Here is a 456151-nt window from a genome sequence, read left to right on the forward strand (position 1 = left end):
GGGATCGCCGGCTCGCCGCTTCCCATACTCGGCTTCAATCGCGACGTCGCGTGGACGCATACGGTGACGGCGGCGCGGCATTCGACGCTGTTCCAGCTGACGATCGACCCATCGGACCCCACCGCCTATCTGGTCGACGGCAAGTCCGAGAAAATGGTGGCGCGGACGATCAGCGTGCCGATGGGCGGCGGCGGCGCCCCCGCGACGCGCACCCTCTGGTCGACGCGCTATGGCCCGATTGTCGTCTTGCCCGCGTCGGGCCTCGCGTGGACTGCCTCGACCGCCTTTGCGGTGCGCGAGGGCAACAAGGGCAACCAGCGCGCGCTGGGCACATGGGTGCGCATCGCGCGGGCGCGCAATGTCGGCGAGGTGCGGGCTGCGGTCGAGGAAACGCTGGGCATCCCCTGGGTCAACACGATTGCCGCCGACCGCAACGGCGATGTGCTGCATGCCGATGTGACGGTGGTTCCCAACCTGTCGGCGGAGAAGATGAAGGCGTGCGCGACGCCGCTGTCGGCGCTGGCCGCCGAGCGCGCGACGCTGCTCGATGGTGCGCGATCGTCGTGCGACTGGGATGCCGCGCCGGGGACGCCCGTTCCCGGAATGATGCCCGCCGCGTCGCAGGCGGTCTATGCGCGGCGCGACTATGTCGCGAACAGCAACGACAGTTACTGGATCAGCAACGCCAAGGCGCCGCATACGCCGCTGTCGCCCATATTGGGCCGCGCGGAGAGCATCTTGTCGCTGCGCACGCGGTCGAACTTCATCGAACTCGATCGCATGTTGAACGGCGAGGGCGGCAAGCCGGGGGTCAAGGTCGACCATGCCGCGGCGAAGGAGCTGACCTTTGCCAACAAGAGCCTCGCCGCCGAGCTGGCAATGGACCGGCTGCTGGACCTCTGCCGCGGCAAGCCCGAGGTCGCGCGCGGATGCAAGGCGCTGGAGGGATGGGATCGCCGGTTCGACGTCGACAGCCGCGGCGCCTATCTGTTCACACTCTTCTGGAAAGCCGCGAGCCGCATTCCGGACCTGTGGGCGGTGCCGTTCGACGTCGCCGACTCCGTTCATACGCCGCGCGACATGGTGACGACCGGCGAGACGGCGACCAAGCTGTTGGCCGCGCTCAGCGCCGCGACGGCAGAGCTCGACGAGCAGGGGATCGCGCTCGACGCGCGCTGGGGCGATGTGCAGTTCGCGCCGCGCGGCAAGGAACGGATCGCGGTGCATGGCGGCGAGGGCGGTGCGGGCGTGCTCAACTTCCAGGCGTCGAACCCCGTTCCGGGCGGCATCACGCCCTATCACGGGTCGAGCTATGTCCAGATCGTCGGCTTCGACAACGCCGGCCCCGTCGCCGATGCGGTGCTCAGCTATTCACAGTCGCCCGACCCAGCCTCGCCGCATTTCGCCGATCAGACGCATCTCTATTCGCAAAAGAAATGGCATCGCCTGCCCTTCGCCAAGGCGGAAATCGCCGCCGACGCTGCCGGCAGGCCGGTGCGGATCAAGGAATGACGGCGCCGTAGCGCGCGCCCATTTTCTCCTACCCGTGTCAATTCGGGGGCGAGCCGAAGGCAGGGGCCCGATGGTGGCGGATCGATGGATGCTGCGGCACGTTGCTTGGCCAAGGGTGGATTTCCCCTGGACGGAGACTGACATGGCCATGCTACGGAAACTCGCAATATCGTTCGCCGCGGCGTCTTTGGTCGCCGCGCCTGTTGTTGCATCGGCGGCGCCCGCTGCGCGCGCAGCGTCGGACGCGGGCGGTCAAAACGAACTCGAGGGCAGTTCGAGCTGGATCATCGGGCTTGTCGGCCTGCTGGTCGGCATCGGCGCGATCATCCTCGTCGCTGACAAGGATGATGATTCGCCCGTCAGCCCGTAAAGAGGCTTGTGACGGCGGCGGCCGCACATTCCCTCGGGCGTGTGCGGCCGCCATGCGTCCGCCGCTTGCCGCGAAATGAACGGCAACCCGGTTTTGCGACAATTTGCGACAATTTTCCGTCGATCCGGCACGTGGCTGGGACAAACCGCGCCTAGAACGGCTTCATCGGGTTCCGGCTCATTCCCGGAAGGCCCATGAAGGAGTTCGTTACGTGAACAAGAAAATCTCGCTCTTTACGCTCGCCGCCGCATTGGTGGCGGTGCCCGTTCTCGCCGCACCCGGCGCCGACAGCAATCCCGTGCAGACCCGCGCCGACGCGCAGGCCCGGGCCACGCAGATGTTTGCAAAAATGGATGCGAACAAGGATGGCAAGCTCGACGCCACCGACCGCGCCGCACAGCGTGCCGAGCGGCAGGCCAAGCGGTTCGCCAGCCTCGACGCTGACGGCAATGGCAGCATCAGCAAGGCCGAATGGGACAAGCATGGCGCCGATCGTGCCGCCAAGCGCGCCGAACGCGGTGAAAAGCGTGCCGAAGCCGGTGAAGCCGGCGAAGGCAAGCGTCACCACGGCATGCGTGGCGGTCATGGCAAGCGCGGCGGCCATCACGGCATGATGATGGGCAAGGCCGATACCGACGGCGACAAGGCGATCAGCCAGGCCGAGTTCCAGACCGCGGCGCTCGCGCGCTTCGACGCCGCCGACGCGAACAAGGATGGTCAGGTCACCGTCGAAGAACGTCAGGCCCAGCGCGGCGCATGGCGCGCCAAGCGTGGTGCGGCTCCGGCTGCTCCCGCGAACCAGTAAGCATTTGGCAGGGGCTCGGCGGCAAAGCGTAGGCCTTCCTCCCCTCCCGGCATTGCCTTTGTTGCCGGTCCCTGTCAGCTATCGCCCACCGGCTCCCGCGGCCGGTGGGCGAACCAGCATTTTTTCGACGGAAACCTGATGACCGACAGCGACACCCCGCGCATCCTGCTGATCGACGACGAGCCGTCGATCCGCGAGCCGCTGGGCGAATATCTCATCGCGCAGGGTTTTGCGGTGACCGACGTCGCGAGCGCCGCCGAGGCGCGATCGGTGCTGCGTGCGCAGGGCGTCGACCTGGTCGTCAGCGACATTATGATGCCGGGCGAGGACGGCCTGTCGCTGACCCGCCATTTGCGTGAGACGAGCAGTATCCCCGTCATCCTGCTGACCGCGCGCGCCGAGGATACCGAGCGGATCATCGGGCTGGAGATCGGCGCCGACGATTATGTCGTCAAACCCTTCAACCCGCGCGAGCTGGTCGCGCGCATCCGCACTGTCCTGCGCCGGACGCAACAGGGCGGGCGCGCGCTCGATCCGGGCGGGACCTATTATGCCTTTGGCGACTGGGTGCTACGCGAAGTCGAACGCGTGCTGGTCGATGGCGAAGGCAATGAGGTCGCGCTGTCGTCGGGTGAATATCATCTGCTTCACGCGCTGGTCCGCCACCCGCGGCAGGTGATGAGCCGCGACCGGCTGCTCGACATGGTGCGCGGGCGCGAGGCCGATATCTTCGACCGCGCGATCGACAATCTGGTCAGCCGGCTGCGTAAGAAGATCGAGGTCGACGCCGCGCATCCACAGATCGTCAAGACGGTGTGGGGCGGGGGCTATACGCTGGCGTGCGAGGTCAAGCGGATGGGCCCGGCGGCGTGAAACTGCGGTTGTGGCCCAAAAGCCTCGTCGGCCAGCTCGTTTTTGCGGTCGCGGTGATGCTGTTCGTGGCGCAGGCGATCAACTTTGTGCTGCTGTCGCGCGGGATGCGGCAGCAGACGCTGGCGCACGGCGGCGGCATGGCCGTCGCGCGGATCATCGATGCGATCGAGCGCGACCGGCGTGGTGACTTCAGGCCGCCCCGCAACGAACGCGAGCGGCACGAGGCGCGCGAGCGTGCGCAGAAACTGGTGATCTCCGATCATCTCCCCCCGATGCCCATCGGCGCCGTCCGCGTGCCCGACCTTGCCGCCTATGTTGAAGGCTTGCTCGGCGAGACCAATATTCCTGCCGCAATGGTCGACGCGTGGGCGCTTCCGCCGCGCGAGCAACAGCGGTTACGGCGGTCCGCCTTTCCCGACCGTGTCGTCATCGTCGTCGCGAAGGTCGACGGGCGCTATTTTTCGGTGCGCACGCGGATCGCGGCGGGGGGCAACCGGCTGCAGGGCTTCCTCGTCTGGCAGACGCTGTCGCTTTATCTGCTTTTGCTCGTTCCGATCATGCTGATCGCATATCGCGCCGCGCGGCCGCTGCGCGACCTGACGCGCGCGGCGCGCGCCAATCCGGCGCTGCGCGATGCCGAACCGCTTGAGGAAGAGGGGCCGTCGGACGTGCGCGACCTGATCGCCGCCTTCAACGCCTATCGCGGCCGTATTTCGGCGATGCTGTCGGACAAGGACCGGATGCTCGGCGCCGTCGGGCACGATCTGCGGACCCCGCTCGCCAGCCTCCGCGTACGTGTCGAGCAGGTCGAGGACGAGACGCTGCGCGACAAGATGATCGCGAGCATCGAGGAAATGACCGCGATGCTGAGCGACATTTTGGCGCTGGCGCGGTCGGGCGCGGGAACCGAGGCGCGCGAGCGCATCCCGCTGCGCGAATTGATCGGCGAACTCGCGGCCGATTATCAGGAGCGCGGCAAGGAGGTCGCGATCGGCGATATGGCCGACGCCGCCGTGCTGGCGCGGCCGATGCTGCTCAAGCGCGCGCTGCGCAATCTTGCCGACAACGCGATCGCTTATGGCGTGCGGGCGCGACTGTCGGTTGTGACCGACGGAGCGGTGGCGCGGATTATCGTGTCGGACGACGGCCCCGGGCTGACCGGCGAACAGATCAAGACGCTGATCGAACCCTTTGCGCGCGGCGAACAATCGCGCAACCGCGCGACCGGCGGAGCCGGGCTGGGCCTGTCGATCGCGCGCGATATCGCCGAAGGCGAGGGTGGGGCGCTGGCGCTGTCGAACCGTGCCGGGGGCGGGCTCGATGCGGTGATTACACTGCCGGTTCAGGCGTAGTATGACGGATCCGCCGGTCGATGGCGGGAAGGTTCGCTATGGGGTGGAGCCGATATCCCCACCTTCGTCATTCCCGCGAAAGCGGGAACGCAGTTGCGACGTCAGCTCGCTGGTCCCCGCTTTCGCGGGGATGACGAAGTAAGGTGCGGGGCGGCAACTTTGGTCGTCAAGCGTAGATCGCGATCGCCTGGCTGCCGCTGAGGATCGGCTCACCGGCGCGGTTCCACAGCATCATGTCCTGCACCGACAGACCATGCCGCGCGTAGGCGGTTTTGGCTGAGAGCAGCCACCAGCCGTCGTCGGTCGTCGGCGTGCCGGTCAGCATATTGACCGTCCAGTTCATCGAGCTGATCGGCCCGAATTCGCTGAACAGCGCCATCGCGGCGGGGGGTAGGGCGTCGCCCATCGCGAGCAGCGCAACGGCGGGATGGCATGCCGGCTCCTCGACGAAGCGGACCCAGGTCAGATATTCGCCGACCTCGCTTTTCCAGCCGAAGCGCGGGCCGGTGGTCGGGCGCATGTCGAAATGGCGCGTGAAGGGCGGGCGTGCATGATGCTCGGGCACCGGCGCCAGCGTCTCGGGATCGGGCGCGTCGGGCACCGACAGGCGATCATGGTCGAGGTGGCTCTTGCGGTCGCCCGAAAAGGCAAAGACCGCGGCGGTGCCGAAGCCTTGGTCGCTCGACACGCCGGCGTCGATGAACAGCGACGATTTCGACTGGCGCAGCACGCGCGCTTCGACGGTGCAATCGCCGCCCACCGGACCGACGAAGCTGATCTGCGCATAGCGCAGCGGGGTTTCGGTGGGATGGAGCACCATCGTGCCCGCGAGCGCGACCGCCGAACTGATCCCGCCATAGGCGGTGCGACCCTGCATCCATCCTTCGTCGATATGCGCTTTGGCCACGCCCTCTTCGGTGCGCAGCGTCGAAAGCAGCGCGTCGAGCGCGCTGGGAGAGGTCGTCATGGGTCTCTTATTCCTCGATCTGGAAAGTCAGTCCGGCATTGGCGGTCAGCCGCTCGATCAGCGCGTCGCCGAGCAGCGCGCCCGGGGTCCAGACGCCGCCTTTGCCCTTGTTCGCGAGCAGCGCGATGCCCGTTTCGGCGAGCATCTTCGACGTCGAGCCATAGCCGGGGTCGCGGTCGCCCTGGACGCTCGCGCGCACCGTGGTGCCGTCGGGATATTCGCCGATGAAGAGGATGTCGTAAAAACCGTTCTCGCGCTCTTCCTTGCTCGGGCCTTCGCCGGGCTTGAGCGTCGATTCGCCAAAGGGATTCGCCTTCGCCATCGCTTCGGCCATCGCTTTCCCCGCGTCGCCGATCGTCGTCATCACCATCTCATCGTACACAAGGTCTTCGCCCCACGGATGGCCGAGCAGGAAATTGGTGCGGTGGACGTTCTTGGTGTTGATCGGCGCCATCACGAAGGGGGCGGTCCAGGTGCCCGTCGCGCTGTCATATTCGGGGATCAGCCCGGTCGGCTGCGATGGGCCCTCGAAGCCGGGAGTCAGCGCGAAACTCGACCGCAGTAGCAGCGCGAGCGAGGGCTTTTTCGCGATGGCTTTGAGCGTTTCGGTGAGGCTGGCGATCGTGCCGCCCGACGCGCCGCCCGCCATCTTGCGGACGCGGCCCTTGACGCGCGGAGCGGGTTTGCCGTGGCGCTTGACGGCTTCGGCCTGCAGGAAATGGACGCCGAGGTCGAACGGGATGCTGTCGAAACCGCAGCTGAAGGTGATGCGCGCGCTCGATGCCTTCGCCGCGTCCTGATGCGCGTCGATCATATCGCGCATCCAGCCGGGTTCGCCGCAAAGGTCGGCGTAGGCGGTGCCCGCCTTGACGCAGGCAGCGACGAGTTCGCCCCCGTAAAGCTGGTACGGGCCGACCGTGGTCAGGATGACCTCGGCGCGCGCCGCCATCGCATCGAGGCTGGCGGGATCGCTCGCGTCGGCGACCACCAGCGGGGTGTCCTTGGGCGCGCCGATGAGGTCGCGGACCTCGGCAAGCTTTTCGGCGCTGCGCCCCGCCATCGCCCATTTCGGCGCGTCCTTGCGGCCCGCATAATGGGCGCTGAGATATTCGGCGACTAGGCGGCCGGTAAAGCCGGTTGCGCCATAGACGATGATGTCGAACTCGCGGGTCCCCGCCATGGCCATTCTCCCTTTACGTAAACGTTAAGTGGAGGCTAGCGCAGGCGGGGAAGCTTGCCAAGCGCGAAGGTCTAGCGGCGCCAGAAGGGGCGTTTTTCCACCGCCACGGGCGTGCCGATCGCCTCCGCTCGGCCCTCGGCGCGTGCGACGCGGAGTTCGGCGTCGGTGGCGTGTTCCTGCGCGCGATGCGTGGCCAACTCGGCGCGGCGACGCTGGCGCAGCGCATCGTAGCTCCAGCGCGTGTGGCCATAGCCGAAGAGGCAGAGCAGACCGCCCGCGATCGCCAGATTCTTCATCGCCGCCATCGCCTGCACCGGGTCGGTGAACTCGCGGTGAAAGAAGAGGATCGTGGCGAGGACGAAGCCCGCGAGCAGGATCGACACCAGCCGCACGGCGATGCCGAGCGCGATGCAGATGCCCGCGATCAGCTCGAAGAGGCCGACCGGGATGGCGAGCCCGCCGGGCAGGCCGGAGGTCGCGATCATCGCGGTGGTGTCGGACACATGGATCAGCTTGTTGACCCCCGACACGATGAAAATCAACGCGATGAACAGGCGGCCGATGAATACGGCGATCATGGACATGGATCATATCCTCCAAACAGGCCCCGTCCGCTTGTGCAGACAGGACGCGCGGGAGGCGATCGGGTTCCGGCCTAGCGCGGGGTAAAGACCAGCTCGGCGACCTCGCAGTCGCTGCAATCGAAGGCGCGGAGGGTGGCGGTGCCGGGCCCGGCGGGCAGGTCGACGTCGGCGAGTTTGACGATCTGCCATGCCGTGCTTGCGGGGATGGCGACGCCGCGTTCGTCGAGGCCGATGCGACCGCCCTTTGCCGAGCGCGCGCGCGCGGCGACGGTCCAGCGTCCCGCCTTGGCGACATCGGCGCTGTAACGCATATACTCGCCGGTGACGAAATCGCTGACATAGGGCGTGCCATCGGCCGCGCGCGCGATATCGACCCCGTCGTTACGGTACGTCGTGCCGTTGTTCCACGGCGTCCGCTCGCCGCCGGTCGCGACATGATAATTGGCGTCGACTGTATCCTGATAGGCGACACCCGGCGGGCCGAGGTCATAATCGGCGGCGGCGACGGTCAGCGGCGTGCTGTCCAGCGTGCGGGCGACGAAGGAACGGTAGCTCGCGTCGCGCGGCTGGCGGAACATCGCGTCGATCACGTCGGGTTTGGGGATGTTCTTGTCGAAGCGCGTGTTTTCGGCGAGCTGCATCATCGCGGCGAACGCCTCGTCGGCGCCGGGTTTCGGGCCCTTGCCCGTCATCCATGCGACGATCTTCATCCACCCGTCGCCGGCGACGATTTCGAGCGGCTGGTTGAAGCCGATCTTCTTGAGCGGCCAGAAATTCCAGCCGATGCCGTCGCCTTCGACCAGCGCGATCGCGTCGCGATACCAGCCGTTGCTGTTCTCGCCCGACTCGCCAAGCCAGATGGGGCGGTTATAGCTGGTGCGCAGCGCCTTGATCTCGGCGATGCTCGCTTCGTCGTTGCGGTTCCAGTATTTGTGGAAGCTCAGCACCATATTGGCGTCCCACGCGGGCGGCAGGCCCTTGTAATTATTGCCCCAGCAATTGCCCTCGATGATCACGATATGTTTGGTGTCGACCTTGCGGATCGCTGCGGTGATCCGCTGCTGCAGGCCCCAGACCGCCTTATTCTCGGTCTCGTCGCAGCCATTGCCCTTGCCGGGGGTCGCAAAGCTCCAATTGGGCTCGTTGATGAGGTCATAGGCGCCGATCCACGGCTCGTCCTTGTAGCGTGCCGCGAGCTTGCTCCACAGCGCGACGGTCTTGCGCTGGTTCTCCTCGCTCTGCCACAGCGACGGCTTGGCGGGGTCGCGGTCGGAGATGGCGAGGTCGTTGCCCTGACCGCCGGGCGCGGCGTGGAGGTCGAGGATCAGCCAGATGCCGTTCGCCTTGCTCCACGCGAGCAGGCGGTCGATGCGCTGGAAACCCTCCTCGTGCCACGTGTCTTCACCGGCTTTGGGTTCCTTGTCGGCGGGCAGGGTGAGCTGGTCGAAATGGATCGGCAGCCGCACCGAGTTGAAGCCCCATTTCGCCATCGCGGCGATGTCGGCCTCGGTCGTGTGGTTGTCGATCCACGCGCGGTAGAATTGAGCCGTACGTTCCTCGCCGACAAGTTCGACGAGCTTCGCGCGGATTTTATGCTGCTGCCCGACCTCGCCGAGCTTCAGCATATAACCTTCCTGCAGCATCCAGCCGCCGAGCCCCATGCCGCGCAGGATGACGGGTTTGCCCGATCCGTCGACGATCTCGGTCCCCTCGACCTTCAGAAAGCCTTCGGCGTGCGCGGTGGTGGAGGAAAGCAGCGCGGCGAGCGCGTATGCGACGGTGCGGACGTTCATGGCCTCATCCCCATGTTCTGATTTATGGGAACGTTATCAATTTTCGCTGTCAGGGCAAGCGCGTTAGCGTCAGTCGCGGTATCACAGCTTGGGCAGCGTGACGCCCTTTTGCCCCATATATTTGCCCGCGCGATCGGCGTAGCTCGTCTCGCACGGCTCATTGCCCTGCAGGAACAGGAACTGGCACGCGCCTTCGTTCGCGTAGATTTTGGCGGGCAGGGGGGTGGTGTTCGAAAATTCGAGCGTCACATGGCCTTCCCAGCCGGGCTCGAGCGGGGTGACGTTCACGATGATGCCGCAGCGCGCATAGGTCGACTTGCCGAGGCAGATGACGAGGATATCGCGCGGGATGCGGAAATATTCGACCGTGCGCGCCAAGGCAAAGCTGTTCGGCGGGATGATGCAGACGTCGGTTTCGCGGTCGACGAAATTCTTGGGGTCGAATTCCTTGGGGTCGACCGTGGTCGAATCAATGTTGGTGAAAATCTTGAACTCGGGCGCGACGCGCGCGTCATAGCCGTAGGAGGAGAGGCCGTAGCTGATGCAGCCGTCGCGGCGCTGCGCCTCCACGAAAGGTTCGATCATGCCCTGCGTCTGGGCGGCTTCGCGAATCCAGCGGTCGGAAAGAATGGCCATGGTGTCTCTTGTCGGTCCTGTGGGGGTTGCGCAAGCGGTCAGTCGATGAGGCCGAGGTCCTTGGGACCAAAGGCCGCGGGCAGCAGCTCGCTGAGCCGGTAGCTCATCACCGCGCTGCCGTCGCCCGAGGCGCAATGGACGAGGATATCGGTCTTCGACCGCTCGGCGGCTTCGTTGAGGATCTGGCGGCAGCGGCCACACGGATTGACCGGGTCGGTGCCGATGAGCGCATCGCCGTCGGGGCGCCCGCCGACGATCGCGACCTCGGCGAGCTCGCCGATCCAACCTTCGTTCGCGATCTTCGCCACCGCTGCGGTTTCGGCGCAGAGCGTAAGGCCATAGCTCGCGTTCTCGACATTCGCGCCGGTGACGACATCGCCATTCTTCAGGAGCAGCGCAGCGCCGACGTGGAAGCCCGAATAGGGCGCATAGGCGCGGCTCGCGGCGTCGCGCGCGGCGTCGATCAGGGCATCGCGGTCCTCACTCATCGCATCTCTCCTTGCGGGCGCAGCGCATTCCAGCCGACGGTGCCCTCGGCGCCCGACAGGCGGACATAATCATTCGCCTGCCACATCGCCCAGGGGTGCGCGCCATAATCGGGTTCGAAAAAGTCGCGGCGCAGCCAGGTCGTGCGCGCGATGCCCTGCGTCACCTTGTAGTCGCTCTCGAACGCCGGGCCGGGGGCGATGACGCTCTGCTTGCCCATATGCGCCTCGATCTGCGCCAGAAAGGTCGCGAGTTCGGACAAGAGCAGCGCGCGCGTCGGGCGGTCCGGGCAGCGGTCGTCATAGTCGAGCCAGACGACCGCGGGGAGGGCGTCGGCGCGGCGCGGGACGTGGCGGATGAAATTGGCGGCCTGATCGGTCGCGAGTTGGCAGAGGCTGTAGCGGTGGATCGCGCCCGCCTGCACGCCGGCTTCGCGCGCGCCGGTCATGTTGCGCGCGAACTTCGGGTCAACGGCGGCCGAACCGTCGGTTCCCACGATATAGGCGAAATCGGCGCCCGCGGCCTTGATCGACCCCCAACGGACATCGCCATTGCCCGCGTCGATCGTCACGCCCTGCGTCGGATAGAGCGTGCGGTCGGGGGTCCAGCGCGCGGCCCACCACAAGGCGAGGCCGGCGGCGAGGAGCAGGAGCACGATCGCGGCGCCGATCCGGCGCAGCAGGCGCGCGGTCGCGGCGCGCCACGCGGCCAGCGTTCCGTTCGCCTTTCCGCCCCTGATTGCCCCCGTCGCCATCCCTAACCCTTGATGTGCAGCACGCAGATCAGCGTGAACAATCGTCGCGCCGTGTCGAAATCGACCGCGATCTTGCCGTCGAGCCGGTCCATCAGCATTTCGGCGGCCTCGTTGTGCAGGCCGCGCCGCGCCATGTCGACGGTCTCGATTTGCTGCGCGGTCGAGGTCTTGATCGCCTGATAATAAGAGTCGCAAATCGCGAAATAGTCGCGGATCGGGCGGCGGAAACGGCCGAGGCCTAGGATGATCGCCTCGAGCGGCGAGCCATCTTCGCGTGAAATTTCAAAGATCAACCGGCCATCCTCTACACGCAGCATCAAGCGGTAGGGGCCGGCATAGCCATCCGCATGCCCGCGCTGCGGCACGAACTTGTTATCTTCGATCAGGTCGAAGATCGCGACGCGGCGTTCCTGCTCGACATCGGGATTGCGCCAGACGATCGACCCTTCGTCGAGTTCGACCGAAATGATCCGTTGTTTCGAGGGGTCTGCGTGGTTCATGCTGTCCGTGCTTCTACTTGGCCGGAGGCGAAGGGCAAGCCGACTTATTCACAGCATTCCACAGTTATGATAGGCTGGGCGACATCGCCGGTTGCGCCGCCTCGGGCACCGGCCCATGAAGATTGCGATGCCCGAACTAGCCCTTATCCCGACCGCCGTCGCCAGTGGTGACGCGCGCCAAATGCCGCGTAATATCGAGGCCGAGGCCGCGTTTCTCGGCGCGATTCTGATCGACAACCGAGTCGTCGAGGACCTGCCCGTCGCGCTCAACCCCGAACATTTCTTCGAACCGCTGCACGGCCGCATCTTCCAGCAGACGATGGCGCTGATCGAGCGTAACAGCATCGCGACCCCGGTGACGCTGAAGCCCTATTTCGAGGCTGACGAGGCGATGAAGGCGGTTGGCGGCGTGGGTTACCTCGCACAGCTCACCGGCAGCGGCGCGGGCCTGATCGGCGCGCGCGACTTCGCGCGGCAGATTTTCGACCTCGCGCTGCTCCGCGAACTCGCGGGCGTTGGGCGCACGCTCGTCGACAATGCGCTCGACACCAGCGAACGCGTCGATCCGCAGGCGCAGATCGAGGAAGCCGAAACGGCGCTCTACCGCGTCGCGGGCGGCGAGGCCGAGATGGGGTCGGTCAAGAATTTCAGCCAGGCGAGCCTCGTGGCGCTGCAGGCGGCCGAGCGCGCGCTCAATTCGGGCGGCCATCTGTCGGGGATCACCACCGGCATCGCCAGCATGAACGCCAAGATCGGCGGCATGCACAATAGTGACTTGATGATCCTCGCGGGGCGTCCGGGCATGGGCAAGACCTCGCTCGCCACGAATATCGCGTATAACGCCGCCGAGCGTTTCCGCCGCGACGAGGACGATGGCATCCCGCCTGAGAAGAATATGGGCGCGAAGGTAGCCTTCTTCAGCCTCGAAATGTCCGCCGACCAGCTCGCGACGCGTGTGCTTGCCGAGCAATCGGGGGTGTCGGGCGAGGCGCTGCGCATGGGCAAGATCAGCAAGGAGCAGTTCCAGCAACTCTCCCGCGCCGCACAGCAGCTCCAGACCTTGCCGCTATTCATCGACGATACGCCGGGCCTGACGATCGCGGGCTTGCGCACTCGTGCGCGGCGCCTGCAGCGGCGCCACGGCATCGGCTTCATCATCGTCGACTATCTCCAGCTGCTCCAGGGCTCGTCGAAGAGCGGCGACAATCGTGTGCAGGAAATTTCGGAAATTTCGCGTGGTTTGAAGACGCTGGCGAAGGAACTTCATGTTCCGGTAATGGCGCTGTCGCAGCTCAGTCGTCAGGTCGAAAGCCGCGAGGACAAGCGTCCGCAGCTCTCCGACCTTCGCGAATCGGGCTCGATCGAGCAGGACGCCGACATGGTGCTCTTCGTGTTCCGCGAGGATTATTATGTCGCGGCGAAGGAGCCCAAGCGCCCGGTCGAGGGCGACGATGTCAAGATCCACGCGCAGCATGAGGAATGGGCGGCCGAAATGGAGCGCGTCTTCGGTCTTGCCGAAGTGATCGTTGCGAAATCCCGCCACGGCTCGACCGGCAAGATCCGCATGCACTTCGAGGCGAAGACGACGAAGTTCAGCGACCTCGCCGACGACAGCATGGCGTTCGAGGATTATGAATAATTAGCTGTGCCCCTGCGAAGGCAGGGGCCCATCACGAGCTCTCTCGGCCAGAAGCTGTGCTTTGCGGCATGGACCGGAGATGGGCCCCTGCCTTCGCAGGGGCACACGCACTGTTATGTCAGAACGCCGGGTCGTTCGCGGGATCGTCGCCGAGCGGCGTGACTTCGGTGTGGATGCCGCATTCGGTCTTGTCCCAGCCGCGCCAGCGGCCCGAGCGCGGGTCTTCGCCCGGCTTGACCTTTGACGTGCACGGCGAGCAGCCGATCGAGGGATAACCTTCGGCCTCGAGCGGGTGGCGCGGCAGGTCGTGCGCCTCGAAATAAGCGTCGAGCTGTTCGCGCGTCCAGTTGGCGAGCGGGTTGAATTTCAGGCGGCCGGTGCTGCCGTCGAGCTCGAAACGCGCCAGCCCCTGCCGCGTCGACGACTGGAAACCCTTGCGGCCGGTGATCGAGGTGTCGAAATCGGTCAGCGCCTTTTCGAGCGGCTTGACCTTGCGGATTTCGCAGCAGCCGTCGGGGTCGTACGACCAGCGCAGCTCGGTCGCGTCCTTCGCGGCGAGATCGTCGGCGTCGGGCGTCAGGTTGACGATGTTGAGCCCCAGCTTCGTTGCGAGTTCGTCGCGATAGGCGAGCGTTTCGGGGAAATGCTTGCCGGTATCGAGGAACAGCACGGGCATGCCGGGCGCGGCCCGCGTCACGAGGTGGAGCAGCACCGCGCTTTCGGCGCCGAAGCTCGAGACGATCCCGGTCTCACCGAGCAGCCCCGCGCCGATCACGCTCGTCACCACTTCGGCGGCATCCTGGCCGCGGAAGAGGTTGTTGAGGCGGATGACGTCGGCCTGCGTGAAGCGCGGCGCCACGTCGATCCGGTCGCGGGTGCGGTCTTCGCTGCCTTTGCGCGGAGAGGTCTTCACGTCAGCCATGCCTCAGCTTCCAGATCGGCACCGCACCGTCTGCGGCGCCCTGATAATGTTCGGGCCAGCGCGCCAGCGCCGCCTCGACATCGGCCGGATTGAGCGCCTTTTCGGGCGCGAACGTGTCGAAGCCGCAGCGCTTCATATAGGCGATCTGGTCGACGAGCACGTCGCCCTGTGCGCGCAGCTCGCCCGCATAGCCCGCTTCGCGGAGGATACGCGCCGACGAATAGCCGCGGCCGTCGCGAAACTTCGGGAAGGCGACCTCGATCAGCGCGAGCCGGTCGAGATGCGGGATCAGCGCGCGCGCGTCCTCATCGGGTTCGAGCCGTACCGCGGTCGCGTTCGACTGCGACAGGAAGGCATCGAGGGTGACCGCGGGCTCTTCGCCGTCGGAATGGATATGCTCAACCATAGATCGCCTCCTTGAAGGGGGCCATGCCGACGCGGCGGAAGGTGTCGACGAAGCGCTCGCCCTCGGTGCGTTCGGCGAGATATTTGTCGGTGACGCGTTCGATCGCATCGACGACGCCGTCCTCGTCGAAACCGGGACCGGTGATCGTGCCGAGGCTGACGTCCTCCGCGCCCGAGCCGCCGAGCGACAGCTGGTAGTTTTCGGTGCCTTTGCGGTCGACGCCGAGGATGCCGATGTGGCCGGCGTGGTGATGCCCGCACGCGTTGATGCAGCCCGAAATCTTGAGCTTGAGCTCGCCCAGTTCCTTCTGGCGGCCGAGGTCCGAAAAGCGCGTCGCGATCTTCTGCGCGACCGGGATCGAGCGCGCGTTGGCGAGGCTGCAATAATCGAGCCCGGGGCAGGCGATGATGTCGCTGATCAGATCGAGGTTCGGCGTCGCGAGCCCTGCGGCGTCGAGCGCCTGCCACACCGCGTAGAGATCGGCCTTGCGGACGTGCGGCAGCACGATGTTCTGCGCGTGGGTGACGCGCAGCTCGTCATGGCTGTATTGTTCGGCAAGGTCGGCCATCAGATCGATCTGCGCCGACGAGGCGTCGCCGGGGATGCCGCCGATGGGCTTCAGGCTGATGTTGACGATCGCATGGCCCGAAACCTTGTGCGCGGCGACATTCTGGTCGACCCAGACCGCGAAGTCGGGATCGCTGCGGTCGATCGCATCGGGTGCCGAGGCGTCGAGGGGCGGCGGCGCGAACTGCGCCGCGATGCGGTCGAATTCGGCCTTCGGCGGGTCGATGCCGAGCGACTTCACATGGACGAACTCTTCCTCGACCTGGCGGCGATATTCGTCGGCGCCGAGTTCGTGGATCAGGATCTTGATGCGCGCCTTGTAGATATTGTCGCGGCGGCCGTAGCGGTTGTAGACGCGCAGGCATGCCTCGGCATAGCTCAGCATGTCGTCGAGCGGCACGAAATCCTTGATCAGCGGCGCGATCATCGGGGTGCGGCCCATGCCGCCGCCGACGTAGAAAGCGGCGCCTTGCTGCCCGTCCTTCTCGACGATCTGGATGCCGATGTCGTGGAGGCGCATCGCGGCGCGATCCTCGTTGGCCGCGATCACCGCGATTTTAAACTTGCGCGGCAAATAGCTGAATTCGGGGTGGAAGCTCGACCATTGGCGGAGCAGTTCGGCCCACGGGCGCGGGTCGGTGATTTCGTCGGCGGCGGCGCCGGCCCACTGGTCCGAGCTGATGTTGCGGATGCAATTGCCGCTCGTCTGGATCGCGTGCATTTCGACCGATGCCAGATCTTCGAGGATCGCGGGCGCATCCTCCAGCTTGATCCAGTTATACTGGATATTCTGGCGCGTGGTGAAATGGCCGTAATCGCGGTCATACTTGCGCGCGATGTGCGCGAGCATGCGCATCTGGCGGCTGTCGAGCGTGCCATAGGGCACCGCGACGCGCAGCATATAGGCGTGAAGCTGGAGATAGAGGCCGTTCATCAGCCGGAGCGGCTTGAACTGGTCCTCGGTGATTTCGCCCGCGAGACGGCGGCGGACCTGGTCGCTGAACTCGGCGACACGCGCATCGACCATCGCATGGTCATATTCGTCATATTTATACATGTCAGATCACCCAGTCGCCGGCCGCGGGATCGGCGGGTTTCAATGTCAGGTCGGGGCGCACGGTCGGCCCCAATGCGCGAATGCGGTCCTTGATATGCGCGGGGCGCGGGCCGTCGGCGGTTTGTTCGCCGTTGATGATATAGGGGGCGTTGACGCGGCGCGCGCCTTCCTCGGCGGCAAGGATCGCCTCGCCAGCCTCGCCGACGTCGGCGGCATCCTCGATGTGCAGCGACCAGTCGGCGCCGGTCCACCAGGTGACAAATCCTGTTTTCAGGTCATTGCCTGTGAGCAGCTTCATGTGAAATCCCTTATTTGAGCGGCGACGCCCGGCGCACCGAGGCAGTCGAGCGCATCGGCGCGCGCCGCGACCTTGCCGACGATAATCAGCGCGGGGCTTTTAACTTTCTCGCGTGCGACAAGGTCGCCGAGATCGGTGAGCAGCGAGCGCAGGACGCGCGCGTCGGCGGTGGTGCCGCGCTCGATGACCGCGACGGGCAGATCGGGCGAAACGCCGTCGGCGATCAGCTTGTCGGCGATCGCGCTCGCAGTCGCGAGGCCCATGTAGATGACGAGCGTGCGGCCGTGCCCCGCGAGGCCCGACCAGTCCTGCTCGGTCAGATCCTTGCACTGGCCGGCGACGAAGCTGACCGCGCTCGCATCCTCGCGGTGGGTGAGGGGGAGGCCCGCCTGTGCGGCACAGCCCGCCGCGGCGGTGATGCCGGGGACGACCTCGCACGCGACGCCGGCTTCACGCGCGGCGTCGAGTTCCTCGCCGCCGCGGCCGAAAATGAAGGGGTCGCCGCCCTTGAGGCGCACGACCTGCTTGCCGGCGAGCGTTTCGCGGACGAGCAGTTCGTTGATCAGCTCCTGCTTCATCGTGTGACGGCTGCGTTGCTTCGCGACGCTGATCCGCTCGATATGCGGCGGAATCAGGGCTAGCACGCCTTCGCCGACGAGCCCGTCATGGACGACGAGATCGGCGCTTTCGAGCAGCCGCGCGGCACGCAGCGTCAGCAGGTCGGGGTCACCGGGACCGGCGCCGACGAGCCAGAGCTTGCCAACAGGAGGGAGAGTCTTTTCCATGCACCGTAGATGGTCGTCCGGCTCCCGCATGGCAAAGCAGGCTTTTTTGACACCGGTGAAGGTAAAATTTGAGTGTGCCTTCTTCGTCACCTCGGACTTGATCCGGGGGCCGTGCTTTCATCGCCGCAATGGATGCCGGATCAAGTCCGGCATGACGAAAGAGCCTAGTTATAGTTCTTGAGCACCAGCTGCGAGCCTTCGGGGTCGCGCAGCCCGACGCCGATCGAGGCGCGCATCGCATCGCTTTCGGCCGACGCTACCGGATAGGCGCAATAGTCGGCAGCGTAGAAGGCGCTGGGCCGATGATTGCCCGACAGGCCTATCCCGCCGAAGGGCGCCGCCGATGAGGCGCCGTTGGTCGGCCGGTTCCAGTTGATCACGCCCGCGCGCGCATTCGCCCAGAACTGGTCGTAAAGCTGTGGTGTGCCGCCGATCAGCGACGCCGACAGGCCGAAGGCGGTATTGTTCGCTTCGGCGATCGCGGCCTCGAAGCTGTCGACGCGGATGACTTGCAGCAACGGGCCGAACAGTTCGATATCGGGGCGTTCGGGCATCGCGGTGACGTCGATGATGCCGGGGGTCAGGAAGGGGCGGCCCGCGATCGGGCGCGTCATGTGGCGGATCACCTTGCCGCCGTTCGACATCAGGATCAGGAAGCTTTCGGTCAGGCCGTCGGCGGCTTCATTGTCGATCACCGGGCCCATATAGGGCGCGGGGTCGGCGTGCGGATGATCGACGATCAGCCGGTTGGCGAGCGCCCTGACCTCTTCGAGCAGTGCGTCGGCGAGGCTGTCGCGGACGATCAGCCGCCGCGCGTTGCTGCACCGCTGCCCGGCGCTGAGGAAGGCGGACTGGACGACGATGATCGCGGCGGTGCGGATGTCGGCGGTGTCCCACACGACGATCGGGTTGTTGCCGCCCATTTCGAGCGCGAGCATCTTGCCCGGCTGGCCCGCGAACTGGCGGTTGAGCGCGAGGCCCGTGCGCGCCGAGCCGGTGAAGAGCAGCCCGTCGATGCCCGCATGCCCCGCGAGCGCCTTGCCCGTTTCGGGGCCGCCGACGATCAGGCGAAGCACCTCGTGCGGCACCCCCGCGCTGTGGAACAGTTCGACAAGCTTAGCGCCCACCGCGGGGGTCTTTTCCGACGGTTTGAACAGCACCGAATTGCCCGCGATCAGCGCCGGGACGATATGCCCGTTTGGCAGATGCGCGGGAAAATTATACGGGCCGAGCACCGCGAGCGCGCCGTGCGGCTTGTGACGCACCGCGTTGCGCAGTCCCATCGCGCCCTCGATACGGCGATTGGGGGTGCGCTCGGCATAGGCTTTGACCGAAATATCGACCTTGTTACAGACCGATTCGACCTCGGTGCGCGCTTCCCAGAGCGGCTTTCCGGTTTCGCGCGCGATCAGGTCGGCGAACGCCTCGCCCTCGGCCTTCACGCGGTCGACGAAGCGGCGCAGCGTTTCGGTGCGGAAGGACACGGGTTTCGCGGCCCATTCGGGCCAGGCGCGGCGCGCGATCGCAACCTCGTCGTCGATATTGCTGACCGGACCGCGCCAAAGTTCTTCGCCGGTTGCGGGTTCGAAGGAAAGCAGGGTCTCGCTCATGGTCGCTCGGCTCTTATCGGTGAAAGCGGATGGCGGCAACCTGTGGCGGCGTATGCGACGGATTGCTTGCACCGCGCGGCGTGGTTGGCAATAGACGCTTGCATGAGTCCCGGCCGGCGGGACGGGCAAATGTCGAACAAAGGGGACGTGCCATATTGGCCCAGCAGGACAGCCGCCGCGACTGGTCGGACCATTATTGGTGGTCGTCCGACGGCGTTCGGCTGCACGCGCGCGTCTATGCCGGGCCCGAGGGCAGCGAAAGCGCGCCGCCGATCCTGTGCATGCCAGGCCTTGCACGCAATGCCCGCGATTTCGAGGATCTCGCGCCGCATGTCGCGCAATATCGCAAGGTCATCGTGATCGAATTCCGCGGGCGCGGCGAAAGCGCCTTTGCCAAGGATCCGATGACTTATGTCCCGCTGACCTATGTGCAGGACGTCGTCGCGATGCTGGACGAGCTGGCGATCGGGCGTTTCGCGGCGATCGGCACCTCGCTCGGCGGGCTGGTCGCGATGCTGCTCGCGGCGGCGCTGCCGGGGCGGATCGTCGGCGCGGTGCTGAACGACGTCGGCCCAGAACTCCAGACCGCGGGGCTGGAGCGAATCCGCGACTATATCGGCGCGGGCGGCAGCCAGCCGACGTGGATGCACGCGGCGCGCGCCTTCGCCGAACTCAATGGCGCGGTCTATCCGGGGTATGAAATCCACGACTGGCTGCGGCTGACCAAGCGAACGCACCGGCTGACCGCCGAAGGCCGCATCGTCACCGACTATGACAAGCAGATCGCGGCGCCGCTGCGCGCACCCGGCGGCGGCGATGCCGCGATGGACCTGTGGCCGGTGTACCGCGCGCTGGGCGATGTTCCGTTGCTGATCCTGCGTGGCGAGCTGTCGGACATCCTCGCACGCTCGGCCGGCGAGAAGATGGTCGCCGAACTCCCGCGCGCGCGGCTGGTCGAGGTGCCCGGGGTCGGGCATGCGCCGACGATGGACGAGCCCGCGGCGCGGGCCGCGATCGATGCCTGGGCGGCGGAATTGCCCGCCGCGTGACCGGCAACCGTCCCGTTCGCCTGCTGCATCTCCATTCGAGCTTCTCGCTGGGCGGAAAGGAGGCGCGCGCCGTCCGCTTGATGAATTTGATGGGACTGGGCGCGCGTCATACCATCCTGTCGGCGGTGCCAGAGGCGATGGGCGCGCGCGATGCGATCGATCCGGACATCGATGTCGCATTTCCGACCGATGCGCCGCCGCTGTTCGGCAAGCCCGGACCCGCCCGCTACCGCGACTTGGCGCTCTACATGCAACAGTTCGACCTCGTGCTCAGCTATAATTGGGGGGCGATGGACGGCGTGATGGCGCATCGCATTTTTGCGCCTTTTCGCGGGCTTCCGCCGCTGATCCATCACGAGGACGGCTTCAACGAGGATGAGAGCGTCCGGCGCAACTGGAAGCGGAACGGCTTTCGCAGGCTGGCGCTGCCGACCGCCGAGGCATTGGTCGTGCCCTCGGCGCTGCTCGAGCGGATCGCCGCGGACGAGTGGGGCGCACGGCGGCGCACGCGGCTGATCCGCAACGGGATCGACACCGCGGCCTATGAAGCCAGACCGTCGGTCGCAATTCCGGGGCTGGAACGGCGCGAGGGGGAGGTGGTGATCGGCACCGTCGCGGGGCTGCGCAAGGTCAAGGATCTGCCGCGGCTTGTCCGCGCTGTCGCGACGCTGCCCGCCAATGTCCGGCTGGTCATTGTCGGTGAGGGTCCTGAACGCGCGGCGATTGTCGCCGAAGCGGCGGCTTGCGGGATCGGCGAGCGGCTGGTGATGCCGGGCTTCATGGCCGAACCCGCGCGCTGGATCGGCCATTTCGACATGCTGGCGCTGTCGTCGCAAAGCGAACAGGCTCCGATTGCGGTGATCGAGGCGATGGCGGCGGGGCTGCCGGTGGTCAGCCCCGATGTCGGCGATGTTGCGGCGATGGTGTCTGACGAAAACCGCCATTTCATTGCCGCGGATGAGGCCGGGTTCCGCGTGGCGATGGCCGAACTCGCGGGCGACGCGCCGCTCCGGGCGCAGGCTGGCGCGGTGAACCGGCGCATCGCTGCCGAACGCTTCGACGAAACAACCATGGTCGCCGCCTATGAAAATCTCTATGGTCGGGCGCTTGCAGGGCGCCGCCTTTTCTCCGGGGATTAGGCGGCGCGCCCATTGACTTTCACGGCCGGGTTCCGCTTACGGAAACGGCCAAGGGGGCCGGTACGCGGGACGCGACCGGTGGAGAGAAAGAGATTTAGAATGTTCAAAGGTTTGAAGCCCATCCTTTACGGCGGACGTGAAGTCTGGCCGCTGGTCGAGGGTGGAAAAGGTGTTTCGGCGACCAACCATATGTCGAGCGGCGCATGGGCCGCTGCCGGCGGGATCGGCACCGTGTCGGCGGTCAACGCCGACAGCTATGACGCCGAAGGCAAGATCATTCCGCAGGTTTACAACGCGCTGACCCGGCGCGAGCGTCACGAAGAGCTGATCCAGTACGGCATCGAAGGCGCTGTGGCGCAGGTGGAACGCGCGTATGAGTTGTCGGGCGGCAACGGCGCGATCAACATCAATGTGCTTTGGGAAATGGGCGGCGCGCAGCAGATCCTCGAGGGCGTGCTTGCACGGACCAAGGGCAAGATCGCCGGCGTCACCTGCGGCGCGGGCATGCCGTACAAGCTCAGCGAAATCGCCGAGCGGCACAATGTCATGTATCTGCCGATCATCAGCTCGGCGCGCGCCTTTCGCGCGCTATGGAAGCGCGCTTATCACAAGGTTCCGCATCTTTTGGGCGCGGTGGTCTATGAAGACCCCTGGCTCGCGGGCGGCCACAATGGCCTGTCGAACGCCGAAGATCCGTTGGTGCCGCAGGATCCCTATCCGCGCGTCAAGGCGCTGCGCGATGTGATGCGCGCCGAGGGGATCGCGGACAGCGTGCCGATCGTGATGGCGGGCGGCGTCTGGTATTTGCGCGACTGGGACGACTGGATCGACAATCCTGAACTCGGCCAGATCGTCTTCCAGTTCGGCACCCGGCCGCTGCTGACCGAGGAAAGCCCGATCCCGCAGCAGTGGAAGGACCGCCTCCGCACGCTCGACGACGGCGACGTGCTGCTCCACCGCTTCTCGCCGACGGGCTTTTATTCGAGCGCGGTGCGCACGCCCTTCCTGCGCGACCTCGAAGCGCGCTCGGAGCGCCAGATCCCTTACTCGAAGCAGGAAGCCGGCGATCATATCGTCCAGCTCGACGTCGGGGTGAAGGGCAAGAATTTCTGGGTCACCCCGCACGATCGTGCAAGGGCGCGCGATTGGGCGGCCGAGGGCTATACCGAGGCGCTGAAGACACCCGACAACACCGTCGTCTTCGTCACCGAAGAATCGAAGGCGATGATCCGCAAGGATCAGACCGATTGCATGGGCTGCCTGTCGCACTGCGGCTTTTCGTCGTGGAAGGACCATGACGATTACACCACGGGCTACCTCGCCGATCCGCGCAGCTTCTGCATCCAGAAGACGCTGCAGGACATCGCACACGGCGGCGATCCCGAGCAAAATCTGATGTTTGCGGGCCACGCCGCATTCAATTTCAAGACCGATCCCTTTTACTCGAACAACTTCACCCCGACGGTGAAGCAGCTCGTCGATCGGATTTTGACGGGGGATTAATCGCTTTTGGGGGTGGCGCTCAGGCCCACCCCTCCAGCACCTGATCGGGCGGACGGTGGCCGTCGCACCAGGCGCGGATGTTGGCGATGACCTTTTCGCCCGAGGCTTCGCGGCCCTCGATCGTCGCCGAGCCGAGGTGCGGGAGCAGCACGACATTCTGGAGCGCGAGTAGCGCGGGGTCGACCGCGGGTTCGTGCGTATAGACGTCGAGCCCGGCGCCCGCGATGCGCCCGGTTTGGAGCGCCGCGACCAGCGCCTTTTCGTCGACGATCTCGCCGCGCGCGGTGTTGATCAGGTACGCGGTGGGCTTCATCGCGCCGATCCGCGCGGCGTTGACCATCTCGTGCGTTTCGGCGGTGTGCGGGCAGTGGATTGTCACGACGTCGCTGATCCGCAGCAACGTATCGACGCTGGCGTGATAGCTCGCGCCCAATTCCTCCTCGATCGCTTCGGGCAGGCGGCGGCGGTTGTGATAATGGATTGACAGACCGAACGCGCGCGCGCGGCGCGCGACCGCGAGGCCGATGCGGCCCATGCCGATGATGCCGAGCAATTTGCCGCCGACGCGGTGGCCGAGCATCGCGCTCGGCGCCCAGCCCGCCCATTGGCCCGACCGCATCAGTTTCTCGCCCTCGGCGAGCCGGCGCGGGACGCTGAGGATCAGCGCCATCGTCATGTCGGCGGTGTCCTCGGTAAAGACGCCCGGCGTGTTCGAGACCATGATGCCCTTGGCGCGCGCGGCGGCAAGATCGATATGGTCGACCCCGGCGCCGAAATTAGCGATCAGTTTCAGCCGGTCGCCTGCGGCGTTGATGATATCGGCGTCGATCTCGTCGGTAACGGTCGGTACGAAGACGTCGCAGTCGGCAACCGCGGCCTTCAATTCGTCCCGCGTAAAAGCCTCGTCGCGCGCCGACAGCGACACGTCGAACAATTCGGCCATGCGGCCTTCGACATGCGGCATCAACTGGCGGGTGACGATAACGCGTGGGCGTTTCGGACGGGATGAATCGGGCATGGCCGCCGATAGAGCGCGCCGATGCGAAGGGGTCAAGCGGAAGTCGTGCGGATTAGGGTTCGGATCCAATAGATGTGCGTTCGAGGCGTCAAAATGGCGAAGATATCGGACGGAAATGCCCGCCGGGAACAGTGGTTCTGTTTCCAAGGGCGTTTTCGTTCGAGATCGAAGCCATTTCGACGTCCCTTCGGGATTTGATCAATTTTGTCCATTGCGTCGTTGGCAAGTCTCGAAATATCGACATATTCCATCGCCTTGCCGCCTCGCACTGAACAAAATTGCTTCAAACCTCGATCGCGCATCTATTGGGTCCGAACCCTAACTGTGGACGGTGGACCGTTTGCGACGCGCGACCGGTTGATAATGCCCGCCGATTTTGACAAGGGTCGGTTATGACCAGCCGTAAATTTGCGATGATATTACTCAGCCTTGCCGTGGTGGGACCGGCGTCGGCGCAATCCGATCCTGTCCCGCTACCCTATTGGGCGTCGATCAGCGTCGACGAGGCTCGGATGCGCAAGGGGCCGTCGCCTGACGTTCCGGTAATCTGGGAGTATCGGCGCAAGGACCTGCCGGTCAAAGTCGTCGCGCGCTTTGAAACCTGGCGCAAGATCGAGGATCCCGACGGAACGCAGGGCTGGATGGCGGCGCGTTTGCTCAGCCGCACGCGCACCGCGATCGTGACCGGCGAAATCCGCCCGCTTCGCGAAGACGCCAGCGTTTCGGCGGGGGTCGCCTATCGCGCCGAGCCCGGCGTCGTCGGCCGGATCACCGATTGCAAGGACGGCTGGTGCCTGTTCGACGTCAAGGGCCGCAAGGGCTGGATCCAGACCGACCATATCTGGGGCGACTGATCGTCACAGAAAAAGGGCCGGACGGTTTCCCGCCCGGCCCCTTCATTCGTTAAAGCTTAGCGCCGCCAATTGAAGTGGTTGCGATACACCTTCACCACCCGGCCGTTGCGCTCGTTGACGAGCAGCAGGTCGTTATAGTGACGCACATAGATCAGGTTGCGACCGGCGCGCGGCACACCCCAGCGGCTGTCCCAGCTCGGACGATAGCTGGGCGCGTAATAGTTCGAGCGCAGGGTCGAACCGACCCGGAACTGCTGATAGCGGAAGGGTGCGCGATAGTTCGAATAGCGGCGATCCTGGCGCCAGTCGCGCTGGCTTTCGCGCAGGTCCTGACGGGCGTCGCGATACTCGCGGCGTTCCTCGCGCACATCGTCGCGGTCACCGTAACGCTGGGCATGACGCAGCTCGCGCTGCTCTTCGCGGACGTCGCGGCGATCTTCGCGGATCTCGCGCGTCTGCGCCTGCGCCATTGCGGGAACCATCATCGCGGCGATCAGGCCGGCGGTGAGAAATTTGCTCTTCATTGTGCCATTCCTTTTCAGTCGGTCAGGGGGAGGGGATCTGCCCGATGACAAGCATGGAATAGACGAGCCCGTTTGAACGGAGCCGGAATGCGCCGTTTATTTTCAGGACATTAGTGTCGCAAATTGTCGCGACCAATACGACGAAACGGCGCCGTCTTGCGACGGCGCCGTGCAACTTTTCGCGATGGTCGGTTTTAGACCAGCTCGACCGCGACCGCGGTCGCTTCGCCGCCGCCGATGCACAGGCTGGCGATGCCGCGCGTCTTCCCGTGACGCTGGAGCGCCGCGATCAGCGTCGTGATGATGCGCGTGCCGCTGGCACCGATCGGGTGGCCGAGCGCAGTCGCGCCGCCGTGGACGTTGATCTTTTCGTGCGGGATGCCGAGGTCGTGCATCGCGAACATCGCGACGCAGGCAAAGGCTTCGTTGACTTCGAACAGGTCGACGTCGCCGATCGACCAGCCGGTCTTGGCGAGCAGCTTGTTGATCGCGCCGACGGGGGCGACGGTGAAGTCCTTCGGCTCCTGCGCGTGCGCGGCGTGCGCGACGAGGCGGGCGACGGGCTTCGCGCCCTTGGCGTCGGCGACCGACTGGCGGGTGAGAACGACCGCGGCGGCGCCGTCCGAAATCGACGAACTGGTGGCGGCGGTGATCGTGCCGTCCTTGGCAAAGGCGGGCTTCAGGGTCGGGATTTTGTCGGGCATGCCCTTGCCGGGGGCTTCGTCGGTATCGACGATGACATCGCCCTTGCGGCCCGAAATCGTGACCGGCGTGATTTCGTTGGCGAAGGCGCCGTCGGCGATCGCGGCCTTGGCCCGGCTCAGCGATTCGATCGAATAATCGTCCTGCGCCTGACGCGAGAGCTGGTACGCATCGGCGGTGTCCTGCGCAAAGGTGCCCATCGCGCGGCCGGCTTCGTAGGCGTCTTCCAGGCCGTCGAGGAACATGTGGTCATAAGCGGTGTCGTGACCGATGCGCGCGCCCGAACGATGCTTCTTGAGCAGATAGGGGGCGTTGGTCATCGATTCCATGCCGCCCGCGACGATCAGGTCGACGCTGCCCGCGGCGAGCGCTTCGGCGCCCATGATCACGGTCTGCATGCCCGAACCGCACACTTTGTTGACGGTCGTGGCCTGCACCGACTTGGGCAGGCCCGCCTTAATCGCAGCCTGGCGCGCCGGCGCCTGGCCAAGCCCGGCGGGAAGCACGCAGCCCATGTAAATGCGCTCGATATCGTCGCCCGACACGCCCGCGCGCTCGACCGCTGCCTTCACCGCGGTCGCGCCGAGGTCGGTCGCGCTCGCGTCCGACAGGCTGCCCTGCATGCTGCCCATCGGGGTGCGGGCGTAGGAGAGGAAAACGACGGGATCGGTGGCGGTCATGGCGAAAGACTCCGTAGGGGAAAGATACGTCGGCGGCCCGATTAGCGACTTTGCTGCACTTGCGAAAGGGGGCAGCGCCGGCATCAACATTTGGTAGTCGTCATGCGATCAAAAAATTTCGCCTCCGGTCGATCATTCGGACGGAAGCAGCACCTTGTAGAGCGTAGGCTGGCCGGGTGTGCGCTGCTCGACCTTGAGCACCGCCTGGCTGTCCTTGGCAACCCAGAATCGGCCGGTTGCGCCGCGACCATAGTCGAGCGTCACGACCCAGCACTCAACCTGACGCCCACCGAACGCGACCGGTTCGGCGCCGGTGACGCTGATGCCATAGGCTTGCGGCGCCCCGCCGCCGGGGTGATAGAAGGGGATGCGCGCCGCATAGCCCTCGCGCCAGGGCAGCGTGGTCATCATCTCGATGTCGGTCTCGAAGTTGAACGTCCCTGTCAGCGTGGCGACGTCGAGCGCGGCAAGGCGGTTGTCGGTGACGGCCGCGTCCCCGCGCACATGCCCGGGCGTGAACAATACGCCGGCAACGGCGGTCGTGGTGGCGTCGATGAACCGGGTCCGATGCGAGAGCGGGCGGAAGGTTTCATTCTCGAACCAGCTATCGAGCCGCCGTTCGGATTGGCCGATACCCTCCCAGATCTGCGTGATGTGGAGCCGCCGTTCGCCGGTCACCGGGTCGGGATCGAACGCGATCGTCCGGCTCCAGAGGTCGACGATCGTCCGCCGGTCACCGCGCACGGCGTAGCGAAGATAGCGCGAGGTTCCCGGGCGCAGCCGATCGAAGCGGGGCAGGGTCTGGCCTACCGCGAGCAATTCGTCCGATGCCGTTGCGGCCGGATTCTGGGCCAGGACGATAGGGACGGGAGCCAGCCCTGTCAGAAGAAAGCCGAGCAGGATGACGGGAGTTCGCATGACATTGCCCCTATGAAGGATCGCGCGACGCTAGGGCGGGATCGTGTCCGGGCAATTTTCCCTCGACGAAACACAGGCCTGCTTCGGTCAACGTCGCCAGCGCCTGCCGAATTGCGGTGATAGTTTGCTTTGCCCCAATTTACCGCTGCCTGAAAAACCGCTGTCCTACAAAACCCCGCCACACTAGCCTCCGCATGTCCCGAAAAGGAGCTTTGCCAAGGCGCGATTCCAGTGTGAAGTTGCGCAGTTTTCCGCCACTTCGCCAAGTCGACGCGGACGCTCGCGGCGGGTTTCAACTTGCAACCTGCCCTCTGCCATGGTGAAACGGGCGAAAGGGTAGTGGGAGAAAGATAATGGCGACGGTCGCAAGCGAAATTGATGGTGAAACCCAGCGCATGCACGAGGTGCTCGCAGCGCAGAAGGCGAGCTTTACCGCGGCGATGCCCGAAAGCCTGAGCGTCCGCACCGACCGCATCGACCGCGCGATCGCGCTGCTCGTCGATAATAAGGAAGAATTCGCCAAGGCGGTGAGCGAGGATTTCGGTCATCGCAGCCGCGAACAGACGCTGATGACCGACATCATGCCCTCGGTCAGCGCATTGAAGCATGCGAAGAAACATATGGCGAGCTGGTCGAAGGGCGAGAAGCGCAAACCGACTTTCCCGCTCGGCCTGCTCGGCGCGAAGGCTGAGGTCGTCTATCAGCCGAAGGGCGTCGTCGGCATCGTGGCGCCATGGAATTTCCCGGTCGGCATGGTGTTCGTACCGATGGCGGGGGTGCTCGCGGCGGGCAATCGCGCGATGATCAAGCCGTCGGAGTTCACCGAAAATGTCTCGGCGCTGATGGCGCGGCTGGTGCCCGATTATTTCGACGAAAGCGAAATGGCGGTCTTCACCGGCGATGCCGACGTCGGGGTCGCTTTCTCGAAACTCGCCTTCGACCATATGATTTTCACCGGCGCGACCAGCGTCGGGCGCCACATCATGCGCGCTGCGGCGGATAATCTGGTGCCCGTGACGCTCGAGCTTGGCGGCAAGTCGCCGACCTTCATCGGGCGCAGCGCGAACAAGGATCTGGTCGGCCAGCGCGTCGCGCTCGGCAAGATGATGAACGCGGGGCAGATCTGCCTCGCGCCCGATTATCTGCTCGTTGCCGAGGATCAGGAAGGCGATGTGATCGACAGCGTCACCAAGGGCGCGACCGCACTGTATCCGACGCTGCTCTCCAACGACGATTACACGTCGGTGGTGAACACGCGCAATTACGACCGGCTGCAAAGCTATCTGGCCGATGCGCGCGAAAAGGGCGCCGAGGTGATCGAGGTCAATCCCGGGGCTGAGGATTTCGCGAGCTCGAACGGCCACAAGATGCCGCTCCATATCGTGCGCAACCCGACCGACGACATGAAGGTGATGCAGGAGGAAATCTTCGGTCCGATCCTGCCGGTGAAGACGTACAAGCATATCGATGACGCGATCGATTATGTGAACGCGAACGACCGCCCGCTCGGCCTCTATTATTTCGGCCAGGACAAGAGTGAGGAGGACCGCGTGCTGACGCGGACGATCTCGGGCGGGGTGACCGTCAACGACGTCCTGTTCCACAATGCGATGGAGGATCTGCCGTTCGGCGGGGTCGGGCCGTCGGGCATGGGCAATTATCACGGCGTCGACGGTTTCCGCACCTTCAGCCACGCGCGCGCCGTCTATCGTCAGCCGAAGCTCGATGTCGCGGGGCTCGCGGGCTTCAAGCCGCCCTATGGCAAGGCGACCGCGAAGACGCTCGCGAAAGAGCTCAAGAAATAGCTTGGCAAAATGGCCCGTCCCGGCTTATCGGGGCGGCCTTCCTGTCCATGGTCTTGACCATGGCCCGGATATATCTCGCGCCTGACATAGTCAGGCGAGGGGGCCCCTGTGGTGAAATTGGTAGACGCGCCGCACTCAAAATGCGGTTCCGCAAGGAGTGCTGGTTCGAGTCCGGCCAGGGGCACCATTCCCGGTCAAAACCGGGCACCACCCGCCGGGATGGCGGTCGCCCCGAACGCTCGTAAGCCACTGAGTAAGCCGAACTCTGTCTTGGGATGCCGCCGACCTGATCGTCAAGATCGGACCGGGCATTCGCACGCTGGTCGATGCCGCAACCGTCCAATAGGATAAAGTTGCGCGACGGAAAGAGTCAGTCTGCGATTGTCCTCATTGCCTCGAACCGATCGAGATTCTACTAGGCGGGCACGGAGACCCGATGCGCGACGAATGGCAAGGCAAGAATTTCTGGACGCGCGTTCTCCGCAAGATTTCGCGGCGGCGGGGCCGCGAGGATGCGGAGGATGCGCTTCAATCGGCGTATGAGCGCCTGCTGAGCCAGCCGCCCGCGCAGAAGGTCGAGAATGTCGAAGCGTTCCTCGTCCACGTCGCGGGCAATATCGCGATCGACGCGCACCGGCGCAAAAACTTTCAGTCCGACCGGCCTTTCGAAGAGATTTTCGACAATATCCCCGATTCGGCGCCGTTGCAGGATGAGGTAATCGAGGCGCGCGTTCGTCTCCGTCATGTGGAGCAGGGGCTTCAGCAACTGACTCCACGCACGCGAGAGGTTTTTCTGATGCACCGCCTGGACGGCTTTAAATATCGCGAGATCGCCGAACGGCTGGAGATCAGCCAGAGCGCGGTCGAGAAGCATATCGCCAAGGCCGTGCTGTTCCTGGCCGAGTGGACGCGCGACCGATGAGCGCCGACGCTTTTTCTCCGTCGGATGCCGATACCGAGGCGGCGGTATGGCTGGCGCGGCTCCATGCCGACACGCGCGACCCCGCCGACGATCAGGCGTTCCGACGCTGGATCGAGGCAAGTTCCGCCAATGCGGAGGCATTCCGGCACGCCACCGCGATCTGGGATGCGGTGGGCGGGGTGTCGCCCGCGCGCTTTCGGACCGGCGATGCGCAGGATCGCCGGCTCAGCCGCCGCGCCGTGCTTGCCGGTGGGGGAGCGCTGGCGTTTGCGGGAATAGGGCTAGGGGGCTGGCAGCAGGCGCAGGCGGGGGTTTACCAGACCGATCTGGGCGAACAGAAGCATGTCGCGCTCGAGGACGGATCGCTCGTCTTCCTCGACACCGATACGAAGCTGAAGCTGAATTTCAACAGCAAGCGGCGCGAGGTGACGCTCCACCGCGGCCGCGCCAATTTCCGCGTTGCGCACGATCCGGTGCGCCCCTTCATCGTCGATGCGGGCGGCCAGCGCGTGATCGCGCCGCGCGCCGTGTTCGACGTGCGGCGCGATGCGGAGCGGGTGTCGGTGGTCGTGATCGACGGTTCGGCGGCGGTCCAGAGCGGCAGCGGCAGCATGACCCCCGCGGGTGGGCAGTTGCGCGCGGGCGAGAGGCTGGTGATCGGTCCTAGCCAGCCGGGACAGATCGACATGCCCGACATGGCGCAGCAACTCGCGTGGCAGAACGGCCAGATGGTTGCCGACAACCAGAGCCTTGGCGCGATGGTCGCCGAGATGAATCGCTATTCGCGCGCCAAGCTGGTCATCGCCGATCCGCGCGCGGCGAGCCTGCGGGTCAGCGGCGTGTACCGGGTTGGCGATAATGCGGCCTTTGCGCGCTCGGTGAGCCAGCTCCTGCCCGTCGGCGTGCGCGCCAATGACGGCGATCTGGAAATTTTTTCGCTGCCCGCACAATCGGTTGCGCCCAATTCAATTTGATGGGTGAGGTAAATCGGCGGCTCGTTCGTCCCCCTTTCAAGAGGATCGGCATCACGCCGTTCCCAAATTGGGGGGAATCGATGGCACGGACGGTAGCACGCAGTCTTCAGGTAGCGCTGGCAACGGGGGCGGCGATCGTCGCGCTCATAGCGGCGCCCGCAACCGCGCAGGCGCGCGCCAATATCCGGGTTCCCAGCCAGTCGCTCGAACAGTCGTTGAAGCAGGTCGCGGCGCAGTCGCGCACCAATATCCTGTTCACCCCCGATGCGGTCGCGGGCCTGCGCGGCCGTTCGGTCGATGGCGTGATGACCGCCGAGGGCGCGGTGCGCAAATTGGTCGCGGGCACCGCGCTCGAAGTCGTTTCGGATGGCAATGGCGGCTTGATCGTGCGTCGTCGCGGCGCCGCGAAGCGGACTCCGGCGATGACCGGCGGCAGCCGTTTCGCACCCGCGTCGGCGGTCCCCGCCGCGAGCGCCGAGGCCGAACCGAGCGACGGCGACGTCATCATCGTCACCGCGAACAAGCGCGAGGAGGATGTGCGCAAGGTCGCGGGTTCGGTGACCGCGGTGACGGGCAAGCAGCTCGATGAACAGGGCGCGCAAAGCTATGCCGACTATCTGACCAAGCTGCCCGGCGTTCAGTTCAACGCGGCGATCCCCGGCTATTCCTCGATCTCGATCCGCGGCGTTTCGTCGACGACGTCGATCGACGTCGGGCAGGGCACGACGGGCATCTATATCAACGAAGTGCCGCTGACCGAGCCCTTCAACAGCGCGGGCATCCCCGATGTCGACACGTTCGACGTCGATCGGGTCGAGGTGCTGCGCGGGCCGCAGGGGACGTTGTTCGGATCGGCGACGCTGGGCGGCGCGATCAACTATGTCGCGGCGCGCGCGCGGCTCGACCGGGTCGAGGGGCGCGTCGAAGCCGGCGCGTCGATCACCGACAGCTCGGATGATCTCAGCTGGTCGGGCAAGGCGATGATCAACCTGCCGATCGTAACCGACAAGCTCGCGGTCCGCGCGGTTGGCACCTTTCGGCGCAGCGCGGGCTATCTCGACAATATCGGGGTTTCGAAGAAGGATTCGAATGCGATGGACAGCTATGGCGGCCGCGTGTCGGTCGAGTGGCAGCCCGTCGAAGGCGTCGATATTTCGGCGCTCAGCCTCTACTTCAAGGGCAAATATGACGACGCCTTTGTCGCGCTTCCCGGGCTCGGCGATCTGAAGCGCAACACGGTGATGCTCGAACCCTTCCGCTCGACCGCCGAGGTGCACAGCCTGCGCGGCGATTTCGACCTGGGTTTTGCGACGCTGACCGTGAACGGTGCGCATATGGTCAAGAAGACCCGGAACGTCACCGACTTCACGCTCAATTTTCGCGGGCTGTTCGGCAATATTCCGACGCAGATCCCGCTCATTGCCGAACGTCGTGCCAATGGCGACCTGATCGAGGCGCGGTTGACGTCCGAAAGCGGCGGCGATTTCGAGTGGCTGGTCGGCGCGAGCCACAACAACATCAAGATCGCCCTGCCGAGCTATTCGGAGTTCGATGGCGCCGCGGCGCTGGTCGAAACGCTCTACGCCGGTCGTTTCGGGGCGGGTGTCGGTGCTTTGGCGGCACCGGGCGGTCGCTTCACCGACTATAATCTGCGCGTCAACGGCACCGAAAAGGCGCTGTTCGGCGAAGCAACCTGGCGCTTTGCCCCCGCGTTGAAGCTGGCCGCGGGCGGGCGCTATTTCGACACCAAGGTCAAAAACCAATCGCGCCAGACGGGCCTGCTCAACCTGCTCTCGACGGGTGGGCAGCTTGTTAGTGCACCCGCGCCGGTGACGCAACAGGCGGACGGCTTCAATCCCAAGGTGTCGCTGACGTTCGAGCCGAATGACGATCTGCTCGTCTATGGCCTCGTCTCAAAGGGTTTCCGTTTTGGCGGCCCCAATGCGATCCCGACCAATCCGCTTTTCCCGTCGCCCGCCGATTTCGGTTCGGACAAGCTGGTCAATTACGAGCTCGGCCTCCGCGCATCGTCGCCCGACAAGAATTTTCTGCTCGACGCGACCGTCTATTATATCGACTGGAAGGACATCCAGCTGCTCATCGTGCGCGGCGACAACCTCGCCTATGCCGACAATGTCGGGCGGGCGCGCAACATCGGCGCCGATGTCGCGCTGACGTGGCGGCCGAGCCGCGCGATCACGCTCAACTCGACATTGGGCTATCTCGACGCCGAACTGCGCGACAATGTGCGGGCAGGGGGCGTCAACGTCCCGGCGGGTGCGCGACTGCCCGGTGCGTCGCGCTGGCGCGTTTCGAACAGCGTGACCTGGCGCGGCGCGAGCGATCTCGAGCCGATGGCGATCCTGTCGCATCGCTATGTTTCAGAGGCGCCGAGCAACCTTGCGGGCACGCTGACGCAGGGCGGCTATAGCATATTCGATCTGCGCGGAAGCGTTCGCTACCATGGCGCCCGGGTCGAAGCGTTCGTCGAGAATATCGGGAACAAGCGCGGCGTGACCGTCCAGGAAACCGGACGCGCGGGTCTGCGCGAATATTATGTCCGTCCGCGCACCGCGGGTGTCCGGCTGACCTACGACTTCTGATTCCGTTTCCGAGCGGGGCGGGGGCGCGTGCCCCCGTCCTTTCACCCAGAAGGATAGCCCATGCCGAAACAAATGCTTGCTCCCGTCCTGATCGCGCTCGTCGCGATAGCGCTTCCCACGGTCGCGTCCGCCAAGACGCCCGATGCCAACGCTGCCTATCTTCAAAAGAACGCCAAAAAGAAGGGCGTCGTCGCGCTGCCCGGACTGCAATATGAAATATTGAAATCGGGTCCCGCCGATGGCGTCCCGCCCAAGCTTTCGGACGATGTGACCGTCCATTATGAAGGAAAGCTGGTCGACGGCACGATCTTCGATTCCTCTTTTGCCAAGGGCGAGCCGGTGACCTTTCCACTGCGCCCGCTGATTCCCGGATGGGGCACCGCGCTGCGCCTGATGCGGCCGGGCGACGAGTGGATCATCAGCGTCCCCGCCGAAATGGCTTATGGCGCGGCGGGTGTTGGCCCGATTCCGGGGGGCAGCGTGCTGATCTTTCGCATCCAGCTGATCAGCCACAAGCCGACGCAGAAACCCGCGCCGTCCCCCGCAAACTGACCGACAAGCGAGAAGCCATGACCCGTCTTCGCCCGTATCGCGCCTCGATTGCCGCAATCACCGCGGCGCTGATCGCCGCCGCTTCGCCCGCGCACGCCGACGAGCTGGAGTGGCTCGAAAAGCATGATGACCCCAAGGCATTGGGCTGGGCACGCGAGAAGACGGCCGAGGCCAAGGCGGCGTTGATGGCGCTGCCCGGTTATCAGGGCATCCTCACCGAGTTGCAGACGGTGCTCAAGGCGAATGCCCCGATCGCCGACATGGCGTTGATGGGGCCGCGCGCGGTTCGGCTGTTCCGCGACGCCGCCCATCCCAAGGGGCTGCTCCAGATTGCCGATCGCGGCAAGGAGGGGAGCCTCGGCGCGTGGCGCACGGTGCTCGACGTCGCGGCCTATGGCAAGGCGGCGGGCAAGCCCTATGCGCTCAATTGGGGTTATGGTTCGTCCTGCCTGCCGCCCGCTTATGACCGCTGCCTGCTCGGCTTTTCGGATGGCGGATCGGACGAACTCGCGTTGCGCGAATTCGACATGAAGACGGGCGATTTCGTTGCAGGCGGCTTTTCCACGCCCGCGGCGCGCGCGCAATTCGCCTGGCTCGACCGGGACAATGTGGTGATCGCGCACACGATCGGCGCCAGCCCCAAAACCGCGGCGGGCTGGGGTGCGGCGGCGCGATTGTGGAAGCGCGGGACGGATGTCGCGAGCGCGCCGGTGATCTTCACCCCGCCCGCGACCGACGCGACGCTGCAATTCGCGCGGGCTGGCAGCGCGGTGCGCGCGATTATGACGCGCGTGATCGATTATTCGACCTTCGAGATCCATTCGGTCGACGCGGCGGGCAAGGTGACCAAGCTGCCGATTCCCGCAAAGCTCAAGCCCTTCGGGCCGCTGGGCGGGACCGATCGTCATGCGCTGTTCCAGCTTACCGAGCCTGCCACGATCAACGGGCGCAGCTATCCGGGCGAAAGCGTGATGGCATATGATTTCGCGGCCGACGTTAAGGATGCCGATCGAATCCAGCTCGTTTATGCACCCGCCGAAGGTGAGGTGATCTCGTTCTTCGGCGGCTATGCGTCGAGCAAGTCGCGCGTGTTCCTGCCCGTCCAGAAATCGCTCAAGACCATAATCAAGGCGGCGTCGTTCGGCGCGCAGGGATGGAGCGTCACGCCCGTCGTCGCCGGCGAGGCGGGGATCGACCTGGGTGTCGCGAGCGCCAATGCCGCCGACGAGGATATCATCATCCGCCGCACCGGCTTTCTCGTTCCCACTTCGCTTGAGTTCCGTCCGGCAAAAGGTGCATCGCGCATCCTTGAACAGGGCCAGCATGCCTTTGACGAGAGCCGCTACACCGTTGAGGTGAAGTCGGCGCGGTCGAAGGATGGAACCCCCGTCGACTATTATCTTGTGCGCCCCAACACCCCCGCGCGGCCGGGTGCGGTGCCGACGCTCATCACCGGCTATGGCGCGTTCGGGATCACGCTGACGCCGTCCTATCTGGGGCGCGCGTTCGGCGGGCAGGCGCTCAAGCTATGGTTCGATCGCGGCGGGGCGCTCGCACTTCCCGCGATCCGCGGCGGCGGCGAGCGGGGTCAGGCATGGCACCAGGCCGCGATTCGCGAGAAGCGGCAGGTGTCCTATGACGATTTCATCGCGGTGACCGAGGATCTGGTGAAATCGGGCTTCACCCAGCCCAAACATATCGGTGTGTTCGGGAGTTCGAATGGCGGCCTGCTCTCGGCAGTCGTCGCAACGCAGCGCCCCGATCTCTATGCCGCCGCGATCAGCGACGTACCGCTGGCCGACATGCTGCGCTATCCGAAGATCGCGATGGGCGCGGCGTGGATGGACGAATATGGCGACCCGTCAAAGCCCGAGGTGGCCGAAAAGCTCCGCGCCTATTCGCCCGTCCATAATGTGAAGCCCGGCGTCACCTATCCGCCCTTCCTGGTCACCGTATCGACCACCGACAATCGCGTCGGGCCCGGGCACGCGCGCAAGCTCGCCGCGCGGCTCATGGAAACCCCGGGACAGACATGGCTGCTGGAAGATGAAGAGGGCGGGCATGGCGTCAGCGATCCGCTCGCGCGGCCCGACATCATGGCGATGCGGATGACGTTCCTGATCGACTATCTGATGGGCGACGACATTCCATCAGAGCGAGAGAAGTAAGCCTGTGGCCGCTTTTCCGCGAAGGGGCGGTCGCCCGCGGCACGCTTCGCGCCGGTCGTGACTGACGAGGTCGAACAACTGCGCGCCGCTGCCTGAATTTCAGGTTCGCGCCGACAGCCATCGGCTCGCCGCGAGCGCCAGAAAGCCGACGACCAGTCCCCAAAAGGCCGATCCGAGCCCGAACAGCGTCAGCCCCGATCCGGTGGCGAGGAAGGTCAGGATCGCGGGGTCGCGGTCGGACTTTGCCGCCATCATCGCCTCCATCGCGCCGAGCAGCGCGGGGATCAGCGCGACGCCGGTCAGCGCCGCGATGACCGTGGGCGGCAGCGCGAGGAAGAGGCGCACGAGCAGCGGCGAGAAGATGGCGAGCAGCAGATAGAAGCCCGCATAGAGCATACCGACGCTCCACCGTTTCGCGCGGTCGGGGTGCGCCTCCTCGGCGGTGCAGATCGCCGCGGTGATAGCCGCGAGGTTGAGGCCGTGCGCGCCGAAGGGCGCCGCCGCGAGCCAGGCGAGCGCGCTCCCGACGATCAGCGGACGCGGTGGCGGTGCATAACCCGCGCCGCGCAGCACGACGAGGCCGGGCAGGTTCTGCGACACCAGGGTCACGAGGAACAGCGGCACGCCGACGCTGAGGATCGCGCGCGCGTCGAAGGCGGGAACCACGGGCAAAAGTGTGCCGAGGGTCGCGCCGGGCGGCAGCGGCCCGATATCGCCGCGCAGCAGCGTCAGCGCCATGCCCGCCGCGAGCGCGAGGAGCAGCGCGTAGAGCGGCAGCCGCTGGCGCGCGGCGACGAAGACCGCGACGAGCAAGGCGATAAGTAGCGGGTCGGTGGCGCCGAGCCCGAACAGCTTGAGGCAGAAGGGCAGGAGCACACCCGCGAGCATCGCCGAGGCGATCGACGCCGGGATGCGTTCGGCGAGCCGTCCGAGCAGGGGCACGATGCCGAGCAGGATCATCATCAGCGCCGCCGACAGGAAGATGCCCACCGCGACGGGCCACGACAAGCCGGGTGCGGCCGCAGCGAGCAGCGCCGCGCCGGGGGTCGACCAGGCGAGCACCACGGGCATGCGCAGCCGCCACGACAACGCCGCACCGGCGAGTGCGATGCCGAGGCATAGCGCGGTGACCGCCGACCCCGTCTGGGCGCCCGACGCGCCGAGGTTGCGCATCGCCTGGACGACGAGCGCGATCGTCCCGCCAAAGCCGACGAGCGCGGCGATCAGCGCCGAGGACCAGGCAGGGACGGGGGGCAGGCTACGCAGCATCGTTTCGCTTCTCTGGCTTGTCGGGGGGTGGTTCAGGCCGATGCCGGCGCGGCATTGTCGCGGTCGGGGGCGAGCTGGCGGCTATAGAGCCAGCCGATGCCGATCAGGCTGAACCCGAGCGCGACGAACGAGCCGATCCGTGCGAGCCCTTCGAGCCCCGAGGCGTCGAAGAGGAAGACCTTGCCCGCCGCGCCGATCATCAGCACCAGCGACGCGATACGCCAGTCGTGACGCTTGGCCCGGATGCCCCACAGGAGGAAGCCGAGCGCGAGCGCGAGGATGAGGATCGACCGCAGGATATTTTCCGCCTCGGTGACGCCCGGCTGCGCGAGCAGCGCGCCGTGGAACAGTTGGCGAAGCGTCGCCCATGCAAAGCCCAGGGCGAGCAGCATCGTTACAATCTGGATCGCGCGGTCGAGCTGTGCCGGTGCCTTGGCGAACAGCGCCGGCATCCGCGTCAGCCCGAGCCACGGCAGCAGGAAGAGCGGGATGAGCAGGTTGACGAGCGGCCAGCTTCCCACCGCCTGCATGGACCACAAGGGATTGTGCAGGATGAGGCCATAGAAAAGTGCGTGTGCGGTGCCCGCGACAATCAGCGGGCGGGCGAGGCCGGTCAGCCCGCGCGCCATCGCGAACCAGCCCGCGCCGATCAACAACGCTTCCCAGATCAGCCGCTGAAGGATGCCCGTCGTGACGAAGTTCCCGCCCGCTATCGCAGCGAAGCCGAGGCGATAGAGCGAATGGACGGCGATGCCGCCGACTATGGCGGCGAGGCTGAGCGCGGCGATCCGCAGCCAGCGCGGGAGCGCATCGCGGACCATCCAGACGGGTATCGCGAACAGCAATGCGGGAAGCAGCAGCCGCAGCAGCAACGGTTCGATCGTGAGCAGCGTGTCATCGAATGACATCGGCATACCGACGAGCGACAGCAATGCTTTTGTCGACCAGATGGCAATCGGGAGCGCCGCCCACGCAAGGCTGAGTACGGCAAGGCTGGCCGCCGCGCCGTCGACGCGGCTGAAGGCAACTCGCTGCGTGGCAAGCAGCACCGCCGCCCCGCCCAGTGCCGGAACGAGCATCAGCGCGTTCGCCGGGAGGAGCTGCGCGAAGGCGCCGTAGGCGAACAATGCCGCGCCAATCTGGCCGAGCCGGCGCACGATAGCGCCTTCGCCACGAACCGCGAACAGGAGCGCAGTGACAGCAAGGCCGGCCCAGCGGACAAGCGCCACGGTGTCTGCGCCATTTGCACCCTCGACCAGCCGCGACAGCTCGACCAAGGCGCGCGATGTCTCGACCAGCGCGATCAGTGCGGCGCCGACGAAGCCCGCCGCGACGCGTTCAATGCGCGGGTCGAGAGCGACCTTGCCGAAGAAGAGCAGCGCGACTGCTACCGCAGCGATACCAAGCGGTGCCAGCCACGCGGGAGTGACGAGGAGAATGGCGAGCGCGAGCAGCGCGCCCGCCGTCGCTGCGAGCCATGCGACGCGGCCGTCGCTCGTCCGCCCCTCAACCTTCCAGCCGCGCGCGATGCCGGCCGCGGCGAGCAGCGCGCCGCCAAGAGCAATCAAGGCGAGCGCGCTGTCGGCGATGCCCCAGAAGTGCCATTTCGTCAGCGGTGCGGCGGCGAGTGCGATCACACAAAGCTCGTGTGCCGGACTTAGCTTTTTTGGGGCGACCCACAGCCGCACAAGAAGCGGCAGGGCGTGGATGATCAGCAGCGACAGTCCGATCAGACCGAACCAGAAGGGCGTCGGATCGGGCCAGGCAGCCAGCAATGCCAGCGAGAGCAGCAGGCTGATCGTCGGAACGATCGCGAAGCCGCGCTCGCGCCAGGCGAGCCATTGCCCTGCCGCGGCGATCAGCGCGAACAGGCCCCAGTGGAGCGGCGCGAAGCCGCCATAACCGACGAGCAGCGCCAGCTGGAGCGCGCCGACGATCGCCGAGGCGGCGCGTAGCAGCGTCGAGCGCGGTCCGTCGAATGCCATCATCGGCAGCGCGATCGCGAGGAGCAGGACAAAGCCGCCGATCGAGAGCGCCCCGACGATATCGAGCGCGGCGCTCGCCAGGACCATCCACAGTCCCCAGCCGATCCCGCCGACCAACGCCGCGAGCGCGAGCCACGGCCAGCGCCGCGCGCGCGCCACCCCCGCGAGCCCGGCGATCGTCAGCGCGAGATAGACCGCGAGCAGCGGCACATTGGGTTCGACCGCCCCGACCATCGCGGGCGCCGCCAGCCCGCCCGCGAGGCCGAGCAGCGCGCTCGGCGGACCGAAGCGGAGCGACAGGCCGAGCGCCGCGGCGGTGACGAGCGCGAGCGCGAGGAAGGCGAGCAGCGGCCCGATCAGCTGATAGACGTTCGCCGCGACCATGATCGCGGCGTAGAGTGTCGCGATGCCCGCGCCCGAGAGCGCTTGGGGCACGCGGACGTCGCGCAATTTTTCCTCGTTACGCCAGGCATATTCGGCGCCGCCGATCAGCCCGAGGCCGAACAAGAGTCCCGCGACGATCTGCACGCCGGGCGTGAAGATGCGCGCAAAGAAACCGGCGTCGATCGCATAGCGAACGATCAACACGCCAGCGATCGCGAGCGTGAGCCCGCCGGCCCAGATCGGCAGCGTCTTCCCAAACAGATTCTCGAACCGCGACGCGAGACTGACCGGCGGTCCGGCCGGAACGGGTGCCTTCGGCGGTTTCAGTGCAGGCGCCGCCGCGACGGCGGGCGAGGGCGGCGTTTCAATGGTGCTCTCGACGGGATCGGCTGAGAGCGCGGGAAGCGGTGTTGCATCGGCAGCGACTACGGGCTGGTCCTGCACCGGAACGGCGGCGTCCCGCACGGCCGCCGCGATCTCGGCGGCCGCCTCGTCGGCCACCGGCGGTGCGGCCCCGCGCTGCAGCGCGCCGATCCGTTTGGCCGCTTCCAGCAGCGTCGTCTCCGCCCGCTTCAACCGGCCGCGGGTGTCCATCAACAGGATGAACAGGATGATGATGGCCAGAAACGCGAGGAAGTCGAACACGTTGATCCCTTCAGCATGCATTCCTAGCAGGCAGCTGGAGCAATTTCGAATTGTTTGGCAGGATAAAAACCTGGCGCAATAACATTAGGCCCGGCGGCCCATCGGGTATAATAGACCGGTAGAGGAAAATCCCTGGGGAGGGCGAATGATGCGGTTGATTGCTCTGGCCCTGTTCGCGGCGCTGTTGCCGGCTGAAAGCTCGGCATTTCAGAAGCGCGAAAGCCTTGCGGGCGGCAATTCCTATTACAGCCAATGCGTCGCGGGTCCGAAGGACTATAGCGCTTGCATCGGATATTTCATGGGCATCGCCGATGCGCCCGTGATGAACACGGGGAAAACGCCTGAAGAGGCCGTGTACTGCCCGCAGGCGGGCGCGTCATATGAGCAGTATCGCGACGTGTTTCACAAATTCCTTCGCGACAATCCGCAGACCCGGCAATTGTCCACGCACCATCTGTTTCTGATGGCGATGAACGCCTCCTTCCCGTGCAAGAGTTCGCCCTATCTCTCGGTCGATCCGAACACCGGTGGCGTATATATCTCGGTGCCCAAACCGCGATAGGATGGTGCGTTGTATTTTCTCCCGACACCCCGTTCCTGACTGGATGTGCAGGGCAGAACAAATCAAGCCCTTTGGAACGGTACGAAGTTCGGCGAGCCGCTGGTGCCAGTTCTCCGGTTCCCTGCCGGTAACCGGATTGTGCGCGGCAGCTATGATCTGCAGGCGGGTAACGACCAAGCCGACGTTGTTCAGGAACAGGGCTTCGAAGCGCGCGCTGACAGATTTCTGATCATAGGCCGTATTATCGGAACCGTAGATCTTTTCGGTAGGAATCACGCGCCCGATCTCCCGCGCGGCGCCGGAGCCGGCAATCGGGAAGGGACTAACGCTTCAGTCCGGCCATACCCCGCCATACAAGCGGATGCGGTCCAACGCCATTCGCCATGGGAGTGAACAGTGTGGCCACCAGCGTGAGCTTTACGGCCGTGGTTCGTCGGTTATCCTCAAAGGCGTTATCGGGCCACTTATGAAGAAGCCCGGAGATTGGCGGCCGAAACCGGCCGTCGTGGGAAGGGAGGAATTATGGCATTTCGGAAAGCCGCGTTCGCGGCGGTCATGGTCACGACTGCGTTGAACTCGTCGTTGGCATTCGCGCAGGAGGCGGATGACAAGGGTGCGGGACTTGGCGAAGGCGAGATCGTCGTTACCGCTCAGCGCCGTGAAGAACGGCTGGTCGATGTGCCGATCTCCGTCTCCGCTGTGAGCAGCGCGGCGATCGACCGGGCACAGGTCCGCAACGTGTCAGATATCGCGACGATCGTACCGAACATCCAGATCAACGAGACGATCGGCAACAGCTTCGGGCCGCTGATCACGATCCGCGGCCTGTCGCCTTCGGCCGACACCAGCCTCGCTCGCGACCAGCCCGTGGGCCTCTATATCGACGGTGTGCCGATCGGGAAATCGACCGGCGCGGCCTTCGACACCGTCGATCTGGAACGCGTCGAGGTGCTGCGCGGACCCCAGGGCACTTTGTACGGCAAGAACACGATCGGCGGCGCGGTCAATCTGATAACGCGCAAGCCGAGCGGTGAATTCGGCGGCCAATATCTGGCGGGCGCCGGGAGCTGGGGCCAGTTCAACCAGCGCATTTCGGTCGACCTGCCCGAAGTGGCGGGTTTCAGCGCCAAGGTGGGCCTGATCACCAAGCTCGACGGCGGCTATTATCGCAACAGCGTGCGCAAGGATAATTTCGGCGAAGAAGAGTTGTGGGCGGCGCGCGCCGACCTGTTGTGGCGTCCGTCGGGCAGCTTCAGCGCGCTCTACAGCTACGATATTTCGGACAGCAAAGGTACGCCGAACCAGCTTGCCACCACCGCGGTCACCGGATCGGGCGCGACCGCGTTCGTCAACGCGCTGCTCCGGCCCTATGTGGTGAGCGGACGGACGCGCGAGATCGGTGCGCAAAGCGCGCTGCGCAGCGACTATCGCACCAACGGGCACGCGCTCACCCTTGAATGGGAGCCGGGGATCGGTGACCTCACGCTCAAGTCGATCACCGCGCGGCGGACCGCGATTACCCGGTCGGCGAGCGATTTCGACGGCAGCCCCCTCGATCTGCTGCGCATCATCCTCGACAATAATTACAAGCAGTTCACGCAGGAATTTCAGGCGATCGGAACCGTCGGCGATTTCAAATATACGCTCGGCGCCTTCTATCTCGACGACGAATATGATGTGTTCAACCCGCGCTGGAACTTCCAGTTCGGTGGCAACGCCTTCGACATCAGCGAACGCGGCGGCCGTTCGAAATCCTATGCCGGCTATGGCCAGCTTGCGTGGACGCCGCGCGCGCTCGACGAGAAGCTGACGGCGTCGGTCGGGCTTCGCTACACGCGCGAATCGAAACACGCCTATGAGCTGCTGCTGTCCAATTCGGCCTATCGCGTCAATCCGGCGGCGCCCGGTTCGGGCGTGTTCCAGCGCGACGCGAACGGCAACCCGATCACCCGCAGCGGCGGCCCGGCGGCGGGTGCGCGGCCGGGTGCGGGCGGGATCGGCTATACCGACCTCAGTCCGCTCGAAAATTCGGGGGTGTGGAAGCGGTTCAATCCCGAGTTCAACATCCTCTATAAATTCCAGCCCGACTTTTCGGTCTATGGGCGCGTGGCGACGGGCTTCAAGAGCGGGGGCATCAACGATACCGCTGCGACCAACGCGGCCTTTATGACCTCCTATAATCCGGAAAAGCTGACGTCGTACGAATTGGGCATGAAATATGGCGGCTTCGGCAACCTGCTCAATCTGAACGCCGCGGTCTATCACTCGATCTATAAGGATTTTCAGGCCGGGGTGCTCGTCCCCGCGCTGGTGACCACCAACATCATCAACGCGGGCAAGGCGAAGTTCACCGGCGTCGAGGTCGAGGGAGTGCTGCGCCCCGTCGAAGGGCTGAGCTTCAACTTCGGCGGCGGCTATGTCGATGCGCGCTACACCGACTTCATCCTGCCCGACGGCACTGACGTCACCAAAACCTATGTGCTCTCGCGCGTGCCCAAGTGGAATTATCAGATCGGCGGGCTTTATCGCCACGATGCCGGTGTTGGGCGACTGGAGGCGAGCCTCAACTACAGCTGGCGCAGCAGCCAGTTCTCGTCGATTACGCCGGACACGCTGGCGAAGATGCCGTCCTATGGCTTGCTCGACGGGCGCATCGCGCTCACCCAGATCGAACTTGGCGGCGGCACGACGCTTGAGGTTGCGGCGTGGGGCAAGAATCTGACCGACAAGGAATATCTGGTCAGCGCAATCAACCTCGGTGTCCTCACGCTCGGTCAATTTGGCGATCCGCGCAGTTTCGGCGGCGAAGTTCGTATCCGCTTCTGACCGCTGCGTAGCCGAAATGTCTATGGTATTGGACCCGCCGCGCACCGGGTCGCGGTGGGTCCTGCCCTTTTTGGGGGCAGTGACCTTCCTCACCGCGATCGGCAATATCGGGCTGGTGTCGGTGATGCCGACGATCGGCCGGTTGTTGCACATCCCGGATTTTCTGGTCGCGGGCATTTTTTCGCTCTCGGCGCTGACCTGGGCGATCAGCGCGCCCTTCTGGGTGTCGCGGATCGAGCGCAAGGGGCCGAATCCCTATATTCGCGCGGGGCTCGTGGGCTTCGTCGTATCGATGGGCGGCTGCGCACTGTCGGTCGAACTGGGCCTGCTGGGACTGCTCACACCTTTCGCCGCTTTCCTGCTCTTTTCGATCTTGCGGTCGACCTATGGCCTGCTTGGTTCGGCGGCGGCTACCGCAACGCAGGCGCTGATCGCGGCGCAGACGGCCGGCGCCGCCCGGACGCGCGCGATCACGACGCTGGCCGGGGCGCTCAGCCTCGGCACCATCGTCGGGCCCGCGATCGCGCCCGCGATGATTGTCGAGCCGCTGGGGCCGCTCGGGCCGATGCTGGGCTTTGCGATATTCGGCGTCATCGCGCTGGGGGGAGCCTATATATTCCTTCCTCGCACGTCGCGCGGTGTAGCGCCGGTCGCCGGCGGCGCGCCGCAAATATCGCTCGTGCAGGTCTGGCGCCAACAGGGGATAGGCCATTATCTGAGCTTTGGGCTGCTGCTTTGCTCGGCGCAGGCGATCAATCTTTATACGATCGGCTTCGTGATCATCGACCGCATGGCCGACGACCCGATGGCGGCGCAGCGGATGATCGGCATCGCGATGACCGCCGCCGCGGTGGCGGCGCTGCTCGGTCAATGGGGTTTCGTCCGGCTGTTCTCGCCGTCGCCGCTATCGATGATGCGCATCGGCACCGGCTTTGCCTTTGCCGGAAATCTTCTGGCCATATCCCATGGCGGGGTAAATGCCGCCGCCCTGGGCTTTATTCTCGCGAGCTTCGGCTATGGTCTCGCGCGCCCGGGGTTCAGCGCGGCGGCGTCGCTCGCGGGATCGACCGAGGATCAGGTCGCAATCGCTTCTGCCATCACCTTCATCGCCGGGGCGTCGATCACCTTGCCGCCCGTCCTCGCCTCCGCCGCCTATCAATGGTGGCGTCCGGCGCCGTTTGCGATCGCCGCGGCGATCGGCGGCGCCTTGCTGCTGAGCCATCTGCTGCCCGTGCTGGCCCGGCATATTGTCCACAACGAGCGATAGATCGTTCGCCCCGACCCGCTTTATCCGGCGGATGAAGAGCATAATGTCTGACCATGGCGTGCACGGCCAGTTAGCCCGCGCACAGAAACAGAAACTGGAGAGAGAGTGTGGATCGTTATCTTGTCATTTCGTCGGACGGTCATGTCGGTCTGCCCCCCGAAAAATATCGGGGCTATCTGGAATCGAAATATCATCAGCAGTTCGACGAGACGGTTCAGCTCGAGATCAAGGCGCGCGAAGAGCATGAAAAACGCTTCCTGATCGACGACTTCAACAACAAGTGGCGTTCGCGCGTCGGCGACGGGCTGGAGGGCGCGTGGGACGGTACGATCCGCAACCGCGTGCTCGACGGCGACGGCGTCGCTGCCGAGGTTCTGTTCCCCGACGGGATCACCGAACGCAACGCGCCGCCCTTTGGCGCCGACATCGGCCTCCGGCCTTCGGCTTCGCGGGCCGAACTGCAGTGGGCCGGCGCGCGCGCGCACAATCGCTGGCTGGCCGAATTCTGCCAGGACGATCCGCACCGCCGCATCGGACTGGCCGTCATCCCGGCGCTCTACGACATCGACGAGACCGCGAAAGAGATTGAATGGGCGAAGCGCCACGGGCTGAAAGGCGTGTTTTTCCCCGCGCTGACCGACGGCTACGACCTCTACAATCACACCAAATATCACCGTATCTGGGCGATGCTCCAGGAAATGAACATGCCGCTTCATTTCCACTCGGGCGCCGCGCCCGCCTATGACACGACGCAGCCCGGCTGGATCGGCACGTTCCTGTGCGAGTTCGCTTTCTGGATGACGCGGCCCTTGTGGGCGATGACCTTCGGCGGGGTGTTCGAGGAATATCCGAAGCTCAAAGTCTGCTTCACCGAGGCGGGGGGCGAATTCTGGTTCCCGTGGGTGATGCAGCTGATGGACGTCCGCGCATCGGCCAAGCATACGAGCGGGAAACTGGGTGATTATTATGCCAATATGAGCATGAAGCCGAGCGAGTATTTCGCGCGCAACATCTGGGTCGGCTGTTCGGCGCTGCCCGACGAGGAAACGACGCAGGCCTATTATGATATCGGCGTCGATCGCATCCTGTGGGGCACCGACTATCCGCATCCCGAGGGCACCTGGCCGCACACGTTCGAAAAAATGTCGGCGAGCCTCGGCGGTTTGCCCGACGACGATATCCAGGCGATGCTCGGCATCAACGCGCTCGACGTCTATGATGTCGATGCCGACGCGCTGTGGAAAATCGCGGGCGAAATCGGGCCGCGCCGCGAACTCTTCGTCAAGCAGGCGGCCGAATAGACCGGCCGCAGGGGGCGTTCCGGGAAATTCGCCGGCGTCGCGGTGCTTGCACGGGCCACCGGCCCGCACTACGCACCGCTCCTGCCCGGCGGGTTTCCCAGAACGATCATAACGCGTTCAATTGGCCAGGGCAGGCTCTAAGGTGGGTTGATGTCAAGCTGGCGCGGGATCGAGGAATTTCTGGCGGTTGTCGATCAGGGCAGCTTCACGGCTGCGGGCGACCAGCTCGGCCTTTCCAAATCCTATATCAGCAAAACGGTTCACGAACTGGAAGAGCGGCTGGGCGTGCAGCTGCTCGTCCGGACGACGCGCCGCCTTTCGCTGACCGGCGCGGGCGAAAGCTTCCACCGCGAATGCGCGCAGCTGCAACAACGGCTGAGCGAGGTCGAAAAGCAGGTCGGACTCTATAGCACCCAGCCGGTGGGCCGGCTGCGCATCGGGCTCAGCGATATCTTCGGTTCGGATTACATGTCGGCGCTGCTGGCCGAATTCAGCGCCGAACATCCCGGGATTATGATCGAGCCCATCGCCTATCTGAACGAAAACGAGATTGTTCAGGAAAGCTTCGACATCGTCATCCGTTATGGCGCGTTGCCGAATTCGAACTTGCGCGCGCGCACCTTTGGTTATCTCTCCTACTGCCTGTGCGCGGCACCCGAATATGTCGCAGCCCGCGGCTGGCCCAAAACGCCCGAAGATCTGCTGGAACATGACTGTCTGACCGACCGCACCGCGTCGATCAATTTTAACGACGGCATCTGCATCCGGGTCCAGCCCCGGTGGGCCAGCAACAGCGGCATTGCCCTGCGCAGCGCCGCGCGAAAGGGGCTTGGCATCGCCAGCCTGCCGGTCAGCGTCGTCCGCCAGGATCTGACCGAGGGGCGAATGCTCGCGCTTGAGGAGGAATGGTCCTTCTATGACCGGGAATGCTGGGTCGTCTATTCGCCGGGCATCATGTCGGTCGCGACGCGCGCCTTCATCGACTATCTGGTGCGCAAGACGGGGCGCACGAAAATCCGTCCCTCGATGGCGGCATCGCTCGCCGCGCGATATTAGAGAGCATAGCCGCTACCTCCATCATCGGGGCGGAGGTGAGAGCGTCCCCGCCCGTGCCGGAAGAGGACGAGGCTCAATATTGCCAATATCCAGGCTCCGACACCTCCATAGATCATGACGGGGCCGAAGCCGGCGATGAGGCCATGCTGCACAACCGCTTCCGGCAGGTTGCCGATGACCGCCTGACCGGTCGCGAGTGCTTCGGCATTGCCGGCGGCGATCGCTTCCGCGGTAACGCGCAGCTCAGCGAGCTCGACGTCCTTCGGCGTGGCGCGTTGCAGCGCGGCGGCGATCCCTTCGACGAGCAATAGGCCCATGACGGCGATGTTCACCGCCAGCGTGATCAGCCGCGCGCTCATGTCGATACCCGACGCCATGCCGGCCCGGCTCGGGGGAACCGACCCCGTCGTGGTATTGGTCACCGGCGTATTGGTGATCCCGATCCCGATGCCCGCAAGAAGCATGCCGGGCAACATCGTCAGCCAGTCCGGCTCTGCCGCAATGCTCCCGAGCTTCATTGCTACGAAGCCAAGTCCGATCGTGGTCAGGCCGAAAGGAATGACGGCACCCGGTCCGTATCGGAGCGACATGCGCTCGCCCACGGGGGGAAAGATCAGCGCCGGCAATGTGTAGGCGAGCAGGCACAGGCCGGTGCCGAGCGTGTCGTACCCGAGGCCAAGCTGAAGATAGATCGGCAGATAGATCATGAAGGGCCAATAGCTGACGTTCATCGCGATGCAGCCAAGGATGGCGCCCGAAAAGCTGCGGTTTCGAAAGACCGAGAAATCGAACATCGGATGCGTTTGGCGCCGCTCGGCAAACAGGAATGCGGCGAAACACAGAGCCGTGGCGGCAGCGATGGCGATCGAAGCGGGAAGGCCAAGCGTGGCCCCCTGCGTGATGACATAGACCAGACCGAATACCGCCAGCGAGAGCGTCAGGATTCCCGTCACGTCGAGGCCGCTGGCGTCCGGATCGCGCGATTCGGTTATCGCGCCGGCGGCAATCGCCAGCGTCAGGATCGCGATAGGAAGATGGACAAGAAATATCCATTCCCAGCCCGCCAACGCGATAATCGCGCTCCCGACGATCGGACCGAAACCGAGGCCGATTCCCGAGACAACGCCCCAGGTTGCGAAAGCGCGGCCGCGGTCGCGTGCGTCCTGAAACTGGTGCGAGAGGAGCGCGATCGAGCAGATCAGCATGGCCCCACCGGCAAGACCCTGAAGCAGCCGGCCCGCGATGAGCAGTGCCATGCTGTCGGCAAGGCCGCAAAGCGCGGAGGTGGCACCAAAGGCAGTCACGCTGATCAGGAAGACGCGCTTGCGGCCAAAGCGATCGGCCAGCGTTCCGGTCGCCATCAGCACGGTCGTGCACGCGAGCGTATAGGCGTTCATAACCCACTGCAGTTCCTGGAAGTCGCCGTGCAGAACTTCTTCGAGGCGCGGCAGGACCACCGGAACACTTGTAATCTCGAGGCCGAACATCAGTGCGCCAAGGCACATCGCGAGCAGGGCCAGCGCGTTTTTGCGGGCAGGATGGAGAGACATAGGCGGCACCTTTCGAGTGTCCGGGCCTGTCTGCCCGGATGGTGCGCTATCTGGGGAGAAGCAAGTGATGACGGAAATGATTTTATTTTCTGGAATTCATAACCAATCATAATTAATTGACCGTCATGGACATCGATCCGGTACTTCTGCGCGCGTTCGTGGCGGTCAGCGAGGCGGGCGGCTTCACGCGGGCCGCCCGGCGGTTGAATCTCACACAGCCGGCGGTGAGCCACCAGATCCGGCGCCTCGAGGAACAGCTCGGCCGGTCGCTGATCCGTCGCACGACGCGCCGGTTGACCCTGACCGACGACGGCGAAGACCTTCTGCTGCACGCGCGCGATATCCTCGCCGGCCTCGACGCGCTCGCGCAACGCTTCCGCCCCTCCTCGGTAACGGGAGTCGTGCGCTTTGGCGCCCCGGAAGCTTTCATGGGCGAGCGATTGCCGGCGCTGCTCTGCCAGTTCTCGCGCGCCTTTCCCGCGGTGCGGCTCGATGTTCATGTCAGCACCTATCTCGACCTCAGCACGATGATCGCGGCCGAGGAACTGGACCTTGCCGTCGTGCTTTCCACCGCCGGGGCCGAGAATGGCGGCATCCCTTTGCGGCGGGCGGAGTTCGGGTGGGTCGCGGCCGACAATTTCCTGTTGCCCGAGGGCGCGTCGCTGCCACTTGCCTTCCACCCCCCGAATTGCGTCAACCGGCTGGTGGGGGTCGCCGCGCTGGATGCGACACCGATCGACTGGCACATCGCTTTCACCTCGCCGAGCGAACAGGGCCTCCGCGCGGCGGTACGATCGGGGCTGGCGGTCGCGGTGCTGATGCGCAGCGATCTGGAACCCGGCCTACGCCTGCTCGATGGCCACTATGGCCTCCCGGCCTTGCCCAGCGCCGATTTCATGCTGATCCGCAGCGGCGGCGTGGCATCCCCGGCGGCGCGCGCCTTTGGCGAGATGCTCGTCGCCATAGAGGCGCCGACGATGCCGGCGGGCACAGGACTTTGAGCGACCGCGAAGTGGTGTGCTGGCGCCCGCCCGGCCTCATTGTTCGTCACCACGCACAAACTGTACGCCATTTGGGTCTTACCTCTGGCGTGGCAATCGATACACTCGCCCGACAAGAGCCGCCCGAAAAGGACGGCCATCCGGGAGACTGACGTGCCAAAGGTTGAACGCTTTCCGATGCCTATTCCGTATGGCTGGTTCGGGGTCGGCTATGGTGCCGAACTGCAGGTGGGCGATGTGCGTCCGGTCCATTATTTCGGGCGCGACCTCGTGCTCTTCCGAAACGAGAATGGTGAGGCGGGGCTGCTCGATGCCTATTGCCCGCATCTCGGCGCGCACATGGGGCACGGCGGGCAGGTCGAGGGCGACAGCCTGCGCTGTCCCTTCCATCACTGGGCATTCCGCCCCGACGGCTTCTGCAGCAAGATTCCCTATGCCAAGGCCTTCCCGCCGCGCGCGAAGCGCGAGCCGCTGGCGAAATCCTATCCGGTGGTCGAAAAGAGCGGCGTCATCTGGGCCTGGTATCACCCCGACGGCATCGCGCCGACGTTCGATGTCATCGATTATCCCGAATTCACCAACCCCGAATGGGCCGAGCCGATCAAGCGCGAATGGCGCTTTGCCAGCAACCCACAGGAAATTGCCGAAAATGGCGTCGATGTCGCGCATTTTGCCTATGTCCACGCGATGGACGCGGTGCCGGAGGGGGAAACCGATTATGATGGCGTGCGGCGGCACAGTGTCGCGCGCGGGCATCGTACCATCGACCTGCCGTCGGGTGAGCGCAAGCAATTGCCCTATTCGGTCGACACGCTCCAGAACGGGGCAGGGCAGAAGTTCACGCGCCTGAGCGGGCTCGTCGAGCTGTCGCTTCTGGTCATCGCTACGCCGGTCGAAGCCGACGACGTCGAACTGCGCTTCTGCTTCACGCACCCGAAGGTCGCGCCGGGCTCGCCCGAGGAAAAGGCGATCGAGGCGGCGATCGAAAATACCTGCGGGCAAAAGGGCGTCGAGGGCGATATTCCGATCTGGCACAACAAGATCCACCGCGCCCGGCCCTATCTGTGCGACGGCGACGGTCCGATCCTGCGCTTCCGCCGCTATTTCGAGCAATTTTATAGCGACGGGCCCGACGGAAGTCGCCTGGTCGAGGCCGCCGAATAAGCCCTCCGCGCGCGCGGAAAATCATCACTGCCACACATCTGCGCCTGCGGGCGCCATAGGGAGAATTGCGATGTCCAGATTGCGTTATGTTCAGGGTCCCGTCGAAACCCGTGCGCCAGGCATGTTGCGCAACACCGTCTACGGGATTCGCGCGACATATGAGACCGATCCCGAAATCATCGCGGCGCTGCTGCCGCAGCCGCTCGTCGCGACCGCAAAGCCCGAAATCTGGCTGCAGATGGTGCATGTGGCGATGCATGTCACCGAAACCGATACGGTCGAGATTGGCGCGCTGACCGTCGGCGTCAATTGCACGCATGAAGGCGCGCCGGGGGCCTATTGCTTCCACATGGCGATGGAGGGCGAAACCGTCGTCACCTCGGGTCGCGAGCGTTTCGGCGAGCCGAAGAAGATCGCCGAGACGCATTTCGAGCGCAATGGCGACCATCTGCGCGCGACCTGCTCGCGCCACGGCATCGCCTATTTCGAAATCGAAGGCACGATCGGCGAAGCGATCGACCAGCCGCTGAAATTCGAAGAGCATCTTTTCTGCTACAAGGGCATGCCGTCGATCGACACGCCGGGCCAGTTCGACGGCGACGTTTTCCTCACCCGCCTCAACTGGGAACGCAATTACGATTCCCGCCGGGCGATGACGGGGACGATCACCTTGCGCGATTCGGCCTTTGATCCGCTCGCCGACATCCCCGTGCGCCGCATCGTCGACATGCAATATGTCGAAGGCGGGACCGCGACCGGCGGCACGCTGCTGCGCAAGGTGCCGGGCGAATGGATCGCGCCGCACTGGGTCGGGCGGCACGACGATCCGCGCAATGTCGGCATCGAAGCCGGCGAGCGGAAGGCCGCCTGATGGACGATTTTACCGGCCGGGTGGCGGTCGTAACGGGTGGCGCAAGCGGGGTTGGCAAATGTCTGTGCGCCGACCTCGCCCGCGCCGGCGCGCATGTGGTGATTGCCGATATCGATCCGGCGCGGCTTGAAGCCGTGCGCGAAGAGATTGACGCGCTGGGTTCGGGGCAGGTGCTTGCGATCGCCTGCGACGTCACCAAGGAAGCGTCGGTGCGGGCGCTGGCGGATCAGGTCTTTGGCCAGTTCGAGACGGTGCATATCCTGTTCAACAATGCCGGCGTCGGCTTGGGCGAGGCGCAGCGCAAGCTGTGGACGCTTCCGCTGAGCGACTGGCGTTGGGGGATCGACGTCAATGTGCTCGGCGTCGTCCACGGGATCGCGGCCTTTGTGCCGCGGATGATCGAGGCGGGGCAGGAGGGCGTGGTCGTCAACACCAGCTCGACCAACGGCGGGCTGCGTTCGCTTCCCAACACGCCGATCTATGCCGCCACCAAGGCGGCGGTGACCAGCATCTCCGAAGTGTTGCACCAGCAATTGCTGCGTGAAGGCGGCAAGCTGCGCGCCGCCACGCTCTTCCCGGGGCCGCACACGGTCAACACCGCGATCATGGCGTCGGGCGAAGTCCGCCCGGCGGATTATGTCGAGAATGAAGCCCAGACCAAAGTCGCCTATCGCACGATGGAGGATCTGGTACGGACGACCGGGCTCAAGCTCAAGCTGACCGAACCCGCCGAAGTATCCGCCTTCGCACTCGACGGCATCCGGGCGGGGCGGTTTTGGCTGCTGCCCGAGAGCGAGGAGAATGATGTGCTGATCGCCGCGCGAACCGAACAGATTTTGGCGCGGCGGGACCCGCCGTCGGCATGGTGACCGCCGCGGTGACCGAAGAGCCGGCGGTAGGCGCTGCGCCCTCTCGCGGCGTCTACCGCTGGCTGGTCGTCGCGATCCTGTTCGTTGGCTATTGCTTCAGCGCGATCGATGCCCGCGTGCTGACGCTGATGGTCGAACCGATCCAGCGCGACCTGAACCTCAGCGATTTCGAAATCAGCCTGCTTCAGGGCTTTGCCTTTTCCTTGCTCTACAGCATCGCCGCGCTGCCGATCGGCCGCTTTGTCGATCGCACCAAAAGGCGCGCGACGCTGATCGTCTGGGGGGTGCTGTTCTGGTCGGCGATGACCGCCGCCTGCGGCTTTACCAGCAGCTTCATCGGGCTCTTCCTCGCGCGCGTCGGCGTCGGGGTGGGCGAGGCGACGCTTAGCCCGACCGCCTATTCGCTGATCAGCGATTACTTCGAGCGGCGACGACGGGCGCTGGCGATCAGCTTCTATGCGATCGGCTATCCGATCGGAGGCGGCCTGGCGTTGTTGATCGGCGGCTGGCTGCTCGCGCGTTTCACCAAGGCAGGCGGCACAACATTGCCATGGCTCGGCAGTTTCGAACCGTGGCAGATGGTGTTCTTGTGCGTTGCGGCGCCCGGATTGATCGTCGCCGCACTGATGATGACGATCCGCGAGCCGGCGCGGCAGGAGCTGGCGGCGAACCTGTCGGTGCAAAGCAGCCTGCGCGAAGGGTTCGACTATATTTCCGAGCGCTGGGCGCTGTTCGGTTCGCTGATCGGTTCGCTCGCCCTGATCGCACTTCTGGCGATCGGCACCGCGCTGTGGTTCCCGACATTCCTGATCCGCAGCTATGGCATGAGCCCGGCCGAGGTGGGGATGTCCTACGGCATGATCATGCTGACCTGCGGCACCATCGGCACGCTCTCCGGCGGCTGGCTCGCTGGACGGTTGATGCAGGGTGGCCGGGCGGACGCCAATATGCGCGTCGTGCTGATCGCCACCGTGCTGAAAGGCGTTCCGCTGATCGTCGCGCCGCTGATGCCGACCGCCTTTCTGTCGCTGACGATGATGGCGATCGGCACGCTGATCGGTCAGGCGTCGCAAGGCGTGATGCTGACCGCGATCCAGGATGTGACGCCCAATCAGCTGCGCGGCCAGGTCACCGCGATCTCGCTCTTGTGCGTCAATCTGGTGGGGATGGGGCTGGGCGCCAGCGTCATCGCCGCGATCACCGATTTCGGTTTCGGCGACCAGGCGGCGCTGGGCTATTCTATCGCGATTGCCGGTGCGGTCGTGCTGCCGCTGATCGTGGCCCTGCTCCTTGTCGCCCTGCCGCACTATCGCCGCGCGGTCGAAGGCTGACGCGCGCCACCGGGGCCGTCAGCCGAGAACAGCGACGCTGCGCAGGATAAGGCGGACGAGATCGGCCTGCCGGCTGACTCCCGTCTTGCTGAGGATCGTCTTGCAATAGCTGCGCACGGTATTTTCGGTGAGCTCCAGCCTTGCCGCCGCTTCGGCGAGGCTGAGCCCGGTCGCGAGCAGCGCCGCGAGATGCGCTTCGGACGGCGTGAGGTCGAAGATCTGGCTGACCAGTCTTTCGAGCGGCTGGTTATTGTCAAGCCCCGAGACATAGACCACCGCGGCCGGCCCCGCCTCGTTGCTGTAGCGCGAGGGCGTCTCGATCGAGCGCACGAGTACCCCGAAATGCCGGTCGATATCCGCCTCGATACGTAGTCCTTCGGCGAAGCTGCCGCCATCGCGGCGCGCCGCGACAGCCTTGCCGACCAGTTGCTGGAGCTGCGCGTTGCCCGTCTTGCTCGCGAGCACGAGCCGGTCGTCGGCGGCGCGCAGCGCGGTGCTCGACTTGATCAGCGCGCGGCCGGCGCTGTTGGTGCGCAGGATGCGCCCTGCACCATCGAGGATGAAGGTGCAGAGCGTCAGCCGGTCGAGCGTGTCGATCATCACCTGCAGCTCGGTCTCGTCGCGGCGGATGCGCGAGAAGAGGGCGAGTGACTGTTCGAGATGCGGGCGGAGCGCGAGCAGCACCGCCTTGTCGTCGTCGGTGAAATCCTCTTCGCCCGGGCCATTGGTCAGGCCGACATTGCCCTCCCATCCGCCGGGTTCGGAAATATACATGCCAAGCTGATATTCGATGCCATAGGGCTGCAATATCTCGCGATAGAAGCGATTGCCGCGAAGATCTTCGGGCGAGATCACTTCGCTCAGCCGGAAGATGTCGCCGGCTTTGGTCAGCGCGTTGCGCAAGGGGTCGAGGTCGCCGAGCTCGGCATGGACCGCATGAATCCGCCGCGCCTCGCGCTCGTCGATCACCGGAGGCGGCCCCCAGATGATCAGCGGCGGCGTGCCCTGCCGGCTGAGCCGCAAGGTGATCGCCGCGCTCGCGCAGCGCATCCGCCGGCTCAGCGCTTCGAGGAAGCCCAGCCACGGCGTCGCTTCGAGCGGCCCGCGGTAAAGCAGGGTCACCAGTTCATCGACTTCGGCCAGAGGTTTTCCGATCCGCATTCCGGCTTCGCTTCCTGTTCGCGTCCCGCCACCCGGTAAGCTGGGGAGTCGGTCTCGATCCCGCAATGACCTGTCCGGACCCGAGCGGCAAGAGGCGGTGCGCAAATCGCGCGCCCCCCGAATAGGGGTTGTCGCAGCAGCACCCGCGCGTAACGCAGCGGGGAGCAAATCGATCGGGCAATGGACGGCCTGTCCATGGATGCTCGGCGCAGGAGACGATCTGCCGTGGCCGAAGCCAAGTTCACGATACCCCATAAAATCTTCGCCGCGGCGCGCGCGCAGGGCGATGCCGTCGCGATCCGGGGCGAGGACGGGACCGAGGTTCGTTATCGCGATCTCGAACCGCTGGTGCGCGCCGCAGCAAAGGGCTTTGTCGCGGCAGGAATCGTGGCGGGGGACCGGGTCGCGATCTGGGCGCCCAATGCGATTGGCTGGATCATCGCCGCAATCGGCGCGCAGGCGGCGGGCGCCGCGATCGTGCCGCTTAACACGCGGCTGAAGGGACGCGAGGCGGGTTATATCCTGCGCACCAGCGGTGCCAAGCTGCTGTTCACCGTCTCCGATTTTCTCGGCACCGCCTATCCCGAACTGATCGCGGACGAGGATCTGCCCGATCTGCGCGGGATCGTCCTGATGGACGGCGACAAGGGTGGCATGGCGTGGCAGACCTTCCTCGATCGCGGCGCGGCGCTTTCCGATGCCGCGGTCGCCGCGCGGATGGATGCGCTGGGCGAGGCTCAGGTCTGCGACATCCTCTTCACCTCGGGCACCACAGGCAATCCAAAGGGCGCCGTGACGACGCATGGGCAAAATGTCCGCCTGTACCTCGCTTATGGCGAGACGCTGACCTATGGGCCGGGCGACAATTTCCTGATCATCAACCCGTTTTTCCACAGCTTCGGCTACAAGGCCGGCTGGCTGGTCGCGCTGATGCGCGGGGTGACCGTGCTGCCCCACGCCGTGTTCCAGACCGACAGCGTGCTCGAACGGATCGAGCGCGAACGGGTGACGCTGCTCCCCGGCCCGCCGACGATCTTCCAGAGCCTGCTCGCGGGTCCTTATCGCGACCATGATATTTCGTCGCTGCGCGTGTCGATCACCGGCGCCGCGTCGGTGCCGGTCACCCTGATCGAGGAAATGCGCGGCAAGCTCGGTATCGATGTCGTGCTCACCGCCTATGGCCTCACCGAAACCTGCGGCGTCGTGACGATGTGTAGCGTCGGCGACGACGCTGTGACGATTGCCAACACCGCGGGCCGCCCGCTCGCCGGGATCGAGGTCAAGCTTGCCAACGAGACTGGCGAGATAGTGGCGCCGGGCGAGGCGGGCGAACTGCTCGTGCGCGGGCCCAATGTGATGCAGGGCTATTTCAACGATCCGGCGGCGACCGCGGCGGCGGTCGATAGCGAAGGCTGGCTGCGCACCGGCGACATTGCGGTGCAGGACGCACGCGGCAATGTGAAGATCACCGACCGCGCCAAGGACATCTTCATCGTCGGCGGCTTCAACGCCTATCCGGCCGAAATCGAAGGACTGCTCGCCGCCAATCCTGCGGTCATGCAGTCGGCGGTGATCGGCGTGCCCGACGAACGGCTGGGCGAAGTGCCTAAGGCCTATGTCGTCCTGCGCCCCGGCGCGGGCGCCACCCCCGAAGAGATCGTCGCCTGGTGCCGCGAAAATATGGCGAATTACAAGGTGCCGCGTCAGGTGGTAATCCTTGACGCGCTGCCGATGAACGCTGCGGGCAAGGTGCAGAAGTTCCTTCTGCGCGATCCGAGGGCGTAGCCATCGTCCGATGCGACAGGGCGACGGCTAGCGATCCATTGCGGCCCTTTTCTCGCCAGCTACCCACCCGCCCGTTCAGCTGACTACCGATCCCGCTGAGCCTGAGGCTGCGACTGGTAGGTTGAGGGCCGCTTCTGCGCTACCGCCGGGAAGGTGCGGCCGCCGTGGTAGGTAACGGTTCCGCACATCCGGTCGCCCTTGGCCGAGAGCGTGCCGTCGAACAGCACGTCGCCTTCGCGGGAGGCGACCGCCATGTGGAAGCTGTTGCCGGTCAAGGTGATTTTGCGCAGTATGACGGGTGCCGTCATCCACAGCGACAGCGATCCGCCATAAGCGTCCTCGACGAAGCCGATCGACAAAAGTCCGAAATTGGGCGTTGTCCCGACATGCATCAGGAAATCCCAGTTTCCGTGGAGGTTCGGAGCCACGCTGCCCGCCGTAGCGGCTCCCGCGCCGCACTCAAAACGCATATTTACGGCCTCGCTTGCTGCCGCTGGAACAGCTGCAGATGCCAATGCCAAGCCAGCGATAATCCGTTTCATTGCTTTCTCCATGTCAACATTTCGTGCTGGCTGGTTGGCGGGTCGCGATGTCTGTCGACAATGGGGGAAATCGTGAATAGCTTCCGCAATTTCGTGACTGGTGGGCCGATGCAGTTGGCGATGCGTGAATGGCGAATGATGGGGAAGTGGCGGGGGCCGCTCAGCGCGGTGGCTTTTGGCGCGGTGCTTGGAGTGACGGGGCCATTCGGATCGCAAACCGCCCTCGGCCCAGAGGTGCGATATCCTTTCTGGATGGTCATCGCACTCGTCGGCTTTGGAGCCGCTGCTGCCGCGGAGCGAGTCCTTTCGTCCAGTTCGCCGGGCACGAGAACGGCAACACGGATCATCGCAGTAGCAGCCGCATCCGCGGTGCCCATGACCTTCTTCGTGGCGTGGGCCATGGGGGTGGTCCGACCGGGCAGAATGTTCAGTCCCGTTCAACTGCTCGCGTTATTTCCCTACGTGGCGCTCGTCCAGCTGCTGATCGCCCGCGTCATATCGCCGGACGATCCGATGACTGTGGCCGCACCCGTGGAAAAGCCAGCCGCGCCCCCCGAATACCCGCGCGAGTTCGTGTCGAAGCTTCCGGCGGCTTTACGCCGGGACATTCTCGCACTGGAAGCCGAGGATCATTATGTGCGCGTGCACACGCTCCACGGCTCGGCACTGATCCTGATGCGGCTGGCGGACGCGGCGGCGATCATCGATCCCCGGCTGGGCCTTCGCGTGCATCGTAGCTGGTGGGTGGCCAAAGACGGCGTTCGCGCGTTGGAAAGAGCGCCCGGACGAGCAATCGCCCGGCTGGTTGATGACACGGCCGTTCCGATCAGCAGGACATATTTGCCGGCCGCGCGGACAGTTTTGACCGATTAACTACCTCAAGCCGGCGTGCTTTTCCGGGCCGAATCGTCAATTTTCGACGACATTGCGGACCTCTGTCAAAGGCGCAGAAGCTATCCTTCCGGATAAAACCGGCTGATCGTGTCGACGACGCAGGCGGGCTTCTCGGCCCCCTCGATTTCCACCGTCACCCGGACCACCGCCTGGATGCCGCCCTTCGCTTCTTCGGCCTTGACGAGCTCGCCACACCCACGGATGCGGCTGCCCGACCGGACGGGGCTCAGAAAACGCAGATTGTCGGTGCCGACATTGACCCCCATCGAAACGCTACGCACCTCGACCAGTTCGGGGAGGAAGCGGTTGACGAGGCTCATCGTCAGATAACCGTGCGCGATCGTGCCGCCGAAGGGACCGTCCTTCGCGCGCTCGGGATCGACGTGAATCCACTGATGATCGTCGGTGGCCTTGGCGAACAGGTCGATGCGGTCCTGCTCGATCGCGAGCCAGTCGGTCGGGCCGAAGTTTTCGCCCACCGCATCGAGCAGCGCTGCGGGGGTCTCGAAGATGCGCGCGCTCATGCCTGCTGGCTCGACACCGCGAGAACTTCACCTGTCATGTAGGAGGAAAGCCCGCTGGCTAGGAAGATCATCACGTTCGCGATCTCCCACGGCTCGGCATAGCGGCCAAAAGCCTCCTTCTCGGTCAACTCCTCGAGCAGCCCTGGCGGGGTCACCTTGGAGAGCGAAGCGTGCATCGCGAGGCTCGGCGAGACCGCGTTGATGCGGACGCCGTGCTCGGCGGCTTCGAGCGCCGAACAGCGCGTGAAGGCCATGACGCCGGCTTTCGCCGCGGCATAATGCGCCTGCAGCTTTTGCGCGCGCCAGCCGAGCACCGAGGCGTTGTTGACGATCGCGCCCTTCTGGCGCTCGTACATGTGCGGCAGGATCGCGCGTGTCATGCGGAAGACGCTGGTCAAGGTCACGTCGAGCACCTTGTGCCACTGGTCGTCGGTCATTTCGACGACCGAAGCCGCGCCGCCGAGCCCGGCATTGTTGATGAGGACATCGATATGGCCCATGCCCGCGATCGCCGCGGCGACCAGCGCCTGCACCTGCTCCTCGTTGGTGACGTCGCAGACGAGTGTGCCGGGTCGTGCGAAGCCCAATCCCTCGATCCGGTCGGCGGTCTCGCCGAGCCGGCGTTCGTGCATGTCCGAGAGGAAGAGCGTTGCGCCTTCCTCCGCGGCGCGCTGCGCGACCGCGCCGCCGATGCCGCTGCCCGCGGCGGCGGTGATCAGCACGGTCTTGCCCTTCAGAAGGCCGGTCGGGGTCGGATATTCGGGGGCGGGTCGTGCCACGCTTCGTTCCTTTACTTGAGGTCGCCGCGCGGTTCGCGGGGTAGCCCCAGCGCGCGCTCGGCGATGATGTTGCGCTGAATTTCGTTCGTGCCGCCATAGATCGTGTCGGCACGGCTATAGAGGAACAGGTTGGGCAGCGCGGGGAAGGCGTATTCGTGCCCCGCGACGGTCTCGCCCGCCTGTCCCAGCACGTCCATTGCAAGCTCGCCGAGATCGCGGCGCCATGTCGCCCACTGAATCTTGTAGGTGAGCGCCGACGGGTTGAGCTTGCCGTCCTCGGCATCGGTGAGCATGCGCAGCGCGCCATAGCGCATCAGCTTCAGGCCGATCTCGGCCTTGGCGATGCGCTGGCGGATGAGCGGGTTTTTCGCCTCACCATTGGCGCGCGCCGCGGCGATCACCGCGTCGAGTTCGTTGCGAAAGCCCATTTGCTGCGCAAGCGTCGAGACGCCGCGCTCAAAGCCGAGCAGCCCCATCGCGACCGTCCAGCCATCGCCGGGCGCGCCGAGGATGTTGGCGGCGTCGGTGTGCGCGCCGTCGAAAAACGTCTCGTTGAACTCGGCCTCGCCGGTGATCTGATGGATCGGACGGACAGTGACGCCGCTTTGGTCGACGGGGACGAGCAGGAAAGAGAGTCCCTTGGGGCCCTTCGATCCCTCCTCGGTGCGCGCGATCACGAAAATCCAGTCGGAAAATTGCGCGAGGCTGGTCCAGACCTTCTGCCCCTCGATCACCCAGTCGTCGCCGTCGCGCCATGCGCGGGTGCGGACATTGGCAAGGTCGGAGCCGGCGCCGGGCTCCGAATAGCCCTGGCACCAGATTTCTTCGCCGCGTGCGATCGCGGGGAGAAAGCGCGCCTTTTGCTCCTCAGTGCCGAAGGCGAGGATGGTCGGGCCGGCGAGTTCGATGCCGATATGGTTGAGCCGGGGCGGGGCGCCCGCGCGCGCATATTCCTCGGCGAAGATGACCTGCTGCGCGAGCGTCGCATCGCGCCCGCCATAGACCTTGGGCCAGCCGACGCAACTCCAGCCCGCTTCACCCAGCCGGCGCTCCCAGGCGCGGCGGCGTTCGGGCATTTCGGTCAGGCTGGTGAGCCCGCGCACGTCGGTGAAGGGGCCTTCCAGCTCGGCCTTGAGCCATGCGGCGGCTTCGGCGCGGAAGGCTTCTTCCTCAGGGGAAAATCCGAGCTTCATGCTGCTTCGTCCAATCCGGCAAGCCCCGCCACCTGTTCGCGGTGCCAGTCGGGGGTGCCGAGCAGGCTCGCGTTGCTGCGCGCGCGCTTGAAATAGAGATGCGCGTCATGCTCCCAGGTGAAACCGATGCCGCCGTGGAGCTGGATCATCTCGCCCGCGCAGTGGCTATAGGTATCGCAAGCGAACGCCTTGGCGGCGTGGACCGCGAACGGTGCTTCGTCCGACCCTTCGTCGATCGCGCAGGCGGCCCAATAGACCGCCGAGCGCGTCTGCTCGATCGCGACCATCATGTCCGCCATCCGGTGCTTGACTGCCTGGAAACTGCCGATCGACCGGCCAAACTGGATGCGTTCCTGCGTATAGGCGACCGTCCGGTCGAGACACGCCTGCGCCCCGCCCAACGCATCGGCGGCGATGGCGAGCCACCCGGTGGTGAGGGCGGCGTGGACGGCGGCGCGCGGATCGGCGAGCGTTTCGACGGCGACCCCGCCGAAATCGAGCCGGGCATAGGGACGCGTCTGGTCCATGCTGGTAAGCGGGGTGATGCCGAGCCCGAGGGCGCCGCGCTCGACGATCGCGACGCCATTGTCGGCCGCGACCACGAACAGGCCTGCGCTGGCACCGTGCGGCACGAGGAGCGCGGCGCCGGTTAGCGTCCCGTCGCTGAGCGTCGCGCCCGGCGTTCCACCCATATTCACCGCGGCGAAGCTTGCCACGAGATCGCCCGACGCGAGGCGGGGTAGGAGCCGCGCCTTCTGCTCGTCGGTGCCGCCCGCAAGGATCGCGGGGGCGGCAAGCCCAAGGCTGGCGAGCAGCGGCAGCGCCGCGGTGTGCCGCCCCCCTTCCTCGGCCAGGATCGCAAGCTCGACCATGCCGAGCCCGACGCCGCCGAGTGCCTCGGGAATCGCGACGCCGGCGAGTCCGAGTTCGCCGGTGAAAGCCTGCCACAGCGGCTTGTCGACACCCGTGTCGGCCATCGCCGCACGCGTGCGTTCGCTCGTCGCATTCTCCGCAAAGAATGTCTTCGCCGTCTCGGCAATCATCGCCTGTTCGTCGGTGAAGGCGAAATGCATCTCAGCTGCCCCAGACCTTGCGCGGTTCGCTGCGGACAGCGAGCAGCTTGTCGACCGCATCGCCGACATCAGCGGGTGCCCATTTTTCCTGCTTGTCGACCGTCGGGCCGAGTTTCCAGCCATCCTCGATCGTGATGCGTCCGCCTTCCAGTTCGAAAACGCAGCCCGTCACATGCTTCGATTGTTCGGAGCCGAGCCATACGACCGTGGGCGCGATATTGTCGGGGTCCTGTACGTCGAAGCCGGTTTCGACCGCGGCCATCTTGTCGGCAAACGCGCCCTCGGTCATCCGCGTGCGCGCCGCGGGGGCGAGCGCATTGGCGGTGATCCCATAGCGGCCAAGCTCGGCCGCCTGCACCAAAGTCAGCGCGGCGATGCCGCCCTTGGCAGTCGAATAGGCCGCCTGTGCGATCGAGCCCTGGAGCCCCGCGCCGCTGGTGGTATTGATGATGCGGCCATCGACGGGGTTGCCCGCTTTCTGCTGCGCGCGCCAATAATCGACCGCGTGGCGGCTGACACAGAAGTGGCCGCGCAGATGGACATGCATCGTTGCGTCCCACTCTTCGGGGGTCGCGGAGACGAACATGCGATCGCGCACGATACCGGCATTATTGACGACGACGTGCAAGTCGCCGAACGCCGCGACCGCGGCGTCGACGATGCGCTTGGCGGCATCCCAGTCGGTGATGTCCTCATAATTGGCGATGGCGTTGCCGCCCGCCGCCTTGATCTCGGCGACCACACCGTCGGCCGCCGACGTGTCGCGGCCTTCGCCCGCAAGGCTGGTGCCGATGTCATTGACGACGACATTGGCGCCTTCGGCGGCGAAGGCGAGCGCATAGGAGCGCCCGAGCCCGCGCGCCGCGCCGGTGATGATGACGGTCCGTCCTTCGCAAAGTGTCATTACAGCCTCTCGATTATCGTGACATTGGCCTGACCGCCGCCTTCGCACATGGTCTGCAGACCATAGCGACCGCCGGTACGCTCAAGCGCATTGAGCATCGTCGTCATCAGTCGCGCGCCGGTCGCGCCGAGCGGGTGGCCGAGCGCGATCGCGCCGCCGTGGACATTGACCTTTTCATGCGGGATGCCGAGTTCCTTCATCCACGCCATCGGCACGCTGGCGAAGGCTTCATTGCATTCGAACAGGTCGATGTCGGCGACGGTCATCCCCGCCTTTGCCAGCGCATATTGCGTCGCGGGGATCGGCGCGGTGAGCATCCACACCGGATCGTCGGCGCGCACCGACAGATGGTGGATGCGCGCGCGCGGGGTCAGTCCATGGTCCTTCACCGCCGCCTCCGACGCGATCAGCATTGCGGCGGCGCCGTCGCAATTCTGGCTGGAGATGCCCGCGGTGATCTTGCCGCCCTCCTGAATCAGCCGCAGTTCGGCCAGCCCTTCGCGCGTCGTTCCGGGGCGGATCGTCTCGTCCTGCGCCAGCCCTTCGAGTGGCGCGATTTCATTGGCGAACCAGCCGGCATCGGTCGCGGCCTGCGCGCGCTGGTGCGATGCGAAGGCGAATTCCTCCATCTCGGCGCGGCTGAGGCCCCATTTGTCGGCGATCATTTCGGCCGAGTTGATCTGGTTGAGCAGCCCGTCGCCATAGCGCGCGATCCAGCCGGGCGAGGTGTTGAACGGGTTGGTGAAACCATGGGGTTCACCCGCATACATCGCCGCACTGATCGGGATGGCATTCATCGCCTGCGATCCACCCGCGACGACCAGATCCTGCGTCCCGCTCATCACGCCCTGCGCCGCGAAATGCAGCGCCTGCTGCGACGATCCGCACTGGCGGTCGACCGTTGTGCCGGGGACATGCTGCGGCATCCCGGCGACGAGCCAGACGGTGCGCCCGATGTCGCCCGCCTGCGGCCCGATTGTGTCGCAGCAGCCCCAGACGACATCGTCGACCGCCCCCGCGTCGATCCCGGTGCGCGCGATCAGTGCCTTGATCGGATGCGCGCCAAGATCGGCGGGATGGACGGCGGCAAGGCTGCCCTTCTTGCGTCCGATCGGCGTGCGTACCGCATCGATGATATAAGCTTCGGCCATCAGATTTCCTTATGCGAATGTTTGGTCGGGGCCGATCGCCAGCCCCCCGCCGATCACGGCGTCGTCGATGCGTTTGAGATGAAATGCGCGGCTGCCCCACGCCCCCGCGAGCGCCCAGCTGCGCTTCATCCAGAAATGCAGGTCGACCTCATAGGTGTAGCCCATCGCGCCATGGACCTGGATCGCGGTTTCGGCCATCTGGATCGCGGCGTCGGTCGCGGCGATCTTGGCGTGGCTGATATGGACGGGTGCGCTGGGCAGGCCATCGGCGAGTGCCTGCGCCGCGCGCCAGAGAACCGGCTTGGCGAATTCGATGGCGACCGCCGCGGTGGCGAGTTGGTGCTTCACCGCCTGAAACGCACCGATTGGCTGGCCGAATTGGGTGCGGATTTTAGCATAGGCCGCCGACTGGTCGAGCATCGCCTCGGCCAGCCCGACAAGCTGCGCCGCGGCCATCAGCGCGCCGAGATCAGCTAGCAGCTGGTCCGAAGACGGCGCGCCGACAGGCCGGGTCAGATTGCGCAACGGGTCGATGCTGTCGAGCGCTGCGCCTTCGCCATCGCTGACCCACGGGTTGATCGCATGCGCGATTGACGGCTTCGCGGTTCCCGCGACGATTGCGGCCATTTGTGCGGTCTCACCCTGCGCCAACAGCCACGGCACTGCGACAAAGGCGGTGTCGACGAGCGGCTCGGCAACACAGGCGCGTCCGCATTCGCGCGCGATCAAAGTCGCATCGACAAGGCCAAGGCCGAGCCCGCCATGCTCCTCGGGAACCAGCAGGCCGGTTAGCCCCATGTCGACGAGACCCTGCCAGATCGCGGGATCGCGATTGTCGCCCGCATCGAGCCGGCGCAGCACGTCGGGCCCATGTGTTCCCGCGAGATAGTCGCGGACGGTTTCGGCCAGCGCGAGCTGGTCTTCGTTCAGCAGAAATTCCATCAGCCCGCTCCCACTCTGGGCAAATCGAGCAATCGTTCGGCGGTGATATTGCGCTGGATTTCGTTCGACCCGGCATAGATCGGACCCGATAGCGAGAAGATATAACCCTCCAGCCACTGGTTCATGCGGCCGTCGTCGAAACGGCGGAGCTCGGCGGCGGCGCCCAGCAATTGCATCGCGGTGCGGTGCATCGCGCGGTCGAGTTCGGACCAGAAAATCTTGTTGAGGCTCGCCTCGGCCCCGATCGACCCACCCGCCATGATCTTCGCGGCGACGGCATAGGTGTTATAGGCATAGGCCTGCGCCTGCATCCACGCGGTCATCACCGCCTCGCGCGCCGATGGCGCGGCTTCGGCTTCGTGCTCGCGATAAAGCTCGACCAGCCGCTTCGCGGTCGCCTGAAACCGGCCGGGCGAGCGCAGCATCAGCCCGCGTTCGAACCCCGCGGTCGCCATCGCGACCTTCCAGCCCTCGCCTTCGCCCGCGATGCGGTTTTCGACGGGCACGCGCACCTCGTCGAAGAAGAGCTCGGCAAAGCCGGTGTCGCCGTGCAGCTGGCGGATCGGGCGGCGGGTGATGCCGGGGCTATTCAGGTCGAACAGGATGAAGCTCAGCCCCTTGTGGCGCTTGCTGCCCTCTTCGGTGCGGAAAATGCCGAAGCCCCAGTCGGCGAAGGCGGCGCGGCTCGACCAGGTTTTCTGGCCGCTGATCACATAATGATCGCCGTCGCGCACCGCCTTGCTGGTGATCGCCGCCATGTCCGACCCGGCGCCGGGTTCGGACCAGGCCTGCGCCCACATCGTCTCACCCTTCGCCATCGGGGTCAGGAAGCGCGCCTTTTGTTCGGGCGTGCCGAATTCCATGATCGTCGGACCGAGCAGGAAAATGCCATTCTGGTTGGCGCGATTGGGGCCGCCAGCGCGGAAATATTCTTCCTCGAAGATCAGCCACTGGATCAGGTCGAGCCCGCGCCCGCCATAAGCCTCGGGCCAGGTGACCATGCCCCAGTTTCCGCTCGCGAGCGTGCGTTCCCACACGACATGCTGGTCAAAGCCTTCGCGGCATTCGAGCGTGACCAGCGGCTCCTTGGGTACATGCGCGTCCATCCACGCGCGCACCTCGGCGCGGAAAGCCCGTTGTTCAGTTGTGTAGGCGAGATCCATCAGAATTTGGCCGCCTTGCCCGTTTCGACAAAGGCATCGCGCGATTTCTGACTGTCTTCGTGCATATACATTTCCAGCGTGAAACCCTGTTCCCAGCGGTATCCGCGGTCGACGTCGCGTTCCTCGAGGCCGTTCAGCGCCTCCTTGGCGATGACGAGCGCCTTGCGCGATTTCGAAGCGATGACCGCGCAAAAGGCGCGGGCTTCGGATTCGAGGTCGGCGCGCGGCACGACCTTCTCGATCGCGCCCAGCCGCCAGGCTTCCTCGGCGGGGATCGTGCCGCCGGTGAAAAAGGCCGCGCGCACCTTGTGCAGCGGCAACATGCGTGAAAGGTGCGAAGCCCCGCCCATCGCGCCGCGATCGACCTCGGGCAGCGAGAAATAGGCGTCGTCGGCGGCGATGATGCTGTCGCTGGCGCCGCAAATGCCGATACCGCCGCCGATCACGAACTTGTGCACGGCGCTGATCACCGGCACCTCGGCGCTACGGATCGCCTTGAAGGTCAGGTAATTGCCGCGATTGAGGAGGGTGATGCGTTCGGGATGCGCCTGCATCTCCTTGATATCGACCCCGCCGCAAAAACCCTTGCCCTCGGCGCGGATCAGCACGCAATTTACATCGGGATTGCTCGCCGCCGCGGTGACGATCGCGGGGATCGCCATCCAGGTTTCGCTGTCGAAGGCGTTGACCGGCGGGACGTCGAAGACGATTTCGGCGATCCGGTCCTTGATGGTGCAATGTATCGGCATGGGTTCAGTCCAGTCCTCGCAGCGCGGCCAGGCGGGCGCGCGCATCCTTTTCGATCGAAGTCAGAAGATCGGCGCAGCTCGGCAGGTCGCCGAGGCGCCCGCCGACAAGCCCGGTCGCGAGCAGGCCGTTTTCGGTGTCGCCGTCCACGACCGCTTTCTGGATCAGCATCGGCGCCGCCGCGGCCATCATCGCCTGCGGCAGCGACAGATTGCCGTGGCTGGTCATGCCGCGCGCGGCGCGCAGCAGTTCGCCAAAGCTGGCGCCGGTCTGACGCTTCATAGCCAGCCCCGCCTCGATCGCGCGTTTCCACATGGCGAGCTTGCCCGACGCCTCGATGCGTCGCATCGCGGGGGTCAGGATCATCCGCTGCGGAATGCCGTCGATCTTGGTCGACACGATGATGTCGCCGGTGCCCGCGCGGACATAGGCCGATTTCGAACGGTCGGGGATAGGGCTGTCGCTGGTCATCAGGAAGCGCGTTCCCATCGCGATGCCCGCTGCGCCATAGGCCAGCGCCGCCGCGAGCCCGCGTCCGTCGGCAAAGCCGCCCGCCGCGACGACCGGCACCTCGACCGCATCGAGCACCTGCGGCAGCAGCACGGTCGTCGCGACCGCGCCGGTATGCCCGCCGCCTTCGCCGCCCTGCACGGTGATCATCTCACACCCCAGCTGGACCATCTTCTCTGCATGTTTGACTGCGCCGACGGTGGGGATGCAGAGGATCCCGGCGTCCTTGAACCGGCCGATCATTTTCGCGTCGGGACCGCGCCCGAAACTGACCGCGCCGACGCGATCGCTGTTCGCGACGATCAGATCGACGATCGCCGCCGCGCCAGGCTGGAAACTGTGAAAATTGACGCCGAAGCGGTGCGGGGTGAGGTCGCGCAGCCGCGCGATCGCGTTGGCGAGTTCGGCGGGGGTCATCACCGCACCCGCGAGAAAGCCGAACGCCCCGGCATTGCTCGATGCCGCGACCAGCTCAGGCGTCGCGATCCAGCCCATCGCGGTCTGGATCACGGGCAGGCGGCATCCGAGTGCCTGGGTCAGCGGGGTGGTCAGCGCGTCGGTCACAATATCAGCCTTCGCCCGCGGCCTTCTTGTTCGCCTTGGCCATCGCCGCGCCGTCGAGCCCGCCGAGCGAATTTCCGCTGACCAGATCGTTCTGCGCATGCGCGAAATGATGCATGTGGAACACCGCATCCATCGCCGTGCGCTTGCCGCGCAGATCCTCGACATGGTTGAGCGCCTGCTTGGTCAGCCAATTGCCAAGCCGCGGGCGGGTCGCGAGTTCGTGCGCCATTGCCGACACCTTGTCCTTGAGTTCGGCGCGCGGGACCATTTCATTGACCATGCCGAATTGATAGGCGCGCGCCGCGGGCATGCGTTCGCCGAGCAGCAAAAAGCCCTTGGCGATACGCGGCGGCAGTTCGAAGCCATGCGCGAAATATTCGACCCCCGGGATTCCCATGCGGTTGACGGGGTCCTGGAAGAAGGCATCGTCGCTGGCGACGATCAGGTCGCACACCCATGCCAGCATCAGCCCGCCGGCGATGCACGCGCCCTGCACCATCGCGATCGTCGGCTTGGGAATGTCGCGCCAGCGGCGGCACATCCCCAGGTAAACTTCTTGCTCGCGGGTATAGAGCAGCTCGGCGCCGGGCCGGGTCGTGTGATCGCCGAACATCAATTTGCGGTCGAAGGGCACCAGATGGTCGCGCCCCGGCGTGCCGATGTCGTGCCCGGCGCTGAAATGCTTGCCGTCGCCGCCGAGCACGATGACCTTGATTGCATCATCGTCGGTCGCGCGCTGGAAGGCGGCGTCGAGCGCATAGGTCATCTGGCTGTTCTGCGCGTTGTTGAACTGCGGCCGGTCCATGATGATCCACGCGACGGGGCCGTCGACTTCATAGCGGACGGGGGTGTCGGTTTCATACACCGGCTGTTGCGGCTGGCGCGGGACGATCTCGGTCATGCTCAGTTCCTCTTGCCTGCAGGATTGTCCTTGAGCACGCTCGCCCGCAGATTGTGCGGGTCGAGCCGCGCGATGATCGCGAGTTGCTCGGCGGTCGGGGCGGGGGTGGTCTTGATCTCGGCGGCGGCTTCGAGCGCGAAGCCGGTCGCGTCCTGCACCTGCTCGAAGGTCACGCCGGGGTGCAGCATCACGACGCGGATCGCATTGTCTGTGCCGCCGAAATCCATGACGCAGAGGCCGGTGACGATCAGCCGCAGGTCGACACGGCTGAAATTGACGCCGGGGGTGCGGCGCGCCGGGTTATAGCCGACGCTCGACACCATATCGACCTCGCCCTCGACGAAGACGCGCTTCGAATGCGCCGGCACGAACATCGAATTGATGTGGCAGATGCTGTTGCCTGGAAAGCCGCGCGCGCCGAGCATCTGCACCTTCGGCTGATCGTAAGTGCCGCCGAGGTAGGAGATGTTCGTTTGTCCGAAGCGGTCGATCTGGCTCGGCGTCACCATCGCGTGGCGCTTGCCGGACCAGACCGCGGCGTCGAAAAAGCGCGAAAAGGGCAGGTAGCCCGCGGCCTTTCGATCGTCGTAGCCGCGCGGGCCGAGCGGCACGGGGTCTTCGACCAGCCAGGCTTCGCCGTCGGTCATCATCAGTTCGGGGGTGTGCGTCAGCTTGGCGAGGCCGGCGGCGAGGCGCGGCGCGGGGCCGATGCCGGTCGCGACGAGTTCGCCATTGGCGCGCCACGCCTCGGAGGCGGCGACGATGAGCTGTTCGCAAAGGGTGAAGTCGGGTGCGGTGGTCATGGCGTCCGCCTCAGAAAATGGGAAGGGGGAGGGCGGAAATGGCGTCCTTGCCGCCGACGCGGCCCAGATAGCCCGCCTCATCGGCGCCGATGGTTTCGGCGAGATAGGCGTCCCAGCCGCCGTCCTCGCGCGCGCTATCGGCATAGGATTTGAGGTGCTTCATATCCCAGCCGTAGGAAGGCGGCATAGAGGTCGGATGCGCGCCGAGCGGGGCCTCGACGACGCCGTGGATGAAGCAGCGCTCGACGATGTTGGCGCGTGCATCCTCGGGATAGCTGTGGTCCATCCGCTCGACGACCTCTTCGGCCGAGACGAAGGTGCGGTCCGCGGCGCGCGCGAACCATTCGTCATAATAGGTATCGGGGCCGAGCGCCTGGATATTGCCGAGCTTGTCGGCGCGGTGGACATGGAGCAGCGCCGCGTCGAGCTTGAGCGCGGGCATGGCGAGCAGCACCTCGCCGTCGTCATACGGGGACTGGACGGTCTTGAAGCCGCCATGCGTCATCACGTCTGTGCCAAGCCCGACATGGGTGGGCAGGAAGGGCAAGCGGAACGCCGCGGCCTTCAAGCCCCATTGCAGCATGCCTTCGTCAAGTTCGAGAATGTCGAGCCCGCCGGCTTCGCGGGCCTTGCGGAAGTAAGGCTCGAGTGGGATCGCGTCCATCGAGACGAAGCCGAAGATGACCTTCTTCACCTTGCCCGCGGCGCACAGCATGCCGACCTCGGGACCGCCATAGGCGACGATCGTCAGGTCGGTCAGGTCCGAACGCAGGATCGCGCGAACCAGCGCCATGGGCTTGCGGCGCGGGCCCCAGCCTCCAATCCCGATCGTCATCCCGCTCTTCAGCGAGGCGACGAACTGCTCGATGGTCAGTTGCTTGTTCAATCCACTCTCCAGCCCATAGGCGTCGGGCACGAGGGCGCCCGCGATGTTGCAAGATGGATAGGCGCGCTGGCCGTTCGCCCGATACCACCATATGGAGAGAGACTTTCACGCCGCCCGATAGAAGAGAGGCGGGCGAGAAATGGAGATCGAAATGGCGGACGAGAAACAGCGCGTGGCGCTCGTGACCGGCGGCAGCCGCGGTATCGGCAGCGCGATCGCCGAGCGGCTATTGGAAGACGGCATGCGCGTCGTGATCTGCGGCCGCAACGCCCCCGAGGACCTGCCGCGCCACCTTGACGCGGCGGCGGAGTTCGAGGCGTGCGATGTGCGTTCGGCGGACGAGGTTCAGGCGATGGTCGACCGCATTTTCGAACGCCACGGCCGGCTCGACCTCGCCGTGAACAATGCCGGGGGCTCCCCCGAAGCCGATGCGGCCTCCGCGTCGCCGCGTTTTTCGGAGCGCGTCCTCGCGCTCAACCTGCTTGCCCCGCTGCATGTCGCGCAGGCCGTCAACCGCGTCATGCAGGCGCAAGAGGAGGGTGGCAGTATCGTCAATATCGCCAGCGTCTCGGGTACGCGGCCGTCGCCGGGAACGGCGGTTTATGGTGCGGCCAAGGCGGGGCTGCTGAGCCTTACCGAATCGCTTGCGATGGAGTGGGGGCCGAAGGTGCGTGTCAATGCGGTCGTCGTGGGGCTGGTCGCCACCGAGGCTGCGGCCGATCATTATGGCGGCGAGGCGGGGATGAAACGGATCGATGCGATGCTGCCGCTCGGCCGGATGGCGCGCGGGCCGGACATCGCCGGGGTCGTGAGCTTCCTGGCGTCGCCGGACGCGGCCTATATCAGCGGTGCAAAAATCGCTGCGCATGGCGGCGGCGAGCGGCCGGTCTTTCTGAGCCTGGCCCAGATGGGCTGACGTCGCGGCGGAGGAGCCGCACATGGTCAGCGGGCTTCGAAAACATTCTGTGCGCGGTGCAGGACAATGGCGACTTGGCGAGGGCGCCGGACGGTTGCGATAGTGATGCCGTCTTCCACTGCTATATCGGAGTGCCGTCATGCCCGCAGACACCGTCAATCGCCAATGGCTGCTCGCGCGGCGCCCCCAGGGGCAGGTCAGCGTCGATGATTTCGCGCGGCATGACGCGCCCTTGCCGCGGGCCGATCTGGCCGCGGGCGAGATCCTCGTCCGCAACGTCATGTTCGGCTTCGATCCCGCGCAGCGCGGGTGGATGGACGATGTCCCAAGCTATCTTCCCCCCATCAGGATCGATGAGCCCGTGCGCGGCAGCGCGGTCGCGCGCGTGATCGCGTCGGGCAATCCGGCATATCCGGAGGGCTCGATGGTGCGGGGGTTGTTCGGATGGCAGGATTATGCCGTTGCGGCGCGGGCGGGCGACCCCGACCCGGTGCCCATCCCGGACGGGACGGCGCCCGAAGAGGCGTTGGGTATATTCGGCGCGGCGAGCCTGACGGCCTATGTCGGCATGTACGACGTCGGCCGGCTCCGCGCGGGGGATTGCGTCCTCGTTTCCGGCGCGGCGGGTGCGGTCGGATCGGTTGCGATTCAGATCGCGCGGCTCGCCGGCGCGCGCGTGATCGGGATCGCTGGAGGCGTCGAAAAATGCCGCTGGTTGATCGAGGATTATGGCGCCGACGCCGCGATCGATTATCGCGCGGAGGATGTGCGGGCGCGGCTCGGAAAGCTCGCGCCCGAGGGAATCGACCTGTTCTTCGACAATGTGGGCGGCACCACGCTCGAAGCGGGAATCGCGCATATCGCGCGCTTTGGCCGGATCGTGCTGTGCGGTGCCATTTCGGGCTATAACGACACGCACGCCGCTGCAGGGCCGCGCAACCTGGTCCGGCTGATTCCGCAGCGCGCCGAGATGCGCGGCTTTATCCTGCTCGACCATCTGGATCGTGTGCCCTCTGCTATGGTGGAACTCAGGCAATGGGTCCGCAGCAACCGGATCCGCTATCGTACCGACATTCAGCATGGTTTCGACGTCATCCCACAAACATTCTTGCGGCTGTTCAACGGCTCAAATCGGGGCAAGCAATTGCTGCGGATCGACGGGGTGGACTAGGCTGGGACTACCGGCGCGGGCCTCCGCAGCGGTTTGGAAATCGCGGACGCTATTGATGATTGGGCGCGTGTCTCGCATTCTTGGGGCATGAACAAGAAATCTAGCCAGAGCGCCAAAGGGCTGCGCCAATTCCTGGATATCGAGCAGCAGCAGGAGTGGCTGGAGGGCAGGGCGGAACTGGCCGACGCGGAAGAGCGGCAGGATTCGATCGAGCAGCGGTTAAAATATGCGCACCGCTTCCAGAAGCTGCTTCGTCGACCGCAGGCGACCGAGCTGTTTGAGATTCTTGAGCTATACGGCCGGACCTGCATTCCCTTACCTCGCGCGACGGAGCGCACTTACTGGTCGGTTTCCTGCCTGCCATCGACGTCGGACAAGCCATTGGTCCGCGTCAACGCGAGTTGGATGGAGCTGTTCACGCTGTACGCCGACGGCGACGATCTCCGCGCACGGCTCATTCTTCACCTGTCGGATTTCACGACCGATGGATCGCTCACACAGGAGACGATCGACCAGGTGTTTCTCGAGGGGAGCGTGCGGGCACCTGAGGACTTGCGCTATTCGGTTCCGAGCGGTCCGGATATTTTCATCGTCAAGATACGAGGCTCCGCTTCCATCCGCGACTTTCTCTCGGTCCCTCGCGCGCTGCGCGCTGTTCGGCGATTCAATATGACCCACATGAACCGCGGCAGGAATGCCTATCAGGCTAGCCATTCCTATGGCGTCGCGGATTACATGCTGGGGGAGGGCTCTTCCTGACGTTCACGACCGCCGATGCGAACAAGAAACTTGATTGTTGGTTTCGCGCTGCCATCCTCGCGCGCGAGGGGAGGCTGGCGTGCAACCTGCCGGTGAAAAGGAAGAGATGCTACAGGAACAGGCGCGCATGTCGCGCCTGCACAACCGTTTTCGCCTTGCGCTCGAGCGCTATTTTTCGCGCCGGATCGGCCGCCGCCCCGATGTCGACGATCTGGTCCAGGAAGTGTTCGAGCGGTTGATGCGCTGCGACGCTGATGAGAGCGACGAACGTGTCGACGGCTATGTCTTCGCAACCGCGAGCAGCGTGCTGACCGATCGCCATCGGCGCGCCCGTGCCCGCAATGAGCATCTCCACCAGCCATTCTGCCCCGAAACCCACGCGGGTATTGAGTTTTCGCCTGAGCATGTCCTCGCCAATCGCGAACAGCTTGCGCGTGTATCGGCGATACTGCACGAGCTGCCCGAGCGGACCCGCGCGGTGTTCGTGCTCCGGCGTATCGAAGGGATGCGCTATCTGGACATTGCCAGCCGGCTGGGGATTTCGGTAAGCGCGACGGAAAAGCATATGCAGCGCGCGATGGTGTATATCACGCGCCGGATGGACGAAGCATGACAGGCCCGGTGAAAACCTCCGCGACCCTCGGCATGTCGCCTGCAGAGGCGGCGGCCTATTGGCATGTGCGCCGTGACGGTCGCGACCTGACGGACGCCGAGCAGGCGGAATTCGACGACTGGGTCGACCAGTCGCCCGCCCATGCACGGCAGTTCGCGCGCATGTCGGAGCTCGAAACCTTCTGCGAACAACATGCGGATGATCCGCTGCTTTTGGCGCTGCGGCAGGAAGCGCTGGCGGTGCCTCCCGTGCGCCGGCACTGGTTCTGGCGGGTTGGCGCCGGCGGGCTGATCGCGGCGTCGCTGGCGCTGGGCGTATTCTTGCTGCGCCCCGACGCTCCGGTCGAGGATGCGCCCGTTTCGGTGGCCGCGTCGGCCGGGGTCGTGCACACGACCCGCAAGGGCGAATTGCGGACGGTCCGCCTGTCCGACGGCAGCACGGTCACGCTCAACACCGATTCCGAGCTGCGGGTCAAATTCACCGGGCAGCGCCGCACGGTGCAGCTTGTCCATGGGCAGGCGCTGTTCGGGGTCGCGCATGAGACCGCGCGCCCGTTCGTCGTGGAGGCGGCCGATCGCACCGTGACGGCGCTCGGCACGGTGTTCGAAGTGCGGCTCGATCCCGGGCGCATGGAGGTGACGTTGGTCGACGGCAAGGTCGCGGTGAACCGACCGCGCTCCGGCCATAGCGAGCAACCGGCGGCGACCGTGCTGCGACCGGGCGAGGAGCTGGTCGTCGAACTTGGCATGGCGCAGCGCGTCGAGAAGGTCGACGTCGGCGTCAAGCTGCGCTGGCGCGACGGTTTTGTCGAATTCGCCGACGCACCGCTGGGTGAAGCCGTGGCGGAGATCAACCGATACAGCGTCCAGCAGGTCACCATCGCCGATGAGCAGCTGGCGCGCCAGCATATCAGCGGTGTCTTCAGGACCGGTGATCCCGCGCGTTTCGCCGCGATGGTCGGCGAACTGATCCCGGTGGAGGCGCGAAAGCGCGCCGACGGCGTCGAACTGCTGCCCGCAACGGCACGTCCCTAAAAAAATCCTCCTGACCCGATGCGGGTTTTTCGCGCCGCTGCGTAATACGCATCGGGAGCGGGAAAAATGCTCCGAAAAAATGGGATCAGGAGGGGGATGATATGCGTCAAGAAGGTCGGGCACGCGGTCGCGTCAAGCTCGCAGGGTTGCTGACGATTGCGTCGGTCGCATGGCTCGCGCCGCAGTCTGTGCAGGCGCAGACGCAGGCGCCCGTGGAGCTCAACATCGCCAGCCAGGATCTGGCGTCGGCGATCCGGCAGGTGGGACGCCGCACCCGCGCCGAGATCATCTTCAGCCCGTCGATTGTCGGGTCGCGCCGCGCACCCGCGCTGATCGGATCGTTCACCACCGAACAGGCGCTGGCCCGATTGCTCGAGGGCACCGGACTGGCCGCGCGCCGAACCGCGCAGGGCGGCTATGTTATCGAACGCCGGCAAATTTCGGATGCGTCGGCTTCGGTCCATGCCGCGGAGTTCGCCGATGATTCGGAGATCATCGTCACGGCGACGAAGCGCGCCGAACCCGTGCGCAAGATATCGGGTTCGGTTTCGGCGCAAACGGGGGAGCAGCTCGAAAAACTGGGCGCGCAGGGGCTGGCCGACTATCTGACGCGAACGCCGGGCGTGGTCTTCAACGCGGGGCGTCCGGGCGCTAGCTCGATCGCGATCCGCGGCGTTGCGACCACCACCGCGCGCGATCAGGGGCAAGCGACGACGGGGATTTTCATCAACGACGTGCCGCTGACCGATCCCTCCATTTCGATCGGCACCCCCGATATCGATACCTTCGACGTCGATAATGTCGCGGTGCTGCGCGGGCCGCAGGGCACATTGTTCGGGTCGGCCTCGCTCGGGGGCGCGGTCAATTATCAGGCGAGCCGTCCGGATCTGGCGCGCTGGGGCGGCCGCGCGCAGGCGGGTTTGCACGCCATCGAGGAGGGCGGCATCGGGATCGCGGGCAAGATCATGCTCAACGCACCGGTGATCGAGGATGTCCTCGGTATTCGCGGCGTCTTCGTTTATCGCGAGGATGCGGGCTTCATCGACAATATCGGGATCGGCAAGCGCGATTCCAATCGGACCGCCACCACGGGCGGGCGCTTTCTGGCGAGCTGGAAACCCGGACCCGATACGACGATCGCCTATATGTATCTCGAACAGCGTCAGAAGACCGATGATGCCGGCTTTCAGCAGCCGACCCGCGCGGGCGAGCTCCGGAAAACGACGGTTATTCCAGAACTGAGCGACTTCAGCACCCTGATCCATAATCTCCGGTTCGATCAGGATATGGGGTTTGCCACGCTGACCGCGACCGCGACCTATCACCGGAAAACGAGCGATACGCGCGAAGATTATAGCGCCGCTCTTTCCCCCTTTCTGTTCGGCCTGGCACCGATCACCTCTGTCGCCTCATCGAAAAACGACGGCCAGACCTTTGAGCTCAGGCTGGCGTCCGCCCCCGGCGGCGCGTTCGATTATGTGGTCGGCGCGATGCACGACGAAACCGATACGCACCTCAATCAGCGGATCTATGCCGCAGGGCTGCAGGGGGTGGTCGATGGGCTGCTTGGTCCCGGCAAGGGGGCGGAGCTTACGCCCGGCGACCGGCTCCTCGATGGAGCGATTATCGGTCGTGCCCGCGAAAGCGCGCTCTTCGGTGAGGCGACCTATCATCTGAACGATCGGTTGAAAGTAACGCTGGGCGGCCGCCTGTTCGAACAGGAACTCCGATTGCATTCGGTGCTGACCGATCTTTTCTCGTTCCTGGGCACAGGCAGTCTGGTGGAGGAGGTGAGGGGAACGCAGAAGTCCCGCGGCTTCAACCCAAAGGGGTCGATTACCTGGACCCCGCATCCGGGATTGATGGTCTATGCGCTGGCATCGAAGGGGTTTCGCTTCGGCGGCCCCAATATCATCCCTGCGCTGCCAGGATCGAACGTCCCGCGGCAATTTGATAGCGATTCGCTGTGGAATTATGAACTCGGCATGCGCGCCGACCTGTTCGACAGGAAGCTCCTGCTCGACGTGACGGGTTTCTATGTCGACTGGAGCGACATTCAGCTGCGACTCACGACGGCGACCGGGCTCAACTATGCCGACAATGCGGGGAAGGCGCGGAGCTATGGTCTCGAAGCCAGCGCGACGCTGCGTCCCGCCGATGGCCTCAACCTGACGAGCAACCTGACGTATCTCAACGCGAAGCTGTCCGAGCCGTTCGATCCCAACCCGTCCGCGCCGGGACCGGTGGTGCCCGCGAAAACCACGCTGCCGGGCGCGTCGAAATGGCAGGTGTCGAATGTCGTTTCCTATGAGCGCGACGCCGGCGCCATGGACTGGTCGGTCGTTTTCTCGCATCGCTATATTTCGCGCGCGCCCGGTGCGCTCGTCGCCAGTTCCGCGATCGCGGGTGCGGAGCAGGGCGGTTACAACCTGTTCGATATACGCACCGGTGTCCGCAACGACCGGATCGGGATCACGCTGTTTCTCGACAATATCAGCGATTCCCGCGGGGTGACGAGCGGTTTCGCCAATCCGCTGCAGCAATTTATCGTTCGTCCTCGCACGCTCGGGGTCACCGTCGACTACCGGATCTGACGCCCCGCTCCACACCGCCGCGCCCTTTGTCGGCTACCGGCCCCACTGAGCGAGGGGCGCGGCAAATTCTCATCATCACAAGGGTTGACCATATGGCTGTTCTATCAAGATTTTCGTTGGTCGGCGCGGCTGCGCTTCTTTTCGCAGGCGCACCGGTGCAGGCGCAGCAGGGCGGGCATAGCGAGCCCGCGCCCGTGGCGGATCATCATATGCATATCCAGAGTCCGCTGATCACCGATCGCATTCGCGAAATGAAGGCGAAGGATCCCTCATCCTTTGAAGGGATGCCCGAGGATCTCTCTACCGAACGCAGCGGCGCCGACGCGGTGCGCGAACTCGATCGTGCCGGGATCAAACAGGGTGTGCTGCTGTCGGCCGCCTATATGTTCGGTTTTCCCGCCCTTCCGCTCGCGCCCGAAGACATGGCGCGGCGGATGCGTGCGGAGAACCGCTATAATGTCGACGCCGCGCTCGCCTCGAACGGCCGCCTTGTCGCCTTTGTCGGCATCAACCCCTTCCTCGCCAATGCGTCCGACGAGTTGGACTATTGGTCGCGCCAGCCCGGTGCGTCGGGCGTCAAGCTGCACCTCGGCAACAGCGGCCTCGATCTGGGCAACGCCGAACAGGTCGACCAACTGGCCAAATTCTTCGCCGCCGCGAGCAAGGCGCGCCTGCCGCTCGTCGTGCATCTTCGCGGCGCGGCGCCCTATACCGCCGCTAATCTCGCGACCTTCATCGACAAGATCTTGTCGCAGGCGGGCGACCTGCCCGTGCAGATCGCGCACGGCGGCGGCTATGGCGGGATCGACCAGCCGACGCTCGACGCGCTGGCGGTCTATGGCGATGCCATCGCGCGCAAGGCGCCGGGCACCGCCAACCTCGTCCTCGACCTGTCCGCCGTCGCCCAGTTCGATCTCGCGACGCAGCCGGGGCTGAAGGATCCCAAGGAGAAGCGCACCATGGCCGAACTGCGCGTCGCCTATGTCGCGCTGATGCGCCGGGTCGGCATCGACCGCTTCGTACTCGCCAGCGACTGGCCCGCGATGCAGCACCCCACCGAATATTTCACCGCCGAGCAGGCGCAGCTTCCTGTCACTGCCGCCGAATGGGCCCAGCTTTGTAACAACCGCGCGCCCTATCTGCGGCCGGAATGGGTACAGAAAAAGCAGCCTTGACGCGAGACGTCGGTCGCGTCGGTTGCGGTCCGGCCTAAGGCCGGACCGTCAATTTTCGGCCATACTCAGTCGTGGCCCGATTCCGGCACCCGCCGCCGCTGTGCAGCGCATTCGTCCGCGAGAAAATCCAGAAGCGCCCGCACCGAAGGGAGGAGCCCGCGCCGGGATGGAAATACCGCATGGACGATTTCGTTCGACGGTCTCCAGTCGGGCAGCACCGTAGTCAGTCGGCCAGCTCGCAAATCGTCCCAAACGACAAGCGTTGGCAGGCGCGCAGCCCCGGCCCCGGCAAGCGCGGCGTCGCGCAGCACTGCCATATCGTCGGTGACCAGCCGCGGCGCATGGCGCACCTCGGCGACGCTGCCGTCGGCATGGGTCAGGCGCCAGCGATGCTCGCCGCCCGCCGGCCCGAAATCGAGGCTGGGCAGGCCGGTGAGGTCGGCGGGCAGGGTGATCGCCCGTTGCTTGAGCAAATCCGGGCTGGCGACGATCCGGATCGTGCGCTCGTCGAAACGGCGCATCACAAGTTCGCTCTCGGTCAGCGGCGGGGGGCGGACGCGGATCGCGAGGTCGAACCCTTCGCCGATGACGTCGACGCGGCGGTTGGTGCTTTCGACGTGGAGCTCGACCGCGGGATAGAGCGCCATGAAACGCCCTAACAATTCGCCGAACTGGAAGGCGAGAAGGCCGGTCGGGCAGCTGAGCCGCACGACGCCGCATGGCTCGGCGCGCGACTGATCGATGACGGTTTGGGCGCCTTCGGCCTCGACGAGCATCGCGACGCAGCGGCGGTAATATTCCTGACCGATCTCGGTCACCGAAAAGCGCCGCGTCGAGCGCTGGATCAGGCGCACGCCCAGTCGATCTTCGAGCAAGCCGATGCGGCGGCTCACCTTCGATTTCTGCAAACCCAGCGCGCGCGCCGCCGCGGCGAACCCCCCATGTTCGACGGCCTGCACAAAGAGATAGAGGTCGTTGAGGTCCTGCATTGTCCTATCAGTAGGACTCTGAGTCCAATTTCGCAATCTTTCGGTACCTTTGGCGAAGGATTATTCTCCATTTCAACAGATGCTTCCCTCTGGAGGCGCAGGAGATGCAAGATGAAGACGATCCTTGGCACCTACAGCAATCCCAACCAGCATTGGGTCGGCGACGGCTTTCCGGTCCGCTCGCTCTTTTCGTACAACAGCCTCGGCGACCGGGTCAGTCCCTTCCTGCTGCTCGACTATGCCGGGCCCTATAATTTCGCGCCGACGACCGATCGACGCGGCGTAGGGCAGCATCCGCACCGCGGGTTCGAAACGGTGACGATCGTCTATGACGGCGAGGTCGAGCACAAGGATTCGACCGGCAACGGCGGTATCATCGGCCCCGGCGACGTCCAGTGGATGACGGCGGCGGGCGGGATTCTGCACGAGGAATATCATTCGCCGGCGTTCGGCAAGACGGGCGGCCCGTTCCGGATGGTCCAGCTGTGGGTCAACCTGCCCGCGAAGGACAAGATGGCGCCCGGCGGCTATCAGGGTATCACGGCGGCGGACATTCCGACCGTCGAGCTGCCCGGTGGCGCGGGTCTCGGCCGGGTGATCGCGGGCGAGATGCTGGGTGCGAAGGGCCCGGCGCGGACCTTCACCCCGATCAACGTCTGGGACGTCCGGCTGAACCGCGATGCCGATGTGACGCTCGACCTGCCTGAAGGCCACACCGCGATGCTGGTGATATTGGCCGGCCATGTCACCGTCGGCGGCAGCGAGGAAGCGGGCGAGGCCGAGATGGTATTGCTGAGCCGGGAAGGGGGATCGATTCCGATCCACGCCAACGGCGACGCGACGATCCTTGTCCTGACCGGCGAGCCGATCGACGAACCGATCGTCGGCTACGGGCCTTTCGTGATGAACAGCGAAGCTGAAATCCGGCAGGCTATCGACGATTTCAACAACGGCAGGCTCGCGCCCGTCGCAGCCTGACGCGGACCCGGCTCCCTCCCCCACCTCCCGGGAGCCGGGTCCTCTCTCCCCTCGATGAATTGACGGTGGACCCGCGTGCCCCGCCGCGACGGCAGTTGCCTGCCGGCCCTTCGGCGCGCCCCAATGCAGGAGAAGACCCATGACAAGCGAAGCGATCCGCGATCCGAAGGCGGACCATCTGCTGACCCCGCAGAATTCCGCCTTCATCATCATCGACTATCAACCGGTGCAGGTGAATTCGATCGCCTCGATGGACCGGCAGTTGCTGCTCAACAACATCGCCGGCTGCGCCCGGGCGGCGGTCGCGTACGACCTGCCGATCGTTCATTCGACGGTGAATGTCGAAACCGGCCTCAACAAGCCGCCGGTGCCGCAGGTCCGCAAGATACTCGGCGACTATCCGACCTATGACCGCACGACAATCAACAGCTGGGAAGATGTCGAATTCCGCAAAGCGGTCGAGGCCACCGGGCGCAAGAAGCTGATCATGACCGCGCTCTGGACCGAGGCGTGCCTGACCTTTCCCGCGCTCGATGCGCTCGCCGAGGGGTATGAGGTCTATGTCCCGGTCGATGCGGTGGGCGGCACCTCGCTCGCCGCGCACGAGGCCGCGCTGCGGCGGATCGAGCAGGCGGGCGGCAAGATGATCTCGGTCCCGCAGCTGTTCTGCGAATTGCAGCGCGACTGGAAACGCAGCGAGACCGTCCCCGCCTTTATGAACCTGTTCATCGAGACGGGCGGCACCGCCGGAATCCAGTTTTCCTACGACAAGGCCGACTGACCCGAAATATCTCCGCCGGCGCGGCGCATGCCGCCCGGCGGAACCCCGCAAGGAGAATGATCGCGCCGGATCCGACCTTCGGCGGATTTTACGAGAAGTTGCTGCGCGGCCTGAGACCGGGTCTCTATCCGGGAGGACAGGGGGGGCGCGATTTGGCGGCGCGTTTGAGATCGGCTATGCGCCCGCGATGCGCGACATCCCGATCCTCTATAGCTTTCGCCGCTGTCCTTACGCGATGCGCGCGCGGATGGCGTTGCTGGTGAGCGGGACGATCTACGCACATCGTGAGGTGGAGCTGCGCGACAAGCCCGCCACCATGCTGGCCGCATCGCCCAAGGGAACCGTGCCGGTGCTCGTGCTGGCGGACGGGGCGGTGATCGATGAAAGCATCGATATCATGCACTGGGCCCTGTCGCAGCACGACCCAGAGGACTGGCTGCCGCGCGCCGATGCGGCGTTGGTCGCGAAGTTCGACGGCGCGTTCAAACATCATCTCGACCGTTACAAATATGCCGGGCGTTACGATGTCGATCCGCTGACGCATCGCGCGGCGGGTTTGGCGATGCTGGCGGAGCTCGACGAGCGGCTGAACGGACAAGATTATCTTGGCGGCGCGACGCGCGGGTTCAACGACATGGCGCTGTTTCCATTTGTTCGCCAGTTTGCCGGGGTCGATGCGGAGTGGTTCGCAGCACGCGCGCCGCAGGGGGTACGCCACTGGCTGGCAGTTCTGGTGACGTCGGACTTGTTCGAGCGGGCGATGATCAGAATCGCGCCATGGGCCGAAGGGCAGGGCTGAAAACAATCAGCCAGCTATGGAAATGGGTCGCCATCGCTTCGAAGCACAAGCTTGCCCTTTGTGCGGCTGGTCAAATGGAACAGTCGGCAGCGGTCGCAGCGGTACGTCCGGAGCGGCAATTCAGAGCGCCGAACGGCAGCGAGCGCTTCCTCCTCCGACGGATAGGACCGCTTCTTTTTGCAAATGCTGAGCCTGGTGCGCACCTTGCCTCTTCGCCAAAGATTCCTAACGGCTGCCTTGCGCACAAAAGCGACCGAAAGCGACGCGGACGCTCGTTTTGAAGCCGAACCTCTAGGCAATAGCTCCGCTTCCTTCGCATTTCCAATGTCTGTTATCGAAGTTTGTCGCCCAGAAGCGGACGGTCTGCAAAGCGGCCAAGATCGGTCCATCCATTATCCCGCCCTGAGCGCGGCTTGTAACGGTCTCAGCCACGGCAGATAGACATGCGATCGGTCTTGCTCGTGATGAATGGGAGTCCGAACCTGCTGGGCGCTCGGCGTGTAAATGGCTCGCGAATTCTTTTCGGACCTGAGGCAGGAAGGCGAGAAAGGAAGTCGCAGAAAGCCAAGAAGTGTCCGAATTTCCTGCTCTGCATTCGATACAAGCCGCGCATGATCGAGGCGGTACAAGCTGTCGGGCGCCAGGCCCTGCACCATTTCCATCATCCCAAGATAATGTCGATAATATCGGCCGAGATCTTCCAGCGTGTTCGGAAAGTCGGTGTGGCGGTTGAAATAGGTCGTGTAGGCCGAAAAGCAGCAGGCCAGCGGGGCACGCCGCACGTCGATAATTCGCGCGCGCGGCAGGATCCGGCGGATGAGTGCGACAAAGCGCCAGTTGGCCGGCATTTTGTCGGTGAAATAGGGGCGATCGGTGCGGCGATAGCGCCCCGCTCTCGTCAGATAATCCGTCCCGAGTTGCGCTGCTTCGGCGTGCGTCAATGTCTGCAGGCGGCGGACAAAGGCGTCGGGCGAATCGAACGCGCCGATCGAGGCGGCGACTTCCGACAATGCGAACAATTCGCCGGCGCCCTCGACTTCGGGATGGCTGGCGAGGATTTGTTCGACGAGCGTGGATCCCGAGCGCGGCATGCCGACGATGAAGATTGCGCTGTCCGCTTGCGGGGAAAGATCGGTCGCTGCCGCGAAAAAGGATGGTTGCAATATATGGTGGGCCTCGACGAATGCAGCGAGCCCTGCTCCGTCATGGGGAACGAGCGTGTCGCGGAGGGTGTTGGCTTCGGTGAATTTCTCGAACGACCTCTCGAACGCACCACGCGCGCCGTGGGCGCGGCCGAGCGCGAAGAGCAGCTGGACCTTGTGATAGGGGTCGCGCACGAAGACGAGGGCCTTCTCCATCGCCGCGATATCGGTGTCGCCAGGCATGGCGGACAAAGTGGCGAGCCCGAGCCACGCGGGGCCGAAATCGGGTGCAAGCTCGACCGTCTTGCGAAAGGCGGCCGCGGCCTCGCTCACGTCGCCAACGGCGGCGAGGTCGCTACCGAAATTGGCCCACAGGAGGGGCACGCCCGGAGCGGCAGCGACCAGCGCCCGGTGGACGTCGAGCGCTTCCGCCGCGCGGCGCTCGCCGGACAATATGCCGGCCTTTATCGATAGCGGCCAGATTTTCGACGGCTGACGGTCTATCTCGCGGTCGAGATGGGCCAACGCTTCGTCGACACGGCCGGCGCCGCAGAGGAAGGACGCGAGCGCGGCGTGCGCCTGGGCCGCGTCGGGATGCCCGGCGACTGCCATGCGCAGGACCCGTTCGTCGGGCGGGGAGGCGGAATCTGCGTTCATCGACGGAATGTGGGTCAACATCGTGCCGCGTGTCTACAGACGGGCTTGCGGTCTGTGCAAGTTTCCCGGGTCAGGTGAAGGTTCCCGAAGGGGCGGCCCCGATGTTACCCGAACTTGGTTTTCCGTGTCGATACCGTGACATACGTGCGCCCGGTAACCATTTGATAATAACTCATTCAGTAGTCCGCGCCTCGCGCCATCTTCCGGTTATGCCGGGAGGCTGGCATTCCGCAGGGACCCGTTCCCGCGTGCGGAAGGCCGGTGGTGGATAGGGCGGGCGTTTGCATTGCAGGCGCAAGACACGCCGTAGGAAGGTGGGCTCATTTTTCGCGAGCAGCGCCGCAGCCTTGGGGGGCGTATGATCAGGGCTGGCGTGTTTCTTTCTATGCTCTTGCGCCCGATATTGCGGTCGTTGCGTCCCGCCCCGAATGGCCATCGGCCTCCACCACCAGACAATCCATCTTCCGTGACTCTCTCACGAACCCCGAACCGTGCCCGAAGGAAAAATAATGACGATCGACCGCGTGTCCGCCGCCTGCCCGCGCAAAGCTCAACCGCTGTCGCGCCGCCTGTTGTGCGGAGCCTCGCTCGCGGCGGTGCTCGCGTGCACGCCGCTGTCCGCGCGGGCCGAGGATCGCTATTGGGACGCCAATGGCACCGCGGTCGGTTCGGGCGGCACCGGCACGTGGAACCTCGCCAACCTCAATTGGAGCCCCAATGGCGACGGTGTCAGCGGTCCTTTCGCCGAGCCGTGGAACAATGGCGATCTCGATAATGCGATCTTTGGCAGCACCGCGGGGACGGTGACCGTCGGCGTGCCGGTCACGGTCGGCAATATCACCTTCAGTTCGGCCGGCTATGTGCTGAACGGCGGCACGCTGACGCTGGGCGGGCCGGCGCCCACGATCGCCACCAATTTCAGTAATGGCAATGCTGCGATCAATTCGACGATCGCCGGTTCCTCCGGCCTGATCAAGGCGGGCGGTGGCGGGTTGGTCCTGAACGGCACCAACAGCTTCACCGGCGGTATCGCGATCAATTCGGGTAGCCTTTATGCGAGCAGTGACGCGGCGCTGGGCGCATTGAGCAACAACATCGTTACCGCCGCGGGCGTGACGGTTCGATTGTCGATCGGCGGCGCATCGACGAGCCGCGCGGTCGCGATCGGCGACGGCGGAACGCTGATTCTCGAGGGAGCCGGTGCCGGTTCGGCGCTGATCTCGGGCAACGGAAACGTCCGCGTCGCGGCGAGCGGCGTGACGATGAGCAACGACCTCAGCTCCTATACCGGACAGACTATCTTCACGGGCTGCAACGGAACCTGCTCGGCGCGCTTCACCTCGCTCCGTAACCTCGGCGAAGCAAGCGCGCTCGGCGCGCCCGTCACGGTGGCCGACGGCACGATCATCTATAATCAACAGAGCCAGTATAGCGACAGCCTGATCTATCTCGGCGACGGCGACAGTTCGAACCGCAATTGGGACATCAACGGCAATAACGCGGTCATCCGCAACCAGGGCACCGGCACGCTCTCGATCACCGGCAATATCGATGTTTCGGCTGGCGCCACCTTTGTCGCCGACACAGCCAGCATGGAACTGCTGGGTGTCCTGAGTGGTGGAGCGTACGGTTTCAACGGGGTTGCGGGAAATACGGTCACCCTGGGTAACGCCAACACATTCACCGGACAGGGGACGGTCGCCGGTCTGGTGAAGGCATCGGTGCTCGCCGACACTGGGAGCGTCAGCTCGCTGGGCGCGGGATCGACCATTGGCCTCAGCATCGGTGCGCTGAGTTATGTCGGTGCGGGTAGCAGCAGCAACCGTAACTGGGTGGTCCACGGCACGTCGGGAATCCAGAACGACGGAACCGGGGCGCTCGATTTGAGCGGCAACATGTCGTTCGTTGCGGGCGGTATCGCCGACAGCCTGACGCTCGGCGGCAGCTTTGCCGGCGAGAATCGGCTTTCGGGGGTGATTTCGGGCGCCGGAAATCTGGTTGCGAACGGCAGCGGCAGCTGGGTCGTCGGCGGTGCCAATAACTTCACGGGCAATGTTACCGTTACATCGGGCACGCTGAAGATGGGGAACGCCGCGGCCTTCGGGCCCACGAACGGCCTGATCGTCAACGGCGGCACGCTCGACCTCGGCGGCTTCGACCTCGTCGCGCCGTCGCTGACCGGCACGGGCGGCACGGTCGCACTCGGCGCGCAGACGCTGACCGTCGATGCAAAGACCGCGCAGGTCTTTGGCGGCAGCATCACCGGGACCGGCGGCTTGCGGAAAAGCGGCGCGGGATCGCTGACGCTGACCGGCACAAATAGCTATACGGGCGCGACAACGATCGGCGGCGGCCGGTTGACGCTCGATTTCTCGGGCGCCGGCGGCGCGGTCAACGACATTGTTTCGGGATCGTCGCCGCTCGGCCTGTCGGGCGGCACGCTCGAGGTCACGGGCGCAGCGGGCGAGATCAACGGCCAGAGCTTCAACGGCCTGACGGTCAATGCCGGCAGCAACACTGTTCGCGCCGTCAGTGGCGCGGGCGGCATCGTCAACCTCAATCTGGGTGCGATCACGCGCGCGGGCGGGCTGGTCAATTTCGTCCTGCCGGCCAGCGGCGCGATCACGACGAGCAACACCGACGGTGTGCTGGGCGGTTGGGCGACGATCAACGGGTCCGACTATGCCAAGGTGGTAAGCGGGGGCATCATCGCTTTCGACGCCAGCGATTATACGACCAAGGACGACGCCGCGACCTGGGCGAATGGCGATATCATCAGCGATACCGCGAACGCGGCCGACACGCCCTTCTTTGGGACGGTGACCGGCGATGTTCAACTCGGCGGCCTGCGCTATACCGCCGCCACCGGATCGACCGTCGCGATCGGCGCCGCCAACACGCTGGGCATCGACGGTACGATCATTGTCGCGCCCAGCACGCTCGCTACCAACCAGAGCATCACCGGCGGCTCGTTGACCGGAAGCACGGGCGGCGGGACGCTCGGCGTCCAGCATAATGGCACGGGCATGCTCACGATCGGTTCGACGATCGTCAATAACGGCGGGGCCACGGGTTTTGCCAAGAGCGGCGGCGGCACCGTCCGCCTGACCGGCACCAACAGCTATACCGGCGGCACCACGCTGAGCGGTGGCCGGCTGGAAGTCACGCAGCTCGCCAACGGCGGCACCATGAGCAGCATCGGCGCGTCGAATGCCGATGCGGCGAACCTCGTCATCGAAAGCGGTACGCTTGCCTACACCGGCGGTGTCGATGCCGTCACCGATCGCGGCATTTCGCTTGTCAACGGCGGTGGCGAGCGTGCGATCCAGGTCGATACGGGGCGGACGGTCGAGTTTTCAGGGTTGGTGACCAGCCCCGACGATGCGGGGCTGACCAAGACCGGCGGGGGCACACTGGTCCTGTCGAACGCCGCGAACGATTATGTCGGCGTCACGACGATCACCCAGACGGGCGCCGGGTCGAGCACGCTTTCGATCAGCACGCTGTCCGACGGCGGTGTCGCGAGCGGTATCGGCGCGGCGAGCGCCGATTCGGCCAACCTCGTCATTAGCAATGGCGCGCGGCTGCAATATACCGGTGGCACCGTCGCGATCGACCGCGGCTTTACGCTCGCGGCCGGGCAGGGCGGCATCGATGTCGCCAATGCGGGCACGACGCTGACGGTCGGCGGCATCGCCACGGGCGCGGGGGCGTTCTTCAAGGACGGCACGGGGACGCTCATCCTCAGCGGCACGAACAGCTATGTCGGCGATACCACCGTCAATGCCGGCATCCTGCGCGCGGGGTCGGCGCGCGCCTTTGGCGCCGGCGGCCGCTTTATGACGGTGAACAGCGGCGCGACGCTGGATCTGGGCGGGTTCAACATCAGTGCTGCGGCGGTCATCGGCGGCGGGCTGATCGATCTTGGCGGGCGGACGCTGACGACGGGCGGCGGCGGCGGCATTTTCACGGGCCGGATTACCGGAACCGGCGGCTATACGCGTACTGGCGGTTTCACCCAGACGCTCAGCGGCTGCAACAACGACTATACCGGCGTCACGACGATCGGCGGGACACTTTCGATCGATTGCATCGCCAATGGCGGGCAGGTGAGCGGTATCGGCGCTTCCTCGGCGGCCTCGTCCAACCTGGCTTTCGCGAACGGCACGCTCGTCTATACCGGCGCCAGCGTTTCGACCGATCGCGGCTTCGCGATGACGGGCAACGGCAACCTCAACGTCTTCGACGCCGCGACAACGCTCGAATTTTCGGGCAACATCACCGGCGCCGGGCAACTCAACAAGGATGGCGCGGGGACGCTGCTGCTGTCCGGGGTAAATAACACGACCGGCAACCTGCGGGTGATAACCGGCACGGTGCGGGCCGGGTCTACCACCGCCTTGCGGAGCGGCTGGGTATCGCTCGACGACCGTGCTGGCGTCCTGCTCGACCTCGATGGCTATAACAACAATGTCCTCTATTTGACGGGCGGCGGCACGGCAGGCGGTAACATCGCCCTCGATGCGGCGACGCTGACGATCACCGACGGCGGCAGCGCTTCAGCCGTTTTCGGCGGTGCAATCTCGGGCAGCGGCGGTCTGATCAAGAATGGCAACGGCTTCCAGCAGCTGTCGGGCTGCGCGAGCAGCTATGGCGGGACGACCGTCATCAACGGCGGCACGCTCGCGGTCGACTGCCTCGGGGATGGCGGCGCGAACAGCTCGATCGGTTCGTCCTCTTCGGCGGCGAACAATCTTTTGCTGAGTGGCGGTACGTTGCGATATGTCGGCACCGGCGGAGCCACGAACCGGCAGTTCACGCTCGGCGCCTCGACCGCGAGCAAGCTCGACGCGTCGGGCACCGGCGCGATCGCCTTCAACCATGCCGGACCGCTGACCTTTGCGAGCGCGAACACCGCGCAGACGCTGACGCTGGGCGGCACGAGCACGGCGAACAATATCCTCGCCGCGCAGATCACCAACAACGGCACGGGCGCCACCCGCCTGACCAAGACCGATGCCGGCACCTGGATTCTGACCAATCCAGGCAGCACCTATACGGGCATCACAACGATCAGCGGCGGTGTCCTCGGCGTCGACAAGCTGGCCGACGGCGGTATCGCGAGCAGCATCGGCGCGTCGTCGGCTGCCGCAGCGAACCTTGTCATCGGCAACGGCTCGACGCTGCGCTATACCGGTGCGGGCGACAGCACGAACCGCCTGTTCACCCTGTCGCAGGGGGTTACCTTCATCGAATCGTCGGGGACGGGCGCGATCGTCTTCACCGACACCGGGCCGGTGACGCTGGCGAACATCAATCAGGCGCGCACGATCGCGCTCGGCGGGACGAACACCGGCAACAATACGCTGGCGGGCTCGATCGGCAATGCGGGCACGGGCGTCACCACGCTTGCCAAGAACGATAGTGGCAACTGGGTGCTCACCGGTAATCACAGCTATACGGGATCGACCAACGTCAACGGCGGCACGCTGTTCGTCGGCGGCGGCGGTACGACGGGGTCGATCGCCAGCGCGATCGTCAACAATTTCGGCACGCTCGGTTTCAATCGCAGCGACCTCCTGTCCTATGGCGGGCAGATCGGCGGCACCGGATCGGTACGTCAGGCGGGGACCGGCACGACGGTCCTGACTGGCACGAACCTCTACACCGGCGGTACGACGATTGACGCGGGCACGCTCCAGCTCGGCAACGGCGGCACGACGGGCAGCATCGTCGGCAACGTCGTCGACAATGGTTTGCTCGTGTTCAATCGCTCGAACCTTTACACCTTTGCCGGGACCATCTCGGGCAGCGGGGCGGTGCGGCAAATCGGCAGCGGCACCACGGTGCTGAGCGGTATCAACAGCTACGCCGGCGGCACGTCGATTCTTGGCGGCACATTGCAGGTTTCGGCCGACGCGAATCTCGGTGCAGCAGCCGGCGGGCTCGATTTTTCCGGCGGCACGCTGCGCACGACCGCGTCCTTTGCAAGCGCGCGGAACAGCAGCCTGACCGGGGCCGGGACGATCCTGACCGACACCGGAACGACCTTTTTGCTCAATGGCTTGATTTCAGGGGCGGGCGGCCTCACCAAGTCGGGCGCGGGCATTCTGACGCTGACCGGCGCCAACAGCTATTCCGGCGCGACGGCCGTGAACGCCGGTACGCTGCTGGTCAACGGCAACCAGTCGGCGGCGACCGGCCTTTTTACCGTCGCTTCGGGTGCGACGCTGGGCGGTAGCGGAACGATCGGCGGCAGCGTCACTGTGCTGAGCGGCGGTATCCTTGCGCCGGGCAACAGCCCGGGTACGCTCAATATCAACGGCGACCTGGCGCTGGCCGGCGGTTCGGTCCTGAACTTCGAATTCGGCCAGGCCGATGTCGCGGGCGGTCCGCTCAACGACCTGATCAATGTCGGCGGCGACCTGACGCTCGACGGCACGCTCAACGTCAATGTGTCGGCCGGCGGCAACTTCGGCGGCGGCCTTTATCGCGTGTTCAACTATGGCGGCGCGCTCATCGACAACGGGCTCGCGCTGGGCTCGATGCCGCCCGGCAGCAATGTCACCGTGCAGACGTCGGTCGCGGGTCAGGTCAATCTGATCAACTCCGACGGCCTGTCCTTGAGCTTCTGGGACGGCGCGGTCGGACCCAAGTTCAACGGCGCGGTCGACGGCGGCAGCGGCACCTGGCATTTGGGCGGCGGCGACAATAATTGGACCGGCGCCGATGGCAGCATCAACGCGGCGTTCGCCGACGGCACCTTTGCGATTTTCGCGGGCGCGCCGGGCACGGTCACGGTCGACAATGGCGGCGGCGCGGTTGCGGCGACGGGAATGCAGTTCGCGGCGGATGGCTATGTGATCGACGGCGCGCCGCTGGCGCTGGTCGGGCCGGAGTCGCTGATACGCGTCGGCGACGGCACCGCCGCGGGCGCGGGCTTCACCGCGACGATCAGCGCCAGCCTCACCGGCGCATCGCAGCTGGTCAAGACCGACGCCGGCACGCTCGTGCTGACAGGCGCCAACAGCTACACTGGCGGCACGCTGATCAGCGGGGGCGTGGTTTCGGTCGAGAATGACAGTTTCCTTGGCAACGCCGCCGGGGCGGTGACGCTCGACGGCGGGACCTTGCGGATGACGGGCGCCAACGCCGCCAGTGTGCACATATATAATCTGGGCACGAACGGCGGCGCGATCGACATCGCCAACGCCGCGACCGCCAACGGTGTGCTCAACGCAATGACGGGGAGTGGCGGGCTGACCAAGCTTGGTGCAGGCTCGCTCGCGCTTGCCGCAGACAACAGCTATACCGGCGGCACGACCATTGCTGCGGGTACATTGCAGATCGGCAGCAACAGCGGCACCACCGGCTCGATCGTGGGCGACGTCGTCAACAACGGCCGGTTCGTTATCTTCCGCTCGAACGCTTACACCTATGCTGGCTCGATCACCGGCACCGGCAGCGTTTCCATGACTGGCACCGGCGTGACCACGCTGACCGGCAACAGCAATTATGGCGGCGGGACGGCCATCAACGGCTTGGGCGGTGAACTGCGTATCGCGGGCGGGGCGAACGTCTTTTCCGGAGGCAGTACGACGATGGGCCGCTCGACGCTGACTGTCGACGGTGCGAACACAGTCTTCAGCACGACCGCCGTTGGGGGAGGGAATATTCCCTTCGCCGGCTCGACAATCGTGAACGTGACGGACGGCGGCACGCTCCGAATCAGGGCGAGCGATCTGGATCTGCGCACTGTTAGCGCATCGACCCAGGTCAACATCACCGGCGCGAATTCGCTCGCCGACATAGCGGGCGGGATCCGGGGGAGCACGAGCTTCAATGCCCCCTTCAGCCTGACGGTCGGCGCGGGCGGGACGCTGCGCACCCGCAGCGTCAGCCAGATCGGTATGGCCAGCAGCACCACCAATCCGATCGCGGTCGCGATCACGGGCGGCGGCTCCAACTGGACTAGCAACGGCTCGCTGCTGATGACCGCGGGCGATTTCACCGTCGACCAGGGCGGCGCGGCAAGCTTTGCGTCGGCGGTCTTCGGGGCCGCACCGCAGGACGCGAATCTTTTGGTGTCGGGCGCCGGCTCCAGCTTCGCCACGACCGGCGACCTCGTCATCGGCAGCGGAACCGGCACCGGCGCGCTCACGGTAACCGACGGCGCGCAGGTGACGGCGGGCGGCGTTCTGACGATTGCCCAGGATGCGGGGTCGAACGGAACCGTCACCATCGGCGACGGCGGCGTGGTCCGGGTCGGCGGTGGAACGCTCGCGATGGGACCCGGCAATGCCGTGCTCTATATCGGCGACTTCCAATCGCTTCCGGTGGGCAAGCGCGCGGGCATCCTCGATGCGGCCGAGCTTACCTTCGCAGCGGCCACCAACATGGTCAATTTCAATCACATCGACAGTGATTATGTCTTTGCAACGCGGATGTCGGGCACGGGCGAGATTATTTCCAGCCGAGGCACGACGATCCTGACCGCCGACAATGCCCATTCGGGCCAGACCCATATCAATGGCGGCATGATTATCGTCAACGGCAACCAGTCGGCGGCGACCGGGCGGATCAGCGTCATGGCGGGCGGTGCGCTGGGTGGCCGCGGTGTGATCGGCGGCGCAGTGGAGGTCTTCGGGCGTATCGCGCCCGGCGATCTCGGCGCGGCGCCCGGAACGCTGACGATCAATGGCGACCTCTTCACCTCCTTCAGCGCCAATCTCGATTATAATTTCGGGCAGGCCAACGTCGTCGGCGGCGCGTTCAACGACCTGATCGAGGTCGGGGGCAATCTGACCCTCGACGGCACGCTCAACGTGACGGTGAGCCCAGGAGGCAGCTTCGATCCGGGCGTCTATCGCGTTATCAACTATGCCGGAGTGCTGACCAACAACGGGCTGGATGTCGATCCCGCATATTTCGTCCAGACCTCGGTCGCGAACCAGGTCAATCTGGTCAACACCACCGGTCTCACCATGCGGTTCTGGGACGGTGTCGCCGGCGCGAAGAACGATGGCGCGATCACGGGCGGCGACGGCCTGTGGCAGGCCAGCGGCGGCAACGACAATTGGACCGAATTTGACGGTTCCGCCAACGCGCCCTTTACGGATGAAGCGTTCGCGGTGTTCTCTGGTCAGCCCGGCACGGTAACCGTGAACGCCTCGCTCGGCACCGTGACCGCTTCGGGGATGCAGTTCGCAAGCGATGGCTATGTCATCGGCGGCGACCCCATCGTCCTGACCGGGGTGCAATCGGTGATCCGCGTCGGCGACGGCACCGCCGCCGGGGCGGGCTATACCGCGACGATCGACAGCATGCTCGCCGGCGCCTCACAGCTGGTGAAGAGCGATCTCGGCACGTTGGTCCTGACCGGCGCCAACACCTATAGCGGCGGCACCGCGATTAACGCCGGCACGCTCCAGATCTCGGCAGACAGCAACCTCGGCGACCTGGGCGGCGGACTCAGCTTCGACGGCGGCACGCTCCATAGCACCGCAGATATGACGTCGGGCCGCGCTGTCGATCTCGTCAGCACGGGTAGGTTCCTCACTGACGCAGGCACGACGCTGACGATGAACGGCGCATTCTCGGGCAGCGGCAGCCTTGTGAAGACCGGGGCGGGCACGCTTGCCCTGCGCGGCAGCAGCGGTTTCGCCGGGAATGCCACAGTCAATGACGGACGACTGTCGATCACCAACGGCGGCAGCGTTTCAAATTTCCGGGGCTTCATCGGCAACGTAGCCGGCCAGACGGGCGAAGTCGCCGTCTCCGGACCGGGATCAAGCTGGACCAACGCCAACCATATCTATGTCGGATACAGCGGCACCGGACTCCTTACGATCGAAAACGGGGCGAGTGTTTCGAACGTCGACGGATTCGTCGGGGTCGATGCGGGCAGCACCGGCATCGTCACCGTCTCCGGCGCGGGCTCGACCTGGACCAGTTCCGACAATCTTCGCGTGGGTGTCGGCGGCGAGGGGTCGCTGACCGTCAATGCGGGTGCGAAGGTGATCAACCTGTTCGGCTCTTTCGGCGTCGGGGCAGACGTCGGTTCCCGCGGTTCGGTCATCGCATCCGGCGCGGGTTCCACCATTGCGGCGCGAGCAATGTTCGTCGGCAATTACGGCAATGGCGAGCTGACCATCGCGAATGGCGCGCAAGTCGTCTCGAGCGACTTCTCCGCGATCGGGGATGTCGCGGGTAGCCAGGGCGTCATCAATATCGGGGCCGCAGCCGGACAAGGCCCGGCGGCGGCGGGCGCGCTGAACACTCCCATGCTGACTTTCGGGGAGGGCGATGGCACATTGGTCTTCAACCACACCGATACCGGTTATCTGTTCTCGGCTGGGCTGGACAGCCAGGGTGCGGGCGCGCACGCGATCCAACAGCTTGCCGGCACGACGATATTGAACGGCGACGGCTCCGGTTTCACCGGAACCACGACCGTTTCGGGCGGCGCCCTGTTGGTTGGCGACCAGAGCGGCGTTGGCAGCCTCGGCGGCGCGGTTAATGTTGCGCTCGGCGGCACGCTCGGCGGGGCGGGCACGATCGGCGGCAATGTGGCGATAGCCGACGGCGGCGCGTTGGCGGCTGGCGTGAACGGGGCCGGCACGTTGACGATCAACGGCGGCCTTTCCCTCGCGGGCGGCGCGGCGCTCAATTTCGAGTTTGGCCAGGCCAATGTGGCGGGCGGCGCGCTCAACGACCTCGTCGACGTCAGCGGCGATCTCGTGCTCGACGGGACGATCAATGTGACGGTCCCGGCGGGCGGCAACTTCGGTCCCGGGGTCTACCGCGTCTTCAACTATGGCGGTGCGCTGACCGACAACGGGCTCGCCATCGGCACCATGCCGGCGGGCGCCGACGTGTTCGTCCAGACCGCGGTCGCCAACCAGGTCAATCTGATCAACACCGACGGCGCGATGCTCAACTTCTGGGACGGCAGCGCCGGTACGAACAAGTTCAACAATGCCGTCGACGGCGGTGGCGGCATGTGGCGAACCGCGCTGGACAACAGTTGGACCGAGGCGACCGGTGCCGTGAACGCGGGCTATGACAACGGCGCCTTCGCGATTTTCGCCGGCACTGGCGGCCTGGTCACGATCGACAACAGCCTGGGGACGGTCACCGCCTCGGGGCTCCAGTTCGCGACGACGAACTATCGAATCCAGGGCGATGCGCTCACGCTGACCGGTCCGCAATCGGTGATCCGCGTCGGCGACGGCACCACCGCCGGACTCGGATACATCGCGATCATCAGTTCGGAGATCACGGGCAGCGCGCAGCTGGTCAAGACCGACGTCGGCAGGCTCGAGCTCACCGGCACCAACAGCTACACCGGCGGCACGGCGTTCAACGGCGGCACGATCCGGGTCGCCTCCGACGCCAATCTGGGCGCCGCGTCGGGCGGGCTGAGCTTCAACGGCGGCACGCTCAACACCACTGCGGATCTGACCTCGGCACGCGCGGTCGATCTCGTCGGCCAGGGCGCCTTCTCCACCGAAGCGGGCACGACGCTCACGCTCACCGGCAATCTCACCGGCGCAGGTCTGATCGGCAAGCTCGGCGCCGGCACCCTGGTGCTCGCCGGCACCGGCAGCCAGACCGGCGGCATCGGGGTCGCGGACGGCGCGCTGTTCGTGAACGGCGACTATGGCGCGGCGACCGGCCGCGTGACCATGAATCAGCTTACGACGCTGGGCGGCACCGGCATTATCGGAGGCGACGTGACTCTCGCCGGCACGCTGGCGCCGGGCGTGGGCGGTGCGGGCACGCTAACGATCAACGGCGACCTGACGATCAGTCCGACCGCGACGCTCGCCTATGAGTTCGGCGAGGCTGGGGTCGTGGGCGGTGCGCTCAACGACCTCGTCAACGTCGGCGGCGATCTGGTGCTCGACGGCGTCCTCAATGTCGGCGTTCCGGCAGGCGGCGCGTTCGACATCGGCATCTATCGCATGTTCAACTATGGCGGCGCGCTGACCGATAACGGCGTCACCCTTGGTACGATTCCGGCGGGTGCGAACGCGGTCGTGCAGACGTCGGTCGCCGGGCAGGTCAACCTCGTCAATTCGGCGGGGCTGGCGCTCAACTTCTGGGACGGCGCGGCCGGACCCAAGAATAATGGCGCGATCAACGGCGGCAACGGCGTCTGGCAGGCGAACGGCGGCAATGACAATTGGACCGGCGAAGACGGCGCGGCGAACGCGGGCTATGCCGACGGTGCCTTCGCCATCTTCGGCGGCACCGGCGGTACGGTGACGGTCGACAATAGCCTCGGCGCGGTATCGGTCGTGGGCATGCAGTTCGCGGCGAACAATTATGTGATCACCGGCGGCGGTATCGAGCTGACCGATGCAACCGCGACGATCCGTGTCGGCGACGGCAGCACCGCAGGCGCGGGCTTTACCGCGACGATCAATTCGGCGCTCGGCGGAGCGGCGCAGCTTGTCAAGTCCGATGCCGGGACGCTTATTCTCGGCGGCACGAACAGCTATGCCGGCGGCACGCTGATCACCGGCGGCGTGCTCCGTATTTCGAGCGATGCCAACCTTGGTGCCGCAAGCGGCGACGTGACGCTCGACGGCGGAACCTTGGAAACAAGCGCGAGCGTCTCCAGCGCGCGCGACATAGTCGTCGCGAGCAGCGGGGCGATCAGCGCCGCTGCCGATACGGTGTTCACCTATAATGGCCTCTTCTCGGGCACCGGCACATTGACCAAAAATGGTGCGGGCACCTTGCTTGTCACCGCCGACAATAGCGGTTTTGGCGGTAGCACGGCGGTCGCGGGCGGCATGCTCGCGGTTCAGGGCAGCCTTGGCGGTACGGTTAACGTCGGTTCGGCGGGACGTCTCGAAGGCGACGGACGTGTCGGAAGCATCGTCAATGCGGGCGTCGTCGCGCCAGGCCGCAGCATCGGCACGCTGACCGTGGCGGGCGATTATAACGGCAATGGCGGGGCGCTCGAGATCGAGGCGGAGCTTGGCGGCGATGCATCGCCGGCGGATCGGCTGGTCGTGAACGGCGCGACCTCGGGCAATACGCGCGTGACGATCATCAACCGCGGCGGGCTGGGCGCGCAGACCGTCGAGGGCATCAAGATCGTCGATGTCGCCGGTGCATCGAACGGCAGTTTCACGCTCGATGGCGACTATCTGTTCGACGGCCAGCAGGCGGTAATTGCGGGCGCTTATGGCTATCGCCTCTTCAAGAACGGCGTTGCGACCCCGCAGGACGGCGACTGGTATCTGCGTTCGGCGCGGCTCGATGCGATCGGCGAACCCGAAGGACCGCTCTATCAGCCGGGCGTGCCCGTCTACGAAGCCTATGTCGGGGCGCTGCAGTCGCTGAACCGTCTGCCGACCTTGCAACAGCGCGTCGGCAACCGGTCGTGGGCCGCCTCGCCGATCGCCGGTGCGGGCCTCTGGGGCCGCTTCGAGTCCGAACGCCAGCGTCCCGAAGCCCTGGTCTCGACCAGCGGCGCGGACCGCAAGGTCGACCAGTGGCAGGCGCAGCTCGGCCTCGATGCGGTGCTGGCAGCGCGTCGCGACAGCGCGGCGCTCGTCGGCGGGCTGACCGCGCATTATGGCAAGGCGGACAGCGCCGTGACGTCGATATTCGGCGACGGCACGATCGACACGCAGGGCTATGGCGTCGGCGCGACGATGACCTGGTACGGGCCGAAGGGCTTCTACGTCGACGGGCAGGTCAAGCTGAGCTGGTTCGACAGCGACCTGGAATCGAACGTCCTCGGATCGCTTGCTCGCGGCAACAAGGGCGACGGGCAGGCGTTCAGCCTCGAACTCGGCAAGCAGACCCAGCTCGGCCGCAACCTCAGCATCACGCCGCAGATCCAGATGAGCTATGCCAAGGTCGATTTCCACCGGTTCGCCGACCCGGCCGAAGCCGCGGTTTCGGCGGCGAAGGGCGAGAGCCTGAAGACGCGCTGGGGCTTGGCGATCGACCATCAGACGAGCTGGAAGGGCCGGTCGGGCGACACGCGCCGTACGCGCCTCTACACCGTGATGAACCTCAGCTATGAATGGCTCGACGGCGCCGAGGCCGACGTATCGGGAACGCCGATCGCCAACCGCGATCGGCGCCTGACGGGCGAACTCGGTCTCGGCGGCAGCTACAGCTGGGGCGACGACCGCTTCACCCTGTACACCGAAGTATCGGGCGACACGGCGATCGCCGACTTCGGTGCGGGCTACAACGTCAAGGGCACCGCGGGTTTCCGGGTGCGGTTCTAAGCTGCGGTCGTTTGGACTCGCGAGAGAGCGGACGCCTCGGACCTCCCGGGGCGTCCGCTCTTCATCGTTGAGGGCCAGAGGCGGATCGTCTCCAAGCGGCCAATGGCCGCCACGCTAGAGCATCTCGTTTGCACGCAGATCCGAACAGGAGGAACAGGAGGAGAAGCGCCCAGCGTTGAAGCTATGGCGCGCTTCATCAAAAAAGCGGGCCGCGACGTGACATTTTTCCCTGAATTCAAGCCTGGACGATCGGCTTAAGCAACTTATAATGTTCGATAAGAATGCACGCATGCAGGTGGTTGCGTGCTTGCTCGGCATTCGTAGCGGTTATGAAATCGCTCAAAGGTGGCGGCTAAGTCTTTGAAAGAAATGGTGGACGCACTAGGGCTCGAACCTAGGACCCGCTGATTAAGAGTCAGCTGCTCTACCAACTGAGCTATGCGTCCACTGCCATTTCAGGCATGCCAGGCTGCGAAGAGTTGTCCTCTTTGCTGCGAAGCGAGCGGCCCGCTATCATGGCTCTGGGGGGATGGCAATGCCCCCGATGCCTTTTTGCCAAGTTTTTTCTCAATGAAAGCGGCGCGTGCCCGTTTTGCTGTCGTTTTCGATCGCGAGCATGATGCCGACGCACGTCATAATCGTCAGCATCGACGAACCGCCATAGGAAAAGAGCGGTAGCGGAATGCCGACGACGGGGGCGAGACCCATGACCATCATCAGATTGATCGCGATATAGAAAAAGATCGTCATCGTGAGGCCGGCGGCGGTGAGCTGTCCGAAACGCGTCCGTGCCTTGAGCGCGACGCGCGTCGACCAGCGCAGCAGCAGGAAGAAGCCGAACAGTAGCGCGAGGCCGCCGATCAGCCCCCATTCCTCGGCCATCGTCGCGAAGATGAAGTCGGTGTGGCCTTCGGGCAGATAGTCGAGGTGGCTTTGCGACCCGTTGAGGAAGCCCTTGCCGCCGATGCCGCCCGATCCGATCGCGATCTTCGACTGGCTGATATGATAGCCGGCGCCAAGCGGATCGCTTTCGGGATCAAGGAAGATCAGCACGCGTTTCTGCTGATAATCGTGGAGGAAGGAGAAGAGGACCGGCAACGCCGCAAGTCCCGCCACCGCGGTACTGCCGAACCACCAGAAGGGCAGGCCGGCGACGAACATCACCACGACCCCGCCGATGCAGATTGCGAGCGCGGTGCCGAGGTCGGGTTGCAGCATGACGAGCGCGGCCGGCAGGCCGATCATCACCATCGCGGGCCACAGCGCGGTGAAGGTCCGCGTGTTGCCGGGCGGAAGCTGCGCATAGAAGCGCGCCAGCGCGATGACGATCGCGACCTTCATCAATTCCGACGGCTGGAGGTTCATAAAACCGAGGTTGAGCCAACGCTGGCTGCCCCCGCCGACGAAGCCAAGCAGCTCGACCGCGATCAGCAGGATCAGGATGCCGATATAGGCGATATAGGCGAAGTCCTCGAAGATACGGATCGGGAAGCGGCCGATCACCAGCGCGACACTGAGGAAGACGAGGAAGCGCACGCCCTGGTTGAGCGCCCACGGTGACCAGTTGCCGCCCGCGGCCGAATAGAGGACGAGCAGGCCGAAACCGGTGATGCCCGCGAGGATCGCGATCAGTTTCCACGGGATGCGTTGGATGGCGGGTGGCACGGGGATCATTGCGCGAGCTCCGGATCGGGCTTTGATGCACCCGCCTTCCACGCCGCATAGTCGCGGTCCATGCGTTCCTTGATCGTGCCGCCCCAGCCGGCCTCGAAGGTCGTGAGCGCTTCCATCGCCTTTTCGCGGTCGAAGAGGAAAGTCATGAAATCCTTGGCCACCGGCGCCGCGGCGCGCGATCCGCCCATGCCGTGCTCGATGACGACGGCGGTTGCATAGCGGGGGTTAACCACCGGCGCGAAGCCGACGAACAGGCCGTGATCGCGGAATTTCCACGTGCCGCTTTTGCCGTTGCCGGTGCCGAGCCCGCGCACCTGCGCGGTGCCCGTCTTGCCCGCCATCGTGATGCCGTCGAGCGGCAGGCGGCTGCGCACCGCGGTGCCGGCGCCGTTGACGACAAGGTCCATGCCGTGGCGCGCGACGGCAAGCGCTTCGGGCGAGAAGGGCAGGGGCTCATTCTTGAACTCGCGGTTGATCAGGCGCGGGTAAAGCCGGCGTCCCGATGCGATCCGCGCCGCCATCACCGCGAGCTGGAGCGGATTGGCGAGCACATAGCCTTGTCCGATGACGGCGTTGAGCGAGTCCGACGCCGACCATTCCTGATCATATTTCTTCATCTTCCACGCGCTGTCGGGGATCGTGCCAAAGCGCTGGTTGCTGCCCGCGAGCTGATATTCCTCGCCGAGTCCGAGCAGCCGCGCGGTCGGGGCCATCGCGTCATAGCCGAGCCGGTGCGCGAGCCAGTAAAAATAGCTGTTGCAGCTCTTCATAATCGCCGACGGCATGTCGAGGCTGCCGTGCGTGCCGAGGCAGCGGAAGAAGCGGCTACCGAGGCGATAGCCGCCGACGCAGGTGTGGCGCTCGCTCGGGTCCACGCCATGTTCGACCGCGGCGATCGCGGCCATCGGCTTCAGCGTCGATCCCGGCGGATAGAGCCCGCGCGTCGCCTTGTTAATCAGCGGCTGGTGATCGTCGCCGCGCAGCCAGGCATATTCGCTGCTGCTGATCCCGTCCGAAAAGCTGTTCGGATCGAAGCTCGGCATCGACACGAAGGAGAGGATGTCGCCGTTCTGGCAGTCGATCACGACCGCCGCGCCCGACTCGCGTCCCATGCGCCGCGCGACAAATTCCTGCAGATCGGCGTCGATCGTCAGATGAACGGTCTTGCCCTGCACGTCGGGCTGGGTCGACAGGTCGCGGACGACCTTGCCGCGCGCGGTCACCTCGACGCGCCGCGCGCCCGGCTGGCCCTTCAGCATGTCCTGGAAATATTTCTCCAGCCCGTCCTTGCCGATCTTGTACCCCGGCGTGATGTACAGCGGATCCTTGGCCTTCTGATATTCCTCGGCGTTCGGGGCGCCGACATAGCCGATCAGATGGCCGACCGCCGCGCCGGTCGGATAGTTGCGGGCAAAGCCGCGCTGCGGCGCGATGCCGGGCAGTTCGGGCAGGCGGACGAGGATCGAGCTATACTCGGCCTCGGTCATGTCCTCCTTGATCGCGACGGGCTGAAATCCCGATGCCGCCTTCAGGTCGCGGTTGATGCGTTCCATCGTGTCGCCGTCGAGGCGCAGCAAGGTCCGGAGCTGTCCCAGCACCAGTTCCTTGTTGTGCAGGCGATCGGGAATGATGTCGATGCGCAGACTCACGCGGTTGTTCGCCAGCGCCTTGCCGCTGCGGTCGACGATCCAGCCGCGACGCGGCGGAACGAGCGTCAGATTGACGCGGTTGCTTTCCGATTCAAGGACATAGCGATCATTGTCGACCACCGAAATATAGGCCATGCGCGCCGCGAGCGCGACGCCGACCGCGGCCTGTGCGCCGCCGACGACCAGCGCGCGGCGGGTGAAGGTAATGCCCCTCCAGGCTTCGGTAATCGGCGGACTCTTCTTCTTCGTCGGCATTAGGGGGTTGGAACCAGTCTATCGGCGTTTCAGGCGGAAATTGTCAAACTTGCCGGTCAGACGCATGAACAGCGGGACGAGCAGGGCGGAGACGATGATCTGCGGCACCACAAGGCCGAGCACGCGCCCGGTCGCGGCATGCGGGTGGGTGATCAGCGCGGCGAGCGACTGAATGATCGCGACCGACGCCGCGGCAATCGCCCAGTCGTGAAAAAAGCCGCGCCAATAGATGCGCTGCGACGAATAGGCGATCGCGATGCTGGCGACTGTCCACAGCCCCATCGCGGTGCCGATCGGTGCGCCGCTGAACAGATCGTCCCACAGGCCGAGCGGCAGCCCGATCCACACGGGCCACATTTCGGCGCGCAGCAGCTGCCAGCACAGGAAGAAGAGCAGCCCGAGCGGCGGCAGCACCGGCGAATTGGCGATCAGCGGCAGCATCAGCGGCAGCGCCGAGGCGAACATCACGCTCGCAATCGGAACGAAGCGCATCCGCCACAGCGATGCCGGTTCGCCGAGGCGCGGACCCTTCTGCTTCATGGTGCTTTGGTGGCGGCCGGTGCGGCGGCAGTGGGCGTTGCGGGGCCAGGCAGTCCCTGCGCCTCGATATTGTCGGGGGTGTAGGGGCGCAGCACCGACACCGCATCGACCTTGCCCGGGTCGGCGAGCGGGCGGGCGAGCGCGCCGTCGTCCTGGCGCCGCACGACGATCGCGACGGGGATATTGGGCGGATAGAGCCCGCCGGTGCCCGAGGTGACGAGGATGTCGCCCGGTTTGAACGGGTTGTTCGCGATGTTGAGCGTGCGGACGTCGAGGTCGCCGTTGCCGCGGCCGCTGGCGAGCGCGGGCAGCCCGTCGCGCGCGCGGCGCACGGGAACGATATTGTCGACGTCGGTGAGCAGCAGCACCTGCGACACCGATGGGCCGGCGCCGAGCACGCGGCCGATCAGCCCGTCGGCGCCGCGCACCGGCTGGCCCGCGGCAACACCGAGATTGCGCCCGATGCTGAGCAGCGCGATGCGCTTGCTGCTCGTCGAGGTCGAGGTGAGCAGATAACCGTTGGCGAGCGCGGTCTTGTCGGTTTCCTGCAGCTTCAGCAAGGCCTTGAGCTGGCGGTTTTCTTCCTGCAGCGAACTGGTCGCGACGAGCTCGCGTCGCGTGTCGGCAAGCTCCTTGCGCAGCCGCCGGTTCTGTGTGCCAGCGGCGACATAGGCGCCGACCGTATCGTCGATGCCCGAAATCGACCCGATCACCGAGCGCGACGCGCGCGCGACGGGCGCGGCGATTTCCTGGCTCGCCACACGCAATTGGGCGAAGCCGACGGGATCAACGACCGACAGGATCGCCAGCAACAGACCCGCCACCGCCCCTGTCACCGCGATGACATAGGCAACGAACAGGCTGTACTGAGCCTTTCGGGATTGCCCCGGACGTCGATGTGCCGGGCGGACCATGTGTCAGAAGCCTTCGATCAGGCCTGCTGCAACACGCCGCGGAAGGCGGGGTCTTCCATCGCGCGGCCGGTGCCGATCGCGACGCAGGTCAGCGGGTCTTCGGCGACGGTGACCGGCAGGCCGGTCGCATCCTTGAGCAGTTCGTCGAGCTCGGCGATCAGCGCGCCGCCACCGGTGAGCACGATACCCTGATCGACGATGTCAGCGGCGAGTTCGGGGGCGGTATTTTCCAGCGCGATGCGGACGCCCTCGACGATCGTGCCGATCGGTTCGGACAGCGCTTCGGCGATCTGCGCCTGGTTGATCGAGATTTCCTTGGGCACGCCGTTGACAAGGTCGCGGCCCTTGATGTGGATCGTCAGGCCAACGCCATCGGCGGGAATGCGCGCGATGCCGAAATCCTTCTTGATCCGCTCGGCGGTCGCTTCGCCGATCAGCAGATTATGGTGTCGGCGAACGTAAGAGACGATCGCTTCGTCCATCTTGTCGCCGCCGGCACGGACCGACGTGGTGTAAGCGAGGCCGCGGAGCGAGAGCACCGCGACTTCGGTCGTGCCGCCGCCGATGTCGACGACCATCGAGCCGATCGGTTCGGTGACGGGCATGTCGGCGCCGATCGCGGCGGCCATCGGTTCCTCGATCAGCCACACTTCGCTCGCGCCCGCGTTCGACGCGGCGTCGCGGATCGCGCGGCGTTCGACGCTGGTCGATCCCGAAGGAACGCAGATCACGATTTCGGGGCTGCGGAACGCATTGGGCTTGCCGCCGTGCACCTTGGTGATGAAGTGCTTGATCATCTGTTCGGCGACGTCGATGTCGGCGATCACGCCGTCGCGCAGCGGACGGATCGCCTCGATGCTGTCGGGGGTCTTGCCCATCATCAGCTTGGCGTCGTCGCCGACGGCCTTCACTCGCTTGATCCCGTTCAGCGTCTCGACCGCGACGACCGAAGGCTCGTTCAGCACGATGCCCTTGCCGCGCACGTACACGACCGTGTTCGCGGTGCCGAGGTCGATAGCCATGTCTTGGGAGTTGAATTTAAGCCAGCGAGAAAAGAAGGACATCGATACTGCTTCCTGTCATCGAAGCCGCGCCCCTGATGGACACGCCCCTGTCGTGATTTATCCGCGCGCCCGGCCGGCGACAGCTACAATCAGGGGGAGATTCCGGCTCTTCCTTTTGGGGTGGCTGGACAAAATGATCAGGGCTGTGCGGATGGGTCGCGATTTGCGTTCGACTGCGCTAGGAGAGCGGCCATGTCAATACGTCGCCTGCCGGAAAAGCTAGTAAATCGGATCGCAGCCGGTGAAGTGGTCGAAAGACCTGCCGCGGCGCTCAAGGAACTGGTTGAAAATGCGATCGATGCCGGTTCGACTCGCATTTCGGTGCGAATCGCCGAGGGCGGGATCGCGCGGCTGGAGGTCGAGGATGACGGGTGCGGCATGACCGCCGCCGACATGGCGCTCGCGCTCGAACGCCATGCGACCTCGAAGCTGCCCGACGATGCGATCGAGGATGTCACGACATTGGGTTTTCGCGGTGAGGCGCTGCCGTCGATCGCGAGCGTCGCGCGGCTGACGCTCGAAAGCCGTGTCGCGGGCGGCGACGGCTGGAAACGCGTCGTCGACAATGGCGCGGTGCTGGCCGAAGGGCCCGCCGCGCTCGGCAAGGGCACACGCGTGATGGTCGAGGATCTGTTTGCGCGCGTTCCCGCACGGCGCAAATTCCTGCGTAGCGGGCGCAGCGAATATGCCGCCTGCCTCGACGTTGTGAAGCGGCTCGCGATGGCACGCCCCGACATCGGCTTCACCGTCGAGCATGACGGGCGGCGCGTGCTCGACGTGCAGGGCGGGCAGGACCAGCTGACGCGCGTCGCGGCGCTCACCCAGCGCGATCTCGCCACGAACAGCATCGGGGTCGATGTCGACCGCGGCGAGGTGCATCTGGGCGGCGTGATCAGCCTGCCGACCTACAATCGCGGCATCGCCGACCATCAATATCTGTTCGTCAACGGCCGCCCGGTGAAGGACCGGTTGCTCGTCGGCGCGCTGCGCGGTGCCTATGCCGACCTGCTCGCGCGTGATCGCCATCCCGTCGTCGCGCTGTTCCTCGACGTGCCGACGAGCGAGGTTGATGTGAACGTCCATCCGGCGAAGACCGAGGTGCGTTTTCGCGATCCGCAGCTCGTTCGCGGGATGATCGTCGGCGGCCTCCGCCGTGCGCTCGACGAACATGGTTTCCGGAGCGTCCAGCGCCCCGCCGAAGCCGCGCTGGCGGCGTGGCAGCAGGAACCGGTGGCGCCGCAGCCGCCCGCGCCGACCTTGTTCGCCGCGCATCTGCCTTATCCGCACGCCCCGGCGACGCATCTCTTCGGGGCGGAGGGCGATCTCGCGACGACGGCGTTGCTGCACGACCGCATCGTCGATTTCGCGCCGCCGCCGGGTGCGCTCCCGATGGGTCGCGCCGAGCCGGCGACCGCGCCGGTGCCCGAGGCCGAGGCGCACCCGCTCGGCATCGCGCGCGGGCAGATCGCGAAAACCTATATCGTCGCCGAGGCCGAAGACGGGCTGGTCATCGTCGACCAGCACGCCGCGCACGAGCGCCTCGTGCTCGAGCAACTCCGCCGCGGCATGGGCGGGCAGGCGGTGCCGTCGCAGGGGCTGCTGCTGCCCGAGGTGGTCGAACTCGACGAGCCCGCGTGCGACCGGCTCGAAGCCGCGGCGCCGCAACTCGCGGCGCTCGGCGTCGAGCTCGAACGCTTCGGCCCCGCCGCGGTGATGGTGCGCGCCACGCCGGCGATGCTGGGCGCGATCAACTGCCAGAAGCTCGTCACCGACATCGCCGACGACCTCGCGGGCTATGACGCCGCGCTCGGGCTCAGCGAACGGCTCGAACTGGTCGCCGCGACGATGGCGTGCCATGGTTCGGTGCGGGCAGGGCGAACGCTGAGCGTCGCCGAAATGAACGCGCTGCTCCGCACGATGGAGGTCACGCCGCACAGCGGCCAGTGCAACCATGGCCGGCCGACGTGGGTGAAGCTCGCGATGGACGATGTCGAGAAATTGTTCGGGAGAAAGTAGCAGGAGGGCGCCATGTATTTTGCGAGTTTTCGCGATGGAGAGGGCTGCAAATCCTATATTGTCGGTTGCACCGAAACATGCGCCGCGGCGATCATCGATCCCGCGCTCGATCTCGTCGATCGCTATATCGGGGAGGTGAACAGGCAGGGGCTGCGCGTCCGCTACATCATCGACACCCACACCCATGCCGACCATTTCTCGGGCGCTCAGGCGTTGAAGCAGGCATTCGGGGCGCCGATCGTCATGCATCGTTTCTCGCCGTCGCCCTATGTCGACCTGCATGTCGAGGACGGCCATTCGTTGCCGCTCGGCGCGATGCGGATGAAGATATGGCATACGCCCGGGCACACGCGCGATTCGATGGCGATCCATGTTGAGGACCGGGTCTTTACCGGCGACACGCTGCTGATTGGCGGGACGGGGCGCAGCGACCTGCCCAGCGGCGACCCCGAGCAGCTGTTCGACAGCCTGTTCGGCAAGCTGCTGACGCTGCCCGACGAAACGCTCGTCTTTCCGGCGCACGACTATAAGGGGCGCGAAAGCAGCACGATCGGTGACGAGCGGCAGACCAACCCGCGCCTTGCCAAGACCGGGCGCGCCGATTTCGTCGCGCTGATGAACAATCTCAACCTGTCGGCGCCGATGCACCTGACCGAAGCGCTGCGCACCAACATGTCGGGCGGCAAGACTGTGCGCCAGTTGCTTGCGGAGGCGGGCGCGAAGGTGCCCTTCATGGGACTCGACGAATTGAGCCGTCGCATCGCGGCGCGCGCCAATGATTTCGTCATCCTCGACGTGCGCGAAAAGGATGCGTTCGGGGCGGGTCATGTCCCCGGCGCGACGCACCTGCCGCGCGGGCAGCTCGAACTGCGCGTCAACGATGTGCTGCCCGATCCGGGGGTCGAGATTCTGACCGTGTGCGAATTTGGCAAGATATCGACGCTCGCCGCGGCGACCTTGCGCGAGCTGGGGTTCGAGCGCGCGACCGCGCTCGACGGTGGGATGAAGGCGTGGCGCGATGGCGGCTATCCGGTCGAGGGCGCGGGCGATTGACCGCCACCCGACTTGCTGCAAGGAAGCGGCCATGAGCACGAGAAAAATGCATATCGGTGTCGCGGCGCTGCTTTGCGCGCTCGGTAGCGGAAGCGCGGTTCAAGCGGCTCCGGAAGCGCCCGCGCGCGCGGCGTGTCCCGCCGCCCCGATATTGCCGCCCGAACTTGCCGATTGGGCGCGGGGAGCATCGAGCAAGACGATCTACGCCTATGGCGCCGATCTCGCGGCCGATTGGTCGCCGCTCGGCGCGGCGCGGACGGAACTGCCGCTGCATCGCTTCGAAAGCCTGCGCTATGGGGTCGCGCCCGAGCGCAAGCCCGACGTGCATAAATTCGGCGGCATGATACCGATCGACGTGAAGAAGCCGGGGCGGCTCGTCGTCGCGCTCGACGCGGGGGCGTGGATCGACCTCGTCCGCGACGGCGCGGTGGTGAAATCGGTCACGCACGGCCACGGACCGGCCTGTTCGGGCATTCGCAAGATGGTCGAATTCGACGTGACGCCGGGACGCTATCTGCTCCAGATCGTCAACGCGCCGACGGCGTCGATCCGCGCGATGGCGGTGCTGCGCGACTGATCAGGGCAGGCGCTTGGCGAGTTCGCCCGTCGCGTCGCTCGGCAGCGGCGTGGCACCGATCAGCCGCATCAGCAGCGGATAGACCTCGATATTGTCGACGATCCCGACATCGCCTTTCAGGCCGGTGCCGCTCGCGACGAACAGCGCGAGCATCTCGGGGTCCTGATTGTCATAGCCGTGCGCGCCGCCCTTGACGGGCCAGGTCGGCGTGCCCGCGATGATCGACCAGCCGGGCTCGGCGATACAGATGATCGCCGCGACACGCGGGTTCCGGCCATAGTGCAGCCGCTTCGGCAATTCCTCGCGACGGTTGCACGTCATATGGTCGTGTGGTTTCAGCAGCGCGTCATACACGCGGTTATCGGTGCCGGCGGCGGGCTCGATCGCGGCATAGGGGCCCGTTTCGACCGCGATGATGCTGGGAAGGTCGATCAGGTCGGCAAGCTGGATGGTGCGGCTTTCGTCGATCGCGCGCATCCCGTGGTCGGCGACGACCAATATGCGTACGGGCTGTCGCATCGCGGCGAGGCCCGCGACGAGATCGCCGACACGCGCATCGACGTCGGAAATCGCCGCGTTCACCTCGACGCTGTCGGGACCGAATTTGTGTCCTGCATCGTCGACCGCCTCGAAATAGAGCGTCACGAAAGCGGGCCGGATATCGGCGGGGCGGCGCATCCAGTCGAGGACCGTGTTCACCCGCTGCACATAGCCGATGTTCGCATCGTAGCGCAGCCAGTCGGGCGGGCGGCTCGTATGGATCGCGACCTCGCTGCCCGGCCAGAACATCGTCGCGCTCCGCACGCCGGCCTTGCCGGCAGTTACCCACGCGGGCTCGGCCTCATCCCACCAGAAGGGATCGAGCGACTGTTTCGGATCGCCAAGGCTGAAGCGCACGTCGGGGCGCCGCGGGTCGATCATATTGTTGCCGACGATGCCATGATTGTCGGGCCGCTTGCCGGTGACGATCGCATAATGGTTGGGGAAGGTCTTGGTTGGGAAGGACGGACGCAGCTTGCCGTGCGCGCCCTCCGCGGCGAGACGCGACAGGTTCGGCGTGAGGCCGCGACCCAGATAATCGGCACGAAAACCGTCGATCGAGATCAGGATCGTCACGGGCTTGCGCGCGTTTCCCTCCTGCGCGTGCGCGGCGAGGGGAAGGAGGAGGGCGAGCAGTAGCGAGAAAAGGCGGTTCATGCCGGGTCCGCTATGGTTCTTATGTGACCATTCGGCGACACGTCACGCCATCTTGATCCCGGCGACGTCGCGCTCGACGACGCCCGTCGCGCGTTTCGACAGCGTGTTGACGGGGGTCGTCACCTTGTCAACCACCATGAAATGCGTCTGCCACGCCTCGCGATTGACGTCGCACACGAGATAACCGCGCTGGTCGTTGGCGAATTTGAGCTCGGGATTCTGGCTCAGGAACACATCGGTGCCGTTCCGTTTATCGCTGCCGTCGCCCCCCGACGAGATCGAGGTCGCAACGAATTCGGCGCCGACCACCTTATCCCTAGATACCAGGTCGCCGCAGAAATTCTGATGCTCGTCGCCGGTGAGCACGACATTGTTCTTCAGCCCCGCCATGCGCGACAGGATGCGTTCGCGCGGCGCTTCATAGCCTGCCCAGCTGTCGAGATTGACGATCTTCTTCGGCTCATCGGGCTTCCGCCGCCGATCGAGCGACATCATCGTGACTTGCTGCGCAAAGGCGTTCCACGTCGCGCCGCCCTTGGCGAGGTTGCGGCCGAGCCACTCCTCCTGCGCTTTACCGAGCACCTGCCTATCCCGGGCGAACACATCGGGGCAGGCGGGCTTGAAGCCGTCGTCGCACGGCTGGTCATCGCGATACTGGCGCGTGTCGAGCAATTGCATCGCCATCAGGTCGCCCCAGCGAAACTCGCGGTTCATCGCGACCATGCCGCCGCGCGGCAGCAGTGCCTTGCGCACCGGCATATGCTCGTACCACGCCTGCATCGCCGCCTGTTTCTTGAGCATGAAGACTTCGGGCGACGCGGCTTCGGGATCGTTGACGTCGAGGCCGAGTTTCCAGTTGTCTACGTCCGACACCCAGTCGTTGCGGATCTCGTGATCGTCGAAGCTCGACAGGAAGGCATGGACCGATCGCGCCGCCTGCAGGTCGATGTCGCCAAGCTGCTGCGCATAGGCGCTGCGGAAATCATTGACGTCGACAAGTGCCCGGTGCGCATGCTTGCGCACCGGCCGCGTCGGCAGCCCGGTGTTGAACAGATATTCCTCGCTATATTCATAGATGAAGTCGCCATAATGATAGACGAAGGCGAGGTCTTCGCGCGCGAGGTGGCGATAGGCGCCGAAAAAGCCCGCTTCGAAATGCTGGCACCCCGCGACCCCGAATTTCAGCGCATCGGCCTTCGCGCCCGGCGCGGGCAGAGTGCGTGCGCGGCCGCGCAGGCTGCGTTCGCCGCCGGCGGTGAAGCGGTAATAGTAAGGCCGGTCGGGTTGCAACCCCGCGACTTCGATATGCACGCTGTGCGCGAGTTCGGGCCGCGCGAGTTCGGCGCCCTTGGCGACGACATCGCGAAAACCGCTATCGCTCGCAACTTCCCAGTCGACCGGGAAATTCGCCAGCGGCATCCCGCCATGGCGCTCCATCGGTTCGGGCGCGAGGCGCGTCCAGATGACGAAACCGTCGCTCGCGGGATCGCCCGCCGCGACGCCGAGACTGAATGGAAACTCGCGGAAAATCCCGCCCTCGGCGCGCAGGATTGCGGGGGCGGCGAGCCCGGCAAGGGTCGCCCCGGCAAGGAAATGGCGGCGGTTGAACATGGCTGGGCTCCGAAGGGGCGAATCGAAGCCCCTGATAGCCCAGTCCTATGTTTCATCAATGACCGATGCGGGAGGGGATCAGAACCACATCCGCGCCATCCATAGCGCCATCGCGACCATCATCACATTCTCGGTCAGCGAGACGAAGCCCAAGGGCACCTTGCTGCTGCCGCCGACGCAGGCGCATTTGATATCGCGCTTGTCGATATAGACCGCCTTGAACACCGATACTGCGCCGATGCCGCCGATGAAGAGCGCGAGCGGGATCGAAAGCCAGGGCAGGGCATGCGCGGTCATCAGAACGCCCGCGAGGCCTTCGGCAAAAGGATAGATGCTGGCATAGGGCACCCAGCGTTTGGCGAGCAGGTCGTAGTTGAGGAACATCGTCGCGAACTTGTCGACGTCCTGCAATTTGAGCAGCGCGAGCACGATCATGCTGAACGAGATGAACCATTCGGCGGCGCGCAGCGTGAAGGCGCTGCCTTCGACCGCGAAGCTTGCCGCGAGCGCCATCAGCGCTGTCATGGCAAAGAGCGCAATCACGGGCGTGTAGCTCGTCGCGTCGGGATCGGCGACCTTCAGCCCGAAATGGCGGCGCAAATCGTCATGGCCGCCAATCCGAACGCCGTCGATGAAGGTCTGCGGCGTCGTTTTCACGCCATGCTCGGCCTTGAACGCGTCGGTTTCCTCGCGCGTGGTCAGCCAGCGGTCGTCGACGGTGAAACCGCGGCTTTCGAGCAGATGTTTCGATTTGAGGCCATAGGGGCAGGTGTGACCCGGCATGACCATGCGATGGAGGGTTGCTTGTTTTGTCATGGGGCTCCAATAGCATCCGTACCATGGTACAGGGTCAAGCGATGAATTTGACGATTGGCAAATTGGCCGCCGCGGGCGGCGTCGGGGTCGAAACCGTCCGCTATTATCAACGCCGAAATTTGCTGTCTGTTCCTGCACGCAGCGGCGGCGACGGCTGGGGGGCGGGCGTGCGCCGCTATGACGGCGATGACGTCAGGCGGTTGAAATTCATCCGCTCGGCGCAGGCGGCGGGGTTCACACTCGACGAGATCGCCGAACTCCTGGCGCTCGAGGCGAGCGACGACCGCGTGCGCGTGCGCCACTTAGCGCGCGAGCGGATTGAAGCACTCGATACCAAGATCGCGCAAATGACCGAAACGCGCGCGGCGCTGGCGCGTCTCGCCGATCTGTGTGCCGCGAGCGATAAGGGACCGTGCCCGATACTGGCGGCATTTGAGCCGCCAGGCTTTGACAAACCTGTTCCGGAAAGAGGTAGCTAACGATCCAGGTTAGAAGTTCAGGGCGAACCGCGCTCTCCAAGACCGGTCATCCAGTCATCTGGCGCGAAAGCTCCTCCAGAATCCCCAATCTTCTTCAGTTTGGACTGCTTTCGACCAGGCCTAGTTGCAGTTGGCGAATAATTGCCCCGAGTTGGCCCGCAGCAAGAAGGCCCGGTCCAAGAGGGCCTGACCGGTGCTTGCCGACTGGCGGAAGCAAGCGAAGTGCGGCGCGCACCTCGTCCGTCATATGTGCAAGTTGCCAGCGTATCTCGGCCTCAGCGGTTTCCGGCCGATCTGGAGCTGCGAGAGAGGCTGCTTTGACGGCATATGCCGCTGCGCCCAGCGCATGCGCCCCCATGTGGCAGACCGCCGAGGCTTGGCCGGCTGCTCTAGCCGCGGCCGTGGCTGCTGGGGACGCCGCTTCGCGGGCGGCACTGCCACCGCCGAAACGTCGGCGTATTTCCAGCGCAGTATTCAACTCTCCGCGAGCGAACGCCCGGGTCCGAGCAATAGCGGCATGAGGGCGGTCATCATTTGGGCTCTCGGCGTCGAACAACCACAGAACCCGCTCGGCACAATCGGCAGCCCATTCAGCGACCAAGCGCCGATCGGACTCGCTTAGCGTTTGTATCGACTTCGCCACGTCCAATCCGTATCGCTTCGGTTGAACTCATGCAATTTCCACATGCTGCGCATGAAAACACCAAAACCACGCGTGCAGGAATCCACTTCATAGCCGCCTGGCCGCTCGCAATGACGGAGCCGGGATCAGCTGTGCAGGAAATGCATCACGTCGCCGTCGTGGACGACATAGGCCTTGCCCTCGGCGCGCAGCTTGCCCGCTTCGCGCGCCTTCGCTTCGCCGCCCAGCGTGACATAATCGTCATAGGCGATCGTTTCGGCGCGGATGAAGCCCTTCTGGAAATCGCTGTGGATCTCGCCCGCGGCTTCGGGCGCGGTCGCGCCGGTGTGGACGGTCCACGCGCGCGCTTCCTGCGGGCCGACGGTGAAGAAGGTGATGAGGTGGAGCAGCTCGTACCCGGCGCGAATGACGCGCGCGAGGCCGGTTTCGTGCAGGCCCATTTCTTCGAGGAACTCGAGCCGGTCGGCCATGTCCATCGTCACCAGCTCGCTTTCGATCGCGGCGGAGACGACGACCGCCTGCGCACCTTCGGCGGCCGCTTTTGCAAACACCTTTTCGGAAAAAGCGTTGCCGTTCGCGGCGCTGCCTTCGTCGACGTTGCAGACGTAAAGGACGGGCTTTGAAGTGAGCAGCTGCGCGGTGCGCAGGACGCGCGCTTCCTCGTCATCCTTGGGCTCGACGAGCCGCGCGGGCTTGCCTTCGCGGAGCAGCTCGAGCGCCTGGCCGAGCACCGACGCGGCGATCTTCGCTTCCTTGTCGCCCTGCGCGGCTTTTTTGGCAAAGGCGGGAACGCGCTTTTCGAGGCTTTCGAGGTCGGAGAGCAGCAGTTCGGTCTCGACCGTCTCGGCGTCGGCGACCGGATCGACCTTGTTCTCGACATGCTGGATGTCGTCATCCTCGAAGCAGCGCAGGACATGGACGATCGCGTCGACTTCGCGGATGTTGCCGAGGAACTGGTTGCCGAGCCCCTCGCCCTTCGACGCGCCGCGCACGAGGCCGGCGATGTCGACGAAGGCGAGCTGGGTTGCGATGATCTTCTTGCTGCTCGCGATCGCGGCAAGCTTTTCGAGCCGCGCGTCGGGCACCGCGACGTTACCGATATTCGGCTCGATCGTGCAGAAAGGATAGTTTGCCGCCTGCGCCGCGGCGGTTTCGGTCAGCGCGTTGAACAGGGTGGACTTGCCGACATTGGGCAGGCCGACGATCCCGCATTTGAAACCCATAAAAACTCCGTGAGGTTCGGCCTGCCGTGAATGAGGGGCCTGTGTTGCAGCGCCCCTAGCGCCAGATTGCCCCGGGCGCCAGTCTTTGCCGTTGCGTCCGGTTCAGACTTGCGCCTTTATCGCACCAGCCATGACGAAACCTCGCCTCATTCTTGCCGCCGGCATCCTTCTGACTCTCGGCGCGACGGCCGCGATCGCGGCGCCCAGCCGTTTCGAGGAAGGTGTCTTCACCGAACTCAACCGCTTCCGCAGCGATCCCGCCGGCTATGCCGAATATCTGCGCGACTATCGCCCGCGCTTCGAGGGCAAGCTGCTGGTCAGCGACGACGACAGCGAGATCGACATTATGACGCGCGAGGGCGTCGCCGCGGTCGACGAGGCGATCCGCGACCTTCGCCGCGAAAAGCCGCTGCCCGAACTCGAATGGAGCGACCCGCTGGCGCGCGCGGCGGCGGACCATGTCGCGGTCCAGTCGCGCTCGGGGGCGGTGGGGCATTATACGCGGGGCAGCGGCCCCGGCGAGCGGATGAAGGCGCGCGGCGGCGGGCCTTATGTCAACGAAGTGATCACCTATGGCCACCACACGCCCGAAGGCGTCGTCGACCAGTTGTTGATCGACGACGGCGTGCCCAACCGCGGGCATCGCCACAGCCTGCTGCGCGCGACGCACCGCTATGCCGGCATCGCATGCGGCCGGCATCCGGTGCACCGGACGATGTGCGTGACCTTGATGTCGCAGACGCGCGACGGTTCGCCGCCGCCGCCGCCCAAGCGCACACCCTGACGGGCCATCCGCTCCCGCCCGGCAAGGGGGGGAGCGGATGGCGCGCGATCAGGCGCCGACTGGCTGGCTGTCGGTGCGGCGTACGACGACGGTCGACGAGCGCGGCTGCTGCCCCGCGACCGGCCAGTTGCCCGTCGGGTGCTGGATGTTGACGAAGAAGGTCTTGAGGTCGGGCGTATAGGCCAGCCCCGTGATCTCGCAGCCGAGCGGGCCAACGAGGAAGCGTTTCGACTGCTTCGTCACCTGATCGACATAGAACATCGCATTGTGCCCGAACGCCTGATCGATCGTTCGTCCAGCGACCCCCGAATTGCCGGGGACGCTATGGTCGGTCTGCACCCACATGCGACCCTGCGGGTCGATGCGGAGGCCGTCGGGGCTGGAGAAGGTGTCGCCGTTGATGTTGCCGACAAGGTTGCTGCCGCCCGCCGAGAGCGACGGATCGCCCGCGGTCAGGAAGATTTCCCAGCTGAACTTGGTCGCCAGCGGCGAATCGCCTTCTTCGCGGAACTTGATGATGTGCCCGTGGAGGTTGGTGACGCGCGGGTTGGCGGGATCGACGACGCGGCGGCCGCTGTTGTTGGTCAGCGTGCAATAGACCGCCTTGTTGTCGGGCGCGACGGTCAGCCATTCGGGGCGATCCATCACGGTGCCGCCGGCGACGCGCGCCGCCGACGGGGTGTTGATCAGCACGTCGGCCTGATTGTTGAAATTGACGATGGTCGGCGCCGGCGGGGTCGTGCTCTGGGTGGTGTTGCCCGGGTCGGATGCGCCCGCGGTCAGGCCGTTCTGGCCGACGACGAGCGCGCGCCATTCGCCGGTGCCGTTGGCGTTGAAACGCGCGACATAGAGCGTGCCATAGTCGAGCAGGTCGGTGTTCGCGGCACGATTGGTGTTGCTCCATGCCCGGTCTGGAACGAACTTGTAGATACAACCGGGGGTCGAATCATCGCCCATGTAAAAGGCGGCGCGACGGTCACTGTTCGACATGAAGGCGACGTTTTCATGGCTGAAGCGGCCCATCGCGGTGCGCTTCGTCGGCTGCGCCAGCTCGCGCAGCGGGTCGATCTCGACCACCCAGCCATAGTCGCGCGCGGGCTGCGTGGGATCGAGATAATTGTCGGTCGTCTCTTCGCAGGTCAGATAGGTGTCCCACGGCGTGCGGCCGCTCGAGCAGTTGTTGAGCATGCCCTTGATCGAGCCCGACAATAGGCCGGCAGCGGGGCCGCCGGCGCGATAGCTGCTGTTGCCGGTATAGCGGCGGTTGTAGGTCGATCCGGCCTGCACGGCCCATTTGCCGTCGCTGCCCTTGGCGATTTCGACGACGCCGATCCCGACCGCCGAAAGCGCGAGCGCCTTCTGGTCGGCGGTTGCGGTGGCGGCGTTGTAGTTGCCCGCCATCAGGATGTTGAAGTCGGGATATTCGAAATTCATCGCAAGGATGCCGCGGTTGTTCGCATCGACGCCCGGAAAGGCGAAATATTCCATGCCGTCGTGATTGCCGCCCGCCCATTTCTCGGCGACCGCGGGGGTGGGGAAGCTGCCCGAATAGGCGGTGCCGGCTTCAACCGAATCGCCGGCCTTCAGCAACACGTCGACGGTGTAGCCCGCGGGCACCGTGACCTTGTCGTCCTGATTCGCGGCGACGGCGGCGAAACTGACGGCATAGCTGACCGGCGGAGGCGTCGGGGTGGGGGTCGGCGTTGGGGTGGGCGTGGGCAGAACGACCGAGGGATCGCCGCTGGTGTCATCGCACGCGGCGAGTGCCGGCAGGATCGACAGGCCGAAGAGGCCGTTGCGGAGCAGCGTCCGGCGCGAGGGATTTTTGGCAACGATCGCCTCGAGGCTGTCGGGCCCCGGAAGAATATCGGTTTCGCCGCGATAAGGCGCGCGGGCGTCGTCGGTAAGATGTGACATGCAGTCCCCCTGTTTTCGGTTGAGCCCCGGACTGGATCGTCCGGATGAGGTGGCGCACCGATTGCAGAGGGAGGTGTCAGCTAGATGGCTTCACCATGTCGGGAGCGTATGATTCCTATGACACTTCAGTGACATGAGGAGCGGCTGGATCAGGCCAGCTGGATCAGGTCAGCCACCGGGCGAAAACACGGACGTCCTGCTGTTCCCAGCCAAGATGCTCGTAAAGGCCCGCGACAGGGTTGCCGTCGCGAAGCATCAACTCGACCTTGGGGCAGCCGCGAAGCCGGAGCCATTCGCACGCGGCGCCCAGCAATTGCCGCGCAAGGCCCTGTCCCTGATGGTCCGGCGCGACGCCCAGATAATAAATCCATCCGCGGTGTCCGTCGAAGCCGGTCATCGCGGTGGCGACGATCCGCGCGCCGCGTTCGACCACAATGACCGTCGACGCTTCATGGCCGAGCGCGCGCCGGAAATCGGCGTCGGGATCGTTCCACGGGCGCGTCAGGCCGCACGCGTCCCAGATCGCGACGACGGCATCGCGATCGGCGGCCGTTGCGTCGCGCGTGATGGTCACCCCTGCAGGCGCAGCGCGAGATCGCTCTGGAACCGCACGTCGTCGCCATCGGCGAGCCATTTGGCCTCGGCGGCGATCGCGCCGAGCAGGTCGATCAGCGGTTCCATCTCGCTCTTGTGGTAATTGCCGAGAACATGGCCGGTGACGCGGTCCTTGTGTCCCGGATGGCCTATGCCGATGCGCACGCGGCGGAAATCCTCGCCGATATGCTGGATCATCGAGCGGATGCCGTTATGGCCCGCCGCGCCGCCACCCTGTTTCACTTTCACCTTCATCGGCGCGAGATCGAGCTCGTCGTAGAAAGCGGTGACGTCCTGCGGGGTCAATTTATAGAAATCGAGCGCGGCGCGCACGCTGCGGCCGCTTTCGTTCATAAAGGTGCCGGGTTTGAGCAGCAGAATGCGCTGCGATCCGATGCGGCCTTCCTGGACCCAGCCCTGGAATTTCTTCGCGGGTGCCGGAAAGTCATAAAAATCGGCGATGACATCGGCGGCCATGAAGCCGACATTATGGCGGTGCATCGCATATTGGGGCCCGGGATTTCCGAGGCCGACCCAGAGCTGCATGAGACTGCCTTTCTCAGGGTCTGTCGTCGGCGGCCCCCTCCGCCGGGGAAGGGGGCCGGCCGAACGGGATTAGGCTTCTTCGCCGCCTTCGGCAGCGGCTTCGCCTTCGTCCTTCGTCGTGTCGCCGTCGCTCGACTTGAGCGCCGACGGGGCAACGATGGTGGCGATGGTGAAGTCGCGATCGGTGATCGCGCTTTCGACGCCCTTGGGCAGCGTCACATTGCTGATGTGGATCGAATCGCCCACGTCAAAGCCGGTGACATCGATCGAAATCTCGTCGGGGATCTTGTCCGCGTCGCAGACGAGTTCCAGTTCGTGACGAACGATGTTGAGCACGCCGCCGCGCTTCAGGCCCGGCGAGGCTTCTTCGTTCGCGAACACGACCGGCACCGCGACCTGGACCGTGGCGCCCTTGGCAATCCGCAGGAAATCGACGTGGATCGGGCGATCCTTGACCGGATGGAAAGCGACGTCCTTCGGCAGGGTGCGGATGGTCTTGCCACCCACTTCGACCATCACGACCGAGTTCATGAAGTGACCCGTCATCAGCTGCTTCATCAGCAACTTTTCTTCGACGTGGATCATCAGGGGTTCTTCTTTGCCGCCATAGACAACGGCGGGGACGCGGCCATTACGACGCAGGTCACGCGAGGCTCCCTTGCCTCCGCGTTCGCGCGTCTCGGCCGTCAGCGTCAGCTGATCGCTCATATCATTTCTCCGAGAAACAGTTACACAGTTCCGCCACGCCTCCAGGGATGACCATGGACGGAAGCGGCGGCGCTTAGCGGGGACGTGCGGATTTTGCAAGTCGGAACTCCGCAGAGCGGGCCGGCGTGACATTGATCTGTCCGGCCGATGCTTTAATCGCTGACGCGGCGAATGACAGGCGAAAAGGATGGAACCGGTCTTGCAGGCATTGGCAGACGAATTCTTTGAGAAGGTCGCAGAATATACCAACTTGGATGAGGGCGCGCGCAAGGCATGGCGCGCGCTGTTGGTGCAACGAGATTATCAGAAGGGCGACCTGCTTGTTACTCAGGGGCAGCCCACGCGAAGCATTTTTTTCGTCCTGCGCGGCCTTTTGCTGCAATATCATATCAGCAAGGACGGCGAACCGATCGTCAAACGCTTCTTTCTCGAGCATGGTTTTGCCGCATCGACGAGCGCCCTGCTGACCGATCGCGAGAGCGATTTTTCAATCAGGGCGCTCGAGCCGGCGATTGTGTGGGAATATGATTTCGCTAGATTCAAAGAGCTTGTGCGCGACCATCCCGCTATCGCAGCCTTCTATATCGGTTATATGGAATGCCATTGGATCGTCGAGAAAGAGCCCCTCGAAATCTCGTTCCGAAAAGACGACGCCCGGCGGAAATATGCTCGCTTCCTGGAAAGCTACCCCGGCCTGGAAAAGCGGCTCCGGCAACATGAAATCGCGGCATTCCTGGGCATCACTCCGACCCAGCTAAGTCGCATTCGCGCCGCTTCCAGATAATTTCACACCCTCGACAAATGTAAATGCCCCGTCGTGGCAAGCGGGATAGTGGCTTCTGTGCGGGCGGCTTGACCTTCCGCGCAAATCCGAACCGCAGGAGGTTGCCATGAGCGAACGGAATGATGTCGACGTATTTTTCGAGGCGCTGGACCATCCATTAAAAGCGGAAATGGAAATGACGCGCGAGATCATCATGGCGGCAAGCCCGCTGTTGACCGAAACCGTCAAATGGGGTGGCCCGAGCTTTGAGTTCCGCGAAACGCTGGTGACGTTCAATCCCCGGGTAAAGGATTATGTGGCCCTGATTTTCCATGACGGCGCGCCGTTCATGGAACGTTTCCCCTTTCTGGAGGCGGGGCCAAAGGGCAGGGCTTATGCCAAATTCCGCTCGATGGCGGATGTCGAACGGCATCGTTCCGACCTTGGCGCGATAGTACACGCCTTCGTTGACACCATGGTCGGTGCCTGAGCGGGCGCGATCAAGCGCCGGCAGTCTGAAAAATGGGTGGGGAGGACTGAATGGCTGCCGGCGAACGACCGGTTTCGGGTACGAGGGTTGGAAGATCGTGTCCGCTTCCCACCCGGAAACGGATACGCAATCCGCGCCATCAACTCATTGCACCCGACTGACCTTCAACCCCTCGGCCTCCAGCATCGCGGGCACGCCGTCGGAGCCGACCAGATGCCCCGCGCCAACCGCCATCAGCACCGTGCCGGGCCGTTCCATCCGCTTCCGCGCCCACGTGCTCCAGCGCCGGTTGCGGTCGGTGATGATCGCCTTGCGCGCCGCGGGAACGGCATCGACATCCTCGTTGACCACTTTTTCGAGCGCCGCCACGTCGCCGCGGCCCCACGCGGCGGTCAGCGCGGCGACATCCTTCACCGCCTCGCCCGATTCTTCGGCGGCGCGGGTCAATAGCGCGCGCTGCGTCGCGGCATCGAGCGTTTCGAACAGCATCAGCTGTTCCTTCGCGGTTTCGAGGCCGCCGATCGGTTTGTCCGCCGCTTTGAACTTGTCCGTCAGGCCCGTTTCGACGCCGTCGGACGGCGACAGCGCGGCATTTTGCGCAACGCGCTGCCCCATCAAGACCACCACCGCCCAATCGTCGAACCCTTCGCCGCTGAAGCTGCGGCCGCTCGCCTCAAGCGTGCGATAGCCGATCAGCGCCTTGCCTGAGAGGCGGGCTTCGATTGCGAGCGGGGTGTCTCGCGGCGCGAGCCTTTGGAAAACATCCCCCGCGACAGCGAGCTCGGCGGGGGGCAATTCCAGTATCAGCTCGTCGGCGGATCGGATCGCGTTCGCTACCTCGCCATCGTCCCAATCGGTGCCGCGCGGCAGCGCATGCATCGTGCCGAGCAAGTAGATGCGCGTGTCGTCATCGGCGACCAGCCACATTGCAGGCCGGGCTTGTGACGCGGGCTCGGTGGTGCCGCAGCCCATGAGCAGGCACGGCAAAAGGGCCGCCGCAAGGCGGCGACCCCGATGACGCGAAGGGCGGGCGGCTCCCGTCAATATTGGACCCGTTTGGCGACAAGGCCGTGGGCCTTCAGATAATCCTGGACGCTCTTCGCGCCCGCGAGATGGCCCGCGCCGACCGCGACGAACACGGTGCCCGGCCGATCCATCCGTGCTTTCAGCTGATCGGCCCAGCGGGCGTTGCGATCCCACAGCAGCACCTTGGCGAGTTCGGGCGTCGCGGCCAGGCTTTCGTTCATCGTCACGGCCAGCGCGTCGGGATCGCCCTTCGCCCACTGCCCGACCATCGTGTCGAGTTGCGGCCCCAGCTTGTCGAGATCCTTGACCACCGAATTCAGGAAGGCGATCTGCTGGGTTTCGGGCAGCGTATCGAAAAAACCCAGCTGTTCTGTCGGTGTTTCAAGACCCGCGACAGGTTTGCCGGTTTTTTTGGCCGAGGCCGTTAACAGCTTTTCGACACCCTGTTCGGGGTCATAGCCGAGTTTGGTGAGCGGCAGCACCGACAGGGTCATCGCGGGAAACCAGGGTTCGAACATATCGAACTGCGCGGGCGCTATGCCAAGGCTCGCGAGCGCTGCTTGATACGCCTCGAGCTGCTGGGCATCGAGGCGCGACGAGAGCGTCTTGCCGCTCTGGTCGATTGCCAGCGGCATCATCACCTTCAACATTTCGGCCTGGTCTTCGGGCATAACCATTTCGAGCATCAACTCGTCCGATTTGTCGAACGCCGTCTTCACCGCCTCGTCGAACCAGCCGAGGCCGGGCTTCAGCACATGGACGGTGCCGAAGAGGTAGATCGTCGTGTCCTTGTCCTTGACGACCCACAGCGCGGGATCGGCATCGGTCGTTGCGGGCGCCGCCGCGGCGGCCGGTTCGGCGGCATGCGCGGCTGGGAGAAACGCGGACGGCGAGAAAGCGACGATCGCGCAAGTGACGGCAAGCTTCTTGAACCAGGTTTTCATTGGGAAATCACTTTCGTTACGGGCGCTTATGGCCGGATCGAATAGGGAAGGGGAGGGAAAAATGTTCAGCGGTATTTAAGCCACAACCAGACGACGACATTGACCGCGAGCGCCCCGACAAACAACAACATGACATCCGGGGCTGGCGCGAGGCTGGCGCGGTGCAATACCCACCAGGTCGGGGCCGACAGGGTGAACGTGTACCAGGCGGCAAGGCCGGCCCACAGATAGGCATGTTCTTCATGGTCATCGACCGAACGGTGGTAGATGACGAGGCACACCGCCAGCCCGACCGTCCAAAGGATCGCTGCACCAGTCGCAAATCCTGGGGTTAACGGGGTATCGCCGAGCAATACGAGTCCCGCCGTTCCGTTGTTCGGTTCGCCAAGCTGCATGACGGCGCCGATCACTGCGCCGACCAGCAATGCGAGGATGATGCCGGTCGTATAGCGCTTGCGGCGCGGCGACATCGGGCGTTTCATGTTTCGGGTCTCAGTCATCGTCGTTTCCTTCGTGGCCGTCGTCGAAAATCTCTTCGATCGGCATTTCGAACAGCCGCGCGAGCTTGAAGGCGAGCGGCAGCGACGGGTCATATTTCCCCGTTTCGATCGCATTCACCGCCTGCCGCGAGACGTCGAGCCGGTCGGCGAGTTCCGCCTGGCTCCAGTTCCGCATCGCGCGCAGCACTTTCAATTTATTGTTCATCGGCGCCTCGCCAGCATTTCCATCCGAAGGATCATGGCCTTCCCATAGCGCATCAAAATGTCGGGGAAGGGAAATTTTGTCCGGTCCTTCGGGATGGCCGGGATTGGGGGCGACAGGGTCGGATCGTCCTTGGTCAAGCAAGAGACTGGAGCGCCGCCCTTTGGAGGGCGCTCCAGTCCAAGTCGCCAGCCGTCACCGGGGAGGCACGGCGCGAGCGAAGCCGTCATTTCCGTCGCTTATCGCGCGGCGCTGATCATCAGCAGGGCGAGCTGGGTGCCACCCTGCGACTGCGCGATCGCGCGCTCGGCCAGCGGCTCAGCCTGCGCAAGCGCGGCCGACACGCACGCCGCACGGCGGCTGTTTTCGGCGGTGCCGCGAAGACCGGTGTAGCAGACGCTGCGCGCGGCGCTCTTCAGGCGGGTGTCCAGCTGGACGCGATCGGCCGCGCGGCTCAGGTTGAGGTCGTCGATGCGGACGGCGGCGGTCTTGTCTTCGGCCTGCGCAGCGGCGGGGACAGCGGCCGCGGTGAGCGAAAGGGCGAGGATCAGCGTGCGGGTCATCATGTCTATATCTCCTTGGATCGACTGGTTCTGGTCAACTCAACCTGTCTTCATGTCAGGTATGCATGACTATATGTCGCGATTCGCTGACTATGTCAACAACACCTTACAAAAAGTTTTGGAGACCTGACTAAGACGCGCCTTTTCGTCGACGAGCGCGCGGCGGGGAGCCTTGACCATGCGCCGCCGCTGGGCCAATGCGGCGGCGATTTTTTGCACCTGCGAAGGAATTGCGGCCGTGGCCGACGGGGCGGACAAGACACCACTCAGCTTTCAGGACATGATCCTGACGCTGCACGCCTATTGGGCGGCGCGCGGTTGCGCGATTTTACAGCCCTATGACATGCGCGTCGGGGCAGGGACCTTTCACCCGTCGACGACGCTGCGCAGCCTCGGCCCCGAGCCGTGGAACGTCGCTTATGTCCAGCCGAGCCGCCGTCCGACCGACGGCCGCTATGGCGAGAACCCCAACCGGCTCCAGCATTATTACCAGTATCAGGTCATCCTGAAGCCGTCGCCCGCCGACCTGCAGGAACAATATCTGGGCTCGCTTGCCGCGATCGGCATCGACCCGCTGCTCCACGACATCCGCTTCGTCGAGGACGACTGGGAATCGCCGACGCTCGGCGCGTGGGGGCTGGGCTGGGAAGTCTGGTGCGACGGGATGGAAGTCACCCAGTTCACTTATTTCCAGCAGATGGGCGGCTTCGACTGCAAGCCTGTCGCGGGCGAGCTCACCTACGGGCTCGAACGCCTCGCCATGTATATCCAGAATGTCGACAATGTGTACGACCTGCGCTTTTCCGACGCGGTCGGCGACGTTGCCGCGGTCAGCTATGGCGATGTCTTCCTCGAGAATGAAAAGCAGTTCTCGAAATGGAATTTCGAGGTCGCCGACACCGACACCTTGTTCGCGGGCTTCAAGGCCGCCGAGGCCGAATGCAATCGCGCTATCGAAGCTGGCGTTCCGCTCGCCGCCTATGATCAGGCGATCGAGGCGAGCCACCTGTTCAACCTGCTCCAGGCGCGCGGCGTGATCAGCGTGCAGGAACGCGCCAATTATATGGCGCGCGTCCGCGACCTCGCGAAGGGCAGCTGCAAGGCGTGGATCGACAGCCAGTCTGAACGCTGGACCCAAAAATATCCGGGGTGGACGCTGTGACCGACTTTCTTCTTGAACTGCGCAGCGAGGAAATCCCGGCGCGAATGCAGGCCGGCGCGCGCGCCGAACTCGAAAAGCTGTTCCGCGCGCAACTGAGCGCCGCGGGCCTCGAAACGAGCGACCTCACCATCTGGTCGACCCCGCGCCGCCTCGCGCTGATCGCCAAGGGCCTTCCCGAAGCGACCGCCGCGGTCAGCGAAGAACTCAAGGGCCCGCGCAGCAGCGCGCCGCCGCAGGCGCTCGAAGGCTTCCTGCGCAAGACCGGCCTGACACAGGACCAACTCGAAGACCGCGACGGCGTGTATTTCGCTGTCATCGACAAGCCGGGCCGCGCGACCGCCGAGGTGCTTGCCGAGGCGATCCCCGCGATCGTCCGCGCCTTCGCCTGGCCCAAGTCGATGCGCTGGGGCAAGGAAAGCGCGAGCAGCGAAAGCCTGCGCTGGGTGCGCCCGCTCTCGGGCATCGTCGCAATCTTCGGCGAAGACCTCGTTCCGTGTGAAGTTAGTGAGATTTCCGCCGGTTTCGCGACGCGCGGTCACCGCTTCCATTGCCCGGGCGAGATCACGATCGGCTCGGCATCCGACTATGCCGAGAAGCTGCGCGCCTGCCACGTCATCGTCGACCATGAGGAACGCCAGTCGATCATCCGCGACGGCGCCGCCAAGGCCGCGGCCGACGCCGGGCTGACGCTCGTCGAGGACGAGGGGCTGGTGATCGAGAATGCCGGCCTCACCGAATGGCCGGTGCCTTTGCTCGGCCGCTTCGACGAAGCGTTTCTGGAAGTGCCGCCCGAGGTCATCCAGCTGACGGCGCGCGTGAACCAGAAATATTTTGTCGTGAACGGCGCCGACGGCAAGCTCGCCAACGGCTTCGTCTGCACCGCGAATATCGACGCGGTAGACGGCGGCGCCGAGATCGTCGCGGGCAACCGCAAGGTCCTCGCCGCGCGCCTGTCCGACGCGCGCTTCTTCTGGGAACAGGACCAGAAGAAGACGCTCGCGCAGCATGCCGAGAAGCTGGCGAACATCACCTTCCACGAAAAGCTCGGCACCGTCGCCGACAAGGTCGAGCGCGTCGCGAAGCTCGCCGAATGGCTGGCGAGCGAAGGCATCGTCCCGAACTGCGACCCCGCGCTCGCGCGGCAGGCGGCCGAACTGGCGAAGGCCGACCTCGTCACCGAAATGGTCGGCGAGTTCCCCGAACTGCAGGGTCTGATGGGCGGCTATTACGCCCGCGCTGAGGGTCTGCCCGATGCGGTCGCCGACGCGATCCGCGACCATTACAAGCCGGTCGGGCAGGGCGATGACGTGCCGACCGCGCCGGTGGCTGTGGCTGTGGCGTTGGCGGATAAGCTGGATACGTTGGTTGGGTTTTTTGCCTACGGTTTAAAGCCAACCGGATCGAAAGATCCGTTTGCCCTTCGACGAGCTGCAATTGGGGTAATCCAACTGCTTATGGCTGAAAGTATGCGGCTACAGCTAGGCGAACCGTTATTTCAGCATGCGATCTATTTGCTGAAGAGATCCGAACCTTCGCTCGGCAAAGTCGCTGTTGGTTTGTTTCCTCAGCTGAAGTCCAGCTTTGGGGAGGCCGCTGCAGACGCGGCGCTTGCGACAGCCTTACGAACTTCCATGCCGACCGCAACTGAGGAGGGCCGCAAGATTCTGATGAACGCAGGGGAAGGGACTACCGAACTCCTCGACTTCTTCGCCGACCGCCTCAAGGTCCAGCAACGCGAAGCCGGCGTCCGTCACGACCTGATCGACGCCGTGTTCGCGCTGGGCGGTGAGGATGATCTCGTTCGCCTGCTTGCGCGCGTGAAGGCGTTGCAAGCTTTCATGGCGACCGAGGATGGCACCAACCTGCTCGCGGGCTACAAGCGCGCGGCAAACATCCTGAAACAGGCGGGTGAGGTGAATGGCACGCCCGCCGCGACGGCGCCGACCGATGCCGACGCTACCTTGCTGGCCGCGCTCGACGCCGCCGAACCCGCGGCCTCCGCCGCCGTCTCCCACGAACGCTTCACCGACGCGATGGCCGCGCTCGCCAGCCTCCGCGCGCCGATCGACGCCTTCTTCGATGGTGTGATGGTCAACGATCCCGACGAAGCGGTCCGCGCCTATCGCCTCGGCCTGCTGTCGCGCTTCACCGGCGCCGTGCACGGCGTCGCCGATTTCTCGAAGATCGAGGGATAGGCGCGGCTGCGCGCGGGAAGGGGTGCCATGAACGAAACGCATCTCGTCTGGATTTTTGCGGTCGGCTTTCCGCTGTTCTTTGTCGCGATGTGGCTGCTCGTCACGCGCGTCCTGTCGTTCGTGGGCTGGTCGAAATATCTGCCTGCCTTCGCGTGGGATCGCCCGATCCCCGCCGACGCGCGGCGCTTTTCGTGGGCGACGATGGTCATCGGCCGCTTTCCGGGCGGCGTCAGCTACAAGAATGCGATGAACGTCTGGCTCGACCAGCGCGGCATCTATCTTCGCCCGCCGCTCTTCTTTCGTCTGTTCCACCCACCGCTGCACATCGGCTGGGACCAGATCGCGGCGATCGAGCCGCGCAAGACGCTGTGGATCAAAGCCTGGTCGCTCGCGTTTCGCCGCGACGTACCGATTTTGACCTTCGGCGGCGGCGCGGGGCAAGCAATTTTCGACCATTGGCAGGCCCGTCATGGAGGCAGGCCAGCCTGACACCGCTAAAGCAAAACTGAGTCGACCCGGTTGCGGTTCGACCCTATTCCCCGCCCACCTCCTCCCAGGGGCAGCAGGAGCATATGATGACGAATATGGTGCATTTGTTCGGCGGCGCGGCCACGACGGCCGAGCGCTCGAAGGAATTGCTGGGCGGCAAGGGGTCGAACCTTGCCGAAATGGCCTCGATCGGCCTGCCGGTGCCCCCGGGCTTTACGGTCACCACCGACGTCTGCACCGCTTATTATGCGAATGGCGAACAGTTCCCCGCGGGCCTGATCGAAGAGGTCGCCGCGGGCATCGCGCATATCGAAGGCATCACTGGCAAGAAGTTCGGCGACGCAGCCGATCCGCTGCTCGTCTCGGTCCGTTCGGGCGCGCGCGTGTCGATGCCGGGGATGATGGACACCGTCCTCAACCTCGGGCTCAACGACAAGACCGTCGTCGGCCTGTCCGACGCGTCGGGCGATCCACGTTTCGCGTGGGACAGCTATCGCCGCTTCGTCCAGATGTACGCCGATGTCGTCATGGGCCTCGATCATGCCGAGTTCGAGGAAGCGCTGGAAATCGCCAAGGAAGACAAGGGTTTCTACCTCGACACCGAGATGTCGGCTGAAGATTGGCAGGCGCTCGTCAAGGAATATCAGGCGATCGTCGAGCGCGAAACCGGCGCGCCCTTCCCGCAGGAACCGAACGACCAGCTGTGGGGCGCGGTCGGCGCCGTGTTCGCAAGCTGGGAAAGCGACCGCGCGAAAGTCTATCGCCGCCTGAATTCGATCCCCGCCGAATGGGGCACCGCGGTCAACATCCAGGCGATGGTGTTCGGCAATATGGGCGACACCTCGGCGACCGGCGTCGCCTTCACGCGCGACCCCGCGACCGGCGAGCGCGCCTGGTACGGCGAATGGCTGATCAATGCCCAAGGCGAGGATGTCGTCGCGGGCATCCGCACGCCGCAGTACCTCACGAAGATCGCGCGCGAAAAAGCGGGCGCCAAGCCGGCGTCGATGGAAGAGGCGATGCCCGAGACCTTCACCGAGCTCGGCCGCGTCTTCGACACGCTCGAAACGCATTATCGCGACATGCAGGACATCGAGTTCACCGTCGAACGCGGGACGCTCTGGATGCTCCAGACGCGCTCGGGCAAGCGCACCGCGAAGGCGGCGCTGCGTATCGCGGTCGAAATGGCCGCCGAAGGGCTGATCACCGAAGAAGAAGCCGTCGGCCGCGTCGATCCGGGGGCGCTCGACCAGCTGCTCCACCCGACGCTCGATCCCGACGCGCCGCGCGACGTGCTGACCAAGGGGCTTCCCGCAAGTCCCGGTGCGGCGTCGGGCAAGATCATGTTCACCGCGGATGACGCTGAAAAGGCGGCAGAAATGGGCGAGGCGGTGATCCTCGTTCGCGTTGAAACCTCTCCTGAGGACATCCACGGCATGCACGCGGCGAAGGGCATCCTGACCGCGCGCGGCGGCATGACGTCACACGCGGCGGTCGTCGCACGCGGCATGGGGCGCCCCTGCGTCTCGGGCGCCGGCGGGCTGTCGATCGACGGCGCCGCGCGCGTACTGCGTGTCGGCGGGCGTGAGCTGCGCGAAGGCGATATCCTGACGCTCGACGGTTCGACCGGCGAAGTGATGGCGGGCGAGGTCAAGACCCTGCTCCCCGAACTCGTCGGTGATTTCGGCACGCTGATGGCGTGGGCCGACAAGGTGCGCCGCATGAAGGTGCGCGCGAATGCCGAAACGCCCCAGGATGCGCAGGTGGCGCGCGACTTCGGTGCCGAGGGCATCGGCCTCTGCCGCACCGAGCATATGTTCTTCGACGCCGCGCGCATCACCGCGGTGCGCGAGATGATCCTCGCCGACAGCGAAGCCGGTCGCCGCGCCGCGCTCGCCAAACTGCTGCCCGAACAGCGCGGCGACTTTGCCGCGATCTTCGGCGTGATGGCGGGGCTGCCGGTCACCATTCGCTTGCTCGATCCGCCGCTGCATGAATTCCTGCCGACGCGCGAAGAGGATTTCGCCGATGTCGCCGCGGCTGCGGGGGTGGGGATCGAGGCGCTGAAGGCGCGTGCGAACGAACTGCACGAATTCAACCCGATGCTCGGCCATCGCGGTTGCCGTCTGGGTGTCACCTATCCCGAAATCTACGAAATGCAGGCGCGCGCGATCTTCGAGGCGGCGTGCGACGTCGCCGCCGAAACCGGCGCCGCGCCGATTCCCGAGGTGATGATCCCGCTCGTCGCAACGCGCCGCGAGTTTGACCTGATGAAGGCCGTCGTCGATGCACAGGCGAAGGCGGTGTTCGCCGAAAAGGGCCGCGAGATCGCCTATCTGGTCGGCACGATGATCGAACTGCCGCGCGCCGCGCTGATGGCGGGCGAGATCGCCGAGAGCGCCGAATTCTTCAGCTTCGGCACCAACGACCTGACGCAGACGACGATCGGCATCAGCCGCGACGACGCGGGCCGCTTCCTGACACAATATGTCGACAAGGGCATCTTCCTGACCGACCCGTTCGTCAGCCTTGATGTCGAGGGCGTCGGCCAGCTGATCGAGATCGCCGCCGACCGCGGGCGCAAGACGCGGCCCAACGTCAAGCTCGGCATCTGCGGCGAGCATGGTGGCGACGCGCCGAGCATCCATTTCTGCGAAAAGACGGGCCTCGACTATGTCAGCGCCTCGCCTTACCGTGTCCCCATCGCCCGGCTCGCGGCCGCTCAGGCTGCGCTGAAAAAGGGCAAATAACGGGGGAACGCGCATGAAGAGCTGGCACCGCTACGCAATCACTTTGGTGGGCGGCTTGGCGGTGGGGCTCGGCGCGGCGTGGGCAATAACCGGCGGCGGCCTCAGCGGCGGCGCGATCGTCAATGGCCCGTGGACGACCTCGCTCGGTTTCGGAACCAAGGCGACAGACCCGGTGACCCGCGCGGCGGTGGCGCGCGCGGGCCTGCTTGCGCTTCCCGCAAAGGAAACCGTCTATTGGTCGGCGAAGACCGACGCCGCGGGCGCGCCGCTCGACGGCAATTGCCATTACAGCCTGTCGGGCACGCCGCTCGATGCACGCTGGTGGAGCGTCACCATCTATGACGAGGCGGGCTATCTGGTCGCGAACCCTGCGAACAGCTGGTCGGTGAACGGCGCCAATGTCGCGCTCGATGCCAAGGGCGAATGGCGCGTCACAATCGCCCCTACAAGGCCCGCGGGAGGGGCTTGGTTGCCCGGAACCAAGGGCCAGCCCTTTCACCTGACCCTGCGCATGTACAACCCAGGCAAGGCGTTCCGCGCCGACCCCGAGAAAGCTGCGCTCCCGCAAATTGTGAAGGAGGGCTGCTGAGATGCGTAACTGGCTCGGCCCGCTCGCCTTCGGCCTGATCGTCGCTGCCGCCACCGCCTATGCAGCGATATGGGCGATCCCCTATGGCCTGATGAATGTCGCGATCGAGCGGCTGGGGCAGGGCGGCGTCAACACCATGTCCTATGGTAATCTCGCGACGCCGGCGCGCCAGCCGGTCGTCCGGCCGAGTCCCGACCTCGCTTATTCGAGCTGCCCCTATGATCTTTCGGACGGGCCGATTGCGATCGACGTCAGCCCGGTGCCGGGCCGCTACAGCTCACTCAGCATCTTCGACGCCGCGACCGACGTGATTTTCGTGCGCAACGATGTCGAGGCGGGCGGCAAGCCGTTTCGAATCATCGTCGCGCGGGCGGGGCAGGCGGTGCCGAAAGGCGCCGAGGTTGTCCGCACGGACCATGATCATGGCATCGCGCTGATCCGTCTTTTGCTGAAAGAGCCCGCGGAAATCGGCGGGCTCGACGCGATCCGCCGTCAATCGTCGTGCGGAACGGTCACAAAGCTGAAATAGGGGGTTGCGCCCCCGCGCGACGGGTCTTAAAGGCGCCTCTCCACGCACCCGTAGCTCAGCTGGATAGAGCATCAGACTACGAATCTGAGGGTCGGACGTTCGAATCGTTCCGGGTGCGCCATTCCCCTCCTGCGATGGTCCGATGCTGTCGGAAGAGCGGGTTTCCCCATATTCATGCACGACGAAACGGGCTTCAGGCGAGCGGCCGTGCCCGAGCTTTCAGCTGGCCGCATATTGCGATAAAGAGGCTGCTTATCGCCGGATCGTCAAATTTCAGGATAGGTCCGATATGCGGCGTCCGTTGCGCACGCGAAAGTGACGATCGAACCGATCTTTCCGGAGAATATGCAAATGGCGGACGAGGTCGAGCTGAAACTCGAAATTGCGAGCGAAGACGCGGGAAAATTCGAGGCGTCGGGCTTGTTGGCGGGCGCGCCCAAGAAGATGCGGCAGATATCGACCTATTTCGATACGCCCGATCATGACGTCGCCAACGCGGGCTTTTCGCTTCGTATCCGCCGTTCGGGCAAGAAGCGTGTGCAGACGATCAAGGCGGACGGCGCCAGTGCTGCCGGCCTTTTCATCCGATCCGAATGGGAGCGGGCGGCGGAGAATGACACGCCGATCCTCGACTATACCACCCCGCTTCCCTCTCTGCTGGGCGACAAGGTCGATGCCATCGCGCCGGCTTTCGAGGTGGAGATCGACCGCCAGAGCTGGGTCATCGGCGAAGGCGGCGCAACGATCGAGCTGGTGCTCGACCGCGGCGAAGTCGTGGTCGGCGAGCGCCGGTCGCCAGTCTGCGAGATCGAACTTGAGCTGAAGTCGGGCGATCCCGCCGCGCTGTTTGCTCTCGCGCGCCGGATTGACGCCGCCGTGCCGATACGCCTCGGCGTCCTGAGCAAGTCGGAGCGCGGCTATCGGCTCACCGGCGCGGCCCCGGCGCGGGTCACGGCCGAGGCGGTGATACTCGCCGGTGACACGACCGCGGCACAGGCGCTTGGGCAGATCATGCAATCATGCATCCGGCAGTTCCGGCTCAACGAAGCGCTTTTGCTCGCGAATCGGAACGTCGAAGCCCTGCATCAGGCGCGCGTCGCGCTGCGCCGCCTTCGATCGGCCTTCTCGATCTTCAAGCCGATGATCGGCGATGCCGGTATCGATTTGCGCACGGAATTGCGCTGGCTGGCCTCGGAACTGGGCAAGGTGCGCGATATCGACGTGCTCCTGAAGCGTGCCGAGGGCGGACCACTGCACGACCGGATCGTGACGATGCGTGAGGCCGCTTATGACCAAGTGTGCGAAATTCTCTCCTCCACACGGGGGCGCCGGCTCATGTTCGACCTGACGGCGTGGATTGCGACTTCGGATTGGTCGCGGACAGCGGACGGTGAACGCGAAGGCAATCGACCGGCGCGGGATTTCGCCGCCCGGGCGCTCGACCGCTATCGGCGAAAGGTGAAGCGCAAAGGGCGCAATCTGGCCAGCCTCGACGACGATGCGAGGCACGAGGTGCGCAAGAGCGCGAAGAAGCTTCGCTATGCGGCGGAATTCTTTGCCGGGCTGTTCGAGCGTAAGGGCGAGAAACGCCGGCACAAGCGCTTCGTAAAGGCGCTCGAAGCGCTGCAGGATCAGCTCGGCGCACTCAACGATCTTGCGGCCGCCCCCGATCTGCTGACAAGGCTTGGCATCGCGGAAAGCCCCGGCGCGGCCGAATTGATGGCGCATGGCAAGAAGGGGCGACTCATCGAAGCGGCCGTCGATGCGCATGAGGATTTCATCGACATCAAGCGATTCTGGTAGTCGTGCGGTATCGGACGGGACGATCGAACGCCGCTGATTGCGAGCACGATGCGGCATCCATCGATGCTAAAGCGCGTTGTCGGTAGCGGTCGCACGAGCTTTTACCGGCATAGCGAGCGTAACCGCGGCACCGACCAAGATCAGCGTCGGGGCATCGTTCGCCAGCGCGCGGGTTGCAAGGCCGAGTAGATCGAGACGCGTCGTGAGCCGCTGTTCGTCGGCGCGGCTGACGTTGCACGCGATCATCACGGGCATGTCGGGCGCCATCCCCGCGCTGATCAGGCCGCGCGCGATGTCTGCGGCGGCGTCGCGCCCCATGTAGAAGGCAAGGGTCGATCCGCAGTGCGCTAGCGAGTGCCAGTCGACATCAAGTGCCACGCCGCGACGGCTGTGTGCGGTGACAAAACGGACGTCGTGCGCGACGCCGCGGAGCGAGAGCGATATTTTCGCAGACGCCGCGGCGGCGCTCGCCGCGGTAATGCCGGGGCACACGAAAACGGGATAGCCCGCGATGTGCAAGGCGGCGATTTCCTCGGCCGAACGGCCGAATAGCGACGGGTCGCCGCCCTTCAGGCGCACGACGCGCTTGCCTGCCGCGGCGGCGGCCACCAGCAGCGCGTCGATCTCCTGCTGTTCCTTCGAATGGCGGCCCGAACGCTTGCCGACGCTGACGCGTTCGGCGCCCGCCGGGATGAGGTCGAGAACCGCGGGGCCGACGAGGGCGTCATGGAAGACGATGTCGGCGTGTTCGATGAGCCGGATCGCCTTGCGCGTCAAAAGCTCGGGATCGCCGGGGCCGGCACCGACGAGCCAGACCGTGCCGGGCTGAAAATCGTCAGGCTGCATCGCTCGTCTCCTCTGCCAAGATGCGGGCGAGCGCCGGGCGGCACGATCCGCAATTGGTTCCCGCGCCGATTGCGCCGCCGATCGCGGCGACGTCGGCAAGCTGCTGGTCGCGGATCGCCGCGGTGATCGTTTTCAATCTGATATCGAAGCAGACGCAAATCACCGGGCCGCGGTCGGCCTGGACGCCCGGCGCGCGGCCGGCGAGCAAAGTCGGTGCGACATCAGGGGCGGAGAGCTGCGCGATGAGCCAGTCGCGCGGCGGAAGCTCGCCGCTTTCGGTCACGAACAACGCCCCGGCGAGACGCCTCCCGGTGACGACCGCGACGCGGCGTGTCCCGCGCGCGCTGTCCTGCGCCTCGATCCGTTCGCCGCGCGGGAGCAGCGCTTCGATGCGCTTGAGGTCGCCGTTGCCCGCGAGTTCCCATAGCACCCCCGCCGGAACCGCGACGCGGGTCGCCCACAGGCAGGCGGGCCGTTCATCGAGTTCGTTCGCGAGCAACAGGAAACCGCGCCATTTCGTCGCGACCGGCGCGATCGCGGCGGGGGTCCGTTTGAAACCCGGCTGCCCCGACACGGGATCGACGAGCGGGCGCGGGAGGAGCCCGGTGCGGCCGCCGCTCGAGGTGCGGTCGGTCCAGTGGATCGGAACGAACAGCTCGCCCGGGCGCTGGCCTTCGGAAACGACGGTGCGATAGACGCTCTCGCCCTGCGGGGTTTCGACCCGCGCGAGCCCGCCGTCGGCAAGCCCGAGCCGCGCGGCGTCGTCGGGATGCACCTCGACCAGCGGCTCTTCGCGATGACGCGCAAGCTTTGGCGCAAGGCCGGTGCGCGTCATCGTATGCCACTGGTCGCGGTAGCGGCCGGTGTTGAGCGTCAGCGGCCATTTCACAAGCGGCTCGGGCAGCGGCTTTTGCGCCACCGGCACAAGCCGTGCACGTCCGTCTGCGGTCGAAAAGCGGCCGTCGGCGAAGGTCTGATCGCCGCCCCAGCGAAAGGGCATCATGTCGTCATAGGCGGCATTGCCGCCCTGCGCCGCGCCAGGGAGCGCGAAGAGGCGCGCACCATCATTGTCATAGGTCGAGAGGCGGCAATGCTCGCGCCAGATGTCGGCGGGGCGGTCATAGCTGAAGGCGGTCTTCCAGCCCATGCGCCGCGCGACTTCCTTGACGATCCACCAGTCGGGCATCGCTTCGCCCGGCAGAGGAAACAGCGCGCGCTGCCGGCTGATCGTGCGATCGCTGTTGGTGACGGTGCCGTCCTTTTCGCCCCACGCCGCAGCAGGCAGGCGGACATGCGCGAAGGCGCCGGTATCGGTGTTTTCGATCACGTCGCTGACGACGACGAAGGGGCAGGCGGCGAGAGCGTCGCGTACGCGGTTCGCGTCGGGCATCGACACCGCGGGGTTGGTCGCCATCACCCACAAAGCCTTGATGCGGCCTTCGCCGACCGCGCGGAACAGGTCGACGGCTTTCAGGCCCGGCTTCTCCGCCATCGCCGGCGCGGCCCAGAAGCGCTGGACGCGGTCGCGGTTTTCGGGCGCGAAATCCATATGCGCGGCGAGCGTCGAGGCAAGCCCGCCGACCTCGCGTCCGCCCATCGCATTGGGCTGGCCGGTGATCGAGAAGGGCGCGGCGCCGGGCTTGCCGATGCGGCCGGTCGCAAGATGGAGGTTGGTTATCGCGTTCACCTGGTCGGTGCCGGACGTCGACTGGTTGATCCCCTGGCTGAACATCGTGACCGTGCGCGGCGTTGCGGCGAACAGCTCGTAGAAACGCCTGAGGTCGGCGACGGGCACGTCGCACGCGCGCGCCACCGACCACAGGTCATTCCCCTCTCCAAGCTCGTCCCAGAAATTTTCGGGCACCGCGACATGCGCGGCAAGATAGTCGTCGTCGACCACGCCCGCCTCGCGGCACCATTGCAGCAGGCCGTTCATCAGCGCGACGTCGCTGCCGGGGCGAATCGCGAGATGAATATCGGCCTCCTCGGCGGTCTCGGTGCGGCGCGGGTCGATGACGACGAGCCTCGCGCCCGCTTCGCAGCGCGCGCGGATGCGCTGATAGACGATCGGATGGCACCAGGCGGTGTTGCTGCCGACGAGGACGATCAGGTCGGCGGCATCGAGATCGTTATAGGTCGCGGGGACGATATCTTCGCCGAACGCGCGCGTGTGACCGGCGACCGCGCTCGACATGCAGAGCCGCGAATTGGTGTCGATGTTCGCGGTGCCGATGAAGCCCTTCATCAGCTTGTTGGCGACATAATAATCCTCGGTGAGGAGCTGGCCTGATACGTAGAAGGCGACGCTGTTCGGTCCATGGCGCGCGATGGTTTCCTTGAACCGCTTTGCGACGAGGTCGAGCGCTTTGTCCCAGCTCGCGCGCTTCTTGCCGATCATGGGGTGCAGCAGGCGGCCTTCGAGCCCGACGGTTTCGCCGAGATGCGTGCCCTTCGAACAGAGCCGCCCGCGGTTTGCGGGGTGATCGGGGTCGCCCGCTATCTCCACTTGCCGCTCGCCCGTCACCGTCGCGCGGATGCCGCAGCCGACGCCGCAATAGGCGCAGGTGGTGCGGACCGCTTCGCTCATCAGGCGGCCGCCTTCAAAGTGCTCGCGCGACAGATAAGCACACGGCCGCCGTCGATCTTCACCGGCACCGTCGGCGTGCAGCCCTTGTCCTCGCCGAGTGCTTCGCCGGTCGACAGCGAAATCCGCCAATTATGGAGCGGACAGGCGACCGCGCCCCCGTGGACGATGCCCTGGCTCAGCCGGCCATGCTTGTGCGGGCAGCGGTCGAGCAGCGCGAACACTTTGCCCTCGGCGGTGCGGAAGACCGCAATGTCGTCGCCGCCTTCGACTTGCACTGTGCGGCTGCCGCGTACCGGAATCTGGTCGACCCAGCCGATGTCGAGCCATTCGGGGGTCGTCATGCCAGTTCCTCCTGCGGAATGAAGCGCGCCATAGGCGCATGATGTTCGGCCTCGGCGCCTTCGGCGCGCTGCGCCCAGGGGTCGTCCTGCGAAAAGCTCTGCGAAACGAGGAAGCGCGCGCGCAGTGCCTCGCGGCCCGCAGGATCGTCGGCGATGCGCGCCTTCACATAATCGACGCCGACGCGTTCGATCCACGGTGCGGTGCGCTCGAGATAACGCGCTTCCTCGCGGTAGAGCTGGATGAAGGCGGCGCAATAATCCATCGCCTCCTGCTCGGTCGCGACCTTGCAGAGGAGGTCGGTGGCGCGGACATGGATGCCGCCATTGCCGCCGACGTGCAGCTCGTACCCGCTGTCGACGCAGACGATGCCGAAATCCTTGATCGTCGCCTCGGCGCAGTTGCGCGGGCAGCCGGACACCGCGATCTTGAACTTGTGCGGCATCCAGCTGCCCCAGCTCATCCGCTCGATCTTGACGCCGAGTCCGGTCGAATCCTGCGTGCCGAAGCGGCACCATTCGGACCCGACGCACGTCTTCACCGTGCGGAGCGATTTGCCGTAAGCGTGGCCCGAGACCATGCCGGCGGCATTGAGGTCGGCCCAGACCGCGGGAAGATCTTCTTTCTTGATCCCGAAGATGTCGAGCCGCTGGCCGCCGGTGACCTTGACCATCGGCGCATTGAACTTCTCGACCACATCGGCGATCGCGCGCAGCTCGGTCGGGTTGGTGAGCCCGCCCCACATGCGCGGGACGACCGAATAGGTGCCGTCCTTCTGGATGTTGGCGTGCATCCGCTCGTTGACGAAGCGGCTCTGCTGGTCGTCGACATAATCGCCGGGAAGCGCGCAGAGCAGATAATAGTTGAGCGCCGGGCGGCACGACGAGCAGCCGTCGGGGGTCGTCCAGTGCAGCTGCTGCATCACCTCGGGGATCGAGCGCATCGCTTGCGCGACGATCTCGCGGCGGACGTCGTCATGGCCGAAGCTCGTGCATTTGCACATCGTCTTGGGCCCCGCCTGGACATCGTCGCCGAGCGTTAGCGCGAGCAGATTTTCGACGAGACCGGTGCACGACCCGCAACTCGCCGACGCCTTGCAGGTGCCGCGCACGGCATCGAGGCTGTGCGCTCCCTTGGCGATGCACGAGACGACCTGACCCTTGGTGACGCCGTTGCAGCCGCAGATCTCGGCATCGTCCGAGAGCGCCGCAACGGCCGCCTTAGGGTCCGCCGCGCCCCCTCCCGAGGCGAAGGACTGGCCGAAGATCAGCAGGTCGCGGAGATCGGAGACATCCTCCTGTTTCTTGAGCAGGTCGAAATACCAGCTGCCGTCGGCGGTATCGCCATAGAGCACCGCGCCGACGATCCGGTCGTCCCTGACGATGACGCGCTTGTACACGCCGCGGCTGGCGTCGCGCAGCACGATGTCCTCGCACCCGTCGCCGCCCGAGAAATCGCCCGCCGAGAACACGTCGATCCCCGACACTTTAAGCTTGGTCGAGGTGACCGAGCCGCGATAGCCCGTCGGCTGTTCGACGAGCCCGTCGGCGAGGCTGCGGCACATGTCCCACAAAGGCGCGACAAGGCCATAGACCTGTCCGTCATGCTCGACGCATTCGCCGACCGCGAGGACATGCGGGTCGCTGGTGACCATATGGTCGTCGACCTGGATGCCGCGGCCGACCGCGAGCCCGGCGTCGCGGGCAAGCGCGACCGAGGGGCGGATACCGACCGCCATCACGACGAGGCTGGCGGGGATCAGCGTTCCGTCCTTGAGCTTCACCCCCTCGACCTTGCCGTTGCCGACGATCTCGGCGGTGTCGGCGCCGGTCAGGATCGTTTGCCCGCGGCCTTCGAGCGCCTGCTTGAGCAGCCAGCCCGCCGCTTCGTCGAGCTGGCGTTCCATCAGCGTCGGCATCAGGTGGATGACGGTGACCTTCATCCCGCGCAGCGAAAGCCCGTGCGCGGCTTCGAGCCCGAGCAGCCCGCCGCCGATCACCACCGCGTCGCCGCCCGCATCGGCCGCCGCGAGCATCGTGTCGACATCGTCCATGTCGCGAAACGCGATCACCCCGGGCAGATCCTTGCCCGGCACCGGGATGATGAAGGGATCGGAGCCGGTCGCGATCAGCAGCCGGTCATAGCTTTCGGTCGCGCCGCCGCGCGTCGTCACCGTCTTTGTGCCGCGGTCGATCGCGACCACCGGATCGCCCGCGACCAGCGCAATGCCGTTCGCCGCATACCATTCGGCATCGTTGATCACGATGTCGTCGAAGCTCTTCTCACCCGCGAGAACGGGCGACAGCATGATGCGGTTGTAATTGACCCGCGGCTCGGCGCCAAAGATCGTCACGCGGTAGCGCGCCGGGTCGCGCGCGAGCAGCTCCTCGACCGCGCGGCATCCGGCCATGCCGTTGCCGATGACGACCAGATGGTCGCGCGTGTCGGCGTCGGTCTTGATGGGGCGGTGTTCCATTAAATCGTCCAGTCCAGTTGCAGCCAAAATTTGTCGGTATTGGTGGCGAAGGTGTCGGCGTCGTAATGCGCGTAGCGGGCGGCGGCGGTGACCTTGCCGAGCTTTGCGCTCGCGAGGAGGTTGATTTCGTCGCCGTAGGAGCGGCTGGCGCGGTCGCTGCGATAGTCGTGGTACGCCGCTTGCAGCGTGACGGCCTTGAGCGGCCCGACGGCTTTCCAGCTCCAGCCCGCGCTCGCGTACAGGTCGCGCACGCCATCGGGCGGGGTGGTCAGGAATTTGTCGGCCCAGCCCTGGAATTTGAACGCGGTCGCGAGCGGGGTCTGGAAACTGGTGAGCGCGGTTCCGTTGTCGGCGCCGAGTATTTCATACCCGACGCCGACCCGGGGACCTCCGAAATCGACCGCGACGTCGGCGAGATAATAGTCGGCGCTGTAATTATTCGGATTGCGGTGCCAGTCCGACTGACGTGCATAGCTCAGCTGGTAAGCGATCTTCGCCTTGCCTAGCGCCTGCGTTCCGTCGAGGCGCACGCCATAGCTCTGGCTCGACAGGCGATAGCCCTGCATTGCCGCTTCGTCCTGATCGACGAGATAGGCAAAGGTCGAGAGTTTGCCGATCGGGGTCTGGCTGCTGAGGTTGCCGAAGAAATTGTCGCCCGACACCGCCTGCTGCCGAGCGCCCGCGCCGTCGATGCCCCAGATGGTGCGCACGCTCCACGCATAGGCGAGATCGGCCTTCACGCCCTTGACCGGCGTGATCTCGGCGCGCACCGCGTCGAAGCTCTGGCCGTTCTGACGAAAGCCGACGCTGCCGACGAAACGCTCGTCGTCGAAGCCGAGCCGCTGCCGCCCTGCCGTGAGTGCGAAGGCGGCCGACGTATATCGCAGTTGCGCGCGGGAGAGGCCGATATTGTCGGGATCGCCGACCAGTGGGCGCGTGGCCGCGCCATGAAGGCCGTCGAAATAATCGTCGATGACCGCAAGATTGCCTTGCCCCTCGACCAGCGCCGACCAGTTGCCTGCCTTGGCTTCGACCCCGGCGCGGACGCGGAGGGTCAGTGCCTCCGCATCGGCGGGGAGGCCGTCCTGGTCGACGCTTTCATAGCGCAACCGCGCTTCGCCGAGGGGTTTCAGGACAATCTCTTCGGCGTGGGCCGCGCCGGCTGGCGCAAGCGCGAAAAGAAGGACGAACGCAGCTTTCATGGGTCAGATCCTCACCCCCTGGGCCGCGCCCCAGGTTCGGCGCCACTGGCCCTTGACGAACATCAGTGCGACGAGGGCGAGCACCGCGAGTCCGGCGAAGATGTAAAAGCCTGGCGCGAAGCTGCCCGTCCACTGCCTGGCGAAACCGAGCGACGAGGCGAGGTAGAAACCGCCGACGCCGCCCGCCATACCGACAAGGCCGGTCATCACGCCGATTTCGGCCGAAAAGCGCTGCGGTACAAGCTGGAATACCGAGCCATTGCCAGTGCCGAGCGCGAGCATCGCGATCACGAAGAGGCCGAGCGCGGCGGGCAGGGTGCTCGCCTGCGGCACCCCGGCGATCGCCAGCGCTGCGACGACGAACACCATCATCAGCGCTTTCACCCCGCCGATCCGGTCGGCGAGCGCGCCGCCCATCGGCCGCACCAGCGATCCGGCGAAAACGCAGCCCGCGGTGCAATAGCCCGCCATTACCGGCGTCAGGTGGAACTGGTCGGTGAAATAGATCGGCAAGGACGCCGCGAGCCCGACGAAGCCGCCGAAGGTCACCGCGTAAAAGGCCATCAGCCACCATGCGTCGGCGGTCTTGAGCGGCTCGAAATAGTCGATCAGCTTCTTCGGTGCGGGCGCGTTCGGCGCGTCCTTCGCCATCGCAAGATAGACGAAGAAGACGATGGTCAGCGGGATGCATGCGAGGCCGAGCACGGCGTTCCAGCCGAACAGCTTGGCAAGGCCGGGGGCGAAAAGCGCCGCGAGCACAACGCCCGAATTGCCCATGCCGGCAAGTCCCATCGCCTTGCCCTGATGCTCGGGCGGATACCAGCGGCTCGCGAGCGGCAATGCGATCGCGAAGCTCGCGCCCGCGAAGCCAAGGACGACGCCCAGCGCCAGCGTTCCGGTGAAGCTCGAAACCCCCATGGCCCATGCAGAGAACAGCCCGGCGATGACGATGAGCTGGCTGATCGCACCCGACCGCTTCGGGCCGATGCGGTCGACGAGCAGCCCGTTGACGACGCGGAGCAGCGCGCCAGCCAGCGTCGGCACCGCGACCATCAGCCCCTTTTGCGCCGGGGTGAGCCCGAGGTCTTCGGAAATCGCGGGGGCGAGCGGCCCGAGGATGACCCACACCATGAAGGCGAGGTCGAAATAGAGAAAGGCCGCGACCAATGTCGGCCAGTGGCCGCTGGCCCAGAAACTCGATTTTGTCCCGGCGCCGGCGCCGTTCGTCATGTCCGTCATCGTCCGTCCCCTTGTGCGACGGGCAATAAAAAAGCCGCCAGGACGGCGGCCACGCGGGCGCATCCTGACGGCTTCATTGCCTGTTGGAGTGCGGGGAAAAGGCTCCCCGCCTGCCGCGCGGACCGGCCCCGTCGTTGGAGCCGTAGCCGCTTTATCCTGCCCCGGCAGCGTCGCCGAGTGCGTTTAAACTGCCTGATTCGCAGATGGCGCGCAACCCGCTATTTCGCAGGTGCAGCATAAATTCGAATGCAGGAATAAACCTAGCTAAAATCAGCCAGATAGCCTTGAATGTCGTCGGGATCGAAGGCGCGTCCGTCGAAAAATCGGTCGCTGCCGAGGACAAGGCGGCCCTGTGTCGACCCGGCGCCGAGGGGCTCGCCGATGCCGCCTTCGAGCTTCGAACTGGCGCCGGGAAGGGGCGCGCCCGACCCGGCCAGTGCGGCGCGATAAACGTCTGGACGGAACACCGCGGCGGCCGTCGCGGCATCGGCGGCCGAATAGTCGGCCCGGTCCCATCGAAGCATCTGCGAATAAAGCCATGCGGCTTGGCTGCGCCACGGGAAATTCGCGGCTTCGCGATACTGGAACATGAAGTCGGGATAGTGGATCGGTTCGCTGCCGGGGACGAGGCGGATGCGGTCGGTGATCGCGCGCAGCACGGCGTCGCGCGAGGCGCCCAGATATTCGGGCCGCGCCAATATGTCCGCGCTTTCTTCGGCGGTGCCGGGTTCGACGAAATGGGCGGCGGCGGCGTGAAGCGCGCGGAGCAGCGCCTCGACCGCATCGCGCCGCTCGTCGATCACGGCCTCGCGCATCGCGAGAACCTTTTCGACGCCGCGGCGCCAGATCTGCGCGGTCGCGAGAGCGATATGGCCGACGCCGCGCTCGACCGCGATCGAGTTCCAAGGTTCGCCGACGCATATGCCGTCGACCTCACCCGCGGCCAGTGCATCGGCGGCGAACGGAGGGCTGGTGACGACGATCTCGACGTCGGCGTCCGGACGGATTCCCACCCCGGCGAGCCAGTAGCGCAGCATGTAATTGTGGCTTGAGTAGCGGTGGACCACGCCAAAGCGCAGCGGTTTGCCTGCCGCCTTGCGTGCCGCCGCGACGTCCCGGAGCGCGGCGCCAATGACTGCCGGATCGCCGAGCGCATCGCCCAACCCGACGTCGCGCGCCAGCGCGACCGAAAAGGTCACGGCATTGCCGTTGAGCCCGAGCACGAAGGGCACTGCCATGGGCACTGCGGGCCGGTCGCGGCCGAGTGCGGTCGCGATCGCAAGCGGCGCGATCATGTGCGCCGCGTCGGTGTGGCCATAGAGCAGCCGGTCGCGCACCGTCGCCCAGGTCATGTCGCGGACCAGCTCGATCGCAACACCCTCGCGCGCGGCGAAACCCAGTTCGTGAGCGAGGATCGGCAGCGCGGCGTCGACCAGCGGCAGGAATCCGATGCGGAATGTTTCGACGCTCATTCCATGTCTCCCAGGAGGGCGTCGCTCGTGACGATCGCTTCGGCGATCTCGGCGATCCGGCGGTTGGTGCGCATCGCCTGGCCGCGCAGCAGCGCATAGGCGGCGGGCTCGTCGATGGTGCGGCGTTTCATTAGGATCGCTTTTGCGCGATCGATCACAGTGCGCTCGGCCAGGGCATTTTTGGCTTCGTCGAGTTCGCGCTGGAGCCGCGAAAATGCCTGAAAACGGCGCACCGCGAGATCGATGACGGGTTTGATCCGCTGTTTCGACAGGCCGTCGACGACATAGGCCGACACCCCCGCGTCGATCGCGGCGCCGGTCGCCTCGGTATCGCTCTGGTCGACGAACATCGCGATCGGCCGGGCGAGCGCGCGCGACATGGCAAAGAAATCCTCGAGCAGGTCGCGGCTGGGATTCTCCAGATTGACCAATATGACTTCGGGTTTCGCCGCTTCGATTTGCGCAACTAGCGCACCCGCCGGATCGATCAGCACCAGATCGTCGAGCCCCGCCTCGCGCAGACCATCGGAGATGATCGCCGCGCGCGTCGTGCTGGTGTCGATGATCGCGATCCGCATGGCGGCGCCTTTACGGCGTGGCGTTCGAAACCGCTAGTGGGATCGTGTTTCGGGCATCCAAGCGAACATATCGCCCCCGGATTTTGACATTTTCGACCACAAATGGATCAACGGCTGCCTGGCCCTGTTGACCACGCGAAACGCGGAGGCTCCACCGAGGATCGTGCCGATTTGACCGGAATTTTGTTGGTGTGGCGGAGCGGGAGGGATTCGAACCCTCGATACGCTTTTGACGTATACTCACTTTCCAGGCGAGCGCCTTCGACCACTCGGCCACCGCTCCGCATGCTCTGGAACGGGCGCCCTAATCGCTTGGCGGGGCTTTCGCAAGCCGATTGGGCGTGGCAGACATCGGCCCATGAAACATCTGCTCCTGTCGGCCGCCCTGGCCGCGTCGTTCGTCCTTCCCGCCTATGGCGCGGAGCCCGCAGCAATCCCATCGCCGGGGGAGATCGCCGCTGCGGCGCCAGCGAGTGACTGGATCGCCATTGCACCGTCGGACCTGCTCGTGATGGACCTCGCGCCCGACGCGAAGGGCAAAGCGCGCCGCGTTGTCATCCAGCTGATGCCCGCGCCGTTCAGCCAAGGGTGGATCGGCAATATCCGCAAGCTCGCCGCCGCGCACTGGTGGGACGGAACGAGCGTCAACCGCGTGCAGGACAATTATGTCGCGCAATGGGGTGATGCGACCGAGAAGAAGGCGTTGCCGGTGGGTTTGGCGACGGTGCCGGAGAGCGAATATCAGATTAAGGATCCTCCGGCCGTCATGCCTATCATCGAGACGATGCACAGCAACAAGGTACGGATCGAGGATATGGTCAGGCAGCAGCGACGGTCCGAGCTGCCCAGAATCTATGCGCCGGACATGCGGACGAAAGTCGACCCCTATGCAGACCTTCAGGGCTTTGCACAGGGTTGGCCGTTGGCGGGGAGCACAGGATTGTGGCCGATCCATTGCTACGGCGCCGTCGGCGTCGGCCGCAACATGTCACCCGATACGGGCAGCGGCGCCGAACTCTATGCCGTGATCGGACACGCTCCCCGCCATCTCGATCGCAATATCGCCGTCGTCGGCCGCGTGATCAACGGGATCGAGCATCTGTCGAGCCTGCCGCGCGGGACGGGCGCGCTCGGCTTTTACGAGGATGCCGCCGAACGCGTCGCGATCGCGTCGATTCGCGTTGCAACCGAACTGCCTGCCGCAGACCAGCCGCGTTTCGAATATCTGTCGACCGAAAGCGACAGCTTTGCACGCTATGCCGATGCGCGGCAGAACCGGCGCGATCCCTTCTTCATCACGCCGGCGGGCGGCGCCGATATCTGTAATATTCCAGTGCCGGTCCGCCCCATCGCAGCGAAGTAGCGTCTTGGAAGACTTCACCGTCACGACGCCGCTTTGGCGCTGGCAATCGGCGACCGCACCCGCCGCGTGGTTCTTCGTCACCATCGCCGGTGAGGCTGCCGATGGGATTCGCATGGCGGCGATGACCGGCCAGTGGCTCGACGGGCGAAAGGGATTCGGGTCGGCGCACGTCGAGGCGAATATCGGCGGCACGCGTTGGAAGACGTCGGTCTTTCCGCACAAGGAAAGTGGCGGCTGGTTGCTGCCGGTCAAGGCGATGGTGCGAAAGGCCGAGGGGATCGCCGAGGGCGACGACGTGACGGTGACCGTCAGTCTTTAGGCGGCGTTTCGGCCTTGCTATCGCGCGCCTGCGCCTTGCGCTTGCGCAGATTGGCGCGCAGCGCCTCGGCGAGGCGGCGTTCGCGTTCGATGTCGGCGGGGGAGGGCGTCTTGCTCACGCCATGCGCCATGCCCGCGAAATCGCCATATCGTCAAGCCTCGCACCTTGACAGGCGCAAGGCGCCCCGTCATAGGCCGCGCCTGCCCAGCGAACATCCGTTTGCCGGCATCCCGGTTGCTGCTGTAGCTCAGTGGTAGAGCGCGTCATTGGTAATGACGAGGTCGACAGTTCAATCCTGTCCAGCAGCACCATTTTTCTTCAGATTTTCGCTGCAAGCAACCAGTCGTGGAAGAGCTTCACTGCGGGCTGGCGCAGCGCGCGGGGGCGGCACACGAACCAATAGCTGTACGGGCTGTCGACATCGAAATCGAAGAGGCGGACGAGGCGCGGGTCGTGCGCATCGTCGAAATGATGGCCATGCATGAAGGCGACACCAATGCCCTGCGCCGCGGCTTCGAGCATCAGCGGCCCCGAATCGAAATAATCGATCCCTGCCGGCTCCAGATAGGGCATGCCGATCGCCTTTTTCCACTCGGCGAAGGTTTCGGGCATCTCGCGGTGGAGCAGGACGGTCATCCGCTGCATCTGTTCGGGGACGGTGATCGCGCGATCGCCGTCGGTCAGCGTCCGCGAGGCAATCGGGAACACCTTGTCCTGGTCGAGCCGCGCAGCATAGAGCACGGGGTCGATCGAGCGTGCGAGCGCGATCGCGGCATCGATGCCGTCGCCCAGCCGGGCTTCGGCATGCGACATGGTGTCGATGTCGATATGCAGTTCGGGGTGCTGGCGCCGAAGCTCGGGAAGCCGAGGGAACAGGCGCTGCTGCGCGAAAAGCGGCAGGACGTTGAGGTGCAGGCGCAGCGAGGCGTCGGGGCTGCCGACCCGTTCGATCACGTTGCGTAATTCGTCGAGGATCGGCGATAATTGTTCGTGCAGCGCGCGGCCCGTTTCGGTCAGGCTGAGCCCATGGTGGTGACGGTTGAACAGCGGGCGGCCGACGGTATGTTCCAGTGTTTGGATGCGGCGCGACAGCGCGGGCATCGACAGGCCGAGCTCGATCGCGGCCGCTTTGACCGTGCCGTGACGGGCGACCTCGAGAAAGGCTTCCATGCTGCTGATGGGGGGAAGGCGTGGCATATCGGGTGCCGATGATGACATGACCTTGCCGGACATGCCAGAATTTTGTGCAGTGCGTCATAAATGGCTGCGGCGCCGGGGGTCGCAAATCGGGAACGACCATCCTATCTTCGGCATTCTGACTATTTTGCGGGAGACACGCCTTGGCCGACGCAGCGGTAAAAGAAAAACAGGTCAAACTGCAGGTGGCGAATGCACGCGCCGAAGAAAGCGGGGGAGGAATCGCCCGTATTCCGCGCTCCGCGATGGCCGAACTTGGCGTTACCGAAGGCGATATCGTCCAGATCAGCGGCAAACGCGAGACCGCCTCGCGCGTCGTGCTTCCCTATGCCGAGGATGAAGGGCTGGAAGTCATCCGCCTCGACGGCCTTCAGCGCGCCAATGCCGGCGCGGGCGCGGGCGATATGGTCGTGCTGAGCCGCGTTGAAACGCGCCCCGCGACGCGCGTGGTTTTCGCCCCGGCGCAAGAAAATCTTCGCCTGCAGGGATCTGCCAATGCCCTGAAGCGAAGCTTTTTCGGCCGTCCGCTCGTCGCGGGCGATACGGTTGCGACCGCCGGGCAACAGCGGCTGGAGTCGGGCGACATGCCGCCGCAGCTTCGCCAGATGCTCAATGCGCCGGCCTATGCGCTCGCCGAGGTGCGCTTGCTCGTCGTATCGGCGGCCCCCAAGGGAATCGTCTTTATCGACGAGAATACCGAAATCGAGCTGCTTCCCGAATATCAGGAGCCGCAGGACGCGCGCCGCACCGACGTCACTTACGACGATCTTGGCGGTCTGGGCGATACGATCGACCAGCTGCGCGAGATGGTCGAGCTGCCGCTGCGCTATCCCGAACTGTTCCGTCGCCTCGGCGTCGATCCGCCGCGCGGCGTGCTGCTGCATGGCCCGCCGGGAACCGGCAAGACGCGGCTTGCGCGCGCGGTTGCCAACGAAAGCGAAGCGCAATTCTTCCTGATCAACGGGCCCGAGATCATGGGCAGCGCCTATGGCGAGTCCGAAAAGCGCCTGCGCGATATCTTCGAGCAAGCGGCAAAGGCCGCGCCGTCGATCCTGTTCATCGACGAGATCGATTCGATCGCGCCGAAACGCGGGCAGGTGCAGGGCGAGGCCGAAAAACGCCTCGTTGCGCAGCTCTTGACGCTGATGGACGGGCTTGAGCCGCGGACGAACCTCGTCGTCATCGCGGCGACCAATCGTCCCGACGCGATCGACGAGGCGCTCCGGCGTCCGGGCCGCTTTGACCGCGAGATCGTGATCGGCGTGCCCGACGAGAGCGGGCGACGCGAGATCCTCGGCATCCACACGCGCGGCATGCCGCTGGCCGAGAATGTCGACCTCGCCGAGCTCGCGCGCACGACCTTCGGCTTCGTCGGCGCCGACATGGCGGCGTTGACACGCGAAGCCGCGATCGAAGCGGTGCGCCGGATCATGCCCAAGCTCGATCTGGCCGAAGGCACGATTCCCGCCGAGGTGCTTGAGGAACTGCGCGTGACGCGCGAGGATTTCAACAATGCACTGAAACGCGTCCAGCCGTCGGCGATGCGCGAAGTGATGGTGCAGGCGCCGAAGACGCGGTGGAGCGACATCGGCGGGCTCGATGCCGCGCGCGATAAGCTGATCGAAGGGATCGAGCTGCCGCTCAAGAACCCCGAGGCGTTCCGTCGGCTGGGCATCCGCGCCGCCAAGGGCTTTCTGCTCTATGGCCCGCCCGGAACTGGCAAGACCCTACTGGCGAAGGCGGCGGCGCGCGAATCCGATGCGAACTTCATTTCGATCAAGTCGTCGGACCTGCTGTCCAAATGGTATGGTGAGAGCGAGCAGCAGATTGCGCGTCTGTTCGCGCGCGCGCGCGCTGTTGCGCCGACGATCGTCTTCATCGACGAACTCGACAGTCTGGTGCCAGCACGCGGCAGCGGCGCGTCGGGCGAGCCGCAGGTGACCGAACGCGTCGTCAACACGATCCTCGCCGAGATGGACGGGATCGAGGAGATGCAGTCGGTCGTCGTCATTGGCGCGACCAACCGGCCGAACCTGATCGACCCCGCGTTGCTTCGTCCCGGACGTCTCGACGAGCTCATCTATGTCGCGGTGCCTGATAAGGAGGGCCGCCGCCGCATCCTCGAAATCCAGACGAGCAAGATGCCGCTGGCGAAGGATGTCGATCTGGCTGCGCTCGCGGAACGATCGGATCGTTTCACCGGCGCCGACCTTGAGGATCTGACGCGGCGTGCTGGGCTAGCAGCGCTCAAGCGGTCGCTCGACAGCGACACGGTGACGATGGAAGATTTCGAAGCGGCGCTGAAGGACACCCGCGCCTCGGTGACCGAGGCGATGGAAAAGGATTATGAAAAGATCCAGGGCGAGATCAAACAGGCCGCGATGAGCGTCGATCCGATCGGCTTCTTCGCGCCCGGCATGCTCAAGCCCGTGCGCGAGCGCAAGCACGACGATACGGCCGACTAAAGCTGTTGTTCCTTGGGCTGGTTCGGTTTCAGCGCCGACCAGCCCCACAGGACCAGCCAGCCGCAAAAGCCCGCCATCAGGCCGTAGGCGACCATCGGGTGCCAATTATAGAGCAACACGCCGACCGCGGGTGATACGATGTAGGCTGATCCGTTGATCGACGCGGTCATCCCTGCGACGCTGCCCTGATCGCGGCGCGGCACCGATAGCGATGCGCCCGCGGTGAAACCCGGGCGGAACAAGCCGAAGCCGAGCGAGGCGAGCGCGAAGCCGATGACGATGCCGTGGAAGTCGGCGGACAGGCCGGTCATCACCGTCCCGATCGCGCCGAGGCTTGCGCCAGCAAGCACTGCGGTCCGCGGCGACATCTTGAGGAGCGGGATCAGCCCCCATTGCGAGAGCAATGTCGCGAAGGCGCCCGCCATCAGCACGATGCCCGTCATCGCGGCGCCTTCGTCAGGACGAAGGCGGAGGTGGAGGCGGTCGAGGATCAGAAAGCCGATCACGCCGAGCATCATCGCTTGCGCCTGCCCGCCGAACAGGCCGGCGAGCAGCCACGGCCGCACGCGCGTGTCGGTCCAGCGCAGGGGAGGGGCGTCGGCGCCCTGATCAAGAACCTGGTCCTCGGCCTCCTCGGCGGCGGTTTGCGGCGAACCACCCGTCGTGGGGTAGGAAACGATCGCGCCGCGCGCCGCGAAGCGCGGCACGTCGTCGGGCAGGCGCCAGCGCAGCGCGATGAGCACCGCAAGGCCGATAGCCGCGAAGACGAGCAAGGGGCCGGCGAGGCCGACGATCGGCAGGATGAAGAAGGGCGCGATAGCGGGACCGATCACGGTGCCGAGCCCGAACGACGAGGACACGAGCGACAGCGCCTGTGTGCGCTGGTCGGGATCGGTGCGCGCAGCGACATAGGCCTGCACTGCGGGGGGCGCCGCCGAGCCGAGCCCGCCATAGAGGCTGCGAAACAGCGCAAAGAGGATGAAGGTCGTGCCCGCCGCGACCCAGCCCGCGAGGCCCGACCACAGCACAAGGCCGCACAGCGCCATCGACGACAGGAAGCCGATGACGCCGAGCGCCATCAGCGCCTTGCGTCCGCGCTTGTCCGACTGGCGCGCCCAATGCGGCGCGGTGAGCACCCACAATAGCGCCGACCAGCTGAACGCAAGGCTGACCCAGACGTCGGGAATGTGCAGTTTGGCGCCGATCGCGGGCAGGATCGACTGCATCGCAGTATTGCCCGCGGCGGCGACCAGCATCACCGCAAAGAGGACCGCCATACGGTCCGAGGGGATGGAATGCGATGTCGTCGCCATGTTCGCCCCCTCCTTGGCTTTGGTCGGTAACGCCGCCTCTCCCTACACGCGGGCGCCCCGCTGTCCAGAGTCAAGACAGACTCTTTCCTTGCGCCCCGGCGCCGATTTTGCCACGCCTTTGGTAACCGCAACAACGCGAAAGCCAACATGACCAATCCGCGGGCGCAGGCCCAAGAAACAAAAGCCCCGCTGACCCGCCGGGTTCGCGAGGGCGTAAAACGCTTTTTCGGACCGTGGGGCATGTTCGTCCGCGGCTTCATCAAGCATCCGGTCATGGTGGGATCGATTGTGCCGTCGTCGTCGACGCTGATCCGGCACATGCTGCGCCCCGTCGACTGGAAGAGTACCAAGCTGTTCGTCGAATATGGCCCGGGCGTCGGCACCTTCTGCCGCCCCGTGCTCGAACATATGGCGGGCGATGCGACGCTGATCGCGATCGACACCAATGAGGATTTCATCGACTATCTGCGCAAGGATATCCGTGACAGCCGCTTCATCGCGGTCCACGGATCGGCCTCTGATGTCGAAGAGATCGTGCGCGCACACGGCTTTGAGCACGCCGACTATGTGCTTTCGGGCTTGCCCTTTTCGACGCTGCCCGCGGGTGTCGGCCCGGCGATTGCCGCCGCGACGCACCGCGTGCTTCGTCCCGGCGGCGCCTTTCTCGTCTATCAGTTTCGCGCTCGCGCGCGCGATTTCCTGGCCGTCCACTTCAATCGCATCGACAATGCGTTCGAATGGGTCAACGTCCCGCCCTGCTTCCTCTTCTGGGGTTGGAAGGACTAAACTTCCGGATCGGGATCGCCGAGCCCGAAGTTCAATTTTCGCGACACCGTATAATCGACTATACCGACCACGAACCAGGCGAGCGTCCAGCGGATGCGCGTCAGCCAACCGGCGCGCGCCTTGTGCGAATTCGGCGTGATGATTTCGCAATCGGACCGTATCTCCGCGACGAAACCGCGCATCTGCCGGGCAAAGCCCGCGTCGGCGATCCGCACCATCACCTCGACGTTCACGAACAGGCTGCGCACGTCGAAATTGGCCGAGCCGATATAGACGACATCATCGATGATGATCAGTTTCATATGCAGTTTGCACGGCTGATATTCACACACATCGGCGGATTTGCGCAGCAGATAGCCATAGAGCAGCCGCGACGCTCCGATCGTCGCCGGATTGTCCGACTTGCCCGCCATCACGAAGCGCGCCCGTCCGCGCTGCGCGACACGCCCGAGGCGGCGGAGCATGCCCTGGCCCGGGGAAAAATAGGCCATCGCCATGTCGAGCTGCCGCGCGTTTTCCAGATCGACGCGCACCGCACGGGCCCAGGGCGACAGCCGCTGGGTGGGGCCGCCGACGAGCCAGGATATCGCGCCATTGTCGATCGGCCATTCGCGGATCAGTCGCCGCAACATCAGCAGTTTCCCGTCGTTGTTGACGGTGTAATCATGGATTTCGTCGAACCATAGCGCCGCGCGCGCTACACTCGGCCCCTTGACGATCATCCCGATGTCGAACCAGCAATCGCTGCGCGGGGGGCTCAGATAATCGTTGGCGATGTTGAAGCCGCCGGTCACCGCGACATGATCGTCGATCAGGATCAGTTTCTGGTGGTTGCGGATGAGGTAGGTCGATCGCCAGCGGCGCGAGAAAAAGGTAACGCTGCCGCCGGCTTCGCGAAGCGGCACGAACAGGCCATCGGGCGTGTCCCCCGACCCGAAGCTGTCGATGACCGCGCGCACGCGCACGCCGCGCCTGGCGGCCACCAGCAAGGCGTCGACGATGCGCACACCCGCGGCGTCGCCCTCGAAAATATACATGATGATGTCGATGCTGTGCGCTGCGCCGTTGATCAGGTCGAGCAGCCGGGTCAGCCGCTCGCCGCCGTCGAAGATCAGCTCGAGCCGGTGACCAGCCACGTCCGCCGTCAGTCGTTCGGACAAGTCGACGGGTGCGCAGGCTTCGGTCATCAACCGCTCATAGGCCGGTGTCCGCAAAGCCCGCAAGGGCAGCGCTTTGATTGACATCGCCCGGCGGTGCTGCTAGCGCGCAGCGCTTGCCGCCATGCCCCTCCAAAGGGCTGGCCTCTCCTATACCTAAGGAAACAATATGGCCCGCGTTACCGTCGAGGATTGCGTCGACAAAGTTCCCAACCGTTTCGACCTGGTCCTGCTCTCCGCGCATCGCGCGCGCGAGATTTCGGGTGGTTCGGAGCTGACCGTCGACCGCGACCGCGACAAGAACCCGGTCGTCGCGCTGCGCGAGATCGCCGAACAGACCGTGCGTCCGAAGGACCTCAAGGAAACGCTGGTCGGTTCGATGCAGAAGGTCGTCGTCGACGATGACGATACGCCCGATGAAATCAGCTCGATCAGCCGCTCGGCCGAAGCGCTTCGCCTGACGGCCGCCGCGCCGCCGCGCAGCCCCGCGGGCGGTGGCAGCGACTTCGAATAAGCGTCGTGCCAAACGATCACCAAGGGGGCCGCAGGAAACTGCGGCCCTTTTTGTGTCAGTCGACCTCGGTCAACTCGGCGATGCGGATGGCCTTCGACGCCAGCATGGGCTCGATGATCCGCTGGATGCGATAGGCGCGCGGCGAACCGACCGTGATATTGAACAGGCTGTTGGCGATCACGTCGGCGATCTGGACCCCGTCGCTGCGCTTGCTATCGGCCAGCGACGCGCGGCCCCATTGGCCCAGCCCGGCCTGTATCTCTTCCCGCACATGCGAAAGAATCTTCGGATCATAGCGCCCGTCGTCGATCACGACGTCGGTACAGACCCCGCCGGTTTCGGGCAGCCAGCGACCGACCGCGCTGTTGAGCAAGGCGCCATAGAGCGCAAGGTCGCTGGGCAGCGTGCCGCCCGGGTTTTGCGCGAGCTTGTCGCGCTCGGCGACAGCCACCCACGCGCGGCCGCCGGCGCGGTCGAAGAGTTCGAGCAGATAGGCGCGCTCGACGACGCTGATCCGGCTGCCCTTGAGCTCGCCGCGCAGCCCGGTCACGCTGCGAAAGCGCGCGTGTATGTCGGCGGCGGCCTTGGGGGTGAGCATCACCGCCGAAAAGGTCATCGCCCCGGCGTTGAGGCCGCCCGATTCATCGCAATAGATGGTCATTCAGCGGGTCACCGAACCCGGCCGAAAAAGGCGACCGAGCGGCTTTGCCCCGGGGCGATCGCGTCGGGCCACAGCCAGCGGACATGCGTCACATCGGCGGCCGTCGCGGGGCGGGGTGCCGCGCCGCCGACGGGCACCGTCAGCGCCGCGAGTGCGCCGAACGTTTTGCCGCCGTCGGTCGAAACGCCGAAACCCGCCGTATCGGCGGTGTCGTCGAACATCAGACCCTCGGGGATCGGATTGACCAGATTGAGCCCTGCCGCGGGGGCGGCGCCGTTGTTGGTGAAGGTGAGCGCGACGCGGACGCGGTCGCCCGGGACGACCACATCGGGTGCAACATAGGTCTTTTTCGGCGGTTGGCCGTCCGAAGACGGGACCGATTTTTCGAGTTCGATCTTGCTTGTCAACGAGCCGGTTCCCTGCGCCGCCGCCGGCTGAATGCCCGCCGCAAAAAGGGCCGCCAAGGCCAGGGCATTCCACGCTTTGCCGATCATCGCCGTCTCCTTTGGTCCTGGCCGCACCTTTGACGCATCAGGTGGGGCAGGGATAGCGTTTCTTCATCAGCGCATCGAAGGCCGAATAGACGCTGACCGACTTGCGTGCGGTGACGGGATAGCTGCGGAGGTGGGACAGCCATTGATCGGGGGTCAGGCTGCCCGATTCAGGGGGGCAACTCGTCGTCTTGCGACCGGCGCGGCGTTCGGCATCGATCCGCGCCTTATAGCGTTTGCCCGCGGCGACCACTTCGCCCTTGAGCTGGTTGCCCTGCGGGGTCGCGAGCGCGAGCGGGCCGAGCCGTTCGAGCGACGTCGCGCGCGCGAGGAATGCCGCGACGCTCATGTCGCCCGGCGCCATCGCACAGAGGAAGGGAGCGGCGAGCAGGGCGGGCAAGATGCGTGCATATGTCCCTTTGGTCATATGCCGCAACTTGCCCCCACCCAATGAATAGTCCCTGAATCGCAGGGGCTAGGCCGAAAGCCTAGGCGCCCTGTGGGTTGGCGTCGCCGAAGGGGCGCCGCGGCTTGCGCTTGATCTGTGGGATGCCGCCGGCATGGCCCGACACCGGGGTGCCGCGCTTGCCCGCTTCGTCTTCGCGGCCAATGTCTTCGCCCTTGATCGCGCGTTTCGATTCCTCGCCCGACAGCGTCTCATATTCGAGCAGCGCGCCGGCGAGCAGGTGAAGCTCGTCGAGATGGTCGGTGAGCACCTTGCGCGCGGTCTTTTCGCCTTCCTCGACGAGGCGGCGCACTTCGGCGTCGATCAGGCGGGCGGTGTCTTCGGACATATTCTGCGCGCGCGAGACGCTATGGCCGAGGAACACCTCGTCCTGATTGTCGCGATAGCGCAGCCAGCCGAGCTTTTCGGACATGCCATATTCCATGACCATCGAACGCGCCATGTCGGTCGCCTGCTGGATGTCGTTCGACGCGCCAGTGTTCAGCTCATCCTTGCCGTAGATCAGCTGTTCGGCGATGCGGCCGCCGAAGCAGAGCGCGAGGCGCGCCTTCATCTGCTTCATATTGGTCGAATAGCGGTCGCGTTCGGGCAGGTTCCACGTCACGCCCAGCGCACGACCGCGCGGGATGATCGTCACCTTGTGCAGCGGGTCGCAGCCGTCGACGTGCAGCGAGACGAGCGCGTGGCCGGCCTCGTGATAGGCGGTCGATTTCTTCTCGTCCTCGGTCATCACCATCGAACGCCGCTCGGCGCCCATCATAACCTTGTCCTTGGCCTCTTCGAACTCGTCGTTCGCGATCAGGCGCTTGCCCTTGCGCGCGGCAAGCAGCGCGGCTTCGTTGCAAAGGTTGGCGAGGTCGGCGCCCGAGAAGCCCGGCGTCCCGCGCGCGACGCGGCGGAGGTCGACATCGGGTGCGAGCGGCTTCTTGCGCGTGTGGACTTCGAGGATCTTCTGGCGGCCCTCGATGTCGGGGCGCGGCACAACGACCTGGCGGTCGAAACGGCCGGGACGGAGAAGGGCAGGGTCGAGCACGTCGGGACGGTTGGTTGCCGCAACGATGATGATGCCTTCGTTGGCTTCGAAACCGTCCATTTCGACGAGCAGCTGGTTCAGCGTCTGTTCGCGCTCGTCGTTGCCGTTGCCGAGGCCGGCGCCGCGATGGCGGCCGACCGCGTCGATTTCGTCGATGAAGACGATGCACGGCGCATTGCGCTTCGCCTGTTCGAACATGTCACGGACGCGGCTGGCGCCGACACCGACGAACATTTCGACGAAGTCCGACCCCGAAATGGTGAAGAAGGGGACGCCCGCTTCGCCCGCGATTGCGCGGGCGAGCAGCGTCTTACCGGTACCGGGCGAACCGACGAGCAGCGCGCCCTTCGGAATCTGGCCACCGAGCTTCGAGAATTTGGTCGGATCACGCAGGAACTCGACGATTTCCTCAAGCTCCTCGCGGGCTTCATCGATGCCGGCAACGTCGTCGAAGGTCACACGGCCCTGCTTTTCGGTGAGCATCTTCGCGCGCGACTTGCCAAAGCCCATCGCGCCCGAGCCGTTGTTCTTCTGGACCTGACGGAAGACGAAGAAGGCGATGCCGAGGATCAGCAGGAAGGGCAGCGACTGGACGAGCATATACATCCAGAAATTCGGCGCTTCGGTCGCCTTGCCGTCATATTTGACGCCATTGTCGTTGAGCATCTTGAGCAGTTCGGGATCGCGCACGACGTTGGCGCTGAAACGGTCGCCGTTCGACAGCGTGCCCGTCACCTTGTCTTCGGACAGCACGACGTCCTTGACGGCGCCTTCCTCGACCTTTTGCCGGAACTCGGAATAGGCAAGCGGATTGCCGACAGGCTGCGAAGCGCCGCCGAACATCGAGGCGACGAGGAGCATGGCAAGCAGGATGCCGCTCCAGATCATCACGCTCTTCATCCAGGGATTGCCCTGCGGTTCCTTGTCGTCCTGCATTCGGATTCGTTCCTCAACGGCGCGGTACTGCGCTCCTATCCGCATAAGATAGGATAATCGGGTTAAATGACAATGAGGCAATCAGCCCTTTTTCGTTGCTTTCCGGCGCGGCGCCGCGGAAATGCGCCAGATCGTCCCTTCGAGGCCGCGTACCGCATCGATCAGCAGCGCGCCGACCATCGCTCGCCGCCCTTCGTGCATCGCGGCGATCACGCCGTCGAGCGAGGCACCGCGCAGGACGAGTTGCGGCGCGTTGGCGCGCAGCCGCTGCGCGACGATGCGGCGAAACATCTCGGGCGGATAGCCGTCGTCGCGGATCACCGCGACGTCCGATGCGTCGGGCCAGGATGCGATCAGCCGCTCGACCGCCCAGTCGAGCGCCTCGTCGGCTTCGGCGAGCCACACCGCCGATTTCGCCGCGGCAGCAGGGTCTAGTGCGGTCTGCGACTGGAGCGCATGGCGCAGCCGCGCCCGGTCGAAGCGATCGTCGCTGTTCGATGGATCGTCGACAAAGGGCAGGTCGTTTTCAAGCGCCAGATGGACGAGTTCGCTGCGCCGCCAGTGCAGCAGCGGGCGCAGGATGGCCCCGTTGCGCGCGCGGATCGCGGCGAGCCCGCCGACGCCGCTGCTGCGGTTGAGCCGCATGACGATCGTCTCGAGCTGATCGTCGGCATGGTGCGCCGTCAAGATATGCTTGAGTTCCTTGGCTTCGCGCCATTGTTCGAGCAGGCGATAGCGTTCGGTCCGCGCCGCGGCTTGCTGCGATCCCCTGATCGGCGTCGGCGGGCGCAGCGTCGAATGCGGGATATGCTCGCGCTCGCAAAAGCCCGCGACCATGCGCGCCTCGTCGTCGGAGCCCTTGCGCAGGCCATGGTCGACCGTCGCTGCCCAGATCTGTCCGGGCAGCAAGGACGCCATCAGCCAGAGCAGCGCCATGCTGTCGGGCCCGCCCGAAACGGCGACACCATAATGGAGGCGGTGCCAGTCGGATCCGACGAGCGCGGCGAGATCGCCGGCGAGCCGGTCCGCGGCGTCGCGGTCAGCAACCTGCTTTTGTTTTTGCGGCGGCAGCATCGGTCCGGACATCCTGCGGCGCCTTGTCGCCATAGACTTCGTCGAGTTCGCGGAACGCCTTGCAGGCGTCGGCTTTGCGGCCGAGCTTGTCGAGCGCGACGCCCATATACATCAGGCTGTGCGGTGCGCGCGCGCCGCTCGGGCGATCCTTGTAATTATTGTAGAAAGCGACCGCGGCGAGGCTCGGCTTGCCTTCGTCGAGATAGGAGCGGCCGAGCAAATTCTGCGCAAAGCTCGCCTGGCTACTCTTTGGCCAATTGGTGACGACCGTCTTCAGCTGCGCCTGCGCTTCGGGATAGAGCTTCGCTTCCCACAGGCGATAACCATAGTCGTACGCGTCCTTGGTTTCGTTGCCGCTCGCGGGAACCTCGACCTTCTTGACGAGCGCGAGCCGCGCGGCGTCGGTGGTCGCGGGCTTCGCGGCCGGTTTGTCGGCGGGTTTCTTCACCGGGGTTGCCGCGACCGTGGTCGCCGCTGCCGGCGGCTTCACCGCCGGGGCGAGGCTGGCGGGCGTCGCGGTCGGAGCCGCCACCGCCGCCGGATCGGCGAAACGCTTGTCCATTTCGGCCTTGTACGCGGTGAACTGCTTTTCGAGTTCGCGGAGCTGGAAGGCATTTTGTTCGGTCTGGCCGGTCAGTGTCTGCAGCTGCGATTCGAGCGCATCGACGCGCGCGGTCAGGTCGATCACCGGGGCGTTGGTGCGGGCGCGCTCGCCGGGCGTGTTGTCGGGAGCAATCTCGCCCTCGAAGAAGGTCGGGCTGCCGCCGGGAAAGACCGACCGCTGGACCGCGCGCATTTCCTTTTCGAGCCGCTCGACCCGCTTGACGACCGTATTGTCCTGCGCCGCCACGGGCATCGTCGCGACGAGCGCAATCGTTGCCGCTCCCAGGAAAGTGATCTGACGCATCATCATCTGCCGTTAGGTCCCCACTAATTAACCATTTCGCTGCTCATAACGCGGCAAAGCACGGCAGCGCAAACCCATTTCGGTGCACTGCCGCTCGAGCCGGCCCGAATGATCGGCGGTTCAGCCCTTGGGGCGTGGCCCCGCCGCCGGTGCCGTGGCGCCATTGCCTTCGGCGCGCGCCACCAGATCTGCGGGCTTCAGCGAAACATTCTTGACCAGTGTGTCGGCGGGGCCGATCGGGCCGATGTCGCGGCCACCGACGGTGACCTTGAGTGCCTGCGGGATGCTCGTGCGCAGCGTGAATTGTTCGATATATTCGGGCGGGACCTGATAGGTTTCGCCCGTGTCGAGCGTGCGCCAGTTCTCGGTCTTGCCTTTGGCGTCGTCGAAACCGATCCAGACTTCCGAAACGCCCGTCAGCACGACCGGTGCGTTCGCCGCGACGGCGGACCGCCCGGTCGCGGCCTTGGTCGCCGGGGTGGCCGCGGCATCGCTCTGCGGTGCTTCCGAGGCATCGGCGGCGCGATTCTGCGCGGCGATCAGTGCTTCGTCGGGCTCGACCGACAGGAAACGCCATACGCCGTACGCCGACGCGAGCAGCAGCGTGACGATGACGAGGGTCCAGGTCAGCCGCGCGGTGGGCAGGCGCGCCGGATCGGTCGGCTCATAGGCTTCGTACAGCGGACGCGAGCCATAGGCGTCTTCTTCGAGCTCGTGGCGAATTGCGGCGCCAATTTCGGCCTCGGGAAGGTCGACGGCACGGGCATAGGCGCGCGCGAAGCCGGTGACATAAGTACGGCCCGGAAGTTCCGAGAAATCGGACTTTTCTATCGCCGCCAAATGACGCTGGGTGATGCGCGTCCGCGTTGCGACATCGGCAAGCGAAAGCCCTGCCGCTTCGCGCGCAAGGCGCAGCCGATCGCCCGTGCGCGTAATCGCCAGTTCGCCTTGGGTGGCGACCTCTTCTTCTGCCATTGCTGTCTCCGGTGCCGACCGTTCGCAACCCATTTCGATCGTGCCGCGCTGTCATCGCATTGACGGCGCGGGAAAGTCAAATGAAGTTCGGTTATCGACCGGATGAAAAGAAAGCGGAGCTACTTCCGTCGGAAAAACAGCACGTCAGAGCACATATTTGCTGAGGTCGGTATCGCCGACGATCTCCGAAAGCTGGCGCTCGACATAGGCGGCATCGATCTCGAGCGTCGTGCCGCCGACGTCCTCGGCGGTGAAGCTGATTTCCTCGACCAGCCGCTCCATGATCGTCTGCAGGCGGCGCGCCCCGATATTCTCGACCTTCTCGTTGACCTCAGCCGCGAGCTTCGCGACGCGCGCGATAGCCTCGGGCGTGAAATTCAGCGTCACGCCTTCGGTGCCGAGCAGCGCCACATATTGTTCGGGCAGGCCGGCCTTGGTTTCGCTGAGGATGCGCACGAAATCCTCCTCGGTCAGCGCGCCGAGCTCGACGCGGATCGGAAGGCGGCCCTGGAGTTCGGGCAGCAGGTCGCTCGGTTTCGCGACATGAAAGGCGCCCGACGCGATGAACAGGATATGGTCGGTTTTCATCGGACCATATTTTGTGGCGACGGTGGTGCCCTCGATCAGCGGCAGCAGGTCGCGCTGGACGCCCTCGCGGCTCACCGAACCGCCGCGCACGTCGCTGACGGCGATCTTGTCGATTTCGTCGAGGAAGACGATGCCGTTCGCCTCGGCATCGGCGAGCGCGATCCGCGCGACATCGTCCTGGTCGAGGCGCTTGTCCTGTTCTTCCTCGATCAGTCGCGTTGCGGCCTCGATCACCTTCAGCTTGCGGCGCTTCTTGGGCAGGCCGCCCATGGCCTTGCCGAGCATGTCCGACAGGTTGATCATGCTCATCTGCCCAGGCTGGCCGGGCAGCTCGAACGGCATGCCCGGGGCATCGGCAACCTCGATCTCGACCTCGCTCTCGTCGAGATGGCCTTCGCGGATGCGCTGACGGAAACTCTGCCGCGTCGCCTCGCTGGCGCCCTTGCCGGTGAGTGCGTCGAGCAATCGCTCCATTGCCGCCTCTTCGGCGGCGGCGCGCACCGCCTCGCGGCGGCGATCCTTCTCGAGCCGCACCGCTTCCTCGACCAGGTCGCGTGCTATCTGTTCGACGTCGCGGCCGACATAGCCCACTTCGGTGAATTTGGTCGCCTCGACCTTGATGAACGGCGCGTCGGCGAGCTTCGCCAGCCGCCGCGAAATCTCGGTCTTGCCGCAGCCCGTGGGGCCGATCATCAGGATATTCTTGGGGCTCACCTCATCGCGCAGGTCAGCCGATAGCTGCTGTCGGCGCCAGCGATTGCGCAGCGCCACCGCGACCGCGCGCTTGGCGGCGTCCTGGCCGATGATATGCGTATCGAGCGCAGCGACGATCGCCTTGGGAGTCAGATCCTTGTTCATGTGATTATGCCTGAATTTCGATGATTTCTTGGGTGAACTGGTCGTTCGTGTAGACGCAGATATCGGCGGCGACCTCCATCGCCTTGCGGACGAGCACCGCCGGGTCCTTTTCATAATCGACGAGCGCACGCGCCGCCGAGAGCGCGAAATTGCCGCCCGATCCGATCGCGGCGATTCCGCCCTTGGGTTCGAGCACATCGCCGTTGCCGGTGATCACCAGCGTCACTTCCTTGTCGGCGACGATCATCATCGCCTCGAGGTTGCGCAGATATTTGTCGGTGCGCCAGTCCTTGGCGAGCTCGACCGCGGCGCGGAGGAGCTGGCCGTTGTGGCGTTCGAGCTTCGCTTCGAGGCGTTCAAACAGCGTGAAGGCATCAGCAGTCGCGCCCGCGAAACCGCCGATCACGCTGCCGTCGTGGAGGCGGCGGACCTTGCGGGCGTTGGGCTTCATCACCGTTTGGCCCATCGACACCTGACCGTCGCCGATGATGACGACCTTGTCAGCGCTGCGGGCGGAAAGGATGGTGGTTCCGTGCCAGGGCGCGGCACTTTGCGCATGGGGATTGCTCATGCGGCGCGATATGGGCGATGGCAGGCGGGGCTGCAAGGGGAGGGCGGTGTCACGCCGGCCAGGTCAGGAGTGCGCGGGCTCCGTCATCGATCTCGATCGCCGATGGATCGGTGAGGAGCACCGCTTCGCCGAGCATGACGCTTTCGCCAGCGACGCGGCATCCCGCCGAGAGCGGGACGAAAGTGAGCTCTCCGGTCGCCTGTTCGATCATTGCGGGGTCGACTGGTGCGGCAAGCTGCGCAAGGTGGAAATAGGGCCCGCTGACAAGCATGCGACTGGCGGCAGGATCGACCACCGTATCGCGCGGATCGTGGACTGACCCGAGGTGCGCGACCTTGAGACCCTCGTCGAGATGCAGTTCGCGCGGGCGGCGATAATCATAAAGGCGATAGGTGCAGTCGACATTCTGCTGTACCTCGACGACGGTCAGTCCGCCGCCGATCGCATGGATCGTGCCCGCGCGATTATACACGAAATCGTCCGGTTTCGACGGCCGCCAGTCGATCATGTCGACGATCGATCCGTCGAGTGCAGCGTCATGCAGCGCTTTACGCGTCGTCTCGGCGGTCAATCCGACGCCGAGTTCAGCGCCAGGTTCGGCATCGAGGATCAGCCAGCATTCTTCCTTGCCGCGCGGAAAACCCGCCGCTTGCGCCGCCTCGTCCTCCGGATGAACCTGGATCGACAGCCGCTCCGAGGTGAAGAGGAATTTGACCATGATCGGCGCATCGTCGCCGGCGGGATGGGAAAACCAGATCTCGCCGATCCGGCGCCCGCCGAAATCGCCGAACGCGGCCGGAATATCGGTGCGTCCCCAGGGCTTTTCGACGACGATGGTTTCGAGGCGCGTCAGCATGGCGCCAAGATGCGGAGCCGCCGGCGGAGCGTCAAGCGCGCTGCGTCAGGCGGCCCTGTGCAGGCGATTGCCGTTGCCGCCGTTCGGCTGGTCGAGCCACAGGCCACGCGTGTCATAGACGATCTTCTCGCCGCGTTCCGCGATCGGGATCGATTTGAACAGATCATGGTCGACGAGAACGATCAGCACGTCGCAGCCGGCGAGCGCGCTGTCGAGGTCGATCAGTTCGGCGCCGGTGCCGGCGAATTCCATCGGCAGGCCGCGCGCATAGGGCTCGACGATCTCGATCTGCTTGCCGAAGCGGCGTGCGAGCGCGGCGGCGACCTCGACCGCGGGGCTTTCGCGGAAATCGTCGATATTGGGCTTGAAGGCGAGGCCAAGGCACGCGACGCGCGCCTTCGGATGCTGCGATACGAGCATTTCGGCAGCGCCAATGACATGCGCGGTCTTGGCGAGATTCACTTCACGCGCGGTACGGATCAAGCGGCTGTGATCGGGCGCGCCATGGACGAGGAACCAGGGGTCGACCGCGATGCAATGGCCGCCGACACCGGGCCCCGGCTGGAGGATATTGACGCGCGGGTGGCGGTTGGCGAGGCGGATCACCTCCCACACGTCGACGCCCATATGCTCGGCCATCATCGACAGCTCGTTGGCGAAGGCGATGTTGACGTCGCGGTAGCTGTTTTCGACCAGCTTCACCATTTCGGCGGCGCGCGCCGAGGTGGTGACGCAGGCGCCGCGTACGAACTGGCGGTAAAAGGTCATCGCGCGGCGCGCGCAGCGCGGGGTGATGCCGCCGATGCAGCGGTCGTTGTCGACGAGTTCGACGAGGATGCGGCCGGGCAGAACGCGCTCGGGGCAGTAAGCGACAAAAATGTCGGCCGCGCCGGTGCAGGCGCCCGGAACCTTGAGGTCGGGGCGAAGCTCGGCGAGGAGCGCAGCGACCTTTTCGGTGGTGCCGACGGGCGAGGTCGATTCGAGAATGACCAGATTGCCAGCCTCCAGCTTGGGCGCGATCGCGCGCGCCGCCGAAAGGACATGGCTGATGTCGGGGCGATGTTCGTCGTCATGCGGCGTCGGCACCGCAATGACAAAGGTGTCGGCCGGGGCGACTTCGGTCGAAGCGACGAGCGTTCCGCGCGACACGACGCCCTGGACCAGGCCGTCGAGGTCGACTTCCTCGATATGCACCTTGCCGCTGTTGACCGTGTCGACGACCTTTTGACTGACGTCGACGCCGGTGACCTTGCAGCCCGAGCGTGCGATCAACGCGGCGGTGGGCAGACCGATATAGCCAAGCCCGAGGACCGTGACCTTCTGTTCGCTATCAATGGGCACGCGCAACAATCTCCGCAATCTGTTTTGCCGCGGTGCCGTCACCGAAGGGGTTATGGGCACGCGCCATGGCCGAATAGGCGTCCTTGTCGTCCAAAAGCTTGAAAATTTCGGAAACAATACGCGCTTTGTCTGTCCCGACAAGTCGGGCGGTCCCCGCTTCGACCCCCTCGGGCCGTTCGGTTGTCTCGCGCATCACCAGCACCGGCTTGCCAAGCGAAGGCGCTTCTTCCTGTACGCCGCCGCTGTCGGTCAGCACGAGTTCGGACGTGGCGAGCAGGCGAACGAAATGCGGATAATCGAGCGGATCGATCAGCGCGACGTTGCCCAACCCGCCGAGGATCGGCTCCATCGCGCTGCGAACATGCGGGTTCGGATGGACCGGAAAGACCACCGCGACGTCGCTCCGCGCCGCAATGGCGGCGATCGCCTCGGCGATGGCTCTCATGCCGTCGCCGAAGTTTTCACGCCGGTGCGACGTGACGGCGATGATCCTTTTGCCGGCAAAGCGCCCGACCAGCGGATCGAGGCCGGCGGCGAGGGCCGGTTCCTCCTCGATCCGCGCCCTTGTCGCGAGCAGCGCGTCGATGACGGTGTTGCCGGTGATGTGGATCCGGTCGGCTGGCACATTTTCGCCGCGAAGCGCCGCGGCGGCGGTTTCGGTCGGCGCGAAATGTAGGTCGGCGACAGCGTCGGCGACCTTGCGATTCACCTCTTCGGGCCAGGGGTGATAGATGTTGCCGCTTCGCAGCCCCGCTTCGACATGGCCCACGGGAATCTTGCGGAAATAGGCAGAAAGCGTTGCCGCCATCGTTGTCAGCGTATCGCCATGGACCAGGATGCGACCGGGCTTTTCGCGATCGAACACCTCGCCAAGCCCGGTGACGAGCCGGGCGAGAAGGCTGTCCAGCGACTGGTTCGCCTGCATGACGTCGAGGTCGATGTCGGGCGTGATGCGCGCGATTTCCAGCACCTGGTCGAGCATCTCGCGGTGCTGCGCGGTGACGCATACGCGCGCATCGATACCGGCATGGGCGTGCAGGGCGTGGACGACGGGAAACATCTTGATTGCTTCGGGGCGCGTGCCGAAGACGGTCATCACCTTCATTTTAAACGACTCTCCGCATCGTGACACCGTCGATTACTACCTAATGCGCGATTAAGCGACAAAGCTTGCAACACCCTTAAGCCCAAAGCGGCGGGCATCGCGAAATGAAATATGCGAAAGGCCCGCAACACCGGGAGGTTTCGCACGTATATTGTCACCGCCCGCTTGCAGAGCTAGGGGGCGGCAATATCTGGGCCGCGGTTCTCCTGCGGATGCACCGGGTTTAAGTGAGATCGGTTCAGCAAATCATGTTTTGGAAGCGTAAGAGCAAGGCGGTCGCGCAAATGCGCAGCAGCTTCGCGATTCCCGATGGGCAGCGCGTTTATGCCATCGGCGATATTCACGGACGCGACGATCTTTTCGCGGAGTTGATCGAGAGCATCCGGGCGGATCTTGCGGCGCGCCCTGTCGAACAGGTCACGTTGATCCTGCTCGGAGACCTCGTCGACCGCGGGCCGCAATCGGCCGAGGTGGTCGAGCGCGCGATCGGCCTGCACCGCGAATTCCCCGACGTCCGCCTTTTGATCGGCAATCACGAGGAATGTTTTCTCGCCGCTCTCACGGGCGATGTCCGGCGGCTGCGTTATTTCATGCGCATCGGCGGCGAAGCTACGGTGCAGAGTTACTGGAATAGCCAGGTTAACCTGTCCGAAGCGAGTTTCGAGGAGGTTGCAGAAATCCTTCCGGGCCTGGTTCCCGCCGGCCATGTCGAATTTTTGGGTGCCGGCGAGGACGTGATCGAAATCGGCGATTACGCCTTTGTTCATGCCGGAATCCGGCCCGGCGTACCGCTCGAAAAGCAGGCGCTTTCCGATTTACGGTGGATACGCGAAGATTTTCTCGAGGATGATCGGGATCATGGGGTGATGGTTGTTCACGGGCACACGATCCGCGAAAATGTCGACGAATGGCCCAATCGGATCGGAATCGATACCGGAGCATATCGGTCGGGCGTGCTGACAGCGATCGTTCTGGAGGGGGCGGAAAGACGCTATCTGAGGACGGACCCACCTGGGGATGAGTCCGCGGCAGCAGGCTGATTCGGCGTTGATAACAGGTCGGTTGGAGCACCCTTCTTCGACCGGTTTTCATTGATTACCAATCCGGCCCACTATAGACCCAGTCAATGGTCCCGGTCCGGTCGCTTATCGGCCGGCAGCAAAGAGTGCAGGTTCTTATCAACGTGATGACATTGTAGCTTTGTTGTGACCCAACGCCGTCCCTCTGATTTCCGGGCTCTTTCGTTTATCGTTGCGATACTGCGAAAGGTGGCGGACCTCCCGCGATCAATGCGGCGCCTCATCGCGGTTGCGATGGACGTCGTGCTTTGCGTCGTTTCCGTCTGGCTGGCTTTTTCGATCCGCATTGGCGCATGGGATTTGATCAGTCCCGCGGTCGGTATGGCGATCGCCGTCGCCGTCCCGTCGTGGTTGCTCGCGGCGCGCTGGTGCGGCGTCTATCGTTCGATCATTCGTTTTTCCGGCGGCCGTACGATGATCGACCTGGCGGTGGCGTGTCTGCTTCTTTCGCTGCCGATGATGACGATCTTCATGTTCGTCGGGATTCCGCACATTCCCCGCACGATAGGCGTGTTGCAGCCGCTGCTTCTGATGCTGCTGTTGGCGCTTAGCCGCATTGCGATCCGTTATGCGATTGTCGATGTCCTGCATGTCGTCCGGCAAAGGCAGGGGTCGCGCGTCGCAATCTATGGCGCGGGAAAGGCCGGGCAGCAGCTGGGCTTTGCAATCCGGCACGATGGCAACGCCTCACTCGTCTGCTACCTCGACGACGATGCCGGCCTGATCGGACATCGTATCGATGGTGTCCCGATTTTCGGCACTGATGATATGGGCGAGCTGGTCGAGGATCTCGGCATTGACGAAATCCTGCTGGCCTTGCCCAGCGTTCCGCGGTCACGCCGTCTGGAAATCGTCGAGCAATTGCAGTCTTATTCGCTGAAGGTTCGTTCGCTGCCGAGCCTCGCCAATATCATGGATGGGCAGGTGTCGATCCGCGACCTGCGCGAAGTTCAGGTCGAGGAATTGCTGGGACGCGACCCGGTTCCACCCGATGAAAAGCTGCTCGGTGAAGCGATTGCGTCGAAGGTCGTGCTCGTTTCGGGTGCGGGCGGGTCGATCGGGTCCGAATTGTGCCGCCAGATCGTCGCGCGCCATCCGCGCCAACTGATCCTCGTCGACCATTCGGAGTTCAGTCTCTACACGATATTGACCGAACTCGAGGAGCATCTGGGGCAGGGAAGTCAGACCGAGATCATCCCCGAACTCGCCGACATTTCAGAGGCCGCGGTCGCCGCACGCATCATGGATCGCTACCGGCCGCAGACGGTTTTTCATGCGGCTGCCTACAAGCATGTGCCGCTGGTCGAGGCGAACCCGATATCGGGCCTCAGGAACAATGTTTTTGGAACCTATAATTGCTGCATCGAGGCCGAACGGGTCGGGGCATCGCGCTTCATTCTTGTCAGCACCGACAAGGCCGTCCGTCCGACAAACGTCATGGGCGCATCGAAGCGGATGTGCGAACTGATCCTTCAGGCGCGGGCAGCCGAGGGAAGTGACACCGTGTTTTCGATGGTCCGGTTCGGCAATGTCCTCGGATCGAGCGGGTCGGTCGTTCCCCGTTTCCGGGCTCAGATCGCCGCTGGCGGGCCGATTACGCTGACCCATCGCGAAGTGACGCGCTTCTTTATGACGATTCCGGAAGCGGCCCAGTTGGTGATGCAAGCGGGCGCGATGGCGAAGGGCGGCGAGGTCTTTGTTCTGGACATGGGGCAATCCATCAAGATTTTCGACCTGGCCTGTTCGATGATCCAACTGTCGGGTTGCACGGTGCGCAGCGAAGACAACCCCGACGGGGACATCGCCATCGAGGAAATTGGTCTGCGGCCGGGGGAAAAATGTACGAGGAACTGCTGCTCGGCGACAACCCGCAGCCCACCGAACACAGCCGCATCATGCGTGCCCAGGAGGCCAAGTTGAGCTGGGCCGAATTGTCGGACCTGCTCGAAACAATGGATCGGGCATTGCTTGGTGGTGACGCCGTTTCCGCAATGGCTGTTGTTCGGCACGCCGTTCCTGACTATGCCCACGCCAACCCGACTAATGCTGCGATTCTTGAAAGAGATGTAAGTGCGGCGAGCGGCTGATCGAGTGCATTATTCTATGAAAAGACAACCCTTGCGACGGATATTTTCCTTTGCCGCATCGAGCGCGCCCGACCGAGCGCCGTTCGTCATTGCGTTCACCCTTGTGATTTTGGCTTTTTTCATGGCCGGAAGCGCCCGCGACGATATCGTTTCTCTTTTGATCTGGCGGCCGTTGACGGCCTTTCTCCTGGCGCTGTCCATCGTCGTCAGCGGGAAGCAAGCCTGGCAGCGTGGGAAATCGCTGCTGATCCTCGCGGCGGCGATCTTGCTGTTCGTCGCGTCGCATTTGATCCCGCTTCCACCCGAAATATGGACAGCTCTGCCGGGGCGCGACATTCTGGAGAAGACCTATGAAGCCGCGGGCATGGCTTTGCCTTGGCAGCCGCTCTCGATGGCGCAGGCCCGGACCTGGAACGCGCTTTTCTCGTTGGCGGGCCCGATCGCCCTCTTGATCGTGGTGCTTGCTCTTGACCGGCGTCGCCATCAGCAGTTGCTTATGCTCTTGCTTGTTCTGGGATTCGCCAGCGGCATTATCGGCATGCTGCAGGCGCTCGGTTCCGCAAACAATCTTCTGTATTTTTATCGCGTCACGAACGATGGCTTGAGTGTTGGCTTGTTTGCCAATCGCAATCATCAGGCGGTTATGCTGGCCACGATGTTTCCGCTTTTGGCGGCTTATATTTCGATATTCAAGGGGCGGCCGGACCAACTGTTCTTTCAGCGCTCGATGACTCTCGCAGGCGCGTGCCTGCTCATTCCGTTGATCCTCATGACCGGGTCGCGCGCCGGCCTGATCCTCGCCGTTGTTGGGATTTTCTTTGCTTGGTGGGTCTACCGTAAGCCGGTGTCGCAGGGGCGGGTCGTCGGAATTCGCGCCGAGCATCGGTCGCGACTGGTCGGCGTTGGCTTTGCGGTTGTGCTGTTGGTCATCGTTCTGATTGTTGCCGCCAGCACGCCGGCGCTTCAGCGCCTGCTCGACACAGACCCGGCTTCCGAATTGCGATTGCAAGCCTTTCCCGTGATTGTCGATGCGACAATGAAGTTTTTTCCGTTCGGAAGCGGGATCGGCACCTTCGTCGAGACCTACAAGATTTTTGAACCGGATTCTTTCATATCCATCAACTATTTCAATCATGCGCACAATGACTTGGCCGAAATTGTTATGACGGGGGGGCTTGCGGCCGTCCTGCTTGCCATCTGGGTCGTCATTCTTGGAGCGATTGCCTTTTTCGCTTTGATGCGCCGGCGCGGGGTTCGCTCGGATGACGCGGACTTTTCGGTCCAGATTATGGGTCGCGCCGGTTTCTCGGTATTGGCCATACTTGCTCTAGCCAGTGTCGCCGACTATCCGCTGCGCGTGCCGTCGCTCACGCTCTATGCGATTGTCGCCGCGGCCTGGTGTTCAAATGCTTATCGATTGATCCGGAAGTGACAGGAATTATGCAAAGAAAAGTAGGTGTCTATGGTGCCAAGCGGGCCTCGCGGGCCGTCATGCTGGCGCTAGCGCTGGTCGTTTCCGGATGCTCGACCGGTTTGGTAGGTAAGGGATTGGGCGGATCGACTGTCACGAGGGTCGATATGAACGAGTTGCCCGGCCCGAGCGGGCAGGTGGGCCCCGATCAGGTCTATCGTTACGCGATCGGTCCGTTCGACAAGCTGATTATCGACGTTCTGGGCATATCGGAACTTTCCGACCGCAAAGTCACCGTCGACGGTTCCGGCAATATCACGCTCCCGATCGCGGGTGTGGTGCAGGTTGGCGGACTGTCAGTAGGCGAAGCCAGTGACAAGATTGTCGGCCAGCTACGGGCGGGATATGTTCGCAATCCCCAAGTGGCGGTGAATCTGGAGGAAGCGGTTAGCCACTATGTGACCGTGGATGGCGAGGTCGAGCAGCCGGGTAACTATCCGATCGTTTCGGGGCTCACGTTGATGCGCGCCGTCGCGGGGGCAAAGGGGACTACCGATTTTGCCAAGCTGCGTGAAGTCGTTGTGCACCGTACCGTCAACGGGCAGCAGATGATCGCGCTTTACGATCTAGCTGCGATCCGGCGGGGCGCTTATAGCGACCCCATTCTCTATCCGCACGATATCGTTGTCGTCGGGGATTCGCCGGGACGACGCCTCTTCCAGCAGATTGTAGCGGTTTCGCCGCTGTTCATTTCGCCGTTGATCGCGGTCCTGGACAACAACAGATAATCATAACTCAAGTCGAGATTAAGCGAGATTTCATGTCTGACATCCACAACCCCGCATTTGCTGCTGGCACTGATGCACAAGATTTGGCGATGAAGAAGGACGCCAGGTCGTTGCCGGTGCTTCTGGAGTATTGGAACGCTCTGAAGCGGCATATGTGGCTCGCTTTGGCGATTGTTGCTGTTGTAGCGATTGCGGGTCTCATCATTACGCTATTGATGACGCCGCAATATACCGCGACATCGCGTATCGAGATCGCGCGCGAACAGGCCAATGTAACCAATGTCGAAGGCTTGAAGCGCGAGGACAGCACGCCCAATCAGGAATTCTACCTGACGCAATATTCGCTGCTGAATGCGCGCTCGCTTGCGCAACGTGTCGAGCGGAGGTTGCGTCTCGCCCGAAATGAAGAGTTTTTTGCAGCGCATGGCACCAAGCCTGAGGGCGAAGGGTTGCTTTCCGGTGCGAAAACAGGACCGGTCTCGGCCGCCGAGCTCCGTGAGCGCGAGCGGCAAGCGGTCGAACTGCTCCTGAAACATATCGGCATCTCGCCCCTGCGTGGTTCGGCGCTGGCAGATGTCAGCTACACCAGCGCATCGCGCGATTTGTCGCGGCAGATAGCGAATGCCTGGGTAACGGAATTTATTCAGCAGAGCATGGATCGGCGCCTGTCATCGACGGCGGATGCCCGCATCTATCTGGAATCTCGCCTGCAGGGTTTGCGTAACCGACTTGAGCAGTCGGAACGCGACCTCGTAAATTATGCAACACGGCAGGGTATTGTGCGTCTCTCGGAAACGCAGAGCGAGGACGGGCGCACACGAACCACCCAAACCCTCGCTTCCAGCGATCTGGTGCAGCTGAACCGTCTGCTCGTGCAGGCAACGGCCGATCGGGCGGAAGCAGAGGCGAGGCTTGGGGCTGCCCGTTCACCCGGAAGCACGCAACTCGCGCTCAGCAACCAATCGCTTAATCTTATGCGGCAGCGCCGCGCCGAAGCTAACGCCGAATATCAGGAATTGCTCGTTCGCTTCGAACCCGAATATCCTGCGGCGCAGGCAGCAAAAGAAAAGGTCCAGGCGCTGGATCGATCCATCTCGTCGGAAGAAAGCCGCATTCGCAACACCTATTCGAGCGAATATAATGCCGCGCGTCAGAGCGAGGATGCGCTTCGGGCCCGCGTTGATAAGCTTTTGGGACGCCTGGACACGGAAAATCGGTCGAGCATTCAATATAATATCTATCAGCGCGAGGTCGATACGAACCGGCAACTGTATGACGGCCTTCTTCAACGCTACAAGGAAATTGGCGTTGCCGGTGTCGGTACGAACAACATCTCGATTGTCGATGACGCCTTCTCGCCTGTAGACCCCTCCTCGCCGCGGCTCGTCCTGAATATGGCGATTGCGCTGCTGCTTGGCATGGGTCTGGCCGGATTGGCTATCGTCATTCTCGAAAATCTCGACGAAAGCGTGCGCGAACCTCACCAGATCGCGGACAAGCTGGATGTCCCGCTGTTGGGCGCCGTGCCTGCCGTTGACGACGAGGCGCTGGCCGATATCGACGATCCAAAGTCGATCATGTCCGAGGCTTATATGACCGTTCGGACGAACCTCAGCTTCTCGACGGATCATGGTGTTCCGAAAACATTCGCGCTGACCAGTACGTCACCGTCCGAAGGCAAGTCGACGTCGGCCTATGCCCTGGCTCGGGTGTTGGGTCGAACCGCGGGATCTGTGGTGCTCGTCGATGTCGACATGCGCCGCCCCGTGGTCGCGAGCCGTCTTGGTCTCGACAATAGCAAGGGTGTCTCGAACTTCCTTGCGGGGGATGACGACTGGCAATCGCTGGTCCAGGCCATTGGCGGATCGAACGTCAGTTTCGTTGCGGCGGGTCCGACGCCGCCGAGCGCTTCGGAATTGCTCAGCGGAGATCGTCTGGAATTGTTCGTTCGCAAACTTTCCGAAAAATTCGATCATGTCATTCTCGACAGCCCGCCGATGCTCGGCCTGTCCGACGCCGCGCTGATCGCCAAGGCAGTCGAAGGGGTGATCTATGTGATCGAGGCCGACCGCACCGCCGTCCGGGCTTCGCAAGCGGCGTTGTCGCGTCTGCGTGAATCGCGCGCGCATATTCTGGGTGCATTGCTCACCAAATATCGGGCGAAACAGTCGGGCTACGGCTACGGCTATGGATACGGCTATGGCTATGGCAAGGATCATTCCGCCGAACAGGCGGCATAAGATTGTGAGCAAGGTTAGCGTGGCATGAAGAGCGAGAGAACCTTGACGCCGTCGATATTCGGCGGCCTTGTTGCGGGGCTTTTGCTCGCCGTGCTGACCTTTTCACAAGCAGCAGCGTCGGTCGGGCTGTCCATCGATAGTTTCCGACCGCTCGGTGGAAGCTTTTTTTCATGGCGTGCGGGGCAGACGCGCGCGGCGGTGGCCGTTGCAGCGCAGGGCTCACGCGTCAATTCGGTCGCGGCCCGGCGACTGGGGCGTGAGGCGCTTGTCCATGCCCCGCTCACCCCTCGATCGCTGTGGCTTATCGGCAAGAGCATGGAAATCGAGGGCCAGCAGGCCAAGGCGCGGAAGGCCATGCTACAAGCAGAGCGGATCTCGCGCCGCGATGGCGCGGTGCAGCTGTGGCTTGGTGCCGATCGCTTGCGCGCAGGAAAGATTGCGTCGGGTCTCCGTCATTTCGATCTGATGATCCGTGCCGATGGCGAGGCGGCCGATGCGGTCATCCCGCGCATGGCTCTGATCATTCTCGCGCCGGAAGGGCGTCGGCATCTCGCGCCCTATATTCGCGAGAATAATCCTTGGCTGTCGCACCTGTTTCAGGTCGCCGCGACTGATTTGCCGCGAGCCGCGCCCATGGCGCAATTGCTGATCGATCGACGCCAAAAGGCACCGGATGTAGCGAATGGCCGGTTCGTATATTCGACGTTGATGACGCGTCTGATCGCTGAAGGCTCCTATTCGTCGGCACTACGGCTCTATCCCTTGTTACCGGGTTCGAACCGCGACAGCTTGCGCAACGTCAGCGGTACAATCAACGGCAAGCTCGACGAGGGATATCCCCCGTTCATCTGGGCCTTCTCGGATGGTAGCGCGCAGGGCGGTGAGTTCGTTAGCGTCGAAGGCGGCGGAACGGGTATCGATATATTCGGCTCGCCGGGAACCCTGGGTGTCGCGGCGATCAAGCTCGTGGCCATAAAACCCGGCGATGCGCTGTATTGGCAGGTCGCCGATCGCGCCAGTAATCTCGACGGTAGCGCGACGTGGGTCGCGACCTGTCTGTCGGGGCCAGCGGCGAAAAAGAAAACAGAATCGGCGAATATGCTTTCGGCGAGCGTTCCGCAGAACAAGATGCTGAAGATGGCTATGCCCTCCGGTTGCGACCTGGTTCGACTGGACATGCGGGTGGCGGGCGGCATCGGGCGAGACCCGACCAATCTGACCATTTCGGCGCTGAAGCTGGCGCGCGATACGAACGCGAAATAATCGATGCTGAAGCGCGGGTTCGACATCGCGGCCTCGGCGATCGCGCTGATCCTATTCTCGCCGCTGATCCTGATCCTCGCCCTGTTGGTGCGATCGCGACTGGGATCGCCGGTGCTGTTTCGCCAGAAGCGGCCCGGCCTTGGCGCCAGATCGTTTGAAGTCATCAAGTTCCGGACAATGACCGACGAGGTCGGCGCCGACGGACTGCCTTTGCCCGATGCCGACCGGCTGCCGCCCTTCGGCCGCTGGCTGCGCTCGACCAGCCTTGATGAATTGCCCGAGCTTTGGAACGTTCTACGTGGCGAAATGAGCCTCGTCGGACCGCGTCCGCTGCACGTCTATTACCTCCCACGCTATTCGCCGTCGCAGGCGCGGCGGCACGAGGTCCGGCCCGGGCTCACGGGGTGGGCACAGGTCAACGGCCGTAATGCGATCAGCTGGGACGAGAAGTTCGCGCTCGACGTCTGGTATGTCGACAATCGGACATTCCTTCTCGACCTGAAGATCATCCTGATCACGGTGGCAAAGATCGTAAAGCGCGACGGGATCAGCAGCGAGGGCGAGGCCACCATGTCTGAATTCATGGGTGCCGCGCCGGAGGGTGGGGCAAGGGGTGTCGGCGCCGGCACGCCTTCCGAAACACGTTGAATCGATCGCCTGACGAAATCGGCGTGCAAAAGGTCAATCGACGGTGATCGGCAATGCGCAGGAACTGGAAGCGGACGGCCTTCATGGGCGCTTGATCCGCGGCGACAGTCGACCGGCGTCGCTGATCGTCTGTGTCCATGGCGGCGGGTGCAACGGGCGATATTTCGACCTGCCATCCTTCTCATTTGCGGGGACGGCGCTTGGCGCCGGGCACGCGGTGTTGATGGTCGACAGGCCGGGGCACGGGATGTCGCCGCCGATAGAGACTCCGACCCCGATATATTCCGCAAGCTTGCTCCTCGCTAAGCTGGTCGAGCGGGCGGTTGCGGCGTGCGAAGATCCCGACCTGCCCATAGCATTGTTCGGCCATTCGATCGGCGGCGCTGTGGCGATGCACTGGGCGGCGCAATCGCCGCCGATGCTGAAATGCCTCGTGACGTCGGGTATCGGATCGCATCCGACCGAAGCCGCGCTGGCATGGCTCAATGGTCTGCACGGCGGCGGCGAGGTCGTCCTTCCGCATGCTTTCTTCTTCGGACCCGATGGCAGTTTCGACTGGCGGGCACCGATTGCGCTTCGCAAATCTGGAGAGCCCTGGCGAAAGGATGAAGTGGACGAAGTGCTGCTCCGCTGGCCAAGCCAGTTTTCCTCTGTCGCATCGCGTATCGGCTGCCCGGTTCTCGCCATCCTGAGCGAGCATGAGCGGATATGGGAAAATGGGGAGGGGGCACTGAAGGCGATGCGCGACAGCTTCGCACCGGGCCGTGGCAGCGTCGAGATTGCGGCTGGCGGCGGCCATTTATATGAAGTACATCGAAGCTGGTCTGTGCATGCAGGGCGGATAATTGCCTTTATTGAGGGCCATATCGAATGATTTCGTGTTCGCCCCGAGTCTCTTGTAACGGTATCGGTTGATGACATCATTTGCAGAAAACGCGGCAGCCGGAAGCGTGCCGGCCCGCATCGTCGCGATTGCGACCCATGTACCCGAAGCCGTTCTGGATAATGCGGAACTGGCCGCGCTGTATCCCGAATGGCCCGCCGACAAGATTCTCGACAAGACGGGGATCGCGGAGCGGCGTATCGCCGGCCCCGACGAAACCGCGCTTGATCTGGGCGTGGCGGCTGCGGAAAAGCTGTTCGGACAGGCCGGGATCGACCGGGGCGATGTCGATTTTCTGATTTTCTGTACGCAGGCACCCGACTATGTCCTGCCGACATCGGCCTGCATCATGCAGGACCGGCTGCAACTCGGCACCGGGGTCGGCGCGCTCGACATCAATCTGGGCTGCTCGGGGTTCGTCTATGGCCTGTCGCTGGCGGCGGGGTTGATCGCGGGCGGAATGGCTTCGACGATCCTGCTCGTCACGGCAGACACCTATTCCAAATATATCAACGCGCGCGACAAGAGTGTTCGAACCTTGTTTGGCGATGGCGCGGCGGCGACCTTGATCAAACGAAACGGTCCGGGCGATACGGGGAGCATCGGTCCGTTCGAATTCGGCACCGATGGCAGCGGCGCGCACCAGCTGATCGTCGAAGGCGGCGGCTTTAGAACGCCCCGCAGCAAGGAAACCGCAGAGGAAGTCGTCGACAAGAGCGGCAATGTGCGGTCGCGGGATAATCTCTACATGAACGGCGGGGCAGTCCTGAACTTCACGCTGAAACGTGTGCCCGAAGTCGTCGCGCGCCTGACGGACAAGGCGGGCTTGCCGATCGAGGCGTTCGATAGCGTGATCCTGCATCAGGCGAACAAGTTCATGCTGGATTCGCTCCAGAAAAAGCTCGGCCTCGGCGACGATCGGGTGCCGCGGCGCTACGCCGATATCGGAAATACCGTCTCGTCGACGATCCCTTTCGTTCTGGAAGATATGGCCGAACAAAGTCGTTTTCCGCCCGGACGCCATATGTTAGTGGGCTTCGGAGTAGGCCTGTCCTGGGCAGCGGGTTCGATAAGTTTTTGAAATATAAGGAGTGACTATGTCTGACTTTCGCGACGGACTGGCTGAAATTCTGGAAGTCGAAGCGAGCGAACTCGAAGAGGGTTTCGAACTCGGCGAGCTTTGGGATTCGCTTGCCGTGGTTTCGACGCTGGCGCTGATCGACGAAGTGCACGACGTTTCGGTCAGTGCCGAGGATCTGGCCGAATGCAAAACGGTCGGCGATATCGGCAAGCTGGTCGACGCGGCGGTGGCGTGACAGTCGAAGCGGTTCTTAAAAGCGGGCAGGCGGCCAAGGTCCAGTCGGCGTCGATCGTCGGCTTGGCTGCCTGTGTGCCGCCCCGCGTCGTCGGCAACGACCATTTCTCCGAACAATTCGGCGATGGCGTCGCCGACGTTACCAAGATGACGGGCGTCTTGACGCGCCGCTGGGTCGATGATGCGACCACCACGGCCGACCTGTGCGTCGCCGCGGGCAAGCGTGTGCTCGAGGATCTCGACTGGGACCCGGCGTCGGTCGACGCGTTGATCTTTATCTCGCAGACCCCCGATTACCGCCTTCCGGCGACCGCAGCGGTGATGCAGCCGCTGCTCGACCTGCGCCCGGGGATCATCGCGTTCGACATCAATCTGGGCTGTTCGGCCTATCCTTACGGCCTGTGGCTGGCGATGAGCATGGTGCAGACGGGCGCGGCGCGGCGCGTGTTGCTTGCGGTCGGCGATACCAGCAGCCGCGTCGTGGACCCCAGCGACCGCGCCACGGCGATGCTGTTCGGCGATGCCGGCACGGTGACCGCGATCGAATATGACGAAAAGGCCGAGCCGGCTTATTTCGTTCTCGGAACCGATGGGCGCGGTGCCAATAATCTGATCATTCCCAGCGGCGCATCGCGCCAGCAGAAGCATGAAAAGACGCCGAACGAACAGGACAAGCTGTTCATGGACGGCGGCGAAATCTTCACCTTCACGCTGAAAGCGGTCCCGACGCTCGTTGCCGAAACGATGCAGATCGCGGGCAAGACGGTCGACGATTATGACTATTTCCTGTTTCATCAGGCGAATACCTTCATGATCAACCATCTCGCGAAAAAGGCGAAGCTGCCGAGCGAGAAGGTGCCGATCAATATCGACGCATTCGGCAACACGAGCAGTGCGACGATCCCGCTGCTGATCTGCGACAAGCTGGCGGGCGATCTTTCGTCTAAGCCGCTCCGGCTCGGCATGTTCGGTTTCGGGGTCGGCTATTCGTGGGGCGGCGCCTCGATCGATGTCGGCGCGCTGAAATCGGTCGCCTTGCTCACGCTATGATTTTCGCCTCGAACAGCCTCGCGGGCAAACATATCGTCGTCACCGGCGCGTCGTCGGGCTTGGGTCAGGCGGCAGCGGCCTATCTCGCGACGCTGGGCGCCAACCTGTCGCTCGTCGGACGCGACGAGGCGCGGCTGGATGCCACGCTTTCGGGATTGGGCGGGGAGGGGACGCACGCACGCTTCGCTGCCGATGTTGGCGATTTCAGCGCGGCCGACGAACTGGTGCAGCGGATCGTGAAGGAACGCGGCGCGATCGACGGCCTGTTCCATTCCGCCGGCACCAGCCTCGTCATGCCGATGCGCCTGACCAAAGAGGCCCAGATCGACGATCTTTTTGGTGCCGCGGTGATGGGCGCGCTGGGCATGGCTAAGGCGCTGTCGCGGAAAAATGCGATGAACGATGGCGGTTCGCTGGTGTTCATGTCGTCGGTATCGGCGGTGCGCGGGCGCCGCGGCATGGTCGCCTATTCGGCGGCGAAGGCGGCGACCAGTGGCATGGTTCGCGCTTTGGCGGTCGAGCTTGCCGATCGGCGGATCCGCGTGAATTCGATCACCGCGGGTGCGGTGGAAACCGCGATGCACCGCAGCTTTGTCGAGAGCGTGAGCGACGACCTCGTCGCGGGCTATCGCGATTTGCACCCGCTCGGTTTCGGGCAGCCCGATGACGTGGCGGCCGCGGTTGCCTTCCTGCTGAGCGACGCGTCGCCATGGATCACGGGCATCGACTTGCCCGTCGATGGCGGCTACGCGGCCAAGTGAAGAGCGCGCGCCCGTCGGCGCCGGCATCAGGATTGTCGAACCCGTGATTCCCGTTTCCAACTATGTCGATCCCGCCGCGCTCGAGCGCGAGATGAAATTGCTGTTCCGCAGGGGCTGGCAATTCGTCGCGATGGCCGACGAACTGGCGAACGATCAGGATTTCGTCTGCGTCGACCTGCCGGGGACGGCGATCGTCGTCCAGAATTTCGCCGGGTCGCTGCGCGCGTTTCGCAACGTCTGCCCGCACCGGCTGAACCTCATCCAGACCGAAGAGCGCGGCAATCGCTCGCTCATCTGCCGATACCACGGCTGGGCGTTCGACGGTGATGGGCGCCCCAAGACCTTGCCCCCGCGTCAGGGTTTCGCCGAGAGCCGCGACGACGAGCGCGTGTGCCTGCAGCGATTCCATGTGGAAGCGTGCGGGCGTTTCGTGTTCGTCTCGATGGAAAGCGCGCCGCCGCCGCTCGCCGATTATCTGGGCGAATTCGTGCCGGTGCTCGAACAGCTGAGCGGTGCGATGGGCGCGCTCACCGATATCGACACGATCCATCACGCCGCTAACTGGAAGCTGCTCGCCGAGAATGTGCTCGAATGTTATCATTGCGGCTATGTCCATCCCGAGACGTTCGTCAAAGGACTGGGGATCGGGAAAAAGCCGATTGCCGATGTCCGGCTGGACCGCGGGCACAGCTCGTCCCATTTTCCGAAATCGCCGACCGCGCGCGACGCATTGAAGGCAAAGGCGGTGGCGCACCTCGCCGACCGCGAATTTGCGCATGAATCCTTCTTTCATGTGCATATCTTTCCCAATCTGTTCATTTCGTCGACCGAGGGCACGGCCTTCTATGTCGGTCATGCGATCCCGGTGTCGGCGGGCGCGACGAATTTGCGGACGCGCTTCTTCGCGCCGGGGGTCGAACTCGATGAGCGGGCGCAGGCGCGGCAGAATCTGATGAACAAGCAAGGCGCGACGCTGGGCAAATACGTCATAAACGAGGACCGTGCGATCCTCGAGACGGTGCAGCGCGGCATGGCGGCGGCGAACCGCCCTCCGCTTCTGGGCGCGGACGAAGTGCGGATCGAGGCTTTCGCGGCCGCGTATGAAGCCGCGATGGAGGGCTGATCAGCCCTTCGAAGCCGGCATTTTCAGGGATTTGGCGGGCAGGGCGAAAAGCGTCATCCCGGCCGCGACCTTGCGCTGCACGACAACATTGGCGCCGATACGAGCACCGTCGCCGACGGTGACGCCGGGCATGACGCGCGCGCCCGATCCGATGAAGACGCCTTCGCCGACCGTCGCATGCCCCATCAGGTCGACGTGCGAACTGACCGTCGAAAAGGCGCCGAGCCGTGCGTCGTGGCCGAGGCCCGAAAAGGTGAGCAGGGTGGAGAAGGGGCCCATGTGCGTGTTCGCGGTGTTCATTGCGAGCGGACAGATGATCACGCCCTCGTCATGTCGGCAGTTCGACCCGATGACCGCGGTGGGATGAATGAGCGTCGCAAAGATGGCGCCGCGCGGACGGAGGAGGTCGACCAGCTTGCGCTTGGTGTCGGGCGTGCCGACCGCGAGCAGCAGCCGGTCGCCCGGCTGCGGCTGATAGCCGGCCACCGTGCCAATATGCGGGACGCCGCGGCCGAGAGGCCCGCGATCCTCATCGTCGAGATAGCCGCTTGCTGCCGGCAAGCTGCCTGCGGCGTGACAATCGTGCGCCCAACTCGCGACTTCATGGCCGAAGCCGCCGCCGCCGACGATGATCAGCCGGTTGAGGTCCGCAGGCGCCATTATGCCGTTGCCGCGTCCAGCACTTCGCCGATCGCGGCGACATGCCGGCCGATTTCTTCGTCGGTCATCGTCGGATGCGTCAGGAACATCAGGCTGGTTTCGCCGAGGTCACGGGCGACGGGCAGGCGCTCGGCGGGCCGCCAGGGCGTGCCGTCGAATGCCTTTTCCAGATAGACTTCGGAACAGCTGCCCTGCATCACGGGGACGCTGCGCGCGTTCAACTCCGCCACGATCCGGTCGCGCGACCAGCCGGATTTCAGGCCGTCGGGCCGGACATAGGCGTATTGGCGGTAATAGGCGTGCGTCATGCCCTGCACCGGCGCGGGGACGCGGACCGCGCCCGCAAAGGGCTTCAGCGCCGCCGCGATCGCCTGCGCGATCAACGTACGGCGTGCGTTCCATGCCTGCATCCGGCCCAGCTGGATGCGCCCGATAGCGGACTGGACTTCCAGCATGCGCCAGTTGGTCCCGAAGCTTTCGTGGACCCAGCGAAACCCCGGCGCATGTTCGCGTTCATAGACCGCTTCCCAGCTCTTGCCGTGATCCTTGTACGACCACATCGCCGACCACAGGTCGGGGTCGTCGGTCGTGACCATCCCGCCTTCGCCCCCGGTCGTCATAATCTTGTCCTGGCAAAAGGACCAGGCGCCGACATGACCGATGCTGCCGACGCTGCGATCGCCGACCTTCGCGCCATGGGCCTGCGCGCAATCCTCGACGACCCAAATATCGCGGTCGGCGGCAAGGGCCATGATCCCATCCATGTCGCAAGGCCAGCCCGCAAGATGCACCGGGATGATCGCCTTCGTCTTCTCGGTCAGGACCGCGGCGATCGTCGCGGGGGATATGTTGCCGCTGTCGGCGTCGACGTCAGCAAACACGGGGGTGGCGCCAGCGCTCACGACCGTCGATGCCGACGCAATGAAGGTGCGGGGCGTCACGATCACCTCATCGCCTGGCCCGATATTCATCGCCTTCAGCGCAACGTCGAGCGCCAGCGTGCCGTTGGCCAAGGCCACGGCGCGCGCGCTTCCGGCCCATTCGGCAAATTCGCGTTCGAATGCGCGACCTTCCTGTCCGGTCCAGTAATTGACCTTGTTGGAGGCGATGACGGCGGCGGCGGCGGCGACTTCTTCATCCGAGAAGGAGGGCCAGACTGAGTTGAGGTTCGCGAGCATGGTCGCGCCATACTCGTGGCGGTAAGGGCTGTCCATTGCCTCATCGAGGGGCGGTCGGGCTTGGGGTGTTGAAATCGGGCGCCATGCTGGGGGCTAGTGCGGAATCATCATTTGCCCTTGGGCCGTGCTGCGGATAACGACGCGGCCACAACCTTATAGCCAGGCATCATGGACCCAAGCTTCCCCAACTCGATTTCACCCTGTTTCGCCGCGAGGATGCCGATGGTGCACGCTGCAGCGCGTCCATGCGATGTCCAGAGCAGGGCATGGGCATGAGAGTCATTGGGAGTATCGTGCCGGTATTGAGATCCAAATTGGATCTCATCGTCAATAACAATTTCTTTCTCTGGAACATCTTCGGGAATATCGGGCCGCTCTTTATCGCGCTTTTTTGCGTGCCCTATCTCTATCGATCCGGCTCTTCGGAATATGTCGGCTATCTAACGATCATATGGGCGGCGATCGGATATACGGGACTTTTCGACTTCGGTTTGTCGCGCGCGCTCCTCTATTATGCCGCGCTGAGCAAATCCGATCATGGCATATCGCTCTATCGATCGATCAGGAAGGCATCCGCTTTTTCGATCCTCGTCGCCATGGCAATCGCGGCCCTCGTTTTGCCGTTCCGTGACGAGATAATGGCGCGCTTCGCGGTCGCGAATGCGGATCAGGTCGGCGCGCTCACGGTCGTCGTCGTGTCGCTTCCGGTCTATCTGATCTCGAACCTCGTCCGGGCATCGCTGGAAGGTTTGGAGAAATTCAAGGAAGCGAACATTTTCAAGTTCCTTTCCTATTCGTCCCTTTTTCTGTGCCCTTCGCTGTTGATCCTTGCCGGTGATGCGAGCTTGTTGAATGTGTGCATCTTCTACGCCCTCGTCCGGCTGGCGGCGTGTGGTTACGCCGTGGCCATGCTCTTGCCGCATATTCGCGAAAGCGCAGCGCAGGCCGCCACCAAGATCCCGGTGTCGATGAAGCGCATCATTGCCTTTGGCGGCTGGGCGACGGTGTCATCCACGATCAGCCCCTTGATGGTTTATGGCGACCGATTTGTCCTTGCCTATTACACCGGCGCCTCGTCGATCGCCATCTACGCCATTCTTCAGGAATTCATCGGCAAGACGATCCTGTTCAGCTCATCCTATGTGGCCGCCATTCAGCCGCGGATGAGCTATCTTTCGGAAGCCCAATCCGTCGCCCTGTATCGTGCCGAAAAGCGTAATGTCGTCCAGTTTTCGATGATCATCTATCTAGGCTGCCTGCTTGTTGCGCCCTTTTTTGTTGCCGTATGGCTTGGAGTGAGCGTCGGCGAGGTCGCTCTATTGTCGGCGATCATGTCGATTGGTTTTCTGTTCAATTCGATCGCGCAGGCGCCCTATGCCTATCTCCTCGCGCGCGGTCAGCCGCGGCGGGTGGCTTATGCGCATGTGACCGAAGCGGCGCTTTATTTCCCCCTTTTGATCTTTGCAACCGTGCACTATGGCGTTGCCGGTGCAGCGGCGGCCGGTATGCTCCGCATGATTTTTGATTATGGAATTCTCTCATGGACGGCTCGGCGACCAATCGCCTAAGCGGCTATCTTCCGCTTCTCGCGTTCCTTTCTGCGTGGACGATGCAGCTGGTCTATTTTCTCGCGTATGATTCGCGCGTTTTCTATACGTTCCAGTTCGGTATCCTGTTTCTGATATTCCTGACCGTGGCCTCTTACACCGCGGGTTTCTTTGGCCCGCGCCTTGTTATGAACTTCCGGCCGGCCCTGTTTCAGCCGCGGAGGAAGGAGCCGCTTGACGCCCGTGCCGTAACGCTCCTGATGCGCCTGTCGATCTTTCTGGCGGCGGGCATCATCGTCATGAATATCCTTTTGCCGTTAGCCCAGGGGCTGTCGCTGGGCGATGCTCGTCAGATCGCTTTGGACAAATGGGAAGAAGGCGACATATTGGCCCGCTTCCTCGCCGCGCTCGTCAACATCACTATTTCATTCTGCCTGGTTTCGGTGATCGATCGCATCGACGTGAAAGGAAGATTTCCGTTTTTCATGGTCTTGTTGTTTGTTACGCTGAGTATCGCGGCATATTCTCGCGCGCATTTGCTCTTTGGTCTTTGCGTCATTTCGGTGAAATGGATTTCGCAATCAAAGTACAAATTCTCTTTCATATTTTTGATGTTTGCCGCGTTTGCTTTATTGTTTTCGATATTGTCGGTGGTTGCAAGCATTTCTGCCAACGCCTATGAATCCCGGCTAGAAGATGTTTTGCGCAACCTCGAAGTTTACGCCTTTGGCGGCGTTGCGGGTTTTGAATATTATTATACGGCTGGTTATCCGCAGTTCAACTCGTTGCTCACCGTGCCGCGGTTTATCTATTATATCCTGCCAGGTCTCGGGATCCCGCCACCGTCCTATTTCCCATTCATCGATACGTCGCCACCAATCAACGTTTTCAGCGCAATGTATCCACCGTTCCATGACTATGGCGTCTATGGCCTTGCTGTCTTCTTTTTCGGTTACGGCCTGATCTCGTCCATTGCGATCGCGGCTTTCAATATCCTGCGCAACCGCGTGCTCGGCGTGCTGTCCGGTTTCCTTCTCTATGCCGGCCTGATGAGCCCGTTCGACGACCAGTTCATTCGCGGACTGACGGTTCTGATCCTCATGCTGTCGGGCGTCCTGCTCTATTCGGTTATTTATCGCGTGCTGCGAGCTACCAGGGAGCAGCGTGTTGTCGCGCGGGTGTAGCGAAGGCGTTTCGATTCTCGTCGCGATGTACAACGGCTCCCGGTTTATTATCGAGCAGTTGGAATCGATATTGTCTCAGGTGTCAGCGGAGGACGAGATTCTCATCCTTGACGACCGTTCGACGGACGAAAGCTATGCGATTGTGAAGGCGTTGGAGCCGCGACATCCCGGCCTGAGGGTCATGCGTAACGAACTGAATGTCGGCGTCGCCAAGACATTCGAGACACTGCTGTCACTAGCGACCAAGGACATTATCTTTCTGAGCGATCAGGACGACATCTGGATCGACGGGCGAAAAGAGCGAATGCTTGCCGCTATTCGCGAGGGCGGCGGCGTAGCTGTGCTTGCGAATTCAGCAATCTATGTCGATGGTAGGCGGGTGCGGGAATTTTTCGCCGACGGATATCGGCCGAACACCAACTCTATCTCGAAAAATTTCCTTAAGAATAATTTTATCGGGTGCTGCATGGCCTTCCGCCGTGAGATATTGACCTTGGCGTTACCGTTTCCTCATCGCATTTCGATGCATGACTGGTGGCTCGCCAGCTGCGCGATGGCGATGGGACGGGTTGCGTATAGTGATCAGCCATCGCTTCTCTATCGTCGCCATTCGGCCAATCTTTCGCCGAGTACGCGGAGGAAATGGAAGACGATTCTGGTGGACCGGATAGGGAATCTGACTGCAATGATCGTGTTATTTCGCCGCGCAGCCAGATTGAAACTTCAAGGGAAAATATAGCGATATGCGTAAAGGTATAATTCTCGCGGGCGGTTCGGGCACGCGGCTCTATCCCCTGACCAAGGGCGTATCGAAGCAGTTGATGCCGGTCTATGACAAGCCGATGATCTATTATCCGCTGTCGGTGTTGATGCTGGCCGGCATTCGCGAAGTGCTGATCATCACGACGCCGCAGGATCAGGCGGCCTTTCAGGCGCTGCTCGGCGACGGCACCGACATGGGCATGACGATCGAATATGCGGTCCAGCCGGATCCGGGCGGGCTGGCGCAGGCTTATCATATCGGTGCCGATTTCGTCGGGACCAACCCGTCGACGCTCATCCTCGGCGACAATATCTTCTACGGCCACGGTCTGCCGCAGCTGCTTGAATCGGCCGCCGACCGCCAGACGGGCGCGACGGTGTTCGGCTATTATGTCGGGGATCCAACCGCCTATGGCGTCGTGTCCTTCGACGCCGAGGGCCGGGCCGAAACGATCGAGGAAAAACCCGCCAACCCGAAATCGAACTTCGCCGTGACGGGTCTCTATTTTTACGACGGGCGCGCCGTCGAACTCGCGCACCAGGTCAAGCCGTCGGCGCGCGGCGAGCTGGAGATCACCGACCTCAACCGCATGTATCTGGAGGCGGGCGAATTGTCGGTCGAGATCATGGGGCGTGGCTATGCCTGGCTCGACACCGGGACGCACGCATCGCTGATCGACGCCGCCAACTATGTCCGCATCACCGAAGAGCGGCAGGGACTGAAAATCTGCGCCCCCGAAGAGATCGCCTGGCGCAAGGGCTTCATCGACGACGCGCAGCTGCAGCGCATCGCCGAGCCGCTCCGCAAATCGGGCTATGGCGAATATCTGATGAAACTGCTGGAGCGTCGCTTCTGATGTTGTTCATCCCGACCCCCATCGAAGGCGTGATGGTCATCGAGCCCAAGGTCTTTGGCGACGACCGCGGCTTTTTCATGGAAAGCTGGAATGCTGAGGTGTTTCGCAAGGCGGGAATGGACCTGAGCTTTGTGCAGGACAACCACAGCCGGTCCTCGCGCGGCGTGCTTCGCGGGATGCATTATCAAAAGCCGGGCCCGCAGGGAAAGCTGGTGCGCGTGACCGCCGGTGCCGTTTTCGACGTCGCGGTCGATATGCGTCGTTCGTCGCCGACCTTCGGCAAATGGTTCGGGGTGGAACTGTCGGCGGCGAACAAGAAGATGCTCTATGTTCCCGAGGGGATGGCGCACGGCTTCCTCTGTCTCGAGGATGGCACCGACTTCCTCTACAAATGCACGAGCGACTACGCGCCGGCGAACGAGCACAGCCTGCTGTGGAACGACCCGGCGATCGGCATCGAGTGGCCGTTGGATGGTATCTCGCCGACGCTGTCGGCAAAGGACATCGCCGGGTTGCCGCTGTCCGAAGCGCCGACCTTCGCTTGAAAGACGCAGCGATGAAGGTTCTGATCACCGGTGCGGGCGGCCAATTGGGGCAGGCGCTTCAGGCTGTAGCCCCCGTCGATACGCAGATCGTGGCGGCGACGAGCGCCGAACTCGATATCGGCGATGCCGATGCCGTACGGTCTTTCGTGGCCTCGGTCGCGCCGCAACTGCTGATCAACGCCGCCGCTTACACCGCCGTCGACAAGGCGGAGAGCGATGTCGAAGCCGCGTTCCGGATCAACGGCGACGCGGTGGGCTATCTGGCGCAGGCGGCGAAAGCGGCGGGTGCGCGTTTCGTCCATGTGTCGACGGACTTCGTTTTCGACGGCACGGCGGGAATGCCCTATGCCCCCGATGCGCCGACGGCGCCGCTCGGCGTCTATGGCGCGTCGAAGCTTCGCGGCGAACAGGAAGCAGGGGAGGGCGCGCTGATCGTCCGTACCGCATGGGTCTACGGCAGCCGGGGCGCGAATTTCGTCCGCACGATGCTGCGACTGATGGCCGAGCGCGACGAACTTCGCGTTGTTTCCGACCAGATCGGTACGCCGACGTGGGCGACCTCGTTGGCCGACGGCATCTGGAAGCTGGCAACCGCGGAAGCGACCGGCCTGTATCACTACACCGATAGCGGTGCGGCGAGCTGGTATGACTTTGCGGTTGCGATCCAGGAGGAGGCGCTGGCCATCGGGCTGCTCGACCGCGCAATCCCGGTCCTGCCGATCCCGAGCAGCGCCTATCCCACGCCGGCCAGGCGCCCGCATTATTCGGTGCTCGACAAGGAAGCGACCAGCGCCCTCATCGGGGCGCCAGCTGCGCATTGGCGGGCGAACCTGCGCCTGATGCTGCGCGAGGTGCGCGAGCAGGGCTGACCGGTCGGCGCGCTTACTTCAGCGTGCCGAGCCGTTCACCCGCATAGACCTTGTTGCGGATCGGTTCCCACCACGTCTGGTTATCGAGATACCAGCGAACGGTCTTTTCGATCCCGCTGTCGAAATCATCCTGCGCTTTCCAGCCGATCTCATTCTCGGTCTTCGTCGCGTCGATCGCATAGCGATGGTCGTGGCCGGGACGATCGGTGACGAAGGTGATCAGGTCGCGGTGCGCGCGATCCTTCGGCGCCATCGCGTCCATCAGGTCGCAGATGCGCTCGACGACCTCAAGGTTAGTGCGCTCGTTACGCCCGCCGATATTATATTTCTCGCCGGCGCGCCCCTTTTCGAGGATCATCACCAGCGCGCGGGCATGGTCGTCGACATAGAGCCAGTCGCGGATATTCGACCCGTCGCCATAGACCGGCAAGGCCTTGCCGTGGAGCGCGTTGAGGATGACGAGCGGGATCAGCTTCTCGGGGAAGTGATAGGGCCCGTAATTGTTCGAGCAGTTCGAGATCACGCAGGGCAGGCCATAAGTCCGCACCCACGCCGTCACGATATGATCCGACGCGGCTTTCGAGGCTGAGTAAGGCGAGGAAGGATCGTAGGGCGTCTCTTCGGTAAAGAGGCCCGTCGGGCCCAGCGAGCCATAGACCTCGTCGGTCGAGATATGGAGGAAGCGTAACGCATCTGCGCGTTCCGTCGGCAAGCTGTCGCGGTAAGCGCGCAGCGCCTCCAGCATCACCGCGGTGCCGAGAATATTGGTTTCGAGGAAGACCTGCGCGCCTGAAATCGACCGGTCGACATGGCTTTCGGCGGCGAGGTGCATCACGGCGTCGGGCTGATACCGCGCAAAAACGCCATCGACCGCGGTGCGGTCGCGCACATCGACCTGCTCGAAATGATAACGGCCCGAATTTTCGATTGGCGCCAGCGAAGACTGGCTGGCCGCATAGGTAAGCGCATCGACATTGACCACCTCATGCCCCAGATCCTGGACGAGATGACGGCATACCGCCGACCCGATAAAGCCAGCACCGCCGGTCACCAAAATGCGCTTCATACGATCTCCATGCTCGAACCTACTTCGCGGCCGCGACGATCTTACCCGAGCGACCGGGTGCGGCGCCTATCGCACGCAACAAAGCCGGCGCGCAAGTCAAAGACCCAAAGGTTCGCCGCACCGCTCGACCTTCCCGGCATGCCATGGTATCGGCTCCGGCCTCGGCCGTGTTGACGCCGGCCCCCTGAAAGAGATCGTAAGAATATCAATATGATGAATAGATTCGACGAATTGGGCGGGGCGGTATCGGAACCGTCTGTCGGCGTCATGTTGGCAACATATAACGGCGAGATGTTCGTCGCCGACCAGATCGAGAGCATCCTTGGTCAGCGCGGCGTTGCCACGACAATCTATGTACGCGACGATGGCTCCAGCGACGGCACCCTCGAGATCGTTCGCTCTTTGTCCGAAACGCACCCCGGCCGGATCGTCCTGCTCGACGATGCGCCCCACCGCTTCGGCACTGCAAGCGGAAATTTTTTCAGCATGCTGGCCGACGTCCACCGGATGCCGCACGCCTATTTCGCCTTCTCGGACCAGGATGATATCTGGCTGCCCGAAAAGCTGGAACGTGCGGTCGGGCGACTGACGGAGAGCGGGGCTTCGGGTTACGCGTCCAATCTGACCGCCTTTTCCGAAGCCCGGGGGGCCGAATGGACGATGGCGAAGGCCGATCCGCAACGGCGCTTCGATCATTTGTTCCAGGCGGCATCGGCGGGTTGTACCTATGTTTTCGATCAGAAGGCGGCGGAACTGATCGCGATGCGTATCGGCCGGGTCGACGATCAGGACTGGTGGGGAGTGTCGCACGACTGGCTCTGCTATGCGATTTGTCGGTCGCATGGCCTGGCATGGGTGATCGATGACTGGTCGGGCATCCGCTATCGCCAGCATGAGCAGAATTTTTTCGGTGCCCAGTCTGGCGTGAAGGGCGCGCTGAAACGCCTGTCGCTGATGCGCGAGGGTTGGTATCGCGGCACGGTTGTGCGCAACCGACGTTTCCTTGATCCAGACAATATGGCGGAGCGGCCGGTGCTGGACCGGATGGCCCGGCTGAACGTCGGCGACAGGCTGTGGCTTGCGGCGCACGTCCGCGAACTCCGGCGTGAGCCCAAGGCGCAACTGGCGCTGGCCGCTGCTTTGATTTCGGGGCTGATCTAGCTTTTACACGCCATAGAATTGGCGATACCAGGACACGAAATTGCCGACACCGGTGCGAATGCCGGTTTTCGGCGCATAACCTAGTTCATTGGCGATCGCGCCGATATCGGCATAGGTTTCATGGACATCGCCGTCCTGCATCGGAAGCAGGTTGAGCTGCGCCTTGCGGCCGCAGGCCTTTTCGATCTCGTGGATGAGATCCATCAGCTGTTCGGGCCGGTTGTTGCCGATATTGTATAGACGGTGCGGCGTGACAAAGCCGCCGGCCTTCGGTTGGCCGTCGTCGGTCGGCGGATTGTCGAGACTGGCGATCACCCCGGCGACGATGTCGTCGATATAGGTGAAGTCGCGGCGCATATCGCCCTGATTATAGACATCGATCGGTTGGCCCTCGATGATCGCTTTCGTGAATTTCCACAGCGCCATATCGGGGCGCCCCCAAGGTCCGTAAACGGTGAAGAAGCGCAGGCCCGTTTGTGGAATGCGGAAGAGATGGGCGTAGGTCTCGCTCATCAATTCGTCCGCACGCTTGGTCGCGGCATAGAGCGAGATCGGTTGGTCGACCCTGTCCTCGACGCGAAACGGCATGGCCTTGTTCGCGCCATAGACTGAGGATGACGAAGCATAGACCAGATGGCGGACGCCGCGGTGGCGCGCGATCTCCAGGATGTTCACATGGCCGGCCACATTCGAACGGACATAGGCAACCGGATTGTCGAGCGAATAGCGTACGCCGGCTTGCGCCGCGAGGTGGACGATCCGGTCGAAGTTGGTATGGGCCAGGGCGGCGGCCAGCGCGGCCTCGTCGCCGATATCGGCGCGATGGATCGCAAGCCGATCGCTGCCTATCTCCGCGAGTTCTTTGATGCGCGCATCTTTCAGGGCGGCGGGATAATAATCGTTGAAATTGTCGATGCCGATCACCGTCTCGCCCCGCGCGAGCAGATGGGCGGCTGTGTGCATCCCTATGAAGCCGGCGATCCCGGTCACGACAACGGTCATAATTCAGATTTCCGGATTTTCCGCTGCGCAATCATCGGATTTCTGTTTCCGTTCATTTGGGGCAATAGTCAGCATGAGCGATACGGCGATGGCACGAACATCGCAAACAGCCGGTTAACTCTTATCGTCAGATGGGTCTGCGCTACAGGCGGCGGCCGACGATCTCTATATTCTGGATATTGGCAAAGCCGCTTTTAGCCCCAATGCGGAGAAGCATCTTGGCGGCCAGATTATCAGTAAACATGAAACGGATCTTATAGGGCCTCCAGGACTTATCGGTAATCGTCGCCGTGAGTGGAAAAGGGAGACCCCGCAATTCGGTAAACACGGTAAAATAGGACTCGCCGCTGCCATTCTTGGCCCAGAAGCTGATTTCCACGACGCAGTTGCGCAGCATCGCCGCCTCTCGCGGCTCGATATCGAGATATTCGCGGGCGACGGTCCGGATCGACGCTTTGCCGCTCCGCCGGACCATCGCGTCGCGAACGGAAAAGCTTCTGCCAAAGCCGCCGTACGCGAAGTGACGGCCGGACGGTGGCGCGTTCGTCCATGGCTGGTCGATATCGATCGCGGCGGGATAGGTGACAACCGGTCCGTCGACGACAACCGAATTGATTCGTTCCCCACCTGTATCGTTGATCGCGAAGATTTTTCCGTCCGCAAAAGACCCCTTGATGCTGTTTCGCGCGAGGGTAATCGCGGCCCCGCCATCGGTCCGGAGCGCCATGTCCGATTTGTTGATGCGTATGCCGTATCGCATGGTCCCCGAATTGTTTTCGATCGTGTTTCCGGTAACCGTGACATCCTGACTGCTGATCAGGATGCCGCCGGCGAATACCGACGAGAGCAGGGGAAAGTCGGGGCTCGACAACGCATCGTCCATCTGCGCGCAATCCGACACATGGTTTCCAGTGATGGTTGCGTGATCGGCACCCGCGTAAATGGCGATGCCTGCAAAACCGCAATTTTTTACGATATTGTCGGCTACGGTGGAGTGCGGGGACAATATCAGGATTCCGCTGTCGCCCGTTCCGTCGACATAATTTTCTGTGACCGATACCGACTTGCAGCCTGTATTGACCTGGATGTTTTCGGCGCCGCGATATCCAACCAGCTTGACGACTTCGCCCGCTTTCCGGCCAACGCTGAACGCCACCGCATATTCCGGACCTGCGCCAGTAATCGTATATCCCATCGATCGCGGCGAACCGTTGATTTGGATACGCTTAAGGTGAACGCGCGAGCCCAGAACGAAACGAAACATCCGCTGTCCCGCGGTGGCGACGATGCTATCGGACCATTGCGTTTGGCGGCAGTCATTGCCTGAAATCACGACATTTTCGGTTCCCCCACGAACCGACATGGCCCAGCCAGTCATTATGTCGCGAAAATGATTGTCGCTGAACGTGACGCCTTTGGTGTCTTCCGCAAGCAAGGCTGTCGTGATCTCGGTTGCGGCGGTTCCACCCTCGATCCGATTCCGAAGCGCCGAAACATTGGTCGCACCGGTACTGAACAGGAAATGGCCGATGTCCCCGCGGCAGATATTGTCGGAAAATTCCGCGCGGTCCGACGTGGCGAGAACCGCGTAAAGCGCACCATTTCCCTCGATGATCCAGTTCGCAAATTTGCAACGCGGATTGGCTAGCCGGAACGCGATGCTGCCCGGGACAAGCTTGATGGTCGCTCCATTGCCGACGAACTCGGTGTCGGGCGGAAGGACGACGGTCCGGTCGATCAGGTAGGTCGAACCCGCCTTGCCTTCGACGCGCCTCGCGGTTTTGAAAGCCTCAGCAAGCGCCGCCGACGATCCGCTCCTGCCCGTCGGATCGCAACCTTCGACGTCATCGATACAGAGAGATTGAAGCAGTTTGTCCTCCGCCGGTCGTGGTCGTCGAGCATCTGGGGCCGGCCCGCGAACTAAAGTATTTTGGCGCTCGCGGGAAGCGGCCGATTTGACGTTGCGTGCGGGGGCCGCGGCCGGCCGAAGTGTCCATGTCCCAACAGTATGGCTTGCAAAGATGACGCTGACGATCAAATTGGAAGGGCAAGGAGCGGTGGCATGGATTTTGCGTTCGACAACAGTTTTCATGATTCGATGGAAGGCTTCTACGCTCCCGCCGAAGCTGTGAAGCCGTCGGCACCGACGCTTCTGGCTTTCAATCACGCGCTTGGGAAGCGATTGGGCATCGATGCCGATGGCGTCGATCCGGACGAACTGGCGCAGCTTTTTTCGGGGCAAGCGCTTCCCAAAGGCGCCAACCCGCTGGCGCTCGCCTACGCCGGGCACCAGTTCGGGCATTTTTCGCCGCAACTCGGCGATGGGCGAGCGCTGCTTCTCGGCGAAATCATTGCACCCGACGGTGCGCGCTTCGACGTCCAGTTGAAAGGATCCGGGCCGACCGCCTTTTCGCGCAATGGCGACGGCAAGGCCGCGATCGGCCCGGTGCTGCGCGAATTTCTGGTTTCGGAAGCAATGGCGGCGATGGGCGTCTCGACGACGCGGGCGCTCGCCGCCGTCGCGACGGGGGACCGCGTCCAGCGCGAGCGCGCGCATCCCGGCGCGGTGCTGACGCGCATCGCGAGCAGCCACATCCGCGTCGGCACCTTCCAGTTTTTTGCTGCGCATTTCGGCGCCGATCACGTCGTCCAGCTCGCCGATTACAGCATTCGCCGCCATTTCCCCGACCTGGCCGAATCCGCCAATCCGTCGCTCGCGCTGCTTGATCGCGTCATCGGCCTGCAATGCGAACTGGTCGCGCAGTGGCTTGGCGTCGGCTTCATCCACGGCGTGATGAACACCGACAATGTCGCGATCAGTGGCGAGACGATCGACTATGGGCCGTGCGCCTTCATGGATCGCTTTGCGGTGAACACGGTGTTCAGTTCGATCGACGCTAACGGCCGCTATGCCTATGGCCGCCAGCCGCAGATATTGCACTGGAACATGGCGCGCTTTGCCGAGGCATTGCTGCCCGCGATCCACCGGGTGTCGCCCGCCGATGTCGACGCGGCAAAGGCGTTGGTCGACGCCATTCCCGGCCGTTTCCGCGCGATATGGCATGCGCGGGTCAGGGAAAAGCTGGGGCTGGGCGGCGAGGGCGACGACGATGGCGAACTCATCGATACGCTCTTCGACGAACTCGAAGAACATGAGATGGATTTCACCTCCTTCTTTCGCGCGCTCGCCATGCTGCTGCGCGGCGACGGCGCGATGCTCGAAAGCCTGCTCCCGGCCCCCGACGCGATGGCGCCGTGGATCGCCCTGTGGTGGGAGCGGATCGCACACGAGGCGACCGGGCCGCTGGACCATGCCGCCGCGATGGACGCGGTGAACCCGCTCTATATCCCGCGGAATCATCTGGTCGAAGCCGCGTTGGACGCGTCCGAGGCGGGCGACCTCGCGCCGTGGCTCGAACTGCTTGAGGTCGTGCGCGATCCCTGTGCGCTTCGTCCGGGGCACGAGCGGTTTGCCGCGCCGGCTCCGGCCGACGCCGGTCCCTACACGACCTTCTGCGGCACCTGACGCCGGCCACGGTTGAGCCGCTGCGCCGCAATTGCTAGGGACGGCGCCACATCGATCAGAGGATAAGTCATTGCCCCCAGCAAATGTGCCGCATGCGCCGTCCGTCAAAATTACAGTCGTCGGCACGGGCTATGTCGGTATTTCCAACGCCGTTTTGCTGGCGCAGCGCAATGAAGTGATCGCGCTCGACATCGATGCGCGCAAGGTCGAGCAGATCAATGCGAAGCAATCGCCGATCGCCGATCCCGAGATCGAGGATTATCTCGCGAACAAGCCGCTGAACCTGATCGCGACGACCGACCGCGATGCCGCCTATTCGGGTGCGGCCTTCGTCATCGTTGCGACGCCGACCGACTATGATCCCGACACCAATTATTTCAACACGCGGACGGTCGAAAGCGTGATCGCCGATGCGCTGGTGAAGGCGCCGGGCGCGCTGATCATCGTCAAATCGACCGTGCCGGTGGGCTTCACCGAGCGGATGCGCGCCGAGCATGGCAGCGACACGATCGTCTTTTCGCCCGAATTCCTGCGCGAGGGGCGCGCGCTCTACGACAATCTCCATCCCTCGCGCATCATCGTCGGCAACACGCATCCGCGCGCGGCGGAATTCGCGCGCCTGTTGCTCGAAGGGTCGCTCAAGCCCGATGCGGCGATATTGCAGACGGGCAATACCGAGGCCGAGGCGATCAAGCTGTTCGCCAACACTTATCTTGCGATGCGCGTCGCCTTCTTCAACGAGCTCGATACCTATGCCGCCTCGCACGGCGTGGACTCGCGCCAGGTGATCGAGGGGGTGTGCCTCGACCCGCGCATCGGGCAATTCTACAACAATCCGTCCTTTGGCTATGGCGGCTATTGCCTGCCCAAGGACACCAAGCAGATGCTCGCCAACTATCAGGAAGTGCCGCAGAATCTGATCCAGGCGATCGTGTCGTCGAACACGACGCGTAAGGATTTCATCGCGTCCGAAGTCATCAAGCGAGCCCCACGCGTCGTCGGCATCCACCGCCTCGCGATGAAGGCGGGATCGGACAATTTTCGCGCCAGCAGCATATTGGGCGTGATGAAGCGCCTGAAGGCCAAGGGCATCGAGGTGATCGTCTATGAACCTCTGGTCGAGGAGGAGCGCCTGTTCAACTCGCGCGTGATCCGCGATCTCGAGGCGTTCAAGGCCGAGGCCGACGTGATCATCGCGAACCGCGTGACCGACGACCTCGCCGATGTCGCGGACAAGGTTTACAGCCGCGACCTGTTCGGCGCCGATTCCTGAGTTTTCTCCATCGCCGCAACTCGCCGCATCGCCGGGAACTGTCCCATTGTCGGAGAGTTAGCTTGTCAAATGGGGAGAAACGGGTTGCACAGCCATATCTCGCAAGCCACAAGTGCGTATCGGTGGCCAGCAGATGAAAAAATCTGAAAATTCCTGTATATCGTCAGGCCGCCGTTCCTCGCGGATGCGGCCGCTATTGATCGCAGCATCGTCCTTTCTCTGCCTCGCCTGGGCCGGCGCTGCCCATGCGCAGCAAGTCGAACCGCCGAAGGTGGTCCCGACCGTCGAAACCACCAAGACCGACCCGATCGCGGCGCCATCGCCGCCGCCGCCCGATGCCGTGCTGCCCGAAGTGGCACCGATCATCGAGGATGAGGAGTTCGAGAAGGCGATCCCGCCGATCAGCGCCGAGGACGATGCCGAGCTCGATCGCCCGCTGGAATCGATCGCCGATTTCGAAAAGCGCCAGGCGGCCGAGGCCGCGAAAGGCACAAAACCGGTCGCCGAGGGCTCCGCAGAAGCGACGGTCGAAGCCCAGCCGCCGCAGGTCGATGGCATTCCTGTGCCGGCACTCGCCGATGGCGACACCGTCGAGGCGATCGGCGACGCGCCGATCAGCGACGTCGAACTCGCGGCACCGCTGCCGCCGCTCGAAAACTTCGACGTCGAACCGGTCCAGTTCGCCGAGGCCGAGGCCGAGAAGGATAATGTCAGCGTCGCCTATACGGTGCAGGTCAACGGGCTGAGCGCCGCCGACGACAGTACCGACGTCGATCTCGCCGATCTGTTCGGCGACCTGTCGGCGCTCTACGACGGCGACGGCAAGGCTGACAATACTGCGATGATCCGTGCGCGCCTGACCGCCGACGGCGAGCTGATGCACCGCGTCCTCGCGTCCGAGGGCTATTATGACGCGGTCGTCGATACGCGGATCGACCGCGGCGAGCGCGAGGAAGGGCAGGAAGGCCAGCAAGGCCAGCGCCGGTCGATCACCGCGGTCATCGATGTGAAGCCGGGCAAGCGTTACACGCTGGCCGATATCAGCATCAATGCCGCGCCGACGATTCCGCCGAACCTGATCGCCGACAATTTCCCGCTCGCGGTCGGCGAACCGATCGTCGCGCAGCGGATCCAGGGCGCCGAAGCCGCGATCGCGCTCAAGCTGCCGCAGGAAGGCTATCCCTTTGCGAAGGTCGGACAGCGCGACATTTTGCTCGACGGCGCGACGGGGGACGGCGTCTACACGCTGCCGGTCGATATCGGGAAACGGTCGCGCTTTGGCGGGATCGAGACAACGGGCGACCTGGCGTTCGATGCCGAGCATGTCGAGGTGCTGGCGCGTTTCAAGCGCGGCGACCTCTACGACAGTCGCATGGTCGACGATCTTCGCCAGGCACTGGTCGCGACGGGGTTGTTCGCGACCGTCGCCGCCGAACCGCAGCCGACGGGCGAAAGCGCGGGGGACGATACCGAATATGTGACGATGCTGGTGACGCAGCAGGCCGGCCCGCCGCGTACACTGGCGGCGAGCGCGGGTTACGGGACGGGCGAAGGCATCAGGCTGGAAGGCAGCTGGACGCACCGCAACCTGTTCCCACCCGAAGGCGCGCTGACCTTCCGCGGCGTATTGGGCACGCAGGAACAGGGGATCGGGGCGACGCTGCGCCGCTCGAACGCCGGCCGCCGCGACCGTACCATGGAGCTCGTCACCGAGGTCAAACGCAGCAACTATGATGCGTTCAATGCGATCACGGGCCGCGTCGGCGTGCGCGTCAGCTATGACTCGACCCCGATCTGGCAGAAGAAATTCACCTATGCCTATGGCGCCGAACTGATCGCGACACGCGAGGATGACTATGATTTCACGACGGGTACGCGGTCCTATGATTTCTACACCATTCTCGGGCTGACGGGGCAGGTCGGGATGGATCGCACCGACAGCCTGCTCGACCCGACGAAGGGCTTTCGCATCACATCGTTAATCCAGCCCGAAGGTTCGCTCGCCGGGCGCTTCTCGCCCTATGCGCGCCTTCGGACCGACGTCAGCGGCTATTATCCGGTGACCGACAGCATCGTGGTCGCGGGCCGCGTGCGTGTCGGATCGATCCTCGGCGCGGCGCGCGAGCGGCTGGCGCCGTCGCGGCGCTTTTACGCGGGCGGCGGCGGCTCGGTGCGCGGCTTCGGCTATCAGGAACTCGGGCCGAAGGATCCGAACAACGATCCGATCGGCGGCCGCAGCGTCGCCGAGGCGGCGTTCGAGGCGCGCTATCGCTTCGGCAATTTCGGTGTCGTCGGCTTTGTCGACGCCGGGCAAGTTTATCGTTCCTCGGCGCCGACCTTCCAGAATCTGCGCTTCGGTGCGGGTATCGGCGCGCGTTATTACACCAACTTCGGCCCGATGCGGTTCGACATCGCGACCCCGATCGGGCGCAAGCCGGGTGAGGCGCGCGTCAGCGTCTATGTTTCGATCGGGCAGGCGTTCTGATGGCCGACGACGCGCCCTTCGCCGAAGACGGAGCCGCACCGGCGAAAGCCTCGCGTTCGTGGCCGCTGACCATATTGCGTTGGATCGGGCTGACCCTTCTGGGGCTTGTGCTGCTGTTTGCGCTGTTTCTCGTCGGCCTCAACAGCGACGCCGGACGGCGTTTCGTCGTCACCCAGATCGAGAAATATGAATTCGAAAACGGGATGAAGATCGGCATCGGCCGGCTCGACGGGTCGCTTTATGGCCAGATGATCATCCGCAATTTCACATTGTCGGACCCCAAGGGTGTGTTCCTCGCGTCGCCCGAGGTCAGGGTCGACTGGCGGCCGATCCGCTATCTCGCGAACCATGTCGATGTCCGTTCGGTGACCGCCGCGACCATGACGATGCGCAAGCTGCCCGAGTTCAAGGTCGTTCCCGACACTGGCGAGCCGCTGCTCCCCGATCTCGATATCGACGTCGGCCTGGTGCGTGTCGATCGTTTCGTCTTCGAGCCTCCGGTGGCGGGTGAGCGCCAGGTCGCGAAATTGAACGGCAAGATCGCGATTGCCGACCGCCGCGCGCAGGTCACCGCCAACGCCGAAACGATCGCCGGCGGCGGCGGACAGGGCGATGCACTGAAACTGGTGCTCGACGCGGTGCCCGAGGCGAACCGGCTCGCGGTCCAACTCGACGTCACCGCACCGCAGGGCGGCGTGCTCGCGGCGATGGGCGGGTTCAAAGAAACGTTGACGGCGAAGCTCGACGGGCGCGGCGACTGGAAGGTGTGGAACGGCAATCTGACCGCGAACCTCGGCGCGGCGCCGCTCGCGCGTGTGGCGCTGACAGGGCGCGACGGCACCTTCACTGCGAAAGGCGTGGCGCAAGCTTCGCGGCTGTTCGCTGACGGGCCGGTGGGCGAGATTTTGGGCACCGAGACGGCGATCGACCTCACGGCGAAGCTGAATGAGCGCAAGGCCGATATCGACGGGCGGCTGTCATCCGATGCCGCGCAACTCGGGATAAGCGGCGGCGTCGATTTTGGCGCCAGCCGCTATGAGGGGCTGCAACTCGCAGCCAATGTCTTGCGGCCGGGCGCGATCGCTCCCGCGGTGCGCGCCAATGGCCTCCGCGCCACCGCGACGCTCGACGGCGCTTTCGCGCTGCCGACGGTCGAATATCAAGCAAACGCCAACAGCCTTGCTTTCAACGATATCATCGTCGAGCAAATCTCGCTTGCCGGCAAGGCGCGCGTCGATGCCGACCAGATCGTGATTCCCGTCGCGGGCCGCGCGGCGCGCATACGCGGGCTCGATACCGTCGCGGGCGGAACGCTGGTGCAGGTGCGGCTCGAGGGCGACCTTGCGTACAGTAACGGCCGCATCCTCAGCGACAATCTGCGCCTCCGCTCGCCGCGAATCGATGCGAAGGCGATCATCATCGCCGACCTCAACAAGGGCTTCTACACGGGGGCGATCGACGGGCGGATCAACGATTATCGCATCGAAAGCGTCGGCATCTTCGACATCGACACCGATGCCGATTTGAAAACCGCGCCGCGCGGCGGGTTCGAGATCGTCGGCCGCGTCCGTGCGCGTTCGACCAAATTGTTCAACTCCGGCGTGCGCGATTTCCTCGGCGGCAATGCGACCGCGTCGAGCGACGTGCGCTATGGCACCGACGGCATGATCCGCTTCGCCAATCTGCGCATGTCGGCGCCGCGGCTGCGGGTCACGGGCGGGCAGGGGAGCTATGCGCCCAACGGGCAGATCCGGCTGACGGCGCGGGCGAATTCGACCGACTATGGCCCCGTCGGGGTCCAGCTTGCCGGGACGATCACCGACCCGCGCGCGGTCGTAACCGCCGCGCGTCCGGGACTCGGCATCGGGCTCGCCAATCTGGTGGCAAAGATCAACGGCGCGAAAAACGGCTATCGCCTCGCGGCGACCGGAGACACCGATTATGGTCCGCTGTCGGCCGACGTCGTGCTGCTGACCGCGTCGGGACCGCTCACCATCGATGTCGAACGCGGCGACCTGTCGGGGATCGGTTTCAATGGGCGATTGGTGAAGAGCGACGCCGGGCCCTTCGTCGGCCAGCTCAACGCATCGGGGCAGGGGCTTGGCGGTCTCGTCCGCCTGACCGCCGCTGGAAAATATCAGGCCGCGGCGATCAACGTCCGCGCCAATGATGTCGTGCTCCCCGGTGCGGCGAAACTCGCGGTCGGCTCGGCGATCGTCGATGCCGATGTGACGCTCTACGACACGCCGCATATCGTCGCCGATATCCAGATCGCCGACACGCAGATCCGCGACTATGACATTGCGGTCGGACGCGTGAAGATCGACTATCGAGGCGGTGCCGGTCGCGCGCAGGCGCTGGTCGAGGGCACCAGCGGCGTGCCGTTCCGCATCGCCGCCAACGCCGATCTCCAGCCCAAACTCTGGCGCGCCGCGGTGCAGGGGCGCGCAACCGGGATCAACTTCCGCACGACGACGCCCGCGCGCATCATCCCCGGCGCCGACGGCTACGAATTGTTACCGACCAATATCACCCTCGGCCGCGGCAGCCGCGCGCGGATTGCGGGACGCTTCGGCGACGGCATCATGCTTCAGAGCCGGCTCGAACGCGTCAACATGGCGATCCTCAACGCGGTCTATCCCGACATGGGGCTCGGCGGCCGCGCGACGGGCAGCATCGATTTCGAACAGGCCAATTCGGACAGCTTCCCGCGCGCCGACGCGCGGCTGACGATCACCGACTTCACGCGCACCACCGCGGCGTCGGTCAGCCAGCCGGTCGACGTCAATTTCGCAGGAAAGCTGCTCGCCGACGGCGGCGAAGCGCGCGCGGTGATGCGCAAGCGCGGCAGCGTCATCGGGCGGCTGCAGGCGTCGTTGCGACCGCTCGGCCCCGGCGCGGGCGGCTGGACCGAACGGTTGATGGCGGCGCCGCTGGGTGGCGGCATCCGCTACAACGGCCCCGCCGACACGCTCTATTCCTTCTTCGGCCCCGCGACGCAGCATGTGTCGGGACCGATCGCGGTGGCTGCCGATTTCAGCTGCGGCGTGTCCGATCCATGCTTGCAGGGCGTCGTTCGCGGCAAGGACATGGTCTATGAAAACCAGACCTATGGCACGCGGCTGACCAATATGGTCGTGAACGGGCGCTTCACCGGGAACCGGCTGGAGATCGAGCAGCTCACCGCGACCGCCGGCGACGGCACCGTCCAGGCCAAGGGCTTTATCAGCCTCGCCTCGGCCGACGGCTATCCGATGAACATCTCGGCGACGCTCGACAATGCGCGGCTTGCCAAGAGCGAGAATATCGCCGCGCGCGCGACGGGCAATCTGACGCTCGAAAAGGTCGCGGGGCAGACCGCGCTCCTGTCGGGCAGCCTCCGCCTTCCCGAAACGCGCTATCGCATCATTCGCGAAGGCGCGGCGCAGGTTCCGGTGCTCACCGGGGTAAGGCGCAAGCCGCCCGCGGGCCGCCAGCGGATCAGCGGCGACGGGCTCCAAGCGGTCGGCGGCAGCCTGTTCGACCTCATCCGCCTCGATATCGCCTTGAAGGCCCCCGACGAAATCTATGTCAGTGGCATGGGGCTCGAATCCGAATGGAAGGCCGATGTCGTGCTGCGCGGTACGACGCAGGACCCGCGCGTCACGGGCGAAATCGAGCTGGTACGCGGCACGCTGGGTTTCGCGGGCCGCTCGTTCGAACTTCAGGAGGGCAGGGTGACCTTCCCGACGGGCGAAGCCTTCGACCCCGCGATCCGCCTGCTCGCGAGCGATACGATCGAGACCGTGACGGTGAGTATCAGCGTCACGGGCCGCGCGAGCAATCCGCAGATCGCCTTCTCGAGCGTTCCGGGCCTGCCGCAAGACGAAATCGTCTCGCGCATCCTGTTCGGCGATTCGATCACGACGCTGTCGCCGCTGCAGGCGGTGCAACTCGCCTCGTCGCTCAATACGCTGAGCAGCGGGGGCGGCGGATTGAGCCCGCTTGGCTCGCTCCAGTCGGCGACGGGGATCGACCGGCTGCGCGTGCTCGGTCCCGACGACACCGTCGGGCGCGGCGCGGCGCTGGCCGCCGGGCAATATATCACCAAGGACATCTATCTGGAGGTGATCACCGACGCGCGTGGTTATACCGCGACGCAGCTCGAGATCAGCCTGACCCCGGCGCTGTCGCTGCTCAGCCAGGCGGGCGGATCGGGCGGATCGAACCTCAGTATCCGTTACCGCAAGGATTATTGATGCGCGCCGCCGTCCTGCTCGTTCCGTTGCTGCTGCTCGCGGCGTGCAAGGACGAGCCGCGTTTCGAGGAACGCTACGACAAGGCCACGAAGGAGATCGAGGCGCGCGCGAAGGCGATGGATGCCGACATCGCCAAGTCCGACGCCGCCGCAGCCGCGGCATCGGAAGGCTTGCAACCCGCGGCCAAGCCGTCTAACGCGCCTCCGTCATCTGGGGAGTAGCCAGCCGTCCTTTGGGACGGGCCACCGTGTCAACATACTCGGCCGAGAGGTCGTGGTGCGGTGGAAGCGGGAGACCGCTTGGGCGAGACCAATGGCATCGACCTTCGTCCGGGCCGGGCGGCGGGTTCGATGTCTATTGGAATCGCGAAGCCGCTCGGCCCCGGAGTACCCCATGGAAGCCCTGTTCACCTCGACCGCCATCGTTGCGCTCGCCGAAGTCGGCGACAAGACGCAGCTGCTCGCGATCCTGCTCGCGACGCGGTTCAGCCGCCCGGTGCCAATCATCCTCGGCATTTTGTTCGCGACGCTCGCGAACCATGCGCTCGCGGCGCTGCTTGGCGCGTCGGCCGCCGCTTTCCTCGACAGCCCGGTCTTTCGCTATGCAATCGGCCTGTCGTTTGTGGGGATGGCAGCCTGGACGCTGATCCCCGACAAGTTCGAGGACGATGACGCGCCCAAGCCGCGGTTCGGCGCCTTCCTGACGACGCTCGTCGCCTTCTTCCTCGTCGAGATGGGCGACAAGACGCAGGTCGCGACGATCGCGCTCGGCGCGCAATATCACGACATCGTCTCGGTCACCGCGGGCACCACGCTCGGCATGATGATCGCCAACGTGCCCGCGATCTTCCTCGGCCACGAACTGCTCAAGCGCGTCGATCTGGCGAAAGTTCGCAAGGTCGCTGCGGGCCTTTTCCTCGTGATCGGCCTGTGGGTGCTCGTGCAGACTGCTGGCTGGATCGGCTAGTCGGCGTTGCGCCCGGCGAGGGTGCGCTCGAAATTCCAGCTCGACGAGCACATGGCGTCGAGGTCGCGGTTCGCCGTCCAGCCCAGCTCGCGCGCGGCGCGGTCGGGGCTGGCGAAGCAGCTTGCGACATCGCCGTCGCGGCGCGGCGCGATGCGATAGGGGATGCGTACCCCGTTCACCCGTTCGAACGCCTCGACCATATCGAGCACCGAATAGCCCTGGCCGGTGCCGAGGTTCCATATCGACAGCGGCTGGTCGGCCTGCGCGATTGCGGCCAGCGCCGCGACATGGCCGTCGGCGAGGTCGACGACATGGATATAGTCGCGCACCCCGGTGCCGTCGGGCGTGTCATAATCGTTGCCGAACACCGACAGCTCGTTCAGCCGCCCGGCGGCGACGCGGCTGACAAAGGGCATCAGATTATTCGGAATGCCGTTCGGATTTTCGCCGATCAGCCCGCTGTCGTGCGCGCCGACCGGGTTGAAGTAACGCAGGATCGCGATCCGCCAATCGGGATCGGCGGCGGCGACGTCGGCGAGCATTTCCTCGATCATCAGCTTGGTGCGGCCATAGGGATTCGTCGCCGAGGTCGGGTGATTCTCGTCGAGCGGCAGATATTGGGGCTGGCCATAGACCGTGGCGCTCGACGAGAAGACGAGCGTCTTCGCACCGCAATCGGCCATCGCTTCGAGCAGCGACAAGGTGCCGCGGACATTGTTGTCGTAATATTTCATCGGCTCGGCGACCGATTCCCCGACGGCCTTGAGTCCGGCGAAATGAATGACGGACTCAATCGAATGATCCTGCATCACGCGCCGCAGCGCATCGCCGTCGCGGATATCACCTTGGACCAGCGGAATGGCGGCGCCCGTGATCGCTTCCAGCCGCGTCATAACCGACGGGTCGCTGTTCGACAGATTGTCGAAGCACACCACATGATGGCCCGCCGCCACGAGCGGTGCTGCGACGTGGCTGCCGATATAACCCGCACCGCCCGTCAGTAGAATATTCATTGCTCGATCATCTCCATGCGCGCGCAGCGACCGTCGCGGGTGGACCTATTCTATCCGCGACATCCTGCCAAATCATTGTCCGTCGGCCATGTGCCGCTTTTCGTGTAACCTTCGCGGCGATATCGGCGAACAGGTCATCAAACGCCGTCATCTGCTTTTGTCAGGATCCGCCAATTGAGCATCGACGAACCTTCGCTGGCGCGCCTGATGGCCGCATCGCAGCGGGGGGACCGCGCGGCCTATCGCGCGTTGCTCGGCGATTGCCGCAAATGGCTCACCCGCTATTTCGCGCGGCGGATTGCGCCGCACCATATCGACGATCTGGTGCAGGAAACTTTGGTGTCGATGCATCGCAAGCTCGCGACATGGGATAGCAGTCGGGCTTTCCTGCCGTGGCTTGCGGCGATCGCGCGCTATCGCTGGATCGACATGCTCCGCCGCCAGCGTGACGAGGCCGAGCTGGGCGATAATGACGCCGCGGTCGGTGCCGGGGACGAGGCGGTGCACGCAAAGCTCAGCATTGATCATCTGCTGACGTTACTGCCGCCGGGGCAGGCGCAGGCGATCACGCTGGTGAAGATCGAAGGCGCCTCGATCGCCGAGGCGTCGCAGATTTCGGGGCAGAGCGAATCGCTCGTCAAAGTGAATATCCATCGCGGGCTCAAGAAGCTCGCCGAACTGATTGAGAGTGAGTGAGATGAAGGACGCATCGATCGACGATTTGATCGACGGCCTGGCCGACGACCTGAAACCCGTGCGCCCGCGGCGCGTCGTGCGCGGGTCGCTGTGGGTCGCGGCCGGATGGCTGGGCGTCGGTGCGTTGCTGGTCGGGCTGTTCGGGAGGCGGCACGATCTCGCCACCGGCGTAATGCCGCCGCTTTCGATGCTCGCCTTCTGGCTGCTCGCCGCGGCGGGTGTCGCCGCCACATGGAGCGCGCTGCGCATGGGGCTGCCCGGCGTCGGGCGCGACTATGGCGGCTGGCGCTGGGCGGTCGGCGCGTTGCTGGCGTTGCCGCTCGCGGCGCTGTTCGTGTTCTTCGGCGAGGCGCATGACCCCGCCGAAGCCGCGCGGCGCGGTTTCGACATTCATTGCCTCGCGCAAGGCGTGGTTTCGGGGCTGGGTGTCGGGGCGGCGCTGTTCCTCTGGCTCAGGGCGAGCGCGCCGACCTCGCCGACGCGCGCGGGCTGGGTGATCGGGGTTGCGGCGGGCGCGGCCGGGGCAACGATCATCGCGCTGCTGTGCTCGAGCGACGACTTGGTCCACATCACGCTCTGGCATGCGTCTGCGGTGCCCGTCTCGGCGATCGCGGGTCGGCTGACCCTGCCCCGTTTCCTGCGCTGGTAAGCGTCAGCCGAGGGGTATCAACATGCCCAGCGCCACCGCCGCGGTGGCGAGCCCTGTGACCAGCGCCCCCCTCGGCCAGCGTGAAAGTAGCAGCACGAGCGGCAGTCCGGCGATCGAGACCATGCCGATGAAGGCGACGGGCCCCTGATAGGGACCGAAGTCATGGACCGCGCGCCACGCCGCGAGAATGAGCAACACCACGGCGAATGCGCGCAGAGTGGCGACAGTCGGCAGACGCGCGAACGCGGCGTCGCGGCGCAGCCGATGGGTGCTCAACGCAAGGCACGCCAGAGACGCGTATGAGAGAAGGGCCGGCTCAAGGCGCATCGACGGCCTCGCGCAACGGGTTGGCGGGACGCGCTGCAGGGCGGGGTTTCCGAACCGGGCGCGATGATTTTTGCGCTGTCCGCCAGGCGGCAAAACCGAGCAATGCACCCGTCGCAAGCATGGCGAGATCGAACGCGACGAACAGCCAGTCGTCGTTCGCGAGCGATCGGACAAACCCCCGATCGGTCGTGAGCGCGTTGACCAGCGGCAGCGCAAGGAAGGCGACCGCGGCAATCGCCAGCGTTTCTGTCCAGGCGCGGCGGATCGGCCGCACACAGGCCAGCGCCGCGAGCCCGAACCATGTCCAGAACATGATGCTCACCTCGACGTCCCCGCGCGCTGGCAGCGTGGCGGGTAGCAGGCGGTTGGCGAGGAGGAACGCCGCCATGCCCGCGGGAAGGCAGGCGATCGCGCCGACGTTCAGCCGTTCGGCCAATCGGATTCCGAAGAAGGGTTCCGCGCCCGGACGCTTGCGCTTCACCGTCCACAGCATGAGCCCCGTGCCGACCATTGCGGTCCCCGCAAGTCCGAGCAGGAAATAGGTCCAGCGCAGCACGGGACCGGCGAAGCTGCCCATGTGCAGGCCGAGCATGACCCCGCTCGTTTCGGCAGCCGGGCCGGGAGGGGGGGATGCCGACAGCCGCCGCCCGTCGACGCCCGAAAAGACGATCGATCCGCCGCGCGCATTGAGCCGATCCTTCGCGCTCTGGTACAGGGTGACGGTGGCCGTCGCGTCATTCGGATTGCGGACAACCATCGTCGCGGGCCGGCCGCCGCCCCATTCTTCGGATGCCCTGGCGACGAGTGGCGCAACCGGCGTCAGCGCGGCAAGGCGCCCCGTTGCCTCGGCGTCGGGCTCGGCGCCGAAGACGGCGGTCTCGAAGGTCGCCGGGTCCTTGTAATTGGCCTGGATCGGCCAGGGCATATACATCGCCACCAGCGTGATGAGGCCGGTGTAGGTGATCATCGCGTGGAAGGGCAGGGCGATTACCGCCGATACATTATGCGCGTCGAGCCAGCTGCGCTGCCCCTTGCTCCACCGCAGCGTGAAGAAATCGACGAAGATGCGCTTGTGCGTGATGACGCCCGAGATGATCGCCGTCAGCATCGCCATCGCGCAGAGCCCGGCGAGCCAGCGCCCCCACGGATGCGGAATCTGGAGCTGGAAGTGAAAGCGATAGAAATGCTCGCCGCCGCGCGTGTCGCGCGCCGTCACTTCTTCGCCCGTTGCCGGGTCGAGTCGCAGTTCGGGACGGCGCGGGGCCGGCTTCGCATTCGGATCGGGGTTCGGGCGCTCGCGGATGAAGATGCGTGTCGCGGTCGTGCGCGCATCGGGCAGGGTGATGAACCATTGCTCGGCGGTCGGGGCGACCTTTTGCAGGTGCGCAACCGCGGTGTCCGCGGCGGTCGCGGCCGTGACCGGGCGCAGGTCGATCTCGGGCTGCATCCAGCGCGTGATTTCGGGCCGGAAATAGCTCGCGGTGCCGGTGAGGAACATTGCGAACAGGATCCACCCTGCGAGCAGCCCGAGCCAGCCGTGGATCCACGCCATCGACTGGCGAACGCCCGTCGCCGCGTTCGATGCCGCTTTGCTCATAGCGCCGGCCCCAGCAGCCACAGGCATCCCGCCGACCCGAACGCGAGGCCCCAAATGGTCCCCGCGACGCGCGCAAGCCGGGTTTCATGAAAGGCCCATAGGATGAGGCCGGCATAGACAAGGAAGGACAGCATCATCGCCCATATCGTCGCCTCGGCGCGGTTGATCGGTGCGATCCGCGCGAGGAGCGAAACGAAGCCTGCCGCCGCGGCATAGCCGCCGACGATCGCGGTGAATGCCCGCGCAGCCATTCGGCCGTTCGCGATAGATGAGCCCGCCATTTTCCCCTTCATCGTCAATCGTCCGGCTTCGGCTTGCCCTAAACAGATTATGCGACTAGTTGCAACTGCGAATCTGTAGCAATAGCAATAAGGGGTTAACATGAAGTCGAATTCGCGCGCCGTAATGCGGTCGAATCTGTCGCGTGCCGCGCTCGCGGCGGCGATGCTTGTGGGCGCGCAGCCCGCCTGGGCCGCTGAAGACGCGGCCGAGAGCGGCGGGGCGGGCGAGACGATCGTCGTAACCGGCCTCCGCGAAGCCAGTGTCTCGTCGGCGACCAAGACGGGAACCCCGCTGATCGAAACGGCGCAGACGATCACGGTGATCGACAGCGAAGAGCTGGAGCGCCGCAATGCGATCTCGCTCAACCAGGCGGTGGGCTATGTCGCCGGCGTCGCGGCGAACCAGCGCGGCGGCACGGTGTCGCGTTACGACCAGATGTATCTGCGCGGCTTTTCGCCCGGCTTTTTCCTCGACGGCATGCGACTGATCGCGGGCCCCTATTCGACCCCGCAGACCGATTTCAACCGCATCGAGCAGATCGACATTATGAAGGGGCCGGCCTCGGTCCTCTATGGCAACGGCACCCCGGGTGGCCTCATCAACCTGTCGAGCAAGAAGCCCGAAGCCGAAGCGTTCGGCCGTTTCGAGGCGCAGGTCGGCAATTATGACAGCCTGCGCTTCGTCGGCGACATCAACCAGCCGCTCGATGCCGAGGGCAAGTGGCGCGTGCGTCTTGTCGGCGGGTGGCAGAAGGCCGACGGCTTCACCAAGCGCACCGAGAGCGAGCGCTATCACATCAGCCCGATGATCGCCTTCGCGCCCGACGATCAGACGAATATCACGCTCATCGCATCCTATCAGCACGCGCCATCGGGCAGCGGCTATTCGGGCGTGCCAGCCTATGGCAGCGTGCTGCTGAACCCCAATGGCCCGATCGAATATCATCTCAACACCGGCGATCCGGCCTATGAAGTCTACGACCACAAGCAGAAATCGGTCGCGCTCTTGTTCCGGCGCGAGTTCAACGAACATCTGGCGTTCCGCTCGAACGTCCGGTTCCAGAACAACAAGCTGAGCTACCGCCAGCTTTACGTCGGTGGTTTTGCGACGACGGGCACCGGCCTCAACATCAACACCGATTATTCGACGATCATCCGCGGCGGCGGCGGCGCCGACGAGGATTTCGACACGCTGACGATGGACAGCAGCTTCAACGCGAAGTTCGAAACCGCGGGGATCGAGCACGACATATTGGTCGGCCTCGATTATCTCCGCATCACCGGCGAGAATTTCCAGCAGTTCAATACCGGCCAGACGACCAACCCGCTCACGAGCATCCCGAACCTCAACCTCTACGCGCCCGTATATGGCGTCGGCATCCCCAGCCTCGACCTGAAGCTGCTCTCACCCGCCTACACGAACAGCTATACCACCCGCGACCAGACCGGCATCTATATCCAGGACCAGGTGAAAATCGGCGGGCTCCACCTGATCGCCAGCGGCCGGTGGGACTCCTATGACCAGCGCACGCTCAACAAGAAGAACCGCGTGCTGACGCCGCTCTCGCAAAGCGCCTTCACGATGCGCTTTGGCGCGCTCTATGAGTTCGAATTCGGCCTGTCGCCCTATGTGAGCTACACCGAATCCTTCGAACCGCAGGCGGGCGCCGACTATCTCGGCAATCCCTTCTCGCCGACCACGGGCAATATGTATGAGGCGGGACTGAAATATCAGCCGCGCGGCCTGAATGCGCTCATCACCCTGTCGGCTTACGAACTGAAGCGGCAGAATGTTCCCGTCGGCGATCCGCTCGCGGGCACCGGCGGCCGCCCGGCAAACTCGCAGATCCAGATCGGCGAAACGCGCGTGCGCGGCGTCGAGCTCGAAGCGCGCGGCGAACTCCGCCCCGGACTCGATATCATCTTTGCCGGCACCTACACCGATGCGCTGATCACGCAGGGCGCGCCCGCGGTTGCCGCGTCGGCTCCAACGCTCACCCGGCTCGGCACCACCGGCACGCCCTCGACCACGGGCACCGTCCCGCTCGGCGTGCCCGAATGGCAGGCATCGGGTTTCCTGTCGTACGACTTCGGCCGCGGCGGTGCGGGCGAGGGCCCGCTTGGCGGCCTCAGCCTCGGCGCGGGTTTCCGCTCTGTTGGAGGTTCTTTCGGCTCGACGAGCTACAAGGTCGTGAACAGCGTGACGACCTTCGAACTGTTCAAGACGAAGAGCTTTACGCTGTTCGATGCGATGCTCGCCTACGACCTCGGCCATGCCAGCCCGGCGCTGGACGGCCTCAGCGTCGCGGTGAACGCGCAGAATCTGTTCGACAAGCAGCATGTGTCGTCCTGCTTCTTCTCGAACAGCTGCTATTTCGGCGCATCGCGGACGGTCGTGGGGTCGCTGCGCTATAAGTGGTGAGATATCGTCCGGTTGAACCGGGCGAAGAGGCGAACAGCCGGCTTTCGGATAGCGCGATCCGAAAGCCGGCTGTTCGTTTGCCAGCTGAAGCCTATCTGTTCCGCCTTGGTCAGCGACTTCAGAATTATGGGGTAGCGACCACCGCGGTGATCACATGATGAAAGTGGTCAGACGTTGCGGTAACCGACCTTCCACGGATCAGAGTTTTCCTTCATGCCCGGTAGGTAGGGCGCCAGCAGGTCGAGGTCGCCATAGTCGTAGCTGAGCTTGGGAAGATCGACCTTGCGCGGCTGGAAGATCAGCGAAAATTCGTTGGAGCCGCGCACGAACTCCGCATCCGACAGATCGACGCCGCATAAAACCGTGTTGTAGGCGAGCAGGCCGGGCGTCCAGAGCGAGACATGGCCACCCCAAAGCCCCCGGTGCGGATCGGGAACGGTGATACAAACCCATCCGCCGGGCGCACAATTTTCGATCAGGCGAGAGATGAACTCGCCCGCGTTTTGCTGATGCTCCAGCACATGGGATGCCCAAACCAGATCGAACCGTTCTTCGCTTTCGTAACGATTGAAGTCGGCGTTGACGATTTCGATCCCGTCTTCGGTCCTGCTGCGTGCGTAGACCGAGGTTCCCAGGTCGATGCACACGACTCGGCTGCCGCTTTCCTTGAATCGCCTGGCATGTTCGCCGCCTCCAGACCCGACATCGAGGACCGCCTTGGGCTGCCGTTTCAATACGTGGTCCAGCGCATAGAGCGCGCGATATTTGATCGGACCGGGGCGGGGGTCGCGAAATATATTCAGGCCGAAAAAGGACAGCCCCGGTGAGAAGGCGTAGGTCAGATTGAGGTTAAGCGCGCTGAGGGTGTTCCTCGCGAACGCCTTCAGCTTACGATGCTGGATGTGCGAAGCGGAATCTGGGGACGTGAAATCTTCGGACACATGGACCTCTCTTTCGGAAAGTCGTCGAGTAGTTGGTGCGATTGTCCGGGTCAATGGCAGTGAAATTCGAAAGCGGAAGGCCGACCGAAAGCAGGGCTTGGGCGCGCTATCAACTTGCAGCGTCTCACCAAATCACGATCTCGCAAAGGCGAACGGTCGAGAACATCGCGCCGGAGCTGTTGCGGTCGTTTGTCTTGAAATTGGTGAGCCCTGCTGGGTTCGAACCAGCGACCTACTGATTAAAAGTCAGTTGCTCTACCGACTGAGCTAAGGGCCCATCGCGGCGCCGTCGAAGCGGGCTTGCGAAGTGAGCCGTCGCCCTAGTGCGCCGATGCGTCCCGGTCAACCGGCTTCGGACGCGAAAGTCGCGCGGCGAGTTGACGGACGCTGCGGCCGTGCAGCGGATGCTGCCATTCGGGGACGATCGCGCGCAGCGGGCCGAGCACGAACGCACGCTGTTCAATGGCGGGATGCGGGATGGTGAGCGCGCCGTCGGACCAGGTGCCGCCCGACCAGAGCAGGATGTCGAGGTCGAGCGTCCGCGCGCTCCAGCGCTGGCCGGTGCGGCGGCCGAAGCTCGCCTCGATCGCCTGCAGCCGTGCGAGCATTTCGGGCGGACTGAGCGGTGAGGCGACGAGCGCGACGGCGTTCGCGTAGCGCCGGCGCGACGGGCCGAGCGGGTCGCTCGCGATGATCGGGCTCGCGTCGACTGCCTCGATATCGGCACTCTCCAGCGCCGCCAGCGCGGCGAGCAGCACCGCGCGCGGGTCGCCGAACCGCGCATGGCGCCGATTCGATCCGAGCCCGATGGCATAGAGGGGAAGCGGCATTGCGTTGCTCATGGCGCAGCGCCTATCGCAGATGCGTGGAAATTGACAGCCCATTACCCGGAACCGAGCCGCCGCGTGACTGCCCGCGCTGTCCGCGGCTCGTTGCTTTGCGGCGCGAATGTCAAATTGAGCACCCCGATTGGTGGAACGCGCCGGTCCATGCATTCGGCGATCCCGACGCCTGGCTCGCTTTTGCGGGACTCGCGCCGGGCAAGCATGGCGCGAACCGGACCGGCCGGCCTTTCACGGGCGATTATGCGGGCGATCTGTTGTTTGCGACGCTTGCCGAGTTCGAGCTGAGTAAGGGGGCTTACGACGCGCGGATCGACGATGGGCTGACGCTCGACGGCGCGATTATCGTCAACAGCGTCAAATGCCTGCCGCCGCAGAACAAGCCGACACCGGTGGAAATCGCGAACTGTCGGCCGTTTTTCGAGATGCAGTTGGCAGCGTTGCCGAATGTTCGCGTGATCATCGCGTTAGGACGGATCGCGCATGACGCCACGCTAAGGGCGGCGGGCGCCCGCCTCGCGGGCTCCCCCTTCGGCCACGGCGCAGTGCATATGCTGCCCGATGGACGGCATCTGATCGATAGCTACCACTGCTCGCGCTACAACACGAACACCGGGCGGCTGACGCCAGAAATGTTCGCCGATGTCTTCCGGACCGCGCTGGCGCTGAAGAATCAGACCAGCGGGCCGAATTCCTCGACCAGCCCGCGGTAAAGCACGCGCTTGAACGGGACGATCAGCTTCTCGATCTCGTTCAGCTCGGCCCATTTCCACGCGCGAAATTCCTGATGCTTGGTGTGGATGTTGACGTCGCCATCCTCACCCATGAAACGCATCAGGAACCAGTGCTGGCGCTGGCCGCGATATTTACCGCCCCACATCTTGCCGATCAGATGGTCGGGCAGGTCATAAAAATATTCCTCGCGGCTGCGCGCGATGATTTCGACCAGCCCGCCATGGACGCCGGTTTCCTCGCTGAGTTCGCGGATTGCCGCTTGCTCGGCATCTTCGCCATCGTCGATCCCACCCTGCGGCATCTGCCACGCCTCGCTCGACGTATCGAGCCGCTGGCCGACGAAGACGCGGCCGTCGCGATTGGCGAGCATGACGCCCGCGCAGGGGCGATAGGGGAGGGAGCTATGATCGATCATGCCGCCCCGGTAGCTTCGGCGACGATCGCTTTCAATACGGTCAATGCCCCGCGAATATCTTCTTTGGCGCTCGGAATCCCCTGCGCCAGGTTGATATAGCCGTGGATCGTGCCCGCCGCCTCGCGATAGGTGGTGGGCACCCCGGCCTCGATCAGCTTCGCCGCATAGGCGCGGCCCTGGTCGCGCAGCGGGTCGAGCCCGGCAGTGATCAGGAGCGTCGGAGGCAGACCCTCGGCCGAAAAATCGAGCGGCGACGCGCGGTAGTCGGCGGGGTCGGCGGCGTAGTGATTGCCGAACCACGTCATGCTGCCCTGCGTCAGCAAATGGCCTTCGCCAAAATCGCGATAGCTTTGCCAATCATCGTGCGTCGTCACGGCGGGATAGATGGGGTGGATCGCGATCACAGGCTTCGAAGCCGGCTTGTCGCGCAGCGTAAGCGCGGTCGCGATCGTCAGATTCCCCCCGGCGCTTTCACCCGAGAGCACAAGCCCCGTGCAGGGGATATTGTCGGCGACCCAGCGCGTCGCGGCTTCGCAATCGATTGGTGCGGCGGGGAAGGGATGTTCGGGGGCGAGACGATAATCTACCGCGATCACGGGCATGTCGAGCAGCCGTGCCGCCTCGGCGCAATAGGCGTCATGCGTGTCGAGATCGCCGATCACCCAGCCGCCGCCGTGATAAAAGACCATCACCGGGCCGGTTTCGCGGTCCGGGCGATTGTCATAGATGCGGATGGCGATCTCACCGGCGGGGCCGGGGATGGTGCGATTCTCGACCTGCCTGATCTCGCCGCGCGGCACATCGGCGAGCTGGCCCATCACGCGAAACATTTCGCGCGCGCCTTCGGGCGGCATCTCTTCCATCTTCGGGCCTTCCTGCGCATTCAGGAAGGCAAGGAAAGCCGCCACGTCGGGGCGCGTAAAATGGGTGGTGCCGTCGGTCATCTGCGTCTCTCCCTGATCGCTGTTTTCGCCATGCTATTCGGGATCGGCGGGGCAAATTCAATCCCGAAATGAAACTCACCTGCGCTTCACGCTTTGCACGGTACAATTTTTTCTCAATTGCGGCTTGGCGCTCACCGGCCTAGGCCGATGTCACAGGTTCGCAAGATTTGAGGCAGAAGAGATAATGGCGACAGCGGTAGTGGACCAGGCCGACAAACGGCAGTCCCCCCTTTCGGATGCGGTAGTTGTACGATTTGCCGGGGACAGTGGCGACGGGATGCAGTTGACCGGCGGTCAATTCACTCTGTCCTCCGCGCTGGCGGGCAACGACTTTGCGACCTTCCCCGATTTCCCCGCAGAAATCCGCGCGCCGCAGGGCACGCTGTTCGGCGTGTCGGCGTTCCAGATCAATTTCGGATCATCGGCGATCGACACCGCGGGCGATGCCCCCGACGTGCTCGTCGCGATGAACCCCGCCGCGCTCAAGACCAACGTGCCGCAATTGAAGCAGGGCGGCCTGATCATCGCCGACGAGGGCGAGTTCAACGACCGCAACCTCGCCAAGGCGAAATATGAGGCGAACCCGCTCGACGACGGCAGCCTCGCGAAATGGCAGTTGCTCAAGCTCAACATCAGCCAGCTGACGATGGATGCCGTGAAGCCGTTCGGGCTCGGCAACAAGGAAGCCTTGCGCTGCAAGAATATGTGGACGCTGGGGCTCGCGCTCTGGATGTTCGACCGCGACCGCCAGCCGCTGATCGACTGGCTCAACGCGAAGTTCGCGAAGGCGCCCGATCTCGCCGCCGCGAACGTCGCCGCGCTCAATGCAGGGCACGCCTATGGCGAGACCGCCGAACTCGCGGGGCCGCTCAAACAGCATCATGTCGATCCCGCGCCGGTCGCGCCCGGCCTCTACCGCACGCTGACCGGCGCCGAGGGCATCGCGCTCGGCCTCGTCGCGGGCGCGCAGCTCGCCAAGCTGCCGATGTTCTTCGGCGGTTATCCGATCACCCCGGCCTCGGCGATCCTGCATCATTTGTCGCGGCTCAAGGAATATGACGTCACGACCTTCCAGGCCGAGGACGAAATCGCCGCCATCTGTTCGGCGATCGGCGCCAGCTATGGCGGCTCGCTGGGCGTCACGTCGTCATCGGGCCCCGGCATTGCGCTGAAGGGCGAGGCGATGGGCCTTGCGATTATGACCGAGCTGCCGCTCGTCATCGTCAACTCGCAGCGCGGCGGCCCCTCGACGGGCCTGCCGACGAAGACCGAGCAGTCCGATCTCTATCAGGCGGTCTATGGCCGCAACGGTGACGCGCCGATGCCCGTGGTCGCCGCGCGCTCGCCCGGCGACGCGTTCGAATGCGCGATCGAGGCGGTGCGCATCGCGGTGCAATATATGACCCCGGTGATGCTGCTCACCGACGGCTATATCGCCAATGCGGCGGAGCCGTGGGCGGTGCCCGATCTCACGACCTACGAAGCCTTCCCGGTCGAATTCCTCACCGAAGCGCCCGAGGGCGGGTTCAAGCCCTATGGCCGCGATGAAAATCTCAAGCGTCCGTGGGTGAAGCCGGGTACGCCGGGCCTGCTCCACCGGATCGGCGGGATCGAGAAGGAACTCGACACCGGGCACATCAACTATGCGCCCGAAAACCATCAGGCGATGACCGATATCCGCAAGGACAAGATCGACGGCATCAAGGTCCCCGACCAGGTCGTCGAACTCGGTGCCGAGGGCGGCAAGCTCGCGGTCGTCGGCTGGGGCTCGACCTTCGGGCCGATCCATCAGGCGGTGCGTCGCAAGCGCGCCGAAGGGCTCGACGTCAGCCATGTCCATATCCGCCATATCTGGCCGCTGCCCGCCAATCTCGGCGAATTGCTCAAGAGCTATGACAAGGTGATCGTGCCCGAGATGAACACCGGCCAGCTCAAGACGGTGCTGCGCGACCAGTATCTGGTCGATGCCAAGCCGGTGAACAAGGTGTCGGGCCAGCCCTTCACCATCGCCGAAATCGAAGCCGCCATCGAGGAGGCACTCAAGTGAACGAGATGACGACCATCGCGCGGACGACGACGCTCAAGGATTGGGAAACCGATCAGGAAGTCCGCTGGTGCCCCGGGTGCGGCGACTATGCGATCCTGAAGGCGGTGCAGCGCACGATGCCCGAAATCGGCACGACGCCCGAAAACACCGTCTTCGTCAGCGGCATCGGCTGCTCGTCGCGCTTCCCCTATTATATGGAAACCTATGGTTTCCACACGATCCACGGCCGCGCGCCGGCGTTCGCGACGGGGCTGAAGCTCGCCAACCCGGACCTCGACATCTGGATCGTCACCGGCGATGGCGACGGGCTGTCGATCGGCGGCAATCACACGATGCACCTGATCCGCCGCAACCTCGATTGCCAGATCATGCTGTTCAACAACGAGATCTATGGTCTTACAAAAGGGCAATATTCTCCGACCAGCCGCGTCGGGACGACCAGCCCGTCGACCCCCTATGGCTCGGTCGACCGCCCGGCGCAGCCCGCGGCCTTCGCGCTCGGCGCGGGCGCGCGTTTCGTCGCGCGCGGTTTCGACGTGTCGAAGGAATTGCCGAACGTGCTGAAAGCAGCGCACGCCCATAAGGGCGCGGCCTTTATCGAGATTTTCCAGAACTGTATCGTCTATAATAAAGACGTGTTCGAAGATTTCGCCGCGCCGAAGGGCGCCGAGGATCGCCAGCTGTGGCTCAAGAATGGCGAGCCGATGGTCTATGCCAAGGGCACCAAGGGCATCGCGCTCGACGCCGAGGCGCTGCACCTCAAGACCGTCGATGTCGTCGACGGCGACTGGCAGGCCGCGGGGGTGATCGTCCACGACGTCACCAACCGCAGCGTCGCGCACATGCTCGTCGAAATGCGCTTTGGCGAGTTCCCGATGGCGCTCGGCGTCCTCTACGACGACCCGCGCCCGACCTTCGAGGCCGATGTCGTCCGGCAGAACAAGGCGGCGGCCGAGGGCAAGACGGCCGACCTCCAAAGCCTACTCAAGAAGGGGCAGACCTGGACGGTGACCGAGGGCGGACCCGAACTCTGATCTCGCCGCGGCACCGCGTGTCGGATCTATAGCCCGGGATGGACAATCTCACCCACAGCCTCGTCGGCGCGGTTCTGGGCCAGATGGGGCTCAAGAAGAAAACCGGCCTCGCGATGCCGACGTTGATCATCGCGGCGAACCTGCCCGATATCGACGCGACCTGCGCGATCTACGGGATCGAATCGCTGTCGATGCGGCGCGGGATCACCCACGGGCCCGTCGCGCTGCTGCTACTGCCGATCATCCTATGGGCCTTGATGCTCGCCTTCGACCGCTGGCAGGGCCGGCGCGGAAAAAGGCCGGCGGAGCGGCTCCCGGTTCACAAGGGCTGGCTGCTCGCGCTCGCCTATATCGGCTGCCTCAGCCATCCGGCACTCGATTGGCTCAACAATTACGGCATCCGCCTGCTCGAGCCGTTCAGCCATCGCTGGTTCTACGGCGACAGCATCTTCATCATCGACCTGTGGATATGGATCGCGCTTGCCGTGTCGCTCTGGCTGTCGCTGCGCGGCGAGCGGCGCGGGGCGGCGAACTGGCGGCGCCCGGCGTGGATCGGCTTCACCGCCGTGTGCGCCTATATTTTCGTCAACGGCGTCATCACCGGCGCCGCCGAGCGCATGGCCTCGCGCGCGCTTGAAGCGGGCGGCCAGAAGGATGCGCTCGTCGTCGCGAGCCCGCCGCCGCTCGCCTTCTGGAAACGCGATATCTTCTGGCGGACCGCCGACCGCTACGGCACCGCAAGCTTCGTTCCGGGCGCCGGTGGCAGCGTCGATCTGACCGGCGCACCGACCGGCATGGACGATCCGCGCCTCGCGACCTGGGTCAAGGCCGATCCCGCAGCGCGCGCTTTCCTCTTCTGGTCGCGCATGCCGGTGGCGCAAAGCGATGGCGATGCGATCCTGCTGCGCGACCAGCGTTTCATGCACCCGCTGGCGCAGGACCGATTCCAGGTCCGCCTGACCGCCCCCGATACCGCGAGCCATCCCGAATGAGCGCGCCCGCGTGACGTCATGGCGCCGCGTGTTTCAACCGATTGTCAGCGCGATGCGTTTGAGGCAGGAAGGTGACAATGAACACGCATGTCAGCCCGCGCCGCGGTAAGGAACTGCTCCGCGCCGACCGTGCCTATCGCTCGGGCGGCGGCATGGCGCGGCTGATCGCGCTGGCGCCCGCGAGCCTCTTTCACCGCATGCTCGACCGGATCGATGCAGGACTCGCCCAGGGTACGATCGAGAGCCATCTGCCCGACGGCAGCGTGCGGCTGCTTGGCGGACGCGGCAAGGGGCCGGTTGCGGTGGTGCATCTCCACAGCTGGGCCGCGCTCGCGCGGCTGGCGCTGTCGGGTTCGGTGGGCTGGTATCGCGCATGGGAAGCCGGCGAATGGTCCTCACCCGACCCGGTGCCGCTGTTCGACCTTTTCATGCGCAACGGCGAAGCCTTGGGCAATGTCGGGCGAGCGCATGGACCGTGGCGCTGGCTGAACAAGGCGATCCACGCGCTCCATCGCAACGACCGGCGCGGCGCAAAGCGGAACATCCACGCCCACTATGATTTGGGCAATGATTTTTATCGCTTGTGGCTCGATCCGAGCATGAATTATTCGAGCGCGCTGTTCACCGATCCCGGGCAATCGCTCGAAGAGGCGCAGGCGGCCAAGGTAGACGCGATCCTCGACAGGCTCGATTTGCGGTCGGGAAGCCGGCTGCTCGAGATCGGCTGCGGCTGGGGGGCGCTCGCTGAGCGTGCAGTCGAACGCCACGACGTGCTCTATACCGGGATTACCTTGTCGCCCGCGCAGGCCGAAATCGCCGACGCGCGGCTTGCCGCGGTCGACCTGTCGGACCGCTCGCGCATCGAAATCTGCGATTACCGCGACGCGCAGGGACCGTATGACGCGATCGCCAGCGTCGAGATGGTCGAAGCGGTCGGCGAGGCCTATTGGCCCGCCTATCTCGACGCGATCGCGCGGCTTCTGCGCCCCGGCGGCAAGGCGGCGATCCAATATATATTGATCAACGACGCGCTGTTCGAACGCTATGCCGCGAGCAGCGACTTCATCCAGGCCTATATCTTCCCGGGCGGCTGCCTGATTTCGGAAAGCCGCTTTCGCGCGCTTGCCGAGGCGCGCGGCCTCGCGTGGCGCGACGTGCGGCGGTTCGGTGGCGACTATGCCGAAACGCTGCGCCAGTGGCGCGAGCGTTTCGATGCGGCGGTCGCGGCCGACCAGCTGCCGTCGGGCTTCGACGCGCGTTTCGTGCGGCTATGGCGCTATTATCTGCAATATTGCGAGGGGGGCTTTCGCGGCGGCGGTATCGACGTTGCGCAAGTCACGCTCGAAAAGACAGCCTGAAAACAGGGGAGAGACGTACATGCGAAGATTTTTGGCGGCGGTGCTGCTGTGCACCGCGGCGGCGGGGTGTAGCGCGCCCGCACCGACCGAGACCATCGATAAACTGCCAAAGGATCTGAATGTGCTGTTCTGGACCCAGGATCAACGCGACGCCGCCTTCCGCACGATGGAGACGGTGCCCAAGGTCGTCGTCAACACAGTGAAGGCGGGCGGGCCCGTCTATCCGCTGCCTCAGGGCAAGCCGATCGACCTCGGCGATATCGATGCCCATATGGCGAAGCAGCGCAATGCGGGGCTGATCATCGTTCAGGACGGCAAGGTTCGCCTCGAAAAATATGCCCTCGGCTATGGCGCCGCGGGCCGCTGGACAAGCTTTTCGGTTGCCAAGAGCTTCACCTCGACCCTCGTCGGCGCGGCGGTGAAGGACGGCTATATCAAGAGCCTCGACGACAAGGTTACCGTCTATATCCCGGGCCTCAAGGGCTCGGCCTATGACGATGTCTCGGTGAAGCAGCTGCTGACGATGACTTCGGGCGTCAAATGGAACGAGGACTATACCGATCCCAAGTCCGACGTCGCGCTGTTCAACCTGCAAAAGCCGGTGGCGGGCGAGGACATAACGGTCAGCTATATGAAGACCTTGCCGCGCGAAGCGCCCGCGGGTTCGAAGTGGGTGTACAAGACCGGCGAGACCAATTTGATCGGCGTTCTGGTGTCGAGCGCGACGGGCAAGACGCTGTCGGCCTATCTGTCCGAAAAGGTCTGGAAGCCGTTCGGCATGGAACAGGACGCGGTGTGGATGCTCGGCGCGACGGGCCACGAGATCAGCGGCTGCTGCATGTCGGCAAGTCTCAAGGATTATGCGCGCTTCGGGCAGTTCATCCTGAACGGCGGGGTCGCGGGCGGGAAGAAAGTGCTGCCCGACGACTGGCTTCCCGCCGCGACGACGAAGCAGGCGGGGATCGACCTGCCGGGCCGCGGCTACGGCTATCAATGGTGGACGAACGACGATGGCAGCTTCGCCGCGCAGGGCATCTTCGGGCAGGGCATCTTCATCGATCCGAAGCGGGGGCTGGTGATCGCGTCGAACGGCAACTGGCCGACCGCGACCGATCCCGAGGGCGTCGGCGCGGCGCGCGAGGCGTTCTACAAGAGCGTGCAGGCCGCTGTGGACAACGAAGCCGCACGGGCGGGTGCTCGATGAACGGAGATGTTCTGAGCCGCGTAGCCCCCCAAGTTGAAGCGAACATTCAACCCGGCCGAACGCATCGGGGATGATTGAAGCGGGCTTCTGGGGGCTTGTCAGCGGATCGGCACTGATCCTGGGCGCTCTGATTGCCTATTTTTTTACGCTGCCCCAGCGGTTGATCGCCGGAATCATGGCGCTTGGGGCTGGCGTTCTGATTTCCGCTGTGGCGTTTGACCTGGTCGATGAAGCATCGCAGCAAGGCGGGATCGGGGCGACCGCTGCGGGGTTCATCGGTGGCACGCTGATGTACACCATCGCCAACATCGTCGTCGCGCGGCAGGGCGCGCGACATCGCAAACGGTCGGGTTGGAACCAAAGGGAAAGCCAGCCCCATGCCGACAGCGGCGGCGGCATGGCAATTGCGGTCGGCGCCCTGCTCGACGGCATACCGGAATCGATCGTCATCGGGGCCAGTCTTATCGAGGGCGGGGCGGTGAGTACCGTCACAGTCGCGGCGGTCTTTCTATCCAATGTGCCCGAAGGTCTGTCGAGCGCCGCCGGGATGAAGAGGGCGGGACGCGGGCCAGCCTATATCTTCGGGGTGTGGACCTGTATCGCCTTGGCCTCGGGACTGGCGGCGATGCTCGGCAACGTCGCGCTGGCGGAGGCCGCGCCGGAGACGCTTGCGGCCGTGATGGCGGTCGCGGCAGGCGCGATTCTCGCCATGCTGGTCGATACGATGATCCCCGAAGCCACCGAGGAAACCCACGACTATAGCGGTCTGATCGCCGCCATAGGTTTCCTGTCGGCATTCATGCTGAGCAAGTGGGGCGGATGACGGGTATCCGCCTCGCGGCTATGAGAGCCCCCCCGAAGGCCGGAGACGAGTTTTTTATTCGGTGACGATACTCGCCGCGCGCTGGGCCAGCCAGACCGCGGCAAGCGGGACAGCGACGCCCAGCGCCATGATCCACCATGCGTCGGCGAGCGTCACGGCGCGATACAGCGCCGCGCCAATCACCGCGCCGGCGACGATCCAGCCAGCGCCGGTTCCGGCCGAGATGCGCATCGCGAACCAGCTGCCGCCAAAGGTGCCGATAAACCAGCCGACGATCAGCGCGATCGTAGATCCGATCGGGATCAGGATTTCGCCGCTGTCGGGATCATAGACGTCGGGCGAAATTTCGCTGCCGGCATATTGGGCGAGCCAGATCAGCCCGAACGCAACGGCGATGCCGATCACCGCGGCAATCGCCGTTCGCAAAATATCCTTGGTCATTCCCGCGCCCTCGCAAACCCTCTTATGCGAGCGTCTTAGCGCAGGAAAACGAAGATGGCGTTAAGCTTTTTCCATGACCTTGGGCAGCGCATGGAACGCGGTGCTGTCGAAGCCTTCGACCATCAGCTTGGCGACAAATTCGCCGACGGCCGCCGGATCCTTGATGCTCTGCGGATCTTCGCCCGGATAGGCGCGCGCGCGCATCTGTGTCCGCGTGCCGCCGGGATCGAGGATCGCGGTGCGCACGGTCGAGATGTTGCGCATTTCGGCGCCATAGCTGGTGACGAGCGTCTCGAATGCCGCCTTCGACGCGGCATAGGCGCCCCAATAGGCGCGCGGCTCGCGCGCGACGCCGCTCGACAGCGCGATCAGCCGGCCGTTCGCGGCGCGGCGCAGCAGCGGGTCGAAATTGGCGATCAGCGCCTGCTGCGCGATCAGGTTCAGCGTCAGCAGCTTGTTGAATTCCTTGCCGTCGATTGCGGCAACGGGGGTCAGCGTGCCGAGCATCGCGGCGTTGAGCACGAGCATGTCGAGCTGCTGCCAGCGTTCGGCGATCGCGCTCGCGAGGCGCGCGATGCTGTCGCCGTCGGTCAGGTCTAGCGGCGCGATCGTCGCGCTGCCGCCGGCTTCGTGGATGCGGTCTTCGAGTTCTTCGAGCCCGCCCGCGGTGCGCGCGGTGATCACGACATGCGCGCCGCGTGAAGCGAGCGATTCGGCGATCGCTTCGCCGATGCCGCGGCTCGCCCCGGTAACGAGCGCGACCTGGCCCGCCAATTCTTTAGACGTCACAGTCATTGTGTCAGACAACCCGTTCGGCAAGCAGCGAAAATTGATCTTCTAACCCATGCTCGTCGAAATCGGTCAGCGTGGTCGGATAGTCGCCGGTAAAGCAGGCATCGCAATATTTCGGCGCGTCGTCGCTGCGCTTCGCTTCGCCGAGCGCGCGATAGAGGCCGTCGATCGAAATGAAGGACAGGCTGTCGGCGTTGATGAAATTCGCCATCTGCCCGACGCTCATCTGCGCCGCGAGCAATTTGGCGCGTTCGGGCGTGTCGACGCCATAGAAGCAGCTGTGCTGCGTCGGCGGGCTCGCGATGCGCATATGCACCTCGGTCGCGCCGGCATCGCGCATCATCTGCACGATTTTCAGGCTCGTCGTGCCGCGCACGATCGAATCGTCGATCAGCACGATGCGCTTGCCTGCGATCAGCGCGCGGTTGGCGTTGTGCTTCAATTTCACGCCGAGATGGCGGACCTTGTCGCCCGGCTGGATGAAGGTGCGCCCGACATAGTGCGAGCGGATGATGCCGAGTTCGAACGGAATGCCCGATTCCTGCGCATAACCGATCGCCGCGGGCGTGCCCGAATCGGGGACCGGGATGACGAGGTCGGCCTCGACCGGATTCTCGCGCGCCAGTTCGGCGCCGATCGCCTTGCGCACCGAATAGACGCTCGTCCCGTCGACGATCGAATCGGGGCGCGAGAAATAGACATATTCGAAGATGCACGGGCGCGCCGGATGGTCGGCGAAGGGGCGGTGCGAGGTGAGCTGGCCGTCGCGGATGGTGACAAGCTCGCCCGGCTCTACCGAGCGCACGAATTCGGCGCCAACGACGTCGAGCGCGACGGTTTCCGATGCGAGGATATGCGCATCGCCGAGCTTGCCGATCACGAGCGGGCGGATGCCGAGCGGGTCGCGGCAGCCGATCATGCCCTCGGCGGTCAGGCAGATCAGCGAATAGGCGCCCTCGACCTGCTTCAGCGCGTCGATGAACCGGTCGAGCAGCGAGCGGTAATTGGAGGTCGCGACGAGGTGGATGATCACCTCGGTATCGCTGGTCGACTGGAAGATAGAACCGCGGCGAACGAGCACTTTGCGCAGCGCGGCGGCGTTCGAGATATTGCCATTATGTGCAACCGCGAAGCCGCCGGTGGCAAGATCGGCGAACAAGGGCTGGACGTTGCGCAGCGCGGTTTCGCCCGTCGTCGAGTAGCGGACATGGCCGACTGACGAGCCGCCTTGCAGCTGGCGCATGATGTCGTCGCGGTCGAAATTGCCCGCGACATGGCCCATCGCGCGGTGCGTATGGAACTCCTTGCCGTCGAAGGCAGTGATGCCCGCGGCTTCCTGTCCACGGTGCTGCAGGGCGTGAAGGCCCAGCGCGACAACCGCGGCGGCGCTATCGGCGCCATGAATACCAAATACGCCGCACTCCTCGCGGAGCTTGTCGTCGTCGAAAGGATGGGTCGTCAGCATGTCATTCCAGGGGCAGGGGGGCAGTGACTGCGGCGCATATAGGGACGGCAATCGCAAATGTCGCCCCCCTAATCACGGATTTGTCATATGCGCCGCGACGGACGGGGTGACAGCGGCTCCTATCCTGCTCTAAAGCCCGGTTTATGGATGATCAGCGCGACACGACCGACCGATTTTCTCCGCGTTTCGACGCTGCCGGGCTGGTGACGGCGATCGTCGTCGACGCCGATACGCATATCCTGCTGATGGTCGCGCATATGAACGAAGAGGCGATCGAGCAGACTCGCGCCACGGGGCAGGCGCATTTCTGGTCGCGGTCACGGCAAGCGTTGTGGCGCAAGGGCGAGACGTCGGGCAACGGCCTGGCGGTCGTGGAGATGCGCGTCGATTGCGATCAGGACGCGCTGCTTTTGCGCGTGAGGCCCGCGGGCCCCGCATGCCACACGGGACGCCGCTCCTGCTTTTATCGTCGTGTCGAGGCCGATGGCGGCCTGACCTTCCTGGCGGACGATGCGCAGGGTTGACGCCGCCGCGCTTGCGGTTCTGCTGCTCGCGGCATGCGGACGGCCCGCGCCCGACGAACGCGCGAAGGGGATCGACACCAGCAATCCGCTCGAGGTGGCGGCCCGCCAGCGCGGGGTCGTGCACCCCGAGGCCGCAAGCCCGGTCGGCGTGTTCGAGCGCGCACACGATCTCGGCCGCGATGCGATGTGCGTCGTTCCCGATGGCGCCGGAAAATGGCGCTTTTCCGTCACCGCCGCTTTTGGCCCCGGCCTCTCGTGCGCTGCCAGCGGAACGATGGTTCGCGAGGGCGGCGGCTGGCGGATGCGCTTCGCCGGGGCGGATGGTTGCGAAGCCTTTGCGCACGAAGAAGAGGATGAGCTCCGCTTGCCCGGAAAGCTGCCGCCGCAATGCCGCCGCCTGTGCCCCGGCCGCGCTTCGCTCGCGGGGCTCAGCCTGCCGCGCGCGAGCTGGTCGGCGGCCGATGCGGGGGGCTTGCGGATCGCCGATCGAGACGGCAATATACGGCGTCCTTGCGGCAACTGAACCGCCCCGAAATGGCTCGACCGGCCGGGCTTGACGTTCACGTCAACGGAAACTAGTTTCACCGGCATGACCGAACAATATGGCCACGCCCATATCGATACGCCCGATCATCTGGGGCGCGAACAATTCAGCATCACCGACTTGTCGACCGAGTTCGGGGTTACCGCCCGTGCGCTGCGTTTCTATGAGGATGAAGGCCTGATCAGCCCGTCGCGCAAGGGATTGTCGCGCATCTATTCGAAACGCGACCGCGCCCGCCTCGCGTGGATTCTCCGCGCCAAGCGCACAGGCTTCAGCCTGGCCGACATTCGCGAGATGATCGACCTCTACGATGTCGGCGACGGCCGCAAGCTGCAGCGTCAGGTGACGATCGAGAAATGCGAACAGCGCATCGGTCTGTTGCAACGCCAGCGCGACGATATTGACAGCGCTGTAGATGAGCTGTCACGTTTCATCGACATGGTGAAAAAAGTCGACGCCGGCCAAAAGGTCGACTGAGCCTCTCCCCAGGCAAGTTCACTGCTAACCTGCTTTTCAGAAGGATATCCCATGCCCGTCTATCGCGCGCCCGTGCAAGACACGCTGTTCCTCCTCAACGACGTGCTCGGGATCGAGCGCTATTCGAACCTGCCCGGCTTCGCCAACGCGACCCCCGATATGGTCGAGGCGGTGCTGACCGAGGCGGGCAAGTTCTGCGAAGAGGTGCTGTTCCCGATCAACCAGTCGGGCGACCTCGAAGGCTGCACGCGCCACGAAGACGGCTCGGTGACGACGCCGAAGGGCTTCAAGGAAGCGTATAAGGCCTATTCCGAAGCCGGCTGGGGCCTGCTGACCGCGCCCGAGGAATTCGGTGGACAGGGGCTGCCGCACGTCATCGGCTTTCCGGTCGAGGAATATCGCAACGCCGCCAATCAGGCGTTCGCCATGTATCCGGGGCTGACGCAGGGCGCGACCGCCGCGATCCTCGTCAAAGGGTCGGACGAGCAGAAGGCGACCTATGTCCCTAAGATGATCGCGGGCGAATGGGGCGGGACGATGAACCTGACCGAACCGCACTGCGGCACCGACCTCGGCCTCATCCGCACCCGTGCGGTGCCGAACGGCGACGGCAGCTATGCGGTGACGGGCACGAAAATCTTCATCTCGTCGGGCGAGCATGACCTCACCGACAATATCATCCACCTCGTGCTGGCAAAGACCCCCGACGCGCCCGACAGCGTCAAGGGCATCTCGCTGTTCATCGTGCCCAAGTTCATCGTGGGCGAAGACGGCTCGCTCGGCGAGCGCAACACGCTGTCGTGCGGGTCGATTGAGCACAAGATGGGCATCCACGCCAACTCGACCTGCGTGATGAATTACGACGGCGCCAAGGGCTGGATGGTCGGCGAGGAGAATAAGGGCCTCGCCGCGATGTTCGTGATGATGAACGCCGCGCGGCTCGGCGTCGGCATCCAGGGGCTCGGACAGGCCGATGTCGCCTATCAGAATGCCGTCCAATATGCACAGGACCGTCGTCAGGGCCGCGCGCTCACCGGTCCCAAGGACCCGCAGGAAAAGGCGGATCCGCTGTTCGTCCACCCCGACGTGCGCCGCATGCTGATGGACGGCAAGGCGACGGTCGAGGGGCTGCGCGCGCTTTGCACCTGGGGCGCGCTGCAGGTCGACCTCGCGCACGTCGCCGAGAGCGAGGAAGAACGCCAGCGCGCCGACGATCTCGTCAGCCTGCTGACCCCGGTGATCAAGGGCTTCGGCACCGACAAGGGCTATGAAGTCGCGACCAACGCGCAGCAGGTCTTCGGCGGCCACGGCTATATCGAAGAACAGGGCATGAGCCAGTATGTCCGCGATGCCCGCATCACGATGATCTACGAAGGCGCGAACGGCGTGCAGGCCATGGACCTTGTCGGCCGCAAGCTCGCGCAGAACGGCGGGCGCGCGATCCAGGCATTTTTCGCGATCGTCGACGAGGAATGCGGCAGCGCCAAGGGCAATGAAGCGCTCGCCGATTTCGCGACGCGCCTCGAAAAAGCGAATGGCGAACTCAAGGCCGCGACGATGTGGTTCATGGCTAACGGCATGGCGAACCCGAACAACGTCGGCGCCGGTGCGCACCACTATATGCACATTCTGGGGATCGTCGCGCTCGGCTCGATGTGGCTGAGGATGGCCGAAGCGGCGCAAAAGGCGCTCGCCGAAGGCCGCGGCAACAAGGCGTTCCTTGAAGCCAAGCTCGTCACCGCGCGCTATTTCGCCGAACGCTTCCTGCCCGACGCCGGATCGCTCCGCCGCAAGATCGAGGCGGGCAGCGATGCGATGATGGCGCTGACCCCCGAGCAGTTCGTCGCCGCCTGAACATTAGGCTTGCAACCATCGCCGTCATCATGCGTGGTGGCGGCGATGGGGACCGAGCTATCACCGATCGTCGTCGAAGGGCGCAATTGCTGGCGCATCGAACGCGCCGACAAGGCGCGGATGATCGTCGATGCGGCGGACTATTATGCGCTGCTCGAAGGGCTGATGGTCGATGCGAAGGAGCGCATCCTGCTCATCGGCTGGGATTTCGACCCGCGCATCGCCTTGAAGCCCGACAAGACGGGCAAGGGTGAGCCGCTCGGCGATTATCTGCTGCGGCTCGCCAAGGAAAAACCTGAACGCGACATCGACATATTGCGCTGGAATTTCGGCGGGCTCAAACAGTTCGCAATGCCGCGAATCCTGTCGATGGTCGCGCGCTGGAAACTGACGCGCGCGATCAGCTTTCGCCTCGACAGCGCGCATCCCGTCGGGTGCAGCCATCATCAAAAGGTCGCGGTGTTTGACGATCATCTCGCGGTGTGCGGCGGCATCGACGTCGGCGCGCGCCGCTGGGACACGCGCGATCACAAGGATGGCGACGCGCACCGCACCGCGCCCGACGGCAAAGCCTATATGCCCTGGCATGATTTGACGATGATCCTCGCGGGGCCGGTCGGCAATGCGCTCGCTGACCTTGGCAACGAGCGCTGGCAGCGCGCAACGAAAAAGCCGCTGCGCGATCTGAAGGGCAAGGGCGAGAATTGGCCCGACGACCTCGAACCCGATTTCGAAGGCGTCGACGTCGCCATCTCGCGCACGCGTGCCGAATATGAGGATAGCGAGGAAATCCGCGAGATCGAGCAACTCTATCTTGACATGATCGCCGCAGCCGACCGCTTCATCTATTTCGAAAATCAATATTTCACCTGCGGCAAGATCGCCGCCGCCATCGCAGCGCGGCTGAACGAGGATGATCCGCCCGAATTCGTGATGGTGATGCCAAAGACCGCCGACGGCTGGCTCGAACAGATGGCGATGGACGCCGCGCGGGTGCAACTGGTGCGCGAGATTGCGAAGGCGAAGCATGGCGACCGGCTGAAGGTCTATTATCCGCGCACCAGCCGCGGCGAGCCGATCTATGTCCACGCGAAGACCGCGGTGGTCGACGACCGTTTCCTGCGCGTGGGGTCGGCGAATATGAACAACCGATCGATGGGGCTCGACAGCGAATGCGATGTGACGATCGACGCCGCGCTGCCCGCGAACGAAGGCGTCGAACCCGCGATCGCGCGCTTGCGCTCGTCGCTGATCGCCGAACATCTCGACGTGGGGGAAGAAGATGTCGCGGCGACGTTCAAGCGCACCGGATCGCTGATCGACACGATCGAGGCGCTGCGCGGCAAGGGGCGTTCGCTCGAACTGCTCGATCTCGTGCCCCCGGGGCCGTTCGACGAATTCATCGCCGAGAATGAGGTCCTCGACCCGACCAGCCCCGACGCGATGTTCGAAAGCCTGACCGAACGCGGCCTCAGGAAAAGCTGGCACCGCGGCCGCAACTGGATGAAGCGCCACCGGCCCTTCGGGCGCGGGAAACGCTAGGTTCAGTCCGCTAGCGAAAGGATGTGCTTCGCCTGCTTGAGGTGCGGCGCGTCGACCATCTTGCCGTCGACCTGCAACACACCGACCCCGGGATTGGCGGCGAAGGCATCGACGATCGCTTGCGCGCGCGCCGTTTCTTCCGCCGACGGGGTGAAGGCGGCGTTGATCGCCTCGACCTGCGACGGATGGATTGCCATCATCCCGGTGAAGCCGTCGCGCCGCGCGCGGGCGGCATAGGCGGCGAGACCTGCCTCGTCCTTGATCGCCGGGAACACCGTGTCGATCGCCGCGGCGCCCGCTGCATGCGCCGCGAACAGCGTCAGCGCGCGCGCCACCTCATAGGGCGAGGTATAGCTGCCATCGGCCTCGCGGCTCGTCGTCGCGCCAATCGCGGCGGGCAGGTCCTCGGCGCCCCAGGTCAGCCCGAGCAGCCGGTCCTTCGCCTCGCGATAGCTGCCGAGCGTGAAGATTGCCGCGGCGGTCTCGGTGGCGATCGGCAGGATCGGCGGCAGCGACGCATCGCGCGCGGCTTCGCTGCGCAGGATCGTATCGAGCTGCGCGATGCTCGGCGCGCCTTCGGCTTTGGGCAGCATGATCGCGTCGGGCCCGGCGCCGAGGATCGCGGCGACGTCGGCGGCGGTCAGATGGCCGTCGAGCGGATTGACGCGCACCAGCGTCACGACTTCGCGCGTTCCCGCCAGATAGTCGGCGATCGCGTGGCGCGCCGCATCCTTGTTCGCGAGCGAAACCGAATCCTCCAGGTCGAGGATGATTGCATCGGCGCCCGACGCGGCCGCCTTGGCGAAACGCTCGGGGCGGTCACCGGGGACGAAGAGCAGGGAACGTAGTCGCATTAGCTGGCCTTCCGCTGGACAAGGGCAGAACGCTCGCACTGGCAGACAAGTTCATCGCGCTGGTTGATCGCGCGGTGGAGAAAGGTGACGATCCCGGCATTGGGCCGCGATTTTGATTCTTTCAGGCCTATCACCTCGCTCTCGGCGCGCAGCGTGTCGCCGATGAACACCGGCTTGGGCATCACCAGCTTGTCATAACCGAGGTTCGCGACGAGCGTGCCGAGTGTGGTGTCGCCGACCGACAGCCCGACCATCAGGCTGAAGGTGAAGGTGCCGTTGACGAGGATCTGGCCGAACTCCGACGCCTTCGCCGCCTCTATGTCGAGGTGCAGCGGCTGCGGATTGTGCGTCATCACGGTGAACAGCAGATTGTCGGTTTCAGTGACGGTGCGACGGATGTCATGCGTCAGCGTCTCGCCGATCGCCCATTCGTCGAAATATTTTCCGGCCATTATGCGTCTTCCTTTTCGATCCGCACCAGCAGCGCCTCGACCTGAACCTGTGCGCCGGCGGTCGCGTTGAGTTCGGCCACGACGCCGTCGAACGGCGCGGTCAGGCTATGCTCCATCTTCATCGCTTCGAGCGTCAGCAGCTTTTGCCCCTTGGTCACCTTGTCGCCCGCGGCGACCTCGACCGCAATGACCTTGCCGGGCATCGGCGAGAGGATGGCGCCGTCACCCGCGCCCACGCCCGCGCTGGCTTCGGCACGCCACGGCGTCAGCTGCCATACCGAACCGCTCTCGGCAACGAGCATCGCGGGCGACGGCTCCTCCGCACCCGGACCATGCAGTTCGACCTCCACGCGCTTGCCGTCGAGCAGGAAGGGCGCGCTGCGCACATCGGGTGCGTTGAGCCGGAAGCCCGATTGCAGCGCGCGCGGGACCATCGCCATCGCGGCATTGGTCAGCGCCTGCGCTGTCGGCACCGGCTCCTCGGTCATCGCATCGCCGTCGCGGCCGATCAGCCCGGTATCGACGGTGCCCGCGACGAAATCGGGATGACCCAGCGCATTGATCAGGAACGCCGAATTGGTCTTCACCGGCCAGATCGCGCTGTCCTCCAGCATCTCGGACAACAATTCGCGCGCTTCCTGGCGGTCCTCGCCCCACGCGATGACCTTGGCGATCATCGGGTCGTAGAAGGGCGAGACCTCGGCGCCTTCATAAACGCCGGTATCGACACGGCCGATATGCTCGGGGAGCTGGAAGAGTTCGAGCGTGCCGATGCTCGGGAGGAAGCCCTTCGCCGGATCCTCGGCATAGAGCCGCGCCTCCATCGCCCAGCCGTTGATCGCAAGCTCGTCCTGCGCCAGCGGGATCGGTTCGCCCGACGCGACGCGCAGCTGCCATTCGACCAGATCGACGCCGGTGATTTCTTCGGTCACCGGATGTTCGACCTGCAGCCGCGTGTTCATTTCCATGAACCAGATGCGGTCGGCGCGCAGACCTTCCGACGCGTCGGCGATGAACTCGATCGTCCCCGCGCCGACATAGTCGACCGCCTTCGCCGCGCGCACCGCGGCGGCGCACAGATCGGCGCGCGTCGCTTCGTCCATGCCGGGGGCCGGGGCTTCCTCGATCACCTTCTGGTGGCGCCGCTGCAACGAACAGTCGCGTTCGAACAGGTGGACGACATTGCCGTGGGTGTCGCCGAACACCTGCACCTCGATGTGGCGCGGGGTCAGGATATATTTCTCGATCAGGACATGGTCGTTTCCGAACGACGCCGCCGCCTCGCGCTGGCACGAGGCGAGCGCATCGAGGAAATCCGCCGCAGCATCAACCTTGCGCATCCCCTTGCCGCCGCCGCCCGCGACCGCCTTGATGAGCACCGGATAGCCGATCTCGGCCGCCTGTTCGGCGAGGAAGGCGGGGTCCTGATTCTCGCCCATATAGCCCGGCGTCACCGGCACACCGGCATCGGCCATCAGCTTCTTCGCGGCGTCCTTCAGCCCCATCGCCGTGATCGACGACGGTTTCGGTCCGACCCACACCAGCCCCGCATCGGCCACCGCCTGCGCGAACTCGGCATTTTCCGACAGGAAGCCGTACCCCGGATGGATGGCCTCGGCGCCCGTCGCCTTGGCCGCCGCGATGATCTTCTCGCCGATCAGATAGCTCTCGCGCGCCGGCGACGGCCCGATATGCACCGCCTCGTCGGCTTCGCGCACATGCAGCGCCCTGGCGTCGGCATCCGAATAGACCGCAACGGTGCGAATGCCCATCTCGCGCGCGGTGCGGATGATGCGACAGGCGATTTCGCCGCGATTGGCGATAAGCAGGGACTGGATCATAGGGTTCCGTTCACTTCGAAATGCAGGACATGCGCTTCCTTTTCGATCAGGAAGTCATCGTCGAAATCATAATATTTCGCGGCATCGACCGGGGTGCCGGCAAAGCCCTCGATCACTTCGAGATTGTTCCAGAAGGTCAGCATCTCGAAATGGACGACATCACCCTCGGCGCGCCGGAAGCACCAGGCGCCGCGATTACCCGCGACCGACCGGTAATCGGGAATGGCGACGTCGAGCATCAGCCTGAAATAGGCTTCGGCCTTGTCCTTGGGGACGATCCCATGCCAGCGCCGCGCGATCATGGATGCGCCTCCGGAAAGCCGTGGCGGACGTGCAGCGCGTGCAGCAGCCGTTTGAAGTCGCCCACAAAGCGCGTGCCTTGATGCTCGCCGTCGGCGAGCTCACCCGGCGCATCGTCGGCGAGCACCAGCACCGGCAGATTCTGGTTCGCGGCGCCGATCGCGGCGATGACCGCATTGCGCGGGCGCGGAAAGCCGATGCGGATCACCTCAAGCGCCGCGGCCTGCTCGGGAAAGCTCGCGAGCAATCCGTCGACCGTAATGCAATCCCGGCAATAGAAATTCCGCCCGGGCAGCGCGGGATCGTCGAACAGCGGATCGAGAAGGAAGAGCCGGTCGCGCATCATCACATCCGGAACACGCCGAAGCCACGGTCTTCGACCGGGGCGTTCAGCGTCGCCGCGAAGGCGAGCCCCAGCACGTCGCGCGTCTGCGCGGGGTCGATGATGCCGTCGTCCCAGAGGCGCGCGGTGGCGTGATAGGGATTGCCTTCATCCTCATATTTCTGGCGGATCGGCGCCTTGAAAGCCTCGGCCTCCTCGGGCGTCCATTTGTCGGCGTCGCGGTGGACGGTCGCGAGCACGCTCGCCGCCTGCTCGCCGCCCATCACGCTGATCCGGCTGTTGGGCCAGCTGAACAGGAAACGCGGGCTATAAGCGCGCCCGCACATGCCGTAATTGCCCGCGCCGAAGCTGCCGCCGATCAGCACGGTGATCTTCGGCACAGTGGCCGTTGCGACCGCGGTCACCAGCTTCGCGCCATGCTTGGCGATACCCTCGGCCTCATATTTGCCGCCGACCATGAAGCCGCTGATATTCTGGAGGAAGAGCAGGGGGATGCGCCGTTGCTGCGCCAGCTCGATGAAATGCGCGCCCTTCACCGCACTCTCGCTGAACAGCACGCCGTTGTTCGCGAGGATCGCGACCGGGATGCCCCAGATGTGCGCGAAACCGCACACAAGCGTGCTGCCGTAATTCGCCTTGAATTCGTGAAACTCGCTGCCGTCGACGATCCGCGCGATGACTTCGTGGACGTCGTAGGGCGCGCGGACATCATCGGGGACGACGCCGTAAAGCTCTTCGCCGTCATATTTGGGCGGGCGCGGGGCCTTCATCGGAACCTCGAACCCCTTGTCCGCACCCAGATGGCTGACGACGTCGCGCACGATCGTCAGCGCATGCTCGTCATTCTCGGCCAGATGATCGACAACGCCCGACTTCTTGGCGTGCAGGTCGCCGCCGCCAAGGTCCTCGGCGCTGATTTCCTCGCCCGTCGCGGCCTTCACCAGCGGCGGGCCGGCGAGGAAGATCGTGCCCTGATTGCGCACGATCACGGTCTCGTCGCTCATCGCGGGGACATAGGCGCCGCCCGCGGTGCAGCTTCCCATCACGCACGCGATCTGCGGGATGCGCTTCGCCGACATATTCGCCTGGTTGAAGAAGATGCGCCCGAAATGATCGCGGTCGGGAAACACCTGGTCCTGATGCGGCAGGTTCGCGCCGCCGCTGTCGACGAGGTAGATGCACGGCAGGCGGTTCGCCTCGGCAATCTCCTGCGCGCGGAGGTGCTTCTTGACCGTCATTGGGTAATAGGTGCCGCCCTTCACCGTGGCGTCGTTGCACACGATCATGCACTGGCGTCCCGACACGCGCCCTATCCCGCAGATGAGGCCCGCACCCGGCACCTCGCCATGGTAGAGGTCGTTCGCGGCGAGCTGGCCGATTTCGAGGAAGGGTGCGCCTGGATCGAGCAGCCGCTCGACGCGCTCGCGCGGCAGCAATTTTCCCCGGCTCGTGTGGCGCTCACGCGACTTTTCATTGCCGCCGAGCGCCGCTTCGGCGACCGCCGTCCGCAGCGCGTCGGTCAGCGCGCGATTATGCGCGCTGCGGGTGCGATATTCGTCGCTGTCGGCGTTGATGCTGGTGCCAAGAACCGGTGCGCTCACTGTACAGTCTCTCCCTGAAATCGGTTCGGAACTAACCCGTCGCTCGTCGATTGAAAAGCGCAGCAGGCCGAAAATGGTTGGTATTGTAACCGGATTTTCGCACGCGTCGGCCGCCTGCCTATCCGTGACAAAATAAGGTCATTTCCATGAAAAAAGCTGTCTTTGCCGTTCTTCTGTCCACCGCCGCGGTTCTTGCGGGACCCGTCGCCTGTAGCAGCGGCAAGGACAGCTCCGCCGCCTACACCGTCGGCACCGAAATCGGGATCAGCAAGGCCGCGATGGATACCGCCGCGAAGCCCGGCGACGACTTCTACGCCTATGCCAACGGCAATTGGGACAAGACGACCGAAATCCCCGCCGACCGCTCGTCGATCGGCGGTTTTTACGTCGCGCAGCTCGAAACCGAGAAGCGCAACCGCGAGCTGGTCGATGCGATCGTCAAGGGCGACGCCGCCGCCGATACCAACGAGGGTCGCATCGCCGCATTCTATAAAGCTTACACCGACACCAAGGCCATCGACGCCGCGGGCATGAAGCCCGTCGCCGCCGACCTGGCGCGCTTTGCCGCGATCACCGACAAGGCCGCGCTGTCGAAGGTCCTTGGCGAACAGCTCCGCGCCGACGTCGACCCCTTGAACGCGACCGATTTCGGTACCGAGAATCTGTTCGGCGTCTTCGTGACACAGGGGCTCGCGACCCCGGGCGAAGTCATTCCCTATCTGCTGCAGGGCGGGCTCGGCATGCCCGAGCGCGAATATTATCTGTCGGCCGATCCGAAGATGGCGAGCATCCGCACGGCGTACCAGGCCTATGTCGCGAAGCTGCTGACCACTGCGGGGCAGTCGGACGCCGCGGCGAAGGCGAAGCGCATCTACGACCTCGAGGTCAAGATCGCCAAGGCCCACGCGACGCGCGAACAGAGCGAGGACTTCACCAAATCGGCCGACGTCTGGGCGAAGGCCGATTTCGCCAAAAAGGCGCCCGGCATCGATTGGTCTGCGTTCATGGGCGCCGCGAAGCTCGACGGCGCGGCGAAGTTCGGCGCCTATCACGCGAACGCGATCACCGGCCTGTCGGCGCTCGTCGCGTCCGAACCACTCGACGCATGGAAGGACTGGCTCGCCTTCCACCAGATCAATAGCCACGCCGACGTGCTGCCGAGCGTGATCGATGGCGCGCACTTCGCCTTCTACGGCACAACGATGGCGGGCACGCCGCAGCAACGCAGCCGGGACAAGCGCGCGCTCGACGCGCTCGACACCTATCTCGGCGATGCGGTGGGCAAAGCCTATGCCGACAAATATTTCCCCGCCTCTGCAAAAGCGGAGGTCGGCGATATGGTAAAGAACATCAAGGAGGCCTTCGCGACGCGCGTGAACACGATCGACTGGATGGCACCTGAGACCAAGAAGGAAGCGATCAAGAAGGTCGAAACGATCGCGGTCGGCGTCGGCTACCCCGACAGCTGGCGCGATTACGGCAGCTACACCGTCGGCGCCAATGCCTATGCGAACGAGGTTGCGGGGCAACAGGCCGAATATGCGCACCAGCTCGCCAAGATTGGCAAGCCGATGGAAAAGGGCGAGTGGTGGATGGTCCCGCAGACGGTCAACGCGGTGAACCTGCCGGTCCAGAACGCACTGAACTTCCCCGCCGCGATCCTCCAGCCGCCCTTCTTCAACGCCAAGGCCGACCCCGCGTTCAATTATGGTGCGATCGGTGCCGTCATCGGCCACGAGATCAGCCACAGCTTCGACAATAATGGCGCGGCGTTCGATTCGACCGGCGCGCTGCGCAACTGGTGGACCCCGGCGGATCTGGCGAAGTTCAACGCCGCGGGCGACGCGCTCGCGGCGCAGTTCGATACCTACAAGCCGTTCCCCGATCTCGCGGTCAACGGCAAGCTGACGCTGGGCGAAAATATCGCCGACGTTGCGGGGCTTCAGGCGTCGTACGACGCATACCGCGCCTCGCTCGGCGGCAAGGAAGCGCCGGTGATCGATGGTTTCACCGGCGACCAGCGTTTTTTCATCGCCTTTGCGCAGACCTGGGCGACCAAGATGCGCGCCGAGGCGCTGCGCGCGCGGGTCGCGACCGACGGCCATGCGCCCGGAATGTACCGCGCGCTGACGGTCCGCAACCTCGACGCCTGGTACAAGGCGTTCAACGTCCAGCCGACCGACAAGCTGTACCTCGCTCCCGACAAGCGCGTGCGCGTCTGGGGCTGATGAACGGGCAGGGCGGGGCGTCATTTCGTCTCGCCCTCGCCGGACGGCGCGCCGGGCTTTTCCTTCAGGATCAGGTGGCGATAGACGCCGATCGCGTTGATGATCAGCAGCGCGATATTCTGCCACCCGATGCCTTCGCTGTCGGGTTGCAGGAAGCCCCATGCGATCAGCGCGATGCTGCTCGTAACGAAGACGACGAACGCCCAGCCGGTCCAGCGCCGCCCGAGGTTGAGCGACACGACCAGCGCCGCGAGCGTCGCAGCGCCTGCGCCATAATATTGCAGGGCGGTGAGCAATGTATCGCTCATCGCGGCTCGATAAGGTTGCTGACTTCGACCAGATTGCCGTCGGGGTCATGGAAATAGAGCGAGTCGATCGTCCCCGTCGCGCCGTCGCGCAGTCCCGCATCGATGATCGCGACGCCCTGTGCCTTCAGATGCGCGCGCCATTCGGCGACGGGCGTATCGCTGAGTAGGCAGAAATTGCCGCTGCCCGGCACCGTGTCGCGCGCGATGCTCGGGCTGGTCGCGGCATCCTGCAGGCTGATCTTGTTTGCGCCGAACTGCAGCGAATATTTGCCCGGCCGTTCCTCGCGTGCAGTCATGCCGAGCACGCGCTCATAGAAGGCGCGCGTCGCCGCGACGTCGCGGACGCACAGGACAATATGGTCGAAACCCGAGACGCGAAACCCGCTCATCGCTCGCTCGCCGTTATGCCGTGGACATATTCGAGCTTCAGCCCGTCGGGATCGGCAAAGAAGAGGGCGTAATAGGTCGGGCCATAGCGCGGATAATCGGCGGGCGCGTCGAGGATCGTCGCGCCGATCTCCAGCAACAGCGCGTGCAGCCGGTCGACGTCCTCGCGGCTGTCGCTCGTCCACGCCAGATGATGGAGACCGGGCGAAGTGCGATCATGCGTCCGTTCGGCGCCGTCGCCGCGCGCCTTCAATATGCCGATCGAATGGAAAGGCTCGCCAATGCGGTCCCAGTCGCTGCCATTGTCGTGATCGGCCGAGCGCCGGTAGCCGAGAAAGCCGAGCACGGCTTCGTAGAAGGGGCGCGAACGCGCAAGGTCGCTGACCGTCAGGTCGATATGATGGACCAGCCCGCGCGCGCTCATGCCGCCCCCAGCAGCGCGAAGACGCCCGAAGCGGTGAGGACGGGCCAGCCGATATGGCGGCCGCGCGTGTAGATCGCGTCGAACAATCCGGTTGCGGTCCACGCCGCGCCGATCAGCAGGATCAGTTCGCGCGGCGTCCCCGGCCAGACGACCGATGCAGCCGATACCAGCATCAGAAGCGACAGTGCGTGCCACGCGAGGCGAAACACCTTGCGCGCGAGTTCGATCCCCATCACGCCCTGATCGAGCGTCATCAGCGGCTGGATCAACCGCTTTTCGCCCAGCATGCCGTGAACGATGGCCGTCGTCACCATGAAGGCGGCCGACAGCCACAGCCAGATCACGCGCCGGCGCCGATCAGTTCGCGGCCGATCAGCATGCGACGGATCTCGTTCGTGCCCGCGCCGATGTCGAGCAGCTTGGCGTCGCGCCAGTAACGCTCGACCGGCCAGTCCTTCGTGTAACCCGCGCCGCCCAGCGCCTGGATCGCTTCGCCCGCGACCTTCACGGCATTCTCGCTCGCGAGCAGGATGCAGCCCGCGGCGTCGAAACGCGTCGTCTGCCCCGCGTCACACGCCTTCGCGACATTATAGACGTACGAACGCGCCGTCTGGAGCATGACATACATATCGGCGACCTTCGCCTGCATCAGCTGGAACGACCCGATGGGCTTGCCGAACTGCTTGCGCTCGCGGACATAGGGAATGACGGTGTCGAGGCACGCCTGCATGATCCCGAGCTGGAGCCCCGCAAGCACGACGCGTTCATAATCGAGACCCGACATCAGCACGCCGACGCCGCCATTTTCGGGGCCCATCACCTGTTCTTCGGACACTTCGCAATCGGTAAAGACCAGCTCGGCGGTCGGCGATCCGCGCATGCCGACCTTGTCGATCTTTTGCCCGATGCTGAACCCCGGCATATCCTTTTCGATCAGGAAGGCGGTGATGCCGCGCGATCCCGCCTCGGGGCTCGTCTTCGCATAGACGACGAGCGTGTCGGCGTGCGTCGCGTTGGTGATCCAGAATTTGGTGCCGTTGAGGACATAGCCGCCCTGAACCCGGTCGGCCTTCAGCTTCATCGACACAACGTCGCTGCCCGCGCCCGCTTCGGACATCGCCAGGCTGCCGACATGTTCGCCGCTGATCAGCTTGGGCAGATATTTCGCCTTCTGCTCGGCATTGCCCCAGCGGCGGATCTGGTTGACGCAGAGGTTCGAATGCGCGCCGTAGGAAAGGCCGATGGCGCCCGATGCGCGGCTGACTTCCTCGACCGCGATCACATGTTCGAGATAGCCGAGACCCAGCCCGCCGAACTCCTCCTCGACGGTGATGCCGTGCAGCCCGAGGTCGCCCATCTGCGTCCACAATTCGTCGCGCGGGAACCAGTCGTCGGCGTCGGCCCTGGCGGCGAGCGGCGCGATCTGTTCGTCGGCGAAGCGGGCAGTGGTTTCGCGGATCATGTCGGCGGTTTCGCCGAGCGCGAAATCGAAATCGGGGGTGGCGCGCATGGATTACCTATCGATCGAAGGGGCAGGAATGCGCGTGAGTGTGCATCAAAATATCAGCATAGGGAAATTGAAACGAGATTGGATTTGGCATAAAGAAAACTTATGATAAAGCGCACGCATATCCGCCAGTTCCTCGCCGTCGTCGACGCCGGCAGCTTTACGCAGGCCGCGTTGCGAATCCGCGTCACCCAGCCGGCGCTTTCAACGGGGATCGCCGAACTCGAAAAACTCGTCGGCACGCCGCTGTTTATCCGCAACCGCCGCCAGATCCGGCTGACCGAGGCGGGCGGGCGTTTTCTCCCCATCGCGCGCGATCTCGAACGCGGCTTTCGCGCCGCCGACAGTTTCGGCCGCGAGAGCGACCGCCGGTCGAGCGAACTCAAGCTCGGCGTGATCCGCTCGGCGCCGGCTGAATTGCTGCAGGCGATCGCCGCCGCGCTGCGGCCGAGCTTCGCGATCGAACTCGTCGAAAACAGCGACTCCGAACTCCGCGCCGCACTCGGCAGCGGCCGCATCAACATGGCGCTCGTCCCGCTGCGGACGGGCGAGCGCGGCGATCATGTGATGCCGCTCTATGAAGAACCGCTCGCGATGTTCATCGCATCGGACCATCCGCTCGCCGGACGCATCGAGGTTGGCCCCGAAGAACTCGCCGCCGAAACGATGATCGCGCGCCGCGCGTGCGAATTCCTCGATGCGACGAGCCGCTTCTTCACGCGCCACGGCGTCCGCCCGCGCTTCGCGCTGCGCAGCGAAAGCGACGAGCGCTGCCTGCGCATGGTCGCGGCGGGGATCGGCATCACCACCGCACCCGTCTCGCTCGCGATCGACGGCATCGTGCCGCTGAAGGTCGCGGGCTATGATTTCCGCCGCGAACTCGGGCTGATCCTCGATCCGGCGTGGCGGGTCCTGCCCGAAGTCGCGCCGCGCCTGAGCCATATGCTCGAAACGATCGCCGCGATCGGCGCCGAATGGCGGCAGGCGAGGGTCGATGCCGCCGCATGATATGGCGCTCCTGCAAGTCTGGCTTGCAGCGTCGAAAGGCCATAACGTTTGCCCCCTCGCATCACGCAGCGGTACGGCGGCGTCCTTCACCCCGTCCATTTGGACGTATGACTAGATGAAAAATGCCCTATTCCGCTCTCCACGGCGGAAGCGCGAGGAGGCGAGTTTGTTGTCGTCTGAGTTACAGACAAAATCACTGGAGCTGACCCATCTCGACCGGCTCGAGGCCGAGAGCATCCATATCATGCGCGAAGTGATGGCCGACGCGGTCAAGCCCGTGATGCTGTACAGCGTGGGCAAGGACAGCGCCGTCATGCTCCATCTCGCGCGCAAGGCCTTCTATCCCTCGCCGCCGCCGTTCCCGCTGCTCCATGTCGACACGACATGGAAATTCCAGGCGATGTACGAGCTGCGCGACCGCATGGCAGCCGAGAGCGGGATGGAGCTGATCGTCTATCAGAACCCCGAGGCGAAAGAGCGCGGGATCAATCCGTTCGACCATGGTCCGCTGCACACCGATATGTGGAAGACCGAGGGGCTGAAGCAGGCGCTCGACCTCCACGGCTTCGACGTCGCATTCGGCGGCGCGCGCCGCGACGAGGAAAAGAGCCGCGCCAAGGAGCGCATCTTTTCCTTCCGCACCGCGAGCCACGGCTGGGATCCGAAGAAGCAGCGGCCCGAGCTCTGGAACCTCTACAACGCCCGCAAGGCGAAGGGCGAGAGCATCCGCGCCTTCCCGATCTCGAACTGGACCGAGCTCGACATCTGGCAGTATATCGCGCGCGAAAATATCCCGATCGTCCCGCTCTATTTCGCCGCGCCGCGCCCGACCGTCGAACGCGACGGCCTGCTGCTGATGGTCGACGACGATCGCTTCCCGCTGCTGCCGGGCGAGACGCCCGTTCAGCGCTCGGTACGCTTCCGCACCCTTGGTTGCTACCCGCTCACGGGCGCAGTCGAGAGCGAGGCCAGCACGCTGTCCGAGGTGATCCAGGAAATGCTGCTCACCACCACCAGCGAACGCCAAGGCCGCATCATCGACAAGGATGGTGGCGACGCCAGCATGGAGAAGAAGAAGCAGGAGGGGTATTTCTGATGACCGATCCTGTTTACGTCACCGACGCCCTCATCGCCGAGGATATCGACGCCTATCTCGAACAGCATCAGCAGAAATCGCTGCTGCGCTTCATCACCTGTGGCTCGGTCGACGACGGCAAATCGACGCTGATCGGGCGCCTGCTCTATGACTCGAAAATGATCTTCGAGGACCAGCTCGCCGCGCTCGAGGCCGACAGCAAGCGAGTCGGCACGCAGGGGCAGGAAATCGATTTCGCGCTGCTCGTCGACGGCCTCGCCGCCGAGCGCGAGCAGGGGATCACGATCGACGTCGCGTACCGCTTTTTCACGACCGAAAAGCGCAAGTTCATCGTCGCCGACACCCCCGGCCACGAGCAATATACGCGCAACATGGTCACTGGCGCCTCGACCGCCGACCTCGCGGTGATCCTGATCGACGCGCGCAAGGGCGTGCTGACCCAGACGCGCCGCCACAGCTTCCTCGCGCACCTGATCGGCATCAAGCATATCGTGCTCGCGGTGAACAAGATGGACCTCGTCGGCTACGACAAGACCATCTTCGACCGCATCACGCTGGCATACCGGGCGTTCGCGAGCGAGATCGGCATCACCAACTTCACCGTGATCCCGATCTCGGGTTTCAAGGGCGACAATATCACCGCGCTCTCGGACAACACGCCGTGGTTCAAGGGCCCAGCGCTGATCGAGCATCTCGAAAATGTCGAAATCGGCGCCGCCGCCGACGAGGCGAAGCCGTTCCGCCTACCGGTGCAATGGGTCAACCGTCCGAACCTCGATTTCCGTGGCTTCTCGGGCCAGCTCGCGAGCGGCAAGGTCAGGCCCGGCGACGCGGTGCGCATCCTGCCGAGCGGCAAGACCACGACCATCGATCGCATCGTCACCCTCGATGGCGACTTGGGCGAAGCTGTCGCGGGCCAGTCGGTTACGCTCACGCTCGCCGACGAAGTCGACTGCTCGCGCGGCGACGTGATCGCCGCCGCCGACGCACCGCCCGAGGCCGCCGACCAGTTCGAGGCGACGCTTGTATGGATGGCCGACGAGGCGATGATCGCGGGCCGCGCCTATTGGCTCAAGCTCGCGACGCAGAGCGTCTCGGCGACGATCCAGCAGCCGAAATATGAGATCAACGTCAACACGCTCGACCATCTGGCGGCGAAGACGCTCGAACTCAACGGCATCGGCGTCGTCGAACTGTCGACCGACAAGCCGATCACCTTCGAAGCCTATGGCGACAACCGCACCCTCGGCGGCTTCATCCTGATCGACAAGCTGACCAACGCGACCGTCGCCGCGGGCATGCTGCATTTCAGCCTGCGTCGCGCGCAGAATGTCCATTGGCAAGCGACCGACATCGACCGCGACATGCGCGCGAACCTCAAGAACCAGCGTCCGGCGCTCCTCTGGTTCACCGGCCTGTCGGGCTCGGGCAAGTCGACGATCGCGAACCTCGTCGAAAAGAAGCTGCACCGGATGAACCGCCACAGCTTCCTGCTCGACGGCGACAATGTCCGCCACGGGCTCAACCGCGACCTCGGCTTTACCGAGGCCGACCGCATCGAGAATATCCGCCGCGTCGGCGAGGTCGCGAAACTGATGAGCGACGCCGGCCTCATCGTCATCACCGCCTTCATCTCGCCCTTCCGCGTCGAGCGCGAAATGGTGCGCGGCATGTTGCCCGAAGGCGAGTTTATCGAAGTCTTCATCGATACGCCGCTGGCTGAGGCCGAGCGCCGCGACGTCAAGGGCCTCTACAAAAAGGCGCGCGCGGGTCAGCTCAAGAATTTCACCGGCATCGACAGCCCTTATGAGGCGCCCGAGAGCCCGGAAATTCGTATCGACACGACCGCGATGACGCCCGAAGAGGCGGCGGACCTGATCATCGATCGCTTGTTGGGATAGATATGACTGTGGGGGAAAGCGACGAACAACTGGCCGAACGGCTCGCAACCGCCGCGGGCGTGATCCTGCTCGACTTGCGGGCGCGGGGCGATCTCGAAGGCAAGGCGCTGGGGAAGGCCGGTGACGAGCAGGCCAACGCCATGCTCTGCCGCGAGATTCGCACCGCGCGCGCCGACGATGCGCTTCTCTCCGAAGAGGAAAAGGACAATGTCGCACGCTGTGGCCAGTCGCGCGTCTGGATCGTCGACCCGCTCGACGGAACGCGTGAATATGGCGAGGGCCGGGATGATTGGGCGGTGCATGTCGCGCTCGCGGTCGATGGTGTCGCGACGGTGGGCGCGGTCGCATTGCCGGGCCTCGGCATCACGCTGACCTCCGGCGCTCCGGTCGCGCTTCATGCCGCACACCAGCCGCTCCGCATGCTTGTCAGCCGCACCCGCCCCGCCGCTGAAGCGGTTTTTGTTGCCGGGAAACTCGGCGCCGAACTCCTCGCGATGGGCTCGGCGGGCGCCAAGGCGATGGCGGTCGTGCGCGGCGAGGCCGACATCTATCTCCACACCGGCGGCCAGTATGAATGGGACAATTGCGCCCCCGTCGCGGTGGCGCAGGCGGCGGGCCTCCACGTCAGCCGCGCCGATGGCTCACCGATCCGTTATAATAATCCGGACACCTATCTGCCCGACCTGCTGATCTGCCGGAAGGAGCTTGCCGCGGACGTGCTGCGCCTTGCCGCGGATTATTCGCCGGACTGACGGGCAGGGCATTGCCAGCCTCGGCTCAACATCCTAATCCGTTGCATCAAGAAACCGAATACGGGAGATGCGCGATGACCGACCTGCCTGAAACCAACCTCACCATGCTGACGCTTGTGAAGCCCGAAGGGCAGCTCGAAGTGTCGCTCGAGCGCCGCCCGATGCCGGTGCCGAAGCCGCACGAGGTGCTGGTGAAGGTGCTCGCCGCGCCGATCAATCCGTCGGACCTTGGCCTGCTGTTCGGCGGCGCCGACATGTCGACCGCGCGGGCGTCGACCAGGGACGGCCAGCCGCTGATCACCGCCGACGTGCCGCCCGCGGGCATGCGCGCGATGGGCGGGCGTATCGGCGACGCGCTTGCGATCGGCAACGAAGGCTGCGGCACCGTCGTCGCGGCGGGGGACATGCCCGAGGCGCAGGCTTTGCTCGGCAAGACCGTCGCGCTGCTCGGCGGCGAGATGTACGCCGAGTATCGCTGCCTGCCCGTGCAGATGGTGATGCCGCTGCCCGACGGCACCGACCCCGCCGACGGCGCCTCCTGCTTCGTCAATCCGCTGACCAGCCTCGCGTTCACTGAAACGATGCGGATGGAGAACCACAGCGCGATCGTTCACACCGCCGCCGCGTCGAACCTTGGCCAGATGCTCGTCAAGATTTGCGCGAAGGACGGCATCCCGCTCGTCAACATCGTGCGCAGCGACGCGCAGGTCGAAATCCTCAAGGGCATCGGCGCGAAATATATCGTCAACAGCAGCGCCGACGATTTCATGGAGCGGCTGGTCGACGCGATCGTCGAGACCGGCGCGACTATCGGCTTCGATGCGACGGGCGGCGGCAAGCTCGCCGGCCAGATCCTGACCGCGATGGAGGCCGCCGCGGTCAAGCGCATGACGACGTACAGCCGCTACGGTTCGGACACGTTCAAGCAGGTCTATACCTATGGCGCGCTCGACCTGTCGCCGACGACCTTCTCGGCGCGCAGCTTCGGCCTGACCTGGGCGCTCGGCGGCTTCCTGCTGACGCCGTTCATGGCGAAGGCGGGCATGGAAACCGTCGGCCGGATGCGTAAGCGCGTCGTCGATGAACTCACAACGACCTTCAAGAGCCACTACAGTCACGAAATCTCGCTGACCGAGGCGCTGAATGTCGATACGGCGCAGGCGTATAATGCGAAGCGCACGGGCGAGAAATATCTGATCAAGCCGCACGGCTGATCGAGAAAAGCCTGTCCTACAATGTCGGGTTATGTTCCATCCTGATGGATGGAGCCCAGCGGATCATATCATTGCTCTTCAACCTGGTTCCCCGGCGAAAGCCGGGACCCGCAACGGAGCGCGGGCTTAAAGCCACAAAGGCCACAATTCGCATGCGTGCATGTGGGGCTTTTGTGGCTTTATCGCCGAACGAAGTGCGATTTCAGAGTGAAGTTAGGCGGAATTCCGCCATTTCCTGAATCAGCGTTTCATGCACTGACGCACATCGTCGCGCTTATACTCGCTGCAATTCCACAGCGCCTTTTCGAACCCGGCCTTGTCGTCGCGGAGGTAGGAGAAGGTCATCGCGGCGCGCTGCGTGTCGCTCATCGCATCGCTGTCGGGTTTCAGTACCGGGTTGGTCCAGCCCATGAACTTGCAATAGGGCTTGTCGCCGCACAGCCGCAGGGCCGTGGTGACGAAGCTCTCGGGCGCGGCCTTGCGGTCGAGCTGGGTATAGATGGTATCGCGGCCCGCGCTTTCGCCCGCGCCCGCCACGACGCGCGCTTCGCCGACCGCGGCATTGGCATCGACGCCCGCCATTTCGACCGGCAAGCCGAGTGCCATCGCGTGCAGCGGCGATATCGCCGCGAGCTTCGCCACCGGACCGTCGCTTCCCGACACCGCGCCGCGGAACGCACCCGGGGTGCCCCAATAACCCGGCCAGCGGAAAAAGAGGTGCGTGTCGACGATCGCGATCTTCTCGAGGCTGTCGCTCCAATAGGGGCGGACCCAGTCGGTGTGATAATGGGTGGCAAGGCCGACGGGCGGATAGGTTCCACCCGCCAGCATCATGTCGGCATTATTACGCGCGCGCTGCCACGCCGCGTCCGAATAGCGGCGGCTCAATGCCCCGTCGCAGGTGAAGGTGAACTGGCACCCCGTCGTGCGTTCCGACCCCTGGAATACGACGCCGCAGATCGACTTGGGGAAGGCCGGATGGCGGGCGCGGTTGATCACGACCTGGCCGACCGCCTGCTGTCCCTTGGCGTCGTCGCCCGCCTCGTAAACCATCGCGGCGGCAAGGCAGTCGCGGGCGCGGGCCTTCGCGTCGCCGCCGCCCGCATAAACGAACGGTCGCGCCGCGACGAAGCCCTTGGTGACCAGCGCGACCTCGGCGTTCTGCGTCCGTGCATCGTCCTCGGTGACCGGCGCCAGTACCATCGGCTGGACTTCGGGCACGATGTCGGCGGGCGGCGCCACCGGCTGCCGGTGCGTCACATGCTTTCGCGTGCCCGTCGAGTGACTCGCATAGATCACCGCCGCCACCGCCGCGACGACGATCAGGACGAACAACCAGCCCGTCCAGTCGCGCCGCGAGGGCAACGCCGTTTGATCGTCCTGGGGATGCACGAGCGGTCCTCAGATCTCCGGGAGGAAATCGGGAACCGACAGGTAGCGCTCGCCGGTGTCATAGTTGAAGCCGAGCACGCGGCTGCCCGCGGGAAGTTCGGCGAGCTTCTGTGCGATGGCCGCGAGGGTCGCACCCGACGAGATGCCGACAAGCATGCCCTCCTCGGTCGCGGCGCGGCGTGCGAAAGTCTTGGCGTCGGCGGCATCGACCTTGATCACGCCATCGAGCAGGTCGGTGTGCAGGTTGCGCGGGATGAAGCCGGCGCCGATGCCCTGGATCGGGTGCGGCGCGGGCTGGCCGCCCGAAATGACCGGCGAGGCTTCGGGCTCGACCGCATAGACCTTCAAATTCGGCCAATGTCCTTTCAGGAACTGCGCAACGCCCGTGATGTGCCCACCGGTGCCGACGCCAGTGATCAGCACATCGATCGGGCTATCCTTGAAATCGGCGAGGATTTCGGGGCCCGTCGTGCGGACATGGACGTCGATATTGGCTTCATTCTCGAACTGCTGCGGCATCCACGCGCCGGGGGTCGTCTCCACCAGTTCGATGGCGCGCTCGATCGCGCCCTTCATGCCCTTTTCGCGCGGCGTCAGGTCAAAGGTGGCGCCATAGGCGAGCATCAACCGGCGGCGCTCGACCGACATGCTTTCGGGCATGACGAGCACGAGCTTGTAGCCCTTGACCGCGGCGGCCATCGCGAGGCCGATGCCGGTGTTACCCGACGTCGGCTCGACGATGGTGCCGCCGGCTTTCAGGCTGCCGTCCTTCTCGGCGGCTTCGATCATCGCAAGGCCGATTCGATCCTTGATCGATCCACCGGGATTGCTGCGTTCCGACTTCACCCAGACTTCGGCGTCGGGGAACAGCTTGGCGACACGGATGTGCGGCGTGTTGCCGATGGTCTCGAGGATCGAATTGGCTTTCATGGTCGGTGCGCTCTTTCCTTGAATTCGAATCGCGGGTCGCGGCGGACACGATTTGGCCAGTCTCCGGCACGCAGCCAGAGTGCCTCGTCCGCCAGCGCCGGCGTGGTCGCGGGTTGTAACGACGCGAGCAGATACTGTCCATAAGGCCAGTCGGCGATGCCCGAGTCTGCGTTGATATGGCCGAACGGCCCGGCGTTGACGAACCGCGCATCCCAGTGCCGCGACAGGCGCCAGACATAGGAGGTTTTGGCATAGGGATCGTCATCGCTGGCGACGACGATCATTGGGGTTTGCGACGACAGTGCGGGTGATTCGGTGAAGCTTTCGACCCGCTTGTCGCGCCTGAGCTGCGTCAGGTCGGGCGGCGCGACGAGCAGCGCGCCGGCGATGCGGTCGCGCGCGACGCTGCTGGCAGCGGCGAACCAATGGGCAAAGGCATGGCAGCCAAGGCTGTGTGCCGCGACGAGGACGGGTTCATGCTCGGCGTCGATCGCGGCGGCAATCTTCTCGACCCATTCGTCCTTCACCGGCGCGTCCCAGCTGCCGAGTTCGATTCGCTCGCAGCGGGCAAAACTTCGCTCCCACAGGCTTTGCCAATGGGTCGGGCCACTGTTGTAGAGGCCCGGAATGGTCAGGATTTTGTGGCGGATATTCGAATTGTGCATGGCGGTCACTCCATCGGGGGAGAGAGGGAAACCGCGGTGACGGGTGAGTCTTATTTAACTCAACTGATTAAATTGACAATATGCTTTTGACGAAATGAGCGCGAGGTGCGGCGAATGGTTTTGATCTTATCCGTTGGTCTGCCTGAATTGCGGCTCGAACGTCCGCGCTCGCCGCAATTCGGGAAATATCCAGGCCCAGAGCGCGGTGACTCCGATTGCCGCGGCGCCGCCGAATACGACCGCGGAAACGGGGCCGAACGCTGCCGCCATCGACCCCGCACGCATTTCGCCAAGTTCGTTCGACGCCGAAATCGCGAGACCCGAAACCGCGCTGACGCGTCCGCGCATATGATCTGGCGTGTTAAGCTGGATCAGCGTGCCGCGCACAAAGACCGAGAACATGTCGGCGGCGCCCATCACGACGAGAATGGCCAGCGACAGCAGGAGGTTCGTTGACAGGCCGAACGCCACGGTCCCCGCGCCGAATGCAGCCACGGCCCAGAGCATTTTGACGCCGACGTTGCGTTCGATCGGGCGGATCGCAAGGCCGACGCCGACCGCCACCGACCCCAGCGCGACCGCTGCACGCATGAATCCCACGGTGTCGGGCCCGGTATGAAAGATGTCCCGGGCAAAAACTGGGAACAGCGCGGTCGCGCCCGAAAGGATCACCGCGAACAGATCGAGGGTGATCGTACCGAGCAGGAAGCGTTCGCGCCACGTGAACCGCAGCCCGTCGGCCATTTCGCGCAACGGGTGACGGCGCACTTCGGCGGACGGCGGCAGGACGGGGCGGATGCGGCTGACCGTGAAGGCCGAGATCGCGAGCAACAGGACGGCGAAGACATAGACCGACGCGGGATGCGCGGCAAAGATAAGCCCGCCGACAGCGGGACCGATGACCGAGGCCGATTGCCAGGCGATGCTGCTCATCGCGATCGCGCGCGGCAGGACTGCGGGAGGCACGATGTTCGGCGCGATCGCGCTCATCGCCGGCCCCGAAAAAACGCGTGCGACGCCGTGCAGGGCTGCTAGGCCGAACAGCAGGGGAAGGGTCAGCCCGTCGGTCCAGGTGAACCAGCCGAGCGTTGCCGCGATCGCAAGGTCGACAAGGTTCGAGAAGATCGCAACGCTGCGGCGTTCGAACCGGTCGGCGGCCCATCCAGCTACGGGTGTCAGGACCGCTAGTGGAACGAACTGGAAGAGGCCTAGCAAGCCCAGCTGGAACGAAGCTTCGTGGACCGACATGCCATAGTCGGTGCGCGCGGTGTCATAGAGCTGGACACCAATGACCACGACCATCGCGATCGTGGCCATCACGGCGGTAAAGCGCGCGAGCCAGAAATAGCGAAAATCGGGAAAGCTGAGCGGAGAGGGGGCTTTGGGCTTGGCTTCCGGCAAAACCGGCTCTTCGCCTTCGGGGGGAGGGATCGTCGCCATTGAAGACCGCCGTAGCCCGCTTTTCGGGACTGTCCAGATGGCATGGCTTTGCCGTTCGTCGATTATCGGATGCCATTGATCGGGGCCGCTGGCAGAAGCGCCACACTGGAGTCAGGGAGATACTCGAATGAAAAACAAATTTGCCCGCTTCGGCGGCGCTGCAATGGCCGCGACTTTGCTGGTTCTCACCGCGTGTAACGCGTCCGACAACAAGTCGGCGACGGTACCGAGCGCGAAGAACTGGACCGAATTTCGCGATAACTTCCTGAAGGGCTATTTCCCGCTCAATCCGAATTTCGCAGTCTATCAGGGCAAACATGAGTTCGACGGCCAATTGCCCGACTGGTCGCCCGAGGGCCTCGAGAAGCAGGCGGCCTATCTCGAAAAGGCGATCGCCGATGCCAAGGCGTTCGACGGCGAGATGACCGATGCCGAGAAGTTCGAGCGCGACTATCTGGTCCACGTCGCGCAGGGCCAGCTGTTTTTCCTCCGCGATACCGATTTCGCGCAGAAGAACCCGTCCTTCTACACCGGCGCACTCGACCCCAATGTCTATATCGCGCGCCCCTACACCGATGCGACGACGCGGATGAAGGCGTTCATCGCCTATGCCGAAAAGGTCCCTGCCGCCGCCGCGCAGATCAAAGCCAACCTCAAGCTTCCGCTGCCCGCGACCTTCGTCAAATATGGCACTGCGGGCTTCGGCGGCTTTGCCGACTATTATAAGGGCGACGCAAAAGCCGCCTTTGCCTCGGTCAAGGACGAGGCGCTGCAGAAGCAGTTCGACGAGGCCGCTGCGAAGGCCGGTGCGGCGATGACCGATCTTGCCAAATATGTCGGATCGCAGCCGGGCACGCCCGATGGCTATGCGCTGGGTGCCGACAAATTTGCGAAGATGATCCTGACCAACGAAGGCGTCGACACGCCGCTCGACGAACTCGAGCGCATTGGGCAGGCCGACCTCAAGCGCAATCAGGACGCGCTGAAAGCCGCCTGTGCGACTTACGCCGCCGGCATGGCGATCGCCGACTGCATGAAGAAGATGAATTCGGACAAGCCCGCCGACGGTCCGGTCGCCGAGGCGCGGCGCCAGCTGCCCACGCTCCGCGCCTTCCTGATCGAAAAGGACATTGTGACGATCCCCGGCATCGAGCAGGCGCAGGTCGAGGAATCGCCGCCGTACAACCGGCAGAACAGCGCCTATATCGACATCCCGGGGCCGTATGAGAAAGGCTTGCCGTCGGTCTATTATATCTCGCCGCCCGATCCGGCGTGGGACAAGCAGACCCAGGCCGATTTCGTGCCGGGCCGCAAGGATTTGATGTTCACCTCGGTCCACGAGGTGTGGCCGGGCCATTTCCTCAACTTCCTCCACTCGAACCGCGCCGAAAGCATCTTCGGCAAGCTGTTCGTCGGCTATGCGTTCGCCGAGGGTTGGGCGCATTATACCGAGGAAATGATGTGGGATGCGGGGCTGGGCGAGGGCGATCCCGAGACGCATATCGGCCAGCTATCGAACGCGCTGCTGCGTGATTGCCGTTACCTGTCGGCGATCGGCCTGCACACCAAGGGCATGACCGTCGCGGACTCGGAAAAGCTGTTCAAGGAACAATGCTATCAGGACGAGGGCAATGCGCGGCAGCAGGCGGCGCGCGGCACCTATGATCCCGCCTATCTCAACTACACGATGGGCAAGCTGATGATCCGCAAGCTGCGCGAGGACTGGACCAAGGGCGACAAGACGAAGTGGAAGGCGTTCCACGACGAGTTCCTGTCGTACGGCGGCCCGCCGATCCCGATGGTGCGCGCGGCGATGATGAAGGAAGAGACGCCGAAGGCAGCCTTCTAAAATAGGCCGCAAAGGGCGGCTCGCCACGGCTTGTGGCGAGCCGCCCTTTCGCGTGTCGTTTAGCTGGAAGGTGCGCGCAGCCGCGCGACGAAGAATCCGTCGAGCCCCCCCGCGTCTGCGAGCATGTCGGGAAGCGTGCGGATGAAGCCTTTGCTGTCGGGTGTTATCGCTTCAGGCAATTCATCCGCGCGTGCAGGCTCGACGGTCCATCCGGCGTGATGATCGAGGAAGGTCGATACCTGATCTTCGCCCTCGGCCTGCTCGAGCGAGCAGGTCGCATAGATCAGCGTTCCGCCCGGTTTGACCCATCGCGCCGCACGCGCCAGCAGTTCGGTCTGAAGCTCGGCCATTTCGGTGATCTGCCGTGGTTCGATGCGGTGGAGCACGTCGGGATGACGGCGGAAGATGCCGGTGGCCGAGCAGGGCGCGTCGAGCAGCACCGCGTCGGCCTGATCATCGGGCGCCCACGACCGGATGTCGCCCTGGACGACGTCCGCCGACAGGCCGGTACGCTCCATGTTGGCGCGCAGCCGTTCGAGGCGTTTGGCGCTGGAATCGACCGCAACGACATTCCATCCCGCCGCGGCGAGCTGCATCGTCTTGCCGCCCGGCGCGGCGCAGAGGTCGAGGACGGTTCGGCCTCCGCCGGCGCCGAGCAGGCGCGCGGGAATGCTTGCCGCCAGATCCTGCACCCACCAGCCGCCTTCGCGATAGCCGGGCATCGTCTCGACCGCCTGACCGCGCGGCAGGCGGCGGTGGCGCGGCGCGAGCGAAACGGCGTCGGGCCATTCGTCTGCGCCCGGTTCGGCGGCGAAGCTGAGATCGATGGGCGGCGGCGCGCTCCAGGCCGCTTCGGCGGCCTCGACCATCGGCAGGCTCCATTGCTCGGCCCAGCGTTCGGCGGTGGGCAGGGGGAGCGTGGCTCGGTCGGGAAGTTGCCATTCTTCCTGCTGCGCGCGCGACAGGATGGCGTGGACCAGCCTTCGCGGCCCGCCATCGACGAGCGGCAAGGCGGTCGATACGACGGCATGGCCGGGGCTTTTGAGCACCAGCAACTGCGTCAGCGCTATCCGCAGCACAGCCCGCGATTTGACGTCATCCGGGAGGATTTGTGCCGTTGCACCGTCGATCAGTGCGTCAAGGTCGACCATCCAGCGCAGCGTTTCGGACACGATCGCCACCGCGAAGGCGCGGTCGGTGGCGCTCAGTCCCTGGGTGGCGGCATGCATTGCGATATCCAGCGGGTCGCCGCGTCGCAGGATCGCGTCGATCAGCCGCAGCGCAGCGCGGCGCGTCGCCGTGCCTGCGGGATCGGCTCCGCCCGACGATCGCGGGCGCCGGGGCGGGCGGCGATCAGCCATGATGGGCAACGGCGTGGTTGGCGTGACGCATGAAAAATCCTATAAGGCGGGCATCATGACCGACAGCAGCCAGAATGGAACCATCGGCGGAACGCCTCGCGCTGTAAAGCGCCCTGCGCATGTGAAAGCTCCCGCAGGCTGGACGAACAGCGCGTTGCCGTCGCCCGAGCCGATCCGCGAGGACAAGGCCGAGGACCAACCCGGCGGGCGCAACCCTGTGCGCTATGGCGACTGGGAATTGAAGGGGGTCGCGGTCGACTTCTGATCGGGACGACGCCGCGGTTCGGCCGATAATCTGGAGATAGGGCCGGAATTCAATGGCCGCCCCTGCGCAGTGCAAGGGCGGCCACGGTTTTTCGTGCTTAAACGGTCGGAAGCTCGGTGTTGAGGGGCATCTTGCCGCTCTTTACCTGTTCGGAGAAGATTTCGCGCATCAGCTGCAGCGAGAAGAGGTGCGCGAAGATCAGGGCGAGGATGCCGTTCTGCATCAGCTTGCGGAGTACGTCACCGCGCAGTTCGCGCAGCTTGTTCTCGTCGACCATCTGGAAGCCGCGGTAGATAAAGGGCTTGTCATTGCCTTCCTGCTGGATGGCGACTTCGCCGTCCATCAGAAGGTCGGCCTTCTTCAGTTCGTCCATGAACAGGCCGGTGCGCTGGCCGGCTTCTTCGAAATTCTTGCAGAATTCGAGCACGGCCTGAACCTGTTCCGACGGCTGGCCGTCGACGAACAGCGCATCGCCCTCGTCAAACTTGCCGATCGCGCCCGAGGTCGGGTCGAAGCACAGCGACAAATCTTCCGAATCGGGCTGGAGCCGCGCAAGGAGGAAGGGGTAGCGGCGGATGTAGGCCGGGACATAGACCGGATTGATCAGCTTGCCTTCGTCGTCGACGAAAGTGTTGATGCCTTCATTCAGACCCATCAGCGCGAGCGGAACCGGATTTTCGCCGGCTGAAAAGACGATCGGGAAGAAACGGCAGGCCGACACGAATTCGTCCGAGGTCAGCGGGATGGCGTGCTGGCCCACCAGGAATTCGGCGCTGTCGAGCGGACGAGCGTGGAAATCGGCATGCTCGACGCTCGAAAGCGGGGCAAGGTCCTTATAGAACAGGGGCAGATTGGCAGGTGCGGGCGCGGTGGCCATGTTTGAACTCCGGTAAAGGTCCCGAAGTTCGGGACGAAAAAGGATAAAGCGCCTTATTGACCCGCGCCGCGCGGCGCAAGAGGGCGATGATAAGGGGCGGCGATATGCCGCGTGCTCGACCGGGCCGAGGTCAGCCGACCAGTTTGCCCGGATTGAAAATGCCTGCCGGATCGAGTCCGGCCTTGACCCCGCGAAGAGCGGCCAGGCGCGCCGGGCTGTCCAGTTCAGCGAGGATGTCGCGCTTCATCTGGCCGATGCCATGTTCGGCCGAAATTGATCCGCCGAGTTCGAGGACGTGTGAATAGACCAGCCGGCTGACGGCTGTGCCATGCTCGGCGAGCCATGCCGCGCCATCGGCGTCGGCGGGCGGCTGAACATGATGGTGGACGTTGCCGTCGCCGAGGTGCCCGAATGACAGGGCCCGTGCCCCCGGAAAGGCCCGCGCCAATCGCGCCGGATTGTTGGCGATGAAAGCGGGCATCAAATCGACGGGCACGCTGACGTCATGCTGCAACGCTGGCCCATCTGCCCGTTCCGCTTCCGAGATGGAATCGCGCAGGCGCCAGAAATCTTCACTTTCGCGGTCGCTTTTGGCGATCACGACATCGCGGATCAGTCCGGCGTCGAGCGCCGCCGCGAGTTGCCGTTCCAAGGCTTCGCCCAAGGTTTGATCGCTTTCGCCGGCGAGTTCGAGCAGGACATACCAAGGCTGCGCGGTCGCAAGCGGTGCGCGCGTCTGTGGAATATGGCGCAGCACGGCGTCGAGGCAGGCGTGCGGGATCAGCTCGAATCCTTCGAGTTCGCGCCCGATTGCGGCATCGACACGGCGCAGCAGCAGCAGCGCGCTTTCGGGCGAATCGATCCCGATCCACGCCGTCCGCCGCGCTGCAGCCGCGGGAACGAGACGCAGCGACGCGGCGGTAACGATCCCCAGCGTGCCTTCGGCACCGCAAAACAGATGCCGCAGGTCGTAGCCGCGATTATCCTTCTTGAGCGGGGCCAGCCCATCGAAAATGCTGCCGTCGGGCAGAACGGCTTCGATACCTGCTACCAGCGCGCGCATCGACCCGTGGCGCAGCACCTGCGTGCCGCCGGCGTTGGTCGACACCAACCCGCCGATCGTCGCCGACCCCTTGCCCCCCAGGGTGAGCGGAAAGCGGAGCCCGTGTGCGAGCACGGCGTTGTGGAAATTCTCCAGGATCACGCCGGCCTCGGCGACGGCGAGCTGCCCCGCCTCGTCGATATGGCGTATCCGATTCATGCGCCGCAGGCTGAGCAGAAGCTGATTGCCGCTGGGATCGGGTGTAGCGCCGCCAACCATGCCGCTGTTGCCGCCCTGGGGGACCAGCGCGACGTCGGTCTTGGCGCACAGTCGCACGATGGAGGCGACTTCGTCGGTGGTCGCGGGCGACAGCATCGCGGCGGCGCGGCCGTGATATTTGCCGCGCCAGTCGGTCAGCCAGGGCGCCATCGCATCCGGGTCGTCGCTATAGCCCCTGGGGCCGAGCAAATTTGCGAGTGCGTCGAGCAAAGATTCAGATGGCGGGCGCGTCATGCCGGTCCACTCCGGAAATTTCCTGCCTCACAAGCGGGCAGGGGTGACAGCAGTTCATTTGATGTTCAATCATCCTTGTTAAATAGGGCGATGGACGAATAGTATCATTTCGTCCAGCGGGCATGGACGCGGGAGCCATAAGTGAGCGAAATCTTCGGTCAGGACGCCAAAGGAGCGGCGGCGGAGCTGTGCTGACGGCGGCATTCCTGTGGTTCGTGGCCGCGGCGCCCGCGGCGGACGCGGCGGTGCCCGTTGCAGCACCGGAGCCGTTGGTCGCAATTTCCGCACCGATGCCCGAACAGGCTTCGTCCTTTTGGCAGGTGGTGATCGAACAACAGCTGATCATCCGTGTCCCGGCCCAGCGTTCGCAGATCAACAATTTCGCCGCGGGCCCTTCGGCGTCCAGGCGCGCGACCGAACTGCCGGTCGTCTGGAAAGAGAAAAAGGCGCCAAAATGCGTCGCTATGCGCAATATATTGGGAATGCAGGCGGTCCAGCGCGACAGCATCGATATCATCACGCGGCAGAAGCAGCGGCTGCGCGCGCAGCTCAACCGCGGTTGCCGCGCGCTCGATTTTTACGCTGGCTTTTACATGCAGGGCAGCAAGGACGGAAAGCTGTGCGAGGATCGTGACCAGATCCACGCCCGGACCGGCGCAAAGTGCGAGATCGACAAGTTCAAGCTGATGGTTCCGGTCCGCGACGACGATTAATCGCGTTTATCGCGGCCTTTCCTTGACTTTTCCTCGCCATTTGCCCAATGGCCGCGGCAACGTCCGCCTGCGTGGGAGGCAGGGCGCCAACTCTTTTCCGGACATGATGATCTTATGAAATTTGCCGACATCGGCCTTTCCGACGAACTTTTGCGCGCCATTGATGAGTCGGGCTATAACGAAGCGACCCCGATCCAGGCGGGCGTCATTCCGTCGGTCCTGATGATGCGCGACATCATCGGCATCGCCCAGACGGGCACCGGCAAGACCGCATCCTTCGTGCTGCCGATGATCGACATCCTTGCCCACGGTCGCGCCCGCGCGCTGATGCCACGCTCGCTAATCCTCGCACCGACACGCGAGCTCGCGGCGCAGGTCGCTGAAAACTTTGAAAAATACGGCAAGTATCACAAGCTATCGATGGCGCTGCTGATCGGCGGCGTCCAGATGGGGGATCAGGTCAAGGCGCTCGAAAAGGGTGTCGACGTGCTGATCGCGACGCCGGGCCGTCTGATGGATCTGTTCGAGCGCGGCAAGATTTTGCTGACCGGTTGCAACCTGCTCGTCATCGACGAGGCCGACCGGATGCTCGATATGGGCTTCATTCCGGACATCGAGAATATCTGCACCAAGCTGCCGGCGACTCGGCAGACGCTGTTGTTCTCGGCAACGATGCCGCCGCCGATCAAGAAGCTGGCCGACAAATTCCTGTCGAACCCGAAGACGATCGAGGTTGCGCGCCCCGCGAGCCGGAACGAGAATATCGAGCAGTTCCTGGTCAAGACATCGGAACGCAGCAAGCGCGACACGCTGCGCGACCTGCTCGATGCCGAAGATATCGCCACCGCGATCATCTTCTGCAATCGCAAGACGACGGTGCGCGAACTCGCGAAATCGCTCCAGCGTTACCGCTACAAGGCGGGTGAGATCCACGGCGACATGGATCAATCGAGTCGTATCGCCGAGCTCGACCGTTTCAAGGCCGGCACGATCAACATATTGGTGGCGTCGGACGTCGCGGCGCGCGGCCTCGACGTCAAGGGCGTCAGCCATGTGTTCAATTTTGACGCGCCATGGCACCCCGACGATTATGTCCACCGCATTGGCCGCACCGGCCGTGCCGGCGCAAAGGGGCGCGCGTTCACGCTGGTCACGTCGTCGGATGACGAGGCGATCGATAATATCCAGAAGCTGACCGGCTACAAGATTCCGATTCACGCGGCCGGCGCGCCGGCGGCCGATGTCGCCAAGCCCGACCGCGACGAAGAAGAAGGCGAACCGCGGCGCGGACGTTCGCGCGGTGGACGCAGCAAAGCTGCTGCGAAGCCCGAGAAGGCACCCGCGCGTCCGGTTCCGGCCGCCGAAGCGCAGCCCGCGAAGCCGCGCGAAGACCGGAAACCGCGGAGCGATCGCAAGCCGTCGCACACCAGGCAGGATGATCTGGACGGCCCCGATGATGGCTGGAACGGCCCGATGCCGGGATTCCTGTCGGTCGGTTTCGACAGCTGACGCCGGGCGGAAAGTGGTTGCTGGTCAGATCCTGACCAGCATCTTTCCCATATTGCTGCCTGCGAACAGGCCGAGGAAGGCATCGGGCGCCGCCGCCAACCCGTCGTGCACGGTTTCGCGCATCGTTACGGCTCCGCTGGCGATCAGGCCGCCCATGTCGGCGTGGAATTCTTCCATGCAGTCGATGAACTGGTCGGTGTAGATAAAGCCTTCCATGCGAATTCGCGCCGGGATCGAGCGGATGATATATTTCATCTCCTGCGGCTTCGCGTCGTTATAGACGTCGATCATGCCGCAGATCGCGAAGCGCGCGAAATCATTCGCGGTGGCAAAGGCGGCATCGAGATGTTCGCCGCCGACATTGTCGAAATAGACGTCGATGCCCGGCTTGCCGAGGCGTTCGAGCGCGGCGGCGAGCTGCGGGAGCACCGGCCCCGCCTTGTAATCGATCGTCGCGTCGGCGCCGAGGTCGTCGACCCAGGCGCATTTGTCCGCGCCGCCCGCCGAGCCGATCACCGTCATTTCGCGCGCCTTGGCGATTTGAACGACCGCCGAACCGACCGCACCCGCGGCGGCCGAGACGAATATTGTATCGCCGGGCTTCGCCGCCGCGACGCGGAGCACGCCGATCCATGCGGTTCCGCCGGTCAGGCCCATATTATGCAGGAAGGTTTGCGGCGTCAGGCCCGCGGCCAGCATGTCGCCGGGCAGCTTGTTGGGCATCATGTCGAGACCGATGACGCCGCCGTCGCGCCAACCGCCCATGTGGAGGATCAGGTCGCCCGGAGCGAAGCCCTCCATCCCGCTTTCGATGACTTCGCCGATCGCCCCGCCGGTCATCGGCTGGTCGATCTGGAAGCTGGCGGCATAGCTTTTGGCGTCGTTCATCCGCCCGCGCATGTACGGATCGACCGACAGCCAGAGATTGCGGATGCGGAGCTGATCCTTTTCGAGCGGCGCGTCGGGCACCTCGCGCAACGCGAAATTGTCGATCGTCGGCAGCCCCTGCGGACGACTGGTCAAATGCCATGCCTTGGCCATCGGAATCCCCCCATTCCTAATTTCACCGGCGACGGTAGCAATCGTCGGAAAAGCCGTTGCCACCACCAATCAGCGTCGTTAAGACCCTGCCGGTCGCGGGGCCGTAGCTCAGATGGGAGAGCGCTGCAATCGCACTGCAGAGGTCAGGGGTTCGATTCCCCTCGGCTCCACCAGCGACCTTTCCGACCGATCAGCCCACAAAATCACGAATCATATTCTTCGCGATCACTAGCTGCTGGATCTGCGTCGTCCCTTCATAAATGCGGTAAATGCGGCAGTCGCGATAGAAGCGTTCGGCCAGATATTCCTTGAGATAGCCGGCGCCGCCGTGGATCTGCACGACGCGGTCGGCGACGCGGCCGCACATTTCGCTGGCAAACATCTTGGTCGCCGCCGCCTCGACGAGGATTTTCTCGCCGCGATCGGCGCGCGCGCAGGCATCGGCGAGCATGCATTCGGCGGCATATATCTCGGCCTTGCTGTCGGCGAGCATCGCCTGGATCAGCTGGAAATTGGCGATAGGCTCGCCGAACGCCTTGCGCTCCATTGCATATTTCAGGCCGGCGTCGAGCATGCGCTTCGCATAGCCGACGCTGGCGGCGGCGACCGACAATCGCCCGTTGTCGAGGCTCTGCATCGCGGCGCGGAACCCGATGCCTTCCTCGCCGCCGAGCAGCGCGTCGCCATCGACGTGCACATCCTCGAGGATGACGTCGGCGATTTGCGACCCGGCCTGGCCCATCTTGCCGTCGGGCTTGCCGATAGACACGCCGGGCGCGTCACGTGGGACCATGAAGGCGCTGACATGCGCGTTCTTGGGTAGTGCCTCGGCATTGGTGCGCGCCATGACGAGGATGACGTCGGCGAAGGGGGCGTTTGTGATGTAGCGTTTCGTGCCGTTAAGGACATAACCGTTGCCATCGCGCACGGCGCGGGTCTTCATCGCGGCGCTGTCCGATCCGCTATCGGGTTCGGTGAGGCCGAATGCCGCGATTTCTCCGGCCGCGAGCCTGGGCAGCCAATGTTCCTTCTGCTGCGCGGTGCCGAACCCGACGAGCGATTTGCAGACCATGCCGATGTTGATCGAGATGATCGAGCGATAGGCGGGAGAGGCGTAGGCGATCTCGCGGATAAAGCCGACATATTGGCTGACGTTCATGCCGGCGCCGCCATATTCCTCGGGCATCGTGACGCCGAACAGGCCCATGTCGCGCATTTCCGCAAGGATATCGTCGGGAACGCGGCCGAGCTCTTCGAGCTGATCCTCGGCGGGGATCAGCCGCTCGCGGACATAGCGCTGCAGCTGTTCGATGAAGGCTTCGTAGATGTCTGCGTCCATTCCCTTATTGGCCATTATCGTCCTGTCCCTTTTCGCTGCCGCGTCGCGTTTCTGCGTGTCCGGCCCAGACATAGCGCTGGGCCGGACCTTTGCAAGCAACGCCCCGGCGGGATCAGCCGGCGGGGTCGCTTGCGCCGGGCTTCTCGCGGAGCTGCCGGCGAACCGCGACCATGAAGCGGCTGCGCCAGAAGGCGAAGAAAAGCGCCGCGAGGACGCCCCATGGCAGCAACGCTGCGCCGAGGGTCAGGACGAAGGTCAACGCAGTGCTGCCGCTGCGCATCAGCGTCTCGCCAGCGTTGGCGAAGGGGTTTTCATGCCCGATGCCCGGCAATCCGCCGTTGCTGACATAGTTGAACGCGACGTTGGTCCAGGCGATGCGCGCTTCGCCGGCGCGGCGACTTTGGCGTTCGTTGCCAATCTCACCGCGGAGCTGGCTGATCTGTGCCAGCAATTCGGCACGCTCGCGCTTATCGAGCCCGCCCGACTTTAGCCGCTCCTCGAGCCGCGCGATTTCGGCTTCGGAGCCGGCGCTGCGTTGCTGCGAAGCGAGGATTTCGGTCCCGACATCCTCGCCTGCGACGCTGGCGTCGGCAAGCACGCCCTCGGCCTTTTCGACACTGGCGATCGCAGTGGCGCCGAACCTGCGCGCGATGGCGGGGTCGAGCTTGAACTGGGTCTGCGCCTCGACGAGCTTTTCGGCGGTCAGCTGGTAGCGGACGTCGACGATGCGGCAGCGCTGGATGCCGAGCGTTTCGCAGGCGGCGGCATGTTCCTCCTGAACTTTGGAAATACGGTCGTCAGCGAGGCGAAAGACATAGGAATAGTCGAAGGCGACGCCGGGCGCGGCTTCGATGCCGATCCGGGGCGCGGCTGCGGCGTCGGCGGAGGTTTCTTCGGTAACGGCTTCGGCGGTGGGGGTATCGGGTGTCGCAGCATCTTCGGCCGCCTTTTCCGAGCAGCCGACCAGGACGAGCGCCATCGCGCCCGCTAAGAGCTTATTTCGCATGCAGATTCTCCCAAAACGCGACTCGTTGGCCGCAGGAGACGGCATAACATAACTGATATAGTTGACAATAAAAATCAGGCGAGCTTGACGAAGCTGTCCAATACCCTCTTGGTGCCCGCTTGTTCGAACTCGACTTCCAGCTTGTTGCCGTCGATGTCGGTGATGCCGCCATAGCCGAACTTCTCGTGAAATACGCGCATTCCGATCGCGAGGTCAGCGCGTGCCTTGGCGCCTACCGATGCGGCGGGCCCCTTTTCGCTGGGCGCAGGCGCGCGCGTGACGGTCGATGATGAGGCGACCGCGCGCTGCCACGCCGGACCGCGCGTCATCGTCCGCGCCGTCTGTCGTTCTGCGACATGCGCGAAGGGATCGCCCTGCGCCGACCAGTTCGCACGCCACAGGCTTTGCCCGCCGCCGAAGCTGTTTTCGCTGTCGACATGTTCGGGCGGGATTTCGGCGATGAAGCGGCTGGGGATGCTGCTCACCCACTGGCCATAGATGCGCCGGTTGGCGGCGTGATAAATGCTCGCGCGCTCGCGCGCCCGCGTGATCGCGACATAGGCGAGGCGGCGCTCCTCTTCGAGGCTTTGCGTGCCACCTTCGTCCATCGAGCGTTGCGACGGGAAGACGCCATCCTCCCATCCGGCAAGGAAGACATGGTCGAACTCAAGCCCCTTGGCGGCGTGTATCGTCATGATCGTCACGGTTTCGGTGGTGTCGTTGTTGTCGCGGTCCATGACGAGGCTGACATGTTCGAGGAACGCCTCGAGCGATTCATATTCCTCCATCGCGCGGACGAGTTCGGAGAGGTTCTCAAGCCGGCCTGCGGCCTCGACGCTGCGGTCGGCCTGAAGCATCGCGGTGTAACCCGATTCGTCGAGGATCAGCTGGGTGAGCTCGGGATGCGACAGCTCGTTTGCCTTTGCCTGCCAACCCCGCATCTGCGCGACGAAACTCACGAGCTGGCGGCGTGCCTGCGGCGTCAGCTCGTCGGTTTCGGTGATGCGCGAAGCGGCATGAAGGAGCGGCGTGCCCTCGTGGCGCGCGAACTGGTGGATGCGTGCGAGCGCCTTGTCGCCGAGCCCGCGCTTCGGCGTGTTGATGATCCGCTCGAACGCGAGATCGTCGGCGCTCGACTGGACGAGGCGAAGATAGGCGAGGGCGTCGCGGATTTCAGCGCGCTCATAGAAGCGGAACCCGCCGACGATCCGGTACGGCATGCCTATTGCGATAAAGCGGTCCTCGAACTCGCGCGTCTGGAACTGCGCGCGCACGAGGATCGCGGCGCGGTCGAGCGAGACACGTCGGCGCTGGAGCGTCTCCAGCTCCTCGCCGATCCGCCGTGCTTCCTCGGGGCCATCCCACACCCCGACGACGCGGAGTTTGTCGCCGGGTTCGAGGTCGGTCCACAGCGTCTTGCCGAGGCGGCCCGAATTCTGCGCGATTAGCGCTGACGCGGCGGCAAGAATCTGCGGCGTCGAGCGATAATTCTGTTCGAGGCGGATGACGGTCGCGCCGGGAAAATCCTTTTCGAAGCGCAGGATGTTCGCGACCTCGGCACCGCGCCACGAATAGATCGACTGGTCGTCGTCGCCGACGCAGCAGATATTCTTCCGTTGCTGCGCGAGCAGGCGAAGCCAGAGATATTGGCTGGCGTTGGTGTCCTGATATTCGTCGACGAGGATATATTTGAAGCGGTCCTGATATTGCGCGAGCACGTCGCGGTGGGTCTTCAGGATCACCAGCATATGGAGCAGCAGGTCGCCGAAATCGCAGGCGTTAAGCGTCTTCAGCCGTGCCTGATACAGCGCGTAGAAATGCTGGCCCTTGCCGTCGGCATAGGATTCCTTGTCGGCGGCGTCGAGATCGGCAGGAACGAGCCCGCGGTTCTTCCATTTGTCGATGAGCCCGGCAAGCTGGCGCGCGGGCCAGCGCTTCTCGTCGAGCCCCTCGGCCTGGATCAATTGCTTGAGGACGCGGAGCTGGTCGTCGGTGTCGAGGATGGTGAAATTGCTCTGCAGCCCGACAAGCTCGGCGTGGCGGCGCAGCATCTTGGCCGCGATGCTGTGGAAGGTGCCGAGCCAGGGCATGCCCTCGACGACGTCGCCGACCATCCGTCCGATCCGCTCGCGCATCTCGCGCGCCGCCTTGTTGGTGAAGGTCACCGCAAGGATTTCGGACGGCCAGGCGCGCCGCGTCGCCATGATGTGCGCGAGGCGCGCGGTCAGCGCCGCGGTCTTGCCCGTTCCCGCGCCGGCAAGCATCAGCACTGGGCCCTCGGTGGTGAGCACGGCTTGTCGCTGCGGGCCGTTTAGCCCTTGCAGATAAGGCGGGTCCGAGGGGCTGGGCGGGGGCAGGTCGGGCAGGGAGGCAGGGGTATCGTTCACGCGCGAACGATTAGGGAACAGCGAGCAGGCTGTCCAGTGCGGTGAGGCGGGAGGAAACGCCGGTTCCGGTGCGCTTCAACTCGTCGACCGTCGCGAGCGCCATTGCGCGATAGGCGGGCAGAAGCTTCGGCGAATAGGCGGCGAGCGCGTCGATATGGCCGCCGATCGTCCGGTCGTCGCCGCGCAGCAACGGCCCCGATAAACCTTCAAAACCCTGATCGAGACTGTTTTCCAGCGCTGCCCGGACAAGCGGAGCGAGCAGCGCCGCCGGATCGTCGACCCCGGCGTCGGCCAGCGCGTCCGATGCACTGGCGATCAGCGTCACCAGATGGTTCGACGCATGGCACAATGCGGCGTGATAGAGCGCGCGCCGTTCCTCGGCGATTTCGACGGCGACGCCGTTCAACAGGCCGACAATTTGTTTGGCCTGGCCGGTGGCTTCGGGCGTCGAGCCGGTAATCGCGAACCGTGCCCCGGCCATGCGCCGGGCCTCGCTTTCGGGGTGTCCGGTGAAGGTCATCGCGGGATGCACCGCAGCCGTCAGCCCGCCCGCCGCGCGGACCGGTTCGAGAATCGCCGCGCCGCTGCGCCCGCTGACGTGGAAGACGAAGGGTGTGCGGTCCGTCGGCAGCATCTTTCTCATGCCAGAGGCAACCTCTGCCAAGGCGTCGTCCGACACCGCGATAGCGATGATGTCGCACGCGGCCATCACGCGATCGGCGCCCGCGGCGACGTCGGCACAGCCGACCCGCGCCGCGGCAGCGCGTGTATGTTCGGGGGAGCGGCTCCAGAGCAGCGGCGGGGCGGCCGAATGCGCTGCGAACGCGATGGCGAGCGCCTGCGCGACGCGGCCCGCGCCGATGATACCGAACTGGCGGGATGGGGGATTGTCCATGCCAGCGCTGTAACGTGTCGGCGGCGGTTTCGCCAATGCGGCGAACGGGCATTTTTTGTCACGGCTTTCGATTGACCGAATCGCATACGAAACATATATGATTCGTATATCAATCAACTGGAAGAGAAGCCCGTGGGCATTGTGAAAATCGACGACGACCTGCATGAGGAAGCGCGGCGCGCCAGCACGGTGATGTGCCGGTCGATCAATGCGCAGGCCGAGTTCTGGATGAAGATCGGTATGCTGGCCGAAGCCAATCCGACGCTGTCCTTCAACGATATCGTGCAGTCGCAACTCGTTGCGGCGCAGTTGCGCCTCGCGGATGCGGCCGCCGCCTGACATGGTCAAGACCCCGGACGAACTGGCGCTGATGCGCGTATCGGGCAAGCTGCTGGCGTCGGTTTTCGAAATGCTGGACGGGCTGGACCTGACCGGCATGTCGACGATGCAGGTCAACGAGCTCGTCGATCGCTTCATCAGCGTGGACCTTGCCGCGCGTCCGGCAAGCAAGGGGCAGTATGGCTTCAAATATGTCCTGAACTGCTCGATCAACCATGTCGTCTGTCACGGCGTGCCCGATCCGGACGAGATCATCCGCGACGGCGACATCATCAACCTCGACATCACACTCGAAAAGAACGGCTTTATCGCCGATTCGAGCAAGACCTATCTGGTGGGCGATGTTCCGCCGGCGGCGAGATGGCTGGCGCGCGTCGCGCAGGAGGCCATGTGGAAGGGCATCGGTCAGGTGCGCCCCGGGGCGTATCTGGGGGACATCGGCTTCGCGATCGAGCGGCATGCCAAAAAGAACGGCTATTCGGTCGTGCGAGAATATTGCGGGCACGGCATCGGTCGCGAGATGCACGAGGAGCCGCAGGTGCTGAATTACGGAAGGCCGGGAACGGGCCTGAAGCTGCGCGAGGGCATGGTCTTTACCATCGAGCCGATGGTGAACCAGGGCACCCGCAAGGTCACGACGGCACGCGACGGATGGACCGTCGTGACCAACGACCGGAAACTCTCCGCGCAATTCGAACATACGGTCGCGGTGACGAGCAGTGGCGTCGAGGTCCTGACGCTGCGCCGCGACGAGACGCCGATGCTGGAACGGCGGGGGTAATATCCCACGAGCGTCCTCTAGCGACGGTCGGGACTTTATCTCGACATTCTCTGCATCTACGGTCGTGCGATGCACGCATATCCCACAATCCGGCTGGCGAGCGCCGCCGCGGCGATCCTGGTTCTTTCCGCCTGTGCCGGCGGCAAGTTCCGGCCCGTGGCCGACGCGCCGGTCCGGATCGGGCCAGCCTATTCGATCCGTGGCACGACCTATGTGCCCGCCGCCGCCCCGGCCTATGACGCGGTCGGCTATGCCAGCTGGTACGGGAGCGAGTCCGGCAACCGCACCGCCAATGGCGAGCAATTCCGTCCGGGCTGGATTACCGCGGCACACACGACGCTGCCTTTGCCGACCTATGTCGAGGTGACCGCGCTGGACACAGGGCGCCGCGTCATCGTGCGCGTCAACGATCGCGGACCCTTTGCGCTGGGCCGGATCATCGACCTGTCGCGCGGCGCGGCCGAAGAGCTCGGTATCAAAGCACGGGGCCATGCCCCGGTGCGCGTACGCCGGGTCGAACCGTCAGAAAAGGACCGCAAACGGCTTCGCGAGGGCAAGCCCGCCGCGGGGCTCCGGCCTTTGTCGGGGCAGGAGCTGCAACAGCTCCGCGGGCAGCTTCCGGCGAGAGGGCGCTGAGCGAGGCGCATTCCGGCTTGCGCCGGACCGGGGAACGCGTTCAAAGCGGCGCCGATATTGAAAGGCGTTCACCTTGGATCTGGCACCCTATCGCGCGCATCGCCGCATCTTGGCCGCAAGCCTCGTCGGCACCGCGGTCGAATTCTATGATTTCTATATTTACGGCACTGCGGCCGCGCTCGTGTTCGGGCCGCTCTTCTTTCCGGCCGAGTCCGCATCGGCGCAGCTGATGTACAGCTTCATGACGTTCGGGCTCGCCTTCTTTGCGCGGCCGGTCGGGGCGATCGTCTTCGGCCATTATGGTGACCGGATCGGGCGCAAGTCGACGCTCGTCGCTTCGCTGATGCTGATGGGCGCCTCGACTTTGCTGATCGCCTTTCTGCCGACCTATGCGATGGTCGGCTGGGTTGCGCCGCTCTTGCTCTGCATCCTGCGCTTTGGGCAGGGGTTCGGGCTCGGCGGCGAGTGGGGCGGGGCGGCGTTGCTCGCGGTCGAGAATGCGCCGCCGGGATGGAAATCGCGCTTCGGCATGTTCCCGCAGCTCGGCGCGCCGGTCGGTTTCATCGCGGCGAACGGGCTGTTCCTGCTACTGGGGCTGGGCCTCAGCGACGCCGATTTCGCCGCGTGGGGCTGGCGCATTCCGTTCCTGCTGTCGGCGGTGCTCGTCGGGCTGGGGCTATGGGTGCGGCTCAAGATCACCGAGACGCCGGACTTCGCCGAGGCGCTGGAGACGGACGCGCCGGTCGCGGTGCCGATCGGTGATCTGTTCCGCCATCATCTGGTTGCGACGCTCGCGGGGACGTTCGCGGTCGTCGCATGTTTCGCGATCTTCTATCTCGCGACGAGCTTCGCGCTCGGGCACGGGACGCAGGCGCTTGGATATCCCAAGGAGCAGTTCCTGCTGATCCAGCTCGGCGCGATCCTGTTCATGGCGGTGGGAATCATTTTCGCAGGCTATGTCAGCGACGCGTCGAGCGAACAGCGCGTATTGACCTGGGGCTGCGGCGCGACGGTGCTTGTCGGGTTTGTGTTCGGGCCGGCGCTGGCGTCGGGAAGCTGGCTGCTCATCTTCCTTGGTCTCGCGACGGCGCTCTTTGTGATGGGGCTCGTTTACGGCCCGCTCGGCAGCTGGCTGACCGGCCTGTTCCCTGTGCATGTCCGCTATACGGGCGCATCGGTCGCGTTCAACGCGGGCGGGATATTGGGCGGCGCGATGGCGCCGATCATCGCGCAGGCGCTCGCCGAATGGGGCGGGACGGGGACCGTAGGCTTCTATCTTGCGATCGCGGGCGTGGTGAGCTGGCTGGGTCTGCTGATGGTCCGGCGACAGGGGATCAGGCGGGATGCCTGACGCGAAAACGGTCAACGAGACGGCCGTCGATCGCAACGAGCCCGGCGGCGATCAGCGCCATACCGACCCAGTGCCGCGGCAGTAGCACTTCGCCGAGCAGCAGGGTGCCGAGCAGGATTGCGGTTACCGGAATGAGGAGCGTGACGAGCAGCGCGTTGGTCGCACCGGCGCGCGCGATCAGACTGAAATAGAGGAAATAGGCGACCGTTGTCGAAAGCAGCGCGAGCCCGCCGATTGCGAAGAGCGTGGTCGTGCCGGGAAGTGCAAGCCGCCAGGGGGCATCGACGAACAGCGCGACCGGCAAAATGAGAAGCGTGCCCGCGGCAAGCTGCCCCGTCGCGACGTCGAGCGGGCCGACACCCCAGGCGCGGAACCGGCGGCCGTAGACCCCGGCGAGCGCGTAGCAGAAGGTCGCGCCAAGGCAGGCCAGTTGTGCGGAGAAGCTGGCGCCGATCCCCGACAGCGCGCCGCCGCCGATCATCACTGCGACCCCGGCGATGCCCGCGCCGACCCCCACGAGTTTCGCGGGCGTGGCCTTTTCGTCGGGGGTGAAAAGATGCGCGACGATCACGCCCCAGAGCGGGGTGGTCGCGTTGAGGATCGAGGCAAGGCCGCTCGCGATCTGGGTCTGTGCATAGGCGAAAAGCGAGAAAGGGAGCGCGGTGTTGAGCAGCGCGAGAAGGAAAAGCGCGGACCAGAGCCCGGCGCGGCGCGGCATAACGCGGCGCGTGACGGCCATGAAACCGAGCATCAGCAGCGATGAGAGGCCAAGGCGGGCGAGGACGAGGGTGAAGGGCGGAACCTCGCTCAACGCTACGCCGAGAAAGAAGAAGGAACCTCCCCACAGGATTGAGAGCAGGATCAACATGCCCCATTCGGCACCGCCCATCCGGAGGTTGATCGGTGCTGTCATGACGCGGCCCTAGCGGCGAACCGAATCGCGAAGCATCCCGCTTCTTGCGGTCAAAGCCGGCCCGCGGGCACAAGCAGCGTCAGCTTCGCCTTGCCAACCTTGCGTGTCGCATCGATTTCGAAGCCCGCGACCTCGACCGTTTCATTGTGTGCGGTCTCGATCGACACCCAGCTGTCAGGGCCGATCCAGCCGAGGCGGTTGAGCTTGTCGAGCGCCACGCTGCCCGCTCCGGTGTCGTAGGGTGCGTCGAGCAACAGCAGATCATAGGTGCGTTTGGCGGGGCCAAGGCTCATCACCGAGCCGGCGCGGATGTCGGCGCGCGCGGTCGCTTCCAGAACGCCCAGATTCTTGCGCAACACATCGAGCGCGTCGCGATCCTGCTCGGCGAACAGGCATTGCGCCGCGCCGCGCGACAGCGCCTCGATCCCAAGCGCGCCCGACCCTGCAAAAAGGTCGGCGACAACAAGCCCCTCGAAACTGCCGACGCGGCTCGTCAGCATCGAGAAGAGCGTCTCGCGCGTGCGGTCGGCAGTCGGGCGCGTCGCGTCGTTCTTGGGCGCGAGCAGCTTGCGGCCGCGCCATTCGCCAGCGATGACGCGCATCAGCCGAGGTGCCGCCGGAATTTGAACAATTCGTCGCGCGGGACGACATCGACCGCACCGAGCGGCATTCCGCCGAGTTCGAACGCGCCGTAACGGGTGCGGATCAGGCGGCTGACCTGGAGTCCGAAATGTTCGAGCACCTTGCGGACTTCGCGGTTCTTGCCTTCGGTCAGCGTCATTTCGACCCACTGGTTGCGACCCGTGCGGCGTTCGAGATTGGCGTCGATCTTGCCGTAGCGGACGCCGTCGATCTCGATCCCCATCGCGAGTTCCTCGAGCTGCGCCTGGCTGATGTCGCCGAAGGCGCGGGCGCGATAGGTGCGCTCGACCCCGCTCGCGGGCAGTTCGAGCTGTCGCTTGAACTCGCCGTCGTTGGTGAGGAGCAAGAGCCCCTCGGTATTATAGTCGAGGCGGCCGACCGGCATCAGGCGCGGCAGATCCTTGGGCAGCAGATCGTAGATTGTCTTGCGGCCTTTGGGATCGCGCGCCGCGGTGATGCAGCCCGCCGGCTTGTTGAAGCGGTAGAGGCGCGTCGAGACGGGTTTCGCGACGGGATTGCCGTCGACGGTCAACCCTTCGAGCGAGGTGAGCAGCGGTGCGGGGTGGACGATGACCTGGCCGTTCAGCGCGATGCGTCCTTCCTCGACCATACGCTCGACATCGCGACGTGATCCGACGCCGGCGCGCGCGAGCAGCTTGGCGATGCGCTGCGGTCCGTCCTCGCGTTCGGCCTCGGCGGGTTTGGTCTTGAGCGCGGTTGTGGCGCCGCGTGCGGCGCGGCGGCCTTTGGGGGCGTCGCGGTCTGCGGTGGGGCGAGGCGTCGAGCGGGGCGGGCGGCGTGTCGTCATCGGAACGGATGCGGCTTTCTTGTCGTTTTCAAGGAAAATAGTGTTGCGTTGTGATCACGCTCATAGCCGGAAAAGACCCGCTTCGTCGATGGCAAGCAGAAGCGATCTTGCAGGACGGCGCGGAGCGAGTCATGGCGATGTTAAAGGGAGTCATCATGCTCTTCGTCCACCGCCCGTCCTGTATCAAGCGGTTGCTGATCATCGAGGATGATCCGCTGACCGCGTTCGACAATGAGCACACGCTGAAACTCGGCGGGTACGACATCGTCGCAACGGTCGATTCGGGCGAGGCCGCGGTGGCGATCATGGCCGCCGAGCCGATCGATGCGATCGTTCTGGACCTTGGCCTTGCAGGACATATGACGGGGCGTGAAGTCGCCCGGCTGGCGCGCGATCGCGGCATCGCAGTGCTGCTGGTGACCGGCCAATGTCCCGAGGACGGCGCCGACATTGCGGTCGCCTGCCTCGGCAAGCCGCACAGTGCGTCGGCGCTCGTCGCGGCGCTGCGCGCGGTCGAGACGATGGCGTGCAAGAATCAGGCGCCGCGCAAGGTCAGCGGCCTCACCACCTTCTGGCGCCCCGCTGCGGCGTGAGATGCGACGGACCGACCACGCACGGCGGATCGACAGCCAATTAGCCGCTTCCAATTTGTCCCCAACGCTTTAGGCCAAGATATGACCGGCCGCGGCCTGTCACAGGTCAAAAAGGGGGAATATGATGGCGACAGATGCGGCGATGCCGGCACCGAAGGGGTGGCGCGACAGTCTGCGGCCCTATCTGGAGCCCGCACCCCTGGCCGCGCTGTTTCTTGGCATATCGTCGGGGTTCCCGTTCGCGATGATCGGCGCGACGCTGACGACACGGCTCGCACAGGACGGGATCGAGAAGTCTTCCGTCACCGCCTTTGCGCTGACTTTTCTCGCCTATAATCTGAAATGGGCGTGGGCCCCCGCGATCGACCGATTTCGCATCCCCATCCTCGGGCGGATCGGCCAGCGGCGATCGTGGCTGATCCTTGTCGGCGCGCTTGTTTTCGTCGCTGTATCGGTGCTGGGCAATCTCGATCCGAAGGCTTCGCTGGCGGTCGTCGCGCTCGCGGCGATCGCGGTCGGGCTCGCCGGCGCGACCTATGACATCGTGATCGACGCCTATCGAATCGAACTGCTGGCGCCCGAACAATTGGGTACGGGGTCGGGCATGTCGCAATATGGCTGGCGCATCGGTGCGGCGGTGGCGGGCGCCCTGGCATTGGTCGTCGCCGAACGCGCCGGTTGGGGCGTTGCCTATATGGTGTGCGCGGCGCTGGTCCTCCCGGCAATCATCACGGGGTTGGTGATGGGCGAGCCCGAACGCAAGATTGAGCGCCATTGGCCGGCGTTCCTGTCGCGTGCCCACTACGCGCTCTTCATTGGCAGCTTCCCGGTCGCGTTTCTGATCGCGCGGCAGATCGACCTATGGCTCGGCGTCGACATCCTGACGCTGATGGTCCTGGTCGGATATTTGTTCCCGCTGTTCGACCTGAGTGCCCGGCGCGCCCGCGACATCGGGTGGAACGGGCACATCAACTGGATCATCGCGCTGCCGGCGCTGGCGTTGGTCGCCGTGCTGGCGGCGGATTGGGGGACGATCGCGGCCTATGTCGGGTCGACGCTTCTTTGGGTCGTCCTTGCCGTTGGCGCGCTCGTCATCGGGGCGCTGGTCGCGCTGCCGACCAAATCGCGCGAAGGGCAGGCCGCCGACAAGGGCGCCGTCGGGCCGCTGGCGGAATTTTTCTCGCGCGAGGGGGCGATCCTGATCCTCTTCTTCCTGCTGCTCCACAAGATCGGCGACACGCTCGCCAACCTGACCTTCCGGCTCTTGTTCGAGGATCTCGGCTACACCAACGACGAAATCGCCTTTTACGATGTCGGCCTGGGGTTCTGGGCGTTGCTCGCCGGGGTGTTCGTCGGCGGGATCATCTACGCGCGGCTCGGTATGAAAAAGTCGGTGTTACTCAGCCTTGTCCTGATGGCGATTTCGAATTTCAGCTTTGCGGGCCTTGCCGCCGCCGGGCACAGCAATTGGGGCATGGCCGGCGCGATCGGGTTCGAGAATTTTGCCAGCGGGATCGGCGGCGTCTGCGTTGTCGCCTATCTGTCGGCGCTCGCCGATCTGCGCTTTACCGCGACCCACTTTGCGCTCTTCTCGGCCGCTGCGAGTATCCTCGGGCGGTTCCTCACCGGGACCAGCGCGGGCAAGCTGATCGAACAGTTCGGCTATGTCGATTTCTATCTGCTGACCACCGCTTTGGCGGTTCCCGGAATCCTGATCTTCTGGTGGATGATGCGGTCGGGGCTCGTCGATCGCTCGATCGGTACGGCGGGCGAGGTCGAGATACCCGAGGCATCGCCTCAGGCCGTCAGTCCGGAAACTGCAGGTTCGCGCTGAGCACTTCGCCGGCGAGATAGAGCGAGCCCGCGATCAGGACAATTTCGCGTGCCGGATCGACTGTAAGATCGCCCAGCGCGTCGGCAACCGAAGCGGCCGCCTTTGCATCGGCGCCAAACGCGGCGGCGCCATGATGCTCGTGCCCCGGAACAGGGACGACGGTCAGACTGGCGAGGCGTTCGGCCAGCGGCGCGACGATCGCTGCCGGGTCCTTGTTCGCGAGCATGCCGGTGATCAGGTGGACGCGCCGCGGCTCGGTGGCGAACTGGCGTGCGAGCGCGAGCCCGGCGTCGACATTATGCGCGCCGTCGAGCCAGATTTCGGTGCCGCCGGGCAACAGTGCGGCGAGGGGGCCGGTGCCGAGGCGCTGCATGCGGGCAGGCCAAAAGGCGCCCGCGACGCCGCGAGCGATCGCTTCGTCGGTCGGCTGCGAGCCGGGCGCGAGGCGCAGCATCGCGATGGCGAGCCCGGCGTTGCGCATCTGGTGCGGCCCGGCCATGCGCGGACGCATCGGCTCTGCGACCGAACCCAGTTTCGAGGTCCAGCGAAAGCTGTCGCCGTTGGCCTCTATCGTCCACCCGTTCCCTTCGGGAAATAGCGTGGCGCCGACAGAGGCGACCTTGGCGGCGATAATGTCGCGCACGCCCGGCGGATAGTCGAACGTTGCGACGGGCGTGTCGGCTTTGATGATACCCGCCTTTTCCCACGCGATGCGTATCGCCGGATCGTCGGGCGTTCCCGTTTCGGGAGCGAGCAGGAAGGCTTCATGGTCGATGCCGAGCGAGGCGATGCCGCAGACCGCCGGCGGCGGAATGATGTTGGTCGCGTCGAGCCGTCCGCCGAGGCCCACCTCGATGATGCAATCGTCGGCGGGAATGCGCGCGAAGGCGAGGAAGGCAGCGGCGGTGGTGACTTCGAAGAAGCTGGCTTGCAGGTCGGCCGCCTCGTCAAGCACTTCTTCGAGCAAGGCGGCGAGCAGCGTGTCGTCGATCAGCGTTCCGGCGAGGCGGATGCGTTCGTTGAAGCGCACGAGGTGCGGGCTGGTGTAAGCGTGGACGTGCCGTCCGCTCGCCTCGAGGATCGCGCGGAGGTAGGCGCAGGTCGATCCCTTGCCGTTGGTGCCCGCAACATGGAAGGTGCGCGGGAGCTGGAGCTGCGGGTTGCCGAGGCGCGCGCAAAGTTCGGCGATGCGCTCCAACCCGAGGATGTCGCGGCCTGGCGACAGGGCTGCGAGGCGATCGAGTTGTGTTTGAACCGCGGGGTCTGAGCTATGGGCGTGGTCGGGCATGGTCGTAGCTCGATTAGAGGAAAGCAGCATCCCCATCATCCGTCATGCCGGGCCTGACCCGGCACCCGCCTTTTCCTTCAAGAAAGGCAGGCCCCGGATCAAGTCCGGGGTGACGAGAAAGAGAGCTCGCGTTCCGTTGCGACGGTCTGTTCAGGCCGCCTTCTCTGGCGCCAGATAACCGATCAGACGGCCCAATGTTTCGGGCAATTCCTTGCGATGCACGACCATGTCGATCATCCCGTGATCGAGCAGATATTCGGCGCGCTGGAAGCCTTCGGGCAGTTTTTCGCGGATCGTATTCTCGATCACGCGCTGGCCCGCGAAGCCGATCAGCGCCTTGGGTTCGCTGATCTGGATGTCGCCGAGCATCGCATAGCTGGCGGTGACGCCGCCGGTCGTCGGATCGGTGAGCAGCACGATATAGGGCAAGCCGGCGCGGCGCAGGCGCGCGAGCGCGACGGTGGCCCGGGGCATCTGCATCAGCGACAGCGTGCCTTCCTGCATGCGCGCTCCGCCCGCGGCAGTGATCGCGATATAGGGAACCCCGCGCCGGATCGCATCCTCGACGCCTGCGACGAAAGCCTCACCCACGGCGACGCCCATCGAGCCGCCCATGAAGGCGAAGTCCTGCACGCCGATCACCACACCCTGACCCGAGATGCGGCCAAACGCATTCTGGTAGGCGTCGCGGTCGCCGGTCTGCGTCCGCGCGGCCTTGATGCGGTCGACATATTTCTTGGTATCGCGAAACTTCAGCGGATCCTCGGGCGCCGCAGGCGCAGCGATCATCTCGTGAATTCCGCCGTCGAACAACTGCGCGAAACGTTCGGTCGCGCCGATGCGGTCGTGATGGTCGCAGCGCGGGCAGACGTTGAGATTGTCTTCCCATTCCTTGACGAACACCATCTGCTGGCACTGGCGGCATTTGTGCCAGAGATTGTCGGCGGTGTCGCGCTTGGCACCGAAGGGCAGGGCGTTGCGAACGCGGTCGAGCCAGCTCATGCGGCGATCTCCTTTGCGCCGTGAATAGCATCGGCGAGTAAGCGGGTGAAGGCTTCGACATGCGGCGCCGCGGCGTCGCCATGCTCGGCGATGATGTCGATGAAGGCTGAGCCGACGACGACGCCGTCGGCGACCTTCGCTATCTCGGCCGCCTGTGCGGGGGTGCGGACGCCGAAGCCGACCGCGACGGGCAGGTCGGTCGCGGCCTTGAGGCGCGCAACGGCTTCGTCGATGCTCGCCTGCGCCGCTTGTTGCTGGCCGGTGATGCCTGCGACCGAGACATAATAAAGGAAACCACCCGCGCCATCGAGCACGGCGGGCAAGCGCGCGGGATCGGTGGTCGGGGTCGCAAGACGGATGAGGTCAACGCCCGCGGAGCGAAGGCTCGGGCCGAGTTCGGCGTCCTCCTCTGACGGAATGTCGACACAGATCACGCCATCTACGCCGGCCTTGGCGCATTCGGCGGCGAACCAGTCGCCGCCGCGGATCGTCATCGGATTGGCATAGCCCATCAGGACGAGTGGGGTATCGCGATGACGCTGGCGGAAAGCCGACGCGATCGCGAAGATGTCCGCGGTTGTCGTGCCCTTGGCGAGGCTGCGCAAATTTGCGGCCTGAATTGCGGGGCCATCGGCCATCGGGTCGGTGAAGGGCATGCCGAGTTCGATCACATCGGCGCCCCCCGCGACGAGCGCGTCGAGGTTCGCGGCGGTGTCGCCGTCGCCTGCGGTGATGAAGGCAACGAGCGCCGGGCGCGGCTTGGCGAAGGTGGCAGCGAAGCGGGTCAAACCGACTTCTTCCGGAAAGCGGCCTGGTCGATGAATACGAACAACAGCGAGACCAGAACGACGACCACCCACGACGGCGACTGAAACCGGTCGCCCAGACCAAAGATTTTGCTGATCAGCGGAAAGCCGAGAGCCTGAACGGCAGCGGCGATCAGAAAGACGATGATCGCACGGCGATGATTGAGCTTCACAGTTTCACTCCCAAAGCTTCGGCCACGGTGAAGATATCCTTGTCGCCGCGGCCCGAGCAGTTGACGATGATCACCTTGTCCTTGCCCATCGTCGGCGCGATGCGTTCGGCGGCGGCGATCGCGTGCGCGCTTTCGAGCGCGGGGATGATGCCTTCGAGTTTGGTGAGCTTCTGGAAGCTCGCAAGCGCTTCGTCGTCGGTGACGGGTTCATAGCGCACGCGGCCGATTTCATGGAGCCAGCTATGTTCGGGGCCGATGCCCGGATAGTCGAGTCCCGCCGAGATGCTGTGAGCCTCGGTGATCTGGCCGTCCTCGTCCTGCAGCAGATAGGTCTTGTTGCCGTGAAGAATGCCCGGGCGCCCGCCCGCAAGGCTGGCGGCGTGCTTCTTGTCGAGCCCTTCGCCCGCGGCTTCGACGCCGACGATCTCGACATCGGCGTCGTCGAGGAACGGATGGAACAGGCCGATCGCGTTCGATCCGCCGCCGACGGGGGCGATCAGCATGTCGGGAAGGCGTCCCTCGGCTTCGAGAATCTGTTCCTTCGCTTCGTCTCCGATCACCGACTGAAAATCGCGAACAAGCTCGGGATAGGGGTGCGGGCCCGCCACGGTGCCAATGATGTAGAAGGTGTCGTGGACGTTCGCGACCCAGTGGCGCAGCGCCTCGTTCATCGCATCCTTGAGCGTCTTCGCGCCGCTCTCGACCGCGACGACTTCGGCGCCGAGCAGCTTCATGCGGAAGACGTTCGGCTGTTGCCGCGCGACGTCGACCGCGCCCATGAAGATCGTGCAGGGCAGGCCGAACAGCGCCGCGACGGTCGCGGTTGCGACGCCGTGCTGGCCGGCGCCGGTTTCGGCGATGATCTTCGTCTTGCCCATGCGCTTGGCGAGCAGGATCTGGCCGATGCAATTGTTGATCTTGTGCGCGCCGGTGTGGTTGAGATCCTCGCGCTTGAGGTAAATCTTTGCGCCGCCAAGATGCTCGGTCAGCCGCTCGGCGAACCACAGCGGGCTGGGGCGCCCGACATAATGCTTCAGCAGATAGTCGAACTCGGCCTTGAACGTGGGATCGGCTTGCGCCGCGCGATAGTGACGCTCGAGATCGAGGATCAGCGGCATCAGCGTTTCGGCGACATAGCGGCCGCCGAACTGGCCGAAATGGCCGCGTTCGTCGGGTCCGGAGCGGAGGCTGTTGGGTAAGTCGGTCATCGGCCCGCCGCTTTAAGGAAAGCAGCGATCTTGTCCACATCCTTGACGCCCGGCGCGCTTTCGACGCCCGATGAGACGTCGACGAGCGGCGCGCCGGTCGCGGCGATCGCTTCGGCGACATTTTCGGGGGTGAGGCCGCCCGCTATGCCCCAGTCGATGCTGTGGCGATGGTTCTTGAGCAGCGACCAGTCGAAACGCGTGCCGGTGCCGCCGGGCATGGCGGCGGCGGGGGCGTCGAACAGGATGCGGTCGGCGACGCCCTGATATTTCTGCATCCGCACGAGTGTGTCGGCGTCCTTCAGGCCGACGGCCTTCCAGACTTCCGCCGGGGTCAGCCGCTTCACAGCACCCAGCCATTCGGGCGTTTCGGTGCCGTGGAATTGGATGATGTCGGGGCGCACCATGCCGAGCGCGTCGCCGGTGAGTTGCTGCGGCGCGTTGACCAGCAGCAGCGCAACCTTGACGTTGGCCGCGCCTGCGCGCTTGCGCAGCTCGGCTGCGGTCTTGAGGTCGATGTAGCGCGGGCTTGGTTCGTAATGATTGAGACCGATATGCGTCGCGCCGTGACGGATGGCGGCATCGACCTCTTCGATCGTCTTGAGGCCGCAGATTTTGACGAGTGGGGGCATTGTGTCTTTCCTGTCGTCATCCCGGCGAAGGCCGGGATCTCCAAGGTGCGTAAGGACGCTGCGGTGAGACCCCGGCCTTCGCCGGGGTGACGGATTGGCTTTAAAGCGTCGCTTCGATTTCGCGGGCGGCGAGATCCGGGTCCGCCGACTGACTGATCGGGCGACCGACGACGAGGATCGAGGCACCATCGGCCATCGCCTGCGCCGGCGTGACGACGCGTTTCTGGTCGCCGATCTTGCCGTTCGCGGGGCGGACGCCGGGGACGACGAAATAACCGCCGGGCCACGCCTTGCGCGCCGCTTTCACTTCCTGTCCCGAACAGACGATGCCGTCGAGGCCGGCTTCGCGGGCGAGCGCCGCCAGGCGCACGACCTGATCGTGCGGACTGCCGCCGACGCCGATGTCTTCCAGATCGGGCGCGTCGAGGCTCGTCAGCACGGTGACCGCGACGACCTTGGTGTTCGTGCCCGCCGATGCCTTGGCCTCTTCGAGCATCGCGCGCCCCCCCGCGGCGTGGACGGTGATGATTGCCGGTTCGAGCGAGCGCAGCGCCTGGATCGCCTTGGCGACGGTGTTGGGAATGTCGTGGAGCTTAAGGTCGAGAAAGATCGGCAGGCCGAGCTTCGCCATTTCATGCACGCCATGGTGCCCGTTGGCGCAGAAGAATTCGAGGCCGAGCTTCAGCCCGCCGACATGGCGCCGCACCTTTTGCGCCAGCGTCAGCGCCGCATCGAGGTGCGTGGTGTCGATGGCGAGATAAAGCGGTGAAGTCATGGCTTGTCCGTGGAGAAAAGGTCGGATGGGGCGGGCGGGATGTCGTTGACCGGGGGAGTGGGCGTGACTTCGACGGGGCGGTTGGCGAGCGCGCGCAAATCGGCCGCCTGCCGCTCGCTGGCGTCGAGGCGGCGCTTCATCGACCAGCGCGAGGTGCGCAGCGCGATCCACATCGGCACGCTGCCGATCAGGAAGGCGGTGAGGATCAACACGGGTAATTTGGTGTCGAGCACCTGTCCCGGCCAGATTGTGACAGTGACCGGAATCCAGTTTGCCATCGCGAAAATGACAAGGATGGCGGTCAGCAAGACCCAGATGATCGTTCGCAGGATGCCCACTTCGTCTTGCTCCTCTGTCGGTCTGGCGCCGATCCTATGACAGATTGCCGCGCGATTCCAGTCCGTGGCTATGCTGTCCCGAACACCCGGTCGAAGATCGTGTCGACATGCTTCATATGATAGCCGAGGTCGAACAGTGCGGTCAGCTCGTCGGCTGACAGCTTCGCGGTGACGTCGGCATCGGCCTTGAGTAGTTCGAGCAGCGAGAGCTGGCCGTCCGAATCCCAGACCTTCATCGCGTTGCGCTGGACGAGGACATAGCTTTCCTCGCGGCTCGCGCCCGCCTGCGTCAGCGCGAGCAGCACGCGCTGCGAATGGACGAGCCCGCCCATGCGGTCGAGATTCTTCTGCATCCGCGCAGGGTAGACGAGCAGCTTGTCGACGACGCCGGTCAGGCGTCCAAGCGCGAAGTCGAGCGTGATCGTCGCATCGGGGCCGATGAAGCGCTCGACCGACGAGTGGCTGATGTCGCGTTCGTGCCACAGCGCGACATTTTCCATCGCGGGGATGGCGGCGCTGCGGACCATGCGCGCAAGGCCGGTGAGGTTTTCGGTCAGCACGGGGTTGCGCTTGTGCGGCATCGCCGACGAGCCCTTCTGCCCCGGCGAGAAATATTCCTCGGCCTCGAGCACTTCGGTGCGCTGGAGATGGCGGACCTCGACCGACAGCCGTTCGATCGACGACGCGACGACGCCGAGCACCGCGAAGAACATCGCATGGCGGTCGCGCGGGATGACCTGCGTCGAGACAGGCTCGATCGCGAGGCCAAGCTTGGCCGCGACATGCGCTTCGACGCGCGGGTCGATGTTGGCGAAGGTGCCGACGGCGCCGGAAATGGCGCAAGTCGCGATCTCGGCGCGCGCGGCCAGGAGGCGCAGTTTGCAGCGTGAGAATTCGGCGTAGGCTTCGGCAAGCTTGAGTCCGAAGGTGACGGGTTCGGCATGGATGCCGTGGCTGCGGCCGATCGTCGGGGTGAGCTTATGTTCGTAGGCACGCCGCTTGATCGCTTCGAGGAGCGCGTCGAGATCGGCGAGCAGGATGTCGGCGGCCTGGCTGAGCTGAACCGCGAGACAGGTGTCGAGCACGTCCGAGCTGGTCATGCCCTGATGCATGAAGCGCGCTTCGTCGCCGACATTCTCGGCCACCCAGGTCAGGAAGGCGATGACGTCATGCTTGGTCACCGCCTCGATCGCGTCGATCGCGGCGACGTCGATTGCCGGGTTCGTCGCCCACCAATCCCACAATGCCTTGGCGGCCGATTTCGGCACGGTGCCCAGTTCGGCAAGGGCGTCGGTCGCGTGCGCTTCGATCTCGAACCAGATGCGAAACCGATTCTCGGCCGACCAGATCGCGGTCATTTCCGGCCGTGCGTAACGCGGAACCATTGATTTTCCTTCCTTTTCGGGCGCCTTATCGCGGAATCCACGCGGAACCACGATGGGGCGCCCCGTAGCAGGGACGGGGCGTTTCGCCAAATGCCGAGGGCGCGCAACTTTGCGGAAACACGATGGGTTGCTCCCATGCCCCATCAGAAAGGCGACGGGTCGCAGTGACCATCGAAGTCGCCGTTACAGGAGAATAAATGTGTTGAAACAAGTGCTTTTGATCGGCGCGGCGGCTGTCAGCTTCCCCGTTTTGGCCCAGACGACTGCCCCGGCCGAAGAGCCGGCCCCCACGACGCAGTCGCAGCCGGCGTCGACCGACACCACGGCCCCCGCGCCCGATAGCAAGCCGACGGACGAGAAGAAGCCGACGGATGAAACGGCGCCCACCGAGGACGCGACCCCGAGCGATACGCCCCCTGCGGCTGAGCCGACCCCTCCGGCTGACCAGCCCGCACCGGATTCCGAAGAAAAGCCCGAATCGGAACCCGAATAACCCCGCACACAGGAGTATAGACCATGCTGAAACAAATGCTTTTGATCGGCGCCGCAGCCGTGAGTTTCCCGGCCCTGGCGCAGACGACTGCCCCGGCGTCGGACCCGACCACCCCGCCGGCGGCGAGCGAACCGGCTCCGGCTCCCGACGCATCGACGCCCCCGGCTGAACCCGCCCCGGCACCGGATGCGTCGACCCCGCCGGCTTCGAGCGAGCCCGCGCCTTCGGGTGGGGCGGCAACGCCGACCCAGATTGCGCAGATCGTCGAGCAGGAATTCCCGACCTATGACGGGGACAAGAATGGCGACCTGAACGCGGCCGAGTTTGGCGCGTGGATGAAGAAGCTGCGTGCAGCGACCGACCCCAGTGCCGACGTCGAATCGGCCGAGGTGAAGACTTGGATTGGCCAGGCTTTCGCATCGGCTGATGGTGACAAGTCGGGCGCGGTCAACAAGACCGAATTGACCGGTTTCCTGTCGCGCGGCGCCTAAACGGCGTCCCGCGGGGTGGTGCAGCCGTCGGAGCGATCCGGCGGCTGCATCGCCGTTTGCAGCAAGCTAAACGGGTTGCTCGACCGCGACGATCGTCAGCCGGTGTTCGATGCCGCCGCGATCGGGCCAGTTGATCGATTGGCCAACACTGAGGCCGATCAGGCCCGCCCCGATCGGGGTCAGGATCGACATCCGCCCGGCCGATATGTCGGCTTCGGCGGGATATACGAGGCGCACGGTTCGTTCGGCGCCGCTCTTTTCATCGATGAAGGTGACGCTGGAGCCCATGGTTACGACGTCGGGCGGGATTTTTGTGCGCTCGCAGATCGCGGCGCGATCGATCTCGTCGAGCAGCAATTCATAGAAGCGAACCGAATCGCGCTGCTGCTGCAGCGTCAGTTCGGTCAGCACGTCGGCTTCGCTGTCGATCATGCGGATATGGGGCATCGCGGCCCCGTTTTTCTTCTTGGTCATGGCGCGGACTTTCCGGCTGGCGCGCGGCAGTTTCCCGCGCGCGGCAATGTTGGACGGAAGGTGCCCCGGGTTCGGGGCGAGCGCGCCGGAACCCGGGGCTAAATGCCCGCGAGAAGTTGTCCCCCATGATGGCGGAAATGGAGAAGGCTGCGCCGAATCTGCATGGCCATGATGATGTGGCCGCGAGCGGCGGAAGTCAAATCGGCTAGAGCAACCCCATCGCGCGGAAGCTGCGGTAATCGGACCCGCCGATGATGATGTGATCGTGGAGCGCGATTCCCAGTTTCGCGGCTGCGGCGGCGATATCCTTGGTGATCACGATATCCTGCCGGCTCGGCTCGGGGCTGCCGCTGGGGTGGTTGTGGACAAGGATGATCGCCGAAGCGCCGAGTTCGAGCGCGCGCTTGATGACCTCGCGGACATAGATCGCCGACTGGTCGATCGACCCTTCGCTTGCGAGTTCGTCGCGGATCAGCATGTTGCGCGAATTGAGATAGAGGACGCGGACGCGCTCGACGTCGATTGGCCCCATGTCGGCGCGCAGCCAGTCGAGCAGCGCGTCCCAGCTGGACAATAATGGTTTGTCGCGAAATTCGCCCTTGAGCAGGCGGAGACTTGCGGCCTGGACGATCTTTATCGCGGCAATGCCGGTATCGCTGAGCCCGTCGACCCGGCGCAGCGATTCGGGATCGGCGCTGACAAGCTGCGCCAGCGAACCGAATTCGCGGAGCAGCGCTTTCGCGAGCGGCTTGGTGTCGCGGCGCGGGATTGCGAGCGTGAGCAGATATTCGACCAGCTCATAATCGGCGAGGCCTTCGGCGTCGTCGAGCAGGCGAGTCCGCAACCGCGCGCGATGCCCAAGATGGTCCGGCGTATCCCCCATGCCGCGGCAATAACCGCCTTGTGAGGCGCACTCAACGGTCATAGGGTAAGGAAGATGGCGAACCGGATCAAATTCCTGCATCGAAACGGGATTTCCGGCGTTTGTGCCCTGAACAGGGTTCGGGCCGAGGGACGAGATTTTGCCGCCATGACGTCATCGGCCATATTCCATGACTGACACGGAAGACGGCGTAAAACCGCGGTGGAAATATCGGAAGCTGCTGTTCAAGAAACGCTGGCTGACCGCTGGCGCCGTAATCATCCTCATCGCAGGGGTCTGGATCGCGCGCGAGCCGATCGCCGACGAGTTCATTCGCGACCAGCTCGAAAGCCGCGATGTTCCGGCGCGCTATAGGATCGACCGGATCGGCTTTCGCAGCGAGCAACTATCCGACATCGTCATCGGCGACCCGAAGCATCCCGACCTGACCGCGAAGCGCGTCGAAGTCCTGCTCGGCTATGGCTGGCGCGGTCCCTATGTTTCGGGAATCAATGCCGAGGGCGTTCGGCTCTATGGCCGCTTCGTCGATGGCCGCCTGTCGTTCGGCTCGCTCGACAAATTCCGCGACCCGACAAGCAAGGATCCGTTCGCCTTGCCCGACCTGTCGGTCGCGCTGCGTGATGCGCGGGCACGCGTCGAAACGCCGTGGGGCGACATCGGGGCGGCGCTGAATGGCGGCGGCAATTTGCGCCGCGACTTCACCGGCAAGCTCGCGCTGGTCGCGCCGCGCATTGCGGCGGCGGGGTGCAGCGGCGATGATATCAGCTTCTATGGCACCGTGCTGGTCCGCGATGTCCGGCCGCAGCTCGTCGGCCCACTGCGCGGCCGCGCGCTTGCCTGCGCCGACGGTCGCGTCACCGCCGCATCGCCGCAAGTCGCGCTCGACCTCTCGCTCTCCGAAGATATGCAGAGCTGGAAGGGCAAGGCTGACGCGAGCATCGCGCGGCTGGTCGCGGGATCCGCCGCCGCCGACCGGATGGGCGTCGTCGCGCGCTTCGACGGCACCGCGGTGCTGACGAAGCTCGACGTCGCTGCCGACATGGCGCGCCTGCGCGGCGCCGATTTCGCGGCCGAGACGGTGAACCTCGAAGCCAAGGGCAATGTCGGCAGCGCGGCGCCGAAATTCGACGGGCGGATTCGTTTCGCCCGCGCCAGCGGCAGCGCGGACTTGCGCCATTCGCTCGCCGAAAGCGCGCGCGGGCTGGCGGGCACGCCGGTGGGGCCGCTGGCGGCGAAGGCTGTCGGCGCGCTGAGCCGCGTGCTCGCCGACGCGAGCGGCAGCGCGGGCTTCGCGCTCGCGGGCGAGGGGCCGACGGCGCGCGTCGACCTGATCGCGCCCGAATTGACGAGCGCGAGCGGTGCACATTTCACCGGCAGCGCGGATAGCCGCATCGGCTATCTCTATGGCGCTGACGAACCTGCGGTGATCGCGACGGGGCGCTGGAGCATCGCGGGCGGCGACCTGCCCTCGGGAACGCTGAGTATCGATCGCAGCGCCGAGGGAAGGGTAACGGGGCTCGCCAGTCTCGATCCTCATAGTGCCGAAGGCGCGCGGCTGGCGCTGACGCCGGTGCGTTTTTCGGGCGGCGCCGGTGGGCTGATGCGTTTTGCCGCAGCGGCTACGCTGTCGGGGCCGCTCGCGGGCGGGCGCGTCGAGCGGCTGACGGTGCCGTTGAACGGCTTTCTTGCCCCGACGGGCGCACTCGCGCTCGACGGCGGATGCAGCCGCGTCGCGGCCGATCGGATCGAGGTCAGCGGCTTCCGGCTCGGCCGAAGCGCGATCGACCTGTGCAGCCGCCCGGGCGCGCCGCTGCTCAGCGCCGGGCCCGACGGGCTTCGCGGCAATATCCGCATACCCGGCCTCGCGCTGCGCGGGACGAGCGGCAGTTCGCCGCTCAGCCTGAAAAGCGGCCCGGCGAATATCGACCTCTCCGCGATGCGCTGGTCGCTTGCGATGGCTGATATCCGGCTGGGTGAGGGTGAGAGTGTGACCCGCTTCAGCGCGCAAAGCCTCAGCGGCCGTTCGACGCCGCAGGGCATGGCGGGCGATCTCAGCGGTGCAAGCGGCAAGATCGGCGCGGTGCCCCTGAACATGAGCGAGATTGCGGGCCAGTGGCGCTTCGCGAATGGCGCGCTGACGCTTGATGGCGGGTTGCTGCTTACCGATGCCGCACCCGATCCGCGCTTCTTCCCGTTGGTCAGTAATGATGCGAATCTGCGCTTTGCGAACGGGATGATCGAAGCGAAGGCGGGTTTCAACGAGCAGAAGACCGGGACAAAGATTCTCGACACGCTGATCCGCCACCGGCTTTCCGATAGCAGCGGTTCGGCGGACCTCGTCGTCAAGGAACTGCGCTTCAGCGAGGCGTTCCAGCCCGACCAGCTTACCAGCCTGGCGCTCGGCGTCGTCGCCAATGTCCAGGGATCGGTCGTCGGCGACGGGCGGATCGAATGGACCGCCGACGGCGTCACGAGCCACGGCACCTTCGCAACCGCCGATACCAGCCTCGCCGCGGCGTTCGGCCCGGTGACGGGGCTGACTACAACGGTCAGCTTCGACGATCTGATCGGCCTCAAAACCGCGCCGGGCCAGATCGCGAAGATCAAGGAGTTGAATCCGGGCATCCCGGTGCTCGACGGCGAGATCGAATATCGGCTGCTCGGCGACAATCGCGTGCGGGTCGAGGGCGGGAGTTGGCCCTTTGGTGGCGGCAAGCTTCTCCTCCATCCGACCACGCTCGATTTCAGCGCGACCAACGCGCGGCGGCTGTCGTTCGATATCGTCGGGGTCGATGCGGCGGTGTTCCTGCAAAGCTTTGGCTTCGACAATATCAACGCAACGGGCGTCTTCGATGGGACGCTACCGGTCGAATTCGACGGCCTCGGTGGGCGCATCGTCAATGGCCGCATCGATTCGCGCGCCGGCGGCGGCACGCTCGCCTATGTCGGCGAATTGTCGAACCGCAATCTGGGCGTCATCGCCAATTTTGCCTTTGGCGCACTGCGTAGCCTCAAATATGACGACCTCACGATCATCCTGAACGGGGACCTCGACGGCGAAATGGTGACCGATATCCGCTTTGGCGGCGTGGGGCAGGGGGAAGGCGCGACGCGGAACTTCCTGACCAACCAGGTCGCAAAACTGCCGTTGATCTTCAACGTGAAGATTCGGGCGCCGTTCCGCCAGCTTTTGACGTCGGCGAAGGGATTTTACGATCCGTCGCTGCTCATCGAACAGAATCTGCCAGCTTTGATCCGCGCCCAGGAAGAAGCCGCAAAAGTAAAGATCGTCCCCGTTCAGCCCCCAGAAAGCGAGCCCGTGCAATGAAGATACCGAAGACTGGAGCTAGGAGGCTGGCCATAGGCGATAGGTATGTTGCAGTAACGATCGGGGCGGCCGCGCTTGCGGGCTGCGTTCAGATCGACACGCCCGACAAGCCGATCGAAATCAACCTGAATATCAACATCCGTCAGGAAGTGGTGTACAGGCTGGATGGCGATGCCAAGAAGCTCATCGAGCAGAATAGCGAGATATTCTGATGGGGAATAAGAAGATGACCAAGACGATGTGGAAACCGACCGGACTGGCGCTTGCTGCGATCGCGGCGACCGCCGCCGTTGCACTGGCCGTGCCGTCGGCGATGGCGCAGCGCGACCCCGCCTATGCCGCAGCGCGCGCCGCCGGGCAGATCGGCGAGCAGCCCGATGGCTATCTGGGCTTTGCGACAGCGCCGACGCCGGCGATCCGCGCGCTGGTGCAGGACCTCAACATCAAGCGCAAGGCCGCCTATACCGCGAGCGCGCAGTCGACCGGCAGCACGGTCGAGCAGTTCGCCTTTACCAGCGGCTGCAACCTGATCGCGCAGACCAAGCCGGGCGAGAAATATCAGGCGCCCAGCGGCGCCTGGAAAACCCGCGACGGCAGCCCGCCCGAGCGCGACGCGCGCTGCCCGTAACATACCAGAGTATATCGGAGCCCGCGGGCTCTCAGATGCCGCCGCGCCCCTAAACGCGGCGGCATTTTTGTGCAGCAGCGCCGCGCCAATTTTGTGCACCTGCGCACAAGCATTGACTTAATCGGGCGTCGTTCCTAAACGGACCGCGCCTTAGGGGTCCCCCGAATTTTCGGGCCTTTTTTCGCAGGCGGAATCGATGGATATCGGCTCTGTTTCAGGAGGATGGCGCAAATGACGGGGAATGGCAGCGATCCGGAACCAGCTTCGGAGGATTCGCGCCTGGTCTCGCTCGAAGAGCGATTGGACCGGGCCGAAGCCGCAGAAGCAAAACGGACCGCAGTGAACGCCGGACCGGAGACCGATGCGAACTATAAGCTCGGTAACCGCGTTCTGGCCGAACTGCTGGGCGGTATCGGTGGCGGCGCCTTGGTCGGTTGGACGATCGATCATTTTGCCGGCACCGCACCCTGGGGCCTGTTGGTGGTGCTGTTCCTTGGAATAGTCGTCGCCTTCAGAAGCATATTTCGGATAGCGAATATCCGGCCTTCAAAGCCGGATTGAAGCTGAGTTACTGGGATTTAGGCGAGGTATCGCGTGGCGGATCAAGGCAAAGTGGACCCGATGCACCAGTTCGAGGTGCAGAAGATGTTCGACATGTTCCATGTCGGCAATCATGAGGTTGCCTTTACGACCAGCGCGATGTGGATGGTCATTGCCGGCCTTTTGCTGTGGGTCTTTATGATCGGCGGGATGAAGCGCCAACTCGTCCCCGGTCGCTGGCAGGTCGCCGTCGAAGGCTTCACCGGCTTTATCTCGGGCATGATGAACGCCAATATCGGCCCCGAAGGCCGCAAATATACACCCTATGTCTTCTCGCTCTTCATGTTCATCCTGATGCTGAACGTGATCGGCCTGATGCCGCTCGGCCTGTTCGGCGTGCATCCCTTCACCGTGACGAGCCACTTCGCGATCACCGGTTTCCTCGCGATCCTGAGCTTCTCGATCGTGCTGATCGTCGGTTTCTGGCGCCACGGCCTGCATTTCTTCTCGCTGTTCGTCCCGCATGGCACGCCCTGGTGGCTGCTGTGGCTGATCCCCGTGATCGAGCTGGTGTCGTTCCTCGTCCGCCCGTTCAGCCTTGCTCTCCGACTGTTCGTCGCGATGACCGCGGGCCACGTGCTGATGAAGGTGTTCGCCTCGTTCATCATCGACGGGATCGCCGCCGGTCCGGCTGTCGGCCTTGGCGTCGGCATCCCCAGCATGGCGCTGATGGTCGGGATCAGCGGCCTCGAGCTGCTGGTCGCGGGTATCCAGGCTTATGTGTTCGCACTGCTCACGTCGCTCTATCTGAACGACGCGGTCAATCTGCACTGATATTTCAACTGTATAATCAACGTTTTTCCCAAGGAGTATAAAATGGACGTTCAAGCTGCTTCGCTCATCGGCGCCGGTCTGGCCGCTATCGGTGCCGGTATGGCCGCCATCGGTGTGGGCAACGTCTTCGGTAGCTTCCTCGAAAGCGCGCTGCGTAACCCGGCTGCTGCCGACGGCCAGCAGGGCCGCCTGTTCATTGGCTTCGCGGCTGCTGAACTTCTCGGCCTGCTGTCGTTCCTTATCGCGATCCTGCTGTACCTCAAGGCAGCCTGATTTCGTCTGCGGGGCCGGCTCGCTAAAGGCCGGCCCCGCGACTGCTTTTCTTTTTTGTCGGTCGAGTAAATCCATGCCTCAAATCAGCCAATTCGCTGAAAGCTGGTACGCCGCATCGCAGATTTTCTGGGTGCTGCTGACCTTCGGCTTCGTCTTTTTCGTCATCGGCCGCGGCATGCTGCCGAAGATCGAGGCGACGGTGGACGCACGCGACCGCAAGGTTGCGGACGATCTGGCCGCGGCCAAGGCCGCGCATGCTGCCGCCGACAACCTCGAAGAAAGCTACCGCCAGCAGAGCGACGCAAGCCGCGCCGCTGCGCAAAAGGCGGTAACCGACGCCAAGGACAAGGCCGCGAAAGACGCCGAAAAGCGTCTGGCGAAGATCGACGCCGAACTCGCCGACAAGCTGTCGGCGGCCGAAGCCGACGTCAACGCGGCGCGCACATCGGCAATGGCTGAGATTGAATCGGTTGCGGCCGAAGCAGCAGGCGACCTCGTCGCCAAGCTGTCGGGCGTGAAGGTCGCTGCGGCGGATGCCAAGGCGGCGGTGAAGGCGGTGCTCCATGGCTAATGTTCTGACCATCTTGTCCGAAGCCGCGGGTGAAGTGCATGCCGAGCCGGCGTCGTTCGGTTTCATCGACGCGACCGTCTGGGTCTCCATCGCGATGGCGATCTTCATCGCGATCCTGCTGTGGAAGAAGGTGCCGGCGATGGTCGCGGGCATGCTCGACAACAAGATTGCCGAGATTTCGAAGCAGCTGAAGGAAGCCGAAGCGCTCCGCCTCGACGCCGAATCGCTGAAGGCGGAGTATGAAGCCAAGCTCGCCGACGCCGCCAAGGAGGCCGACGAAATGCGCGCCCGCGCCGATGCGGAAGCCGAGGCGCTGGTCGCCAAGGCCAAGGCCGACGCCACCGCGCTGATCGCACGCCGCAAGCAGATGGCTGAAGACCGCATCGCCGCGGCCGAAGCCGGCGCGCTCGCCGAAGTTCGTACCGCGGCTGCGAAGGCCGCGACCGAGGCGGCAGCAAAGCTGATCGCCGATAAGCATGACGCCGCGGCCGACAAGGCGCTGGTCGATCAGGCTATCGCGGGTGTAGCCAAGGGCTGATCGCTCAGGCATCGTCGAAAACAGAGCGCCCGCGGATTTCCGCGGGCGTTTTGCATCCGGCGTTTAGATCGTTCCGGCCAGCCCCTCGACCCACGCCTTTGTCGCGGGGAAATTGTCCATCGCGCGCTGGTATCCCGCGCGCGCCGTGGTCCGTTCGATATAAGCCAGCTCCGCCGCGCCGAAAGTGAAGCCGATTGTGCGCTGGGCGAATTGGAGCGCGTAGGTCACCGAAATGTCGGCCGCGGTAAAATCGTCGCCCGCGATATGGGACGTACGCGCAAGCTGGCGGCTCACGAGGCCGAGGCGGTTCCTGAAGATGTCGAGCGCCCACTCCGTCGTCCGGTTCTCCCGTTGATTTTCGGGTGCGAGGATGTGCGTCGCGACAATGGCGTTGATTGGACCCGCGAGCCCTGCCTCGCCCATATGGAGAAACTGCTGGTAGACGGGGAACGTCGGGTCGTCCGGCGTCGGTGCGAACGGGGTCGGTCCGTAGCGCGCGAGCAGATACTCCATGATCGCGATCGATTCGACCATCACCGTGTCGCCGTCGACGATCGCAGGGATGAAGCCGGCAGGGTTGATCGCCAGAAATTCGCTGTCCTTCTCGAGGCCGTCGAGCAGATCGACCGGCCGCATATTATAGGGACGCCCCATTTCTTCGAGCAGCCAGGCGACACGGAAGCCGCGGCCTTCGCCATAGAGGGTGATCATGCCTGCAATCCTCAGAACCGGATCATGATGCGCCGCGCGAGCGCGGGCGAGACACTGTGGACGAACTGCAACATCTTCACCATCCCCGCGTTGACCTCGCTCTTGCCGGTACGGATGCCGCGGACGATTTCGGCGGCGCAGTCGTGCGCGCTCATCTTCTTGCCCGCACGGCCCGCGGTCATGTTCGTCTCGACGACCGGCGGCAGCGCCTCGATCACCCGAACATTGCTGTCTTTCAGCAGATACCGGATCGCCTGCGTATAGCTGCGCAGCCCCGCCTTGGTTGCACAATAGACCGAGCCGCCCGCGCGCGGCGCGATCGCGAGGCCCGACGTGACGTTGACGATTGCTGCTTCGGGCTGCGCGCGCAATACAGGCAGCAGCCGCGTGCAGAGCGCGATCGGCGCATCGAGGTTGGTCCGGATGCAATGCGCCGCATTCTCCAAACTCGCGGCGTCGTCGAGCTCATATTCGCTGCCCACCCCGGCATTGTTGACGAGCAACGCAAGCGGCTTGCCCGCCACACCGCTTACGACCGCATCGACGCCCGCAGAGGTCGACAGATCGCTCGCGATCGTCCCGAAACCCAGCGCCGCCATCGCCTGCAATTTCCCCGCCGAGCGGCCCGTGACAATTACGTCCGCGCCCGCACCTTGTAGCTGCAGCGCGATCTCGCGCCCGATCCCGTCGCTGCCGCCGGTCACCAGCGCGAGTTTTCCACGAAGTTCCATAAGACCCCTCCTATGTTTTACGTCGCACACTATGGCGGGCCGCAGCGCCATCGCCTACATGCAAAATCATGGCCCGCCCGAACGCACCCGACCGATTCAACGAAGAAAAAGCGACTTATGTCATCCGCGGCGGAGACGGCGAGGGCGACCAGCCCGACCTTGAGCGCGGCGCCGAGGCGATCCGCAGCGTGGTGCGCAAATTGCCGACGCGTCCTGGGGTGTACCGGATGCTCGATGCGCGCGGCGACGTGCTCTACGTCGGCAAGGCGCGTGCGCTCAAGAACCGCGTCACCAATTACACGCAGGTCGCAAGGTTGCCGCAGCGGCTGCAGCGCATGGTATCGCAAACGCGGGCGATGGAGATCGTCACGACGACCAGCGAGGCCGAGGCGCTGCTGCTCGAAGCTCAGCTGATCAAGCGTTACCGCCCGCCGTATAATGTGCTGCTGCGCGACGACAAAAGCTTCCCTTTCATCCTGTTGCGCACCGACCATCATTTCCCGCGCGTCCAGAAGCATCGAGGCGCGCGGCGCGCGAAGGGGCGCTATTATGGGCCGTTCGCAAGCGCCGGATCGGTCCACCAGACGCTCAACGCGCTGCAGAAGACCTTTCTCCTGCGCAGCTGCACCGACAGCTTCTTTGCGAACCGGTCGCGGCCGTGCTTGCTGTATCAAATCAAGCGGTGCAGCGCGCCGTGCGTGGATCGCATCTCGAAGGAAGATTATGCCGGCCTGGTGAGTGACGCGCAGGATTTCCTCGAAGGGCGTTCAACAGCGGTGCAGAAGCGGCTGGGGGCCGCGATGACGCAGGCCGCCGAGGCGATGGATTATGAGCAGGCGGCGGTGATCCGCGACCGGCTGAAATCGCTGACCTTCATTCAGGGCAGCCAGTCGGTGCACGCCGACGGGCTCGGCGACGCCGATGTCTTCGCGCTCGCCGCGAAGGGCGGGCAGCTCTGCATCGCGGGCTTCTTTATCCGCGGCGGGCAGAATTGGGGGCATCGCAGCTTCTTCCCCGCGCATGTCGCGGGTGTGCCCGAGGCGGAGGTCATGGCGAGCTTCCTGATGCAATTTTACGAAGGCGTGCCGCCACCGAAGCTGATCCTCGTCGACCGCGAGCCCGAGGAATGCGCGCTGCTCGCCGAGGCGCTGGGCGAAAGCGGCAGCCGCAAGATCGAGATCAGCGTGCCGCAGCGCGGCAATCGCCGCCGCCTGCTCGAACAAGCGGTGCGCAACGCGGGCGAGGAACTCGACCGTCGGCTGGCCGAGAGCAGCAGTCAGGCGAAGCTCGGACGCGAACTCGCCGAGCTGTTCGATCTCGAAAACCCGCCGCGGCGCATTGAAATCTACGACAACAGCCATATCCAGGGCACCAATGCGCTGGGCGCGATGGTCGTCGCGGGTCCCGAAGGCTGGATCAAGGGCGCGTACCGCAAGTTCAACATCAAGCGCGCAGAGACACAGCCGGGCGACGATTTCGCGATGATGCGCGAGGTGTTCGAACGCCGCTTCGCGCGCGCGATCGAGGAGGACCCCGAGCGGACGAAGGGCGAATGGCCCGACCTCGTGCTGATCGATGGCGGCAAGGGGCAGGTGTCGGCGGCGGGCGCGGTGCTTGCCGAGCTTGGTGTCGACGATCTGACATATATCGGCGTCGCCAAGGGCCCGGACCGCAATGCCGGGCGCGAGACTTTCTATCACCCCGACGGGCGCGAATTCACGCTGCCGCCGAACAACGCCGTGCTGTTTTACATCCAGCGCCTTCGCGACGAGGCGCACCGCTTCGCGATCGGCGCGCACCGGCAGAAGCGTGCGAAGGCGATGGGCTCGTCGCCGCTCGACGAGGTTCCGGGCATCGGTCCGTCGCGCAAGAAGGCGCTGCTGATGCACTTCGGCACGGCGCGCGCGGTGCGCGGCGCCAGTCTCGAGGATTTGCAGAAGGCTCCGGGGGTCAGCGCTGCGGTCGCGCAGGCGGTGCATGATTTCTATCATTCGGGACGGTGAGGGGAATATTATGGATTTTGCAGCAGCCATGCCGCTCGCAGGAACATTGGGCGTCACCATTCACGAAGGCAGCAAGGACCGTATCGCGGGTAAACTCCCCGTGCGCGCCGAAATCTGCACCGCGGGCGGGATCGTCCATGGCGGGGCGATCATGGCCTTTGCCGATTGCCTCGGCGCGGTCGGCGCGTTCCTGACCTTGCCCGAAGGTGCGAGCGGGACGACAACGATCGAGAGCAAGACCAATTTCCTCGGTGCGGGGCCCCTCGGGTCGGTGCTCGTCGGCGAAGCGACGCCGGTGAAGATCGGCAAGCGCCTGTCGGTATGGCAGACGCGCATCCGTACCGAAGATGGTGCCGAGGTCGCGCTGGTGACGCAGACGCAGATGGTGCTTTGGCCAGCCTGATCGCCGATGCCATCGTCTGCGCGGTTCGCGCGCATGGCGAGCATGGCGCGATTTTGCGCGCGTTGACCGAAGAGGCGGGGCTGGTTGCGGGCTATGTTCGCGGCGGTCGGTCGCGACGGGTGCGGCCAATCCTTGTGCCGGGCAATCTGGTTGCACTCGAACTGCGCGCGCGAACCGAGGAGCAGCTCGCCAGCGGGACCGCGGAGCTTCTGGAAAGCCGTGCGCCGCTGCTTGCCGAACCACTGGCGGCGGCCGCTATTGATTGGCTGACGAGCCTCACCGCGGCGACTCTACCCGAAAGCCAGCCTTATCCGGCGCTCTATTTGGCGCTGTCAGCGGTTCTGGACGCGATCGGCGTGGCGCCATCGGCGCGGCAATGGGCCGCCGCGCTGGCGCGCTATGAGTTGCTGCTGCTGGCCGAATTGGGCTTCGGCCTGAACCTGGAGGAGTGCGTCGTAACCGGCTCGTCCGACAATCTCGCCTTTGTCAGCCCCAAATCGGGCGGTGCGGTGAGCGCCGGTGCGGCGGCGGGTTATGAAGAACGGCTGTTCCGCCTGCCGCCGTTTCTGCGCGGACAAGATTCCAGTCCGCCGATGGCCGACGTCCTCGACGGCTTGATGATCACGGGCCACTTCCTCGACCGCGACATTCTCGACGGGCGCAACCGCGACTTGCTGTCCGTAAGGGAAAGATTGATCGACCGACTGGGCAGGGCGGTTGCGTGACGCGCTGCCGCTGTCTAAGCGGCTGGCGAGACACGAAAGGGCGACACGTTGAAAATCCTGCTGCTGGCTGGCGATGGTATCGGTCCGGAAATCATGGTGGAGGCCGAGAAGGTCCTGACCGCGCTCGCATTGCCGGTGACGCTCGACCGCGCGCTCGTCGGCGGCGCGGCGTATGAAGCGACGGGCCACCCGCTGCCCCCCGAAACGCTGGCGAAGGCGAAAGCCGCCGATGCGCTCCTGTTCGGCGCCGTCGGCGATCCGCGCTTCGACAATGTCGAACGCCATTTGCGCCCCGAACAGGCGATTCTCGGCCTGCGCGCTGAACTCGGCCTGTTCGCCAACCTGCGTCCCGCCAAGCTGTTCGCCGGACTCGAGGACAGCTCGGCGCTGCGCCCCGAAGTCGCGTCGGCGATCGACCTGCTGATCGTCCGCGAGCTCAACGGCGACGTCTATTTCGGCGAAAAGGGCACGCGCACGACATCTGACGGGCAGCGCGAAGGCTATGACGTCATGTCGTACAGCGAGAGCGAAGTGCGGCGCATCGCGCATGTCGCCTTCCGCGCGGCGCAAGGGCGGGCGAAGCGGCTGTGCTCGGTCGACAAGGCGAATGTGCTCGAAACCTCGCAGCTGTGGCGCGACGTCGTGATCGAGGTCGCCGCCGATTACCCCGATGTGGCGCTGACCCACATGTATGTCGACAATGCCGCGATGCAGCTGGTGCGCAATCCGGGCCAGTTCGACGTCGTCGTCACCGGCAACCTCTTTGGCGATATCCTTTCCGATCAGGCGTCGATGTGCGTCGGGTCGATCGGACTTCTGGCGTCGGCTTCGCTGAGCGACGGCAAGCTGGGATTGTACGAACCGATCCACGGCAGCGCGCCCGATATCGCGGGCAAGGGCGTTGCCAATCCCTTGGCGATGATCCTGTCGCTCGCGATGCTGCTGCGCCATTCGGGCGGGGACGAGGCTAGCGCGGCGCGGATCGAGGCGGCAGTGGCCAAGGTGCTGGCGGACGGGTGCCGCGGCGCGGATCTGGGGGGCAATATGGGAACGGCGGCATTGGGCGATGCGGTTGTTTCGGCTTTGAACGGATAGATAAGATGAAAAAAACGACGGGTTTCGACCGCAGCAAGACGAGAAACTGGCACCCCGCGACGCAGGCGGTGCGCGGCGGGACGTGGCGCAGTGAGCATGGCGAGACGTCGGAAGCGCTCTTCCTGACCTCGGGCTACACCTACGATAGCGCCGAGGAAGTCGCGGCGCGCTTTGCCGGCGAAGAACAGGGCATGACCTATTCGCGCCTCCAGAACCCGACCGTTGCGATGCTCGAAGAACGTATTGCGCTGATGGAAGGCGCCGAGGCGTGCCGCACGCAGGCGACCGGCATGGCCGCGATGACGACCGCCTTGCTCTGTCAGCTGTCGGCGGGCGACCATATCGTCGCCGCAAAGGCCGCCTTCGGATCGTGCCGCTGGCTCGTCGACCATCTCTGCCCGCGCTTCGGCATCGAGACGACGGTCGTCGACGGCCGCGACAATGATGCGTGGGAAAAGGCGATCAAGCCGAACACCAAGGTCTTTTTCTTCGAAACCCCAGCGAATCCGACGATGGACATCGTCGACATGAAACATGTGTGCGGTCTTGCGAAAGCGCATGGCATCACGACGGTGGTCGACAATGCCTTTGCTACCGCGGTGCTCCAGCGCCCGATGGATTTCGGCGCCGACGTCGTTGCCTATTCGGCGACGAAGCTGATGGAGGGCCAGGGACGCGTCCTCGCCGGCGCGGTGTGTGGGACCGATAAATTCATCAACGACGTGCTGCTGCCGTTCCAGCGCAACACGGGGCCGAACCTGTCGCCGTTCAATGCGTGGGTGGTGCTGAAGGGTCTCGAAACGCTCGATCTGCGCGCGCGGCGTCAGTCGGAAAATGCGCTCGCGGTCGGCAAGGCGATCGAAGGGCGCGTTGCGCGCATGCTCCACCCGGGGCTCGCGAGCCATCCGCAGCATAATCTCGCGATGAGTCAGTCGAGCGCGTGCGGGCCGATCTTCTCCTTCGTGCTCGACGGTGGCCGCGAGCAGGCGATGGCGTTCCTCAACGCGCTCGAACTCGTCGACATCAGCAACAATATCGGCGATTCGCGCAGCCTCTGCTGCCACCCCTGGTCGACGACGCATTATGGCGTGAGCGAAGAAGCCCGTATCGACATGGGCGTCGTCGAGGGTATGCTGCGCATCAATATCGGCCTCGAAGATCCGCGCGATGTCATCGCCGATCTGGACCAGGCATTGACCAAGGTGGGGCTTTGAGCGACGCTGACGCGATGAACACGATGATCGACTCCTTCTTCCCCTTTGCGGCGACCACCGGGTCGATCACCGTGCGCGTGGCGGTCAGCTATTTGCCCGAACAGTCGCATCCGGCGCTCGGCCGCTGGTTCTGGGCCTATCATGTCCGCGTCGAAAACCATGGCGAGGGCGCGGTGCAGTTGATCAGCCGCCACTGGCGGATCGCCGACGGCCGCGGCCAGATCAGCGAAGTCGAGGGCGAAGGCGTGGTCGGCGAACAGCCATTGATCGTCCCCGGCGGCGCGTACGACTATGTCTCGGGCTGCCCGCTGCCGACCCCCGAAGGATCGATGGTCGGCAGCTATGCGATGGAACTCGGCGACGGATCGCAATTGCTCGTCGCGATCCCGCATTTTCCGCTCGTGGCGCCTGCGACGGCGTTATGAAACGCACGCACCTGCCGCTGAACGCCCTGCGCGTGTTCGACGCCGCTGCCCGGCATTTGAGCTTTACGCGCGCCGCCGACGAGCTGGCGGTGACTCCCGCGGCGGTCGGGCAACAGATCAGGGCGCTCGAGGATATGCTCGGCGTCGTGTTGTTCCGCCGGACGCCCAAGGGGCTCGAGCTCACGGGCGAGGCCGATGCCGGGCTCGACGCGCTGCGGCAAGGCTTCCTGCAGTTCGAAGAGTCGGTGCGTGCGATGCAGGCGGGACAATCGTCGCAGTCGCTGACGATCGCCGCGCCGCGCGACCTGACCGCCAAATGGCTCGCGCCGCGCCTCGCGCGCTACAGTCAGCAGGCGCCCGATGTGCGCTTCACATTGGTGTCGGCCGACAGCGGCATCGATTTTACCGAGGCGAACCTCGACCTTGCGATCTTCTGGACCGACGGGGCGGGCGAACATGAAGGTGTGGCGCTCGCCGACGCGCTGATGGTCACCGTGTCGGGACCGGGGAGCAACAGCGACACGCGTATCGCGTGGCCGGGCTGCCCTGTGGCCGACGGCGAACCCGCGCTGCGACTGGGCGATGCGGGCCTTGCGATCGATGCCGCGGCCAATGGGCTGGGACAGGCGAATGTTCCCGCGATGCTCGCCGAGGCCGATATCGCCGCGGGACGTGTCCGGCAGGTGGGCGAAACGGTCGCGGTAAAACGCGGTTACTGGCTCGTTGCCCCGACCCCGCAATGGCGACAGGCCAAGGTCAAGGCGCTGGTCGCGGCGCTGACCGCCTGAACCGCTATTTCGCGGCCAGCGCCAGCAGCCGGGTGACCAGTCCGGCCATCCTTTCGGTATCGATATTCGCCTCGGAATTGTTCCAGCTCGCGGTGACGACGAGCCATTTTTCGTCCGATTTACGCTGCCCGAGCAAGCTCATCGACAAAACGCCATTTTCCGCCCCGCCCTTGTAGCCGAGATATGTCCAGTCGGCCGCGGCGACGGGACCGACGCCATTGTTGATTGCCATCGCCGCGAGCAGGGTTTTCGACTGGCGTGCGCGGAGGTCGACCATCAGCCGTGCCATATCGTTGGGGCTGGCGAACCATTCGAGGCTGTCGATGAAACGCGGGCCGTCGGTGAAACTGATCCCGTCGACATTGGCGAGGGTGAGGCGGTTCTGGTTGCTCTCGATCAGCTTCCGCTGCGCGACATCCTCGCCCTTGATAAATACGGGACGCAAATCATTGAAATTATTTCCCTTGAGGGCAAAGGCTTCGACCGTCGTTAGCAGCGGGATGTTGCGCGACGCATCGCTGTGCCCCGCGGTGCGCATCCGCGCCTCGATCGGCCCGCGGCCGAGCAGGTGGATCAGCGTATCGGTTGCGCCATTGTCGCTGACCGAGATCATCCAGTTGGCGAGCGTCTGCAGCGTCACCGGCGTATCGGCGGGCCAGTTCGCCGTCCCCGCCGACGAAAAGCTGAAATGCGACAACGGCACGACGTCGGACCATTTGCGCTTGCCCGCGGCGACCTGCGCTGCGAGTTCGTCGAGAATATAGAGCTTGATCGTCGATCCGACCGCGAATTGCCGATCAGGGTTGGCGGAGGCGAGGGGTCGGATGCCGGCTTCGCCCAGTTCGGCGACGAGGAAGCCCGTTTGTCCCGGCAGCGCGGCGATTTCGGCCGCGACCTTGTCGAAGCTGTCGTTCGCCACGGTGACGCCAGTGACGCGCAGTCCCGTGACGCGCGCATCAGCCGTTGCGCCGACGTCCAGCAACACAGTTGCGACGCCCCTTTCGAAACGTAGCAGGACCGTTCCCGAACGGCCGTTGGTCGGGGTGGCGCTGTCGACGGCGACCGGCTTTCCATATTGTGCAATCAGGCCGCCGATGAACGTCTTGAACTGTGCCTCGGGGATGGCCTTTTGGAATGACGGGTCGAAATAATCTGCAAAGGCGATCTTGCCGGTGAGGAGATCGACCAGTTGGGCGGCGCGGCGGTCGAAGGCGGTGCCCGGAGCCGGCGCGGTCGTTTCGGGCGATTGGGCCAGCGTGGTGGAAGCGGGCAGGGCGACCGCAAGCATCGCGACGGCGAGTCTGTTGAAGACGGATATCAAGGCCTTCTCCTCAATCCGACGCCTGGGCGGGAGGGTCGTTTTGCGGAAGCGCGGCTTTTACGTCAACGCACCACCATTTCGGGCGGCGATCGCGAAAGGCGTGTGAAATCGGCATCAACGCCTTGTCGCCGGGCTTGTCGAACACCCCGAGAAGCAAGGCGATAATCGGCTCGTCATCGATCGCGCCCAAGCTGCTCCCGCAGGCCGGGCAAAAGGCCCGGCTGGAAAATTCCGATGATCGCCAGGTGGATGGGGGCCCTCCGGGGCCGGTCCAGCTTACCGCGTCGGCGGGGAATTCGGCCCAAGCCGCGGTTAGGGCGCCGGTGTGTCGCTGACACATTTTACACGAACATGTGTGGGGTTTGGCGGGCGCTCCCGCAGCGTCGAATCGAATGCTACCGCACAGGCAGCCGCCGCTGTATCGCTTGCTCACCAGCGCCCTACTCCAATTTCTGCCCGTCGCCCGCTCGTAAATCCTCCCCGAACGCAGGAAGTTACCGGTCAAAGCTCAAAATCAGGCGTCGATGGCCGCCTCGTCAAGCGTCGCGGCATTCGCCTGGATGAACTGGAAGCGATGTTCAGGGTGCTTGCCCATCAGCCGGTCGACCAGGTCCTTGACCAGGTGCCGCTCCTCATATTCCTGCGGCAGCGTGACGCGCAGCATCGAGCGCGTCGCCGGGTCCATCGTCGTTTCCTTGAGCTGGTTCGGGTTCATTTCGCCGAGGCCCTTGAAGCGGCCGACGTCGACCTTCTTGCCCTTGAATTGTGTCGCCTCGATCTCGGCGCGGTGCGCATCGTCGCGTGCATAGACCGATGTATTGCCCGAGGTGATGCGATAGAGCGGTGGCTGCGCCAGATAGACGTGGCCGCGCCGCACGATGTCGGGCATTTCCTGGAAAAAGAAGGTCATCAGCAAAGTCGCGATATGCGCGCCGTCGACATCGGCGTCGGTCATAATCACGATTTTTTCGTAGCGCAGCCGGTCGGCGTCGCAATCCTTGCGCATCCCGCACCCGAGCGCGAGCGCGAGGTCGGCGATTTCCTGATTGGCGCGGATCTTGTCGGCGCTGGCGCTCGCGACGTTCAATATCTTGCCGCGGATCGGCAGGATCGCCTGCGTCTTGCGGTCGCGCGCCTGCTTGGCGCTGCCGCCGGCGCTGTCGCCTTCGACGATAAACAATTCCGTGCCTTCGGGACCGTCGTTCGCACAGTCTGTGAGCTTGCCGGGCAGGCGTAGCTTGCGCCCGCTCGTCGCGGTCTTGCGCTTGACCTCGCGTTCGGCCTTGCGCTTGAGGCGCTCATCCATCCGGTCGAGGACAAGACCGAGCAACGCGCGGCCGCGGTCCATATTGTCCGACAGGAAATGATCGAAATGGTCGCGCACCGCGTTTTCGGTGAAGCGCGCCGCCTCGGGGCTCGAGAGGCGATCCTTGGTCTGGCTCTGGAACTGCGGTTCGCGAATGAAGACCGAGAGCATCATCTCGCCGCCGTTGAAGACATCTTCGGCGGTGATCTGCGCGGCCTTCTTCTGTCCGACCAACTCGCCAAAGGCGCGTAAACCCTTGGTGAGCGCCGAACGCAGGCCTGCTTCATGCGTTCCGCCCGCGGGGGTCGGGATGGTGTTGCAATACCAGCTATACGATCCGTCGGACCACAAAGGCCAGGCGATCGCCCATTCGGCGCGGCCCTGGTCGCCCGGGAAATCCTGCCGCCCGACGAAAGGCTCGGCGGTCGCGCATTCGCGGGCGCCGATCTGTTCCTTGAGGTGGTCGGCAAGGCCGCCGGGGAACTGGAAGGTCGCCTCGGCGGGGGTGTCGTCGCCGATCAGCTCGGGCGCGCATTTCCAGCGAATTTCGACGCCGGCGAACAAATAGGCTTTCGAGCGCGCCATGCGATAGAGGCGCTGCGGCTTGAACCGTCCATGATCGCCGAAAATCTCGGGGTCGGGAACGAAGCTCACGCTCGTCCCGCGGCGGTTGGGCGTCGGGCCGAGTTCCTCAAGCCCGCCGAGCGGTGTGCCGCGCGAAAAGCGCTGGCGATACAGTTGTTTGCTTCGCGCCACTTCGATTTCGGTTTCGATCGACAGCGCGTTGACGACGCTGACCCCGACGCCGTGCAGACCGCCCGACGTCGCATAAGCCTTACCCTCGAACTTACCGCCCGAGTGGAGCATGGTCATAATGACCTCGAGCGCCGATTTGCCCGGGAATTTCGGGTGCGGATCGACCGGCATGCCGCGGCCATTGTCGACGACAGTCAGCCGGTTGCCGACGTCGAGCTCGATCTCGATCCGCGTCGCATGACCCGCGACCGCTTCGTCCATGCTGTTGTCGATGACTTCGGCGGCCAAGTGGTGGAGCGCGCGCTCGTCGGTGCCGCCGATATACATGCCGGGACGCCGGCGGACGGGCTCGAGCCCTTCCAGCACCTCGATCTGCGAAGCGTTATAGCTTTCGGTGGCGGGGTTCGCGGCGTCGAACAAATCGTGACTCATGGCCCAGCTATAGGGGGCAGGAAAGGCGGCTGGCAAGGGCGGTTTTCGGTGGCCGTGCGGCACTCCGTTCATCCCGTTTCCGTCCAACACGGGAACCTTGGATGCGTGCGGCGGGTTGGGGTGTCGACTGCAAAGTCATTCAAAAAGTGGAGTAAAAAATGAAAACCCTCTCTCTCCTCACCGCGCTTGCGGCCACGGCGATCGCCATGCCCGCAGTGGCGCAGGAAGGCCGCGACACCTCGCAGGATTTCAACGGACCCTATATCAGCATCGGCGGCGGCGGCACGCTTCAGGGCAACGACCGCGACGAAACGCTGGTCTTCGATACCAACCGCGACGGCACCTACGGTGACCAGGTGACGACGTCGGGCGGCGCCAACGCCTTCTCGCCAGGCTTCTGTAATGGCGCCGCGACGGGCACCGCAAATCTCGGCTGTCGCAACGACAAGGATGGTCCCGAATTCTTCGGCCGCGTCGGCCTTGATCAGCGTATGGGCAATTTCGTTGTCGGCGCGCTTCTGGAAGGCGGCCGTAGCGTCGCGCGCGATAGCGTCAGCGGCTTTTCGACCACGCCCGCGAGCTATACGATGAGCCGCGAGGCCGATTATCAGGGCAGTCTGCGTGTCCGCGCCGGCTACACGCCCGGCGGCGGGGCGCTCTTCTATGTCACCGGCGGCCCGGCTTATGCGCGCCTCGACAACAAGTTCGTGACCTCGAATACTGCGAACAGCTTTGCCGACAATGGCAAGACGCACGCTTGGGGTTACGCCGCCGGCGGCGGCGCCGAGCTGATGCTCACCAACAAGATCGCGGTCGGGCTGGAGTATCTCTATTCCGATGTGAAGGACGACGATTACCGAGTGAATGTCGGGCCCGGGACCGCGCCGCCGATCAATCCTTTCCTGCTGAACGGCGGGGGAACCGATATTCAGCGCAGCGGTTCGCATTTCCGCACACATAGCGTCCGCGGGAGCATCAGTTACCGCTTCTGACCTCTTGGGAGCGGGAACGGGAGGCGTCGGGTCGAAAGATCCGGCGCCTTTCGCCTATCGGGCCGATGGCGCCGCGAAAATCGCGAAATTGCCGTTCGCGCTGCTGACGAGGCGGCCCTCCTGATAGAGCCGCGCATCGATATTGGCGATCCGTTTGCCCTGGTGAAGGACGGTCGCCTCGCACGTCAGCCGGCCTTCGCGGACGCCGACATGATAGTTGAATTTGATTTCCAGCGTTGCGCAGACCAGCCCGTCTTCGAGCATGCTCATCAGCGCGCCGCCCATGGCGGTGTCAGCGAGCGAATAGGCAACGCCGCCGTGCGCAACGCCATTCGGGTTGAAATGGCGTTCGCGTTCGATATCGATCGCCATCGTGCAACGCCCGTCGCCGCGCTCGACCATTTGCAGGCCGAGCGCGCGCGCGAACTGGAAATCCTGGCCGAACGGCCTCACCGGACGCGCCTTAACGAACCCGGGGACCACCGAAGGGCGGCGGCGGGGGCGGGCGGCGCGTGCCGCGCGGCAGCTGTGCCTGATAGGCGCGGCCGCAATGCTCGACGCAATAGGGGAAGCCGGGGTTCACCGCTTCGCCGCAGAAATGGAAGTCGGGCTCGCCCGGATGCCCCATCGGCCAGCGGCAGATGCGGTCGTTGAGATCGAGCAAGGTCGTCTTGTCGGCGATCTCGGGGCTCGGCTTCGCGGGCACCAGCCGGCGCGGCGGCGCCGGTGGGATCGGTGCCTGCTGATCGCCGGGGCCTTGACGGATGAAACCGCCGGGGCCGATCGAGACGATGCGCGGCGTATCGGCCTTCGGCGGGGCGTCGCCGCCCAGAGCGCCATCCGCCGACGGTGTCTCGATAGCGGGGCGGGCTTCCTGTTTCGGCGCAGCGACGGGGCGTGGCGCCACCGGGGCCGCTGCGCGCGGAGCGGAAACGGGGGCTGCGGGTTTCGGCGCCGCGGGTGCCGCGGCCTTGACCGGCTTGGCCACCTTTTCGGTCGCCTTGACGGGCGAGGGGCGCGATTTCAGGCCGAGGCGATGCGCCTTGCCGATCACCGCATTGCGGCTCACCCCGCCGAGTTCGTCAGCGATCTGGCTGGCGGTCAGCCCCTTTTCCCACATGGTGCGCAGGCTTTCGATGCGCTCGTCGGTCCATGACATAATCTATTCCTCATCATTCACGCTGCGGGCGGTCAGGCGATCCGCATTGTCGATCCTTTCGGGACCGGCATTCAATCGTTGCCCAGCTTGCGGTAAGATCGGGGAGGCGATAGGCGAGAACGCCATGAACGACCAGCCCCAAATTTCGCGCCCCGACTCGACAAATTCCGCCGCGACTCCAACTTTTGCCGAACCCGGCGTTCCCCATATTCGAACGCTGAACGTGCCCGGCATGCACGCGCTATATGTCAAGGAGGTGCGGCGGTTTTTCAAGGTCCAGCTGCAAACAATCTGGGCTCCCGCGATCACCACGCTCCTGTTCCTCGTCATTTTTACCGTCGCGCTGGGCGGGGCGGGGCGGACGGTCATCGGCGTTCCCTTCGCCGATTTCATTGCGCCGGGCCTCATAATGATGGCGATGCTGCAGAACAGCTTCGCCAATTCGAGCTTTTCGCTGCTCGTCGGCAAGATCCAAGGGACGATCGTCGATTATCTGATGCCGCCGCTCGCCGTCGGCGAATTGATCATCGCGCTGGTCGGCGCCGCGATCACGCGGTCGGTTCTTGTCGGGCTGGCGCTGTGGCTCGCGATGCTGCTGTGGCCCGGTGTGCATGTCATGCCCGACCATCTGTGGGCGGTTGCCGTTTTCGGCGTGCTCGGCGCTTCGATGCTGGGGTTCCTTGGCCTCATCACCTCGGTCTGGGCCGAAAAGTTCGATCATGCCGCCGCGGTGACCAATTTCGTCGTGACGCCGCTCGCGCTGCTCTCGGGAACCTTCTACTCGGTCGACAAGCTCGCGCCGTGGTTCCAGACGATCGCACACGGGAACCCGGTCTATTATGCGATCATGGGCTTTCGCTACGGCTTTATCGGCACGGTCGATTCAACGATCGCGAACCCGGTGCTGACCGCGGCGCTCGTGCTGGTCGGCGTGAATATCGCGCTGGGCCTGCTGACTTACCGCCTGCTCGCCTCGGGATGGAAGCTCAAAGCCTGATTAATGGCGATGGATGGCGCGGACGCGATAGCGGCCGCGTTCCAGCCCCTCGAACATCGCGTCGATCTGTGGATGGTCGATCGGTCCGCTGTCGCCATCGGCGACCAGATTCTGCTGACTGACATAGGCGATGTACGAGGAGTCGCCATTCTCGGCGAGCAGGTGGTAATAGGGCTGCTCTTTCGCCGGGCGGATATCCTCAGGGATCGCTTCATACCATTCGTCGCTGTTCGCAAAGACCGGATCGATGTCGAACACGACGCCGCGAAAGTCGAACATCCGGTGGCGCACGATATCGCCCGGCGCGAAACGCGCGCGACCGATCAGCGGTGCAGTAACGGTGGCGGGAAGTTCGGAAGTGGATTCGGGCGTCATAGGGTCAATCTATGGCAGTTTACGCACGTTTCAAGTCCGTTACATTCCAATTCGGCTGTGGTTTGCCGAATCGGGCTGTGATCAGCGTTACAGATGCATTGGCGATGCGGGCTAAAACGCTCTTCTGGCTTTTGCATATCCCATTCGGGTTGTGGGCCGCACGATCAGGGGAGACGCATTATGACGGACTTACCACCCAATATCTCCGGCCCGGCTTCGGGCATTATCCAGCGCGCGAAGGACATTCTTCTCAAACCTAAAGAGACATGGCCGATCATCGCCGCCGAGCCGGCGACGGTGCAATCGGTCTATGTGCCCTATGTGCTTGTGCTGGCGGCGATCGGCCCGCTCGCCGGGTTCATCGGCGGGCAGGTTTTCGGATTCACCATGCTCGGTGTGACATACCACCCGCCGCTCGTGGGCGCGCTTGTGTCGGCGGTGGTTTCTTATGGCCTGTCACTGGCGACGATCTTCATCCTCGCGTTGGTCATCGACGGCCTCGCACCGAACTTCGGCGGTCAAAAGGATCAGGTCCAGGCGCTGAAGGTCGCGGCCTATTCGGCGACTGCCGGCTGGGTCGGCGGCATCTTCGGAATATTGCCCGCGCTTGCCGTCATCGGCCTCTTGTTCGCCCTCTACGGGCTTTATCTCCTGTATCTCGGCCTGCCGGTGCTGATGAAGGCGCCAGAGGACAAGGCGTTCGGCTACACGGCGGTGGTGATCATCGTTTATATCGTACTGTTCCTGATCGTCGGCGCGGTCGTCGCGACGCTCGCCGCGCCGTCGCTCGTTACCGTCAGGTAACGGCCGCCGCGAGCTGCCCCGGTCGTGCGCCGGGGCGGCTTGCTGTGGTCAAATTGTAGAAAAATGGAGGAGAGTGAGGGATTCGAACCCTCGGTACCGTTGCCGGCACTTCGCATTTCGAGTGCGACGCTTTCGACCACTCAGCCAACTCTCCTCGCTGAGAGTGGACGCCCCTAGCGGCGGTCCGAACGTCTTGCAACCCTCTCGTCACAAAATTACGGCCCGCCGCTTGGTATCGTCACCCGATCAGGGCTTGTCGGCCTCCCACCAATAGGGCTGGCGCTTGCGCGCCCCCGTCTCGGCCTCGTTCATCGTCAGTGGATCGTAGAGCCGCCCGCCGAGCATCACGCGGTGGATTTGCTCGGTATTGCGTATATTTTCGGTCGGGTCGGCGTCGAGGATCAGCAGGTCGGCAAGCTTCCCGGCCTCGAGCGATCCGACATCCTTTGCATAGCCGAGCGAGGTGGCAGGCATGATCGTCGCGGCGCGCAGCGCGTCGATGTTGCTCCAGCCGCCGCGCACGAACGACCAGATTTCCCAATGCGCGCCGAGGCCCGATTGCTGGCCGTGCGCGCCGATCGAGACCATGCGGCCCGTCGCGGCGATCTTGCCCGCCTGACGCGCCGAATCATCGTCGACATAATCGCTCTCGGGCGCGATGACGCGGCGCTTGTTGTTCGCCGCGAGTTCGGCCGGCGGCGCGTGGCGCGACAGGATCGGATGCTCCCACACATTGGTGTGCGCACGCCAATAGGGATCGCCCGCGGGACCGCCATAGGTCACGACGAGTGTCGGGGTGTAGTCGACCTCAGTCTGCCCCCACAGCTGGACCAAATCCTTGTAGAAGATGTGGAGCGGGACATTGTGCTCGACGGTCGAATTGCCGTCCTGGATCAACGTGACGTCCTGCGTGAACAGCGACCCGCCCTCGGGCACGACGGTCATGCCCTCGACCTGCGCCGCCTTCACCACCATCTGGCGCTGGTCGCGGCGCGGCTGGTTATAGTTTTTGACGCTGTGCGCACCCTGCGCCTTCAGGCGGCGAACGTGGGCGAGCGCGTCGTCATAGCCGTTGATCTCGGCATAAACGCCGGCTGCCTTGGCGCCATAGATGACCTCGCCGGTCGAGAAGATGCGCGGGGCGAGGATCAGCCCGGCGCGTTGCATTTCGGACGAGACGAAAATCTCCGAGGCGCGCGACGAGGGATTATGGCTCGTCGTCGTGCCCATCGCGAGGTTGACGATCTCCGACCAATTCTGCTGCGGGACCAGCTCGTCGTCGCCGTGCGAGCCGTGCGCGTGGGCGTCGACGAAGCCGGGGACGATCGTCTTGCCGGTCGCATCGACGGTGACTGCGCCCGCAGGCACGGTGATCGCGCCCGCCGGGCCGACCGCGGTGATGCGATCGCCGTCGATGACGATCGCGCCATTTTCGATCACGCCGCCGTCCTTGTCGGCCATCGTCACGATCTTGGCGCCGGTGATGACGACGACGCCCTTATGCTTCGACGCCGCCTGCGTCATCGAGAGCGATACGCCGTCGGTCGGCGGTGTGAACTTGGGCGCCTTTTCGTCGACCGGCGCGCTCGTGAAGAAGCTCGCCAGATCGGCACTGAACAACGTCGCGCCGCGGCTCCAGTGGAGGCGGCGGCCGCCGTCGGACCAGTGCATATATTCGGCGCCGCTGCCAGAAACGCGCGTGACGGGCAGTGCACCACTCTTGGTGCCGAGAGAGACATCCTGTCCGCCGGGCATCAGCGGGGTGACATAGGCGTCGTAGTTCTGCCGGAACGCCAGCGTGCGGCCGTCGGGCGAGATTTCATAGTCGCTGACCAGCTCGCCGTTGGCGTGGACGCGCTTGTCCTGCCCGCGAAGGTCGGTGCTGACGAGCTGGCTCTTGCCGTCGCTCGCGGTGACCATGAAGACGCGGTCGCTGGTTGCAGCGAACTGCGGCTTGGCGCCGTCGCTGCTGATCCGTTCGGCGGTGCCGCCGCTTGCGGCGATGCGGTAGACGCCCGGATCCTCGCTCCAGCGCGCCGAGGTCAGCCCGCCGCTACCGCGCCGTTCGAACACGATCGTCTTGCCGTCGGGCGAAAAGCGCGGTTCGGCATAGTGGCCCGGGGCGGTGGTCAGCTTGCGCGAGGCGCCACCGCCCGCGCCGACGACGTGGATTTCACCCATGCCGCCGTCGGTCCAGCGCACGAAGACGAGCGATTTGCCGTCGCGCGACCAGCTGGGCCACGCTTCCATCGCATCGTCCTTCGCGCCGGTCAGCCGCCGTGCGCTGCCGCCGGTCGCGGGCTTGACCCACAGCTTGCCGAGCGTCTCGAACACGACGTTGCGCCCGTCGGGCGAGACCTCGGCCCAGCGCGGCATTTTGGTCGCGAAACTGTCGGGCGCGACTTCGACCGCCGGGTGCGTCGCATCAACGATCGTGCGGTCGTCGTTGACGCTGAACGGGATGATGCGGGCGTCGCCGCCGGCACCGCTGACGCGGCGCAGTTTGCCGCCGGACCAGAAGAGGATGTCGCGGCTGTCGGGGGTCCATGCCATGTTCGGATAGACGCCGGTGACCGCCCAGGTTTCCTGCACATCCTGATCGAGCGCGTCATAGACCTTCTTCTCGGTGCCCGAGGCGAGATCCTTCACATAGAGCTTCGACTGCGTCCCTTCGCGGCGCACGAAGGCGAGGCGTTTGCCGTCGGGCGAGGGCGTCGGACGCACCGCACCGCCGGGACCCGACGCCGCGGTGCTGACTTTGCCGTCCTCGAGGCTGTAGCGCTCGATGTGGAAGAGGTCGGTGTTGCTATCCTGCGCATATTCGAAGATCGCTCCCGGCGTGACGTTGCGCGTATAGAAGACGCTCTTGCCGTCGGCAGCGAAGATCGGCTCGCCGAGTTCCTTCTGGTGGCGCTCGTTCGGTTTCTTGACCAGCGGCACGCCCGCGCCGCCCGAGACATGGTATAACCACACCTCGCCGGTGCCGAGCGAGCGACCGGTCGTGAAATGCTTTTTGGCGACGATGAACTGGCCGTCGGGCGACCAGCTCGGCTGGTTGAGCAGGCGGAAATCTTCCTTCGAGATCTGCTTCTTGTCGCTGCCGTCGCGGTTCATCAGCCAGATATTGTCGCCGCCCGCGCGGTCGGAGACGAAGGCGATGCGCTTGCCGTCGGGCGAGAAACGCGGCTGATGCTCATAGGCGAGCCCCTCCGCGATACGCGTCGGTGTGCCGCCCTCGATCGGCATCGTGTAGATATCGCCGAGCAGATCGAAGGCGATCGTGCGGCCGTCGGGCGCGATATCGACATTCATCCAGCTGCCCTCGTCGACCGCGATCTGGACCTTGCGCGTCGCGAGGCCCGGCGGGGCGTTGACGTCCCACTTGTCGGGTTTCGCGTCGGCTGCGGGAGGAGAGGCAGGCGCGCTTTGCGCCCAGACCGAGGTTGAACAAGCCAAAGTCGCCGCGAGGGCGAGAGCGAAGCGCGCCATGAAATTATCCCCGTTTGAAATTATGTGCCGACCATATGGTTCGCTCGCGAACATGCAAGCGGCAGCTTTCGACGAAGGCGCTGGCAGGGTCGACAAGCGACTGCTAGCCCGGTCGGCAGAACATGATCGGGAGAGCAGAGCGTGCCGCTCAAGGGAATTAGGGTATTGGATTTCGGCCGCTATATTGCCGGCCCCTATTGCGCGGCGTTGCTCGCCGATTATGGCGCCGAAGTCATCCGCATCGAGGCGCCGGGGGGCAACGACGATCGCTATTCAGTGCCGGTCGCCGAAGATGGGTCGGGCGCGATGTTCATGCAGATGAACCGCGCCAAACGCTGCCTGACGCTGAAGCCCGGAAGTCCGGAGGGGCGGGAGATCGTCCGCCGGTTGGTCGAAGCCGCCGATGTCGTGATCGCGAACCTGCCGCACGATGCCCTTGTAAAACTCGGGCTCGATTACGACAGCCTGACAGCGATAAACCCGCGCATCATTCTGGCGACAGCATCGGCATTCGGCAGCGAGGGGCCGCTGGCGAGCCGCGTCGGGTTCGACGCGGTGGGACAGGCGATGTCAGGGACGGTGCATCTGACGGGCACGCCCGACCAGCCCTATCGTGCGCAGGTCAATTATGTCGATTTCGGAACAGCGCTCCACTGCGCGTTCGGCGTCATGCTCGCGCTGCGCGAGCGTGAGACGACGGGGAAGGGGCAATGCGTTTCGGGGTCGCTGCTGGGCACCGCGCTCGCGATGTCTAACGCGCTGACGATCGACCATGCGCTGAACGGCATTGATCGCCAGCCGATCGGCAATCGCGCCTTCAGCTCGGGGCCGACCGACATTTTCCGCACCCGCGACGGATGGATCATCACCCAGATTGTCGGCAATGGCATCTTCGCGCGCTGGGCCGAACTGGTCGGGCGACCCGAATTGGTGGGCGATCCGCTGTATGCGAGCGACATTCTGCGCGGCGACAATGGCGAGGAACTGAGCGCGATTATGCAGCGCTGGTGCATCGAGCGGACGAGCGAAGAGGCGATCGCTAAACTGGCCGCCGGACGGGTGCCCGCGGCGCCGGTGTTGCGGGCGGGGGAAGTGCTCGCGCAGCCGCAGGTGAAGGCGATGGGGCTGGTCGAGCCGGTCGACTATCCGGGCGCGGCTGGCGCGATGCCGGTCATCCGCGCGCCGATCCGCCTTTCGGATAGTGACAAAGCCGATCCGCAGCGTGCGCCGCAGGTCGGCGAGCATAGCGACACAATCCTCGCCGAGCTTGGCTATGACGCCGAAGCCATTTCGGCTTTGCGCGCGGCAAAGATTATTTGAGCCGGGGAGGGTGGACAAACGGCAATCGCCACTTAAGTTACCGGTCAGTATAAAAATCAGCCCAGGAGTTCTCCATGACCGATACCAGCGAATATGTGCCGCCGAAAATCTGGACCTGGGACAAGGAAAGCGGCGGGCGTTTCGCCAATATCAACCGCCCGGTCGCTGGTCCGACGCACGACAAGGAGTTGCCGGTCGGCAAGCACCCCTTGCAGCTCTATTCGCTCGGCACGCCCAATGGCGTGAAGGTCACCGTGATGCTCGAAGAACTGCTCGCGGCGGGACACGGCGGCGCCGAATATGACGCGTGGCTCATCAATATCGGCGAAGGCGACCAGTTTTCGAGCGGCTATGTGGCGGCCAATCCGAACAGCAAGATCCCCGTGCTCGTCGACCGCAGCGGCGCTGCGCCGGTCCGTATCTTCGAATCGGGCGCGATCCTGATCCATCTCGCCGAGAAATTCGGCGCCTTCCTGCCGACCGAAACCGCGAAGCGTGCCGAGGCGCTGTCGTGGCTGATGTGGCAGATGGGCAGCACGCCCTTCCTCGGCGGCGGCTTCGGCCATTTCTATGCCTATGCGCCGACGAAGCAGGAATATCCGATCAACCGCTATGCGATGGAGGTGAAGCGCCAGATGGACGTGCTCGATCGCCGCCTCGCGGAAAGCGAATATATCGCGGGGGCCGATTACACGATTGCCGACATGGCGATCTGGCCCTGGTATGGCGCGCTCGCCAAGGGGCTCGTCTATGACGCCGGCGAATTCCTGCAGGTCGATGACTATAAGAATGTCCAGCGCTGGACCGACCAGATCGCGGCGCGCCCGGCGGTCAAGCGCGGGCGGATGGTGAACCGCGTGACGGGCGATCCGGCGAGCCAGCTGCGCGAGCGGCACGACGCGTCCGACTTCGAATTGCGCACGCAGGACAAGTTGGAGGCCGCCGAATAATTCGCATTATTCGTTTGAAGGCGCCGCGCCGACATTAGCGGTTCTTCAACGATGGGCTGCGCGCCCCTAAATCAGCCCGGTTCCGGCGCCGCAAAATCCTGAAAAATACGCAAAAGCGGCGTCGGGCTCTCTCGACGCCGCTTTCATTTGTGGGCCGCCATTCTGCCGGCATGGCAGGTTCCATCCGACTTTCGCGGCGCGTCCGCAAGATTGCCCTGACAGGTCTTACCCTGGCACGCGGGGAGCGCGGCGCCGCCATCGTCGAAATGGCGCTGGTGCTGCCGCTGCTCCTCGCGTTGCTGATGGGGATATTGGTCTATGGCCAGTATTTCATGCTCGCGCATAGCGTGCAGCAGGCGGCCAACGACGGCGCCCGCGCGTCGATTATCGGGCTCGACGCGGCCGATCGCAGCGCGGTCGCGTCGCGCGCCGTCGGTCGCAGCCTGCAGGCGGTCGACGGCACGCACAGCGTTGCGGTGTCCGAAACGAGCGAGGCGATCACCGTCGCGGTGACCTTCACCGTGCCGCAGGACAGCCTCCTGCGATCAAGCTTCGTCCCGTCGCCGGGCAACGTCATCCGTTCCCGCGCGACGTTCGAATTGCCGGTGGATTGATCATGGCGATCCTGCCCCTTCTTCGCCGCCTTGTCCGCCACCGCGGCGCCAGCATCAGCATCACGACGGCGTTCGGCATGACGATGCTGATCGGGTCGGCGGCATTTGCGGTCGATCTCGGCTCGCTCTATCTCGACCGCCGCAAGTTACAGGGCATCGCCGATGCCGCGGCGATGGCGGCGGCGGGGCGGCCCGGCGAGGAGCGCGCGGCGGCGCAGCGGATCATCGCGGCGAACTGCGATTGCGGCATTCGTATCGCGGTGCTCGACCCCGGCACCTACACCGCCGATCCGTCGATCCAGGCCGAACAGCGCTTTGCCGGCGGCGGTGCCTCGCCGAACGCCGTGCGCATCACGCTGACGCGCGATCGCCCGCTGTTCTTCGGCAGTTTTCTGACGGGCCGGAAAGACAGCATCATACGTGCGACCGCGACCGGCGCACGGCGCGGTTATGCGGCCTTTTCGCTCGGGTCGCGCGTCGCGGCGGTGAACGGCGGCCTTCCCAATGCGCTGCTGTCAGGCCTGACGGGCAGCCAGGTCAATCTTTCGGTGATGGACTATAATGCGCTTGCGAGCACTGATATCGACCTGCTGGCTTTCTCCGACGCGCTGCGGACCGAACTCAACGCCGATGTGCTGACCTTTGGTCAGACGCTCGACACCCAGGCAACGTTGCCGCAAGTCGTGTCGGCGCTGGCGAGCGCGTCGGACGGACAGGCGGCGACCGCGCTCGAACATATCGCGGATCGCGTGCTGCCGCGCGCCCTGCTGCCGTCGCGTGCGATCGACATCGGCCCGCGGTCTTCAAGCATTCGGGTCGACGCGGCGAACCCGGTCAAGGTCAACGCGCTCAGCCTGCTGCGCACGATGCTGCTGCTCGGAAATGCGAATCGGCAAGTCGACCTGTCGCTGGCGGGCAACCTGCCGGGCGAATCGGGGATCAATATCGCGCTGATGATCGGCGAGCCGCCGGTGGGCTCGCCGCTAATCGCGGTGACGGACACCAATGATGTCGTTGTCCGCACCGCACAGGTGCGGCTGAAAGTCGACACGCGCGTCGAGACGCCGCTGGCCAGCGTCCATGTCCCCGTGCTCGCCGAACTGGGGTCGGCGTCGGCGCGGATCACCGACATCGATTGTCGCCCGAACAGCTCGGCCGCGGTGTCGCTCGGCGTCGTGACCTCCCCCGCGATGGTGGCGATCGGAACGGTGCCCGTCAGCGATTTTCAGGACATGAAGCGTCCGCTGGATCCGGGGCCGGCGCGCGTCGTCACCTTGCCGCTCGTCAGCGTCGATGCGGAGGCCGAACTCATCCTGTCGGACCTCAATGAAAAGCCGGTCGCATTTTCGCGCGCCGAGATCGACGACGGCAAGGTGAAGACGGTGTCGAGCACGGGGCTGGTCGCGGGCGCCGCGAAATCGCTTTCCGATCGGATGGACCTTGACGTCAACGTCCTCGGGCTCGGCCTGAACCTGAAGCCGCTGACGACGGTGATCGGCGAGACGGTGGCGCTGGCTGCGCCCGTGCTCGACACCCTGTTGTCGGACCTCACCGGCCTGCTCGGGGTGCATGTCGGGCAAGCCGATACAAGGGTCAACGCGCTGCGCTGCGGCAAGGCGCGGCTGGTCTGATCACTCGCGCAATGGCGCCGTTCCGGACACGACAGCCCGCCGATTGATCCCTTCCCGACCCAAAGCAGGCCGGCGCCGGGCTATAGGGAACGGGGATTGACCGGTTTTCAGGGGGATATGGTGGCAACGGCACAGGAACCACAGCGTGTATCGGCGGCCGATTTCATCCGCGGCTTCGCCAATTGGCGATTGCAGTCGGCGCGCAAGCCCGTCGTCGTGACGCATCACGGCAAGGACGCGCATGTGCTGATTTCGCTCGACGACTACCGCCGTCTTGATGGCGACGTGGCGAAGGAGGTCGCGGCGGCATCCGACATATTGCAGTCCTCGCTTGCCGGTCTCGTGGAATCGGTCCGCGACGGCGTGATCCTGATCGACCGGCAACGGCGTGTCGCCGCGCTCAACCCCGCGGCATCGGACATGCTCGAGATCGCGGCCGCCAGTCTGGTTGGGGAGGAGCTGATGGCCGCGGTGCCGGGCCTGAGGGACAGCCTGATCTTTCATCACATCAACCGGCTGCTCGACCATCGCGAGCGGTTTTCGGGCGACGTCCCAGGCGTGCTTCGCCCGCGCCAATGGCTGCATGTCGACCTCATTCCTTTGCCGGTCGGCGGTGCGATCGTCCTGCGCGATGTCAGCGACGCGATCGAGGGCTTCGCCGCCGGCGACATGCGGCAGGCGATGCTCGATGCGGTCGAGATCGATGGCGGCATCGGCCACGCCCGCATCTCGGTGCGCGAAACGGTCGAGGCAGCGAACGCAATGCTGACCGACCTGCTCGGGGTAGATGCGGCGGCGGTCCGGCGGGTCCGCTTTTCGGCGCTGCTCGCGGTCGGGCAGCGGTCGGCCTTCGTCGAGGCGCTCGAATCGGTCTTTCGGTCGGGCGCCCCCGCACGTATCGCATCGCAGATGGTGACGCGTGACGGCTCGGTCGTCGACGTCGCCCTGACGATAGCCGAAGTCCGCGGCCTTTATGCCAGCGACGGCGCGGTGGTGCTCGTCACGCGCTAACCCCGCTAGAACCAGCATCCGCGTTCGATAGCCGCGATGCCGAGGGGCTCTGCGCGTGCTGGACAAGCCGGGATGTTAAGCGCAATCATTGGGGGAAGGAAGGTTGCAAGCGACAACTTTCCGTTTACGTAAAGGTGAGCGCTCAATATAAGGGCCGCCATTGCCCAATGGGAGATTCGTGATGGACATGGAATTCAGCCCCGAGGATCTGGCCTTCCAACAGGAAGTTCGCCAGTTCATCGCCGAAAATTACCCCGCCGACCTGCGCGACAAGCAGGATGAAGGCGAAGAAATGTCCAAGGAGGATTTCCTCGCCTGGCACAAGATCCTGTACAAAAAGGGCTGGATCGCGCCCGCATGGCCGGTCGAATATGGCGGCACCGGCTGGACCCCGACGCAGCGTTTCATCTGGTCGGAGGAAACCGCGCGCGCCGATTGCATTCGCCTGATGCCCTTCGGCCTCGCGATGGTCGGCCCGGTGATCTACACCTTCGGCACCCCCGAACAGAAGGCTCATTTCCTGCCGCGCATCCTGTCGGGCGAGGATTGGTGGTGCCAAGGTTATTCGGAACCCGGCTCGGGCTCCGACCTTGCCTCGCTCCGTACCACGGCCGTCGCCGATGGCGATGATTATCTCGTCAACGGGCAGAAGACGTGGACGACGCTGGCGCAGCACGCCGACTGGGGCTTCTTCCTTGTCCGCACCGACAAGGAAGCGAAACAGCAGGAAGGCATCAGCTTCCTCCTGATTGACATGAAATCGCCCGGCATCACCGTGCGCCCGATCATCACATTGGGCGGCGAGCATGAAGTCAACGAAGTGTGGCTCGAAGACGTCCGCGTGCCGCAATCACAGCGCGTTTACGATGAGAATAAGGGCTGGACCTGCGCCAAGTTCCTGCTCGCGCACGAACGCACCGGCATCGCCGGCGTCGCCGCTTCGAAGCGTGGGATCGAGAAGGTGAAGGCGATCGCCCGCACCGAACTCGACGGGGACAAGCCGCTGCTCGCCAACGCCTTCTTCAAGCGCAAGGTCGCCGAGCTGGAAGTCGATCTGGCCGCGCTCGAATTCACCGAACTGCGCAGCCTTGCCGGCCCGAATGCCAATCGCGGCCCGGGGCCGGAATCGAGCCTGCTCAAGATTAAGGGGTCGGAGATCCAGCAGCGGCTGACCGAGCTGACGCTCGAAGCGGTCGGCCATTATGGCGCGCCCTATTTCCGCGGTTTCGGCGAAGGCGACAACGAGCATCCGATCGGGCCTGATTACGCGCACCGCGCCGCGCCGACCTATTTCAACATGCGCAAGACGACGATCTATGGCGGGTCGAACGAGATTCAGCGCAACATCATCGCGAAGATGGTTTTGGGTCTCTGACCCGAAACCACCCCGGACCTGATCCGGGGTCCCTGGCGGCCTTTGGGGCCGTATGCGGCAAATGGGCCCCGGCTTTCGCCGGGGAACAACGAAAGAGACAATAATGGATTTCACCTACACCGAAACGCAGGACATGATCCGCGACACGCTCGCCCGCTTCCTTGGCGATACCTATGATTTCGAAACGCGCCAGAAGTTCATCAATAGCGACACTGGCCGCGACCCTGCGATCTGGACCGCGCTCGCGCAGGAGCTCGGCATGCTTGGCGCGCCTTTTGCCGAAGAGCATGGCGGCCTCGGCGGCGGCGCACTCGAAAACGCGATCGTGATGGAGGAGCTCGGCAAGGTCATTGGGATCGAACCCTACCTGCCGACCGTCGTCATCGCGGGCGGCGCGCTCAAGGCTGTCGGCGGCGCGCAGGCCGATGCGATGATCCCCGAGATCATCGCGGGCAATGCGATCGTCGCCTTCGCCTATGCAGAGCCGCAGGGCCGCTACGACCTTGCGAACCTGCGCACCACCGCGAAGAAGGATGGCGCAGGCTATGTACTGAGCGGACATAAATCGGTCGTCTATGCTGCGCCCTGGGCGACGCATCTGCTCGTCACCGCGCGCACCGGCGGCAATGCGCGCGACCGCGACGGCGTGTCGCTGTTCCTGATCGACGCCAATCTTCCGGGCATCGTCCGCCGCGACTACCCGACCGTCGATGGCAGCCGCGCGTCGGAAATCTATTTCGAGAATGTCGCGATCCCGGGCGATGCGTTGCTCGGCGGCGAAGGCACCGGCCTGCCGCTGGTCGAACAGATCGTCGACGAAGCGACGGTTGCGGTCTGCGCCGAAGCGACCGGCGTGATGCAGAAACTGCACGAAGGTACGCTCGAATATACCCAGCAGCGCAAGCAGTTCGGCGTTCCAATCGCGAAGTTCCAGGTGCTCCAGCACCGCATGGTCGACATGTTCATGGAAGTCGAACAGGCACGCTCGATGACGATCATGGGCACGTTGAAGCTGAACCTGCCTGCGAACGAGCGCATGGCCGCAGTCTCGGCGGTGAAGGCAAAGGTAGCGCGTGGCGCCAATTTCGTGGGCCAGAACGCGATCCAGACGCATGGCGGTATCGGCATCACGCAGGAACTCGCCATAGGCCATTATTTCAAGCGCGCGACGATGATCGAAGGCCAGTTCGGCAGCGCCGACCATCATATGGACCGCTACGAGCGGATCACGCTGGCAGGCTGATTTCGCGAGCGCCGTCGGCGCTCGCCTCAATAGGCGACGTCGACGGCGATCCGGAGCGTGCGCGGGCGTAGTGGCGTGAGGAATCCCTCATTGCCTTCGAGGAACGGCGTTCCGAGCGAGAAGCGGTTGCCGCGTGAATCGAACAGATTGGTGAGTGTCAGCGACAGGCCGCGGCGTGCATTGCCGACGCGCATCGCAACCCCCGTGTCGATATAGTCGCCCTGGCTTTCGCCAAGCACCGGTCCGATCCCGAGCCGCGACGGGCCGATATAATTGGCCCAGCCGTTCACGCGGAAATCCTCGTCGCCGATCATGGTCGCGTAGTTGACCGATCCGCGCACCGCATGGCTCGCGACATTCGGAATGCGTCCGAGGCGGCCCGGCGCGGCATCGTACACCGGCAGGATCTGCGGCGCGAGATCGTCGACGCGGCTATGGTTGTAAACCGCGCCAAGTTCGAAGGTCAGCGCGGCGGTTGGCCGCATCGCGACCGCGCCCGATAGGCTGGTGATGCGGCCGTCACCGATATTGGCGGTGGTCGGGAAACCGGTGCTGTCGATGAAATCGGCCTGGATGTTGCGCCAGCGGCTGTGCGAGATCGAAATGCTGGCGTCGAGCAGGTTCTGCCCCTTGTCGCCGAAGCGCATGCCGGCTTCCCATGTGCGGACCTGGTCGTTGAGGAAGCGCCGTACAAAATTGCCATCGACCGCGAGCCCGCCGGGGCGAAAACCTTCCTGATAGCGCGCATAGAGCCGGACATTATGGAGCGGCGTTGCGAGCAGCGAGAAGGACGGCAGCAGGTCGGTTTCTTTGCGTGATGCTGTCGTCGCACGGTTGGCCTGCGCGAGGGCATAGGAGACACCCTCAGCGGCGCCGCCCAGTTTGGCGTGCGACAGGCGGACGCCGCCCGATGCGATCAGGTCGGGCATCACCTCGACGGTCGCCTCGGCATAGCCGGTGAATTCGGTGATCTTGTTGGTCACACCGGGCAGGGTCGCGCGAAGCGGGCCATAGCCATACTCACGGTCCTGCCGCGCGCGATTGTCGATGAAGCTTGCGCCGATCACCCAGCCGAGGCCATCGCGATAGGGGCGCGACAGGCGGTTTTCGCTGACGAACATGCGCGTCGCATTATGCTGGTCGAGCACGCGCGGAACATCGTTCAGCGGAATGACCTGGACCGGCGCGAACAGGCGTTCGACATCGACGGCTCCAACCGAAGGAGGCGCTGGAATGCCGCCGCTGGACATATCGGTTCCTCGCCGCGCTTCGGGCAGGCTGGCGTCGAAGCGTTCGAACAGCCGGTGATCGATATAGGCATTGGACGACTGGAAATGCAGATCATCCCAATCCTTCATCACAACGACGGTGCCCATGCCGTAGCGCGCGGTTGCATTCTGCTCGACCATCGAATTACGGGTGAGCGGTGCGCCATCCTTGTCGGCATATTGCGCGTCGTCGGAGGTGATCGCCTGATAGACGCCGCCCAGATCGATCGTCCAGTCGTCGCCCGCCTCGAACCGGAAGGTCCCGCGCCCGCCGCGCACATGGACGCGGTTGACGTCGTTCTGCCCGCGCAGCGGATTGTCGATATAGCCGCCGTCGGTGAGCATATAGCCGACAAGGCGCAGCGCGTGGCCGTTGTCGCTGACGGGGATGTTGGCGATCGCGGCAATATCCCCGCCGGGGTCGCCATGCTGGGTGATCGACAGTCCGGCGATCGCCTGGACCGTCATTTCGCGCGGATCGGGGGCCTTCGGGATGACACGGATGATCCCGCCGAGCGACCCGGCGCCATAAAGCGTGCCCTGTGGCCCTTCGAGGATTTCGACATTGTCGATGTCGTAGAGGCGCAGGTCCGGGTCGGGCGCATTATAGCTGAGCCGGATATCGCCGAGATACTGGCCGACGGTCGATTGCGTCGGGCCGGTGAAGCTTGAATCGGCGATACCGCGAATGAACAGCTTGTTGCGCCCCGAACCCAGATGGGTCGAGGAGACGGTTGCGGTTCGCGAGAGGATCGAATCCATCCCGCGCTCGCCGCCAAACGCCAAATCGCCGCCATCCAATTTGGTGACGACGCCGGCGAAGTGCGAAAGGGGCAAATCGGTCTTCGACGCGGTGACGATGATTTCGTCTTGCGCCGCCGCGACCGCATCTTGCGATGGTTCGCGTGCCCTTGGCTGCGGTGCGTGTCGCGGTGCCGGTGCCGCCCGCGCGACACGGACGGGGGCAGGGCGACGCTCGATACGCCAGCTCGTCGCGCTGACCCGCACGGCGCGTGCGTCGGACCCAGCGAGCAGGCGGCGGATCGCTTCTTCGACGCTCATCCGCCCGCGCACCGATTTGACGCGGCCTTGCCAGAGTTTCGCATCGCCGACGCTGATACTAACCCCGGCCTGCCGGCTGATCACCGGCAGCGCGGTCGACAGACTGCCTTTGGGTACGTCGAAGGCGCGCTCCTCTGCCGCCTGAACCTGCGCGGGCAGGCATAGCGCAATCGCTGCTGCGGCAAGGGAAAGGCGCGGGTGCATGGTCAGCGGGTCAATATCCAGCCATCGCCTTGCCGCTCGGCCTTGGTTCCCGACAGCGCGGCAAGATCGGCGATCGTGCGGTTCCGGTTCTTGTCGATGATCAACGCGCCGCGGAACGACAGGTCGCTTGCATCGGGCGCGATGCTCACCTGCATCCCGGCGGTCCGTTTCAGATCGTCGGCGACAACGGCGAGCGGAGTGCCGTTGTAGACGAGCAGGCCGCTGCGCCAGCCGCCGATGCTGGCCACGTCGACATCCTGAACGACCGGCGGCTGACGGTCGCCATCGCGCGTTTCGATGCCCTTGCCGGCAACGAGGCGGACCTTGTCGCGGTCGGGGTTATAGAGGACGATGCCTTCGGACACCGCGACCGACGTCTGACGGTCGCGGCGCACGACGTTGAAGGCGGTGCCGAGGTCGACGATCTTCGCGTCGCCCGTCTCGACCACGAACGGGTCGTTGTCGCGGTGGACGACATGGAACATCGCCTCGCCCGATTCCAGCCGGGCAAAACGCGGGCGATTCTTGTCGATCTCGATCACCGAGGCACCGTTGACCTCGATCTTCGACCCGTCGGCGAGGGCGATCGTGCGATGCTCGCCAGCCTTGGTTTCGATCCGGCCTTCGTTTCCGAACAGGCCGAGGCCCGACAGGCTGATCGCGCCGACCAGCGCCGCGGCCATTGCCCCGCCAAACCAGGCGCGCCGCGACGCGCGGCGCGGCGCACCGGGCACAATCACGACCGATGGCTTGGGCGCCGCGGGCAGGGCGTCGAGATCGCGGTCCAGGCTCGCGACCGCGTCGTAGATCGCATTGTGCGCCGGATCCTCGGCAAGCCAGTCGGCAAAGCCGTCCCAGTCGTCGAAAGCGGGGTCGCGCTGGCGGATCAGCCAGTCGATCGCGCGCGCTTCGGCGTTTGTCGCGTCAGCTTGCATCGAACTGCCTCCGGATCACGGTGAGCGCCGCATAGACCTTGCGCAGATCGGCTTCGACGGTGCTCAGGCTGACCCCCATTTCACTGGCGATATCGCGTTGATTCTGGCCGTCGACGCGGAACCGGCGGAAGATGCGTGCCGGCCGCTCGCCGGTCGCGGTGATCGCCGTTTCGACGAGCGCGAGTTGTTCGCGCGAGATCAACGAGGTTTCGGTCGAGGGGCTTTGCGTCGCGGAGGCTTCGCCCCATGCCTTGTCGCGCAGGTCGCTCTGGCGCGCCGACCGATAGCGGTCGAGCATCAGATTGTTGGCGGCGCGCATGATATAGGGCAGTGGCTCGGCGACGGGCCCAGTTTTGCGGTCGGTCAACCGCATCCACAGATCCTGGAACAAATCCTCGGCACCGTCGCCCGCGCCGCGCACTTCCAGAAAGCGGACGATACGATCCCGGTTGGCGAGCAATACGCCTTCGATGCCTTGGGCGGCGTCGGTTCGATCACGCGACTCGGTCATGGATTGCTTGCTTTGGAACGCCATCTTCTGTTGGAAAGCGCCGCTTCGCCCTGCGCCATACCTCCCCCTGATGACGCCGTCATATAGCGCCATTGCCGAACCGCGCAACAGCGGCGGAAAATGTGGGGCGGTGGCGAGTGCAAGCATCGTTTTCTTCGTTCATTTCTGCCTAGGCAAGGGGGAAGCGTGGGTAGGGGTTACGCTTCCCCCTTGCGGGCGGGGCCGGCCGGGGGGCTAGAGGCCGACCCGCAGACTCGCACGGAACGCCCAGCCGATATGGCTTTGCTGTTCTTCCGCGGACACTTCGCCGGCGACCTGGAAGGCCGAATTTCCGGCGATGCCACGGAAACGGCCGACCCAGCCGCTCGTGCGATCATCAGGGGTGAGGGTGAAGGGCGTGCCGTTCTTGAACGACGCGGTCGTTGCGCCCAGCGTGCCGCTGACGATCTGGCGGCGGCCGCCTTCGAGTTCGAAGCGCGTCCAACCATCATATTCGTCGGCACCGCCGAAATCGAGGCCGATGGCAACGGTGCCCGACACAGCCAGTTCGTCGCTGTCGCGGCTCAGCACCTTGAGGTCGAGCGCGTCGCCGCCGCCGGTTTCCTGATAACCGTCTTCTTTCAGCTTGAAGTAATCGACGGCGACCATCGGGCGGATCGTCAGGCCGCCGGCACGCGCGTCATAGGCGAGCGAACCCGAAGCCGACCACAAGGTGGCATCCCACTTGCCCTTCATCGTCTTTTCGATGTCATCGGCGCCAGCTTCGGCGCGGAAGATGCGCGTGCCCTTCAGGCTGATCGGCGCGCCCGAAACACGGGCGTTCGCCATGAAGCCGTCCGAACGCAGGCGCCAGTGCAGCGCGCCTTCGAACTGGCTGGTGCTGACTTCATTGGCGTTGCTGCCATTGCCGTCCTTGCCGTTGAGAAAGGCAATCGAGCCGCCGAAGTTGCCGAGGTCGGTCTTGATTTCGGCGCCGCCCGAAATGCCCCAACCGCTGACGTCATAGCTTGCGGTGTCACCGACGCTCTTCGATGTGCCCCAAACGGCCTGGTTGACCCAATAGCCCCATTTGCCTTCGTCCTGGAACGGCGCGTTGGGATCCTGGAGGTAGCGCGACAGCGCGCGCGAGCCCGAGGTGACGGTTTCGAAGACGCCGCCTTCATGCTCGGGGAGCATCTGGCCGAGCTGGCCCCGGAACTGGGCGCCGTCAGTGATGCCGAGGAAGACGTCCTCGATCTTCTGATCGGCGATCACCGCGTCGAGCACCGCGTCGAACGCGCCGGCTTCCGAGCGGTTGAGCCCGAGTTCGGTCACCGACTTGCGCGAGACATCGACGATCAGCTGGGTCGCGTTCGACGTCAGTGTACCCTTGTAGAGGAAGGGCAGCAGCGTCTGTGACGCGGTCAGGTTGCTCGCACCGGTCAACGACCCGGCGGTCAGCACGATATGCTTGCCCTCGGCCTTCTCGATGCTCGACAGCTTGAGCGCGAGTTTCGATTCGGCGCCGAAGCTGGCGTTGCCGGTGACCTGAAGATTGGTCCCGGTGGTGCCGGTATCGAGCATCACGCCGAGCGTTCCCTTTTCGGTGACGGCGAGCGACGAGATCGTCGCGGCGCCGCCGACGTCGAAGGTGCCGCCCGCGACCGAAACCGCCAGGCCCTGCGAATTGGCGAGCGTGCCCGAGAAGATCGAGCTACCGCCGATCGTCAGCGTATCGGCGCCGCCGCCAAAGTCCGCGAGACCGGTAAACTTCGACGTTCCGACCAGCGTCATCGCGTCATTGCCCGCGCCGAAGCGGGCGTTGCCGGCATAGGTCGCGTCGCCCGACAGCGCGAGCTTGTTATTGCCGGCGCCGAAGAAGCTGTTCCCCTTCACCGAGCCATCGGCGATATCGAACACATCGTTGCCGCCGCCGAAGCGGACGTCGCCGACGATGCTGGGCGCGGTGATGCCCGCAGCGACTGCGGTCTGCTTGACGGTCGCGCCGGTCGCGTTCGCCGACAGGTCGATCGCGATGTTGCGGTCGGAGGAGGCGAGTGCGCCCGTGGCGCTGATCGTGCCGCTGTTTTCGACGGTGCCGACCTTGCCCGACAGATCGACTATGGCGCGCGCTGTGCCATTGTCACCGCCGGTCTTCGCCGTGATCGAACCGCTGTTGCGGATCAGCGGGACGTCGCCGCCGGCTTCGACCAGAACAGCCGTTGCGACAGCGCTCGCGGCCTTACCCCCGGTCGTTGCTTCGATCTTGCCGGCGTTGCGGATTTCCGGGGTTGTGGCGCCACTGCCGATGCGAATAGCCGTCGCTGCGCTATCCACCGACAACGCCGTCACGCTGCCGGTCGCGCCGATGCCGATGCCGCCCGCGATGGTGACCGCGCCGCCGAGGCCGCCGATCTGGATGCCGTTGCCGTCCTTGCCGGCGTAGAGGCCGTTGCCGAGCACGGCGCCATCGATGATCAGACCGAGGCCGGTGCCCGTTCCGGCAACCGGGCCGATCGTGACCGCGCGGTCGGCCGAGCCGATGCGGATCGCGGCGGCCGAACCGAAGGAGCGCACGACGGCGTTTCCTTCCTTGTCGTCTTCGATGCCGTCCTTGTCCTCGTCCTTGTCGTCGGGCTTCGTGTCCTTGGGCGCGACGGCGAGGATGATGCCGCCGGTGACATTGCCCTCGATCGACAACGCGTTGCCGCCGGTCAGCAGGTCATCGGCGTCGAGCTTCGAGGGATCGGCAGGCGGCGTCGTGAAGCGATAGCCGGTGGCGGTGAGGCTGCCCTGGACAACCAATGCGCCGGTGACGTTGCCGGCAACCCGTGCGCCGATTGCATCGACGCCCTGTGCCGAAATCGTGCCGGCAAGGCGGACGTTGCCAGTCACGTCCTGCAGGCCCACGCCAAGCGCGCGGTCGCCGACGACGCTAATGCTGCCGTCGTTGGTGAAATTGCCGGTCAGCGGCCCGCCGAGGCGGATGCCCGCCGAATTATTGCCCTCGATCGCGATCGCGCCCGAATTGACGATATTGCCGGTAAAGGCGCCCGCGGTCGCGATGCCGACGCGGTTGTTGCCGATGGCGAACGCGCCGTCGATGTCGCCGTCATTGTCGATGTCGGTCGGGGCATAGGTTTCGCCGATGGTGATCTTGCCGCTCGCGCTGTTCGTGATCCCGCCGGACGTGCCGGCACCCGCAAGAATGCCCGTTGCGCTGTCGACGTTGCTGAACTCGATCGTGCCTTCGTTGACGACCTTGTGGTTGCTGTCGATGGTGACGGCAGGGCCGGTGACCGTCGGCTTGATCGAGCCCGCCGCGACGATCTTGATATCGTCGGCGGCGCCCGATTTGATCGTCGACGTGCGCACCGGTGCCGTGGTGGCAGTGCTGATCGTCGTTTCGGCATGGGCGGCGGTCGAAAGGAGGGTGGCCAGGCAGGTGGAGGCCAGCAAAGTTTTGCGCATCGGGTTCCTCTTGAGATCGGGGCCGGGATGTCTTCCCAGCGACAATCACAAGACGGAGCGGTGCCGGCGCAGCCTTGGAAAAAAATCACATTAGTCGCGCGCGGTCTGAGCGCGCCTAATTCCGCGCGGTCACAATCCACGCCGCGCCGTCGATCTGCACCGACGCCTCTCCGGGGCGTTTCGCGAACGCAGCCCGAACAGCCGCCGCCGATTTCGCGCGAATATCGTCCGATTGGTCGGCAAGCGCACGCGACAACGGGCCGACCTGCAACGCCATGTCGAGTGCATCGTCGACCGCATCTTCGCGCGTTGCGCCGCGACCATAGGAAATGCTCGTGTCGAAGCGCGCGATGTCGATCGCGGTGAAGCCCGCTGCCAAAAGAATATCGGCGACCTTCTGCCGATCGCCAAAAGCGAAGGGACCGGGCGCATTTGGATCGGCAGGCACCGGCTGCACGATGTCGCGGATCGCGGCCATCGGCAGCCGCACCCAGTCATTCTCCTGCGCTCCGCGCCAGCATACGAACGCCAGCCGTCCGCCGGATTTCAGTGCCCGGCGCATATGCGTGAAGGCCGCAACGGGATCGTCGAAGAACATGACGCCGAAGCGCGAGAAGAGAAGGTCGAAATGTCCTGCAGGCAGCGGTGCCGTCGCGGCATCGGCGCATCGGAATTCGACTGGCGCACCGGCGGGCGCGGCGGCGCGGGCGATCTCGACGAGCTGTTCCGATATGTCGACGCCGAGGGCGTGCCCGCCGGGGCCGACCTGCTTTGCAAGCGGAAAGGTCGAGGTGCCCGATCCGCAACCGATATCGAGAACCCGTTCGCCGGCGCGCGCATCGGCCGCCGTGATCGCGGCATTGCCGAAATCCTCGAGCATCACATCCAGTCGCGCCAGATTGGCCGCCCAGCGCGTTCCGCTGTCGCCGTTCCAGTCATGCGTGGGGGCGGTCTCGACATCGGACATGCGCTTGCTCCTTTATTGCGAATTATTCGCAACTACGACGGTCGCCGGCGGAGCGCAAGGGGCGGCGAATAGCTATGCCCTGTTGCATCGCCCCCGACCATGCGACATTCCACCGACAGGACCGGCCGCGTGGGACCGGCAAGGGAGAGTCATGAGCGAACAGATCGTCACGGTGGACATCGGCGGCACGCATGCGCGCTTTGCGATTGCCGAGATCGAAGGCGGGCGTGTCCTGTTGCTTGGCGAGGCGACGACGCTCCATACAAAGGACCACGCAAGTTTCCAAACCGCCTGGCAGGATTTCGAACGTCAGCAGGGTGGAACTTTGCCACGCGCGGTTGCGATAGCCATCGCGGGGCCGACGCGCGGCGAGATCATCCGCTTCACCAATAATCCGTGGATCATCCGCCCCGCGCTGATCGGCGAGAAGATGAATGTCGACCGCTATGTACTCGTCAATGATTTCGAGGCGGTCGGCCATGCTGTAGCGCAGGCCGACGAGAATTATTTCGAGCGGCTGACTGGTCCCGACGAACCGCTTCCCGCGACGGGTACGATCACCATCATCGGCCCCGGCACCGGCTTGGGCGTCGCTCATATCTGGCGCGACGGCACGAATTACCGGGTGCAGGCGACCGAGGGCGGGCATATCGACTTCGCTCCGCTCGACAGCATTGAGGATGCGGTCCTTGCGCGGCTGCGCAAACGGCACCGGCGCGTGTCGATTGAGCGGATCGTCTCGGGTCCCGGCATCGTCGACATTTATGAAACACTCGCGGCACTCGAAGGGCGCGCGATCCCGCGGCTCGACGACAAGGCGATCTGGACCAATGCGCTCAGCGGCGATGACAGCCTGGCCGCGGCGGCGGTCGATCGCTTCTGTCTGTCGCTCGGCAGCGTCGCTGGCGACCTCGCGCTGGCGCAGGGCGCGAGCGGTGTCGTCATCGCCGGCGGCCTCGGGCTGCGTATCCGTGACAGCCTGGTGCGTTCGGGCTTCCCCGAACGATTTATCGAAAAGGGGCGTTTCGAAGGCTTTATGTCCGCGCTTCCGGTAAAGCTCATCACCCATCCGCAGCCGGGGCTGTTTGGTGCGGCGGCGGCGTTCGCGCGCCAATACGCCTGAATCTACAAATTCCGCTGGCATCGGGCCGCGAAAATCGGCAGCAATGATACTTCGATTTTTGAAGGATTCCATCGCTCGTGTCCGCCCGTCCCGTCCTCGGCATCATCGCCTGTAACCGGCAGGTCGGCTCCGAATATGCGCAGGCGGTGATGAACCGCTATGCGAAGGCCGCGATGCGCCATGCCGACTGTGCCGCGCTGCTCATTCCGTCGCTTCCCGACTATATGCGCGCCGACGAGATCGTCGGGCGGCTCGACGGCGTTTTGCTCACCGGCTCGCCATCGAACGTCGAGCCGGCACGTTATGGCGAGGAAGATGCAGGGGAGGGGCCGTTCGATCCCGATCGCGACCGCATGATGCGCGATCTGGTTGAGGCGGTGATTGCGGCGCAGAGGCCGTTGTTCGGCATCTGCCGCGGGTTCCAGGACATCAATGTCGCGCTCGGCGGGACGCTGCGGCGTGATACCGCGACGAACGGCGAACTGCTGCGCCACCACACGCCCGACGGGACATTATTCGATGCGATGTTCGATCATCGGCATCATGTCGATCTGGTCGAGGGTGGGATGCTCGCATCGGCATATGGGGCAGCGGCACTCGACGTGAATTCGGTGCATTATCAGGGCATCGGACGGCTCGCCAATGGCTTGTCGGTCGAGGCGCGCGCGCCCGACGGGCTGGTCGAAGCTTTCAGCGCGCGGCTGAACGGCGCGCCCCTTCTTGCCGTGCAGTGGCATCCCGAATGGGCGGTCGACGGCAACGAAGAGAGCCAGACCTATTTCCGCCTGCTCGGACAGGCGCTGCGGGGGGCGCTGTGAACCGGCGCGTCACCCGTTACGATCGCTATCTCGCGCGACTCTGCTTCTCGCCCTGATCCAAACCGGAGCTCTCGTTTCGTTCGTGTCGAGCGAAGTCGAGACACTCATTGTCGCAGCGCAAGATCGAGGAGCATCTCGACTTCGCTCGATGCGAACGGTTTTTATGAATTCAGGAGTTTTTCCATGCCCCGCAATCACGATATCGCCGAACTGCGCCGCCTCGACGTAGCGCACCATCTTCCCGCACAGGCCGACTGGGCCGAGATAGAGAAGCTCGGCGGCAGCCGCATCATCACGCACGCCGAGGGCTGCTATATCCACGACGGCGACGGCCACCGCATCCTCGACGGGATGGCGGGCCTGTGGTGCGTCAATGTCGGCTATGGCCGGGAGGAGCTGGTCGAGGCGGCGGCGGCGCAGATGCGCGAGCTTCCCTTCTACAACACCTTCTTCAAGACTGCGACGCCGCCGACGGTGACGCTCGCGGCGAAGATCGCGGGCCTGACCGGCAACCGTCTGCCGCATGTGTTTTTCAACGCCTCGGGCAGCGAAGCGAACGACACCGTGTTCCGCATGGTCCGTCATTATTGGAAGCTGAAGGGTGAGCCCAAGCGCACCGTCTTCATCAGCCGCTGGAATGCCTATCATGGTTCGACCGTCGCGGGCGTCTCGCTGGGCGGGATGAAGGCGATGCATGCGCAGGGCGACCTGCCGATCCCCGGCGTCGAGCATGTCCGCCAACCCTATGCCTATGGCGAAGGGCAGGGGATGACCGAGGAAGAGTTCTGCGATGCGTGTGTAAAGGCGATCGAGGACAAGATCCTCGAGGTCGGGCCCGAAAATTGCGCTGCCGTCATCGGCGAGCCCGTGCAGGGCGCGGGCGGCGTGATCATCCCGCCGAAGAGCTATTGGCCCAAGGTCGAGGCCGTCGCGCGCAAATATGGCCTGCTCGTCGTCGCCGACGAGGTGATCTGCGGGTTCGGGCGCACCGGCAAGATGTGGGGGCATGAGACGATGGGCTTCACTCCCGACCTGATGCCGATGGCGAAGGGGCTGTCGTCGGGTTACCTGCCGATCTCGGCCACCGCGGTCGCGGCGCATGTCGTCGAGGTGCTGAAGACCGGCGGCGATTTCGTCCATGGCTTTACCTATTCGGGGCATCCTGTCGCGGCGGCGGTGGCGCTCAAGAATATCGAGATCATCGAGCGCGAAGGACTGGTCGAGCGCACCGGCAGCGTCACCGGCCCGCATCTCGCCAAGGCGCTTGCGACGCTGAACGATCATCCGCTGGTCGGCGAAGCGCGCTCGATCGGGCTGCTGGGGGCGGTCGAGATTGTTGCCGACAAGGAAACGCGCGCGCGCTTTGGCGGGGCCGAGGGCACCGCGGGACCTATGGCGCGCGATGCGTGTATTGCGAACGGGCTGATGGTGCGAGGCATCCGCGACAGCCTCGTCATGTGCCCGCCGTTGATCATCACGACCGAGCAGATTGACGAGATGGTTGCCATCATCCGCAAATCTCTCGATGAGGTGCTGCCGAAACTCCGCGCGCTCTAAACAGGAAAGATCAAGACCTTATGCCCTCCGGCCTTTTTGCCCTGCTCGACGATATTGCGACGATCGCCAAGGTCGCCGCGGCGAGCATCGACGATATCGGCGCCGCGGCGTCGAAGGCCGGGGTCAAGGCGGCGGGAGTCGTTGTCGATGATACCGCGGTGACCCCGCGCTACGTCACCGGCTTTACTCCCGACCGCGAACTGCCGATCATCTGGCGGATCACCAAGGGGTCGATCTTTAACAAGCTGGTGCTGATCCTGCCGGCGCTGCTGCTGCTGTCGACGTTCGTGCCATGGGCGATCACCCCGCTGCTGATGATCGGCGGCGCCTATCTTTGCTTCGAAGGCGCCGAAAAGGTGCTGCACTCGCTGCAGAAGGACAAGACGAGCCTTGCCGAGGACGCCGCGATCGTCGCCGATCAGGACCATGAAGAGGCGATGGTGAAGGGCGCGGTGCGCACCGACTTCATCCTGTCGGCCGAAATCATGGTCATCGCATTGAACGAGGTGCTGGACGAACATTTCGCGATGCGCGCCGCGACGCTTGCGGTCGTCGCGATCGCGATCACGGTCGCCGTCTATGGCGTCGTCGGGCTGATCGTGAAGATGGACGATATCGGTCTGCATATGGCGAAAGAGGGCAATAGCGCGCGCCGCGCGATCGGGCGCGGGCTTGTCGCCTTCATGCCGAAGCTGCTTGCCGCGCTCGCGCTGATAGGCACAGCGGCGATGCTGTGGGTCGGTGGCCAGATTTTCATCCACGGGCTGGACGAATATCATATCGGCAATATTGGACACGGCCTCCACGATTTTGCGCATGCGGTGGCGGGTAACCTGCCGGGCGCGGGGGTGTGGGAATGGCTGATTAATGCCGGCGGGACGGGCATGTTCGGGCTGCTGCTCGGCGGCGTGATCGTTGGTCTGCTGCATCTGCTGCCGGGGAAGAAAAAAGAAGCGGGCGCGCACTAAATTCGTCACCCCGGACTTGATCCGGGGTCCATGACTTCGAAGCTACGATGGATCCCGGATCAAGTCCGGGATGACGAAGAGGGGAAACCAGTCGGCTACCCCAAGAGCACCACCGGGCTATCCGCCCGCCAGTGCATGCTCACCTTGTCGCCCCAGGTGAAATCATCCTGGTCGTGGCGCGATAGATTCGGGCGCGATACGCGGAGGCACGCGCCCGATTCCAGCTCGATCTCGAACAGCGTGATGTCGCCGAGGTAGCTCATCCCTTTGATCTTGCCGCGCGCGAAATTATAGCCGTCGGGCGCGTCTTGCGCAGCCGCTTTGACGGCTTTCCCTTCGCCGGGAACGTGGAGATAGATTTTCTCGGGGCGCAGCGCGATCCACACATCGGCGCCGTGCGGGCCGGTGACGCCGTGGTTCAGATAGACCTTGCCGAGCCCGGGGCAATCGACCGCGGCCTTGTCGGGATCGTCGAGCGTCAGCTTGCCCTCGAAGATGTTCACCGACCCGACGAAATCGGCGACGAAGCGGTTGGCGGGATATTCGTAGAGGTCCGACGGCGTTGCGAGCTGCGCCACCTCGCCCTTGTTGATGACGCCGATGCGGCACGCCATCGACAGCGCCTCGTCCTGATCATGGGTGACAGTGACGAAGGTGATCCCGACCTTTTCCTGCAGGTCCGACAGCTCGAACTGCATCTGTGCGCGGAGTTTTGCGTCGAGCGCCGAGAGCGGTTCGTCGAGCAGCAGCACCTTGGGGCGCATCACGAGGCTGCGCGCGAGCGCGACGCGCTGGCGCTGGCCACCCGACATCTGGTCGGGCATCCGCGTCTCGAACCCGCCGAGCTTGACCAGTTCGAGCGCCTCGGCGACGCGACCCTTGATCTCGCCGCCCTTCACGCCCGCAATCTTCAGGCCATAAGCGACATTGTCGGCGACACTCATGTGCGGAAACACGGCGTAGCTCTGGAAGACCATGTTCACCGGGCGCTTGTTCGGCGGGATGCCCGCCATATCCTGCCCGTCGATCAATATCTTGCCTTCGGACGGCAGCTCGAAGCCCGCGATCATCCGCAGCAGCGTCGTCTTGCCGCACCCCGACGGGCCAAGCAGTACGAAGAATTCACCCGCATTGATGTCGAGCGTAACATTGTCGACCGCGGTCACCTTGCCGAAGCGTTTCGAGACGTTCTGGATCTGGATGATCGGGCGTGCGGTTTCGGTCATGGTCAGTGGGTTTCCGCAATGGCTTTGACGCCCTGAAGCTTGAGCGCGACGAAGGTCAGGGCGACGGTGAGGAGGATGAGCAGCGTCGAGGCGGCGTTCACCTCGGGCGTCACCGAGAAGCGGACCATCGAATAGACTTTCACCGGGAAGGTGATCGTGTCGGGACCGCTGGTGAAATAGGTGATCACGAAATCGTCGAGGCTGAGCGTGAACGACAGGAGCGCCCCGGCGACGAGCGCGGGCTTGATGTGCGGGATCAGCACGTCGCGGAACACCTGCCATTCGCTGGCACCCAGATCCTTCGCGGCTTCTTCCTGCTCGCGGTTGAAGGTCGCGAGGCGCGAGCGCACGACCATCGTCACAAAGGGGAAGCAGAAGGTGATGTGCGCGATGGTGATCGCGCCGAGGTTGAACGGCCAGACCAGGTCTGTCGGCCAGTCGACCGCCGCGAAGAACATCAGGAAAGCGACGCCAAGGCAGATTTCGGGAACGATGATCGGCAGCGAGATCGTCCCGTCGACCGCGCTTTTGAGCGGGAAGCGGAAGCGCCACAGCATCACGGCCGCGACCGCGCCGAGCACGAGGCTGACGATCGTTGCGAGCGCCGCAATCGTCAGCGAATTGATCAGCGCTTCGACGAGCTGGTCGTTGCCGAGCGCCTTTTCATAATATTTGGTCGTGAAACCGCGCCACACGACGTTGCGCTTGCTGTCGTTGAAGCTGAAGATCATCAGCACGATTAGCGGCGCATAGAGGAAGACCATCACCGCGCCGACCCAGAGGCGCATCCACAGGGTGCGGCTATATTCGAGCGGTGCTACAGGCGTGCGGGCAAAGAGGGCCATCAGCGGACCTCGGGCACTTTTTTGCGCATCGACTGGATCGCGATCAGCGCGAACATTGCGTATATCAGCAAGAAGGAGAGCGCGGCGCCGAAGGGCCAGTCGTTCGCTTTCTTGAACTGGCGTTCGATGACGTTGGCGATCATCTGGCTGTCGGTCCCGCCCATCAGATCGGGCGTGAGATAAGCGCCGAGCGCGGGGATCAAAGTGATCATTACCCCTGCGACGATGCCCGGCGCGGCGAGCGGCACGACGATGCGCATGATCGTGCGGAAATGCCCCGCGCCGAGGTCGAGGCTCGCCTCGATCAGGCTGCGGTCGAGCCGGTCGAGCGCGGCGTAGAGCGGCAGGACCATGAAGGGCAGGTGGACGTAGACAAGCCCGAAGACGACCGCGAAATTATTGAAGAGCAGCTGCACCGGCTCCCATGTCGGGAGCGGCTGGAGCCCGACCAGCGTTTTGATCCAGCTCGTTCCCTCCCACAGCGCCCCAAGCCCTTTGTTGGCGAAGCCCTGCGTGCCGAGAAGCATCATCAGCGCATAGGTACGGATGAGCAAATTGGTCCAGAAGGGCAGCATGATGCCGAGCAGCAGCCACGGCCGCCATTTCTCGCTGGCAAAGGTGATTGCCATCGCGACAGGAAAGCCGATGATCAGGCAGATCAGCGTGACGAGCGCCGCGACCGCGAAGCTCTTGCCGAAAATGGTCAGGTACAGCCACTCGGTCGCGCGCTTATAATTGTCGAGCGTGCCCGAAATGTCGATTTCGGTCAGCCCCTTGTTTTCGCCGAAGCTGTAGAGCCAGACGATCGCCATGGGGACGAGGAAGAAGAGGATGATCCAGAACAGCGTCGGCAGCGATACCGCCGCAAAAACCCCCTTGTTCGTTTTCCAGTCCTGTTCGGCCACCCCCCGATGCCCCCTTCAGACCGTCAGGCCGCCCGGACCCGCGTGAAGGCTTCCTCGTACAGCGGCTGCAACTCGGGATTGAAGCGCGCATATTCGCATTTCGCGAGCGCTTCCGGAGGCGGGAAGATCACCGGGTTGTTCTTGTAGCTGTCAGGCATCAACGCCTTTGCCGCCGCGTTGGGCGTCGGGTAGAGGATCGTCTCGGTGATTTCCTTGTCGACGTTGGCGTCGAGGATATAGTTGATGAAGGCGTGGGCGTTCTTCGGATGCGGCGCCCCCTTCGGGATGCACAGATTGTCCGAATTGAGCTGGCTGCCTTCTTTGGGCACGACGAAGTCGATGTCGGCGTCCTCGACCATCGCCTGCGCGATGTCGCCATTATATTCGAGCACGACGTCGACGTCTCCCTTCAGCAACAGGTCCTGTCCGTCATCCTCGTGGAACTTCTTCACATTGGGCTTTTGCTTGATCATCATCTTCTCGATCGTCGCGATGTCCGCGGGGGTCAGCGCATTGACCGATTTGCCGAGATATTTACCATAGAGACGGAACATGTCGCCGGCCTCCGACAACCAAGCGATGCGGCCGGCATATTCGGGGCTGTCGAACAGTATCTTCCAGCTGTCGGGCTTTGCCGACACTTTCGACTTGCGATAGCCGATCCCGAGCGCGAGCCAGGTGTAGGGCATCGAATATTTGCGCTGCAGGTCATATTCGACGTTGATATAGGCCGGGTCGATATTCTTCTTGTTCGGAATTTGCGCATGGTCGAGCGGCAGCAGCATGCCCGCCTTGTGCATCCGCTCGACGAAGTCGTTCGACGGCACGATCACGTCATAACCGGGGTTGCCGGCCTTGAATTTCGCGAACAGCACGTCGTTGCTGTCGAACAGGTCCATCGTGACGTCGACGCCCGTCGCTTCCTTGAAATTGTCGAGCGTATTCTCGCCGATATAGGTGTCCCAATTGTAGAAGTTGAGCTTGGCTTCCTCGCCGTTCGAGAGCTTCTTGCCGCCCTCCTTGCTGCACGCCGCGAGACCGCCGAAGCTGATGCCGATTGCCGCGACTCCCATCGCTTGCAGAAGCGAGCGGCGCCCGCGGGTTTGCTTGATCAGTTCGAACGGATCCATGTCGCAGCCTCCCTGTATGTGACGTCAAGCTGACTCAATAAAGTCGGCTTGGAAAGAGCTTTTTTGCGCCGCACCAAGTTTCTTTGAAACTTTCATGCGTTGCGTAGATACCAATCGTAATCGAGCGTCGGGACGACGCCGAAATAGCGATCCTGCTCGACGCGCTTCACGATGCTGAACATGTCGACGAAACGGGTGCCGAGATAGTCGCGCATCAGCTTCGATGCGTGGAAACGGTCGACCGCGGCGAACCAGTTCGACGGCGGCTTGTCGTCGCCGCTGTTGTCGCGGTCGTAGCCGTTGCCGACGACCGCCGTGCCGGGATCGATCTTGTTCGTCATGCCGTGGTGCATGCCCGCGAGAACCGCCGCGACCGCAAGATAGGGGTTCGCATCGGCGCCGCACGCGCGATGCTCGACATGGCGGCTCGGTGGTGGGCCTGCGGGGATGCGGAAGGACACGGTGCGGTTGTTGACGCCCCAGGTCGGCGCGACGGGAGCATAGCTGTTCGCCTTGAAGCGCCGATAGCTGTTCGCGTGCGGCGCGAAGAGCGCAAACGCGTCGCCGACGCTGCCGATCATGCCGCCGATCGCGTGGCGCAGCGCGGGAGTGCCTTCGGGATCGTCGCTGGCAAAGATATTGGCGCCGCTGGCATCGTTAACCGAGACGTGGATGTGCATGCCGCTGCCCGCTTGTTCGGCAAACGGCTTGGCCATGAACGTAGCCTCGAGGCCGTGTTGCTGGGCGATCGCCTTGACGAGCCGCTTGTACATGATCGCATCGTCGCAGGCGCGCAAGGCATCGGGCTTGTGGCGCAATGTCAGTTCGAACTGGCCGGGCGCGAATTCGGAGATGGCACTTTCGAGCGGGAGATCCTGCACGTCGGTCGCGGCGTAGAGCGCGTCGAAAAAGGGACGGAAATCGTCGAGTTCGCGCAGACCGTAAACCTCGACATTGCGCGGCGTATCGCGGCTGTAGCCGGGGCGGGCGGGCCGGATGGCGCCATCGCGGGCGCGGCGCGGGTCGACGAGGTAAAATTCGAGCTCGACTGCGAGCACCGGGGTCAGCCCGTCGGCGGTAATGCGGTCGATCACGCCGCCGAGCACATGGCGCGGGTCGAGATCGTGCGGCGTGCCGTCGAGCTCGTAGAAATCGACGAGAAATTGCGCGGCGTTGTCGCCGCCCCACGGGGTACGGACGAGGGTGCCGGGGATCGGCTTCATCGAGCGATCGGCGTCGCCATCCTCCCAGACGAGGCCGGTTTCGACCGTGTCCTGCCCGGTGATGTCGACAACCGTGATCGAGCCGGGGAACATGCGCCCGCTCTCATACACGGCGAGAACCTCATGCTGGCGCAGCCGCTTACCGCGCGGCACGCCGCCGAAGTCGGTGTAGATCATCTCGACCGAATCGACCTCGGGGTTCGCCTTGAAAAAGGCTTCCGCCTCCGAACGCGGCGCGATCACGCCCGATGACTTCGACATCGCCCCACTACTCCTTCAATGCACGCACGCAGTCGGCGAATGCGCCGACCAGCCGGTCGATCTGGTCGTCCGCGGTAACCGGGCTCACCAACATCATATTGTGAAACGGCGCCAGCAAAATCCCGCGCGTTGCGAGGAAGAGGTGGATCGCCGCTTCGAGTTCGGGATGCATCGCCGCCTTCGCCTCGCCGCCGTTGCTTGGCGGGGCGGGGCAGGTCAGGAATTCGACGCGGGCGCCGACCTGCGTGACGTGCCAGTCGAGGCCGGCGATGGCGATTTCCTGCTCCAGCCCGGCAACGAGCCGCGCCGCACCGCGCAGCATGTGGTCATAGGCGGCGGGCGTGATGACGTCGGACAGCATCGCATCCATCGCAGTGATGGCCAGCGCGTTGGCGGACAGCGTGGTGCCGATGCCGCTGTGCCCAGAGGGGCGCGAGGCGTTCAGTGCAGCCATGCGATCAGCGACCGCCGCCGAAAACCCGTAGACGGCGCAGGGCACGCCGCCGCCGATCGACTTGCCGACGACGATCAGGTCGGGGGTGGGGCCGTGCGTGACGCCATGGCCGCCATAGCCGGAGGAAATCGTATGCGTTTCGTCGAAGACGAGGAGCGTCCCGGTCTCGTCGCAAAGCCGGCGGAGCGTCGCCAGAAAGCCCGGCGCATCGCGCACCATGCCGACGTTGGTCATCACCGGCTCGGCGAGTACGCACGCGATGTCGCCGCCGCGGAGCGCCATCGCCAGGGCTGCCTCGTCATTGAACTCGATCACCGTGGTGGTGTCGCGTAAGTCGTGGACCTGTCCGACCAGGCTGGCACGCATCGCGGGCGCGCCGCCCTTCAGGTCGACAAAGGCGTCGTCGACCGCGCCATGGTAGGCGCCGTTGAAGGTCAGTATTTTGGGGCGCCCGCTGATCCCGCGGCACCAGCGGATCACAGCGCGATTGGCTTCGCTGGCGGTCGTCGCGACCTGCCATAAAGGCAGGCCGAACATCGCCGCGAGGCGCTGTGACAGCGTCGCGCCGCGTTCGGTCGGGAGCATATAGCTCAGCCCTTCGGCCGCCTGCTTCGCCAGCGCTGCGGCGAGCGCGGGCGGCGAATGGCCGAACAGGCTGGCGGTGTCGCCGAGGCAGAAATCGTCGTAGCGCTGCCCGTCGATGCTCGTCAGCGTCGCGTCCTTCGCCGATGCGGCGACGATCGGCACCGGGCTCGGCCAGTCGCGCATCCAGTGGAAGGGGACCGACTGGAACCAGCCCTTCGCGGCCACGTGATGCGCGAAGGCGCGTGGGTTGGCGGTGCGGAAACGCTCTGCCTCGCGGCTCGCGACGCGGGCGATGGCCGCATCCGAGATCACCCGAGCTTGTCCTTCATCGCATAATAGAGCAGCCCGAGCGTCGCGAGCGGTTGGCGCAGCCATTTGCCGCCGGGGAAGGGCTTTGAAGGCAGATTTGCCAGCACATCGAAGCGTTCGGCAGTCCCGGCCATCGCCTCGGCGATCAATTCGCCCGCCAACGTCGTGACCAGCGCGCCGTGCCCCGAAAAGCCGTGCGCGTAAAAGACATTCCCGCGCCGCCCGATATGCGGCAGCCGGTTCATCGTCACCGCCACCGCGCCGCCCCAGCCATAGTCGATCTTCGCATCGGCGATCTGCGGGAAGACCTCCGCCATGAAGGGCCGGACGAATGCTGCGATGTCGCGTGGTGGAGTCTGCGAATAGCGCTCACCGCCGCCGAAGATCAGGCGTTTGTCGGCCGACAGGCGGAAATAGTTGAGCACGAAGCGGCTATCGGCGACGGCGGCGTTGCTCGGCAACAGAGCGTCGGCGTTCGCGAGCGGCGCGGTCGCGATGTTATAGTTCATAATCGGCACGGTGTAGCGGCCGAGGTCGGGCTCGACCTCGCCGATCCAGCTATCGGTGGCGTCGATGACAAAGCGCGCGGCGACATGGGCTTGGTCGGTCATCACGCCGAGGCCATCGGGCGTATCGGTGATCCTGTGGGCGCTCTGACCTTCCCAGATGCAGACGCCCTCTGCTTCGGCCGCCCGTGCAAGGCCGATCGCATAGTTCAGCGGATGGAAATGCCCGCCCTGCGGATCGTGGATGCCGCCGTGGTAAAGCGGGCTGGCGATATGCGCGCCCATGTCGTTCTTCTCGATGACGTGGCTCTGGTAGGCAAAGCGCGTCGCCAGAAACTCGGCCTCGCGCTTCATCGCGTCGAAATCCCTCGGCGTCCACGCGGACTCGAGATGTCCGGCTTTCAGGTCGCAATCGATGCGATGTTTTTCGATGCGCGCTTTCACCGGATTTGCGCGCCAGCACAGGTCGAACAGCGCATCGGCGCGGTCGCGGCCGAATTCGCCCTCAAGTTCGGACGCCGACCAGCGAAGGCCGGGGATCAATTGTCCGCCGTTACGGCCCGACGCACCGAAGCCGACATGTTCGCGCTCGATCAGGATCACCGAAAAGCCGCGCTCGGCGCAGGCGAGGGCAGCGGACAGCCCCGTGAAGCCGCCGCCGATGACTGCGACATCGAACGAAAGGTCCCCGCCCATTTCATATGCCGAACGCCACCGATGCGCGGTCGCGGCATAATAGCTGTTGGCGAGCGGATCGGTCATGGCCGGGCTGCCGGTCAGACCCGCATCAACAGATGTTCGCGTTCCCAGCTCGACACGACCGACTGGTAGTTGAACAGCTCATAATCCTTCACCGCGAAGAAGATTTCGAAGAAGTCGTCGCCGAGCAGATTGCGAACCTTCTTGCACGAAGCGAAGCGATCGAGTGCGGCTTCGAGCGTGCGCGGCAGGGTGCGGGCGCGGTTATAGGCGCTGCCGGTGATCGGTTTTGCGGGCACCATGCGGTCGACCATCCCGATATAGCCGCAGATCAGCGAGGCGGAGATCGCGAGATAGGGGTTGCTGTCGGCGCCCGGCAGGCGGTTTTCGACGCGGCGGTTATTCTTGTCCGAAATCGGAACGCGGAAGCCGCACGAGCGGTTATCCTCGCCCCACTGGACGTTGATCGGCGCCGCGCTGTCAGGACGCATTCTGCGAAAACTGTTCACATTGGGCGCCCATAGCGGCGAGATTTGCGGCATGTAGCGCACGAGCCCGGCGATATAGCTGCGGAACATCGCGCTATCGCGGCCGTTGGCGACCGAAAACAGGTTCTTGCCGGTCACCGCATCGACCACCGACTGGTGGATATGCATCGCGCTGCCCGGCTGCCCCGCCATCGGGTTTGCCATGAAGGTCGCGTAGACGTCGTGCTGCTTCGCGACGTTGCGCACGACGCGCTTGAACAGGAAGACCTCGTCGGCGAGCCGCAGCGGGTCGCCATGTTCGAAATTGACCTCGAGCTGTGCGGCGCCCATTTCGTGGATCATCGTGTCGATATCGAGCCCCATCAGCTCGCAATCGTCATAGATATGATCGATGATATCCTCATACTCGTTCATCGCCTCCAGCCCATAGGGCTGGCTCGCGGTTTCGCTGCGCCCCGACTGGCCGACGGGCGGGGTCAGCGGGAAATCGGGGTCGGCATTTTGCGAGACGAGATAGAATTCGACTTCGGGCGCGATGATCGGTTTCCAGCCCTTTTCGGCGTAGAGGCCGAGCACCTTCTTCAGGATCGTGCGCGGGGCGATATCGACCTCGGTCCCGTCGCCGTTGAACGCGTCGGCGATCACGAAGGCGGTGGGCGAGGTGAAGCCGGGCGCGACGCAGATCGTGGTCGGGTCAGCGATCAATATCTTGTCGGGATCCTTGTCCCAGATGTCGTCGATATCCTCGGGATAATGGCCGTCGATCGTACAGATGAAGACGCTGCCCGGGATGCGCAGCGACTTGTCCTTCACCGATGACAGAAACTTCTTGGCCGGCAGCACCTTGCCGCGCTGGACCCCGTTGATGTCGGGGACGATACATTCGACTTCGTCGATTTTATGGTCGCTGATCCATTGTTCCAGATTGACTGACATGCGCCCCCGATTGGGCCGAGGCTCGGCCCGTCTGTGGAAAGGCCAGCGTATCGTAAGGTTGGACGCAGCGCCAGAGGGGGCGGTTATCCGGCCATCTTCGGTATCATTTCATGCCGGATTCTTCGCTTGCGCGAAATCGGCGCCCCGTCATCTTGGTCATACTGGACTTGACCCCGCATCCGCCGCATCCTCGGCGCCGCGCGATAGTCGCATTTGAATATGCTGGAAGGAGATTGAGGCGATGCGGGGAGAAAACGACCATCTAGCGTCCTTCTGGATGCCGTTTACCGCCAACCGCGCGTATAAGGCGAACCCGCGCCAGCTCGTCTCCGCGAGCGGCATGCATTACCAAAGCGCCGACGGGCGGACCATCCTCGACGGCACGTCGGGCCTCTGGTGCAGCAATGCGGGGCATTGCCGGCCCGAGATCACCGAAGCGATCGCCAAAGCCGCAGCAACGCTCGATTTTGCGCCGACTTTCCAGCTGGGTCACCCGTTGCCGTTCGAACTGGCGCAGCGGCTTGCCGCGCTGATGCCCGACGGGCTCGATCGGATATTCTTTACCAACAGCGGATCCGAATCGGTTGATACGGCGCTGAAAATTGCGCTGAACATCCAGCGTGCCAAGGGGCAGGGAACGCGCACGCGGCTGATCGGGCGCGAGCGCGGCTATCATGGCACGGGCTTTGGCGGGATCAGCGTCGGCGGCCTCGTCAACAACCGCCGCACCTTCGGTGGCGGGCTGCCCGGCGTCGACCATATTCGCCACACGCACGACATCGAACGCAACGCCTTCGCGCGCGGTTTTCCGCAGCATGGCGCGGAACTGGCGGACGATCTCCAGCGGCTGGTCGACCTGCACGGCGCCGACACGATCGCGGCGGTGATCGTCGAACCGATGGCGGGCTCGACCGGGGTGCTTGTGCCGCCGGTCGGCTATCTTCGGCGCCTGCGCGAAATCTGCGACAAGCATGGTATCATCCTGATCTTTGACGAGGTCATAACCGCGTTCGGCCGAATAGGCGGCGCGACCGCGGCGGGGACCTGGGGTGTGACGCCCGACATCATCACGATGGCGAAGGGGCTGACCAACGCGGCGGTGCCGATGGGCGCGGTCGCGGTGAAACGCGACCTCCACGATGCGGTGATCGACAGCGTGCCGGGCGGGATCGAGCTGTTCCACGGCTACACCTATTCGGGGCATCCGCTCGCTAGCGCGGCGGGTCTTGCGACGCTCGATCTCTATGCGCGCGATGGCCTGTTCGACCGCGCGAATGAACTCGGCAGCTATTGGGAGGATGCTGCGCACAGCCTGAAAGGCGCGCGCCATGTCATCGATATTCGCACGATCGGGCTGGTTGCGGGCATCGAACTCGAGCCGCGTGCAGGAGCGCCGACGGCGCGCGCGATGGAACTGTTCCACGCCTGCTTCGACAATGGTTTGCTTGTTCGCGCGACGGGCGACATCATTGCGCTATCGCCGCCGCTGATCGTCAAAAAGACGCAGATTGACGAGATGTTCGGGAAGATTGCCGAATTTCTGGGCCGCATCGACTGACGGGAATAGCCGTCAGTCGGCGGCGACGTTGGCTTCCGCCTTGGCGGCTGCCGCCGCGACTTGCCGCGCGCGCGTGGCTTCGGTCTGGATCAGCCGCTCGGCCATCGTGCGCCACGCCTGTTCGGCGCGCAGATTGCGGTCGCGGACTTGCGACAATGTGCTTTCCGCCGCGTCGGCCGCGCATTTGTCTGCCTGGATCAGGTAGAAATCGCTGGTGTTCGACATGGCGGAAATCCTTAGGGTTAGGGTGTTGAAGGTCGGTTTGAACCGGAGAGGTCAGTCGACCATTTGGGCGATCAGGCGGCGAAGTTCGCGCCGCGTCAGCGTCGGCGATCGCCGCGCTGGCTTTTCGGCCCGCGCATCGATCGCGGAATAGGGCCGAAGAAGGGAGGGAAATGCATTCAAATTAAAGTTCATAATATCCTGTAATCATTATTTTGTTTTGGTTGGGTATTCAGCGTCGATTTCCCTTGCGGGGCCCGCCTCCGGCCGGACCGGCGCCGCGATCGCGATAAACGATGCGGCCCTTGGTGAGGTCGTAAGGCGTCATTTCGACGCGTACGGCGTCGCCCACGACCGACCGGATGCGAAAACGTCGCATCCGGCCTGCCGTGTAAGCGATGATCCGATGATCATTTTCCAGAACGACGCCAAAGCGTCCGTCGGGAAGGATTTCATCGATCTGGCCGTCGAGGGTCAGTAGTTCCTCTTTGGCCAAAAGATCAGGCCGACTGGATGTTGACGGCGGCGGTTTTGCCGCGCTGGTCGGTTTCCAGATCATAGGAAACGCGCTGATCCTTGTTCAGCGTCGTCATTCCGGCGCGTTCGAGGGCGGTGATGTGGACGAAATTATCGCCCGAGCCGTCTTCGTTCGCGATGAAGCCATAACCTTTTTCGGTGTTGAAGAATTTTACGGTGCCGATGGGCATGGGGTCGTTCCTTTCACGGAAGCGGAGTTACCACCGGCCATATGCCGATGGCGCCAGGTAGCGTGAGGATGGAAGTGTCCGCCAATCAGGCAAAAAAATCCGTCGTAGGCGACGATAGCCTGCTGAAGATGGGGCTTGAGCTATGAAAAGTCAAGGATAGGCTTGGATTCGCGCGCCGTCATGCCTGCGCGAGCAGGGGAAAGGCCACCGAAACGCGCGTGCCTTTGCCGACTTCGCTGTCGATGTCGAGCTGTCCCTGATGACGCTCACTGATGTGTTTGACGATGGCGAGGCCGAGACCCGTGCCGCCCACCGAACGGCTGCGCGCTTCGTCGACGCGATAGAAGCGTTCGGTCAGGCGCGGCAGATGATCGGGCGCGATGCCGTCGCCCTGATCGCTGACCGCAAGCCGCACACGGCCGCCCTCGCGCACCAGTTCGACCGTTACCGGCGTTCCCGCGTGGCCGTACTTCATCGCGTTCGAAATGATATTGTGCGCGAGCTGCCCCAACTGCGCCTCGTCGCCGAGCACCGGTTGCGGGGCGTCGCCCAGCCGGGCGACGATGTCTTTGGTGCGCGGCTGTTCGCTATCGCGCAATTGCGCGATCGTGGTCTGGACGATGACGGCCAGATCGACCGGCGTTGTTGGGCGGCGAAAACGGTCGGCCTCGACGCGCGAAATCGACAGAAGGTCGATGACGAGCTGCTGCATCCGCCGCGCTTCGCGATCGATGATCGACAGAAAGCGATTGCGCGTCGGCGCGTCGGCCTCGCCGTTCATTTCCTGGAGCGTTTCGACATAGCCGAGGATCGCGGCGAGCGGCGTGCGCAGTTCGTGGCTGGCGTTGGCCACAAAGTCGGATCGCATGCGGTCGGCGGCGTCGATCGCCGACCGGTCGGACAGGAAGATGATATATTCGCTGCCCGACAGCGCGGCGATGCGCATCGTCCAGCGCTGGCCGGGGCGCGGAAAATCGATCAGATTGACCGTTTCGAGAGGGTCTTGCCCGTCGATCCGTGACAGCCAGTCGGTCGCCGCGGGATGGCGGATCGCGGTGCGGACGTCGGCGCCGACGATGTGCCGGCCCAGCAGCCGGATCGCGGCGTCGTTGGCGATGGTGACGATATTGTCGGCGGTGCCGATCAAGGGCTCCTTTTCCTGATCGACCCAATGGGCAAAATCGGGATGGCGGAGCAAGGAGACGGGCGGGGCGGGCGCGGTTTCGGGGGTGACGCCCTTCGCGTCGGGCAAGGCGACCGGAAGCGCGCTGTAGACGGTGGCGGCGGCGAGAAAGCCTGCGAGCACCATTATGGCGATCGACAGCGGGTCGCCGCCGGTCAGCGTAGCGAAAATCGCCGCGATGGCGACCAGCGTCAAAGCGATGACCAGGCTGGAAAGGCGATCGAACATCGCCATTGCGCCTCGCACGAAGCGGTGATGGTGCGCAAGGATGTTTACGGCAATTAACGTCCTGGCCGCGAATGTCCCAAAGCGGGAAGGGCAAGGCGGCGACCCGTCTTTTGCTTTTCCTTGGCGCTTCATTGGGTTATGCGCGCAACATGGAAAATAGCGACATTCCCGCCGAAAATCCCGTGGAGACGGACGAAGCCATCCCGTCGCGGCGCAGGATGCTCGCGCTCGGCGCCGTTGGCGTTTCCGCCGCGTTGACGATCCGTCCCGCCTTTGCGCAGACCGCGGTGTCGGTGATGAATTGCCAGATTCCCGTTCCCGGCCCGACGGGCGCCGGCAAATATATCGATACCGCGGGCAAGCTGGTCCCGCCGGGCACCAAGGGCGCATTTCCGGGCTCGGTGCGCCCATTCACGGGCGAGGAAGTGAAGCGCGCGTTCCGTGGGCAGACGCTGCCCGGCACGACGTACAATCAGTCGCAGGCCTATCTCCAATATATCCGGCGCTTGCAGGCGGGACAGAGCGGCTTTACCTGTTTCGCATCGATCACGATGACGCGCTGATTTTCGCTCCTTTGAGGCGATGTCGGTTCGGCCGCATCGTCAACCAAAGGAGTTCCCGTGAAACTAGCTTCGCTCAAACAGGGCCGCGACGGCCGCTTGGTCGTCGTTTCGGACGACCTTGCCTGGTACGCCGACGCCGGCCAGATCGTCCCGACGATGCAGGCGGCGCTCGACAATTGGGCCTATGCCGCTCCCCGCCTCGCGGCACTGGCCGAGGATCTCAACCACGACGCGATCCCGAAGGATCGCTTTCACGAACATGATGCCGCATCGCCACTGCCGCGCGCCTATCAGTGGGCCGACGGCAGCGCCTATGTGAACCATGTGGCGCTGGTGCGGCAGGCACGCGGCGCCGAAATGCCCGACAGCTTCTGGCACGATCCGCTGATGTATCAGGGCGGCAGTGACGCCTTTTTGGGACCGCGCGACCCGATCCCGCTCGGCGACCCCGCGTGGGGCTGCGATATGGAGGCCGAAGTGGTGGTTGTGACGGGCGACGTGCCCAAGGGGATCGATGCCGCCGCAGCACGCGAGACGATCCTGCTCGTTGGCCTGACTAACGATGTGTCGCTGCGCGGCCTGATCCCGGCGGAACTCGCTAAGGGCTTTGGCTTTTTCCAGTCGAAGCCGTCGAGCGCGATGTCGCCTGTGTTCGTGACGCCAGATGCGCTGGGCGATCGCTGGAAGGACGGCAAGCTGCACGGCACATTATCGGTCGACCTCAACGGCCAGCCGCTCGGGCGCGCCGACGCCGGGGTCGACATGACCTTCGATTTCGGTGCGCTGATCGCGCATGCGGCCAAAACGCGCGACCTGGGCGCGGGTACAATCATCGGGTCGGGCACGGTGTCGAACCGCGATGCCGATGGCGGGCCGGGCAAGCCGATCGCCGCTGGCGGTCTCGGCTATAGCTGCCTGGCCGAAGTCCGGACGGTCGAAACGATCCAGCAGGGCGAACCCAAGACGCCGTTCATGCAAAAGGGCGACGCGGTTCGTATCTGGATGGACGACGACCGGCATCACAGCATCTTCGGTGCGATCGAACAGAGCGTGGGCTGATAGCAAAAGAGGGCGGAATTGTTTCCGCCCTCTCTCTATTTCGTGCCGCTGTTGCCGGCTATTTGGCGCCCAGGCTGCCGCCGGACATCGCGTCGCTCAGCGAACAGGCCGCCGGGCCCAGGATGACGACGAACAGCACCGGCAGAATGAACAGGATTAGCGGCACCGTCATAATCGCAGGCAGGCGTGCGGCTTTTTCCTCGGCGCGCATCATGCGCTCGTTGCGGAATTCGGCCGACAGGACACGAAGCGCGCTGGCGAGCGGCGTGCCGTATTTCTCAGTCTGGATCATGGTCGTGACCACGCCCTTCACCGATTCCAGATTCACCCGATAGGCGAAGTTTTCGAAAGCCTGGCGGCGTTCGGTCAGAAAGCCGAGCTCGATCGACGTCAGCGCGAATTCTTCGCCGAGTTCGGGATACGCCCGGCCCAGTTCCTTCGAGACGCGGGCAAAAGCGGAGTCGACCGTCAAACCGGCTTCGGCGCAGATGACGAGCAGGTCGAGCGCGTCGGGCAAGCCTTTGCGGATCGCGTGCGTACGCTTCTGCCGCTTATTGTCCACGAAAAGGTCGGGTGCCTTGTAGCCGAGTATCAAGGCGCCCATCGTATACATGGACCGCTTGAACGACGTCAGGTCGGGCCACATATCGACCCAATAGATCAGGAAAAGAGCGAGGCCGCCGAAGATGATCGGCAGCACCATGCGGCCGAAAATGACCGCCACGGCGAGATCCTTCGACCGGATACCGGCCTGTGCCAGCTTTTGCTGAACCTCCTTGACCTGTCCTTCCTGCAGCACCTGAAGCCGGCCGAGGAAGGTCCGCATCTTGTCGGCGGTCTGGTTCTTGCGGACGAGCCGTGCGCGGCGTTTCGCGGTCGAGGCGGTGATGCCCGCCTTCAACTGCTCGCGCCGATCGTTCAGCGCCTTGACGCGCTTGGTCATCGGATTGCGAACGGTCAACGCGTTGTAGATCGCGAACAGGACGGCAAAGACGCCGACCGCCGCGAGCATTGTACCGGCCCAAACGACGTCGATGCCGAGGATTTTCGGCCCGGCTTGTGCGCCGGAGAAAGCCGAAGAGAGAAGGAGGCCGCTGTTCATTTATATGCCCCCGTCAGATTTCGAAGTTGACCATTTTGGCCATGATGCCGGCGCCGATGCTCATCCAGACAAGCCCGCCCAATCCGGCAATGATGAGCCGCTCTTCGACAAAAAAGCCCGCCAAATAGCCGGGGTTCACCGTCCAGACGACGCCGAACACAAAGAAGGGCAGTGCGCCGACGATATAGGCGGAAGCTTTCGCTTCGGACGACATCGCCTTGATCTTCAGCTTCATCTGGGCGCGCTTGCGCAAAACGTCGGACAGATTGGCGAGTGTTTCCGCCAGGTTGCCGCCCGTTTCGCGCTGGATCTGGATCGTGATGCAGAAGAATTGGAATTCGGGCGTGCCGAGCATTTCCGCCGTTTCCTGCAACGCCGCTTCCATCGTGTTGCCGATACGGATGCGTTCGACGACGCCCTTGAATTCCTCGCCGACGGGCCCGGGAAGTTCCTGGCTTACCACCTGGAAGGTTTCGGTGACCGGCAGACCGGATTTCAGGCCGCGGACCAGCAGGTCGATAGCGTCGGGAAAGCGGGCGTTGAACGCCTTGACACGCCTGTTGATCGTCATGCCCACGACAAGATAGGGCAAGCCGAGCCCGAGGAGCAATCCAACCAACGCGGCCATCAGGAACGGCGCGCGCACGATGAGCATGCCGCCGGTTGCCACGACGAACACGATCATCGACGCGAACATATATTGCGTCAGCGTCCAGGTCTTGCCGGTCCGGCGGATGCGCTTTTCCAGCTCGTCCCGGCGCGGCAGCAACGCGGCCAGCGATGAATCGCCATTGCGGCCCGACTGGATCGTCTTGCGCATCTGCGCCGCCACCACCGCTTCGGTCGAGGCCGCATGGCGATCCTTGACCATCGCCAGCCGTCGCGTTTTCGCCTGGCCTGCCGACGGCCCGCCCAGCAGGATCACGAGGAGGGCAAAGGCCAGAAAGGCCCCGGCGATGATAAGGATGACTGGCAGATTCATGGTCAGCTGATGTCCGCTTCTATCGCTGGAGGTGGTGACGGCCCGTCAGGCGCGCCGTCACGCCGCCTGTTTCGCGCCCTTTTTCGTCAGGCCGAGCTTGCCGAGCAGCGAGCCGCCCGATTTGCTCTTTGCGGTGACAATCTGCGCTTCCTCGGCTTCGACATCGGCGCCGTCGAGGATGATGCGCATCAGGTTGCTCCACACCAGCGCCGACTTGGTGCCTTTGCATGTTTCGGCATAGGATTTGCCGAGCTTTGCCGATTGGGCGACCAGCTTCGGATCGAACGGGATGACGATGTCGATCGGTCGTTCGATCGACGATTCGAATTCCTTGCGCGACAGCTCGCCGATGGCGTTCTGAAACTTGTTCGCGACGAGTATGACGCGCGCGCCCGGGATGTTCTGCTTGAACCAGGACAGGAGGCGGATCGTGTCGCGCGCCGCGGCGAGCGTCACGTCGCTGACGAGCAGGATCGTACCCGCTTCCGACACGAGGTGCGGGAAAGGGATCAGCACCTGGCGCGGGATGTCGACGATCGTCATCTCGAAGGCCGAGCGCAGTTCTTCTTCCAGCTGGAAAAAGGCCGAACCGTCGGTCATCACCGGCTGATGGATCGGCGCTTCGGCCGACAGCAGGCTGAGCTTGTCCGACGCGCGCACCATGGCGCGTTCGATGAACAGCCCGTCGATGCGGCTGGGATTGTCGATGGCGTCGATCAAGCCGCGGCCCGGTTCGAGGTCGAGTGTCAGCGCGCCCGTGCCGAAATGAATGTCGAGATCGAGCAGCGCCGTCTGTCGGCCCGCCTGTTCGCTGATCGCCCAGGCGAGCGAAGTCGCGACGAGCGACGCACCGACGCCGCCGCGTACACCGACAACGCCCATCATGTGATGCGGCTTGTCGTCGTGCATATCGGCATGCTTCGGCGCCGACAGCATGGCTTGCGCCATGGTGAGCGATTCGCGGACCTGGTCGAGCGACAGCGGCTTCAGCAGATAATCCTGGATACCGCTGGACAGAAGGTCGCGGTACAGGCGAACGTCGTTCACCTGACCCGCGGCGATCACGACAGTACCCGGCTCGCAGACTTCGGCCAGCGCATTGATGTCGTTGATCGGATCGCCCGATTCCGACATGTCGACGAACAGGATGTTCGGGCTGGCGGAAACCGAAAGCGACTGCACGGCGTTGCGCAGGCCACCCTTATTACATTTTTCGATTGGCCAGCCCATGTCGTTGACCGCGGCGCGGATCAGATCCAGCGTATCGTCGTCGCAGACGAAGGCGTTGAAGGGATCACGCGCGCCTGCTGATTTGAAAGGAGCGTTCACTGGCCGCCTCCGCTGGTAGGTGCTTTGGTCAGTTCGCCTGCACCGGTTTGGGGTTTGGTACGATAGGTCTGGATCGCGCGCGTCGCCGCCGTCGGATCGCTGCCCGTGTTGCTGGCGCCCTTGATCAGGTCGTTCGGATCGGCGACCATCGAGGCGAGGTTGCTGTTGATCGCGCAGCCATAGTTCGACGACGTCGAGTTGGTCGGGTTGATCGACGATTTGCTGTCCCAATTGGGGCAGCCGGGCACGGATGCCGTCGCCCGGGTCACGACGACGCGCAGATGGCCCTGCGGCACCGCGCCGGTCGTTATCGGGACGTCCCTGCTGAGCAGCAGCCCGCGGCGTTCGACCATCGACCGGACGGTCGCCAGTGCTGAGCCGGTGCCATAGGCTGACGGATCTTCGATCGCGACACGGTCGCCATAACGAACCCCCATCGAATCGAGCCAGCCTTGCAGGCGGCCCTGTTCGCTGGGCGGCAGTTCGCCGTTCGAAGCGGCAACATCGAATTGATAGATGGCATTGCGCACGACGGGCTGGTGGACCGACTCGAGGCTGCGGTTGCTGACCGCCGCGCCAGTGCAGCCGGCGAGCGACGTGGCCAGAGCCAGGACCGTCCAAGTTGCGATTTTTTTCATCACTTTGCTCCTGAAATCCGGCGCTTCACTTGATGCTGAAGCCGGGCGATGCGTCGCCGCTGCCCCGCGGGCGATCAGCGTCGCCGACCGAGGTGTCGAGCCGCGGTTTGGGGCGATCGCCGCCTGTCACGCCGTTGCTTGTCTGGTTGAGCAGCAACCGCTGCAGATCGTTCGCATCCTGATAAGCGTCGGTCGGGAGCTTGATGTCGTTCGCCGATACCGGCTGAACCAGATAGGGGGTTACGACGATGACGAGTTCGGTTTCGCCGCGCCGGAAGCTGTCGGACTTGAACAGCGTCCCAAGCACCGGAATATCACCGAGGCCAGGGATTTTGTCGATCGCGCCGATCGAGCGATTGTTGAGCAATCCCGCGATCATGAAGCTTTCGCCCGAGCCGAGTTCGACCGTGGTTTCAGCGCGGCGGATCGTCAGCGCGGGCACCTGAAAGTTTTGCAGCACGATCGCGCCTTCGGTCGACAGTTCCGATACTTCGGGGCGAACACGCAGACTGATCCGTCCGTTGGACAGCACCGTCGGCGTATAGGACAGGCTGACGCCATATTTGCGATACTCAATCGTCGTACCGGCCAAGTTGCCGGGGACGGGGATCGGGAATTCGCCGCCTGCGAGGAAATCGGCCGTTTCACCCGAAATGGCGGTCAGGTTCGGTTGGGCCAAGGTTGCGACCATGCCCGACCGTTCGCCGACGTCGAGCGAGGCGATCAGATCGAGACCGAACAGGCGCCCCGCTCCGGCGAGGGTGTTCGTTCCGGGGATCGTGTTGAAGGTATAAGAGGTGCTGCCGTCGGGATTGGTGGTGATCGTGCCAGCCCTGCGACCACGGGCTATCCCGCCCAGGAAGCCGCCCGTAACGTCTTGTGTTATGAGGTTGCCGCTCATTTCCTTGACCAGCGAGCGGTTCACTTCGGCAATGCGGACCTGCAGATTGACCTGCAGCGGCGTCGCCGTACGCAGCCGCGACAGAACCTTCGTCTGCTCGCCGACGAACGCCTGCACCAGCCGTTCGGCTTCGGCGGCATCGTCGGGCGACTGGACCGTCCCGGTGAGCAGCACAAAGCCGTTCATCGGGTTGGCCGAAATGCTGGCCTCGGGCATGGCGAGCGACAGCATCTGGTCGATCGTCTCGATATTGTTGCCGACGCGGGCGACGGTCGAGAAAACGACCCGGCCGCTGGCGTCGGTGGCATAGATGCTGGTTTCGCCTGGCTTCTTGCCAAAGATATAGAGCTGGCGGTTCGACCGAACCTGGACGTCGGCGACCGCGTCGTCAGCGACGAAGACGTCGGACATAGAGGCCGGGAGGCTAACCAGGCGGCCGCGGCCCACCGACAGTTCGATGCTGCTGCTGGCATTCTGGACGGCCTGGGCGATAGCGGGCGCCGAAGGTGCCGCTGCCAGCGTGGCTGCCACCAGGCCGATGGCCAGGGTGCGGGCCAGAGCCGCCGCCTTGAATTTGGCTGTGCTGTTCATCTTACTTACCCCCAACCGGAACTTCGGTCATCTTGTCGCCGCGGGTCACGCGCACGACCGGACCGGTCGGAACGGACACGGCGCCCCCATTAGACGGCATGAAGCCGCCACCATTCGTCGCAGCCTGCGGCGCCCGCGAGGGGTTCACGCGGCCGCGCACCGGGATCCAGAAGCGCGACACGTCGCCGCCCGTGGTCACCGTCGAGCGGCTGGCAACCGGACGTGCGGCGGCTTCGGCGAGCATCCGTTTTTCCGCCACGGAGCCGCCCTTGGCCGGCACATTGATGTCGCCCGACGCGATGGCCGCATCGAGTTCGCCGGCGCTTTCGGCTAGCGGACGCAGTGCGAGCGACAATTTGCCCATGTCCTGCGCGACGGCGATCTTCTCGGCAATTTCCGGCGTGGCTTCGAGCGTCACCGAGCCAAAGGTGCGAACCGGGGTCTTCCCGGTTTCATCCTCGGCGTCATAACGCTGATCGGTCGCCAATATGCGGACATTGCGAACGATCGTCTCGGCCGTGAATATCTGCTTGTCAGGAAAGCTGCTGCCTTCCTCGACAGAGATCGTCTGAGCCAGCACCACATCGACGCGGTCGCCCGGAAAGACGAAACCGGCGACGCCCTGTTCTTGGCTGACCTTGACGGTAACGGCACGCATGCCCGGGCCAAGCGCCGCGGCGAGGAAGCCGCGATCGTCGGGATGGACGAGTGCGCCTTGTGTCAGCGGCTGGCCGGCGGTGATCGGATAGCGCACGACGGTGCCGACCAACGTGTTCACGTCGGTCTTGTCCTTCATGAAATAGGCCTTTTCGACCAATTCCTTGGGCCAGGGCTGGAAGCGAAAGCTGTCCGGACCGACAATCGTGCCGACGGGCAGTTGCCGCGTCGCGACAAGGATCATCGGACCGGTAATGTCCGGCGCCGCGGCTGCACGCGCTTGCGGAGTGGCTGCCCCGCGCATCATCTGGTTGACCCCGAACGCTGCGCTGATGGCAATCACCAGCGCGCCGACGATCAGCATAATCTTTCGCGTATCCATGACGATTTGTCGCCCTCCTGCACCCACCAGAGACGGTCGTGCTTTTCCCTCAGGTCATCCGATAACCTGAAACTGGTTAAGATATTGTTGGTGAAGCGCCCAAAGGCCCGCAGCGGCGATGGCAACCCCATAGGGAACCTCGACCGGCTTGTCCGAAGGGCGCAATTTCATATGGATAAGCATCGCAGCCGACAGGATGCCGCCGCCGATGGCCATGACCATGAGTGTCGGCATGAACAGCGGAAGCGGGATCCAGAGCATCACGGCGCCGATCATTTTTACATCGCCGCCGCCCATCGCGCCGATCGCGAACAGGCCGGCAAAAACGAGAAAGACCGCGAAGGAGGCCCCGAACTGAAGCGGCATGTCGGGCCAGAGTGCAAAACCGCTCGCGATCCAGAAGGGGATTGCGAGCAGCGCCATCGCGGCGTTGAGCTCGTTGGAGATGGTGCGCGACCGGACGTCGCTGATTGCCGCGGCAACCATCAACAGGCCGAGTATGGCCATCAGGCCGAGCGCGATTGTGCCTTTTTCCATCGGCTTTCTCCTACGCAACATGGCTTACCAAAGAGTAACCATGTCGCCGGGGACACTGCGGCTTGCATTCCGCGGGCCAACCGATATGCGGCGGGCATGACCGACGCGCCGCCTTCCGCCACAGATGTGCTGATTGTCGGCGCCGGGATCGCCGGTGCAAGCCTGGCGGCGGCACTGGCCCCCTGGCGCCGCGTCCTGCTGGTCGAGGCCGAGGATGCCCCCGGCTATCACGCGACGGGCCGGTCAGCCGCTTTTTGGCACGAAAGCTATGGCGGGGTGGGGGTGCAGCCCCTGACCCACGCATCGCTGGAGGCGTTGAACAGCCCGCCTCCCGAATTCTCCGATCATGGCTTCCTGTCGCCGCGCGGGGCATTGACGCTGGGCCAGCGGTCCGAAGCTGCGGCAGTTGATGCCTTCGCCGCCGAGTTCGCGGCCCAAGGCGTCGATGTCGAGCGCATGTCGGGCGCAGCGGTCGCCCGCATGGTTCCGGGCCTCCGCCCCGAATGGAGCGAAGCCGCCTATGAAGCGGCGTGCCGCGACATCGATGTGGGCGGTCTGCATGCGGCCTATCTTCGCGCAGCGAAGCGCGCCGGCGCGGCGCTGGTCACGCGCGCGCCGTTGCGGCGGGCGCGCCGTGTCGGCGACGGTTGGGATGTCGAGTTGGGCAGCGGGCGGGTCCGCGCCGCGCTGATCGTCAACGCCGCCGGGGCATGGGCGGACGAGGTCGCGGCCGCGTGCGGAATTGCGCCGGTCGGCATCCAGCCCTATCGCCGCACGGTGATGCAGGTCCGGCTGGGCGTTCCGGTTCCCGCCGACCTTCCGCTCGTGATCCACGTCGGCGGCGAATTTTATTTCAAGGGTCAGAGCGAGGGGCGCGTCTGGCTGACCCCCCACGACGAGACGCCGACCGCACCGCACGACGCGGCGCCCGAGGAACTCGACGTTGCGCTCGCGATCGACCGGATGCAGTCGGTGGTCGACTGGCCGGTCGTTGCGGTCGAGCGCAAATGGGCGGGACTGCGCAGCTTTGCGCCCGATCGTATGCCGGTATTTGGCGCCGATCGGCACGAACGCGCCTTCATCTGGTGCGCGGGGCAGGGAGGCTTTGGCATCCAGACATCGCCGGCGATCGCCGCCTTGCTCGCGGCCGAGCTTGGCGCCCCGCCGCCCGGCGGCGCCATCGGCCGCGTCGACCCGGCGCCCTTCGCGCCATCGCGCTTCGCCTAGGGTCCGCACTCAATTGCAGCGGCGTCGAGGCGCCCAAATGGCGAACAAATCGGGCCGAAAGACGCGCCGCAAGGGCTGGTTGCCCTTGCAAGCGGCTTTCGGTTCGAGATGGAAGCCATTTGGACGTCCCGAAGGGATTTGATCAAAATGGCCCATTGCTTCGTCGAGAAGTCTGGAAATATCGACATATTCCTGCGCCTTCTCTCCTCGCACTGAGCCATTTTGCTTCAAACCTCGACGCCGCTGCAATTGAGTGCGGACCCTGACCATCTGACCGCTTGCGCGGCGAAACGACCCGATTAACATGGTGTTGGCTGTGCCACCCCCGGCATAGCCCGACCTGTGGAGGATGGCATGGCCCATTATTTCGAGATCAAGAAGAACAAGGCCGGCGAATTTGTCGCCTATTTCAAATATAATAGCGAACCCATCTTCTGGACCGAGGGCTATAGCAGCAAGGCCTCCGCACAGAATGCCATCGACTCGATCCTGAAGAACGGCCCGGGCGCCGAAGTGCGCGAAACCGAATAATTCTTAGCGCGCGGGTGCCCTGCGCGCCCGCGCGACTTCGAGGGCTGCGTCACTCGCGAGTTGGTCGGCAAGTTCGTTGTCGCCGTGGCCCGCATGGCCCTTGACCCAGATCCACTCGACCTTGTGCCGCGCATTTTCCTTGACCAGACGCTGCCACAGATCGGCATTGGCGACCGGTTTTTTCGCCGCAGTTTTCCAGCCGTTCTTTTGCCAGCCGAAAATCCATTTGGTGATGCCGTCGCGGACATAGACGCTGTCGGTCGACAGCTCGACGTTGCAGCTGCGCTTGAGCGCGGCGAGCGCTTCGATCGCGGCCATCAATTCCATGCGGTTGTTCGTCGTGTCGGGCTCGCCGCCCGACAGCTTTTTCACAACGTCGCCCCAGCGCAGCACGGCGCCCCAGCCGCCGGGTCCGGGGTTGCCCTTGCATGCGCCGTCAGTGGCGACGATCACGGTCTTGCCGGTGTTTTCACTCATCCGACGGCGAACAGGCTGGCGGCGTCGGGGGCGCTGTAGCGCTGCAAGCGGGCAAGGAACGGCGACGGGTCCTTGCGCGTGACGAGCGCGTCGGCGGGCGTATGCACCCAATCATGCGCGCGCGTCAGCAGGAAGCGCAGCGATGCGCCGCGCGCCAGCAGCGGCAACGCAGCGACTTCGGCGTCCGACAGCGTGATTTCGCGCGCATAACCGCGCATCAGCGCCTCGGCGCGCGCGGGATCGCATTGCTTTCCGTCGGCGGAAAAGGCCCAGGATGCGTGCGTGATGACGAGGTCGTAAGCGCGGAAATCGCTCGCGGCGAAATAGAAGTCGATAAGGCCGGTGACCCGGTCGCCGAGCATCAGCACATTGTCGGGAAAGAGGTCGGCGTGGATGACATGCGCGGGCAGGTCGCTCGGCCAATGGGTGTCGAGATACGCCAGCTCCGCGTCGACGATCGACTGAAGCCCCGGCAGCACCACATCAAGGTCGCCGGTCGCTTCGGCAACGGCGCGCCAATGCGCGTGACCCATGCTGTTTTCGCGCGCGCCCGCATAGTCTTCGAGCGCGCGGTGCATAGCGCCGAGCGCGGCGCCCGCGGCTTCGCACTGGGCCGGGGTTGGCTGGGTCAGCGAGATGCCGGGCAGGAACTGGATGACGCACGCCGCGCGGCCCGAGATCTGCTGGATCGCGACGCCGCTTCGATCGCGGATCATCGCCGGGACCGGACAGTTCTGGCTGGCGAGATGGTTCAGCAGGTCGACAAAGAAGGGCAGGTCGCCCTCGCTCACCCGCTTTTCATAGAGCGTCAGGATGAAGCGGCCGCCCGTCGTTTCGAGCAGGAAATTGCTGTTCTCAACGCCCTCGGCGATCCCTTTGCACGATACGACGGTGCCGATGTCGTATCGGGCGACGAGGGCGGCAAGATCGTCGGGTTCGACGTGCGTATAGACCGCCATCAGGCTGCTTCGAGCCCGCGCGGCAGTTTGAACACCATATTCTCTTCGGCGGTAACAACGACATCCTCAACGATGGGACGTACCGCCGCAACCGCGTCGATTACCTCACGGACCAATGTTTCCGGGGCGCTGGCGCCCGCTGTGATGCCCAGCGTGCCGATATCCGCCAGCCACGCCGGATCGATATCCGTCCCGCGCTGGACAAGGTGCGCGGGGGTGCCCAGCCGTTCGGCGACCTCGACCAGACGCAGGCTGTTCGAACTGTTGGGCGCGCCGATCACGATCATGCGATCGCATTCGCCCGCGATCGCTTTCACCGCGTCCTGCCGGTTGGAGGTCGCATAGCAGATATCCTCGCCGCGCGGTCCGGTGATCGCCGGAAAGCGGTGCTGCAGCGCCGCGATAATGTCGCGCGTGTCGTCGACCGACAGGGTGGTCTGGGTCAGGAAGGACAGCATATCGGGATCGGGCGGCGACAGCACCGCGACGTCGTCGACCGATTCGACCAGCGTCATCGCGCCCTCGGGCAATTGACCCAGCGTACCGATGACCTCGGGATGGCCGGCATGACCGACAAAGACGATATGACGTCCCGTCTCGTGCGCACGCTCGGCCTGGCGATGCACTTTCGACACCAGCGGGCAGGTCGCGTCGATATAGTCCAGCCCGCGCATTTCGGCTTTCGCCGGCACCGCCTTGGGCACGCCGTGCGCGCTGAACACGACGGGCACGCCGTCGGGAACCTGATCGAGCGATTCGACGAAAATAGCGCCCTTCGCCTTCAAGGAGTCGACGACATAGCGGTTGTGGACGATTTCATGCCGGACATAAACCGGAGCGCCATATTTCTGCAGCGCCAGTTCGACGATGCGGATCGCGCGGTCGACCCCGGCGCAGAAGCCGCGCGGTGCCGCGATCAAAACCTTGAGTTCTGCCGCTTCGCTGCCTTCAGCTTGCGTCATCGGATGGAGAGCGTTCATGGTGCGCGCGCTCTAGCGCAGCAAGGCATCCGGGGTAAAGCCGCTTCGTCCCCCGTCGCATTCTTGTTCTCTTTGTTGCGCCGCGTTCATCGCACCGATAAGAAGCGGCGCGCATGAAGCGGGATCAACTGTCCCGACGCCTGTCAAAGCGCCTGTTTGGAAAGCCCGTTTATCATGATGTCCATTTCGTTTCCGTCCCGTAAGTTCCTGACCGTGCTGTGCGGCACGGCGGCCATGGCGACGGTGGCGGGCTGCGCGAAGGATAATGAAATCGACCTCGCCGGCGGCGTCGGCATCACCTCGACGCGCAGCGCGTGTCCCGCGGTCGCGGTGCCGCTGCACACCGGCGACATCACGCTGTTCGACCCTGCGACGAGCCGCGATGCGCGCGCCGTCGATGTGGTCGCCGCGATCACCAATGTGACGCCGGTATGCAACGATGCCGCGGAAAAGGTCTACCAGCTCGCGAGCTTCGATGTGGTCGCGACGCGCCGCGATGCCGGACCCGCGCGCACCGTGACCTTGCCCTATTACGCCACCGTGCTGCAGGGCGGCACCGCGGTTGTCGCGAAGCGGCTCGGCAATGTCGCCGTGACCTTTGCCGAGGGGCAGGTGCGCGGCACCGGCCGTGCGCAGGCTTCGGCCTATGTCGATCGCGCTGCCGCGACGCTGCCCGCCGACATTCAGGAACGCATCACCCGCAAGCGCAAGGCGGGCGACCAAGACGCCGCGATCGATCCGCTCAGCCAGCCCGAAGTCCGCGCCGCCGTGCAGCGCGCGAGCTTCGAATTGCTCGTCGGCTTCCAGCTGACGCAGGAGCAGCTCGAATATAACGTCCGACGATAGAACCGCGGCGGCGCCCAGGCGCCGTTCGCATCTTCACGCCCCGCGCGCCGATCGGCGACGCGGGGCTTTTCGCGCCCGCCCAGCTGTTATAGGGCGCGCGCAAGACTTTCCTGATCGAAGATAGGCCAGCCCCGTGACCCTGTTCAGCCGCTTTTCCGACCATATCGGCGCCGCGCTCGACGCGCTTGCCGCCCGTGATGCCCTGCCGGGCGGCCTCGACCGCAGCGCGATCAGCGTCGAGCCACCGCGCGATCCCGCGCATGGCGACGTCGCGACCAACGCCGCGATGGTGCTCGCGAAACCCGCGGGCATGAACCCGCGCGCGCTTGCCGACCTGCTCGTCGCCGAGCTCGGCGCGCTCGATGAAGTGACCGAAGCGGGCGTTGCCGGCCCCGGCTTCATCAATCTGCGCCTTGCCGATGACAGCTGGCGCGACGAACTCGCTCTGATCTTCAGCGAAGGCGGAGGCTATGGCCGTTCGACGATGGGGCAGGGGCGGCGCGTCAACGTCGAATATGTCTCGGCGAACCCGACCGGCCCGATGCATGTCGGCCATTGCCGCGGCGCGGTCGTCGGCGATGCGCTCGCGGCGCTGCTCGAATATGCGGGGCACGAGGTGATCCGCGAATATTATGTCAACGACGCCGGCGCACAGGTCGATGTGCTCGCGCGCTCGGTGCATATGCGGTATCGCGAAGCGCTCGGCGAGGATATCGGCGCGATCCCCGAGGGGCTGTATCCGGGCGATTATCTGATGCCGATCGCCGGCAAGCTCGCCGTCGAATATGGCGACCGCTTCGTCGGCGCGCCCGAAAGCGCCTGGCTCGGCCTGTTCCGCGCCGAGGCGGTCAGCGCTATGATGGACATGATCCGGGCCGACCTCGCCAAGCTCGGCATCCACCACGATCTTTTCTCGTCCGAAGCCGAGCTGCAAGCCGAGGGCAAGCCCGCCGCCGCCGAGAAATGGCTGCGGGATCACGACCTTGTCTACGACGGTCAGCTTGAGGCGCCGAAGGGCGAGACCCCCGAGGATTGGGAGCCGGTCGAATTGCCGCTGTTCCGCTCGACGCAGTTCGGCGACGATCAGGACCGCCCGATCAAGAAGTCGGACGGCAGCTGGACCTATTTCGGCGCCGACCTCGCCTATCATTTCCAGAAGAGCCAGAATGCCGACGAGTTGATCGACATCTGGGGCGCCGACCACGCGGGGACGGTCAAACGGATCAAGGCCGCGGTTGCGGCGCTAACCGGCGGCAAGACGCGTTTCGACGTCAAACTGGTGCAGATGGTGCGGCTGCTCAAAAATGGCGAGCCGTTCAAGATGTCGAAGCGCGCGGGTAATTTCGTGACGCTCGCCGATGTCGTCGATGAGGTCGGCAAGGATGCGGTGCGCTTCACGATGCTGACGCGCAAGGCCGACGCACAGATGGATTTCGACTTCGCCAAGGTCGTCGAGGCGTCGCGCGACAACCCCGTCTGGTATCTGCAATATGCCAATGCCCGGATTTCGCGGCTGCGCAAAAAGGCCGCCGACGCGGAGATCGTGCTGCCCGCGCCCGCGCCCGCACGCCTCAATGCGCATGAGCTGGGGCTGGTGAAGCTGCTGGCACAGTTCCCGCGGACCGTCGAAGCTGCGGCTTCGGCGCGCGAACCGCACCGGATCGCCTTTTACCTCGCCGACGTCGCCGCAGCGTTCCACGCCTGGTACAATCTGGGTAACGACGACCCGGGCCTTCGCATTGTTCTCGACAATGACCCCGAATTGACCGCGACGCGCCTTTATTTGGCCGACGGAATCGGGCAGGTTATCCGCAACGGGCTGTCCCTGATGGGGGTTGATGCGCTCGAGGAGATGAACTGATGGCGGGCGACAGGAATGCAGAGCAGGGGGATGCAGGTCTCGGTCTCGAAGACGAGGATCGCCTGCCCTGGCTAGAGGCGGCCGACGGGTTCAAGGAAGACGGCGAAGTTTCGCCGGCGCGCCTGCTCGTGATGGTGCTTGGTGGGCTGTTGCTGATCGGGGTGGTTCTCGGCGGCCTGTGGTGGGTTCAGAATGGCGGCACGCGCAGCGACGGCGAACTGATCGCGGCGCAGGAAGGCGAGTATAAGGTCGCGCCGAAGAATGATGGCGCCAAGGCGTTCGAGGGCGAAGGCGATGCCAGTTTCTCCGCCAGCGAAGGCGCCGAGCCCGCGGGCCGGGTCGACCCGACGCGCATGCCAGAAGAGCCCGCGGTGACGCCCGCAGAACGCGAAGCCGCGGCGAAGAAAGTCGCGGCCGATAAGGCCGCCGCAACGAAAGCTGCTGCCGCCAAAGCGGCGCCGGCGGACAAGGCCAAGCCCGTGGCTGCTCCGGTGAAAACCGCCGACGCTCCCAAGGCCGCGCCGGCATCGGGGGCGGCGATGATCCAGCTCGGCGCGTTCAGCAGTGATGCCGCGGCTGCCAAGGCATGGACGAACCTGTCGAAGCGCTTTGCCTATCTCGCCGAACTCAACAAATCGGTTTCGCCCGCGAAAGTCGGCGACGGCACCGTGTACCGGCTGCGCGTGTCGGCCGGAACGGCGGCCAACGCCGCGAATTTGTGCGGAAAATTGCGCGTTGCCGGTGAAAATTGCGTCGTCGTTCGCTGATTCGGCCCGCTTGGCCGCAGACTCCGTTGGTGCAATCGTGCCGCTATGGCATGGTAACAGCTTGGTCATCGCCTGAGGGGGCGGCGATCGATGGAGTTTGATGCACGATGATACCGGCAATTTTCGGCCTGTCGGGCCTGGCCCTCACCGACGATGAGCGCGCCTTCTTTCGCGATAGCGATCCTGCGGGCTATATCCTGTTCGGGCGCAATATCGAAAACCGCGAGCAGTTGCGGCGGTTGACCGATGAGCTGCGCGATCTCGACGGGCGCGCCGATCTACCGATCCTGATCGATCAGGAGGGCGGGCGTGTCGCGCGCATGCGATCGCCCGAATGGCCGCTTTTCCCGAGCGGCGCGGCGTTCGATGCGCTCTACGACCGCGCCCCCGCCAGCGCGATCGAAGCGGCGCGGCTCAATGCGATGGCGCTTGCGGCGATGCTGTCCGAGGTCGGGATCACCGTCGACTGCCTGCCGCTGCTCGACGTGCGCCAGCCGGGCGCGAGCGATGTGATCGGCGATCGCGCGCTCGGCAGCGAGCCGATGCGCGTTGCCGCGCTCGGCCGCGCGATCCTCGGCGGCCTGCAGGCCGGCGGCGTCGTCGGCATCGTCAAGCATATCCCGGGCCACGGCCGCGCGCTGCTCGATACGCATGAAGCCTTGCCGACGGTCACGGCGGCCGACCGCGATCTGCAGACCGATCTGGCGCCCTTTGCGGCGCTCCGCGATGCGGCGATGGCGATGACGTGCCACGTCATCTTCGAAGCGTGGGACCCCGACAGGCCCGCGACGCTGTCGCCGATCGTGATCGACAGCGTCATTCGTCAGCGGATCGGTTTCCACGGGCTGCTGATGACCGACGACCTCGACATGAAGGCTCTGTCGGGTGACGTGCCCTCGCGCGCCGCCGATGCAATTGCCGCGGGGTGCGACATCGCGCTCAACTGCTGGGCGAAGATGGACGATATGGTCGGCATCGCCAACGCGCTCGACCCGATCAGCACCGTGTCGCGCGCACGCCTCGAAGGCGCGATGGACCGGATTTCGGGTGACAGCGATGCGCGTGCGTTCGCGACGCTGGTCGATCAGCGCGACGCGCTGCTGGCGACGGCCTGATCGCCGATGGATGAACTGCCGCTCGATTTCGAAATCGTACCGGCAGCGCCCGAGCGCGACGATGCCCTGCAGCTTTCGTTCGAAAGCTGGGAAGGCCCGCTCGATCTTTTGCTCACGCTCGCGCGCAGCCAGAAGGTCGATCTCAAACAGATTTCGATCCTCGGGCTGGTCGAGCAATATCTGACCTTCATCGCCGAGGCGCGCGAGCTGAAGCTCGAGGTCGCGGCCGATTACCTCGTGATGGCGGCGTGGCTCGCCTATCTCAAATCGGCGCTCCTGCTTCCCAAGGACCCGCTCGAGGATCCGTCGCCCGATGAACTGGCGCTGCGCCTGCAATTGCGGTTGCAGCGGCTCGCCGCGATGCGCGAGGCCTCGGCGCGGCTGCTCGCGCGCGACCGCGTCGGCCGCGACGTGTTCCTGCGCGCGAAACACGAGGGGCTCCGCGACATCAAGGTGCGGCGCTGGGACGCCAGCCTTTATGACCTCCTGTCGGCCTATGGGCAGGTCAAGCTGCGCTCCGAGCCCGTCGTGCATATGGTATCGCGGCGTCCGGTGATCACGCTCGACGCGGCGCTCCATCATCTGCAGCGGATGATCGGCGTAAAGCTCGACTGGGCCGAGCTGTCGGATTTCCTGCCGCCCGATTATGACGGCCCGCTGCGCCGCTCGGCGATCGCATCGAGTTTTGTCGCCGCGCTCGAGCTGGCGCGGCAGGGCCGCGTCGACCTGAAACAGGAAGGCGCGTTCGAACCTCTTTATCTGAAGGCATCTGGGGCATGATTGACGATCTCGAACGCGCGATAGAGGCAATGCTGTTCGCGAGCGACGCGCCGCTCGACGCGCGGCAGGTCGCGGGGCGGCTGGGCGATGAAATGACGCCGGGCGAGGTTCGCGCGATCATCCAGGCGATCGCCACACGCCATGCGGGAAGCGGGATCGAACTCGTCGAGCGCGGCGGGCATTGGCATTTCCAGACGCCCGCCGATTTGGCGCACCTGCTCCGCCGCGAACGCGAAGATCCGCGCAAATTGTCGCGCGCGGCGGCCGAAGTGCTCGCCATCGTCGCTTATCATGAACCCGTCAGCCGCGCGGAAATCGAGGCAATCCGGGGCGTGCAGACCTCGAAGGGCACGCTCGACGTGTTGATGGAGGCCGAATGGATCGCACCCGCGGGGCGGCGCGAGGTGCCGGGGCGGCCGCTGATTTACAAGACGACCGACGCGTTCCTGCAACATTTCGGCCTCACGAGCCGCAAGGACCTGCCGGGAATCGAGGATTTGCGTGCGGCAGGACTGCTCGACCCGGTCGATCTCGCTTTCGAGGAAGCGATGGGCGAACTGGACCTAGTAAAAGACGGCGAGGAAGCTTAGATAGCGGCCTCAAGGAGAATTTAAGATGGGTAGCTTCAGCATCTGGCACTGGCTCGTGGTCGGGATTCTCGTCCTGCTGCTGTTCGGCAAGGGCCGTTTTTCGGACATGATGGGCGATGTCGCCAAGGGTATCAAAAGCTTCAAGAAGGGCATGTCGGAAGACGACGCGCCGACGACGCCCGCACCCAAGCATATCGAGGGTCAGCGCGCGCCCGATGCCACCCCGATTTCGACCCCGACTGCCGAGCACGACAAGCTCTGATCGCCGTCTGCCTGCGGGGGAAGTTTTAGGTCATGTTTGACGTCGCGCCCACCGAGTTGCTGCTCGTCGTGGTGGTGGCCTTGGTGGTTATCGGCCCCAAGGACCTGCCCAAAGCGATGCGCTTTGTCGGCAAATGGATGGCGAAGGCGCGCGGCATGGCGCGCCATTTCCGCTCCGGGCTCGACACGATGATGCGCGAAGCCGAACTCGAAGAACTCGAAAAGCAGTGGCGCGAACAGAATGACGCGATCATGCGCGAATTTCCGCGCATCGACGATGTAAACGCATCGCCGACGACGCCTTCGGCGAACGCGGCTTCGACCGGATCGACGACGAGCGAGCCCGTGACAGAAGCCGAGGTCGATGAAGCCGCGGCGGCCAATCCGCCCGAGACGCACGCGATACCGCCGAAGGACGGCCCGCTGCCGTGACCGAAGAAACCGCGACCGAAGAGGATGGCGCCGGCGGCAAGATGCCGCTGCTCGATCATCTGATCGAACTGCGTTCGCGCTTGTTGAAATCACTGATAGCGATCGGCCTCGCTTTTGGCATATGCCTTTATTACGCCAAGCCGATCTTCGGCATCCTCGTCCAGCCGCTCGTTCGTGCGGGGCAGGGGAAGCTGATCTATACGCAGCTGTTCGAGGCGTTTTTTGTCGAGATCAAGGTCGCGCTGTTCGCCGCGATGATGATCGCCTTTCCGGTGATCGCGAACCAGCTATGGAAATTCGTTGCGCCGGGGCTGTTCAAGCAGGAAAAGCGCGCGCTGCTGCCCTTCCTGATCGCGACGCCCGTGCTGTTCGCGATCGGCGCCAGCTTTGCCTATTTCATCACCATCCCGATCGCGCTGAAATTCCTGCTCGGATATCAGGGCAATGTCGGCGGGATCACGCAGGAAGCTTTGCCCTCGGTGGGCAATTACCTGAGCTTCACGATGCAGTTCATCATGGCGTTCGGAATCGCTTTCCTGTTGCCGATCCTGCTGATGCTGATCGAGCGGTCGGGGCTGGTGACGCGCGAGCAGCTGGTTTCGGCGCGGCGCTATATGATCGTCGCGGCCTTTGCGATCGCCGCTGTGTTCACTCCGCCCGATATATTGAGCCAGCTGCTGCTCGCGGTGCCTTTGGTGTTCCTGTACGAAATGTCGTTGCTCGCGATCTGGTTTACCCAGCGCCGACGCAAAACAGGCGCCGAAGAGGCGCCTGTCGAGCCTCTCGAAGAGGCTTAGGGTAAGTTAGTCTCAGTCCCGATTAGTCGATGGCATCGCTGCCAGCTTGACCGACAGATTCGATGTCGCGACCGGCACCCTTTACCGTGTTACAGCCAGCGACCAGAAAGCTTGCCATCAGGGCGAGAAGGATTGCGCGGTAACTCGTCATATTTCTACCTCTTAGATGGAGTGCAAAATGGCCCGGCACGCTTTCGAGGGGGGGGAGGGAATGCGGGCCGGGCCAATGTTGCTGAGCAGCGCTGCGGGGGGGCGATGACCGCTGCTCGAATGGGAAACGACCAAGGCGGCGGATAAGTTCCGAAAAAAAATTGCGGTAATGAATTTTTTTTCGAGGCCTTTTGAATCGCTTGGATTTCAGCGACTTGCCCTCAGAGTGTTGTCAATCCGCTGAGTACCGCGAGGCCCAGGAAGGCCAAAAACCCCATGGAATCGGTCGTCATCGTGACGAAAATCGAACTCGCGACGGCGGGATCCTGATCGAGCCGATCGAGCAGCAAGGGGATCGCCACCCCCGCCACACCCGCGACAAATATGTTCACGACCATCGCCGCCGCGATGACAGCGCCAAGCTGCGGATTGCCGAACCACAAGGCGGTCGCGGTTCCCGCGATTAACGCGATCGTGCCGCCATTGAGCAGCGCGATCTTCATTTCGCGCCAGATCGCGCGCCAGCTGTTCGAATCGGTGAGCTGGTTCATCGCGAGCGCGCGCACGGTGACCGCCAGCGTCTGCGTGCCCGCATTGCCGCCGACACCCGCGACGATCGGCATCAATGCCGCCAGCGCGACCATATGCTCGATCGCGCCGCCGAAAAATCCGACGATCGAAGAGGCGAGCAGCGCGGTGCCGAGATTAGCGATCAGCCAGCGAACGCGCGCGCTGTACGTCTCGCGGATCGGTTCGTTGATGTCGCCGTCGCCGGCGCCCGACAGGCGCAAAATGTCCTCGCCTGCCTCTTCCTGAATGATGTGGACGACGTCATCGACCGTGATCATGCCGACGAGCCGCCCGCCCTTGTCGATCACCGCGGCCGAGATTAGCGCATATTTCTGGAAGCGCAGCGCAACCTCTTCCTGGTCCATGTCGACTGGGATCAGCGTCTGTTCGCGCTTCATCACGTCGCTGATCGCGATGTCGCGCGGAGTGCGGAGGATCCAGCTCAGCTGGCATGTGCCGACCGGGCGGTGCCGCGGGTCGACGACGTAAATTTCCCAGAAGTCGCTGGTGAGGTCGGCATCTTCGCGCAGCCGGTCGATCACGTCGCCAACGGTCACATGCTCGGGCACCGCGACCAGATCGCGCTGCATCAGGCGCCCGGCGGATTCCTCGGGGAAGGAGAGGGCGTCCTCGATCGCGGCGCGATCTTCGGGCTCCATCGCCTGGAGAACGGCCTGCTGCTCGTCCTCCTCCATATCCTCGATGATCGCGACCGCGTCGTCGGTATCGAGTTCGGACGCGAGTTCGGCGACTTGCTCGGGCGCGAGAAGATCGATCAGTTCCTCTCGGACATAATCGTTCATTTCCGCCAGCACGTCGGCGGACAGCATGTCGCCGAGCACCGCGGCGAGCATCGGGCGCTCGTCGGCGCGCGCGAGTTCGAACAGGTCGGCGATGTCGGCGGGGTGGAGGCGGCCGATGCGTTCGCGCGCGGCTTCGCCTTCGCCGGCTTCGGCCAGCTCGATCACGTCGCGCACGAATTCGGGCCTCAGCCGGTCGTCCTCGTCGAGTTCGGTGTCGGTTTCGCGTGCCGGTTGTTCACGGTCGCGATCGTCGGTGATGACAACATCTTCCGGCGGCAGGGATTCTTCGCGTTTGTCCATCGCGCGGTCCTCCCTGGCAGTTGCGGCGTCCGAGCTTTCCCCTAGTGCTGCGGCCCGCGGATGGCAACGCCGCGAGTAGCTTTTCGCGATTTAATGCGTGGCTTTGGCCGCCGCCCCGGCTATGGGACCGCCAACACAGACCGCAGGAGTTCTACCATGTCCGACACTCTCACCCTTTCGCTGTCGACCGGCGATGTTGTCATCCGCCTCCGTCCCGACCTTGCGCCGCAGCATGTCGAGCGCATCACCGGCCTCGCGAGCGAAGGCTTTTATGACGGCGTGGTGTTCCACCGCGTGATCCCGGGCTTCATGGCGCAGGGCGGCGACCCGACGGGCACCGGCATGGGCGGCAGCGAGCTTCCCGACCTGCCGCAGGAATTCAGCAGCGAACCGCATGTCCGCGGCGTTTGCTCGATGGCGCGCGCGCAGAACCCGAACAGCGCGAACAGCCAGTTCTTCATCTGCTTCGACGACGCGCGCTTCCTCGACAACCAGTACACCGTCTGGGGCGAAGTGATCGAAGGCATGGACAATGTCGACGCGCTGCCCAAGGGCGAGCCGCCGCGCGAGCCCGGCAAGATCGTCAAGGCGACTGTCAGCTAATCTACGAAAATCCCCGCTTCGGCGGGGATTTTTTGCCTAGTCGCCGATAAAGCCGTTGAGCCGTTCGCAGGCGGAAACCCAGTCCTGCTTGAACTCCTGCACGACCTGCCCGGCGCCCATCGCCTCGTTCATCAGGCCGACGCCCTGGCCGACCCAATAGGTTGCGAGCGCCTTCGCGCCTTCGTGGCCGCCTTCGGACAATTTATCGACCTTGCGGAGCGCCGGTTCGCTGACCAGCGATTGCAACGGCATCGGCAGCGGTTTCGGCGCGTCCTCGGCTTCCCATGCGTCGGTCCATGGCGAGCGGAGCTGGCGTGAGGGTTTGCCGGTGCGGCTCTTCGATCGCACGGTGTCGCGCGACGACGCCGCGAGCATCTTTTCCTTCACGACCGGATTGGTTTCGGCCTCGGCGGTAGTGAGCCACACCGATCCGGTCCATGCGCCATGCGCCCCCATTGCCATCGCTGCCGCCATCTGGCGTCCGGTGACGATGCCACCCGCGGCGAGGATCGGCGTGTTCGCGCCGACGGCTTCAACGGCCGCGGCGACTTCGGGCACGAGCACCATCGTCGCAACCTCGCCGCAATGACCGCCCGCTTCGCCGCCCGCGACGACGAGGATATCGACGCCGGCGCGCACCTGTGTCAGCGCATGGTCGCGGGTGCCGACGAGCGCGGCGACGGGGACGTTGTGGCGCTTGCCGAGTTCGAGCATCAGCTGCGGCGGCACACCGAGCGCGTTGGCGATCAATTTGATCGGATGACGGAAGGCGACTTCGAGCAGCTTTGCAGCGCCGTCCTCGTGCATATTGTCGCCAAAGCTCTGGCGCGTTTCCATCGCGGCTTCGAGACCCGCGGCGTCGACATCGAACTTGCCCAGCAGGTCGGCGGCGAACTGCAAGTGCGACTCCGGAACTTTTGCGACGCCAGAGGAAGAAGCCTCACCCTTGCCGACGAAGCTGTTGGGGACGATCAGGTCGACGCCGTAGGGTCGCCCCCCAATATGATCGTCGATCCAAGCGAGTTCTTCCTCGAGCCGTTCGGGCGGCAGCGCGGCGGCGCCGAACACGCCCATGCCGCCGGCTTTCGACACCGCAACGACGACGTCGCGGCAGTGCGAGAAGGCGAGGAGGGGAAATTCGATGTCAAGCATCGCGCAGATGGGGGATTGCATGGGGACCTCTCCGTTTGTCCATTTGCACCTATGTCAGCGTCAGTTGACGTAAACGTCAAGTTGATTTGCTGGCCCGGCGGATTATCGCGGGGTCCATGACCCAATTTTCCCTGCCCGATTTCGACCTCGATGCCTTCGTCCGCGCCACTTTGGCTGAGGACTTAGGCGCGGGTGGCGATATCACCTCGATGGCGACGATCCCCGCCGATGCGCGCTTTGGCGGGGTGATGGACAGCCGCGACGCGATTACTGTTGCTGGCTTGCCGATTGCCGAGCGATTCTTTCGCGCGCTCGAACCCGCTATGGAAATCGAGATACTGGTCGAGGAAGGTGCGCAGGTCGCATCGGGCAGCGACCTGATGCGGCTGTCGGGCAACGCGCGAGCGATGCTGACGGCGGAACGGTCGGCGCTCAACACCGTCCAGCATCTGTCGGGCATCGCGACAATGACGCGTCAATATGTCGACGCGCTCGCCGGAACCGGCGCGACCCTGCTCGATACGCGCAAGACGATCCCGGGTCTGCGTGTGCTCGAGAAATATGCGACGCGCATGGGCGGCGCGACCAACCACCGCATGGGCCTGTGGGACGCGGCGATGATCAAGGACAATCATGTCGCGGTCGCGGGGTCAGTTGAGGAAGCCGTGCGACGCGCAGTCGCGGCAGGAATCGCGGACATCATCGTCGAGGTCGATCGCGTCGCGCAGGTCGAACCCGCGCTGAACGCGGGTGCGACGCATTTGCTGCTCGACAATATGGGCCTTGATCAGCTGCGCGAATGCGTCGCGCTGGTCGGCGGCAAGGTGCCCACCGAGGCGTCGGGCGGGGTGCGGCTCGATACCATCCGCGACATTGGCGCGACGGGAGTGACCTATGTGTCGGTCGGGCGGCTGACGCAATCGGCGCCGGCGGCGGACATCGGGCTCGATTTTGCGCTGGCTTAGCGCTGCCGCGCTGGCGTTGATGCCGGTCGCGGCGCAGGCGCAATCGCTCGCGTGCTCGCCGCCCGACCGAATTCCGGTTCCGCGCCTTGAACAGCCGAAGCGCGGCGAAGCCGTCCGCGATCCGGCGATCACTGGTTATCTGTTAGCCATGAGCTGGTCGCCCCAGCATTGCGCCGATGTGCGTAATCCGCGCGACGTGCGCGACCGCTTTCAATGTTCGGGCGAGAATGGCCGTTTCGGCTGGGTGCTGCACGGGCTATGGCCCGAAACCGATAGTCCGAGCTATCCGCAATGGTGCCGCCCGGCGAAGATCGTACCGCAGCCGGTGCTGAAAAAGCATATGTGCATGACGCCGTCGGCGCAGTTGCTCCAGCACGAATGGGCGAAGCACGGCACCTGCATGAGCCCGAATCCCGCCGCCTATTTTCGCTCGGCCGAAATCCTTTTCCGGTCAGTGCGCTTTCCCGACATGAAGGCGCTCGCCGCGAAACCGCAAACCGCGGCCAGCGTTCGTCGCGCTTTTTCCGCGGTTAATCCGGGGGTGACCGCGCCGATGATCGCCGTGTCGGTCGACCGACAGGGATGGCTGAACGAGGTACGGCTTTGCTTGGGGCCGCGCATGAAGCCCGCAAGGTGCAAACCATTCCAGACGGGTGCGAAAGACGGCCGCCAGATCCGCGTTCGGCCGATGCCCGCGCGTTAAGGCGAATCCGGCAAAGCGTGCCAGTGCGGGACGGCGCCGCGTTAACTCTCTTTTAACCTTATCGACTCGTTAACATGGTCCTAGCTTCGCCTGCATGGACTCGAGCGATCAGATCGACATTCGCGGCCGCGTTCGCGATCATGGCAAGCGCCAGCTGATCATCGCGCGGCTCAGCGCGCCGGCGGACTGGCAGGGCGAGCTTCGCGCCGCGCTCGCAGCACATCGCGAGCCCGTAACGATCTTTTCGGCCAATGATTTCCGCCTGTTTCTTCAGAGCTTCGCGATCTTCTTCACCGCGACTATGATGTTCCTGCTCTGAATTGGATCAGTCGCAGGCGCGGTGCAGCTTCTGCGCGAGCCATGCCGACACCAGGCACATCGCGGCGCTCATCAGCAGCTGGTCGACGACGCCCACGCCGGCGAATCCCAGCCCCATCGCGAGCAGCGATCCCGCGACCATCGCGCCCGAATTGACGATATTGTTCGCGGCGACGGTGCGTGCGGTCTGGTCCTTGGGCACGGTGGTCGTGAGGAAGGCATAGAGCGGCACGACGAACATGCCGCCACTGATCGCGATGCCGAGCAGGCTGAGCAGCAGCGGAAGGACGTCGGCGTGGTTCAGGAAACCCGATATGCCGTACATCACGCCCGAGGGATCATGTTCCCAGTTGCGGCAGACCCAATAGAAGGCGACGACGAATACGCCCATGACGATGACGCTCGCGGGGCTGTAGCGCGCCGATACCTTCCCCTTGAGCAGCCGGTTCACCGCGACCGAGCCGATCGCGATACCGATCGAGAAGATTGCGAGGAAAAGGCTGGCGACGCTCTTGTCGGCGTGCAGGATATTCTTCACCAGCGGCGGGAACTGGATGAACAGCACCGCACCGATCGTCCAGAAAAAGCTGATCGACAGGATCGCGAGATAGAGGCGCGGGATGTGCATCGTGCCGCGGACGAGCGTGATCGACGAGCGGACGATATGCCAGTCGATGCCGGTTTCTTCATGTTCGGGCGGGGCGGGCGGCACCTTTCGACCGGTCCAATAGCCGATCGCGGCGACGAGCACGACGCCGAGCGCGGCCCATTCGACGTCGATGATCCCGGCGAGGATCGTGCCCGCGAGGATCGCGATATAGGTGCCGGCCTCGACGAGCCCCGTCCCCGCGAGGACCTCGTCGCTTTTCAGATGCTGCGGCAGGATCGCATATTTGATCGGGCCGAAAAAGGTCGAGTGGATGCCCATCGCGAACAGCGCGAGCATCATCAGCGGGATCGCGATCAGGTGGACGGCGAAGCCCAGCCAGGCGAGCACCAGCCCGGCGCCGCCGACGAGCATGATCAATATCTCGCAAAATTTGACGATACGGATGATCCGCGCCTTGTCGCGCGTGTCGGCGAGCTGCCCGGCGAGCGCCGAGAGCAGGAAAAAGGGCAGGATGAACAGGCCTGTTGCGACCGCGCTGAACAATGTTTCGGACGCTTCGTCGTTGAACACGCCGTAAACGACGAACAGCACCATCGCGTTCTTGAACAGATTGTCGTTGAAGGCGCCGAGGAGCTGCGTGACAAAGAGCGGAAGGAACCTGCGTTGTTTCAGCAGCGCAAAGGAACCGGTCATTGAAAATCCATTTTTACAGCCCGACATGTCAACACCGGCTGCCGCCTCAGGCAATTCGGTTGTCGCCGGGGGGGCTTATCGGTTAGGGCATTCGGGGTCAAAGCCGATTTGAAGGACATGCCGACAGCGATCATGCTCAGCCTTCCCAACATCCTGACATTATCACGTATCCTGGCGGTGCCGATCCTGCTGTTTCTGCTGTGGCCCGGGGTGGTTGAAGGGTCGCACCAGCCGAAGCCGATCGACTATGCGCTCGCCTTTGGCTTGTACTGCCTGATGGGCATTACCGATTATTTTGACGGTTATGTTGCACGCTCGCGCGGGATCGTGTCGCGGCTCGGGGCTTTTCTCGATCCGATCGCCGACAAGATCATGATCGCGGCGGTGATCCTGCTGCTGGTCTTCACCCGCGATATCGCCGGCTATCATGTCATCGCCGCGCTGATGATCCTGCTCCGCGAAATCATCGTGTCGGGGCTGCGCGAATTCCTCGCGACGCTGCAGGTGTCGATGCCGGTGACGCAACTCGCCAAATGGAAGACGACGTTCCAGCTCGTCGCGTTCGGCGCGCTGATCCTGGCGGGGGCGCTGCCGCAAATGGCGTGGATCAAGACGGTCGGGCTTGCCTCGTTGTGGGGCGCCGCGGTGCTGACGCTGATCACGGGCTGGGACTATTTGCGCGTTGGCCTGAAGCATATGGATTGAATGTCCGGTGACACTCGATATCGCCTATTTCGCCTGGGTGCGCGAACGCATGGGAGTGGCCGATGAGACGGTCGACCTCCCGGCGAACGTCACCCATGTCGGCGCCTTGGTCGCATGGCTTGCGGCACGCGATGCGCGCGGGCAAATCGCTTTTGCTGAACCGCAGCGCATCCGCGCCGCAATCGACGGCGTGATGATGGGCCTGGACGCGCCGCTTGCCGACGCTCGCGAGGTCGCGCTGTTTCCGCCGGTGACGGGCGGGTGATCCGCGTCCTTGTGCAGTCGGCGGCGATCGACGTCACCGCCGAACTCGACCTGCACGATGCGGGCGGGCATGGCGCGAGCGCGAGCTTCATCGGGCGGGTGCGCGGTGACGGCGACCTGACCGAGCTGTTCCTCGATCATCACCCCGCGATGACTGAGGCTGGGCTGGCCGATCTGGCGCATGCCGCGGCCGATCGCTGGCGACTTTCGGCGCTGACTTTGATTCACCGCGTCGGCGCGATGGTCCCGGGCGAGACGATCGTGTTCATCCTCGCCAGCAGCCCGCACCGCGCCGAGGCGTTGGCCGCCTGCGAATTCCTGATCGACCGGCTGAAAACCGATGTCATGCTGTGGAAGCGCGAGACCTTTGCCGACGGGCGCGTTCAGTGGGTCGAACCGCGCGAAGGCGATCAGGCGCGCGCGGAGAAATGGGGCGCCTAATCCGCCTGATGTTTGCGGAAAATATCGGCGAGCATCCGGAATTCCTCGGCACGCGGGCTGCCCTTGCGCCACACCAGCGCGATCGTGCGCCAGTCATGCTCCGAATCGAGCGGACGGGTGTCGATGTCGGTGTGGTCGAGGATGCCGGCCTCGATCGCCATCTGCGGCAACATCGTAATGCCGAGGCCGTTGTCGACCATCTGGACCAGCGTATGCAGCGAGGTCCCCATCATCCGCGCGCCGGCGCGCAGTTCGGGGCGGTTGCACGCGGCGAGGACATGGTCTTTCAGGCAGTGCCCGTCCTCAAGCATCAGCATCTGCGCGGGGTCGATCTGGTCGGCGCTGACCATCGCGGGCAGATCCTCCGACTGGTCGCCCGGAAAGGCGACGAACAGCGCATCGTCGAACAGATTCTCGGCCTCGACATCGCCGCAGGCGTAGGGGAGGGCGAGCAGCACGCAATCGACCGTGCCGTGGTGCAGCGATTCGCACGCCTGCGCGCTCGGCTCCTCGCGCAGGAAAAGCTTGAGCGACGGGCGTTCCTTGCGGAGCCGCGGCAAGAGGCCGGGGAGGAGGAAGGGGGCGATCGTCGGAATGACGCTCATCCTGAGTTCGCCGACGAGCGGCGCGGCGGCGGCGGCGGCCATGTCCGCCAGTTCCTCGGCCTCGCGCAGCACGCGGTGCGCCTTTTCGACGATCGCGTTGCCGAGCCCTGTGAAGCGGACGACGCGGCGGGTGCGTTCGACGAGCGTCTGGCCCAGCAGCGTTTCGAGTTCGCGGATGCCCGCCGACAGCGTCGACTGGGTGACGTTGCAGGCGTCGGCGGCGCGGCCGAAATGGCCGTGCTCGTGGAGCGCGACGAGATATTGCATCTGTTTCAGCGAGGGGAGGTAATTGTGCATTGATCGAATGTAGCAATTATTGAGAGGATTTTGAACAAGTTTGCCGATTAAAATTCGTGGCCATAATGGCGGCGTTTGTTGTCGTTTTCCGCGCCGTCGTGATAGCTATCCCCGATCAACCGGCGCGGAGGGGCGGATGGCAGTTTCCCGTTTTCTGATTGGCGGCGTGGCGAGCGCGCTGTTGCTGACCGGCGGGCTCTTTATGTGGAAGGGCTATACGCAGATCGCCGAGGAAGAAGTGCTACCCGATCCGCCGCCCGCCTTGCCGGCGATTCCGGTCGTGGCAGCGGGGGCTCCCAAGCGCGGGCCTGCGCCGCCGGCGCTGCCCGCAGCGAAGGAGGCATCGCGCGAAGAGCGGCGTTTCAATCGCTTCGACCGCGACCGCAACGACCGGATCAGCCGCGTCGAGCTGATGTCATCGCGCACCGCGGCCTTCCGCAAGCTCGACAAGGACGGCAATAATCTGCTGACCTTCGAGGAATGGGCGGCGGCGACGGGGCAGCGCTTTGCGGGCGCCGATGGAGACAGGTCGGGCGATCTGACGCGCGCGGAATTCTCGACAACCGCACCGAAGCAGGCGGCAAAGCCGAAATGCAGCTGCTAGGCAGCGACGCCGTCGGCCTGTTTGATCCACGCCGCGAGTGAAACACCGGCGCGCGCGGTATAGCCCAGCTTGCGATCCTTCTTGCGGACATCCTCGGCGAGCGGTGGGAAGAGGCCGAAGTTTACGTTCATCGGCTGATAGCTCGCGGCATCTGCGCCGCCGGTGATGTGGCCAAGCAGCGCGCCGAGTGCGGTTTCGGGCGGCGGCGGTGCGAGGTCGCGTCCCGCGAGCTCCGCGGCGGCAAAGCGCGCGGCGATCAGCCCGATCGCAGCGCTTTCGACATAGCCTTCGCAGCCGGTGATCTGCCCCGCGAAGCGAATGTGCGGCGCCGATTTCAGGCGCAGCTGCGCGTCGAGCAATTCGGGCGAGCGGATGAAGCTGTTACGGTGGAGGCCGCCGAGGCGCGCGAACTCGGCCTTTTCGAGACCAGGGATGGTGCGGAACAGCTCAACCTGCGCGGCATGTTTGAGCTTGGTCTGGAAACCGACCATGTTCCAGAGCGTGCCGAGCGCATTGTCCTGACGCAGCTGAACGACCGCATAGGGCCAGCGCCCGGTGCGCGGATTGTCGAGCCCGACGCCTTTCATCGGGCCGAAGCGCAGCGTTTCGGGACCGCGCTCGGCCATCACCTCGATCGGCATGCAGCCCTCGAAATAGGGCGTGTCCTTTTCCCAGTCCTTGAACTCGGTCTTGTCGCCGTCGACGAGTCCCTGGACGAAGGCGTGATACTGCTCCTTGTCCATCGGGCAGTTGATATAGTCCTTGCCGTCGCCGATCGGCCCGACCTTGTCCCAGCGGCTCGCCATCCAAGCGACGTCCATGTCGATGCTCTCGCGGTAGACGATGGGGGCGATCGCGTCGAAGAAGGCGAGGGCGTCCTTGCCGGTCGCAGCGCCGATACTTGAGGCAAGGCCAGCAGCGGTAAGCGGGCCCGTGGCGACGATCGTCAGGCCTTCCGACGGCAGCGTATCGACGCGTTCGCGGACAATGGTGACGTTCGGGTGATTTTCGAGTGCATGTGTGACACCGCCCGAAAAAAGGTCGCGATCGACCGCGAGCGCCGATCCCGCGGGCACCTTGTGGACGTCGGCCTCGCGCATGATGATCGAACCGAGCGTGCGCATCTCGCGGTGGAGCAGGCCGACGGCATTGCTGTCGCCATCGTCGCTGCGAAAGCTGTTCGAGCAGACCATTTCGGCGAGCGCGTTGCCCTGGTGCGCCGGGGTCATGTCGCCGCTGCCGCGCATTTCGGACAGGCGCACGCGGAACCCAGCCTCGGCGAGCTGCCATGCCGCCTCGGATCCGGCGAGGCCGCCGCCGATGATGTGAATGTCGTATGTCATTTACCGTATCCGTTGACTTGCCCTGCGTGCGCCGCGCACTAGGCCGGTTGAGGACAAGATGCAAAGGGGTGACGATGAACGGGGAACGGAGTTGGGATCGGGCACGCTGGTTGTGGCTGTTGGCACTGGCCGGCGGGATCAGCTTTTTCGTCGCAGTTTTCTTGCGGCTCGACGGCCCCGCAATCTGGGCCTGGAAGACGAGCGGCGTCGGCTTGCTGGCGGTCTGGGCGGCGGTGAATGCACGCGGCAAGAACGGTTGGCTGATCGCAGCCGCCCTCGGTTTCGGCGCGCTCGGCGATTATCTGCTCGATGCGAAGGGGCTCGAGGTCGGTGCCGTGGCGTTCGTGGTCGGACATGTCATCGCGATCACCCTCTATCTGATGAACCGGCGGGCGCAGATGACGCCGTCGCAGCGCCTGCTGGGCTGGCTGGCCATGCCCGCGACGCTGGCGATCGTCTGGGGCATGCTGAGCCCCGCGCCGGGCTGGTGGCACGCCGCCGTCTATTCGCTGTTCGTCGCCGCGATGGCGGCGGCCGCTTGGACCAGCCGCTTTCCGCGCTATCGCACCGGGATGGGCGCAATGATGTTCCTGGCCAGCGATCTGTTCATCTTTGCGGGCGAGGGCGGGGTGCTGTCCAAGGACGTCACAATGTGGCTCGTCTGGCCGCTCTATTTCGCGGGGCAGGCGTTGATCGCATGGGGCGTGGTGGGTACGCTCGCGAAGGAAGCGCGCGGCTGATCAGGAAGGCGGCGCAGCCTCGCCCACGAGTAGCGCCTCGATGTCCGAAACCGGGCGGTCGGTCATTGCCTTGACATGCTCGCCGACGAGGCGGGCGCTCACTTCCTTGTGCCAGAGCGGGCGCAGTTCGCCCATCGTGCGCGCGGGCGCGATCACGACCAGTGCGTCGAACTTGCCCGCAAGCGCCATCGCGTTGATCTTTTCGGCAAGATCGCGCGCGAAGCGGTCCTCCTCCTGTTGGTGGAAATCGGGCTCGCCCATCGTGCCGCCGGGCAGACCGGTCCCGGCAGGGGCGGGCGACTGGCCCGAAGCGTCGGTCTTGATGTCGCTGTCCTTGCGATCTTCGCGTTCCTGATGCGACGTCGTGCGCAGGTCGATCTGCCGCGCGTCGCCTTCATTACGCAGGAACAGGGCCTTTCGGCCATCGGCGACAAGAACGAGGGTGTTGGGGGCGAGAGTCATGATGTTGCTCCTTCTGCGGCAAGCAACGCATGGGCTATCGCGGAAGTTTCGCTATCCGTCCCATGCCGCGATCGTCGTGCGGTGGAGCAGGCGGTCGTAGCCGTCGTAGCCCCCGGTCGCGCGATGAAGTACCGAGCGATTGTCCCACATGATCAGCATGTCGGGTTCCCATTGGTGGCTGTAGCGAAATTCCTCGCGCCCCTGCCACTGGATCATTTCGTAGAGCAAGGGCAGTCCCTCGGCATCGTCGACCCCGTCGAAGCCGATGATATAGCCCGCGCAGCCGAACAGCCCCAGGCGACCCGTCTCGGGATGGGCGCGGACGAACGGGTGAAGCTGCGTGTCGAGCGCCTCCTCGCCCGATCGGATATCCATGCTCCGATCCTTGTCATTCGCACCATACATGCCCGAGGGGGCGTAGCCGGCGCGGGCGCTGTGGATCGCCCGCAGCCCCTCGACGCGCCCGCGAAGGTCGGCGGGCATCGCGTCGAGTGCGGCGTGCTGGTTCGAAAATTCGGTGTTGCCGCCGACCGGCGGGATGGTGATGCCGAACAAACAGGTGCCCGCGGGCGGCCGCGCCTGAAAACTCCAGTCGTTGTGCCAGTTTTCGGCGAAAAGCGGCGCCGTCTCGTCAGCCTTGCGCTTCACCGCGATGATATGCTCGTGGCCCGGGATCGGGCGAATAAACGGATCGTCGCCGAAGCCCCCGAAATAGCCGGTAAAACGCTCAAGATCATCCTCGCTCATCTTCTGATCGGGAAAGGCCAGGACATGATGGTCGAGCCATGCCGCGCGAATTTCGGCAACGGTTTCGGGCGTGAGCGGCTGCGTCAGGTCGACGCCGGTCACGCGCGCGCCGCACGCCTGACCGCTGGGAGTGATGATGAGCGTCATCGTCAGATGCTGCGCCGATCGGGGCGCGGGGTCAATCGGGCGCGGCGATCCAGCGGTCGATCTGCGCTTCGAGCACCGGCAGCGGCACTGAGCCCCGGCCGAGGATGATCTCGTGAAACATGCGCTGGTCGTATCGTGGGCCCAGTGCCGTCCGCGCCCGGTCGCGCAGCGCGAGGATGCGCTGCATTCCGACCTTGTACGAGGTGGCCTGACCCGGGGTGACGAAATAGCGGCGAATTTCGGATCGAATCTTGCCAATCGGCTGCGGCGAATTGGCGGTGTAAAAGGCCAGCGCCTCTGCCTCGCTCCACCCCTTGGCGTGGATTCCGGTGTCGACCACCAGGCGTATGGCGCGCCAGATCTCGCGACCCAGCCGGCCGAAATCGCTGTAGGGATCGGTGTAGAAACCCATCTCCTTCGCAAGCCGTTCGACATAGAGCGCCCAGCCCTCGCCGTAGGCGCCGTAAAAATAATTCTTCCGGAACTCGGGCGTGCCGGTCATTTCCTGTGCGAGGGCGATCTGCATATGATGGCCGGGGTGGCCTTCGTGATAGACGGTGCCCTCGATTTCATAGGTCGGCGTCGCGCGCGTGTCGGCGAGATGGACATAGAAGATGCCCGGTCGCGACCCGTCGAGCGCGGCGGGCGAATAATGCGCCGCGCCGCCCGGCTCCTCGCGAAACGCCTCGACGCGCTTGACGATCAGGTCGGCCTTGGGCAGCCGTCCGAATTGTTCGGGCAGCCGCGCGCGCATGCCGGCGAGATAATCTTCAGCCTTCTTGAGATAGATCGCGCGGCCCGCGTCGTCGTTCGCAACGTAGAAACGGTCGTCGCTGCGCAGGAAGACGAAGAAATCCTCGAGCTTTCCTTCAAATCCGATCTTCGCCTTCAGTGCCTCCATCTCGGCGCGGATGCGCGCGACTTCGGACAGGCCGAGCGCGTGGATTTCGTCGGCGGTCATGTCCGTCGTCGTCTGCAGGCGCAGCATCGCATTATAATAGGCCACGCCATCGGGGAGCGAGCCCGCGCCGCGCGGTTCGGCCGACGCCTTGGACCGGTCGGCGGTGAGCCATGCGTTGAGCCGGTCGTAAGCGGGCTTCATCGACCCGGTCATCGCCGCGGCCGCCTGCGCGATGTAGCGATCGGCCGCGGCGGCGTCGATCTTTCCGGCGGTCACGAGGCCCGTCGCCTTTGTCTTGGCATCGGCGAACAGCGCATTGTCCGCACCGTCGCCGAACGGCGCCCCCGCGATAAGGCGCCCGACGAGTTCGATCGACTGGTCATAGGCGAAGCCGGGCATGCGTACGCCCTTCGCCGCCGACGCCTTGGCGCGTTCGAGATAGGCGTCGAGCGTCGGGCCGAGCGCGGTGACCCGCGCGATATAGGCCTCCATGTCGGCAGGCGTGTCGACGCGGTGCTGGTTGATCAGGAAATTGGGCAGACCGGTATGCGGCCCGTTACGGTCGAAGATATAATTATGCCCGCGCCATTTCGTCGACGCCTCGGCGCGCTCGAGCTCGAGCACCCACATGTCGTAGGAGACCCGCGCGTCCTCGCCGAGTTTCGTGCGATCGAATTGCCGCTTCATCGCGGCAACATTGTCCCGGCGCCACTTGAGCCGCGCCGCCGCCGCCGCATCGCTGGGGTCGGTGAGCCGGTCCTGCTGTTCCTTGCGGCCGAACTGGGTCAGCTGTTCGGGGTCGAGCGCCAGCTCAGCCTCGAAGGCGGCGTCGAGAAAGGCGGTGAGCGCCGCGTCGCTCGTACCGCTCTGGATCGCCGCGCGTGCCGCCGGTGCCGCAACCAGGCTGGCCCCCAGCGCCCATGAGAATTCCCGTCGTGATAGCCGCACCGGACCCCTTTCTCTGTTATTTTCAGAATCATCGGTAACGCGATTGGCGTGCCGCGGCCAAGGCTAAATTGGCCGGTCGCGGGCAGGCCGCTTTTGGCGCCGCCGCGCAGCGCGGACGATCGATGTAGACGCCGCCATGTTTTTTCATCATCTTGATCCGGCGCCGCAACTTTTGCCCCATGCCGGCGAATATGGACATGCTTCATGTCCGAGCTGGAGAACCGCAGATGAAAACCCTGATGAAGATTGCGATGTCGTTTGGCCTTGGCCTGTCACTCGCGGCTATTCCGGCTCAGGGTATCGCCGCCCTCCAGCAGGGCGCGAAGGCGCCCGACTTCACCCTGAACGCTGCGCAGGGTGGCAAGCCCTTCGTCCTGTCATTGAAGCAGACGCTGAAGAAGGGACCCGTCGTGCTCTATTTTTTCCCCGCTGCCTTTACGCCGGGCTGTACGATGGAAGCACATCTGTTTGCCGAATCGAGCGACGGCTTCAACCGGCTGGGCGCCCGGGTCGTTGGCGTCACCGCCGGCAACATCGAGCGCGTCGCCGAATTTTCCAAATCCGAATGCCGCGACAAATTTGCCGTCGCCGCCGATCCGGGTGCGAAGATCGCCGCGAAATATGATTCAACGATGCGGCGCCCCGACGGTACGACGCTCTCCAACCGGACATCCTATGTCATCGCGCCGAACGGAACGATCCTGCTGAGCTACACCGACAGCAAGCCGCAGGCGCATGTCGAAAAGACGATGGCGGCCGTTCGCGCGTGGAAGGCCCGGCAGCGCTGATTTGGGTTCGGGCGTCGATAGCGGTCAACCGCTACTTCGGCGTGCCGCTGTAACCGGCGGCTTTCCGCAGTTCGTTTGCGTCCATCACATAGCCGTCGCTCACCACCGTGACGACGCGGCGGAGCGCGCCGAGGTCTGTCGATGGGTCGCCGTCGACTAAAACCAGATCGGCTTCCTTGCCCACCGCGATCGAGCCCGTCCGCTTGTCGGCGCCGACGACGCGCGCGGGGATGATGGTCGCGCTCTGAATGGCTTCGGCGGGGCTGAAGCCGGCCTGCTTGTAGATTTCGAGTTCGCGGATCAGCTCGATCCCCCAGCCGTCGGTGCCGGCGACGATGGGCACGCCCGCCTTGTGCAGCTTTCCGACCAACTGGACCATTTTCGCATAGCTCTTGCGGTAATCGTCGCGCGTCAGCCCTTCGACCAGCGGATAGCCGCCGGCGGTGAACGTCGAGCGTTCAAGGACGGGCGAAATGATGCCCATATAGGGTGCGTAGGCGGGTTGGGGTTTCCCGCCGTCCTGCGTCAACATGCCCTCGAAGATGACGATCGTCGGATCGACGAGCGTTTTCTTGGCCGCAAGGTCGGCCACGAAACGCGACATCACGGGGCCGTCGAGATCGACATCCTTGAAATAGCGCGCGGGTCCCTCCACGCGCTGCCGCGTGTTCGCCTTGTCGATCACCTCGCGGGGCATCGATTCCATAACCACGAAATTGAGGTGGGTGAGCTCGTCATAGCCCGCGGCGACGGCTTCGCTGGGCTTCATGGTCGCGGGGACATGCCCGTGGACGTGCAGGCCAAGGCGGTGCGCTTCCGCCGCGGCGGGCGCGATCCACGCCGGATTCATCGAGGTGTAGAATTTGACGCCCCACAGGCCGGCGTCTTTGACGCGCCGCACCGCGGCGACGGCCTCCTCGGCGCTGCTGACCACCTCGGCGCCCTGCGCCGCCAGCGGATCCTTCTTGTCGATAATGACCGAGATGAAGGGCTCGCCCATCAGCAGGCTGCCGTCCGCGCGGCGCTTCGTCGCCTCGACCGCGCGGTCGAAGGTCGTTCCGGGGCTGCGGAAGCTGGTGATCCCGTTGGCCATGTTCGAGAGCACGTCCCAATCGTCGCCGATGTGGAGGTGGCTGTCCCAGATGCCCGGCACCAGCGTCTTGCCGCGCCCGTCGATGACTCGCGCTCCGGCGGGCGCTTTCAGCGATCCCGCCGCGCCGATAGCAGCAATCTTGCCGTCCTGCGCGAGCACGGCGCGCGCGGGAAGAAACAAGCCCTTGTCGGCGTCGAACAGCTGGACATTGTCGAACAGCACGGGGGCCTTCGCGGCTGGGGAGAGGAAGCGTTTGGCGATGCCTGCGACGGCTTCGGCGGTCGCCGCTTCCTGTGCGTTGCGCAGCTGTTTCAGCGCGCCCTCATATCCCGCCGGGATCACCGAGATGAAACTGATGTCGGCGAAATAGCGCTTGTTTTCGTCGAGCCAGACGGGGAGCGGCGAGGGCAGGATGCCGCTGACGAAGGCAAGCTGGACCTTCTTGGGGCCGCCGGGACCCTGGATCACCTGTGTCTGGCCGAAAATCATCCGACCCTTGCCGCTCGGCAGGAAATTCAGCCCGGCATCGCCCGCCGCGGCGAGCGCGTCGATCAGCGGGGCGTTCGCGATGCCGACACCGCCGGCGGGGATATACCAGCCGCCGGCAGGCGCTTCGCCCGCGTCATTCGCCGTTTTCCAGGTCGCATGGCCGTTCGCGACGCTAAACTCCTCGGCGGCGTCGCCCGAGGTGGTGATACCGCGGACGGTCAGCGCCTCGATCGCGCCAGCGGATCCGAAGGTCGTGACCTGATCCATCTCGGTGATCCAGCCGCGCAATTCCTGCGACCAGCGATAGGCGGTGCGGCCGTCGGGTAGTTGCCAGCGCCACTGGCTGCCGTGCTGGCCGGCTTCGGACACCACCACATATCGCACCGCGTCGGCGGGCGGCTTCAACAGCTGATCCTTGGGGACGGGTTTCGATTGCGCGACCGGTGCGGCGGTTTCATGCGCATAAACCGGACCGGATGCCGCCGAGGCCAGCAGGGCGGCAATCAAAACGAGGCGCATTTTCTATCTCCCCCAATGCACGGACGGTGCAAAGCCCGACAATGGTAGGAGTATTTCGGCGCGCGAAGCAAGATGCGACCAACGCCGACGAGCGTTCGATTAAAGAGGCGTCGTTCGCGTGTTAGCAGTCGCCCCTCATCGCGGGGCGGCGATTATTGATCGCGCTTCTGCAACCCGACCACCGCGTGGATCGGCAGCTCGGCATAGATATGCGGGAACAGTTCGCCGCCGCGCGCCGGTTCCCAGCGGACCGCGTCGCCGAGGCAGATCAGGTCCACCTCGGCGATCATCAGGCAGCTCTGGTCGGCGAAATATTTGGCGATCGTCGTTTCGAGCTGTTCGGCGGTCGACAGGTGGATATAGCCATCGGCGATATCTACCGGTGCGCCGCGGAACACGCGTTCGCGCTCGAAATCGGCCCATTGCTGCTGGGTCAGCACCTTGAAGGCCGTCGCGGCGGTCATTCGGGCGCCGCCTCGGTCGGGGTTTCGGCCTCGGGTGTTTCGCCTTCGCCACCTTCCGACGGTTCGACCTCTTCCTCGTCGCTCTCCTCGATCAGCGCCGCCGAGACAACATGCTCGTCCTTCGCGACGTCGAACAGGCGTACGCCTGCCGATCCGCGGCCGATGACGCGCATCGAATCAAGCCCCATGCGGATCAGTTTCGCCTGATCGGTCACGAGCATCAGCTGATGCACCTTGGTCGCGGGGAAGCTGGCGACGACAAGGCCGTTGCGCGCGATATTGTCGATATTGGTGATGCCCTGACCACCGCGGCCCGTGCGGCGATATTCATAAGCCGACGACAATTTGCCATATCCGTTGGCGCAGATGGTCAGGATGAACTGCTCGCGCGCGGCGAGTTCGGCCATGCGCTCGCCATCGAGCGTCGGTTCGTTCTCATTATCCTTCCACGGTGCGGCGCGCAGATAGGCTTCGCGTTCGTCGCCGGTGGTACCGACGCGGTGGAGGATCGAGAGCGAGATCACCTCGTCGCCCTCGGCGAGGCGCATGCCGCGCACACCGGTCGAATTGCGGCTCTGGAATTCGCGGACGTCGTCGCCGGCAAAGCGGATCGCCTTGCCCTGACGCGTCGCGAGCAGCACATCGTCGCTTTCGTCGAGCAAGGCGACGCCGATCAGGCGATCGTCTTCGTCCTCGCCCTCGAACTTCATCGCGATCTTGCCGTTCGAGGGCACATTGGTGAAAGCGTCCATGCTGTTACGACGCACGCTGCCCTTCGCGGTTGCGAACATGACGTGCAGCTTGCCCCATTCGGCTTCGTCCTCGGGAAGCGGGAGCACGGTCGAGATCGTCTCGCCCTGCGCGAGCGGCAGCAGGTTGATCATCGGGCGGCCGCGCGTCGCCGGCCCGCCTTCGGGCAGGCGCCACACCTTCATGCGGTAAACCTTGCCCGCGGTCGAGAAGAAGAGCACGGGCGTGTGCGTCGAGGTGACGAACAGTTCGGTGACCACATCCTCGTCCTTCGTCGCCATACCGGCGCGGCCCTTGCCGCCGCGGCGCTGGGCACGGAAGGTGTCGAGCGGGGTGCGCTTGATATAGCCGTCGAGCGTGACGGTGACGACCATCTCCTCGCGCTCGATCAGATCCTCGTCGTCGATGCCGTCGGCGGCGGGGGCGAGCAGTGTGCGGCGCGGGGTCGCGAATTCCTCGCGCACAGCAACCAACTCCTCGCGCATCACGCCATAGAGTTTGACGCGGTCGGCGAGGATCGAAAGCAGCTCCTCAATCTCGGTCGCCAACTCACCGAGTTCCTTGCCAATTTCGTCGCGGCCAAGCGCGGTGAGGCGGTGGAGGCGCAGGTCGAGGATGGCCTTTACCTGCACTTCGGAGAGGCGGTAGGTCGCGCTTTCCTCCATCTCGCCCTCGATCGCTTCGACGAGGCGGATGTAGGGGGCGATTTCGCCGATCGGCCATTCGCGCAAGAGCAGCGCTTCGCGGGCGGCGGCAGGCGAGTTCGAGCCGCGGATGATGCGGACGACTTCGTCGAGATTGCTGACCGCGACGACGAGGCCGAGCAAGATATGCGCACGGTCACGCGCCTTTGCGAGTTCGAACTTGCAGCGGCGGGTGATCACTTCCTCGCGGAAAGTGATGAAGGCCGAAAGAATATCCTTCAGCCCCATCATTTCGGGGCGGCCGCCACGGATCGCGAGCATGTTCGCGGGGAAGCTCGACTGCGCCGGGGTGTGGCGCCAGAGCTGGTTGAGAACGACCTCGGCGGTCGCGTCGCGCTTCAGCTCGATAACGACGCGCACGCCCTCGCGGTTCGATTCGTCGCGAATGTCGGCGACGCCCTCGATGCGCTTGTCGCGCGCGGCTTCGGCGATCTTCTCGACCAGCCCCGACTTGCCGACCTGGAAAGGAATCGACGTCAGAACAATCGATTGGCGGTCGTTCCGGCCTTCCTCGATGATGTGCGTCGCGCGCATCATAATCGAGCCGCGGCCCGTGGCATAAGCGTTACGCGCGCCGCCCTGGCCGAGCATCATCGCGCCGGTCGGGAAATCGGGACCGGGGACGATCGCCATCAATTCCTCGAGCGTGACGGGTTCGCCGCCTTCGAGCTGGCGGTCGATCATCGCGAGCGTCGCGTCGATGATTTCGCCGAGGTTGTGCGGCGGGATATTGGTCGCCATGCCGACCGCGATGCCGCCGGCGCCGTTGACGAGCAGGTTCGGGAAGCGCGCCGGGAGCACCGTCGGCTCATCACGGCTCGCATCATAGTTGGGCTGGAAGTCGACGGTATCCTTGTCGAGATCGTTCAGCAGCACCATCGCGGTCTTCGCGAGGCGCGCTTCGGTGTATCGCATCGACGCCGGCGGATCGGGGTCCATCGAACCGAAATTGCCCTGACCGTCGATCAGCGGCACGCGCAGCGACCAGTCCTGCGTCATGCGCGCGAGCGCGTCATAGATCGCGCTGTCGCCATGGGGGTGATAGTTACCCATCACGTCGCCGACGATCTTCGCCGATTTCTTGTACGGGCGGCCCGGGATGAAGCCGCCTTCCTGCGCCGCGTAAAGAATGCGGCGGTGCACCGGCTTCAGCCCGTCGCGCACGTCGGGCAGCGCGCGGCTGACGATCACGCTCATCGCGTAATCGAGGTACGAAGTCTTCATTTCGTCGACGATGTTGATCGGCGAAACGCCATCCTCGGACGGCGGCGTAGGCGTATTTTCTTCGGTCAAGACCCGGCCTTTTTTCTGCTTTTCGGGAGATGATTTTTTCCTAGCCGATGGTGGGTGGAAAGGCCAGCGATTCGGTCATTTTTCCGCTATTTTTTTGCGCGCAGAAATGGCGCGTAAAGTGCGGGAAAATGGGGTGAAGGCGTGGCGTCATCGGGCGCCATTGCGGGGCTTGCCAATCGCTTCGTCGTCCCTAAAGCTGCGCGCCGATGACCGCTGTTATATACCCCCGGCGCCGATGGCCCTGATTGCGCTGGTCGGCGCCAGCGAAACGCTGCCCGACGGGTCGCTCCGCGCGCTCGTCACCGTGGCGGGCGAGACGTTGATCGAGCGGCAGGCGGCGCGTCTTTCCGACGCCGGCGTGACGCATATCGCCGTTGCGGTCGGCGCGGTTCCCGCCGAATTGCTGGCAACGTGCGACCGCATCCGCCGCCGAGGGCTGAAGGTGACGGCGGTGCGCGCCGCCGCCGACCTGATGGGACTGGTCGAGCCCGACGACCGCATCATCCTGGTCGCCGACGGCCTGCGGGCGGGCGGGACGCATTATGCCGCGATCGCCCGGCCCGGATCGCCGGCGATCCTCGTGACCGGCGATACACCGCTGACGCAGGGGTTCGAGCGGATCGACGCGACCCGGCGCTGGGGCGGGCTTGCGTGTATTTCGGAACCGATGGTCGCTGAACTCGCGGCGATGCCCGGCGAGTGGGACATGATGCTGACGCTGCTGCGCCTCGCGGTGCAATCGGGCGCACGGCGGCTTTACTGCGAGCCCGCGCTGTTCGAACAGGGCGAGATCGCGATCGTCGCCGATCGCCCCACCGCGGCGTTGATCGAGCAGTCGAGCCTGCAACAGGTCGAATATGGCGGCATGGGGCTCGGCCGTTCGGCGATTATGATGCCGCTGATCCGGCTTGCGGGTCCTTTGCTGGTCAAATCGCCCGCGACCGCGCGCTATCTGCCCTATGTCACCGCGTTGCAGTGGGTGATCGTTGGATTGCTGGCGGCGACAGGGCTCGCCGCGGCGGGAGCGCTGGTGGCGATCTTCGGCGGGCTCGGCCTGGCCGCGATGCGCTTTCTGTCGGCCTTTCGCGCCGAAAGCGCAGCGCAGGACCGGACGCGCGAGGTGATCCGTACCTTTGCATGGGTGCTGCTCGCGATTTTCCCGTGGCTGCTGTCGCTTGCAGGGCCGGCGCACCGGATGCCGCCGTTTTCGGAGGCCGCGCTCGCGCCGTGTCTCGCCGCAACCATCCTGCTTGCACGTTGGCTTTACGAGGACTCGGGCGAGCGCCGCCGGTTCCACTGGCTACTGCCTGACGCCGACCAGGCGTGGATCATGCTCGCCCCCGCGCTGTTGTTCGGGGTCGCTCCATTGATGTTCGCTATCCTGCCGCTGCTCGCGCTGCTCCAGATATTGCTCTGGCTGCGGCTCGCGCGGCGCCCGGAAGGGCGCTAGAACAATGGCCTTGAAGGTTTAAGGCCTATTAACGTCATGCTGTTATTGGCGGATACGCATGAGTGAATCCGTCTCCTCTCCCGGCATCGACCCGCCGTCGCCGACGCTGTCGGCGCGCCTGCGCGAGCTGGCGGGCTATTTGGCGGCGCCGGCGGCGGGACGGCTGACCGAGGAGCAGCGCGCGCTGTCGCTGGGTGTCGCGCGCCGGCTGGTCGTCGATGTCGCGGGAAGGCTCGATCCCCGTATCGATCCGGGCCTCTTGTGGAACGAGTGGCTGCGCGGCGGATTGCCGTGTGCGGCGCGGCTCGCGGGTGTTTGTTTCGCGCGCGCCGAGGAGCATCGCTGGCGCGAGCAATCGGGGCAACGAACCAGCCCGCCGCCGGTCCTGTCCGAACCCGAAACGGCGCACGCCGATGTACCCGCGGAAAGCGAACCACTGTCCGATGTCGACCGCGCCTATTTGGCGCTGCAGATCGCCGACCGCCGCCGCTTTGACGCGCTGGGCAACCCCGCGCTCGCGATCGCCGATCTCGACGGCGAAACGTTCCGCGCGCTGCTGCTCGATATCGCCGCGTGGCGGCTGGCCGAGGTGAGCGGGGACAAGCGCCGCGCCGCCGACCTGGGCGACGCGGTGCGCATCGCGATCGAGCGGCAGGCCGGCGAAACCGGCATGGCGCATGCGGGACAGGCCTATTACGAGATTTTGGGTGCGGCGTTGCCCGGCGCGGCCGCTGCCGCGATCGCACGCCACAATTGGCCAACGCTGATCGCGCTCGCCGCGTCGGCGCACAGCCGCACCTATGACGATATGGCGATGACGCTCCTGACGGCTGAAACCGCTGCGCTGCCGTCGCTGCTCGCACCGTTGCGCCTCGATCACGCCGCGCTGGCGCCGCTTGAGGCGTCGCTGGTTATGCTGCCCGCGCGCGCGGTGGCCGATGTGAGCAACGATGAGTGAGCGCATCATCCGGGGCCGGGTCGACCGGTCGGGCGCGCTCGTCAGCGCCGATACGCCGTTGCTGCGCCTGCAACAGCGTGCGGGCGCGGGGCTCGACAAGCCGCTCGCGCTGCCGCATCTCGCGCGGCTCGTCGCGCTGGCGCAGCGGCTGCATCGCGACATCAGCCGGCCGCTATACGCCGCGGACGATCACAGCGACATCCACGCGCTCGTCCGCATCACGCCCGATGCCGACGGAGCCAGTCTCGAGATCAGCGACTGGCGCACGCGCCCGGTGGCGCAGCCGCAGGTGCCCGCGATTGCCGATAATGCCGCCGTACCGCAAAGCTGGACGTGGGAATGCGACCAGCAGCTGCGCCTGGTCGCACTGCACGCCGCGCCCGATGCGCCCGCCATTCCGGGCGGTTGGGAAGGCCGCTCGCTGTCGGAGCTGTTCGAACTTCAGCCTGACGAAGACGGGCGCTTTCCGGTCTTGCGTGCGTTGGCACGCCAGTCGCGCTTTGAAAGCCAGCGCGTGCAGGCGGCGGGGATCGCGATGATCTTATCGGGCGAAGCCTTGTTCGACGCCACGGGGCGTTTCACGGGGTTTCGCGGGCTTGCCGTCGTCGCCGAAGACCAAATGTCCGCCGAACCAAAGGGCGCTGCCACGCTGGTCGATCCGGCGTTCGGGTCGCTCCCGCTGTCCGATCCGCAGTTCGGCCGCCGCATCGATGGCGCGCTGCGCGGTCCGCTGAGCCGGATCATCGCGACGGCGGAGACGATTTCGGGGCAGTTCGACGGCCCGATTCGCGCCGATTATGCGCGCTACGCCGGCGATATTGCGCATGCGGGGCGGCATCTGCTCGGCCTCGTCGACGATCTCGCCGATCTTCAGAATATCGAGCGGCCCGGGTTCAAGGCGGCGGCCGACGAAATCGACCTGGGCGATCTCGCGCGCCGTGCGGTCGGCCTGCTCGGCATGAAGGCCGAGGAAAAGGGCATCCGCATCGACGCGCCGCGCACCGACGACCGGGCACCGGCCACCGGCGAGTTCCGCCGCGTTTTGCAGGTGCTGCTCAACCTGCTCGGCAATGCCATCCGCTATTCGCCCGATAACTCGCAAATCTGGATCCGTGTCGACCGCGAGGGCGACCGCGCGATGGTTACCGTCGCCGACCAGGGGCAGGGGATCGATGCCGAGCAGCAGGCCGTGGTGTTCGAGAAGTTCGAGCGGCTCGGCCGCACCGACAGTGGCGGTTCGGGCCTCGGCCTCTATATCGCCCGCCGCCTGGCGCGCGCGATGGACGGCGAATTGACCGTCGACAGCGCGCCGGGGCAGGGCGCGCGCTTCACGCTGAGCCTGCCGGCGCGCGACGCCTGAATCGAAACGGCGGCACAGTCGCCTGCGCCGCCGTTCGAAATTTCCGATTTTTGAGCGCTTAACGCTTGCCCACCGGGACAAACGGACGATGCGCCGCACCGGTGTAGAGCTGGCGCGGGCGGCCGATCTTCTGCGCGGGGTCCGAGATCATTTCGTTCCACTGCGCAACCCAGCCGACGGTGCGGGCGAGTGCGAAGAGTGCGGTGAACATCGTCGTCGGGAAACCGATCGCCGACAGGATCACGCCCGAATAGAAATCGACGTTCGGGAACAGCTTCTTCTCGACGAAATAGGGATCGTTGAGTGCCATTTCCTCAAGCTGCAGCGCAACTTCGAAGACGGGGTCGTTGACCTTGAGCGCGTCGAAAACCTCGCGCACCGTCTTCTGCATCACGGTCGCGCGCGGATCGTAATTCTTGTAGACGCGGTGACCGAAGCCCATCAGGCGGAACGGATCGTCCTTGTCCTTCGCGCGCGCGATATATTCGGGGATGCGTTCCGGGCGGCCGATTTCGCGCAGCATGTTGAGCGCTGCCTCGTTCGCGCCGCCATGCGCGGGGCCCCAGAGGCAGGCGATGCCCGCTGCGATGCACGCGAACGGATTGGCGCCCGACGAGCCGGCGAGGCGGACTGTCGAAGTCGACGCATTCTGCTCGTGATCGGCGTGAAGGATGAAAATACGGTCGAGCGCGCGTTCGACGGCGGGAACCACCTCATATTCCTCGGCGGGGACGCCGAAGGTCATGCGCAGGAAATTGCCGGTGTAGCTCAGCGAATTGTCGGGATAGACGAAGGGCTGGCCGACCGAATATTTGTAAGCCATCGCGGCGATCGTCGGCATTTTCGCGATCAGTCGGTGGCTGGCGATCATACGCTGGTGCGGATCGTGGATCTCGGTCGAGTCGTGATAGAAAGCGCTGAGCGCGCCGACGACGCCGCACATGACGGCCATCGGGTGCGCGTCGCGGCGGAAACCGCGGTAAAAGGTCGCGAGCTGTTCGTGCAGCATCGTGTGACGCGTGATCGTCGTGTCGAAATCGGCCAGTTCCTGCGCATTCGGCAGCTCGCCGTTGAGCAGCAGGTAACAGGTCTCCATGAAGCTCGAATGTTCGGCGAGATCGCCGATCGCATAACCGCGGTGGAGCAGCACGCCCTCGTCGCCGTCAATATAGGTGATCTGCGATTCGCAGCTCGCGGTCGAGGTGAAACCGGGGTCGTAGGTGAACGCGCCGGTCTGGGCGTAGAATTTGCGGATATCGACGACGTCGGGGCCGACGGTGCCCGACAGGACAGGGCTGTCGACGGTCTTGTCGCCCAGCGTGATTTTCGCGGTGTCGGTCATATTTTATTCCCTGTACTGACGGCGGGGAGAGAGAGTCGCTACGCCCCTGCCGGATAATGTTGCGCTGCGTCAAGTCGGGCCAGACTGACATCTCGTCCGAGCAACAGCAGCACGTCGAAAATTCCGGGGGAAATGGTTCGGCCGGTTAGTGCAGCGCGTAGGGGTTGCGCGAGTTTTCCGAGCCCCAGTTCGGCGGCTTCGGCTTCGGCGCGCACGGCGGCATCCAGCTCTTCTGTCGTCCAGTCGTTCAGCCCGCGCAGCCGCTCTGTCACAGCGGCAAGCAGGCCTTCGGGTGAGGCCCTTAGCACCTCGGCCGCCTTTTCGTCCACCGGCAACGGGTCGGGCTGGAACAGGAAAATTGCGCCATCGGCGATTTCGTCGAGGGTCTTGGCACGCGGTTTCAGCGACTCCATCGCGCGCATCAGCAGATCGCGGTCGGCGCCGTCCAGCGCGCGGCCGACCAGCTTTTCGACCCGCGGCGCGACCAGATCGGCGAGCCGGGCATCGTCGGCCTCACGGAGATAATGGCCGTTGAGATTTTCCAGCTTTTTGAAATCGAAACGCGACGGCGAACGGCCGACCTGCGCGAGATCGAACCACTCGGTCGCCTGCGCGCGGCTGATGATTTCATTGTCGCCATGTCCCCAGCCGAGGCGGAGGAGGTAATTGTTCACCGCTTCGGGCAGATAGCCCATTTCGTCGCGATAGGCGTCGACGCCGAGCGCCCCGTGGCGCTTCGACAGTTTCGCGCCGTCGGCCCCGTGGATGAGCGGAACATGCGCATAAACAGGCTCGCGCCAGTTCATCGACCGGATGAGCGCGAGCTGGCGGAACGCATTGTTCAGATGATCGTCGCCGCGAATGACGTGCGTCACGCCCATATCATTATCGTCAACGACGACGCTGAGCATATAGGTCGGCGTGCCGTCGCTGCGTAGCAGGACGAAATCGTCGAGCTCGGCGTTCTGGACGGTCACATCGCCCTGAACCCTGTCGGCGATCGTTGCCGCGCCGTCCTGCGGTGCGCGCAGGCGGATGACGTGCGGCACCGACGGATCGCCGTCGTCGCGGTCGCGCCAGGGGCTACGGACTCGGAAGGGCAGGCGCTTTTCCTGCGCCTCGGCGCGCATCGCGGCGAGTTCGCCCTGCGTCAGGTAGCAGCGATAGGCTTCGCCTTTCGCGAGCAGTTCCGCCGCGACCTCGGCATGGCGCGGCGCGCGCGCGAACTGAAACACTGTCTCGCCGTCCCAATCGAGGTCGAGCCACTGCATGCCGTCGAGAATCGCGTCGATCGCTGCATCGGTCGATCGCGCTCGGTCGGTATCCTCGATGCGGAGCAGGAATTTCCCGCCATGATGCCGCGCGAACAGCCAGTTGAACAAGGCGGTGCGGGCGCCGCCGATGTGCAGGAAACCGGTCGGCGAGGGAGCAAAGCGCGTCACGACGTCGGCGCCGGTTGCCTCGCCGGTTGCCTTAGGGGTCGCTTCTGCCACTTTGGTTTGGTTTTCGGTTGCCACTATGGCCTCTTTCACTCAATTTGCCGCCCTTCTGAGCGGGGATCGGGGGAGCCCCTAGCATGGCGACAAGGCTGCTTCAAACGCCCATTGCCGCACGCTGGACAAGTATCTGGCGCGGCGCGGGTGACGCGCTGGAAGCGCGGCTGGAGGCGGAGCGCGAGCGGATCGGGCTCTGGCTGCCGGTCGCGCTCGGCGCCGGTGTCGCGGCCTGGTTCGCGCTCCCCGCGAAGGCGCACTGGATCGGATTGCTGCTCTTGCTCGCGGGCGGCCTGTGCGGGGGGCTGCTGATCGGCTGGCAGAGCCGCCTCGGACGGCTTGTTGTCGTGGGGTGCGGCGCGATGGCGGCGGGCGTGCTGCTCATCTGGACGCGTGCCGTCTGGGTCGCGGCGCCGGTGCTGGCCGGACCGGTCGTGACCGAATTCTCCGCGATCGTCGAGCGCGCCGAGCCGCTGCCTGCCAAGGGGCAAGTTCGCATTCTCGCTCTACCGCAAAACCGTGCGGACCTGCCGCCGCGAGTGCGATTGACGTTGCGTAGCGAGCAGGCCGCGACGCTTACCGATGGCGAAACGATCGGGGTCAGGGCGCGTCTGATGCCGCCACCGACGGCGAGCCTGCCGGGCGGATATGATTTTGCGCAACGCGCGTGGTTCGACCGGATCGGCGCGGTTGGAACAGTGCTGGGTGACGTTTCTCGCGTGCCGGGAGCCGGAACGGCCACGCCGCCGCTGCGCGCGCGGCTCAGCACTCATATTCATGGGCAGGTCGATGGGTCGGCGGGAGGCATCGCCGCCGCGCTGGTGACGGGCGATCGCGGCGCGATCAGCGAAGCGGATGAGGAGGCGATGCGTCGCAGCGGGTTGGCCCATCTCCTGTCGATCAGCGGGTTGCATGTGACCGCGGTCGTCGGTTTTGCGATGTTGCTCACGATGCGGCTCCTCGCGCTGAGCCGAAGGCTAGCGCTGGCGGGCTATGTCCTGCCGCTCGCCGCGGCCGCCGGAGCGCTTGCCGGCGGCGGGTACACGCTGCTTGCCGGGGCCGAGGTGCCGACACTGCGCTCGTTTATCGCCGCGCTGCTCATACTCGTCGCCTTTCTCATGGGCCGCGAGGCCCTGACCTTGAGGCTCGTCGCCGCGGGCGCGCTGATCGTGCTGATCTGGCGCCCCGAATCACTCGCCGGACCCAGCTTCCAGCTGAGCTTTGCAGCGGTCACCGCGATCATTGCGCTGCATGAAAGTCGGCCGATGCAGGCCCTCCTTGCTCGGCGGGACGAGTCGGTGGTGATCCGTTTGGGACGCGGCGTTGTGGGGTTGCTTCTCACTGGATTGGCCGTCGAGATCGCGCTGGCACCGATCGCTTTGTTTCATTTTCACAAGGCGGGGCTGTACGGTGCACTCGCCAATGTCGTCGCGATACCGCTGACGACCTTTGTCATCATGCCCGCCGAGGCGCTCGCCTTGTTGTTCGACAGCGTCGGGCTCGGAGCGCCCTTCTGGTGGATCACCGAACAAGCGTTGCTCGCGCTGATCGGGCTGGCGCACGGCGTCGCCGATGCGCCGGGTGCGGTCGCCATGATGCCGAGTTTTCCGGGCTGGGGCTTTGCCCTCGCGATATTCGGCGGACTCTGGTTGCTGCTTTGGAAGACGCCATGGCGCCGCGCGGGTGCGGTGCCGCTGGCGATCGGCATGGCGGCGCTGCTTGTCCAGCCGCGCCCCGACCTGCTTGTCACCGGCGACGGCCGCCATATCGCGGCCGCCTCGCCCGACGGCGGCTATGCGCTGCTCCGCGACGGGGCGGGCGACTATGTGCGCGACAGCATGGCCGAGGCCGCCGGGGTCGACGCCCCGTTCGCCGCCTTGGCCGAACTCGACCACGTCGAATGCAATCGCGATTTCTGCCGCTGGAGCCAGGGTGAGGGACCCGCGCTGCGCATCATCCTCGCCTCGCGTGGCCGCGACCGGATCGAGGGACCCGAGATGGCGGCGGCCTGCGCCGCCGCCGACGTCGTGATCAGCGACCGCTGGCTACCGCACGAATGCGTGGGGCGCTGGATGACGATCGATCGGGACAGCCTGGCGACAAGCGGCGGACTGGCGCTCTATCTCGGCGAAACGCCCGAAGCCGTCGCCGCGCTAAAAGCGGGCGACGGACATCCGTGGCGTTTGCCGCAGCAGCTCAGTGGTAACGACGAAGCAATCCCGACAGGCGGCCCTGCACGATGACACGTTCGGCGGGGTAGCGCTGCGGTTCGTAGGCGGCATTCGCCGGGTCGAGGCGGATCATCTGCCCTTCGCGGCGGAAATATTTGAGCGTCGCGTCCTGCCCGTCGACCAGCGCGACGACGATATCGCCCTCGCGCGCGGTGCTGGCTTTCTGGATCAGCGCATAATCGCCGTCGAAAATGCCCGCTTCGACCATCGAGTCGCCCGACACTTCGAGCGCATAATGTTCGCCCGAGCCGAGCAGCGCGGCGGGGACAGCGAGGTTGTTGTGATCCTCGAACGCCTCGATCGGCACACCGGCGGCGATCTTGCCGTGTAGCGGAACCTCGATGATGTCGTTGGCAGCGATCGGCTTGAGTGCCGGGGGTGCCTTGCGGAGCGGGACGACATTTTCACGTACCGGCGCGGCAGCTTTCGCAGCCTCGGGCACCTTGAGCACCTCCAGCGCGCGTGCGCGGTTGGGCAGGCGGCGGAGAAAGCCCCTTTCTTCCAAAGCGCTTATCAGGCGATGTATGCCGGATTTCGACTTCAGGCCCAGCGCCTCCTTCATCTCCTCGAACGATGGCGAGATGCCGCTCGTGTCGAGACGTTCCTGGATGAAGTGGAGCAGCTCATGCTGCTTTGCGGTCAACATCGGTCGTTCTCCATGATGCCAGTTCCGGACATAGGGAGAACGATAGTGGAACAAAGCGGAACTTGTCAAGCGATGACGATATAGTCCGCCATGTCGCCTGCCACGCGCGCCGGCGCGCCAATGTCGCGGATCAGCAAGGCATTCGCCGATGCAAGCGGCAGCGTGAGCCCGCTTTCCTGTCCGAAGCGCGGAGTCAGCCGTCCCCCGTCGAGTCGCGCGCGGAGATAGTCGCGGCGGGTGCCGCCCTCAGCCAGCGCCGCGGCGAGCGGCGCACGATGCACGGCGGGAAAAGGATCGCGCGCGCCGGCGAGGTGGCGGACGAGCGGGAGAAGGAACAGTGTCGCAGTCACATATGCGGACGACGGATTGCCGGGCAGGCCAAGCAGGATTGCGTCGCCAAGTGTTCCGGCGATCAGCGGCTTGCCCGGACGCATCGCGATTTTCCAGAAATCGAGCTGGCCGCCGGCGTCTTCGAGCGCGCCGCGGACATGGTCGTGATCGCCGACCGAGGCGCCGCCGACGGTGACGACGACGTCGTGACGTCGCGCCAATTCCTTGAGAACCTTGGCAAGTGTCGCGCGGTCGTCGCGGATATGGTGCGGCAGGATCGCTTCGGCGACCTCGCCGACGAGCATCGCCGCGAGCATCGCGCCATTGCTGTCGGGGATCTGGCCGGGGGTGAGCGGGTGCCCCGGCTGGACGAGTTCGTCGCCGGTGGTGAGGATCGCGACGCGCGGACGGCGGCCGACGGCAAGCTGGCCCGCACCGCTCATCGCCGCCGCGGCGATGGCACCGGGCGTCAGGCGCGTGCCCGCCGGCAGCAGGCAATCGCCCGCAGCGAAATCGGCGGCGCGCGCGCGGATATGCCGGCCGCGCGTGCCGGGACCATCGCCCGTGAGGGTCAGTTGCTCGCCGTCGCGTGCGACGTCCTCCTGGACGATCACCGTGTCAGCGCCGGCGGGAAGCATCGCGCCGGTGAAAATCCGCATCGCCTCTCCGGCTTCCACGCGGCGGTCGGGTGCCGTCCCGGCGGCGGCTTCGCCGATGACCGACCATGGCCCGGGCAGATCGTCGAAACGGATCGCATAGCCGTCCATCGCCGACAGCGGCGCGGCGGGCTGGTCGCGCAAAGCGACGATATCGCTCGAAAGATAACGGCCAAGCGATTCGGAAAAGGCGATATTTTCGCTGGCGAGTGGCGCACGCAGCGCGAGCAGCCGGGCTTGCGCTTCCTCGACGGGAAGCAGCCCGTTCATTCGGCGCGCCAGTCGCCGGAGCGCCCACCGCTCTTTTCGAGCAGGCGGATGTCGCCGACTATCATAGCGCGGTCGAGCGCCTTCGCCATGTCGTAGAGCGTCAGCAGCGCGACCGAGGCCGCGGTGAGCGCTTCCATCTCGACCCCGGTTGGGCCGGTCGTCTGTGCGGTCGCGGTGACCGATATCCCGCTGTCTTCCCAAGCAAAATTGACACCAACCTTGGTCATCGCGAGCGGATGGCAGAGCGGGATGAGGTCGGCGGTGCGCTTGGCGGCCATGATCCCGGCGATGCGTGCGGTCGAGAGCACGTCGCCCTTCGGCGCATTGCCGCTGCGGATCGCTTCGAGCGCGGACGGCGACATGGTGATGCGGCCACCGGCGATCGCGCGGCGCTGCGTCGCGGGTTTGGCGCCGACATCGACCATCGACGCAGCCCCGCTTTCGTCGAGGTGCGTCGGCCGCGTCACGCCGCGGCGCCCGTCAGCAGCGTGCGCGTTGCCGCCGCGACGTCGGGCTGGCGCATCAGGCTTTCGCCGACGAGGAAGGCGCGAACACCGCTCTCCGCCAATCTTTCGCAGTCGGCATGGCTCGCGATGCCGCTTTCGCCGACGAGCAGGGTGCCCGACGGGACCAGCTTTGCAAGGCGTTCGGTAACGGCGAGGTCGGTTTCGAAGGTGCGCAGGTCGCGATTGTTGACGCCGATCAGCCGCGACTGGAGCCGGGTCAGCGCGCGGTCGAGTTCGACCTCATCATGCACCTCGACGAGCACATCCATGCCGCGCTCGATCGCTGCGGCCTCGATCTCGCGCATCACGCCGTCGTCGAGTGCGGCGACGATGATCAGGATCGCGTCGGCGCCGATCGCCCGCGCTTCGGCGACCTGCCAGGGGTCGACCATGAAATCCTTGCGGAGCGCGGGGAGGGGACAGGCGGCGCGGGCAGCGATCAGATAATCCTCATGTCCCTGAAAATAGGGCGCGTCGGTCAGGACCGACAGGCACGCGGCGCCGCCGGCGGCATAGGCGCGGGCGTGATTGGCGGGGTCAAAATCCTGTCTTATCAGCCCTTTGGATGGTGAAGCCTTCTTTACTTCGGCTATCAGGCCGAAATCGCCCGCGTCGATCTTTGCCTGCAAGGCGGCGGCGAAGCCGCGCACCGGACCTGCGTCGATCGCATCGAGGTCCGCCAGGGAGCGCGCGGCGCGGCGCTCGGCGACTTCGTCGGCCTTGGTGGCAAGGATTTGCGTCAGCTTGTTCATTTATAGGCGATCCAGCAATTGAGCAGTGCGTTGGCAAGGCCTTTGTCGATCGCCTCGGCGGCTTCCTCGACGCCTTCGAGCGGTGTGTCGACGACACCCGCGACTATGAGCGCTTCGGCGGCGTTATAAAGCACCGCGTCGCGGTAGGCGCCGGGCTCGCCTTCGAGCAGGCGGCGCAGCGCCCTTGCGTTATATTCGGCGTCGCCACCGCGGATTTCTTCGAGCGAGCGCGTCGGAAGCCCCGCGTCGGCGGCCAAGCTGCGCTGCATCCGGACGCCCTCGGGCAGGACCACCGCGACCTCGTTGCCGCCCGCAAGCGACAGTTCGTCGAGGCCCTCGTCGCCCGAAATGACGCGTGAATGTTCGGTGCCGAGCCGGTGCAGCGCCTCGGCGTAGACGGGAACATAGGCGGGGCGAGCGATGCCGACGAGCTGCCGCGTGACGCGCGCGGGGTTGGCGAGCGGCCCCATCAGGTTGAAGATCGTCCGCCGCCCGATCGCCTTGCGGATCGGCATGATGCGCTTCATCGCCGGATGGCGCGTCCCGGCGAAGAGGAAGCAGATGCCGAGGTCGGCGAGCTGTTCCTCGGCCTGCCGGTCGGCTCGCTCCATGTCGAGGCCGAGTGCCTCCAGCGTATCGGCGGCGCCAGATTTCGAAGAAGCCGCCCGATTTCCGTGCTTTGCGACCGGAACCTCGCACGCCGCGACGACGATCGACACCGCGGTCGAGACGTTGAGCGTATGATGGCCGTCGCCGCCGGTGCCGCAGACGTCGATCGCGCCGGCAGGGGCATCGATCGGGATCAGCCGGTCGCGCATCGCCTGCGCCGCGGCGGCAATTTCGACCATCGTTTCGCCGCGATCGGAGAGCGCGGTCAGAAATTCGATGATATTCTCGTCGCTCGCGCCGCCGTCGAGCATCGTTGCGAAGGCGTCGGCCGCCTCGCCATGTTCGAGCAACCCGGCGGGGTCGGGAAACGGGCCGAAGCGGCTCATGCGGCTTTCCGTTCGCCGACCGGCAACCCCGCGATTTTCAGGAAGTTCGCGAGCATCGCATGACCATGTTCGGTCGCGATGCTTTCGGGGTGGAACTGAACGCCGTGGATCGGGAGATCGGTGTGGCGGAAGCCCATCACGGCGCCGTCGTCGCTCGTCGCGTTGATCACGAGGCTCGTGGGAATATCGACGACCTCGAGGCTGTGATAGCGCGTCGCCTGAAAGGGTGAGGGCAGGCCAGCGTACAGCCCACTGTTGTCGTGGCAGACGGGCGAGGTCTTGCCGTGCATCAGGTGGCCGCGCTGGACCGTGCCGCCGAAATGCTGGCCGATCGCCTGATGGCCGAGGCACACGCCGAGCAGCGGGCGCCGCGCTTCGGCGCACGCGGCGACGAGGTCGAGGCTGATTCCCGCCTCGTTCGGCGTGCAGGGGCCGGGCGAAATCAGGATCGCGTCGGCGCCGGTTGCGAGCGCGTCGGTTGCGGTCAGCGCATCGTTGCGCTCGACGCGCACGTCGACCCCCAGCTCGATCAGATAATGAACGAGGTTGAAGGTGAAGCTGTCATAATTGTCGATGACGAGGATCATGGAGGGCGCACTAACGATTTTGCGGGGGTTGGGGAAGGGATAGAAGCTTTTCAGGGCGCAACTCTTCCTTCGTTACTCCGCCATCAGTTTCGCAAGGTCGTCCTTCCAGAATTTCGCCCAGGTGTGCGTGCTGTGGCCCTTGGTTTCGGCACTCGCGGGGATGAGGATGAACTTCGTCGTCTTCAACCGCGCGGTCGCCTTTTCGGTGATTCCATAGGCGGGTGGGTTGATGAAATCGTCGGCCGAGTTGATCCAGAGCACCGGCACCTTGATCTTTTCGAGGTTCGGCCAGGGATTGTAGGTGCGCGAACTGTCAAGCTGATAGATGGTGTCGTTCGCGTCGTTGCGGCCATAGGTGCGCGCGAACGCCTCATCCTTGTATTTCTCCGCCGCTTCGCGCGTCGGATATTGCGCCTGCAGCGCGTATGGATTGGCGCCGGCAATCATGCTGAGCGAGGCCGCAGTGCGCAGGCCAGCCGCAGGTGGATCGGTGTAGTTGCCGCCCTTCCACAGCGGATCGGCCTTGATCGCGTCGATCGACAGCGTGCGCCACATGCGGTTCTGCCCCGCGATTTCGACGGGCAGGCAGGCGAAGGGCGCGAGCTTTTCTGCGAAATCGGGCCAAGTCTCACCCCAGATGAAGGCGTGCATGCAGCCCATCGAGGTGCCGAGGATGAGCTTCAGCTTCTTAACGCCGAGCTTTTCGGAGAGCATCCGGTGCTGAGCGCTGACCATGTCGGTGTAGTCGTAGCGCGGGAATTGCATGCGCATCCCGTCGCTCGGCTTCGACGAGCCGCCGTGGCCGATATTGTCGGGCAGGATGACGTAATATTTCTTCGTGTCGAGCAGCTGGCCGGGGCCGAACAGCTCGTTCGCGAACTGCGGCTGGAAGAATTGTTTTCCGGTGCCGCCGGTGCCGTGGAGGAGCATCACGGCGTTGGTGACATTGCCCTTGGTGTCGCGCCGCGGCGTGCCGAGCGTTGTATAGTGGATCTTGAGCTCGGGGAGCTTTTCGCCGCTGGCGAAAGCGAATTCCTTGAGGATCGCGTCGCCTTCGGCAGCGCCCTCGACGGTCTGGGCGTGAGCCGGGACAGGGACGGCGAGCAGCAGGGCGAGCGGGGCAAGATATTTACGCATGGCCGGACGCTAGCGTCCGGCCTGATCAGGTCAAGCTATTGCCCGTACCCCGGCGTTCCCGCCAGCCGCACCGCCTCGCGCGCCGCGGCGAAGAGTGCGCCCGCCTTGGCCTCGCACTCGCGCTGTTCATAGGCGGGGTCGCTGTCGGCGACGATACCCGCGCCCGCCTGGACGTGCATTTCGCCGTCCTTGACGATCGCGGTGCGCAGGACGATGCAGCTGTCCATATTGCCGTCGGGGGCGAAATAGCCGACGCCGCCGGCGTAAGGCCCGCGCGCATCGGCTTCGAGTTCGGCGATGATCTGGCAGGCGCGGACCTTGGGCGCGCCGCTGACGGTGCCTGCCGGGAAGCCCGCGAACAGCGCGTCGATGGCGTCCTTGTCGGGCGCGATGCGGCCGATGACGTTCGAGACGATGTGCATGACGTGGCTGTAGAATTCCACGGTGTAGCTGTCGGTGACGGTGACGGTTCCGCCGATCGCGGCGCGGCCGACGTCGTTGCGGCCGAGGTCGAGCAGCATCAGGTGCTCGGCGCGTTCCTTGGGATCGGCGAGCAGGCTCTCGCGGTTCTCGGCGTCCTCGGCGCTGGTGCGGCCGCGCGGGCGGGTGCCCGCGATCGGGCGGATGGTGATTTCGCCGTCCCTCACTCGCACGAGGATCTCGGGCGACGAGCCGATCAGCGCGAAGCCGGGGAGGTCGAGGAAATAGAGAAAGGGCGAGGGGTTGATGCGGCGGAGTGCGCGGTAGAGGTCGAAGGGCGGCAGGTCGAAGGGCGTCGAGAAACGCTGCGACAGCACGACCTGAAAGATGTCGCCGGCGGCGATATAGTCTTTCGCGGTCGCGACCATTTTCGCGAACTGCGCGGGCATCGTTGCGGGGTTCGCCGCGATGTCGATCGGGAGCGCGCCGGTCGACGCGCGGTCGGTGTGCGCGCTGACGCTCGACAGCCGCGCGGCGATGATGTCGAGCCTTTCCTGCGCTGCTTCGATCATCCGGTCGATGGCGCCCTCCGGATCGGGCCAGATCGGCGCGATCAGGAAGAGTTCGTCGGCGAGGCGATCGAACACCAGAATGACCGTCGGGCGCACGAACACCATGTCGGGCAGGCCGAGCCCGGCACCCGGTGCACGCGGGATGCGCTCGACGAGGCCGATCGTTTCATAGGCGAAGAAGCCGACGAGCGTCGCGAGTGCCTTGGGCAGGCCTTCTGGCACGTCGAAGCGGCATTCGGCGACGAGGTCGCGCAGCGCCTGAAGCGCGGGGGTTTCCAGCGGCTGGAACGCATCGCGGTCGCGGCGCCAGTCGCGGTTGATCCGCGCGGCATCGCCGGTGACCTCGAACATCAGGTCGGGGTCTAGGCCGAGCAGGCTGTAACGCCCACGCGTCTCGCCGCTTTCGACCGATTCGAGCACCCAGTCGCCGCGCCCCGGCTCGATCAGCTTGAGTGCCGCCGAAACGGGCGTTTCGATGTCGGCGATCAGCCGCTGCCAGACGACTGCACCACGCCCGCCAGCGAGCGCTTCGAGCGCGGCAGCTCTTCCCTCGAGGCTCACCCTTATTCGGAGACCGGCGCGGTGCCGGTCAGCTCGGCGCGCAGCTGGTTCACGAGATCCTTGTTGATCGTCACGCCGACGCGGCGCTTGGCTTCGGCGGCGAGTTGTTCGATCAGCTCATTGCCGAAGGCGGGTGCAAGCGGCTGAGCGATCGCGGCGACGCGTGCGGGTTCGATCGATTTCGGATCGGGGCGCCGAACCTCATTGAGCGCGATCACCATCCAGCCGCGGTTGCCGGGGATTTCGAGCGTCTTGACGCTGTTCTTCGCCATAGAGAAGAGCAGGGCGAGTTCGGGCGGAACGGGCTTGCCGCCCGCGCCAAGTTCGGCACGGCGGCCACCGATCGTTTGGACATTGCCGATATTGGGGCCGGCGGCGGCGACGGCTTCGCTGAGGGGCTTGCCACCTTCGACCGCCTTGACGATCGCGCGCGCCTTGCCGCGAGCGACCTTCTGCCCCTCGGCAAAGCGCCATTCGCTGAGCAAGTCGGCGCGGATTTGCGCGAAGGGCGGCGGCGCGGCGGCGGTGATCGATTTCACCGCATAAACCGCGAATTTCTCATTCTCGACCAGCGTCGCGATATGGCCTTCGCCTTCGCCCGCGGCCTGGAAAGCCTGCGCGACGAGGGGCGCCAGTTCGGGTGCGGGGGTGAAAGCCGGCTGGGCGGGCGCGCGGCCGCTGGGCAGGATCGCGGGCGTTTCGACCAGCTGGAGTTTGCGGTCGGCGGCGATTTCCTCGACAGACGCGCCGCCATTCACGGCGTCCTGGATCGCGTTATAATAATCAACGATCGCCTCGTTCGCCTTGTTCTTGGCAAGCTCAGTACGGATCTCGGCACTCGCGTCGGCGAGGCTGCGCGCGGGTTTGGCCGTCACATCCTCAACGCGCGCGACGGTCCAGCCGAGGCCGGTCTGCGTCGGGCCGATCAGGTCGCCGCGCTTGGCGGCGAAGGCGGCCTTGGCGGCCGCAGCGCTGCTCGTCGCGGCAAAGGCCGACTGGGTCAGATCGCCGGTGGTCGAAGCCGAGAGGCCCGCCGCCTGCGCCGCGGCAGCGAGCGGGGTGCCGCCACGAACCTTGGCGGCGAGCGCGGTCGCCGCCGCCTGATCGGGAACGATCACCTGCGCAAAGCGGCGCGTCTCGCTCGCCGTATATTGCGCGGCATTGTCCTTATAGACTTTGGCGATTTCGGCGTCGGTGACGGCGGGAACCGGCACCGCGGCGCGATCGAACAGCGCGTACTGGATGACGCGGCGCTCGGGGACAGTGAACTTGGCGCTATTCTGCGACAGGAAGGTCTTCAGCGCGGCGTCACCGGGGTCGGCGGTCGGTGCGAAGGGGCTTGCCGGAATGAAGGTCGCCTGTCCGCGGCGCTGTTCCATCAGCAGGGCGGCATAGGGCTGCGCCATGCCCGGCGCGATGCGGGGCATCATGGCGATCGGCGCAGCGAGCTGTTCGATCAGGAGCTGCTGGCGCAGGTCGCGGCGAAGCTGGGTTTCGGTGAGGCCGTTCTGGCGCAGGAAATTTTCGAACACCGTCTGGTCGAACTTGCCCGATACGCCGGCAAAGGCGGGCAGATCGGCGATGCGGCCGTCGATCAGCCGCTTGCTGACGCTGAACCCCATGCCGGTCGCGAACTGGTCAAAGGCGCTCCCCTCGACGAGTTGATCGAGCACCTGGTCGAGCCCGCCGCCTTCGACGAACGCGGCCATTGTCAGCCCTGGCTGGCGCTGGCGCGCCTGGTCATAAGCTTGCCGGGCCCGGTCGCGCAGTTCGCCGACGCCGATCTGTTCGCTGCCGACCTTGGCGACATTGGCGCCGCCGAGCCCGCCAAAACTCGAATTGCCCGTCACATCACCCAGCGCGAAGGCGAGGCCGACGAGGACGACGAAGCCGAGGGCAAGGAATTTGCCGATCGTCGAGGCAAACATGGCGCGGATAGCGGTAATCATGGAGCGGGCATTCTTTCCGGCAGGGCGCGGGTCACGCGCGATTGCGCGCTGCTTTAGGCGGGAGGCGGGGCCGCATCAAGGCCGGAAAGGGGCTTTTCACCCACACGCGACGCGGCTTGCCTATCGCGCCTATGCGCCGCTAGGGCGAGAGCAGGGTTCGAATATTGGGAGACGCAGACAAATGACGCGGCGCAAATATGTGGTGGGCAACTGGAAGATGAATGGGCTTTCGGCGGCGATCGACGACGCGCAGGCGATCTTCGCCGCAGCGGACGATCATGCCGCTGTCGATGTCGCAATCTGCCCGCCCTTCACTCTGATCGGCGCGATGGTCGCCGCCGCGCCGGGCAAGGCGGTCGGCGGACAGGATTGCCATAGCGCTACGTCAGGCGCCTTCACCGGATCGGTCGCGGCGGCGATGCTAACCGATATCGGCGCGAGCGTTGTGATCGTCGGGCATAGCGAGCGCCGCGAAGGTTTTGCCGAGAGCGACGCCGATGTGCGCGCGAAGGCTGAAGCGGGCCTTGCTGCCGACTTGTCGGTGATCCTGTGCGTCGGCGAACCGCGTGAGGTTCGCGAATCGGGCGGCGCGATCGATTATGTGCTCGCGCAGATCGCGGGATCGGTGCCGGACAGCTTCGATCCGCACCGGCTGGCCATTGCGTATGAGCCGATCTGGGCGATCGGGACCGGGCTGGTGCCGACGGTCGCCGATGTCGCGGCGATGCACGGCGCGATCCGCGGCGCGCTCGCGGCGCGGTTCGGCGGCGCGGCAGAGGATATGCGCCTATTGTACGGCGGGTCGGTCAATGGCGAGAACGCCGCCGAACTGCTCGATGCCGGCGATGTCGACGGCGCGCTGGTCGGCGGCGCAAGCCTGACGGCGGCCAAGTTCGTGCCGATCGTCGCGGCGGCCGCCTCGCTCGGCTGATCCTATGGGTTGAAGCGAAGCCGCTTCGTCTCTATGTGCGCCGCGGGCGCGGTCCGTTTGAGGCCGCGCAAGTTCGGGAAAATATGATGTCCAGTCTCTTCACCTTCATCCTCGTCCTGCAGGCGCTCGTCGCCGCGGTGATGATCGGCGTCATTTTGATGCAGAAGTCGGAAGGTGGCGGCCTGGGCGTCGGCGGCAGTCCCGCAGGCCTCCTTTCGGCGCGGGGCGCCGCGGATTTTATGACCCGTGCGACGACGATCCTCGCGACGGCCTTCGTTGCACTGTCGATCGTGCTCGCGGCGATGGCCTCGGTCGGTCGCAGCGGTTCGACGATCGACACCTCGCTGTCGAAAACGGCGCAAACTAGCGGCGCGGCTCCGGCCTCGTCGCTGACCGGTCCGGCGCAGCCCGCTCCTGCTGGCGCGGCGCCTGCGGTGGCGAGCGACGATCCGCTGGCGGCCGCAGCTGCAGCGGCATCGAGCCAGGAAGCCGCACCGGCACCGGCGCAGGCACCCCCCGCCAAGAAATAACCGGCGGCTTCGGCCTCCACCTTAAACCCGCCCGGCGGAAATTATTTCCGCCGGATGCGATTCGACGGCTTGCGCCGTCCCCCTCCCGTTGAGTAAGTCTTTCCTCCCATGGCGCGGTTCATTTTTATCACCGGCGGCGTGGTCTCCTCGCTTGGCAAAGGTTTGATGGCGGCTAGCCTCGCAGCCTTGTTGCAGGCGCGTGGCTATCGTGTCCGTATCCGGAAATTCGATCCCTATCTGAACGTCGATCCGGGCACGATGTCGCCCTATCAGCACGGCGAGGTCTATGTGACCGACGACGGCGCCGAAACCGACCTCGACCTCGGCCATTACGAACGCTTTACGGGCGTTGCGGCGCGGCAGAGCGACAATGTCACGTCGGGCCGCATCTATCAGGGCATCATCGCCAAGGAACGCCGCGGCGACTATCTGGGCGCGACTGTGCAGGTCGTCCCGCACGTCACCGACGCGATCAAGGAATTTGCGCGCGCCGATATCGACGATCTCGATTTCGTGCTCTGCGAGATCGGGGGGACGGTCGGCGATATCGAATCGCTGCCGTTCATCGAGGCGATCCGCCAGCTCAAGAATGAAGAGGGGCGCGAAAACGCGATCTCGGTCCACGTCACGCTGGTGCCGTACATCGCCGCCGCGGGCGAACTCAAGACCAAGCCGACGCAACACAGCGTGCGCGAACTCGCGTCGCTGGGCGTCCAGCCCGACATCCTGCTTTGCCGCTGCGAAAAGCCGCTGCCCGAGAGCGAGCGCGAAAAAATTGCGCTCTTCTGCAATGTCCGCAAGGAAGCGGTGATCCCCGCGCTCGACGCCGACAGCATCTATTCGGTCCCGGTCCAGTACCATGGCGAAGGGCTGGACAGTGAGGTTCTGCGCGCGTTCGGCATCCACGACGCGCCCGCGCCCGACCTGTCGCGCTGGTACGACATCATGGACCGTAAGCAGCACCCTGAGGGCGAGGTCACGATCGGCGTCGTCGGCAAATATGTGTCGCTGCCCGACGCCTACAAATCGCTCAACGAAGCGCTCGTTCACGGCGGCATGGCGCATCGCGTAAAGGTCAACATTCGCTGGCTCGACGCCGAAATGTTCGAGCGCGACGAGGATCTCGCCGCCAACCTCGAGCCGATGCACGGTATTCTTGTCCCTGGCGGCTTTGGCGAGCGCGGGTCCGAAGGCAAGATTTCGAGCGTGCGCTTCGCACGCGAACGCAACGTGCCCTTCTTCGGCATCTGCCTCGGCATGCAGATGGCGTGCATCGAGGGCGCGCGGAACACGAGCGGCATCGCCGACGCGTCGAGCACCGAATTCGGCCCGACCGACGAACCCGTCGTCGGCATGATCACCGAGTGGATGAGCGACGAAGGCCTGCAGAAGCGCGGCGCCGACACCGACCTCGGCGGCACGATGCGGCTCGGCGCCTATGAGGCGAAGCTGTCGCCGAACAGCCATGTCGCGAGCGTCTATGGCGCGAACGAGATCAGCGAGCGCCACCGCCATCGCTACGAGGTCAACAACGCCTATCGCGAGAGCCTGGAGAAGGGCGGTCTTGTCTTTTCGGGCATGTCGCCCGACGGCATGTTGCCGGAAATCGTTGAGCGCCCGGACCATCCGTGGTTTATCGGGGTGCAGTTCCACCCGGAACTCAAATCGAAGCCGTTCGATCCGCATCCCTTGTTTGCGGGCTTCATCGAAGCGGCGGTAAAACAAAGCCGGCTGGTCTAGCGCCGGGAAAAAGGGGTACAGGGGCAATGGATCACGCGAGACTCGCCGAATTGCAGGGCCCCGACAGCATTTTTTCCGGGCTTTCGGTCGAAGATTGGGCCGAGATCGCCAGCCGCGCGGTGCAGGTCAATTTCGTCAAGGGCAAGGAATTGCTCGTCCAGGGCGACCCGGGCGACATGATGCTGATCCTGACCGAAGGCACCGCGCGCGTGTCGATGCTGACCTCGGGCGGGCGCGAAATCGTGCTCGCCTATGCCGAACCCGGCGCGATACTAGGCGAGATCGCGCTGCTTGACGGCGGCGAGCGCACGGCGTCGGTGACCGCGACGAGCGCGGGCAGCGCGCTCCAGCTTGGCCGCAATGCGCTCAAGGATTTCGCCGCCAGCCATCCCGAATTCGCATGGTCGCTGATGCAGCAGCTCGCACGGCGCCTGCGCACCGCCGACCAGACGATCGAGAGCGACCGCGCCTATGCGTCGGGCCCGCGGCTCGCGCGTTACCTCAAGCGCCTGATTCGCAAGGATGTCGAGGCGTCGCAGCGCGTCGAGCTCAGCCAGACCGAGCTTGGCAATTTTGCGGGGATGAGCCGCGAGCATATCAATCGCCAGCTCAAGAGCTGGGAGGAATCGGGCGTGATTTCGCTGGAGCAGGGCCGCGTGCGCGTCCTCGATGCCGATATGCTCGAGGATATCAGCGAGAGCGAGGGGTAGGCGGGCGTCCGTTATTTAACGGGGGGAGGGCCGATGCGGCATATTCGAGGTGCAACTGTTCGGTCGTGGGTAAGCAAGCATAGCGCCGCTCTAACCCTGCAGGGACTATGGTTGGCCTATGGCATCTATAGCTGGAACAACGACCCGTTCTTTTTATGGTCATGGGCAGCCTGTTGGGTCGCCCTCGCGATCTTTCTGGTCGGTCGGCGCCTGATTGCAAAAGCTGAGGAAAGCTGACCTGTGGCTTGCCGGGAGCCGGAATCACAACGCCCGGGCCTCGCTTTGCGAAACCCGGGCGCCTGTGACGAACACTCGCCATCCCCCTTTGTTGCAGGCCTGGCGAAAGGCCTGCACTCCCTGGAGCCGGGCCTTTGGGCCGCGTTGAACCAGAAGCAGCGTGGGTAGGTCCGCGGGGGGGCTTTGTCACTCTCTGACGGGCAGTTGGCCCTGCTTTTGCCCGGCGCTGTGACCTATCGGCAACACATTCAGCAAATCATTTGCGGTTTGACGCCATGCCGGCGACCATTGCCAGCGGTGGCAGGGCTGCCTAAAGCGGCGCTATGCGTGTCATTCCTCATGCGCCGCAAAGGCACATCGCTCCATGATCCTGCGTCCTTACGAACGCACCATCTTCAAACGCTATATGCTTCCGCAGCGCGGCGAAGGGTTCATCTTCGTCGCGGCGGCGTTCAGCTTCACAGCCGTCATGCTCGGCGTCGCAGCGCTGGTGATCGTGATGAGCGTGATGAACGGCGTGCGTAGCGACCTGTTCGACAAGATCGTCGGCCTCAACGGTCATGCGGTGGTGCAGGGCTTCGGCGGGCGGCTCGACGACTGGCAGGATGTGCTGAAAAAGGCGAAGGCGACGCCGGGTGTGGTTTCGGCGACGCCGCTGATCGAGCAGCCCTTGCTCGGCACCTTCAGCGGGCGCGTCGAGGGCATATTGGTGCGCGGCATGCTGGTACCCGATATCCGCAAGAACGAGACGCTGAACGGCAAGGTGTTGCAGGGCAGCCTCGACACGCTGACCCCCGGATCGGGCAATATCGCGATCGGCAGCGAACTCGCACGCAATCTCGGCGCGACCGTCGGATCGAACCTGACGATCATCAATCCGGCAGGCCGTTCGACGCCGTTTGGCACCGTGCCGCGCGAAATCAGTTATCGCATATCGGCGATTTTCGAGATCGGCGTCTATGATTTCGACAAGGCCTATGTCGTCATGCCGATGGAGGATGCGCAATTGCTCCTGCTGACCGGCGACCAGGTCGGGATGATCGAGGTGAAGACCAGCGACCCGGACAAGGTCGGCGAAATATTGCAGCCGCTCGCCGAAAAGGTCGCGGCACAGGCGGTCGTGTCCGACTGGCGATCGATGAACGCGAGCCTGTTCGAAGCGCTGTCGATCGAGCGCGTCGCGATGTTCGTGATCCTGTCGCTGATCATCCTCGTCGCGTCGTTCAACATCATATCGTCGCTGATCATGCTCGTGCGCGCGAAGACGCGCGACATGGCGATATTGCGCACGATGGGCGCGCCGCGCGACGCGGTGATGCGTATCTTCATGGCGATAGGACTTTCGATCGGTGTTGCGGGAACCATCGCCGGGATGATCGTCGGCTTCTCGCTGCTCTATTTCCGCCAGAGTGTGCTGCGCGGGGTCGAGTTCCTGACCGGCCAGCCGCTGTGGGATCCGTCGATCCGGTTCCTCACCGAACTGCCGTCGAAGCCCGATCCGTTCGAGATTACAGCGATCGTCATCATGGTGATCGTCTTCAGCTTCCTTGCGACGCTCTATCCGGCGTTCAAGGCGGCGAACACCGATCCGGTGCAGGTGCTGCGTTATGAGTGATAAGGTTCTGGAGCTTCACGCACTGAAGCGCAGCTTCACGCAGGGCGACGTCACCATCGACGTGCTGCGCGGGGTCGATGCCCATCTGAAGCGCGGCGAAATCGTCGCGCTGCTCGGACCGTCGGGGTCGGGCAAGTCGACGATGCTGCAGGCCGTCGGCCTGCTCGAAGGCGGGTTCGACGGCACGATCAGCATCGATGGCCATGACGTGACGCGCTACGATCAGGGCGAGCGGACGAAGACTCGGCGCGAGAAGATCGGCTTCGTCTATCAATTCCATCATTTGCTCCCCGATTTCAACGCGATCGAGAATGTGATCCTGCCGCAGTTGATCCGCGGGGCAGGGCAGGCCGAGGCCGAGGAACGCGCGGCGGACCTGCTCGGGCGGTTGGGATTGGCCGAGCGGCTGCATCACAAGCCGAGCAAGCTGTCGGGCGGCGAGCAGCAACGCGTCGCGGTGGCGCGCGCGCTGGCGAATCGGCCCTTGCTGGTGCTCGCCGACGAGCCGACGGGCAATCTCGACGAGGCGACCGCCGACCGGGTGTTCGACCAGTTCGTCAGCCTCGTGCGCGATCATGGATCTGCGGCGCTGGTGGCGACGCACAATGAGCGGCTCGCGGCGCGGATGGACCGCGTGCTGCGCTTGCACGACGGGCGGATCGAGGCGTAGGCTCGCGCGACCAGACAGGGGACGGAATATGGCATTATACGATCTTTCGGCGAAGCTGCCCGGTGGAGGCACGCAATCGCTGGCGGACTATCGCGGCAAGGTGCTGCTGATCGTCAACACCGCGTCGAAATGCGGCTTCACCCCGCAATATGAGGGGCTGGAGGAGCTGTACCGCGACTATAAGGACCGCGGGCTCGAGATCCTCGCTTTTCCGTGCAACCAGTTCGGCGCGCAGGAGCCCGGCGATGCCGCGGAAATCGCGAATTTCTGCTCGCTGACCTACGATGTCAGCTTCCCGCTGATGGCGAAGATCGACGTCAACGGCGACGATGCCGATCCGATCTTCAAGCATCTGAAGAAGGAAAAGACCGGCCTGCTTGGCAGCGGGATCAAGTGGAATTTCACCAAATTCCTCGTCGATCGCGACGGAAAGACCGTGTCGCGCCACGCACCGACGACCAAGCCCGAGCAATTGCGCAAAGAGATCGAGGAACTGCTGGGTTAAGCCTTGGCAGAATCAGTGCTGTCACTGTAGCGTCATCGGATGGCCTTCAGCCCCTTTGTCCCCCTGCGCGTCTTTTCCAGTTTCACCATGCTGGAGGGAGCGATCGAGCCCAAGTTGATCGCCAAGGCGGCCCGCGAACGCGGGTTTCCGGCGATCGCGGTCGCCGATCGCAACGGGCTTTACGGCGTCATGGCATTCGGCGAGGCGTGCAAGGCGGCGGGGGTGCAGCCGATCGTCGGCACGCTGCTGAGCGTCGCGCGCCCGGGGCAGCGGCTCGCCAACGGCGCGCCGATCATCGACTGGCTCGCGCTCTATGCGCAGGACAACCAAGGTTATGACAATTTGTGCGCGCTCGTGTCTGCGGCGCATCTTGGCCGCCCGGTCGAGCAGGATCCGCATGTGCTGCTGTCCGACATCGCGGGCAAGACCGACGGGCTGATCTGCCTGACCGGCGGCGGCGAGGGTGCGCTCGCGCGGCTGCTCGCGGGCGAGCAGAAGAGCGCCGCCGACGATTATGTCGAGCAGTTGGAGGCGCTGTTCGGCGGTCGGCTCTACATCGAATTGTCACGGCGCGGCGATGCCACCGAGATCGCGGCCGAAGCGGCGCTGATCGATCTGGCTTACGCGCGTGCCCTGCCGATCGTCGCGACCAATCCCGCGAACTTCGTCGAACCGAACTTCCATCCCGCGCACGACGCGATGCTGTGCATCGCGCAGTCGGCTTATGTCGAGAGCGAGGACCGGCGCGTTTCGAGCCCCGAAGCCTGGCTGAAACCCGCCGAGGCGATGGAAGACGCCTTTTCGGACCTCCCCGAAGCCATTCATAACACGCTCGTCGTTGCGCAGCGCTGCGCGTTCATGGCGCCGAAACGCGCGCCGATCCTGCCGAGCCTCGCCGGCGACCGCGAGGGCGAGGCGGCGCAGCTTAAGGCCGACGCGCATGCGGGCCTCGAAAAGCGGCTCGCGCATTATTCCGACCTGACCGACGAAGATCGCGAAGCCTATGTCACGCGCCTCGATTTCGAAGTCGACGTCATCGTCCAGATGGGCTTCCCCGGCTACTTCCTGATCGTTGCCGACTTCATCAAATGGGCGAAAAATCACGACATTCCGGTGGGTCCGGGGCGTGGTTCGGGCGCGGGCAGCGTCGTTGCGTGGGCACTGACGATCACCGATCTCGATCCGCTCAAGCTCGGCCTGCTGTTCGAACGCTTCCTCAACCCCGAGCGCGTGTCGATGCCCGACTTCGACATCGACTTCTGCGAAACGCGGCGCGGCGAAGTGATCCGCTATGTGCAGGAGAAATACGGCCGCGACACGGTGGCGCAGATCATCACCTTCGGTAAGCTGAAGGCGCGCGCGGTGCTCAAGGACACGGGGCGCGTGCTCCAGATGAGCTATGGCCAGGTCGACCGTCTCGCGAAGCTGGTGCCGAACCATCCGACCGACCCCTGGACGCTCGAACGCGCGCTGAACGGCGTTGCCGAGTTGATGACGGAGTATAAGCAGGACGACGGGGTCCGCCGCCTGTTCGATATGGCGCGCCAGCTTGAGGGTTTGCCGCGGCACAGCTCGACCCATGCGGCGGGCGTGGTGATCGGCGATCGTCCGCTCGACCAGCTCGTCCCGCTCTATCGCGATCCGCGTTCGGACATGCCCGTGACGCAGTTCGACATGAAATATGTCGAGAGCGCGGGGCTGGTGAAGTTCGACTTCCTTGGCCTCAAGACCTTGTCGGTGCTCAAGGAAGCCCGCCGCCTGCTCGCGCTGCGCGGGGTTGATGTCGATCTCGATACGTTGGCGTGGGACGATGCCGCGGTGTACGAACTGCTCCAGCGCGGCGAGACGGTCGGGGTGTTCCAGCTGGAATCCGAAGGCATGCGGCGCACGCTGTCGGCGGTGAAACCGACCAATTTCGGCGACATCATCGCGCTCGTCGCGCTCTATCGCCCGGGGCCGATGGACAATATCCCGCTGTTCGGTGCCCGTAAGAACGGGCGCGAAGCGATCGCCTATCCGCACCCGCTGCTCGAAGGCATCCTCGCCGAAACCTATGGCATCTTCGTCTATCAGGAACAGGTGATGCAGGCGGCGCAGATCCTCGCTGGCTACAGCCTCGGTGGCGCTGACCTCCTCCGCCGCGCGATGGGCAAGAAGGTCCAGGCCGAGATGGACGCGCAGCGCGAGACCTTTGTGAAGGGCTGCGGCGAGCATAACCAGATCGCACCCAAGGCGGCGAATGAGCTGTTCGACTTGATCGACAAGTTCGCGGGCTATGGCTTCAACAAGAGCCACGCTGCCGCCTATGCGCTGCTCTCGTACCAGACGGCGTGGCTGAAGGCGCATTATCCGCACGAATTTTTCGCCGCATCGATGTCGTTCGACAGCCATCAGACCGACAAATTGTCGATCTTCATCGACGATATGCGGCGGCTCGACGTCGGGATCGCCCCGCCGTCGGTCAATGACAGCGAGGCCGATTTCTCGGTCGGCCGCAACGACGACGGACTGACGGTGCGTTACGCGCTCGGCGCGCTCAAGGGCGTCGGCGAAAAGGCGATGGAGGCGCTCGTCGCCGAGCGCGCCAAGGGCGATTTTGCCTCGCTCGACGATTTCGCGAGCCGCATCGATCCCAAGCTGCTCAACCGGCGCCAGATCGAAGCACTGGCGGGGGCAGGGGCGTTCGACCCCATCGAGCCTGACCGTCCGCGCGCCTTTGCCGGCGCCGAGAGCCTGCTCGCCTGCGCGAACAGCTCTGCGCACGAACGTTCGACGGGTCAGGGCGGCCTGTTCGGGGGCGATGTCGCGATCGCCCCGGCGTTGCAGCTGCCCGCCGCCGAGCCGTGGACGCTCGCCGAACGCATGACGCGCGAAAAGGACGCCTTCGGCTTCTATTTCTCGTCGCATCCGGTCGAGCAATATGAGGCGATCGTCGCGGCGCGCGGCGCGCGAAGCTACGGCGATATTTGCGCCAATGTCGAAATGACGCCGGGCACGCGCATCCCGATGACGATGGCGGGCATGGTTGAAAGCGCGCGGCCGCGCGTATCCCAGCGCGGCAATCGCTTCCTCAACCTGACGCTTTCCGACCGCAGCGGGCAATTCCAGTCGAGCTGTTTCGATGAGCAGGCGAGCAAGATATTGGAGGCGCTCGCGGCCGACGGCGGCTGCGCGATCCTGTCGGTCGAGCTCGACCTGCTCGAAGGCGAAGAAACGCCGCGCGTCACGGTGCGCGGCGCGCAGCCGCTGGCCGAAATGGCCGCAACCGCGGCGCTGGAGCTGACATGCCGCGTCGCGTTGCCCGATGCGATTGCGGAGATGGCGCGCCTTCTCGAGCGGCGCGACGATGCGCGCGGGCGCGTGTTCGTCCTGACCGAGGATCCCGACACCGGCGACGAACTTCGCATCAACCTCGGCCGCGGTTTCGCGCTGGGCCCCGATGTCGTTTCGCGGTTCGAAACGGTCGCGGGGATCAGTGACGTGGCGCTGTCGCTGTTCACGCCCAAGGATTTTCGGGCGCGTTAGCGATCCACGTTCGCCGAGGTCCTTCGGTAACCGCCCAGCATGAAACAGGAGGTATGGAATGAGCCGAACGATTGCCGGTGCATGTCTTTGCGGCGCTGTCAGCTTCGAGATTGTGGGTGAATTTCACGCCTTCTATCTTTGCCATTGTTCGCGATGCCGCAAGGGCAGCGGATCGGCACACGGCGCGAACCTGTTCTCGGCAACGGCAAAGCTCAACTGGTTGTCGGGAGAGGATAAGGTGAAATCCTATCATCTTCCCGCGACCCGCCACCAAAGAAACTTTTGTACCGAATGCGGGTCGGGGCTGCCGCGCGAAGTGATGCAGGGCGCAATGCTCGTCGTCCCGGCTGGAAGCATCGACAGCGCGATCGATATCCGGCCGACTGCCCATATCTGTTGTGACAGCCGCGCCGGATGGGACGCCGATCTGGAGACGGTCCCAAAGATCGACGGGCTTCCCGGCTGATCGCGTCGCGGTTTTCGCGCCGGCCCATCCGTTGACGCTTGCGTAAACCGCGTTCCTCGCCTTATCCGTAAGGCAAGTAAGAGAGAGGAATGCCTGATGTCCGGAATGCAGAGCCAGCCGCTGCTGGTCACCAGCCTGATCGACCATGCCGCGCGCGAGCATGTCGATCGCGAAATCGTCTCGCGCTGGGCCGACGGCAGCCAGACCCGTACGACATGGGGCGAGGTCGGGCACGACGCGCGCCGCTTCGCCGCGGCGATGGTCAAGCTCGGGATGAACAAGGGCGACCGCATCGCGACGCTGGCGATGAACCATGGCCATCACCTCGTCAGCTGGTACGGCAGCGCCGGGATGGGCGGGGTGCTCCACACGGTGAACCCGCGGCTGTTCGACGAGCAGCTCATCTATATCGTCAACCATGCCGATGACCGCGTGCTGCTGTTCGATGCGATGTTCCTGCCGATCGTCGAGCGGCTGCGTCCGCAATTGCCGACCGTCGAGCATTTCATCCTGTTCGATGCGCCGGCGCGCGACGGTTATCTTTCGTACCGCGACCTGATCGACGCCGAGGACGGCAGCTTCGAATGGGTGCAGCTCGACGAGCGCGATCCGGTCGGGCTTTGCTATACCAGCGGAACGACGGGCAATCCCAAGGGTGTGCTCTACGAGCATCGCTCGAACGTCATTCACGCGATCACCGAAATCCAGCCCGACGTGTTCGGCCTGTCGAACCGCAGCGTCATCCTGCCGATCGTGCCGATGTTCCATGCCAACAGCTGGGGCGTGCCCTTTGCCGCCGCGACGGTCGGGGCCAAGCTGGTATTCTCGGCGACCAACGATGCGCAGGTTCTCTGCGACCTGATGCACGACGAGGGCGTGACGCACAGCGCCGGCGTGCCGACGGTGTGGATCGCGATGTTCGCGCATATGGACGCGACAGGCATCGGTTACGGCAAGCTCGAGCGCGTGATCATCGGCGGCTCGGCGGCGCCGCGCGCGATGATCGAACGGTTCATGCGCGCGGGGATCGCGGTCGGCCATGCGTGGGGGATGACCGAAACCAGCCCGATCGGGACGATGGGCAAGCGACCGTGGAACTGGGACGAGCTGAGCTTCGACGAACAGGTCGACATCGTGTGCCGCCAGGGTTGCCCGCCGTTCGGTGTCGAGCTGCGCATCGTCGATGACGAGGATCATGTGCTGCCGCGCGACGGGGTGACGAGCGGGCGGCTGCAATGCCGCGGGCCGTGGATCATCCAGCGCTATTTCAAGGCCGATACCGATGCCGCCGATGCCGAGGGCTGGTTCGACACGGGCGACGTCGCGGTGCTGCACCCCGACGGCGTCATGCAGATCACCGACCGTGCCAAGGATGTGATCAAGTCGGGCGGCGAGTGGATCAGCTCGATCGAGCTCGAAAATGCCGCGGTGGGCGCACCCGGGGTGCAGGAAGCGGCGGCGGTCGGCGTCTACCACCCGAAATGGGACGAACGGCCGATCTTGTTGATCGTCAAAAAGCCTGGGGTCGAGGCGGACGAGGCGGCGATCGTCGAGTATCTGAAGGACAAGGTCGCCAAATGGTGGTTGCCCGACGAAGTGGTGTTCGTCGACGAACTGCCGCACACCGCGACGGGCAAGATTTTGAAGCGCCAGATCCGCGACGATTACAAAGACTATAAGCTGAAGTCGCTGGTGGGCGTTTAGAATAACTCCATCTGTCCGTCGCGCTCGGGCGGCTTGAACAGGTCGGAGCGGATCGGAGGAAAGCTGCGGTCCATGCCATGTTCACGCGCGGCGCGTTTGACGCGGGTACGGATGAGTTGTGCCCAGACGCCGTGGCCCTTCATGCGCGTGAAGAAATCAGGGTCATTGTCGCGGCCGCCGCGACTGTCCTGCACCATATGCATCACCTTGTCGGCTCGGTCGGGGTAGTGCGCTGCGAGCCAGGCGCGAAACAAGGGCGCGACCTCGAACGGCAGGCGCATCAATATATAGGACACGCGGATCGCGCCCGCGTCCGCGGCGGCGGCCATGATCGCTTCGATTTCGTGGTCGGTGATTGCGGGAATGATAGGCGAAATATTGACCTGCGTCGGCACCCCGGCGTCGATCAGCTTGCGGATCGCCGCGAGTCGGCGGCGCGGGTGGGGTGCGCGCGGTTCGAGCGTTCTCGCGATGGCGGGGTCGAGCGTCGTCACCGACACCGCCACGCCGACCAGATTGTCGCGCGCCATGTCGGCGAGCAGGTCGATGTCGCGCAGGACGCGGTCGGATTTGGTGGTGATGATCAGCGGGTGACGCGTCTCGGCAAGGACTTCGATGACCGACCGCGTGATGCCCCATTCGCGCTCGATCGGCTGGTAGCCGTCGGTGTTGGTGCCGATCGCCAGCGGTGCTGCGGTATAGCCGCGCTTCGCGAGTTCGGCGCGCAGCAGCTTTGCGGCGTCGGGCTTGGCGAAGAGCTTGCTTTCGAAATCGAGCCCGGGGGACAGGTCGTGAAAGGCGTGGGTCGGGCGCGCAAAGCAATAAATGCAGCCGTGCTCACAGCCGCGATAGGGGTTGATCGAGCGGTCGAAGCTGATGTCGGGTGACTTGTTGCGCGAAATGATCGTCTTGGGGTGCTCTACGGTGACCGTCGTGCGCAGCGGCGGGGCGCCGCCGTCGATGTCCTCCGCTGCGTCGAGCCAGTCGCCGTCAAGGACGCGCTCGGCCGATCCGGTGCGTGTTGGGCGCAGATTGGTCGGCGCGCCGCGGCCCGCGATCGGGGGGAGGGGTTTGGACGATTCCACCGGTGGATCATAATCCTCCGGTCAGAACAAATAAAGAACAAATCGACTATTCGGTCAGTCGCGGCATCAGCTCGACGAAGTTGCAGGGCTTATGGCGGCTGTCGAGCTGGGTCGACAATATGCCCTCCCATGCATCGGTCACCGCACCGGTCGAACCGGGGAGCGCAAAGATATAAGTGCCGCGCGCAACGACGGCGCAGGCGCGCGACTGGATCGTCGACGTGCCGATCGTCTGATAGCTGAGCCAGCGGAACAGCTCGCCGAAACCGGGAATGTCCTTGCCGTCGAGCCGGTGCAGCGCCTCGGGCGTCACATCGCGTCCCGTGAGGCCGGTGCCGCCGGTGGTGATCACGACATCGACCTCGGGATCGTCGATCCAGTTATGGAGGCGCGAGACGATCAGGTCGGTCTCGTCCTTGACGATCGCGCGCGCGGCCAGAATATGGCCCGCGCCGGTCAGCAGCTCCTCAAGCTTGTCGCCCGACCGGTCATCGGCAGCGCTGCGGCTGTCCGAAATCGTCAGCAGCGCGATGCGGACGGGTTTGAAGGTCAGGCTCTCGTCAATCGGCATTGGCCAGGCCGCCGGCATAGGTCAGGCGGGTGCGGTCCTTGCCGTCGGGGAAGCGCGGCCATTTGCCCTGCGCCAGCGCGGCCCGGCTGACCGACGGCTTACCCTGCTGCGCCTCGTACATCCAGTAATTGCGCAGCACGATGCCGACATAACCACGAGTCTCCCAATAGGGGATCGATTCCATGTAAAGCAGGGGATCGCCATTATCGCGGATTTCCGACTGCCAGCGCGCGACGGGCGCGGGCCCCGCGTTATAGGCGGCGATGACCTTGGGCAGCAGCCCCCCCGTGGAGGCGTCGCGGCTCAGATACTGCAGATAGCTTTGCCCCATGTCCATGTTAACCGCGGGGCTGCGGAGGTCGCCCGTCCCGAGATCGCCGCGCCAGCGCGCGACGTCGCGCGCGGTGCCGGGGCGCACCTGCATCAGGCCAAGCGCGCCCGCCGGGCTGACAACGGCGCGCTGGAAGCGCGATTCCTGCAGCGTGTGCGCGAACACCAGCGCCGGGTCGACCTTCCACCCGCCATTGGGCTCCCATTTGGGCTGCGGATAGCGCGTCTGCGCCGCGAGCTTGCGGCCCTGCGGCGTGTTGTGCGCGAGATAGAGCTGCACCTCGGGCAAGCTGAGCGCCCCTGCCATCGCGAGCAATTGTTCATGCTGCCGTGCGTCGCCGATCAGCGCCTGATGGCGGAGCAGCGTACCGGCATATCTATCCTCGCCGATCTCGGCGAACGCCATCGCGGCGCGGACGTTGGGCAGCCCTTCGAGTGCGCGCCAGGCGCTGCGGTCGGCACGGACATTCTCGCGCTGACTCTTCGCCTCGACCCCCAACGATTCGGCGGCGAGCAGGCCGTAGAAAGTTTCCTCGTTCGACGCGGCAGCGCGCAGGCGCTGTTGCACCGATGCGGGTTCGCCCGCGGCGATCGCGGCGCGCGCAGCCCAATAATAAGCGGCGGCGCGCAGTTCGCTGTCGGGCGCTTCCTTCGCGACGCGGTCGAAGGCGGTGAGCGCGGTGCGATAGTCGCGGGTGCGCCACGCGGCGAGGCCCTTGACCCAGGCGCCCTGTGTCGACCATGCGCCCTGACCGTCGCTGCACTCGCTGGCGAGGCGGAGCGCGTTGGCGTCGTCATTCTCGATATAATAGGACCAGGCGACCTTCTGCCGCCATTCGTTGCGCGCCTCGGGGCCCAGCTGGTCGCCGACGGCGTTGAGCAACGCTTCGGCGCCGGCGGGATCGTCATTCTTGATCCGCTCCGGAATCGAGCGGGCGATCGCGGCCGCCGCGGGGTCGCCGGTGACGGCGTCGGCGCCAAGACGGCGCGGGGCGCTGCCCGACCAGGCGAGCCGTGCCTGGAACGGGAGCGTCGGAAGGTCGGTTGCACCGCGCCGCGTCGCCAGCCGGCCAAGCTGTTCGGCCTGCGGCAGGTAAGGCGACCGCGACAGGATCGGCATGATGTCGGAAATTTCGGCACGCGGACTGTTCGCTGCGGTGAGAAGTTCGGCGCGCAGGAAATCGGTAAGCGGGCCGTTATCCGAGCCGTCGAGCAAGGATTTGGCTTCGGCCCAGCGCTGCCCGCGGATCGCGGTGAGCACCTGCGTATAAAGCTGTTTCTGCTTCGACGACAAAATCTCGGGCACCGTCTGCGGGGCCGAGGCAAGGTCGCGGTTGCCGGCATCGGCGGCGAGCGCCGGTGCGGAGCTCAGGGAGATCGCCAGAACGGCGCATGAAATCAGGGTTTTGGTCATATTCTGCATCCGTCAACGTCCCCGGTTGAACAGTTTCAGGCTATCCCACGCCGCCGCCTTCTGCGCGGGCCTGGCTAGCAACATCGTGGGATGCGCTACAGCCACGGCCTCCATCTTGCCGCCATCTTGGTTAATATTGAGTAACTTTCCGCGCGCATCGGGCAGCGGCAGACCAGCGGCCATGCGGACGATATCGCTGCCGATCAGCAGCAAACGTCCCGGTTTCGCCAGTTTCAGGTGATGCCATAGCAGCCGGTCGAGTTCGGCCGTCTCTTCGCCGTCGCAGCGTCCGCCGGCGGGACGCGTCACCGCGAGACTGGCAACATAGCAATCACCACGCGCCCTGCCTATTGCCTGCAACATCGCGTCGAGCAATTTGCCCGCCGGGCCAGCGAAGAGCGTGCCGTCGCGCTGGTCGTCGATTTCGGGCCATGCCGTGAGCAGCATCAGCGACGCGCCCGCTTCACCGGCAGGAAGCACGCGACGCGCGTCCCACTGGCTGCCCGGCACATCGTCGCTTGTCGCGAGCCAGTTTTGAAATTCGGTCCAGTCGTCCGGAAACACGACCGGACCCTTGGCTTCGGCCACCTCGGGCACCTCCTGCCGCTGGAGCGCAGCGGGAAGCGGAGGCAGTTCGGGCTCGGCGTTGACCACGCGTTTCGGCTTGGCCGCCGCAACGTCATTTGCCGGCGGCACGGCAAGCCAGCCCGCCGGTTCCTCACCGACAAGCATGTCGACGCCCGCCAGCGACCACCAGTCGCTATAGCTTTCCGCCATCAAGGCTGATTTTTGCCCACCCATGAATTTGTTTCAAACAGGCAGTTGACGGACGCGTCAATTGGCGGGCATCGCATTTCGTGACAGAATGAGCGCGGAACACGATGAATGATCCCGCGCGGGGACGGCAGAAAGGTATTTGCGGTGAGCGAACGGGAATCGATGCCCTATGACGTGGTCATCGTCGGCGCAGGGCCGGCGGGGCTTTCGGCGGCGATCCGCCTCAAACAATTGGCGAATGACGCGGGCAGCGAATTGTCGGTGTGCATCCTCGAAAAGGGGTCCGAGGTTGGCGCGCACATCCTCTCTGGGGCGGTGATCGATCCCAAATCGCTCGACGAGCTGCTTCCCGAATGGCGGACGCAGGGCTGTCCGCTTGCCGAAGTCCCGGTGAACGACAATCAGCATTGGGTGCTGACGAAGGCGAAAAAATTCTCGCTTCCCGAATTCATCTCGCCCGGCTTCATGCACAACAAGGGCACCTATACCGGCAGCCTTGGCAATCTTTGCCGCTGGCTCGCCGAACAGGCCGAAGCGCTGGGCGTCGAAATCTTCCCCGGCTTCCCCGCCGCGGAAATTCTCTACAATGAGGATGGATCGGTCAAAGGCGTCGCGACCGGCGACATGGGCGTCGCGCGCGACGGCAGCCATAAGGGCGATTACGCCCCCGGCCTCGAGCTCCACGCGAAATACACTTTCTTCGCGGAAGGCGTGCGCGGTCACCTGACCAAGATGATCAAGCCGCAATTCGCGCTCGACGCCAATTGCGAGCCGCAGGTCTATGGCCTTGGCGTCAAGGAATTGTGGGACATCAAGCCCGAGAACCACGCCGAGGGCCGCGTGATCCACACGCAGGGCTGGCCGCTCGACGAAAACGCCAATGGCGGTGGTTTCCTCTATCACCAGGCGAACGGACAGGTCGCACTCGGTTTCGTGACCTGGCTCAACTATCGCAACCCGCACATCTCCCCGTTCCAGGAGATGCAGAAGTGGAAGACGCACCCCGAGATCGCCAAGATCCTGAAGGGCGGCAAGCGCGTCTCCTATGGCGCGCGCGCGATCAGCGACGGCGGGTTGCAGTCGGTGCCGAAGCTCGCTTTCCCGGGCGGCGCGCTGATCGGTGACACAGCCGGTTTCCTGAACGTTCCGCGCATCAAGGGCACGCATACCGCGATGAAATCGGGGATGATGGCGGCCGAAGCAGCGTTCGCGGCGGTGACGGCGGGGCGCAGCAGCGACACGCTCGACGCCTATCAGGCCGCCTTTGACGACAGCTGGGTCAAGAAGGAACTCAGCGTCGTGCGCAACGTGCTGCCGCTCGTCGAAAAATATGGCGATCTGGCGGGAACGCTGCTGTCGGGCATCACGATGTGGCTCGAAACGCTGAAGATCAAAGTGCCCTTCACGATGAAGCATCATCCGGACAATGAGAGCCTGTACCGGGCCGACATCATGCCGAAACCCGATTATCCGAAACCCGACGGCGTGCTGACCTTTGACCGCCTGTCGTCCGTGTTCGTTTCGAACACGAACCATGAGGAGGACCAGCCGGTCCACCTCCAGCTCAAGGATCCGTCGATCCCCGTTGCCTATAACTTGCCGCTCTATGACGAGCCCGCGCAGCGTTATTGCCCGGCGGGGGTTTACGAGATCGTCGGCGAGGCCGAGGGCGATCCCAAGTTCGTGATCAACGCGCAGAATTGCGTCCATTGCAAGACATGCGATATCAAGGACCCGACCCAGAATATCAACTGGGTCAGCCCCGAAGGCGGCGGAGGCCCCAATTACCCGAACATGTAAGCCCGCGCGCTTCTTTCTGATCGTCGCCGCGATTGCGGCGGCGGTTCCGGCGCATGCCGTCGACGACAATGGCGCCGCGCTCAACGCGCTCGTGCGGGCGCGGCTCGCGGAAGAGGGTGGTGAGCCCGCCGCGGCCTTGTCGGCGCTGACCGCGGTTTCGAGCGTCGCGCCCGATCTGCCGGGCCTGCGCGGAAGGATGCTCGAGCAGGCGATCGAGGCGGGCGATCTGGAGGCAGCACGCGCCGCGGCGCTGCGCCTATGGACGGCGGATGACCGCCGCTTCGATGCACAGCTCGTGCTGATGGTCGACGCGATGCGCCGGTCGGACTGGAAGGCCGCGCGCGATTATGCCGCGGGCCGGATCGACAAGGCAGGGGCCGACACGATCGGGCGGTTGATCCTGCCCACGGTGAACGCCTGGGTCGATGTCGGTTCCCGCGAAAAGTTGCCCGAGCGGCATCTGCTTGCGGTGAACAGCCGCACGCGTCCCGAACCGGCGCTGACACTGCAGGTCGCGCTCGTCCAGATCGCGACCAAACGGGTCGGTGAGGCGGCGACGCTGACCGACGGTATAACCCTGACCGACCGGACCAGCCAGCTCGTCGGACTGCGCGTGGCGGCAACGCTCGACAAGGCGGGGCAACAGGATACGGCGCAGCGGCTGCGCGGGCGGATCGCGCTCGCGTCGGGACAGCGCGAGGATCCAATGCTGTTGCTGCCCGATCAGCCCGTCTCGACGCCGCAGGCGGGCGTAGCGCAATGGCTTGGGCTGCTCGCCGATGGGCTGGCCCGCACGCCGGGGGGCAGCGCCAAGCTGCCGCTGCTGTTCGCACGCGCCGCCTATTGGCTCAACGCGGAGGATCTGGCGGTGCGGACGACGCTCGTCGAGGCGCTCGATCGCAATGGCCAGCGGGGCGATGCCATGGCGCTGCTCGAAACCGTGCGAGCGCCGCTCCCGCCGGTTCTCGCAATGCGGCGCGCCGAGTTGATGGCGGATGCTGGCGACCTGCCCGGTGCGGCCAGGCTGGCCGAGGCCGCGACGAAGGACAATGACGCGCGCAGCATGCTCGTCCGTCTTGCCGATATCGCGCGCCGATCGGGCGATCCGGCGGCGGCGGCACGCGCCTATGAGCGCCTCGAAGCTTCGCTGGGGACCAGCGGGGGCGACAATATGCTCCGTGGCACGTTGCTGATCGCACGCGCCGAACTGTTGCTGCAGGCGGGGCGGTGGGATGCGGCGGCGCCTTTGATGGAAAAGGCGGTCGCACTGCGGCCCGATGATGCCTCGATCCTCAATTTCGCGGGTTATTCGGCGCTGGAACGGCGCAAGGAAGTGAAGCAGTCGCTCGCGCGGATCGAGGCGGCGTGGGCGCAGGAGCCGCAGAATGCGAGCATCGCCGACTCGCTCGGCTGGGCCTATTTCCTGACTGGTCGTACCGACGACGCGGTGAAGCTGCTCGAAAAGGCGCAGCTCGGCGAGCCCGGAAATGCCGTGATCGTCGAGCATCTGGGTGACGCCTATTGGAAGGCGGGGCAGAAATTTCAGGCACGCTACAATTGGCGCGCTGCCGCGCTGCTCGCCGAGGCCGAAATGGCAACGCGACTGGAGGCAAAGCTGCGCGACGGGCTGACCCCCGCAACGACCGCGCCGTGACCGCGTTTCGCGAGACGGGCTGGGCCAAAATCAACCTCGCGCTTCACGTCCGTGGGCGCCGGGCCGATGGCTACCATGCGATCGAGACCTTGTTCGCCTTTGTGGGCGACGGCGACGCGATCGCCGCCGAGTTCGCCGATGCCGATGCGCTGACGATCGACGGTGAATTCGCCGAGGGGCTGAGCGCGGGCGGCGACAATCTGGTGATGAAGGTGCTGACGCTGCTGCGCGAACGCTATGGTGCGGAGCGGGTGCCGCCGCTTGCGGTGACGTTGACCAAGAAATTGCCGGTTGCGGCGGGGATCGGCGGCGGGTCGGCCGATGCGGCGGCGATGGCGCGGCTGATCCGGACGCATTTCCTGCCCGAGCTGGGCGATACGGCGCTGGCGCGGCTCGTCGGCCCGCTCGGCGCCGACATCGCCGCCTGTGTGGCGAGCACTACCTGTCTGGGTGTCGGTGTCGGCGAAGAACTGAGTGCCGTACCCGAGTTGCGGCTTGGCGGAACGCCGGTGCTGCTCGTCAACCCGCGCCAGCCGGTCGCGACGGGGCCGGTTTTTGCGGCTTGGGACGGGATCGATCGCGGGCCGCTGTTTACCGGCGCCGATCTCCGCGCCGGGTTGCTCGGTGCGCGCAACGATCTGCAGCGTCCGGCGATCGCGCAGTGCCCGGCGATTGCCGACATTTTGCTCGAACTCGGCGGACTGCGCCCCTGGCTCGCGCGCATGTCGGGATCGGGCGCGACTTGCTTCGCACTGTTCGACGCGGCAGCCGCGCGCGATGCCGCGGCGGCGCTGTTGGCAGAACGGCATCCGGACTGGTGGTCCATGGCGGGGACATTGCGATGAGCGAAGCATGGCGCCTGATCGGGGAAGCGCGCGCGGGCGGCATTTTGCTGATCGCCGACCATGCCTCGGCCTTTGTGCCGGGCGACGTCGATCTCGGTATCGATCCCGCGCTGCTGGCCAATCATATCGCGATCGACATCGGCGTCGCCGAAGTCGCGGCGCTGCTGGTCGAGAGCGGCGCGGTCGATGCGGCGATCCTTGGCGGCGTGTCGCGGCTCGTCGTCGACTGCAATCGCGAGGAAGAAGCGCCGGGGGTGCTTCCGATCGCGAGCGACGGGCATGCCGTACCGGGCAATGCGCTCGACGACGACGCGCGCGAGGCACGGCTGGCGCGGTTTTTCCGTCCCTATCATGCGCATATCGCTGCGACGATCGCCGCGCAGCGCCCGGCGATGATCCTGTCGCTGCACAGCTTCACGCCCTCGCTCGCGGCGCATCCCGATCAGGCGCGGCCGTGGCACGTCGGGGTGCTCTATAATGAGGACGACCGGCTCGCGGCGGCGGCAATCGCGGCCTTGGAAGCTGAAGACATGATCGTCGGCGACCAGCAGCCCTATTCGGGCAAGCTGCTCAATGCGACGATGAACCGCCATGCCGAGGCGAATGGCATTCCCTACGTCGGGATCGAGATGCGGCAGGATCTGGTCGGCGAGGCGGCGGGGCAGGCGCTGTTTGCCAGGCGGCTTTCTCGCATGTGCAGCAAAGTTGCATTGAATCTGGTTAAATAGGCGTGTAGAGGCGCGTCTCTTCGCTTATTTTTGAAATAAAATTATCAGGACCGTTTGAAATGCCTTCATATCGTTCGCGCACTACCACCCACGGCCGCAATATGGCGGGTGCCCGCGGCCTCTGGCGCGCGACGGGGATGAAGGACAGCGACTTCGGCAAGCCGATCATCGCGGTGGTCAACAGCTTCACGCAGTTTGTGCCCGGTCACGTCCACCTGAAAGATCTCGGCCAGATGGTCGCGCGCGAGATCGAGGCGTCGGGCGGCGTTGCCAAGGAATTCAACACGATCGCGGTCGATGACGGGATCGCGATGGGCCACGACGGCATGCTCTATTCGCTGCCGAGCCGCGACCTGATCGCGGATTCGGTCGAATATATGGTCAACGCGCATTGCGCCGACGCGATGGTGTGCATCTCGAACTGCGACAAAATCACGCCGGGCATGCTCATGGCAGCGCTGCGCATCGATATTCCCGTCGTGTTCGTCTCGGGCGGGCCGATGGAAGCCGGCAAGGTCGTGATCAAGGGCAAGGAGGTCGCGCTCGATCTGGTCGACGCGATGGTCGCCGCCGCCGATGAGAAATATAGTGACGAGGAAGTGGCCGAAATCGAACGCGCGGCGTGTCCGACCTGCGGTTCGTGCTCGGGCATGTTCACCGCCAATTCGATGAACTGCCTGACCGAAGCGCTGGGGCTGTCGCTTCCCGGCAACGGATCCACGCTGGCGACCCACGCCGACCGCAAGGAGCTGTTCCTGCGCGCCGGTCGCATCGTCGTCGAAATGTGTAAGCGCCATTATGAGCAAGACGACGACAGCGTCTTGCCGCGCAATATCGCGACCTTCGAGGCGTTCGAGAATGCGATGAGCCTCGACATCGCGATGGGCGGATCGACCAACACGGTGCTCCACCTGCTCGCCGCGGCGTTCGAGGCGGGGGTCGACTTCACGATGGACGACATCGACCGGCTGTCGCGCCGCGTGCCGTGCCTGTCGAAAGTCGCGCCCGCCAAGTCGGACGTCCATATGGAGGACGTCCACCGCGCCGGCGGGATCATGGCGATCCTCGGCCAGCTCGAACGCGCGGGGCTGCTCCATGCGCATCTGCCGACGGTGCACAGCGCGACGCTGGGCGACGCGCTCAACAAATGGGACATCTCGCGGACCAACGATCCCGAGGTGCAGAAATTCTTCATGGCAGCGCCCGGCGGGGTGCCGACACAGGTCGCGTTCAGTCAGGACCGGCGCTGGGACGACCTCGATCTCGACCGCGAAGCCGGCGTGATCCGCTCGGCCGAGCACGCGTTCAGCCAGGACGGCGGGCTCGCGGTGCTGTCGGGCAACATCGCGCTCGACGGCTGCATCGTGAAGACCGCGGGGGTCGACGAAAGCATCCTGAAATTTACGGGTCCGGCCAAGGTATATGAAAGCCAGGACGCGGCGGTCTCGGGCATTCTCACCGGGCAAGTCGAGGCGGGCGACGTCGTCGTCATCCGTTACGAGGGGCCGAAGGGCGGGCCGGGGATGCAGGAAATGCTCTATCCGACGAGCTATCTGAAGTCGAAAGGGCTGGGCGCCGCGTGCGCGCTGGTCACCGACGGACGCTTTTCGGGCGGCACGTCGGGGCTGTCGATCGGCCACGCCTCGCCCGAAGCCGCCGAGGGCGGAACGATCGGGCTGGTCGAGAATGGCGACCTGGTCGAAATCGACATTCCGAAGCGCACGATCAACCTGATGGTCGCCGACAAGGTGCTCGCCGACCGCCGCGCCGCGATGGAAGCCAAAGGCGACGCCGCCTGGCAACCCGCCAAGCCGCGCCCGCGCAAGGTTTCGGTAGCACTTCAGGCCTATGCCGCAATGACGACCAGCGCCGCGCGCGGAGCTGTGCGCGACCTGTCGCAGCTGAAGGGCAAGGGATGAGAAGACTCGGGGGGGCATTACTGGTGCTGGTTGCGCTCACGGGCTGCAATCGCGCACCCGACAACAGCGACCTTGCCGAAGCCGAGGCGCGCGGATCGCGCGAAGCCGCCGAGAACGGCCGCATCGAATGCGCGCTCGAGGGCGCCAAGCTGTTCGACCGGACCTGTACCGTCGAGGAGATGAGCGGCGAGGGCGGGGCGGTGCTCGTCGTCGGGCGCAGCAATGTCGGTTATCGCCGTCTGCAGATCACCACCGACGGACGCGGCGTCGTGTCCGCCGACGGCGCCGAGCCCGCGAAAGTGAGCATCATCGGTAACAATGTCATCGAGGTCGCGATCGGCAACGACCGCTATCGCCTTCCGGCGAACACCGGCGGCGCGAAGTAGTCGCTTTCGCCCGATCGTGATAGGACAGGGTGCATGTCCGTTCCCGCCGATGCCCCGATCCTGACCGCCAAGGCGATGCGCGAGGCCGAGGCCGCGTGCGCGATCCAGGGGACATCGCTCTCCGAATTGATGGACCTCGCGGGCGCCGCGGTCGCCGATACCGCGTGGCGTATGGCGGCGGGCGCACCGATCCTGATCCTGTGCGGCCCCGGCAACAATGGCGGCGACGGTTATGTCGCGGCACGGCTGCTCGCAGAGCGGGGCGCGACGGTGCGCGTTGCCGCGCTGGCCGAGCCCACAACCGATCTGGCAAAGGCGGCGCGGGCAGGGTGGAGCGGGCCTGTCGAGCCGCTGAACGGCCGCCTTGCCCCCGCGCCTTTGATCGTCGACGCGCTGTTCGGCGTCGGGCTGTCGCGGCCGATCCCGGACGGGCTGGCCATAATCCTCCGACATTTTTCCGACCGGCGAATCCTGGCGGTCGACCTGCCGAGCGGGATGGAGAGTGACGGCGCCCAGGACTGGATGCCGCCGCTCGCCGCCGATGTGACGCTGGCGCTGGGAGCGCTCAAGCCCGCGCATGTTCTGCTGCCGACCGCGCCGGGTTGCGGGCGCGTCCTGCTCGCGCCCATCGGCATATCGGCGAGCAAGGCGATGCGCAGCTTGCCCCCTCCGCGGACGCCCCAACCCGATGTCACGGCGCACAAATTCACGCGCGGCATGGTGCTGGTCTCCGCCGGGCCCATGCGCGGCGCCGCCGGCCTGGCCGCCGCGGCAGCGCTGCGCGCGGGCGCAGGCTATGTCGTGCTCGACGGCAGCGATAGGGCACCCCTGTCGGCGATCATTGCCGAGAGCGATGCGAAATTCGGCGAGCGGCTCGATGATCCGCGCATCGGCGCGGTCGTGATCGGACCGGGATTTCCGGCGGGCGACGAATTGCTGTTCAATGTCGAGGCGGCGCTCGATTCGGGCAAGCCACTGGTGTTCGACGCGGCCGCGATCGACGCCGCGCTGCCGCGCCTGTCCGAAACGCCGCGCCATGCGATCCTGACCCCGCATGAGGGTGAGTTTGCCCGCGCCTTCCCGCAGCTTTACGGCAGCAAGATCGACCGTGCCAAAGCGGCCGCCGCGCGGACGCGCGCCGTCATCGTCTATAAGGGCGCCGACACCGTCATCGCCGCGCCTGACGGCCGTGTTGCCGCCGCCTGGCCGGGTAGCCCCTGGCTCGCGACGGCGGGGACGGGCGATGTGCTTGCAGGGGCATGCGGCGCGATGCTCGCGCGCGGCGGCGATACCTTCGATGCCGCGGTCGCCGCGGTGGGCTGGCATATCGCGCAGGCCGCGCGTATAGGCCCCGGCCTTGTCGCCGACGATCTGGTTAGGGAATGAAATGACTGAAGCTGCGCTGATCGAGCGCATTGCCGCGCGCGGCGATGGCGTGACGGGCGACGGCCGCCATGTGGCGGGCGGCGTGCCGGGCGACCGTGTCCGCGACGACGGCATCATCATTCCGGGTCCGAACCGTACCGACCCGCCGTGCCGCCATTTCGGCAAATGCGGGGGCTGCCAGTTGCAGCATGTCGCGGAACCCGCGCTTGCCGACTTTGTGCGCGACCGCGTGGTCGGTGGGCTGGAGGGGCAGGAGGTGACCGGCATTCACGTGCTGCCCGCGGTGCTTTCGCCCGCGCAAAGCCGCCGCCGCGCCGTCCTGACCGCGCTTCGCACTGGCAAGCAGGTCGCGATCGGCTTTAACGCTGCGCAGAGCAACCACATCGTCGACATGCGGATGTGCCCGCTGTTGCTCCCCGAACTGTTCGCATTGATCGCACCGGTGCGCGAATTGCTGGTGATGATCGCGCAGCCGCGGCGACCGGTGAAGGTGAAGCTGCAAATGCTCGATCAAGGCGTCGAGTTGATCCTCGAGGGAGTGAAGGCCGAGGGACTCGATGCCGCGATGGCGCTGCAGGATTTTGCCGGCGCGCATAAATTGGCACGCTTCGCGATCGATCAGGGCGATGGCCTCGAAATCCTGTGGCAGCCCGAGCCGCCGACGATGCGTTTTGGCGACATCCTCGTCGAAGTGCCGCCCTTTGCCTTTCTGCAGCCGACGAGCGCGGGGCAGGCCGCCCTGATCGAAGCAGTGACCAAGGCGATCGGTGACGCCGGCGCGGTCGCCGACCTGTTCGCCGGCGTCGGCACTTTTGCGCTGTCGGTGCAGGCGGGACGCAAAGTCTATGCCGCCGAAGGCGCGCGCGACGCGATCGCCGCGCTGGCGGGCGCGGCGAACCGCGCGCGCGCGCTCGTCGCGACCGAGCATCGCGACCTGTTCCGCCGCCCGCTGGTGCCCGCCGAGCTCAACCGCTTCGGCGCGATCATCCTCGACCCGCCGCGCGCGGGGGCGGAAGAGCAGGTGAAACAGCTCGCGGCATCGGCCGTGCCGGTGATCGCCTATGTCAGTTGCAACCCGGCGAGCTTCGCGCGCGACGCAAAGACGCTGATCGAAGGCGGCTACACGCTCGATTGGGTGCAGCCCGTCGGCCAGTTCCGCTGGTCGACCCATGTGGAACTGGCCGCAAAGTTTTCGCGCTAGAGGCTCAATGCAACACGAAACCGATGAAGGCGTGGACACACAGCGCCAGTAACGCGAGGCTCGCCAGCGCGAAGATGCCGAAACGCCACATCACGCGGTTGACCGTCGCCTGAATCAGGCTGTGGACGATGCGCAAGGCCACATAGGCCCACGCGATCTGCGCGTTGAGCCCGCCGCCCATGCCGCCGATCGCCAGCGCAAGCGCGACGGCGTAGAAGATCGTCGGCTGTTCCATCAGATGGTTATAGTTGTGCGCCTTCCACTGAACTTCTTGCGGCAGCACATCGTCGAGCCCCTTGCCGGTGCCGCCGACCATCTTGGCTGCGTCGATCTTGGCGCGGCTCATCGCGGGGATGCGCGTCGCGTACATCCATACCCACATGACCATCGACCAGAGCGCGAGCGCCGCGACCGGCCCCAATATTGCATTATTTTCCATGATCTTCCCCCTCAACCCAAAGTGGCAATAACCGCCAGCAACGACAATGCGAGCAGGCAAAAGGTCGACAGCCCGAAGATCGCAAAGCGAACCGGCACGCGGTTCACGCGCGCCTGCCACAGGCTGTGGACGATCCGCAGAACGACATAGGCCCATGCAAGGCCGCGGGTGAGATCTGTGCTGCCGCCCGAAAGGCGCAGGAAAAGGATCACCGCATAGAAGAGCGTCGGCTGTTCGAGCAGATGCGTGTAATTATGCGATTTCCAGTTCACCTGCGGCGGCAGGATATTCTCGAGGTCGGCGCCGCGGCCGCCCGGCGGTGCGGCTTTCAGATCGATGCCCGATTTGGCGAGCGCCGGAAACCGCGTCGCGGCGACCCAGCCGAGCATGATGAGTGTCCACAGCGCGAGGACCGCGCCGGGCGCGAGCAGGCTTTCTGGCATAGATGTTCCCCCTTATTCTGTGGGCCGGGATGCTAGAGCGCATCGCCGACAATGCAACGGCAGACGTTCAAGCCTTGTCGCTCGCCAGTTCCGCGCGGATAACCGGCCCATCGCCGTCGACGCGCGGCGCGAAACCCAGATCCTGCGGCGGCATCGCGCCATATTTCACCGGTGGCTGCATCTCGTGGAAGGCACCGACATCGGGATGCGTGCGGTGGCGGAAGAAACCCGTCGCGACGAAATGGGGATCCTCCCTGATGTCCTCTAGGTCACGCGCCGCCATCGCCGGAATGTCGTTGGCGGCGAAGAGCGCCAGCCATTCGGCGTTGGACTTCGCCGGGGTCTTGCGCGCGATTTCGCTATAGATGATCGGCATATGCTGCCCCTTCGCTTTCGCCGCCGCATATTCGGGCGTTTCGAGCAGGTCGGCGCTCCCGAGCAGTTCCATCAGCCGTGCGGTCGATTCGGGCGTATAGGGGACGATCGCGAGATGTCCGTCGCGCGTCGGGAAGGGCTGACGCGTCGGGTCGAGCTGGCGCGGATAACCCGCGGGTCCGATCGGCGGGTCGAGCGCCGCGTCGCGCAGATGCTCGGTAAGCATGAACGAGGCGAAGCATTCGAACATCGGCACCTCGACCTCCTGCCCCTCACCGGTGCGCAGCTTGTGAACCAGTGCGGCGAGGATGGCCTGTGCGCCGAATTGACCTGCGATCTTGTCGGCGATCAGCGAGGGGAAATAGCGCGGGCTGGGGTTCCCGTCGACACGCGGGAGAAGGCTCGTTGTCCCTGTCGCGGCCTGGATGACATCGTCATAGGCCTGGAGGTCGGCGTAAGGGCCGTCCTGCCCGAAACCGGTGCCATGGACATAGATGATATCGGGTTTGAGCGCCTTGCAGCCTTCATAGTCGAAGCCGAGGCGCGCGATCGCTCGCCTACGGACATTGTGGAAGAAGACATCGGCGGTCGCGATCAGATCGCGCAGCGTGGCGGCGTCCTCGGGATTTTTGAGATCGAGCGCGATCGATCGCTTGCCGCGGTTCACCGTCAGGTGGATCGACCCCATCGTCGGATCGGGAACCCCGCTGCCGAGGTATCGCGAAATGTCGCCCGTCCCCGGCGTCTCGACCTTGATCACCTCGGCGCCAAGGTCGGCGAGCATCTGTGTCGCATAGGGGCCAAAGATGACCGTCGTCAGGTCGATGATCCGGATCCCCGACAGCATAGGCATAGCTCCTCCTCTTCCGGCGCGCAGGATAGAATGATTGCAAAGTAAAACGGAAGAGGCTTCCGCAATTCTCCTTACGCCGCAGCGGGCGCTGTTTCGCTACTGCCATTTCCGGCAGCATAGGCGGCCGATATCCGGCGATAGGATCGCGAGCCAAACGCCACCAGCGTCAGCATCACGCCAAGGACGCCCGCGATCGTGAAGACGAGCGCGATCCCACGCTCGGGGCCGCGGCCGTACCAGTCGCCGATCGCATCGGCGCCCGCACCGTCGGTCATCAGCGGCACGAAGATGAACTGCGTGAGCGGCGCGATAAGGAAAGCGGTGAGTGGCGAGGCGGCTTGCTCGACCGACTGGGCAAAACCGAAGACGCGCCCCTGCCGTTCGAAGGGCACGACTTTCTGCATCGCGGTCTGTTCGGCCGCTTCGGCATAGGGGCCGAGGAACATCCAGATGAAGCAGCCGACGGCCAGCAGCGGAATCGACGACTGGATCGTAAAGACGGCGGCGACGATCCATTCGACGAGGCAGACGAAAAGCAATGTGCGGATCGGGTTTTTGCCGAGCCCGGTCCGCGAAATCACGATGCCGCTGAGGATGAAGGCACAGGACATGACCGCCCAGAGTAGGCCCCATTCCTCGACCTTCATCAGCGACAGGCCATAGGCATCCATCAGCGCCATGAACACGCCGCCGAGGAGGTTGTTGAAACAGGAGAAGAGGATCAGCGCGAGGAGGCCCGGGATACCGAGCACGACGCGCAGCGTTCCGGCCAGATCTATACGGCGTGGCGCATCCTCGGTTTCGGCGTCGCGCGGCTCGTCGACGCGAATGAAAAAGAGGTGGGTTATCGCAATCAGCGAAAGGGCGACCGCAAATCCCAGCGTCGCGACCATCCCGCCCCATGCGACGAGGAAACCGCTGATCGCCGACGTGGTGAGGAAGCCGATTCCGCTGACCATCCCGACGAGCCCGTTCGCCTTGTCGCGCCGGTCCTCGGGCACCAGCAACGTCACCAGCGTCGGAAGCGCGATCATTCGGATATTGCCGACGATCACAGCGAACATCGAGACGAGGATGAAGAGCCAGAGCGTGACGCTCGCCACCTTGGCGCTGCGGATGTCCGGGTCGATCATATAGCCAGCGAGCGCGAGCGCGTAGAGCGTCAGCGACGCGATGCTCGACACCATCATCATGTTACGCTTGCCATGATGGTCGACAAGGCTGCCGAACCATATGCCCAGCATCGCGGTGAGCACGAGATAGATGCCCGCGATCATCCCAGTCGCGAACACAGACTGGGTTTCGAGGAACGTCCAGAAGGTCAGCGCAAACCACACCGTGAAATTGGTGATGTTGGCAACCAGGTTATTTGCGAGGAGGTGATGGAAGGGCTGCATGGGCTGCGCAATCTAGCAGCGCTTCGGTATCAGGCCATTCGAAAATTTGTCCAGCCCGTCAGCGGCCTAGATCGTTCCAACCACTGCCGCGAGTGCGCGCAGCCGCTCATCGTTGCGGCGATAGAACGTCCATTGTTTGATGCGTTTGGCCGTCACCAGGTCACTGCCCTGCAGGACGCGCATATGCTCGCTGAGCGTCGATGCGTTGATGCCAAGCTTTTCCGCGATCAATTGCCCGCACACGCCATCTTCGACGAGATCGCCGTCCACCTGGGGCCGGAAATGCGCGCGGGGGTCTTTCAGCCAGGCAAGGATCTGGAGGCGGCGTTCATTTCCCAGCGCGCGGAACAGCTCGGCGTTAGTCATATTGTTAATTTGCCAACTAACGAACTATATGTCAAGGCAGGCGACCAATCGAATGGAGTCACGCCATGTCCCTGCTGCCCTTTTCCACGGTCGATGTATTCACCCAAACCCGGTTCGGCGGAAATCCGCTGGCCGTGGTGATGGGCGGTAAAGACCTGTCCGACTCGGTGATGCAGGCCGTCGCGGCGGAGTTCAACCTGAGCGAGACCACCTTCGTCCTTCCGCCCGCCGATCCGCGGCACTCGGCCCGCGTGCGCATCTTCAACCGCACCGAGGAAATGGCCTTCGCGGGCCACCCGATGGTCGGAACCGCGTTCGTCCTCGCCACGGCCAACGCCGACCTTGCGACGACGACATTCGAGATTCCTGCCGGGATCGTGGATGTCGAAGTCGAACGCGATGCGGACGGGGCTCCCGTCGGTGCCACGGTAGCGGCACCCCAGCCGCTCAGCCTTGGCGAAACGGTGGCGCCCGAGGTTGTCGCCAGGATGCTGCGCCTGGCACCGCGCGATATTCTCACCACGGCGCATCTCCCGATCCTCGCGTCGGTCGGCAACCCCTATGTCATCGCCGAACTGGATGCGGCATCACTGGCGCGATGCGACCCCGATCTGGCGGCGTTTCGCGAGACGCTGGCGGCGCACCCGCAATTCGGCACGCGCCTGTCGGTCCATGTCTATAGCAAGCAGGGCCGGACGCTGCGCGCGCGCATGTTCGCGCCACTTGCCGGAACGTGGGAAGACCCCGCGACCGGAAGTGCGAACGCGCCGCTCGCTGGCCTGCTCCTGTCGCTCGAACCCGCCACCGACGAAGCCCGGTTCGAAATCCATCAGGGCATCGAAATGGGGCGGCCCAGCCTGCTCGACGTCACTGCGCGCCGGACAGAGGACGGTATCCGCGCGACGCTGCGCGGCACCTGCATTCCGGTGATGAAGGGTGAAATCAACTGCGAGTGGGGCTGTCGGGCATTGCGGCGTCTTTGATCGCGCCGGGTTATTAAGAACATCGTGCTGAAATAAAGAAGGGGCTGGTCGCATCGCTGCGCCAGCCCCTTGCTTATCGATTGGAAGCGTTCGCGTTCAGAACAGCTTGGTCACCGTCGCGCTGCGACGTTCCTGTTCGACTTCGCCGGTGTACAGGCTGACCATCGGTTCGTCGCTGACGACGTGCGTCTCGTCGGCGCCGAAGCCGTTGAACTTGGTCCGCATCGCGCAGCCATAGGCGCCGAGCATGCCGATTTCGATGAAATCACCGGCCTTGATGTCGGCGGGCAGGAAGAACGGCCCAGCCATATGGTCGAGATCGTCGCACGTCGGGCCATAGAAGCTGAACGGCACCATCTCGGCATCGCTCTCCGGCTCGCGTTGCAGCGAGACGGGGAAGCGCCAGCCGACATGCGCGGCGTCGAACAGCGCGCCATAGGCACCGTCATTGATGTACAGCTCGTCGCCGCGGCGCTTTTCGACGCGCACGATCAGCGAGCTATACTCGGCCGACAGCGCACGGCCCGGCTCGCACCAGAGTTCCGCGGAATAGCTGATCGGCAGGCTTTCGAAGCTGCGGTGGATCGTGTCGAAATAGGCGCCCAGCGGCGGGGGCTCCATGCCGGGATAGGACGACGGAAAGCCGCCGCCGACATCGATGATGTCGACCGTGACCGACGCTGCGACGATCGCCGCGCGAACGCGTTCCATCGCCTGTGCATAGGCGTGCGGGGTCATCGCCTGGCTGCCGACATGGAAGCAGATGCCAAGCGCGTCGGCCGCCTGGCGGGTCGCCATTAGCAGTTCGACGACCTCGTCGGCTTCGGCGCCGAACTTGGCGGCGAGGCTGAGCTTCGAATGATCGGACGACACGCGGAGGCGCACGAGCAGGTTCAGGTCCTGCGCGCCTTCGGTCGCACGGACGATCTTTTCGAGCTCGTCGAGCGTGTCGAGCGAGAAGGTGCGCACGCCATGCTTCCAATAGGCTTCGGAAATCGCTTCCTCGGCCTTTACCGGATGCATGAAGCAGAGCGTCGCTTCGGGCAGCGTGCGCGCGACGAGCCGGACCTCGGCGATCGAGGCGACGTCATAATGGGTGACACCCGAATCCCACAGCACACGCAGCAGGTCGGGCGACGGATTCGCCTTGACCGCATACATGGTTGTGCCGGGAAAACGCTCGATGAAGAAACGCGCTGCGCGCCGCGCGGCGTGCGGGCGGACAAGCGTAACAGGTTCGATCGGCGAAAGTGCCTGAATCAGCCCGTGGGCGCTATGATGCTGGTGCAACTCAAGGGACCCCCAAAAATAACGTTAAACATCCAAGGCTGCCTTGCGGTTATTGGAAGTCCCCCTGGGGCAGCGGAGGGCGATATATGCAGGGGGGTCCCCCCTGTAAAGACCCTATCGCGCAATTTTGTAATACGCGGGTCGCAGAGGGGCCAAACCGGGGCCGATCTGCGCCAAACCGCGCAAATGCAAGACAAAGCCCCGAGGCCGCGCTAGGGATGGAGCATCGCCAAATCCGAAAAGGACCTCCCCGCCATGGTGTCGCGCGCCGACGTAAATCACAATTTTTCCGACGCGGAACTTGAGGAACTGGCGGCATTCGGCACGATCGAGTCGCATCGCGCGGGCGATCTGCTGGTCGAGGAAGGGGCGATGGCGCCCGATTGCATCGTCACGCTGTCGGGCCACACCGACATTTTCGCTTCGACCGACGAAGGCCGCAAGCGCGTCGGCTGGATGGAACGCGGGCAGTTCGCGGGTGACTTGTCGGTGCTGACTGGACAGCGGCATTTGTCGCGCGTCGAAATGGGCGCCGATGGGGAGATTCTCCGCATCGCGCACCCCGATTTCCAGCGGCTGATTGCAGGCAATTCGCACTATTCGGACATTTTCGTTCGCGTGCTGTCGGCGCGGCGCGAGTTCAGCAAGCATCGCGGCTTTGCCGTGACGATCATCATCGGCGCGGCAATGGACCGCAGCGTCTATGCGATGCGCGACCTGCTGATGAAGCATGGCGTCGCGCATCGCTGGTTCGACCCGGCGGATGGACCTGTTCCCGCGCACCTGATGGCCGAGCGCGGGCTGACCGACGAACAATTGCCGGTGGCTATTCTCGGCGCCGCCGACGTGCTGATCCAGCCGACGCCCGAACAGCTCGCGGCGGGGCTCGGGCTCGACCTGCTGCCCGACGGCGCGACCGCCGATGTGCTCGTGGTCGGCAGCGGCCCCGGCGGGCTCGCCGCGGCGGTCTATGCCGCGTCCGAAGGGCTGACCGTGATCGCGCTCGATTCGCTCGCGCCCGGCGGACAGGCGGGCACCTCATCGAAGATCGAGAATTACCTGGGCTTCCCGACCGGCATTTCGGGGAACGAACTCGCGCGCCGCGCGACGGTGCAGGCGCAGAAATTCGGCGCGCGGCTGGTGTCGCCGGTGCGCGCGGCGTCGATCAATCGCGACGGCGATGCCTATTGCCTGCACCTCGCCGACGGGCGGAAGCTGCGCAGCCGCGCGGTGGTGGTCGCAAGCGGCGCGAAATATCAGAGCCTGCCGATCGACGGCATCGAAGCCTATGAAGGACGCGGCATCTATTATGGCGCGACGCCGATGGAAGCGCAGCTGTGCAGCGACGCCGAGGTGACGATCGTCGGATCGGGAAATTCGGCGGGGCAGGGCGCGATCTACCTCGCGAGCGTCGCGAAGAAGGTCCACGTCATTTTCCGCCGTGGCAGCCTGCGCGAAACGATGTCCGAATATCTGGTCAAGCGCCTCGAAGAGCATCCGAATATCGAGATCATCCCGTCGACCGACGTCGTCGCGCTGCATGGCGAGGACCGGCTCGCCGGCCTGACCTATCGCTGCCGTGAAACCGGCGCCGAGGATCATTGCGATTGCGGATTCCTGTTCCTCTTCCTCGGCGCGAGCCCGAACACGACGTGGCTGCCCAAGGAAATGGTGTGCGACGAGCGCGGCTTCGTGAAGACGGGCACCGACATCGCGCCGCTCGAACTCGTCAAGGCTGGTTGGTCGCTCGACCGCATGCCGAGCCGGTTCGAGACAAGCTGGCCGCGCATTTATGCGATCGGCGACGTGCGCAAGGGATCGGTCAAGCGCGTCGCCTCGTCGGTCGGCGAGGGATCGGTCGTGGTCAGCGATATCCATCAGGCGCTGGCGGAGATCGACCCCGCCGCATCGTGAGAATTGGTGCGATCAGGCTTTCGGCTGCTGCTGCGTGGCGCAGTGAATGCCGCCGCCCGATTCGCCGATCGCATCGATCTCGATCATCTCGATCGTGCGCCCGGGATAAAGCGTTTGCAGCATTTCGCGCGCGCGGCCGTCGGCGGCCGTGTCGCCGAACTGCGCCGCGATGACGGCGCCGTTGCAGACGTAATAATTGACATAGCTGGCAACAAAATCGGGCTCGGCCGACCGGATATCCACCGGATCGGGCAGGCGGATGATGTCGAGCTTTTGCCCCCGCGCGTCGGTTGACCGCTGCAGGATTTCCAGCGTCTCGTGCCCCGATACCGACCATGGGTCATCGGGGTCGATTTCGTCGCCGAGTTGGATCAGCACTTTGCCGGGTCCCACGAACCGCGCCAGCGCGTCGATATGATAGTCGGTGATGTCCTTGCCCGAGATGCCGGGCGCCCAGATCATCTTCTTGCCGCCGAGCGCCTGCAGCAGCTTGTCGCCGACCTCGCTCTGGCTCATCCGGTTGCGGTTGGGATTTACCCAGCAGCTTGCGTGCGCCAGCAGCGTTCCCGCGCCATCATGCTCGACCCCGCCCTGCTCGCCGACAAGACCCGTTTCGATCAGCGGCATTCCCAGCTGCTCGGCCACGCGGCCTGCAATCAGGGCGTCATTGGCATGCGGCTGTTTGTTACCCCAGCCATTGAACCGGATATGCGCGACAGCGAGCTTGCCGGAAGCGTCGCGAACAAAGGCCGGTCCCGAATCGCGGCACCACAGATCGTCGGTCGGAATGTCCCAAAGCTCGACCTCGCTTGCCAGCAGGGCCCGCGCGCTTGCCGCATCGGCGTTCGCCACAAGCATCGCGACGGGCTCATGGCGAACGATCGTGTTGGCGATCCGTGCGATGGCACGCTGTACGCGCCTTAACGACGCGCGGTCATAGACGTCCAGATTGACCGGCCATTGCATCAGCGTCCGCTCGTGCGGTTCCGATTCCAGCGGCATTTCGTAACGGGCGCCGGCCTGGATCATTTTGTTGCTTACCTCGCCGCAGGCCCATATCGCGGGCGCCAATGCCGCGCTCGCACCGGCGCGCAAAAAATGCCGTCGATCCAACGCTTCACTCCCGCCGTCGCACGGCTTGTCGCTAACCAAGCCGCGTCTTGAAATCTTCGTAACCGAATTCGCGGATCAACCGGAGCTTATCGCTTTCGCTGTCCCAAAGCCAGATCGACGGCAGCGGGACGCCATTGAAGGTGTTGGTCTTCACCATCGAATAATGCGCCTGGTCGAGGAAGGCGAAGCGCTGGCCGATACGCGCGCCGCCGGGCAGACGATAGTCGCCGATGACGTCGCCTGCGAGGCACGACGGGCCGCCGAGGCGCGTCGGCATGCCTTCGCTGCCCTCATCGAGCATTGCGGGACGGTACGGCGCCTCGATCACGTCGGGCATGTGGCAGGTCGCCGAAATGTCAGTGATGCCGATCGCCATGCCATTGTCGAACAGGTCGAGCACTTCGCCGACGAGAATGCCGGCGTCGAGCGCGATCGCTTCGCCGGGTTCGATCATCACGTCGCAGTCGGTCGACGCGCGGACCTGTTTCAGAAAGGCGATCAGATCGTCGACCTGATAATCGGCGCGCGTCACATGGTGGCCGCCACCGAAATTGATCCATTTGAGCTGGTTGAAGAAGGGGCGCAGCATCGGCTGCACGGCTTCCCATGTCCGCTGGAGCGGCGGAAAATCCTGTTCGCACAGGCTGTGCATGTGGATGCCGTCGATGCCCTCCATATGTTCGGGGAGCAGCTGGGTGACCGGGAAACCGAGGCGGCTACACGGCGCGGCGGGGTCATATTTGGCGACTTCGCCTTCGCTGTGCATCGGATTGATGCGCAGGCCAATGTCGAACGTCACGCCCTTGGCGCGAAGCTCGTCGAGCAGCGGGCGGAAGCGCGCGATCTGGCCCGGCGAGTTGAAGATGAGGTGGTCGGACAGCGCCGCGATTTCGGGCAGGTCGGCTTCCTTGTATCCGGCGCAATAGGTCGCGACTTCGCCGCCATATTCGCCGCGGCCAAGCCGAGCTTCGTAAAGTCCCGAAGCGCAGACACCGTCGAGATATTCGGCGACTACCGGCCCCAACGACCACATCGAAAACGCCTTGAGCGCCGCAAGCACGCGCGCGCCGGAGGCATCGCCGATATGGCGGAGCACCGCCAGATTGGCGCGCACTTTCGCAGCATCGACGACGAAGGCGGGCGAGGGCACGCTGGTCAGGTCGAAGCGGGCAAAGGCTCCGGGGTCGCCGGCACGGGTTTCCATGTCGCTGTAAAATCCTGTCAGACCGCAATCGGTCCCTTGAAGATGAAGAACGCCCCCGCCGCAATCAGACCGAAGCCGACGAGATGGTTCAGGGTCAGCTTCTCACCGAGCCAGAAGACCGCGAACCCGGCGAATATGACCAGTGTGATCACTTCCTGCAAGGTCTTGAGTTCGGCGGCGGTGTAAACGCCATAGCCGATGCGGTTCGCAGGCACGACGAGGCAATATTCGAAAAAGGCGATGCCCCATGCGATCAGCACCGCGAGCCAGATCGGCCGCGATACCGCGCCGAGCTGCCCGTACCAGGCGAAGGTCATAAAGATGTTCGAGACGAACAGCAGGCCTATCGGCGCGAGGTAGGCGGTCATCGATTTTCCTTTGCGGACACCGGGGCGGGGCTTGGCCGCCCCGGCGCAGCAATCAGAAATCGAGCGGCGTGTCGAGTTCCTTCACTTGCCAGGGCAGGCCATGCTTATTCAGCATGTCCATGAAGGGATCGGGGTCCATCTGCTCCATGTTGAACACGCCGTCGCCGCTCCACGTCCCGGTGACCATCATCGCGGCGCCGATCATCGCGGGGACGCCGGTGGTGTAGCTCACCGCCTGGTTGCCCGTCTCGGCATAGGCGTCCTCATGGTCGCAGATATTGTAGAGATAGAGCGTCTTTTCCTTGCCATCCTTGCCAAGGCCGGTCGCGATGACGCCGATGTTGGTCTTGCCCTTGGTCGTCTCGCCGAGGCTCGATGGCTCGGGGAGCACGGCCTTCAGGAACTGCAACGGAACGATCTCGCGGCCTTCGTAGATCACCGGATCGATCCGCGTCATGCCGACATTCTGGAGGACGGTGAGGTGCGTGATGTACGCCTCGCCAAAGGTCATCCAGAAACGGATGCGTTTGATTTCGGGCAGGTGCGTCTTCAGGCTTTCGATCTCCTCATGATACATGAGGTACATCGTCTTCTCGCCCACTGCTTCGAAATCGAATTTCTGCTTCACCGACATCGGCGGGGTTTCGACCCAGTCGCCATTTTCCCAGTGGCGCGCGACCGCTGTCACTTCGCGGATGTTGATCTCGGGATTGAAGTTGGTCGCGAAATGCTGGCCATGATCGCCGCCGTTGCAGTCGAGGATGTCGAGCGTGTCGATGCGGTCGAAATGATGCTTCTTGAGCCAGGTCGTGAACACGCTCGTCACCCCGGGATCGAAACCCGAGCCGAGCAGCGCCATCAGGCCGGCGTCCTTGAAGCGGTCGTGATACGCCCACTGCCAGTGATATTCGAACTTCGCCTCGTCGCGCGGTTCATAGTTCGCGGTGTCCATATAATGCGCGCCGGTCGACAGGCACGCCTCCATGATCGTGAGGTCCTGATAGGGCAAAGCGAGGTTCACGACATGCGTCGCGCCGATCGAGCGGATCAGCGCCGCGGTCGCGTCGATATGGTCGGCGTCGACCTCGGCGGTCTTGATCGTGACGCCGGTGCGGGTCTTGACCGATTCGGCGATCGCATCGCATTTGAACTTGCGGCGGCTGGCCAGCGTGATGTCGGGAAAAATGTCGGGGTTCATCGCCATCTTGTGCACCGCGACCGAACCGACGCCGCCTGCGCCGATCACCAGAACCTTGCTCATCGAAAAATCTCCTGTCGCGGACCTTTGCCGCCTTGTCTTGTATGACCGGCCCTATAGGACGAAGCCATGACACAGCAAAGCCCCGATCCCTTGCTCGACCCGAACCGCGCGCCCACGCTTGCGGGTGTCGAACGCGCCGCGGCGAAAGTCGCTGCATTGCTGCCGCAAACACCGCTGCTGCCGCTCGATGTCGACGGCAAGACCATCTGGTGCAAGGCCGAATGCCTGCAGCCCGTCGGCGCGTTCAAGATCCGCGGCGCCTGGCACCGATTGTCCGACCTCACGCCCGAACAAGCGGCGGCGGGTGTCGTCGGCGTGTCGAGCGGCAATCACGCGCAGGGCGTCGCCTGGGCGGCGAAGCGGCTCGGGATCAAGGCGACGATCGTCATGCCAAGCAATGCGCCGGCAATGAAGCTCGCCGCGACGCGCCAATTGGGCGCCGAAGTCGTGCTTTATGACCGCGTTACCGAATCGCGCGATGCGGTCGCGGCAAAATTACTCGAACAGCGCGGCGGGACGCTTGTCCATGCTTATGGCGATCCGTGGATCATCGAGGGGCAGGGCAGCGCCGGGACCGAAGCAAAGGCGCAAATGGCCGCGCGCGGTGTTGGCGGTCCCGACAAGGTTATTGCCTGCTGCGGCGGCGGCGGTCTTTCAGCCGGGCTCGCGCTCGCGCTGCCCGACGCGGAAATCATCGCGGTCGAGCCGGAGGGCTGGGACGATGTGACGCGCAGCCTCGCCGCCGGCGAAATCCTGTCGGTCGAGGACATGGCCTATCCCACCGAGTGCGACGCGCTCCAAACCCCCGAAACCTGGCCGATCAACTTCGCGGTGTTACAGGCGCGCGGGGTGCGCGGTGTCGTCGTGACGCGCAGCGAAGTGCGCCACGCGATGCGGACGGTGTTTGAGAAACTGCATCTCGTTGTCGAGCCCGGCGGCGCAGCGGCACTCGCCGCCGTGCTGGCGGGCAAGGTGCCGCTGACCGACGCGACGCTCGTCACCCTGTCGGGCGGCAATGTCGACCCGTTGAAGTTTGCGGAAATCATCACCGAATAGGCTGGCGGATACTTATCCGCGCCCGAGCGTTTGAACGGGGAAGGAGAAGCATGATGCAAAAGAGTGCAATTTTGGCGAGCGCCGCGGCGCTGGTGCTGTTGGCCGGCTGTGAAAAGGCCGAGGCGCCCGCGCCTGCGCCGACCGATGCGACGACGACCGAGGTTCCGGTCGAAACCGCGCCGCCCGAAGGCGCAGAGGCGACCGATCCCGCGACCGCGCCGCATCGCTTCGCGAGCTGGGCGGGCAAATGGACCGGGGTCGAGGGCATGTACGCCACGATCACTCCCGCCGCGCCGGGCAAATACAAGCTCGAAATGCAGTCGGATCTCGACACCAAGGGAACCTATGACGGCGAGGACAGCGAGCATGGCATCAAGTTCAAGCGCGGCACCGAGGAACTGAGCCTGCACCGCGGCAGCGGCGATGAAACCGGCCTCAAATATCTCGCCGGCAAGAAGGAATGCCTGATCGTCAAGACCGGCGAGGGTTATTGCCGCGACTAGCAACTAACTTCGTCCTTCCCGCGAAGGCGGGAATGACGAGGAAAGAATTTCGCCCATGTCGCCGGATTGTCATCGAACCGGCACGGAAATCGCATGAAAGCCTGCCATGCGCGGCCCCGGATCAACATTGTCCGGGGAACCCATTCGCATGGCCAGCCAACCCAATCGCAAGATCGCCGCCGCCGTCGTTCGTGAGGATGGCGAGCAGAAACAACGCCTGCTCGACCGCGCTTTTGTGCTGGCGTTCAAGGGCCTCGTCTATGCCCAGATATGGGAAGACCCGGTGGTCGACATGGAGGCGCTGGCGATCGAGCGGGGCAACCGGATCGCGACGATCGCGAGCGGCGGCTGCAACGTCTTCTCCTATCTGACCGTCGACCCGGCGGAGATTGTCGCAGTCGACCTCAACACCGCGCACGTCGCGCTCAACAATCTGAAACGCGTCGCGATCCAGCGTCTGCCCGATCATGCCAGCCTGCGCCGCTTTTTTGCCGACGCCGACAGCAGCGGCAATATCGCCGATTATCGCGCCTTCGTCCGCCCGCACCTCGACGAGACGACCCGGCGCTATTGGGAGGGCCGCGACTTCGTCGGGCGCCGCCGGATCAACGGCTTCGCGCACGGGCTTTATAAGCGCGGATTGCTCGGCAGCTTTATCGGGCTCGCGCATCTGGTTGCACGGATGCACCGCATCGATCCGCGCCAGTTCCTCGAAGCGAAGACGATCGAGGAACAGCGCATGATTTTCGAGACGAAGCTGGCGCCCTTCTTCGACCGCAAGTTCATCCGTTGGGTTACCGACCAGCGCTCGTCGTTGTTCGGGCTGGGCATTCCGCCCGCGCAATATGACGCGCTGGCCGACGGGAAGCCGATGGCCGATGTCCTGCGCGGTCGCCTCGAAAAGCTGACCTGCGACTTCCCGCTCGAGGACAATTATTTCGCGTGGCAGGCCTTTGGCCGCGGCTATGGCAAGCACGCGGCCGCGTCGTTGCCGCCCTATCTGCAGACCGTCCATTATGCGGCCGTCAAGGCGCGTGCCGGGCGGGTCACGATGCTCCACGCGAACATGACCGACATGCTGGCCGCCGCCGACGCCGCGAGCTTCGACCGCTATATCTTCCTCGACGCACAGGACTGGATGAGCGACGCGCAACTGACCGCGCTGTGGAGTGAGGTCACCCGCACGGCGCGGCCCGGCGCGCGCGTGCTCTTCCGTACCGCCGCCGAACCGACCCTGCTTCCCGGGCGGCTTCCCGACGATCTGCTAGGGCGGTGGGATTATCGCGCCGCCGAATCGCTCGATTACACGCGGCGCGACCGCTCGGCCATTTATGGCGGGGTCCATCTCTATATCTTGAAAGGCTGATGCCATGACCGGGGGGGAGGGGCACGCCGCACGCATGGACGGCGTCTATCGCGGTCAGCGCCATATATATGATTTGACGCGCAAATATTATCTGCTGGGGCGCGACCGGCTGATCGACGAGCTGACGCCGCCGGTCGGGGGGCATGTGCTCGAAATCGGCTGCGGCACCGGGCGCAACCTGATCGCAGCGGCGCGCTGCTGGCCGGGCGCGAAATTCCATGGCATCGATATTTCGGAAGAAATGCTGAAGACCGCGCGCGCCGCGATCGCCCACGCGGGGCTGACACAAAGGGTGAGCGTGGCGCAGGCCGACGCGACGGGTTTCGACCCGAACGCGCTGTTCCGCACCGCCAGTTTCGACCGCATCTTTCAAAGCTATACGCTGTCGATGATCCCCGACTGGCAAGGCGCGATCCGTGAAGCGATACGCCACCTGTCGACCTATGGATCGCTGCACATCGTCGATTTCGGGCAGCAGGAGGATATGCCCGACTGGTTCCGCGGCGCGCTGTTCGCCTGGCTCGCGCGCTTTCATGTCGAACCGCGCGCGCTGTTGGTCGAAGCCGCGCGCGAGGCCGCGAACGATGCCGGCGCGCGGCTCGCAGTGACGCGGCTCTATCGCGGCTATGCCTGGGCCCTGCGGCTTGAGAAACGGCCGCGCTAGTCTTGCCAAGCGGCGCAACAGCTGCTCCTCTGGTGCTGGGAGGCGCGATGACCGATATGATCTTACCGGCAGGGCCCGCCGAACTGGCGTCGGTTGCCGAAACACTGGCGCAGGCGTTTCAGACCGACCCCGCGCTATCGTGGATTTTGCCCGACCCCGATCATCGCGCCCGCGCGCTCCATAGCCTGTTTCGGACCCTCGTTCCTGCCGATGCCCGTGCCGGGGTGGCGCTGCGCTCGCCGGGCGACGAGGCGGCCGCGCTCTGGCGGGCGCCGGGGCAGGCGCATAGTGGTACGTTAGAATTTCTGCGCACCGTCATCCCGCTCGTCACGACCTTCGGCACTGCTTTGTCGCGCGGGCTGAAGGTGCAGGGCAGCATCGATGCGCACCGGCCCAAGGGGCGTTTCTGGTATCTCCATTATGTCGGCGTCCGCCGCGGACATCAGGGCAAGGGGCATGGCGGGCGGATCATCCGTGCGCAAACCGCGGTTGCCGATGCCGAAGGTCTACCCTGTTGGCTGGAGACCGCGACGCCCGAAAATGTCCCGCTCTACGAGCGGCTGGGCTTTGTTACGCAAGCCCAATGGGACGTGCCCGGCGGCCCGCATTTCTGGGGCATGATGCGCCCGACACCCTGATCGATCAGGACGCCGGGCGCGTCGCGTTGAAGGAAAAGGCGATATCCACCCCGGCGGCGATCGCGTCGGTCGCGGCCCATTCGCCCTGACCGACGCCGAACGCAGTGCGGTCGATGCGCGCGGTTCCGGCAACCCGCGCGCGGTCGCCGTCGATGCGCAGCGTGAAGCGCAGCGTCGCGGGCTTGCTGGCGCCGCGCAGGTCGAGCGTGCCGCGCGCCTCATATTTATCCCCGCCAAGATGGCGGATGTCGCGCGCGCTAAAGACCGCGCTCGGATGCGCGCCGACATCGAAGAAATCGCTGCTCTTCAGCGAATCGTCGCGCTGCCCGTCGCCGGTGTCGGCCGAAGCAAGGTCGACCGTGACGCGAATGGTCGATTTGGCGAGATCGTCAGGGCTGAAGCGGATCGCGGCGCGCCAGCGATCGAAACGGCCATCGACCGCTTCGCCGTTCCAGCGTGCCGTAAAGCCGAGCCGTCCGCCCGATGCGACCGTCCAGTCGGCGAGCGGCTGGGCCGTCTCTTCGGGCGCTTCCTCTGTCGCTTCGATGGCAGTTGTTTCGTCATCCTTCGTCACGGGAGCGACGGCCGCTGTAGTCGGGGTAGCGACCGGCGGCGGGGACGCCTTTTCGGCGGCGGGCCGCACCCGTTCGGGATAGATCGTCTGGCCGGCGACAAAGGCGGCGCCGACAAGCGCCAGCGCGCCGATGGCGACCCCCGCCGCCTTGCGGCGCGCAAAGGGGATCATTCGCTGGAGTTCGGGCTTGCCGAGCAGCCATTGGTGACGCAGCGCCCCCGCGATATGAAGCGCGAACAGCCCGATCGCGAGCCACGCCATGCCGCCGTGGATCGATTCCGCGGGTTCGTGCCAGCTCCGGTCAACGGGCAGGTGCGGCCAGGGGATAAGGCCGTAGAGCAAAGTCGGCACCTGAACCCGCGCGGTTGAGACGAGCAGCCATCCCGTGATCGGCCCTAGGATCATCACCAGATAGAAAAGCCAGTGTACCGTACTGGCGAGCGCGCGTGTCCATGCCGGGCCGTCGGATGCGGGCGGACGCGATGTGAACAGGCGAGCCGCTAGACGGGCGAGGCTGAGCAGCAGGATCGTGATGCCGACCGATTTGTGCAGCTGGTAGCGCGCGAACAATTCGGGGCTGTTGTTCCCCTCGAGCGCCCAGCCGAGCGCGATCTGGAATGCCAGCAACAGCGCGATGAGCCAGTGAAGCGTGATGGCGGTATAGCTATAACGCTGTGTCGGCATGACAATCTTTCGCGACCGGGGAGGGGATTCGGCCTCCACCCTATCGCGTCATGCCGACCTTGTCGAAGGGTGCGCTAATCGTCGAAACCGACGAAGCGCACCGCGTCATCGACGTTCTTGCGGTTGGACACGACCGCGTTGGCCGGGAAATCGGCATCGGGCCAGCCCATCGCGACGCAGATCATAATAACCTGATCGTCGGGGATGCACGCATGTTCGCGCACAACGGGGCTTTGCATGATGCCCTGGCTGTTGATCACGCAGCCGAGCCCGCGCGACCAGGCCGCGTTGACGAGCGCATTGGTGACGGCACCGCAGTCGAACGGCGCGATGTCGCTGCCGAGCAGGACGCGATCATAGGTGACGACGATGCTGACCGGCGCGTCGAACTGGCGAAAACCGCGGAGCACCCAGTCCTGCCGCGCATCCTTGTCGTCGCGCGCGATGCCCATCGCGCCGAACAGCTGTTTCGCGATCTCGATCTGGCGGGCGCGATGGTCGTCGGCGATGCCGTCGAAGCGGCGAAATTCACGGCTGTCGGGCTTGCCCGCCAGAATGCCGTCGGTGTTGCCCCGGCGGATCGCCGCGAGCGGTTCGCCGGTGACGACCGAGAAATTCCAGCACTGGTTGTTGAACGACGAGGGCGCGCGCATCGCGACCTCGAGAATCTCGGCGATCAGCGCTTTCGGCACAGGCTTGTCGAGGAAACCGCGGATCGAGCGGCGTCCGACGACGACGTCATCGAAACCGGGTGCGCCCGTCACGCCGCCTTCTGAAGCTGCAGTTCGAGCCGATCCCAGATCTCGACCAGCGCGCTCGTCAGCTCGCGCATCATCGCCTCGTCATGGGCCGGGCCCGGGGTGAAGCGCAGGCGTTCGGTGCCGCGCGGCACGGTCGGGAAATTGATCGGCTGCACATAGACGCCATATTCGGCGAGCAGGATGTCGCTGATCTTCTTCGCGCGCACCGGGTCGCCGACCATCAGCGGGACGATATGCGTCGTCGAATCCATCACCGGCAGGCCGGCGTCGCGGAAGCATTGCTTGAGGTAAGCTGCGGCTTCCTGCTGCGCGTCGCGCTCGACGCTCGACGACTTCAGGTGCCGCACGCTGGCGAGCACGCCCGCGACGAGCACCGGCGACAGGCTGGTCGTGAAGATGAAGCCCGGCGCATAGCTGCGGATCACGTCGATGATATTTTTGTCGGCGGCGATATAGCCGCCCATCACGCCGAAAGCCTTGCCCAGCGTGCCTTCGATGATGGTGATACGGCTCGCGGCTTCGTCGCGATCGCTGATGCCACCGCCGCGTGGGCCGTACATGCCGACCGCATGGACTTCGTCGCAATAGGTCAGCGCGTTATATTTTTCTGCAAGGTCGCAGATCGCGTGAAGCGGAGCGACGTCGCCGTCCATCGAATAGACGCTTTCGAACGCGATCAGCTTCGCCGCCTCGGGATCGTCGGCCGCGAGCAGTTCCTCGAGGTGGGCGAGGTCGTTGTGGCGCCACACGCGCTTTTCGCAGCCCGAGTTGCGGATGCCCGCGATCATCGAGGCGTGGTTGAGCTCGTCCGAATAGATGATGCAGTTCGGGAGCAGCTTGCCGAGCGTGCCGAGCGTCGCCTCGTTCGAGATATAGCCCGAGGTGAAGAGCAGCGCGCCATCCTTGCCGTGCAGGTCGGCGAGCTCATGCTCGAGATCGATATGATAATGGGTGTTGCCGCCGATGTTGCGCGTCCCGCCCGAACCCGCGCCGACGTCGTGCAGCGCGCCTTCCATCGCCTCGATGACCTTGGGATGCTGGCCCATCGCGAGATAGTCGTTCGAGCACCAGACGGTAATCGGTTTCGGCCCGTTATGGCCGGCAAAGCAGCGCGCGTTCGGAAAAGCACCGCGATTGCGCAGGATGTCGATGAAGACGCGGTAGCGCCCTTCTTCATGCAGCCGGTCGATTGCCCGAGCGAAGATATCGTAATAGTTCACGTTTCAGCCCCGCAGTCAGGTGCTAATGCAGCTGTCGAGCCGCTCCCTCCGGCGGCACGTAACAGGCGGGCCAATAACGCCGAATCTGGCTGAAATCCAGTGCGAACGATTCGCAACTTATGGGACAAATTGTCCTATCAGATCGTCTCGATCGACCCGATGCCATAGGGGGCCAGCGCGGCGAGCGGCGGGGGCGGGCGGTCGTCGCTCCGCGTGAAGACCGCGACACCGGGGGCGGCCGCGGCGGGCCAGGGCTGGCCTTCGGTCAGATGGGCGATGCGCCGTGCGATGCCCGCGGCGCCGTCGATCAGGGTCACCCCGGGGCCCGCTGCCGCCTGCAGTTCGTCCTGCAACAACGGAAAATGCGTGCAGGCGAGGACGATCACGTCGATCCGGTCGCCCCCCGGCTGGTCGCGCAGGCCCGCAATCGCGCGGACGATCACCTCCGGATCGACCGTCTCGCCGCACAGCTTCGCCTCGGCACCGGTAACCAGACCCGGGCTGCCATGGCGCAGCACGGTCTTGCCGGCGGCAAACCTGGCACTAAGATCGTCGACATAGGGCTGGCGGACCGTTGCCTCGGTGCCGAGCACGCCAATGACGCCGCTTTTGGTGAGTTCGGCCGCCGGCTTGATCGCCGGCACCGTCCCGACGATCGGCAGGTCGAGTGCGGCGCGAACATGCGCAAGCGCGATCGTCGAGGCGGTGTTGCACGCAATGACCGCGAGCCGCGGCTGATAGCGTTCAACGAGGCGCCCAAGCAACGCGGGGACCCGCGCGGCGAGTTCCTCGTTGCTCTTCTTGCCATAGGGCAGCCCGGCATAGTCGGCGGCATAGACGATCGGGGCAGTCGGGAGCAGCGCGCGTGTCGGACCCAGCACGGTGAGCCCGCCAAGGCCGCTGTCGAAGAAGAGAATGGGGGCGTCGGGCGCGGGAGCGTTCATGGGCTTTCGCCTAGCAGCGACCGGAGGGGCACTCAATGGGGCGCCGGATGGGCACCGTGTTCGTCCGATTTGGTTGCCACTCTTGCCGAATCCATTGATTGATTCCGGTAACGGCGCCACATTGATCCAAAGCGAGCGGGGAACGTCATGACTTTATATTTGCTGATTGCCGCGGGCTATCTGTTGGGATCGATCCCGTTCGGCGTGATCCTGACGCGCATGTTCGGCGCGGGCGACCTGCGCCAGATCGGGTCGGGCAATATCGGCGCGACCAATGTGCTGCGGACCGGGCGCAAGGGACTGGCGGCGGCAACGCTGATCCTCGACGGCGCAAAGGGCGCGGTGGCGGTGCTGCTCGCGCGCCATTTCGTCCCCGAACTCGGCGACCATGCGGCGATGATCGCGGGCGCCGCGGCGATGATCGGCCATTGCTATCCGGTGTGGCTGAAGTTCCGCGGCGGGAAGGGCGTTGCGACATTGCTGGGCCTTGCGCTTGCGCTCGCCTGGCCGATCGGGCTGGTGTTCGCCGTCGTGTGGATCGGCACCGTCTTGTTGCTGCGTATCTCATCGCTCGGCGGGATGCTCGGCGCGGTGTCGGCACCGATCGCCGCGCTCGCCTTCGGCCATCAGGTCTATGCCATCGGCCTCGCGGGCCTCGCGGTCATCGTGCTGTGGCGCCACCGCGAAAATATCGCACGGCTGCGTGCCGGGACCGAGCCGAGGGTCGGCGGAAAGAAGGCCGCGCCTGAAGGAGCCGGCGGAGCGTGACGCACGCCGAGCGGCTGGCGCGGCTGCGGCTGATCCGCACGCCGCATGTCGGCCCAGTCAGCTGGCATCAGCTCATGCTGCGCTTCGGGTCGGGCGAGGCCGCGCTCGATGCGCTGCCCGATCTCGCCCTGCGCGGCGGGGCAGGGAAGGCGCGCATCGCACCGGTCGAGGCCGCCGAGCGTGAGATCGAGCGCGTGGCCCAATTGAGCGCGCGCCATATTTTCAGCGACGAGGATGATTATTCGCCGATGCTGCGCGAGGTCGAGGGCGCGCCGCCCGTCGTCGTCGTGCGCGGCGATACGGCGATGCTGCGGCGCCCATGCGTTGCGATCGTCGGCGCGCGCAATGCCTCGGCGATCGCATGCCGCTTCGCGCGCCAGCTCGCGGCCGATCTGGCGGCGCGCGACGTGACCGTGGTTAGCGGGCTCGCCCGCGGCGTCGACACCGCTGCGCATATCGGCGCGCTCGGCGGATCGACCGTAGGCGTCATCGCCAGCGGAATCGACATTGCCTTTCCGCCCGAAAATGCCGTGCTGCAGGAAAAGATCGCGAGCGACCAGTTGCTGATCGCCGAGCAACCGCCGGGAACCGAGCCGCTCGCGCGCCACTTCCCGTCGCGTAATCGCATCATCGCCGGGGTCGCGCACGGAACGGTGGTGATCGAGGCGGCGCCCAAATCGGGATCGCTGATCACCGCGCGGCGGGCCGGTGATTACGGGCGCGAGGTGATGGCGGTGCCGGGCTCGCCGCTCGACCCGCGCGCGCAGGGCTGCAATATGCTGATCCGCGAAGGCGCGACGCTGATCCAGACGGTCGACGATGTGCTGGAGGCGGTCGGACCGATCGATACGCGAATGGTGCGCGAGCCGGTGCAACGCTACGCCGCCGCGCCCGCGCCGGTCGACGCGGGCGAGGGTGAACGCCGGTCGCTGGTCGATCTGCTCGGCCCGACGCCGGTCGCGGTCGACGAGTTGGTGCGACAATCCGGGCAGGACGCCTCGACGGTGCAGCTGCTCTTGCTCGAACTCGAACTGGCGGGCCGTGTCGAGCGCCATGCGGGCGCGAAGATCTCGCTCGTGTGATCCGGCGCTCGATACATCATCCGCAGCGTTGGCAAATATGACGCGGACAGACACATCCTGCCCGCCGACTTCGAATGGCAGAGCGATTGACGAAAAATCCGGCTTGACGGGATCAAGCGATCCCCGCCACCCTCGCGCGTAATCGGGCGAAGGGGAAATTCGGTAAATGCAATATGATGCGCGTTTGCTCGTCCCCACTTTGCGGCGGGCATGGGATATGGCGGTCGCCATGCCGGGCACCGTTTTGGTCGCCTGGCTGGCAACCGCGGTTGCAGGGATTGCGTCGGATGTTGCCATGGAGCGGATGGGCGGCAACGGAAGCGGAATCCTGATCGTCTATGGCATTGCCATCACCTTCGTTCAGGTCTGGATCACCCGCGAAGCCTTTGCGCAGGCAGGGATTGTGTCTGCCATGTCGGTCGCCAATTCGCTGAGCGTCTATTTGCAGGGCCTGTTGGTCGGGCTCGGCGTGTTGCTGGGGCTCGTCCTGCTGGTTTTGCCCGGGCTCTATGTCTTTGCGCGCTGGTATCTCGCCAGCGCGTTGCTCGTGCGCGACGAGGGCGGCCGCCGCGCGGCGATGCAGCGAAGCTGGGATATGCTTGCGGTGCATTGGCCCGCGGCGCTTGGCGTCGGGTTGATCCTGTTCGCGCTATCGGTGGCGCCGTTGGCGGCCGAGCTCGCGGCGCCGGCCCTGGCGGCCGAATATGGGTTTGGGTGGCTGGTGGCGACGAATCTGGCCGCGGCGATCGGTATTGTGGGGAGCTATCTGGCCGCGGTGTGTCTGCTCTTGAATATCGAACAGCCCGCTTCGACGTTACAGGAAATTTTCGGTTGACGCAGCGCCCCTCGGCGCCACCCTCACGCGTACGTACGTAAGGGACAGCTAGGACTAAAGGTTTTTCATGCAATTGGTAATTGTGGAATCGCCCGCAAAGGCGAAGACGATCGAGAAATATCTGGGACGCGACTTCAAGGTGCTGGCGTCCTATGGCCATGTCCGCGATCTGCCGCCCAAGGACGGGTCGGTCGATCCCGACGACGGCTTCGCGATGCAGTGGCAGCTCTATCCCGACAAGACGAAGCGGATGAAGGAAATCCAGGATGCGGCGAAGACGGCCGATCGCCTGATCCTCGCGACCGACCCTGATCGCGAAGGTGAAGCGATCAGCTGGCATGTGCAGGAATTGCTGCGCAGTAAAAAGGCGCTGCCGCAAGAGGTCGACCGCGTCACCTTCAACGCGATCACCAAGGATGCGGTGCTCACCGCGATGGCGCATCCGCGCGCGCTCGACGACGATCTGATCGATGCCTATCGCGCCCGCCGCGCGCTCGACTATCTCGTCGGCTTCACCCTGTCGCCGGTGCTGTGGCGCAAGCTGCCCGGCGCCAAATCGGCGGGCCGTGTCCAGTCGGTGACGCTGCGCATGATCGTCGAACGCGAGCGCGAAATCGAAGCCTTTGTTGCGCAGCAATATTGGTCGATCACGGGCCTGTTCGAAATGTCGGGCACGCCGTTCAAGGCGCGCCTTGCGCAATGGCGCGGCGACAAGATCGAGCGGCTGTCGATCACCAGCGAGGCCGATGCACGCGCCGCCGAAGCCGATGTGAAGGCGGGGCATTTCACCGTCGATGCGGTCGAGACCAAGCCGCTGACGCGCAATCCGCCGCCGCCCTTCACGACGTCGACGCTGCAACAGGAAGCCGCGCGCAAGCTGGGCTTTTCCGCCAGCCACACGATGCGTGTCGCGCAGGGGCTCTATGAAGACGGCGCGATCACTTACATGCGTACCGACGGCGTCCAGATGGACGGCGCCGCGATCAGCGCGGCGCGCGCCGCCATCGCAAACCGCTATGACGGCGGCTACGTCCCCGACAAGCCGCGCATCTATCAGACCAAGGCAAAAAATGCCCAGGAGGCCCACGAGGCGATCCGTCCGACCGACTTTTCAAAGGACAAGGCGGGCAGCGGCGATCATGCGCGGCTTTACGAACTGATCTGGAAGCGCGCGATGGCAAGCCAGATGGCTTCCGCGCGACTGGAGCGGACGAGCATCGACCTCGCCGACGGCACCGGAAAGACGGTGATGCGGGCGACCGGACAGGTCATCAAATTCCCCGGCTTTCTGGCGCTGTATGACGAAGGCCGCGACGACAGCAACGACGATGACGACGCGCGCTTGCTGCCCGCGATGACCAAAGGCGATGCACCCGCGAAGACAGGGGTCGAGGTCGAAAGCCACGAGACCCAGCCGCCGCCGCGCTATTCCGAAGCCAGCATGGTCAAGAAGATGGAAGAGCTGGGGATTGGGCGCCCGTCGACTTGGGCCGCGATCCTGCAGGTTCTGAAGGATCGCGCCTATGTGACGGTCGAGAAGAATCGCTTCATTCCGGAAGAAAGCGGGCGGTTGCTGACCGCGTTCCTCGAGCGCTTTTTTGCGCGCTATGTCGAATATGACTACACTGCGGGGCTCGAGGAAGAGCTCGACGATGTGTCAGGCGGCCGCGCGCAGTGGCAGGCGGTTCTCGAACGCTTCTGGCGCGACTTCAAGCCGCGCACGGGCGAGGTGATGGAGCAGAAGCCGTCGGAGATTACTGCGGCGCTCGACGAATTCCTCGGCCCCTATCTCTTCCCCGACAAGGGCGACGGCAGCGACCCGCGCATCTGCCCCAATTGCGGCACCGGCAAGCTGGCGCTGCGCGGCGGCAAGTTCGGACCGTTCATCGCGTGCAGCAATTATCCCGACTGCAAGTTCACGCGCAAATTCGCGCAGCCGGGCGGCAATGGCGAGGCCGACACCGGTCCCGAGGCGATGGGCACCGATCCCGAATCCGGGCTGGAAGTGACCAAGCGCAGCGGACGCTTCGGTCCCTATATCCAGCTCGGCGACGGCAAGGAGGCGAAGCGTTCGTCGATCCCGAAGGATATCCCGGGCGAGGATTTCGATCTCGACTATGCGATCAGGCTCTTGAACCTGCCGCGCGAGGTCGGGACGCATCCCGAAAGCGGCAAGACCATCATGGCGGGGCTGGGGCGCTACGGCCCGTACCTTCTCCACGACGGCAAATATGCGAAGCTGACGGGCACCGCCGAGATCTTTGACATCGGCATGAACGCCGCGGTCGTGCGCATCGCCGAAGCGGCAGCCGGCGGCGGGCGCGGGCGCACCAAGGCCGAGCCGCTCAACACCTTCGGCCCGCATCCGACGAGCGGCGGCGAGATGAAGCTGATGGAAGGACGCTTCGGGCCTTATGTGACCGACGGCACGACCAATGCGACGCTGCCCAAGAGCGCCGATCCGGCGACCTTGACGCTCGAAGAGGCGATCGCGCTGATCGACGCGCGCGCCGCGAAGGGCCCGGCGAAGGGCAAGAAAAAGGCCGCGCCGAAGAAGGCGGCCGCGAAGAAAGCCCCGGCCAAGAAGGCGCCTGCAAAGAAGGCTCCGGCAAAGAAGGCGGCCGAGTAGCAACGGGTTGAAGCGTCGCCCCAGCGAAAGCTGGGACCGCTGGCGGCGAGGCGCGCCGTTGACGATCCCAGCTTTCGCTGGGATGACGACTGCAATCGGTCATGTTAGGGTGGCGCATCGGGGAGAACATCGATGCGCCACTTCTACGCCGTGATATTGTTCGTGATGTCGGCGCTTTCCTTGCCCGCTGCGGCACAACAATCCCGATATCTCATCTCCGCCCAGCCGATGACCGACGCGCCGCCGGGCATACAGGCGTGGCGCGTGCAATATTGGACCACCAACGGCAATGGCCAACGCTTCGCCGTCACCGGCATCGTCGCTGCGCCGATGGAGGCGATCCCGGCGCGCCCACGCCGCGTGATCGCCTGGACCCACGGCGCGTGGGGCGTCGCCGAGAAATGCGCGCCGTCGCTCAGCCCGGACTTCTTTGCCTATAGCGCGGGAATGAACGCGGTTCGCAGCGGTTATGTCGTCGTCGCGCCCGACTATATCGGCCTTGCCAGTCCGACGATGCATCCTTTCCTCGTGGGGGCCGACACCGCCAACGCGGTTCTCGACGCCGTGCGCGCGGCGCGCGAGATTCCCGGCGCGGCGGCGGGCAGCAACTTTGCCGTCTGGGGAGAATCGCAAGGCGGCCACGCCGCGCTGTGGACCGCGACCGCTGCACGCTCCTATGCGCCCGACCTGACGCTGGTCGCCACGGCAGCAGCCGCGCCGCCCACCGACCTCGCCGCCAATCTGCGCGAGGGGAGCGACAAGAATGCGCGCGCGCTCTTGCTGTCCTTCGCACTGCATAGCTGGTCGACGCTATATGGCTTCTCGATGGACGGCATCACCAACCGCACGAACCAGGGCATCATCA

At 64.8% G+C, this 456151-nt stretch carries 418 protein-coding genes, 8 tRNA genes and 1 riboswitch (2 of these 427 running past the window's edge); of the genes, 209 read left to right on the forward strand and 217 right to left on the reverse strand.

What is annotated here, in order from left to right:
• The 5 genes from V8J55_RS11440 to V8J55_RS11460 all read left to right on the forward strand — a co-directional run.
• Nucleotides 1-1512 carry the 3' portion of a penicillin acylase family protein gene (locus V8J55_RS11440; RefSeq protein ID WP_336445789.1) on the forward strand. 765 nt of this gene lie to the left of the window's left edge, so 1512 of the gene's 2277 nt are visible here — the last part of the coding sequence; its start codon lies beyond the left edge, outside the window; it ends in the stop codon at nucleotides 1510-1512.
• Nucleotides 1513-1654: 142 nt separating this feature from the next.
• Complete coding sequence (locus V8J55_RS11445) at nucleotides 1655-1882, forward strand: hypothetical protein (RefSeq protein ID WP_336445790.1); 228 nt, start codon at nucleotides 1655-1657, stop codon at nucleotides 1880-1882.
• A 211-nt stretch (nucleotides 1883-2093) separates the two neighbouring features.
• Entirely contained in the window at nucleotides 2094-2687 is a 594-nt protein-coding gene (locus tag V8J55_RS11450; RefSeq protein WP_336445791.1) for an EF-hand domain-containing protein, read from the forward strand.
• A gap of 138 nt (nucleotides 2688-2825) precedes the next feature.
• Complete coding sequence (locus V8J55_RS11455; RefSeq protein ID WP_336445792.1) at nucleotides 2826-3560, forward strand: response regulator; 735 nt, start codon at nucleotides 2826-2828, stop codon at nucleotides 3558-3560.
• Nucleotides 3557-4912, forward strand: a complete 1356-nt coding sequence (locus V8J55_RS11460) for an ATP-binding protein (RefSeq protein ID WP_336445793.1) — start codon at nucleotides 3557-3559, stop codon at nucleotides 4910-4912. Before V8J55_RS11455 ends, V8J55_RS11460 begins: the two co-directional genes overlap by 4 nt.
• A gap of 166 nt (nucleotides 4913-5078) precedes the next feature.
• Here the strand turns inward: V8J55_RS11460 and V8J55_RS11465 are convergent, their stop codons facing one another.
• The 8 genes from V8J55_RS11465 to V8J55_RS11500 form a co-directional block, all read right to left on the reverse strand.
• Nucleotides 5079-5879, reverse strand: coding sequence for an acyl-CoA thioesterase (locus V8J55_RS11465; protein WP_336445794.1), 801 nt, complete (start codon nucleotides 5877-5879; stop codon nucleotides 5079-5081).
• A gap of 7 nt (nucleotides 5880-5886) precedes the next feature.
• Nucleotides 5887-7059: a saccharopine dehydrogenase family protein gene (locus tag V8J55_RS11470; RefSeq protein WP_336445795.1), complete on the reverse strand. Its 1173-nt coding sequence runs from the start codon at nucleotides 7057-7059 to the stop codon at nucleotides 5887-5889.
• 71 nt (nucleotides 7060-7130) lie between these two features.
• The gene (locus tag V8J55_RS11475; RefSeq protein ID WP_336445796.1) at nucleotides 7131-7643 is read right to left on the reverse strand and encodes a DoxX family protein; all 513 of its coding nucleotides are present in this window, start codon (nucleotides 7641-7643) and stop codon (nucleotides 7131-7133) included.
• Between the two features lie 71 nt (nucleotides 7644-7714).
• Nucleotides 7715-9436, reverse strand: a complete 1722-nt coding sequence (locus V8J55_RS11480; RefSeq protein WP_336445797.1) for a cellulase family glycosylhydrolase — start codon at nucleotides 9434-9436, stop codon at nucleotides 7715-7717.
• An 81-nt stretch (nucleotides 9437-9517) separates the two neighbouring features.
• Nucleotides 9518-10072 (reverse strand): dCTP deaminase, encoded by a 555-nt coding sequence (gene dcd, locus V8J55_RS11485; protein ID WP_037514827.1) that lies wholly within the window; start codon nucleotides 10070-10072, stop codon nucleotides 9518-9520.
• 38 nt (nucleotides 10073-10110) lie between these two features.
• Entirely contained in the window at nucleotides 10111-10560 is a 450-nt protein-coding gene (locus tag V8J55_RS11490; RefSeq protein ID WP_336445798.1) for a cytidine deaminase, read from the reverse strand.
• Entirely contained in the window at nucleotides 10557-11312 is a 756-nt protein-coding gene (locus V8J55_RS11495; protein ID WP_336445799.1) for a GH25 family lysozyme, read from the reverse strand. The genes V8J55_RS11490 and V8J55_RS11495 overlap by 4 nt, the downstream gene beginning before the upstream one ends.
• Before the next feature lie 2 nt (nucleotides 11313-11314).
• Nucleotides 11315-11812, reverse strand: a complete 498-nt coding sequence (locus V8J55_RS11500; RefSeq protein WP_336445801.1) for a UPF0262 family protein — start codon at nucleotides 11810-11812, stop codon at nucleotides 11315-11317.
• A 127-nt stretch (nucleotides 11813-11939) separates the two neighbouring features.
• Here V8J55_RS11500 and V8J55_RS11505 point away from each other — a divergent pair, with 127 nt between their 5' ends.
• Nucleotides 11940-13451, forward strand: a complete 1512-nt coding sequence (locus tag V8J55_RS11505) for a replicative DNA helicase (RefSeq protein ID WP_037515395.1) — start codon at nucleotides 11940-11942, stop codon at nucleotides 13449-13451.
• A 118-nt stretch (nucleotides 13452-13569) separates the two neighbouring features.
• Here V8J55_RS11505 and V8J55_RS11510 read toward each other — a convergent pair whose 3' ends face one another.
• From V8J55_RS11510 to astD, 6 genes are all read right to left on the reverse strand, one after another.
• On the reverse strand, nucleotides 13570-14373 hold the full coding sequence (locus tag V8J55_RS11510) for a phosphoadenylyl-sulfate reductase (RefSeq protein ID WP_336445802.1): 804 nt from the start codon (nucleotides 14371-14373) through the stop codon (nucleotides 13570-13572).
• Nucleotides 14366-14779 (reverse strand): DUF934 domain-containing protein, encoded by a 414-nt coding sequence (locus V8J55_RS11515; protein ID WP_137894249.1) that lies wholly within the window; start codon nucleotides 14777-14779, stop codon nucleotides 14366-14368. Before V8J55_RS11515 ends, V8J55_RS11510 begins: the two co-directional genes overlap by 8 nt.
• The gene (locus tag V8J55_RS11520; protein WP_336445803.1) at nucleotides 14772-16403 is read right to left on the reverse strand and encodes a nitrite/sulfite reductase; all 1632 of its coding nucleotides are present in this window, start codon (nucleotides 16401-16403) and stop codon (nucleotides 14772-14774) included. Before V8J55_RS11520 ends, V8J55_RS11515 begins: the two co-directional genes overlap by 8 nt.
• Before the next feature lies 1 nt (nucleotide 16404).
• Nucleotides 16405-16701, reverse strand: coding sequence for a DUF2849 domain-containing protein (locus tag V8J55_RS11525; protein WP_058536316.1), 297 nt, complete (start codon nucleotides 16699-16701; stop codon nucleotides 16405-16407).
• On the reverse strand, nucleotides 16698-17486 hold the full coding sequence (cobA, locus tag V8J55_RS11530; protein WP_336445804.1) for a uroporphyrinogen-III C-methyltransferase: 789 nt from the start codon (nucleotides 17484-17486) through the stop codon (nucleotides 16698-16700). The genes V8J55_RS11525 and cobA (V8J55_RS11530) overlap by 4 nt, the downstream gene beginning before the upstream one ends.
• 164 nt (nucleotides 17487-17650) lie before the next feature.
• On the reverse strand, nucleotides 17651-19096 hold the full coding sequence (gene astD, locus V8J55_RS11535) for a succinylglutamate-semialdehyde dehydrogenase (RefSeq protein ID WP_336445805.1): 1446 nt from the start codon (nucleotides 19094-19096) through the stop codon (nucleotides 17651-17653).
• A 155-nt stretch (nucleotides 19097-19251) separates the two neighbouring features.
• Between astD and V8J55_RS11540 the strand changes: the two genes are divergently transcribed.
• From V8J55_RS11540 to V8J55_RS11550, 3 genes are all read left to right on the forward strand, one after another.
• Nucleotides 19252-20145 (forward strand): alpha/beta fold hydrolase, encoded by an 894-nt coding sequence (locus V8J55_RS11540; RefSeq protein ID WP_336445806.1) that lies wholly within the window; start codon nucleotides 19252-19254, stop codon nucleotides 20143-20145.
• Complete coding sequence (locus V8J55_RS11545) at nucleotides 20142-21284, forward strand: glycosyltransferase family 4 protein (protein ID WP_336445807.1); 1143 nt, start codon at nucleotides 20142-20144, stop codon at nucleotides 21282-21284. The genes V8J55_RS11540 and V8J55_RS11545 overlap by 4 nt, the downstream gene beginning before the upstream one ends.
• Nucleotides 21285-21383: 99 nt before the next feature.
• Entirely contained in the window at nucleotides 21384-22787 is a 1404-nt protein-coding gene (locus V8J55_RS11550; protein ID WP_336445808.1) for an NAD(P)H-dependent flavin oxidoreductase, read from the forward strand.
• Nucleotides 22788-22806: 19 nt separating this feature from the next.
• Here V8J55_RS11550 and V8J55_RS11555 read toward each other — a convergent pair whose 3' ends face one another.
• Nucleotides 22807-23805, reverse strand: coding sequence for a 2-hydroxyacid dehydrogenase (locus V8J55_RS11555; protein ID WP_058536323.1), 999 nt, complete (start codon nucleotides 23803-23805; stop codon nucleotides 22807-22809).
• Nucleotides 23806-24197: 392 nt separating this feature from the next.
• Here V8J55_RS11555 and V8J55_RS11560 point away from each other — a divergent pair, with 392 nt between their 5' ends.
• The gene (locus V8J55_RS11560) at nucleotides 24198-24659 is read left to right on the forward strand and encodes an SH3 domain-containing protein (protein ID WP_336445809.1); all 462 of its coding nucleotides are present in this window, start codon (nucleotides 24198-24200) and stop codon (nucleotides 24657-24659) included.
• Between the two features lie 56 nt (nucleotides 24660-24715).
• Here V8J55_RS11560 and V8J55_RS11565 read toward each other — a convergent pair whose 3' ends face one another.
• The 3 genes from V8J55_RS11565 to V8J55_RS11575 form a co-directional block, all read right to left on the reverse strand.
• Entirely contained in the window at nucleotides 24716-25183 is a 468-nt protein-coding gene (locus tag V8J55_RS11565) for a hypothetical protein (protein WP_336445810.1), read from the reverse strand.
• A gap of 194 nt (nucleotides 25184-25377) precedes the next feature.
• Complete coding sequence (locus V8J55_RS11570) at nucleotides 25378-26565, reverse strand: acetyl-CoA C-acyltransferase (RefSeq protein WP_336445811.1); 1188 nt, start codon at nucleotides 26563-26565, stop codon at nucleotides 25378-25380.
• Between the two features lie 132 nt (nucleotides 26566-26697).
• Complete coding sequence (locus V8J55_RS11575) at nucleotides 26698-27483, reverse strand: DUF3108 domain-containing protein (RefSeq protein WP_336445812.1); 786 nt, start codon at nucleotides 27481-27483, stop codon at nucleotides 26698-26700.
• A gap of 353 nt (nucleotides 27484-27836) precedes the next feature.
• On the opposite strand from V8J55_RS11575, the gene V8J55_RS11580 reads away from it, so the two are divergent.
• From V8J55_RS11580 to V8J55_RS11610, 7 genes are all read left to right on the forward strand, one after another.
• Nucleotides 27837-29288 carry a coniferyl aldehyde dehydrogenase gene (locus V8J55_RS11580; RefSeq protein WP_336445813.1) on the forward strand — a complete coding sequence of 484 codons (1452 nt, stop codon included), beginning with the start codon at nucleotides 27837-27839 and terminating at the stop codon, nucleotides 29286-29288.
• Between the two features lie 102 nt (nucleotides 29289-29390).
• Nucleotides 29391-29475 (forward strand) — tRNA-Leu (locus V8J55_RS11585).
• A gap of 249 nt (nucleotides 29476-29724) precedes the next feature.
• Entirely contained in the window at nucleotides 29725-30210 is a 486-nt protein-coding gene (locus V8J55_RS11590) for an RNA polymerase sigma factor (protein ID WP_336445814.1), read from the forward strand.
• On the forward strand, nucleotides 30207-31184 hold the full coding sequence (locus V8J55_RS11595) for a FecR family protein (RefSeq protein ID WP_336445815.1): 978 nt from the start codon (nucleotides 30207-30209) through the stop codon (nucleotides 31182-31184). The genes V8J55_RS11590 and V8J55_RS11595 overlap by 4 nt, the downstream gene beginning before the upstream one ends.
• 80 nt (nucleotides 31185-31264) lie before the next feature.
• Nucleotides 31265-33787, forward strand: a complete 2523-nt coding sequence (locus tag V8J55_RS11600) for a TonB-dependent receptor (RefSeq protein WP_336445816.1) — start codon at nucleotides 31265-31267, stop codon at nucleotides 33785-33787.
• A gap of 60 nt (nucleotides 33788-33847) precedes the next feature.
• Complete coding sequence (locus V8J55_RS11605) at nucleotides 33848-34339, forward strand: FKBP-type peptidyl-prolyl cis-trans isomerase (protein WP_336445817.1); 492 nt, start codon at nucleotides 33848-33850, stop codon at nucleotides 34337-34339.
• A 17-nt stretch (nucleotides 34340-34356) separates the two neighbouring features.
• Entirely contained in the window at nucleotides 34357-36507 is a 2151-nt protein-coding gene (locus V8J55_RS11610; protein WP_336445818.1) for a prolyl oligopeptidase family serine peptidase, read from the forward strand.
• A 99-nt stretch (nucleotides 36508-36606) separates the two neighbouring features.
• Here V8J55_RS11610 and V8J55_RS11615 read toward each other — a convergent pair whose 3' ends face one another.
• Together V8J55_RS11615 and V8J55_RS11620 are read right to left on the reverse strand one after the other, a co-directional pair.
• Nucleotides 36607-37776 carry a benzoate/H(+) symporter BenE family transporter gene (locus V8J55_RS11615; protein ID WP_336445819.1) on the reverse strand — a complete coding sequence of 390 codons (1170 nt, stop codon included), beginning with the start codon at nucleotides 37774-37776 and terminating at the stop codon, nucleotides 36607-36609.
• A 32-nt stretch (nucleotides 37777-37808) separates the two neighbouring features.
• A complete protein-coding gene (locus V8J55_RS11620; protein ID WP_336445820.1) occupies nucleotides 37809-40790 on the reverse strand; it encodes a DUF2339 domain-containing protein in 2982 nt (993 codons plus the stop codon).
• A gap of 148 nt (nucleotides 40791-40938) precedes the next feature.
• Here V8J55_RS11620 and V8J55_RS11625 point away from each other — a divergent pair, with 148 nt between their 5' ends.
• The 5 genes from V8J55_RS11625 to V8J55_RS11645 all read left to right on the forward strand — a co-directional run bounded on the left by V8J55_RS11625 (nucleotide 40939) and on the right by V8J55_RS11645 (nucleotide 47802).
• Nucleotides 40939-41352, forward strand: a complete 414-nt coding sequence (locus tag V8J55_RS11625) for a Rap1a/Tai family immunity protein (RefSeq protein ID WP_336445821.1) — start codon at nucleotides 40939-40941, stop codon at nucleotides 41350-41352.
• A 522-nt stretch (nucleotides 41353-41874) separates the two neighbouring features.
• Nucleotides 41875-44178, forward strand: a complete 2304-nt coding sequence (locus V8J55_RS11630; protein WP_336445822.1) for a TonB-dependent receptor — start codon at nucleotides 41875-41877, stop codon at nucleotides 44176-44178.
• A gap of 16 nt (nucleotides 44179-44194) precedes the next feature.
• Nucleotides 44195-45445, forward strand: coding sequence for an MFS transporter (locus V8J55_RS11635; RefSeq protein ID WP_336445823.1), 1251 nt, complete (start codon nucleotides 44195-44197; stop codon nucleotides 45443-45445).
• A gap of 107 nt (nucleotides 45446-45552) precedes the next feature.
• Nucleotides 45553-46746 (forward strand): amidohydrolase family protein, encoded by a 1194-nt coding sequence (locus tag V8J55_RS11640; protein WP_037514877.1) that lies wholly within the window; start codon nucleotides 45553-45555, stop codon nucleotides 46744-46746.
• Between the two features lie 150 nt (nucleotides 46747-46896).
• Nucleotides 46897-47802: a LysR family transcriptional regulator gene (locus tag V8J55_RS11645; protein ID WP_336445824.1), complete on the forward strand. Its 906-nt coding sequence runs from the start codon at nucleotides 46897-46899 to the stop codon at nucleotides 47800-47802.
• Here V8J55_RS11645 and V8J55_RS11650 read toward each other — a convergent pair.
• Nucleotides 47799-49352 (reverse strand): MFS transporter, encoded by a 1554-nt coding sequence (locus V8J55_RS11650; protein WP_336445825.1) that lies wholly within the window; start codon nucleotides 49350-49352, stop codon nucleotides 47799-47801. The two genes, V8J55_RS11645 and V8J55_RS11650, sit on opposite strands and share 4 nt — an antisense overlap.
• Nucleotides 49353-49477: 125 nt before the next feature.
• On the opposite strand from V8J55_RS11650, the gene V8J55_RS11655 reads away from it, so the two are divergent.
• The 5 genes from V8J55_RS11655 to V8J55_RS11675 all read left to right on the forward strand — a co-directional run bounded on the left by V8J55_RS11655 (nucleotide 49478) and on the right by V8J55_RS11675 (nucleotide 54588).
• The gene (locus V8J55_RS11655) at nucleotides 49478-50353 is read left to right on the forward strand and encodes a LysR family transcriptional regulator (RefSeq protein ID WP_336446869.1); all 876 of its coding nucleotides are present in this window, start codon (nucleotides 49478-49480) and stop codon (nucleotides 50351-50353) included.
• Nucleotides 50354-50506: 153 nt separating this feature from the next.
• A complete protein-coding gene (locus tag V8J55_RS11660; RefSeq protein WP_336445826.1) occupies nucleotides 50507-51517 on the forward strand; it encodes a Rieske 2Fe-2S domain-containing protein in 1011 nt (336 codons plus the stop codon).
• A gap of 70 nt (nucleotides 51518-51587) precedes the next feature.
• Nucleotides 51588-52388 (forward strand): acetoacetate decarboxylase family protein, encoded by an 801-nt coding sequence (locus V8J55_RS11665; protein ID WP_336445827.1) that lies wholly within the window; start codon nucleotides 51588-51590, stop codon nucleotides 52386-52388.
• Complete coding sequence (locus V8J55_RS11670; RefSeq protein ID WP_336445828.1) at nucleotides 52388-53257, forward strand: SDR family NAD(P)-dependent oxidoreductase; 870 nt, start codon at nucleotides 52388-52390, stop codon at nucleotides 53255-53257. Before V8J55_RS11665 ends, V8J55_RS11670 begins: the two co-directional genes overlap by 1 nt.
• On the forward strand, nucleotides 53251-54588 hold the full coding sequence (locus V8J55_RS11675) for an MFS transporter (RefSeq protein WP_336445829.1): 1338 nt from the start codon (nucleotides 53251-53253) through the stop codon (nucleotides 54586-54588). Before V8J55_RS11670 ends, V8J55_RS11675 begins: the two co-directional genes overlap by 7 nt.
• A gap of 18 nt (nucleotides 54589-54606) precedes the next feature.
• Here the strand turns inward: V8J55_RS11675 and V8J55_RS11680 are convergent, their stop codons facing one another.
• Nucleotides 54607-55749 carry a helix-turn-helix transcriptional regulator gene (locus V8J55_RS11680; RefSeq protein WP_336445830.1) on the reverse strand — a complete coding sequence of 381 codons (1143 nt, stop codon included), beginning with the start codon at nucleotides 55747-55749 and terminating at the stop codon, nucleotides 54607-54609.
• Nucleotides 55750-55974: 225 nt separating this feature from the next.
• Here V8J55_RS11680 and V8J55_RS11685 point away from each other — a divergent pair, with 225 nt between their 5' ends.
• Entirely contained in the window at nucleotides 55975-57534 is a 1560-nt protein-coding gene (locus tag V8J55_RS11685; protein ID WP_336445831.1) for a FadD3 family acyl-CoA ligase, read from the forward strand.
• 83 nt (nucleotides 57535-57617) lie between these two features.
• Here V8J55_RS11685 and V8J55_RS11690 read toward each other — a convergent pair whose 3' ends face one another.
• Complete coding sequence (locus V8J55_RS11690; protein ID WP_336445832.1) at nucleotides 57618-58076, reverse strand: hypothetical protein; 459 nt, start codon at nucleotides 58074-58076, stop codon at nucleotides 57618-57620.
• A 72-nt stretch (nucleotides 58077-58148) separates the two neighbouring features.
• Here V8J55_RS11690 and V8J55_RS11695 point away from each other — a divergent pair, with 72 nt between their 5' ends.
• The gene (locus V8J55_RS11695; RefSeq protein WP_336445833.1) at nucleotides 58149-58949 is read left to right on the forward strand and encodes a LytTR family DNA-binding domain-containing protein; all 801 of its coding nucleotides are present in this window, start codon (nucleotides 58149-58151) and stop codon (nucleotides 58947-58949) included.
• 80 nt (nucleotides 58950-59029) lie between these two features.
• Here the strand turns inward: V8J55_RS11695 and V8J55_RS11700 are convergent, their stop codons facing one another.
• From V8J55_RS11700 to V8J55_RS11760, 13 genes are read right to left on the reverse strand one after another with little or no spacing between them, the layout of a single operon-like run.
• Nucleotides 59030-59494 carry a MaoC family dehydratase gene (locus V8J55_RS11700; RefSeq protein WP_336445834.1) on the reverse strand — a complete coding sequence of 155 codons (465 nt, stop codon included), beginning with the start codon at nucleotides 59492-59494 and terminating at the stop codon, nucleotides 59030-59032.
• A complete protein-coding gene (locus tag V8J55_RS11705; protein ID WP_336445835.1) occupies nucleotides 59491-60273 on the reverse strand; it encodes an SDR family oxidoreductase in 783 nt (260 codons plus the stop codon). Before V8J55_RS11705 ends, V8J55_RS11700 begins: the two co-directional genes overlap by 4 nt.
• A gap of 11 nt (nucleotides 60274-60284) precedes the next feature.
• Complete coding sequence (locus V8J55_RS11710) at nucleotides 60285-61466, reverse strand: acyl-CoA dehydrogenase family protein (RefSeq protein WP_336445836.1); 1182 nt, start codon at nucleotides 61464-61466, stop codon at nucleotides 60285-60287.
• Nucleotides 61463-62539 (reverse strand): acyl-CoA dehydrogenase family protein, encoded by a 1077-nt coding sequence (locus tag V8J55_RS11715; RefSeq protein WP_336445837.1) that lies wholly within the window; start codon nucleotides 62537-62539, stop codon nucleotides 61463-61465. Before V8J55_RS11715 ends, V8J55_RS11710 begins: the two co-directional genes overlap by 4 nt.
• Before the next feature lies 1 nt (nucleotide 62540).
• Nucleotides 62541-63443, reverse strand: coding sequence for an SDR family oxidoreductase (locus tag V8J55_RS11720; protein ID WP_336445838.1), 903 nt, complete (start codon nucleotides 63441-63443; stop codon nucleotides 62541-62543).
• The gene (locus tag V8J55_RS11725) at nucleotides 63443-64594 is read right to left on the reverse strand and encodes an acetyl-CoA C-acetyltransferase (RefSeq protein WP_336445839.1); all 1152 of its coding nucleotides are present in this window, start codon (nucleotides 64592-64594) and stop codon (nucleotides 63443-63445) included. Before V8J55_RS11725 ends, V8J55_RS11720 begins: the two co-directional genes overlap by 1 nt.
• Before the next feature lie 9 nt (nucleotides 64595-64603).
• Complete coding sequence (locus V8J55_RS11730) at nucleotides 64604-65536, reverse strand: acyl-CoA dehydrogenase family protein (protein ID WP_336445840.1); 933 nt, start codon at nucleotides 65534-65536, stop codon at nucleotides 64604-64606.
• Nucleotides 65536-66699, reverse strand: a complete 1164-nt coding sequence (locus V8J55_RS11735; RefSeq protein ID WP_336445841.1) for an acyl-CoA dehydrogenase family protein — start codon at nucleotides 66697-66699, stop codon at nucleotides 65536-65538. The genes V8J55_RS11730 and V8J55_RS11735 overlap by 1 nt, the downstream gene beginning before the upstream one ends.
• Nucleotides 66699-67448, reverse strand: coding sequence for an enoyl-CoA hydratase family protein (locus V8J55_RS11740; RefSeq protein ID WP_336445842.1), 750 nt, complete (start codon nucleotides 67446-67448; stop codon nucleotides 66699-66701). The genes V8J55_RS11735 and V8J55_RS11740 overlap by 1 nt, the downstream gene beginning before the upstream one ends.
• 4 nt (nucleotides 67449-67452) lie before the next feature.
• Nucleotides 67453-68520, reverse strand: a complete 1068-nt coding sequence (locus V8J55_RS11745; RefSeq protein ID WP_336445843.1) for an NAD(P)H-dependent flavin oxidoreductase — start codon at nucleotides 68518-68520, stop codon at nucleotides 67453-67455.
• A gap of 4 nt (nucleotides 68521-68524) precedes the next feature.
• On the reverse strand, nucleotides 68525-69421 hold the full coding sequence (locus V8J55_RS11750) for an enoyl-CoA hydratase (RefSeq protein WP_037514907.1): 897 nt from the start codon (nucleotides 69419-69421) through the stop codon (nucleotides 68525-68527).
• Between the two features lie 2 nt (nucleotides 69422-69423).
• Nucleotides 69424-70224, reverse strand: coding sequence for a CoA-transferase subunit beta (locus tag V8J55_RS11755; RefSeq protein ID WP_336445844.1), 801 nt, complete (start codon nucleotides 70222-70224; stop codon nucleotides 69424-69426).
• Between the two features lie 10 nt (nucleotides 70225-70234).
• A complete protein-coding gene (locus V8J55_RS11760) occupies nucleotides 70235-71140 on the reverse strand; it encodes a CoA transferase subunit A (RefSeq protein ID WP_336445845.1) in 906 nt (301 codons plus the stop codon).
• Nucleotides 71141-71261: 121 nt separating this feature from the next.
• On the opposite strand from V8J55_RS11760, the gene V8J55_RS11765 reads away from it, so the two are divergent.
• From V8J55_RS11765 to V8J55_RS11795, 7 genes are all read left to right on the forward strand, one after another.
• Entirely contained in the window at nucleotides 71262-72026 is a 765-nt protein-coding gene (locus V8J55_RS11765) for an SDR family oxidoreductase (RefSeq protein ID WP_336445846.1), read from the forward strand.
• Between the two features lie 139 nt (nucleotides 72027-72165).
• The gene (locus V8J55_RS11770) at nucleotides 72166-73197 is read left to right on the forward strand and encodes an NADP-dependent oxidoreductase (RefSeq protein ID WP_336445847.1); all 1032 of its coding nucleotides are present in this window, start codon (nucleotides 72166-72168) and stop codon (nucleotides 73195-73197) included.
• An 87-nt stretch (nucleotides 73198-73284) separates the two neighbouring features.
• On the forward strand, nucleotides 73285-73956 hold the full coding sequence (locus V8J55_RS11775; protein WP_336445848.1) for a hypothetical protein: 672 nt from the start codon (nucleotides 73285-73287) through the stop codon (nucleotides 73954-73956).
• A gap of 79 nt (nucleotides 73957-74035) precedes the next feature.
• Nucleotides 74036-74569 carry an RNA polymerase sigma factor gene (locus V8J55_RS11780; RefSeq protein ID WP_336445849.1) on the forward strand — a complete coding sequence of 178 codons (534 nt, stop codon included), beginning with the start codon at nucleotides 74036-74038 and terminating at the stop codon, nucleotides 74567-74569.
• Between the two features lie 8 nt (nucleotides 74570-74577).
• Nucleotides 74578-75603 carry a FecR family protein gene (locus V8J55_RS11785; RefSeq protein ID WP_336445850.1) on the forward strand — a complete coding sequence of 342 codons (1026 nt, stop codon included), beginning with the start codon at nucleotides 74578-74580 and terminating at the stop codon, nucleotides 75601-75603.
• A 101-nt stretch (nucleotides 75604-75704) separates the two neighbouring features.
• Nucleotides 75705-78197 carry a TonB-dependent receptor gene (locus V8J55_RS11790; protein WP_336445851.1) on the forward strand — a complete coding sequence of 831 codons (2493 nt, stop codon included), beginning with the start codon at nucleotides 75705-75707 and terminating at the stop codon, nucleotides 78195-78197.
• Nucleotides 78198-78289: 92 nt separating this feature from the next.
• Nucleotides 78290-79372, forward strand: coding sequence for an amidohydrolase family protein (locus V8J55_RS11795; RefSeq protein ID WP_336445852.1), 1083 nt, complete (start codon nucleotides 78290-78292; stop codon nucleotides 79370-79372).
• A gap of 65 nt (nucleotides 79373-79437) precedes the next feature.
• On the opposite strand, the gene V8J55_RS11800 is transcribed toward V8J55_RS11795, so the two are convergent.
• Nucleotides 79438-80361 carry a LysR substrate-binding domain-containing protein gene (locus V8J55_RS11800; RefSeq protein ID WP_336445853.1) on the reverse strand — a complete coding sequence of 308 codons (924 nt, stop codon included), beginning with the start codon at nucleotides 80359-80361 and terminating at the stop codon, nucleotides 79438-79440.
• Between the two features lie 111 nt (nucleotides 80362-80472).
• On the opposite strand from V8J55_RS11800, the gene V8J55_RS11805 reads away from it, so the two are divergent.
• The 3 genes from V8J55_RS11805 to V8J55_RS11815 all read left to right on the forward strand — a co-directional run bounded on the left by V8J55_RS11805 (nucleotide 80473) and on the right by V8J55_RS11815 (nucleotide 82919).
• Nucleotides 80473-81339 (forward strand): pirin family protein, encoded by an 867-nt coding sequence (locus tag V8J55_RS11805; RefSeq protein WP_336445854.1) that lies wholly within the window; start codon nucleotides 80473-80475, stop codon nucleotides 81337-81339.
• 139 nt (nucleotides 81340-81478) lie between these two features.
• Complete coding sequence (locus V8J55_RS11810) at nucleotides 81479-82120, forward strand: hydrolase (RefSeq protein ID WP_336445855.1); 642 nt, start codon at nucleotides 81479-81481, stop codon at nucleotides 82118-82120.
• A gap of 187 nt (nucleotides 82121-82307) precedes the next feature.
• Nucleotides 82308-82919, forward strand: coding sequence for a glutathione S-transferase (locus tag V8J55_RS11815; RefSeq protein ID WP_336445856.1), 612 nt, complete (start codon nucleotides 82308-82310; stop codon nucleotides 82917-82919).
• A gap of 392 nt (nucleotides 82920-83311) precedes the next feature.
• Here the strand turns inward: V8J55_RS11815 and V8J55_RS11820 are convergent, their stop codons facing one another.
• Nucleotides 83312-84673 (reverse strand): tetratricopeptide repeat-containing sulfotransferase family protein, encoded by a 1362-nt coding sequence (locus tag V8J55_RS11820; protein ID WP_336445857.1) that lies wholly within the window; start codon nucleotides 84671-84673, stop codon nucleotides 83312-83314.
• A 554-nt stretch (nucleotides 84674-85227) separates the two neighbouring features.
• On the opposite strand from V8J55_RS11820, the gene V8J55_RS11825 reads away from it, so the two are divergent.
• Nucleotides 85228-98979, forward strand: coding sequence for an autotransporter-associated beta strand repeat-containing protein (locus V8J55_RS11825; RefSeq protein WP_336445858.1), 13752 nt, complete (start codon nucleotides 85228-85230; stop codon nucleotides 98977-98979).
• Between the two features lie 370 nt (nucleotides 98980-99349).
• On the opposite strand, the gene V8J55_RS11830 is transcribed toward V8J55_RS11825, so the two are convergent.
• The 6 genes from V8J55_RS11830 to V8J55_RS11855 form a co-directional block, all read right to left on the reverse strand.
• Nucleotides 99350-99425: transfer RNA gene (locus V8J55_RS11830), tRNA-Lys, on the reverse strand.
• Nucleotides 99426-99546: 121 nt separating this feature from the next.
• Nucleotides 99547-100653 (reverse strand): rod shape-determining protein RodA, encoded by a 1107-nt coding sequence (gene rodA, locus V8J55_RS11835; protein WP_037514941.1) that lies wholly within the window; start codon nucleotides 100651-100653, stop codon nucleotides 99547-99549.
• Entirely contained in the window at nucleotides 100650-102557 is a 1908-nt protein-coding gene (gene mrdA, locus V8J55_RS11840) for a penicillin-binding protein 2 (protein ID WP_336445859.1), read from the reverse strand. Before mrdA ends, rodA begins: the two co-directional genes overlap by 4 nt.
• Before the next feature lie 18 nt (nucleotides 102558-102575).
• Nucleotides 102576-103097, reverse strand: coding sequence for a rod shape-determining protein MreD (locus V8J55_RS11845; RefSeq protein WP_336445860.1), 522 nt, complete (start codon nucleotides 103095-103097; stop codon nucleotides 102576-102578).
• Nucleotides 103094-104011, reverse strand: a complete 918-nt coding sequence (mreC, locus tag V8J55_RS11850) for a rod shape-determining protein MreC (RefSeq protein ID WP_336445861.1) — start codon at nucleotides 104009-104011, stop codon at nucleotides 103094-103096. Before mreC ends, V8J55_RS11845 begins: the two co-directional genes overlap by 4 nt.
• Before the next feature lie 17 nt (nucleotides 104012-104028).
• Entirely contained in the window at nucleotides 104029-105075 is a 1047-nt protein-coding gene (locus tag V8J55_RS11855) for a rod shape-determining protein (RefSeq protein ID WP_037514947.1), read from the reverse strand.
• A 192-nt stretch (nucleotides 105076-105267) separates the two neighbouring features.
• On the opposite strand from V8J55_RS11855, the gene mutL reads away from it, so the two are divergent.
• Genes mutL through V8J55_RS11870 form a run of 3 tightly spaced genes read left to right on the forward strand, consistent with a single transcriptional unit; the run spans nucleotide 105268 to nucleotide 108721 of the window.
• On the forward strand, nucleotides 105268-107091 hold the full coding sequence (mutL, locus tag V8J55_RS11860) for a DNA mismatch repair endonuclease MutL (RefSeq protein ID WP_336445862.1): 1824 nt from the start codon (nucleotides 105268-105270) through the stop codon (nucleotides 107089-107091).
• 12 nt (nucleotides 107092-107103) lie between these two features.
• Nucleotides 107104-108144 (forward strand): MBL fold metallo-hydrolase, encoded by a 1041-nt coding sequence (locus V8J55_RS11865; RefSeq protein WP_336445863.1) that lies wholly within the window; start codon nucleotides 107104-107106, stop codon nucleotides 108142-108144.
• A 31-nt stretch (nucleotides 108145-108175) separates the two neighbouring features.
• Nucleotides 108176-108721, forward strand: a complete 546-nt coding sequence (locus V8J55_RS11870) for a homogentisate 1,2-dioxygenase (protein ID WP_336445864.1) — start codon at nucleotides 108176-108178, stop codon at nucleotides 108719-108721.
• Here V8J55_RS11870 and V8J55_RS11875 read toward each other — a convergent pair whose 3' ends face one another.
• From V8J55_RS11875 to V8J55_RS11885, 3 genes are all read right to left on the reverse strand, one after another.
• The gene (locus V8J55_RS11875; RefSeq protein WP_336445865.1) at nucleotides 108722-109918 is read right to left on the reverse strand and encodes a nucleotide pyrophosphatase/phosphodiesterase family protein; all 1197 of its coding nucleotides are present in this window, start codon (nucleotides 109916-109918) and stop codon (nucleotides 108722-108724) included.
• A gap of 42 nt (nucleotides 109919-109960) precedes the next feature.
• A complete protein-coding gene (locus tag V8J55_RS11880) occupies nucleotides 109961-111529 on the reverse strand; it encodes an alkaline phosphatase D family protein (RefSeq protein WP_336445866.1) in 1569 nt (522 codons plus the stop codon).
• A gap of 78 nt (nucleotides 111530-111607) precedes the next feature.
• Nucleotides 111608-112345 (reverse strand): glutaredoxin family protein, encoded by a 738-nt coding sequence (locus tag V8J55_RS11885; protein ID WP_336445867.1) that lies wholly within the window; start codon nucleotides 112343-112345, stop codon nucleotides 111608-111610.
• Nucleotides 112346-112386: 41 nt separating this feature from the next.
• On the opposite strand from V8J55_RS11885, the gene V8J55_RS11890 reads away from it, so the two are divergent.
• Nucleotides 112387-112824 carry a MerR family transcriptional regulator gene (locus V8J55_RS11890; protein ID WP_336445868.1) on the forward strand — a complete coding sequence of 146 codons (438 nt, stop codon included), beginning with the start codon at nucleotides 112387-112389 and terminating at the stop codon, nucleotides 112822-112824.
• A gap of 94 nt (nucleotides 112825-112918) precedes the next feature.
• Here the strand turns inward: V8J55_RS11890 and V8J55_RS21680 are convergent, their stop codons facing one another.
• Nucleotides 112919-113467 carry a putative immunity protein gene (locus V8J55_RS21680; protein ID WP_443030818.1) on the reverse strand — a complete coding sequence of 183 codons (549 nt, stop codon included), beginning with the start codon at nucleotides 113465-113467 and terminating at the stop codon, nucleotides 112919-112921.
• Between the two features lie 125 nt (nucleotides 113468-113592).
• Nucleotides 113593-114690: a redox-regulated ATPase YchF gene (gene ychF / locus V8J55_RS11895; protein ID WP_336445869.1), complete on the reverse strand. Its 1098-nt coding sequence runs from the start codon at nucleotides 114688-114690 to the stop codon at nucleotides 113593-113595.
• A gap of 130 nt (nucleotides 114691-114820) precedes the next feature.
• Between ychF and V8J55_RS11900 the strand changes: the two genes are divergently transcribed.
• The gene (locus V8J55_RS11900) at nucleotides 114821-115474 is read left to right on the forward strand and encodes a CAP domain-containing protein (protein ID WP_336445870.1); all 654 of its coding nucleotides are present in this window, start codon (nucleotides 114821-114823) and stop codon (nucleotides 115472-115474) included.
• A gap of 48 nt (nucleotides 115475-115522) precedes the next feature.
• On the opposite strand, the gene V8J55_RS11905 is transcribed toward V8J55_RS11900, so the two are convergent.
• From V8J55_RS11905 to V8J55_RS11920, 4 genes are all read right to left on the reverse strand, one after another.
• Nucleotides 115523-117391: a PhoX family protein gene (locus V8J55_RS11905; protein ID WP_336445871.1), complete on the reverse strand. Its 1869-nt coding sequence runs from the start codon at nucleotides 117389-117391 to the stop codon at nucleotides 115523-115525.
• A gap of 163 nt (nucleotides 117392-117554) precedes the next feature.
• Nucleotides 117555-117965: a GNAT family acetyltransferase gene (locus tag V8J55_RS11910; RefSeq protein WP_336445872.1), complete on the reverse strand. Its 411-nt coding sequence runs from the start codon at nucleotides 117963-117965 to the stop codon at nucleotides 117555-117557.
• On the reverse strand, nucleotides 117962-118531 hold the full coding sequence (gene pth, locus V8J55_RS11915) for an aminoacyl-tRNA hydrolase (RefSeq protein ID WP_336445873.1): 570 nt from the start codon (nucleotides 118529-118531) through the stop codon (nucleotides 117962-117964). The genes V8J55_RS11910 and pth overlap by 4 nt, the downstream gene beginning before the upstream one ends.
• Nucleotides 118532-118600: 69 nt before the next feature.
• Nucleotides 118601-119239: a 50S ribosomal protein L25/general stress protein Ctc gene (locus V8J55_RS11920; protein WP_137888772.1), complete on the reverse strand. Its 639-nt coding sequence runs from the start codon at nucleotides 119237-119239 to the stop codon at nucleotides 118601-118603.
• 187 nt (nucleotides 119240-119426) lie between these two features.
• Here V8J55_RS11920 and V8J55_RS11925 point away from each other — a divergent pair, with 187 nt between their 5' ends.
• Nucleotides 119427-120023, forward strand: coding sequence for a Crp/Fnr family transcriptional regulator (locus V8J55_RS11925; RefSeq protein WP_336445874.1), 597 nt, complete (start codon nucleotides 119427-119429; stop codon nucleotides 120021-120023).
• Nucleotides 120024-120129: 106 nt separating this feature from the next.
• Nucleotides 120130-120492 (forward strand): DUF1801 domain-containing protein, encoded by a 363-nt coding sequence (locus V8J55_RS11930; protein WP_336445875.1) that lies wholly within the window; start codon nucleotides 120130-120132, stop codon nucleotides 120490-120492.
• Between the two features lie 144 nt (nucleotides 120493-120636).
• Here the strand turns inward: V8J55_RS11930 and V8J55_RS11935 are convergent, their stop codons facing one another.
• From V8J55_RS11935 to V8J55_RS11955, 5 genes are all read right to left on the reverse strand, one after another.
• Nucleotides 120637-121419, reverse strand: a complete 783-nt coding sequence (locus V8J55_RS11935; RefSeq protein ID WP_336445876.1) for a TraB/GumN family protein — start codon at nucleotides 121417-121419, stop codon at nucleotides 120637-120639.
• A gap of 113 nt (nucleotides 121420-121532) precedes the next feature.
• The gene (locus tag V8J55_RS11940; protein WP_336445877.1) at nucleotides 121533-122462 is read right to left on the reverse strand and encodes a TraB/GumN family protein; all 930 of its coding nucleotides are present in this window, start codon (nucleotides 122460-122462) and stop codon (nucleotides 121533-121535) included.
• 65 nt (nucleotides 122463-122527) lie between these two features.
• Entirely contained in the window at nucleotides 122528-122962 is a 435-nt protein-coding gene (locus V8J55_RS11945) for a hypothetical protein (protein ID WP_336445878.1), read from the reverse strand.
• Nucleotides 122955-123167 carry a helix-turn-helix transcriptional regulator gene (locus V8J55_RS11950; protein WP_037514970.1) on the reverse strand — a complete coding sequence of 71 codons (213 nt, stop codon included), beginning with the start codon at nucleotides 123165-123167 and terminating at the stop codon, nucleotides 122955-122957. The genes V8J55_RS11945 and V8J55_RS11950 overlap by 8 nt, the downstream gene beginning before the upstream one ends.
• 236 nt (nucleotides 123168-123403) lie before the next feature.
• On the reverse strand, nucleotides 123404-123730 hold the full coding sequence (locus tag V8J55_RS11955; RefSeq protein ID WP_336445879.1) for a UrcA family protein: 327 nt from the start codon (nucleotides 123728-123730) through the stop codon (nucleotides 123404-123406).
• A gap of 277 nt (nucleotides 123731-124007) precedes the next feature.
• Between V8J55_RS11955 and V8J55_RS11960 the strand changes: the two genes are divergently transcribed.
• The 8 genes from V8J55_RS11960 (at nucleotide 124008) to V8J55_RS11995 (ending at nucleotide 133244) form a co-directional block, all read left to right on the forward strand.
• On the forward strand, nucleotides 124008-124889 hold the full coding sequence (locus V8J55_RS11960) for a glycine--tRNA ligase subunit alpha (protein WP_336446870.1): 882 nt from the start codon (nucleotides 124008-124010) through the stop codon (nucleotides 124887-124889).
• Entirely contained in the window at nucleotides 124886-127084 is a 2199-nt protein-coding gene (gene glyS, locus V8J55_RS11965; RefSeq protein ID WP_336445880.1) for a glycine--tRNA ligase subunit beta, read from the forward strand. The genes V8J55_RS11960 and glyS overlap by 4 nt, the downstream gene beginning before the upstream one ends.
• A gap of 27 nt (nucleotides 127085-127111) precedes the next feature.
• Entirely contained in the window at nucleotides 127112-127573 is a 462-nt protein-coding gene (locus tag V8J55_RS11970; protein ID WP_336445881.1) for a hypothetical protein, read from the forward strand.
• A gap of 86 nt (nucleotides 127574-127659) precedes the next feature.
• On the forward strand, nucleotides 127660-130323 hold the full coding sequence (gene ppdK / locus V8J55_RS11975; RefSeq protein WP_336445882.1) for a pyruvate, phosphate dikinase: 2664 nt from the start codon (nucleotides 127660-127662) through the stop codon (nucleotides 130321-130323).
• 13 nt (nucleotides 130324-130336) lie between these two features.
• Entirely contained in the window at nucleotides 130337-130912 is a 576-nt protein-coding gene (locus V8J55_RS11980) for a DUF1214 domain-containing protein (RefSeq protein ID WP_336445883.1), read from the forward strand.
• A gap of 1 nt (nucleotide 130913) precedes the next feature.
• Nucleotides 130914-131441, forward strand: a complete 528-nt coding sequence (locus V8J55_RS11985; protein WP_336445884.1) for a DUF1254 domain-containing protein — start codon at nucleotides 130914-130916, stop codon at nucleotides 131439-131441.
• Nucleotides 131442-131485: 44 nt separating this feature from the next.
• Nucleotides 131486-131562 (forward strand) — tRNA-Arg (locus V8J55_RS11990).
• 230 nt (nucleotides 131563-131792) lie between these two features.
• Nucleotides 131793-133244, forward strand: coding sequence for a CYTH and CHAD domain-containing protein (locus V8J55_RS11995; RefSeq protein ID WP_336446871.1), 1452 nt, complete (start codon nucleotides 131793-131795; stop codon nucleotides 133242-133244).
• A 66-nt stretch (nucleotides 133245-133310) separates the two neighbouring features.
• Here V8J55_RS11995 and cobA (V8J55_RS12000) read toward each other — a convergent pair whose 3' ends face one another.
• From cobA (V8J55_RS12000) to V8J55_RS12040, 9 genes are all read right to left on the reverse strand, one after another.
• A complete protein-coding gene (cobA, locus tag V8J55_RS12000; protein ID WP_336445885.1) occupies nucleotides 133311-134090 on the reverse strand; it encodes a uroporphyrinogen-III C-methyltransferase in 780 nt (259 codons plus the stop codon).
• A complete protein-coding gene (locus tag V8J55_RS12005) occupies nucleotides 134080-136677 on the reverse strand; it encodes a molybdopterin-dependent oxidoreductase (protein WP_336445886.1) in 2598 nt (865 codons plus the stop codon). Before V8J55_RS12005 ends, cobA (V8J55_RS12000) begins: the two co-directional genes overlap by 11 nt.
• Nucleotides 136677-137018, reverse strand: a complete 342-nt coding sequence (gene nirD, locus V8J55_RS12010; RefSeq protein WP_336445887.1) for a nitrite reductase small subunit NirD — start codon at nucleotides 137016-137018, stop codon at nucleotides 136677-136679. The genes V8J55_RS12005 and nirD overlap by 1 nt, the downstream gene beginning before the upstream one ends.
• Entirely contained in the window at nucleotides 137015-139492 is a 2478-nt protein-coding gene (gene nirB, locus V8J55_RS12015; RefSeq protein WP_336445888.1) for a nitrite reductase large subunit NirB, read from the reverse strand. Before nirB ends, nirD begins: the two co-directional genes overlap by 4 nt.
• A complete protein-coding gene (locus V8J55_RS12020; RefSeq protein ID WP_336445889.1) occupies nucleotides 139492-140694 on the reverse strand; it encodes an alginate export family protein in 1203 nt (400 codons plus the stop codon). Before V8J55_RS12020 ends, nirB begins: the two co-directional genes overlap by 1 nt.
• A 3-nt stretch (nucleotides 140695-140697) precedes the next feature.
• Nucleotides 140698-141933 (reverse strand): nitrate/nitrite transporter, encoded by a 1236-nt coding sequence (locus V8J55_RS12025; protein WP_336445890.1) that lies wholly within the window; start codon nucleotides 141931-141933, stop codon nucleotides 140698-140700.
• Between the two features lie 260 nt (nucleotides 141934-142193).
• The gene (locus V8J55_RS12030) at nucleotides 142194-143405 is read right to left on the reverse strand and encodes a CmpA/NrtA family ABC transporter substrate-binding protein (RefSeq protein WP_336445891.1); all 1212 of its coding nucleotides are present in this window, start codon (nucleotides 143403-143405) and stop codon (nucleotides 142194-142196) included.
• On the reverse strand, nucleotides 143402-143983 hold the full coding sequence (locus V8J55_RS12035) for an ANTAR domain-containing response regulator (RefSeq protein ID WP_037514994.1): 582 nt from the start codon (nucleotides 143981-143983) through the stop codon (nucleotides 143402-143404). Before V8J55_RS12035 ends, V8J55_RS12030 begins: the two co-directional genes overlap by 4 nt.
• 192 nt (nucleotides 143984-144175) lie before the next feature.
• Nucleotides 144176-144266, reverse strand: a tRNA-Ser gene (locus V8J55_RS12040).
• Between the two features lie 75 nt (nucleotides 144267-144341).
• Here V8J55_RS12040 and V8J55_RS12045 point away from each other — a divergent pair.
• Nucleotides 144342-145346: a peptidylprolyl isomerase gene (locus tag V8J55_RS12045; RefSeq protein WP_336445892.1), complete on the forward strand. Its 1005-nt coding sequence runs from the start codon at nucleotides 144342-144344 to the stop codon at nucleotides 145344-145346.
• A 4-nt stretch (nucleotides 145347-145350) separates the two neighbouring features.
• A complete protein-coding gene (locus V8J55_RS12050; protein ID WP_336445893.1) occupies nucleotides 145351-145665 on the forward strand; it encodes a DUF1905 domain-containing protein in 315 nt (104 codons plus the stop codon).
• On the opposite strand, the gene V8J55_RS12055 is transcribed toward V8J55_RS12050, so the two are convergent.
• Nucleotides 145655-145783, reverse strand: a complete 129-nt coding sequence (locus V8J55_RS12055) for a hypothetical protein (RefSeq protein WP_268746379.1) — start codon at nucleotides 145781-145783, stop codon at nucleotides 145655-145657. The genes V8J55_RS12050 and V8J55_RS12055 overlap by 11 nt on opposite strands.
• A gap of 118 nt (nucleotides 145784-145901) precedes the next feature.
• Between V8J55_RS12055 and V8J55_RS12060 the strand changes: the two genes are divergently transcribed.
• Nucleotides 145902-145976, forward strand: a tRNA-Thr gene (locus tag V8J55_RS12060).
• Nucleotides 145977-145983: 7 nt separating this feature from the next.
• Here the strand turns inward: V8J55_RS12060 and V8J55_RS12065 are convergent.
• Nucleotides 145984-146862 carry a LysR substrate-binding domain-containing protein gene (locus tag V8J55_RS12065; protein ID WP_336445894.1) on the reverse strand — a complete coding sequence of 293 codons (879 nt, stop codon included), beginning with the start codon at nucleotides 146860-146862 and terminating at the stop codon, nucleotides 145984-145986.
• A 143-nt stretch (nucleotides 146863-147005) separates the two neighbouring features.
• Between V8J55_RS12065 and V8J55_RS12070 the strand changes: the two genes are divergently transcribed.
• On the forward strand, nucleotides 147006-149327 hold the full coding sequence (locus V8J55_RS12070; protein WP_336445895.1) for a CDC48 family AAA ATPase: 2322 nt from the start codon (nucleotides 147006-147008) through the stop codon (nucleotides 149325-149327).
• Here V8J55_RS12070 and V8J55_RS12075 read toward each other — a convergent pair.
• Nucleotides 149324-150640, reverse strand: coding sequence for an MFS transporter (locus V8J55_RS12075; RefSeq protein ID WP_336445896.1), 1317 nt, complete (start codon nucleotides 150638-150640; stop codon nucleotides 149324-149326). The two genes, V8J55_RS12070 and V8J55_RS12075, sit on opposite strands and share 4 nt — an antisense overlap.
• Before the next feature lie 147 nt (nucleotides 150641-150787).
• On the opposite strand from V8J55_RS12075, the gene V8J55_RS12080 reads away from it, so the two are divergent.
• On the forward strand, nucleotides 150788-151426 hold the full coding sequence (locus V8J55_RS12080; protein WP_336445897.1) for a class I SAM-dependent methyltransferase: 639 nt from the start codon (nucleotides 150788-150790) through the stop codon (nucleotides 151424-151426).
• On the opposite strand, the gene V8J55_RS12085 is transcribed toward V8J55_RS12080, so the two are convergent.
• Nucleotides 151423-152613 (reverse strand): phospholipase D-like domain-containing protein, encoded by a 1191-nt coding sequence (locus V8J55_RS12085; RefSeq protein WP_336445898.1) that lies wholly within the window; start codon nucleotides 152611-152613, stop codon nucleotides 151423-151425. The genes V8J55_RS12080 and V8J55_RS12085 overlap by 4 nt on opposite strands.
• Before the next feature lie 139 nt (nucleotides 152614-152752).
• Between V8J55_RS12085 and rpoZ the strand changes: the two genes are divergently transcribed.
• On the forward strand, nucleotides 152753-153097 hold the full coding sequence (rpoZ, locus tag V8J55_RS12090; RefSeq protein ID WP_037515032.1) for a DNA-directed RNA polymerase subunit omega: 345 nt from the start codon (nucleotides 152753-152755) through the stop codon (nucleotides 153095-153097).
• A gap of 55 nt (nucleotides 153098-153152) precedes the next feature.
• Here rpoZ and V8J55_RS12095 read toward each other — a convergent pair whose 3' ends face one another.
• The 12 genes from V8J55_RS12095 to wecB form a co-directional block, all read right to left on the reverse strand.
• The gene (locus tag V8J55_RS12095) at nucleotides 153153-153758 is read right to left on the reverse strand and encodes a DUF3800 domain-containing protein (RefSeq protein ID WP_336445900.1); all 606 of its coding nucleotides are present in this window, start codon (nucleotides 153756-153758) and stop codon (nucleotides 153153-153155) included.
• A gap of 8 nt (nucleotides 153759-153766) precedes the next feature.
• Complete coding sequence (locus tag V8J55_RS12100; RefSeq protein WP_336445901.1) at nucleotides 153767-154252, reverse strand: hypothetical protein; 486 nt, start codon at nucleotides 154250-154252, stop codon at nucleotides 153767-153769.
• A gap of 37 nt (nucleotides 154253-154289) precedes the next feature.
• Nucleotides 154290-154676: a hypothetical protein gene (locus V8J55_RS12105; protein ID WP_137888718.1), complete on the reverse strand. Its 387-nt coding sequence runs from the start codon at nucleotides 154674-154676 to the stop codon at nucleotides 154290-154292.
• Between the two features lie 61 nt (nucleotides 154677-154737).
• Entirely contained in the window at nucleotides 154738-156684 is a 1947-nt protein-coding gene (gene ftsH / locus V8J55_RS12110; RefSeq protein ID WP_037515035.1) for an ATP-dependent zinc metalloprotease FtsH, read from the reverse strand.
• A gap of 81 nt (nucleotides 156685-156765) precedes the next feature.
• The gene (gene tilS, locus V8J55_RS12115) at nucleotides 156766-157770 is read right to left on the reverse strand and encodes a tRNA lysidine(34) synthetase TilS (protein WP_336445902.1); all 1005 of its coding nucleotides are present in this window, start codon (nucleotides 157768-157770) and stop codon (nucleotides 156766-156768) included.
• Nucleotides 157724-158671, reverse strand: a complete 948-nt coding sequence (locus V8J55_RS12120; protein ID WP_443030819.1) for a tetratricopeptide repeat protein — start codon at nucleotides 158669-158671, stop codon at nucleotides 157724-157726. Before V8J55_RS12120 ends, tilS begins: the two co-directional genes overlap by 47 nt.
• 114 nt (nucleotides 158672-158785) lie before the next feature.
• On the reverse strand, nucleotides 158786-159640 hold the full coding sequence (locus tag V8J55_RS12125) for a helix-turn-helix domain-containing protein (protein WP_336445904.1): 855 nt from the start codon (nucleotides 159638-159640) through the stop codon (nucleotides 158786-158788).
• Nucleotides 159641-159784: 144 nt separating this feature from the next.
• Nucleotides 159785-161086, reverse strand: a complete 1302-nt coding sequence (gene hslU / locus V8J55_RS12130; RefSeq protein WP_336445905.1) for an ATP-dependent protease ATPase subunit HslU — start codon at nucleotides 161084-161086, stop codon at nucleotides 159785-159787.
• 4 nt (nucleotides 161087-161090) lie between these two features.
• A complete protein-coding gene (gene hslV / locus V8J55_RS12135) occupies nucleotides 161091-161657 on the reverse strand; it encodes an ATP-dependent protease subunit HslV (protein ID WP_336445906.1) in 567 nt (188 codons plus the stop codon).
• A 49-nt stretch (nucleotides 161658-161706) separates the two neighbouring features.
• On the reverse strand, nucleotides 161707-162513 hold the full coding sequence (locus V8J55_RS12140) for a class I mannose-6-phosphate isomerase (RefSeq protein ID WP_336445907.1): 807 nt from the start codon (nucleotides 162511-162513) through the stop codon (nucleotides 161707-161709).
• A 45-nt stretch (nucleotides 162514-162558) separates the two neighbouring features.
• Nucleotides 162559-163854 carry a UDP-N-acetyl-D-mannosamine dehydrogenase gene (wecC, locus tag V8J55_RS12145; protein WP_336445908.1) on the reverse strand — a complete coding sequence of 432 codons (1296 nt, stop codon included), beginning with the start codon at nucleotides 163852-163854 and terminating at the stop codon, nucleotides 162559-162561.
• Nucleotides 163844-164959 carry a non-hydrolyzing UDP-N-acetylglucosamine 2-epimerase gene (wecB, locus tag V8J55_RS12150; RefSeq protein ID WP_336445909.1) on the reverse strand — a complete coding sequence of 372 codons (1116 nt, stop codon included), beginning with the start codon at nucleotides 164957-164959 and terminating at the stop codon, nucleotides 163844-163846. The genes wecC and wecB overlap by 11 nt, the downstream gene beginning before the upstream one ends.
• Nucleotides 164960-165243: 284 nt before the next feature.
• Between wecB and V8J55_RS12155 the strand changes: the two genes are divergently transcribed.
• From V8J55_RS12155 to V8J55_RS12220, 14 genes are all read left to right on the forward strand, one after another.
• Nucleotides 165244-165999, forward strand: coding sequence for a metallophosphoesterase family protein (locus V8J55_RS12155; RefSeq protein ID WP_336445910.1), 756 nt, complete (start codon nucleotides 165244-165246; stop codon nucleotides 165997-165999).
• Between the two features lie 249 nt (nucleotides 166000-166248).
• Nucleotides 166249-167958 carry a polysaccharide biosynthesis protein gene (locus tag V8J55_RS12160; RefSeq protein WP_336445911.1) on the forward strand — a complete coding sequence of 570 codons (1710 nt, stop codon included), beginning with the start codon at nucleotides 166249-166251 and terminating at the stop codon, nucleotides 167956-167958.
• A complete protein-coding gene (locus V8J55_RS12165) occupies nucleotides 167955-168125 on the forward strand; it encodes a hypothetical protein (RefSeq protein ID WP_336445912.1) in 171 nt (56 codons plus the stop codon). The genes V8J55_RS12160 and V8J55_RS12165 overlap by 4 nt, the downstream gene beginning before the upstream one ends.
• A 16-nt stretch (nucleotides 168126-168141) precedes the next feature.
• Nucleotides 168142-169557 carry an O-antigen ligase family protein gene (locus V8J55_RS12170; RefSeq protein WP_336445913.1) on the forward strand — a complete coding sequence of 472 codons (1416 nt, stop codon included), beginning with the start codon at nucleotides 168142-168144 and terminating at the stop codon, nucleotides 169555-169557.
• A 146-nt stretch (nucleotides 169558-169703) separates the two neighbouring features.
• The gene (locus V8J55_RS12175) at nucleotides 169704-170324 is read left to right on the forward strand and encodes a polysaccharide biosynthesis/export family protein (protein ID WP_336445914.1); all 621 of its coding nucleotides are present in this window, start codon (nucleotides 169704-169706) and stop codon (nucleotides 170322-170324) included.
• Between the two features lie 32 nt (nucleotides 170325-170356).
• A complete protein-coding gene (locus V8J55_RS12180; RefSeq protein ID WP_336445915.1) occupies nucleotides 170357-172564 on the forward strand; it encodes a GumC family protein in 2208 nt (735 codons plus the stop codon).
• Nucleotides 172565-172588: 24 nt separating this feature from the next.
• The gene (locus V8J55_RS12185; protein ID WP_336445916.1) at nucleotides 172589-173827 is read left to right on the forward strand and encodes a tetratricopeptide repeat protein; all 1239 of its coding nucleotides are present in this window, start codon (nucleotides 172589-172591) and stop codon (nucleotides 173825-173827) included.
• Nucleotides 173828-173830: 3 nt separating this feature from the next.
• Nucleotides 173831-174475 carry a sugar transferase gene (locus V8J55_RS12190; RefSeq protein ID WP_336445917.1) on the forward strand — a complete coding sequence of 215 codons (645 nt, stop codon included), beginning with the start codon at nucleotides 173831-173833 and terminating at the stop codon, nucleotides 174473-174475.
• Between the two features lie 43 nt (nucleotides 174476-174518).
• Nucleotides 174519-175349 (forward strand): alpha/beta hydrolase, encoded by an 831-nt coding sequence (locus V8J55_RS12195; RefSeq protein WP_336445918.1) that lies wholly within the window; start codon nucleotides 174519-174521, stop codon nucleotides 175347-175349.
• Nucleotides 175350-175389: 40 nt separating this feature from the next.
• Complete coding sequence (locus V8J55_RS12200) at nucleotides 175390-176439, forward strand: 3-oxoacyl-ACP synthase III family protein (RefSeq protein ID WP_336445919.1); 1050 nt, start codon at nucleotides 175390-175392, stop codon at nucleotides 176437-176439.
• Nucleotides 176440-176455: 16 nt separating this feature from the next.
• Nucleotides 176456-176674, forward strand: coding sequence for a phosphopantetheine-binding protein (locus tag V8J55_RS12205; protein ID WP_336445920.1), 219 nt, complete (start codon nucleotides 176456-176458; stop codon nucleotides 176672-176674).
• Nucleotides 176671-177723, forward strand: coding sequence for a ketoacyl-ACP synthase III (locus V8J55_RS12210; protein WP_336445921.1), 1053 nt, complete (start codon nucleotides 176671-176673; stop codon nucleotides 177721-177723). The genes V8J55_RS12205 and V8J55_RS12210 overlap by 4 nt, the downstream gene beginning before the upstream one ends.
• Nucleotides 177720-178484 carry an SDR family NAD(P)-dependent oxidoreductase gene (locus tag V8J55_RS12215; protein ID WP_336445922.1) on the forward strand — a complete coding sequence of 255 codons (765 nt, stop codon included), beginning with the start codon at nucleotides 177720-177722 and terminating at the stop codon, nucleotides 178482-178484. Before V8J55_RS12210 ends, V8J55_RS12215 begins: the two co-directional genes overlap by 4 nt.
• A 43-nt stretch (nucleotides 178485-178527) precedes the next feature.
• Nucleotides 178528-179607, forward strand: coding sequence for an aromatic ring-hydroxylating oxygenase subunit alpha (locus tag V8J55_RS12220; RefSeq protein ID WP_336445923.1), 1080 nt, complete (start codon nucleotides 178528-178530; stop codon nucleotides 179605-179607).
• Here the strand turns inward: V8J55_RS12220 and V8J55_RS12225 are convergent, their stop codons facing one another.
• Together V8J55_RS12225 and V8J55_RS12230 are read right to left on the reverse strand one after the other, a co-directional pair.
• A complete protein-coding gene (locus tag V8J55_RS12225; RefSeq protein ID WP_336445924.1) occupies nucleotides 179608-180267 on the reverse strand; it encodes a DapH/DapD/GlmU-related protein in 660 nt (219 codons plus the stop codon). It lies immediately after the preceding gene.
• Complete coding sequence (locus V8J55_RS12230; protein ID WP_336445925.1) at nucleotides 180267-181481, reverse strand: DegT/DnrJ/EryC1/StrS family aminotransferase; 1215 nt, start codon at nucleotides 181479-181481, stop codon at nucleotides 180267-180269. Before V8J55_RS12230 ends, V8J55_RS12225 begins: the two co-directional genes overlap by 1 nt.
• 560 nt (nucleotides 181482-182041) lie before the next feature.
• Here V8J55_RS12230 and V8J55_RS12235 point away from each other — a divergent pair.
• The 6 genes from V8J55_RS12235 to rfbD are packed head-to-tail and all read left to right on the forward strand — an operon-like array spanning nucleotide 182042 to nucleotide 187209.
• Entirely contained in the window at nucleotides 182042-183013 is a 972-nt protein-coding gene (locus V8J55_RS12235) for a hypothetical protein (protein WP_336445926.1), read from the forward strand.
• The gene (locus tag V8J55_RS12240; protein WP_336445927.1) at nucleotides 182986-184176 is read left to right on the forward strand and encodes an O-antigen polymerase; all 1191 of its coding nucleotides are present in this window, start codon (nucleotides 182986-182988) and stop codon (nucleotides 184174-184176) included. Before V8J55_RS12235 ends, V8J55_RS12240 begins: the two co-directional genes overlap by 28 nt.
• A complete protein-coding gene (locus V8J55_RS12245) occupies nucleotides 184157-184915 on the forward strand; it encodes a glycosyltransferase family 2 protein (protein WP_336445928.1) in 759 nt (252 codons plus the stop codon). Before V8J55_RS12240 ends, V8J55_RS12245 begins: the two co-directional genes overlap by 20 nt.
• A 4-nt stretch (nucleotides 184916-184919) precedes the next feature.
• Nucleotides 184920-185795, forward strand: a complete 876-nt coding sequence (gene rfbA / locus V8J55_RS12250; protein WP_336445929.1) for a glucose-1-phosphate thymidylyltransferase RfbA — start codon at nucleotides 184920-184922, stop codon at nucleotides 185793-185795.
• Entirely contained in the window at nucleotides 185795-186340 is a 546-nt protein-coding gene (gene rfbC, locus V8J55_RS12255) for a dTDP-4-dehydrorhamnose 3,5-epimerase (RefSeq protein ID WP_336445930.1), read from the forward strand. The genes rfbA and rfbC overlap by 1 nt, the downstream gene beginning before the upstream one ends.
• Nucleotides 186341-186351: 11 nt before the next feature.
• Complete coding sequence (gene rfbD / locus V8J55_RS12260; RefSeq protein WP_336445931.1) at nucleotides 186352-187209, forward strand: dTDP-4-dehydrorhamnose reductase; 858 nt, start codon at nucleotides 186352-186354, stop codon at nucleotides 187207-187209.
• A 13-nt stretch (nucleotides 187210-187222) separates the two neighbouring features.
• Here the strand turns inward: rfbD and rfbB are convergent, their stop codons facing one another.
• Nucleotides 187223-188275, reverse strand: coding sequence for a dTDP-glucose 4,6-dehydratase (gene rfbB, locus V8J55_RS12265; protein ID WP_336445932.1), 1053 nt, complete (start codon nucleotides 188273-188275; stop codon nucleotides 187223-187225).
• Between the two features lie 210 nt (nucleotides 188276-188485).
• Here rfbB and V8J55_RS12270 point away from each other — a divergent pair, with 210 nt between their 5' ends.
• Nucleotides 188486-189436: a glycosyltransferase gene (locus V8J55_RS12270; protein WP_336445933.1), complete on the forward strand. Its 951-nt coding sequence runs from the start codon at nucleotides 188486-188488 to the stop codon at nucleotides 189434-189436.
• A 3-nt stretch (nucleotides 189437-189439) separates the two neighbouring features.
• On the opposite strand, the gene V8J55_RS12275 is transcribed toward V8J55_RS12270, so the two are convergent.
• Both V8J55_RS12275 and V8J55_RS12280 read right to left on the reverse strand, forming a co-directional pair.
• Nucleotides 189440-190438 carry an NAD-dependent epimerase/dehydratase family protein gene (locus V8J55_RS12275; protein WP_336445934.1) on the reverse strand — a complete coding sequence of 333 codons (999 nt, stop codon included), beginning with the start codon at nucleotides 190436-190438 and terminating at the stop codon, nucleotides 189440-189442.
• Between the two features lie 142 nt (nucleotides 190439-190580).
• Complete coding sequence (locus tag V8J55_RS12280; protein ID WP_336445935.1) at nucleotides 190581-192530, reverse strand: right-handed parallel beta-helix repeat-containing protein; 1950 nt, start codon at nucleotides 192528-192530, stop codon at nucleotides 190581-190583.
• On the opposite strand from V8J55_RS12280, the gene V8J55_RS12285 reads away from it, so the two are divergent.
• The 6 genes from V8J55_RS12285 to V8J55_RS12310 all read left to right on the forward strand — a co-directional run bounded on the left by V8J55_RS12285 (nucleotide 192501) and on the right by V8J55_RS12310 (nucleotide 202926).
• Nucleotides 192501-193964: a protein adenylyltransferase SelO gene (locus tag V8J55_RS12285; protein WP_336445936.1), complete on the forward strand. Its 1464-nt coding sequence runs from the start codon at nucleotides 192501-192503 to the stop codon at nucleotides 193962-193964. The genes V8J55_RS12280 and V8J55_RS12285 overlap by 30 nt on opposite strands.
• A gap of 70 nt (nucleotides 193965-194034) precedes the next feature.
• Nucleotides 194035-195237: a nucleotide sugar dehydrogenase gene (locus V8J55_RS12290; RefSeq protein WP_336445937.1), complete on the forward strand. Its 1203-nt coding sequence runs from the start codon at nucleotides 194035-194037 to the stop codon at nucleotides 195235-195237.
• Nucleotides 195238-195421: 184 nt separating this feature from the next.
• A complete protein-coding gene (locus V8J55_RS12295) occupies nucleotides 195422-197722 on the forward strand; it encodes a BamA/TamA family outer membrane protein (RefSeq protein WP_443030820.1) in 2301 nt (766 codons plus the stop codon).
• Entirely contained in the window at nucleotides 197722-201960 is a 4239-nt protein-coding gene (locus tag V8J55_RS12300; RefSeq protein WP_336445939.1) for a translocation/assembly module TamB domain-containing protein, read from the forward strand. Before V8J55_RS12295 ends, V8J55_RS12300 begins: the two co-directional genes overlap by 1 nt.
• Nucleotides 201960-202181, forward strand: coding sequence for a hypothetical protein (locus V8J55_RS12305; protein WP_336445940.1), 222 nt, complete (start codon nucleotides 201960-201962; stop codon nucleotides 202179-202181). The genes V8J55_RS12300 and V8J55_RS12305 overlap by 1 nt, the downstream gene beginning before the upstream one ends.
• Nucleotides 202160-202337: riboswitch (yybP-ykoY riboswitch) on the forward strand. Its footprint overlaps the gene before it by 22 nt.
• A 16-nt stretch (nucleotides 202338-202353) precedes the next feature.
• Nucleotides 202354-202926, forward strand: a complete 573-nt coding sequence (locus V8J55_RS12310; RefSeq protein WP_336445941.1) for a TMEM165/GDT1 family protein — start codon at nucleotides 202354-202356, stop codon at nucleotides 202924-202926.
• Here the strand turns inward: V8J55_RS12310 and galE are convergent.
• Entirely contained in the window at nucleotides 202923-203939 is a 1017-nt protein-coding gene (gene galE, locus V8J55_RS12315; RefSeq protein WP_336445942.1) for a UDP-glucose 4-epimerase GalE, read from the reverse strand. The two genes, V8J55_RS12310 and galE, sit on opposite strands and share 4 nt — an antisense overlap.
• Before the next feature lie 174 nt (nucleotides 203940-204113).
• Between galE and V8J55_RS12320 the strand changes: the two genes are divergently transcribed.
• Nucleotides 204114-204635, forward strand: a complete 522-nt coding sequence (locus tag V8J55_RS12320) for a sigma-70 family RNA polymerase sigma factor (RefSeq protein WP_336445943.1) — start codon at nucleotides 204114-204116, stop codon at nucleotides 204633-204635.
• A 1-nt stretch (nucleotide 204636) separates the two neighbouring features.
• Nucleotides 204637-205284, forward strand: a complete 648-nt coding sequence (locus tag V8J55_RS12325; protein ID WP_336445944.1) for a DUF1109 domain-containing protein — start codon at nucleotides 204637-204639, stop codon at nucleotides 205282-205284.
• Nucleotides 205285-205287: 3 nt separating this feature from the next.
• Here the strand turns inward: V8J55_RS12325 and V8J55_RS12330 are convergent, their stop codons facing one another.
• From V8J55_RS12330 to V8J55_RS12340, 3 genes are read right to left on the reverse strand one after another with little or no spacing between them, the layout of a single operon-like run.
• Nucleotides 205288-205611 (reverse strand): DUF3325 family protein, encoded by a 324-nt coding sequence (locus V8J55_RS12330; RefSeq protein WP_336445945.1) that lies wholly within the window; start codon nucleotides 205609-205611, stop codon nucleotides 205288-205290.
• Nucleotides 205601-207208, reverse strand: a complete 1608-nt coding sequence (locus tag V8J55_RS12335) for a PepSY-associated TM helix domain-containing protein (RefSeq protein WP_336445946.1) — start codon at nucleotides 207206-207208, stop codon at nucleotides 205601-205603. Before V8J55_RS12335 ends, V8J55_RS12330 begins: the two co-directional genes overlap by 11 nt.
• Nucleotides 207205-207459: an iron transporter gene (locus tag V8J55_RS12340; RefSeq protein ID WP_336445947.1), complete on the reverse strand. Its 255-nt coding sequence runs from the start codon at nucleotides 207457-207459 to the stop codon at nucleotides 207205-207207. Before V8J55_RS12340 ends, V8J55_RS12335 begins: the two co-directional genes overlap by 4 nt.
• A 130-nt stretch (nucleotides 207460-207589) precedes the next feature.
• Between V8J55_RS12340 and V8J55_RS12345 the strand changes: the two genes are divergently transcribed.
• Entirely contained in the window at nucleotides 207590-209911 is a 2322-nt protein-coding gene (locus V8J55_RS12345) for a TonB-dependent siderophore receptor (protein ID WP_336445948.1), read from the forward strand.
• Between the two features lie 167 nt (nucleotides 209912-210078).
• On the opposite strand, the gene V8J55_RS12350 is transcribed toward V8J55_RS12345, so the two are convergent.
• The 3 genes from V8J55_RS12350 to folK form a co-directional block, all read right to left on the reverse strand.
• Complete coding sequence (locus V8J55_RS12350; RefSeq protein ID WP_336445949.1) at nucleotides 210079-210852, reverse strand: class I SAM-dependent methyltransferase; 774 nt, start codon at nucleotides 210850-210852, stop codon at nucleotides 210079-210081.
• Nucleotides 210853-211053: 201 nt separating this feature from the next.
• Nucleotides 211054-211129: transfer RNA gene (locus tag V8J55_RS12355), tRNA-Lys, on the reverse strand.
• A gap of 43 nt (nucleotides 211130-211172) precedes the next feature.
• Nucleotides 211173-211694 (reverse strand): 2-amino-4-hydroxy-6-hydroxymethyldihydropteridine diphosphokinase, encoded by a 522-nt coding sequence (folK, locus tag V8J55_RS12360; protein WP_336445950.1) that lies wholly within the window; start codon nucleotides 211692-211694, stop codon nucleotides 211173-211175.
• Between the two features lie 23 nt (nucleotides 211695-211717).
• Here folK and V8J55_RS12365 point away from each other — a divergent pair, with 23 nt between their 5' ends.
• Nucleotides 211718-212407 carry a uracil-DNA glycosylase gene (locus tag V8J55_RS12365; protein WP_336445951.1) on the forward strand — a complete coding sequence of 230 codons (690 nt, stop codon included), beginning with the start codon at nucleotides 211718-211720 and terminating at the stop codon, nucleotides 212405-212407.
• On the opposite strand, the gene V8J55_RS12370 is transcribed toward V8J55_RS12365, so the two are convergent.
• Both V8J55_RS12370 and V8J55_RS12375 read right to left on the reverse strand, forming a co-directional pair.
• Nucleotides 212368-212844, reverse strand: coding sequence for an RNA pyrophosphohydrolase (locus tag V8J55_RS12370; RefSeq protein WP_336445952.1), 477 nt, complete (start codon nucleotides 212842-212844; stop codon nucleotides 212368-212370). The genes V8J55_RS12365 and V8J55_RS12370 overlap by 40 nt on opposite strands.
• Nucleotides 212841-213788: an alpha/beta hydrolase gene (locus tag V8J55_RS12375; RefSeq protein ID WP_336445953.1), complete on the reverse strand. Its 948-nt coding sequence runs from the start codon at nucleotides 213786-213788 to the stop codon at nucleotides 212841-212843. Before V8J55_RS12375 ends, V8J55_RS12370 begins: the two co-directional genes overlap by 4 nt.
• A gap of 184 nt (nucleotides 213789-213972) precedes the next feature.
• Between V8J55_RS12375 and V8J55_RS12380 the strand changes: the two genes are divergently transcribed.
• From V8J55_RS12380 to V8J55_RS12405, 6 genes are all read left to right on the forward strand, one after another.
• Nucleotides 213973-215835, forward strand: a complete 1863-nt coding sequence (locus V8J55_RS12380; RefSeq protein WP_336445954.1) for a 2-oxoacid:acceptor oxidoreductase subunit alpha — start codon at nucleotides 213973-213975, stop codon at nucleotides 215833-215835.
• Nucleotides 215832-216869 carry a 2-oxoacid:ferredoxin oxidoreductase subunit beta gene (locus V8J55_RS12385; protein WP_037515120.1) on the forward strand — a complete coding sequence of 346 codons (1038 nt, stop codon included), beginning with the start codon at nucleotides 215832-215834 and terminating at the stop codon, nucleotides 216867-216869. Before V8J55_RS12380 ends, V8J55_RS12385 begins: the two co-directional genes overlap by 4 nt.
• Before the next feature lie 38 nt (nucleotides 216870-216907).
• The gene (locus tag V8J55_RS12390) at nucleotides 216908-217861 is read left to right on the forward strand and encodes a metal-dependent hydrolase (protein ID WP_336445955.1); all 954 of its coding nucleotides are present in this window, start codon (nucleotides 216908-216910) and stop codon (nucleotides 217859-217861) included.
• A 77-nt stretch (nucleotides 217862-217938) separates the two neighbouring features.
• On the forward strand, nucleotides 217939-219219 hold the full coding sequence (locus V8J55_RS12395) for a cyclopropane-fatty-acyl-phospholipid synthase family protein (RefSeq protein WP_336445957.1): 1281 nt from the start codon (nucleotides 217939-217941) through the stop codon (nucleotides 219217-219219).
• A 19-nt stretch (nucleotides 219220-219238) separates the two neighbouring features.
• Entirely contained in the window at nucleotides 219239-220423 is a 1185-nt protein-coding gene (locus V8J55_RS12400; RefSeq protein ID WP_336445958.1) for a serine hydrolase domain-containing protein, read from the forward strand.
• Nucleotides 220424-220493: 70 nt separating this feature from the next.
• The gene (locus tag V8J55_RS12405; protein WP_037515125.1) at nucleotides 220494-221246 is read left to right on the forward strand and encodes a ZIP family metal transporter; all 753 of its coding nucleotides are present in this window, start codon (nucleotides 220494-220496) and stop codon (nucleotides 221244-221246) included.
• 54 nt (nucleotides 221247-221300) lie between these two features.
• Here V8J55_RS12405 and V8J55_RS12410 read toward each other — a convergent pair whose 3' ends face one another.
• The 3 genes from V8J55_RS12410 to purF are packed head-to-tail and all read right to left on the reverse strand — an operon-like array spanning nucleotide 221301 to nucleotide 223944.
• Nucleotides 221301-221687: a hypothetical protein gene (locus tag V8J55_RS12410; protein ID WP_336445959.1), complete on the reverse strand. Its 387-nt coding sequence runs from the start codon at nucleotides 221685-221687 to the stop codon at nucleotides 221301-221303.
• A gap of 60 nt (nucleotides 221688-221747) precedes the next feature.
• Nucleotides 221748-222482, reverse strand: a complete 735-nt coding sequence (locus V8J55_RS12415) for an SDR family NAD(P)-dependent oxidoreductase (protein WP_336445960.1) — start codon at nucleotides 222480-222482, stop codon at nucleotides 221748-221750.
• Nucleotides 222483-222486: 4 nt separating this feature from the next.
• On the reverse strand, nucleotides 222487-223944 hold the full coding sequence (gene purF / locus V8J55_RS12420; RefSeq protein ID WP_037515132.1) for an amidophosphoribosyltransferase: 1458 nt from the start codon (nucleotides 223942-223944) through the stop codon (nucleotides 222487-222489).
• A 143-nt stretch (nucleotides 223945-224087) separates the two neighbouring features.
• Here purF and hisI point away from each other — a divergent pair, with 143 nt between their 5' ends.
• From hisI to V8J55_RS12445, 5 genes are all read left to right on the forward strand, one after another.
• Nucleotides 224088-224468 carry a phosphoribosyl-AMP cyclohydrolase gene (hisI, locus tag V8J55_RS12425; protein WP_336445961.1) on the forward strand — a complete coding sequence of 127 codons (381 nt, stop codon included), beginning with the start codon at nucleotides 224088-224090 and terminating at the stop codon, nucleotides 224466-224468.
• On the forward strand, nucleotides 224455-224991 hold the full coding sequence (locus tag V8J55_RS12430; protein WP_336445962.1) for a hypothetical protein: 537 nt from the start codon (nucleotides 224455-224457) through the stop codon (nucleotides 224989-224991). The genes hisI and V8J55_RS12430 overlap by 14 nt, the downstream gene beginning before the upstream one ends.
• Nucleotides 224992-225057: 66 nt before the next feature.
• Complete coding sequence (locus V8J55_RS12435; protein WP_336445963.1) at nucleotides 225058-225489, forward strand: MerR family transcriptional regulator; 432 nt, start codon at nucleotides 225058-225060, stop codon at nucleotides 225487-225489.
• A gap of 51 nt (nucleotides 225490-225540) precedes the next feature.
• The gene (locus tag V8J55_RS12440) at nucleotides 225541-227343 is read left to right on the forward strand and encodes an acyl-CoA dehydrogenase C-terminal domain-containing protein (RefSeq protein ID WP_336445964.1); all 1803 of its coding nucleotides are present in this window, start codon (nucleotides 225541-225543) and stop codon (nucleotides 227341-227343) included.
• 45 nt (nucleotides 227344-227388) lie between these two features.
• Nucleotides 227389-228885 (forward strand): phospholipase D-like domain-containing protein, encoded by a 1497-nt coding sequence (locus V8J55_RS12445; protein WP_336445965.1) that lies wholly within the window; start codon nucleotides 227389-227391, stop codon nucleotides 228883-228885.
• A 2-nt stretch (nucleotides 228886-228887) separates the two neighbouring features.
• Here V8J55_RS12445 and V8J55_RS12450 read toward each other — a convergent pair whose 3' ends face one another.
• From V8J55_RS12450 to V8J55_RS12475, 6 genes are read right to left on the reverse strand one after another with little or no spacing between them, the layout of a single operon-like run.
• A complete protein-coding gene (locus tag V8J55_RS12450) occupies nucleotides 228888-229739 on the reverse strand; it encodes an HpcH/HpaI aldolase/citrate lyase family protein (protein WP_336445966.1) in 852 nt (283 codons plus the stop codon).
• Complete coding sequence (locus tag V8J55_RS12455) at nucleotides 229739-230191, reverse strand: MaoC family dehydratase (RefSeq protein WP_137888607.1); 453 nt, start codon at nucleotides 230189-230191, stop codon at nucleotides 229739-229741. The genes V8J55_RS12450 and V8J55_RS12455 overlap by 1 nt, the downstream gene beginning before the upstream one ends.
• Complete coding sequence (locus V8J55_RS12460) at nucleotides 230191-232032, reverse strand: acetyl/propionyl/methylcrotonyl-CoA carboxylase subunit alpha (RefSeq protein ID WP_336445967.1); 1842 nt, start codon at nucleotides 232030-232032, stop codon at nucleotides 230191-230193. The genes V8J55_RS12455 and V8J55_RS12460 overlap by 1 nt, the downstream gene beginning before the upstream one ends.
• Nucleotides 232029-232334, reverse strand: coding sequence for a hypothetical protein (locus tag V8J55_RS12465; RefSeq protein ID WP_336445968.1), 306 nt, complete (start codon nucleotides 232332-232334; stop codon nucleotides 232029-232031). The genes V8J55_RS12460 and V8J55_RS12465 overlap by 4 nt, the downstream gene beginning before the upstream one ends.
• Entirely contained in the window at nucleotides 232331-232675 is a 345-nt protein-coding gene (locus V8J55_RS12470; RefSeq protein WP_336445969.1) for a DUF3088 domain-containing protein, read from the reverse strand. The genes V8J55_RS12465 and V8J55_RS12470 overlap by 4 nt, the downstream gene beginning before the upstream one ends.
• Before the next feature lie 2 nt (nucleotides 232676-232677).
• Complete coding sequence (locus tag V8J55_RS12475) at nucleotides 232678-234276, reverse strand: carboxyl transferase domain-containing protein (protein ID WP_336445970.1); 1599 nt, start codon at nucleotides 234274-234276, stop codon at nucleotides 232678-232680.
• 146 nt (nucleotides 234277-234422) lie between these two features.
• Here V8J55_RS12475 and V8J55_RS12480 point away from each other — a divergent pair, with 146 nt between their 5' ends.
• Complete coding sequence (locus tag V8J55_RS12480) at nucleotides 234423-236504, forward strand: M13 family metallopeptidase (RefSeq protein ID WP_336445971.1); 2082 nt, start codon at nucleotides 234423-234425, stop codon at nucleotides 236502-236504.
• Nucleotides 236505-236524: 20 nt separating this feature from the next.
• On the opposite strand, the gene V8J55_RS12485 is transcribed toward V8J55_RS12480, so the two are convergent.
• The 5 genes from V8J55_RS12485 to V8J55_RS12505 are packed head-to-tail and all read right to left on the reverse strand — an operon-like array spanning nucleotide 236525 to nucleotide 239133.
• Nucleotides 236525-236812 (reverse strand): hypothetical protein, encoded by a 288-nt coding sequence (locus tag V8J55_RS12485; RefSeq protein ID WP_336445972.1) that lies wholly within the window; start codon nucleotides 236810-236812, stop codon nucleotides 236525-236527.
• Nucleotides 236809-237201, reverse strand: coding sequence for a VOC family protein (locus tag V8J55_RS12490; protein WP_336445973.1), 393 nt, complete (start codon nucleotides 237199-237201; stop codon nucleotides 236809-236811). Before V8J55_RS12490 ends, V8J55_RS12485 begins: the two co-directional genes overlap by 4 nt.
• Nucleotides 237198-237623 carry a VOC family protein gene (locus V8J55_RS12495; RefSeq protein WP_336445974.1) on the reverse strand — a complete coding sequence of 142 codons (426 nt, stop codon included), beginning with the start codon at nucleotides 237621-237623 and terminating at the stop codon, nucleotides 237198-237200. The genes V8J55_RS12490 and V8J55_RS12495 overlap by 4 nt, the downstream gene beginning before the upstream one ends.
• Nucleotides 237620-237967, reverse strand: a complete 348-nt coding sequence (locus V8J55_RS12500; RefSeq protein WP_336445975.1) for a hypothetical protein — start codon at nucleotides 237965-237967, stop codon at nucleotides 237620-237622. The genes V8J55_RS12495 and V8J55_RS12500 overlap by 4 nt, the downstream gene beginning before the upstream one ends.
• Nucleotides 237964-239133, reverse strand: coding sequence for an isovaleryl-CoA dehydrogenase (locus tag V8J55_RS12505; protein WP_336445976.1), 1170 nt, complete (start codon nucleotides 239131-239133; stop codon nucleotides 237964-237966). The genes V8J55_RS12500 and V8J55_RS12505 overlap by 4 nt, the downstream gene beginning before the upstream one ends.
• A 102-nt stretch (nucleotides 239134-239235) precedes the next feature.
• On the opposite strand from V8J55_RS12505, the gene V8J55_RS12510 reads away from it, so the two are divergent.
• From V8J55_RS12510 to V8J55_RS12530, 5 genes are all read left to right on the forward strand, one after another.
• Nucleotides 239236-240138: a LysR family transcriptional regulator gene (locus V8J55_RS12510; RefSeq protein WP_336445977.1), complete on the forward strand. Its 903-nt coding sequence runs from the start codon at nucleotides 239236-239238 to the stop codon at nucleotides 240136-240138.
• Between the two features lie 169 nt (nucleotides 240139-240307).
• Complete coding sequence (gene cysD / locus V8J55_RS12515) at nucleotides 240308-241234, forward strand: sulfate adenylyltransferase subunit CysD (protein ID WP_443030821.1); 927 nt, start codon at nucleotides 240308-240310, stop codon at nucleotides 241232-241234.
• Nucleotides 241234-243135 carry a sulfate adenylyltransferase subunit CysN gene (gene cysN / locus V8J55_RS12520; RefSeq protein ID WP_336445979.1) on the forward strand — a complete coding sequence of 634 codons (1902 nt, stop codon included), beginning with the start codon at nucleotides 241234-241236 and terminating at the stop codon, nucleotides 243133-243135. Before cysD ends, cysN begins: the two co-directional genes overlap by 1 nt.
• Before the next feature lie 2 nt (nucleotides 243136-243137).
• Nucleotides 243138-243887: a 3'(2'),5'-bisphosphate nucleotidase CysQ gene (locus tag V8J55_RS12525; RefSeq protein ID WP_336445980.1), complete on the forward strand. Its 750-nt coding sequence runs from the start codon at nucleotides 243138-243140 to the stop codon at nucleotides 243885-243887.
• A gap of 74 nt (nucleotides 243888-243961) precedes the next feature.
• Entirely contained in the window at nucleotides 243962-245101 is a 1140-nt protein-coding gene (locus V8J55_RS12530) for a zinc-binding dehydrogenase (protein ID WP_336445982.1), read from the forward strand.
• 240 nt (nucleotides 245102-245341) lie between these two features.
• Here V8J55_RS12530 and V8J55_RS12535 read toward each other — a convergent pair whose 3' ends face one another.
• The 4 genes from V8J55_RS12535 to V8J55_RS12550 form a co-directional block, all read right to left on the reverse strand.
• Nucleotides 245342-246493 carry a cell wall hydrolase gene (locus V8J55_RS12535; RefSeq protein WP_336445983.1) on the reverse strand — a complete coding sequence of 384 codons (1152 nt, stop codon included), beginning with the start codon at nucleotides 246491-246493 and terminating at the stop codon, nucleotides 245342-245344.
• 9 nt (nucleotides 246494-246502) lie between these two features.
• Entirely contained in the window at nucleotides 246503-247423 is a 921-nt protein-coding gene (gene cysK / locus V8J55_RS12540) for a cysteine synthase A (RefSeq protein WP_336445984.1), read from the reverse strand.
• Complete coding sequence (locus tag V8J55_RS12545) at nucleotides 247420-248088, reverse strand: RBBP9/YdeN family alpha/beta hydrolase (RefSeq protein WP_336445985.1); 669 nt, start codon at nucleotides 248086-248088, stop codon at nucleotides 247420-247422. The genes cysK and V8J55_RS12545 overlap by 4 nt, the downstream gene beginning before the upstream one ends.
• A gap of 126 nt (nucleotides 248089-248214) precedes the next feature.
• A complete protein-coding gene (locus V8J55_RS12550) occupies nucleotides 248215-249528 on the reverse strand; it encodes an MFS transporter (protein WP_336445986.1) in 1314 nt (437 codons plus the stop codon).
• A 127-nt stretch (nucleotides 249529-249655) separates the two neighbouring features.
• Between V8J55_RS12550 and V8J55_RS12555 the strand changes: the two genes are divergently transcribed.
• Nucleotides 249656-251377 (forward strand): DUF885 domain-containing protein, encoded by a 1722-nt coding sequence (locus V8J55_RS12555; protein WP_336445987.1) that lies wholly within the window; start codon nucleotides 249656-249658, stop codon nucleotides 251375-251377.
• Nucleotides 251378-251436: 59 nt separating this feature from the next.
• On the opposite strand, the gene V8J55_RS12560 is transcribed toward V8J55_RS12555, so the two are convergent.
• Nucleotides 251437-252738, reverse strand: a complete 1302-nt coding sequence (locus tag V8J55_RS12560) for an RsmB/NOP family class I SAM-dependent RNA methyltransferase (protein ID WP_336445988.1) — start codon at nucleotides 252736-252738, stop codon at nucleotides 251437-251439.
• On the opposite strand from V8J55_RS12560, the gene V8J55_RS12565 reads away from it, so the two are divergent.
• A complete protein-coding gene (locus V8J55_RS12565) occupies nucleotides 252737-253003 on the forward strand; it encodes a DUF1674 domain-containing protein (protein WP_336445989.1) in 267 nt (88 codons plus the stop codon). The genes V8J55_RS12560 and V8J55_RS12565 overlap by 2 nt on opposite strands.
• A gap of 97 nt (nucleotides 253004-253100) precedes the next feature.
• On the opposite strand, the gene V8J55_RS12570 is transcribed toward V8J55_RS12565, so the two are convergent.
• Together V8J55_RS12570 and V8J55_RS12575 are read right to left on the reverse strand one after the other, a co-directional pair.
• Nucleotides 253101-253880 (reverse strand): SapC family protein, encoded by a 780-nt coding sequence (locus tag V8J55_RS12570; protein WP_336445990.1) that lies wholly within the window; start codon nucleotides 253878-253880, stop codon nucleotides 253101-253103.
• A 130-nt stretch (nucleotides 253881-254010) separates the two neighbouring features.
• Nucleotides 254011-255435: an FAD-binding oxidoreductase gene (locus tag V8J55_RS12575; RefSeq protein WP_336445991.1), complete on the reverse strand. Its 1425-nt coding sequence runs from the start codon at nucleotides 255433-255435 to the stop codon at nucleotides 254011-254013.
• A gap of 188 nt (nucleotides 255436-255623) precedes the next feature.
• On the opposite strand from V8J55_RS12575, the gene V8J55_RS12580 reads away from it, so the two are divergent.
• Together V8J55_RS12580 and V8J55_RS12585 are read left to right on the forward strand one after the other, a co-directional pair.
• On the forward strand, nucleotides 255624-256148 hold the full coding sequence (locus V8J55_RS12580) for a hypothetical protein (RefSeq protein WP_336445992.1): 525 nt from the start codon (nucleotides 255624-255626) through the stop codon (nucleotides 256146-256148).
• 114 nt (nucleotides 256149-256262) lie between these two features.
• Nucleotides 256263-257657 carry a DEAD/DEAH box helicase gene (locus V8J55_RS12585; protein WP_336445993.1) on the forward strand — a complete coding sequence of 465 codons (1395 nt, stop codon included), beginning with the start codon at nucleotides 256263-256265 and terminating at the stop codon, nucleotides 257655-257657.
• A gap of 24 nt (nucleotides 257658-257681) precedes the next feature.
• On the opposite strand, the gene V8J55_RS12590 is transcribed toward V8J55_RS12585, so the two are convergent.
• Nucleotides 257682-258698 (reverse strand): NADP-dependent oxidoreductase, encoded by a 1017-nt coding sequence (locus tag V8J55_RS12590; protein ID WP_336445994.1) that lies wholly within the window; start codon nucleotides 258696-258698, stop codon nucleotides 257682-257684.
• Nucleotides 258699-258795: 97 nt separating this feature from the next.
• Between V8J55_RS12590 and V8J55_RS12595 the strand changes: the two genes are divergently transcribed.
• Nucleotides 258796-258871 (forward strand) — tRNA-Ala (locus tag V8J55_RS12595).
• A gap of 17 nt (nucleotides 258872-258888) precedes the next feature.
• Here the strand turns inward: V8J55_RS12595 and V8J55_RS12600 are convergent.
• The 4 genes from V8J55_RS12600 to V8J55_RS12615 form a co-directional block, all read right to left on the reverse strand.
• Nucleotides 258889-260052: an acyl-CoA dehydrogenase family protein gene (locus V8J55_RS12600; RefSeq protein ID WP_336445995.1), complete on the reverse strand. Its 1164-nt coding sequence runs from the start codon at nucleotides 260050-260052 to the stop codon at nucleotides 258889-258891.
• Nucleotides 260053-260149: 97 nt separating this feature from the next.
• Nucleotides 260150-261043 (reverse strand): DUF4349 domain-containing protein, encoded by an 894-nt coding sequence (locus V8J55_RS12605; protein WP_336445996.1) that lies wholly within the window; start codon nucleotides 261041-261043, stop codon nucleotides 260150-260152.
• Nucleotides 261044-261117: 74 nt separating this feature from the next.
• The gene (locus V8J55_RS12610) at nucleotides 261118-263430 is read right to left on the reverse strand and encodes an ATP-dependent helicase (RefSeq protein ID WP_336445997.1); all 2313 of its coding nucleotides are present in this window, start codon (nucleotides 263428-263430) and stop codon (nucleotides 261118-261120) included.
• 10 nt (nucleotides 263431-263440) lie between these two features.
• Entirely contained in the window at nucleotides 263441-264325 is an 885-nt protein-coding gene (locus V8J55_RS12615) for a Rossmann-like and DUF2520 domain-containing protein (protein ID WP_336445999.1), read from the reverse strand.
• A 132-nt stretch (nucleotides 264326-264457) separates the two neighbouring features.
• Between V8J55_RS12615 and V8J55_RS12620 the strand changes: the two genes are divergently transcribed.
• From V8J55_RS12620 to V8J55_RS12635, 4 genes are all read left to right on the forward strand, one after another.
• Nucleotides 264458-264664 carry a ParD-like family protein gene (locus V8J55_RS12620; RefSeq protein ID WP_336446000.1) on the forward strand — a complete coding sequence of 69 codons (207 nt, stop codon included), beginning with the start codon at nucleotides 264458-264460 and terminating at the stop codon, nucleotides 264662-264664.
• Nucleotide 264665: 1 nt separating this feature from the next.
• A complete protein-coding gene (gene map, locus V8J55_RS12625; RefSeq protein WP_336446001.1) occupies nucleotides 264666-265445 on the forward strand; it encodes a type I methionyl aminopeptidase in 780 nt (259 codons plus the stop codon).
• A gap of 69 nt (nucleotides 265446-265514) precedes the next feature.
• Entirely contained in the window at nucleotides 265515-266081 is a 567-nt protein-coding gene (locus V8J55_RS12630; RefSeq protein ID WP_336446002.1) for a septal ring lytic transglycosylase RlpA family protein, read from the forward strand.
• 79 nt (nucleotides 266082-266160) lie between these two features.
• On the forward strand, nucleotides 266161-267432 hold the full coding sequence (locus V8J55_RS12635; protein WP_336446872.1) for an MFS transporter: 1272 nt from the start codon (nucleotides 266161-266163) through the stop codon (nucleotides 267430-267432).
• Here the strand turns inward: V8J55_RS12635 and V8J55_RS12640 are convergent.
• The 3 genes from V8J55_RS12640 to V8J55_RS12650 are packed head-to-tail and all read right to left on the reverse strand — an operon-like array spanning nucleotide 267416 to nucleotide 269795.
• Nucleotides 267416-268345, reverse strand: coding sequence for a DMT family transporter (locus V8J55_RS12640; protein WP_336446003.1), 930 nt, complete (start codon nucleotides 268343-268345; stop codon nucleotides 267416-267418). The genes V8J55_RS12635 and V8J55_RS12640 overlap by 17 nt on opposite strands.
• A 50-nt stretch (nucleotides 268346-268395) precedes the next feature.
• The gene (gene rsmD / locus V8J55_RS12645; RefSeq protein WP_336446004.1) at nucleotides 268396-268947 is read right to left on the reverse strand and encodes a 16S rRNA (guanine(966)-N(2))-methyltransferase RsmD; all 552 of its coding nucleotides are present in this window, start codon (nucleotides 268945-268947) and stop codon (nucleotides 268396-268398) included.
• On the reverse strand, nucleotides 268947-269795 hold the full coding sequence (locus V8J55_RS12650; protein WP_336446005.1) for a pseudouridine synthase: 849 nt from the start codon (nucleotides 269793-269795) through the stop codon (nucleotides 268947-268949). The genes rsmD and V8J55_RS12650 overlap by 1 nt, the downstream gene beginning before the upstream one ends.
• Before the next feature lie 131 nt (nucleotides 269796-269926).
• Here V8J55_RS12650 and V8J55_RS12655 point away from each other — a divergent pair, with 131 nt between their 5' ends.
• Nucleotides 269927-270388, forward strand: a complete 462-nt coding sequence (locus V8J55_RS12655) for a response regulator transcription factor (protein WP_336446006.1) — start codon at nucleotides 269927-269929, stop codon at nucleotides 270386-270388.
• Between the two features lie 124 nt (nucleotides 270389-270512).
• Nucleotides 270513-272222 (forward strand): AmpG family muropeptide MFS transporter, encoded by a 1710-nt coding sequence (locus V8J55_RS12660; protein WP_336446007.1) that lies wholly within the window; start codon nucleotides 270513-270515, stop codon nucleotides 272220-272222.
• Here the strand turns inward: V8J55_RS12660 and V8J55_RS12665 are convergent.
• The 9 genes from V8J55_RS12665 to purB form a co-directional block, all read right to left on the reverse strand.
• A complete protein-coding gene (locus tag V8J55_RS12665) occupies nucleotides 272194-273510 on the reverse strand; it encodes a bifunctional folylpolyglutamate synthase/dihydrofolate synthase (RefSeq protein WP_336446008.1) in 1317 nt (438 codons plus the stop codon). The two genes, V8J55_RS12660 and V8J55_RS12665, sit on opposite strands and share 29 nt — an antisense overlap.
• 150 nt (nucleotides 273511-273660) lie before the next feature.
• Nucleotides 273661-274512 (reverse strand): acetyl-CoA carboxylase, carboxyltransferase subunit beta, encoded by an 852-nt coding sequence (gene accD, locus V8J55_RS12670; protein ID WP_336446009.1) that lies wholly within the window; start codon nucleotides 274510-274512, stop codon nucleotides 273661-273663.
• Nucleotides 274509-275300, reverse strand: a complete 792-nt coding sequence (gene trpA, locus V8J55_RS12675; protein WP_336446010.1) for a tryptophan synthase subunit alpha — start codon at nucleotides 275298-275300, stop codon at nucleotides 274509-274511. The genes accD and trpA overlap by 4 nt, the downstream gene beginning before the upstream one ends.
• The gene (locus V8J55_RS12680; protein WP_336446011.1) at nucleotides 275297-275491 is read right to left on the reverse strand and encodes a hypothetical protein; all 195 of its coding nucleotides are present in this window, start codon (nucleotides 275489-275491) and stop codon (nucleotides 275297-275299) included. Before V8J55_RS12680 ends, trpA begins: the two co-directional genes overlap by 4 nt.
• On the reverse strand, nucleotides 275488-276699 hold the full coding sequence (gene trpB, locus V8J55_RS12685; protein ID WP_336446012.1) for a tryptophan synthase subunit beta: 1212 nt from the start codon (nucleotides 276697-276699) through the stop codon (nucleotides 275488-275490). The genes V8J55_RS12680 and trpB overlap by 4 nt, the downstream gene beginning before the upstream one ends.
• Entirely contained in the window at nucleotides 276696-277328 is a 633-nt protein-coding gene (locus V8J55_RS12690) for a phosphoribosylanthranilate isomerase (RefSeq protein ID WP_336446013.1), read from the reverse strand. The genes trpB and V8J55_RS12690 overlap by 4 nt, the downstream gene beginning before the upstream one ends.
• 100 nt (nucleotides 277329-277428) lie before the next feature.
• Nucleotides 277429-278103, reverse strand: coding sequence for an orotidine-5'-phosphate decarboxylase (pyrF, locus tag V8J55_RS12695; RefSeq protein WP_336446014.1), 675 nt, complete (start codon nucleotides 278101-278103; stop codon nucleotides 277429-277431).
• Nucleotides 278100-278441: a LapA family protein gene (locus V8J55_RS12700; RefSeq protein ID WP_336446015.1), complete on the reverse strand. Its 342-nt coding sequence runs from the start codon at nucleotides 278439-278441 to the stop codon at nucleotides 278100-278102. Before V8J55_RS12700 ends, pyrF begins: the two co-directional genes overlap by 4 nt.
• Before the next feature lie 68 nt (nucleotides 278442-278509).
• Nucleotides 278510-279826 (reverse strand): adenylosuccinate lyase, encoded by a 1317-nt coding sequence (purB, locus tag V8J55_RS12705; RefSeq protein ID WP_336446016.1) that lies wholly within the window; start codon nucleotides 279824-279826, stop codon nucleotides 278510-278512.
• 199 nt (nucleotides 279827-280025) lie between these two features.
• On the opposite strand from purB, the gene V8J55_RS12710 reads away from it, so the two are divergent.
• Both V8J55_RS12710 and V8J55_RS12715 read left to right on the forward strand, forming a co-directional pair.
• Nucleotides 280026-280319 carry a hypothetical protein gene (locus V8J55_RS12710; RefSeq protein ID WP_336446017.1) on the forward strand — a complete coding sequence of 98 codons (294 nt, stop codon included), beginning with the start codon at nucleotides 280026-280028 and terminating at the stop codon, nucleotides 280317-280319.
• Nucleotides 280320-280342: 23 nt separating this feature from the next.
• Nucleotides 280343-280810 (forward strand): calcium-binding protein, encoded by a 468-nt coding sequence (locus V8J55_RS12715; protein ID WP_037515198.1) that lies wholly within the window; start codon nucleotides 280343-280345, stop codon nucleotides 280808-280810.
• Nucleotides 280811-280876: 66 nt separating this feature from the next.
• On the opposite strand, the gene rnk is transcribed toward V8J55_RS12715, so the two are convergent.
• The gene (gene rnk, locus V8J55_RS12720; RefSeq protein WP_037515199.1) at nucleotides 280877-281284 is read right to left on the reverse strand and encodes a nucleoside diphosphate kinase regulator; all 408 of its coding nucleotides are present in this window, start codon (nucleotides 281282-281284) and stop codon (nucleotides 280877-280879) included.
• A 205-nt stretch (nucleotides 281285-281489) separates the two neighbouring features.
• Nucleotides 281490-282167, reverse strand: a complete 678-nt coding sequence (gene radC / locus V8J55_RS12725) for a RadC family protein (RefSeq protein WP_336446018.1) — start codon at nucleotides 282165-282167, stop codon at nucleotides 281490-281492.
• A 169-nt stretch (nucleotides 282168-282336) separates the two neighbouring features.
• Between radC and V8J55_RS12730 the strand changes: the two genes are divergently transcribed.
• From V8J55_RS12730 to V8J55_RS12765, 8 genes are all read left to right on the forward strand, one after another.
• A complete protein-coding gene (locus tag V8J55_RS12730; RefSeq protein WP_336446019.1) occupies nucleotides 282337-285495 on the forward strand; it encodes a YdbH domain-containing protein in 3159 nt (1052 codons plus the stop codon).
• Nucleotides 285492-285707, forward strand: coding sequence for a YnbE family lipoprotein (locus tag V8J55_RS12735; protein WP_336446020.1), 216 nt, complete (start codon nucleotides 285492-285494; stop codon nucleotides 285705-285707). The genes V8J55_RS12730 and V8J55_RS12735 overlap by 4 nt, the downstream gene beginning before the upstream one ends.
• Nucleotides 285708-285721: 14 nt before the next feature.
• Entirely contained in the window at nucleotides 285722-286123 is a 402-nt protein-coding gene (locus V8J55_RS12740; protein WP_336446021.1) for a YdbL family protein, read from the forward strand.
• 231 nt (nucleotides 286124-286354) lie between these two features.
• Nucleotides 286355-286684: an AtpZ/AtpI family protein gene (locus tag V8J55_RS12745; RefSeq protein WP_037515490.1), complete on the forward strand. Its 330-nt coding sequence runs from the start codon at nucleotides 286355-286357 to the stop codon at nucleotides 286682-286684.
• Between the two features lie 60 nt (nucleotides 286685-286744).
• The gene (locus tag V8J55_RS12750; RefSeq protein WP_336446873.1) at nucleotides 286745-287497 is read left to right on the forward strand and encodes a F0F1 ATP synthase subunit A; all 753 of its coding nucleotides are present in this window, start codon (nucleotides 286745-286747) and stop codon (nucleotides 287495-287497) included.
• A gap of 42 nt (nucleotides 287498-287539) precedes the next feature.
• A complete protein-coding gene (locus tag V8J55_RS12755) occupies nucleotides 287540-287770 on the forward strand; it encodes a F0F1 ATP synthase subunit C (RefSeq protein WP_037515205.1) in 231 nt (76 codons plus the stop codon).
• 73 nt (nucleotides 287771-287843) lie between these two features.
• Nucleotides 287844-288341 carry a F0F1 ATP synthase subunit B family protein gene (locus tag V8J55_RS12760; protein ID WP_336446022.1) on the forward strand — a complete coding sequence of 166 codons (498 nt, stop codon included), beginning with the start codon at nucleotides 287844-287846 and terminating at the stop codon, nucleotides 288339-288341.
• Nucleotides 288334-288879, forward strand: a complete 546-nt coding sequence (locus V8J55_RS12765) for a F0F1 ATP synthase subunit B family protein (RefSeq protein WP_336446023.1) — start codon at nucleotides 288334-288336, stop codon at nucleotides 288877-288879. Before V8J55_RS12760 ends, V8J55_RS12765 begins: the two co-directional genes overlap by 8 nt.
• Before the next feature lie 63 nt (nucleotides 288880-288942).
• Here the strand turns inward: V8J55_RS12765 and V8J55_RS12770 are convergent, their stop codons facing one another.
• Both V8J55_RS12770 and V8J55_RS12775 read right to left on the reverse strand, forming a co-directional pair.
• On the reverse strand, nucleotides 288943-289590 hold the full coding sequence (locus V8J55_RS12770; protein ID WP_336446024.1) for a glutathione S-transferase family protein: 648 nt from the start codon (nucleotides 289588-289590) through the stop codon (nucleotides 288943-288945).
• An 11-nt stretch (nucleotides 289591-289601) separates the two neighbouring features.
• On the reverse strand, nucleotides 289602-290321 hold the full coding sequence (locus V8J55_RS12775; RefSeq protein WP_336446025.1) for an SDR family oxidoreductase: 720 nt from the start codon (nucleotides 290319-290321) through the stop codon (nucleotides 289602-289604).
• 68 nt (nucleotides 290322-290389) lie between these two features.
• Between V8J55_RS12775 and uvrC the strand changes: the two genes are divergently transcribed.
• From uvrC to V8J55_RS12810, 7 genes are read left to right on the forward strand one after another with little or no spacing between them, the layout of a single operon-like run.
• Nucleotides 290390-292324, forward strand: a complete 1935-nt coding sequence (uvrC, locus tag V8J55_RS12780; protein ID WP_336446026.1) for an excinuclease ABC subunit UvrC — start codon at nucleotides 290390-290392, stop codon at nucleotides 292322-292324.
• 10 nt (nucleotides 292325-292334) lie between these two features.
• Nucleotides 292335-292727: a PaaI family thioesterase gene (locus tag V8J55_RS12785; protein ID WP_336446027.1), complete on the forward strand. Its 393-nt coding sequence runs from the start codon at nucleotides 292335-292337 to the stop codon at nucleotides 292725-292727.
• Nucleotides 292715-293452 (forward strand): DNA repair protein RecO, encoded by a 738-nt coding sequence (gene recO / locus V8J55_RS12790; protein WP_336446028.1) that lies wholly within the window; start codon nucleotides 292715-292717, stop codon nucleotides 293450-293452. Before V8J55_RS12785 ends, recO begins: the two co-directional genes overlap by 13 nt.
• 48 nt (nucleotides 293453-293500) lie before the next feature.
• The gene (gene leuB, locus V8J55_RS12795) at nucleotides 293501-294547 is read left to right on the forward strand and encodes a 3-isopropylmalate dehydrogenase (protein WP_336446029.1); all 1047 of its coding nucleotides are present in this window, start codon (nucleotides 293501-293503) and stop codon (nucleotides 294545-294547) included.
• A 5-nt stretch (nucleotides 294548-294552) separates the two neighbouring features.
• Nucleotides 294553-295761, forward strand: a complete 1209-nt coding sequence (locus V8J55_RS12800; RefSeq protein WP_336446030.1) for a trans-sulfuration enzyme family protein — start codon at nucleotides 294553-294555, stop codon at nucleotides 295759-295761.
• Between the two features lie 23 nt (nucleotides 295762-295784).
• Nucleotides 295785-296186, forward strand: coding sequence for a Co2+/Mg2+ efflux protein ApaG (apaG, locus tag V8J55_RS12805; RefSeq protein ID WP_336446874.1), 402 nt, complete (start codon nucleotides 295785-295787; stop codon nucleotides 296184-296186).
• Nucleotides 296183-296974, forward strand: coding sequence for a LysR family transcriptional regulator (locus V8J55_RS12810; RefSeq protein ID WP_037515222.1), 792 nt, complete (start codon nucleotides 296183-296185; stop codon nucleotides 296972-296974). Before apaG ends, V8J55_RS12810 begins: the two co-directional genes overlap by 4 nt.
• 4 nt (nucleotides 296975-296978) lie before the next feature.
• Here the strand turns inward: V8J55_RS12810 and V8J55_RS12815 are convergent, their stop codons facing one another.
• From V8J55_RS12815 to parE, 3 genes are all read right to left on the reverse strand, one after another.
• Nucleotides 296979-298295, reverse strand: coding sequence for a serine hydrolase (locus V8J55_RS12815; protein WP_336446031.1), 1317 nt, complete (start codon nucleotides 298293-298295; stop codon nucleotides 296979-296981).
• Nucleotides 298296-298305: 10 nt separating this feature from the next.
• Nucleotides 298306-298728, reverse strand: coding sequence for a GFA family protein (locus V8J55_RS21685; RefSeq protein ID WP_443030822.1), 423 nt, complete (start codon nucleotides 298726-298728; stop codon nucleotides 298306-298308).
• A gap of 81 nt (nucleotides 298729-298809) precedes the next feature.
• Nucleotides 298810-300789, reverse strand: a complete 1980-nt coding sequence (gene parE, locus V8J55_RS12820; RefSeq protein WP_336446032.1) for a DNA topoisomerase IV subunit B — start codon at nucleotides 300787-300789, stop codon at nucleotides 298810-298812.
• 158 nt (nucleotides 300790-300947) lie between these two features.
• Between parE and V8J55_RS12825 the strand changes: the two genes are divergently transcribed.
• A complete protein-coding gene (locus tag V8J55_RS12825; RefSeq protein WP_336446033.1) occupies nucleotides 300948-301781 on the forward strand; it encodes an outer membrane protein in 834 nt (277 codons plus the stop codon).
• Nucleotides 301782-301835: 54 nt separating this feature from the next.
• On the opposite strand, the gene V8J55_RS12830 is transcribed toward V8J55_RS12825, so the two are convergent.
• The 3 genes from V8J55_RS12830 to V8J55_RS12840 are packed head-to-tail and all read right to left on the reverse strand — an operon-like array spanning nucleotide 301836 to nucleotide 303174.
• Complete coding sequence (locus V8J55_RS12830; protein ID WP_336446034.1) at nucleotides 301836-302234, reverse strand: PaaI family thioesterase; 399 nt, start codon at nucleotides 302232-302234, stop codon at nucleotides 301836-301838.
• 10 nt (nucleotides 302235-302244) lie between these two features.
• Nucleotides 302245-302940 (reverse strand): GcrA family cell cycle regulator, encoded by a 696-nt coding sequence (locus tag V8J55_RS12835; RefSeq protein ID WP_336446035.1) that lies wholly within the window; start codon nucleotides 302938-302940, stop codon nucleotides 302245-302247.
• Nucleotides 302941-302943: 3 nt separating this feature from the next.
• Nucleotides 302944-303174 carry a hypothetical protein gene (locus V8J55_RS12840; protein ID WP_171013343.1) on the reverse strand — a complete coding sequence of 77 codons (231 nt, stop codon included), beginning with the start codon at nucleotides 303172-303174 and terminating at the stop codon, nucleotides 302944-302946.
• On the opposite strand from V8J55_RS12840, the gene V8J55_RS12845 reads away from it, so the two are divergent.
• A complete protein-coding gene (locus V8J55_RS12845; RefSeq protein WP_336446036.1) occupies nucleotides 303065-303937 on the forward strand; it encodes an ABC transporter permease in 873 nt (290 codons plus the stop codon). The genes V8J55_RS12840 and V8J55_RS12845 overlap by 110 nt on opposite strands.
• Here the strand turns inward: V8J55_RS12845 and hspQ are convergent, their stop codons facing one another.
• The gene (gene hspQ, locus V8J55_RS12850) at nucleotides 303938-304312 is read right to left on the reverse strand and encodes a heat shock protein HspQ (protein WP_037515235.1); all 375 of its coding nucleotides are present in this window, start codon (nucleotides 304310-304312) and stop codon (nucleotides 303938-303940) included. It abuts the gene before it with no gap.
• A 180-nt stretch (nucleotides 304313-304492) separates the two neighbouring features.
• On the opposite strand from hspQ, the gene V8J55_RS12855 reads away from it, so the two are divergent.
• Entirely contained in the window at nucleotides 304493-305116 is a 624-nt protein-coding gene (locus V8J55_RS12855) for a Yip1 family protein (protein WP_336446037.1), read from the forward strand.
• A gap of 64 nt (nucleotides 305117-305180) precedes the next feature.
• Here V8J55_RS12855 and V8J55_RS12860 read toward each other — a convergent pair.
• A tRNA-Ser gene (locus V8J55_RS12860) sits at nucleotides 305181-305270 on the reverse strand.
• A gap of 92 nt (nucleotides 305271-305362) precedes the next feature.
• On the reverse strand, nucleotides 305363-308605 hold the full coding sequence (locus tag V8J55_RS12865) for an amidohydrolase family protein (RefSeq protein WP_336446038.1): 3243 nt from the start codon (nucleotides 308603-308605) through the stop codon (nucleotides 305363-305365).
• Nucleotides 308606-308746: 141 nt separating this feature from the next.
• On the opposite strand from V8J55_RS12865, the gene V8J55_RS12870 reads away from it, so the two are divergent.
• The 7 genes from V8J55_RS12870 (at nucleotide 308747) to V8J55_RS12900 (ending at nucleotide 316749) form a co-directional block, all read left to right on the forward strand.
• Complete coding sequence (locus V8J55_RS12870) at nucleotides 308747-309925, forward strand: CaiB/BaiF CoA transferase family protein (protein ID WP_336446039.1); 1179 nt, start codon at nucleotides 308747-308749, stop codon at nucleotides 309923-309925.
• 74 nt (nucleotides 309926-309999) lie between these two features.
• Nucleotides 310000-310875, forward strand: coding sequence for a glutathione-dependent disulfide-bond oxidoreductase (gene yghU, locus V8J55_RS12875; protein ID WP_336446040.1), 876 nt, complete (start codon nucleotides 310000-310002; stop codon nucleotides 310873-310875).
• Nucleotides 310876-311045: 170 nt separating this feature from the next.
• Nucleotides 311046-311489, forward strand: coding sequence for a TadE/TadG family type IV pilus assembly protein (locus V8J55_RS12880; protein ID WP_336446041.1), 444 nt, complete (start codon nucleotides 311046-311048; stop codon nucleotides 311487-311489).
• A 2-nt stretch (nucleotides 311490-311491) separates the two neighbouring features.
• Nucleotides 311492-313120: a TadG family pilus assembly protein gene (locus tag V8J55_RS12885; protein ID WP_336446042.1), complete on the forward strand. Its 1629-nt coding sequence runs from the start codon at nucleotides 311492-311494 to the stop codon at nucleotides 313118-313120.
• Between the two features lie 96 nt (nucleotides 313121-313216).
• The gene (locus tag V8J55_RS12890) at nucleotides 313217-314131 is read left to right on the forward strand and encodes a PAS domain-containing protein (RefSeq protein WP_336446043.1); all 915 of its coding nucleotides are present in this window, start codon (nucleotides 313217-313219) and stop codon (nucleotides 314129-314131) included.
• A 181-nt stretch (nucleotides 314132-314312) separates the two neighbouring features.
• Nucleotides 314313-315506, forward strand: a complete 1194-nt coding sequence (locus V8J55_RS12895) for an acyl-CoA dehydrogenase family protein (protein ID WP_336446044.1) — start codon at nucleotides 314313-314315, stop codon at nucleotides 315504-315506.
• A 103-nt stretch (nucleotides 315507-315609) separates the two neighbouring features.
• Complete coding sequence (locus V8J55_RS12900; protein WP_336446045.1) at nucleotides 315610-316749, forward strand: acyl-CoA dehydrogenase family protein; 1140 nt, start codon at nucleotides 315610-315612, stop codon at nucleotides 316747-316749.
• A gap of 26 nt (nucleotides 316750-316775) precedes the next feature.
• On the opposite strand, the gene V8J55_RS12905 is transcribed toward V8J55_RS12900, so the two are convergent.
• The 5 genes from V8J55_RS12905 to V8J55_RS12925 form a co-directional block, all read right to left on the reverse strand.
• Nucleotides 316776-319283: a TonB-dependent receptor gene (locus V8J55_RS12905; protein ID WP_336446046.1), complete on the reverse strand. Its 2508-nt coding sequence runs from the start codon at nucleotides 319281-319283 to the stop codon at nucleotides 316776-316778.
• A gap of 2 nt (nucleotides 319284-319285) precedes the next feature.
• Nucleotides 319286-320218, reverse strand: coding sequence for a FecR family protein (locus V8J55_RS12910; RefSeq protein ID WP_336446047.1), 933 nt, complete (start codon nucleotides 320216-320218; stop codon nucleotides 319286-319288).
• Nucleotides 320208-320729, reverse strand: a complete 522-nt coding sequence (locus V8J55_RS12915; protein ID WP_336446048.1) for a sigma-70 family RNA polymerase sigma factor — start codon at nucleotides 320727-320729, stop codon at nucleotides 320208-320210. Before V8J55_RS12915 ends, V8J55_RS12910 begins: the two co-directional genes overlap by 11 nt.
• Before the next feature lie 234 nt (nucleotides 320730-320963).
• Nucleotides 320964-324179, reverse strand: a complete 3216-nt coding sequence (locus V8J55_RS12920; protein WP_336446049.1) for an autotransporter outer membrane beta-barrel domain-containing protein — start codon at nucleotides 324177-324179, stop codon at nucleotides 320964-320966.
• 115 nt (nucleotides 324180-324294) lie between these two features.
• The gene (locus V8J55_RS12925) at nucleotides 324295-325146 is read right to left on the reverse strand and encodes a class I SAM-dependent methyltransferase (RefSeq protein WP_336446050.1); all 852 of its coding nucleotides are present in this window, start codon (nucleotides 325144-325146) and stop codon (nucleotides 324295-324297) included.
• Nucleotides 325147-325297: 151 nt separating this feature from the next.
• Here V8J55_RS12925 and V8J55_RS12930 point away from each other — a divergent pair, with 151 nt between their 5' ends.
• The 4 genes from V8J55_RS12930 to V8J55_RS12945 all read left to right on the forward strand — a co-directional run bounded on the left by V8J55_RS12930 (nucleotide 325298) and on the right by V8J55_RS12945 (nucleotide 329612).
• Nucleotides 325298-326269 (forward strand): glucokinase, encoded by a 972-nt coding sequence (locus V8J55_RS12930; protein ID WP_336446051.1) that lies wholly within the window; start codon nucleotides 325298-325300, stop codon nucleotides 326267-326269.
• 77 nt (nucleotides 326270-326346) lie between these two features.
• On the forward strand, nucleotides 326347-327087 hold the full coding sequence (locus V8J55_RS12935) for a gamma-glutamyl-gamma-aminobutyrate hydrolase family protein (protein WP_336446052.1): 741 nt from the start codon (nucleotides 326347-326349) through the stop codon (nucleotides 327085-327087).
• A gap of 183 nt (nucleotides 327088-327270) precedes the next feature.
• Nucleotides 327271-328644, forward strand: a complete 1374-nt coding sequence (locus V8J55_RS12940; RefSeq protein ID WP_336446053.1) for an aspartate aminotransferase family protein — start codon at nucleotides 327271-327273, stop codon at nucleotides 328642-328644.
• Between the two features lie 20 nt (nucleotides 328645-328664).
• Nucleotides 328665-329612 (forward strand): DUF808 domain-containing protein, encoded by a 948-nt coding sequence (locus tag V8J55_RS12945; RefSeq protein ID WP_336446054.1) that lies wholly within the window; start codon nucleotides 328665-328667, stop codon nucleotides 329610-329612.
• A 95-nt stretch (nucleotides 329613-329707) separates the two neighbouring features.
• On the opposite strand, the gene V8J55_RS12950 is transcribed toward V8J55_RS12945, so the two are convergent.
• The 8 genes from V8J55_RS12950 to V8J55_RS12985 all read right to left on the reverse strand — a co-directional run bounded on the left by V8J55_RS12950 (nucleotide 329708) and on the right by V8J55_RS12985 (nucleotide 339179).
• Nucleotides 329708-330838, reverse strand: coding sequence for an ABC transporter ATP-binding protein (locus tag V8J55_RS12950; RefSeq protein ID WP_336446055.1), 1131 nt, complete (start codon nucleotides 330836-330838; stop codon nucleotides 329708-329710).
• Between the two features lie 2 nt (nucleotides 330839-330840).
• Nucleotides 330841-331683 (reverse strand): ABC transporter permease, encoded by an 843-nt coding sequence (locus tag V8J55_RS12955; protein WP_336446056.1) that lies wholly within the window; start codon nucleotides 331681-331683, stop codon nucleotides 330841-330843.
• Nucleotides 331683-332588, reverse strand: coding sequence for an ABC transporter permease (locus tag V8J55_RS12960; protein ID WP_058538437.1), 906 nt, complete (start codon nucleotides 332586-332588; stop codon nucleotides 331683-331685). The genes V8J55_RS12955 and V8J55_RS12960 overlap by 1 nt, the downstream gene beginning before the upstream one ends.
• A 23-nt stretch (nucleotides 332589-332611) precedes the next feature.
• On the reverse strand, nucleotides 332612-333718 hold the full coding sequence (locus V8J55_RS12965; protein ID WP_336446057.1) for an ABC transporter substrate-binding protein: 1107 nt from the start codon (nucleotides 333716-333718) through the stop codon (nucleotides 332612-332614).
• A 92-nt stretch (nucleotides 333719-333810) separates the two neighbouring features.
• Complete coding sequence (locus tag V8J55_RS12970) at nucleotides 333811-335202, reverse strand: glutamine synthetase family protein (RefSeq protein WP_336446058.1); 1392 nt, start codon at nucleotides 335200-335202, stop codon at nucleotides 333811-333813.
• A gap of 7 nt (nucleotides 335203-335209) precedes the next feature.
• Nucleotides 335210-336553 carry an aspartate aminotransferase family protein gene (locus tag V8J55_RS12975; RefSeq protein ID WP_336446059.1) on the reverse strand — a complete coding sequence of 448 codons (1344 nt, stop codon included), beginning with the start codon at nucleotides 336551-336553 and terminating at the stop codon, nucleotides 335210-335212.
• The gene (locus V8J55_RS12980; RefSeq protein WP_336446060.1) at nucleotides 336550-337818 is read right to left on the reverse strand and encodes an NAD(P)/FAD-dependent oxidoreductase; all 1269 of its coding nucleotides are present in this window, start codon (nucleotides 337816-337818) and stop codon (nucleotides 336550-336552) included. Before V8J55_RS12980 ends, V8J55_RS12975 begins: the two co-directional genes overlap by 4 nt.
• 14 nt (nucleotides 337819-337832) lie before the next feature.
• The gene (locus V8J55_RS12985) at nucleotides 337833-339179 is read right to left on the reverse strand and encodes a glutamine synthetase family protein (protein WP_336446061.1); all 1347 of its coding nucleotides are present in this window, start codon (nucleotides 339177-339179) and stop codon (nucleotides 337833-337835) included.
• A gap of 241 nt (nucleotides 339180-339420) precedes the next feature.
• Between V8J55_RS12985 and V8J55_RS12990 the strand changes: the two genes are divergently transcribed.
• Nucleotides 339421-340737, forward strand: coding sequence for an aspartate aminotransferase family protein (locus V8J55_RS12990; RefSeq protein ID WP_336446062.1), 1317 nt, complete (start codon nucleotides 339421-339423; stop codon nucleotides 340735-340737).
• Nucleotides 340738-340749: 12 nt separating this feature from the next.
• On the opposite strand, the gene V8J55_RS12995 is transcribed toward V8J55_RS12990, so the two are convergent.
• The 4 genes from V8J55_RS12995 to V8J55_RS13010 all read right to left on the reverse strand — a co-directional run bounded on the left by V8J55_RS12995 (nucleotide 340750) and on the right by V8J55_RS13010 (nucleotide 343077).
• On the reverse strand, nucleotides 340750-340962 hold the full coding sequence (locus V8J55_RS12995; protein WP_037515273.1) for a hypothetical protein: 213 nt from the start codon (nucleotides 340960-340962) through the stop codon (nucleotides 340750-340752).
• 229 nt (nucleotides 340963-341191) lie between these two features.
• On the reverse strand, nucleotides 341192-341455 hold the full coding sequence (gene infA, locus V8J55_RS13000) for a translation initiation factor IF-1 (protein WP_056374851.1): 264 nt from the start codon (nucleotides 341453-341455) through the stop codon (nucleotides 341192-341194).
• Between the two features lie 4 nt (nucleotides 341456-341459).
• On the reverse strand, nucleotides 341460-341666 hold the full coding sequence (locus V8J55_RS13005) for a cold-shock protein (RefSeq protein WP_037515275.1): 207 nt from the start codon (nucleotides 341664-341666) through the stop codon (nucleotides 341460-341462).
• Between the two features lie 178 nt (nucleotides 341667-341844).
• Nucleotides 341845-343077: an ATP-binding protein gene (locus V8J55_RS13010; RefSeq protein WP_336446063.1), complete on the reverse strand. Its 1233-nt coding sequence runs from the start codon at nucleotides 343075-343077 to the stop codon at nucleotides 341845-341847.
• Between the two features lie 149 nt (nucleotides 343078-343226).
• Between V8J55_RS13010 and V8J55_RS13015 the strand changes: the two genes are divergently transcribed.
• Together V8J55_RS13015 and V8J55_RS13020 are read left to right on the forward strand one after the other, a co-directional pair.
• On the forward strand, nucleotides 343227-343640 hold the full coding sequence (locus tag V8J55_RS13015) for a hypothetical protein (RefSeq protein WP_037515497.1): 414 nt from the start codon (nucleotides 343227-343229) through the stop codon (nucleotides 343638-343640).
• Between the two features lie 57 nt (nucleotides 343641-343697).
• Nucleotides 343698-344699: a fumarylacetoacetate hydrolase family protein gene (locus tag V8J55_RS13020; RefSeq protein ID WP_336446064.1), complete on the forward strand. Its 1002-nt coding sequence runs from the start codon at nucleotides 343698-343700 to the stop codon at nucleotides 344697-344699.
• Between the two features lie 58 nt (nucleotides 344700-344757).
• Here V8J55_RS13020 and V8J55_RS13025 read toward each other — a convergent pair whose 3' ends face one another.
• From V8J55_RS13025 to V8J55_RS13055, 7 genes are read right to left on the reverse strand one after another with little or no spacing between them, the layout of a single operon-like run.
• Nucleotides 344758-345801 (reverse strand): type II secretion system F family protein, encoded by a 1044-nt coding sequence (locus V8J55_RS13025; RefSeq protein ID WP_336446065.1) that lies wholly within the window; start codon nucleotides 345799-345801, stop codon nucleotides 344758-344760.
• Between the two features lie 13 nt (nucleotides 345802-345814).
• A complete protein-coding gene (locus tag V8J55_RS13030) occupies nucleotides 345815-346783 on the reverse strand; it encodes a type II secretion system F family protein (protein ID WP_336446066.1) in 969 nt (322 codons plus the stop codon).
• 57 nt (nucleotides 346784-346840) lie between these two features.
• Nucleotides 346841-348112: a pilus assembly protein CpaE gene (locus V8J55_RS13035; protein WP_336446067.1), complete on the reverse strand. Its 1272-nt coding sequence runs from the start codon at nucleotides 348110-348112 to the stop codon at nucleotides 346841-346843.
• Nucleotides 348109-348750, reverse strand: a complete 642-nt coding sequence (locus V8J55_RS13040; RefSeq protein WP_336446068.1) for a CpaD family pilus assembly protein — start codon at nucleotides 348748-348750, stop codon at nucleotides 348109-348111. Before V8J55_RS13040 ends, V8J55_RS13035 begins: the two co-directional genes overlap by 4 nt.
• Before the next feature lie 25 nt (nucleotides 348751-348775).
• Nucleotides 348776-350242: a type II and III secretion system protein family protein gene (locus tag V8J55_RS13045; protein WP_336446069.1), complete on the reverse strand. Its 1467-nt coding sequence runs from the start codon at nucleotides 350240-350242 to the stop codon at nucleotides 348776-348778.
• Between the two features lies 1 nt (nucleotide 350243).
• Nucleotides 350244-351281, reverse strand: a complete 1038-nt coding sequence (gene cpaB, locus V8J55_RS13050) for a Flp pilus assembly protein CpaB (protein ID WP_336446070.1) — start codon at nucleotides 351279-351281, stop codon at nucleotides 350244-350246.
• 54 nt (nucleotides 351282-351335) lie between these two features.
• Complete coding sequence (locus V8J55_RS13055; RefSeq protein WP_336446071.1) at nucleotides 351336-351818, reverse strand: A24 family peptidase; 483 nt, start codon at nucleotides 351816-351818, stop codon at nucleotides 351336-351338.
• Between the two features lie 96 nt (nucleotides 351819-351914).
• On the opposite strand from V8J55_RS13055, the gene V8J55_RS13060 reads away from it, so the two are divergent.
• On the forward strand, nucleotides 351915-353045 hold the full coding sequence (locus V8J55_RS13060; RefSeq protein ID WP_336446072.1) for an NAD(P)/FAD-dependent oxidoreductase: 1131 nt from the start codon (nucleotides 351915-351917) through the stop codon (nucleotides 353043-353045).
• Nucleotides 353046-353399: 354 nt separating this feature from the next.
• Nucleotides 353400-353576 (forward strand): YegP family protein, encoded by a 177-nt coding sequence (locus V8J55_RS13065; RefSeq protein WP_081940566.1) that lies wholly within the window; start codon nucleotides 353400-353402, stop codon nucleotides 353574-353576.
• A gap of 3 nt (nucleotides 353577-353579) precedes the next feature.
• Here V8J55_RS13065 and rnhA read toward each other — a convergent pair whose 3' ends face one another.
• From rnhA to ispH, 3 genes are read right to left on the reverse strand one after another with little or no spacing between them, the layout of a single operon-like run.
• On the reverse strand, nucleotides 353580-354053 hold the full coding sequence (gene rnhA, locus V8J55_RS13070; protein ID WP_058538457.1) for a ribonuclease HI: 474 nt from the start codon (nucleotides 354051-354053) through the stop codon (nucleotides 353580-353582).
• Nucleotides 354050-355012, reverse strand: a complete 963-nt coding sequence (gene thrB / locus V8J55_RS13075) for a homoserine kinase (RefSeq protein ID WP_336446073.1) — start codon at nucleotides 355010-355012, stop codon at nucleotides 354050-354052. Before thrB ends, rnhA begins: the two co-directional genes overlap by 4 nt.
• Nucleotides 355012-355992, reverse strand: a complete 981-nt coding sequence (gene ispH, locus V8J55_RS13080) for a 4-hydroxy-3-methylbut-2-enyl diphosphate reductase (RefSeq protein WP_336446074.1) — start codon at nucleotides 355990-355992, stop codon at nucleotides 355012-355014. Before ispH ends, thrB begins: the two co-directional genes overlap by 1 nt.
• Before the next feature lie 174 nt (nucleotides 355993-356166).
• Here ispH and V8J55_RS13085 point away from each other — a divergent pair, with 174 nt between their 5' ends.
• The 9 genes from V8J55_RS13085 to tatC all read left to right on the forward strand — a co-directional run bounded on the left by V8J55_RS13085 (nucleotide 356167) and on the right by tatC (nucleotide 363441).
• The gene (locus tag V8J55_RS13085) at nucleotides 356167-356838 is read left to right on the forward strand and encodes a hypothetical protein (protein ID WP_336446075.1); all 672 of its coding nucleotides are present in this window, start codon (nucleotides 356167-356169) and stop codon (nucleotides 356836-356838) included.
• 133 nt (nucleotides 356839-356971) lie between these two features.
• Nucleotides 356972-358699 (forward strand): arginine--tRNA ligase, encoded by a 1728-nt coding sequence (gene argS / locus V8J55_RS13090; protein ID WP_336446076.1) that lies wholly within the window; start codon nucleotides 356972-356974, stop codon nucleotides 358697-358699.
• Nucleotides 358699-359466 carry an SPOR domain-containing protein gene (locus V8J55_RS13095; RefSeq protein WP_336446077.1) on the forward strand — a complete coding sequence of 256 codons (768 nt, stop codon included), beginning with the start codon at nucleotides 358699-358701 and terminating at the stop codon, nucleotides 359464-359466. Before argS ends, V8J55_RS13095 begins: the two co-directional genes overlap by 1 nt.
• Nucleotides 359467-359573: 107 nt before the next feature.
• On the forward strand, nucleotides 359574-360581 hold the full coding sequence (gene nagZ, locus V8J55_RS13100; protein ID WP_336446078.1) for a beta-N-acetylhexosaminidase: 1008 nt from the start codon (nucleotides 359574-359576) through the stop codon (nucleotides 360579-360581).
• A gap of 6 nt (nucleotides 360582-360587) precedes the next feature.
• A complete protein-coding gene (locus V8J55_RS13105; protein ID WP_336446079.1) occupies nucleotides 360588-361361 on the forward strand; it encodes a segregation and condensation protein A in 774 nt (257 codons plus the stop codon).
• The gene (gene scpB / locus V8J55_RS13110; protein ID WP_336446080.1) at nucleotides 361358-361951 is read left to right on the forward strand and encodes an SMC-Scp complex subunit ScpB; all 594 of its coding nucleotides are present in this window, start codon (nucleotides 361358-361360) and stop codon (nucleotides 361949-361951) included. Before V8J55_RS13105 ends, scpB begins: the two co-directional genes overlap by 4 nt.
• Before the next feature lie 25 nt (nucleotides 361952-361976).
• Complete coding sequence (locus tag V8J55_RS13115) at nucleotides 361977-362213, forward strand: twin-arginine translocase TatA/TatE family subunit (RefSeq protein ID WP_037515303.1); 237 nt, start codon at nucleotides 361977-361979, stop codon at nucleotides 362211-362213.
• A gap of 32 nt (nucleotides 362214-362245) precedes the next feature.
• The gene (gene tatB / locus V8J55_RS13120; RefSeq protein WP_336446081.1) at nucleotides 362246-362644 is read left to right on the forward strand and encodes a Sec-independent protein translocase protein TatB; all 399 of its coding nucleotides are present in this window, start codon (nucleotides 362246-362248) and stop codon (nucleotides 362642-362644) included.
• 41 nt (nucleotides 362645-362685) lie between these two features.
• Nucleotides 362686-363441 carry a twin-arginine translocase subunit TatC gene (gene tatC, locus V8J55_RS13125; RefSeq protein WP_037515505.1) on the forward strand — a complete coding sequence of 252 codons (756 nt, stop codon included), beginning with the start codon at nucleotides 362686-362688 and terminating at the stop codon, nucleotides 363439-363441.
• Nucleotides 363442-363463: 22 nt separating this feature from the next.
• Here tatC and V8J55_RS13130 read toward each other — a convergent pair whose 3' ends face one another.
• Nucleotides 363464-363592 carry an entericidin A/B family lipoprotein gene (locus V8J55_RS13130; RefSeq protein ID WP_037515306.1) on the reverse strand — a complete coding sequence of 43 codons (129 nt, stop codon included), beginning with the start codon at nucleotides 363590-363592 and terminating at the stop codon, nucleotides 363464-363466.
• A 220-nt stretch (nucleotides 363593-363812) separates the two neighbouring features.
• Nucleotides 363813-365264, reverse strand: coding sequence for a magnesium transporter (mgtE, locus tag V8J55_RS13135; RefSeq protein WP_200878441.1), 1452 nt, complete (start codon nucleotides 365262-365264; stop codon nucleotides 363813-363815).
• Between the two features lie 156 nt (nucleotides 365265-365420).
• Here mgtE and V8J55_RS13140 point away from each other — a divergent pair, with 156 nt between their 5' ends.
• Nucleotides 365421-365867: a peptidylprolyl isomerase gene (locus V8J55_RS13140; protein ID WP_336446082.1), complete on the forward strand. Its 447-nt coding sequence runs from the start codon at nucleotides 365421-365423 to the stop codon at nucleotides 365865-365867.
• A 36-nt stretch (nucleotides 365868-365903) separates the two neighbouring features.
• Here the strand turns inward: V8J55_RS13140 and V8J55_RS13145 are convergent, their stop codons facing one another.
• Nucleotides 365904-367040 (reverse strand): NAD(P)H-dependent flavin oxidoreductase, encoded by a 1137-nt coding sequence (locus V8J55_RS13145; RefSeq protein ID WP_336446083.1) that lies wholly within the window; start codon nucleotides 367038-367040, stop codon nucleotides 365904-365906.
• Nucleotides 367041-367135: 95 nt separating this feature from the next.
• Between V8J55_RS13145 and nadC the strand changes: the two genes are divergently transcribed.
• From nadC to V8J55_RS13160, 3 genes are all read left to right on the forward strand, one after another.
• The gene (gene nadC / locus V8J55_RS13150) at nucleotides 367136-367984 is read left to right on the forward strand and encodes a carboxylating nicotinate-nucleotide diphosphorylase (protein WP_336446084.1); all 849 of its coding nucleotides are present in this window, start codon (nucleotides 367136-367138) and stop codon (nucleotides 367982-367984) included.
• Nucleotides 367971-368687 (forward strand): ribonuclease T2 family protein, encoded by a 717-nt coding sequence (locus V8J55_RS13155; RefSeq protein ID WP_336446085.1) that lies wholly within the window; start codon nucleotides 367971-367973, stop codon nucleotides 368685-368687. The genes nadC and V8J55_RS13155 overlap by 14 nt, the downstream gene beginning before the upstream one ends.
• A 94-nt stretch (nucleotides 368688-368781) precedes the next feature.
• Nucleotides 368782-369006: a hypothetical protein gene (locus V8J55_RS13160; protein ID WP_336446086.1), complete on the forward strand. Its 225-nt coding sequence runs from the start codon at nucleotides 368782-368784 to the stop codon at nucleotides 369004-369006.
• Nucleotides 369007-369012: 6 nt separating this feature from the next.
• Here V8J55_RS13160 and V8J55_RS13165 read toward each other — a convergent pair whose 3' ends face one another.
• Entirely contained in the window at nucleotides 369013-370308 is a 1296-nt protein-coding gene (locus tag V8J55_RS13165; protein ID WP_336446087.1) for an MFS transporter, read from the reverse strand.
• A gap of 132 nt (nucleotides 370309-370440) precedes the next feature.
• On the opposite strand from V8J55_RS13165, the gene pgsA reads away from it, so the two are divergent.
• The 3 genes from pgsA to V8J55_RS13180 are packed head-to-tail and all read left to right on the forward strand — an operon-like array spanning nucleotide 370441 to nucleotide 371718.
• Complete coding sequence (gene pgsA, locus V8J55_RS13170; protein ID WP_137888794.1) at nucleotides 370441-371013, forward strand: CDP-diacylglycerol--glycerol-3-phosphate 3-phosphatidyltransferase; 573 nt, start codon at nucleotides 370441-370443, stop codon at nucleotides 371011-371013.
• Between the two features lie 7 nt (nucleotides 371014-371020).
• Complete coding sequence (gene moaD, locus V8J55_RS13175) at nucleotides 371021-371278, forward strand: molybdopterin converting factor subunit 1 (RefSeq protein WP_336446088.1); 258 nt, start codon at nucleotides 371021-371023, stop codon at nucleotides 371276-371278.
• Nucleotides 371275-371718, forward strand: a complete 444-nt coding sequence (locus V8J55_RS13180; RefSeq protein ID WP_336446089.1) for a molybdenum cofactor biosynthesis protein MoaE — start codon at nucleotides 371275-371277, stop codon at nucleotides 371716-371718. The genes moaD and V8J55_RS13180 overlap by 4 nt, the downstream gene beginning before the upstream one ends.
• Here the strand turns inward: V8J55_RS13180 and V8J55_RS13185 are convergent.
• Nucleotides 371715-372620 carry a hydrogen peroxide-inducible genes activator gene (locus V8J55_RS13185; protein ID WP_037515322.1) on the reverse strand — a complete coding sequence of 302 codons (906 nt, stop codon included), beginning with the start codon at nucleotides 372618-372620 and terminating at the stop codon, nucleotides 371715-371717. The two genes, V8J55_RS13180 and V8J55_RS13185, sit on opposite strands and share 4 nt — an antisense overlap.
• 136 nt (nucleotides 372621-372756) lie before the next feature.
• On the opposite strand from V8J55_RS13185, the gene V8J55_RS13190 reads away from it, so the two are divergent.
• Nucleotides 372757-373224: a hypothetical protein gene (locus tag V8J55_RS13190; RefSeq protein WP_336446090.1), complete on the forward strand. Its 468-nt coding sequence runs from the start codon at nucleotides 372757-372759 to the stop codon at nucleotides 373222-373224.
• Here the strand turns inward: V8J55_RS13190 and trmFO are convergent.
• Nucleotides 373221-374567, reverse strand: a complete 1347-nt coding sequence (trmFO, locus tag V8J55_RS13195; protein WP_336446091.1) for a methylenetetrahydrofolate--tRNA-(uracil(54)-C(5))-methyltransferase (FADH(2)-oxidizing) TrmFO — start codon at nucleotides 374565-374567, stop codon at nucleotides 373221-373223. The genes V8J55_RS13190 and trmFO overlap by 4 nt on opposite strands.
• A gap of 74 nt (nucleotides 374568-374641) precedes the next feature.
• On the opposite strand from trmFO, the gene V8J55_RS13200 reads away from it, so the two are divergent.
• The gene (locus tag V8J55_RS13200; RefSeq protein WP_336446092.1) at nucleotides 374642-375307 is read left to right on the forward strand and encodes a lysoplasmalogenase; all 666 of its coding nucleotides are present in this window, start codon (nucleotides 374642-374644) and stop codon (nucleotides 375305-375307) included.
• Here V8J55_RS13200 and V8J55_RS13205 read toward each other — a convergent pair whose 3' ends face one another.
• Genes V8J55_RS13205 through V8J55_RS13220 form a run of 4 tightly spaced genes read right to left on the reverse strand, consistent with a single transcriptional unit; the run spans nucleotide 375308 to nucleotide 378711 of the window.
• Entirely contained in the window at nucleotides 375308-375769 is a 462-nt protein-coding gene (locus V8J55_RS13205) for a host attachment family protein (protein ID WP_336446093.1), read from the reverse strand.
• A 51-nt stretch (nucleotides 375770-375820) separates the two neighbouring features.
• Nucleotides 375821-376663 carry a TauD/TfdA dioxygenase family protein gene (locus tag V8J55_RS13210; RefSeq protein WP_336446094.1) on the reverse strand — a complete coding sequence of 281 codons (843 nt, stop codon included), beginning with the start codon at nucleotides 376661-376663 and terminating at the stop codon, nucleotides 375821-375823.
• A gap of 31 nt (nucleotides 376664-376694) precedes the next feature.
• Nucleotides 376695-378512 carry a DUF885 domain-containing protein gene (locus V8J55_RS13215; RefSeq protein ID WP_336446095.1) on the reverse strand — a complete coding sequence of 606 codons (1818 nt, stop codon included), beginning with the start codon at nucleotides 378510-378512 and terminating at the stop codon, nucleotides 376695-376697.
• A 28-nt stretch (nucleotides 378513-378540) separates the two neighbouring features.
• Nucleotides 378541-378711, reverse strand: coding sequence for a hypothetical protein (locus V8J55_RS13220; RefSeq protein WP_336446096.1), 171 nt, complete (start codon nucleotides 378709-378711; stop codon nucleotides 378541-378543).
• Between the two features lie 28 nt (nucleotides 378712-378739).
• Here V8J55_RS13220 and V8J55_RS13225 point away from each other — a divergent pair, with 28 nt between their 5' ends.
• Nucleotides 378740-379300: a peroxiredoxin gene (locus V8J55_RS13225; RefSeq protein ID WP_336446097.1), complete on the forward strand. Its 561-nt coding sequence runs from the start codon at nucleotides 378740-378742 to the stop codon at nucleotides 379298-379300.
• 31 nt (nucleotides 379301-379331) lie between these two features.
• Here V8J55_RS13225 and V8J55_RS13230 read toward each other — a convergent pair whose 3' ends face one another.
• The 3 genes from V8J55_RS13230 to gyrA all read right to left on the reverse strand — a co-directional run bounded on the left by V8J55_RS13230 (nucleotide 379332) and on the right by gyrA (nucleotide 384543).
• Nucleotides 379332-381401, reverse strand: coding sequence for an amidohydrolase family protein (locus V8J55_RS13230; protein WP_336446098.1), 2070 nt, complete (start codon nucleotides 381399-381401; stop codon nucleotides 379332-379334).
• 152 nt (nucleotides 381402-381553) lie between these two features.
• Nucleotides 381554-381865, reverse strand: a complete 312-nt coding sequence (locus tag V8J55_RS13235) for a DUF952 domain-containing protein (protein WP_336446100.1) — start codon at nucleotides 381863-381865, stop codon at nucleotides 381554-381556.
• On the reverse strand, nucleotides 381862-384543 hold the full coding sequence (gene gyrA, locus V8J55_RS13240; protein ID WP_443030831.1) for a DNA gyrase subunit A: 2682 nt from the start codon (nucleotides 384541-384543) through the stop codon (nucleotides 381862-381864). The genes V8J55_RS13235 and gyrA overlap by 4 nt, the downstream gene beginning before the upstream one ends.
• Before the next feature lie 304 nt (nucleotides 384544-384847).
• Between gyrA and V8J55_RS13245 the strand changes: the two genes are divergently transcribed.
• From V8J55_RS13245 to V8J55_RS13255, 3 genes are read left to right on the forward strand one after another with little or no spacing between them, the layout of a single operon-like run.
• A complete protein-coding gene (locus tag V8J55_RS13245) occupies nucleotides 384848-386062 on the forward strand; it encodes a hypothetical protein (RefSeq protein ID WP_336446102.1) in 1215 nt (404 codons plus the stop codon).
• 58 nt (nucleotides 386063-386120) lie between these two features.
• Entirely contained in the window at nucleotides 386121-387020 is a 900-nt protein-coding gene (locus tag V8J55_RS13250; protein WP_336446103.1) for a hypothetical protein, read from the forward strand.
• Entirely contained in the window at nucleotides 387013-388380 is a 1368-nt protein-coding gene (locus V8J55_RS13255; protein ID WP_336446104.1) for a sensor histidine kinase, read from the forward strand. The genes V8J55_RS13250 and V8J55_RS13255 overlap by 8 nt, the downstream gene beginning before the upstream one ends.
• 58 nt (nucleotides 388381-388438) lie before the next feature.
• Here the strand turns inward: V8J55_RS13255 and V8J55_RS13260 are convergent, their stop codons facing one another.
• Together V8J55_RS13260 and gltX are read right to left on the reverse strand one after the other, a co-directional pair.
• On the reverse strand, nucleotides 388439-389722 hold the full coding sequence (locus V8J55_RS13260; protein WP_336446105.1) for a citrate synthase: 1284 nt from the start codon (nucleotides 389720-389722) through the stop codon (nucleotides 388439-388441).
• A gap of 38 nt (nucleotides 389723-389760) precedes the next feature.
• Nucleotides 389761-391239 carry a glutamate--tRNA ligase gene (gltX, locus tag V8J55_RS13265; RefSeq protein ID WP_443030823.1) on the reverse strand — a complete coding sequence of 493 codons (1479 nt, stop codon included), beginning with the start codon at nucleotides 391237-391239 and terminating at the stop codon, nucleotides 389761-389763.
• Nucleotides 391240-391298: 59 nt separating this feature from the next.
• Here gltX and V8J55_RS13270 point away from each other — a divergent pair, with 59 nt between their 5' ends.
• Entirely contained in the window at nucleotides 391299-393458 is a 2160-nt protein-coding gene (locus V8J55_RS13270) for a ComEC/Rec2 family competence protein (protein ID WP_336446106.1), read from the forward strand.
• Here V8J55_RS13270 and lexA read toward each other — a convergent pair.
• The 9 genes from lexA to V8J55_RS13315 all read right to left on the reverse strand — a co-directional run bounded on the left by lexA (nucleotide 393412) and on the right by V8J55_RS13315 (nucleotide 402827).
• The gene (lexA, locus tag V8J55_RS13275; RefSeq protein WP_336446107.1) at nucleotides 393412-394092 is read right to left on the reverse strand and encodes a transcriptional repressor LexA; all 681 of its coding nucleotides are present in this window, start codon (nucleotides 394090-394092) and stop codon (nucleotides 393412-393414) included. The two genes, V8J55_RS13270 and lexA, sit on opposite strands and share 47 nt — an antisense overlap.
• A 65-nt stretch (nucleotides 394093-394157) precedes the next feature.
• Nucleotides 394158-395348: a molybdopterin molybdotransferase MoeA gene (locus V8J55_RS13280; protein WP_336446108.1), complete on the reverse strand. Its 1191-nt coding sequence runs from the start codon at nucleotides 395346-395348 to the stop codon at nucleotides 394158-394160.
• Nucleotides 395345-395815, reverse strand: coding sequence for a cyclic pyranopterin monophosphate synthase MoaC (gene moaC, locus V8J55_RS13285; protein WP_336446109.1), 471 nt, complete (start codon nucleotides 395813-395815; stop codon nucleotides 395345-395347). The genes V8J55_RS13280 and moaC overlap by 4 nt, the downstream gene beginning before the upstream one ends.
• Nucleotides 395812-396606, reverse strand: a complete 795-nt coding sequence (trpC, locus tag V8J55_RS13290; protein WP_336446110.1) for an indole-3-glycerol phosphate synthase TrpC — start codon at nucleotides 396604-396606, stop codon at nucleotides 395812-395814. The genes moaC and trpC overlap by 4 nt, the downstream gene beginning before the upstream one ends.
• Nucleotides 396603-397601 carry an anthranilate phosphoribosyltransferase gene (trpD, locus tag V8J55_RS13295; protein WP_336446111.1) on the reverse strand — a complete coding sequence of 333 codons (999 nt, stop codon included), beginning with the start codon at nucleotides 397599-397601 and terminating at the stop codon, nucleotides 396603-396605. Before trpD ends, trpC begins: the two co-directional genes overlap by 4 nt.
• On the reverse strand, nucleotides 397598-398188 hold the full coding sequence (locus V8J55_RS13300; RefSeq protein ID WP_336446112.1) for an anthranilate synthase component II: 591 nt from the start codon (nucleotides 398186-398188) through the stop codon (nucleotides 397598-397600). Before V8J55_RS13300 ends, trpD begins: the two co-directional genes overlap by 4 nt.
• A 72-nt stretch (nucleotides 398189-398260) precedes the next feature.
• A complete protein-coding gene (locus tag V8J55_RS13305; protein ID WP_336446113.1) occupies nucleotides 398261-399325 on the reverse strand; it encodes an alpha/beta fold hydrolase in 1065 nt (354 codons plus the stop codon).
• Nucleotides 399326-399360: 35 nt separating this feature from the next.
• Nucleotides 399361-400878 (reverse strand): anthranilate synthase component I family protein, encoded by a 1518-nt coding sequence (locus V8J55_RS13310; protein WP_336446114.1) that lies wholly within the window; start codon nucleotides 400876-400878, stop codon nucleotides 399361-399363.
• 2 nt (nucleotides 400879-400880) lie between these two features.
• A complete protein-coding gene (locus tag V8J55_RS13315; protein ID WP_336446115.1) occupies nucleotides 400881-402827 on the reverse strand; it encodes a peptidylprolyl isomerase in 1947 nt (648 codons plus the stop codon).
• Nucleotides 402828-403008: 181 nt separating this feature from the next.
• Between V8J55_RS13315 and tpiA the strand changes: the two genes are divergently transcribed.
• The 10 genes from tpiA to V8J55_RS13365 all read left to right on the forward strand — a co-directional run bounded on the left by tpiA (nucleotide 403009) and on the right by V8J55_RS13365 (nucleotide 415460).
• Nucleotides 403009-403758 (forward strand): triose-phosphate isomerase, encoded by a 750-nt coding sequence (tpiA, locus tag V8J55_RS13320; protein ID WP_336446116.1) that lies wholly within the window; start codon nucleotides 403009-403011, stop codon nucleotides 403756-403758.
• Nucleotides 403759-403841: 83 nt separating this feature from the next.
• On the forward strand, nucleotides 403842-404288 hold the full coding sequence (gene secG, locus V8J55_RS13325; protein WP_336446117.1) for a preprotein translocase subunit SecG: 447 nt from the start codon (nucleotides 403842-403844) through the stop codon (nucleotides 404286-404288).
• A 108-nt stretch (nucleotides 404289-404396) separates the two neighbouring features.
• Complete coding sequence (locus V8J55_RS13330) at nucleotides 404397-406028, forward strand: CTP synthase (RefSeq protein ID WP_336446118.1); 1632 nt, start codon at nucleotides 404397-404399, stop codon at nucleotides 406026-406028.
• 26 nt (nucleotides 406029-406054) lie between these two features.
• Nucleotides 406055-406738, forward strand: a complete 684-nt coding sequence (locus V8J55_RS13335; RefSeq protein ID WP_037515365.1) for a Crp/Fnr family transcriptional regulator — start codon at nucleotides 406055-406057, stop codon at nucleotides 406736-406738.
• 601 nt (nucleotides 406739-407339) lie between these two features.
• A complete protein-coding gene (locus V8J55_RS13340) occupies nucleotides 407340-408590 on the forward strand; it encodes a lipoprotein-releasing ABC transporter permease subunit (protein WP_336446119.1) in 1251 nt (416 codons plus the stop codon).
• Nucleotides 408583-409260 (forward strand): ABC transporter ATP-binding protein, encoded by a 678-nt coding sequence (locus tag V8J55_RS13345; RefSeq protein WP_248453694.1) that lies wholly within the window; start codon nucleotides 408583-408585, stop codon nucleotides 409258-409260. The genes V8J55_RS13340 and V8J55_RS13345 overlap by 8 nt, the downstream gene beginning before the upstream one ends.
• Nucleotides 409261-409288: 28 nt before the next feature.
• The gene (locus tag V8J55_RS13350; RefSeq protein ID WP_248453692.1) at nucleotides 409289-409765 is read left to right on the forward strand and encodes a glutathione peroxidase; all 477 of its coding nucleotides are present in this window, start codon (nucleotides 409289-409291) and stop codon (nucleotides 409763-409765) included.
• Nucleotides 409766-409804: 39 nt separating this feature from the next.
• Entirely contained in the window at nucleotides 409805-413290 is a 3486-nt protein-coding gene (dnaE, locus tag V8J55_RS13355) for a DNA polymerase III subunit alpha (protein WP_336446120.1), read from the forward strand.
• 58 nt (nucleotides 413291-413348) lie between these two features.
• Nucleotides 413349-413756, forward strand: coding sequence for a GFA family protein (locus V8J55_RS13360; protein ID WP_336446121.1), 408 nt, complete (start codon nucleotides 413349-413351; stop codon nucleotides 413754-413756).
• Between the two features lie 105 nt (nucleotides 413757-413861).
• Nucleotides 413862-415460 (forward strand): long-chain fatty acid--CoA ligase, encoded by a 1599-nt coding sequence (locus V8J55_RS13365; protein WP_336446876.1) that lies wholly within the window; start codon nucleotides 413862-413864, stop codon nucleotides 415458-415460.
• Here V8J55_RS13365 and V8J55_RS13370 read toward each other — a convergent pair.
• From V8J55_RS13370 to V8J55_RS13385, 4 genes are read right to left on the reverse strand one after another with little or no spacing between them, the layout of a single operon-like run.
• Entirely contained in the window at nucleotides 415457-416545 is a 1089-nt protein-coding gene (locus V8J55_RS13370) for a PA0069 family radical SAM protein (protein WP_443030824.1), read from the reverse strand. The genes V8J55_RS13365 and V8J55_RS13370 overlap by 4 nt on opposite strands.
• A 46-nt stretch (nucleotides 416546-416591) precedes the next feature.
• A complete protein-coding gene (gene moaB, locus V8J55_RS13375; protein WP_336446122.1) occupies nucleotides 416592-417116 on the reverse strand; it encodes a molybdenum cofactor biosynthesis protein B in 525 nt (174 codons plus the stop codon).
• A complete protein-coding gene (locus V8J55_RS13380; protein WP_336446123.1) occupies nucleotides 417106-418860 on the reverse strand; it encodes a lytic transglycosylase domain-containing protein in 1755 nt (584 codons plus the stop codon). The genes moaB and V8J55_RS13380 overlap by 11 nt, the downstream gene beginning before the upstream one ends.
• A gap of 12 nt (nucleotides 418861-418872) precedes the next feature.
• Nucleotides 418873-419637, reverse strand: a complete 765-nt coding sequence (locus tag V8J55_RS13385; protein ID WP_336446124.1) for a uracil-DNA glycosylase family protein — start codon at nucleotides 419635-419637, stop codon at nucleotides 418873-418875.
• 144 nt (nucleotides 419638-419781) lie between these two features.
• Here V8J55_RS13385 and V8J55_RS13390 point away from each other — a divergent pair, with 144 nt between their 5' ends.
• From V8J55_RS13390 to V8J55_RS13425, 8 genes are all read left to right on the forward strand, one after another.
• Nucleotides 419782-421437: an electron transfer flavoprotein-ubiquinone oxidoreductase gene (locus V8J55_RS13390; protein WP_336446125.1), complete on the forward strand. Its 1656-nt coding sequence runs from the start codon at nucleotides 419782-419784 to the stop codon at nucleotides 421435-421437.
• A gap of 91 nt (nucleotides 421438-421528) precedes the next feature.
• Nucleotides 421529-423091 carry a hypothetical protein gene (locus V8J55_RS13395; protein ID WP_336446126.1) on the forward strand — a complete coding sequence of 521 codons (1563 nt, stop codon included), beginning with the start codon at nucleotides 421529-421531 and terminating at the stop codon, nucleotides 423089-423091.
• Nucleotides 423088-423936, forward strand: a complete 849-nt coding sequence (locus V8J55_RS13400; protein WP_336446127.1) for a 4-(cytidine 5'-diphospho)-2-C-methyl-D-erythritol kinase — start codon at nucleotides 423088-423090, stop codon at nucleotides 423934-423936. The genes V8J55_RS13395 and V8J55_RS13400 overlap by 4 nt, the downstream gene beginning before the upstream one ends.
• A complete protein-coding gene (locus V8J55_RS13405; RefSeq protein WP_336446128.1) occupies nucleotides 423933-424664 on the forward strand; it encodes an N-formylglutamate amidohydrolase in 732 nt (243 codons plus the stop codon). Before V8J55_RS13400 ends, V8J55_RS13405 begins: the two co-directional genes overlap by 4 nt.
• A gap of 59 nt (nucleotides 424665-424723) precedes the next feature.
• The gene (ilvD, locus tag V8J55_RS13410; protein ID WP_336446129.1) at nucleotides 424724-426583 is read left to right on the forward strand and encodes a dihydroxy-acid dehydratase; all 1860 of its coding nucleotides are present in this window, start codon (nucleotides 424724-424726) and stop codon (nucleotides 426581-426583) included.
• Nucleotides 426580-426969, forward strand: coding sequence for a hypothetical protein (locus V8J55_RS13415; RefSeq protein ID WP_336446130.1), 390 nt, complete (start codon nucleotides 426580-426582; stop codon nucleotides 426967-426969). The genes ilvD and V8J55_RS13415 overlap by 4 nt, the downstream gene beginning before the upstream one ends.
• Nucleotides 426970-427002: 33 nt before the next feature.
• Nucleotides 427003-428355 (forward strand): NAD(P)H-hydrate dehydratase, encoded by a 1353-nt coding sequence (locus V8J55_RS13420; protein ID WP_336446131.1) that lies wholly within the window; start codon nucleotides 427003-427005, stop codon nucleotides 428353-428355.
• A gap of 1 nt (nucleotide 428356) precedes the next feature.
• Nucleotides 428357-429556, forward strand: coding sequence for a class I SAM-dependent RNA methyltransferase (locus tag V8J55_RS13425; RefSeq protein ID WP_336446132.1), 1200 nt, complete (start codon nucleotides 428357-428359; stop codon nucleotides 429554-429556).
• A 4-nt stretch (nucleotides 429557-429560) separates the two neighbouring features.
• On the opposite strand, the gene V8J55_RS13430 is transcribed toward V8J55_RS13425, so the two are convergent.
• The 5 genes from V8J55_RS13430 to V8J55_RS13450 form a co-directional block, all read right to left on the reverse strand.
• Nucleotides 429561-429995 carry an MAPEG family protein gene (locus tag V8J55_RS13430; RefSeq protein WP_336446133.1) on the reverse strand — a complete coding sequence of 145 codons (435 nt, stop codon included), beginning with the start codon at nucleotides 429993-429995 and terminating at the stop codon, nucleotides 429561-429563.
• 11 nt (nucleotides 429996-430006) lie between these two features.
• Nucleotides 430007-430438, reverse strand: coding sequence for an MAPEG family protein (locus V8J55_RS13435; protein WP_336446134.1), 432 nt, complete (start codon nucleotides 430436-430438; stop codon nucleotides 430007-430009).
• 67 nt (nucleotides 430439-430505) lie between these two features.
• Nucleotides 430506-431660, reverse strand: coding sequence for a CaiB/BaiF CoA transferase family protein (locus V8J55_RS13440; protein WP_336446135.1), 1155 nt, complete (start codon nucleotides 431658-431660; stop codon nucleotides 430506-430508).
• A gap of 77 nt (nucleotides 431661-431737) precedes the next feature.
• Entirely contained in the window at nucleotides 431738-433063 is a 1326-nt protein-coding gene (locus V8J55_RS13445) for an MFS transporter (protein ID WP_336446136.1), read from the reverse strand.
• 66 nt (nucleotides 433064-433129) lie between these two features.
• Entirely contained in the window at nucleotides 433130-433429 is a 300-nt protein-coding gene (locus V8J55_RS13450) for an ArsR/SmtB family transcription factor (RefSeq protein ID WP_336446137.1), read from the reverse strand.
• Nucleotides 433430-433494: 65 nt separating this feature from the next.
• Here V8J55_RS13450 and V8J55_RS13455 point away from each other — a divergent pair, with 65 nt between their 5' ends.
• On the forward strand, nucleotides 433495-434412 hold the full coding sequence (locus V8J55_RS13455) for a PhzF family phenazine biosynthesis protein (RefSeq protein ID WP_336446138.1): 918 nt from the start codon (nucleotides 433495-433497) through the stop codon (nucleotides 434410-434412).
• A gap of 96 nt (nucleotides 434413-434508) precedes the next feature.
• Here V8J55_RS13455 and V8J55_RS13460 read toward each other — a convergent pair whose 3' ends face one another.
• The gene (locus tag V8J55_RS13460; RefSeq protein ID WP_336446139.1) at nucleotides 434509-435702 is read right to left on the reverse strand and encodes a type III PLP-dependent enzyme; all 1194 of its coding nucleotides are present in this window, start codon (nucleotides 435700-435702) and stop codon (nucleotides 434509-434511) included.
• A gap of 255 nt (nucleotides 435703-435957) precedes the next feature.
• Here V8J55_RS13460 and V8J55_RS13465 point away from each other — a divergent pair, with 255 nt between their 5' ends.
• A complete protein-coding gene (locus V8J55_RS13465) occupies nucleotides 435958-437616 on the forward strand; it encodes an FAD-dependent oxidoreductase (RefSeq protein WP_336446140.1) in 1659 nt (552 codons plus the stop codon).
• Between the two features lie 12 nt (nucleotides 437617-437628).
• On the opposite strand, the gene V8J55_RS13470 is transcribed toward V8J55_RS13465, so the two are convergent.
• The 4 genes from V8J55_RS13470 to V8J55_RS13485 all read right to left on the reverse strand — a co-directional run bounded on the left by V8J55_RS13470 (nucleotide 437629) and on the right by V8J55_RS13485 (nucleotide 441562).
• Nucleotides 437629-438645 carry an agmatine deiminase family protein gene (locus tag V8J55_RS13470; protein WP_336446141.1) on the reverse strand — a complete coding sequence of 339 codons (1017 nt, stop codon included), beginning with the start codon at nucleotides 438643-438645 and terminating at the stop codon, nucleotides 437629-437631.
• A 115-nt stretch (nucleotides 438646-438760) separates the two neighbouring features.
• Nucleotides 438761-439933, reverse strand: coding sequence for a carboxynorspermidine decarboxylase (locus tag V8J55_RS13475; RefSeq protein ID WP_336446142.1), 1173 nt, complete (start codon nucleotides 439931-439933; stop codon nucleotides 438761-438763).
• A gap of 17 nt (nucleotides 439934-439950) precedes the next feature.
• Nucleotides 439951-440301, reverse strand: coding sequence for a DMT family protein (locus V8J55_RS13480; protein ID WP_056374698.1), 351 nt, complete (start codon nucleotides 440299-440301; stop codon nucleotides 439951-439953).
• 52 nt (nucleotides 440302-440353) lie between these two features.
• On the reverse strand, nucleotides 440354-441562 hold the full coding sequence (locus tag V8J55_RS13485) for a saccharopine dehydrogenase family protein (protein WP_336446143.1): 1209 nt from the start codon (nucleotides 441560-441562) through the stop codon (nucleotides 440354-440356).
• A gap of 66 nt (nucleotides 441563-441628) precedes the next feature.
• Here V8J55_RS13485 and V8J55_RS13490 point away from each other — a divergent pair, with 66 nt between their 5' ends.
• From V8J55_RS13490 to V8J55_RS13510, 5 genes are all read left to right on the forward strand, one after another.
• Entirely contained in the window at nucleotides 441629-442618 is a 990-nt protein-coding gene (locus V8J55_RS13490) for a threonine ammonia-lyase (protein ID WP_336446144.1), read from the forward strand.
• Between the two features lie 53 nt (nucleotides 442619-442671).
• Complete coding sequence (locus V8J55_RS13495) at nucleotides 442672-443121, forward strand: hypothetical protein (protein WP_336446145.1); 450 nt, start codon at nucleotides 442672-442674, stop codon at nucleotides 443119-443121.
• A gap of 148 nt (nucleotides 443122-443269) precedes the next feature.
• Complete coding sequence (locus tag V8J55_RS13500) at nucleotides 443270-444487, forward strand: DUF3419 family protein (protein WP_336446146.1); 1218 nt, start codon at nucleotides 443270-443272, stop codon at nucleotides 444485-444487.
• Nucleotides 444488-444491: 4 nt separating this feature from the next.
• On the forward strand, nucleotides 444492-445151 hold the full coding sequence (locus V8J55_RS13505; RefSeq protein WP_336446147.1) for a class I SAM-dependent methyltransferase: 660 nt from the start codon (nucleotides 444492-444494) through the stop codon (nucleotides 445149-445151).
• A 47-nt stretch (nucleotides 445152-445198) separates the two neighbouring features.
• Nucleotides 445199-445789, forward strand: coding sequence for a GNAT family N-acetyltransferase (locus V8J55_RS13510; RefSeq protein ID WP_336446148.1), 591 nt, complete (start codon nucleotides 445199-445201; stop codon nucleotides 445787-445789).
• 4 nt (nucleotides 445790-445793) lie between these two features.
• Here the strand turns inward: V8J55_RS13510 and V8J55_RS13515 are convergent, their stop codons facing one another.
• The 4 genes from V8J55_RS13515 to murI all read right to left on the reverse strand — a co-directional run bounded on the left by V8J55_RS13515 (nucleotide 445794) and on the right by murI (nucleotide 449972).
• Entirely contained in the window at nucleotides 445794-447047 is a 1254-nt protein-coding gene (locus V8J55_RS13515; protein ID WP_336446149.1) for a YceI family protein, read from the reverse strand.
• A 74-nt stretch (nucleotides 447048-447121) separates the two neighbouring features.
• Complete coding sequence (locus V8J55_RS13520) at nucleotides 447122-447811, reverse strand: nitroreductase (protein ID WP_336446150.1); 690 nt, start codon at nucleotides 447809-447811, stop codon at nucleotides 447122-447124.
• Complete coding sequence (gene hemA, locus V8J55_RS13525) at nucleotides 447808-449028, reverse strand: 5-aminolevulinate synthase (protein ID WP_336446151.1); 1221 nt, start codon at nucleotides 449026-449028, stop codon at nucleotides 447808-447810. The genes V8J55_RS13520 and hemA overlap by 4 nt, the downstream gene beginning before the upstream one ends.
• Before the next feature lie 137 nt (nucleotides 449029-449165).
• A complete protein-coding gene (murI, locus tag V8J55_RS13530; RefSeq protein ID WP_336446152.1) occupies nucleotides 449166-449972 on the reverse strand; it encodes a glutamate racemase in 807 nt (268 codons plus the stop codon).
• A gap of 147 nt (nucleotides 449973-450119) precedes the next feature.
• Between murI and plsY the strand changes: the two genes are divergently transcribed.
• From plsY to V8J55_RS13555, 5 genes are all read left to right on the forward strand, one after another.
• Nucleotides 450120-450740 (forward strand): glycerol-3-phosphate 1-O-acyltransferase PlsY, encoded by a 621-nt coding sequence (gene plsY / locus V8J55_RS13535; RefSeq protein WP_336446153.1) that lies wholly within the window; start codon nucleotides 450120-450122, stop codon nucleotides 450738-450740.
• Nucleotides 450737-451822 (forward strand): DNA-processing protein DprA, encoded by a 1086-nt coding sequence (gene dprA, locus V8J55_RS13540; RefSeq protein ID WP_336446154.1) that lies wholly within the window; start codon nucleotides 450737-450739, stop codon nucleotides 451820-451822. Before plsY ends, dprA begins: the two co-directional genes overlap by 4 nt.
• A 166-nt stretch (nucleotides 451823-451988) precedes the next feature.
• Entirely contained in the window at nucleotides 451989-452657 is a 669-nt protein-coding gene (locus tag V8J55_RS13545; protein WP_336446155.1) for a hypothetical protein, read from the forward strand.
• 67 nt (nucleotides 452658-452724) lie between these two features.
• Complete coding sequence (gene topA / locus V8J55_RS13550; RefSeq protein WP_336446156.1) at nucleotides 452725-455286, forward strand: type I DNA topoisomerase; 2562 nt, start codon at nucleotides 452725-452727, stop codon at nucleotides 455284-455286.
• Between the two features lie 132 nt (nucleotides 455287-455418).
• Nucleotides 455419-456151: the 5' portion of an alpha/beta hydrolase gene (locus V8J55_RS13555; protein ID WP_336446157.1), read on the forward strand. 389 nt of this gene lie beyond the right edge of the window; 733 of the gene's 1122 nt are visible here — the first part of the coding sequence; its start codon is at nucleotides 455419-455421; its stop codon lies beyond the right edge, outside the window.

Origin of the sequence: Sphingopyxis sp. CCNWLW2 (assembly GCF_037095755.1) — a bacterium.
Classification (GTDB): Bacteria; Pseudomonadota; Alphaproteobacteria; order Sphingomonadales; family Sphingomonadaceae; genus Sphingopyxis.

What these genes read in the sequence shown, in the direction of transcription:
- rnk (WP_037515199.1), bottom strand. Translation starts at nt 281,284, where the DNA reads ATGACCAAGAAGAAAAACGGGGCCGCGATGCCCCATATCCGCATGATC.
- V8J55_RS12950 (WP_336446055.1), bottom strand. Translation starts at nt 330,838, where the DNA reads ATGACCGAAACCGCACGCCCGATCATCCAGATCCAGAACGTCTCGAAA.
- V8J55_RS13115 (WP_037515303.1), top strand. Translation starts at nt 361,977, where the DNA reads ATGGGTAGCTTCAGCATCTGGCACTGGCTCGTGGTCGGGATTCTCGTC.
- V8J55_RS13105 (WP_336446079.1), top strand. Translation starts at nt 360,588, where the DNA reads ATGGATGAACTGCCGCTCGATTTCGAAATCGTACCGGCAGCGCCCGAG.
- V8J55_RS13200 (WP_336446092.1), top strand. Translation starts at nt 374,642, where the DNA reads ATGAACGGGGAACGGAGTTGGGATCGGGCACGCTGGTTGTGGCTGTTG.
- V8J55_RS11920 (WP_137888772.1), bottom strand. Translation starts at nt 119,239, where the DNA reads ATGAGCGATCAGCTGACGCTGACGGCCGAGACGCGCGAACGCGGAGGC.
- V8J55_RS12285 (WP_336445936.1), top strand. Translation starts at nt 192,501, where the DNA reads ATGGATTTTGCGTTCGACAACAGTTTTCATGATTCGATGGAAGGCTTC.
- V8J55_RS12550 (WP_336445986.1), bottom strand. Translation starts at nt 249,528, where the DNA reads ATGGCGACGATCCCTCCCCCCGAAGGCGAAGAGCCGGTTTTGCCGGAA.
- V8J55_RS11510 (WP_336445802.1), bottom strand. Translation starts at nt 14,373, where the DNA reads ATGGCTGACGTGAAGACCTCTCCGCGCAAAGGCAGCGAAGACCGCACC.
- V8J55_RS12410 (WP_336445959.1), bottom strand. Translation starts at nt 221,687, where the DNA reads ATGACCAAGGATATTTTGCGAACGGCGATTGCCGCGGTGATCGGCATC.
- pgsA (WP_137888794.1), top strand. Translation starts at nt 370,441, where the DNA reads ATGCTCAGCCTTCCCAACATCCTGACATTATCACGTATCCTGGCGGTG.
- ispH (WP_336446074.1), bottom strand. Translation starts at nt 355,992, where the DNA reads ATGAACGCTCTCCATCCGATGACGCAAGCTGAAGGCAGCGAAGCGGCA.
- V8J55_RS11560 (WP_336445809.1), top strand. Translation starts at nt 24,198, where the DNA reads ATGACCAGCCGTAAATTTGCGATGATATTACTCAGCCTTGCCGTGGTG.
- V8J55_RS12175 (WP_336445914.1), top strand. Translation starts at nt 169,704, where the DNA reads ATGAACGAGTTGCCCGGCCCGAGCGGGCAGGTGGGCCCCGATCAGGTC.
- V8J55_RS12435 (WP_336445963.1), top strand. Translation starts at nt 225,058, where the DNA reads ATGACCGAACAATATGGCCACGCCCATATCGATACGCCCGATCATCTG.
- rfbD (WP_336445931.1), top strand. Translation starts at nt 186,352, where the DNA reads ATGAAGGTTCTGATCACCGGTGCGGGCGGCCAATTGGGGCAGGCGCTT.
- nadC (WP_336446084.1), top strand. Translation starts at nt 367,136, where the DNA reads ATGACCCAATTTTCCCTGCCCGATTTCGACCTCGATGCCTTCGTCCGC.
- V8J55_RS13450 (WP_336446137.1), bottom strand. Translation starts at nt 433,429, where the DNA reads ATGACTAACGCCGAGCTGTTCCGCGCGCTGGGAAATGAACGCCGCCTC.
- V8J55_RS12400 (WP_336445958.1), top strand. Translation starts at nt 219,239, where the DNA reads ATGCGAAGATTTTTGGCGGCGGTGCTGCTGTGCACCGCGGCGGCGGGG.
- V8J55_RS12545 (WP_336445985.1), bottom strand. Translation starts at nt 248,088, where the DNA reads ATGCACAATTCGAATATCCGCCACAAAATCCTGACCATTCCGGGCCTC.
- V8J55_RS12605 (WP_336445996.1), bottom strand. Translation starts at nt 261,043, where the DNA reads ATGCGAAATAAGCTCTTAGCGGGCGCGATGGCGCTCGTCCTGGTCGGC.
- radC (WP_336446018.1), bottom strand. Translation starts at nt 282,167, where the DNA reads ATGGGGGATACGCCGGACCATCTTGGGCATCGCGCGCGGTTGCGGACT.
- V8J55_RS12650 (WP_336446005.1), bottom strand. Translation starts at nt 269,795, where the DNA reads ATGACGACACGCCGCCCGCCCCGCTCGACGCCTCGCCCCACCGCAGAC.
- V8J55_RS12865 (WP_336446038.1), bottom strand. Translation starts at nt 308,605, where the DNA reads ATGGCGCGCTTCGCTCTCGCCCTCGCGGCGACTTTGGCTTGTTCAACC.
- V8J55_RS13055 (WP_336446071.1), bottom strand. Translation starts at nt 351,818, where the DNA reads ATGGAAAAAGGCACAATCGCGCTCGGCCTGATGGCCATACTCGGCCTG.
- rpoZ (WP_037515032.1), top strand. Translation starts at nt 152,753, where the DNA reads ATGGCCCGCGTTACCGTCGAGGATTGCGTCGACAAAGTTCCCAACCGT.
- V8J55_RS12755 (WP_037515205.1), top strand. Translation starts at nt 287,540, where the DNA reads ATGGACGTTCAAGCTGCTTCGCTCATCGGCGCCGGTCTGGCCGCTATC.
- V8J55_RS11855 (WP_037514947.1), bottom strand. Translation starts at nt 105,075, where the DNA reads ATGTCCTTCTTTTCTCGCTGGCTTAAATTCAACTCCCAAGACATGGCT.
- V8J55_RS11725 (WP_336445839.1), bottom strand. Translation starts at nt 64,594, where the DNA reads ATGGCCGAAGCTTATATCATCGATGCGGTACGCACGCCGATCGGACGC.
- V8J55_RS12590 (WP_336445994.1), bottom strand. Translation starts at nt 258,698, where the DNA reads ATGGCCAAGGCATGGCATTTGACCAGTCGTCCGCAGGGGCTGCCGACG.
- V8J55_RS12390 (WP_336445955.1), top strand. Translation starts at nt 216,908, where the DNA reads ATGGACAATCTCACCCACAGCCTCGTCGGCGCGGTTCTGGGCCAGATG.
- V8J55_RS13365 (WP_336446876.1), top strand. Translation starts at nt 413,862, where the DNA reads ATGCAGAGCCAGCCGCTGCTGGTCACCAGCCTGATCGACCATGCCGCG.
- V8J55_RS12495 (WP_336445974.1), bottom strand. Translation starts at nt 237,623, where the DNA reads ATGAGCGCGCGCGGGCTGGTCCATCATATCGACCTGACGGTCAGCGAC.
- V8J55_RS12775 (WP_336446025.1), bottom strand. Translation starts at nt 290,321, where the DNA reads ATGGAACTTCGTGGAAAACTCGCGCTGGTGACCGGCGGCAGCGACGGG.
- V8J55_RS11845 (WP_336445860.1), bottom strand. Translation starts at nt 103,097, where the DNA reads ATGAAGCAGAAGGGTCCGCGCCTCGGCGAACCGGCATCGCTGTGGCGG.
- V8J55_RS12565 (WP_336445989.1), top strand. Translation starts at nt 252,737, where the DNA reads ATGATGGGCAACGGCGTGGTTGGCGTGACGCATGAAAAATCCTATAAG.
- V8J55_RS12270 (WP_336445933.1), top strand. Translation starts at nt 188,486, where the DNA reads ATGATGAATAGATTCGACGAATTGGGCGGGGCGGTATCGGAACCGTCT.
- V8J55_RS12490 (WP_336445973.1), bottom strand. Translation starts at nt 237,201, where the DNA reads ATGAGCGGGTTTCGCGTCTCGGGTTTCGACCATATTGTCCTGTGCGTC.
- V8J55_RS12160 (WP_336445911.1), top strand. Translation starts at nt 166,249, where the DNA reads ATGCGGCGCCTCATCGCGGTTGCGATGGACGTCGTGCTTTGCGTCGTT.
- V8J55_RS12925 (WP_336446050.1), bottom strand. Translation starts at nt 325,146, where the DNA reads ATGTCCGATGTCGAGACCGCCCCCACGCATGACTGGAACGGCGACAGC.
- V8J55_RS11730 (WP_336445840.1), bottom strand. Translation starts at nt 65,536, where the DNA reads ATGGAATTTCTGCTGAACGAAGACCAGCTCGCGCTGGCCGAAACCGTC.
- V8J55_RS12020 (WP_336445889.1), bottom strand. Translation starts at nt 140,694, where the DNA reads ATGAAAGCTGCGTTCGTCCTTCTTTTCGCGCTTGCGCCAGCCGGCGCG.
- V8J55_RS12745 (WP_037515490.1), top strand. Translation starts at nt 286,355, where the DNA reads ATGACGGGGAATGGCAGCGATCCGGAACCAGCTTCGGAGGATTCGCGC.
- V8J55_RS12525 (WP_336445980.1), top strand. Translation starts at nt 243,138, where the DNA reads ATGACTGTGGGGGAAAGCGACGAACAACTGGCCGAACGGCTCGCAACC.
- V8J55_RS11580 (WP_336445813.1), top strand. Translation starts at nt 27,837, where the DNA reads ATGGCGACGGTCGCAAGCGAAATTGATGGTGAAACCCAGCGCATGCAC.
- V8J55_RS11650 (WP_336445825.1), bottom strand. Translation starts at nt 49,352, where the DNA reads ATGTCTCTCCATCCTGCCCGCAAAAACGCGCTGGCCCTGCTCGCGATG.
- V8J55_RS12895 (WP_336446044.1), top strand. Translation starts at nt 314,313, where the DNA reads ATGGACATGGAATTCAGCCCCGAGGATCTGGCCTTCCAACAGGAAGTT.
- V8J55_RS12560 (WP_336445988.1), bottom strand. Translation starts at nt 252,738, where the DNA reads ATGGCTGATCGCCGCCCGCCCCGGCGCCCGCGATCGTCGGGCGGAGCC.
- trmFO (WP_336446091.1), bottom strand. Translation starts at nt 374,567, where the DNA reads ATGACATACGACATTCACATCATCGGCGGCGGCCTCGCCGGATCCGAG.
- pth (WP_336445873.1), bottom strand. Translation starts at nt 118,531, where the DNA reads ATGCAGCTCTGGGTCGGCCTCGGAAATCCCGGGCCCCAATATGCGATG.
- V8J55_RS13190 (WP_336446090.1), top strand. Translation starts at nt 372,757, where the DNA reads ATGGCAGTTTCCCGTTTTCTGATTGGCGGCGTGGCGAGCGCGCTGTTG.
- V8J55_RS11610 (WP_336445818.1), top strand. Translation starts at nt 34,357, where the DNA reads ATGACCCGTCTTCGCCCGTATCGCGCCTCGATTGCCGCAATCACCGCG.
- V8J55_RS11905 (WP_336445871.1), bottom strand. Translation starts at nt 117,391, where the DNA reads ATGTCACATCTTACCGACGACGCCCGCGCGCCTTATCGCGGCGAAACC.
- V8J55_RS13475 (WP_336446142.1), bottom strand. Translation starts at nt 439,933, where the DNA reads ATGGAAACCCGTGCCGGCGACCCCGGAGCCTTTGCCCGCTTCGACCTG.
- V8J55_RS12140 (WP_336445907.1), bottom strand. Translation starts at nt 162,513, where the DNA reads ATGCTGACGCGCCTCGAAACCATCGTCGTCGAAAAGCCCTGGGGACGC.
- V8J55_RS12105 (WP_137888718.1), bottom strand. Translation starts at nt 154,676, where the DNA reads ATGACCAAAGGGACATATGCACGCATCTTGCCCGCCCTGCTCGCCGCT.
- V8J55_RS11490 (WP_336445798.1), bottom strand. Translation starts at nt 10,560, where the DNA reads ATGAGTGAGGACCGCGATGCCCTGATCGACGCCGCGCGCGACGCCGCG.
- V8J55_RS11565 (WP_336445810.1), bottom strand. Translation starts at nt 25,183, where the DNA reads ATGAAGAGCAAATTTCTCACCGCCGGCCTGATCGCCGCGATGATGGTT.
- V8J55_RS12840 (WP_171013343.1), bottom strand. Translation starts at nt 303,174, where the DNA reads ATGCCGGGCACGTTCAGCGTTCGAATATGGGGAACGCCGGGTTCGGCA.
- V8J55_RS12990 (WP_336446062.1), top strand. Translation starts at nt 339,421, where the DNA reads ATGCGGGGAGAAAACGACCATCTAGCGTCCTTCTGGATGCCGTTTACC.
- V8J55_RS11800 (WP_336445853.1), bottom strand. Translation starts at nt 80,361, where the DNA reads ATGCAGGACCTCAACGACCTCTATCTCTTTGTGCAGGCCGTCGAACAT.
- V8J55_RS11995 (WP_336446871.1), top strand. Translation starts at nt 131,793, where the DNA reads ATGGCGGACGAGGTCGAGCTGAAACTCGAAATTGCGAGCGAAGACGCG.
- cpaB (WP_336446070.1), bottom strand. Translation starts at nt 351,281, where the DNA reads ATGGATACGCGAAAGATTATGCTGATCGTCGGCGCGCTGGTGATTGCC.
- rnhA (WP_058538457.1), bottom strand. Translation starts at nt 354,053, where the DNA reads ATGAGTGAAAACACCGGCAAGACCGTGATCGTCGCCACTGACGGCGCA.
- gyrA (WP_443030831.1), bottom strand. Translation starts at nt 384,543, where the DNA reads ATGAAGACTTCGTACCTCGATTACGCGATGAGCGTGATCGTCAGCCGC.
- V8J55_RS11925 (WP_336445874.1), top strand. Translation starts at nt 119,427, where the DNA reads ATGGAACCGGTCTTGCAGGCATTGGCAGACGAATTCTTTGAGAAGGTC.
- parE (WP_336446032.1), bottom strand. Translation starts at nt 300,789, where the DNA reads ATGAGTCACGATTTGTTCGACGCCGCGAACCCCGCCACCGAAAGCTAT.
- V8J55_RS13005 (WP_037515275.1), bottom strand. Translation starts at nt 341,666, where the DNA reads ATGCCCATCGGCACCGTAAAATTCTTCAACACCGAAAAAGGTTATGGC.
- V8J55_RS12600 (WP_336445995.1), bottom strand. Translation starts at nt 260,052, where the DNA reads ATGGCCAATAAGGGAATGGACGCAGACATCTACGAAGCCTTCATCGAA.
- V8J55_RS12100 (WP_336445901.1), bottom strand. Translation starts at nt 154,252, where the DNA reads ATGATCGGCAAAGCGTGGAATGCCCTGGCCTTGGCGGCCCTTTTTGCG.
- mgtE (WP_200878441.1), bottom strand. Translation starts at nt 365,264, where the DNA reads ATGGACAAACGCGAAGAATCCCTGCCGCCGGAAGATGTTGTCATCACC.
- galE (WP_336445942.1), bottom strand. Translation starts at nt 203,939, where the DNA reads ATGAATATTCTACTGACGGGCGGTGCGGGTTATATCGGCAGCCACGTC.
- V8J55_RS12985 (WP_336446061.1), bottom strand. Translation starts at nt 339,179, where the DNA reads ATGTCAGTCAATCTGGAACAATGGATCAGCGACCATAAAATCGACGAA.
- V8J55_RS13270 (WP_336446106.1), top strand. Translation starts at nt 391,299, where the DNA reads ATGGCGACAAGGCTGCTTCAAACGCCCATTGCCGCACGCTGGACAAGT.
- mutL (WP_336445862.1), top strand. Translation starts at nt 105,268, where the DNA reads ATGTCAATACGTCGCCTGCCGGAAAAGCTAGTAAATCGGATCGCAGCC.
- tatB (WP_336446081.1), top strand. Translation starts at nt 362,246, where the DNA reads ATGTTTGACGTCGCGCCCACCGAGTTGCTGCTCGTCGTGGTGGTGGCC.
- V8J55_RS13385 (WP_336446124.1), bottom strand. Translation starts at nt 419,637, where the DNA reads ATGGCGGAAAGCTATAGCGACTGGTGGTCGCTGGCGGGCGTCGACATG.
- V8J55_RS13510 (WP_336446148.1), top strand. Translation starts at nt 445,199, where the DNA reads ATGACCGATATGATCTTACCGGCAGGGCCCGCCGAACTGGCGTCGGTT.
- V8J55_RS11675 (WP_336445829.1), top strand. Translation starts at nt 53,251, where the DNA reads ATGGTGACCGCCGCGGTGACCGAAGAGCCGGCGGTAGGCGCTGCGCCC.
- V8J55_RS13430 (WP_336446133.1), bottom strand. Translation starts at nt 429,995, where the DNA reads ATGGAAAATAATGCAATATTGGGGCCGGTCGCGGCGCTCGCGCTCTGG.
- V8J55_RS11985 (WP_336445884.1), top strand. Translation starts at nt 130,914, where the DNA reads ATGCGTAACTGGCTCGGCCCGCTCGCCTTCGGCCTGATCGTCGCTGCC.
- yghU (WP_336446040.1), top strand. Translation starts at nt 310,000, where the DNA reads ATGACCGATACCAGCGAATATGTGCCGCCGAAAATCTGGACCTGGGAC.
- V8J55_RS11765 (WP_336445846.1), top strand. Translation starts at nt 71,262, where the DNA reads ATGGCGGACGAGAAACAGCGCGTGGCGCTCGTGACCGGCGGCAGCCGC.
- V8J55_RS11790 (WP_336445851.1), top strand. Translation starts at nt 75,705, where the DNA reads ATGCGTCAAGAAGGTCGGGCACGCGGTCGCGTCAAGCTCGCAGGGTTG.
- V8J55_RS12085 (WP_336445898.1), bottom strand. Translation starts at nt 152,613, where the DNA reads ATGACCGAAGCCTGCGCACCCGTCGACTTGTCCGAACGACTGACGGCG.
- V8J55_RS12330 (WP_336445945.1), bottom strand. Translation starts at nt 205,611, where the DNA reads ATGCGCCTTGAGCCGGCCCTTCTCTCATACGCGTCTCTGGCGTGCCTT.
- V8J55_RS13040 (WP_336446068.1), bottom strand. Translation starts at nt 348,750, where the DNA reads ATGAAAAAAATCGCAACTTGGACGGTCCTGGCTCTGGCCACGTCGCTC.
- V8J55_RS13255 (WP_336446104.1), top strand. Translation starts at nt 387,013, where the DNA reads ATGAGTGAGCGCATCATCCGGGGCCGGGTCGACCGGTCGGGCGCGCTC.
- V8J55_RS13165 (WP_336446087.1), bottom strand. Translation starts at nt 370,308, where the DNA reads ATGACCGGTTCCTTTGCGCTGCTGAAACAACGCAGGTTCCTTCCGCTC.
- V8J55_RS12395 (WP_336445957.1), top strand. Translation starts at nt 217,939, where the DNA reads ATGAACACGCATGTCAGCCCGCGCCGCGGTAAGGAACTGCTCCGCGCC.
- cysK (WP_336445984.1), bottom strand. Translation starts at nt 247,423, where the DNA reads ATGAAAGCCAATTCGATCCTCGAGACCATCGGCAACACGCCGCACATC.
- V8J55_RS12045 (WP_336445892.1), top strand. Translation starts at nt 144,342, where the DNA reads ATGAAACATCTGCTCCTGTCGGCCGCCCTGGCCGCGTCGTTCGTCCTT.
- V8J55_RS12740 (WP_336446021.1), top strand. Translation starts at nt 285,722, where the DNA reads ATGACCAAGACGATGTGGAAACCGACCGGACTGGCGCTTGCTGCGATC.
- V8J55_RS11885 (WP_336445867.1), bottom strand. Translation starts at nt 112,345, where the DNA reads ATGACAAAACAAGCAACCCTCCATCGCATGGTCATGCCGGGTCACACC.
- V8J55_RS13440 (WP_336446135.1), bottom strand. Translation starts at nt 431,660, where the DNA reads ATGCTGTCGGGGATCCGGATCATCGACCTGACGACGGTCATCTTTGGC.
- V8J55_RS13140 (WP_336446082.1), top strand. Translation starts at nt 365,421, where the DNA reads ATGTCCGACACTCTCACCCTTTCGCTGTCGACCGGCGATGTTGTCATC.
- V8J55_RS11960 (WP_336446870.1), top strand. Translation starts at nt 124,008, where the DNA reads ATGATCCTGACGCTGCACGCCTATTGGGCGGCGCGCGGTTGCGCGATT.
- V8J55_RS13495 (WP_336446145.1), top strand. Translation starts at nt 442,672, where the DNA reads ATGCAAAAGAGTGCAATTTTGGCGAGCGCCGCGGCGCTGGTGCTGTTG.
- V8J55_RS12915 (WP_336446048.1), bottom strand. Translation starts at nt 320,729, where the DNA reads ATGACCGAGTCGCGTGATCGAACCGACGCCGCCCAAGGCATCGAAGGC.
- V8J55_RS11890 (WP_336445868.1), top strand. Translation starts at nt 112,387, where the DNA reads ATGAATTTGACGATTGGCAAATTGGCCGCCGCGGGCGGCGTCGGGGTC.
- V8J55_RS12335 (WP_336445946.1), bottom strand. Translation starts at nt 207,208, where the DNA reads ATGAGCAAAGCGGCATCGAACGCGGCGACGGGCGTTCGCCAGTCGATG.
- V8J55_RS12095 (WP_336445900.1), bottom strand. Translation starts at nt 153,758, where the DNA reads ATGACCATCTATTGCGATGAATCGGGCGGCCTCAACGCCGGGGCGATG.
- rfbB (WP_336445932.1), bottom strand. Translation starts at nt 188,275, where the DNA reads ATGAAGCGCATTTTGGTGACCGGCGGTGCTGGCTTTATCGGGTCGGCG.
- V8J55_RS12900 (WP_336446045.1), top strand. Translation starts at nt 315,610, where the DNA reads ATGGATTTCACCTACACCGAAACGCAGGACATGATCCGCGACACGCTC.
- V8J55_RS12225 (WP_336445924.1), bottom strand. Translation starts at nt 180,267, where the DNA reads ATGGCGCCTGCGGACCTCAACCGGCTGATCATCGTCGGCGGCGGCGGC.
- cysN (WP_336445979.1), top strand. Translation starts at nt 241,234, where the DNA reads ATGACCGATCCTGTTTACGTCACCGACGCCCTCATCGCCGAGGATATC.
- secG (WP_336446117.1), top strand. Translation starts at nt 403,842, where the DNA reads ATGATGTCCAGTCTCTTCACCTTCATCCTCGTCCTGCAGGCGCTCGTC.
- V8J55_RS11930 (WP_336445875.1), top strand. Translation starts at nt 120,130, where the DNA reads ATGAGCGAACGGAATGATGTCGACGTATTTTTCGAGGCGCTGGACCAT.
- V8J55_RS12030 (WP_336445891.1), bottom strand. Translation starts at nt 143,405, where the DNA reads ATGAGCGTCGAAACATTCCGCATCGGATTCCTGCCGCTGGTCGACGCC.
- V8J55_RS11950 (WP_037514970.1), bottom strand. Translation starts at nt 123,167, where the DNA reads ATGAACAATAAATTGAAAGTGCTGCGCGCGATGCGGAACTGGAGCCAG.
- V8J55_RS13515 (WP_336446149.1), bottom strand. Translation starts at nt 447,047, where the DNA reads ATGCCGACACAGCGTTATAGCTATACCGCCATCACGCTTCACTGGCTC.
- scpB (WP_336446080.1), top strand. Translation starts at nt 361,358, where the DNA reads ATGATTGACGATCTCGAACGCGCGATAGAGGCAATGCTGTTCGCGAGC.
- V8J55_RS12735 (WP_336446020.1), top strand. Translation starts at nt 285,492, where the DNA reads ATGAAGATACCGAAGACTGGAGCTAGGAGGCTGGCCATAGGCGATAGG.
- V8J55_RS12630 (WP_336446002.1), top strand. Translation starts at nt 265,515, where the DNA reads ATGCACGCATATCCCACAATCCGGCTGGCGAGCGCCGCCGCGGCGATC.
- V8J55_RS13500 (WP_336446146.1), top strand. Translation starts at nt 443,270, where the DNA reads ATGGCCAGCCAACCCAATCGCAAGATCGCCGCCGCCGTCGTTCGTGAG.
- thrB (WP_336446073.1), bottom strand. Translation starts at nt 355,012, where the DNA reads ATGGCGGTCTATACGCACGTCGAACCCGACGATCTTGCCGCCCTCGTC.
- V8J55_RS13545 (WP_336446155.1), top strand. Translation starts at nt 451,989, where the DNA reads ATGCAATATGATGCGCGTTTGCTCGTCCCCACTTTGCGGCGGGCATGG.
- V8J55_RS12655 (WP_336446006.1), top strand. Translation starts at nt 269,927, where the DNA reads ATGGCGATGTTAAAGGGAGTCATCATGCTCTTCGTCCACCGCCCGTCC.
- folK (WP_336445950.1), bottom strand. Translation starts at nt 211,694, where the DNA reads ATGAGCAACGCAATGCCGCTTCCCCTCTATGCCATCGGGCTCGGATCG.
- V8J55_RS12455 (WP_137888607.1), bottom strand. Translation starts at nt 230,191, where the DNA reads ATGGCCGGAAAATATTTCGACGAATGGGCGATCGGCGAGACGCTGACG.
- V8J55_RS13305 (WP_336446113.1), bottom strand. Translation starts at nt 399,325, where the DNA reads ATGCGTAAATATCTTGCCCCGCTCGCCCTGCTGCTCGCCGTCCCTGTC.
- V8J55_RS11825 (WP_336445858.1), top strand. Translation starts at nt 85,228, where the DNA reads ATGACGATCGACCGCGTGTCCGCCGCCTGCCCGCGCAAAGCTCAACCG.
- V8J55_RS13425 (WP_336446132.1), top strand. Translation starts at nt 428,357, where the DNA reads ATGACTGAAGCTGCGCTGATCGAGCGCATTGCCGCGCGCGGCGATGGC.
- V8J55_RS11480 (WP_336445797.1), bottom strand. Translation starts at nt 9,436, where the DNA reads ATGAACGTCCGCACCGTCGCATACGCGCTCGCCGCGCTGCTTTCCTCC.
- mreC (WP_336445861.1), bottom strand. Translation starts at nt 104,011, where the DNA reads ATGGTCCGCCCGGCACATCGACGTCCGGGGCAATCCCGAAAGGCTCAG.
- V8J55_RS12750 (WP_336446873.1), top strand. Translation starts at nt 286,745, where the DNA reads ATGCACCAGTTCGAGGTGCAGAAGATGTTCGACATGTTCCATGTCGGC.
- moaB (WP_336446122.1), bottom strand. Translation starts at nt 417,116, where the DNA reads ATGCCGATTGACGAGAGCCTGACCTTCAAACCCGTCCGCATCGCGCTG.
- V8J55_RS11690 (WP_336445832.1), bottom strand. Translation starts at nt 58,076, where the DNA reads ATGAAACGGATTATCGCTGGCTTGGCATTGGCATCTGCAGCTGTTCCA.
- V8J55_RS12640 (WP_336446003.1), bottom strand. Translation starts at nt 268,345, where the DNA reads ATGACAGCACCGATCAACCTCCGGATGGGCGGTGCCGAATGGGGCATG.
- V8J55_RS12510 (WP_336445977.1), top strand. Translation starts at nt 239,236, where the DNA reads ATGATAAAGCGCACGCATATCCGCCAGTTCCTCGCCGTCGTCGACGCC.
- V8J55_RS11715 (WP_336445837.1), bottom strand. Translation starts at nt 62,539, where the DNA reads ATGCATTTCGCCTTCACCGACGAACAGGCGATGATTGCCGAGACGGCG.
- V8J55_RS12025 (WP_336445890.1), bottom strand. Translation starts at nt 141,933, where the DNA reads ATGACGGACATGACGAACGGCGCCGGCGCCGGGACAAAATCGAGTTTC.
- V8J55_RS12945 (WP_336446054.1), top strand. Translation starts at nt 328,665, where the DNA reads ATGCCCTCCGGCCTTTTTGCCCTGCTCGACGATATTGCGACGATCGCC.
- V8J55_RS11770 (WP_336445847.1), top strand. Translation starts at nt 72,166, where the DNA reads ATGCCCGCAGACACCGTCAATCGCCAATGGCTGCTCGCGCGGCGCCCC.
- V8J55_RS11615 (WP_336445819.1), bottom strand. Translation starts at nt 37,776, where the DNA reads ATGCTGCGTAGCCTGCCCCCCGTCCCTGCCTGGTCCTCGGCGCTGATC.
- dcd (WP_037514827.1), bottom strand. Translation starts at nt 10,072, where the DNA reads ATGGCCATTCTTTCCGACCGCTGGATTCGCGAAGCCGCCCAGACGCAG.
- purB (WP_336446016.1), bottom strand. Translation starts at nt 279,826, where the DNA reads ATGGTTCCGCGTTACGCACGGCCGGAAATGACCGCGATCTGGTCGGCC.
- V8J55_RS13380 (WP_336446123.1), bottom strand. Translation starts at nt 418,860, where the DNA reads ATGACCAAAACCCTGATTTCATGCGCCGTTCTGGCGATCTCCCTGAGC.
- V8J55_RS12190 (WP_336445917.1), top strand. Translation starts at nt 173,831, where the DNA reads ATGCTGAAGCGCGGGTTCGACATCGCGGCCTCGGCGATCGCGCTGATC.
- V8J55_RS12460 (WP_336445967.1), bottom strand. Translation starts at nt 232,032, where the DNA reads ATGATCCAGTCCCTGCTTATCGCCAATCGCGGCGAAATCGCCTGTCGC.
- V8J55_RS11575 (WP_336445812.1), bottom strand. Translation starts at nt 27,483, where the DNA reads ATGCGAACTCCCGTCATCCTGCTCGGCTTTCTTCTGACAGGGCTGGCT.
- trpB (WP_336446012.1), bottom strand. Translation starts at nt 276,699, where the DNA reads ATGACCGACTTACCCAACAGCCTCCGCTCCGGACCCGACGAACGCGGC.
- V8J55_RS12370 (WP_336445952.1), bottom strand. Translation starts at nt 212,844, where the DNA reads ATGATCGATCATAGCTCCCTCCCCTATCGCCCCTGCGCGGGCGTCATG.
- V8J55_RS11970 (WP_336445881.1), top strand. Translation starts at nt 127,112, where the DNA reads ATGAACGAAACGCATCTCGTCTGGATTTTTGCGGTCGGCTTTCCGCTG.
- V8J55_RS13060 (WP_336446072.1), top strand. Translation starts at nt 351,915, where the DNA reads ATGACCGACGCGCCGCCTTCCGCCACAGATGTGCTGATTGTCGGCGCC.
- V8J55_RS13220 (WP_336446096.1), bottom strand. Translation starts at nt 378,711, where the DNA reads ATGTCCATATTCGCCGGCATGGGGCAAAAGTTGCGGCGCCGGATCAAG.
- V8J55_RS12405 (WP_037515125.1), top strand. Translation starts at nt 220,494, where the DNA reads ATGATTGAAGCGGGCTTCTGGGGGCTTGTCAGCGGATCGGCACTGATC.
- V8J55_RS13025 (WP_336446065.1), bottom strand. Translation starts at nt 345,801, where the DNA reads ATGAACAGCGGCCTCCTTCTCTCTTCGGCTTTCTCCGGCGCACAAGCC.
- V8J55_RS11605 (WP_336445817.1), top strand. Translation starts at nt 33,848, where the DNA reads ATGCCGAAACAAATGCTTGCTCCCGTCCTGATCGCGCTCGTCGCGATA.
- V8J55_RS12325 (WP_336445944.1), top strand. Translation starts at nt 204,637, where the DNA reads ATGAAGGACGCATCGATCGACGATTTGATCGACGGCCTGGCCGACGAC.
- V8J55_RS12375 (WP_336445953.1), bottom strand. Translation starts at nt 213,788, where the DNA reads ATGACCGACGGCACCACCCATTTTACGCGCCCCGACGTGGCGGCTTTC.
- V8J55_RS13345 (WP_248453694.1), top strand. Translation starts at nt 408,583, where the DNA reads ATGAGTGATAAGGTTCTGGAGCTTCACGCACTGAAGCGCAGCTTCACG.
- V8J55_RS12810 (WP_037515222.1), top strand. Translation starts at nt 296,183, where the DNA reads ATGAAACGCACGCACCTGCCGCTGAACGCCCTGCGCGTGTTCGACGCC.
- V8J55_RS12230 (WP_336445925.1), bottom strand. Translation starts at nt 181,481, where the DNA reads ATGGACAGCCCTTACCGCCACGAGTATGGCGCGACCATGCTCGCGAAC.
- dnaE (WP_336446120.1), top strand. Translation starts at nt 409,805, where the DNA reads ATGGCCTTCAGCCCCTTTGTCCCCCTGCGCGTCTTTTCCAGTTTCACC.
- cobA (WP_336445804.1), bottom strand. Translation starts at nt 17,486, where the DNA reads ATGGAAAAGACTCTCCCTCCTGTTGGCAAGCTCTGGCTCGTCGGCGCC.
- tatC (WP_037515505.1), top strand. Translation starts at nt 362,686, where the DNA reads ATGCCGCTGCTCGATCATCTGATCGAACTGCGTTCGCGCTTGTTGAAA.
- map (WP_336446001.1), top strand. Translation starts at nt 264,666, where the DNA reads ATGGTCAAGACCCCGGACGAACTGGCGCTGATGCGCGTATCGGGCAAG.
- hslU (WP_336445905.1), bottom strand. Translation starts at nt 161,086, where the DNA reads ATGAACAAGGATCTGACTCCCAAGGCGATCGTCGCTGCGCTCGATACG.
- rfbC (WP_336445930.1), top strand. Translation starts at nt 185,795, where the DNA reads ATGTTGTTCATCCCGACCCCCATCGAAGGCGTGATGGTCATCGAGCCC.
- V8J55_RS12955 (WP_336446056.1), bottom strand. Translation starts at nt 331,683, where the DNA reads ATGGCCCTCTTTGCCCGCACGCCTGTAGCACCGCTCGAATATAGCCGC.
- V8J55_RS13250 (WP_336446103.1), top strand. Translation starts at nt 386,121, where the DNA reads ATGAGTGAATCCGTCTCCTCTCCCGGCATCGACCCGCCGTCGCCGACG.
- V8J55_RS11945 (WP_336445878.1), bottom strand. Translation starts at nt 122,962, where the DNA reads ATGACTGAGACCCGAAACATGAAACGCCCGATGTCGCCGCGCCGCAAG.
- V8J55_RS11750 (WP_037514907.1), bottom strand. Translation starts at nt 69,421, where the DNA reads ATGACCGAGATCGTCCCGCGCCAGCCGCAACAGCCGGTGTATGAAACC.
- V8J55_RS12555 (WP_336445987.1), top strand. Translation starts at nt 249,656, where the DNA reads ATGAAAAACAAATTTGCCCGCTTCGGCGGCGCTGCAATGGCCGCGACT.
- murI (WP_336446152.1), bottom strand. Translation starts at nt 449,972, where the DNA reads ATGAACGCTCCCGCGCCCGACGCCCCCATTCTCTTCTTCGACAGCGGC.
- V8J55_RS11670 (WP_336445828.1), top strand. Translation starts at nt 52,388, where the DNA reads ATGGACGATTTTACCGGCCGGGTGGCGGTCGTAACGGGTGGCGCAAGC.
- V8J55_RS13300 (WP_336446112.1), bottom strand. Translation starts at nt 398,188, where the DNA reads ATGATCCTCGTCATCGACAATTATGACAGCTTCACCTTCAACCTCGTT.
- ychF (WP_336445869.1), bottom strand. Translation starts at nt 114,690, where the DNA reads ATGGGTTTCAAATGCGGGATCGTCGGCCTGCCCAATGTCGGCAAGTCC.
- V8J55_RS12430 (WP_336445962.1), top strand. Translation starts at nt 224,455, where the DNA reads ATGCGCAGGGTTGACGCCGCCGCGCTTGCGGTTCTGCTGCTCGCGGCA.
- trpD (WP_336446111.1), bottom strand. Translation starts at nt 397,601, where the DNA reads ATGAGCCGCTTCGGCCCGTTTCCCGACCCCGCCGGGTTGCTCGAACAT.
- V8J55_RS12570 (WP_336445990.1), bottom strand. Translation starts at nt 253,880, where the DNA reads ATGGCCACCGCGCCCGCACCTGCCAATCTGCCCCTGTTCTATAAGGAC.
- V8J55_RS12280 (WP_336445935.1), bottom strand. Translation starts at nt 192,530, where the DNA reads ATGAAAACTGTTGTCGAACGCAAAATCCATGCCACCGCTCCTTGCCCT.
- V8J55_RS11735 (WP_336445841.1), bottom strand. Translation starts at nt 66,699, where the DNA reads ATGGATCTCGCCTACACAACTGAACAACGGGCTTTCCGCGCCGAGGTG.
- V8J55_RS13485 (WP_336446143.1), bottom strand. Translation starts at nt 441,562, where the DNA reads ATGAGCAAGGTTCTGGTGATCGGCGCAGGCGGCGTCGGTTCGGTCGCG.
- V8J55_RS11870 (WP_336445864.1), top strand. Translation starts at nt 108,176, where the DNA reads ATGAGCACGAGAAAAATGCATATCGGTGTCGCGGCGCTGCTTTGCGCG.
- V8J55_RS11900 (WP_336445870.1), top strand. Translation starts at nt 114,821, where the DNA reads ATGACGAAACCTCGCCTCATTCTTGCCGCCGGCATCCTTCTGACTCTC.
- ppdK (WP_336445882.1), top strand. Translation starts at nt 127,660, where the DNA reads ATGACGAATATGGTGCATTTGTTCGGCGGCGCGGCCACGACGGCCGAG.
- V8J55_RS12380 (WP_336445954.1), top strand. Translation starts at nt 213,973, where the DNA reads ATGGCGACAGCGGTAGTGGACCAGGCCGACAAACGGCAGTCCCCCCTT.
- V8J55_RS12450 (WP_336445966.1), bottom strand. Translation starts at nt 229,739, where the DNA reads ATGCGACTACGTTCCCTGCTCTTCGTCCCCGGTGACCGCCCCGAGCGT.
- V8J55_RS12470 (WP_336445969.1), bottom strand. Translation starts at nt 232,675, where the DNA reads ATGCGCGACCGGCTCTTCCTTCTCGATCCGCTGTTCGACGATCCCGCG.
- topA (WP_336446156.1), top strand. Translation starts at nt 452,725, where the DNA reads ATGCAATTGGTAATTGTGGAATCGCCCGCAAAGGCGAAGACGATCGAG.
- V8J55_RS12125 (WP_336445904.1), bottom strand. Translation starts at nt 159,640, where the DNA reads ATGGCAGAAGAAGAGGTCGCCACCCAAGGCGAACTGGCGATTACGCGC.
- V8J55_RS12765 (WP_336446023.1), top strand. Translation starts at nt 288,334, where the DNA reads ATGGCTAATGTTCTGACCATCTTGTCCGAAGCCGCGGGTGAAGTGCAT.
- hspQ (WP_037515235.1), bottom strand. Translation starts at nt 304,312, where the DNA reads ATGACGCCCGAATCCACTTCCGAACTTCCCGCCACCGTTACTGCACCG.
- V8J55_RS11590 (WP_336445814.1), top strand. Translation starts at nt 29,725, where the DNA reads ATGCGCGACGAATGGCAAGGCAAGAATTTCTGGACGCGCGTTCTCCGC.
- V8J55_RS11555 (WP_058536323.1), bottom strand. Translation starts at nt 23,805, where the DNA reads ATGCCCGATTCATCCCGTCCGAAACGCCCACGCGTTATCGTCACCCGC.
- V8J55_RS12065 (WP_336445894.1), bottom strand. Translation starts at nt 146,862, where the DNA reads ATGCCACGCCTTCCCCCCATCAGCAGCATGGAAGCCTTTCTCGAGGTC.
- V8J55_RS12310 (WP_336445941.1), top strand. Translation starts at nt 202,354, where the DNA reads ATGGAAGCCCTGTTCACCTCGACCGCCATCGTTGCGCTCGCCGAAGTC.
- V8J55_RS12155 (WP_336445910.1), top strand. Translation starts at nt 165,244, where the DNA reads ATGCGCAGCAGCTTCGCGATTCCCGATGGGCAGCGCGTTTATGCCATC.
- V8J55_RS12340 (WP_336445947.1), bottom strand. Translation starts at nt 207,459, where the DNA reads ATGGCTGCGCGGGCATTCACCGCGATCGTCGGCGGCTATGCCGCGGCG.
- V8J55_RS13085 (WP_336446075.1), top strand. Translation starts at nt 356,167, where the DNA reads ATGATGTCCATTTCGTTTCCGTCCCGTAAGTTCCTGACCGTGCTGTGC.
- V8J55_RS12970 (WP_336446058.1), bottom strand. Translation starts at nt 335,202, where the DNA reads ATGTCGAAGTCATCGGGCGTGATCGCGCCGCGTTCGGAGGCGGAAGCC.
- V8J55_RS12480 (WP_336445971.1), top strand. Translation starts at nt 234,423, where the DNA reads ATGAAAAAAGCTGTCTTTGCCGTTCTTCTGTCCACCGCCGCGGTTCTT.
- ftsH (WP_037515035.1), bottom strand. Translation starts at nt 156,684, where the DNA reads ATGCAGGACGACAAGGAACCGCAGGGCAATCCCTGGATGAAGAGCGTG.
- V8J55_RS11550 (WP_336445808.1), top strand. Translation starts at nt 21,384, where the DNA reads ATGTTCAAAGGTTTGAAGCCCATCCTTTACGGCGGACGTGAAGTCTGG.
- V8J55_RS13225 (WP_336446097.1), top strand. Translation starts at nt 378,740, where the DNA reads ATGAAAACCCTGATGAAGATTGCGATGTCGTTTGGCCTTGGCCTGTCA.
- V8J55_RS11505 (WP_037515395.1), top strand. Translation starts at nt 11,940, where the DNA reads ATGCCCGAACTAGCCCTTATCCCGACCGCCGTCGCCAGTGGTGACGCG.
- V8J55_RS13015 (WP_037515497.1), top strand. Translation starts at nt 343,227, where the DNA reads ATGGAAAATAGCGACATTCCCGCCGAAAATCCCGTGGAGACGGACGAA.
- V8J55_RS13160 (WP_336446086.1), top strand. Translation starts at nt 368,782, where the DNA reads ATGGACTCGAGCGATCAGATCGACATTCGCGGCCGCGTTCGCGATCAT.
- purF (WP_037515132.1), bottom strand. Translation starts at nt 223,944, where the DNA reads ATGCTGACGACCCATCCTTTCGACGACGACAAGCTCCGCGAGGAGTGC.
- V8J55_RS11475 (WP_336445796.1), bottom strand. Translation starts at nt 7,643, where the DNA reads ATGTCCATGATCGCCGTATTCATCGGCCGCCTGTTCATCGCGTTGATT.
- V8J55_RS12845 (WP_336446036.1), top strand. Translation starts at nt 303,065, where the DNA reads ATGAACGACCAGCCCCAAATTTCGCGCCCCGACTCGACAAATTCCGCC.
- V8J55_RS12200 (WP_336445919.1), top strand. Translation starts at nt 175,390, where the DNA reads ATGACATCATTTGCAGAAAACGCGGCAGCCGGAAGCGTGCCGGCCCGC.
- V8J55_RS13280 (WP_336446108.1), bottom strand. Translation starts at nt 395,348, where the DNA reads ATGAACGGGCTGCTTCCCGTCGAGGAAGCGCAAGCCCGGCTGCTCGCG.
- V8J55_RS12825 (WP_336446033.1), top strand. Translation starts at nt 300,948, where the DNA reads ATGAAAACCCTCTCTCTCCTCACCGCGCTTGCGGCCACGGCGATCGCC.
- V8J55_RS11645 (WP_336445824.1), top strand. Translation starts at nt 46,897, where the DNA reads ATGTCAAGCTGGCGCGGGATCGAGGAATTTCTGGCGGTTGTCGATCAG.
- V8J55_RS12275 (WP_336445934.1), bottom strand. Translation starts at nt 190,438, where the DNA reads ATGACCGTTGTCGTGACCGGGATCGCCGGCTTCATAGGGATGCACACA.
- hisI (WP_336445961.1), top strand. Translation starts at nt 224,088, where the DNA reads ATGGATGATCAGCGCGACACGACCGACCGATTTTCTCCGCGTTTCGAC.
- V8J55_RS11875 (WP_336445865.1), bottom strand. Translation starts at nt 109,918, where the DNA reads ATGAACCGCCTTTTCTCGCTACTGCTCGCCCTCCTCCTTCCCCTCGCC.
- V8J55_RS11820 (WP_336445857.1), bottom strand. Translation starts at nt 84,673, where the DNA reads ATGGCAGTCGCCGGGCATCCCGACGCGGCCCAGGCGCACGCCGCGCTC.
- cobA (WP_336445885.1), bottom strand. Translation starts at nt 134,090, where the DNA reads ATGCAGCCTGACGATTTTCAGCCCGGCACGGTCTGGCTCGTCGGTGCC.
- V8J55_RS12585 (WP_336445993.1), top strand. Translation starts at nt 256,263, where the DNA reads ATGAAATTTGCCGACATCGGCCTTTCCGACGAACTTTTGCGCGCCATT.
- V8J55_RS12485 (WP_336445972.1), bottom strand. Translation starts at nt 236,812, where the DNA reads ATGAGCGATACATTGCTCACCGCCCTGCAATATTATGGCGCAGGCGCT.
- V8J55_RS11865 (WP_336445863.1), top strand. Translation starts at nt 107,104, where the DNA reads ATGTATTTTGCGAGTTTTCGCGATGGAGAGGGCTGCAAATCCTATATT.
- V8J55_RS11515 (WP_137894249.1), bottom strand. Translation starts at nt 14,779, where the DNA reads ATGGTTGAGCATATCCATTCCGACGGCGAAGAGCCCGCGGTCACCCTC.
- V8J55_RS11500 (WP_336445801.1), bottom strand. Translation starts at nt 11,812, where the DNA reads ATGAACCACGCAGACCCCTCGAAACAACGGATCATTTCGGTCGAACTC.
- V8J55_RS13205 (WP_336446093.1), bottom strand. Translation starts at nt 375,769, where the DNA reads ATGACTCTCGCCCCCAACACCCTCGTTCTTGTCGCCGATGGCCGAAAG.
- V8J55_RS11635 (WP_336445823.1), top strand. Translation starts at nt 44,195, where the DNA reads ATGTCTATGGTATTGGACCCGCCGCGCACCGGGTCGCGGTGGGTCCTG.
- V8J55_RS12530 (WP_336445982.1), top strand. Translation starts at nt 243,962, where the DNA reads ATGACCGACCTGCCTGAAACCAACCTCACCATGCTGACGCTTGTGAAG.
- V8J55_RS13145 (WP_336446083.1), bottom strand. Translation starts at nt 367,040, where the DNA reads ATGCAATCCCCCATCTGCGCGATGCTTGACATCGAATTTCCCCTCCTC.
- V8J55_RS13095 (WP_336446077.1), top strand. Translation starts at nt 358,699, where the DNA reads ATGGCGGGCGACAGGAATGCAGAGCAGGGGGATGCAGGTCTCGGTCTC.
- V8J55_RS13330 (WP_336446118.1), top strand. Translation starts at nt 404,397, where the DNA reads ATGGCGCGGTTCATTTTTATCACCGGCGGCGTGGTCTCCTCGCTTGGC.
- wecB (WP_336445909.1), bottom strand. Translation starts at nt 164,959, where the DNA reads ATGAAGGTGATGACCGTCTTCGGCACGCGCCCCGAAGCAATCAAGATG.
- V8J55_RS13340 (WP_336446119.1), top strand. Translation starts at nt 407,340, where the DNA reads ATGATCCTGCGTCCTTACGAACGCACCATCTTCAAACGCTATATGCTT.
- V8J55_RS11805 (WP_336445854.1), top strand. Translation starts at nt 80,473, where the DNA reads ATGAAGACGATCCTTGGCACCTACAGCAATCCCAACCAGCATTGGGTC.
- V8J55_RS12185 (WP_336445916.1), top strand. Translation starts at nt 172,589, where the DNA reads ATGAAGAGCGAGAGAACCTTGACGCCGTCGATATTCGGCGGCCTTGTT.
- V8J55_RS13210 (WP_336446094.1), bottom strand. Translation starts at nt 376,663, where the DNA reads ATGACGCTCATCATCACTCCCAGCGGTCAGGCGTGCGGCGCGCGCGTG.
- V8J55_RS13415 (WP_336446130.1), top strand. Translation starts at nt 426,580, where the DNA reads ATGAGAAGACTCGGGGGGGCATTACTGGTGCTGGTTGCGCTCACGGGC.
- pyrF (WP_336446014.1), bottom strand. Translation starts at nt 278,103, where the DNA reads ATGACTTCACCGCTTTATCTCGCCATCGACACCACGCACCTCGATGCG.
- V8J55_RS12215 (WP_336445922.1), top strand. Translation starts at nt 177,720, where the DNA reads ATGATTTTCGCCTCGAACAGCCTCGCGGGCAAACATATCGTCGTCACC.
- V8J55_RS13470 (WP_336446141.1), bottom strand. Translation starts at nt 438,645, where the DNA reads ATGATCCAGGCCGGCGCCCGTTACGAAATGCCGCTGGAATCGGAACCG.
- V8J55_RS12075 (WP_336445896.1), bottom strand. Translation starts at nt 150,640, where the DNA reads ATGGCGACGACATCGCATTCCATCCCCTCGGACCGTATGGCGGTCCTC.
- V8J55_RS11520 (WP_336445803.1), bottom strand. Translation starts at nt 16,403, where the DNA reads ATGTATAAATATGACGAATATGACCATGCGATGGTCGATGCGCGTGTC.
- V8J55_RS11445 (WP_336445790.1), top strand. Translation starts at nt 1,655, where the DNA reads ATGGCCATGCTACGGAAACTCGCAATATCGTTCGCCGCGGCGTCTTTG.
- V8J55_RS13455 (WP_336446138.1), top strand. Translation starts at nt 433,495, where the DNA reads ATGTCCCTGCTGCCCTTTTCCACGGTCGATGTATTCACCCAAACCCGG.
- V8J55_RS13360 (WP_336446121.1), top strand. Translation starts at nt 413,349, where the DNA reads ATGAGCCGAACGATTGCCGGTGCATGTCTTTGCGGCGCTGTCAGCTTC.
- V8J55_RS12180 (WP_336445915.1), top strand. Translation starts at nt 170,357, where the DNA reads ATGTCTGACATCCACAACCCCGCATTTGCTGCTGGCACTGATGCACAA.
- V8J55_RS11625 (WP_336445821.1), top strand. Translation starts at nt 40,939, where the DNA reads ATGCGGTTGATTGCTCTGGCCCTGTTCGCGGCGCTGTTGCCGGCTGAA.
- V8J55_RS11940 (WP_336445877.1), bottom strand. Translation starts at nt 122,462, where the DNA reads ATGAAAACCTGGTTCAAGAAGCTTGCCGTCACTTGCGCGATCGTCGCT.
- V8J55_RS12660 (WP_336446007.1), top strand. Translation starts at nt 270,513, where the DNA reads ATGGCGACAGATGCGGCGATGCCGGCACCGAAGGGGTGGCGCGACAGT.
- V8J55_RS12785 (WP_336446027.1), top strand. Translation starts at nt 292,335, where the DNA reads ATGGATTTTGCAGCAGCCATGCCGCTCGCAGGAACATTGGGCGTCACC.
- V8J55_RS11495 (WP_336445799.1), bottom strand. Translation starts at nt 11,312, where the DNA reads ATGGCGACGGGGGCAATCAGGGGCGGAAAGGCGAACGGAACGCTGGCC.
- V8J55_RS12440 (WP_336445964.1), top strand. Translation starts at nt 225,541, where the DNA reads ATGCCCGTCTATCGCGCGCCCGTGCAAGACACGCTGTTCCTCCTCAAC.
- V8J55_RS13490 (WP_336446144.1), top strand. Translation starts at nt 441,629, where the DNA reads ATGACACAGCAAAGCCCCGATCCCTTGCTCGACCCGAACCGCGCGCCC.
- V8J55_RS12445 (WP_336445965.1), top strand. Translation starts at nt 227,389, where the DNA reads ATGGGGACCGAGCTATCACCGATCGTCGTCGAAGGGCGCAATTGCTGG.
- tilS (WP_336445902.1), bottom strand. Translation starts at nt 157,770, where the DNA reads ATGTCCGGACCGATGCTGCCGCCGCAAAAACAAAAGCAGGTTGCTGAC.
- astD (WP_336445805.1), bottom strand. Translation starts at nt 19,096, where the DNA reads ATGAGCGAGACCCTGCTTTCCTTCGAACCCGCAACCGGCGAAGAACTT.
- V8J55_RS11795 (WP_336445852.1), top strand. Translation starts at nt 78,290, where the DNA reads ATGGCTGTTCTATCAAGATTTTCGTTGGTCGGCGCGGCTGCGCTTCTT.
- V8J55_RS13480 (WP_056374698.1), bottom strand. Translation starts at nt 440,301, where the DNA reads ATGACCGCCTACCTCGCGCCGATAGGCCTGCTGTTCGTCTCGAACATC.
- V8J55_RS12980 (WP_336446060.1), bottom strand. Translation starts at nt 337,818, where the DNA reads ATGACCGATCCGCTCGCCAACAGCTATTATGCCGCGACCGCGCATCGG.
- hslV (WP_336445906.1), bottom strand. Translation starts at nt 161,657, where the DNA reads ATGAGCAATCCCCATGCGCAAAGTGCCGCGCCCTGGCACGGAACCACC.
- lexA (WP_336446107.1), bottom strand. Translation starts at nt 394,092, where the DNA reads ATGTTGACCGCAAAGCAGCATGAGCTGCTCCACTTCATCCAGGAACGT.
- V8J55_RS13445 (WP_336446136.1), bottom strand. Translation starts at nt 433,063, where the DNA reads ATGCAGCCCTTCCATCACCTCCTCGCAAATAACCTGGTTGCCAACATC.
- mrdA (WP_336445859.1), bottom strand. Translation starts at nt 102,557, where the DNA reads ATGCCGACGAAGAAGAAGAGTCCGCCGATTACCGAAGCCTGGAGGGGC.
- nagZ (WP_336446078.1), top strand. Translation starts at nt 359,574, where the DNA reads ATGATACCGGCAATTTTCGGCCTGTCGGGCCTGGCCCTCACCGACGAT.
- V8J55_RS12465 (WP_336445968.1), bottom strand. Translation starts at nt 232,334, where the DNA reads ATGATCGCGCGGCGCTGGCATGGGATCGTCCCCAAGGACAAGGCCGAA.
- V8J55_RS11455 (WP_336445792.1), top strand. Translation starts at nt 2,826, where the DNA reads ATGACCGACAGCGACACCCCGCGCATCCTGCTGATCGACGACGAGCCG.
- V8J55_RS12575 (WP_336445991.1), bottom strand. Translation starts at nt 255,435, where the DNA reads ATGACGCGCCCGCCATCTGAATCTTTGCTCGACGCACTCGCAAATTTG.
- V8J55_RS12415 (WP_336445960.1), bottom strand. Translation starts at nt 222,482, where the DNA reads ATGACTGTGACGTCTAAAGAATTGGCGGGCCAGGTCGCGCTCGTTACC.
- V8J55_RS12715 (WP_037515198.1), top strand. Translation starts at nt 280,343, where the DNA reads ATGCTGAAACAAATGCTTTTGATCGGCGCCGCAGCCGTGAGTTTCCCG.
- V8J55_RS11680 (WP_336445830.1), bottom strand. Translation starts at nt 55,749, where the DNA reads ATGCGGATCGGAAAACCTCTGGCCGAAGTCGATGAACTGGTGACCCTG.
- V8J55_RS11980 (WP_336445883.1), top strand. Translation starts at nt 130,337, where the DNA reads ATGAAGAGCTGGCACCGCTACGCAATCACTTTGGTGGGCGGCTTGGCG.
- rodA (WP_037514941.1), bottom strand. Translation starts at nt 100,653, where the DNA reads ATGATCCCCGTGCCACCCGCCATCCAACGCATCCCGTGGAAACTGATC.
- rsmD (WP_336446004.1), bottom strand. Translation starts at nt 268,947, where the DNA reads ATGCGCGTCATCGCTGGCGAATGGCGCGGCCGCAAGCTGCTCGCGCCC.
- V8J55_RS12880 (WP_336446041.1), top strand. Translation starts at nt 311,046, where the DNA reads ATGGCAGGTTCCATCCGACTTTCGCGGCGCGTCCGCAAGATTGCCCTG.
- V8J55_RS12910 (WP_336446047.1), bottom strand. Translation starts at nt 320,218, where the DNA reads ATGCAAGCTGACGCGACAAACGCCGAAGCGCGCGCGATCGACTGGCTG.
- V8J55_RS12905 (WP_336446046.1), bottom strand. Translation starts at nt 319,283, where the DNA reads ATGCACCCGCGCCTTTCCCTTGCCGCAGCAGCGATTGCGCTATGCCTG.
- V8J55_RS11630 (WP_336445822.1), top strand. Translation starts at nt 41,875, where the DNA reads ATGGCATTTCGGAAAGCCGCGTTCGCGGCGGTCATGGTCACGACTGCG.
- V8J55_RS11815 (WP_336445856.1), top strand. Translation starts at nt 82,308, where the DNA reads ATGCGCGACATCCCGATCCTCTATAGCTTTCGCCGCTGTCCTTACGCG.
- V8J55_RS13030 (WP_336446066.1), bottom strand. Translation starts at nt 346,783, where the DNA reads ATGAATCTGCCAGTCATCCTTATCATCGCCGGGGCCTTTCTGGCCTTT.
- nirD (WP_336445887.1), bottom strand. Translation starts at nt 137,018, where the DNA reads ATGACGACCCCCGAATGGCTCGACATCGGCTGGGTCGACCAGATTCCG.
- V8J55_RS13065 (WP_081940566.1), top strand. Translation starts at nt 353,400, where the DNA reads ATGGCCCATTATTTCGAGATCAAGAAGAACAAGGCCGGCGAATTTGTC.
- V8J55_RS12295 (WP_443030820.1), top strand. Translation starts at nt 195,422, where the DNA reads ATGCGGCCGCTATTGATCGCAGCATCGTCCTTTCTCTGCCTCGCCTGG.
- V8J55_RS12005 (WP_336445886.1), bottom strand. Translation starts at nt 136,677, where the DNA reads ATGAGCGAAGCGGTCCGCACCACCTGCGCCTATTGCGGCGTCGGCTGC.
- V8J55_RS13435 (WP_336446134.1), bottom strand. Translation starts at nt 430,438, where the DNA reads ATGCCAGAAAGCCTGCTCGCGCCCGGCGCGGTCCTCGCGCTGTGGACA.
- V8J55_RS11525 (WP_058536316.1), bottom strand. Translation starts at nt 16,701, where the DNA reads ATGAAGCTGCTCACAGGCAATGACCTGAAAACAGGATTTGTCACCTGG.
- V8J55_RS12240 (WP_336445927.1), top strand. Translation starts at nt 182,986, where the DNA reads ATGGACGGCTCGGCGACCAATCGCCTAAGCGGCTATCTTCCGCTTCTC.
- V8J55_RS12920 (WP_336446049.1), bottom strand. Translation starts at nt 324,179, where the DNA reads ATGCGCAAAACTTTGCTGGCCTCCACCTGCCTGGCCACCCTCCTTTCG.
- V8J55_RS13505 (WP_336446147.1), top strand. Translation starts at nt 444,492, where the DNA reads ATGACCGGGGGGGAGGGGCACGCCGCACGCATGGACGGCGTCTATCGC.
- V8J55_RS12770 (WP_336446024.1), bottom strand. Translation starts at nt 289,590, where the DNA reads ATGATCACCCTCTATGGCGAAGGCCGCGGCTTCCGTGTCGCCTGGCTG.
- V8J55_RS12505 (WP_336445976.1), bottom strand. Translation starts at nt 239,133, where the DNA reads ATGCGCGCCACCCCCGATTTCGATTTCGCGCTCGGCGAAACCGCCGAC.
- V8J55_RS12170 (WP_336445913.1), top strand. Translation starts at nt 168,142, where the DNA reads ATGAAAAGACAACCCTTGCGACGGATATTTTCCTTTGCCGCATCGAGC.
- V8J55_RS11465 (WP_336445794.1), bottom strand. Translation starts at nt 5,879, where the DNA reads ATGACGACCTCTCCCAGCGCGCTCGACGCGCTGCTTTCGACGCTGCGC.
- V8J55_RS13335 (WP_037515365.1), top strand. Translation starts at nt 406,055, where the DNA reads ATGGATCACGCGAGACTCGCCGAATTGCAGGGCCCCGACAGCATTTTT.
- V8J55_RS13245 (WP_336446102.1), top strand. Translation starts at nt 384,848, where the DNA reads ATGGCCCTGATTGCGCTGGTCGGCGCCAGCGAAACGCTGCCCGACGGG.
- V8J55_RS11570 (WP_336445811.1), bottom strand. Translation starts at nt 26,565, where the DNA reads ATGACCGCCACCGATCCCGTCGTTTTCCTCTCCTACGCCCGCACCCCG.
- V8J55_RS12300 (WP_336445939.1), top strand. Translation starts at nt 197,722, where the DNA reads ATGGCCGACGACGCGCCCTTCGCCGAAGACGGAGCCGCACCGGCGAAA.
- V8J55_RS11665 (WP_336445827.1), top strand. Translation starts at nt 51,588, where the DNA reads ATGTCCAGATTGCGTTATGTTCAGGGTCCCGTCGAAACCCGTGCGCCA.
- V8J55_RS13010 (WP_336446063.1), bottom strand. Translation starts at nt 343,077, where the DNA reads ATGTTCGATCGCCTTTCCAGCCTGGTCATCGCTTTGACGCTGGTCGCC.
- V8J55_RS12730 (WP_336446019.1), top strand. Translation starts at nt 282,337, where the DNA reads ATGACTGACACGGAAGACGGCGTAAAACCGCGGTGGAAATATCGGAAG.
- plsY (WP_336446153.1), top strand. Translation starts at nt 450,120, where the DNA reads ATGACTTTATATTTGCTGATTGCCGCGGGCTATCTGTTGGGATCGATC.
- V8J55_RS12930 (WP_336446051.1), top strand. Translation starts at nt 325,298, where the DNA reads ATGAGCGAACAGATCGTCACGGTGGACATCGGCGGCACGCATGCGCGC.
- V8J55_RS13350 (WP_248453692.1), top strand. Translation starts at nt 409,289, where the DNA reads ATGGCATTATACGATCTTTCGGCGAAGCTGCCCGGTGGAGGCACGCAA.
- V8J55_RS12940 (WP_336446053.1), top strand. Translation starts at nt 327,271, where the DNA reads ATGCCCCGCAATCACGATATCGCCGAACTGCGCCGCCTCGACGTAGCG.
- V8J55_RS11595 (WP_336445815.1), top strand. Translation starts at nt 30,207, where the DNA reads ATGAGCGCCGACGCTTTTTCTCCGTCGGATGCCGATACCGAGGCGGCG.
- V8J55_RS11655 (WP_336446869.1), top strand. Translation starts at nt 49,478, where the DNA reads ATGGACATCGATCCGGTACTTCTGCGCGCGTTCGTGGCGGTCAGCGAG.
- V8J55_RS11880 (WP_336445866.1), bottom strand. Translation starts at nt 111,529, where the DNA reads ATGTTCAACCGCCGCCATTTCCTTGCCGGGGCGACCCTTGCCGGGCTC.
- rfbA (WP_336445929.1), top strand. Translation starts at nt 184,920, where the DNA reads ATGCGTAAAGGTATAATTCTCGCGGGCGGTTCGGGCACGCGGCTCTAT.
- V8J55_RS11600 (WP_336445816.1), top strand. Translation starts at nt 31,265, where the DNA reads ATGGCACGGACGGTAGCACGCAGTCTTCAGGTAGCGCTGGCAACGGGG.
- V8J55_RS13230 (WP_336446098.1), bottom strand. Translation starts at nt 381,401, where the DNA reads ATGCGCCTCGTTTTGATTGCCGCCCTGCTGGCCTCGGCGGCATCCGGT.
- V8J55_RS11720 (WP_336445838.1), bottom strand. Translation starts at nt 63,443, where the DNA reads ATGACACTTTGCGAAGGACGGACCGTCATCATCACCGGCGCGGCGCGC.
- V8J55_RS11810 (WP_336445855.1), top strand. Translation starts at nt 81,479, where the DNA reads ATGACAAGCGAAGCGATCCGCGATCCGAAGGCGGACCATCTGCTGACC.
- V8J55_RS11710 (WP_336445836.1), bottom strand. Translation starts at nt 61,466, where the DNA reads ATGAAGCTCGGATTTTCCCCTGAGGAAGAAGCCTTCCGCGCCGAAGCC.
- V8J55_RS13315 (WP_336446115.1), bottom strand. Translation starts at nt 402,827, where the DNA reads ATGATTACCGCTATCCGCGCCATGTTTGCCTCGACGATCGGCAAATTC.
- V8J55_RS12305 (WP_336445940.1), top strand. Translation starts at nt 201,960, where the DNA reads ATGCGCGCCGCCGTCCTGCTCGTTCCGTTGCTGCTGCTCGCGGCGTGC.
- V8J55_RS12205 (WP_336445920.1), top strand. Translation starts at nt 176,456, where the DNA reads ATGTCTGACTTTCGCGACGGACTGGCTGAAATTCTGGAAGTCGAAGCG.
- V8J55_RS13420 (WP_336446131.1), top strand. Translation starts at nt 427,003, where the DNA reads ATGTCCGTTCCCGCCGATGCCCCGATCCTGACCGCCAAGGCGATGCGC.
- tpiA (WP_336446116.1), top strand. Translation starts at nt 403,009, where the DNA reads ATGACGCGGCGCAAATATGTGGTGGGCAACTGGAAGATGAATGGGCTT.
- V8J55_RS12690 (WP_336446013.1), bottom strand. Translation starts at nt 277,328, where the DNA reads ATGCCCCCACTCGTCAAAATCTGCGGCCTCAAGACGATCGAAGAGGTC.
- V8J55_RS12235 (WP_336445926.1), top strand. Translation starts at nt 182,042, where the DNA reads ATGGCAATCGCGGCCCTCGTTTTGCCGTTCCGTGACGAGATAATGGCG.
- V8J55_RS12345 (WP_336445948.1), top strand. Translation starts at nt 207,590, where the DNA reads ATGAAGTCGAATTCGCGCGCCGTAATGCGGTCGAATCTGTCGCGTGCC.
- V8J55_RS11470 (WP_336445795.1), bottom strand. Translation starts at nt 7,059, where the DNA reads ATGGCGGGGACCCGCGAGTTCGACATCATCGTCTATGGCGCAACCGGC.
- apaG (WP_336446874.1), top strand. Translation starts at nt 295,785, where the DNA reads ATGATCGACTCCTTCTTCCCCTTTGCGGCGACCACCGGGTCGATCACC.
- V8J55_RS12855 (WP_336446037.1), top strand. Translation starts at nt 304,493, where the DNA reads ATGACGGACTTACCACCCAATATCTCCGGCCCGGCTTCGGGCATTATC.
- V8J55_RS11955 (WP_336445879.1), bottom strand. Translation starts at nt 123,730, where the DNA reads ATGATGACCCGCACGCTGATCCTCGCCCTTTCGCTCACCGCGGCCGCT.
- V8J55_RS12995 (WP_037515273.1), bottom strand. Translation starts at nt 340,962, where the DNA reads ATGTCGAACACCAGCGATTTCTACCTGATCCAGGCAGACAAATGCGCG.
- V8J55_RS11935 (WP_336445876.1), bottom strand. Translation starts at nt 121,419, where the DNA reads ATGTGGCTGGTCGCCGATGACGACACGCGCATCTACTTGCTCGGCACG.
- trpC (WP_336446110.1), bottom strand. Translation starts at nt 396,606, where the DNA reads ATGAACAAGCTGACGCAAATCCTTGCCACCAAGGCCGACGAAGTCGCC.
- V8J55_RS11700 (WP_336445834.1), bottom strand. Translation starts at nt 59,494, where the DNA reads ATGAGCGCGCGCATCTTCGAGACCCCCGCAGCGCTGCTCGATGCGGTG.
- V8J55_RS12035 (WP_037514994.1), bottom strand. Translation starts at nt 143,983, where the DNA reads ATGCGGATCGCGATCATCGACACCAGCACGACGCGCGCGGCGATCATC.
- V8J55_RS12615 (WP_336445999.1), bottom strand. Translation starts at nt 264,325, where the DNA reads ATGGACAATCCCCCATCCCGCCAGTTCGGTATCATCGGCGCGGGCCGC.
- V8J55_RS12080 (WP_336445897.1), top strand. Translation starts at nt 150,788, where the DNA reads ATGACCAATCCGCGGGCGCAGGCCCAAGAAACAAAAGCCCCGCTGACC.
- V8J55_RS13465 (WP_336446140.1), top strand. Translation starts at nt 435,958, where the DNA reads ATGGTGTCGCGCGCCGACGTAAATCACAATTTTTCCGACGCGGAACTT.
- V8J55_RS12835 (WP_336446035.1), bottom strand. Translation starts at nt 302,940, where the DNA reads ATGTCATGGACCGACGAGCGCATCGAAAGCCTGCGCACCATGTGGGAA.
- V8J55_RS12800 (WP_336446030.1), top strand. Translation starts at nt 294,553, where the DNA reads ATGAAAAAAACGACGGGTTTCGACCGCAGCAAGACGAGAAACTGGCAC.
- ilvD (WP_336446129.1), top strand. Translation starts at nt 424,724, where the DNA reads ATGCCTTCATATCGTTCGCGCACTACCACCCACGGCCGCAATATGGCG.
- V8J55_RS13130 (WP_037515306.1), bottom strand. Translation starts at nt 363,592, where the DNA reads ATGACGAGTTACCGCGCAATCCTTCTCGCCCTGATGGCAAGCTTTCTG.
- accD (WP_336446009.1), bottom strand. Translation starts at nt 274,512, where the DNA reads ATGAGCTGGCTCGACCGCGTTCGCAACGCCCTGCCCTTCGGTGCCAAG.
- V8J55_RS11740 (WP_336445842.1), bottom strand. Translation starts at nt 67,448, where the DNA reads ATGCCGATACATTGCACCATCAAGGACCGGATCGCCGAAATCGTCTTC.
- uvrC (WP_336446026.1), top strand. Translation starts at nt 290,390, where the DNA reads ATGGCCCGCCCGAACGCACCCGACCGATTCAACGAAGAAAAAGCGACT.
- nirB (WP_336445888.1), bottom strand. Translation starts at nt 139,492, where the DNA reads ATGGAACACCGCCCCATCAAGACCGACGCCGACACGCGCGACCATCTG.
- V8J55_RS11775 (WP_336445848.1), top strand. Translation starts at nt 73,285, where the DNA reads ATGAACAAGAAATCTAGCCAGAGCGCCAAAGGGCTGCGCCAATTCCTG.
- V8J55_RS12760 (WP_336446022.1), top strand. Translation starts at nt 287,844, where the DNA reads ATGCCTCAAATCAGCCAATTCGCTGAAAGCTGGTACGCCGCATCGCAG.
- V8J55_RS13405 (WP_336446128.1), top strand. Translation starts at nt 423,933, where the DNA reads ATGAGCGAAGCATGGCGCCTGATCGGGGAAGCGCGCGCGGGCGGCATT.
- V8J55_RS12665 (WP_336446008.1), bottom strand. Translation starts at nt 273,510, where the DNA reads ATGCCCGACCACGCCCATAGCTCAGACCCCGCGGTTCAAACACAACTC.
- V8J55_RS12885 (WP_336446042.1), top strand. Translation starts at nt 311,492, where the DNA reads ATGGCGATCCTGCCCCTTCTTCGCCGCCTTGTCCGCCACCGCGGCGCC.
- V8J55_RS11755 (WP_336445844.1), bottom strand. Translation starts at nt 70,224, where the DNA reads ATGACCACCGCACCCGACTTCACCCTTTGCGAACAGCTCATCGTCGCC.
- V8J55_RS13235 (WP_336446100.1), bottom strand. Translation starts at nt 381,865, where the DNA reads ATGACCGCCGCGACGGCCTTCAAGGTGCTGACCCAGCAGCAATGGGCC.
- V8J55_RS12965 (WP_336446057.1), bottom strand. Translation starts at nt 333,718, where the DNA reads ATGGATCCGTTCGAACTGATCAAGCAAACCCGCGGGCGCCGCTCGCTT.
- V8J55_RS13260 (WP_336446105.1), bottom strand. Translation starts at nt 389,722, where the DNA reads ATGACCGACACCGCGAAAATCACGCTGGGCGACAAGACCGTCGACAGC.
- V8J55_RS13045 (WP_336446069.1), bottom strand. Translation starts at nt 350,242, where the DNA reads ATGAACAGCACAGCCAAATTCAAGGCGGCGGCTCTGGCCCGCACCCTG.
- V8J55_RS12120 (WP_443030819.1), bottom strand. Translation starts at nt 158,671, where the DNA reads ATGATGATGCGTCAGATCACTTTCCTGGGAGCGGCAACGATTGCGCTC.
- V8J55_RS13185 (WP_037515322.1), bottom strand. Translation starts at nt 372,620, where the DNA reads ATGCACAATTACCTCCCCTCGCTGAAACAGATGCAATATCTCGTCGCG.